A 451,225-nucleotide genomic window follows, 5' to 3' on the forward strand; every position below is an offset into this window, starting at 1 on the left:
GCCCAATTCGATCGACCTGATGTTCGGCGCGTCGCAGTTGATGATGCAGTCGATCACCGCGAGCAAGCTGCTTCAGAGCCAGCCCGACATATTCCTGCGCCCCCCGGTTTCGCGGTTCCGCGCGCTCAATTTCCTGAAAATCGACGCGGTGATGCTTGAGACGGCCGGCATCAAGGAAGAGCTGAAGCATGCGGTGGAAAAGGCCGTAGCCGTGCGCCGGAAGCTCGAGCAATTGTAGCTGCGCCGCGATTGCGGTCCGCGCTGTTGAGCACAGCCGTGTTCAGGCTCGTGTCAGCTCCGTCGCCTAGCTCGGTTGCGCATCAATTTTTGTCGTTGTCGCTCAAGCTGCCGGCGAACCTGTCGGGACACGGGTGCTGCAGGATCAATTTCAGGCATATGAGTTCGCTTAAGTCTATCTTGCTTCGGCGATCCACTGGTGCGCAGGTCCGGCTCTTCAGTCCGCTCTAGGTAATCGACGGCTTGATCGACCAATTGATTAATATCAACCTTGGCTTCTAGTTTGAAATCGCAACTTTGAAGTGCTGCTATGATGATAAGCAGGATGATCCCAAGGACGCTCGTGCTCTTGCCACGCAGTGGGGCGATAGCCTTGCCCAACTCAGGATTGATAGCCGCCGCCTGCTGGTACAGTTCATCGCCGGACAGACGATCAACATGAGCTTTGTCGAGTAGATCGGTAAATTGGCGGAGCATGTCGGCAGAGAACTGCGGTCCTTGCAGCATGCGCATCACGCCGTCCGCAGTATCGAATACCCCGTCTATCGTGGACGCCATCTTGCCGCAACGCGGACAGGTTTCCTTATTGTTGCTCAGCCGCAGGCTACGGACGTTTCCCTGAATAGAGATCAGTCGCGAGGCGAACAGGTTTCCGCAATGCTCACAATATGCCGGAATTTGAACCATTTGCCCCTCCAACCTGATCAAAAGAGCATCAACCCGGATGCTGCGCAAGTTCCGGGCGTGTCCGGCCTATAGCGTTTGCGGCGGGGGCCTGTGGCCTCTTGCGCCATTGCACAAGCAGGGGCGGGGCAATAGATGGTGCAGGCAACCGCATGCGCCGCCCGTGCGAACCGAACAGGATTGACCGATGAACGAAGCGCCCGACGCCGCAAAACTGACCGACCGGGTCGCAGCCCTGGTGGACGCAGCGAAGGCCGCGGGCGCCGACGCCGCCGACGCGGTCGCCGTGCGGAGCCGTTCGACAGGCGTGTCGGTTCGGCTCGGCAAGGTCGAGGCAACCGAGGCTTCCGAGAGCGAGGATGTTTCGCTGCGGGTCTTCATCGGCCAGCGCGTCGCGAGCGTTTCGGCGACCGCCGCATCCGACCCGAGGATGCTGGCCGAACGCGCAGTGGCGATGGCCAAGGTTTCGCCGGAGGACCCCTACCAGGGCCTGGCCGACGCCACGCTGCTCGCCACCGAAATCCGCGATCTCGACCTGTTCGACCCGACCGCCGTTTCCGTCGAGAAGCTGAAGCAGGATGCGCTCGCCGCCGAGGAAGCGGCGCTGGCGGTGCCGGGCGTCACCAATTCCAGCGGCAGCAGCGCCAGCGCCGGCCTCGGCGGCATGGTGCTCGCCACCTCGCACGGTTTTCTCGGCCATTATGTCGGCACCCGCTTTTCGCGCTCCACCAGCGTTATCGCTGGCGAAGGCACCGCCATGGAGCGCGACTACGAGTACTCCTCGCGCCAGCACTTCGCCGATCTCGATTCGCCGCAATGGATCGGGCGCGAGGCGGCCGAGCGCGCCGTCCGCAGGCTGAACGCCCGCAAGGCGAAGACTGGCCCGGTGGACGTAGTGTTCGATCCGCGCGTGGCGCGCGGCATCGCCGGCCATCTCGCCGGCGCGATCAACGGCGCCTCCGTCGCGCGCAAGACCAGCTTCCTGCGCGACATGATGGGCAAGCAGGTGGCGGCCGCCGCAATCACGGTCATCGACGAACCGCTCCGCGTGCGGGGCCAGGCATCGCGGCCATTCGACGGCGAAGGGGTCGAAGGCCAGAAGCTGACGATGGTCGAAAAAGGCGTGCTCAAGCACTGGTTCCTGTCGACTTCTGCGGCGAAGGAGCTCGGGCTGAAAACCAATGGCCGCGGCTCACGCAGCGGATCGTCTGTATCGCCGTCGTCGACAAACCTCTCGATCGAGCCGGGGGAAAGAACGCCCGAAGAACTGATCGCATCGCTGAAAAGCGGCTTCTACGTCACCGAAGTGTTCGGCCAGGGCGTCAACATGATCACCGGCGAATACAGCCGCGGCGCGTCCGGCTTCTGGATCGAGAACGGCGAGCTCGCCTATCCGGTTTCCGAAGTGACCATCGCCTCCAACCTCAAGGACATGTTCCTGAACATGGTCCCCGCAAGCGACCTCGACCGCAACTTCGCCACCGCCGCGCCGACCCTGCTGATCGAAGGAATGACCCTTGCAGGCAGCTGACCGAGTGGACGCGGCCGAGATGATCAGCGACCTGCCGCTGCTGCGGGAGGCGGCGCGCGAGGCCGGCAAGATTGCGCTGCGCTACTTCAGGCAAAGCCCGGAAGTGTGGATGAAGACTGGCCAATCGCCGGTCAGCGAAGCCGATTTTGCTGTCGACCGCTATTTGCGCGAGACGCTTCTTGCCGCCCGGCCGAACTATGGCTGGCTCTCGGAGGAGACGCTCGATTCGGCAGAGCGGCTGGGTTCGCGGCGCCTCTTCGTGGTCGATCCGATCGACGGCACGCGCGGCTTTCTCGACGGCAGGACCGCATGGTGCGTCAGCATCGCGGTCGTGGAGGAAGGCGCGCCGATAGCGGGCGTGCTCGAATGCCCGGCGCGCGAGGAGACTTTCTGGGCGGTTCCCGGCATGGGCGCGCAGAAGAACGGCATACCGCTCAAGGTCCGCGACATCGGCGATGCGCCGGAGATCGCCGGGCCCAAGCAGATGATCAATGCGATGCCGCAGAATTGGCGCGAGCGCTGCCGGCCGATCAGCTACATACCTTCGCTGGCCTACCGGATAGCGATGATCGCGGACGGCAAGCTCGATGCGACCTTCGTCAAGCCGAACGCCCAGGACTGGGATCTTGCCGCCGCCGATCTGATCCTGCGCGAGGCCGGAGGCAAGGTGTTGACCTACAAGGCGAAGCCCCCGGTCTATGGCGGCGCGGTCACCACGCACGGCAAGCTCGTCGCCGGCAGCGGCAGGCTTTTGGACGTGATGGGCCGCGTCATCGCCGACGAGGCGTAACCAAGCTGGAAATGGTTTCAAACCGGACCGAACTGCTTTAGACAAATGGCGGTTCGCCGAACATGGATTCAGGAAAGACGATGGCCGAGGAAGACGGAAAGAAACAGCTTTTGCATCTGGTGTTCGGAGGCGAGCTGAAGTCGCTCGGCTCGACCGAATTCCGCGACCTCGACGCGCTCGACATAGTCGGCATCTATCCAGACTACCAGTCGGCGCAGGTGGCCTGGAAAGCCAAGGCACAGGCGAGCGTCGACAACGCCCATATGCGCTATTTCGTGGTCCATCTGCACCGGCTGCTGGAGCCCGAGGCCAAGGCATCCGGTTCGAATTGATGACTTCCAGACCAGGCGCGCCGATGGTTATCCGGGCGGCCGGAAAGAAAAAGCGCGAAAAAAGCGCGTCGAAGGCTTTTTGGCGGAAGCTGCGCCAGCCGCTGGCGCAATCGCGCTTCGCCAAGGGCGCGGTCGCCACGCTGATCAAGCAGTGGCTGCGGCTCGTCAGGCTCACCAACCCGCTCGCCAAGGGTTCGGCCGACCTGGACAAGGCCAATGCGGAGCTGGCGCCGGCGATCGTCGCTCTGTGGCATGGCCAGCATCTCCTGGCGCCGGCGGTCTATCCGCGCGGGCGCGGGCTGGTCGCCATGGTCTCGCGCAGCGCCGACGCCGAACTCAACGCGCTGGTGGTCGAGAAATTCGGCCTGCAGGCGGTGCGCGGCTCGGGCGGCCGGGTCGGCAAGCGCCATCGCGACAAGGGCGGCGCGCGGGCGCTCATCGCCCTGAAAAAGGCGCTCGACGCCGGCATGAACGTCTGCATGATCGCAGACATACCGCATGGAACCCCGCGCGAGGCCGGGCTCGGCATCGTGACGCTGGCGCGTCTGACGGGCCGGCCGATCGTTCCAGTAGCGATCACCACCAGCCGGCGCATGGTTCTCGAGAAGAGCTGGGACAAGACCACAATCAACCTGCCGTTCGGACGCCGCGGGGTGATGGTCGGCGAGCCTGTCCACGTCGCCGCCGACGCGACGCCGGCCGAACTGGAGGCCAAGCGCCTGGAAGTGAATGCGTCGCTCGACGCGGCGACCGAAGCCGCCTATCGCATCGCCGACGGTGCCCGATGAGCGAACGCTGGGCGCGCACATTGCTGTCGAGCTACCGCCTTGCAGGCGCGGCGGTGTATCCGCTGATCGGCACCTATGTCGCCTGGCGCGCCTCCAAGGGCAAGGAAGACCGGGCCCGCCGCCGCGAGCGCTACGGGCTGGCCGGCAAGGAACGCCCGAACGGGCCGCTGATCTGGGTGCATGCGGCAAGCGTCGGCGAGACCATCGCGGTCGTGCCGCTGGTCCAGAACATACTGGGCTACGGCGTCAATGTCGTGCTGACGACGGGCACTGTGACATCCGCGCATGTGGCGGAGGAACGGCTCGGCTCAAGCATCATCCACCAGTACGTGCCGCTCGATCTGAAGCCGGCGGTCAGCCGCTTCCTCGACCACTGGCAGCCGGACCTCGCCATCATCGCCGAATCCGAAATCTGGCCGATGACCATCCTGGAGCTCGGCACGCGGCGGGTGCCGCAGGTGCTGGTCAACGGCAGGCTTTCGGATCGCTCGTTCAAATCCTGGAAGAAGCGGGCCTATCTGGCCGAGGCCTTGTTCGAGAATTTGGCGCATGTGGTCGCCCAGTCGGAAGCCGACGGCGAGCGCTTCCAGGCGCTGGGCGCAAGGCCGGTCACCGTGTCCGGCAACCTGAAGGTCGACACCTTGCCGCCGCCCGCCGACGAGAAGGCGCTGGCGTCGCTGCGCAGGCAGGTCGGGCAGCGACCGACATGGGCCGCCGTCTCCACACATGACGGCGAGGAGGCTGTGGCGGCGGAGGTCCACGCCATGCTGCGCGGACGCCACCGCGGGCTCGTCACCATCATAGTGCCGCGCCATCCCGAGCGGGCCGACGCGATCGCCGCCCAGTTCGCCGCCATGGGCCTGAATGTCGCGCGGCGCAGCGCCGGCGCGAAGGTGACCGCCGACACCGATATCCTGCTTGGCGACACGATCGGCGAGATGGGGCTTTACCTGCGCCTGACCGAGATAGCCTTTGTCGGCCGCTCGCTCACGTCGGAGGGCGGGCAGAACCCGCTGGAGCCGGCGATGCTGGACACGGCGGTTCTCGCCGGCCGCAACGTCCAGAATTTCCGCGAGGCCTACCAGCGCCTGATCGACAGTGGCGGCGCCAAGCTGGTGCGCGACCGCGACATGCTGGCCGGCGCCGTCAACTTCCTGCTGGTCAACGAAGTCGCCCGCCACGACATGATGGCGGCGGGAGCGGCGACGGTCGACCAGATGCGCGGCGCGCTCGCCATCACGCTCCGGGCGCTCGAGCCGTTCATCCAGCCGCTGATCGTGAAGTCGCGGCTGGAAGGTTCCGGCGGCAGGTAGATGGCGAGCGAAGCGCCCCCCTTCTGGTGGCAGAAGCCGGACTGGCGCGCCCGCGCGCTGTTGCCGGTCTCGGCGCTCTACGGGCTCGTGGCGAGCCGCCGCATGGCTTCGGCCAAGCGGGAGAAGTTAGACCTGCCGGTGCTCTGCGTCGGCAATTTTACCGTAGGCGGCACCGGCAAGACGCCGGTCGCCATCGCGCTGGCCAGGCAGGCAAGGCGCATGCGGCTGAAACCCGGCATTCTGTCGCGCGGCCACGGCGGCAGCTTCGCCCACCCGCATATCGTCGACCCCGCGCATGACAGCGCAAGGCATGTTGGCGACGAGCCGCTGCTGCTTGCCGAGCATGCGCCGGTGGCGGTGACGCCGAACCGTGCGGCGGGAGCGAAACTGCTCAAGGAGCAGGGCTGCGACTTCCTGATCATGGACGACGGCTTCCAGAGCGCTCGCATCCACATCGACTATGCGCTGCTGGTGGTCGACGCGCGCTACGGCCTCGGCAACGGCCATGTCATTCCCGGCGGGCCGATGCGCGCACCGCTCGTCGAGCAGTTGCGCTTCGCCGACGCCGTTCTGAAGATGGGGGAAGGAAGCGCGGCCGACGAGGCCGTGCGCAAGGCCGCCCGCGCCGGCAAACCGGTGTTCGAGGCGGTCACGCGGCCGAAGGATGGTGGCCGCCTCGCTGGCAGGAGGGTGCTTGCCTTCGCCGGCATCGGCCATCCGGACAAGTTTTTCGATACGGTGGCCAGGGCCGGCGGTGTGGTCGCCCTGACGCGCGCATTCCCCGATCATCATTTCTACAGCGACGACGAACTGCAGGAACTGGCCGCCACCGCGCGCGCCGGGCAATTGCAACTGGTTACCACCGCGAAGGACGCCGCCAGGCTGCGCAACGGCGCGGCTTCCCATGCGGAATTCCTGGGCCAGCTCGACGTGCTGGAAATCGAAACGGCGTTCGACCTCAAACACGCGCCGGCGCGAATCATCGACGAGACACTGAACGCCTGGCGGCTGCGGCGGATTGGCGGCTGAGGAATCGCGTTACAGCGCGGCGCGTCTTTTTAGACGCCCAAAGGACGCTGTAAGACTTTGAATCTGCGCATCGTGCTTCCGATGCGCTAGCGTTTGCGCAGGCCGGGATCGGCTTCGATCTCGCGCTGCAGCGAGGCGGCGGCGTTGAGGTAAGGCTCTTGCCGCAGGACGCTCCAGTATTTGAGCTCGTCGAGCGGGATCCGTTCGCCGGTCACGGCGCAGCGCACGAAGGATCCGGGGCTGGTGACCTGGAAATCTCCGTCGAGATAGCGAATGCGGGCTTCCTTGGCGCCGGGGCCTTCGAAGCGGTTCATCATTGGTTTTGCTCAAGCGCCTAGTAAAGGTCCGTTCCGCCACAAATCGGCCGGGAGGTCAAGGCGGCACGTGGGCAGTGGCGACATTTGTCGCCGCATGGAAACCGGCAAATCAAACGAGCTACGGTCAAGCAGCGCCCGTCCTGTGCGGCACCGGATGCCTTGGCTGATAAAGCCCGAGCCTGCCGCCGCCTGGCAGTGATATATGGGTGAGCAGACCCCAGCCTTCGTCCGTGACCGGAGCACATTCGACCTTGCGCGAATTAAGGTCCCGGATCGTGGCGTCGACATCGTCGCACATCAGGTAGATTTCGTGGCCATCGGTTTCAGCCGCCGGATGGACGGCGATTTCGGCCGGAGGCAAGGCGAAGATCAGCCATCCGCCGCCGGCGTCGACCGCGGAAAACCGCAGGACGTCGCGAAAGAATGCCCGGTCCGCCTCGGCGTCGGTGCTGTAGAGGATCATGTGTGCGCCTGAAATCATGGCTATTCTCCTTCAAGACAGGAGGAGAATGTAACGCGCCGGCCGCATGCCGCCAGCGCCGCCTTCACCGCCGCCCGAACAGCCGCTCGATGTCGGCGAGCTTCAGCTCGATATAGGTCGGGCGGCCGTGGTTGCAGGTGCCGGAGCCCGGCGTCGCCTCCATCTGCCGAAGCAGCGCGTTCATCTCCTCCGGCTTCAGCCGCCGGCCTGAGCGCACCGAGCCGTGGCAGGCCATGGTCGCGGCGATACGGTCGAGGCGGTCCTTCAGCGTGTCGGTGGTGTCGTTGTCGGCGATCTCATCGGCAAGATCGCGGATGAGCGCAGCGACATTGGTTTCGCCAAGCATCGACGGCGTCTCGCGCACGGCGACCGCGCCCGGCCCGAAGCGCTCGACCCCGAGGCCGAATTTCCGCAGCATGTCGGCATGGGCGGCGATGCGTGCCGCATCGTCCTCCGGCAGATCGATGATTTCGGGAAGCAGCAGCATCTGCGCCGGCACCGGCCGCGAATGCAGCGCCTGTTTCAGCGCCTCGTAGACCAGGCGCTCATGCGCCGCATGCTGGTCGACGATGATCAGCGAATCATGCGTCTGCGCGACGATGTAGTTCTCATGCACCTGCGCCCGCGCTGCGCCCAACTGCGCCTGAAGCAGCTCTTCCGCCACTTCGCCATGGCCGCCGCGCGAATCCGCGCTGGCGAGCGGACCGGCGTCGAAGGCCGCCTGCGCCGGTTCGGCGAAGCCGTCGAGCGGACGGTGCGGCGAGCGCAGCGCATCGAAACCGGCCGAGGTTGCGGCGCGAAAGCCCGGATTGAAGGCGCGGTGGCCATTGGCCGGACCGGGATGGCCGTAGGTGGCGGGGCCGGGCCGGAAGGCGCCCATCATCGCCGCCGCCCCAGACGTTGCGGCGCGCATGCCGGCATTGGCGAGCGCCTCGCGGATCGCGCCGACGATCAGCCCGCGCACCAGGCCGGGATCGCGGAAACGGACATCCGCCTTGGCCGGATGGACGTTGACGTCGACGGTCGCCGGGTCGAGCGTCAGGAACAGCACCGTCACCGCGTGCCGGTCGCGCGGCAGCACGTCGGCGAAAGCGCCGCGAATGGCCGAGGCAATCAGTTTGTCGCGCACCGGGCGGCCGTTGACATAGGCGTATTGCTGCAGCGCGTTGGCCCTGTTGTAGGACGGAATGGAGACGTGTCCCGTAAGCCGCACGCTTTCGCGCACCGCGTCGATGGCGATAGAGTTGTCGGGGAATTCCGCGCCCATCACCTGCGCGATGCGGGTGAGCCGGCCTTCGGCGCTGTCGTCGGTGGCCGCAAACTCCAGTGTAGAGCGGTCCGGCCCCAAAAGCGTGAAGCGCACCGCTGGAAAGGCGATGGCGATGCGCCTGACGATGTCGGCCGTGGCTGTGGATTCGGCGCGCTCGCCCTTCATGAACTTGAGCCGCGCCGGCGTCGCGAAGAAGAGATCGCGGACCTCGACAGACGTGCCGCGATTGGCCGCTGCGGGGCGGACGGGCGAGATCCGCCCCCCTTCGATGGCGATCTCGGCGCCGCTGTCGCTTGTCGCCGTGCGCGAGCGGATCGTCAGCCGCGCCACTGAGCCGATGGACGGCAGCGCCTCGCCGCGAAAGCCGAGCGAGCGTATGTCGTGGATGTCGGTCGAGAGCTTCGACGTGCAGTGGCGCGCCACCGCCAGCTCCAGCTCGTCTTCCGGAATGCCGGAACCGTCGTCGCTGACGCGCACCAGATTGAGCCCGCCGCCGGCCGTCACGATCTCGATGCGGGCCGCCCCCGCGTCGACGGCGTTCTCGACCAGTTCCTTGACGACGCTCGCCGGACGCTCGATCACCTCGCCGGCGGCGATCTGGTTGATCATCGTTTCTGAAAGCTGGCGTATCGGCATAGCGGCCATCTTACATGGATTCGCCGACGCGCGAACAGGCCCGCGTGGTTCAGCCGAAGGGCCGAAGGATCACCGCGCGATATTTCCCGGAGGCGTACCTCCGGGCCTAGATCCTGCGGTGCTCGAAATCCAGGACCTACGCGGTCTGGATCTTCAGCGTACGGCTCTCCTCGCGGCCGAAGCCGCGGATTTCGATCCGGTCCTGGTGGACCTCGGCGATCGAATAGGCGCTGGTCGCCGGCGTATCGACCATACCCTTGAAGTTGACGAAATATTTGCCGTTGAGCTCGCCGAAATTGCCGGCGTGATTGTGCCCGTTGAAATAGGCGACGACATTGGGCGAGCCGGTCAGGAGCTCCACGATCCGCTCAGAGTCCCACATATTGTGCTCGTTCACCGGATAGACCGGATAGTGGCCCATCACAATGACCTTCTCGCCGGCGGCTTGCGCCTTCTTGATCGTAGCCTCGAGCCATGCGAACTGCTCGTCGCCGAGCGAGCCATTCCAGGTCTGGGCGTTGACCGCGCCCGTCGCCTTCAATTCGTCGAGCCGTTTTTGGGCGATCTCGCGGCGCGGATCGTCCTTGGGCGGCGCGAACAGGCTGACGTCGTTGCCGTCGAGGACAATGAAGCGATAACCGCCCCCGGCAAAGTCGTAGTAGGCCTTTTCCATGCCGGCCGTCCGCACGACCGACGCCAGATATTCGGGCGCCACATCGTAATCGTGATTGCCGAGCAGGAAGAAGCGCTCGTGCTTGAGCTGGTCATAAACCGGCAGGATATGGGTATAGCTTTCCCAGTGCCGGTCGATGATGTCGCCGAGCGTGGCGACGAATTGAAGGTCTTCCTTGTTGAAGACCTCGATCGCCTCGGAAAGTTTCCAGAGCGAATTTGCATAGTAGCGGTTCGCCCGAACGTTGGGCACGACCGGCGCATATTGCGGATCGGCGACGATGCCGAAGCGGAAGAGCGGGCCGGACTGGGCGAGCGCCGGGTTGACGCTAAAGCCTCCAAAGGGGGCAAACATTGCGGCGGTGCCACCGATCTTCAGGAGATTGCGTCGGGTGATCATGGCAGCGCTCCGGGTTTGGGGGAATACCCTGTCGCAATAAGGCGGTCCGGTTACACGATGATGACACGCCGATGAAGCAAGCCTGAAATTTCTCGCATTCGGTCGACCGACTTGCCACTATTTCGCAGCCCGCGGGATGCGCTTCACGCCTGCGCGGCGAGCCAGTCGCGAACCTTTCTGGCGCTGGCCGAAAGCTCGCGGTTCTTCGGCCAGACGACGTGGAAAGCCTTGCCGGTCCTCATCACATGGTCGGTGACCTGAACCAGCAGGCCGCTCTCGACCAGCCTGTCCGTCAGGTGCCGCCAGCCGAGCGCGATGCCCTGGCCCCCCATCACCGCCTGGATGACGGGAACATAGTCATTGATGAGCAGCCCGCGATTGGCCACCGCGCCGTTGATGCCGGCCGATTGGAACCATTCGTTCCACGTCGCGGCCTCCCGGAACGGCTCCTCGAGGTGGATGAGGCGGTGGCGCGTCAGCTCCGCGACCGATTTCGGCGCGCCGTTGCGGCCGGCATAGGACGCGCCCGCCACGGCATAGATCTCTTCCGTCGCCAGCCGCAGGCAATCGTAGAACGGAAAATCCGCCGGCGCCCCGCCGCGTATGCCGAGCGGGATGCCTTCGGCGATGAGGTCGATGTCCCGGTCCGAAGTCTGGATGCGAAGATCGATGCCGGGCAGGTCGTCGCGGAACTGCTGCAGCCGCGGCATCATCCAGAAGGAGGCAAAGGCGGTGGAGGCCGAGAGCGTCACATGTCCGCCGCCTGCGAAGGCGCGCAACTCCTCGGCCGACTTGCGAATATGCGAAAGGCCGAGCGTGACGTCGGCGAAGAAGCGCTCACCGGCCTCCGTCAGCCGCACCTGGCGATGCTTGCGCAGGAACAGGGCCACACCGAGTTGCCGTTCCAGTCCCCGGACAGCGTAGGAGACCGCGGCCTGCGACATGCCGAGCTCTCGCCCGGCGGCGGTGAAGCTGCCGAGCCTGCCGGCGGCCTCGAATACGATGAGGGAGCCCGCGGAGGGGAGGAGGTGGCGGAGGCTTTGCATAAATCCAGCTTATACAAGCCATCAGGATTTTCCAGCGTCACAAGGATAGAACGTGGGGCTAGTTTCATGAAAACAGGGTCGGAACTTGCCGGAGGCGGAATGGCGGAAATTACGGGCGAGATGATCGAGAAACCGGCGCCGCCCCGCCGCGAGCGCGGCGGCGGCAGGATCGCGCGGCGCGAATTGCGCTCGCATGGCAACGAAGGGCACGGCCGGCCCTATATCGTCCGCAATATCCCGACCTACGACATATTGTCGGAAGAGAATCTGCTTCGCATCGAGGCGATTGCCGACCGCATCCTGGCCGAGATCGGCATCGAGTTCCGCGACGATGCGGTAGCGCTCGACCACTGGAAGCGGGCAGGGGCGAACATTGACGGCGCCCTGGTCAAATTCGAACCCGGCATGCTGCGCGAGATTCTGAAGACCGCACCGGCCGAGTTCACCCAGCACGCGCGCAACCCGGCAAATTCGGTACAGATCGGTGGCAAGAATGTCGTCTTTTCGCCGGCCTACGGTTCGCCCTTCGTCATGGATTTGGACAAGGGCCGCCGCTACGGCACGATCGAGGATTTCCGCAACTTCGTGAAGCTCGCGCAGTCCTCGCCATGGCTGCACCATTCGGGCGGCACGATCTGCGAGCCGGTCGACGTGCCGGTCAACAAGCGCCATCTCGATATGGTTTACTCCCATGTAAAATACTCCGACCGCGGTTTTATGGGCTCGGTGACTTCCGAAGCCAGGGCGGAAGATTCGATCGACATGGCGCGGATCGTCTTCGGACAAAAATTCGCCGACGAGAACTGCGTCATCCTCGGCAACGTCAACGTCAACTCGCCGCTGGTCTGGGACGCGACCATGACCACGGCGCTGCGCGCCTACGCCCGCGCCAACCAGGCGGCGGTGATCGTGCCTTTCATCCTCGGCGGCGCCATGGGACCGGTGACGAATGCCGGCGCCATCGCCCAGTCGCTCGCCGAAACCATGGCCGGCTGCGCGCTGACGCAGCTCGAACGCCCCGGCGCGCCGGTGATCTTCGGCAACTTTTTGTCCTCCATGTCGCTGCGCTCGGGTTCGCCGACATTCGGCACGCCGGAGCCGGCGATCGGCTCGATGGTGATCGGGCAACTCGCGCGGCGGCTCAATCTCCCCCTCCGCTGCTCCGGCAATTTCACCACCTCGAAGCTGCCCGACGCACATGCGATGAACGAGGCCACCATGTCGATGCTGGCCGCCGTGCATTGCGGCGCGAATTTCGTTCTGCATTCGGCCGGCTTCCTCGATGGGCTCTTGTCCATGTCCTACGAGAAATTCGTCATGGACGCCGATTTCTGCGGCGCGCTGCACACCTATCTCGACGGCGTGAAGATCGACGACAACCAGCTCGCGCTCGACGCGTTCAAGGAGGTCGGGCCGGGCAGCCACTTCTTCGGCTGCGCCCACACGATGCAGAACTACGAAACGGCGTTCTGGGATTCGGAGATCGCCGACAATGAGCCCTTCGAGAAATGGGAGGCGGCGGGAAGCGAGGACGCAGCGATCCGCGCCAACAAGCGCTGGAAGAAGGCGCTCGCCGAATACGAAGCCCCGCCGCTGGACGAGGGCATCGACGAGGCGCTGAAGGACTTCATGGCCCGCAAGAAAGGCCAGATGGATGACGCCTGGTACTGAGGCGACGGGAACAAGCAAGAGAAAACATCAGGAGGAACCGATGGCATTTTTCAGGAGCAATGAAGACCGCGTCCCCGCGGTCGTTGAGCAGATGGCAGAAGCGGCCCGTTCCGGCCGCATGGACCGGCGCGAATTTCTTGCGATGGCGAGCGCGATGGGCGCATCGACGGCATTCGCCTACGGCATGATCGGGCTTGCCGCGCCTACGCGGGCGGTGGCCCAGGAAGCGAAGAAGGGCGGCGTGCTGAAGGTGGCGATGGCCGTGAAGGCGCAGAAGGATCCGCGCACCTACGATTGGGTGGAGATGGCGAACATCACCCGGACGTTCCTGGAACCGCTGGTCGCCTATACGCGGAACTTCACCTTCGAACCGGTGCTGCTCGAAAGCTGGGACGTGAATGACGAAGCCACCGAATATGTGCTGCACGTCAGGAAGGACGCGACCTGGAACAATGGCGACCAGTTCAATGCCGATGACGTGATCTTCAACCTGAACCGCTGGTGCGACAAGGCGGCGTCGGGCAATTCCATGGCCGCACGAGTGGGCTCGCTGATCGACGAGGCGACCGGGCGCGCCCGGGAAGGCGCCATCACCCGCGTCGACGACCATACGGTGAAGCTGGCGCTCAACAAGCCGGACATTTCGATCATTCCCAACCTGACGGATTATCCGGCGCTCGTCGTGCACCGGAACTTCGAGGCGGACGGCGCCGATCCGGTCGCCAAGCCGATAGGTACGGGCGCGTTCGAACTCGTTTCTTACGACGTAGGCTCGAAGGCCGTGCTCAAACGCCGGGAAAACGGAAGCTGGTGGGGCGGGGAGGCGCTGCTCGACGGGGTCGAGTTCATCGACTACGGCACCGATCCGGCGGCGATGCTCAATGCATTCGAATCCGGAGAAATCCAGGCCAATTTCGAGACGCCGGCCGACTATGTGGACATACTCGACGGCATGGGCCTGGTGAAATCGGAGGTGGCGACGGCGACGACGCTGGTCGCGCGCACCAATGTCACCCAAAAACCCTATGACGACCAGCGGGTGCGCAATGCCCTTCAGATGGCGGTCGACAACAGCGTGGTGCTGCAACTCGGCTATGGCGGCCGCGGCACGGTCGGCGAGAACCATCATGTGGCCCCGATTCATCCCGAATACGCCGAACTGCCGAAGAAGCAGCGCGATATGGAAGGTGCGAAAAAGCTTCTGGAGGAGGCCGGACAGATCGACTTCGAGCACGATCTCATAACCGTGGAGGACGACTGGCAGAAGAACACGGGCGACGCCATCGCGGCGCAACTGCGCGAAGCCGGCATCAAGGTGAAGCGCACGGTTCTGCCGGGCTCCACCTTCTGGAACGACTGGACGAAATATCCCTATTCGATGACCATCTGGTACATGCGCCCGCTCGGCGTGCAGGTCCTGGCGCTCGGCTACAGAACCGGAGAAGCCTGGAACGAGAGCGGCTACTCCAATCCGGAATTCGACGCCAAGCTCAACGAGGCGCTCGCGGTTGTCGACCCCGAAAAACGCCGCGAGATCATGAAGGACATCGAGCAGATACTCCAGGATTCCGGCGTCATCATCCAGCCGTTCTGGCAATCCCTCTATTGCCACATGGCCGAGGCGGTGAAGGACCACGGCATCCACCCGACCTTCCAGATGGACCTGCAGAAGGTTTGGCTCGAGACGGCATGAGAGCAGCCGAACAGGCGGCGCGGGGCTGATGCCTGTTCGCTCAACCCCGCCCGCGATAGGGCGCGACGCCGGTGTCCGGCAGCCAGGCGCCTTCGGGCGGCGCGCCGGTCTGCCAGAACACGTCGATCGGGATGCCGCCGCGCGGATACCAGTAGCCGGCGATGCGCAGCCACAGCGGCTTCGTCGCCTCTATGATGCGCCGGCCTATCATGACCGTGCAATCCTCGTGGAACGCGCCATGATTGCGGAACGAAACCATGAACAGCTTCAGCGACTTCGATTCCACCAGCGCGGCATCAGGCGCATAGTCGATGACGATGTGCGCGAAATCGGGTTGGCCGGTCACCGGGCAGAGCGAGGTGAATTCCGGGCAGGTGAAGCGCACGATCGCCGGCGGGCCGTCGCCGCGCGTGTAAGGCACGGTTTCCAGGACGGCGGCTTCCGGCGAGGCAGGCGTTTCCACGCGCGCGCCGAGTTGGGTAAGGGTGTCGGTTTCGGTCATCTTCTGCTCCTCTCATTTCGATGCAATCGGAATGAGCGTGTTGATTGGCCGCATGATCTTGTCCGAAAAGTCTGCGGGATCATGCTTTAGCGGGCGCTTATAGGCATATTGTGTCGGAACGAAAGACCATGATGAGCAACGACCCGCTTCTCCAGCCCTACCAGCTAAAACACCTGACGCTGAAGAACCGCGTTATGTCGACCGCGCACGAGCCGGCCTATTCCGAGGACGGCATGCCGAAGGAGCGCTACCGGCTCTACCATGCCGAAAAGGCCAAGGGCGGCATGGCGCTGACCATGACCGCCGGCTCGGCGATCGTCTCGCGCGACAGTCCGGCCGCCTTCGGCAATCTCCAGGCCTATCGCGACGAGATCGTGCCGTGGCTGAGCGAGCTGGCCGATGCCTGCCACGAGCACGACTGCAAGGTGATGATTCAGCTTACGCATCTCGGGCGCCGTACCGGCTGGAACAGGGCCGACTGGCTGCCGGTGCTCTCGGCCTCGCCGGTGCGCGAGCCGGCCCACCGCTCATTTCCAAAGATCGCCGAGGACTGGGATCTGGACCGCATCGTCGCGGACTATGCGAGCGCTGCGCAGCGGATGCAGGCGGCCGGTCTCGATGGCATGGAGTTCGAGGCCTACGGCCATCTGATGGACGGGTTCTGGTCGCCGGCGACCAATTTTCGCGACGACGAATATGGCGGCTCGCTGGAGAACCGGCTGCGCTTCACCTGGCGGGTGATCGATGCGGTGCGCGAGGCGGTCGGCGAAAAGTTCATCGTCGGCATCCGGATGGTCGCGGACGAGGATTTCGAAAAGGGCCTGTCGAAGGATGAAGGCGTCGAGATCGCCCGCCGGCTGGCGGCGTCCGGAAAGTTCGATTTCCTGAATATAATCCGCGGATCGATCGAGACGGACGCGGCGCTGACCAACGTCATCCCGATCACCGGCATGCGCTCATCCCCGCATCTCGACTTTGCCGGCGAGGTGAGGGCGGCAACTAAGTTTCCGACATTTCACGCTGCCCGCATTGCGGACATTGCGACGGCGCGACATGCCATCGCTGCCGGAAAGCTCGACATGGTCGGCATGACCCGCGCGCATCTCGCCGACCCGCACATCGTCCGGAAGGTGATGGAGGGCCGCGAGCACGAAATCCGCCCCTGCGTCGGCGCGACCTACTGCCTCGACCGCATCTATGAGGGCGGCGAGGCGCTGTGCATCCACAACGCCGCGACCGGGCGCGAGGCGACGATCCCGCATGTGATCCGCCGGGTGGACGGGCCGCTGAAGAAAGTCGTGGTGGTCGGCGCGGGCGCTGCAGGGCTCGAGGCGGCCAGAGTGGCGGCCGAGCGCGGCCATTCGGTGATCGTGCTGGAGGCCTCGGGGCAGGCGGGCGGACAGGTTCGGCTCGCCGCGCAGAACATGCGCCGCCGGGAATTGATCGGCATTGTCGACTGGCGGCTTTCCGAGCTGGACCGGCTCGGCGTTGAAATCCGCTACAACACATGGGCCGAGAAGGACGATGTGCTGGCGCTCGGGCCGGATGTCGTCATCGTCGCCACCGGCGGCCTGCCGCAGAACCCGCCGCTGGAGGCGGGCGACGATCTGGTCACGTCGAGCTGGGACATCATCGCCGGCAGCGTGAAGTCGGCCGAGAACGTGCTCCTCTATGACGACAATGGCGGCCACCAAGGCATGACCGCGGCCGAATTGATCGCCAATGCCGGCGCAAGGCTCGAACTGGTCTCGCCGGAACGCTTCTTCGCGCCCGAAATGGGGGGCATGAACCATGTGCCCTATATGCGCGCCTTCCACGAGAAGGGCGTGACGATCACCATCAACACCCGCTTACATTCCGTTCAGCGCGAGGGAAATCAGCTGGTTGCGACGCTTTCCTCCGATTTCGCCGAAGGCTGGCGTGATGAACGCCGCGTCGATCAGGTGGTGGTGGAGCACGGCACGCTGCCGCTCGACGATCTTTATCTCGCGCTGAAGCCGCTGTCGAAGAATGGCGGCGCGGTGGATTACGAGAGGCTGGTCGAGGGCGGCGACATTTTCCCACAGAAGAGGCCTGACGCCGGCTTCACGCTGCTGCGCATCGGCGATGCCGTCGCGGCGCGAAATATCCACGCCGCGGTTTATGACGGGATCAGGTTCGCGCTGCGGATTTAGGCGACTGACAGGCTGTTCGTCCTTCACAGCGTCTGCACTCTCCGCATGAGAATGGGGAAGACGCAGACGCCTTCTGGCGCAGCACCGCCAAACAAATTCTCTTTCAACTGTCCGAATCAGGAATTGCACCCGGGCTCGCCGAACAGGAAGTTGGAGCGCTTCTTCATGCTGTACTAGGCGATATGGCCACCCGGAGTGCCGCGAAATTTGCACAATAGCATTGGCTCACGAATGCACCGTCATCATCCGTTTAGATGGCAAAATGCCAGGCAGCTCCCACTAGCGGCCGCGGTCAATCAGATTGTGTAAAGCTCGATAGGCTTCTCAAATCCCTTCAACTGGTATTCCCGACATTCACCTTCAGCCGTTTGGTGCGGGGCTCGGCTGCAAACTGCCTTCGTCACAAGAATCCGACCAGCGTCGGCGACTGACTGGGCGCGAGCTGCGGTGTTCACGACCGTTCCAATCGCGGTAAGATCCCGGTGTGATCGGCCGAACTCTCCGAAGCTGGTTTCCCCGGTGTCGATACCGATACCGATGCCAAGGTCACTTCCGTCCAACCCAGCGCCATTGGTCACGAGAAGCTCACGACGCGCATGCCAGCGGCGTTGGATCTCCCGCGCCGCGAGCACGGCACGTTCGGCGTGGTCGTGTTGCTGAATGGGAAAGTTGAATATCGCCATGATCGCGTCTCCGACGGTCTTGTTAAGAAGCCCGTCAAATTCCCAGATGGCGGCTGCGCATTCATCGTAGAAGGCATCCAGCAGCGACGAGACAGTTTCTGCCGAGAAAGACTGCGAAAGTGTCGTATAGCCCCTTAGATCAACAAAAAGCACCGAAACGTCGACAGTGACCTGACGGGCTTTCATCACCCGCGTAAACATGAGCTCGCAAATCGTGCAGGTGTTCGGGTTCATCCGGCTCGGGCGTATGCCAAAGGCGCGAAAGGGAATGGAAGCCGGCCCACGGAGGGGCACTGGCAGCCGCATCTGCTGCCAGCAGCCCTTGCAAATTCTTGATTGAGAAGTCGACACTACGGCGGTCCTTTGTGCGACGCTCGCTGACTCTGGCACGCCCGGCCAAGAAAATCTCGAGAAAACCGCAGCTGCCACGCGGGTGCAACTTCCCGTCAGGAACATCCCGCCCCGGCGCGCGTTGGCCAACTTCCGAAACTCTCGCGAGCATTGAACATGCTTACCCGCATCCGTCCGTCGCAGGTCGCGCAATCGAGATCGGCGGCGCTCCAGGCGATGGCCATAGGCGCGGTCGCGGTCGGCGCTCTCGCCTTCGGCGCCATGGCGATAGGCCGTCTTTCAATTCGCAAGGCGCGAATTCGATCGCTGGAGGTCGACGATCTGACGGTGCGCAATCTCAACATCGTTGAGGGTACACGGCCCGATGGTGAATCTCAGCCATGATGGGCTGTTCAAATCCGTGCGCTTGGCGGCAGCGGAAAGCACGCTGCCGCCCATCACCTTCAGCGTGCAGATACAGCATCGGTGCGCTATGATGTCCGAATATCACCGAGGTGTGGATAAGAGCGCACAGTGCCTATCTTCATGGACCGTCACGATATGAAGGGGGTAACAGCCGCCGATATCGCCGACGCGCATCGCAAGGACCTCGAAATCCAGGACCGGTATGGGGTAAAATTCCTCACTTACTGGTTTGACCACCAGCGGGGCACCACCTTCTGCCTGGTGGACGCGCCCGACAAGGATACCGCCCAGTGCGTGCATCGTGAGGCGCACGGCCATGTTGCGGGCGAGGTCGTCGAAGTCGCGCTCTCAGCGGTGGAAGCCTTTTTGGGCCGGATCCAGGACCCCGAGCCGCCCTCCGGCCAGACGCATGACATTGTGGACTCCGGATACCGGGCAATCATGTTCACCGATATCGTGGGCTCGACGAAGATGACGACGCGCCTCGGTGACCGCATGGCCACCGAATTGATCCGGGCGCATGATTCTATTGTCAGGAGATGCCTGAGCGATGCAGGCGGCCGCGAGGTGAAGCACACAGGCGACGGCATAATGGCGTCGTTCGCCTCGACGGCGAACGCTGTCGACTGCGCAATCGCCATCCAGCAGGGCTTCGAGCGCTATAACCGAGGGAACACGGAGCCGATTCACATCAGAATCGGCCTGGATTGCGGCGAACCGGTCGAGGATAGCAACGATCTCTTTGGCTCCACGGTTCAACTTGCCGCCCGCTTGTGCTCAGCCGCCTCCAGCGACCAGATCCTCGCGTCTGAAAACATCAGGCGGCAGCGCGGCGACCCCGGCATCTTCGTGCAAACGAAACGCAAGCGGCTGAAGGGCTTTTCCCATCTGGTGCCGGCGTTCGAGTGCTCCTGGACCAAGCCCGACCAAAATTAGTGTTGGAAATGGTCTCGCTTGACCAAAAATCCGGTCCCGCGCAGATCCTTTTGCATGTCCCGGACGTCTTTTGGCAGGACACACCAACGGAGTAGCTGCCATGAAACGAACTCTGATACGATACCGGACCAAGCCCGAAAGCACGGGAGAGAACGAGCGCCTGATCCAGAACGTGTTCAAGGAGCTTCACGCGCAAGCGCCCGAAGGCGTCCGTTACATCGCCCTGAAACTCGCCGACGGTTCTTTCGTCCACCTGGTGGAGAACGACGGCGGCGAAAGTATTCTCCCCAAGCTGGATGCCTTTCGAAAATTCCAGGCCGATCTCAAGGAGCGTGTGATGGAGCAGCCGCAGGTCAACGAGGCGACCATAGTCGGCGACTACCGGATGCTCGGCGCGTGAACGACAGCTCGGCCAACGCGCCGCATGCCGATCAGCCGGAGGCAAGCGAGGCTTTCGCCCGGCTGTTCGGCGAATTGCGGCCGAAACTGCATCGCTACTGCGCCCGCATGACCGGGTCGGTCATCGATGGCGAGGACATTTTGCAGGAGGCGCTGCTACGGGCCATGGAGGCGTTGCCCAGGGCAGGGCCGATCGCCCGGCCGGAGGGCTGGCTGTTTCGCATCGCCCACAATGCCGCGCTCGATTTCCTGCGCCGCCGCGCCCGGCAAAATGCCGTCCAATCCGACGAGGAAACGGAAATGATCGCCGATCCTGTATCCGCCGTGGACGATCGCCAGGCGGCCGCGGCAAGCCTGCGCACCTTCATGCGCCTGCCGGTGGCGCAGCGCAGCAGCGTCATACTGATGGATGTTCTGGGCTATTCGCTGCAGGAGATCGGCGGCGTCACCGGCCTGACCATGCCTTCGGTCAAGGCCTCCCTGCATCGTGGCCGCATACGGCTGCGGGAATTGGCCGGCGAGCCCGAAGACATAGCGCCGCCTGTGCTGGACGAGCGCGAACATAAGCGTCTGGCGCTTTATGTCGACCGCTTCAACGCGCGCGACTTCGATGCGCTGCGCGACCTTTTGGCCGGCGAGGTGAGGCTCGAACTGGTCAACCGGAGCCGCATGAACGGCCGGCGCGAGGTGGCGAACTATTTCGGCAATTATGCGCGGGTCGCCGGCTGGCGTCTCGCGCCGGGTTTTGTGGAAAGACGTCCCGCGGTGCTGGTGTTCGACGCCGCCGACCCTTCCGGCGCACCGAGCTATTTCGTCCTGCTGCAATGGTCCGGCGAGGAGATCCTGAACATCCGGGACTTCCGCTACGCCCGCTATGCGGTCGAAGGCGCGGAGGTGGTCGCCGTGGTTGATCGGCGAGAGCAATCGGTTGGATGATCCTCCGATCGCCACTATTTCAGCGATCATCCGTGTTTGTGGCCGCTCTAGGCTGTTGCCGCGCGAGTCTGTAGTATCGCTGTTCGCGTTCGAACGGGGTGAAGCGATGGACCGACGGCTGGCCGCCATTCTCGCGGCCGATATTGCCGGTTACAGCCGTCTGATGGGTGAGGACGAGGAGGGAACCGTCCGAGCCCTGCAGGAGCATCACACGGCTATATGTCCGTTGATCAAGGAACATGGCGGGCGCATTATCAACAAGGCTGGCGATGGCATGCTGGCTGAGTTCGGCAGTGTCGTGGGAGCGGTCACAGCCGCCGCCGCAATTCAGAGGCTTCTGGCCAACCGCAACGCCGAAATCCCCGCATCGCGCCGTCTGGAGTTCCGGATCGGCATCAATCAGGGCGAAATCGTCGCCGATCGTGATGAGGTCTACGGCGACGGCATCAATGTCGCCGCGCGGCTTCAAGCGTTGTCCCAACCGGGAGGGATAGCGATTTCGGGACGCGTCCACGAAGACGTGGCGGGCAAGCTGGATCTCGCATGGCAAGACGCCGGCGAGCAGTCCTTGAAGAACATAGTGCGGCCTGTTCGCGTGTGGCAATGGTCCGATGCTGAGACGCTGGAACAGCCCAACTTGCCGCTTCCGGACCGGCCGTCGATTGCGGTGCTGCCCTTCGACAACATGAGCGGGCAGGCCGAGGACAGTTTCTTCAGTGACGGCGTCACCGAGGACATCATCACCGGACTGACGCACTACCGTTCGCTGTTCGTCGCCGCCCGCAACTCCTCCTTCGCCTTCCGCGGCAAACCGACAAGCCTTGTCGAAATCGGACGCCAACTTGGCGTATCCCATCTTCTGGAGGGCAGCATCAGGCGCTCCGGTGACCGCATTCGCATCACGGCGCAACTGATCGAAGCGACCAGCGGCGCCCACATCTGGGCCGAGCGATATGATCGCAGCCTGACCGACATCTTTGCCGTCCAGGATGAACTCGCTCGGACGATTGTTTCTACCCTGGTCGGGCGAATCCAGGATGCGAGGCTGCAGCGTTCGCTTCGCGTGCCGACGACCAGTCTCGCTGCCTATGACTGCCTCCTGCGCGGCATGGCCCATTTCAGGAGCTTTGCACCGGACGCCAACCAGAAAGCCTACGAGATGTTCTCGCGGGCAGTTGAACTCGATCCGTACTTCGCCCTGGCCAATGCGAACCTCGCAATGACCTACATGGGACTTCACGGACATTCGGCGGCTCCCGCCGAGGTGCTGAACGAAGCATTTGCCATCGCATCGCGAGCTCTCGAACTCGACCCTCAGGAAAGCCATTGCCATCGCGTCCTCGGAACGGTCTGGATGAACCGCCGCGATTACGATCGAGCCGAGCAGCATTTCCGGCGTGCGGTCGAACTCAATCCGAACGACGCCGACCGGCGGATGGGCCTAGGCTATCTGCTGGTTCTTCGCGGCAAGATCGACGAGGGGCTGGAATGGATGCAGGAAGCCAGGCGGCTCAATCCGTTTCCGCCGGTCTGGTATCATCCCCGCTTCGGCGTCGCGCTGTATTCTCTGGGGCGCTTTGCAGAGGCCGCCCAGGAATTCGCCGAAATCCCGACACCGGGATACTGGTCTCGCACGCGGCTTGTGGCCTGCCTCGCTCAACTTGGCAGAACCGCCGAAGTCGAGACGCAGCGAGCGGCGATCGTCGAGCAGAAGCCGGACTTCTCGATCGAAAAGTTCTTTCAAGAGGATGTTTTGCTTGAACGGCCGGAAGACCGTGAACTTCTGCGCGAAGGCATGATCAAGGCGGGCCCACCAGAATAGTACTAAGCCCGGCTCCCCTGCAGCACCGTCAGCATCGGCTTCTTCGGTGCGCGCGACATCAGCCATTCGCGCGCCTTGTCGTCGGGCATGGGGAAGGCGATGTGGTAGCCCTGGACCTGGTCGCAGCCGATCGACATCAGCAGATCGAGCTCGGCCTCGGTTTCGGCGCCCTCGGCGATGATCGAGATGCCGAGCCCGCGCGCAAGTTCGGTGATGGCGCGCACGATCTTGGTGTTGTCGCCGTTGGAATTGATGTTCTGGACGAAGCGCCGGTCGATCTTGAGGCGGTCGATCTCGTTTGGATTGACGTGGCTGAGCGAGGCGTAGCCGGTGCCGAAATCGTCGAGTTCGAGATGGACGCCGGCCGAGCGGATATGGCGCAGTTTCGCCGCGATGCCGGTCTTCTCGTCGTCCAGGATGACGGACTCGACGATTTCCAGCGACAGTTTTTCGGGCGGCAGCCCGGCCCTTTCCAGGGTCTCGAAGAGGAAGCTGTCGAAATCCGCCTCGCGCAGTTCCGAACCCGAGACGTTGATGGCGATGCGGCCGAAGCCGATGCCGGCGCGGTGCCATTCGGCGGCCTCGTGGACAGCCTTGCGCACGATGATGCGGCCGATCGCGGCCATCAGCCCTGATTTTTCCGCGACCGGTATGAATTCGCCCGGCGAGATCATGCCGCGTTCGGGATGCTTCCAGCGGACCAGCGCCTCGACGCCGGTGATGGCGCCGCTGGTCAGCGATACCTGCGGCTGGAAGTAGATGCTGAACGATTCGTTCGCGATGGCCGCCTTGAGATCGGCTTCCAGCTGCTTGCGGTGCTCCAGCTCTCGCCGCAGCTCCTCGGAGAAGAACGAGAACCCGCCGCCGCCGAGCTTCTTGGCGGAATAGAGCGCGAGGTCGGCATGCACGGTGAGGTCGGCGGCGTTGTCGGCGTCGACGGGATAGACGGCGATGCCGGCGCTGGCGCCCGGGTGGATCGTCGCACCCTGGAAGCTGATCGGCTCGTTGATGCATTCCAGGATGCGCCTGGCGACCATGTTGATGTCTTCGGTAGCGCCGGCGCCGTTGAGGATCATCACGAATTCGTCGCCGCCGAGCCGCACGCAAAGATCGGAGGCGCGGCAGGAATCGCGCATGCGCTGGGCGGTCACCACCAGCACGTAGTCGCCCGCCGCATGGCCGAGCGTGTCGTTGATCTGCTTGAAGCGGTCGAGGTCGATCTGCACGACGGCGAGACGCTCCTGGCGCCGGTGCGCGCCCTTGATCAGCGTATCGAAGTGGTCGGTCAGGAAGGTGCGGTTGTGCAGGCCGGTCAGGCCGTCATGGACCGCGATGAAAGCCATGGAATTGCGCGCATCCACCAATTCGTGCGTGCGCCGCAGGATCACGTTCGACATCGGGCGGAAGATGAACAGCGCGATCAGGACGATGATGCCGATCGTGGCGTAGAACAGCGTGCGGTGGAGGTCGAGCATGCTGTCCATGCGCTTGTCGGCTAGCGCGCCGATGCGTTCGCCAAGCGCCGCGTAGCCGTCGAGCGTCGTCCGGGCGGCTGTCTCGTCGAGTTGCGCGCGCTCCGTGCCGGCCATGTAGCCGAGCGACGAATTGCCGATGCCGAGCCGGGATTCGAGCGCCGCTATGAAGCGCCAGCCATTCGAGGCGAGGCCCGTGGAGAAGAAATCAAGATGGAACGGCTTGCCGAACAGCACGCCTTCGACGGTGCTCGGGTCGTGCCGGGCCTGCGACAGCGGATCCGCCCCGGTGCGGTCGAGCAGCAGGTCGTAGTTCTTCTCGAATTCGGTAGTCGCCTCCTTCAACAGGCCGGCAAGCGCCGGCTGCTCGCCAATCGGGGCGTTCTCGGCAGCGTTGGCCAGGAACACGACGCGTTGCGAAAGCGCCTTCTGGGTGCCAGTGAGCGCGACCAGCGCCTGGTCGTGCTGCTGGGCGCCCATCATCTGCTGCAGGAGGATGAAAGAGGCCATCGCCATGGCGGCGATGATCAGAAGCGCGATCCAGTAGGCGCTCTTGATGAGCAGAATGAGCTTTCGAGCGCTGGTGTTGGCCGGCTGCTGCGACATGTGAAATAAGCCCTTGGAACCCCAATGCCCGATACGTGATCGGACCATGTCCGGCAAAGGGTTAACATGTCGGCAAGTCAAGCAGGCGGAGTGTCGCCGTTCGCGGCAAACATCGATGCTGGTTAGCGATGGGTTGCCGGAACAGGAACCATTGTCGCAATTCCCCTCGGCGGAAATGCCTCCACAATAGGCATTTCACTGCGGGCCAATACCCTTTAAACTATCCGCCGAACCCCAAGAAAAAATTCGGAAATGGCCATGAACATAGAAAACAGGACGGCGAAGGCCGCCGCTTCCTTCGTCTGGAACGATCCTTTCCTCATCGAGGATCAGTTGAACGAGGACGAGCGGATGATCCGCGACGCCGCGGCAAGCTTCGCCGCCGACAGGCTCGCGCCGCGTATCGAGGAGGCCTATCTCGACGAGGTCACCGATCCGGCGATCTTCCGCGAGATGGGTGAGGCCGGTTTGCTCGGCATCACCATTCCCGAGGAATATGGCGGCCTCGGCGCCGGCTACGTGACTTACGGGCTGGTCGCGCGCGAGGTGGAGCGCGTCGATTCGGGCTACCGCTCGATGATGAGCGTGCAGTCGTCGCTGGTCATGTACCCGATCCATGCCTACGGCTCTGAAGAGCAGCGCAAAAAGTACCTGCCGAAGCTGGCCTCGGGCGAATGGATCGGCTGCTTCGGCCTGACCGAGCCGGATGCCGGCTCCGATCCGGGCGGCATGAAGACGCGCGCCGAAAAGACGGCCAACGGCTACCGGATTTCCGGCTCGAAGATGTGGATTTCCAACGCCCCGATCGCCGACGTCTTCGTCGTCTGGGCGAAGTCGGCCGCTCACGACAACCAGATCCGCGGTTTTATCCTCGAAAAGGGCATGAAGGGGCTTTCGGCGCCGAAGATCGGCGGCAAGCTTTCGCTCCGCGCGTCGATCACCGGTGAGATCGTCATGGACGGCGTCGAGGTCGGCGAGGACGCGCTTTTGCCCAATGTGTCAGGCCTGAAGGGGCCGTTCGGCTGCCTGAACCGGGCGCGCTACGGCATTTCGTGGGGCGCGATGGGCGCGGCGGAGGATTGCTGGCACCGGGCGCGGCAATATGGCCTGGACAGGAAACAGTTCGGCAGGCCGCTCGCGCAGACGCAGCTTTTCCAGAAGAAGCTCGCCGACATGCAGACCGAAATCGCGCTCGGCCTGCAGGGCTCGCTTCGCGTCGGCCGGCTCATGGACGAGGGCAAGATGGCGCCGGAGATGATCTCGATCGTCAAGCGCAACAATTGCGGCAAGGCGCTCGACATCGCCCGCCAGGCCCGAGACATGCATGGCGGCAACGGCATCCAGATCGGCTACCACGTCATGCGTCACGCGCAGAACCTCGAAACCGTCAACACATATGAAGGCACGCACGATGTCCACGCGCTGATCCTCGGCCGCGCGCAGACGGGACTGCAGGCGTTTTTCTGAGGTTTTTCTCTCACTTCGGGGAGAAGTGGCTCTGGCGACGGCGGGGCAGCCCTACTTGGTCGTCGCCTGAAACTTGCTCATCAGATAGGGACCGGACCGCACCGGCTGGTATTTCGGCGTTTCGCCGGGCGCGAGGCACTGGTCGAGGCAGACGATTTCGGCGTCCCAGTTCGGCTGGTGGAAGAAGGCCAGCGACTGCCGGCGCGACATGCCGCCATCCTGCGGCGACGGATTGACCACACGGTGCATGGTCGACACCCAGCGGTCGTTGGTCCAGCGCGCCATCAGGTCGCCAATGTTGATGATGAAGGCGCCGGGCACCGGCGGAACGGGCGTCCAGGCGCCGTCCGGCGCCACGATTTCGAGGCCCTTCGATCCCGCTTGCGGCAGCAGGATGGTCAGGCTGCCATAGTCGGTATGCGCGCCGGCGCGCAATTGCCCGGGTTTCGGCGCAACTGTCTGTTCGGGATAATTGAGCGCCCTCATCGCGCTGATCGGCGCGTCGATGAAGCCGGCGAAATGGTCTTCCGGCAGTTTCAGTGCGATCGCGAACACGCGCATGATGCGCGCCGCGAGATCTTCGAGCTCGGCGTAGTAAGCCTTCCACGCGTCGACGAAGCCCTCGGGCGCTTCCGGCCAGATCGTCGGAGCGTAGCAGAAGGCGAGCGCGTCCTTGTCCTTCATGCCGGATGGCGCGGAGGCGGGACCACCATTAAAACTTTCCTTCAGGTCGGGCGGGCTGTCGACATCGCGCGATCTGGCCAGCGCCTCGAGTTCGGGCCCGAGATAGCCATAGGGATAGCCCTTGTACGGCGCCTTCGCCTGCTGCTTGACCTCGGCGGGCAGGTCGAAGAAATCGCGCGCCTTGCGCCAGACGCCGTCGATCACCGCCGGCGGCACGCCGTGACTGGCGATGGCCAGGAAGCCAGTCGAGCGGCAGATATCGTCGACCTCCGCTCCCATCGCGCGCCGCTCCTCCGACGTTGCGCTTTCGAAGCGGCCGAGTTCGAACACGGGAAAAGTCGAGGCGGACATGACGAAACTCCGGTGCGCGGGATTTTACCGATGCTAACCGGCAGGCGGCGGATTCTCCAGCGGACTGGGCCACGTCCGCCATTGGGCCAGCGAGGCGAATTCAACTTCCGGGGCGCTTCGCGCGCCAAAAGCAGGCTTCCGGCACGGCGTCCATTGCCGCCGGTCGTATTTCCGATAGCTTTTTGGCTTATGCGGCGCGAATGTCGGCCGGACTTCCAACGAGGCGATCTTCCGTATGAGCGATGCGTTTCTTTCCCATCTGTCCTCCGAACTCGAAGGGCTGAAATCCGCCGGCCTCTACAAATCCGAGCGCGTGATCACCTCGCCGCAATCGGCCTCGATCGAGGTCGGCGGCAAGCCGCTCCTGAATTTCTGCGCCAACAATTATCTCGGCCTCGCCGACAGCGAGGAACTGCGCGAGGCGGCGAAGGCTGCGCTCGACCGCTACGGCTACGGCATGGCCTCGGTGCGCTTCATCTGCGGCACGCAGGAAGAGCACAAGCAGCTAGAGGCGAAGATCTCCGGCTTCCTCGGCATGGAGGACACGATCCTCTACGGCTCGTGCTTCGACGCCAATGGCGGCCTGTTCGAGACGCTGCTTTCCGAAGAGGACGCGGTCATTTCCGACGCGCTGAACCATGCCTCGATCATCGATGGCGTCAGGCTCTCCAAGGCGAAACGCCTCCGCTATGCCAACAACGACATGGCGGCGCTTGAGGAGGAATTGAAGAAGGCCGAAGGCAGCCGCTTCAAGCTGATCGCCACCGACGGCGTTTTTTCCATGGACGGCATCATCGCCAATCTCCAGGGCGTTTGCGATCTCGCGGAAAAATACGGCGCGATGGTGATGGTCGACGACAGCCACGCGGTAGGGTTCGTCGGCAAGAATGGCCGCGGCTCGCCCGAGCATTGCGGCGTTGAGGGCCGCATCGACATCATCACCGGCACGCTGGGCAAGGCGCTCGGCGGCGCGTCGGGCGGCTACACGTCGGGCAGGAAAGAAGTGGTGGACTGGCTGCGCCAGCGCTCGCGGCCCTATCTTTTCTCCAACACGCTGATGCCGGCGATCGCTGGAGCCTCGCTGAAGGTGTTCGACATGGTCGCGGCCGGCGACGGCTTGAGAAAAAAGCTCTATGACAATGCTGCGCGGTTCCGCTCGGGCATGACGAAGCTCGGCTTTGAATTGGCCGGCGCCGGCCACCCGATCATCCCGGTGATGCTGGGCGACGCCGCCCTCGCGCAGGAGATGGCGCAACGCCTGCTCGGCCACGGCATTTATGTCATAGGGTTTTCGTTTCCCGTCGTGCCGAAGGGCCAGGCGCGCATCCGCACGCAGATGTCGGCCGCGCATTCGGAAGAGGATATCGATCGGGCGGTGGCCGCGTTCGGGGAAGTGGGAAAAGAGCTGGGGGTCGTTGGATGACGCAAATAGCAATATCTGACGATGAATCGATGATGGTCACCGCTGGCCAAGCGTATTTGGAAGCGGCGAACTGGATCATAACCCACCCAGAGTCTCCGGGTCAGTCGTATATGCTCTTGCCGTTTCACACTCTACTGGGCTTGTCGCTTGAAATGCTCCTCAAGACGGTATTGCTTCGACAGGGTATGCCGGCGAGAGATTTCGCAACGAGGCGGTTTGGGCATGATTTGGTGGCTCTTCGTGATGAGGCACGAAATCGCGGGTTTAGGTCCCAGGAAAATGGGATCGATGAGATCATTGCTCACATAGCCCCCAATTATGGCTCGCACGACTATAGGTATGTGAAGCCCAACTCTACCTTGAACAAGGTCAACGCAGTCCCGGCGCTTAATGCGATGAACAATCTTCTAATCGAAGTTGGAGCAATGGTTGGATTACCAGTTGTCCACAAGATCGTTAGGGTTGGCTAGACATGTCCAACATGATGCGTGCCCTCGTCAAAGCCAAGGCCGAACCCGGAATCTGGATGGAACAGGTGCCGGTGCCGGAAATCGGCCCCAACGACGTGCTGATCAAGGTGAAGAAGACGGCGATCTGCGGCACCGATGTCCACATCTACAATTGGGACCAGTGGGCGCAGAAGACCGTGCCGGTGCCGATGGTCACCGGCCATGAGTTCGTCGGCACGGTGGCCGATTTCGGCACGGCGGTGACGGAATACAAAGTCGGCCAGCGCGTTTCGGGCGAAGGGCACATCGTCTGCGGCCATTGCCGCAACTGCCGAGCGGGCAGGGGGCACCTCTGCCGGAACACGCTGGGCGTCGGGGTCAACCGGCCGGGCGCGTTCGCCGAATACCTTGCCATTCCGCAGCACAATGTCGTGCCGATCCCCGACGACATTCCCGACGAGGTGGCGGCGATCTTCGACCCGCTCGGCAATGCGGTCCACACCGCGCTTTCATTCGATCTGGTCGGCGAGGATGTGCTGGTCACCGGCGCCGGGCCGATCGGCATCATGGGGGCGCTGGTGGCGCAGTGCGTCGGCGCGCGCAAGGTGGTGATCACCGACATCAACCCGGCGCGCCTGGCGCTGGCGAGGAAGCTCGGCATCCATCATGTCGTCGACGCTTCTAAGGAAAAACTCCGCGACGTAATGCATGAGGAGGGCATGACCGAGGGTTTCGACGTCGGCCTCGAAATGTCCGGCTCGGCGGCTGCCTTCCGCGACATGATCGACACGATGAACAATGGCGGCAAGATCGCGATTCTCGGCATCGCTCCGACCGGCTTCGAGATCGACTGGAACAAGGTCATCTTCAAGATGCTCACCCTGAAGGGCATCTACGGCCGCGAAATGTTCGAGACCTGGTACAAGATGATCGCGCTGGTGCAGGGCCCGCTGGACGTGAGCGGACTGATCACGCACCGCATCGGGATCGACGATTTCCAGGCCGGCTTCGACGCCATGCGCAGCGGCAGTTCCGGCAAGGTGGTGATGGATTGGTGAGAACAGGGGCACGCTCGGCTGACGCTCCCGCATCAGTCGCCTGTCCGGCACTTTTTCAGGCGGGATGTCGGGGCCGCCCTATCTCATACGTCTTCATGGTGTCGAAACCCAAAGGAGGACGAATATGAGCTATGTCGATGGATCCGTGCTGCCCGTGCCGAAGGCCGAGTGGGAAGAATACAAGAAGCAGGCCGAACTCGGCGCCAAGGTGTGGATGGAGCACGGCGCGCTGTCTTACGTCGAGGCCGAGGCCGATGACGTGCCGGATGGCGAGGTCACTTCGTTTCCGCTTGCAGTGAAGAAGGAAGAAGGCGAAACAATCGTGTTCTCTTTCGTAACCTACAAGTCGCGCGAGCACCGCGACGAGGTTATGAAGAAGGTGATGGCCGACCCGCGCTTGCAACAGGGCATGCAGAACATGCCGCCCTACATGAAGCGGCTGATCTATGGCGGGTTCAAGGTGTATCTGGAGAGGTGAGGGGAACTGGATGAAATTGGCGACACTGAAGGACCGGACCCGCGACGGCAGGCTGGCCGTGGTTTCACGCGATCTGACGCGCTTTACCGACGCGTCCTTCCTGGCGCCGACGCTCCAGGCTGCCCTCGACGACTGGAGACGGATTTCGCCGCATCTGGCGGCGATGGCGGAATCGCTGGAGGCCGGCGCAGTGCCTGCCTCACGCTTCCATGAGCACGACGCCCATTCGCCGCTGCCGCGCGCCTATCAGTGGGCGGACGGCTCGGCCTACGTCAATCATGTCGAGCTGGTGCGCAAGGCGCGCGGCGCGGAAATGCCGGCGAGCTTCTGGACCGATCCGCTGATCTACCAGGGCGGCTCGGATTCCTTCCTCGGTCCGCGCGATCCGATCCCGGCCAGCGACGAGGCCTGGGGCGTGGACATGGAAGGCGAGGTGGCCGTCATCGTCGACGATGTGCCGATGGGCGCGAGCGTCGAGCAAGCGCGCGATGCGATCCGGCTGGTCATGCTGGTCAACGACGTTTCGCTGCGCGGGCTTATCCCGGCCGAACTCGCCAAGGGCTTTGGTTTCTACCAGTCCAAGCCGGCCTCGGCCTTCTCGCCGGTCGCCGTCACGCCGGACGAACTGGGCGACGCCTGGGACGGCGGCAAGGTGAGCCTGCCGCTTTGCGTCGATCTCAACGGAAGGCCGTTCGGCCGCGCCAATGCCGGCGTCGACATGACCTTCGACTTTCCCCAACTCATTGCGCACGCCGCGAAAACGCGCCCGCTTTGCGCCGGAACGATCATCGGTTCGGGCACAGTCTCCAACAAGCTCGAAGGCGGACCGGGCAAGCCGGTTTCGGAGGGCGGCGCCGGCTATTCCTGCATCGCGGAACTGCGCATGATCGAGACGATCGCCAGCGGTTCGGCCAAGACGCCGTTCATGCGCTTCGGCGATACCGTGCGCATCGAGATGAAGGACAAAGCCGGCCATTCGATCTTCGGCGCGATAGAGCAGACGGTGCAGAAACACGAGAGGTGAGGCGACGTTGGAAACCGGGGCCGGCATCTACCTGCTCAGCGGCGTCTGGAGCGTCGCGATGCTGGCGGTGTTCATCTGGGCGATCCGCCTCAGCTACCGCATCGAGGCGCGTTCACCAGAACTGCAAAACACCAGCGGCGTGCCGCGCAACGCACTCATCTTTCACACGGTCACAAACCGGAAAGTAGCCCGGGACGAGGAGACGCAGGCCCTCCGGCGGTGGATGAACCGCCTGTTGCTGCTGAACCTCGCCGGTTTCGCGCTGCTGTGGCTTGCGATATCGAGGATCGGACGCTGACGAGATGCATCTGATCGATCATTTCCGCCGCATGGCCGAAAACAATCTCTGGTCGAACGACCGGCTGCACCGGGCGGTGTGCGCGCTGCAGCCGGGCGAGTTCGAGGCTCCCCGCACCAGCTTCTTTCCCTCGATCAGGCAAACGCTCAACCATATCCTCTCGGTCGATATCTATTATCTCGATATGCTGCAGGAGGGGGGCGTCGGCCTGCGCGTGTTCGACCGCTGGAGGGATTTTGACGATCCGGAGCGCCTGGCCGAGGCGCAGGCGGCCTGCGATCGCGATTACCTGGCTTTCTGCGCGGCGCTGCCAGCGTCCGATCTCGACCGGCGGGTCGGCACGGATCGCGGCGACGACGGACAGGTTCCCGAGCGCATCGGCGACCTCCTGGCGCACATCTTCCTGCACGACATCCATCATCGCGGGCAGGTGCATGCGATGCTGTCGGGCACGTCCGTCAAGCCGCCTCAACTCGACGAGTATTTTCTCGACTTCGACCTGAAGCTGCGGCGCGACGAGGTGAAGCGGCTGGGGTTGGAAAGCTAAGGCCGGCGCATGTTCGGCGCTTGATCGCCAAACAGACGATCGACCAATTCCTGGGTGCGCTGGTCTTTTACGATCGCATGCAGCCGCAGCAATTCGGCGAAGAGTTCGTCGATATCTTCACTGTAGAGCAGCTCCATTTCGTCATTTACGCAACTGGCCCGGTCATCGGCCTGTCGCAGAAGGCGTGCTTCTCGATCAGCGGCAGTCTCCATCCAGAAATCGCGCGGCTGCATTGAACCCTCCTTGATAGGTTCAACTTTACCACGAAATAGATGACGGCGCTGTGGGCAACGGCCTTTGCCGGCAAGCTGGCGGCCGGCATTACTGCCGGCCGCTCCAAGCCAAACGGAACCTTCAGGCCTACGCTGCCTTGTCGTCCTTCAGCACTCCGCGGCGGATTTGGTCTTCCTCGATCGACTCGAACAGCGCCCGGAAATTGCCTTCGCCAAAACCTTCGTCGCCCTTCCTCTGGATGAACTCGAAGAAGATCGGCCCGATCACGGTTTTGGAAAAGATCTGCAGCAAGATCTTTGTCGTGCCGCCGTCGACCACGCCTTCGCCGTCGATCAGTATACCGTGCGTCTTCATCCGCTCGATCGGCTCGTCATGGCCGTGCACGCGCTCATGCGACTTCTCGTAATAGGTGTCGGGCGGACCGGGCATGAATTTCAAGCCATTGGCGGCGAGCTTGTCGGTGGCGTCGTAGATGCCGTCGGTGCCGACCGCGATGTGCTGGATGCCTTCGCCCTTGTATTTGCGCAAATATTCCGCGATCTGGCTGGTGTCGTCCTTGGACTCGTTGAGCGGGATGCGGATCTTGCCGCAGGGCGAGGTGATGGCGCGGCTGACCAGGCCGGTGATGCGGCCGTCGATGTCGAAGTAGTGGATCTGCTTGAAGCCGAACAGCTCGCGGTAGAATGCCCACCACTTGTCCATCTGGCCGCGATAAACATTGTGGGTCAGGTGGTCGAGGTAATAGAAGCCGACGCCTTCCGGCTTCGGGTCGCGCTCGCCCAGCCACTCGAACTCGGCGTCATAAGCCGAACCCTTGTCACGGTATTTGTCGACGAAATAGAGCAGCGAGCCGCCGATGCCGACGATCGCCGGAACGTCGAGCGTCTTGTCGTCCCCCTGATAGGGCTCGGCGCCCTTGGAGACTGCGTGGTCGAACGCATGCTTTGCGTCGACGACGCGCCACGCCATTGCCGGGGCGCAGGGCCCGTGCTTTTCCACGAACTTCACGCCGTAGGAGCCGGGCTCGGCGTTCAGCACATAGTTGATGTCGCCCTGGCGCCAGACGGTGACGTTCTTCGTCCGGTGTTTTGCAACCGGCGCGTACCCCATGCACGAAAAAAGCTCGGAGAGCTTTTCCGGCTCCGCGTGGGCGAATTCAACGAACTCAAACCCGTCGGTGCCTGCGGGATTGGCCTTGCTGATCTTGGCGGGCGGGGCATCGTGCGGAAAGGGACCCATGGCTTCCTCCTTTGCGGCCGATCGGCGGCAATTCAAGCTTGCTCTAATATTAGTCCAAACGGGACGCATTGTGCTTGCATATGAGCGGCTGAAATGCTGGGCTCATGCATGTATCATGCATGAGTGGGGCAAAGATCGTGAATGATGAACGGATAGACCAGTTTGACCGCAAGATACTGTCTCTGCTGCAGGCGGACGGCAGGCTCACCAACAACGACCTTTCCGAGCGTGTGAACCTGTCGCCGTCACAATGCTCGCGGCGAAGGCAGCGGCTGGAGGAGGAGGGTTTTATCCGGGGCTACCGGGCGGTGCTCGACCGCGATCGGCTCGGATTTTCGCTGGTCAACGTCATCTCGGTGACACTGGCGACCCACAATCGCGACAATGCCCGCAACTTCGCCGAACTCCTGTCGCGCCTGCCCGAAGTCCAGGAGGCGCATGCGCTGACCGGCGAGATGGATTATATCCTCAAGGTCGTCACGCCGGACCTGAAATCACTGTCGGATTTCGTCAACGGCGTGCTCCTGCCCCACGATTCCGTACAGCATGTAAAGACCGCGATCGTGCTGGAGACGCTGAAGGAGACTTCGGCATTGCCACTATAACGGCCTCAGCCTTTCGACTGCTGCACCGCCATGAACAAATTGGCCGAGCGCGTGCCGGAGCGGCAATAGGCGAAGACCGGGCCTTCGAGTTCCTCGAGCGCATCAGCCATTGCGGCGACGTCGTCGCCGGTCATCGGCATGCCGCTGACGATCGGAACGTGGCGGAACGACAGGCCGGCCGCTTCCGCCGCCTTTGCGATTTCGGCGGCATTGGGCTGGCCCGGCTGTTCGTTGTCGGGCCGGTTGCTGATGATGCTCTTAAAACCCTTGGCCTTGATGGCGGCGATGTCGTCGGCTGCGATCTGCCCGGATACGGCGTAGTCGTCGGAGATCTGTCTGTATTCCATGGTGATGCCTCGTGATCCAAATCGTTGCGGCAAGCATAGCGCCCGCGCCGCAGTTTCGCGACCGTTCTTGCCATTACAGATATGCGGCCGCAACGGGCTTGACCACCCACACGATCCAGAAATCCGGGTCTGAACGAAAACAATGCCTTGCCGCCGAAATCGGATTCGGATTGTGAACTCGACGCTGTCGACGCTTCAACCAGTTGCGACAATATAGCCGCTGAGAGGCCGGCCCTCGGCGGCAAGCCGCTTCAACAGCGCGGACGGCAGGAACACGTCCTTGCCGCTGCGGCCATGCCAGTATTCCAGCCGCTCGACGATCTTCGGCAGCCCCTCCAGATCGGCCCAGAACATCGGCCCGCCCTTGCCGACGGGGAATCCGTAGCCATTGGTCCAGACGATGTCGATGTCGGACGCGCGCGCGGCGATCCCTTCCTCCAGGATTTTTGTCCCCTCATTGACCATCGGATAAAGCATGCGCTCGATGATCTCTTCGGCCGAAATGGCGCGGCGCTCGATGCCTCTTTCGCGCGCGCTGTCCTCGATCAGTTGCGCTACCTCCGGATCGGGAACCGGGGTGCGCGAGCCGTTGTCGTAGCGATAAAAGCCCTTGCCGGTCTTCTGGCCGAAACGGCCCTGTTCGCAGAGCCGGTCGGCGATGACAGCAAGCTGGCCGCGCGCTTTGCGGTTGCGCCAGCCGATATCGAGGCCGGCCATATCGTACATCTGGAACGGACCCATCGGCCAGCCGAAGCCGGTGAACACCTGGTCGATCTCACCCGGCGACGCGCCTTCCAACAGAAGGTTTTCCGCATCGTCGGAGCGGGCCGAGAGCATGCGGTTGCCGACGAAGCCATGGCAGACGTTGACGACGACCGGAACCTTGCCGATCCGTTTGGCGACGCCAAGCACTGTGGCCAGCACATCCGGCGCGGTCTTTTCGCCGCGCACGATTTCCAGCAGCTTCATGACGTTGGCCGGCGAGAAGAAATGCAGCCCGAGCACGTCCTGCGGGCGGCTGGTCGAGGCCGCGATCTCGTTGACGTCGAGATAGGACGTATTGGTGGCGAGGACGGCGGTTGGCTTGGCGACGACGTCTAGCTTGCCGAATACTTCTTTCTTGACCGCCATGTCCTCGAACACGGCCTCGATGATTAGATCGCATTCGGCGAGGTCGGCATAGTCGGTGGTCGGCGAAAACAGCGCCATGCGCTCGGCTTTGGCGTCTTCGCTCAGCGAGCCGCGCGACACCGAGATCGCATAGTTCTTCTCGATCATCGCCAGGCCGCGATCGAGCGCCTCGCGGTTCATTTCGAGGAGCGTCACGGGGACGCCGCCATTGACGAAGGCCATCGCTATGCCGCCGCCCATCGTTCCGGCGCCGATGATGCCGGCGCGGCGGATTTCGCGCGGCGCGACTTCCTTGCCGATGCCGGGCGCCCTGGCGGCCTCGCGCTCGGCGAAGAACAGATGGCGCTGGGCGCGCGACTGGTCGCCGGAAACCAGTTTCACGAACATTTCGCGCTCGGCGGCCAGCGCCTCGTCGAAGGGCAGGGTGATCGCGTTGCGCACCGATTGCGCGCAGGCAAGCGGCGCTTCAAGCCCGCGCGCCTTCTTGGCGAGTTCGGCTGCCTCGGCGTCGAATGCGGCCAGGTCGGCGCCGACTATCTGTCCCGTACGGTCGCGCACCGGCACCGAAGCGACGCCGCGCGCCGCCCTGTCGCGGGCGAAGGCGACTGCATTGGCGACGAGGTTGGATTCCGAGACGGCGTCGGCCAATCCGCTCGCCAGCGCCTCATCTGCCGAAACCGGCGCGCCGGAGACGATCATCTTCAGCGCCATCGCCGGACCGACCAGCCGCGGCAGGCGGACGGTGCCGCCGGCGCCGGGCAGCAAGCCGAGCTTCACCTCCGGCAGCGCGAGTTTTGCTTCCCTGTCGGCGATGCGGAAATGGCAGCCGAGCGCCAGTTCCAGCCCGCCGCCGAGCGCGGTTCCATGAATGGCGGCGACCGTAGGCTTCTGGATCGCCTCAAGCGTCGCGATGACATCGCGCAGGTCCGGACGCTGCGCCGGCTTGCCGAATTCGGCGATGTCTGCCCCGGCGACGAAGGTGCGGCCGGCGCAGGTGAGTACAATGGCCACGACCGAAGAATCCCCGGCAAGCGTTTCCAGCAACTTGTGAAGCGGCTCGCGGACGCGAAAGCTGGTCGCGTTCACCGGCGGATTGTCGATGGTGACGATGGCGATTTCGCCATCGCGCGTGGTGGTCACGGCTTCGGTCATGGCACGCTCCTGTTAGGCGTCGCTTGCGTCGCCTGTCGGCATGCGGAAACCGTAGCCGCGACGGCCCCGGTACAGGCTTCCGCAGCGTGTATCATGAAGAAGCCGGGCCGGGTCAACCGGTCCGGCTCCGTCGAGCCGCTACGCAGCGCTGGTCAGTGCGTTTCGCCGGATCCGCCGATCGCCACGACGTTGAAGGGCTTGCCCTCGACCGGGATGCTGCCGGTTTCGGCAAAGCTCCCGGCATCGACGACATGCAGCACGCCTTTCAGCGGGTCGCTGACGATGATCGAATCCCCCGCGACGGCGATGCGCGGCCGCGGGTCGCTCCAGTGGCCGTCCATACTGTAGGGCTCGGTCAGCGCCAGCGTGCCGACGATCTGGCCGGCCAGGACATCGATGCGGTGCAGCTTTCCATCCTCGGTGAACACATAGGCGAATTTCGGCCGGACCGGATCGACAGCGAAATGGACGCGCCGCGCCGGCAGTTCGATCAGGCGGAAGGCGTCCTTCGCCGTCGGGTCGATGACCACCACGGCGCTCGGCCCGTAATTGCCGAGAAAATACTGCAGGCCCCTGCCGCCGACCAGCGTGGTCGACTTGCCTTCGGGCAGGCCTTCGCCGTAGGGCAGCAGTTCGATCGAGGGCGCGTCGCCACCGGCTTTGACCAGCAGCAGCCCTTCGGCGCAGGCGATCGCCAGTATGTTGCCGGACGACGCTTCGCCGTGCAGGTCCGGGCACGAATGGACATCGCCCACCGGCGCGCCGTCGCTGTCGATCACCCGGATGCCGACCGGCAGTTCGTCGGGCTTTTCGCTGTTCGGCTCCGTCACCAGGACATGGTTGCCGAACGCCACTGCGACGCCGTGATGCGGCGCGGCGGTTTTGACCTCACGGGTAGCTTTCGAGCCGGCGAGCACGTCCTTCTCGGCTATCGTGCGCGTCACGCCCTCGCCATCGAAAAACAGCGCTATGTCGCCATGGTGGTCGACGAAATGCGATGGCTTCGTGCCGGGAAACGCTGCCTCCAGCAGGCTCGGCGCTTCGATCTTCAGGTCGCCGTGATCGCCATGGTCGCCCATGGAGAGGCCGCTCGAGATCACCGAGATCATGTCCGACTTGCCCTGGACCGCAAACACGGTCCTGCCGCTTTCGCTGCGATGCAGCGTCGCCGGCCCCTTGGTCGCGAAGTTCGCCAGCACCTTGCCGGTTTCGGCGTCGATGGCGCGGACGACAGGTGCGGCATGGTCCGACACGAACAGCCGCCAGGCCGATTTTTCTTCGGCAATAGCAGGCGGGATTATGAAGCCCAGCGCGAGGGCAGCGCAGGAGAGTGCTTTCAGACGACGAGGCATGGTGTTCCTTCCTTGATGTAATAACATAACACATTGAGAGCCGAAAAAGGCGGGGATGGCCCCGCCTTGATCGGATCGATAATACCCTAGCTGCCGAGGATCGCGCCCTTGATCGTGGCGATGTTGTAGCGCATCAGGTCGATATAGGTGGGCGCCAGGCCGTCGGCGGCCGAAAGTGCGTCGGAATAGAGCGTGCCGCCGATCTTCAGGCCGGTTTCTGTTGCGATCTGTTCGGCCAGCCGAGCATTGGTGATGCTTTCGACGAAGATCGCGGACGCCTTGTCCTCGCGCACCTGCCTGATCAGCGCTGCGACATCGGCGGCCGAAGCCTCGGCTTCGGTCGAGACGCCTTCTGGAGCCAGGAAGGTCAGGCCGTATTCGTGCTCGAAATAGCCGAAGGCGTCATGCGAGGTGATGATGACGCGTTTGTCTTCGGGAATGGAAGCGACAGCCGCCTTCACCTCGTCCTCCGCCGCCGCGAGCTTTTGCGTATAGGCTTCGGCATTGGCCTTGTAGGCATCGCAGCCCTCGGAATCGGCGGCGCAGAACGCGTCGGCGATGTTCTTCACGTAGATTTTTGCATTGGCGATGGACTGGAAGGCGTGCGGATCGGTGTCGCCGTGGTGGTGGCCTTCTTCCGCTTCGGCGGCTGCATCATGCGCTTCGCCTTCCGCTTCGTGCTCTTCCTGCATCTTCAGCGGCTCGACGCCTTTGGTCAGTTCGACGATCTGCGCCTTTGCGCCGCTGGTCTCGACGAGGCGCTCGAGAAAGCCTTCGAAATGCAGGCCGTTGACCAGCACCACATCCGCGCCGGCCATGGCGACGGCGTCGGCAGGCTTGGGCTCGTAGACATGGGCGTCGCCGTCCGGGCCTACCAGCGTCGTCAACTCGACGCGCTCGCCGCCGACATTTTTGGCGAAATCGCCGATGATCGAGAAGCTGGCAATGACTTTCAGCGGTTCGGCGGAGGCCGAGGCGAGGGCGGCGGGGCTTAATGTTATAACAGTCGCCAACAGGGCAAGTCGAAATCTGCTGAGCATGGTTGGTATCTCCTTCAGGCGGTACGGTGGCGGTGGTGGCGGGTGCGGGTGTTGAAGACCCCGCGCGTGCCGAAAACGATGGAGCAGAGATAGACGGCGCCGGCCGACAGGATGATGGCGGGTCCGGAAGGAAGCGAGGCATGGTAGGATAGGAGCAGGCCGGCGACGCAGGATGCGAAGCCGATCAGGATCGCCAGCGCGCACATCGGCTCGACACGGGTCGTCCAGAAGCGCGCCGCGGCGGCGGGCAGCATCATCAGCCCGACCGAAAGCAGCGTGCCGAGCGCCTGGAAGCCGCCGACGAGGTTGAGCACGACCAGCCCGAGAAAGATGAAGTGAACGGGCGTGCCGAGATGGCTGACCGAACGCAGGAACAGCGGGTCGAGGCATTCGGCGACCAGCGCCCGCCAGAAGATCGCCAGCGTCAGCAGTGTGGTGCCGGTGATCATCGCGATCAGCGTCAGCGCGTCGTTGTTCAGCGCCAGCACCGTGCCGAACAGCACATGCATCAGGTCGACGCTCGATCCGCGCAGCGACACGATGAGCACGCCGGCCGCCAGCGAGATGAGGTAGAAGGCTGCCATCGAGGCGTCTTCCTTCTGCACGGTGAAGCGCGACACCGCGCCGGCCCCCAGCGCAACGATGGCGCCGGCAATCAGGCCGCCGATGGTCATCGGCACGATCTGCAGGCCGTAGAGCAGGAAGCCGGCCGCCGCACCCGGCAGTATGGCGTGGGCCATGGCGTCACCGGTCAGGCTCATGCGCCGCAGCATCAGGAACACGCCGACCGGGCAAGCGCCGATCGACAGCATCAGCGAGCCCATCAGCGCACGCTGCATGAAGCCGAATTCGATGAAGGGGGCGATCAGGAAATCATACATGATGCTGCTCACGCCGCCCGCGGACCGGAATCGTGATGTGAATGATCGTGGCCATGGTCGTGCGAATGACCATGGTCGTGGGTGTGATCGTCTCCGGCCGGCTCGCACCAGGGCGCATCGTCATGCCAGGCCTCGTCGAAGCGGCGCGCGCGCAACAGGTTTTCCGGCTTGAGCGTCTCGATCGTTTCGCCCCAGGCGATCGGCTGCCGCGCCAGGAGCAGTGTTTCGGGAAAATGCCGGCGCACCAGGTCCAGGTCGTGAATGACCACCATGACGGTGCGCTTCTCGCCGTGCCAGCGCTTGATCAGGGCGATCAGGTCGCCGACCGTCTTCGCATCGACCGCATTGAAAGGCTCGTCGAGCAGGATGATCTCGGCATCCTGCAGCAGGACCCGGGCAAAAAGCGCGCGCTGCAACTGGCCGCCCGACAGCGTGTCGATCGGCCGCTTCTCGAAGCCGCCCAGCCCGACGGCCATCAGCGCCTTCGACACCTGGTCGCGGTCGTCCCTGGTGAAGCGGCCGAGCAGGCCGCGCCGCGGCCAGAGCCCCAGCGAGACCAGATCGACCACGCGCGCCGGAAACGACCGGTCGAGTTCGGATTGCTGCGGCAAATAGGCGATGCGCGCGCCCTTGGCGTTGAGGCAGACGCCGGCCATCGGCTTCAGCACGCCGACGATGCCCTTCATCAGCGTCGATTTGCCGGAGCCGTTCGCCCCGACCACCGCAGTCAGCGAACCCGTCTTGACCGCGCCATTCAGATGATGAACCGCGGGATGGCTGTTATAGCCAAGCGTCAGGTCGCGAAAGGTCAGGCTGGCGTCGGTCATGGTTCCGGCTGCATCCGTGTTGCTGGCGGCAGGGTTGGATATGTGATGTTATTACATTAGTCAACGCCGGAATGTGAATTCCGCGGCCGAAAATCCGCGCGGAGAACGCTGGGGCAGGCGACGCTGCGCTCCTGCTCCATTCCAATTTCCGGTGTAATGTGGAAAAGGTCGCGAGCAAGGGAGGCGGAGCGCATGCAGGACGAGATCAGGGCTGGCGTTGCAATCGTCGGCGCGGGCATTGCCGGAGCCGGAGTGGCGGCCGCGCTGGCGCAGGATTTCAAGGTCGTCCTGATCGAGCAGGAGAGCCGGCCCGGACATCACACCACCGGACGTTCGGCCGCGATCTTCATCCAGAACTACGGCAACCAGACGATCAGGGCTCTCAGCCGCGCCAGCGCGCCGCTGTTCGAGGACGCGGACAAAAACCTGTTCCCGAACCCGCTGCTTTCGCCGCGCGGCATGCTGAACATCGCCGATGCCGAAGGCCTCGCCCATCACGCCGAGTTGCTCGCCGAGAGCGAAGGCCTGCACGAGATCAGCGTCGCCGAGGCGCTGGCCTTTGTGCCGGCGCTGCGGGCCGAGCGCATCCTTGCCGCCTCCTACGAAGAGGACGCGCGCGACATCGATGTCGCCGCGCTGCATCAGGGCTGGCTGAAAGCCGCGAAAATGGCGGGCGCCAAGGTCCTGACCGACTGCGCCCTGACGAAGGCGGAACATGCCGGCGGGCTCTGGTCCATCGAGACGCCGAATGCGCGGATCGTCGCGAAGACGATCGTCAACGCGGCCGGGGCATGGGCCGACGATGTCGCGAAAAAAATGCGGCGTCGCGCCAATCGGCGTGACGCCGATGCGCCGCTCGATCGCCGTGCTGCCGGCTCCGGCGGCTTACGACACGCGCCACTGGCCGCTGGTCGGCGACGCCGCGGACACCTGGTACATGAAACCCGACGGCGCACGCCTGCTGGTCTCGCCGGCCGACGAGGACCCGGTCGAGCCGCACGACGCTTTCGTCGACGACATGGTGCTGGCCGAAGGCCTGCACCGATTCGAGCAGGCGATGACTTTTCCGGTAACCCATGTCGAGCGGAGCTGGGCCGGATTGCGCACCTTCGCGCCGGACCGGACGCCGGTCGCCGGTTTCGACAAGACGGCGGAAGGCTTTTTCTGGCTTGCGGGGCAGGGCGGCTACGGGATTCAGACCGCCCCCGCCTTGTCATGGCTGGCCGGACAGATGATAAGGCGCGCTGGCCTGCCCGCCGAAATGGAAGCGCTGGTCCCGGCATTGTCGCCGGACCGCTTCCGTTAGGGACGGCCGAAGATTTTCAGGAAGGGAATAGATACATGACCATTCGCCGTATCGATGTCGGCCCGCGCATGAGCGACATCGTCATCCACAACGACACGATCTATCTGGCCGGGCAGGTCGGCACACCGGGAGCCAACGTCGCCACGCAGACCAAGGAAATCCTCGCCACGATCGACGAACTGCTGGCCAAGGCCGGTTCGGACAAGACCAAGATCCTGCAGGCGATCATCTGGCTGGCCGACATGAGCACCTTCGCCGAGATGAACGGGGTGTGGGACGGCTGGGTGCCGCAGGGCCACACGCCCGCCCGCGCCACCGGCGAGGCCAAGCTCGCCGCGCCGGAATACAAGGTCGAGATCATCATCACGGCGGCGCTTTAAGCCCGCGAAATCACGCCGTCAGCTCTGCGAAGGCGTGAACCGCGCCACCAGGGCGTGGCTGCCGGCTGCGTAGGTAAAGCGCACATGGGTGACCGGATGGTCGGCGCTCCAGGTGCGCCGCTCCACGACCAGGCACGGCGCTCCCTCGGCGATGTCGAGCGCGGCGGCGGTTTCCGCCTCCGCGCCGGCAGCGGTGATCCTGTGTTCGGCCGCGCTCCACGGGATGCGGCCGATCAGCCAGGGCCCGGGTGCGTTTTCCTCAAAACCTTCTTCGGCTGCTTCCGGCACGGCGGCGAGATTGATCAGCCGGTTCTCATGGCAGAACGGCTGCGCGCCGGCAAAGTGGCGGCAGGTCAGCTCCAGCACGGCGCCTGAATTCTTCAGGCCGAGCCGCTCGCGATCTTCCGGCGTGCTCTTGCGCTTGTGGCGCGACGTCAACTCGTAGCGATAGGGCAGTCCGAGTGCTGCCACTTCCGTCTTGATGTCGTGGATTTCGAGAATGGCCGCCTGCGACTGCGGCCGGCGCACGAAGCTGCCGGAGCGGCGGCGGCGCTCGATCAGGCCGGCCTTGGCCAGTTGCGACAGCGCCTTGTTCACCGTCATGCGCGAGCAGCCATATTCGGCCGAAAGCTCATGCTCGAACGGGATGCGATGGCCGGGCGCCCATTCGCCCGACATGATGCGGTCGCTGATGTCGGCGAGGATGCGCTGGTGAAGCGATGCCGGTTCGGCGTCTGCGCTGATTGCGTCGGTCACATCCATCTGCGTTTCCATGTCTGACCGTCAGCCGGCGAGCAGTTCGATCATCGCCGTCTTGAATTTCTCGGCGATGGCTTCGCGCGCAAAATGCCGCCCCTGCGTGACCACTCTTTCGCCATTCACCCAGACGCAATCGACCGCCGCCCCATTGGCGAAAATCCACGCATCGAGAATCGCGTCGCCGGATTTGCCGGCAAGCGTGGGGTGTGTCGCGTCGAGCGAGACGAAATCGGCCGCCGCACCGGGAGCGATCCCGGATTTCGCGCAACCAAGGGCCTGATTGCCGCCGGCAACTGCCCTTGTGAACAGATTTCGGCCGTTGGATTGGCCCGGTTCGGCTAACACGTTGCGCTGGCGATGAAAAATCCGTTGCGAATATTCGAGCTGCCGCAATTCATCCACAACGCCGACCAGCACGTTGGAGTCGGAGCCGACCCCAAAACGCCCGCCATGCCCGACGAACAGGGCCGCGGAGAAGGTGCCGTCGCCGAGATTTGCTTCGGTGATGGGGCACAGCCCCGCAATTGCGCCGCTCTTCGCCATCGCGGCCGTCTCCGCGTCGAGCATGTGCGTGGCGTGGATCAGGCACCAGCGCCGGTCGACCTCCGCATTTGCCAGCAGCCATTCGACCGGCCGCGCGCCCGACCAGGCAAGGCAATCCTCGACCTCGCGCATCTGCTCGGCAACGTGGATGTGGATCGGCCCGTCCGGCATCATGGCGGCAACGGCCGCGAGTTCTTGCGGTGTGACGGCGCGCAGGCTGTGCGGCGCGACGCCGACAACCGCTCCCGGCATATCCTTAGTCGCGGCGCGGCAACCTTCAAGAAGAGCAGCGAACCCGTCTAGATCATTGACGAATCGCCGCTGGCCCTCGGCGGGAGCCGCCCCTCCGAAGCCCGAATGTGCATAGAAGACCGGCAGCAGGGTTAGCCCGATTCCGGTCGCACGGCCGGCTGCAGCAATGCGCTCCGCCATCTCGGCGACGTTGGCGTAAGGCCGTCCATCGAGGTCGTGATGCAGATAATGAAACTCGCCGACGCGCGAAAAACCGGCTTCCAGCATCTCGACATAAAGCTGGGCCGCGACTGCCTCTGCCTGCTCTGGCGTGATGCTCAGCGCGAACCGGTACATCACCTCGCGCCACGACCAGAAACTGTCGGACGAAGGGCCGCGCGTTTCGGCAAGCCCGGCCATGCCGCGCTGGAAGGCATGGCTGTGCAGGTTCGGCATGCCGGGCAGCACGATCGCATGGTGCTCGTCGCCGGGGGCAGGCGACGCGGCCTGTTCGACCGAAACGATCCGCCCGCCATCCGTGACGATGCGGCTATTGTCCTGCCAGCCGGCCGGGAGCAGGGCCTGTTCGGCAAAGATCGTCGTCATGCCACCTCCCTCGAACCTTCGATCCTGGAGCCGAAGCCCACTTGCGTCGCTGTGTGATATGTATATACATATTGAAGCGCAATGGAAACGGGAAAGTGATGGCTGGCGCAGGGGAGAAACCATCGAAGCGGACGCGCATCTGGCGCAACGCACGGCTTGCGACCATGTCGCCGTCGCTGCCCGGCCTGGGCGTCGTCGATGACGGCGCGGTCGCTGCCAGCGATGGGCGGATCGTCTTTGCCGGACCGGCAGCCGAACTTCCCTCCGCACTGACGCGTGACGCCGAGATCCACGACTGCGGCGGCCGCTGGATCACGCCCGGCCTGGTCGATTGCCACACCCATCTCGTCCACGCCGGCAACCGCGCCAACGAATTCGAAATGCGGCTTGCCGGTGCAACCTACGAAGAAGTGGCCCGCGCCGGCGGCGGCATCGTCTCATCGGTCAAGGCGTTGCGCGCGGCGAGCGAGGGCGATCTGGTGCGCGAAACGCTGCCCCGCCTCGATGCGCTGATCGCCGAAGGCGTCACGACGGTCGAGATCAAATCCGGCTACGGCCTCGATCTGGAAAACGAGAAGAAGTCGCTGCGTGCAGCGCGCCGGATGGGCGAGGAGAGGGCAGTGGCAGTCCGCACGACCTTCCTCGGCGCGCATGCCCTGCCGCCGGAGGCCGGTGGCGACAAGTCGGCCTACATCGATCTCGTCGCGAAAAAGATGCTGCCGGCGATCGCGGCCGAGGGGCTGGCCGATGCGGTCGACGGATTTTGCGAAGGGATCGCCTTTTCGCCGGAGGAAATGTCCCGCGTGTTCGAAGCCGCCAAGGCGCTCGGCATGCCGGTAAAACTCCATGCCGACCAGCTTTCCAACCTGCATGGCGCGGCGCTTGCCGCAAGTTTCGGCGCGCTCTCGGCAGACCATCTTGAATACACCGACGAGGCCGGCGCGGCCGCCATGGCCAAGGCGAGTACGGTAGCGGTGATGCTGCCCGGCGCGTTCTATTTCATCCGCGAGACGAAAAAGCCGCCGATCGACCTGTTCCGCCGCCGCGGCGTGAAGATGGCGGTCGCCACCGACTGCAACCCCGGAACCTCGCCGCTGACCTCTCTGGTTCTGACCATGAACATGGCCGCGACCCTGTTCGGCATGACAGTCGAGGAATGTCTGCTGGGCGTGACCCGCCACGCGGCGGCTGCGCTCGGCATGTCCGGCGAAACGGGAACACTGGAGCCCGGCAAATCGGCCGACCTGGCAATCTGGGATATCGAAAGCCCGGCCGAACTTGTCTACCGCATGGGCTTCAACCCGCTTCATGCGCGAATCTGGAGGGGCAGATGACCACACTCGTACTGAAACCGGGTGAGGCCACGCTCGCCGATTGGCGCGCCATCTATCGCGGCTCGACGCCGAAACTGGACGACGCCTGCCGGCCGCTGATCAGGGCGAGCGCCGATGCGGTCGCGAGGATCGTCGCCAGGGGCGAGCCGGTCTACGGCATCAACACCGGCTTCGGAAAACTCGCCAGCGTGCGCATCGAGGCGGCCGATCTCGAAACGCTCCAGCGCAACATCGTGCTCAGCCATTCGGCTGGCGTCGGCGAGCCGATGCCGGTTTCCATCGTGCGCCTGATGATGGCGCTGAAACTTGCCAGCCTGGCGCAGGGCGCGTCGGGCGTCCGGCCCGGAACGGTGGAACTGCTCGAGGCGATGCTGGCGAAGGATGTGGTGCCGGTCGTGCCGGCGCAAGGCTCGGTCGGCGCATCGGGCGATCTCGCCCCGCTGGCCCACATGACCGCGACGATGATCGGCGTCGGCGAATTGTTTACGCCCGATGGACGAGTGTCCGCCACGGAAGGGCTCACCGCCGCCGGGCTGACGCCGGTCGTGCTCGGCGCGAAGGAAGGTCTGGCGCTGCTCAACGGAACCCAATTTTCGACTGCCTATGCTCTGGCGGCACTGTTCGAGGCCGAGATTCTCTATCGCTCGGCGCTGGTCACCGGCGCGCTGTCGACCGATGCGGCCAGGGGTTCGGACGCGCCTTTCGATCCGCGCATCCATCTCCTCAGGAAGCACAGGGGCCAGATCGAGACGGCAGGTGCACTGCGCAATCTGATGGCCGGCAGCGCCATCCGCGAATCGCACCGCGTCGGCGACGAGCGTGTGCAGGACCCGTACTGCCTGCGCTGCCAGCCGCAGGTGATGGGCGCAGCCCTCGACGTGTTGCGCAAGGCGGCCGACACGCTGGAGACCGAGGCAAACGGCGTCACAGACAATCCGCTGATCTTCGCCGAAGATGACACCGCTCTTTCGGGCGGCAATTTCCACGCCGAGCCGGTGGCGTTCGCCGCAGACATCATCGCACTGGCCGTCTGCGAAATCGGTTCGCTGGCCGAACGCCGCATCGCCATGTTGGTCGACCCGGCGCTGTCGGGCATGCCGGCCTTCCTGACGCCGAAGCCGGGGCTGAATTCGGGCTTCATGATCCCGCAGGTTACGGCGGCGGCGCTGGTCTCGGAAAACAAGCAGAAGGCCTATCCGGCCAGCGTCGATTCGATCCCGACCTCGGCCAACCAGGAGGACCACGTCTCGATGGCCGCGCACGGCGCGCGCCGGCTGATCGGCATGGTCGAGAACGCGACGGCTGTGATCGGCATCGAACTCCTGGCCGCGGCCCAAGGGTGCGATTTCCATGCGCCGCTGCCTTCCAGCGAGCCACTGGAGGCTGTGCGCAAGACCGTCCGGGCCGAGGTGCCGCATCTCGACCACGACCGGCATTTCCATCCCGACATGGAGGCGGCGATCGAACTGGTCCGCAGCGGCGCGGTGATCGCGGCGGCAAACAGCGTGGATCTGCCGGGCGTTTCGAGGGTGGCGTCGTGAGCGCGACGCCGTGGCTGACGATCCAGCGTGGCGATGCGCCGCTGCTGGTCAGCCTGCCGCACACCGGAACCGGTCTTGCCGATATCGAGCCGCGCCTCGTGTCGCGCTGGCTCGGGCAGCGCGACTGCGACTGGTGGATCGACAAGCTCTACGATTTTGCCGGAAGCCTCGGCGCGACCGTTGTGCACACCGCGATCTCCCGCACGGTCATCGATGTCAATCGCGACCCGTCCGGCGCCTCGCTCTATCCGGGGCAGGCGACGACGGAGCTTTGCCCGACCACGACATTCGACGGCGATCGGCTCTACCGGGAGGGCGAGGAGCCGAAGCAGGCGGAGATCGACAGCAGACGCAAGGAGTTCTTCGAGCCCTATCATGCAGCGCTTGAAGCCGAGATCGCGCGGCTGAGGGCGATCCATCCGAAAATCGTCCTCTATGATTGCCATTCGATCCGCTCGGTGTTGCCGCTGCTGTTTGAGGGAACGCTGCCGGTGTTCAACCTCGGCACCAATGACGGCCGGAGCGCCGCGCCTGCGCTGCAGGAGAAGGTAGCGCGGATTATGGCGGAGACCGGGCAGACCTGGGTGGTCAATGGCCGCTTCAAGGGCGGCTGGATCACGCGCCATCACGGCAGGCCGGAACTTGGCGTCCATGCCCTGCAGATGGAGGTTTCCAATCGCGGCTACATGCACGAGCCCGAGGGCAAGGGCTCGCCGGACAATTGGCCGACGCCTTACGATCCGGCCTTCGCCGCGCCGATGCGCGAGACTTTGACCAAGATCCTTGAAACCGCAATCGCCTGGGCGCGCAGTTAAGCTGCGCCGGCAATTCTGGAGGCTTTCCGATGACGCAACACACCCGCATCGACAATGCGCGCACGATCCGCGCCGCGACCGGAACCGAGCTTTCGGCCAAGAGCTGGCTGACCGAAGCGCCGCTCAGGATGCTGATGAACAATCTCGACCCCAACGTCGCCGAACGACCGGGCGAACTTGTGGTCTATGGCGGCATCGGCCGGGCGGCGCGCGACTGGGAGAGCTTCGACCGTATCGTCGGCGCGCTGAGAAAGCTGGAGAATGACGAGACGCTGCTGGTGCAGTCGGGCAAGCCGGTCGGCGTGTTCAAGACGCACGCCGATGCGCCGCGCGTGCTTTTGGCGAACTCCAACCTCGTGCCGCATTGGGCCAATTGGGACCATTTCAACGCGCTCGATAAAAAAGGCCTGATGATGTACGGCCAGATGACGGCCGGCTCCTGGATCTATATCGGCAGCCAGGGCATCGTTCAGGGTACCTACGAAACCTTCGTCGAACTCGGCCGGCAGCACTACAATGGCGATCTTTCCGGCCGCTGGATTCTGACCGCCGGCCTCGGCGGCATGGGCGGCGCGCAGCCGTTGGCCGCGACCATGGCAGGCGCCTCATGCCTCGCGGTCGAATGCCAGCCGAGCCGCATCGAGATGCGGCTGAAGACCGGTTACGTCGACGTGCAGGCCAAGGACCTTGATGACGCGCTGGCGATCATCGACAAGGCTTGCAAGGAAAAGAAGGCGATTTCCGTCGCGCTGCTTGGCAACGCGGCCGACATTTTCCCCGAACTGGTAAAGCGCGGCGTGCGCCCCGATGCGGTGACCGACCAGACCTCCGCGCACGATCCGGTCAACGGCTATCTGCCGAAAGGCTGGACGGTCGCCGAATGGGAAGAGAAGCGGGAGCGCGACCCGAAGGCGGTGGAAAAGGCCGCGAAAGCCTCGATGGCCGAGCACGTGCGGGCGATGCTCGACTTCCACAAAATGGGCGTTCCGACCGTCGATTACGGCAACAACATCAGGCAGATGGCACTGGAAGAAGGTGTCGATAACGCCTTCGATTTTCCGGGCTTCGTGCCGGCCTATATCCGCCCGCTGTTCTGCCGCGGGATCGGCCCGTTCCGCTGGGCGGCGCTGTCAGGCGATCCCGAGGATATTTTCCGGACCGACGCCAAGGTCAAGGAACTGACGCCCGGCAACAAGCACCTGCACAACTGGCTCGACATGGCGCAGAAGCGCATCCATTTCCAGGGACTGCCGGCACGCATCTGCTGGGTTGGTCTCGGTGATCGCCATCGTCTCGGCCTCGCGTTCAACGAAATGGTGGCGAAGGGCGAACTGAAGGCGCCGGTCGTCATCGGCCGCGATCACCTCGATTCCGGCTCGGTCGCCTCTCCCAACCGCGAGACCGAAGCGATGAAGGACGGTTCGGACGCGGTCTCCGACTGGCCGCTGCTCAACGCGCTGCTCAACTGCGCATCGGGCGCGACCTGGGTTTCGCTGCACCATGGCGGCGGCGTCGGCATGGGATTTTCGCAGCACGCTGGCATGGTCATCGTTGCCGACGGCACGCCCGAGGCAGCAAGGCGCCTGGAGCGCGTTTTGTGGAACGATCCGGCTTCCGGCGTCATGCGCCATGCCGACGCCGGCTACGAAACTGCCATCGAATGCGCCAAAGAAAATGGCCTCAATCTGCCCGGCATTCTCGACTGATGCGCATCATCCGCGCCGCCGATTGCCGCCGCATGCCGTGGAAGAACGGCGGCGGCGAGACCGTCGAGATTGCCATCTCGCCCGAAGGCGCGGGCATCGACGATTTCGACTGGCGGTTATCGATGGCCCGCGTAGAGACAGACGGTCCGTTTTCGCTGTTTGCGGGCGTCGACCGGGCGCTGGCCGTGTTGGAGGGCGAGGGTATTCTCCTGAATGTCGAGGGCCATAATCCCTTCGAACTGACCCGCAGCACGGCCCCTTCGTCATTCCCGGCCGATGTGCCGACAAGCGCGGCGCTGATCGCCGGCCCGATTACGGATCTGAACATGATGACGCGGCGCGGCAAGGCTGCTCACTCGGTGACCCGCATGACTGTAGATACGGCGTACAAGCTGCCGTCGAAAGCGCAAGAGCTGCTGCTGTTTTGCCAATCCGGTACGGTTCGTGTCGGAGCCGACGCGGCCTTGCTGCTAGAACCCCACGACACGCTGCATGCATGCGACTTTCCCGAAGTCCTGCACCTTCGAGCAGACGGCCCGGCCGACCTCTTCCTGATCGAGATCATGGCCGCCGCATAGCCGGCCGACTGCCTGCGCCTGGCGTCGCAAAATCGTGTAAATGCCGTGCGAACCACGAAAATGCCGGATTTTCTCGGTCCTGAATAACCGCTCGCCGCCGCCTGGAATTGGCGCAAGACAGGTGGTGTTTTTTGGTATATCGCGTGCCGCAAGCGCATTCGTCGCCTGCAACCAATGGTCACTCAAAGCTTTTGGCGCAGTAGCGGCGGTTCCCTTGCGATTCGTTGTGTGTTGAACGGACATAGGCCGTAATGGATATTCAGACCGACAAAGCCCGGAAGCAGAAGGCAGACGCCCGCTTCCCGGCCGCGGCCGAACAACCAATACGATCCCACTACCTTCAGGAGGACAGGCTCAGGGCGCTGGGCGAAAGCCTGGCCAGGAACGAAATCCAGAGCTTTTACGGCTTGGAGCCGTTCGATTTCCAGAAGCGCAACCGCGAGAACGCCAGCAAGATCCTGGAAGTCTACCGCTCAACCAACGCCGCGCAGGCGAGGGGCGAGCCGATAACGCCCGCGGCGCAATGGCTTCTCGACAACAACTACCTCGTCGAAGAGACGATCTTTCAGATCAAGCGCGATCTGCCGGCGCGCTTCTATCGAGAATTGCCGACGATAAAGCAGGCCGATGGCAGGGCTGTTCCCCGGGCTCTGGCGCTGGCGTGGATCTACGTCGCGCATTCCGACAGCACCGTCTCGTCCCAGATGTTCAAGGCCGTCGTCGACGGCTATCAGGGTGTCGAGCCGTTCCGCATCGGCGAATTGTGGGCGCTGCCGTCGCTTTTGCGCTTTGTCCTGATCGAGAATCTGCGCCGCATCGCGGTGCGGGTGAAGCGGGCGCGCGAGATGCGGCAGATCGCCAACGAGGTGGCGGACCGCGTTCTGGCGTCCAGCGAGGACGACGAACGAAGGGCGATCCTGGCCGACTACACCGTCCATGCCGGTGATACGACTTTCGCCACCCAGCTTCTCTACCGGCTGCGCGACGGATCGCAGAATGCAGGTAAGGCGCTGGTCTGGCTGGAGGGCGAGCTCGAGAAATCCGGCACCGACGCCGAAGAAATCATCATGGCCGAGCATCACACGCTGTCCAGCGGCAACGTGACGACCGGCAACATCATTCGCGGCCTGCGGCTGATCAACGACATCGACTGGTCGGTGTGGTTCGAGACGGTCAGCCGCGTCGACGAGCTGCTGCGCGATCGCACCAGCTACGCGCTGCTCGATTTTCCTTCACGCGACCAATACCGCACCGCGATCGAAGATCTGGCGCGCCGCGCCAACCTCAGCGAATACCACGTCGCCGAGCGCGCGACCGAAATGGCCGGTTGTGCTCCGGCAACGGACAGCGAAGCAGGAACTGCCGACGAAACCGATGTCGGATTTTTCCTGGTCGGCGAGCGGCGGCCGGAACTGGAAAAGGCGATAGGCTACCGCCGCGGCATCGCCACCCGCGTCAAGCGTGCCTTCCGCAAGACGGACTGGGCGGGCATCGTGGTTCCGGTATTCGCGCTGACCGTCCTGCTCCTGGCGTTGACCGGCAGCGCGCTTGCGAGCCTCGGCCTTTCCGCGGTTTCGATCTCGCTGATGCTGGTCCTGTTCGCGGTGCCCGCGAGCGAAGGTGCGCTCGCCTTTTTCAACACCATCGTGCTTCAGTTCCTGAAGCCGACGCGGCTGATCGGCTATGAATACAAGGATGGTGTTCCCGTCGAGGCGCGCACGCTCGTCGTGGTGCCGTCGCTGATCGGCTCGCGCGACGACGTCGAGGAAAACATCCGCACGCTCGAGATCCATCATCTGGCGAACATGTCGGGTGAACTGCACTTCGCGCTTCTGTCCGACTGGCCCGACAGCGACACGGAGCAGACGCCGGTCGATCTCGAAATTCTCGAACATGCGCGCGCCCAGATCGCGCAGCTCAACGCCCGCTACCCGTCGGGCATCGCAGGTCCGCGCTTCTATCTGCTCCACCGCCGGCGCCTCTACAACGACGCGCAGAAATGCTGGATGGGCTGGGAGCGCAAGCGCGGCAAGCTGCATGAGCTCAACCTGCTTCTGCGCGGCGACAGCGACACCACCTTCCTGCCGCCCGATGCGCCGCTGCCGGAAGGCGTCGTCCACGTCATGACGCTCGACGCCGACACCAAGATGACCCGCGATGCGGTGACGCGGCTCGTGGGCAAGCTCTGCCATCCGCTCAACCGCCCCGAATTCGACCCGGCGACGCGCCGCATCGCCCGCGGCTATGCGATCCTGCAGCCCCGCGTGACGCCGTCCCTGACGACCGGCGACGAGGCCTCCTTCTTCCAGCGCGTCTTTTCGGCCAACCGGGGCCTCGACCCGTACGTGTTCGCGGTTTCGGACCTCTATCAGGACGTGTTCGGCGACGGCTCCTTCACCGGCAAGGGCCTCTACCACATCGACGCCCTGGAAACGGCTCTCAAGGGGCGCATTCCGGAAAACACGGTTCTCAGCCACGACCTCCTGGAAGGGGCGCTGACGCGCTCCGCGCTGGTCACCGACGTGGAGGTCGTCGAGGATTATCCGACCCGCTATTCGGTCGATGCGTCGCGCCAGCACCGCTGGGCCAGGGGCGACTGGCAGTTGCTCGGCTATATCCTCGATCCGACGTCCGGCGTGCCGGCGCTGTCGCGCTGGAAGATGGTCGACAATCTGCGCCGCTCGCTGACGCCGATATTCTGGGTGCTTGCGGCGATCGCCGGCTGGACCCTGCTGCCGTTCACCCAGGCCGCGCAATGGCAGGCCTTGCTGATCCTAACTCTTTTCATGGCGCCGACCTTCGAGATCATCGATGCGATCCTGCCGAAAAGCCGCGAGGCTACTGCGCGCGGCCATTTCAATGCGCTGTTCCGCGATGTGGCCTTCGGCACGGCGATGGTGGCGCTCAAGATCGTGCTGATGGCCCATTCCGCGTGGATGATGGCCGACGCAATCGCGCGCACGCTCTACCGGCTGTTCGTCAGCCGCCAAAACCTGCTCGAATGGCGCACCGCCTCCCAGGTGCAAAAGACCAACGGAAACCGCCTGGCCTCCTACTACCGGCTGATGTGGGGCGCGATCGTCATCGCCTTTGTCGGCCTGGCGGTCCCGGTGGCCGCGGATTCGACGGGCGCATTCGTCGCGTTCTTCTTCGCCATTTTCTGGGCCGGATCGCCGGCCTTTGCGTGGCTGATCAGCCGCTCGGCCGAAACCGAGGACCGGCTGCGCATCACGCAGCGCGATGTCGAGCGTCTGCGCGTCTTCGCGCGGCGCACATGGGCCTATTTCGAGACCTATGTCACGCCGCATCACAACATGCTGCCGCCCGATAATTTCCAGGAAACGCCGGTTCAGATCGTGGCCCAGCGCACCTCGCCGACGAATGTCGGGGTTTACCTGCTGTCCGTGGTTTCGGCGCGCGATTTCGGCTGGATCGGCCTTGCGGATGCGATCGGCCGCATCGAGGCCACGATGACGACCATAGAGCGCATGGAGCGGTTCCGCGGTCACCTCTACAACTGGTACGACACGGCGACGCTGAGGCCGCTTTATCCGCTCTACGTCTCCAGCGTCGACAGCGGCAATCTGGCGGGACATCTGCTGGCGGTCGCCGCCGCCTGCGCCGAATGGGCCGAAGCGCCGTCGGTGCATCTGCAGGGCGAGTTCGAAGGACTGCTCGACTGCGTCTCGATCCTCGAGCAGAGCCTCGACGAGCTGCCGGACGACCGGCGTCAGCTGCGGCCGTTGCGCCAGCGCCTGCGTGACCGCATCGAAGGCATGCGCCGCGCCGTCGACACGATCAAGCAGCAGCCCGAGATGGCCTCGATCCGGACGATCAACCTGGCGGTTCTGGCCAGCGAGATCCGCAAGCTCGCAAGCGCCATCCATGCAGAGGTCGGCTCCGGGCGCAGCGAAGTGCTGCCGGAGTGGGCCTCCAAGCTTCAGGCAACCTGCGAAGCCCATGTCAATGACGCCCACAGCGACGAGGGCGCCGTCGAGGCGTTGCGGACGAGCCTGCTCGCCTTGCGCGAGCGGACGCGCAAATTCGCCTTCGAGATGGATTTTTCGTTCCTGCTGCGGCGTGAGCGCAAGCTGCTGTCCATCGGCTATCGGGTCGAGGAGCACCAGCTCGACGAGAGCTGCTACGACCTGCTCGCCTCCGAAGCGCGGCTGACCAGCCTGTTCGCCATCGCCAAGGGCGACATCCCGACCGAACACTGGTTCCGGCTCGGCCGCCCGATCGTCGAGATCGGCTTCCGCGGCGCGCTGATGTCCTGGTCGGGCTCGATGTTCGAGTACCTGATGCCGCCGCTGGTGATGAAGGAGCCGCAGGGTGGCATCCTCAACCAGACCAGCAAGCTGGTGATCAAGCGGCAGATCCAGTACGGCCGATCCAAGGGCATTCCGTGGGGAATTTCCGAAGCCGCCTACAATGGCCGCGACCGGGAGATGACCTACCAGTACACCAACTTCGGCGTGCCGGGCCTCGGCCTGAAGCGTGGGCTGGCGCAGAACACGGTGGTCGCGCCCTATGCCACGGTGCTGGCGGCGCAGTTCATGCCTCACGAGGCGGTGGAAAATCTAGAACGCATGAGGGGGATCGGCGCGCTCGGCCGCTACGGCTTCTAAGATGCGATCGACTTCACGCCGCAACGCGTGCCGGAGGGCAAGACCCATGCAGTCGTGTTCAACTACATGGCCCACCATCAGGGCATGTCGATCGTGTCGGTCGCGAACGCCATTTTCGAAGGGCGCATGCGCGACCGGTTCCACAGCGATCCGGTGATTGAGGCGGCGGAGCTGCTGCTGCAGGAAAAAGCGCCGCGCGACATTCCCGTGGCGATCGTCAGGACCGAGGCGGCCGAGCGGGGCAGGATCGAGGAGACCGAGCCCAGCGCCGACACCAGGCTGGTGCTGCAGCCGGAATCCGCGCTGCGGTCGACCAACCTCATGTCCAACGGGCGCTATTCGGTGATGGTGACTGCCACCGGCTCGGGCTACAGCCGCTGGAACGATCTGGCGGTCACAAGGTGGCAGCCCGATCCGACCGAGGATCGGCTTGGAACCTACCTTTTCCTTCGCGACACCCAAACCGGGGATTGGTGGTCGGCGACGACCGAGCCCAAGCGGGCGCCGGGCGAGCACGCGCAGACCCTCTTCAGCGACGACAAGGCGAGTTTCGTCAAGACCGTCGGCACGTTGCGCTCCGAGGTCGAGGTCATCGTCGTTTCCGAAGGCCATGGCGAAGGCCGCCGCCTGACGCTCTGGAACGACGGGGAAACCGACCGCTTCATCGAGGTGACTTCGTTTGCCGAACTCGCGTTGGCCCTGGAAGCGTCCGATCGCGCCCATCCCGCATTCTCGAAGATGTTCGTGGAAACGGAGATCTGGCCGGGCAACAGCACGATCTTCGCGCAGCGCCGCAAGCGGGAATCCGGAGAGCCGGACATCGCGGCCGCGCATTTCGTCACCGATATATCGAGTTCGACCCGAGATACCGAGGCCGAGACGGACCGCCGCGCCTTCATCGGGCGCGGCAGGACCATCGCTGACCCCGCCGCGTTCGACCCGGGCGCGAAGCTCGGCGGCAATTCCGGCTTCGTGCTCGATCCGGTCATGGCGCTGCGCCGCCGCGTCCGCGTGCCGGCCAACCAGAAGGTGCAACTGACCTTCTGGACGGTTGTGGGCGCCGACCGCGAGGAGGTGGAGGAGACCTTCAACCGGCTCGACCACGCCGAAAGCTTTTCGCGCCAGGCAATGCTGTCGTGGACACGTTCACAGGTGCAGACGCGCCATGTCGGCATGTCCTTGGCCGACGCCGCCAACGGCCAGAAGCTGGCGCGTTATCTGCTCTATCCGGATCCCTTCATGCGCATTCCGGGCGAGATGATCGGCTCCGGAATGGGCCGGCAGTCGGCCCTTTGGCCGATGGCGATTTCGGGCGATTTCCCGATCTTCGCCGTCAGGATCGGCAATGTCGCCGACCTCGAGATCGTCGCGCAGGCGCTGCGGTTCCAGGAATATCTGCGGGCTCGCGGCCTGTTTGCCGATCTCGTGGTCGTCAACGAGCAGGTGTCGTCCTACGTGCAGGACCTGCAGCAGGCCATTGAAAGGCTTTGCGAAAACAGCCGGCTGCGCGGCAAGGAACTCGGCCCGCGGCAGCACATTTTCGCGGTTCGCCGGGATTTGATGGACGAGGTTTCCTACAGGACGCTGCTGGCCGCGGCGCGCATTGCCGTCCACACCAGGAACGGCACCATTTTCGACCAGATCGAGCGCGCGGAAGCGGCGGCGCTGCAGCTTCGGGACGCGCTGAGGGAGGTCTCGGCGGACACGGCTGCGAGAGCGGTCGAGGAAACGGCTGCGCTGCCCGCCGTTCGCGAGGATCAGGCCGCTGACGGCAGCGGCCTGCTGTCGTGGAACGGCTTTGGCGGCTTCGACCGCGATGGGCGTGACTATGTCGTTCGCCTGACCGGCCGCCGCACGACGCCGCAGCCCTGGATCAATGTCATCTCCAACCCGTCGTTCGGCTTTCACACTTCCGCCGAGGGCGCGTCCTTCACCTGGAGCCGCAACAGTCGCGATTTCCAGCTCACGCCGTGGTCGAACGACCCGGTCAGCAATCGTCCGGGCGAGGCGCTCTATATCGTCGATCTCGCGAGCGGCGAGGCCTTCTCGCCCTTCGCGGCGGTGCTGCGCGATCCGGCCGTGACCTACGAGGCGCGCCACGGGCAGGGGGTCAGCACCTTCAGCGCCGCGCGGGGGGCGATTGCGATGGAAGTCGCGCAACTGGTCGATCCCGATGACCCGGTGAAGGTTTCCCGGCTGCGCATCCGCAACTCGGCTTCCGCCCCCGCCCGGCTTCGGGTCTATGGCTATGCCGAATGGGTGCTCGGCAGCAATCGCGCCGGATCGGCCCCAACGATCGTGCCGTCCGTCGACCCCTCCACCGGGGCGCTCCTGGCGCAGAACTCGTTCAGCCTCGACTTTGGCGACCGCGTCGCATTCATGGCGAGCGACAGTGAAAGCCAGTCGGTTACCGCCGACCGCCACGAATTCATCGGCGGCGGTTCGGTCGACGCTCCGGATGCGGTCATCCAGGGGACGGCGCTGAGCGGCCGGGTCGAGCCCGGCTTCGATCCGTGCGCCGCGATTGCCCGCGATGTAGAGGTTCCGGCGGAAGGCGAGGTCTCGCTTCTGTGGCTGATGGGCGATGCGTCGTCGTCCGAGGAAGCCAGCGCCTTGGTCGTGCGCCATCGCGCAAAGGATTTCGACGAACGGCTTCGCGAGAACGAACGCACCTGGCGTGGTTTCCTCGACACGCTGCAGGTCGAGACGCCGGACAAGACGCTCGACGCGGTGGTCAATCACTGGCTGCCCTACCAGAGCCTTGCCTGCCGCATCCGCGCGCGCTCCGCATTCTACCAGGCGAGCGGTGCGTTCGGTTTCCGCGATCAGCTCCAGGACACGCTGGCGCTGCTGCTGCATGACCCGTCGCTGGCGCGCGACCAGATCCTGAACGCTTCCAGGCGGCAGTTTCCGGAAGGAGATGTCCAGCATTGGTGGCTGCCGCGCACGGGAGCCGGCGTGCGCACCATGATTTCGGACGACGTGGTGTGGCTTGCTTCCGCCACTGCCCGCTACGTCCACGTCACCGGCGACGCCTCGATACTCGACGAGCGGACGCATTTCATCAGCGGAGTTCCGCTGGAGGAGGGCCAGCACGACGCGTTCTTCACGCCTGAAATCTCCGAGGAAACGGCTACGGTCTACGAGCATTGCGCACGCGCTCTCGACCTTGCGGTAAAGCGCACCGGCGCCAGCGGGATCCCCCTTATCCTCGGCGGCGACTGGAACGACGGCATGAACCGCGTCGGCGAGGGCGGCAAGGGCGAAAGCGTATGGCTCGGCTGGTTCCTGCTCAGGACGCTCGGCGAATTCGCGCTCGTGGCCCGCAGCCGCAAGGATGTGAAAAGGGCGCAGAACTGGGAGAAGCATGCGTCCTCGCTGAAGCGTGCGCTGGAGACGGCCGGCTGGGACGGCGAATGGTACCGCCGCGGCAGCTACGACGACGGGACGCCGCTTGGATCGCGCAAATCCGACGAATGCCAGATCGATTCCATCGCGCAGTCGTGGAGCGTGCTGTCCGGCGAAGGCGATCCCGTCCGCTCGCGCACCGCCATGGATGCGGCCACGCGCCGCCTCGTCGACGACGAATTGCAGATCGTGCGCCTGTTCACGCCGCCCTTCTCGGAGACGGAGAAGGAGCCGGGCTACATAAAGAGCTATCCGCCCGGCGTGCGCGAAAACGGCGGGCAATATACCCATGCGGCGACCTGGTTCGTCATCGCGCTGGCCGAGATGGGGCGCGCCGACGAAGCCTACCGGGTCTTCCGTATGCTCAATCCCGCCAACCACGCGGCCGATGAAGCCGCGGCGGAGCGATACCGCGTCGAGCCCTATGTGGTGGCCGCCGACATCTACTCCGAAGGCGGCAAAGGCGGGCGCGGCGGCTGGACCTGGTACACCGGATCGGCCGGATGGCTGTATCGGGCGGCCGTGGAGGGCATTCTCGGCATCCGCAAGGACGGAAAAAATCTTGTCGTGAATCCGGCCTTGCCGGGACACTGGGATGGCTATTCGGCGACGCTGCGGCTGGCCGGCGCGATCTATCGCATACGCGTGGCGAGGGAGGCCGGGAGGAAGACTCCGGCCGTTGAGATCGACGGTAAAAAGGTCAAAGGACAGGGTTTCCAACTGGCCGGCGAGGGCGAATTCGAGGTGGTGGTCCGCATACCTGCCTGATCGGAGCTCAGGGGTCGGGAGACGGCCGCCGCGCCATCGCCATACTTTTGCCGCACGAACGCCGTTTTTCCTTAAAACTCAAAACCTTAGCAATCACGCCAGATTACCGATCGTAGTTATCTTTTGTTCGAAATCGTGGAACCGGAGCGTTATGTCCGCATTGTCTTGCCGCGCGACAGAAGCTACGAGTCGCAAATTGATGCACTGCACCATTTTCATGACGAGGTAATTGCGTGTCCTTGCTGGAAGTCTATTGGAGAGCGCTCCGGTATCTAGCGGCCGACAAGCAGCGCGTGATCTTCATTTGCGCCGCTAATGTCGTCCTGGCCATAGTCACCATCGCCGAGCCGATTCTGTTCGGCCGGATCATCGACGCCATTTCCGACAAGAGCGAAGTCATTTCCACGCTTGCGCTTTGGGCGGGCCTCGGCGCGTTCAATATCATCGCCTATGTGCTCGTGGCGCGTGGCGCCGACCGGCTGGCGCATGCCCGCCGCGCCGGCGTGCTTTGCGAATCCTTCGAGCGCGTGATCGCCATGCCTCTGTCCTGGCATCACCAGCGCGGCACTTCCAATGCTTTGCACACGCTGCTGCGCGCGGTCGAAACCCTGTTCAGCCTATGGCTGGAGTTCATGCGCCAGCATTTGACGACCGCGGTCGCGCTCATCCTCCTTGTGCCCACCGCGATTTCGCTCGATCTCCGCATGTCGGTCGTCCTGCTGACGCTCGGCGTCCTCTACGTCGCGATCGGCCGGCTTGTCATGCACAAGACCAAGGAAGGCCAGGCGAAGGTCGAGAAACACTATCACGACGTGTTTTCGCACGTCACGGACTCGGTCAGCAACGTGGCGGTCCTGCAGAGCTACAACCGCATTGGCCAGGAAACCGAGGCCCTGAAGAACCATGTGCGCGACTTGATCCAGGTCCAGTACCCGGTGCTGGACTGGTGGGCCCTGGCGAGCGCTATGCATCGGCTGGCCTCCACGATTTCGATGATGGTCGTGCTCTTGATCGGCGCATGGCTGGTTTCGCGCGGCGAATTGCGCATCGGCGACATCGTGGCGTTTACCGGCTTCGCCGCGCTCCTGATCGGCCGCCTGGACCAGGTGTCGGCTTTCGCCAACCAGATTTTCGAAGCCCGCTCCAAGCTGGAGGATTTCTACCGCCTCGAAGATGCGGCCGCTGACCACAAGGAGCCGGCCGGCCTGGGCGAGCTTGAAAACGTCACCGGCCATGTCCGTTTCGAAAATGTAAGCTTCGAGTTCCCCAATTCCGGCCAGGGCGTAAGCGACGTCTCGTTCGACGTCCGCGCCGGGCAGACGGTGGCGATCGTCGGCCCGACCGGCGCCGGCAAGACGACGCTGATCAATCTCCTGCAGCGGGTGCATAACCCGGATTCCGGCCGCATTCTCGTCGACGGCGTCGACACCCGCACGGTGACCCGGAAATCGCTGCGCCAGTCCATCGCGACGGTGTTCCAGGACGCCGGCCTGTTCAACCGCTCCATCGAGGAGAACATCCGTATCGGCCGCGAAAGCGCCCACAACGCCGAGGTCCATGCCGCCGCCCAGGCCGCCGCTGCCCAGGAATTCATCCTGGCCAAGAGCGAAGGCTACGACACCAAGGTCGGTGAGCGCGGCGGCCAGCTTTCGGGCGGCGAGCGCCAGCGCATCGCCATTGCGCGCGCCATCCTCAAGGACGCGCCCATCCTGGTGCTGGACGAGGCAACGAGCGCGCTCGATGTCGAAACTGAATCGCGGGTGAAGGAAGCCATCGACGGTCTCCGCCAGGGCCGCACCACCTTCATTATCGCCCACAGGCTGACGACGGTCCGCGACGCCGATCTGGTCGTATTCATGGATCGGGGCAGGGTGGTCGAGATGGGCGGCTTTGCCGAACTGTCGGCGACCAATGGCCGTTTTGCCGGGCTGCTGCGCGCCGGCGGGCTGTTGACCGACGAGGACGTGCGGCGCCTCAGCCACGTCCCGCTGCAGGGCGAGGCCGCCTGAGCCGCATTGCAGGCGGCCCTGCGGCGATTGCCGCAATTGCCGCCCGAGCCGGGCCGGACTATGTATCGGGCCATGAGCGAAACAGCTAAGCGGCCAGGCCGCTGGATCGACCTTGCCAATCCCACGCGCTTTCTCGACCTGAGTGGACGGTTGATGCCGTGGCTTGCCGGTTTGTCGGCGCTGACGCTCGCGGCAGGGCTCTATCTGGCCTTCACCGCGCCGGAAGACTTCCAGCAGGGTATCACCGTCCGCATCATGTACATCCACGTGCCATTCGCCTGGCTCGCCATGATGTGCTACTCGCTGATGGCGCTATCGGCACTGGGAACCCTGGTGTGGCGCCATCCACTCGCCGACGTGTCGCTGAAGGCGGCCGCCCCGATCGGCGCGGTCTTCACCGCACTGGCGCTCGTGACCGGCTCGATCTGGGGCAAGCCGATGTGGGGTGCATGGTGGGTCTGGGACGCCAGGCTGACATCGGTCTTCGTGCTCTTCCTGATGTATCTGGGCATCATCGCGCTGACCCGGGCGCTTGATGACCCGGCGCGCGCGGCGCGCGCCGCCGCGATCATTACGCTGGTCGGTTTCATCAACATCCCGATCATCAAGTTCTCGGTCGACTGGTGGAACACGCTGCACCAGCCCGCCTCGGTTATGCGGCTCGACGGCCCGACCATCCATCCGAGCCTGCTCTGGCCGCTTCTGGTCATGGCGCTCGGGTTCACGCTGCTGTTCTTCGCGCTGCACCTGTCGGCGATGCGCACCGAGATACTGCGCCGGCGGGTGATGGCGATGCGCTACGTCGCGGCACGCCGTGCGGAGCGAAAGCCTGCGTGAAAACAGCGAGTTGAAAGGGCGCCTTGAATCGGCGCGGCAACTTGCGGCGGATCAGAACGCCTTGAAGGTCAGCGTCGTCAATGAGCGGACGATGCCTGGCACGTTGGCGATATTCTCGTTGATGAATTTGCCGATGTCGACCTCATCCTCGATGTAAATCTTCATCAAGAGGTCGTACTCGCCGCTGGTCGAGTACAGTTCGGACGCCACCTCGCGCTCGAAGATATGATCGGCGACCGCATAGGTCTGGCCGGGAGCGCATTGCAACTGGACGAATACCGCTTTCATCGAACCTCCGGGATTTCTCCCGACCTTTACACCGCCAGCAGCGTTCTCACCAGCGGATGATTGGCGTCCATGAGGCCGTCTATGACATCGAAATGATGCCTGCCCGGCTCCTCGATGCTCGAAAGGCGCACATCGAAGCTGCTCCACAGATTGCCGAGAAGGCCGTTCTGGCGCAGGAACTCCGGCCGCTCGGCGGACCCGACCCATGAGGTCAGGTCGATGCCGTCCAGCGGCTCGAGCAGCGCCGGGCTTTCGGCCCGCGCCTCGGCCAGATCGAGCCGCAATGTCTCGTTCATCTTCGTGTTCATCAGCGGCCGCAAATCGTGCAGGCCCGAGATGGAGACGGTTTTCTTGATGCGGGAACCCACCGCTTGCGGAAGCGGGGTGGTGGTGCACAGCATCCGGGTGACGAGATGGCCGCCCGCGGAATGGCCGGCGAGATGGATCGGCCCGGCGACATCGCTCGCCGCCATCGCGATCGCTGCTCCCACCTGCCGGGTGATGTCAGGGATGCGCGCCTCGGGACAGAGGACGTAGCCCGGCATGGCGACGGCGAAACCCTGATCGAGCGAGCCCCTGGCCAGATGCGACCAGAAGGACTTGTCGAAGTTCATCCAGTAGCCGCCGTGGACGAAAACCATCAGGCCTTTGGGCTCGCCTGCCGGCAGGAAGAGGTCGTAGCGGTTGCGCTCGTGCGGCCCGTAGGGGACGTCGCGGCGCAGACGGCCGGTCTCCGCCATCTCGTCGCGGAAGGCGGCGGCCAGCGCCTGCCACTTGCCGGCAAAGCCGCTGCCGCCGGGAATGTAGGCGGAGTTGGTGTAGGCGTCGTCCCAGTCCGAAATCATATTTGTCATCATTAGCCCACGTTGTGCAGCGGATCGGAATTGGCCATGGATGGCCCGCCGATGCAAGGCCGCACCGCCGCCCCCGATTAATTTCAAGCTTGAAATTTCAAGCTTGAAATTATCTGTGCCCGATGCCATCCTTCTCCTGGAAGGAGAAGAGGCCTGATGAGGATCGCCTGCCTGGGTGGAGGGCCTGCCGGCCTGTATTTCGCCATCAGCATGAAGCTGCGCGACCCGGCGGCCGAGGTCGTCGTCGTCGAGCGCAACCGGCCCGACGACACGTTCGGCTGGGGCGTGGTGCTTTCCGACGAAACCCTCACCAACCTCGCAGCCAACGACGCGGTCAGCGCCGCGGCGATCCGTTCGTATTTCGCCTATTGGGACGACATCGCGGTCCATTTCAAGGGAACGAAGACGGTTTCGACCGGCCATGGTTTCTGCGGCATCGGCCGCAAGCAGCTCCTGCTGCTGCTGCAGGCGCGGGCGCGGGAACTGGGCGTCGAGCTGCGCTTCGAAACCAATGTGGAAAACGTCTGCAAGTATGCAGAGGAGTATGATCTCGTCGTCGCTGCGGACGGTCTGAACTCGCGCGCCCGGACGGAATTCGCGGAAAAATTCGAGCCCGAGATCGACGTACGCACCTGCAAATTCGTATGGCTCGGCACGCACCAGAAGTTCGACGACGCCTTCACCTTCATCTTCGAAGAGACCGAGCACGGCTGGGTCTGGGCGCACGCCTATCAGTTCGACAAGGACACGGCGACGTTCATCGTCGAGTGCAGCGCCGCCACCTGGGAGAAATTCGGCTTCGGCGAGAAGAGCCAGCAGGAAACCAACCGCATCTGCGAGCGTATCTTCGCAAAATATCTCGGCGGCCACGAATTGATGACCAACGCCAACCACATCCGTGGTTCGGCCTGGCTCTCTTTCCCGCGCGTGCTCTGCAAGCGCTGGTCCTACCGGAACGTTGCGCTGCTCGGCGATGCGGCAGCGACCGCGCATTTCTCGATCGGCTCGGGCACCAAGCTGGCGCTCGAAAGCGCGATCGCGCTCGCCGAACTGGTCAACGCTGAGCCGACGCTTGAAGCCGCTTTCGCCCGCTACGAGGAGGAGCGCCGCACCGAGGTGCTGCGCCTGCAATCGGCGGCGCGCAATTCGCTGGAGTGGTTCGAGGATGTCGAGCGCTATTTCGATCTCGATCCGGTCCAGTTCAATTATTCGCTGCTGACCCGCTCGCAACGCATCAGCCACGAAAATCTGCGGCTGCGCGACAAGGCCTGGCTGGAAAGCGCCGAACAATGGTTCCAGGATCGGGCCGGCGCCCCGGCGGGAACGCGGCGGGCTCCGATGTTCGCGCCGTTCAGGCTGCGCGACCTGGAACTCAGGAACCGCGTCGTGGTGTCGCCGATGGCGCAGTACAAGGCCGTCGATGGAACCCCGACGGATTGGCATCTGGTGCATTACGGCGAACGCGCCAAGGGCGGCGCCGGCCTTGTCTATACCGAGATGACCTGCGTCAGCCCGGAGGGACGGATCACGCCGGGCTGCACGGGTTTCTATGCGCCCGAGCACGAGATAGCGTGGAAGCGCATCGTCGATTTCGTGCACTCGGAGACGCATGCGAAGATTTGCGCCCAGATCGGCCATTCCGGGTGCAAGGGCTCGACGAAACTCGGCTGGGAGGGCGCCGACCAGCCGCTCGACGACGGCAACTGGCCGGTCATGTCCGTCTCCGACGTCCCGTGGTCAGCCGGAAACCAGACGCCGCGGGCGATGACCCGCGCCGATATGGATCTGGTGCGCGACCAGTTCGTCGCCTCGGCCGAAATGGCCGACCGCGCCGGTTTCGACATGCTGGAGATCCATGCCGCCCACGGCTATCTCCTGTCCTCCTTCATCACGCCGCTCACCAACAACCGCACCGACGAATATGGCGGCTCGCTCGAAAATCGCATGCGTTATCCGCTGGAGATCTACCACGCGGTGCGCGAGGTCTGGCCAGCCGGAAAGCCGATCTCCGTGCGTATCTCCGCCAACGACTGGGTCGGCGACGAGGGCGTTACGCCGCGCGAAGCGGTCGAGATCGCAAAGATGCTGCAGGAGGCCGGCGTCGACATTTGCGATGTGTCGGCAGGCCAGACCTCGACGCTTGCCCGTCCCGTCTATGGTCGTATGTTCCAGACGCCGTTCTCCGACCGCATCCGCAATGAAACCGGCATGGCGACCATGGCGGTGGGCAACATCTACGAGCCGGATCACGTCAACTCGATCCTGCTTGCCGGGCGGGCGGACCTTGTCTGCCTGGCGCGGCCGCATCTGACCGATCCGTACTGGACGTTGCGCGCTGCCGCCAAATTCGGCGACACCGGCGAGCCGTGGCCAGATCCGTATCTGCCTGGACGCGACCAGTTGCTTCGACTCGCCGAGCGCGCCGCCGAAATGGCCGCACAGGACCGCGTGGTATGAGCGATCTTTCCAGACAGCGCGCATTGGTGACCGGCGGCGGCTCCGGGCTGGGCACCGCTATCGCGCGTAGGCTTGCCGAGGCGGGCGTGTCGGTCATCGTTTCGGGCCGGCGGATGGAGCCGCTTATGGAAACCGCGGCCGGGTCGGACCGGATCAGCGCAATTACCGCCGACATGACCGACGAGGCATCGGTGCGCGGGCTGTTCGAGCGCATCGCCGCGGAGCATGGCGATCTTGACATCGTCGTCGCCAATGCCGGCACGGCCGAAAGCGCGCCCTTCCACCGGACCGGCCTGGACCTGTGGAAGAAGATGCTCGACGTAAATCTGACCGGCGTCTTTCTCACGTTCCAGAATGCTCTGCCTGGCATGGTGAAGCGCAAGCAGGGCCGCCTGATCGCCGTCGCCTCGACTGCAGGGTTGAAAGGTTATCCCTATGTGTCGGCCTACAGCGCCGCCAAGCATGGCGTTGTCGGACTGACGAAATCGTTGGCGCTGGAACTCGCCGAAACCGGCATAACCGTGAACGCGGTCTGCCCCGGCTTCACGCTGACGCCGATGCTGGAGCGTTCGATCGAGACCATCGTGCAGAAGACCGGCAAGGACCGCGACGAAGCGATCGCCGCATTGGCTGGCGCAAACCCGCAGAAACGGTTCGTGCGGCCGGAGGAGGTCGCCGAGACCGTGCTGTTTCTCTGCGGGCCGAATGCGGCGGCGATCACCGGCCAGGCTATTTCCATCTCGGGGGCGAAGTATGACGATCCAGCAAAACCCGACTTCTGCCCCCTGCATGACAAAGCAGCGGCTGCGGGTATGGCTGCGGATGCTCAAGGCGACCAAGCTGGTCGAGGCGACTGTGCGGGAGAATCTGCGCGTCGAATTCGACACCACGCTGCCGCGCTTCGACGTGCTGGCCGCGCTCTATCGGTTTGAGGACGGCCTGAAGATGAGCGAGCTTTCGACGGCGCTGCGGGTCTCCAACGGCAACGTCACCGGCATTGTAGAGCGGCTCGTCGCCGACGGGCTGGTGCTGCGGATACCGGTTGCCGGAGACAAGCGCGCAACGCTGGTAAGGCTGACCAAAAAGGGCCGCGAAACCTTCGCCCGCATGGCCGAGGCGCATGCCGGCTGGGTGAACGGCATTCTGGGTGACCTGTCCGACGAGGACTGCGAACAGGCGATCGGTATTTTGGAAACCGTCGGCAGATCGCCGAAGCTTACCGCGAAGGTGGACGCCAATGACTGACATGGCAGGGTACAAGGCGAAGCATTTTCGCTGGCGGGCGCAAGACGGCATCGCCGTCATCACGCTCGACCGGCCGGAGCGCAAGAACCCGCTGACCTTCGACAGCTACGCCGAGCTTCGCGACTGCTTCCGCGCTCTGGCCTACGCCGACGACATCAAGGCGGTGGTGTTCGGCTCGAATGGCGGCAATTTCTGCTCGGGCGGCGATGTCCACGACATTATCGGCCCGCTGCTGAAAAAGGACATGAAAGGCCTGCTGGCCTTCACCCGCATGACCGGCGACCTGATCAAGGCGATGATCAATTGCGGCAAGCCGATCATTGCCGCTGTCGACGGCGTCTGCGTCGGCGCCGGCGCGATCATCGCCATGGCTTCCGATTTGCGCGTCGCCACACCGGAGGCAAAGACGGCATTCCTGTTCACCCGCGTCGGCCTCGCCGGCTGCGACATGGGCGCCTGCGCCATCCTTCCCCGCATCATTGGCCAGGGCCGCGCAGCCGAACTCCTCTATACCGGCAGGACCATGTCGGCCGAGGAAGGCGAGCGCTGGGGGTTTTTCAACCGGGTCGTCGAGCAGGCGGCGCTTGATAATAGAGGCGCTGGCGCTGGCGAAGCGTTTAGCCGAAGGCCCGAATTTCGGGCATATGATGACCAAGACCATGCTCAATCAGGAATGGTCGATGTCGATAGAGCAGGCCATCGAGGCGGAAGCGCAGGCGCAGGCGATCTGCATGCAGACGCTGGACTTCAAGCGCGCCTACGATGCCTTCGTCGCCCACCAGAAACCTGTTTTCCAGGGCGACTGACATGGCCGATCGCAGCTTTCTCGCCTGGCCCTTTTTCGAGGATCGCCACCGTGCGTTGGCGGAGGCGCTGGAAGGCTGGGCATCGACCAATCTGGTGCATGTCGACCACAGCGATGTCGACCAGGCCTGCCGCGATCTGGTGGCGAAACTGGGGGAGGGCGGTTGGCTCAGCCATTCGGCTGTCGACCCAGACAATGCGGATTCAAAGCTGGACGTGCGCAGCCTCTGCATCATCCGCGAGACGCTGGCGCGCCATGACGGGCTTGCCGATTTCGCCTTCGCCATGCAGGGCCTCGGCACAGGCGCGCTGTCGCTGTTCGGCACGGCCGGGCAGAAGCGCGAATGGCTGACAAGGACGCGGCGCGGCAAGGCGCTGTCCGCGTTCGCGCTGAGCGAGCCGAAGTCCGGCTCCGACGTCGCCCATCTCGATTTGGCCGCCACCGTCGATGGCGACTCCTATGTCCTCAACGGCGAAAAGACCTGGATATCGAACGGCGGCATTGCCGATGTCTACACCGTCTTCGCCCGCACTGGCGAAGGGCCGGGCGCCAAGGGCATTTCGGCCTTCATAGTGCCGGCCGATGCGCCGGGCCTGTCGGTCGCCGAGCGGCTCGAAGTGATCGCGCCGCATCCCCTGGCGCGGCTGTCCTTCGAAAACTGCCGAGTTCCCCGCACCGCCATGATCGGCGCGCCGGGGCAGGGCTTTCGCATCGCGATGTCGGTGCTCGACGTGTTCCGCCCGACCGTAGCCGCCGCTGCCCTGGGCTTTGCGCGCCGCGCGCTCGACGAATCCGTTTCCCGCGCGACATCGCGCGAATTGTTCGGCGCGCCGATGGCCGAATTGCAGATGGTCCAGGGCCATATCGCCGACATGGCGCTCGACATCGACGCCGCCGCACTGCTGGTCTACCGCGCCGCATGGCTGAAGGATTCGGGCGCTGCCCGCATCAGCCGCGAGGCCGCGATGGCGAAGCTCTTTTCCACCGACCGCGCCCAGAGCGTCATCGACAAGGCCGTGCAGATCCATGGCGGCGACGGTGTGCGCAAGGGCAGCATCGTCGAACGCCTCTATCGCGAAATCCGCGCGCTGCGGATCTACGAAGGCGCGTCGGACGTTCAAAAAATCATCATCGCCAGACAGGTCATTGCGGGGAACTGAGATGCTGGGACCATCGGCGCATATCGACACATTCACGCGGGACAACCTGCCGCCGCAGAGCCAGTGGCCGGATTTCCTGCTCGACGGCTTCGACTATCCAGAGCGGCTGAACGCCGCCGTCGAGCTGACCGACGCCATGGTCGCCAAGGGCTTTGGCGACAACACCGCGCTCATCGGCAATGGTCGCCGCCGGACCTACAAGGAACTGGCCGACTGGTCGAACCGCATTGCCCATGCGCTGGTCGAAAATTACGGCGTAAAGCCCGGAAATCGCGTGCTGATCCGCTCCGCCAACAATCCGGCGATGGTCGCCTGCTGGCTCGGAGCCACCAAGGCCGGCGCGGTCGTGGTCAACACCATGCCGATGCTGCGGGCAGGCGAACTCGGCCAGATCGTCGACAAGGCCGAGATCCAATTCGCGCTCTGCGACACGCGCATCAAGGACGAGCTGATCGCCTGCGGCAAGGCGAGCCGCTTCCTGAAGACCATCATCGGCTTCGATGGCACCGCCAACCACGACGCCGAACTCGACCGCATCGCTCTCAACAAGCCGGTGAAATTCGAGGCGGTACCGACAGGCCGCGACGATGTCGCGCTGCTCGGCTTCACCTCCGGCACCACTGGCGAACCCAAGGCGACGATGCATTTCCATCGCGACCTCCTGATCATCGCCGACGCCTATGCCAAGGAAGTGCTCGCCGTCAGGCCCGACGACGTGTTCGTCGGCTCGCCGCCGCTCGCCTTCACCTTCGGGCTCGGCGGCCTGGCGATCTTCCCGCTGCGCTTCGGTGCGGCCGCGACCCTGCTGGAGCAGGCGACGCCGCCGAAGATGATCGAGATCATCGAAACCTACAAGGCGACGATAAGCTTCACCGCGCCGACCGCCTATCGCGTGATGCTGAACGCCATGGACGAGGGCGCGGATCTGAGTTCGCTGCGCATCGCCGTGTCGGCGGGAGAGACGCTTCCGGCGCCGATCTATGAAGAGTGGATGAAGAAGACCGGTAAGCCGATGCTCGACGGCATCGGGTCCACGGAAATGCTTCACATCTTCATTTCCAACCGGCTGGGCGATTCCGCGCCTGCGTCCACGGGCAAGCCGGTCACAGGCTACGAGGCGAAGGTCGTCGACGACGACATGGTCGAAAAACCGCGCGGCGAGATCGGCAAGCTTGCCGTGCGCGGACCAACGGGCTGCCGCTACCTCGCCGACCGCCGCCAGACGAAATATGTGCGCGACGGCTGGAACCTCACCGGGGATTCGTTCTGGCAGGACGAGGACGGCTATTTCCACTTCGCCGCCCGCTCCGACGACATGATCATCTCATCGGGCTACAACATCGCCGGTCCCGAGGTGGAGGCGGCGCTGCTGACCCACGCTTTCGTCAGCGAATGCGCCGTCATCGGGGTGGAAGACGGGGAGCGCGGACAAATTGTGCAGGCGCATATCGTGTTGGCCGCCGATATCGCGCCGGACGCCGCGACGGTGAAGGCGCTGCAGGACCACGTCAAGGCGGCCATCGCGCCGTACAAATACCCGCGCTCGATAAAATTCATCGAGGCCCTGCCGAAGACCCCGACCGGCAAGATCCAGCGTTTCGTGCTCAAGGCCAAGGCTTCGAAATGACCGACGACATCTTCGCCCGGACGCGCGCGCTGTTCGAACTGCCGGAAGGCGTCGTCTATCTCGACGGCAATTCGCTCGGGCCGCTGCCTTCCGGGGCCCGTCAACGGGTGTTGAGCGAGATCGACATCGGCTGGGGCGAGCGCCTGATCCGCGGCTGGAACGAGTCCGGCTGGATCGATCTCCCCGATACCGTCGGCAATAAGATCGCCCGGCTGATCGGCGCTCCGCCAGGGACCGTGATAGCGGGCGATTCCACGTCGGTGAACCTTTTCAAGGCGTTGACGGGCGCTCTTTCGCTCAAACCCGAACGCCGCGTGGTGCTGTCGGATACGGGCAATTTCCCGACCGATCTTTATGTGGCGCAGGTGGCGATCCGCGCGCTTGGCCAGGGCCATGAACTGAAGGTCGTCGATCCGTCACGTGTCGCGGAGGCAATCGACGACAGTGTCGCCGTGCTGATGTTGACCGAAGTCGACTATGGCACCGGCCGTCTCCACGACATGAATGCGCTGACCGCGAAGGCCCATTCGGCCGGCGTTCTCACCATCTGGGACCTCTGCCATTCCGCCGGCGCGCTGCCGGTCGACGTGGGCGCGGCGGGAGCGGATTTCGCGGTCGGCTGCGGCTATAAATATCTGAACGGCGGGCCGGGCGCGCCGGCCTTCATCTATGTGAGGCCCGAGACCGGCGACAGAGCGGACCCTGCTCTGGCCGGCTGGATGGGCCACGAGGCGCCCTTCGTGTTCGATCCCGTCTATCGGCCAGGTGCCGGGATCAGCCGAATGCGCGTCGGCACGCCTCCCATTCTTTCCATGGCGGCGCTCGATGCGGCGCTCGATGTCTGGGAAGGCGTTGATATGGCCGATGTCAGGAAGCGCTCGATCGTGCTTTCGGAGCGCTTCATCAAGGAGGTCGAGGCGCGCTGCCCGGAACTCGAACTGGCGTCGCCGCGCGACCCGTCGGTGCGGGGAAGCCAGGTCTCGTTCCGCTTCCGCGAAGGCTACGCCGCCATGCAGGCGCTGATCGCCAACGGCGTCATCGGCGACTTCCGCGCACCCGACATCATGCGCTTCGGCTTCACGCCGCTCTACATCAGCGGGGCGGATGTGGTGAAGGCGGCGCAAACGCTTGAGCGCGTCATGACCGAGAGGCTCTGGGACCGGTCGGAATACCGCATGCGCAGCAAAGTGACCTGAGCTAAAGGCTGGACCTTATTGAAAAGCTTGCTGGCTACCGAATTGGAGGTTGATTTATCCGAAGGGCTGGGGCTGGCTACAAAATACCCTATTTCCATATGTCTCAACGGCAACACGGGAGGAAAACACTCATGAAACGCATTACCAGGACAATATTCGCAACCGCCATGGTCGGCACGGCCATGCTGGCCGCTTCGGCCGCCAACGCCGACGTCAAGATCGGCTTCCTCGGCGGCTTCACCGGCCCGATCGAAAGCCTCGTGCCGCCGATCTTCGAGGGCGCCAAGCTGGCGGTCACCCAGGTCAACGACCAGGGCGGCATCCTCGACGGCCGAGAAGGTAACCGCGCTCGTCGGTCCGCTCTGCTCGGGCGAGACCATCGCGGCCGCCAACAATGCGGCCATTCCGGGCGGCGTCGTCATCGTCTCGCCGGCCGCGACCTCACCGGCCATCACGGCGCTGGACGACAAGGATCTGGTGTTCCGCACGACATCGTCCGACGCCTATAGCGGCGAGACGCTGGCCAGGATCCTGAAGGAAAAGGGCACCGACAATATCGCCATCACCTACGTCAACAACGACTACGGCAAGGGCTTCGCCGACGCGCTGGAAGAGTCGTTCAAGGAGCTCGGCGGCACCGTCGCGGCCAAGGAGGCGCATGAGGACGGCAAGGCCGACTACCGCGCTGAAATCGGCTCGCTGGCCTCGTCGGGCGCCGAGATGCTGGTGGTGCTGGCCTATGTCGACGGCTCCGGCCTGACCATCGTCCGGCAGGCGCTGGAAGGCGGCGACTTCTCGAAGTTCGCCGGCGGTGACGGCATGGTCGGCGACTCGCTCATCGCCAACATCGGCGAAGGCAAGCTCGACGGCATGATCGCCACCCGCATCGGCAATGCCACCGGCCCGGGCACCGAAGTCTACTCGCCCCTGGCGAAGGCCGCCGGTCTCGACCCGAACGCCAATTTCGGCGCCCAAGCCTATGATGCGGGTTTCCTGATCGCACTCGCCATCGAAAAGCTCGGCAAGGACACGCGTGACGGGCTTAGCGCCGCGCTGCGCGAAGTTGCCGCCGCGCCCGGCGAAGTCATCCTGCCGGGCGAGTGGGAAAAGGCCAAGAAGCTGATTGCCGAAGGCAAGGACATCAATTACGAGGGCGCCGCCGGCAGCCATGAGTTCGACGAGAAGGGCGACGTGCCGGGCAACGTCATCGAAATGGTCGTCGAGGGCAAGGGCTTCAAGGAAGTGGCGGCGGCCAACTAAACCTTTCACGAATTGGCGGGAGGCCGGGGTTGGCCTCCCGCCGCACGATGCGCAAGACGGCGCCGGCTTTGGGGGCTGGCGAGAAGCCGCTGTTGCATCCAAGACAAAGAAGATTGGCGGGTGGGGTGAATACACTCATCGAGGTCAGAAACGTCACGAAACGGTTCGGTAGCGTCGTGGCGGTCGACAATTGTTCGCTCAAGGTCGAGCGCGGCACGATTACCGGACTGATCGGCCCGAACGGGGCCGGCAAGACGACCATGTTCAACATGGTCGCCGGAGCCTTCGCGCCGACCTCGGGCACTATCCTGCTCGACGGCGAGGACGTTACCGGGCTTGCCGCGCACGAGTTGTATGAGCACGGCCTGTCGCGAACCTTTCAGATCGCGCAGGAATTTACGCATCTGACCGCGCTGGAAAACCTGATGGTCGTAACGGCCGGAAAGGGTGAGGAATCGTTCTTCGATGCCTGTTTTCGCCGCGGCAAAATCCACGCCGACGAGTTGGCCGCCCGGCGCAAGGCCCAGGAAATCCTGCAAATTCTGCGCCTTACCCATGTGAAGAACGAGCAGGCCGGCAATCTCTCCGGCGGCCAGAAGAAACTGCTGGAACTCGGCCGGGTGATGATGGCGGAGCCCCGGGTGGTGCTGCTCGACGAGGTCGCGGCCGGCGTCAACCGCACTCTGCTCAACGACCTGGCTTCGGTAGTGGAATCGCTCAACCGCGACAAGGGACTGACCTTCTTCGTCATTGAGCACGACATGGATCTGATCGCGCGGCTCTGCGATCCGGTCATCGTCATGGCGGCCGGATCGGTGATGGTGCAGGGGCCGATGGCCGAAATCCGCAAGAACCCGGAAGTCATCGAGGCCTATTTCGGCGGCGTGCCGGCGGAGCGCGCGTCATGAGCATCTTGAGCATGCGCGGCATCCATGCCGGCTATGGCGGCGCAAACATCCTGAACGGCGTGAGCATCGACATAGAGGCCCACGAGATCGGCGTCATCATCGGGCCGAACGGAGCGGGCAAGTCGACGACGCTGAAGGCGCTGTTCGGCCTGCTGACGGTCTCGGAAGGCAGCGTCACCTTCGACGGCGACGACGTCACCAACAACAACCCCGAGAAGCTGGTGCGGCGCGGCCTTTCCTTCGTACCGCAGGAGTTCAACGTCTTCCCGACCTTGTCTGTACGCGAAAACCTGGAAATGGGCGCCTATATCCGCCGCGACGATTTCCGGCCGCTGATCGAGAAGATCTTCGAATATTTCCCGCCGCTGCGCGACAAGCACCGCCAGCCTGCGGGCGAACTGTCGGGGGGCAGCGCCAGATGGTGGCCATCGGCCGCGCGCTGATGATGGAGCCTAAGCTGCTGCTGCTGGACGAACCGACCGCCGGCCTGTCGCCGCTCTACATGGGCGAGATTTTGGAGCGCGTCATCGCCATCAACGAGAGCGGCGTCGGTATATTGATGGTCGAGCAGAATGCGCGCCAGGCGCTGGCCATCGCCCACAAGGGTTTTGTCCTGGCCGGCGGAAGAAACTCCTTTACCGGCACCGGGCAGGCCCTACTCGACAATCCGGAAGTGGCCGAAAGCTTCCTCGGCGGGGGAGCACATTGATGGAAGATGTCGGCCTGCTGGCGGCAATGCCAATCAACGAGATCGTGTTCTTCATCAACAAGGTGGTCATCGCCGGGCTGATCATCGGCTCGGTTTACGCGCTCGGCGCGGTCGGCATGACCCTGGTTTCGGGCATATTGCGCTTCGCCAATTTCGCGCACGGCGACATCATGACGCTCGGCGCCTTCGTGGCTTTCGTGCTGACCATGCTCATGCCCGGCCTCGGCGCGCTGGTCGGCCTGCCCACCGCCTTCGTGGTGATGCCGCTGGCAATGGTCGTCACCGCCGCCGTGACGATCTTCCTGGACAAGAGTTTCTACGCGCCGCTGAGGACCGTCGGCTACAAGCCGATCACGCTGGTCATCGCCTCCTTCGGCGTCATGCTGATGCTGCAGGGTGTGATCCGGCTCTTCTTCGGAACCGCGCCGCGCCAGATGTATGTCGCAGCCAAGGACATCTATCGCATCCCGTTCGACGGCCGCGACATCATCATGACCGAACCGCAGCTGCTGCTGATCGTCTTCACGATCGTCAGCGTAGTCGCGCTGCATCTGTTCCTGACGCGCTCGCGCACCGGCAAGGCGATGCGGGCGATGTCAGACAATGCCGATCTGGCGCGCATTTCCGGCATCAGCACCGGCCATGTCGTGCGCACGACATGGATCATCGCCGGCAGCCTGGCGGCGGCGGCCGGAACGCTGCTCGCCATGGATGTCAGCCTTAAGCCCGATCTGAGCTTCAACCTGCTGCTGCCGATCGTCGCCGCCATGATCGTCGGCGGGGTTGGGCAGCCCTATGGCGCCATCAGCGGCGGGCTGCTGGTAGGTTTCACGGAGACGCTTTCCGTCTTCAACTGGGCGATCCTGCTGCGGCCGCTGAAGCCGCACCTGCCAGAATGGCTGGAGATCCCGGCCAACCTTGCCTTCGTGCCGACGGAGTACAAGCTGGTCGTGCCGTTCTTCATCCTCGTCGCCGTGCTGATCTGGCGGCCAAGCGGAATCTTCAAGGGGAGGGTGCTGTGATGCGGGCGGTCGATACTCGCGCGTTAGCACTTCTCGGCGGGCTGGTAATACTCGTGGCGCTGATCTTCGTCTGGCAGGGCAACGCCTATGGCGTTCGCATGCTGGCTGAGGCCGGTTGCCTCGCCATCGTGGCGCTGGGCTTGAACGTCCAGTGGGGCTATGCCGGTCTGTTCAACGCCGGCGTGATGGGCTTCATCGCCATCGCGGCGTTCACCAGCGTCTTGGTCTCGTTTCCGGTCAATCCCGCTTTCTGGGAATCCGAAGCGCCGGGCATGCTGCTTGTCACCGGCATCTATCTCGCCATAGGCGTCGCTGCCACGTATCTCGTCAGCCGCTCGGACCGGATCGGCGTGCCCAAGAAACTCCGCACGGTACTCACAGTCGGCGTCGCCGCCATTACTTACCTGACGGTGCAGAACACGCTCGGCCCCGCGGCGGAAATCATCGAGGAAGGCTCCAGTTTTGTAGGCGGCTTCGGCCTGCCGGCGCTGCTCGGATGGACCTTAGGCGGGCTCGTCGCCGGAGCGCTGGCCTGGGCGATCGGCCGCATCACGCTCGGCCTGCGGTCCGATTATCTGGCGATCGCCACGCTCGGCATCGCCGAGATCGTCAAGTCCTTCCTGAAGAACGCGGACTGGCTGACCAGGGGTACGCTGACGGCATCGCCGCTGCCGTGGCCGGTGCCGACGCCCAACGAGATCGGCTTCGTCGCCGCGCGCGCCGCCTATCTCAGCCTGACTGCGGTGCTGATCGTGACGATCTATATCCTTTTGCAGCGCGGCTGGGCTTCGCCATGGGGCCGGATGATGCGGGCCATCCGCGACAACGAAACCGCCGCCGAGGCGATCGGCAAGGACGTGAACCGCCGCCGGCTGGAGATGTTCGTGCTCGGCAATATCATTGTCGGCGTTGGCGGCGCGGCGCTTGTCAATTTCGGCGGGATTTTCGACCCGAGCGGCTTCAATCCCATCAACCACACCTTCCTGGTCCTGATCATGGTCGTTCTGGGCGGCTCGGGCAACAATCTCGGGACGATTTTCGGCGCGCTGCTGGTCTATGTCATCTGGACCATGTCGGAGCCCGCCGCATTGATCCTGTTCCGATACGGCGCAAGCTGGTTCCAGCAGATATTCGATATCGCGCCGCCCTCGGACCTGCCGACGCGTGCCCTGCAGATGCGGGTCTTCGTCATCGGGCTGACCATCATCCTCGTGCTGCGCTTCGCGCCCAAGGGCCTGCTGCCCGAAAAGGTGATGAAATACGAATAGCCCCGAAGCGAACCTCGCGCGACTTGGATTACGGCTGGCATTGCCATCATTGCCTGCCGCTCGGCGGCCAATGGAACATTCGCCATGCTTCCGCCTTGTATTGGTGGCCGCATCGGTCCCTGAAATGGTCAAGACGATAGAATGGGCACCCTGTCGATAGCGCTGGCCGTCCTGGCGGGCTTGGCGCTGTTTCTTTATCTTGCGGTCTATTCCTATGGCCGGTTCGCCCGCCACGAACAGGGCGAGCCATCCGTCAGCCTCGACGTTTCCGAAGGCCGGACGGCGCTCGATGCGGCGATTGCGCCGCTGCTCGAAAAACATCCTGGCGAAACCGGCCTGCAACTGCTCAGTGGAAACCTGCACGCTTTCGCCGTTCGCGCCGCGGCGGCGCGCAATGCCGGCCGAAGCCTCGACCTGCAATATTACTACTGGAAGGACGATCTGACCGGCAGACTGCTGGCCAACGAGGTTCTCATGGCCGCCGATCGCGGCGTGCGCGTGCGCCTGCTGCTCGACGACGTCAACGTCAGTGGCCGCGACGCCAATTATTGCGCGTTCGATGCGCATCCGAATATCGAGGTGCGGCTGTTCAACCCCTGCCGCAGCCGGGACGGCCCGTTTCGCCGCGGCCTGGAAATGCTGCTGCGCTACTACAGCGTGGTCAGGCGCATGCATAACAAGGCGTGGATCGTCGACGGACGGCTCGCCATCGTCGGCGGGCGCAACATTGGCGATGCCTATTTCGACGCCGCCGAAGCCTCGAATTTCCGCGATATGGATGTCCTGATGGTGGGGCCTGCGGTTCAGCAGACCGAAGCGATATTCGACGCCTACTGGAACAGCAGCGTCGTCATTCCCATCAAGATTCTTGCGGGCTCGCGCAGGGGCAATCTGCCGAAACTGCGCAAGGCGCTGCAGTCGTCGCCTTCACACGCCGCCGCCATTCCCTATCTGGGCCGCGTGCTGGAGGAAGAAGACGTCCAGGACATGCTGGCGGGCGTCCAGAAGCTGCACTGGACCGCCAGCGCGCGCGTCGTCTCCGACCCGCCGGAGAAAGCCTATGACGGAAAACGGGAGAACTGGCTGATAAAGGCCATCATGCCGGCCGTCGCCTCGGCGCGCAGCCGTGTCGAGATCGTGTCGCCCTACTTCATCCCCGGCGAGGACGGCGCAAACATATTGCTGAACCTTGCTGCGAAGGGCGTGAGTGTCTCCGTCCTCACCAATTCGCTGGCCGCGACCGACGTGTCGGCGGTCCACGGCGCCTATGCGCGCTACCGCAAGCGGTTGATAAAAGGCGGCATCCGGCTGTTCGAGCTTCGTCCGCGCGAGGCGCGGCAGGACATCTCTTTGTTCGGATCGAGCGGCGCCAGCCTCCACACCAAGGCATTCCTGGTCGACGATCGGACAGGCTTCGTCGGCTCGTTCAATTTCGACCCGCGCTCGGCCTCCCTCAACACGGAAATGGGCATCATGTTCGACCATGCCGAACTGGCGAGGGAGGTGCAGGCGGTGTTTGCGCAGGAGATGTCGCCTCGCAGAAGTTACCGCGTCGTGCTTGGAAACGGAGCCATAGGATGGGAGGATGGGCCAGTCGGCGCCGCGAAGCTTCTCGGGGCCGAGCCCGAGGCCAGCCTGCGGCGGCGGATGATTGCTATGCTGGTGGGTCTGTTGCCCATCGAGGAGCAGCTTTAGACCAACGTTCCAAGCGGTGAAAGGCACCGAATGCCACTCCGACGTTTTCGCTTCTTCGATCCGGTGCAGCTCGACTTGCTCAAGCGGGCGCCCCGCCGCCTCGGATCGATAAAGGCGCAGATCAAGAACCACATCCGCAACCAGCAACTCGCAGCCCGCGCCGCCGATCCGCACCGGCTGGGCGAGGCCGCGAGCCATCAGGTCACTGTCGCCTCTTACAACATCCACAAATGCCTGGGCGTCGACCGACGCTTCGACCCGAACCGCGTGGCGGCTGTCATCGCCGAGATCGACGCCGACGTGGTCGCGCTGCAGGAAGCCGACGAGCGCTTCGGCTTGAGGAGGGGCCTGCTGGACCTGCATGCGCTGGAACAGGCCACAGGGCTCACGCTGGTGCGCGCATCTCTTATGCCCAATAGCCATGGATGGCGGGGCAACGCCGTTCTGATCAAGACCGGCCGCGTGCGCAGCGTCACGCGGCTGGCGCTGCCGGGCGCGGAACCCCGTGGGGCGCTTGTGGTCGACCTGGAATTGCCTGCGGGCCCGCTACGGGTCGTGGCCACCCATCTCGGCCTCTTGCGGCGCGTGCGCCGCTGGCAGGTTCGCGCCATCGTCAACGCGGTCGACGACGGCGAGCGCATCCCGACGCTTCTGCTCGGCGATCTGAACGAATGGCGGCCCGGCCCGCGTTCGTCGCTGCATGAACTGAAGCCGCTTTTCGGCCCATTGGCCGCCGCGCCGATGAGCTTCCCGTCCTACTATCCGATGGTGGCGCTCGACCGGGTCATCGGAACGCCCGGACTGGTGACCGCGCTGGAAGTTCACCACACGCCCCTGTCGCAGATCGCTTCGGACCATCTGCCGCTCAAGGCGACGATCGACATACCGGCGGCGCTGGATGCACTCGGCGTCAGGCAGCCCGAAATGCAGCAGGGCTGATCGCCACGAGTCGATTTCAGGTGAGCGACCGCGTGAAATAGCGCACGCTCTTGCTGCCGTCATGGATCAATGCCTGGCCGGCGACCGCGAAGCCGAGCGCGGCGTGGAACGCGTCGGAAGCCGGGTTCGGCGGGTCTTCGTTGACCTCGCAGGTCACGAGATCGTGGCCCGAACGAGCGGCATGGTCGAAGAGATCGGCATAGAGCCGGCGGGCATGGCCGCGCCCGCGTGCATGCTCGGCGACAACTACGCGGTCCACATAGACGAAGCGCGGATAACGGGCGCGAAACCACTCGAAATTCGGGCTGTCGTAGCGCGCGTCCTGGTCGAATGCCAACAGAAAGGCGTCGACTTCCCCGATCCGCCGCGCATGGAAGGCCTCGTCCAGAAGCCGCGAGAGTTCGGCGAGTTCGAGCCATGACAATTCCGCCGCATGGGCATTGTTGAGCGCGAGGATCGCCGCCTGCGAGGCGGGTGAAATTTCGGACAGGGCGGTCTCGGGCGGCATTGCGGTTTTCTCCGGCTGCGGCCGCTTTCTATGGGCCGTACGCTCGATTGCCAAGACCTGCGATCTACCGGCGGGTCTTCGGCTTACCGGCGAATCCGGAGATATTGAGCGCTTGTCGCCATTGCGAGTTTCCGGGCTTCGACTTCGCTCGATATCTTGGGAAGGATCGTCGAAGCTGGAGGCGTTCCGGCAAAGTTCATCGCCTTTAGCCGCTCTTTTCCGGCGATCGCGATCAGGATTTGCGGCGATGGTTCCGAGCCGGGAGGTGCGGCCGAGCCGAACCCTAGAGGGACGTCGAAGCGTGCCATGCTCCCCGATCGCTTGAGTCGCGCCTCGAGATTATGGACCAGCCCTTCATGGTCGACGAGCAGCAGGTAAGTTTTTGCACCCGCCGCAGCCACGACCTTGCCTCGCATGGGGTCGGCGGTCGTCAGATCGTGCTTGTCGAGCGACAGGTCCGGCATTTCGCCCGGCGCGTTCGGGAAATTCCGGAGGAAATCGGCAACGGCGCACTGTTCGTCCGAGATCACGCGCAGCCCGACCTCAGGAACGATGCCGAACCGTCGTTCGAACGCCACAAGCATGTCCTGGAATGGTTCGATGCCGCGCCCGTATCCTTCGATGGCGACTTTGCCGGAGGATACGGACATCGCCGCCGCGAAGAAGCAATCGCCGCCCTTGTAGCCTCTAAGCCAGCCGGCGCGCACGATGGGGTCGTCGAGCGCGTCCGTCGGCTGCGAGCGCGCAGTGGCCGCAACTGAGGGGCGCGGGGGTTGAAGAGCTGTGTCTGCCGGTATTGAGCGGGACTGGCCGAATTTAGGCTGGGCAAGGTTCCAGCGAGAGGCGAGGGGGCCGCCCGGCAAGAACAGGTAACCCGCCACCGCGCCCGCAACGAGCAGGACGACGGCCGCAGCAAGGACGGCGGATTTCTTCGAAATCAGAACTTCACCTTGACGCCGAGCTTTCCCGCGAAGGTCTCGCTGTCCGAGGACAATTTCGTCCTTATTTCGGAGCTGACCGTTGTGGTCGGGGTGACCTTCAGATTGAAGCCGGCCGAGAGAGCGGCCGAAAAGTCGGCGTCGTCGAACTCGAACTCCAGGCCTTCGACACTGCCGGTGTTTTCGTAGCCGAGCCGCTGCTGCAGCTCCAGTCGCCCATAGGGGCTTATCGCCATGCCGTTGTCGAGGTTGAAGTCGCCGTAAATTCCCGGCTCGAACTTGATCGCACCGAACGAGACCTTCGACTCGCCAAAACTGTTGCCCTGGCTGTCCTCGAACTCGTCGCCCTCGAAAGACGCCCAGAGCGCGCCGCCGCGGAGATCGAAGCGCAGCGTTTCGGTCAGCATGAAGATGTGACCGACCGTACCGGTCAGCGCATAGCCGACCGTGTCGTATGCGCCGGTCGAGCCGAGCACGTGATTGTCGATCTCCGTCTCGCCGATGAAGGTGGTGGCGGAAACGAGCGCGTAGTCAGTGCCCCTCCTGAAAAGGCCATAGGCGCCGACCATGCCGCTTTCGTTTTCCGCGTCGCCGACATCCTGGAAACCGTTCACCGGATCGAGGGTAACGTCGGATGACGCATAGCCGCCGAACATCCCGACATTCAGGCCGTACCTGTCATCGAAGCCGTAATATTTCGCCACATCGAGCTCCAGGCTGGCTGCCAGCGAAAAATCGTTCGCGCTGAAGGACGGTCCCTGCGCCGACACTGTTCCATCCGAAACGGTGAAACCGTCGTGGTTGACGCGGGCAAGCTGGCCGGAGGCATAGACGCCAAATCCCGGACCTGCATCGGAGCGGCCGGAGCCCTTCGGAAGCTCCATGATGTCTGCTATCGCATCGTCTGAAATCTCGGTGATGGTGTCGGTGACGTTTTCGATCGGCCGGGAATCGATCGCCACCCGCGTGGCCTGCGGTGAAACGAGATCCGAAGGCAATGCCCGCAGATAGATGCCGCCGTCGCTGCCGGTGACCACGTCGTAGGTGAACAGCGAACCTGGGGTCGCGGTGATGCCCTGCACCGTGAAGAGCGCCGAACCGGTTCCGCCGGAATCCACGGTTTCGCCAGTCACAGGCGCGATCGGTATGATGCTGACCCCGCTGAACACCGGCGCGCCGAGCAGGTTCACCAGAACGGCGTTGGCCCCGGACGCCTGGAACAGGCCTGACGCGACCAGCTGGTCGGCCTGGATCGTCTCCTGGTTGATGTCGATCGCCAGGGTGGCCGCATCGAACGTGGCGTCGCCGACATTGAACCGGTCCGTCGGGTCGCCGTTGGTCATGTTGATGGTGGAGTTGGATATCGAGAAGTTGCCAGCTCCCCCTTCGGTCGAAAGCAGGTTGACTTGGCCAGCGACGAAGAGAGTGGAACCGTCGACAAGCGACAACTCGTCTATCGTCTGCGTCGGCCCGGAAAAGCCGATGGCCGAGCCGTCCACGCCCAGGCTGGAAAACCCGTCGAAATTCTGGCTGTCGAAGCTCGCGCCCTCCGCCCGTGCGAGGTCGGTGCCGGTGATCGTGCCGATGGCATCGGTGCCTTGGAACAGCACTCCGTCGCGAAGGTTCAGGCTCGTACCGGCGGCCTCCACCACGAGCGTATTGTTCGAGATGCCAGTTATATCCCCGCCGATCGAGCCGCCGAAAAGCCGCACCGTTTCGCCTTCGACGTTACCGACAATCGAGCCGCCGCTGATAGTCACGATGTCCGTACCGGCTCCTCCCGCGACCGAGCCGTCGATGTTGCCCGACGAGATGTTCACAGTGTCGCCGCCGTCTCCTGCGAGCACGTCGCCGTCGATGGCGCCGCCGCTGATGGTCACGGTATCCGCCCCGGCCTCGCCCGATACCGAGCCGCCGATATCGCCCCCCGAAATGTCAACCGTGTCATCGCCGTCGCCGGCAAACACATCGCTGCCTATCGCGCCGCCGCTGACGTCGATGCTGTCGTCGCCGATGCCGGCGTTGACGAACAGCGTGACCGTTCCGCCACTGACCGAAACGATGTCGTCACCCTCGTCGGCCGTGACATGCTCGCCGATGGTCGCCGTGCCGGATATGCTGATCGTGTCGTTGTCCTCGTTGCCGGCGACGTATGCGGCGACCAGCCCGCCCGAGATCGAGATCGTGTCGTTTCCGGCATTGCCGCTGACGCCGCCCTGCAGCGTGCCGCCGGTCATGGTGAATTGGTCGTCGCCGTCTTCCAGTCCGACGGAGTCTGTGCTGGACCCGGAACCGGTCAGGACGCCGATTTCGGCCGTTCCGGAAACCGTGACGGTATCGTTCCCACCGCCGCCAAATACGGCTCCGGCGATCGAACCTCCAGCGAGCGAAATGGTGTCGTTGCCCGAATCCTCGTCGTCACCGAAGATCGAGCCGCCGATGTCGCCGCCTGTGATATCCACCGTGTCATTGCCGTCGCCGGCAAACACATCGCTGCCTATCGCGCCGCCGCTGATTTCGATGCTGTCGGTGCCGATGCCGGCGTTGACGAACAGGCTGATCGTTCCGCCGCTGACCGAAACGGTGTCGTCGCCCTCGTCGGCCGTGACATGCTCGCCGATGGTGGCCGTGCCGGATATGCTGATCGTGTCGCTGTCCTCGTTGCCTGCGACGTAGGCGGTTACGAGCCCGCCCGAGATCGAGATCGTGTCGTTGCCGGCATTGCCGCTGACGCCGCCGTCCAGCGTGCCGCCTGTCATCGTGAATTCGTCGTCGCCGTCCTCCAGACCGACGGAGTCTGTGCTGGACCCGGAACCGGTCAGGACGCCGATTTCGGCCGTTCCGGAAACCGTGACGGTATCGTTGCCGCCGCCGCCAAATACGGCTCCGGCGATGGAACCTCCGGCGAGCGAAATGGTGTCGTTGCCCGACCCCTCGTCGTCGCCGAAGATCGAGCCGCCGATGTCGCCGCCTGTGATATCCACCGTGTCATTGCCGTCGCCGGCAAAGACATCGCTGCCGATCGTGCCGTTGCTCACATCGATGCTGTCGTCGCCAATGCCGGCATTGACGAACAGGGTGATGGTCCCACCGCTGACCGAAACGACATCGTCGCCTTCGTCCGCCGTGACGTGTTCGCCGATCGTCGCCGTGCCAGAAATGCTGATCGTGTCGTTGTCCTCGTTGCCGGCGACGTAGCCGGTCACAAGACCGCCGGAGATCGAGATCGTGTCGTTTCCGGCATTGCCGCTGACGCCGCCCTGCAGCGTGCCGCCGGTCATGGTGAATTGGTCATCGCCGTCTTCCAGTCCGACGGAGTCTGTGCTGGACCCGGAACCGGTCAGGACGCCGATTTCGGCCGTTCCGGAAACCGTGACGGTATCGTTGCCGCCGCCGCCAAATACGGCTCCGGCGACGGAACCTCCGGTGAGCGAGATGGTGTCGTTCCCCGCCGGACCCTCGTCGTCGCCGAAGATCGAGCCGCCGATGGTTCCGCCTGTGACCTCGACCGTATCGTCGCCGTCTCCGGCAAATATATCGCTGCCGATCGCCCCGCCGCTCACTTCCAGAGTGTCATTGCCGGTCCCGCCGTCGAGGAACAGCGTGACCGTTCCGCCGCTGACCGTAACGTTGTCGTCGCCTTCGCCCGCCGTGACGTGCTCGCCGATTGTCGCGGTGCCGGAAATAGTGATCGTGTCGCTGTCCTCGTTGCCGGCGACGTAGGCGGTTACGAGCCCGCCCGAGATCGAGATCGTGTCGCTTCCCGCATTGCCGCTGACGCCGCCGGCCAACGTACCGCCGGTCATCGTGAAGGTGTCGTCGCCGTCCTCCAAACCGACGGAGTCGGTGCTGGACTCTGAACCGGTCAAGACGCCGATCTGGGCCGTGTCTGAAACCGTGACGGTGTCATTGCCCGCGCCGGCAAATATCGGCCCCATTTCGCCGCCCGAAATGTTCGCCGTATCGTTGCCGTCGCCGAGGAAGATGGCGCCGTCGAACAGTCCACCGCTGATATCGACTGTGTCGTTACCGTTGCCCATGTCGAGCTGGATGATCGGGGGCGGGCCCCCCGGGCCGTCCTCGCCGATGACGTTGCCGCTGGTCATCGTGAAAGTGTCGTCGCCGTCCAGCGTCTCGATCACGAAGGCCGGAAACGGATCGCTCATGTTCTGCTGGATGCGGACGTCGCCGCCCAGGACCGAAACCGTGTCGTCCCCGGCCCCGTCGTAGTCGAAATCAAGCTCGTTTTCCAGGAAGGTCTGGTAGTCGGTGTCTATCACATAGGGGGTGGGCTGATCGCACACCACGTCCACCGAAGTGACGACCGATCCCGACACCTGCGCTGTCGCCTCGCATGCAAGTGCGTCCGAGGGCAGAAAGGCGCCGGCCGCAATGAGGGCCAGGGCCGAAACGGCGCCTGAACGAGGAGTTTTGCAGCCTTTGATCATCTCGCCCCGCCCGCCGCCGATCCGGGACCGGCGGAATTCAGAAGATGTCTGGAAACGCACCTCAAAGAAAAATACACAGGCAGTATAGTTTTAAATCGGTAGGTCAGTATCGGCGTAAATGCAACCTGCCGAACGAAGCATCGAGGAAGAACCGCAGCGATGTGGCCGGAGGGCCACAGGAATCCGTTCCTGCCGAGTGGCGCATAGTGCAACGATAGCCGAAAGGAAATCGGACAGAGTTGTGCCTCGCGGTAGTGGAAGACCGCGCGTTTTAATGCCATTATCATGCCGACAGCTTTGAACATGCCGTTTCCGGCAAATGTTACGGCGTGCGCAGGTTGCCGAAGATCCACATGCATCGAACGGTGCCGAGATGATACGTCCCGACAAACTCTTGGTGTTGCTGTCGTTTCTGGCGTTTTACTTTTTGGGCGTGGCTCCGGCCGCCGCCATCGCCGAAAACGAGGATCAGGCTCGCGAACTCGGACGGCTTGCCATCGTCATCGGCAACTCGAACTACGAGCATGAGCGCTATGACGATCTTCCCAACGCGTCCAACGACGCCGTGAGGATATCGGAGAGCCTGCGGCGACTGAATTTCGAGGTCGCCACCGGTATCGACCTGTCCTCAGACAAGCTCAAGGAAATGCTCGGCAGCTTCGAAGGCAAACTCGATCGCTACAGCGCCGTCCTGATCTTCTACGCCGGCCACGGCGTGCAGATCCAGGGTGAGAACTTCCTCCTACCCTCCGACACGCTGGAACCGAGCAGCGTGGAGAACCTGACGTCCAGGGCAATCAGGCTGAATGAAATCATCGCACGTTTTGCCAGCCGGGACCGGCCGACATTCATATTCCTGGATGCCTGCCGCAACAGCCCGCTCCCCGCCGCGATCGAGGGCGCGGGCAAGGGTCTCGCGCAAGTCGAGGTTGGCGAGAACACCTACATCGCCTTCGCGACCCAGCCGGGCAATGTCACGGTCGACGGCGTCGGTGAAAACAGCCCGTTCACGGAAGCGATGCTCCAGAACATCGAATTTCCGGGCTTGAGCATTTCAGACATGATGATCCGCGTCCGGAACGCTACCGAAGCGCGCACGCTCGGCAATCAGGTTCCCTGGGATCAGTCCAACCTTCGCGAGCAGTTCTACTTCACGGAATTGCAGGTCATCGACCCGCAGGAACTCGGCTCGACCCTGAGCAGGATTCTGGAAAATCCGAGCATGAAGGAAAAGCTGATGGTCCAGTTGGCGTCGGCCGACGGCGACCTGCAAAGCACCGTGCTCCTGCTTGGAAAGCAACTGCCGGACACGGTTCGTTCGACCGAGAATTCCAGCCAACAGAAGCTTTCGGGCACGCAGGTGGCGGGGCTTGCGCCATCGGACGGTCTGGCGGTCGTCGAAAAGGATGTGGCGTCGGCGTTGAGTTCTCTCGTCACTGGCGGGAGCGATGAGGACGATGCGGCCAAGGTCGATATCAGCCGCCGCGTCCAGACCGAACTGGCCAGGGTCGGCTGCTATCGCAAGGCAATCGACGGCGACTGGGGGCCGGGATCCAAAAAGGCGCTTTCCGATTATTTCCAGCGCACGAAGCAGGCCCGGACGTCGCTCGAACCGGATGTGAACTTGCTCAGCGATCTGTTCCTTCGCTCCGGCCGCATCTGCCGGCAGCCGGTGGCCGCGCCGCGCCCGGTCAAGACGGCAACGATGGACCGCGGCGACGCGGCCGCGAAGAAAGCAACGGCCGGGCGCAAGGCGAGGGCGCAAAGGACAAGACCGGCCGCGCCTCCTCCGGACATTGGCGCTGGCATCGGCATCGGCGGCATATTCTAGGCGTAGACTCATAAGCGCGCAGCCACAGCCGGATTGAGGCGAGGAAGTTGGCCGCGAGCTTGTCGTAGCGGGTGGCGACCCGGCGGAAGTGCTTCAGCTTGGAGAAGAAGCGCTCGATCAGATTGCGCTCGCGATAAAGCCGCTTGCTCCCATTTCGACAAGCCTGGTTGACGGAAAAGAATCGATCGATCGTCATTGCCTGCTCTCCGGCGCGTAATGGAGGATGACAACACCTGACTTGAGCGTCCTCGTCTCCAGATGCTTCAGGGGTATCCGGTTGGGGCCGCCCTTGAAGAGCGGCGTGCCTCTCCCGAGAATGACGGGGTTGATCCCGAGGTGATACTCGTCGATCAGGCCGTGCTCCATCAGGGTCGCCGTGAGGTCGGCGCTGCCGAACACGAAGATGTCTCCGCCGTCCCTGGTCTTCAGCTTAGAGACTTCTTCCGCGACATTTCCGTTGAAGAGCTTCGTGTTGTTCCAGTCGGCGCTTTTCAGCGTGCGCGAGAAGACCACCTTCTCGATCTTGTTCATGAAGTCCGCGATCCAGCCTTTCTCGGACGGCCAATAGGCTGCCATGAGCTCGTAGGTCACGCGGCCGAAGATCAGCGTGTCGGCCTTTTCCTGGGTCTCACGAATGTAATTCTCGAGTTCTTCTTCGAAGACGAACCAGCTGATGTCCCTGTCCGGACCTTCGAAGAAGCCGTCGACGCTCACCATGTCCCAGATGATCAGTTTTCTCATAGAACCCTCCTCTTCGTATCCCTTTGTGAATTCTCGGCTATCCCGCGAAGCGGAAGCGGATCTTGGTGATCTGCCCGCTTCCGAGACCTCGGTCTTCTCCAGCCTGACCGGCTCCGTGCCCTTCTGACTGAAGAGGCGGATGCCGTCGCCGATGAGGACGGGCGCGACATGGATGAGGACCTCGTCCACAACCCCTAATTCGGGCCGACGGGAAGTCGCAGCATTTCAGCGGGATGCGACGAAGCGTTCCAGTTTGCCCAGGGTTTGCAGTCCCAGTTCCACTGCGCCGAAGCCCTTCGCCTCCTGGAACTCGGCAGCCGTGCTGAATACCATTCCCAGCTTTACCTTCGTTGCCCCGTCCTGATCCTCGAATGAGGCCCAGGCGTCGGCGTGTTTCGGCCCGTTTTCGCCCCAATGCAGCGTATAGCCGATCCTCTCCTCGGGCCGGACCTCGTTATAGAGATGGTGGTTCGGGAAGACCGTGCCGTCGGGTGCGATCATGTCGAATACCCATTCGCCGCCCGCGCGCAGATCGATCCTCTTCGTTCGACAGGAGAAGCCGTCCGGCCCCCACCATTGCGGCAGCGTTTCAGGGTTCATCCACGCGCCCCACACGATGGACCGCGGCGCCTGAATCACCCGCTGCAGCACCATGGTCCGTTCAGCCGCGCCCGCGAGGTTGTCCAGGCCGGCGCCGAAGCCTGCCCGGTAGCCTGCCTCCATGTCCTCCCCCAGCGAGGAAAGCTGCACCGTCACGACCAACCGGCTGCGCCCGTCCGCACCTTCGAAATCGGCTGTCACCAGCGCTGCTGATTGCGTCACGCCTTCGGACGAGATCACCTCGTAGTTCACGCTGCACACCGCTGGCTGCAGCGCAAGCCAGCCGTTCTCGCAGCGGATGTCAGGCTGGCCTTCTACCTTGCAGAGTGAGACCTCGCGTCCACCCACCCTGGTGTCGGTTTCCAGGAACTCCACGGTGACCGAGGGCGATGGCGCAGCCCAGATCGCCCGCGCGACCGGGGCCGTCCATGCCTCCCACAGTACGGCCAATGGCGCGGCCACGTCCCGTTCGAAGTTGAGCGTCGCAAAGCGGCCCTTCCTATCGTCAGGCACCGCACGGGTCGCACTGTTTGTAGCCAGGTTCTGAGTCATTCTTCGCGTTCCTTCATCACATTCATCACAAATGCGTCCAACCGGTCGAGCCGGGTCTCCCAGATGGCCCGCTGTTCATCGAGCCATGTCCGCACCGGATCCAGAGCCTCGGGTACGATGGCGCAGGTGCGTATCCGCCCGTCCTTGGACGTGGTTATCAATCCCGCTTCCTCCAGCACGGAAAGGTGCCGCATCACCGTGGGCAATCTCAGTCCCGTGGGGCCAGCCAATTCCGTCACTCGCGCAGGTGTTTCGGCGAGCCGGGTCAGGATCGACCGGCGGGTCGGATCAGCGAGCGCGTGGAAGAGCTGCGAGAGATCAAGATCATGCTTAGCCATATCGCTAACTATCGCGCGTTCTGCGGTGGCGCAAGCGAAAACTTCGTCAAGTAGCTAAGTTTTCCCGCCTAAGCGCCGCTCAATTCAAACTCCCTCTTGAGCCCACGCTCTGTTATTGTTATGTTTCATAACTATAGGGAGGAGCACATGGACGCTGGACAGGGTCTGGACTTTCGTCCCGTTCGCATGGGCAGGATGCGTGCCGAGGCCGAATGGAGACCGGACGGCTCCGTTTACGTCCGCGCCCTGGACCCTCTCGGCGCGTTCCCGCGCTGCATGACCGACCGGCTCGAGGAATGGGCCCAAAGAACGCCGGATGCGGTGTTCGTCGCCGACCGTGGCGAGGACGGCGCCTGGCGCACAATCACCTATGCCGAGGCCAACCGGGCCATCCGCAACCTCGCCCAGGCGATGCTCGATGCCAGGCTTTCCGCGGACCACCCGCTTCTGATCCTTTCCGGCAATGAGATCGAGCACGCGCTTATCGGCTATGCCGCGATGCTCGTTGGCATCCCGCACGCGCCGATCTCGCCCGCCTATTCGCTGATTTCGAAGGACCACGCCAAGCTCAGGCATATTGTGGGCCTCCTCAAGCCGGGCATGGTCTATGTGAACGACGGCGCGAAATTCGCCTCCGCAATAGACGCGGCGATCGATCCCGCAACTCCGCTGGTTGTTCGCAAGAACCCGCCCGCCGGCCGCGCGACCCGGTCCTTCGACGATCTCGCCGCGACCGTTCCCACCGACGCGGTCGCGGCCGCCAATGCGGCGGTCGGCCCGGACACTATCGCCAAGTTTCTTTTCACCTCCGGCTCGACCGGAATGCCGAAGGCGGTGATCACCACCCAGCGCATGCTGACCTGCAATCAGGAGATGATACGCACGGCGCTCGCCTTTCTCGCCGACGAACCGCCGGTGATGGTCGACTGGATGCCGTGGAATCATGTTGCCGGCGGCAGCCACAATCTCGGCATCGCGCTGTACAATGGCGGCAGTTTCTACATCGATGACGGCATGGCGACGCCTGAAGGCATCAAACGCACCATCCGCAATCTGGCCGACATTTCTCCGACGCTCTATTTCAACGTGCCGAAAGGCTATGAACTCCTCGTCGAGCCTCTCACCGCCGACGCCGCGCTGCGCGACAACTTTTTCCGGCGCCTCAAGCTGATTCAGTATGCCGGGGCCAGCCTCTCGCAGCATGTCTGGGACGCGCTCGATCGTGCGGCCTGCGCGGCCACCGGCGAGCGCATCATGATCATCACCGGCTACGGCTCGACCGAGACGGCGCCCTTCGCCTTCACCACCACGTGGGCGGTCGATCGCGCCGGGCTGGTCGGGCTGCCGGCCGCCGGGCTGGAGGTCAAGCTCGTGCCGAACGGCGAAAAACTGGAATTGCGCCTGCGCGGCCCGAACGTCACGCCGGGCTACTGGAAACAACCGGACAAGACCGCCGAGTCCTTCGACGACGAAGGTTACTACAGGATCGGCGACGCGCTGAAATTCGCCGATCCGAACGACATTGGGCGCGGCTTCGTCTTCGACGGGCGCGTCACCGAAGATTTCAAGCTCTCGACAGGAACCTGGGTCAATGTGAGCGCCGTCCGGCTGGCGGCGATCTCCGCCTGCGCGCCGCTCGTTCGCGACATCGTGCTGACCGGGCTCGACCGAAACCATATTGGCGCGCTGATCTTTCCCGATCTGGACGCCTGCCGGAGCGTGGCCGGCCCGGGGTGCGGTGCCGACGCCGAGGCGGTCGTGGCGCATCCGGCAGTCCGCGCCGCCTTCCAGGCGAGACTCGACGCGCTGGCGTCGAAGGCGACAGGCAGCGCCAGCCGCGTCGCGCGTGCGATCCTGCTGACCGTGCCGCCGTCGATCGATGCCGGCGAGATCACCGACAAGGGCTCGATCAACCAGAGAGCGGTGATGGTGGCGCGTGCCGGGCTGGTCGAGGACCTCTACGCCGAACCTGTACCCAACCACGTCATGACCTTCGAACGAAAGGCCGTTAAGTGACCGCCAGGGAAAAGGGCCTGAGGGCCACCTTTGACGATGCCTATCTGATAGACGGCGTCCGCACCCCCTTCGTCGACTATCGCGGGGCGCTTTCGGCCATTTCGCCGATCGATCTCGGCATCAAGGCCGCTCGCGCAGCGATCGCCAAGGCGGGCGTCAGTCCCGCGGACATCGGCACCACCATCGCCGGCTCCATGGCGCAGGCCTCGTTCGATGCCTACCTCACGCCGCGGCACATCGGGCTTTACGCCGGCGTGCCGACAGAACGCCCAGCGCATCTCGTCCAGCGCATCTGCGGCACCGGGCTGGAGGTGTTGGTGCAGGCGGCCGACGCCGTCTCGCTCGGCCGTGTCGACATCGCGCTGGGCGTGGGGACGGAGTCGATGAGCCGCAACCCGATCGCCGCTTATACGCACCGCAATGGCTTCGCCATGGGCGCGGTCGAGTTCAAGGATTTTCTCTGGGAGGCGCTCTTCGACCCGGCCGCCTGCGTCAACATGGGCGATACGGCAGAGAACCTTGCCAAACAGTACGGCATCACCCGCGAGGAGGTGGACCGCTTCGCCGCCCGCAGCTTCGAACGCGCAATCGCATCACGCGACGCCGGGTTCTTCGCCGACGAGATCGTTCCGGTCATATCCGAGAGCTTCGAGGTGGAGGGGCTGCAGGCGCGCGGCGTCAGGCTCCCAAGGGGCGTCGAAACGGTCGACGCCGACAGTCACGTCCGCCCGTCGCCTTACGATGTGCTCGCCAGGCTCCGCCCCGCCTTCGGCGGCGTGCAGACGGGCGGCAATTCCTCGGCCATCGTCGATGGCGCGGCCGCGGTGCTGGTCGGCTCTTCGGACTGCGTGAGATCCGTGGACAAGGCGCCGCTCGCCCGCCTTCTTGCCGGCGTCTCGATCGGCGTGCCGCCGCATATCATGGGCATCGGTCCCGCACCGGCCATTCGCGCCGTGCTGGATACGGCCGGCCTGACACTGGACCAGATCGACCGCATCGAGATCAACGAGGCGTTCGGCGCGCAAGTTCTCGCGTGCGTGCGCGAACTCGGGCTCGACGAGGCAAAGCTCAACATCAATGGCGGCGCCATCGCCATTGGCCACCCGCTGGGCGCTACCGGCGTTCGGCTGGCCCTGACGCTGGCTCGCGAGTTGAAACGCTCAAAACTCCGCTACGGCGTCGCCTCGGCCTGCATCGGCGGCGGGCAGGGCATCGCGCTGCTGATCGAAAATCCGGCGGCCTGAGCAACACGTCCGCGCCGGGCCAGAATATATAGAGGAGAACGCGGCCATGCTGGTCAACACGCATGAGGTCGAGATCGAATTCGGCGACTGCGATCCGGCAGGCATCGTGTTTTATCCGAACTATTTCCGCATGTTCGATGCCGCGACCGCCCGCCTTTTCGAAGCGGCACTCGGGATGAAGAAGATCGCCTGGACCAGGCGTTTCGGGATTGTCGGCATCCCGATGGTCGACACCGGCGCCAAGTTCGTCAAGCCGGCGCGCTTCGGCGATGTGGTGAGGATTGAGAGCGCCGTCGCGGCGTTCAGGCGCTCGAGCTTCGACGTCGAGCACAGGCTCTATAACGGTGGTGAACTCGCCGTCGAAGGCCGCGAAACCCGCGTCTGGGTCGGCAAGGACGAGACCGACCCGCATAGGCTCAAATCGCAGGCGATCCCCGACGAGGTGATCGCGGCGTTCTCGCTAGTCGGCAACCAGCATGTCGAGTAGCGCCATCAACTGGTCCCGCGCTTTCTGCCCGCCGAGCTTCGCCACGCATTCGGCCTCGAAATCGGCTTGCGCCGCATTGGCTTTGGCGACGAATTCTTCTCCGGACGGCGTCAGGAACAGCGCGTTGGAGCGGCGGTCTCCCGCCGGTTGGCGGCGTTCGGTCAGGCCGCGTTTTTCGAGCTCGTTGATCAGCGCGACGAAATTGGCTCGCTTGATCCCCAACGCTTCGGCGATCTCGGTCTGTTTGCTGCCCGGATTGGCCGCGATCAGCGCAAGCACCGAATATTCGGCCGGCCGCAGATCGAATTCCGAAAAACGCGTGATGAATTGCTGGAAAACGCGGAGCTGCGCCCGGCGCAGGCGATAGCCGATGATGTCGTTCACGGAACTGGGGTCGAAGCGCTGCCGCCGTAGTTTCGCGGGCTTCACCGGGTTGGGATTGTCCATGGTCGTTCTTTGCCGTTGCCGCCGATGCACATGCGCTTTGCGCAGCCATACTATAGCGTCCATAATTGTTATATGATAGAACATTCCGCGAATTGACGGAGCATCGAAATGCCGACGCCGGCTGACACGGAAGGACGCGCAGCGAGCATGGTGGACGCGGTTCTTGAGGTGCGGCGCGACGGCCCGCTGGCTTACCTGACCCTCAATCGGCCGGCCAAGCGCAACGCCGTCAACGACGCCTTGATCGAAGCGCTGCGCAGGTTTTTTTCCGATGTGCCGGATGGCGTCAGGGCGGTGGTGCTCTCCGGAAACGGCGGGCACTTCTGTTCCGGACTTGATCTGAGCGAGCAGGTCGAGCGCGCGCCGCACGAGGTGATGCGGCATTCCCGCAACTGGCATGCGGTGATGGGATTGATCCAGTTTAGCGGCGTCCCGGTAATAGCTTCCATGAACGGGGCGGTTATGGGTGGCGGGCTGGAGATCGCCTCGGCCTGCCACGTTCGCGTTGCCGAGGAGAGCACATTGTTCCGCATGCCCGAAGGCCAGCGGGGGATTTTCGTGGGCGGCGGCGCCACGGTTCGTGTGGGCGCCATCATAGGGGCGGACAGGCTGACGGAGATGATGCTGACAGGCCGGACCTATTCGGCCGAAGAGGGCTACCGGCTCGGCCTCGCGCACTATCTCGCGCCGGCCGGGGAAGGCTTGGCGAAAGCCGTCGACCTCGCTTTGCAGGTGGCGCAGAACTCCAGCGCGGTCAACTATCTGATCATTCAGTCGATCGCCAGGATCTCCAACATGTCGGCCGAGGACGGTCTCTATGCCGAAAGCCTGGCAGCTGCGCTGAGCCAGACCGGACCCGACGCCGAGGAGGGGCTGAAGGCCTTTCTCGAAAAGCGCAAGCCTAGATCTCGCATAGCGTGCCGATTGATATCCCTGGGGTTATGTAAGCCGCGGAACATTTCATTTTACGCGCCGGGGAGAAGAGACGACCATCGAGCCTTGGGAGGGGACTGCGAGCATGGACGAAACCAAACTGGGCCGGGGGGTGTACGGGCTTGCCAGATATGTCGCCATTGCAGGCGGCGTGGTGTTAACCGCGATCGTCATCATCACCGTGCTGAGCGTTATCGGCCGCGCGTTCATCTGGGTCGGGCTCGGCAGCATTAGAGGCGACTATGAACTCGTGGAGGCCGGTGTCGGCTTCGCCATCTTTGCGTTCTTGCCCTGGACGCACCTGACCCGCGGCCATGCGGTTGTTTCCGTCTTCACCGACTTCCTCAGCGCGCGCGCCAACGCCTGGATCATGGTCGTGTCCGATGCCCTGATGCTGGCGATCGCAGCCTTCATCGCCTGGCGGCATTGGCTCGGCACCGTCGACAAATTCAATTACGGCGAGACGACGCTGCTTCTGCGGATGCCGCTCTGGTGGGCCTATGCCGCGGGGCTGGTCGGCGCGGCTGCTTTCGTGATCGTCGCCGCCTACGTCCTGGTGCGCAGCGTCCGCGAGGCGCTATCGGACAATCCTCCCCATCCGACCCAGGGGATGGTCCATTGACCAACATCGAACTCGGTTTCTGGTCGTTCCCTGTCATTCTCGCGCTTATCTTCCTGCGCATCCCCATCGGGGTGGCCATGCTGGCCGTCGGCATCGGCGGTTCTTGGCTCGTCACCGGTTCCCTCAACCCCGTGATGGCCCAGTTCAAGAATCTCACGCACGGCACTTTCTCCAGTTATTCGCTCTCGGTCGTTCCGCTGTTCCTCCTGATGGGCCAGTTCGCCTCGCTCGGCGGCATGTCGGCTGCGCTGTTCAAGGCGGCGGCCACGTGGCTCGGCCATCGCAAGGGCGGCGTCGCCATGGCGGCGGTCGGCGCCTGCGCAGGGTTCGGCGCAATCTGCGGCTCGTCGCTCGCGACGGCCGCGACAATGGGGCAGGTCACGCTGCCCGAACTCAGGAAATACGGCTATTCCGGCGCGCTGGCGACAGGCACGCTGGCCGCCGGCGGCACGCTCGGCATTCTCATTCCGCCGTCGGTCATTCTCGTCATCTATGCGATCCTGACCGAGCAGAATATCGCCAAACTCTTCGTCGCCGCGTTTGTGCCGGGCATCCTCGCGGCCATCGGCTACATGATCGCCATAGCCATCTACGTGCGCGTAAACCCCGGCTCGGCAGGCCATCGTGAGCGGACACCCTACCGTGAGCGCTTCGAAGCGCTGGCCGGCGTGTGGCCGGTCATGATCGTCTTCATCGCTGTCATCGGCGGAATTTACACCGGCGTGTTCACCCCCACCGAGGCGGCCGCAATCGGCGCCGCCGGCACCGGCATCATCTCGCTTCTCAACCGCGGGCTGACGCGCGAAAACTTCATCGAGGCCATCCTTTCGACAGCTTCGTCCACGGCCATGATCTTCCTGATCGTTCTGGGCGCCGGAGCGCTGAACGGGTTCCTTGCCATGTCGCAATTGCCCCAGTTCGCCGCCGATTTCGTCACCGCTCAAGGGTACAATCCCTGGATCGTCCTCGTGGCGATCCTGATCCTCTACCTTATCCTGGGCTGTGTGATGGACTCGCTTTCGATGATCCTCCTGACCGTGCCGATCATCTTCCCGATGGTCACGGCGCTCGATTTCGGCCTGCCGCCCGAGGAATTCGCCATCTGGTTCGGCATCCTCATCCTCATCGTCGTGGAGGTGGGCCTGATCACGCCGCCCGTGGGCATGAATCTTTTCGTCATAAATTCGATGGCGAAGGGCATTTCGCTCGGCCAGACCTACAAGGGCGTTCTTCCGTTTGTTGCAACCGACCTCGTCCGCACGGCGATACTGACGGCGTTTCCGATCATCAGCCTGTTTCTCGTCCGCCTGCTCTATTAGAAAGAGGTATGTTAGGCGCGGCGCAACAGAACAAGACTCCACCAAACGGAGCATTCCTCGAGTTCAACCGGGCAAAGCACGGGAAGCGTGCAAGAAAGGGAGAGAAATTATGAACAAGCTAGGCATGATGCTCGGCAGCGCGCTTGCTGCCGTGGTTTTCTCGGGCGCAGCGCTCGCACAGGATGTGACGCTGCGCGTCCACCAGATGCTGCCGGCGCAGGCGACCATTCCCGCCAAGGCGATTACCCCCTGGGCCAAGGCCGTCGAAGAACAGTCGGGCGGCCGGCTCAAATTCGAGCTCTACCCCGCCATGCAGCTCGGCGGCACGCCGCCGTCGCTGTTCGACCAGGCGAAGGACGGCGTCGTCGACGTCATCTGGACGGTTCTGGGCTATACGCCTGGACGTTTCCCGAAGTCCGAAGTCTTCGAATTGCCCTTCCTCGTCACCACCGGCGAGGCCAGCTCGGTCGCGTTCCAGAAATATGTCCAGGAAAACGCCATGGACGAGTTTGCCGGCGTGCATCTGATCGCCGTGCACACCCATGGCCCCGGCCTGTTCCACACCGCTACCCCGGTCACCAAACTTGAAGATCTGAAGGGCATGAAGATCCGCGGCGGTTCGCGCGTCATATCCGACATGCTGGCGCGTCTCGGGGCCGAGCCCGTCGGCATGCCGGTGCCGCAGGTCACCGAAGCCCTCTCCAAGGGCGTCATCAACGGCACGACCATTCCCTGGGAGGTGACCCCCGCCCTGAAAGTCGCCGAACTGGTCAAGAACCACACCGGCTTTTCGGGCGATAACGGGCTCTACACCCAGACATTCGCGATCGTCATGAACCAGGGCGCCTACGACGCGCTGCCCGATGACCTCAAGGCTGTCATCGACGCCAATTCAGGCGTTGAAGTCGCCCGCGCCTTCGGCAAGGCGATGGACGAAGGCGACGTGCGCGGCCTCAAGATCGCGACCGATCTTGGCAACAATGTCGTCACCCTGGACGAGGCTGAAACGGAGCGCTGGAAAGCCGCTGCGCAGCCCACCATCGACCAGTGGTTCACCGACATGCAGGCTGCCGGGGTCGACGGCAAGGCTCTCTACGAGAAAGCCAAGGCGCTGATCGCGGCCGAATCGGGGATGTAGCACCGCTTGTAAAACCTATGACGATCGGGGGTGCTCCGGCGTCCCCGATCGCCCGCAGGCCGAGCCGTTCGGGCACATTTAGAACCATCCGGAGGAGATCGTCATGGCTGAAACCACCGTCACTGCAACGCCCAGGCCGCCATTTCGCGCGGACATAGTCGGAAGTTTCCTGCGGCCAGATTCCGTCAAGAAGGCCCGCAAGGCTCATTTCGACGACAAAACCATTTCCGCGGAGGAGCTGAAGGAAGTCGAGGACAAGGCCATCATCGACGTGATCCGGATGCAGGAGCAGGCCGGCCTCAAGGCGGTGACCGACGGCGAGTTCCGCCGCGCCTGGTGGCACTTCGATTTCATGGGCATGCTGGATGGGCTCGACATCATCCAGCGCGAAGGCGGCGGCATTCAGTTCCACGGCACGGCCACCAAGGCGGATGTTCCCGTGATCAACGGCCGGCTCGGCTTTCCCGATGACCATCCGATGCTGGAGCATTTCAAGTTCGTGAAGGCGCACACCAACGTCACCCCGAAGATTTCGATCCCGGGGCCGAGCGCCGTCCATTTCCGCATTGCCGACGACGACATCCATGTCGCCGAATACAAGCACGATTCCGACACCTACTTTGCCGATATCACCGCGACCTACAGGAAGGCGGTGCAGGCGTTCTACGACGCCGGCTGCCGCTATCTCCAGATGGACGACATCTTCTTCGCCTATCTTTGCGACCCCAAGATCCGCGCGGAACGCAAGGCGCGGGGCGAGGATCCGGACTGGCTGATCGGCCGGTATGCCAGGATGATGCACGACGCCATCGCCGACCGGCCAGCCGACATGGTCATCGGCATGCATATGTGCCGCGGCAACTTCAAATCCACCTGGGTCGCCGAGGGTGCCTACGATCCGGCAGCGGACGCCGTGTTCAACCAGACCGGCGTCGATATCTATTTCATGGAGTACGATTCGGAGCGGGCAGGAGGCCTGGAGCCGCTGCGGCTGCTGCCGAAAGGCAAGAAGCGGGTCATGCCGGGCTTCATCACAACCAAGACAGCAGAACTCGAGGATTTGGACGATCTGAAGCGCAGGTTCGAGGCGGCGTCCAGGTACGCGGACATCGACCAGCTCGGAATAGCCCCGCAATGCGGCTTCGCGTCGACCGAGGAAGGCAACGCCATCACCGAAGACGACCAGAGGCGCAAACTCGACCTCGTGGTGAGAACCGCGGAGGCGGTCTGGGGCGGAGTTTGACGGAGTAAGGATTTTTGCGTGCGCGGCGGGCGGTCGGTAGGGCTTGGACGCCGGGTTCTCGTCAGGTGCTTTCGTCCGGTTGCGGCGAAGCTCAGGCCGGCCGCGCGAGGTAGGTCGACTTTTCGCTTGTCGGGGAGATGCTGCCGATCAGCCGTTCATACTCGGCTTCCGGCACGCCATAGCCGCCGTCAGCCAGGTCTATCAGTCCTTGGCGCTCCCGGATGACGATTTCGCCGCGCATGGCCCGGATGAACCCCTTGCCTTCCAGTATCTGGATAGCCACGGTGACTCCTGGTCGCCGGACGCCGAGCATGATCGACAGGAACTCGTGCGTGAGCTTGATTTTGCCGCCGACGCGGTCGTCGCACATCAACAGCCACCGGGCCAGGCGCTGTTCCAGAGTCATCCGGACGTTCACGATAGCGGTGTAGCTGGCCTGAACCATGAGGCATTCGACATAGCGCAGAAGAAACAGCCGCAGCGTGGGACTTTGCTCAAGCGCGTCCCGGAAAGGGTCTGACGGAATGCGCATCGCTTCGCCGGCCACCTGGACGAAGCAATCGTGCGCAGTCAGATTGTCGCCCAGGACCGCCGCCGTTCCCGTCATGCCTTCGTAGCCGAGCACGCCCACTTCGGTGTCGCGGCCATTCCCGATCCTGGCTACAATTGAGCCGATACCTTCCTCGATGAAATACACGAACTTTATCGGCGTGCCATGCTCTTCGAGGCGGTCGCGTATCCCAAGCTTGACGCGCTCCAGATGGGGCGACAGCAAGGCGGAATCCTGCCGATCGAGGCGGTTGAGAAGCCTGTTCTTGTATTGGGGTTTTGTGGAATGCAACACTGGCTCTCCCCCTTTTTGTTGGGGCAAGAGCTCCCGTCTCCCAGCCGTTCGCGCCCGTGTAATGTGCGAACGATCCATGAACATTAGACCTTTCGGCCGCACCTGGCAAGCAGAGGCGCATATCGGTAGTGTCTCAGATCGAATTTCTGCTATGGCTGGGAAGTAAATCGCCCGCGATGTCACCAACTGCCGAAAGTGTGAGGGCGCAATGGGCTGATGGGCCTCTCGCTCATCGGGCCTCTTGTCTCGAAGGAGGAGCGCTAGGATGAGCACCGACCGCGACACCGTGCAGTCCTATGATACGGTAGCGGCGGAGTACGCTGCCGAGGCCGCGGCGATGCCCGAATGGGTTGCGACAGAGATCGATGCGTTCGTGACCGAGCTGGGTGGCTCGGGCAGGGTGCTGGAGATCGGAAGCGGTGGCGGGCGAGATGCACTTGAGCTTGAGAAGCGGGGGATTAGCGTGCGGCGCACCGACATTTCGAAGGGTTTCGTCGAACTGCTTCGCGAGAGTGGCTTCGAGGCCGACCTGTTGGACCCACTGACCGAAGACCTGGCCGACCCGCAGCGTCCCGGCACGCCTTACGACGGGATCTGGGCCTGTGCCTGCCTGATACACGTCGCGCGCGACGATTTCGGCACGGTGCTTGGACGGCTTGCCGAGGCGACCCGGACCGGTGGCCGCCTGCACGCTTCGGTTAGAGAGGGCGATGGCGACGATGTGTCCACACACGGCAGCGCTGCAGCGCCTCGGCACTACGTCGAAACGTACTGGCGCGAGTCTGCCCTTCGGTCTGCACTCACAGACGCCGGCTGGATCGTCAGCGAGGTACGTCGGTGCATCGGAAAGCCCGATGATCGGTGGCTGAGCGTTCGGGCGAGTCGGGCATGACGCACACAGAGTTCGAGGCCCGGATGGAGGCGGTGTGCACGTCCGCATGTGGCACCAAGCGAGGGTAGATCGAATTTCCGGTTCGGGTCGAGAGCCGAAATTCAACTGAGACACCACCCGCATATCGGAGTCCAGCCTTCCAGCACGGCCACCGGGCGCCGGCATGGATATGGCCGGCCACCACTGGATGATAGAGTGCGCCGCCGATGGCGGATGCTCGACCTTAATGCTCGCCGTGGAGGTTAAGCTTCGATAACATCATCTTGGAACACAGCGTGGCGCCGTTAGAGTGCGGGCTATTTGATGTCTACCAACGGACAACAACTTCAGACTGGCGCGCTTTCGGGAGAACGCAGGCAGGTAACCGCGCTTTTTTACGACATTGTTGGATCCACAGCGTTGCTGCAACAACTCGGTCCCGAAGAGTTTGGCACACTGCAGCGGAGGCTTCACAACGAGGCTGCCGTCTTGATAAGCGGCAACAACGGTTACCTGGAGCGTGTTCAGGGCGATGGCGGCTGCGCTTACTTCGGATTCCCGGAGTCAAGCGAGGATGCTGCCGAATGTGCGGTTACGTCGGCGCTCGAGATGGTCGCGCGATGTCAGCGGATGGCGCAAGAACTTGGAACGGGCCTGAAGGTCAGGGTGGGCGTTGCCACTGGCCTCGTCGTGGTCGCCGATCGCTCGAATACAACGCTTCCTGGCAGCGGCGCCGAGGTTATTGGAATTGCCCCAACGCTCGCCGCTCGCATCCAGTCCGAGGCAGAACCGAACAGCGTCGCAGTGGCGGAAGCCACGTATCGCCTGACCAGCGGCGCATTCGAGTTTGAGGAGATCGGTGTGAGGGAGCTGAAGGGCTTCGGCGAGCCGGTTCGGCTGTGGCGGCCGATGGCCCGCCGGCAGCAATCGGATCGCTTCACGACATATCGTCGCGTCTCGGCTCCTTTGGTCGGACGGGACGACGAGCTCGAGTTGTGTCGACGCCGCTGGACCCGAGCCACAAGCGGCAACGGGCAACTCGTTTTTCTGCGAGGCGACCCGGGAATCGGGAAATCGCGATTGGTCACGGAATTTCGCCGCAACCTCGCTGGAGAAGGTGCGGACATCCTCGTGTTTCAATGTCAGCCCCGCGGCAATACGGACCCGTTGCATCCGTTTCTGGAGCCGATCAGGCAGGCCGCCGCCAAGGCGGCCAATGACGTCGAGCCGGATCGGGAGGCCGTCATTCGCTTTCTGGAATCGCTCGGAGTTGGCGAGCTGAACGCTGAGATCGTCGCATTCCTGCTGGCCGGAAAAGCGCAAGGATTGCCAGGCGAATCCTGGCAAGTCGACCTCTCGGACGAGGAAATTCGAGCGCGCGCGGTCGAGGCCGTGCTGGCCGTGGTGACTTCTTCATCAGCATCAGGACCCGTCCTCATGGTGATTGAGGATCTGCACTGGGCTGACACGCTCACAACGGCGTTGGTCGCACGCCTGCCTGAGTGGATCGAATCGAGACCGGTTCTTGCCATCGCGACGTCGCGCGATCCCATCGACCTCGAATACCTTGGCGATCCGAACGTGCTGGCCATGGCATTGTCCGGCCTGACCGCTCAAGCGACATCGGAGTTGCTCGCCCGAATCTGGGAGGTTGCGCCTCCTGATGGGCTTGCCGCGTTTGTCTACGAGAAGAGCGACGGTGTTCCGCTCTTTGCCGAACAGCTCGCGCTGCTGCTCAGGGAGCGCGCAACCGGAAGCGTTCAGGATCGCCCGGGATGGGAAGGTCTGCTTCGCGAAGGCCACGTCATCAACCTGCAGGACCTTATCGCGGCCCGCCTTGCAGGCTTGGGGCAATTGAGGCGCGTGGCGCAGATCGCCAGCGTTCTCGGGCGGGAGTTCGGACGGAAGCTTCTGGTCGCCCTGCTGGAGCCTGAGCCGCTTCCCGTTCCTCTGGACGAGGTGATCGAGAGGCTTGTCCAGGCCGGAATCCTGCGCCGCATTTCCGCAGGCGCGACGATTCGATTTCGTCACGTCCTCATTCAGGAGGCGGCGTACGACAGTCTCCTCAAATCCGAACGGCGGGAGATCCACGGACGCATCGTCCGCCTCGTCCAGACGGGGTCAGTTTCGTCTCTACCCGACGAAACCATGGCTTGGCACTTCGATCAGGCTGGCCAGCCGCTCGAAGCAGCGCGCCACGCAATTCGGGCGGCGGAGGCTTGCGGTGTCCGTTCGGCCATGCACGAGGCGGATCGCCTGCTGGATTTCGCCGAGAAGCAACTCGCTCAGGCTGACGAGAGTGGCGACGCGAACGATCTGCTGCTTCGCCTCCTCACAATCCGCGGACCGGTTGCTGCGGCGCTTTTCGGGAGAGGGGGTGAGCAAGCGCGCTCGATCTATGAACGGGGGGTGTCGCTGTGCGCCGAACGGGTGGATCAGGATCGGGCAAAATGGTTCCCGCTTTATTGGGGTTGGTGGTTCACCGCTCCCGATTACGAGACGCAGCGCGCAAGGTCCGACATCCTTGTGCGCGACCTTGAAGGCTCGGCCGATCCGGAGGTCCGGCTCCAGTCGCTCCATTGCGCATGGGCGACGAACGAAGATGCCGGGCTGCACGCGCACTGCCTGAAATGCGTCGAGGACGGACTCAAGCTTTACGACGAGAGCCGCGCGCGATTTAGCCGCGGTCGCTACGGCGGCCACGACGCGAAGGTCTGCGGCTTGGGCGAACGTGCCTTCTCTCTCTGGTTCATGGGCGACGACGCCGGTTCGTCGGAAAGCATCGATGCGGCAAAGCAGTGGGCCGAGCACATCAACCATCTGAACAGCGTGCTTCATGCGCTGGAGTTCGAGATCGAGCTGAAACGCTATCGGAATGATTATGCAGGCGTGATCGCGGTGGCCGACAGGATTTCTGAACTCGCGCAGGCCATGCCGGGCGTGCTCACCAAGGCGGCGCTCTTTCGCGCCTGGGCCCATGGCCTGAACGGGAACGCGGCAGCCGGCTTGTCGCAATTCGAAGCCGGGCTGGCGCGCCAGCGCGAGATAGCCACCTACGAGGGGGCGCCCATCTATGAAGGTATGCGCGCGGAGCTGTTCGTTCGCGCCGGACGCAACGATGAGGCCCTGTCGATCCTGGACGGCGCAATCGCGGCCTCGACCCGCAGCGGCCAGGTGTTCTGGCTGGCGGAGCTGCTTCGCCAGCGGGCCCTTCTTCGCCATGCCCGCCATGAGTCGGAAGAGGCAATCGCTATGGATCTTCGCCGCGCGCTCGAGGTCGGCGCCGACCAGCACGCCGTGGCGCTTGTTTCCCGTGTCCGCCAGGAACTGGAGCGGCTCGGACTTCAAGCCCAGGCCCCCGACGCATGAACGGGACGCATGCAGCAACTGCAGCTGAACTGGGCATACAACTCGACCGTGAACTTTCCGCTTGCCGCGATTTCCGGGGCCGGGAGCCTCAAGCCACCGAAGAACTCGTCCGGGCGCTTTTTTCGGCGCGGCGGCGTTTCGGGATAACGCGGATCGGGTCGCTGACCCGGCTCGATCGCGCCGGCGTCGCGGTCGCCCAGGCGGTGCGGCCGCTGTCCCTTTCCAACGCCGTCTCCCAGGGCAAGGGTGTAAACGTCATAGAGGCGGCGGCATCGGCCCTGATGGAAACGCTCGAATGCTGGGCGGCGGAACGAATTGCACCGGAGCGCATCAAGGTCGCAAGCGCGCGCGACCTGGGGGATGAGATACGCAATCTCTATGCCGGCTGCCGCGTGCACGGCTTCGACGCTGGTTGGGATCAACTGCGACTCGGCTGGACGGACGGCTACGACCTCCTCACGGCGCGGGTGCTGCCCGTTCCCGTCGCCCTGGTCGATACGATCTACACGCTTCCCTCGCCGCACCCCATAGCGTTTCCACGCTCGACAAGGGGACTCGCTGCCGGCCCCACAATGCTTGCCGCCATCATTCATGCGGCGCTCGAAGTGCTGGAACGGGCAAGCGTCGCGGGGGCGCGGCGATATCCGCGCTCCTATCCGGAGCTTCGGATCGATCCGGCTCGCGTCGGCGGCCCGCTTTCGTCGAGGATTTTGGCCAGCCTCGAGGCCGCGGATCTGGCCGCGGGCATCTGGCTGGTCCCGGGCGATCACCATCTGCCCGTCTTCCGCTGCCAGGTCATGGAGACGGAAGCCCATCGGGAAATCGCGCCGATGCCGGGTGAGGGGTTTGCCTGCGATTTCACTTATGACGGCGCTTTGGCAAGAGCCCTCATGGAGGCTGCACAGGCGCGGGTCACCGCGCTAGCGGGGGCTCGCGAGGACATTACCCGCGCGGCCTACCCCGAGAGTTACGACCGAAAGGATCTGGATGCGCGCCGGCATGCCTTCCTGTCGCAAAGCGGAACCGTCGCGCTTCCTGTCGATCGCGACGGACCAGCCTCGGGGGACGCCGCACTGAAAACCGTCCTCGATGCGCTCAAGGGTGCCGGCGGGCAGGCGGTTCTGGTCGTGCCGCTCTACAGTGGCGAAGATCCGAACCTGGAAATTGTCCGCCTCGTAGTCCCGCCGCTCCGGGATCTCATCGGAGAATAAGCGATGCCAAGGGAGGTGGTCGTTTTCCTCGGACCTACGCTATCGCATACTGAAGCTTCCGGGTTTCTCGATGCCACCTATCTGCCACCCGCCGAGCAGGGCTCGGTCGTGCGTGCGGTTCGGACATATCTGCCGCGGGCGATCGTCCTGATCGACGGCTCGTTCGGAAAGGTGCCAGCGGTGCGTCACAAGGAGATCCTCTGGGCGCTTGCGAAAGGCATCCGCGTATTCGGGGCCGCAAGCATGGGCGCGCTCCGGGCGGCCGAGCTGGCGGCCTTCGGGATGCGAGGCCACGGATACATCTATCGGTGGTACGCGCTGACGCCGCTCGCGGACGACGACGAGGTTGCGGTGGCGATGTGTCCTCCGGAGCTCGGCGCAGCGCCGCTGAGCGATGCGCTCATCAACATCCGCCTCACCCTGCGCCGCGCGCTGCGCGTCGGAATTGTGACGGCCGAGGAGAGGCGAACGCTCGAAGGCCTGGCGCGCGACACGCACTTCGTCGATCGCAGCTATACCCGCCTGCTGGCCGATGCGCGATCCACCCTGACTCATAAATCGGAACCTGCTCTGGACCGCCTGGCACACTGGCTCCCGTCGGGCGCGCTTGACCGCAAGCGTGGAGACGCGATCGAACTGTTGAGGACACTGGCGCGCTGCCCGCACTTTATTGGTAAAGGCCAGGACAATGCACCCTTCCGACTGACGGAAGCTTGGGCCTACGACCTCGACGCGGCAGGACTTTGGGATGACGATATTACTTCAATTCTTGCGAACAACCGCAAAATGACTTAAGAAAGACTTCGTGCCATCCCTGTAACGGGGGAGGTTGGGGGCCCCAGCATGGATGCTACCGGGCAATGGCAGTCTGGCGCGCGGACCGAGGTTTCGCGCCTTGGAACCCGCTTTCTCGTTTTCCCTCAACCCCCTTTTATCCCGGGCTATGAGCGGCCGGAGACGATTTGGATCTCCACCCCGCCCAACCGGATCGGCCCCGGGCCGGCTGACCGCCGGATGTATGTGATCGATCCGCTGGTCGATAAACAGCCCTACCAGTTCCCGTACCTGCCTCCCTACGCCGGCGCCCTGAGGCCGCCTGCCGAGGCGGGCCCGGACGGTCATTTCGACAACATTCCGATCGGCACGCCGGAATTCGAGGCGGCGCACGCCTACGCCTGCGTCCGGCGCGTGCTCGACATCTGCGAGAGCTATCTCGGGCGTGAGATCCCCTGGTTCTTCGGACCGACCTACGACCGCCTCGAGATCGTGCCGCGGCTCCGCTGGGACAACGCGCAGTCGGGCTACGGTTTTCTGGAGATGGGCGAAGACGAGGCGCGCGGCGAGCCGCAGCCCTTTGCGCTCAACTTCGACGCCCTCGCGCACGAGATCGGGCACCTGATCATATTCGGCGTGATGGGGGCGCCCCGGATCGACCCGCCGCACGAATACTTCGCGTATCACGAGGCCGTCGCCGACTTCATTGCATTGATCGGCCTCCTGCACTTCGATACGGCGCTCGACCTGCTTCTGCGGCGCACGCGCGGCAATCTCCTGATCGCCAACGAGCTCGACCGTTTCGGCGAGCTTTCCGACGAGAAACAGGTGCGCCTGTTCAGCCATTCGCTGCGGATGAGCGACGTCAGCGCCGAGGTGCACGACCTCTCCAAACCCTTCGCAGGCGCGCTGTTCGATATCCTGGTCGAGATCTACCAGGTGCTGCTTTTCGAGCGCGGACTTTCCGATCTCGATCCGCGCGATTTCCGCGACCTCAGGAGCGAGCTTTCGGAAGAGGAACTGGAGGAGCAGCTTTCGGCTTCGCTCGGCGCCAACGACAACCGGCACTTTGCCCTGAAATCGGCGCTGGAAGAAGCGCGCGATCTCGTCGGCGAGATACTGGTTCGCTCTTGGGAAGAGCTTGAGCCGGAAACCCTCGACTTTCGCTGGGCGGCGGAGGCGATGATCGTGGCCGCCGAGAGCGGCCGCGCGAGCCGCTTTGCCGGCAGCGTCATCGACAACTTCGCCTGGCGCGAGATTTTGTGAGGATAAGCGCGTGCCGGATAATGGATTAAGGCCGCCACGGCCAATCAGAGGGAGAAACGCCATGACGTCAGACGATATTCCTGCAGCACCGGGTTCGACTGAGTATATCCCTGATGAGATCGTGCTATACGGGGTCAAGCTGAATGAGGATCGAGACCTTGCCAGCCTTCCGTTTGGGACTAAGCGTATCCGACTAGAGGTACGCGATGAGAGCGGTCAAGTCATGAGTAGAGAAATCCTCACGATAGCTGCTATTTACAGTTATTCCTTTGAGGGTGGATGCTATCGCTTTGATCGCCCTAAACTTATGATATTCGAAGCACCAGAAGAAAAAGAAGTAAAGGGATGTGGATACGAAGAAGGTTCAGGTTACAAGATGTGGCGAATAGATGCCAAGTTTGGCCTTATGGAGCTAAACACGAGCGTTGATCTTGCCGAGACGCTTGTGCTTGAGGCAAATCTACCGGGCAACCGGGCTCCAAACACCTACGGAAACAGTATGCAACTCGCTCATCGAGGCAATCGATTGAGCAAATATGGTGGAGGAACGCCGTAGCCGTAGCGGAACGCTCTTTCAGTGGTCGGGAAGATGGTCGTCGTTGATCGGGTAGCACTGCCCTATTTCCGGGGACATTTCGTCGTCGTGGCTACCCCAATGCTCGCTAGGGCGATCCTCCTTACCCTGCTCACTCACGTTTCGAGCAACCTCCACCTGAACGTAGCCCTTTTGCGGTTTGCTTCCGGTTGTAGGGTTTACACTAAAGGTAACTTCATCTCCGTCGCCATGCCTGTCGACCACGGAAAGTTTTTCTTCAGGCTTTGATTTATTGTTGTAATCTTTAACTCTCAGCCATTTGGTTGTTTCGGTGGCCTTCAAACGGAAATCCATCATCCCCTCCTCTGAAACGGCGGCTTCTCTTCATCGCATCTCAGGCCTGAGAGTGCCGCAAGGTACGGAGGTTGTAAAGTAAAGGTTGAGGCTGGAAAGCCCTCCTTGGAGTAGCGCAGCCTGCGACGGCTTCCGGTGCCGGATGTGATCTCATGTGTCGTTTTCTGGCCAAGCTCTATCGCCACACAGATTTACCGGATGCAGTCTGGTATGTGGTGTTTTCGATTTGCTACACATAGTCGACTGTGCGATCTGAATTCTCTAGGGAAACTTGAAGCTATCTACGAGCAGCCAATCCTCAATTCGGCCGCACCCGCCCGCCGAGGCGCCGCCACGCATAAAAGCGGTGGCTCAGTGGTTGCGGCAACGGGAGATGCAGCGCGAGCGGCTGCGGGCATATCCATAAGTGCGGGCCTTTTTATCGTGCGGCGCCTTGTGTGCTGCGCGACCGCCCAAACGCTCCGATGTTGCAGGAGTGTCGTTTGATAGGCTCTGCCTGGAAGCGATGATCACGTCGCCCGCTACGGAAGAACGACCCGTCCCGCCCGCAGCGGGCAATTGCAATGACAGTGCCGTTCGTCGTAGCCATTCCCGACCGCTTGATTTTGGAGGAGACGCGGCATGGACCGAGTAACCGGCGGTTGCCTGTGCGGCAACGTGCGAATTATGGCGTCGGGTACCCCATACCGGGTCGGCCTTTGTCACTGCCTCGACTGCCGCAAGCATCATGGCGCCCTTTTTCACGCGTCCGCGATATTCCCTAAGGATGCGGTGACGATCGAAGGCGAAACACGCGGCTACGCCGGGCGGTTTTTCTGTCCCCGCTGCGGCTCGACCGTTTTCGGACGCAGCGCCGACGAAATCGAAGTGAACCTGGGTTCCCTGGACGCCCCTGACCAACTGATGCCGACCTACGAAAGCTGGATCGTCCGTCGCGAGTCCTGGCTGCCGCCGTTTCGGCTCAAGAGACGATACGACCGCGATCGTGACGCTACGGGTCGCTTCGAGGAGTAGGACATTCGCTCCGATGGGCTCGAGCGGCGCTCAGCGGACCCTTATCAGCTGGCCGGTGGTTTGCCGGTGAAAACCGCCAGTTGGGCGGCGAAAGCACGCTTGTAGGCGGGCCGCGCTTCGCCGCGGGCGACATAGGCGGAGAGGTTCGGATATTCACTCAACAAACCCGATCTGCCCAACCGGCGCAGCACGTGCACCATCATGAGGTCGCCTGCACTGAACGCGCCGTCGAGCCAGTCGGCATCGCCAAGGTGCGCGGAAAGTTGGTCCAGCGGGTCACGGATGCGATCCTTGACCAGAGGCAGGCGCTGCTCGGACCAGGTCTTGTCGGGTTCAAGGAGCACGGCGGTTTGAAGCTCAAGGATCGGCGGCTCCACCGTGCTGACCGCGGCAAACATCCAGGTGACGGCGCGCGCCCGGGCATTCGCGTCGTCCGGCAGCAGGCCCAGATAGTGCTCCGCAATATGGAACACGATCGCCCCTGACTCGAACAAAACGAGATCGCCTTCTTCATAGGTCGGAATCTTTCCAAAAGGATGCAGCGCTCGGTGCGCGGGCTCCTTCATCGCCTTGAACGAAACAAGCCGAACCTCGTAAGGCTGGCCCACCTCTTCGAGAGCCCAGCGCACGCGCATGTCGCGCGCAAGTCCCTGGCCGCGATCAGGCGAGCTTTCAAAGGCGGTGATGGTGGGGATCATTGCAAGGCTCCGGGTGATTGCATGCTGTCGAGAGTTAGGTGCATTTCGACGATCTTTCCCATGACTGGGCATCCAGTTCTGCGCTTTGCATCCAGAGGACGAACGACCGGTGCTGCTCCCGACAGCCGAACCCGCTTTTCGGCCATTAGATACGCGTCTGAGCCGTCTGCGGCGGCGTTGGCATTCAAGATGCCGTCAGCTGTTACCCATTCCAGCTGTTCTTGCCGCACTTCACCACCGACTGCTCTGCGCCGCATCGGCGACATTTAATGCCTTGGGTGGCGATCCCGTAAGCTGCCGTTCGCCTCGGCTGAAGCCGGCTTTAGCCTGGCACCGCCATGCCGTGAAAGATAGCCATCACGAATGCCGCAAGGGGTGACTAGGTCGGAGGCGACCTCTCCGATCGGAGGCAGCATAGTGACCAACCGGCTAACAGGCCAATCGGAAGGAGGGCTATTGCAAATAGAATCGGGGACCTCTCATTCGGCCGCGCTGCACGAGGCCGCCTTCTCCCCGGCCTGGACAAGAGGCGTGGCGTCGTCGCGGCGGGCGAAGTATCGGAAAACGGCTCCTATCACGGCAACAACGCGCCGGAGGGACGTTTCTCGGCGACTGTATGTTCACCGCAATGCCGGCCGGCCGCCGCCGTCAGGTGATAATCACCGTGGTGCAGCCGTCGACCTGCGGGTGCACCGCCCAGTCCTGCGCGGGATCGCTGCGGCTGCCGCCGTCTTCGGCGTCCTCGGCCTGCCTGATCGCCAGGCACCAGACGCCGATGGCGCGTTCGACCTCCGGCAAGGTGGCGAGGCTCAACATACCACCGAACTCCGGCGGCGCCTCGATCTGCGACGGCCATGTCTTGCCGTCGAGCTCCATGGTCCCGATTTTCTGGCAGGCATGGATGGCGTGGATCTCGTTCCAGCCGTCATGCAGCGAATCGTAGATCCAGTTCCCTTTGATGACGAAAATCTGCCCGGCGACGATCTCGCCGAGGTTGGGGTCGACATCCTGCGGGTCGCCGGGGTTGAGGCCGCCGCTCAGGCCGGCGAAGGCGGACAGCAGGCTGAGCAGCAGCGCCAGCAGCGCCAGGAACAGGCCCATGCCGGGTATCCACGAAAGCGCGAGCGCCAGGATCAGCAGCGCCAGCACGGCGTTGGCCCAGATCAGCAGGTCGCGAATGCCGCTGCCTTCGAACTCGCTATGGATCGCCTTCAGGTAACGCACATGGCCCACATCCGACACATAGCCGCGCGGCACGATGGGGTTCGGCCGCACGATGTGGCCCTGCAGCGGGTTGTCCCAGTAGTGCTCCTTCGGCTCCGGCAGGCGGGTGCTGTAGATGTCGGGCGAGTTGGGATCCTTTGGCGCGAAAATGTCGACCGTGCTGGGGGCCAGCGCCACGTTGAACGAGGCGTCGTTATCGCCGGCCTTTTTCAGCGCGCTGACCGAGGGCCGGCCGAGCGCCACGCCGATGATGCATTGCTGCTCGTCGTCGAGGCAGATCAGCCGGCCATAGAGCCACCAGAGGAGAAAGGTGATCAGCACCACGACTGCGGCGATGGCCGCCGCGACCAGGGCGACGAAAAGGCCGGACAGCACCGCCGCGGTGACCGCCGTCACGGCCGTGGCAACAATTCCCATGGCCGCAAGATAGGTGAAGCCGAGGTCCTGGAAATCGCCGGGCTCGATGCATTTGGTGTATTGACGGGCGGCCATCTCATCACCCCGTTCAGGCGGTTGCCACGGTGAGCGTCACGCCGCCGGCGAAGACGTCGCCGGTGCGCGCGTTGACGTTGAAGCTCTTTTTCCGGTGAAGCCGGCGGGCGGCGTGATTTTCGCGGCGACGTCGATCTCCTGGTCCGGCTGCAGCGTCGGCGCGTCGGGATTGAGTTCGACCGTCCAGCCCGCGGGCACCGGGAACAGGCCGCGCCCATGAACCGCGCGGATCTGTCTCATCCGATCCGAGAAGGTCGGACGTTTGCCCGGGTCGATGCGCGGCCCGCAGGCCGGTGGCGCCGGCAGTTCGTAGGCGTCGACCTCGAAACGGTAGGCGGCCGGCTTGCCGGTCGCGTTGCGCAGCCGGAACTGGAACACGGCCGGCGACTGCGGCGCCACGATATTGATGTTGTTCTGCCCGACATTGTTCGCCGGATTGGCGTCGTCGATCCAGCTCAGCACCACCTTGAGACAGTAGTGGCCGGCGACCGGCGGCGTGCGCCACGGCATCTTCGCCAGCGCCGGATGGTTGACGCCGCCCTTGACGCCAAGATTGACGAAGGTCTGACCGATGGCGGTTTCGAGCGTCGTGACGCCGAAGGTGAGGAAGGAGAACAGCACTTTCACGCCTACGGCCGGCGCATCGTAGGAATTGTTCCAGACCGTGGCGTTGATCTCATAGTCGGTGTCGGGCAGCAGATCGTGCTCGGTAACCACCACGCCGCCCTTTTTGATCACGATGTCGGGGTTATCCCAGGTGACGGCGAGGCCGAGCTTTAGCAGGTAGTCCTGCGAATAGATGCACGGGTCCGGCCGGTGGTAGGACGGATTGTTGACGATGGTGCAATCCTTGCCGGTCTCTTCGCGCGCCGGATGCGGCATGCTGATGAACTTGCACAGCTTGCGCCACGCCTCCAACGCCCGCTTCAGGATGTCGATGATGGCGAAAATCCAACCGTAGGCGAGCACCTTGGCGAGGTGCGCCAACACAGTGGAAGCAAACTTCAACAGCTTCACCAAAGCCTCCCCGGCACGCCAGGATGACCATTCGGAAATACGTTCAGATTTGGATGCGCGGTTCAGAGCCGCGTACGCTTGCCGCGTCTGTACCAGATGAACGCCGCTATGGCGGCGAAAGGCAGGAAAAGCAGCGTCGCCTCGAAACTTCCCGACCCGCCATCCGGCGAGATGCCAAAGATACGCTCTATAAAATCCATGACAGTCTCCATTGAAATATTGGCGGACCCGGCAATGCGATATGGAATACTATACCTGATCACGAAAATGTCAACGAGAGATGCAAAAATACTATTGGTGAAGTGAACGTTTCTTCTACAGGAACCTGATAACCCCATACTGCACTGCAAGCGATGCAGTGGCACGAAGAACCACAAGTCGAGCGGGAAGATCAGAGTCGACGCCAACTGCAAGCGCGTCAATGCGTGGCCGATCTATAAAATGCATGTCTTGTTACGGCACGTGGAATCGGCAGATCCTGGAGAGCCAATCGGTGCGCGGCGAAATGAAACTACTGCAAGCCTCCCGTCTCGAAAGGATTAAGCGCACGATGCGCGGGCTCCTTCATCTCCCTGAACTTGCCTCGGTTTTCGCCCATGAGACAGCGGTACGCGAGGAGTTGGCGGTCCAAGATGTCTCCTCGGCGGTTCTTGCCACACTTCGCAAACGACTGCTTTGCGCCCGATTGTGTTGAAGAAGTCGCTGATCGGAGCGAGTTGTTGGCCCGCTCGACGTGACCGATGGATGCCTTGCCCCCTCAGGCGGGGGCCGGCAGAGGTGACATCGGGATCAGCTTGGCGATCTTGCGGAGGTTCTGGGCGGTGGCAGCGAGGAGGAACTCGTCTTTGGCACCGTTTGGACCTCGCAGGCGCAGGCGATCGAGCTTCAGGATGCGTTTGAGGTGCGCGAACAACATTTCGACCTTCTTTCGTTGCCTTCGTGAAGTGAGGTAGGCGTCGGTCGTGGCGATATCGCGCGCCCTGTCGCGGGCGCCTTCATGGATTGATCGCATGATCTTGCGAGCCGGCATGTTGGGCGTGCAGCGCTGGCGTAGAGCGCAGTCGCTGCAGTCCTGCTGGCGCGCACGATACCGAATGAAGCCATCCTGATCGACATTGGACCGGGGGACGGTAAAGTTCCGGTTTCGAGGTCGCAGGCGCTTGCCGCCGGGACAGATATAGCTGTCATCCTTCTGGTCGAAGGTGAAGGCCGATCGCTCGAATGTTCCGTCGGTGCGGGCGGATTTGTCGAACACCGGGATGTGCGGCGCAATGCCCTTGTCCTCGACCAGCCAGGCTAGGTTGGCGGCATCGCCATAGCTGGCATCGGCAGCCAGCCGGTCGGGCCGCAGGCCGAACCGTGCCTGCGCGCGGTCGATCATCCTGCGCTGGGCAGTCACCTCGGCCTGGCGTACCGAGGTGGTCGCCTCGACGTCAACGATCACGGCATGTTCGAGGTCGATCAGATAGTTGGTGCTGTAAGCGAAGAAGGCGCGCTCGCGCGTCGCGGCGGTCCATCGCGAGGCAGGGTCGGCCACCGCCAGTTGCTTGGGTGTGACCGGCGTCGCGCCACCGAACGCGGCATCGTCGAGCACCGCCAGATACTCTCGCACGGCGTGGCTGACACGTTCTTGCGGCAGCTGCTCGTGACGATCGACGGCGTGCTGCCGGCTCACATCGGCCCGGACCAGGCTGGCGTCGACCGCGAAGCCTTCGCCGCCGACCAGCCCCTCGGCAATGCAACGCGCCACCGTCATCTCGAACAGCTCGCGCAGCAGATTGCTGTCGCGGAAGCGCCCGTGTCGGTTCTTGGAGAAGGTCGAGTGGTCGGGCACGTCGCCCTCGAGGCCAAGACGGCAGAACCAGCGATACGCCAGGTTCAGATGAACTTCCTCGCACAGACGCCGTTCGGAGCGGATGCCCATGCAATAGCCGATGATCAGCATCCGGATCATCAGCTCGGGATCAATCGAAGGCCGACCTGTCTCGCTATAGAAGGGGCGCAAGTGCTCGCGGATGTCCGACAGGTCCAAGAACCGGTCGATCGAGCGTAGCAGATGGTCCGCCGGCACGTGTCGATCCAGGTTGAAGCTGTAAAACAGCGTCTCCTGCGCCACCGTTCGCTCACCCATCATCGGCCGACTCTCCGGATGCTGGCAATGAGTGAATCAGTTGATCGACGCTACTTCAAGACTGAGTTTTTCAACACAATCCGCCCGATGTCGGCCATAGAGGCGGTCTTTGCCTTCGCCCGGAAGCGGACATTGCGGTGACCACCTGGAGGTCATGCCCGCGCCAAGAGCGGTCCTTCAAGCCGCTGTTACGGAACGACCTGTGTGGAGCCGTGAGCGGACCGACGGCTTTCGGCCGTCGAAGCGCGGGGAAGCGGACGCTGCGCTCAAAGGGTGGTCTGGATGGCGACCCACTCGGACCTTCACCGACCTATATCCGTGGTGCACGATAGCAGACTTTCGCGGCTACCAGCGCTGGTGGCCCGAACTCGACCTTCCCGAGGTATTTCCGACAGGCTTATCAGGTTGCGACAAATCGGAGTATCATTTCCACGGCGTTCTCACGCAGCTTCTCCTGCTCATCCGGCGCCCCAATGTCACGACCGAAGATCTTGGAAAACGTCGCGCGGTTGGAGACGTTGAAGAAGCACAGTGCGCTGACCTGCCAGTGCAATTCCAGTGGATCAAGGCCCGGCCTGAAATCCCCGGCTTCCACGCCACGCAGGTAGATTGAGGCGATGTGATCAATTGCGGTAACGTTCAGACCGCTGATGACTTCCGATCGTTCCAGATATTGCCCGTGATGAATGTTCTCAATCATCACCATGCGTATGAACTCTTCATGCTCGTGGTGGTGGTCGAACGTGAACTCGACGAGACGGCGCAGCGCCTCGCGAGGGGGAAGGCCATCGGTGTCGAGCTGATCCTCCCCTTCGCGCACCGTCCGGTAGGCGTTTTCAAGGGCGCGGAGGTATAGTCCCTCCTTGTCCCCGAAGTAGTAGTAGATCATGCGTTTGGACGACTTGGTCCGGGCAGCAATCTCATCGATCCGCGCACCGGAAAGCCCGTTTAGAGCAAACTCTCTCGAAGCAGTTTCCAGAATGTCCCGCCGCGTGCCATCTGGATCCTGCGGGCGTTTGGGCGGCTCACGGCCCTTCCGGACCGGCGTTACGTGCGACATCGAAACCTCACTCCCGCTCTGCGGCGTTGACAAACTAACCAGTTCGTACATCATGCGCCCCAAGGGTCATTCTTTTACAGGGGGCGGCTCGACAAAGACAAGCGCTGCCGATGGCGATGCGGTTGGGAGGTTGAATGCCGGACAGAGTTGTGGCGATCGCGCAGGCGATCGAAACGTCGCTGCACACTCGGTCTGAGGAACTGGGCGGACATCCCGACGTGCTCGTCGGCCTTATCGGTCGCGGAATCCAGCTGTCCCGCACTCCCGCCATGCATGAACGTGAAGCAGAGCGGCTCGGCCTTTCGTGCGCATACGTTCTCGTTGATTTCGACGCCTTGGGACTTGGTGACGTTGACCTCGATGCCGCTCTTCGAGCTACCGCAGGCCTCGGCTTCAACGGAGTGAATGTAACCTATCCGTTCAAGCAGTCGGTGATGCCGCTGCTTGATGAACTCGCGCCGGAGGCCGAGGCGATCGGGGCGGTGAACACAGTCGTATTCGGCGAGCGGACGATCGGCCACAACACCGACCACTGGGGCTTCGCCGAGAGCTTTAGGTCGCAAATGAACGGCGTCTCGCTCGCTCACGTCACCGTTTTCGGCGCCGGCGGAGCGGGGTCCGCAGTCAGTGCTGCCCTAATCGGACTTGGCGCGACCCAGATCACCATCATCGATCCTGAGGGGGCGCGGGCGAACCACCTGGCGCGACGGCTTGCGCGGACAGGTGCAGCGGAGCTTGTTCATTCTAAAGACGCACACGTCGCAGTGACAGCGGCGGACGGCATCGTCAATACCACCCCGATCGGCATGGCGAAGCATCCTGGCACGCCGTTTCCTTCCGAATGGCTGCGGCCGGAGCAGTGGGTCGCCGACATCATCTATTTCCCGCGCGAAACGGAACTTCTTCTGCAGGCAAGCGAGATTGGCTGCCGCACACTTCCCGGCATTGGCATGGCGATCGGCCAGGCTGTTCGCGCGTTCGAGCATTTCACTGGGCGCGCGGCCGATATGGCGGCCATGGCAGGACATTTCGAGGCCGCTGCATGAACGCGCACGCTGCCCGCTTTCGATCGATGCCGTCGTGCAGTGGGCCGATCATACGCCGATCATACCAAGATCGCCGATATCCAAGCCTTGGCCAGCCGACGCCCTGGACAAGATCCGCGCACGTTTAATTCCAACAGGGAGGAAACCTCATGAACATGCATTCGACACGCCGCCAGTTTCTGGCGGGAACCGCTGTGGCCGGGGCACTCGTCGCATTCCCCGCTCTGGCCCAGGACAAGCCGAAGCTGCGGTTTTCGGCAGTGTTCTCGGAGCAGGACATCCGCGCCGAGATGATGAAGATGTTCGCCGATGCCATCAAGGACGACTTCGCCTTTGAAGGCTATTACGGCGGCAACCTGTTCAAACAGGGCACCGAGCTCGTCGCGATCCAGCGCGGCAATCTCGAGATGGGCAACATCGCACCGCAGGACATTTCCAAGCAGATCCCTGCCTGGTCGATCGTGACGGCCGGCTATCTGTTCCGTGACGCAGCTCACGTGAAGGCCTTCTTCGCCAGCGAGGCCGGCACCGAGTTGAAGAAGATGACCGAGGACGAGCTCGGGGTGAAGGTGCTCGGCCCGACATATTTTGGCGTCCGCCAGGTCGGTCTAAAGCCCGACAAGGAGATCAAGACGCCCGCCGACATGGCCGGCATCAAGCTGCGCATGCCCGGCGGCGACGCCTGGCAATTCCTCGGCGAGGCGCTGGGCGCCAACCCGACGCCGATGGCCTATGCCGAAGTCTACACCGGCCTTCAGACGGGCGCGATCGACGGTCAGGACAATCCGCTGCCCAACGTAGAGAACATGAAGTTCTATGAGGTGATGTCGCAGATCGTGCTCACCTCGCACCTTGTCGGCTTCGATCTGCTCGCCGTGTCGAAGAAGGCGTGGGACGAGATGGGCGCTGAGAAGCAGGCCAAATTCCAGGCCGCGGCCGACGCGTCGATCGACTTCTCGACGGACAAGCACCTGACGCGCGAAAAGGAACTGGTCGAAACGTTCAAGGGTAACGGACTGAAGATCTACGAGCCCGACGTCGCGGCCTTCCGTAAGCACGTGCAGGAGAAGTACCTTGCTTCCGACCTCGCCAAGGATTGGCCGGCCGGCATGGTGGACAAGATCAACGCGCTCTGAAGTCCATCGAACACGAACCGCCGGCTTTCATGGCCGGCGGTTTCGTCTGTTTGGTGCACAGCTGCCCCCCGGGAGACCCACCGATGCTTGAACGCGCGCGACCCATCGCCGGCTGGCTCTACCGGCGAGGTGAAAACCTCATCGCCATCATGATCGGGGTGATGTTCTGCGCCTTTCTTCTGCAGGTTCTGTTCCGCTACATGCTGAACTGGCCGACCGGTTGGAGCAACGAACTTACCGTCGTCTTGTGGATCTGGGTCGTGCTCTTCGGGGCCGCCTTCGTGGTGCGCGAGGAAGAGGAAATCAGGTTCGACCTGGTCTATGGCGCCGTCGGCCAACGCGCGCGGCGCGTCATGACCGTTGTTTCCGCCGCAGCTCTCATCACCATCTACGGCTACTCCTTTCCGGCCGTCTTCGACTACGTCACGTTTATGAAGGTCGAAAGCACGGCCTATCTGAAGATCCGCTTCGACTGGTTGTTCTCGATCTACATCGTCTTTGTCGTCGCGACTATCGCGCGCTACCTGTGGCTGGCTTGGCAAGCGCTAAAGGGGCCTGCACCCGAGGACTTCGACCCGACCAAGGCGAGTTCCGGCGTATGATGTTGCTTGACCCGTTTGCCCTGTCGCTGATTTCCATTGTCGCGCTCGCGCTGCTGGGGCTGCCGATCGGCCACGCGATGATCGCCTCGTCGATCCTTTATCTTTGGCTGGCCGGGCTCGACATGGGTACGGCCGCGGAGCAGATCCTCAACAGCCTCTATACCGGCTATCTCCTCCTCGCGGTTCCCATGTTCATTCTCGCGGCCGAGATCATGAATGCCGGCACAATGACCGAGCGGCTCCTGCATTTCTGCAATGCCGTCGTGGGGCGCTTCCGCGGTGGTCTCGCCCAGGTCAACGTACTGCAATCCCTTATATTCGCTGGCATGTCCGGCTCGGCGATCGCCGATGCCGCGGGCACGGGGCGGATGATGCAGAAGCTGATGACCAAGGATGACAAATACCCGGCGAGCTATGCCGCAGCGCTGACCGCCGCAACGGCCGTAATCGGCCCGATCATCCCGCCATCGATCCCGCTCGTCATCTATGCCCTGGTGTCAGATGCCTCTATCGGCTTCCTGTTTATTGCCGGTATCGTTCCCGGCCTGCTCCTGGCTCTCGGGCAGATGTCGATCGTCGCCATCGACGCGCGGCGCAAGAACTTTCCGATCGAAAAGCCGATCCGCTGCGCAAGCTTCCAGGTCTGACGCTGCGTGCGCTGCCGGCTCTTATGCTGCCGGTGGTTCTGCTGGTCGGCATCCGAGGCGGCGTGATGACACCGACGGAAGCGGCAGGTGTCGCCGCCGGCTACGCGCTTCTTATATCGATCATCATCTATCGAAGCGTCACGCCATCTCAGCTCTATAGCGCCCTGCTGAACAGCGGCCGCACCACCGCCTCGATAGGCATGCTGCTCGCCGGTGCGATGGTGTTCAACTATGTCGTGACGGTAGAGAACATACCCCATTCGCTGTCGGCGCTGCTGATATCATGGGACCTGACGCCGACGCAGTTCCTGGTCATTGTTAACCTGCTCCTGCTTCTCCTTGGCTGCGTTCTCGAGGGAACCACGATCCTGCTAGTGATCGTGCCGGTTCTCATACCGACCGCCAAGGCGCTCGGAATTGATATGGTGCATTTCGGTGTGATGGTCGTGCTCAACATCATGCTTGGGCTGATCACGCCGCCTTACGGCCTGCTCCTTTTTATCATGACGCGCATAGCAGAAGTGCCGCTGCGCGACATTGTCCGCGACGTGATGCCTTTCCTCTTCGTCATGCTCATAGCGCTGGCAATCGTCACGTTCGCACCTGACACGGTGCTCTTCCTTCCCCGCCTTCTCGGATATCAAGGTTAAACATGAAACCGATCTTTATCCTCAACGGCCCCAACCTGAATCGCCTCGGCAAGCGCGAGCCGGAGATCTACGGCACGACAACGCTGGCCGAAGTCGAAGCGATTTGTTTTGATGCTGCCGGCGACCGCCCGGTCCGCTTCCATCAGACCAATGCCGAGCACCAGCTCGTCGACTGGGTCCATGAGGCAATCGACGACGGCGCGGGCATCCTGATAAATCCCGCCGGCCTCAGCTTCCGTTCGATCCCGCTGCTCGATTCTCTGAAGATGTTCCCTGGCCCAATCCTGGAGTTCCACATCTCGAACATCCATCGCCGCGAGGAAATCTATCAGCATTCGCTTGTGTCCAAGATCGCCACGGCGGTGATCGCCGGACTTGGTCCACGCGGCTATGCGCACGGGGTGCGAGCATTGATTGATTTGATTGACCAGAATTGACGATGATCTTGATCGCGATGGTCTCGATCAGCCGTGGTCGGCGCGAGAAGCCGGCGACTATCGCGGCAGCCGGTTTCGATGGTGTAGGCGCAAAAGACGATCTCGCGTATGGTTGATGCTAGGCGCATGGGCGGATGCCGCCGCGATTGGGAGGAGTTTCATGACACGCGCAGTCGGACTAATTCCGAGGGCAGTTTTATCGATTTCGTCTGCTCGCGAAGGCGTGGCGCTGGGCAAAGGCGGGTAGGTCGACCATGGCACTTCTAGGAGATGCAGCAGTCGCTATGTGGTGGAACGTGGCGCAAGACCACCAGACCGAATTCCACGAATGGCACTCCAAGGAGCATCTCCCGGAACGCCTCAGCATTCCCGGTTTCAATCGCGGCTCGCGGTGGCAACGGGAGAATGGCGGGGACTTCTTCGTTATCTATGAACTCGCGGCGTACGAGACGCTGATATCGGAGGCCTATCTGGCGCGCCTGAACAACCCGACAAGATGGTCAAAGACCATGATGCCGCTTCATCGGGATATGGTGCGCAGCCAGTGTCGGGTTGTTGCAAGTTCTGGCCGCGGCGTAGCGACCTACATGAGCACGATCACGCTCTCTCCGCAGAACGGACAACATGCACGACTAGAGAACTATCTTCGACCTGTCCTGGCCAAATTGCCTGAGAGGTTCGGCGTAACTAGTGCCCACCTGCTTAGAACGCAAACGCCGCAGGTTGCCACCACCAAGGAGCAGCAGATCCGCGGAGGAGACGCAATAGCGGACTGGATAATTCTGGTGTCCGGCCACGACGCTTCGTCTTTGCGGACCGTCGCTTCCGTGGTTCTCAACCGAGATACACTTTGCGACAACGGTGCTGAAACGTCCGAATATGGCGAGCCGTTCCGTCTCATTCACACCATGACGCCGCAGGATGTGTGAACATCGGCTCCACGTTGCTGGCGAGATTCTGAGCCGCCCGCCCTATACCGACCGTCCGGCACCCGTTCCATCCAGGTTGCCGCGCTGCCGTTCAGCGCTTCGGCGACTGCGAAGGGCGCCATCGGCACGAGACCCGACGACAGCTGGAAGGTCGTTTCGGATTGAGCGCGACAGACCCATTTCGCGCACGGCACTTTTCGATATGGCCGGTAGTGCATGATTCGTCCCGTTCGGAAACATGAATGGCTACCGTTCCGGCGGACTCGTTCGCGGCACTGTTGCGGAGGTCCGATCCTGTCGCAGGAGGTCGGTTAGTGCGTTCAGGCTTCTGATTGCCTGATGAGGCTGCGGAAGGTCCGGCCAGGGTCGACTCGAGCCGTTGCGCGAAAGGCAGCTTTTGACAAGGGCTATGAATGTCGTGAAATGGCGCGACTACGATGTCCAGGGTGGTCGCCGGCAACGTCTGCTATCGGGCAACAGCAAAGACCGCCTCAACGGCCGACATGCGGCGCACAACGGCCGTTCAGTCAGGGAGTTGTGAGAGTCGCCTTTGGGTCAGATCACGACCTCGAATCCAGCAGGTTGAATGTCTGCAATCTTCGTTCTGAAGCCAGAAGCTGCCTGTCCGCTGTCGGCCCCGATCGAGCCACTCGATATTTCCTACGAGAAACAGTTCGGCCTCCGCGCGTGGCCTCGTCGAGCCGGCCCAGTTGGGCAAGGCTTGCCGCCAGGAAACGGCGAGAGCTTATCAATCTCCTGATCGGATAGCCGACATCTCAAAAGGGGAAAGGATTTTCCGCCCGTCGGACAGCTCAAAAATCTTTTTTCCTGTGATTGCAGGCACTTGACTACTACCCGCGGAAAAATCCGTTCCCGTTTGTCCACACCTTCCCCGCGCGGGCGATAATCGCTGCTGTGTTCGGGGGAAGGGGAGGCGGTGGTGGACTGGAATGCAGCGATCGAGAAGCACCGCGAGGCGCTGAAGCGCATCCTGGCGGCGCTTGTCGCCATCGCTGGGTTTGCCGGCGCAGATTCTGCCTTGCGCGCCTGTGGCCACGCGACGCTGCCACGCCATCTCCATCGCACCGCGCTCAGGCTGCTGCGGCCCGCCGAATCCGCGGCGCGGCGCCTGGTCATCGCGCTGGCGCGAGGGTTTCCGCGCCGCCCCAGCGCCTGCGCAAGGCCGGCCCAAAGCCGCCGCAATCGCCGCCGGCTGTCACCGCTGCCCGCCCGCTAGGCTTCCCGCTGCTCGATCCGCTGCCGCGGTGGAGCGGCCGCCGCCGGCGGCCGGCCGCCGCCAGCGTGCCGCGCATTTGCATGCCCGGCGTCACCGAGCGCCTTGCCGTCCCGGTCCGCAAGCCGCCCTTGGCCGACGATCCGGTCGACGCGACGCGTCTTACCCGGCGGCTGGCCGCGCTCGCCCGCGTGCTGGACGATCTGCCGCGACAGGCCAGGCGCTTCGCGCGCTGGAAAGCGCGGCGCGATCATGCGCTTGCGGCAGGCCGCATTCACCGCGTCGCGCCACTGCGCAGCCGGCCACCAGGCGGTCGCCTGTCGCGCTACGAACCGGACGCCCCGCGTCGGCGCAATATCCGCGACGTCGACGAGATCCTGGCGCATGCCCACGCGCTGGCCCACTACGCGCTCCGACCCGACACGTCATGACGTCGGCCTGTCCGGCAGTGAATCGGATATTTATTTGGGGATGGCAGGGAACTGGGCGCCCTCCCGCCGCTCCCTCACGCCGGCAGCCCCGCCTTGCGAAAACCATCGACAAAATGCTCAAGCATTGCTGCGTCGCGGAACGGCTCCGTCGCGGCCCAGTGGCGGATTGTGAAATCAGGGTTGCCGACGAGGAACAGTTCGACCTCGGCGCGCGCCTCGTCGAGCCGGCCGAGCTGCGCAAGGCTTGCCGCCAGGAAACGGCGGGAGCTTGTGCGATAAGTCTCGTCCCCGCGCAGTGTCTCGACCGCGGCTTCGTAGTCTCGGTGCGCATATTGCGCCTGGCCGAGCGTCAGATAATACCAATTTGCCGGAAACGGATTCAGCCGGAACGCCTTGCGAATGTGCTCGAGGCCCTCCTCGACCCGCCCGGCCAAAACCGCGATGTTCTGACAATGCCGCCCACGCGTCGGCCTCGTTCGGATCGAGCGCGATCGCGTGAGCGAATTCCGCATCCGCCTCGGCGAAGCTGCGCGCATAGGCAAGCAGGTAAGCCAGGACCCAATGGCAGCCGGAACTATCGGGATCGAGCGCGACGGCCTTGCGCGCCAGGTCCAAGGCAATTTTGCGGGACGATTCACTTGGTCCGCCGGAATGGACCCAGCCCATGCAGTGGTTGATGGCAAGCCAGCGGTAGGCCTCGGCGTATTCCGGATCGAGCGCAATCGCGCGCGTGAGCATCAGATGCGCTTCCTGCGCCAACTGCGGCTGGTCATCCATCAGCCTGCGCGCCCGCACGCAGAGATCGTAAGCCTCGAGATTTTTGGGCCGATTGCGCGGCGGCGGTGGGCGCAGCCGGCCGAGCAAGGCCTCCACGATTTTGCCGGTGACCTCGTCCTGAACCGCAAAGATGTCTTCCAGGCTCCGATCGAAGCGTTCCGCCCACAGATGATCGCCACTCACCGCGTCGACCAGCTGGGCGTTGATGCGCACGCGCCCCGCGGCGCGTCTTGCGCTCCCCTCCAGCAGGTAGCGCACGCCAAGGTCCTCCGCGATCCCGCGCACGGCAAGCGCCTTTCCCTTGTAGGCAAAGGCCGAGTTGCGCGCGATGACGAACAGGCCGGAGTTTCTGGAGAGGTCGGTGATCAGGTCTTCGGTCAACCCATCCGCGAAGGCGTCCTGCTCGGGGTCGTTGCCGACGTTAACGAAGGGCAGCACGGCTATCGATGGTTTGTCGGGCAGCGGCAAGGATTTTCGCTTCGCACCACCGAGCTGTTCGACGGCGCCCGTAAAGCGGTAGCCGACGCGCGGGACCGTGGCGATCCACTCGCCGCCCCCATCGCCGGCCGGACCAAGCAGCTTCCTGAGCTGCGCGATCTGGACGGTGAGATTGCCTTCCTCGACGGCCGTGCCCGGCCACGCCGCGTCCATCAACTCGGCCTTGCCCAGGATTTCGCCGGGCCGTTCGACAAGCGCCGCAAGCAGCTTCAGCCCGCGGTAGCCAACGGCAACAGGGACATCGTTCCGAAGCAGCGTCCCCGCACCCGGATCAAGCACGAACGGACCAAAGGCAAAGCGCGATCCCTGCATGCGGCGCATCTTTAGCCCGTTTGGAAGTTTTTGGAACAATTTGGGAGGGCTTAATTGCGGCGCTGTTCGTGTCCTGCAGAATTCAACCTCTTTCAGGTTCGAGGACCCCAGGCCGTCGAACCATATGGAGGTCGCCATGAACGATACCCTTGCACCGGCCCCGCATCAGGCATGCGCGGCTGGGAACGCACGTGGGCCGGCGGAAGCGCCGCGTGGGCACTACAACCTGGCTGCCCTGCGAGGCATTGTCGCGACTTGGGCCCAGCGGATACGCGTTCGCCGGGAGCTTGAGCAAATGTCGAAGGACGATCCCCATTTGATCGACGATATCGGTCTGACGAGACGGCAGGTCGAGGCGGAGATCGCAAAACCCTTCTGGCAAGCATAGGCGAATGATCTGCATGACCGCCGAAAGCACGACGCGAGAGGATCGGATCCCATGGGCCGCGATGGCGGGCATCATCGCGACCGTCACTGTGTTCGCCTTGGCACAGGGGCTGACCTATCCGCTGCTCAGCTTCATCCTGGAGCGGCAGGGAACGACATCAGGCCTGATCGGCTTGTCGGCGGCGATGACGCCGCTGGGTTTCATTGTATCCGCGCCCTTCATTCCGGCGCTGGCGCGGCGCGTGGGCGCGGCGCGGCTTGCTATCCTGTGTTCGCTCCTGGCAGCAGCCACCCTGATCGCGATTGCCTGGACGCAGGACGTCTGGGCCTGGATGCCGCTGCGCTTCCTGCTCGGCTTCTTCGCCAATCCGCTTTACGTGATCAGCGAGACCTGGCTGATCACGATCACGCCCGCGCCGCGCCGGGGCCGCATCATGGGCCTCTATTCATCGATCGTTTCGGCTGGCTTCGCCATCGGCCCGCTGTCGCTCGGCCTGGTCGGCACGCAGGGTTGGCCGCCCTTCATGATCGGCATCGTGGCCTTCCCTCTCTGCGGCCTGATCGTGCTTGCGGTCGTGCCGCGCCTGCCGAAGATGCAGCATGAGGGCGAGGCGATATCGGTCGGCGGCTTCTTCGCACTGGCGCCGCTCCTGTTGTTCGCGGTTTTCACCGCAGCCGCCTTCGAGCAGGTCGTGATCTCCTTGTTCGCGGTCTATGGCGTCGCGCTCGGCAGCGCCGAGGCGCGCATCGCTTCGCTCATCGCCTGTTTCACCGCAGGCAATGCCGTGCTGCAGATTTTGTTCGGGCGCGTGGCCGAACAGTTCGGCTCGACGCGGACCATGCTGTTCTGTGTCCTGACTTCGCTGGCCGGCTGCTTGGTTCTGCCGGCGCTCTTCAACTCGTGGCTCATCTGGCCGCTCGTTTTCGTCTGGGGCGGGGTCTCGTTCGGGATCTACACCATGTCGCTGATCCAGCTCGGCGAGCGTTTCACCGGTCAAGCCTTGATCGCCGGCAACGCGGCCTTCGCGTTCGTATGGGGCATCGGTGGCATCGTGGGCTCGCCCGCGACAGGACTGGCGATGCAACTGATCGGACATCAGGGGCTGCCGTCGTCCCTTGGCCTGCTGAGCTGTGTGCTGGCGGTGTTTCTGATAGCGGAGAGACTTCGGGACTGATCGAGGCGCTTGCCTAGTGCCGCGTCGATCGTATGCCGGGTTCCAGCGCGGCAAACAAATCGCTTTCCGACGAGTTGCCGATTAAGGGCAGTGGCGCTACAGCGCTCCGTCACTCGTCGACGCGATCACGTCGGTAAAGCGATTGCCGGCGTCAAGGCGACATTTGTAAGTCTTGACGCCCTCGTTCCGCTTATCAACTGTGACGTCAATCGTTGCCGAGCCATCCGCTGCGACTATGCGCTCGCGCGCCGTAACGTATTGCGGCTCCGTTTTGAACATCACCGCAACCTGGTCCTGGCAGAATGCAGCCTGTTTGTCGGGATTGATTGGACTGGTCCCCGCTGCCATCACTAGAGGACTTCCCTGGTCTACTGTGCCGTCAACCGTTGTCGAGACATCAGCCCCCGCCACTGGATCTTGTGAAGCAGGCCCGGCGACAGAAACGTCGGGCCTCTTCGTGGTTTCGCCGGATGCAGCGCAACCCGCGAGTACAAGAGCGGCGAGAGTAAGAACGGTTGCAGTCTTCATATGGCCTCCGGAGCGCCGCCGTCGCTAGTCAGGACATAACCTCGATAAAAGTGGCGCTTTCGCGTCTGTACCTACAACGGCAATTTTTCTGAACAGGTGGATCGTCGATCTGGACAGGCTGCCTTGCGTTGCGCTCTCTGTCCTCGTCATCCCGGCATTTTCGAGCGAGTGTTTATGCGGCTGTGATAAATCCGGCAGCACTGATGACGGGGTAGCTTGGGGGGAAGATTTCTTCCACTTTAGGATGCCCGAATGTCCTCAGCGGATACTTCGACATGACGCCGTTGAACTGGCTTTGGGCGCGGCGGCGATAATCCCGGTCGTCGATTCCAGGAATGACGCCGTCCTCCATCACGAAGCGGCCGTCTATCATGACGCTGCGGACCATGGATGCAGACGCATTCAGCATCAGCGTCTGGATCGGGTCGATCACCTGGCCGATGAAGGGATCGTCGAGATCGACGACCATCAGGTCCGCCTTCGAACCGGGCTGCAGGCGACCGAGATCGGGCCGGCCCAACGCGTCGGCGCCGGCAATGGTCGCGGCGTCGTAGAACTCTGCCGAGCGGCATGCGGTCGCGCTCGCCTCGGCGACGCGGCACAGCATCATGCCGACCTGCATGTTGAGGAACATGTCAGGCGGGTAGGTGTCGGTTCCGAGCCCAATCCGTATTCCCATGTCGCTGAACGAACGGAACGATTGAAGCGCCGTGCCATGCCTCCCCGAGACGAGCGGACAGTGGACGATCGTGACTCCCGCGTCGCGCAGGATCTCACGGTCGTTGCCCGGTCGGTCGATGCCGTTTAGACCCGAGACATAGGTCCCGTGGGGCAAGAGCGCGCGCGGGCCGAGGAAACCGAGACTGTGCATCCACTCGGTCGGGCTCATACCGCGCAGCTTCAGCACGCTATCATACTCGAAACGCGACTGGTTCGAGTGAAGTCGTAGGGGCACATCCAGGTCTTCGGCGGCCGCCGCGGAACGCCTCAGGAGCTCCGGCGTGCAGGTCTCGATGCGATCGGGGGCGAGCATGGTCCGGATCAGTCCGCCGTCCCTGCCTTCGAGCCTGCGACAAAAATCGATCGCGTCGGCCAGTCCCTTGAGACCTCGCTCTTCGTCGAAGAAATAGTCGATCGTCGAATCATTGCGCACGACCGAGTTTCCGGAGCGATATGCCGGGCCGAGATAGACCCGCAGGCCGAGATCGCGGGCTGCATCGGCGGCCGCCTCGAACTCGGCGACTGTCTCACCCCATTCGCGATAGAACAACGAGGCGATGGGCAGCGCCGTCGTGATGCCGCCGCGGATCAGGCGCGAGAAGGCGTAGCGCTTCTGGAAGGCCAGTTCCTCCGCGTCGTACATGTCGAACGGGCCGCTCTCCACATAGGTCTGCGGCCAGATGCGGCCCTTCTTCCAGGCCGGCTGATTGTCATAACCAAGGGCGGTGGTGTCGAGGTCGGCCAGCGCGTCGAGATCTACGAACCCCGGCCCGATCAGTGCATTGCCGTAGTCGATGCGCCGCGCCACCTCGCCCCGATAGCCGTGGCCGACGAAGACGACGCGGCCGCGATCGACCACGATCTCGCCATTGGAATAGAGGCAGTGCCGGCCGTCGGCGTGGCCGACGACCCAGCGCGCGGTGAGAAGGGCAGGTGCGGTCATGTCGGTCATTCCACGTCGAAAAGGGCTTTGCCGCCACGAGCGATCGCGCGCCCGCGCTTGAGGACGAGCTTGCGCGTCGGCCGCGCCGCGACCGCCTCGACGACGGTCTCCGCCTCGACCAGAACGATGTCGGCGAACGCCCCTTCGCGCAGGCCATAGCCTTCGAGCTCCATCACATCCGCGCCGCCCTGAGTGCAGATGTGGAGCGCGTATTCGACATCCTCGTCACGCCGAAAATTGTTCCGCAGTCCGATGAATAGAGCGCGCTCGAGCATATCGGCGTTGCCGTAGGGGCCCCATGTATCGCGAATGCCGTCCGAGCCGGCGCACGGAGCTGGCATTCGACCGAGCCGCCCTCTCACATCTTCTCGTGGAACCGCGCGACTATTGGTCGGTCTCGAAGCGGCTAGATATCGAGACCAAAGGCTAGCCCCAGAATTCGGGATACCACGGCATCTGGAGGTCTGCTTCAACTCTATGCCAGTCGCTGCGTGCCGCGCTGCGAATGGCTGGAATTGGCGCTACTTGCCCGTTTCGGGTACATGAGCAGATCTGTCCAGTCTGGTCGACTGGAGCCGTTGCGCGAAGGGCAGCTTTTAAGAAGGGCCATGAATGTCGCGAAATGGCGCGACTGCGCCTATTGCCGTGCCGCGAAGCATCGCGCGCAGTTTCGGCAGTAGTGTCGAACACATCTCTGAACAGCGAAGCGCAGCGATCCCTCGATTGCGTTCCTTAGCCAGACGCCGAGGCGGCCAATTTCCCGCTGTTTCTCCTCGATCCAGGATCGGGCTATCGGAGGGGCCTGTTAAAGGCGTTCGTAAATTTCACGCCGCCGTTACCAACTGCTTCGGCGAATGCGACATCCAAATAGTCGTCCGTGACATGCACCACGGCAAAGCCGCCCATGAACGCGGCTTTCGGCTTGAAGAGGTCCAATCCGCTATGCCGATAGACCATTGCGGTTTCGTGCTGGTGGCCATGGAAAATGCCGATGACATTGTATTGCGCGAGAACCGAAAGCAGAGTCTGGCGCTCCGCATCGCTCCACCAGTGCGGCGGGCCGGACCCGTCATCGTCGAAAGTTTGCCTGGCGGGGTCCCATCGCTCGGTCGAGAATTGGTCCCAGCCGTAATGTTGGAACAGCACGACTGGCCGGCCATCGGCAGCGTAGGTGGCGAGGTCGTTCTTGAGCCAGGGCAGGCCGCTGATTGCGCCTTTCGTGGTGTCGCCAGCGAAGCGGTGCGCCTGGATGAGATGGAGTCCACCCCAGTCCCACGAGTAGTTGTCGGACGCCACATCGTAGTTTGACACCGGCACTGGCGGCTTGAAAAATACTGTCGTGCGGTGATTGAGTTCGACATAGTCCCGCAGTTCTCGCCGATACCAATCGACCTGAGGCGGTGGGCCGTCTTGATCCAGGTCGTGGTTGCCAAGACCGGTGTAAACCGGAAAATGGATACGGTCGGGACCGACACCCTGCTGGTAGCGCTGGCTGAACTGGCGAAGCTGTGATCCCTCGCCGGGTGTCGCGACCTGACCGCCGCCGTCATCGGTCATGTCGCCGCCGATAATCAAGCCGAGCGGCTCCGCGATCTTGTGTCCCGCACCGGCAAGCCTCGTCGCAGCCCCGTCAAGTTGCTCCGGCCAACTCTCCTTAGAAATACGATTGATCGCGGCGATGTGGCGAAGGAGGTTTGCATCCGTCTTGCCCTCATTCGCGCAATTAGGGCTCAGGCCGCTAGCCATGCGGCAGGCATGGATGTCACTGGCAAAGATGAATGTTGCGTCCGTTTGGGGCCGTTGTGGTGCAGCCTGACCCAACGAGACTCGAGGGACCATGGCCGCTGCACCAAGGCCGAGCAATTGCACGACGACGGCGCGTCTGGATCGAGGCCAATGCCGGTTGCCGCCGCATTCGTTCATCGTTCATCCGTCCGACTTACGCGTTAATCGCATTGGCTTGAGCGAAGCGACGTGAATTTAACCCAGCCCTCTTTTTGGCCTCTCTGCGGGAGCCTACGACGGTTCGTCGGGTGCAACTAGACTCAGCAGCTTTCCTCAAGCCGTTCGCCGCGGCTCGAAAGCTTCGGCGGGATCGTCTTGTCCAGGACGCGCGACGCGGCGGGAGGCTTACATGAAAACCGCCATTGCCCTCTCTTCACAGGGCTGTCGCAATGTCATAATACCGTCTCAAATATCGGTTATTATGGATATATGGATAAGAAGCTTGCATTGGCCGCGCTAGCGGCGCTCGGACAGGAAACGCGCCTGGATGTTTTCCGGCTTCTCGTAAAGGCGGGCGCGGAGGGTGTACCTGCCGGCGAGATCGCATCCCGGCTCGGCGCAGTCCAGAACACCACGTCGGCGCATCTGAAGATCCTCCATCACGCAGGCTTGGTCCGTGCCGAGCGGGACGGCCGCGTCGTGCGCTACGTCGCCGACATGACCGGATTCCGCGACTTGCTCGCCTACCTCATGGAGGACTGCTGCAACGGTTCGCCGGAGCTTTGCCGTCCCGTCATCAACGCCGTCACCTGCGAATGCTAGGAGGAGTCTGCCAATGAGCGATCAACCATTCAACGTACTTTTCTTGTGCACAGGGAATTCGGCGCGATCTATCCTCGCCGAGGCGATACTGAACCGGGTCGGTCAAGGCCGCTTCAGGGCGTTCTCAGCCGGATCGCAGCCGAAAGGTGAGGTGCATCCCTACGCGCTACAGCTCCTCAAGAGTCTCAATTTCGATATTTCCTTCGCACGCTCGAAAAGCTGGGAAGAGTTTGCGGCGCCGGGTGCTTCCGAGTTGAATTTCGTCTTCACCGTCTGCGATAATGCTGCAAATGAAGCCTGTCCGGTATGGCCGGGGCAGCCGATGACGGCGCACTGGGGCATTCCTGACCCGGCAGCGGCTGAAGGCACCGACGCCGAGAAACACCTCGCATTCGCCGAGGCATACCGGATGCTCAACAGCCGCATTTCGATTTTTACCAGCCTCCCGATGGCGTCAATCGACAAGCTTGCGCTGCAACGGCGGCTCGACGAAATCGGCAGTAATCTCCCCAAGGCCGGCTGAGCATCGTGGCCGCCGACATGCCCCGCCGCGTCATCGCGGAAGCCCTCGGCACGGCGATCCTAGTCGCGACCGTTGTCGGCTCCGGCATCATGGCCGACAAGCTGACGGATGACGTCGCGGTCGCGTTGCTCGGCAATACCTTGCCGACAGGTGCGATACTTGTCGTCCTGATCACGATTCTCGGCCCGATCTCGGGAGCCCATTTCAACCCGGCGGTCACATTGGTCTTTTCGCTGCGACGGGAGATTGTCGCGAGTGCCGCGCTGGCCTATGTCGCCGCCCAGGTCGCCGGCGGCGTTGCCGGGACATTGTTGGCGCACGCCATGTTTGAGCTGCCGATCCTCCAATTCTCCGCCACTGCCCGAACCGGAACCGGGCAATGGATCGCTGAAGCGGTCGCCGCCTTCGGTCTCGTCTTCACCATTCTGGCGGGCCTGCGCTTCCGCTCCGACGCGATCCCCTGGCTGGTCGGGCTCTACATCACCGCCGCGTACTGGTTCACCGCGTCGACATCCTTCGCCAATCCGGCCGTCGCCATAGCTCGCGCGTTCTCCAACACCTTCGCGGGAATCCGCCCAGCCGACCTGCCGGGGTTTGTCCTTGCCGAACTTCTTGGTGCGGTTTTGGCGCTCGCTCTGGCCAGCTGGATGCTTTCCGAACCGAAACCTATACAACAGCCAAGGCCCGCAGAATGACGGTCACCATCTACCACAACCCGGAATGCGGGACCTCGCGCAACACGCTCGCCATGATCCGCCAGTCCGGCGAGGAGCCGGAAGTGATCGAATATCTGAAGACGCCGCCTTCGCGTGAGAAACTGGTCGAGCTGATCGCGGCTATTGGCATCACGCCGCGCGACCTTCTGAGGGAAAAGGGCACGCCCTATGCGCAGTTCGGTCTCGGCGATCTAAAGTGGACGGACGACGAACTGCTCGACTTCATGATCGCGCATCCGATCCTGATCAACAGACCGATCGTAGTGACGCCCAAGGGCACGAGGCTATGCCGGCCGTCGGAAGCTGTCCTCGAGATCCTGCCCAATCCGGATATCGGTCCTTTCATCAAGGACGACGGAGAGGTCGTGATCGACGCATCGGGAAAGCGCGTGCGCTGACGCTATTTCTGTTTCTTCGAAACCAGGGTTGACCTGCGCTCCCGGTGCTATCTATATTTCCAAGTATATCGAATTATATCGCGCGACATCGCGCGCAAGTACCCGGAGTTCTGCAATGACCGACGCCGCTCGTCCCATGGACACCTTCCCGAACATCGACGAGGACCAGTTCCAGCCCATCGACGCGGTCGCGCTCTTCGACGCGCCGCGCGCCTCGCACCCGCCCCGAATTTTAATGCTCTACGGATCTCTACGGGAGCGCTCCTATTCGAGGCTGGCGACCGAGGAGGCGGCGCAGATCCTTCGCAGGCTCGGAGCCGAAGTGCGGATCTTCAACCCTTCCGGACTGCCGCTTCCGGATTCGACGTCGCCCGATCATCCCAAGGTCAAGGAACTGCGCGATCTGTCATTGTGGTCGGAGGGCCAGGTCTGGTGCTCACCGGAGCGCCACGGCTCCATGACGGGCATCATGAAGGCGCAGATTGACTGGCTGCCGCTGTCGCTCGGCGGCGTACGCCCCACCCAAGGTCGCACGCTGGCGGTCATGCAGGTCTGCGGCGGCTCCCAGAGTTTCAACGCCGTCAACCAACTGCGCGTGCTCGGCCGCTGGATGCGCATGTTCACGATCCCCAACCAGAGCTCGGTCGCCAAGGCGTTCAACGAGTTCGATGAGGCTGGGCGGATGAAGCCCTCGTCCTACTACATCCGCATCGTCGACGTGATGGAGGAGCTGATGAAGTTTACTCTGCTGCTGCGCGACCGTGCCGACTACCTGACGGACCGCTATTCGGAGCGCGTGGAAAGCGCCGAGGAAGTCTCCAAGCGGGTCAGCCAGCGCTCGCAGTGAGGCGAGTTCACGCAGATGAATTTCGATAAGACTCGAATTCCGATTGACCGAAGTTCCAGGACGCTTGGGTTTAATTGTATGAAACTCGAAAAAGCAGCATCCCAGCTCGAGCCTCTCGGTAACCCGACGCTGGCGCGCTGCGCTCGGACTCGTGCCGAGTGATGTCTGTACGACGAGAGGACAACACCAGCATCATGTTCGGCGGGCCCCGATTCAGCCCGCCGAAGCATGCTTCCATGTCGCCAAACGGTCGCGGTAAGGTTTGCTACGCTGGCAGTCTGACAATCACTGAGCGAGCCCGCTCTTGATCTTGCCGACCTCGTCGGCCCCGATCTCGCCGACCGTGGTGATTTCGCCGTTCTGGATGCGCCACAGGCGGAACGGGCCGGTAATGTCGCCATATTCGTCGAAGCTGACCGGGCCGATGACGCCTTCATACTTGATCGGCTTTCCCTCCTTGATGAGGCCGAGCGCCTTGGCGAATTCCTCCTTGCCGGCGTGGATCGGCTCGCCGCCGGGCGCGACCACTTGCGGGATTGCTGCCTTGATCGCGGCGGCGTCGCCCTTGCCCGCCTTCGCCACGGCCAGCGCCACGATTGCGCCGGCGTCGTAGGAGCGGTCGGCGGCCGGCGCGTCGGGCTTGATGCCACCCGAAAATGCCTCATAGGCGCCGTTGAAATATTCGGTCGAGGCGGTCGGGCTGGTGCCCGATGAGGTGCCGTAGGCGTCGTTCAGATATTGCGCGCCGACGGCTTCGATGAATTCGGCCGAGTTCATGCCGTCATTGAGCAGGAATTTCGGCGCGCTGCCGCCCGAGATCCAGGCGCGGGCGATGGTCGCGCCGTCGACGGGGTAGCTGACGAGGTACAGCGCTTCCGGCTCGCCGGCCATGGCCGCGCTCGCTTCGGACGAGTAGCTCGCCTGCTTCTCGTTGTAGGGTGTGACCGACGTGATCGTGCCGCCGAGCTTTTCGTAGGCGGCGGTGAATTCGCGCACCATGTTGACGCCGAAATCATTGTTGACGTGGATGATGGCGATCTTCTTCAGGCCCTGGTCGAGCGCGTATTTGGCCGCTGCCGTGCCCTGCAGCGCATCCGAGGTGATGGTGCGGAAGAACACGCCACTGGTCTTGCCGTCGCGGGCAAGCTGGGTCAGCGTCGGCGAGGACGAGGCCGGCGAGACCTGCACGACGCCGGCGGGAGCGGTGACCGAGGTCAGGATCGGGATCGACACTGATGAGATGATGCCGCCGATGATGACCGGCACCTTCTTGATGTTGACGAGTTGCGTCGCCTGGTCGACCGCGACGGTGCCCTGGCTCTGGCTGTCGCGCGTGTCGGTGACGAGATTGCAGCCGTCGACGCCGCCTGCTTCGTTGAAATCGCGGAAGGCCATCTCGACGGATTTCGCGCCGGCTTGGCCGTATGCGCCGGCCGGGCCTGTCAGTTCCATGACAACGCCGATGGTGATGTCGCAGTCGGCCGCGAGAGCCGGCGCGGCCGACGCGCCTATGGCGGTCAGCAGCGTGGTGATCAGAAGCATCTTCTTCATGTCGCATTCCCCTTTTTGTCTGGCCGGCATGCGCGCGGCCACTGGTTCATTCTTGTTTCCGGTATTTTCACGCCGTCTCCCACGGCGCGGCTTTCAGGCGGCTCCCTTGTTGAGATTGTATTTCATGATCATGCCGTGGCGTCCGCCGCGGTCGCGCTCCAGCTCGTAGACATCGCCGGAGAGCGGGTTGGCCACAGCCAGAACGGCCTTGATCCGATCATGGTCGTCTTCGGTCAGCGCCAGGCTGGAGATCGCCAGATTGGACTGGAGGTGCGAGCGGTTGCGTGCGCCGACGATGACGCCGGCGACGCCCGGCCGCGAGAGCATCGCCGCGCTCGCCACGGTCGCGATGTCGACGCCGTGCCGGTCTGCTATGCCGCGCAGGGTTTTGAGCAGGGTTTGGAACAGATCCCAGCCGCCGAAATCGTCGATGATAAGCTTGTATTTAACGAGCGACCGGTTCTCGAGCGGCTCGGCTGGCTCGTCGGCGCCCAGCCATTTGTCGCCGAGAAAGCCGCCGGCCACCGTGCCGTAGCAGAGCAGCGAGACTCCGTGGCGGGCGGCTTCGGCCGCCATGCGCTTGGCCGGACGGGCGTCGAGCAGAGAATACTGCACCTGCATCGAGACCAGCGGCACGCCTCCCTGGATGATGGCGAGTATGTGGTCGGTGTCGAAATTCGTGCCGCCGATCTGGCGGATCTTGCCTTCCCGGCGCAATTCGCCGAGCCATTGCGCGGCTTCCAGCCAGCGTGGCGCGTCGTAGTCCCACCAGTGGAACTGCACGAGGTCGAGGCTATCGAGATTAAGCCGGCGCAGCGACTGGTCGATGACGCCTTCGACATAAGCCTTGGTTATGCGCGGCAGCACATCGAGATCGGGCACGAATTTCGTATGCACCCGGATGCGATCGAGCGCTTCCTGTCCGCGCAAGTCGCGGTAGCGCAGGCGGAAACGACCGATCAGTTCCTCGACGCCGGTATAGATGTCGGCGCAATCGAAAGTGGTGACGCCGGCGTCGGCAAACGCAATCATGTCGGCGATCGGATCGTCGCTGCGGACGGAGCCGTGCCCTCCGGCGAGCTGCCAGCCGCCGCGAATGACGCGCGAGATTTCGTAGCCTGGCGCCAGTTGAATGCGCTGCATTGCCGTGTGGTCAGTCATCGAGCGGCACCGCCGTGATCTGGGCATGGCTGAAACGGCGAAGGCCGAGCCGGGTGATGCGGAAGCGCGACGAGCAGTTCGGGTCTGGGCAGGCCACTTCCGCGTCGGTGGTCATCCAGTCGTTCTTGTGGGTCGGCCGCTGCTTGGCCGGCAACAGCGGCAAGAGCGCAGCCAGCGAGTAGATCGAAAAGCCTTGGCCCGCCGGTAAATGCAGCATCTCGCCGCGCAACTCGAAATGGTCGCCGACCTTGGCGCCGCAATAGATCGGGCCGCCTTCCGGCGCGGTCACCTCGACGCGGAGATCGTAGAGCTCGAAGGAGTCGTCGCGGGCGTCAGGCATAGCTCACCGCCTTTTCCGGCATGTCCTGCTCATCGAGGCGGGACCGGATGAGATTGAAGGAGCGGGTGATGTCGTCGGTCAGCGCCTTGATGGAACCGGCGACATCGCCGCGTTCCAACGCCTCGATCAGCGCCCAGTGATGATGGGTGGCGGGGATGTCGCGCCGTTCGTCGTGGATATGGGCGGCGGCGCGCACATACGGTCCCGACTGCAGCCACAGGCTCTCCACGATCGGGATGAGCACCGCCGAGCCTGCAGCGCGGTAGATGTAGAAGTGGAACGCGTGGTTGAGTTCGGACGTGGTCTGCGCCTTGTCCTTTTCATCGCCGCGGAACGCCGTCTCGCATTCGATCGTGAGCTGCCGCAGTTTTGCGAAATCCTCACCCGAAAGATTGGACAATGCGAGCGCGGTGATCTGCCCTTCAATCAGGCAGCGCGCGCGGGCGAGGTCGTCGAGCCTTTCGCGGGTGATGACGGGCACGCGCACCGAGCGGTTGGGCAGCGCCTCCAACGCCTGCTCGGACACGAGCCGGCCGAGCGCCTCGCGAACCGGCATGGTGCTGGTCTGCAGCGTCTCGGCGAGGTCCTGGATGCGCAGCATGTCGCCGGCGTCGAACATGCCGTGGATCAGCGAGCGGCGCAGTTCGGCATAGACGCGGTCATGCAGAGTCTCGCGGCCGACCGGGGAGAGCGCGCGGCGGCTCATGCATGGGACCCCTGGACTCGGCTCAATCGAACGATTGTCCTGTCAAAGTTGAAAAGGTCTCCGGCTAACGCCGGGTGGGTGTATTCGACTGTGCGCTGACATTCCCGTTCGGGCATTGTGACCGCCGTTCGACTTCGCGCCGCGGGTGCGGCCGTTCGGATTTTTTAGTTGCGTTTCGCTCTGATGTAAAGTTTGATCAAACATCAGCGATCACAATTTTGACGTACGGAAGCCGCGATGCCGCCTGCCGCCGACGCAACAAAACCGACGAGTTCCGCGGCGGCCGCGCCCGTCGAGGCGCGCGATCTGGTAAGGCGGTTTGGCGGCCTGCGCGCCGTCAACGGCATGTCGATCGCACTGCAACCGGGTGAGATGCTGGGCCTTATCGGACCTAACGGCGCCGGCAAGACCACCCTGTTCAACCTCATCGCCGGCAGCCTGAAGCCGACTTCCGGTTCGATCAGGATTTCGGGCGAGGAGGTGTCGGCGGAAGGGCCGGAGCGGCGCATCGCGCGCGGCCTCGGGCGCACGTTCCAGATCCCGCGCCCGTTTCCGGAGATGACGGTGCTCGAAAACGTCTTGACCGGCGGCCAGCGCCAGGCAGGCGAGCACATTTGGAAGAATTTCCTGCAGCCGGGCCGTGTCGCCGCCGAAGAGAAGGCGGCCGTAGACCGGGCCCGGGCGCTGCTCGATTTCGTCACGCTCTCCGGGCTGGAAAGCGAGCCGGCGCGGGTGCTTTCGGGCGGGCAGCGCAAGTTGCTCGAACTCGCCCGCATATTGATGGCCGATCCAGCAACCGTCCTGCTCGACGAGCCGGCGGCCGGTGTTAACCCGACGCTGCTCGAGATCATTATCGACCGCGTTCTCGAGCTCAATGCGCGGGGGAAATCGGTGCTGCTTATCGAGCACAATATGGAAATGGTGGCGCGGCTTTGCAGGCGCGTGGTGGTGATGGCGGCGGGCAGGCACTTGGCCGAGGGACCGCCAGCCGAGGTCGCGCGCAACCCGGCGGTCATTGAAGCCTATCTCGGCGGGGTCGCGGCGTGAGTGTTTCCGAACGGCCCATTGCGCTTTCGACAAAGAAGCTCGTCGCCGGCTACGAGCGCGACCTGCCGATCGTGCGCGGTGTCGACTTTGCGATCCGCCAGGGCGAACTGGTCGTGGTGCTCGGGCCGAACGGGGCCGGCAAGTCGACCTTCGTCAAGGCGATAGCCGGGCTGGTGCCGATCCATTCCGGAATGGCATCGCTGGGCGATGCAGACATCACTTCTGTGCCGGCGCATCAGAAGATCCGCCACGGACTGGCCTTCGTGCCGCAGACCGAGAACATCTTCGCGACGCTTTCCATCCATGAGAACCTGCTTCTGGCGGCGAATATCCTGCCGAAAGACCGGCGGCAGGAGCGCATCGCCGCGCTTTATGGAATGTTTCCCGATCTCGCTGTACGGCCGTCGATGCGCGCCGGCCAGCTTTCGGGCGGCCAGCGGCAGATGCTGGCCGTGGCCCGGGCGCTGGTCGTCGAGCCGTCGGTCCTGATCCTCGACGAGCCCTCGGCGGGCCTGTCCCCGAAGATCGTCGCCGAGGTTTTCTCGACTCTCAAGGCGATAAACGAAACGGGAGTCACAATCGTCCTGGTGGAGCAGAATGTGAAGGCGGCGCTCGCCATCGCCGACCGCGCGGTTATCCTTGTCGAGGGGCTGCTGCGCCATGAAGGCCCGGCGGCGACGCTCGCCGGCGATCCGATAGTGGCCGAACTCTATCTCGGCGCGCGCCGTGAACCGAAAGCGGCCGCCCTATGAACCCTCAGGCGCTGATGGACGGGCTGGTCACCGGCTCGATGATCGGGCTTGGCGCGATCGGCGTGACGCTGACCTATTCGATCCTGCGCTTCGCCAATTTCGCGCATGGCGAATTCCTGGCATGGGGCGCCTACATCGCGCTTGCAGCGAGCGGCGCACTCGGCTGGCTGGCTCCTTCGCTGCTGGCGCCGATCGGCCCTTTCTCCTTCGGCTGGTCGCTGCCGATTGCGGCAAGCGCGGCAATCGCATTGACCGGCGGGCTTGCGCTCTTGGTTGACGCAATGCTGTTCGGCCGCCTGCGCGCGCAGCGCAGTACGGTCATCATCATGGTCATGGCGAGCTTCGGCGCGGCGCTGACGCTGCGCAGCCTGCTCGAATTCATCTTCACGGCAAAGCCTGCCTACTACACCAAGGCGCTGCAGATCGCGCTGCCGCTCGGCGGCGGATTGAGGGCGACCCCGGACCAGTTGCTGTCGCTTGGGCTTGCCGCAATTCTGGTCGTCGCCATCCATGTGCTGCTGACCCGCACCGCCATCGGCCGCTCGATGCGGGCGGTGAGCGAAAACCAACAGCTAGCCGGTGTCGTCGGCGTCGACGTGCGCAAGGTGATCCGCACGGTCTGGCTGCTTGGTGCGGGACTGGCGGCGGTCGCCGGCATCATGGCCGGGCTGCTGGTGCAGGTCCGACCCTATATGGGCCTCGACCTGCTGTTGCCCCTGTTCGCTGCGGCGATCCTCGGCGGCATTGGCAGCGTGCCAGGCGCGATGCTCGCCGGGCTAATCGTCGGCCTCACCGAGGCATTCGCGGTGCAATTAGTCGGCGCCGAATGGCGTGCGGCCATCGCCTTCGTCATCCTCGTAGCCGTCCTGCTCTTCCGGCCGCAGGGTCTTTTCGGGAGGCCGGAATGAGCGTCGAACTGGTCGCCTACGGCGCCTTCTTCCTGACCATGGCGCTGACCTACGCCATCATGTGCCTCGGCCTCAACGTCCAGTGGGGCCAGACCGGCCTGTTCAATGTCGGCATAGCCGGTTTCGTCGCGATCGGAGCCTATGTCTCGGCGCTGCTGACCACGCCGGATGCGGCCGGCCGCTTCGGCGGCTTCGGCCTGCCGATCGTCGCCGGCTGGCTGGGTGCTGTGCTGGCGGCGGGGCTCGTCGCCTTCCTGATCGGCGCTCTGACGATCAGGCTTCGTGCCGATTATCTCGCCATCGCGACGTTCGGCGTAGCCGTCGCCGTGCAGCTTTGCGCACTCAATCTGGAGCCGGTCACCGGCGGGCCGTTCGGCATCGGCTTCATTCCGCGGCCGTTCGCCAGCCTGGCAGGTGACCCGCTGGCCTTCAGCCTCGCCAATCTCGGCGTCCTCGTCCTGGTTGTGCTTGCGCTCTATCTGGCGCTGGAGCGGTTGCTGCGCAGCCCGTGGGGCAGGGTGTTGCGCGCCATTCGCGAGGACGAGACGGCCGCACTTGCGCTCGGCAAGAGTGCGACGAGATTCCGGCTGCAGGCATTTGCCATAGGCGGCGCGATCATGGGTCTCGCCGGCGCCGCGCAGGCGCATTTCATCGGCTTCATCGCGCCCGACAATTACATGCCGATGCTGACCTTCCAGGTGTGGGCGATGCTGATCGTCGGCGGCTCCGGCAACAATCGCGGCGCGATCCTCGGCGCGATCCTGGTCTGGGGCATCTGGGCAGGCTCGGCCGGCGCGATAGCGTCGCTGTTCCCGCCTGGTGAGCAGGCCCGCGCGGCCTCGCTGCAGATCGTGATGATCGGCGTCGGGCTATGCGCGATACTGCTTCTACGCCCGCGCGGCATTCTGGGCGAGGTGAAGACCGTCTCCCGCCATATCGGGCGGCTGGCCGGCAAACCGGTATCCGAACCATGAGCGAGCCTTCCATGCCGAAACGTCCCGACCGCATCGCCCTTGGCGACAACAACAACATCAGCCGCCTGATCTGCGGCCTCTGGCAAGTCGCGGATCTTGAAAAGGGCGGCACGCTGCTTGATCCCGAACGCGCCGCCGATGCGCTCCAGGCCTATGCCGAGGCTGGCTTCGACACGTTCGACATGGCCGATCACTATGGCAGCGCCGAACTGATCGCTGGGCGGCTGCTCGCGCGCTACCCCGATGCCTCGCGCCGACCGGCGGCCTTCACCAAATGGTGCCCGGAGCCCGGCCCGATGACCGCAGAAATCGTCCGAAGGGGCGTGCAGGAGCGGCTCGACCGCCTTGGGATCGACAGGATCGACCTGCTGCAGTTCCACTGGTGGACCTTCGAGCATCCCGCCTGGCTCGACGCGCTGCATGAAATGGCGCGGCTTATCGACGAAGGCCTGATCGGCGCGCTCGGGGTCACCAATTTCGACGCCGCGCATCTGGCGCTGGCGCTGGCCGACGGTGTGCCGGTCGCCACCAACCAGGTTTCGTTCTCGTTGGTCGATCGTCGTGCCGCCGGCCCGCTGTCTCAGCTTTGCAGAAAGACCGGCGTCAAGCTCCTGGCTTACGGAACGCTGTGCGGCGGCTTTCTATCCAACAAATGGCTTGGGAAGGATGAACCCCTCTCAATGGCTGACTGGAGCCGCTCGAAATACAAGCGCTTCATCGACACTGCAGGCGGCTGGGACGCCTTCCAGGACATACTGGCGGCGGCGGGCAATATCGCGCGGAAGCATGGCGTCTCGATTTCCAACGTCGCGATGCGGTGGGTGCTGGAACACGAGGCGGTGGCGGCGGCGATCGTCGGCGCGCGCATCGGCGAGAGCGAGCACCGCTCCGACAATCTGAATGTTTTCAGCTTCGCGCTCGACGCTGAAGATAAGGCCGCGCTCGAAGAAGCCTTCGCTGCAACAAAACCGATCCCCGGCGATTGCGGCGACGAATACCGGCGGCCGCCCTATCTGACCGCCTCCGGTGATCTCAGCCACCATCTCGACGCCATTCCGTCGGTCTTCGTCGCAGAACCGATGCCGGGCCGCCCTGATCGTCTTCGCGTCTCGTCGGGCAGTGTCTGGGAACCGATCGCCGGATACAGCCGCGCCGTCCGGGTCAAAGACTTGATCCGCGTTTCCGGAACCACCGCAACTCATGCCTTCAATCGCTGCGTGGCGCCGGGCGATGCCGGCGCACAAACCACCTACATCCTCGACAAGATCGCGGCATCTCTAGCCGCCCTCGGCGGCAAAATGGAAGATGTGGTGCGCACCCGTATCTATCTCCGCGACGCCTCTCAGTGGGAACCGGTATCGCGCGCGCATGGGCGCGTGTTCGGGGAGATACTTCCGGCCAATACGCTTATCGAAGCCGGCAACCTGATCGGCAATTATGAAGTCGAGATCGAGGCCGAAGCGATCGTCTGAAGCGTATTATTCGGTGCCTCACGATGAAGGCGCTGCGTCGCAACGGCCGCCTGGAGGAGCATGTCGGGAGCCACCGAGCTTCAGCTCCTCCCCGATCAACTGCGGCTGGATCAGCGTCGTGAAGCTGGCGCTGAGCAGCACAACTTTGCATCCGAGAAAAATCACCGCGATTTCGACGTTCAGCGACGATTTGCGAAGGCACTCGACGCCAGCCGCCGAAGCCATGATCGGCTTACAGGTCCAGCGCGATGCCCAAGATGACGCGGTAATCGTTGTTCGAAAGTGCCATAAGTTTCGCACGCCTTCCCTGCCGGATAAGCATGGCGCATCGGTTGCACGCACACAAGCCAGGTCAGGCCCTGTTCCGGGGCGAGGCGCAGGATAGCAATTTCGCCAAACTGATCGGAGAGGCAATGGAGCCGCCGCGATCGATGGACCGCTGAGGTGTTGCCGGTTCTTCGTCACAATCGGGAGCACTGGATGAACAGACGGTGCTCACGACGAATGAAATCGCGACGCGGGTCTATTCGGCACCCTGGCGAGCGTTCTAGATCACATAGAAATCATTTCTGGTGACATCGAGGTTCGCGTCGAGCGTTGCAAAGTGGATTGCGGCCGTTCCACCCGCTCCATCGGCGTCATAACGCAACCAGCCGGTGTCGGTCTCATAGGTCACGCGGTCATCCGCGTCGTGAGCCTCGCCGGTTGTGCTTGACCAGAAGTGCGAGAACGCCAGTTTGCCAACGTCTGACAAAGCCGTGAACACCGCGTTTTCGAGGCGGATCTTGTCATCGGGCGCACTATAGTCGGCGATGTGATCGACATTGCCCGGCCCGATCGCGGTGTTGAACACAAAGGTGTCATTCCCGCCATACCCATACAGCACATCGCTTCGGCCCCTGCCATTGATCAGATTGGCGCCGGCATTGCCGACCACCGTTTGTGCGAATTCGTTGCCGATCAGGTTGATCGCCGTGGTTGTGCCATTTGAGGCGGTGCTGAGCTTCTCGATCTGGGCGCCTGCGCCGAGCGTGTAGCTGACCGACGTGGCGATCCAGTCCAGCGTACCGCCGGCGGCGCCCTCAACGACCTCGTCAGCTGCATTGTCGACTATGTAAGTATCATTTCCGTCGCCGCCGGTCAGGTTGTCCGCGCCGGCTCCCCCATCCAACCGATCGTTGCCGGCACCACCATAGAGGCTGTTGGCCTGGTCGCCGCCCGTTAAAGTATCGTTTCCGTCATCGCCGTACAGAGATCCATGACCTTCGAGCACATCATCTCCACCAGCGCCATGCACAACGTATGAATCGTAATAACTGTAAAAATGATCTCCGATGTTAGATCCATTGAAATTCAACTGATCCAAGAATAAGTTTTTGATGGCGTCATGATCGTTGTTCCTTACGTCTTCAATGAATTGAAAGTAGGACGATCCTAGCCCATCTATTGTTGCTATTGCCTGCCCGTCAGGAGTTTTTATCATGATGCTCATGAATATTGATGGCCATAGTAATTCGTTGTTCGAAACCGCATCGTGAATGACAAGCTGGTAATCTTTCCACGGTCCATCTCGCGTATTCGTAAGTGTAAAAAATACATCGGTGTAAGTGTCCGTTCCAAAAAGAGTTGAGTGATTTCAGCAGGTTGTGATTCCGTCGGATTTGCGAGATCTGATGGAGATCACGATGGCCTGGACTGAAATCACCCGTGCGCATTATGAGCGGCGTTGCGCCCGTTACGCAAGCGATCTGACCGATGCGGAGTGGGCGCTGATTGCGCCGATGATGCCGTCGGCGAACCGCATCGGCCGGCCGCGCAAGACGGACCTGCGCGAGGTCGTGAACGCACTTCTTTACCTCGCCTCGTCGGGCGGCGCGTGGCGATTGCTGCCGAAAGACTTCCCACCCTTTTCAACGGTGCAGAAGTACTTCTATCGCTGGCGTGAGGAGGGCCTGTTGCGGACCATCAGCAACAGCCTCGTCATGGCGGCGCGCGAGGCCGAGGGTCGGGAAGCGAGTCCGACGGCGGGCGTGATCGACAGCCAATCGGTCAAGACCACGGAAAGCGGCGGAATTCGGGGCTTCGACGCAGGAAAGAAGATCAACGGGCGCAAGCGTCACATCGTTGTCGACACCATCGGGCTGATGGTCGGTCTCGTCGTCCATGCCGCCGATATCCAGGACCGGGACGGCGCACCGGCTGCCCTCAAGACCATTCTCGAACGCTGGCCGTGGCTGCGACACGTCTTCGCCGACGGCGGCTATGCCGGGCCGAAGCTTAAGGGCGCGATGCAAAAGATCGGCACGTTCACCCTGGAGATCGTCAAGCGGACGGACAAAGCCAAAGGCTTCGAGGTCCTGCCGCGCCGCTGGGTCGTGGAGCGCACATTCGCATGGCTGGGGCGATGCCGCAGGCTGGCTAAGGACTGGGAGAAATCCATCGCCTCCGCAGAAGCCTGGTTATACGTCGCCCACATTCGCCTGCTCACACGCAGGCTCGCAAGAGCTTGATATCAAAACATCCTTTTTGATTCAGGCTCTCACCTACATGATGATCATCACAGCGCCGTCCGTAAAGTTCGCATATCCAGCGGTTATTACTGTGGTTCTTTTGACGTTTCAACGCTCGTGAAGGAGTATTCTTATGAAGGTTAGCTCCGGTTTCGCCTTGCTTGATGTGAAGAAGGGCAGAAAGCAGCTCAGAGACCGCTTCGAGCATCGGCCGCTTATTGGCCCTTGTCCGCATCACTTGCGGGTCCCTGTGGTCATCCATGGCTATATCGGAAGGGTGATCGGTCCCGATGACCGAGTGAGTACCCCGTTCGAAGTCATTGTTAGCGAGATCGAAACTTGGGAGCACTGCTAGCGACGCCCAGTTCTGCTGGTGTCGGACAGCTCAGATGCAAGTGATCAGCTGATCTCGTGACGAATGCCGGCCTACGCCCTATTGAGTGCGGCGGAACGATACAAAGTCCGCCGCGCAGCTCTTTAGCAAAGCCACTTGCCAGTACAATCAAATAGAGCAACAGATGTCGCGCCGCCCGTCACCTGGATTTCGTCAGACGGATCTCGCCCGAGCCGTTCGTGGTGCGAAGGCCGGGGGGATGAAGGTGGCGCGAGTCGAGATAGACCCGTCAGGGAAGATTGTGCTGGTGGCTGAATCGCAAGCTGCCGAGCAGCGGAGCGATCTCGATCGCTGGTTGGAGAAGCAGCATGCGCGTTCGGCTTAAAGGTATCAACTCAATCTCGAAGAAGCTCGCGGATGGCACATATCGTCGCTACTTTTATGCTTGGAAGGGCGGCCCCGCGCTCCCCGGAAAACCCGGCGATCCCGAGTTCATCGCGGCCTACAATGCTGCCGTCGCGCGCAAGCAAGAGCCGCCCCGGGGCGTGCTGCTTTCGATCCTCCAGGGCTTCCAGGCGACTACACTATGGGACGACCTCGCACTTCGCACTCGCCGCGACTATGCAGCCCTCATCAAGATCATTGAAAAGGAGTTCGGAGACTTTCCGCTCTCAGCCCTAGGCGACCGTCGCACCCGCGATGTGTTCATGTCCTGGCGAGACAAGCGGGCGAAGGCATCACGCCGGCAAGCCGACTATGGATGGCAGGTGCTGGCAAGGATCCTTTCATGGGCGCACGGCCGGGGGCTCATCATAGCCAACCCATGCGAGAAGGGCGGGCGCGTCTATCGTGGCAGCCGAGCCGAGTTTGTATGGACCGACGCCGACGAGGCCGCATTCCTTGCCAGCGCACCCGCTCACCTTCATCGGGCGCTCACCCTCGCCCTATGGACAGGACAGCGGCAAGGCGACCTTCTGCGTCTCACCTGGACGCAGTACGACGGCAAAGTGATCCGCCTCCAGCAATCGAAGACAGGCGCCCGCGTGCAAGTCCCTGTCGGCGCTCCGCTCAAAGCAGTGCTCGACGTCGACCGCGGCAAGGCCGGCCCGATCCTTTTGAACAGCGACGGCATCCCTTGGACGGCAGACGGTTTCCGCTCATCTTGGCGCAAGGCGTGTGCCGCGGCTGGCATTGTTGGCGTCACCTTCAACGATCTTCGCGGGACGGCCGTCACCCGCCTTGCATTGGCCGGATGCACCGAAGCGGAGATCGCGACCATCACCGGACATAGCTTGCGAGACGTGCGATCCATCCTCGACGCGCACTACCTCCACCGCGACCCGGCGCTCGGGGAATCGGCCATTAGGAAGCTCGAAAAGAGAACAATTTCTCCCAACCAAGCGCCCAACTGACACGAAATGTTCCAAATGAAAAAGGTAAAAGTGCAATGAAATCAAGTGGCTGGGGAACCTGGATCTCGAACCAGGACTAACGGAGTCAGAGTCCGTGGGTCTACCGTTAACCTATTCCCCAGCAAGCGGCGACGGAACCGCTGCGCGGTCGGCTGCTTGGATACCGGCTGCCTTGTAGCTGTGGTCGCGAAATAGTCAAGTCCAGGGGTGGGCAAATTCGCGAAGCCTCGGGCAGATCGCCCAGGCCGCACCTACGGGCGCGAAAGCCAGCGCAAGCGGACCGCTGTGCTCAGCCGCGCTGAAACTGCGCTCGCTCGAAAACCACCACGACGAACAAAGCGAGGATCAGCGGGATGATCAGGTAGAACAGCCGGAACACGAGGAGGGCGGCGAGCACTGCCGCCGGATCCATGTCGGACAGGCCGGCGAGAAAGACGATCTCCAGGACGCCGAGGCCGCCCGGGGCATGGGAGATCAAGGCCGCCGAGAAGGAGATGACGAAAACGCCGAGCACCACGAAATAACCGGGATTGCCCGCTTCCGGCAGGGCGAAATAGATGATCGCCGCCGCCGCCATCAGCTCGACCGGGCCAATGATCATCTGGCGCGCCACGATCGGCAGTCGCGGATAGTGGATCTGCAGCGAGCCGATGCGGACCGGCTTCAGATGCAGCCAGCTTCCGAAGACGTAGAGGGCGATCAGCCCGAGAATGGCGGCGCCGGTCAGCCTCGAGGCTGAAATGGGCGGCAGGTCGACGAAACGATCGAGCACGTGCGGCTCGAAGATGAGCAGCAGGGCGGCGAGCAGGGCGGCGCCAAGCACGAAGGTGAACGAGCAGAGCGCGACCAGCACGCCGACTTCCTGGCCGCTCAGGCCTTTTGACCCATAGGCGCGATAGCGGATGACTGCGCCCGACAGCACGGAGCCGCCTATGTTGTGGGACAGGGCATAGGTGGTGAAGGAGCAGACGGTGATGAAGCCGAACGGCACCTTCCTGCCGAGATGCGTGAGTGCGATGTGGTCGTATCCGGCCAACGCCGCATAGGCGACAGCGGAACCGCAGGCGGCGAGCAGCCAGCCGCGCAGCGGAATGGCAGCAAGGCCATCGCCCACGTCGGCGAGCGAGATGCCGCGCAGCTCATGATAGAGCAGCCAGAGCGAAAATCCGACGGCGCACAGTCCGATGGCGGGCCACACATAGGATTTCAGCTTCATTGCGCGACGGCCATGCCTATCTGGTTCCTTTCATTTGGGCCGGCGCATCCCCCGCGCCCGAACGGTTTCTCATTTCAGCAATGCCTTATCGAAGCGGTTCGTTCAACCCGCCGGCGCGCCTGCTGGAGGATGCGGCTGGAATTCCTCGCCGACAGGGCCTTGGTGAATGCGCCTTGCGCTGCTATCCTGCCGGCAACGGAAAATCTCGACGGGCCTGCGGCGTCCGGAAACGGTTCGCGCGGCGCGGGAAGGACATTGAAGGTGAAAGATCCCGACGACGGCGCAGATGCGCCGGAAGCGGGCGCGTCCAGAAGCTTTCGGCCGCAGCGTGGCGGCATGAACGGCTTCACCGCCAAGCGGAAACATCGCCCCTTGGCGGGCGCCGGATCCGGTGACGGACAGGCGGGCGGCGTCGCCCAGCAGCAGCCAGGCAAAGGGAAGAAGCGGCGCAAGCGCAAGCGCGGGCGCAAGGTTTTTGCGCGCGACGGCGTGCGCCCGAACCCGGCTGAAACGGCCGCGCCCGCCGAACGGATCGAGTTGCATCCGAACGGCGCGGCGAGCATCGCGCCGCCCGTCAAGGAGGCTGTGCAGCCGCCGCGCAGACGCTTCAACGACGACCTGCCGGTTTTTGCCGCGCTCGACCTCGGCACCAACAATTGCCGGCTGCTGGTCGCGGTGCCGGCGAAGCCGGGCCAGTTCCGCGTCATCGACGCGTTTTCGCGCATCGTGCGGCTGGGCGAGGGGCTTTCGTCGACCGGGCGGCTGAGCCGGCCGGCGATGGACCGCGCCGTCGAGGCGCTGAAGATCTGTAGCGAAAAGCTTGCCAGCCGCTCGATCAGGCGTGCGAGGCTTATAGCCACCGAGGCCTGCCGCTCCGCCGAAAACGGCGTCGAGTTCCTGGCACGCGTCGAGGCGGAGGCCGCTCTGAAGCTGGAGATCATCGATCGCCGCACCGAGGCGCGGCTCGCCGTGTCGGGCTGCGGCTCGCTGGTCGAGCGCGACACGGACGCGGTCGTGCTCTTCGACATTGGCGGCGGCTCGTCCGAGATCGCGCTGATCGACATTTCCGGGCAGAGGTCGCCGCGGCTCGCCAACCATATCGTGTCGTGGACCTCGCTGCCGGTCGGCGTGGTCTCGCTCGCCGAGCGATTCGGCGGCCGCGACGTGACGCGCCAGGTGTTCGAGGCGATGGTTGCCGACGTGACCGGCATGCTGCAGGCTTTCGAAGGTCGCGACAGGATCAACCATCTGATGAAAGCGTCGCGCTTCCATCTGCTGGGGACATCCGGGACGGTGACGACGCTGGCCGGCGTGCATCTCGGGCTCGAAAGATACGACCGCCGCCGCGTCGACGGGCTTTGGATGGACAATGCCAATGTCGATTTGATGATCGAAAAGCTGCTCGGCTGGGACTTCCAGGCGCGCGTGGCCAACGCCTGCATCGGGGCCGACCGCGCCGACCTGGTGCTGGCCGGCTGCGCCATCCTCGAGGCGATCCGCCGCGTCTGGCCGTCGGAACGCCTGCGCGTCGCCGACCGCGGCCTGCGCGAGGGTATTTTGAGCGAATTGATGGCCGACGACGGCGTGTGGCGGCGCAACTGGCGGAACGGAACGCGACCATGACCAAAACACCGGGAAAATCCGGTTCGGGCGGCATCCGCGTCCTGAAGACGCGGGTCAAAAAGAAGAGCGGGCTGAAGGAATCGTCGCGACGATGGCTCGAGCGCCACATGAACGACCCCTATGTGCAGCGCTCGAAGGCTGCCGGCTATCGCTCGCGGGCGGCCTACAAGCTGATCGAGATCGACGACAAGCACCACCTCCTGAAGCCGGGCATGCGCGTCATCGACCTGGGCGCGGCGCCCGGCGGCTGGTGCCAGGTCGCCGCGGCGCGGACAAAATCCACGCCGGAGCATCCCAATGTCGTCGGCATCGACTATCTGGAGATGGACGCGGTGCCGGGCGCGCCGGTGCTGCTGATGGATTTTCTGGAGGAGGATGCGCCGGAGAAGCTTGCCGAGGCGCTCGGCGGGCCGCCGGACATCGTGCTCTCCGACATGGCCGCGCCGACCACCGGCCATCGCCAGACCGACCATATCCGCACCATGCATCTGTGCGAGGTGGCGGCCGATTTCGCCGTTTCGGTGCTGAAGCCGGGCGGCCATTTCCTTGCCAAGACTTTTCAGGGCGGCACCGAAAACAGCGTTCTCACCATGCTGAAGCAGAACTTCCGCTCGGTGCACCACGTCAAGCCGCCGGCCTCGCGCGAGGAATCGGCAGAGCTCTACCTGCTCGCCAAAGGTTTCAAGGGACGAGCGGCCGCCGAGGGTTGAGCGACGCCTGGCGTGTAGCGGAGCAAGCGCCACGATTATTGCGGCGGCTAGCCGGCATCGGGATCGCGCAGGCGATGCCCCGACACCGCATTGCCGGCTTCCGCGCTCAGCCGCATGAACGGTATCACCGACAACGCAGTGATTGCGGCGACCATGAAGAATGCCGTCGAAAAAGCCGCGGCGCCGACCGCCTCTCCCGTAAGCAGCGCGGTCGCCTCCAATATGCCGCCGCCGATGGCGACGCCCAGCGCGATGCTGACCTGCTGGGAGGCTGCCGCGATTGCAGTCGCCTGGCTGGCGTCGCGGTCCTCGACATCGGCGAACACCAGGGCGTTGGCCGCGGTGAAGAACAGCGAGCGCAGGAAGCCGGCGCCGATCAGGACGGGTATGATGATCGCGGCCGAGGTCTGCGGCGTGAACAGCCCGTTGGCGGCGACGAAGCAGGCGGCGAGCAGCACGGCCGCGATCAGCACGGTGCGGAAGCCGCCAATTCTGAGCATCGCCGAGGCCAGGAATTTCATCGCGATCGCGCCGAGCGCGGAAGCGAAGGTCAGCATGCCGGACTGGAAGGGCGTCATGCCGAAGCCGAGCTGGAACATCAGCGGCAGCAGGAATGGCAACCGCGCCGTTGCCGATGCGGAAGATCGAGCCGCCGCTGATGGCGGCGCGAAATACCGGTATCCGGAAGAGGCTGAGGTCCAGGATCGGGTGTGCCGTGCGGCGTGCATGGCGGACGTAGAGAAGGCCTGCGGCGACACCTATGAGCAGCGTGACGATGCCGACGAAGGGCGGCAGCGCCGGCAGGCTCACCACCGAAAGGCCAAAGACGATTCCCGAGGCGGCGACCGCCGAGAGGAGGAAGCCAAGAAAGTCGAGGGGAGGGCTGCCTGCAAGCTCGACATCGGGGAGGAAGCGCCCCGCCAGCCAGATGCCGGCAAGCCCGATCGGCACATTGATGAGAAAGATCCAGTGCCAGCTGAAATAGGTGGTGATGAAGCCGCCAATCGGCGGTCCGACCAGGGGGCCGATCAGGCCAGGTATTGTGAGCCAGGCCATTGCCGCGACGAGTTCGCGCCGCGGCGTGGCGCGCACCAGGACGAGGCGGGCGAGCGGCGTCATCATCGCGCCGCCCATGCCCTGCAGGAAGCGCGCGCCGACGAATGCGCCGAGCGAACCCGCTGCGGCACAGGCGACCGATCCCAGGACGAACACCGCGATAGCAATGCGGAAGATGCGTTTTGCGCCGAATTTGTCGCCCATCCAGCCGCTGATCGGGATGAAGATCGCTAGAGATACGAGGTAGGCGGTCAGCGCCAGCTTGAGCGCGATCGGGCTGGTCCCGATGTCTGCGGCTATCGCCGGCAGCGAGGTCGAGATCACCGTCGAATCCATGTTCTCCATGAACAGGGCGACCGCGAGGATGAGCGGGATGGTGCGTTTCAAGGCATATTCCGGATGTGATTGCCGGCTGCCGGGCGGGGCTGCCGGCAATCAGGGCGGGTATCACGAATGCCGCTCGCTGTCGTCGATTTTTGCCTCGCTTCGGTTGGTCCAGATAGGGCGGGCAGGGGAGAGGAGCGCGGCTTCGGCGCTCCTCTCCCAGCGCAGCGTGGTAGAGGTGGCGAGGGGAGCCGAGACGGTGAAGGGGGTGCGGGAGGGCCGGGGGCATGGATCGGTTTTCTCCATGTTTGAGGGCGCGCGGAAGCGTTCCCGCGCTTCTTCCCGAAGCCGGGGTGTGGGAAGCGGCGCATGGCAGCGACGCCTAATCAATTTAATTTAGTGACGCGCTGCCATGCGCCGCCGGCGTTTTCTCCCCTTGCCGCTCCCGGCCCATGCCCTGTCCCGGTAATCTGGGACAAGGAGCGGGCGCACAGGTTCGACCCGGGGCCGGAGCGCCCCGCGCGACCATGCGGGGAACATCTCCGGCGCCACACTTGCCTGGATGCCGGTCGTGCACACCCGTTCCCACCAGCAAGCTGCCGGGATGGAGTATGCGGGCATCAGGGGAGGGTGTGGACAAAGCTTGGGAAAACATTCCTGACAGATGCTGACAGACGGGCCGCCATGCGCGAGCTGATCGCCAACAGCGCCACGCTCAGACAGCGCGCAGCTATATGCACCGCCATGGACAGCCTCGGCCCGATCGTGGCGGCCAAGTTGCTCGCTATATTGCCCGAACTCGGTTCCATGACACGCCGAAAGGCTGCAGCGCTTGCCGGCGTCGCACCGCATCCCAATGACAGCGGCTTGAAGAAAGGCTACCGCAAAATCCGTGGCGGACGCCCCGACGTCAGAACCACACTGTTCATGCCAGCTCTGCGCGCCGCCGCAGGAAAGGGTGAGTTCGCCGCTTTCTACAAACGCCTCATCGCAAACGGCAAAAAGCCAATGGTCGCAATCGCAGCCGTCATGCGAAAGATCGTCGTGACCCTAAACGCAAGGCTCCGTGACGCAATTCCTCAGAGTTGATGACGAAAGAAAAGAAAAGCGGACACCGCCAATCGCAGGCGTCTGTGATTAGCTGCGGCCTTTCTGTCTTTCGTCACCCTGGAGCAGGAGCGAAGCGCGTTACTGCGCCAAAAGCTCGTCCTGCTCCTGCGTCAGCGGGGTGATGCCGGCGGGGACCGGTTCGGGCGGCGCGTCGCCCTGCGGCTCGGGCGCCGGGGTGGCGCAGGCGGCGAGCAGGATGAGGCCGGCAAGGATTGCGGTGGGCGGGAGGTTCATGAAACGGCGGGTAGGATGGCTTTGGGGCTGGATGAAGGCACCGTGGCGACGCAGAGGCAAGAGGGAATGTCGAAGGCCGCGCGCCGAAAGAGCCTGCGATAGCCAATCTACGGCCTATGACAATCCAGCGCATCGGGTGAGCGGCAAAACGTTGTCGCGAAATGCTATTTCTGCGACATAGCAAAAGTCGGGTGCGAAGCCGTCCCCTTTTAATCCTGATTTTCGCGATAGAACTCGTTGGAAGGCAAAGTGAGCCGTTTCTGAGTCCACTCGTCCATACGTTGACCCCGTATGCAGCGGGCGAGCAGCCGTCCATGCCCGATGTGGTCAAGCTGAACACCAACGAGAATCCCTATGGCCCATCACCTGGCGCGCTAGCCGCTATCTCGGAGCAGCTGAACGATACTCTTCGCCCCTATCCTGAGCCGACCGCTTTGCGGTTGCGCACAGCAATCGCGCAAAGCCATAGCGTCGACCCGAACGAGGTCTTTGTCGGAAACGGGTCGGATGAGGTTTTGGCGCGCACCTTTCAGGCGCTCCTGAACCATGATCTTCCCCTGCTTTTTCCGGACATCACGTACAGTTTTTATCGAACCCACTGCCGCCTCTATGGCATCCGGTTCAACGAAGTGCCCCTCGATGAAGATTTCCAGGTCAGGATTGGGGATTACGGGCAGCTTTGCGGCGCCATCATCCTCCCCAATCCCAATGCTCCAACCGGAATTGCGCTGCCGCCGGCGGAAATAGAAGCCTTGATCGGGGAGCACCCCGACAAGGTCGTGGTCATAGACGAAGCCTATGTGGATTTCGGCGGCACGAGCGCCGTTCCGCTCGTGCGGAAACACGAGAATCTTCTTGTCATCCAGACTTTTTCGAAATCACGCAGCCTTGCCGGCCTCCGGATCGGCTTTGCAATAGGCCAAAGGCCGCTGATCGAAGCTCTGGAGAGGGTCAAGGACAGCTTCAATTCATATCCTCTCGATCGGCTTGCCTTGGCGGGCGCCGTCGCCGCCTGGGAAGATCGAGGCTGGTTCGAACGGGATCGCGATCTGATAATTGCAACCCGGCACAACTTGGCGGCCGCCCTGCGAGGGCTCGGCTTCGACGTGCTTCCTTCATCCGCAAATTTTCTGTTTGTGAGACATCCGCATAGATCAGGCGCTGACTTGAGCGCGCAGCTACGAAGCCGGGCAATTCTGGTACGGCATTTTCCCACGGAGCGAATTCGGGATTTCCTCCGCATCAGCATTGGAACCGACGCTGAATGCGATCGGCTTGTGAGGGCCCTCAAAGAGATATTGGGATGAACCAGTGTCGCGAAACTCTTGATTTCGCGACAGTTTCGTCTCCAGCCTGATCAAGGGCTGGACCTCCGGCTCTAACTTGTCGAACGCAATCTGCCCTGCTAAATTTGACGGTACGGCTGTTTCCTGGACACGGCACGGGTTTCCTGGCGGCTTGCTCGCAAGGAGCACCACCATGCCTGACAAACGCAAAGTCCGGCTTGTCACGTCGGCCCTTTTTGCGGGGCTTTTGGCGCTCGCCGCCTGCCGGGACACGGGAGGCGAAGGCGAATACTTCGAAATCGACGGCAAGCTCTTCGTCTTCAATTATCGTGTCGCCACCGCGACCTACCGTCTTAATCTGAAGCCGCTCCAGCCGGTCGGGGAAGGCCAGACCGTGGTTGCCGCCTTTGAAAACCCTGCCGGCGGCGAGCCGCTCGTGGTCAGGAAGAAAATCTGGCCGATGACCGATAAAACGATGATCGAAAGCCCGCCGCTCCGCTGCGTGAAGAAGGACAAGCCTTACAGGGTGTCAATCAGGATCGAGGGAGCGGATGGCTCGGTGGTGCAGACGTTGGCGACGACGATGGCTTCGTCCCTGGATCAGGACGTGCTGCCCGATCGGCCGCTCGTGGTAGGCCCGGGCTTCGACCCCAATCCCGAACTCGCTGGCAGGCCGGGCGGAAAACTGTATGCGACCAACGAGGCGGGCTGTCCGGTCGTGGAGCGACCGGGCTGCTCCGAGTTTGACGGCCTGACCATTCAGTGCGGGTAATTTTCGTTCATCGGCCGTTCGGGTGACGCCTCGCCGCCCGCGAACGGGGCTTTTACATTTTCGAGCGGCCGCGGAAAGACGTCCACCGGCGTGGAGGAGCCCGACCGTTTCTCCGAGCCCGCGATTTACCTGGTGCGGCGGACCTTCTGCGGTGCGTTCCACCTCGGTTCCCGATTACGGCTTCATTCCAGGCGCTCCGCAAAGGGCCGCGAGCTGGTTGAGCGCGGCGCCCCAGCCTTCCTGAAACCCCATCTCGTCGTGCTTGCGGCTGTCGGCGGCATTTCTGTGCAGCACGCGGGCCGAATACCGGGTGCCCTGTCCCTCCGCCTCGAACGTGATGATCGCGGTCAGCGCCAGCCAAGGTTCCGTCGGCCGCCAACCCTCGGCGAGCGCCGTGGTGAACACGAGGCGCTTTTCGGGGACTATGTCCAGAAAACAGCCTTCGACATGCGGCTGGAATTCGCCACCGCCCTCGCGCATCTTCGTCTCGAAGCCGCCGCCCGGGCGCAGGTCCAGTTTGATGACCTTGCATTCGATGGGATCGGGTATCCACCATTTCGCAAGATGCTCGGGCCTGCTCCATGCCTTCCAGACGGTGGCCGGCGGAGCGCTGATTAAGCGTGAGATTGTAAGCTCAGTGTTTTCAACCGTCATTTTCATTGTCCCGTGACATTTGGGTTTCGACATAGTCTGCAAGCCGATCCGTTCTGGCCTGCCAAAGCGCGCGCTGCTCGGAAAGCCATGACTCGGCCTCCGCCAACCGCCCGATCTTCACCTGGCAAGTGCGGGTGCGGCCGGTCTTTTCGGTCGTTATAAGTCCGCTCTCCTCAAGCACCCGCAGGTGCTTCAGGAAGGCTGGGAGCCCCATATCGAATGGCTCCGCCAATTCCTTGACGGGTGCGGGACTCTTTGTCAGGCGGCTGATGACCGCTCTTCTGGTGGGGTCGGAAAGCGCGTGGAATGCGGCATCGAGTGGCGTTCGATAGTTCTCCATGTGGTGAACTATAGACAAAGGTTCACCATATGGCAAACAAAATCGGTGAAGCGCGGTTTCATCCGCTACTTTCCTGTTCGATGGCGGGCGTTACTTGTGACAAGACAAACAGGATGTAAGGCTATCTGCGAGCAGGCTGGTCGAGGAGACCCCACCCTCATGAAGCGAATGACCGAAGAGCATCTCGCGGTTCTGCGCCGGCACATGGTCGAGATGATTGCAATCCATGCCGACCTTGCAAGCGAAGAACTCGGCAAGGCCGCGCTCGATGAACGCGTGATGGCGGCGATACGGCGGGTGCCGCGGCATCGCTTCGTGCCAGCCTCGGTTGCGCCTTATGCCTACCAGGACATGCCGCTGCCGATCGGCTTCGATAAAACCATCTCGCAGCCCTTCATCGTCGCTCTCATGACCGATCTCCTGGCCCCACAGCCGCACGAGGCAGTGCTCGAGATCGGCACCGGCCTGGGCTACCAAACCGCAATCCTCGCGGAACTCGCCGGGCAAATCTGGAGCGTCGAAATCATCGAGGAATTCGCAAGCCACGCCGAGGCTCTGCTGCAGAGCCTCGGCTTCTCCAATATCGGCATTCGCGTCGGAGACGGGTCGCGCGGCTGGCCTGAGCACGCACCATTCGACAAGATTCTTGTCGCGGTCGCGGCCGACCGTGCGCCTCCGGCTTTGCTTGAGCAGCTCAAGCCGGGGGGACGCCTGGTTCTGCCTGTGGGATCTGAAGACGCGCAGTTGCTGACCGTCATCGACAAGGATGCGGCGGGGCAACTCAAGACTCGGAAACTCATCCCGGTTCGGTTCAGCCGGCTCGAAACGGTCTGATGGAGTGCGGAAATCCGGCCAACCGCGCCTTCCGGTCGCCATGCCGATCGCCGGAATTTCGCGCGTCAGCGTTGGCGAGACGAACGCTTCCGGGTGGAGAAAATCGGTTGACTATCTATTTCGGAAGAGAGCTAACATCTAGACTTCAAAGCGAAAGGAACACGCAATGGCAGTTGCCAAGAACACGATCTGCCTCTGGTACGACAAGGACGCCGAGGCTGCCGCCCGCTTCTACGCCGAGACGTTTCCTGACAGTTCGGTGGGCGCCGTGCAACGTGCGCCCGGCGACTACCCGGCCGGCAAGGAGGGCGAAGTGTTGACGGTCGACTTCACGGTTGCGGGCATTCCTTGTCTCGGCCTCAACGGGGGTCCCGCCTTCAAGCACAACGAAGCCTTCTCGTTCCAGATCGCCACCGACGATCAGGAGGAGACCGACCGCTACTGGAATGCCGTCGTCGGCAATGGCGGCCAGGAGAGCGCGTGCGGCTGGTGCAAGGACAGATGGGGCGTTTCCTGGCAAATCACTCCGCGCGTCCTGATTGACGCCCTGGCGGCTGGCGGCGACGAAGCGAAGCGGGCGTTCGACGCCATGATGACCATGAGGAAAATCGACGTCGCGGCGATCGAGGCGGCGCGGCGCGGCTGACGCTCGGCACCTGTCGGCCGACGTCCGGTCTATAAGATAAAGCTGCCGCTTGTTTCTGGAACGACTGGATGAACTACCTTCGCCCAGGCCGCTCATTTCTGAACGCAAGCAACGCAACGCCGCCGCCTCCAACAGCGAGCCTGGAGGCGAAGGCGTTGCGCAGTAGCAGTCAGCCGTAAGCCACCTCGTCACGCTTTGCCCGCGAAGCCTCGCCGCCGTCCACGTGAAGCGCCACGCCGGTCGCACCCGGATCGCCCAAGTCGGGGCGAAGCTGCATGCTCGGAATCAAGTAATCGCCGCCATTCTGCTGGCGATACGGAATGGGCGGGGTGGTCGCGAGCGTCCGCATCCTTTCGCGGAGGTGCCGGGCTATCGGCTCGAAATCAGCTTCATCGAGACGATCTACCCTGTAAACGACGAACGGCGGAAGGACGTCGTAGCCCGGATAGTAGAGGATCCCATGATTGATCGGGAACAGCAGGTCGTCGATCGGCCCGTTGACCCCGCGAGCGGCGTAATGCTCCTCCCAGCCGCCGGCGGTTACGATCAACATTGCGCGCCTCCCCGCCAAAGTTCCCTCACCGTAGCGGTCACCCCATCGCTTATCACTATGCTCGCCGACGCCATAAGCGAATCCGTATGCGAACACCCGATCGACCCAGCCTTTGAGGATGGCCGGCATGGAAAACCACCAGAGGGGGAACTGGAGGATCAGGATGTCGGCCCATAGAAGCTTCTCGATCTCGGCTCTGACATCTTCGGTCAGAGAGTCGGCGGCAAAGGCGTCCTTTGAGGCCGCGACCGGTATGAACCGCGCGTCCTGCGTCAACAAGGGAAAGTCGGCGCGGTCGACATGCGGCTTCCAGCTGTCGGCATAGAGGTCCGACACCCGCACCTCGTGACCTTGCGTCTCGAGTTCCTTGATGGCGACGTCGCGGAGCGCGGCATTGAGCGAGCGCTGTTCGGGATGAGCGAAGACAAGCAGGACTTTCATGGGTTAGCTCCAGTGATGAGAAATTACCCCTTCAGGTAGACGGCCCAATAATGATCCACTAGATGTAGATAATGCATAGGATCATGCCGAAAAATGGATAAATCCGACATCACGCTTGAACGCATGCGAACCTTCGTCCGCGTCTCCGAGCGCGGGAGCCTGTCAGCGGTCGCGCGCGAGCTCGGAGTTGGGCAGTCGACGATAACGCGACATCTTCGAGAGCTAGAGGAGGCTGTCGGCGTGCCTTTGCTCAGCAGGACCACTCGGCGTGTCACGATGACTGATGAAGGCAGCCGCTATTATGCCAACAGCGTTCAGATCCTGCGGCTCGTGGAACAGGCCCGCGATGAAGCGCGGGGCACGCGTGGAGCGCCTGCCGGCACAATCCGGATATCCTGCACGGGGGCCTTCGGGGTCTTGCATCTCAGCCGGCTGATCTTCGCGTTTCAGGACCGCTATCCCGATATCGGGGTCGACCTCAGCCTCACGGACGAGCGCATCGATCTTGTCCGGGAGGGGGTCGACATCGCGCTTCGGCTGGGTCCGCTCACCGACAGTTCCGTGAAACTGCGGGCTCTCGGTCTTTCCCGGCGTCTGCTTGTGGCCGCACCAGACTATCTCGCGGCGCGAGGGAGACCGGCTGCTCCGCAGGACCTAGGTGGCCATGAAGGCATCCGGATGACGAACGTGGCGGGGAGCGACATCCTCGTCCTGCAGGGGCCGGACGGCGAACGCCATGACGTGCCCTTCGCAGGACGATTTCGGGTGGACCACGGGCTTGCCGCGCGTGAAGCCCTTGTCGCTGGGCGCGGCATCGCACCTGCCCATCACTGGCTCGTCGACGATCTCTTGGCGGCCGGCCGCCTCGAAGCGATTCTGCTGAACTATACGCTGCCTCCCGTCCCGCTGAGCATGCTGATTGTCCCGGAGCGTGCGGGCATTGCTCGGGTCCGACTGCTGATCGACTTTCTCGCTGAGCAGATTGGCGGCATCCCGGGGATCGCGCAGCCACGGCCGACGCGTTAGCTCGCGAGCATCACTGCTCTGTCGGCGCGGGCATTGCAGACCGGCGGCTTTCGCGGAATTTCAACCTGAGACACTGGCGCGCATCGGGCCGGCTTTTCATCGCGCGACATACGTGGTACCAGCCCTTGCCAATCCTGCAAGGGAAGATCACGAGTCGGCGCAGTCCAATGGGCTTGAGCGCCGGCTTCATGTATTTGAGGGTTTGGCATGGCAAAGATCATCGAAACGGCAACCGGCACGCTTGCTCTCACCTTCGACGACGTGCTCCTGCAGCCCGGCCATTCCGAAGTGATGCCCGGCGAGACCGATGTGCGCACCCGCATCGCCGGCGACATCGACTTGAACACTCCGATCCTTTCGGCGGCCATGGACACCGTGACGGAGGCGCGGCTCGCCATCGCCATGGCGCAGGCCGGCGGGCTGGGCGTCATCCACCGCAACTTCTCGCCGGCCGAACAGGCCGAGCAAGTGCGCCAGGTCAAGAAGTTCGAATCCGGCATGGTGGTCAATCCGGTCACGATCGGGCCGGACGCCACGCTTGCCGACGCGCAGGCGCTGATGCGCACCTACTCGATTTCCGGCATTCCGGTGGTTGAGAATGGCGGCACGGGCGGCCATGTGGTCGGCCGGCTGGTCGGCATCCTGACCAATCGCGACGTGCGCTTCGCCACCGATCCGGGCCAGAAGGTCTATGAACTGATGACCCGGGAGAACCTGATCACGGTGAAGGAGACCGTCGACCAGACGGAAGCCAAGCGGCTGCTGCACCAGCACCGCATCGAAAAGCTACTGGTCGTCGACAAGGCCGGAAACTGCGTCGGCCTGATAACGGTCAAGGACATCGAAAAGTCGCAGCTCAATCCGAACGCCACCAAGGACAGCCAGGGACGGCTGCGCGCGGCGGCCGCAACCAGCGTCGGCGACGATGGTTTCGAGCGCGCCGAGCGCCTGATCGACGCCGGCGTCGACCTTCTGGTGATCGACACAGCGCACGGCCATTCGCAGCGCGTCCTCGATGCCGTGACGCGGGCGAAGAAACTTTCCAATTCGGTGCGCATCATGGCCGGCAACGTTGCGACGGCCGCCGGCACGCAGGCGCTGATCGACGCCGGCGCTGACGCGGTCAAGGTCGGCATCGGCCCCGGCTCGATCTGCACGACGCGGATCGTCGCCGGCGTCGGCGTGCCGCAGCTTTCGGCGATCATGTCGGCGGTGGAGGCGGCTGAGAAGGCCGGCGTTTCGGTGGTGGCCGACGGCGGCATCAAATATTCGGGCGATCTCGCCAAGGCGCTTGCCGCCGGGGCGAGCGCGGCGATGATCGGCTCGCTGCTCGCCGGCACAGACGAGAGTCCCGGCGAGGCCTATCTCTACCAGGGCCGCTCGTTCAAGGCCTATCGCGGCATGGGCTCGGTGGGCGCGATGGCGCGCGGCTCGGCCGACCGCTATTTCCAGGCCGAGGTGCGCGACACGCTGAAGCTGGTGCCGGAGGGGATCGAGGGCCAAGTGCCTTACAAGGGCCCGGTGGCGGGCGTGCTGCACCAGCTTGCCGGAGGGCTGAAGGCGGCGATGGGCTATGTCGGCGCGCGCGACCTGGCCGATTTCCGGGAGAGGGCGACCTTCGTGCGCATCTCAAATGCAGGCCTGCGCGAGAGCCACACGCACGACGTGACGATCACACGCGAAAGCCCGAATTATCCGGGTGGGATCTGAACAAGCGGATGAGGGTCTGAAAATACCGATCGATGAGCGCTATCGACACGCGACCCATTTGAAAAGCTTATTGGTCGATCGAGGTTGACCTGCCAGACCGATACCGCACGTCGTCGCGTGAGATGCCGATGTCGTTGAGAATGTCATCCGGTGAACGGCTCAATTGATCCGTTGCCCGCCACATAGCATTTCGCTTGGCGCGACGGCGGGACCACCTGCGAATCGAACCGACGGCGACAAGAAGAAACTTATCCATCATCGGATGTCCCTTCCCTGAATTAACGAGGGAATGCGGGCGGCCTGCCTGGGGCAAAGCCGCAGCGATCTGTGAACGATCTAAGCGTAGCGATCCCGGGACTGGTTGTGCTGGGCCATGCGGCGGGCGAAGGCCGGCCCCGGGCCGCGCATGTAGTGCAGCTCCGGGCGGTAGCGCGGCGCCACGAATTCGCGAACCGCTGATAAAAGTTGCATGACGGGAGCCAGGAGTTTCATAACACCGGTCCTTTTCCCTCATTAGCCTCGATGTTGGCTACCGAGGCCTGGAATTTGATGTGTAAAGGGTAAGCAGTGGCGTCGGTTTCGTATGTGAGGATTCACACACCCTGCGAAAGCAGTCGCAAAATCGTCGCTCGCCACCCGGCAACGCTGCGACGGCGATCAATTTCCTTTCGGGAGTGAGCCAAGGGAAGTACACTTGGTCGAACAACCAAGGATATGCCGTCGTGACATCCTCGCTTCCCTTCATGTCGAGGCTGGATAACACCGACCTGGCCGCTATTGCCCGGCGCTGGAGCGAGTGCAACTATCGGCACAATGAGCTGATCATCGCGCATGGCGACAGTGATCGGGACGTCTTCTTCCTGCTGGCGGGGCGGGCTCGGGTCACGATGTTTTCAGAGGACGGCAGGGAGATTGCCTATCGCGACATTACGCCAGGCGAAATTTTTGGGGAATTGGCCGGGATTGATGGGAAAGCGCGCTCGGCCAGCGTCGTTGCGCTTGAGCCAACCCGAGTTGCGCGACTGACCGGGGTGGCATTCCGGGACATTGTTATCAACCATCCGAATTTCGCCTGGGTGCTTCTTGAGCATTTGTCGGCTCAGTTGCGGCGCATGACCGACAGGGTTTTCGAGTTCAGCACTCTGGTCGTGCGCAAACGCCTGATCCTTGAACTGTCGCGCCGGGCGGAGGAGATCGGGCCAGTAAACGGCCAGGTATCCATAAGCCCGGCGCCGACGCACTCCGAGTTGGCGGCAACGATCAGCACCCACCGGGAAGCGGTCTCACGCGAGATGAGCGCCCTCGCCAAGAAGGGGCTCATCGAAAGGCGCGGGAGAAGGCTTATCCTGCACGATCTTGCCCTGCTCGAAAGGCTCGCCGCGAAAAAGGAATAGCCGAAGCGGCCTGCTGCAAAAGCTCGTCGACCGCGGATGGGGCAGGGGGAGCGGATGAACCCGACGCAGATTTTCTGGCCGATGATCGCCCACGTCGTGCTGGTCTATATCGTTTATCTCGTGATGTTTAGGCGCAGGATCGGTGCAGTCAGGTCGGGCGAAGCGCAGGCATCGCAGTTCCGCGACCGTGGTGGGGATCCCAGAAGCAGCGCCAGTTCGAGCGCGAGCCTGATGAACCAGTTCGAACTGCCGGTGCTGTTCCACGTCGTCTGCCTGGCGCTATTCGTGACAGCAGGCATCTCGTGGTTCGCGCTCGTCCTGGCGTGGCTGTTCATGGCCACGCGTTATGTGCATGCGTGGCTGCATCTGACCAACAATCGACTACGCCACCGCAATCCGGCCTTCGTAGCCGGCGCGGTCGTGCTCGCCTTGCTGTGGATCTATTTCGCCCTGCACCTGCTGGCGGTAGTCTAGTTGGTGAGATCGGCCTGCAACTGGCGGCTTTCTGCTGTTCAGGTCAGCGCGGCGTCTCGAATACCGCGATCTTCTTGCGGTCGAATTTGAGGGCGATCTCGCCGCGCACCAGCTTGACGGCGATGTCGCCGAAAACCTCGCGCCGCCAGCCATGCATGGCGGGAACGTCGGCGGCTTCGCCTTCGGCGGCGATGCGGTCGATGTCGTCTCCCGAGGCGAGAACCTTCGCCGCGACGCCTTCCTGCTCAGCGACCTGACGCAGAAGCACTTTCAACAGTTCGGCGGCGGCGCTGGTGCCTTCCGGCGCTTGCGCGAACCGCGGCAGCTTGGGCATTTCTTCCTTCGGGATTTCGAGTGCGGCATTGACAACTTCCAGCAGGGCGGTCGCGGTCGACGAGCGCTCCCAACCCTTCGGCACCGTGCGCAGCCTGGCCAGCGCGGCGGCATCACGCGGCTGCTGCTGGGCCACCTCGTAGATCGCGTCGTCCTTGAGCACGCGGCCGCGCGGCACGTTGCGGTCTCGCGCCTCGCGTTCGCGCCAGGCCGCCACCGCCTGCACCACCGCCAGTTCGACCGGCTTCCTCAGCCGCATCTTGAGGCGCTTCCAAGCATCGTCGGGATGCGGGTCGTAGGTCTCGCGCGAGGTCAGGATCTCCATTTCCTCGTTCAGCCAGTGGGCGCGGTTGTCACGCTCGAGCCGCGCCTTCAGGTGCTGATAGACCTCGATCAGATGCGTGACGTCGGCCAGCGCATATTCGAGCTGCTTGTCCGACAGCGGCCGGTGGCGCCAGTCGGTGAAGCGCGACGACTTGTCGAGTTGCGCGCCGGTGATGCGCTGCACCAGCTGGTCGTAGGAGACGCTGTCGCCGAAGCCGCAGACCATCGCGGCGACTTGGGTATCGAATACCGGATGGGGAAGAAGCCCGCCGAGATGGAAGACGATCTCGATGTCCTGGCGCGCGGCGTGAAAAACCTTGGTGACGGCTTCGTTGGCCATCAGCGCGAAGAACGGGGCGAGATCGATGTCGGGCGAAAGCGGGTCGACCAGAGCGCTGACGCCGGGGGCCGCCATCTGGATCAGGCAGAGCTCGGGCCAGTAGGTGGTTTCGCGGATGAATTCGGTGTCCACGGTCACGAAGCTCGACTTTTCGAGCGCCGCGATGGCCGTTTCAAGTTCGTTCTGGGTCTTTATGACGTGCATGAAGGCTCTTCGGCTTCAAAATGGGTCTGTCTCCATTTCAGCCGCGGAGGCTTTCGTCAAGCGTAACCGGCGTTTGCGGCTAGTCTGCGGGCTTGTCGCCACCGCCATTGCGGCGGGCCAGCCGGGCGAAAATGGGGGAGGTGCGTAGCAGCGCGATGAAGCGACCGCGCTTGGATGCCGGCACGGCCGAGCGCACCAGCATGCGGTAGAGGATGATGAAGATCAGGACCGCGTAGACAAGCGCGGAGAAGATGAACAGCGAGTGCGGGCCGAAGTTCTGCATGACCCACGAAGCCGAGATCGGACCGCCGATCGCGCCGAAGGAATAGAAAAGCATCAGGGCCGCGTTCACCAGGACAAACTCGTCCTTTCCGGCGCGATCATTGGCGTGGGCGGCCGAAAGCGAGAACAGCGGCATGGCGAAGGAGCCGAATACGAACACGATGACGAAATTGGTCAGCGCGTCGCTGCCGGCGAAGAAGACCAGGGCCAGCGCAGAGGCGAGCGCGCCGATCGTCGTCAGCAGGAGCACCATGCGGCGGTCCCAGATGTCGGACAGGTAGCCGAGCGGGTACTGGATGATGGCGCCGCCGATGATGCCGACGCTGACGAAGGTCACCACGTCGGTGACGTTCATGCCAATCTGCTCGGCATAGACAGGGCTCAGCGTGCGGAACGAGCTGTTGGTGACGCCGACCGCGATACAGCCGATGCAGCCGAGCGGCGAAATGCGCCAGACCCGCGCGAGATCGAGCTTCACGCTTTCCGGCGGCGTCGGGTTGGAGCGGTCGCCAAGCGAGACCGGCACCAGGGACAGCGTGATCAGGATCGACATGATGGCGAAGATGGCGAAGCCGTCCGGTCCGAACACCGGGATCAGGAATTGCGCGCCAGTGACCGAGCCGATGTCGATGATGCGATAGAGCGCGAGCACGCGGGCGCGATCGTGGTTGGACACGCCGGAGTTCAGCCAGCTTTCCATGATGGTGAACAGGCCGGCGAAGCAGAAGCCCGACGCGAAGCGGACCGCCGACCACATGACCGGGTCGATGACCAGTACGAGCAGCAAAGTGCCGGCGGACGCGATCGCGGCGAGCGCCGAGAAAGAGCGGACATGGCCGACCGCCTTCAAGATGCGGGTGATAAACACGCAGCCGAGCAGGAAGCCGGCGAAATAGGCCGTGCCCATGAAGCCGATCGTCGACGAGGAAAAACCTTCCGAGGCGCCGCGAAGCGCGATCAGCGTGCCTTGCAGTCCATTGCCGCCGAGAAGAATGCCCGCGGCGATGAGGAGGGGGATCAGCGGGCGGACGGAGGACATGAAGCCATGGGCAAAGAAGTATCTGATTCCTCTATAGTATGAAGAGGGAGGGGTGGCGATGCACCAATTGGCGCGCCTGCTGGTCCAGCCGATCTTGTGAAAATTTCACATTTTCTGTATGATTTTTGTGAAGGAGAATCCGCTATGGCCACGATGACCGTTTCCCTGCCCGACCCGATGAAGGAATGGATCGAGATGCAGGTCGAAGATGGCGAATATGCGAGCTCGAGCGATTATGTGCGCGATCTCATCCGCCGCGACCGCGAACGCCGCAACGAAGCGCGACTCGAGGAGCTTCGCCGCATCGTCGACGAGGGCCTGAACGGTGGCGTCAGCAAGCGCAGCCTCGACGAAATCTTTGCCGACGCGGAGGCAAGGGCGCGCGCACGCGGCTTGATAGATGACTGAATATCGCCTGTCGGACTTTGCTGCGTCGCAATTGGATGACATTTTCGACTACGGGTTCGCCAACCTTGGGCCGAACCAGGCAAGGCGATATCTGGAAAGCTTCCGGCACTGTTTCAGCCTCTTGGCCGACAATCCCCGCATGGGGCGGCTGTCGGACACGATCCGTGCAGGTTTGCGCCGACACGAGCATGGCAGCCATGTCGTGATCTACAAGGAGCAGCCCGATCACGTGCTGATCGTCGCTGTCGTTCACGGCCGCAGCGTCAAGGGACTGAAGCTTTAGCGGCGTCCCGCTGCTTCGCCTTGACAAATCGGCAGCGTCCGCCGAGCCCATCAGGTGGCCGGCTCGGCCTCGGCCAACATGCCGTCCACGAGGTGAATGCGGCGATCGGTACGCGCGGCCATCTCGAGGTCGTGCGTGACGATGATCACCGTCTTGCCCTGTTCGCGCACCAGCATCTCTAGGATGGAAAAGACCTGTTCGGAACTCTTGCTGTCGAGGCTGCCGGTCGGTTCGTCGGCGAGGAGAAGCGCAGGGTTGTTGGCCAGCGAGCGGGCGACCGCGACGCGCTGGCGCTGGCCGCCGGAAAGCTGAGACGGCAGTTTGTGAACATGGTCGCCAAGTCCGAGTGAGACAAGCAGGCTCTCGGCGCGCTCGTCGATCTCGGCCCGCGACAGCTTGCCGAGCTTGCGCATCGGAATGGCGATGTTGTCGCGGGCTGAGAACTCCGGCAGAAGAAAGTGAAACTGGAAGACGAACCCCATCTTTTCGAGCCGCAGCCGGGCGCGTTCGGCCTCGCTCATGGCGCCGCAATCCTGGCCGTCGATGGTCAGTGTGCCGCCGGTCGGCTGGTCGAGCACTCCGAGCAGGTAAAGAAGGGAAGATTTGCCGGAGCCAGAGGGTCCGGTGATGGCGACGAATTCGCCTTCGCCGACGGTCAGGCTGACGTCCTTGACCAGGGTGACCGGCACCGTTTCGGGCAGGATGCGAGTAAGCTTGTCCGTCACGACCAGATCGTTCACGACGCACCCCTGATGATGTCGACCGGATTTAGCCGGGCCGCCCGGCGCGCCGGCAGGTAGCCGGCGACGGCCGCGGAACCAAGCGCGAAGCTGCTGGCGATCGCGTAGTGCAGCGTGCTCCAGGCGATGGGCAATTCGGTGATCTCCTGGCCGCCGGCGTCGAGTTCAGATCGGATCGAGGACAAAGCCAGCGTCAACGCGAAGCCGAGCATCCAGCCGAACCCCGAACCGGCGGCGCCGATCGCCACGCCTTCGATCACGAACATACGCTGCATGTCGCCCTGGCTGAAACCGAGTGATTTCATGATGGCGATGTCGCGCGCTTTTTCATGGGTGATGGTGGAGATGATGTTGAAGATGCCGAAGCCGGCGACGAGCATGATGGCGGCGACCACGGTGTACATTATGACGTTACGCACGACGAAGGCTTCCATGATGCCTTCGTTGGCTTCCTGCCAGGCGACGGCTTTATAGCCGAGTTCCGCCTCGATGCGCCGCGCGACGGCCGGCGAGGAGTAGGGGTCGTCCAGCTTGATGCGAACGTCGTTGATCGCGTTGGCTCGCTCGGAGACGATCTGCGCGTTCTTGAGCAGGACATAGGCCTCGCTCTCGTCGCGCGCGGTGGTGCCGGTATGGAACAGTCCGACGATCTTGAACGCGCGCGACAGGCCGGTCGAAGAAACGGCAAAGACCGTGTCGCCGATGCCGGCGCCGAGTTTCTCGGCCATGCGGTCGCCCACCACGATGTTGTTGCCGCCGGAAACCAGCGCAGCGAAGCTGCCTTCGGTGAAGTCTCCGATGATTGGCGAGACGGCGCCTTCGGTGGCCGGATCGACGCCGATGATGGAAGCGCCGGCCTCCCGGCCCGAATAGCGGATGACGCCCTGGGTCCTGAGGCTCGCCGAGAAGCGCCCGGGCAGCCATTCCCTCAACCAGGTAATAGCGGCGGTCGGATTGACGATGCCGCGCCGGTCGTCGGGCGGCCTCAGTCCCGAAATCTCCACCGCGGCGAAGGCATCCTCCGCGGGCTGGCGTTTGGGCGTGCGGCGCTCGTCAGTGATCTGGACATGCGGCATGGTGTCGATCAGCTGTTCGACAAAATCGTCCTGCCCGCCCTGCATCAATGCCGCCATGGCGATCGAGAATCCGACACCGACCGCCACCCCGATCACCGCGACGAGGGTTTGCCGCCCCCGTCCCAGGATATGGGTGAGTGCGATGTCGAGGATGAGCCGCATGTCAGCCGCCTTCCGCTTGCGCGGTCGCGCCATCTTCGAGCACCCGCGCGGACGCTCCATCTTCGAGGTTTTCGGGGTATGGTGAGACGATCTTCGCTGACTGGTCGATGCCGGAAAGAATCTCGACATCGGCGGTGCCGCGAATACCGGTCTCGACGGGCCGGCGACGGGCGATCTCGCCCTCCAATACGAAGACCGCATCGTCCCTGACCGCGAGCGAAGGCAGCAACAGCGCTTCGCGCGAAACGCGAATGACGATGTTGACGTCGGCCGACATGCCGATCCTCAGCGGCGTATCGGCCGGAAGCGACAGGCGGACACGGTAGGTCTTTGTTACTGGGTCGCCCTTCGGCGTGATGCTTTGCACTTCGGCCGAAAGCTCCTTGCCGGGAAAGGCATCGGAGCGGAGCAGAGCGCGCTGGCCTATCTCAACACGCGGAATGTCCTCCTCGTTGACCTCGGCGACGGCGATCAGCGGGGAGGGACGTCCGACCCAGAACAGCACCACGCCGGGTTCGCCGATTTCCCCGACTTCCGCATCCTGGCGCAGCACGACGCCGTCGCTCGGCGCTGCGAGCACGTAGTTGGCGAGCCGCGCCTCCTGGCCGGCGATCAGCGCCTCGAGCTGCGAGACCTGACTCTCGGCCCGGTCGAGCTCGTTCAGGTTGGCGACCTTGCGGTCGACCAAAAGCGCAATGCGATCACGCTCGGCAGCCGCGAGCCGGTGGCGCGCCTTGAGTTCGCCCAGCGCGGCCTGCGCTTCCGTGTCATCGAGGCGGGCCAATTGATCGCCCTGGGCCACGGTTTCGCCCTCGCAGTTGCAGACCCAGACGATCCGTTCGCGCACCAATGCGGTGACCTTCGCCCAAGTCCGCGGCTCGATAACGCCGCTGGCATAGACGATCTCGGCGACATCGCCCCGCGTCGGCGCGACGATGGACACCAACGCCGGGCGGTTCAGATACCAGTAGCCGGCAGTGGCCGCCGCCGCGACGGCCACGATCGCCAGGACGGTTCGCAAAGCTTTCATCGCCGACTCCATCGAAACGGCACTTATAATACAACACCGTATTGTAAATTAATAGGCCAGTGTCTAGAATTGGGGTGCCACCGGGGGAACTGGTGCAAGAACGAAAGGAGTGAGATTGGCGAAGGCAGGCAGAGCAGCCGGACGGCCGAGGCGTCCTGAAACGGACGACGCCATCCTTTCCGCCGCGCTCGCTCTCTTCATGGAGGGCGGGCTGGACGGCGCCAGCTTCGAGCAGGTCGCTAGAAGGGCCGGCGTGACCCGCGCCACCATCTATCGCCGCTGGTCGTCGCGCGAAGCGCTGGTGGCGCGTGCACTGGGGCGGCTGAAGGAGCAGGGGGAGGAGCCGCTCGGCCGCTGGCAGGACGTTTCGCTCGAAACCATGATCGGCATGATCGTAGAGCATGGGCCGAAAGGCTGGATCGAGACGGACGCACGACGGCTTCTCGCGCGTATAATGGGCTCGGTGCCGGACTCGCCGCAACTCATCCAGATTTTCTGGGACGTCTATGCCGCACCAAGGCGCACTGCGTTTAACGCAATCGTCGCCAAGGCAAAAAGCGAGGGCATCCTGCCTGAGGGAACTGATCCCGACGTGTTCCAGACGATGCTCGGGGGAGCCGTGATGTACAAGCTGCTGTTGGAACCAGGCGAAAAATCGGAGGAGGAACTGCGCGCCTTTATCCTGCTCGTGCTGCGTCAGCTCGGACTTGGGGAGATACTGGACAGGCTTGGCCTCTGACGGCCGGATCGACAGGCAGGGGCCGCGGCGGACTGAATCGCTCGGCACGGCGCGCAATCCGGCGCGAAGCGGTCGCCTTGACAAAGCTTCCATCACATGCGCTTTTCGCCGCGATTTCAGGGCAGGGCGCCAGTTCGCTCTCCCAGGCACAACCCCTTCGATCGGAAGCCTTGAATATGCACCGTTACCGCAGCCATAACTGCGCCCAGTTGAGAAAGTCCGATGTCGGGCAGAGCGTCCGCCTGTCGGGCTGGGTCCACCGCGTCCGCGATCATGGTGGCCTGCTGTTCATCGACATGCGCGACCACTACGGACTGACGCAGATCGTCGCTGATCCGGACTCGCCGGCTTTCAAGGTTGCCGAGACCGTGCGCGGCGAATGGGTGATCCGCGTCGACGGCGAGGTCAAGGCGCGGTTGGCCGATACCGTGAACCCCAACCTGCCGACCGGCGAGATCGAGATTTTCGCGCGCGAAATCGAGGTTCTGTCGGCCGCGAAGGAGCTGCCGCTACCGGTGTTCGGCGAGCCGGACTATCCCGAGGACATCCGCCTCAAATACCGTTTCCTCGATTTGCGCCGAGACACGCTGCACAGGAACATCGTGGCGAGGACGAAAATCATCGCCGAGATGCGCGAGCGCATGGAAGAGGTGGGCTTCACCGAGTTCTCGACGCCGATCCTGACCGCGTCGAGCCCAGAGGGCGCACGCGACTTCCTGGTGCCGAGCCGCATCCATCCCGGCAATTTCTACGCGCTGCCGCAGGCGCCGCAAATATACAAGCAGCTGATCATGGTCTCCGGCTTTGATCGTTATTTCCAGATCGCGCCGTGCTTCAGGGATGAAGACCCCCGCGCGGACCGGCTGCCGGGCGAATTCTACCAACTCGACCTCGAAATGAGTTTTATCGAACAGGAAGACGTGTTCCAGACCATGGAGCCGGTGATGCGTAGCGTCTTCGAGGCCTTTGCCAACGGCAAGCCGGTGACGCAGGATTTCCCGCGTATTCCCTTCGATGTCTCGATGCGCAAATACGGCACCGACAAGCCGGACCTGCGCAACCCGATCGTCATGGACGACGTGTCCGAACACTTCCGCGGGTCGGGCTTCAAGGTGTTCGCGGGCATTCTGGCCGGCGACCCGAAGGCCGAGGTGTGGGCCATTCCGGCGAAGACCGGCGGCAGCCGCGCCTTCTGCGACCGCATGAACTCCTGGGCGCAGGGCGAGGGCCAGCCGGGGCTCGGCTATATCTTCTGGCGCAAGGAGGGCGAAAAGCTCGAAGGCGCCGGACCCATCGCCAAGAACATCGGCGACGAGCGGACCGAGTCGATCCGGGTCCAACTCGGACTGGGCGAGGGCGACGCCGCGTTCTTCGTCGCAGGCGACCCGAAGAAATTCGTGTCGTTTGCGGGCGCGGCGCGAACCCGCGCCGGCGAAGAACTGAACCTTGTCGACCGCGACCGTTTCGAACTGTGCTGGATTATCGATTTCCCGTTCTTCGAGTGGAACGAGGACGAGAAGAAGATCGACTTCGCGCACAACCCGTTCTCGATGCCGCAGGGCGGCATGGAAGCGCTGACGGGCCAGGAGCCGCTCGGCATAAAGGCGTTCCAGTACGACATGGTCTGCAACGGCTTCGAAATCGCCTCGGGCGGCATCCGCAACCACCTGCCCGAAACCATGGTGAAGGCGTTTGAGATGGTCGGGTTGTCGCGTGAAATCGTCGAAGAACGCTTCGGCGGGCTTTATCGCGCGTTCCAGTACGGCGCGCCGCCGCATGGCGGCATGGCGGCCGGCATCGACCGTGTCGTCATGCTGCTGGTCGGCGCGAAGAACCTGCGCGAGGTGACGATGTTCCCGATGAACCAGCAGGCATACGATCTGCTGATGAGCGCGCCCGCGGAGGCGACGCCGCAGCAACTGCGCGAGCTCGGGCTGCGCGTGGCGACGCCTAAGAAAGAAGTTTAGGCAAACCTCGCAAACGACTCACAGGAAAAGAAAAAGCCCGGCTTTGCAGCCGGGCTTTTTCTTGGAGTGAGGCTTTCGAACAGCCGTCCTATTCGCCGTCGTCGTTTGCGGTAACCGAGACGCCGAGCGTCTTGGGCAGGTCGAGCGGAGTCGCCATGGCGCCGGCCGCGATCAGCGCGAACGGTACCGGCGCTGTCGGCGCGGCGTCGATCTCGATGCTCTTCGGATCGTCGAGGAACTTGGTGACCGCCGCGGTGATTTCGGCCGACAGTTCCGGGTTGTTGAGCTGCGCCGTCAGGAACGGCACGATCGCCTTGGCCTGGTTGGCGATGTCTTCCGGCTTCATGTTCTGCTGTTTGGCGACATAGTCCAGAACCTTGCCGGTGAGCGAGATCGTCGTCGAAGCGGATGTTGGCCGTATGGAAGGTCAACTGCTGCATCAGCCCGAGCATGGCCAGCCCCTGCGCCGAGTTGTCGGCGCCGGCCGGCTGCTCGGCCATCTTCTTCTGCAGTTCCTGCAGCGATTTCAGGAATGCCGGCGTGTAACCGCCGAGATCGAAGGTGAAGCCGAACGTGCCGGCGTCGTCGACGGTGATGTCATACTGCGTCAGCCCCATGCGGCCGTCGGTCGGCTGCCAGGATCCCGCCATCTCGAAATTGCCGCTGATGGTCTGGTAGCCGAGGGCCTCGATGACCTTCTTGGCTTGCGGATCCTCCGCCATGCTGAGGTCGGCGGTGAACTTTTCGGCCGAGCCGGTGAATTCGAGCGCCTTGCCGTCGGCGGGCGGGGTCACTTCGAACGACAGTCCGTCCATGGCGAAAACCGTCTTGTCGGCCATCGTGACACTGACATTGGCGAGATCCATGCCGTCATACATCATCATCGAGGCGACCGGGTCGGTCTCGCCCTCCGGCGGCAGCGTCACGCCGGTGAAGGTTGCGGCGCTGATGTCGATCTTGGCGCCTTCCTGGGTGAAACTGTACGGTTCGGTGCTGATCGTCTCGATCCTGTAGCCGCCATCCTGCTCGGTGACGCCGTCGAGCGTGACGTTACCGAGCGTCACGGCTTCTTTCTGGCTGGCGGGCGTGAATGTCACGCCTTCCAGCACCAGCGAGGACGCGTCGCCGCTGACGCCTTTCCAGGCGAGGTTTATGTTCTGGTCGCCCAGCACCTTCTTGAAGCGTTCCGCGACCGCGTTTGCGTCTTGCGCGTGGGCCGCATGAAACGGGATCGTCAATAGGAATGTCGAAATGGCGAGCTTGTGTAAGGCGTGACGGCGAATGGTCATCGGAGTGTTCCCTGAAACTGGTCTTTGAATCTCGTTGCGCCCCTGCTGTCGCGTATCATCGGGACCGGATGAAGGCGCATCGCAACACATTGGTCGAAAATCTCGGAAAAAGGCAAGGATTGGCGCTTGCCAAGGATGCAGGGAGTGTTGCGACGGTTGCGCCTCTTGCCGCAGAATCGTCGGCTAAGCTAACTGCACGCCATGGGAAAAGGGCTTTTGCCGCCGGGGTCCGGCGGTGGCGACGCAATAGAACCGGTCGATCTAAAAAAGGCGCTCGAAGAGCGCTATCTCGCCTATGCGCTGTCGACCATCATGCACCGGGCGCTGCCCGATGTCCGCGACGGGCTGAAGCCGGTCCATCGCCGCATCATGCACGCCATGCGGCTCCTGCGCCTCAATCCCGACCAGGGTTTTGCCAAATGCGCGCGCATCGTCGGCGAGGTGATGGGCAAGTTCCACCCGCATGGCGACCAGTCGATCTACGATGCGCTGGTACGGTTGGCGCAGGATTTCGCGGTGCGTTATCCGCTGGTCGACGGGCAGGGCAATTTCGGCAATATCGACGGCGATTTCGCTGCCGCCATGCGCTACACCGAGGCGCGCATGACCGAGGTGGCGACCGAACTGCTCGCCGGCATCACCGAGGATGCCGTCGACTTCCGCCCCACCTATAATGAGGAAGACGAGGAGCCGGTCGTCCTGCCCGGCGCCTTCCCGAACCTTCTGGCCAACGGCTCCTCCGGCATCGCCGTCGGCATGGCGACGTCGATCCCGCCGCATAATGCCGCCGAACTCTGCAAGGCCGCGCTCCATCTGATCGATCATCCTGACGCTTCGGTCGAGGACCTGATGACCAAGGAGCCGCACCAGGAGGATGCGGACGAGAACATGGTGCGCGGCCCGGATTTCCCGACAGGCGGCATCATCGTCGACAGCTGGGAGTCGATCGTCGAGGCCTACAAGACAGGCCGCGGCGGCTTTCGCGTGCGGGCGCGCTATGAGACCGAGGACCAGGGCAGGGGAACCTGGAACATCGTCGTCACCGAAATTCCCTACCAGGTGCAGAAGGCGCGGCTGATCGAGAAGATCGCCGAGCTTCTGATCGCGCGCAAGCTGCCGCTGCTGGAGGACGTCCGCGACGAGAGCGCCGAGGACATCCGCCTTGTCCTGGTGCCGAAGAGCCGTACCGTCGACCCCGCGCTTCTGATGGAATCGCTGTTCAAGCTGACCGAGCTCGAAAGCCGTTTCCCGCTAAACATGAATGTGTTGTCGCGCGGCAAGGTGCCGAACGTGCTGTCGCTGAAGAGCGTGCTGCAGGAATGGCTGGAGCACCGCCGCGACGTGTTGCTGCGCCGGTCGAGGCATCGTCTTGGCGAGATCGAGCGGCGGCTGGAAATCCTCGCAGGCTACCTGATCGCATACCTCAACATCGACGAGGTGATCAGGATCATCCGCGAGGAGGATGAGCCCAAGCAGGTGATGATGGCCCGCTGGGACCTGACCGACAATCAGGCCGAGGCGATCCTGAACATGCGGCTGCGCGCGCTGCGCAAGCTGGAGGAGTTCGAGATCCGCAAGGAGTTCGACGGCCTATCGGCGGAGAAGGCGCAGATCGAGGCGCTGCTCGCCTCCGACGCCAAGCAGTGGAAGACGATCCGCTGGGAAGTCGAGAAGGTGCGCGACAAGTTCGGCTCGCATACGCCGCTCGGCAAGCGCCGCACCACTTTCGCGGACGCGCCCGACCACGACCTGACCGATATCCATCACGCCATGGTGGAGAAGGAGCCGGTGACGGTGGTGGTCTCGGCCAAGGGATGGCTGCGCGCCATGAAGGGCCATCTCTCGGACCTGTCGCTGCTGACCTTCAAGGAAGGCGACAGCCTGAAACTCGCTTTCCCGGCGCAGACCACCGACAAGATCATCGTCTTCACGACGGGCGGCAAGTTCTACACGATCGGCGCAGATCGGCTGCCGGGCGGGCGCGGCCATGGCGAGCCGATCCGCATCATCGTCGACATGGACAACGACCAGGACATCGTCACCGCCTTCGTCCACAATCCGGGGCGCAAGCTGCTGCTGGTCAGCCATGAGGGCAACGGCTTCGTCGTACCCGAGGCCGAGGTCGCGGCCAACACCCGCAAGGGCAAGCAGGTGATGAACGTGCGCGCGCCCGACGAGGCCCAGCGCTGTGTGCCGGTCAATGGCGATCACGTCGCGATCGTCGGCGAAAACCGCAAGATGCTGGTGTTTCCGCTGACCGAAATTCCCGAGATGGGCCGCGGCAAGGGCGTGCGCCTGCAGAAATACAAGGACGGCGGCGTCCTTGACGTGAAGCTGTTCGCGATGGAAGCCGGCCTGAGCTGGCAGGATTCGGCCGGCCGCACCTTCCTCAAGACGCGCGAAGAACTGATCGAATGGATGGGCGCGCGCGCCTCCGCCGGCCGCCTTGCGCCGAAGGGTTTTCCGCGGACGGGCAGGTTCGGGTAGGTCTGGCGCTGCGTGATGCTGTCGCGCTGAGATACCCTCCTAGTCGACCAGGGCCCCGCAAGTCATGTTGACGACGGCGCCGGTCATCGCGCGGGCGCGGTCGGATGCCATGAACGCTGCGACGTCCGCCACCTCGCCAAGTGTCGGCAGTCGCTTGAGCAGGGTTCCTTCCGCCGCACCTTGAAGCATTTCCTCAACGGTCATGCCGGCGCGCTCGGCAGCAGGCTGGAAGACTTCGCTACTGTGCGAGCCTCGCTTCAATGCCTCCGGAATAGCGTGGGGCTGCAGGCAAACGACACGAATGCCGCTTGGTGCGAGTTCTGCGGCCAGCAGCCGGGTCATGCCTTCCGTGACCGCACAGGCCGCGCCATAGCCGAGATAGCCAATGCCGGGCAGACGCGATCCTGGCGTCGATATGTTCATGATGACGCCCGAGCCTCTCTGCGCCATGAAACGAGATGCAGCCTTGGCGGTGATGAAGGCCGCCTTTGCGTAGGTCTCGATCGGAAGCATGAAATCCTTAAGAGAAAGCTCTGCCAATGGCGTCCCTTGCACGTGGGAAAAGCCAACCGCGTTCAGGGCAATGTCGATGCCGCCGGTCTCTCTTGCCACGGATTCGGCATGGTGCTCGACCGCCCGCTTGTCGAGGACATCGACGACGGCGAATTCGGCGGCGCCGCCCCGCCTGAGGATTTCCTGCGCGCTCGCCTCGAGCTTTTGCAGCGTGCGCCCAACAAGAAAGACCTTTGCACCCTCGCGGGCGAACGCCCCGGCCGCCGCCCCGCCGATCGCGCCGCTGCCTCCATAGACGATCGCGGTTTGTCCCCGTAACAGCATGATCGCACCCTTTCCCCAGTATTGATTGTTAATCGCAAGCAGTTGCATATTAAAATTGTTTCTGAGGAATGCAACCGGCCTTCTGAACGCGGCGAAGTCTCCGCCGACGCAAAATCTCATCGAGTTTGTCAGGCGCGCTGCGCACCGGCTGCGCCGCCGTGTCGCATGCTTCCTGTGAGCATGAATCCTCTTGTTCGATTGACTGCGAATGATCGTTCGCATAAAGGGAGAATGATCATTCGCATTAGATGAGAGCGAACGTTCGCTCTGGCGAGAAGGTACATGGAAGAATTGTCGAACAGCAGCAACGAATTGGCGGTCGCGGACGACACGCTGGAAACGCTGTCGCGCGCCGAACGCCGCGACCAGCAGATCCAGCGCATCCTTGACGCCGCCAAGGCGTGTTTTGTGCGTTCCGGCTTCCAGGGCGCGTCGATGCAGCAGATCTGCGCCGAAGTCGGCATGAGCCCAGGCGCGCTCTACCGCTATTTCCCGTCGAAGGAAGCGATCGTCGAGGCGATCTGCGAGGCCGACCGCCAGGACGACATGACCTGCTTCGGGGCTTTGCGTGATGCGACATCCGCCGTCGACGGGCTGATCGCAGGCGCGATGGCGCATATCGCCCATACCAGTATGAAGGGCAGCGCACCCCTGTTTGCGGAGATGCGCTCCGAATCCATGCGCAACGAGGCGATCCGGGCCACCGTCGACGGGCACAAGGGCGAGGTCGCCGCGATGATCGAGCCGCTTCTGGCGGCGGCGATCGAGCGAGGCGAGGTCAACCCGCCGGTCGAGCTTCCGATCCTGATGGCGGTGCTGATGTCGATCGGCGAGGGCATGGCGATCAATGATTTGCCGGCCCGGGGAGTGCCGCTCGACAAGCTGGAAATCGCTCTTCGCGCCATGATGGAAGGCATGCTTCGGCCGGCCAAAAACACTCCGGCCGAATAGCGGCCGTCCGACAACCTCAAGCCAATCTGGTTAAATCCCATGTCCCGCAATGCTGTTATTGCCCTTTCCCTCGGCGCGCTGCTTTCCGGCGCCGCGGCCATAGTCGGGTTGGCGCCGGCTTCCTTTGCCGCGAACGAGGCGGAACCCGCCGTCGTGCAGACGCCGCCGTCGATCCGCGTGACGCAGGCCGAGCGGCGGGAGCTTGTCGCAACGCTGACCGTCACCGGGACGATACTGCCGCGCGACGAAGCCGCGGCCGGCACCGACCTCAACGGCCTGACAGTCACCGCGCTGAATGCCGACGAAGGCGACATGGTGAAGAAAGGCGATGTGCTCGCCGTTCTCGACCGCTCCACGCTCGACACGCAGCTTGCGCAAATGCAGGCGAGCCGCGCTCAGGCGGAGGCCAACATCGCGCAGATGAATGCGCAGATCGGTGACGCGGAAGTCGGCGTCCGCCAGGCAAAGGACGCGCTCGATCGGGCGAAGGCGCTGCAGGCGAAGGGCGTCGCCACGCAGGCGCAGCTCGACAATGCGCGCCATGCCTTCGACAGCGCCAACGCCAAGCTGGTCTCGGCGCAGAAGGCGCTGGCCTCGTCGCAGGCGCAGCTTGCCGTCATCGACGCGCAAAAGGATAATGTGCTGCTGCAGATCGAGAAGACCGAGGTGAGGGCGCCCGCCGACGGCCTGGTGCTCGCCCGCGACGCCACGCTGGGCGGCATCGTTTCGGCCAGCAGCGGCCCGCTGTTCCGCATCGCCATCGGCGCGGAGTTCGAACTTGCGGCGACCGTCGCCGAGACGGCCCTGCCGAAACTCGCGACCGGCATGAGGGCGGAGATTTCGCTGGCCGGCGCCGACAAGACGATCGGCGGAAAAATCCGCCGGATTTCGCCCGAGATCAACAGCAAGTCGCGGCTCGGTTCGATACGCATCACGCTCGATCCCGGCAGCGCGGCCCATGCCGGCAGCTTTGCCCGGGGCGAAGTCGAGACGCTGCGCTCGAATGCCGTCGCCGTCCCCGCCTCGGCGGTGATCTTCCGCGGCGACAAGGCGTTCCTGCAGGCGGTTTCGGAGGGCAAGGTCGCGACCGTGCCGGTAGCGCTCGGCGCTCGCGCCGGAGGTTTCGTCGAAGTCGTGTCGGGCATCGAAGAAGGCCAGGAGATCGTGTCGCGCGCGGGCACCTTCGTCGCCGACGGCGATCTGGTGACGCCGATTCGCGGTGAAAAGACGGGAGCCATCCAGCCATGAACTTCTCCGCCTGGTCGATCCGCCATCCGATCGCGCCGATCCTGCTCTTCATCGTGCTCGTCGCCCTCGGGCTGATGAGCTTTTCGAAGCTGCCTGTTACGCGCTTTCCGAACATCGACGTTCCGATTGTCAACGTGACGGTGACCGATCCGGGGGTCGCGCCGAGCGAACTCGAGACGCAGGTGACCAAGCGTGTCGAGGACGCGGTCGCCAATATTTCCGGCGTCAAGAACGTCATCTCGACGATCACAGAAGGCAATTCGCAGACGCAAGTCGAATTCCGCCTCGAAGTGGACACCCAGACCGCCGTCAACGACGTGAAGGACGCGATCGAGCGCATCCGCTCCGACCTCCCGGCGACAGCCGACGAGCCGATCGTCAACCGCGTCGACGTCGAAGGCCAGGCGATCCTGACCTACGCCGTATCGGCGCCGGCAATGACGATCGAAGAGCTTTCGTGGTTCGTCGACGACACCGTCATCCGCAAGCTGCAGGGCCTGAAGGGCGTCGCCCGCGTCGACCGCTACGGCGGGGTGACGCGGGAGATCAAGGTAGAGATCGACCCGGACCGGCTGAACGCACTCGGCGTCACCGCCGGCGATGTGAACCGCGCGCTGCGCTCGGTCAATGCCGACATGACCGGCGGCAGCGGCGACTTCGGCGACCGCGACCAGTCGATCCGGACGCTCGGCGGCGCCAAGAAGATCGCCGACCTCGAAGCCCTCGAAATCCCGCTCTCGGGCGACCGCAAGGTGAGGCTCGCCGACATCGCCACAGTCAGCGATTCCTGGGACGAGCCGAAATCCTTCGCGCGGGTGAACAGCCAGACCGTAGTGTCCTTCGGCATCTTCCGCGGCAAGGGCGAAAGCGATGTCGAGGTCAACGAACGCGCCGCGGTCGCCATCGCCGACCTGCAGAAGGCGCATCCGGACGTGACGATCACCAAGGTCGACGATTCGGTGACCTATACGGAGGGCAACTACGATTCGGCGATGGAGATGCTGCTCGAAGGAGCGGCGCTGTCGGTGATCGTTGTCCTTCTCTTCCTGCGCGATTTCCGCGCCACCATCGTGGCCGCCGCCGCCTTGCCGCTGTCGATCATTCCGACCTTCTGGGCGCTCGACATGATGGGCTTTTCGCTCAACCTGGTCAGCCTTCTCGGCATCACGCTGGTGGTCGGCATCCTGGTCGACGACGCCATCGTCGAGATCGAAAACATCGTGCGGCACGTCAAGATGGGCAAATCGCCCTATCGCGCCTCGCTCGAGGCCGCCGATGAGATCGGCCTCGCCGTCATCGCCATCTCGGCCACCATCATCGCGGTGTTCGCGCCCGTCTCTTTCATGGGCGGCATCGCCGGCCAGTATTTCAAGCAGTTCGGCCTGACCGTCGCCGTCGCGGTGTTCTTCTCGCTGCTGGTGGCGCGCCTGATCACGCCGATGATGGCGGCCTATTTTCTGCGCGGCCACGGCCATGCCGAGCCGAAGCCGGGCGCAATCATGCGGGGCTATGTCGCGTTCCTGAAGACGACGCTGCGCTTCCGCTGGCTGACGCTCGCCGCCGGCATAGCCTTCTTCGCCGGCTCGATCTACGCGATGGGCTTCCTGCCGTCCGGCTTCATCCCGCGCGAGGATGCCAGCCGCATCGTGTTCTCGGTCGAACTGCCGCCAGGCAGCCGCCTCGATGACACGCGCCTGGCGACCGACGAAGTGACCAAGCTGATGCGCGAGGTTCCCGAGGTCGAGAACGTCTATGTAATCGGTGGCGCGAGCCCGACCGGCACGCTGGAGACGCGCCGCGCCACGGTCGTTGCCGACCTGAAGCACAAGTCCGAACGCGAACTGCCGCAGCACGAGATCGAGGAGATCCTGCTCCGGAAGATGGAAACGGTGCCGGACGTGCGCGCCTATTTCGTCAACGACCGCGGCGAGCGCGCGCTGGCCTTCGGCGTGATGGGTACCGACGGCGCCGTGCTCGATGAGCAAGCGCGGAAGATCCAGAGCGCGATGACGGAGACCGGCAAATTCCGCGCCGTCACCTCAAATGCCGCGCTCGACCGGCCGGAAGTCATCGTCATCCCCGATTTCGAGCGCATAGCCGAACTCGGCATCTCGACGGCGACGATTTCCGAGACGCTGCGCATCGCCACGATGGGCGACATAGACGAGAACCTCGCCAAGTTCACGGTCGGCGACCGCCAGATTCCGATCCGCGTGCAGCTGAACGAACTGGCGCGCGACGACCTGGCGGTGATCAGCCAGCTTCCGGTGCCGACGGCTTCCGGCGCTTCGGTGCCGCTCGCATCCGTCGCCGAAATCCGCTTCGGGCAGGGGCCTTCCTCGATCGCCCGCTTCAATCGCGAGCGCCGCGTCGTCATCGGCGCCGACATGGCGCAGGGGGCCGAGCTCAGCGAGGGCCTCGGCATCGTCTGGGCGCTGCCCGAAGTCAAGGACATGCCGGCAGGCACCCGCATCCAGGAGACCGGCGATGCCGAGATCATGGGCGAAGTGTTCGCAGGCTTCGCGACCGCCATGGGCACCGGCATCATGCTGGTTCTGGTGGTGCTGATCCTGCTGTTCGGCTCGGTGTTCCACTCCTTCACCATCCTGGGCTCATTGCCGCTCGCCATAGGCGGCGTGGTGGCCGGGCTGTGGCTGACCAATTCGGCGGTGTCCATGCCGGTTGTGATCGGCATATTGATGCTGATGGGCATCGTGACCAAGAACGCCATCATGCTGGTCGATTTCGCCGTCGAGGAGGTCAAGCAGGGCGTTTCACGGTCCGAGGCGATCATCGACGCCGGCAGAAAGCGCGCGCGGCCGATCGTCATGACCACCATAGCCATGTCGGCGGGCATGATCCCGGCTGCCCTGGCTCTGGGCGACGGCGGCGAGTTCCGCGCGCCGATGGCGATCGCGGTCGTCGGCGGCCTCTTGGTATCGACGCTGCTGTCGCTGGTCTTCGTGCCGTCCTTCTACACGATCATGGACGACGCGGCGATCGGGACGGCGAGACTGTTCCGCTGGCTGGTGAAGCCGAACCGGGCCGACGAGCTGAACGCGGAGCATATCGGCAACGTCCACGTCCTGCCCAAGCGCGAAGAGTTCCCGGTCGCGGCGGAGTAGGGCGCTTCGTCGGCGACAGGCTTTTCGCCCCCGCCTTTGCGGGAGGTGGTCGGCGAGTTGCGGCAGGGGCTGGTAGCCTCTATCGCTCCACGGGACGGGCCGGGTTGCCGACTACCGTCGCCCCGGCGGGCACATTCCTGGTCACCACCGAGCCGGCGCCGACGATGGCGCCGTCGCCTATCGTGATGCCGCCCAGAATGATGGCGCCGCCGCCGATCCACACGCGCTCGCCGATCTCGACCGGCCGGCGATCTCAAGGCCGGCGCTGCGCTGGACGGCGTCCCGGTGATGCTCGGCGCAGTAGATCTGGACGTTCGGGCCGAGCAACGATGATTTCCCGATCCTGACCCGCGCCGTGTCGAGAATGGTGCAGCCGGCATTGAGAAAAACCTTGTCGCCGAGCGTGATGTTGAAGCCGTAGGCGCAGTGGAACGGCGCTTCGATGCGGGCGCTTTCGCCCACCTGCGCAAACAGCCGCCGCAGCCCGGGACCCATGTTGCCGCGCTCGCCCGGCGGCAGGATGTTGTGCTCGTGCACCGCGTCGCGGGCCAGAACCCGCAGCGCCTCAAGTTCCGGGTCGATGCAGGTGTACCACTCCCCGGCGGCCATCTTTTCGCGTTCGCTGACGTTCACGGTACTCCTCCTGGCCGCTATGCCGGATGCCGAACCGCTAGCGCGGCCCGACGCCGGCGGCCGTGATCGAGTTGCCAGAGCGAATGCAGGACGAGCGCGGCGATCAGGATGGAACCGCCGATCAGGCTGTTCCTCGACGGCACTTCGGAGAAGATCATCCATACCCACACGGGAGCTAGCACCGTTTCGAGGAGGTAGAACATCGCAACCTCCGGGCCGGAAATGTATTTCGGGCCGGTGGCGAGGCAGAAGAAGGCGACCGGCATGATGATCGCGCCGTTGAAGATGATCCACCACGGCGCCTCGACGCGGAAACCGGTGTTCCGCACCATGACGAGCGCCACGCAAAACGGCAGTATGACCGCGATCAGCGCGGTAAATCCCATGTCCTTGCCGCTGGCCCGCGTGACGGTGATGGCCGAGGCGAGCAGGAAGGCGGAGGCAAGCGCCATGAGATCGCCGAGGAAATTGCCAGAGCCGATGGCGTCGCCGACGATGATAAGCACGCCGACGAGCATCGCCGCCATGGCGACCAGCGTGGCGGGCCTGGGACGCTCCTTCAGAAAGAGCCACGAGAGCAATGCGGCGAACATCGTGTTGAAGGCGAGGATGAAGACGAGATTGGCCGTCGAGGTGTTGTAAACGGCGAACATGAACGTGACCGAAACCAGTCCGTAGAGGGCGGCGACGACAAGGCCGGTACGGCCGGGCACGAGTTGCGGCGCGTCGCGCCGCGCGAGCCGCCAGACGCCCCAGATAGCCAGCGTGGCCGCGAAAGTGGTCACGCTTCTCAGAAGGAGGATGGACCAGGTGTCGCCATCGGCGAGACGGATCAGCGGGATATCGACGGTGAGGGTTAGGCCGCCGAGGGCGGTCAGCGCGAGGCCTCTCGCGTGATGGGACGAGGTGGCAGACACGGGGGGAGCTCCGATTGGGAAGGGAACGAGAATTGCCGGGCGGACAGCCGCTCAGACAGCCTCGCTCTCGTAGCGTTCCCAGCCCTTCGGCCCGAGATGTTCCTGCGGCAGAAAGCGCACTTTATAGTTCATCTTGCGCGAGCCGTTGACCCAATAGCCGAGATAGACATGGGGCAGGCCGGCGGCGCGGGCGCGCGCGATATGGTCGAGGATCATGAAGGTGCCGAGCGAGCGGTCCTCGAAGGCGGGATTGAAGTAGGAATAGACCATGGAGAGGCCGTCGGCCATCTTGTCGGAGAGCGCTACCGCGATCAGTTCGCCATGGCCCCTGCCGGTGATGAAGCTGTCGGGTCCGCGCTTGCGGTATTCGATGATCTTGGTGTCGACATGGGTGTCTTCGACCATCATGGCGTAGTCGAGCACGGTCATGTCGGACATGCCGCCCTTGCGGTGGCGGGCGTCAAGATAGCGCCGAAACAGCGAATATTGCTCGGTGGAGGGCTCGGCGTCATGTACGGCACCGATCAGGTCGGAATTGCGGTGTATGACACGCCGCATGTTTTTCGTCGCCTGGAACTCGCCGGCCAGGATCCGCACCGACACGCAGGCGCGGCAGGCCTCGCAGGCCGGCCGATAGGCGATGTTCTGCGAGCGGCGGAAGCCGCCCTGCGTCAGCAGGTCGTTCATCTCGGGGGCCTTGTCGCCGACAAGATGCGTGAACACCTTCCGCTCGAACTGGCCTTCAATGTAGGGGCACGGCGAAGGCGCGGTCAGGAAGAACTGCGGCGAGTGGGTGATGTGGTGCGTCATGGCGCGTCGGTTCGGCTCCCGCGAATAACCATAGCATGGCTGCGGCGGCGAAAAATTCAACTGGATAATCGCGCGTCGCGGACTTCTTCGGCCCGCCGCGGGTCCGTCAGCGGTCGGAACGCGTGACCACGGTGCCAAGAAGGAGGTCGTGCACCGTGCGTTTGCGGTCGGTAAACAGGGTCGCCAGCAGGATCAGCGGCGTCAATACAACGTTAAGGCCCCAAAACAGCACGGAGTGGACTACGGCCAGCATGCCGTCGACGCGGCTGCCGTCGGGTCTTTCGAGGCGGATGCCCATCATGCGCATTCCAACAGTCGCCTGGTTGCGGCCGCCCAGCGTGTTCCAGACATAGACGAGGGCCACGGCCGGCACGAGAATACCGAACAGCATCCAGCCGAGGCCGAGCGTCAGAATCCCAAAGATGGCGATCAGTATCGCGAACGGAATGGTGAGCAGCGCGACGATCAAATAATCGAGCAGGAAAGCGAACACGCGGCGCGTCAGCACGCCGTCATAGGCGCGCACGCCGTCAAGCCTGGTTTCGATGATCTCGCCGTCGAGAATTCGTGCGTTCATCATTCCTTCCTTCCGTCCCGCATGGGGCTGCACTTTCACATGGGTATGTGCCGGTCGATATCAAGATGTGGCCGGAAACGTGACGACGAAGCAGGCGCCGCCGCCGGGTGGCGATTCGTGGTGCACGGTTGCGCCGTGATGCAAGGCGATCTGGCGCACCAGCGACAGGCCGAGGCCCCAGCCGCCGGCCGTCTCGCTGCGGCCCTGTGGCCGGAAGAACGGTTCGAAGACGCGCTCGCCGGTTCCTTCCGGCAGGCCCGGCCCGTGATCGCACACCTTGAGCACCACCGAACTGCCTTCGGTCCTTACATGCGCGCTGACCGGCGGACCGCCATGTCTCTGCGCGTTCTGCATGAGATTGCGCACCAGCCGCGTGAGCAGTTTCGGGTCGCCTGACACGCCGCCGGGTTCGCCGGAGACGTCGACGCCGGAGCGCGCGCCTTCCTCCGCAGTGAGCGCCAGCAGATCCACGGGCTCCACCCGTTCCAGCTTCTCGATGTGGTCAAGCCGGCTGGCAAGCAGGATTTCCTCCACCAGCGCGTCGAGTTCGGAGAGGTCGCGCACGATCTCGTCACGCACCGGGCCGCTTTGTCCTTCCTCGTCGAGGTCGATCGCCATGCGCAGGCGCGCAAGCGGCGAGCGCAACTCGTGGCTGGCATTGGCAAGCAGCGAGCGGTGCGCGGCAAGCAGCCGCTCGATCTGCTCGGCGGCGCGGTTGAAGCTCGCCGCCACCGCCGCCACCTCGTCGTTGCCTCTCACGGCCACGCGCGTATCGAGAGCGCCTTCGCCCCAGCGATCCACGCCCTGGCGCAACGCTTCGAGGCGGCGTGTGAGGTGGCGCACGACCGGAAACGCGGCAAGCCCAATTACCCCGGCGATCAGCGCGAGATAGCCAAGGGGATTACGGCCCGCCGGGCCGAACGGCATTCTCAGCCGCGCCGCGACCACCCTTCCGTCCGGCAGCTTACTGACCAGCAGGTGATGCCCGCCGGGGTGCATCCTGCGCCTGAATCCGATCTCGTCCTGGGGGACCGGCCGGCCGGCCGCTGCAAGCAGCCGCCCCTGCGGGCCATAGACCGAGATGTCGGCATCGAAGGCGGCGGAGAGGCGCTGCACCGTCGCGTTCAACGAGGCGGGGTCGGAGTCCGCCGGCAGCATCGCCGCGATGAAGGCGTCGCGCCGGTCGCTCCAGCCGGCATGTTCGCGTTCCATGCCCATGCGCACGAACATCCCGCTGGCGATCGCCACGACCGCGAGGCTGGCCAGAACGGTGAGATAGATCTTGACGAAAAGGCTGTTGCGCATGGGCTATCTGTCACCGTCCTGGAAACGGGCAAAGACATAGCCCGCGCCGCGCACCGTGATGATGCGGCGAGGATGTTTCGGATCGGTCTCGATCGCGGCGCGGATGCGCGAGACGTGCACGTCGATCGACCGGTCGAACGCTTCCAGCTCCTCGCCTTTGACCATGTCCATGAGCTGCTCGCGCGACAGCGTGCGCCCGGCATTTTCGGCGAGCGCCACCAACAGGTCGAACTGGTAGCTGGTCAGCGGGCAGTCGCGCCCGTCGACGCGAGCGGAGCGCGACGCGGGGTCGATCTCCAGCCGCCCGAAGCGCAGGATGCGGGGCGAGGCGTTCGCGCCGGCGTTGCGCCGGCGCAGGATCGCCTTCAACCGCGCCAGCAGTTCGCGCGGATTGAAAGGCTTCGGCAGATAATCGTCGGCGCCGATCTCCAGCCCCACGATACGGTCGGTCTCGTCGCCTCGTGCGGTCAGCATCAACACCGGCACATCGGAGTTCGCGCGGATGCGCTTGAGCGCCTCGAAGCCGTCCATGTCGGGCAGCATGACGTCGAGGACCACGGCATCAGGCGACAGCCGCGCGATCTCGGCAATGCCTGCGCCCGCCGTCTCTGCCGCTTGCACGCGAAAGCCGTTGCCCGTCAGGTATTCCGCGAGCATGGCGGACAGGCGCCTGTCGTCGTCGACGATGAGAACCTGGTCCGCCATGCCCGTTCGTTTTGCTCCGATTCGAAACTGTGCCGGTACAGAGCTTACCAGCGGCGATGCCAGCCGCGATCCTCGAAATGTTCGAGCAATTCCGCGCGTTGCTCGGCCGTCAGCACCTCGGCGGCGTCGAGCAGGGCCGTCGTCAGCTTGCGCGAGGCCTCGTCGGCCGCCGCGATACGCTCGGCGCGCAGCTTCTCCGCTGCCTCGCGGTCGATGGTTGCGGCGCCGAGCAGTTTGGCGACATCGTCTCGCGTATCGCGGAAGCCCCGCATGATCGGGCGGACATCGTCATGGAGCTTGTCCATGATCGCCTCCAGCTTCTCTTCCTGTTCGGGTGTGGCGTCGATCTCCTCGAGCATGCGCTCGAAGTGGTGCCCGCCAAAACCCGGGCCGCCGAACCCCATGTGGTGGCGGAAATTGGCCTGCATGTGCATACCGGGTCCGCCGTCGCCCCAGCCCATGCCGAAGCTCTGCATGCGCTCGTAATCCTGGCTGAGCGCGCCGGCGACGCCGACGCCGGCAAGCACCACGATCGCAATGCCGCCTATGGCGATGCGCTTGCCCCAGCTCTTCTTCTGCGGGGCGCCGGAGAGGTCGGCCGGTTCCTGAAGGTTCGTTTCCATGATGCTGGTCCTTTCGCTAAAGCGGCATCTCTGCCGCGACTGGGCCAGACTAGGAGCGCAACGTTTCGGCCGTTGCGGGCGAATGTAAAGTTGTGTGAAGCCGACAAGGCGCTATTGCGGCGGGGAACCGGAGTGCTGCGGAAGGTATAAGCGCGGTCGCTGCCATCCGGCCGGTTGCCCGAACCGTGGCTAATCGCCGGCTGGAGGCGGCGCCGTCGAGCCGCGCACCACGAACTCGATGTCCAGGATTTCGCGCCGCGGCGTGCCGTCGAAATCGAGGATCGAGCGTACGGCTCGGCGGCCTATCTCGACGATCGGCTGCGCGACGGTCGTCAAGGGCGGGACGGAGAGGGCGCTTTCCGGCACCCCGTCGAAGCCGACGACGGAAACTTTCCCGGGGACGTCGATACCGCGCTCGCGCAACCATTCGAGCGCTGTCAGCGCCATCCGGTCGGACATCGCCAGTATCGCCGTCGGCGGCTGCGCCGACGCGAACAGGTGCTCCATGCCGGCGCGGGTGGACGCCTCGTCGTTCTCCGTTTCGTAGATCGGGACCGCCGTCACGTCGATCCCGTGCGCGGCAAGCTCCTCGAAATAGCCGCGGATGCGATCGCGCGTACCCGAATAGATGGCGTTTTGCGCCCGCTCCAGGGTCGTAGGCCCGTAGCCGGCCTCGATTGTCGGCAGCGCGAGAACGGCGAAGCGCCGGTGACCCAGCTTGGCGAGGTGCCGCGCCGCGATGCCCGCGCCGGCCACATCGTCGACGCCGATCGTAGCGATCGTTTCGTCGTGCTCGGCGAAATCCAGCGTAACGAAGGGCAGCTTGCGCTCGCGTGTCAGCTCTACCAGCCGCGAACCGCCTTCGACGCAGAAGACGATGAAGCCGTCAACGAGCGCGCTCTGGATGTTCCAGGCGAGCTGTTCCTGGTTGGCTGCCGATACCAGTGAGATGCCTGCGCCGGTGGCGTCGCACGCCTGGGATATGCCCGACATGACCGTGCGCGCGAAGGGATCGTCGAAGAAATAGGAGAGGGGCTCTGCGGTGGCGACCCCGATGGCGTTGACTTTGCCGGCGCGCAGCAGCCGGCCTTTCGGGTCCGGGCCGGCGTAGCCGAGCTTTTGCGCGGCGGCGAATACGCGTTCCCTCACCTCGTGCCGCACGATTTCCGGACGGCTGAACACGTTGGAAGCGGTTCCGTGCGAGACGCCGGCCTCCCTGGCCACATCCGCAAGCCTGACCGGTCTCGTCATTTGTTCTCCTTGCCACGATCGGGGCGTCGTTTTGGCCATAGCATAGTGCTTGGATCGATTCAAATTTTGCTTGACATTGTCGCTGATGAGGCTATTTTTGAATCGATCCAATCGAAGGCGTCATCAGCTGATTGGATCGATCCAACATGAAAGCGGAGGCTGCCATGCATCCCGTCAACTATTTGTTCGAAGACATCTACCGGAACCATTGGGGCATCCCGAAAGGCAATGCCTGGAATGAGCGCAAGCGTTGGTACGGCTCACGCCAGAGGCGCCCGGCCCGCGACGCAGCCGCTATTTGACGGGCCGGTTATTGAATCGATCCAAGCAATAGAGGAGGCTGACATGCACCCCGTCAACTATCTGTTCGAGGAAATCTACCGGAAGCACTGGGGCATACCGCGCCCGAAGCGCGACGAGGACGCGCTGAAGGAAGCGCCGGTCAGGCCACGGATACACCCGTTGCAGCGACTGTTTTGGCTGCCGTGAGGGCGGCGGAGCGATCTTTGAGTGATGGGCGACTGCTGTCGGGATGCTCGTCCTCCCGCGAAGCTGGAGCTCCCGATGCATTCGCAGGCAAGGAATTACGATTCGCGAGTTTGGTTGTCGCTGGCGAGCGATTTGGAGATGATTTCCGTGGCGGCGCGTAGCGCAGGCAAGCTGTCGACGACCACCGCCCAGACGATCGGGTCGGCAATCTTGTGATACTCATGCCGCAGCACGTTGCCTATGCCACGAACTTGCTTCCAGGGAACGTCCGGAGCAAGCGCAAGCAGATCGTCAGGTATGTGACGCGCAGCTTCGCAGATGATCTCCAAGCCGCGCTGGACGCCATGCTTCAACAGCCAGTCAGCCTGAAATTCTTCAAGCGTCTTTGCCGGCGGTCGCTGCCTCGATGCCGTCGAGCGCCTCCAGTATTTCCGCCAAGATGGGGCCGATCTTGCGCTTAGCCATCAGAACACGCGGATGGCCGAGCGCTCGATGTCTTCCTTCAGCATCGGATGGAGGCTGTCTCGTGTCGTGACGTCAACCTCCACCGCCATCTCCTCTTCGAGCAGTTGCTTGATGGCGATGAGATCGATCAGAGAAAACCGTCTGCTGGCGTCATAGTCGGTGAACAGGTCTAGGTCGCTGCGCTGGGATGTTTCGTCGCGTGCAGTCGAGCCGAACAGGTAGAGCGCCGTGGCGCCCATGCCCTTCACGGCGTTCGCGCTTTTCCGTAGCTTGCTGATGGCTTCAGTTTTGTTCATGCCCGACATCCTACAGCAATGCAGCGCTCGTATATAGAACGAGTCCTCTACCCCCGCAGCAGCTCCGCCACTTCCGGCGCGAAATAGGTCAAAATGCCGTCGCAGCCGGCGCGCTTGAAGGCGAGCAGGCTTTCCAGCATCGCCTTCTCGCCGTCGATCCAGCCATTGGCGGCGGCGGCCTTGATCATCGAATATTCGCCCGACACCTGATAAGCGAAGGTCGGCATCGAAAACTCGTCCTTCAGCCGGCGGATGATGTCGAGATAGGGCAGGCCCGGCTTGACCATGATCATGTCGGCGCCTTCGAGGATGTCCTGCTCGGCCTCGCGCACGGCCTCGTCGGAATTGGCGTGGTCGAGATAATAGGTTTTCTTGTCGCCCTTGAGCAGGCTGGAGGTGCCAACCGCCTCGCGATAGGGCCCGTAGAAGGCGGAGGCGAATTTCGTTGCGTAGGACATGATCGCCACGTCTTGGAAGCCGTTGGCGTCGAGCGCGTCGCGGATGGCGCCGATGCGGCCGTCCATCATGTCCGACGGCGCGATGATGTCGGCGCCCGCCGCTGCCTGGAGGACCGCCGCTGCGGTGACCTGCTCGACCGTCTCGTCGTTGACGATGATGCCGTCGCGCAGGATGCCGTCATGGCCGTGGCTGGTGAATGGGTCGAGCGCGGCGTCGGTGATGATGCCGATCTCGGGCACCGCGGCCTTGATGGCCCTCGTGACGCGGTTGATGACGTTTTCCGGGTCGAGGATATGCGAGCCGGTCTGGTCGCGGAGCGAAAGCTCGACATTGGGGAAGGTGGCAATGGCAGGGATGCCGAGCTTGGCCGCGCGCTCGGCTTCCTTCACGGCAAGATCGAGCGTCAAGCGGTAAACGCCCGGCATCGCAGGGATTTCTTCCCGGCGGCTTTCGCCGTCAATGACGAAGATCGGCCAGATCAGGTCGTCGACCGTTAACCGGTTCTCCTGGACGAGGCGGCGCGACCAGTCCGCCTTGCGCATTCGGCGCAGCCGGCGGCTGCCAGTGATTTCGTCGACCGAGCGGCTGCCGGCGGGCCTTGCGGGGGTGAACCTGTTCATCGGGCTTGTCTCCGGATTGCCGGGTTTCTAGCACCTGCGCCGGCGATAACCAATGCGGCAGCTTGTGCCAGCCGCTGTCCCTGAGCCTAATTAGGCGAACCGTTGCCCGACAGGATCTGGACCGCCCCGCGCATGGCGACGCGGAACGCCTCGTCGAAGCTGACGCCGCGAACCTGCCAGTAGTGGGTCTCTCCCGCCGGCGCGAGCCGCCAGTCAGCCACCCAGCCGAGATCCTCGTCGCTCCAGACGATGCTGCCGGCGAGCGCAAGGTCGCCGCCCGCCGCCTTGGCCTGGCCGTTCAACGCCGCCATGTCGGTATCTGACAGTGCCTCGAAATCCAGGCCGGCTTGGGTGAGATCGGCTTTCGGCGGCAGAAGGATCGTAATTGCGAGCGGTGTGGCTGCCGCATGGAATGATCTGCCCATATAAGGGCTGTCGCCGCCGTCGCTTGTAAGCGTGAAGGTCTTCGCATTCTGGCGCACACCGAGAAAGACGACCAGTCGGGGCCTTGGCGCAAGCCACGGTTTGCGCCCGAACGACTGGAGGACGGCGTCGATCTTGGTCCGGTCGAAGATGCAGGTGAGGTCGTGCGGGCGGTCGTAGGTGCCCTGTTCGTCATGGATGGGAATGCCCTCGAGCCGGTCGCGGTAGCGGAACGACGACACGAACTCGCCGGCTTTCGGAAGCAGATCCTCGAAGGCAGGCTCGCCCAGCAGCCGCTGGTCACCCGACACCTTCGCCACAACCTGGCGCAGGCAATCGGCGAAGCCGGGAATGCGGTTTTCCTCACTCTGGCCGGTCACGACAGCTTTCGCCTGGTAGAGCGCGTCGAGATCTTGCGCGGAGGCTGCGCCGGCAGTCGCCAGGGACAAATGAACGCCGCAGACAATCGCCCAGGCAATGCGCAAGATACCGGGCATATCCTCTCCCCTTCAAACCTGCCATTGACGCGCCCGTCCGCCCTCCTTTAGCACTGAACTCCCGACCAGGCTCGCAAAGGATTTTCGGAACGATGGATTTTGGCGGCGGCGATGAGATCCGTTTCGAGCGGACCGGCAAGGCCGGCATCGTCACACTGACCCGGCCGAAGGCGCTGAACGCGGTCACCCACGGCATGATCCGGGCGCTGAGCGCCGCGCTGAAGGCGTGGGAAGCCGATCCGGACGTGGCGGTGGTGGTGATCAAGGCCGAGGGCAAGGCGTTTTCGGCGGGCGGCGACATTCTCGACATCTACGAAGCCGGTCGCGCCGGAAATCCGCCGATCGACTTCTTCGCAGACGAGTACCGGCTGAACGCGGCGATAGCGCGCTTCAAAAAACCCTATGTCGCGCTGATCGACGGCATCGTCATGGGCGGCGGCGTCGGTGTGTCGTTCCACGGCTCGCACCGGGTGATGACGGAGAATGCGGTCTTCGCCATGCCGGAGGTCGGGATCGGCTTCTTCCCGGATGTCGGCGGCAGCTTTCTGCTCTCGCGTATCAAGGGCAGCTTCGGCATGTATCTTGGATTGACCGGCAGCCGCATCCGCTATGGCGACGCGCTGTGGGCGGGGCTCGCCACCTATGCGGTGGCCGCCTCGAAGCTCGACGGCCTGGTAGAGGAGCTCTGCGCCACGGGCCGGCCGGACACGGCGTTGAAGAAGATATGCCACATACCGCCGCGCGAGACGGACGACGCGACGCTGCACCTGATCGCGCAGTCGTTCTCCCGCGAGAAGCTGCGCGACCTGCTCACCGGCTTGCGCCGGCACGCGGCCGAGCCTGCCGGCGAATTTGCCGCGGCCGCGCTCGCCACCATCGAGAAACGCTCGCCGACCAGCGTCAACGTCGCCTTCCGGCAGATTAATATGGGCGCGATGCTCGACATGGACGAGTGCATGCGCATGGAGTTCAGGATCGTCAACCGCATGCTCCGCGGCCACGATTTCTACGAGGGCATCCGCGCCGCGATCATCGACAAGGGCTCGAAGCCCGAGTGGCGGCCGGCGACGCTCGACGCGGTCGATCCCGCCGCCATCGAGGCCTATTTCGCTCCCCTGCCGGGCGGGGACCTGGTTCTGTGAGCGTGTTCATGGACCGGAAGCCTGTGATCGGCGCTTCGGCGGCCGAACTGGCCTTCGGCTGGTTCCAGCGCATCATCGCCGGCTATTGTCTACTATTCGGCGTTCTCTATTGGGTGCGCCTGATCGGCTTCTATGACGGCCCGCTCTGGCGCTTCGACCTGATGCCGGTGCACTGGCAGATCGCGGCCGTCACGCTGTCGGTCTTCTATCCTTTTGCGGCCAGCGGCCTCTGGATGCTGGCGTCGTGGGGCCCGGTTATCTGGTTTATATGCGCGGCGACCGAGGTCGTCATGTATGCCGGCTTCCCCGACCTGTTCGGCGCGCGCCCGGCCATCGTCTGGTCGCACGCTTTCGTCGCGCTTCTCTACGTCGCCTTCCGCATCACCATCTTTATGCAGAAGCGGCGGCAGGCGCGACATGGTTAATTTTATCGATCTGCGTCATCGTTCATTAAGCCTCTTTCGAAAGCTTTCGCCGGTAAGGCCCTGTTAAGCCTAGCGTTTAAGTCGAATTTTATGTGCATTCGATAGTGTCGCGATCAAGGTGAGAAACAAAACAATCACCGGGCGACAAACGAGAGGCAAAGACAATGATCAATCCGCGTCCGGCGGCCAAGACCGCCAACGTATCCGACGATCGCCGCGATGCGATCCGCTCGCTTTACATGGAATCGCTGCAGCTTGTCGAACGGCTGCACCGCCGTTTGCTGGACGTCATCAAGGACGAATTCGACCGCAACGGCCGCAGCGACATCAACGCCATCCAGGCGCTGCTGCTCTTCAACATCGGCAACGCGGAACTGACCGCCGGCGAGTTGCGCTCGCGCGGCTATTATCTCGGCTCCAACGTTTCCTACAATCTGAAGAAGCTGGTCGATCTCGGCTTCATCAACCATCAGCGCTCGCGCATCGACCGCCGTTCGGTCCGCGTCAGCCTGACGCCGAAAGGCCAGGCGGTGGCTGAAGTGGTGGCGGGGCTCTACGAGCGCCATGTCGGCTCGATCGAGCAGGTCGGCGGCATCAACACCGATGAGTTCAAGCAGATGAACCGCGCCTTGCAGCGCCTCGACCGCTTCTGGAACGATACCATCGCCTACAGGATGTAAGGACCGGCTCGAATTTCGACAGCCAAACGCCGCCGGCCTTCTGCCGGCACCCATAGCGGCAAACGAGCAACACTCCTCAAGCAAAGCCCACGCCGGCGACGGTGCGGGCTTTCTTTTTGGCTTTCGTCAAGGCTGCGGGTCGGCCGCAGCCACGCTGCCGCCATAATCCAATGAAAATCCGGAAGCTGAAATATCCGTCAAGCCGGATGCCGCTTGCCGGCGCCCAGATCCTTCATTGCGTTCCAGGACAGGGCGACGGGGATTATGGTTGGCCATTTGTTAACGATGGCCGCCATAGAATCCGGATGAAATTCGTCCGTTGTCGAAACGCAGGATCGATGTCTGGAATGTCCATGAAAACAACTCGCCGCTTCTTCCTCTCCGGTGCGGGCGCGATCGCCGCAACTACATTCGCTGGCGCTGCCAGCGCCCAGGACGTGATCGGCGATATCCTCAAATCGTCGCGCCGCGGCAACTGGGACGACACGTTCGATGCCCGCGCCAGCGAGGGCGGCAAGGTCGCATCCAACCTGCCGATCTTCTCGCCGCAGACGGTTTCCTACATCGAGCAGGCGGTCGCCCGCTATCAGGGCATCGTCGCCCAGGGCGGCTGGCCGATCGTTCCGGCGACCAAGAAGCTGAAGCTCGGGGTCGTCGACCCCGATGTCGAGGCGTTGCGCAGGCGCCTGATGATCTCGGGCGACCTGTCGCAGAACGCCGGCATCTCGCCCGCTTTTGACACCTATGTCGACAGCGCTGTGAAGCGTTTCCAGGCCCGCCACGGCCTGCCGTCCGACGGCGTGCTCGGCCAATACTCCTTTGCCGCCATGAACGTTTCGGCGCCTGTACGCCTCGGCCAGCTCGAGACCAATCTGGTGCGGCTGCGCACCATGTCGGGCGATCTCGGCTACCGCTATGTCATGGTCAACATCCCGGCCGCTCAGATCGAGGCGGTGGAAAACGGCCGCGTGGTGCTGCGCCACACGGCGATCGTCGGCAAGATCGACCGCCAGACTCCGATCCTCAATTCCAAGATCAACGAGGTCATCGTCAATCCTTACTGGAACGCGCCCGAATCGATCGTGCAGAAGGACATCATTCCGCTGATGCGGAAGGATCCCACCTATCTGGCCAGCAACAAGATCAGGCTTTTCGGGCCCGACGGCCAGGAGGTCGATCCGACGACGGTCGACTGGTCGACCGAGGATGCGATGAAGTTCCGCTTCCGCCAGGATCCCGGCGCGGGCAACGCCATGGCTTCGGTCAAGATCAACTTCCCCAACCCGCATGCCGTCTACATGCACGACACGCCGCAGCAGAGCCTGTTTTCGAAGCTGATGCGCTTCGATTCGTCGGGCTGCGTGCGCGTCCAGAACGTGCGCGACCTGGTCACCTGGCTGCTGCGCGGCACCGAAGGCTGGGACCGCCAGCGCTTCGAGCAGACGATCAAGAGCGGCGAGAGCACGCCGGTACAGCTTACCGATCCGGTCCCGGTCTACTTCACCTACGTCTCGGCATGGTCGACCGGCGACGCGGTGGTGCATTTCCGCGACGACATCTATGCCCGCGACGGCGTGGACGAATTGCAAATTTCGTCGGCGCTGTAAGGGCACGCGAAAGCCGAAAGAGCCGCCTGCGGGCGGCTTTTTTGTGGGCGGCGACCAGTCGAGAAGGCATCACCATTCCTTCGCTCGTCCCTGCGGTCGCCTGGCGCAAAGCGGCTAGCAAATTTCGCGGCGCGAGCGTGGCGGGACCTCGGCAACTGTGCTAATTGCCGGCTCACCGTGAAGCCCCGGACCCAGCGTCCGCCCCATCGAGGATTGAACCGTTATGGCAACAGCAGCAGTGGCCGCCGCCCAGCATTTCGAGACCTTTTTCGGAGCCGAACTGGCGGAGACGGATCCGGAGATTTTCGGCGCCATCCGCCAGGAACTCGGCCGCCAGCGCCACGAGATCGAGCTGATCGCCTCCGAAAACATCGTGTCGCGCGCCGTGCTCGAGGCTCAGGGCTCGATCATGACCAACAAATATGCCGAGGGCTATCCGGGCAAGCGCTACTATGGCGGCTGCCAGTTCGTCGACATCGCCGAGGAACTGGCGATCGAGCGCGCCAAGAAGCTGTTCGACTGCAATTTCGCCAATGTGCAGCCCAATTCCGGCAGCCAGATGAACCAGGCGGTGTTTCTGGCGCTGCTGCAGCCGGGCGACACCTTTATGGGCCTCGACCTGAATTCGGGAGGGCACCTGACGCACGGCTCGCCGGTCAACATGTCCGGCAAATGGTTCAAGGTCGTGTCCTACGGCGTGCGCAAGGACGACCACCTGCTCGACATGGACGAAGTGGCGCGGCTGGCGCGCGAGAACAAGCCGAAGCTGATCCTGGCTGGCGGCACCGCCTATTCGCGCATCTGGGACTGGAAGCGGTTTCGCGAGATCGCCGACGAGGTGGGCGCCTGGCTGATGGTGGACATGGCCCATATCGCGGGCCTCGTGGCGGGCGGCATGCACCCGTCGCCGCTGCCGCATGCGCATGTCGTGACGACGACGACGCACAAATCGCTGCGCGGCCCCCGCGGCGGCATGATCCTGACCAATGACGAGGACATCGCCAAGAAGATGAACTCGGCGGTGTTCCCGGGCCTGCAGGGCGGGCCGCTGATGCATGTCATCGCCGCCAAGGCGGTCGCTTTCGGCGAGGCGCTGAAGCCGGAATTCAAGGTCTATGCCCAGAATATCGTGGCCAACGCCAAAGCACTGGCCGACAGCCTGAAATCCACCGGCCTCGACATCGTCTCGGGCGGCACCGATAACCACCTGATGCTGGTGGACCTGCGCCCCAAGAACGCCACCGGCAAGCGCGCGGAGGCCGCACTCGGCCGCGCCAACATCACCTGCAACAAGAACGGTATCCCGTTCGATCCGGAAAAGCCGTTCGTGACCTCCGGCATTCGCCTCGGCACACCGGCCGGTACGACGCGCGGCTTCGGCGCGGCCGAATTCCGCGAGATCGGCAACCTGATCGCGGAAGTGCTCGACGGGCTGAAGGCGGCAAACTCGGACGAGGGCAACGCGGCCGTCGAGACCGCGGTCAAGCAGAAGGTGATGGCGCTGACGGAGCGGTTCCCGCTCTATCCGTATCTCGGGTAAGTTGTCGGGACGCGGCTCGGTGTGTGGCCCCGTTGAGCTGAATCGATGACTCCGTACCACAAACTTCTAGGGTTCGAAGCGCTCTATCTCGAAGATAGCTATGTCATAGACGTCCGCGAGACTGACCGTTCAGTGATGTTTGTCATGGATTTAGTGTTAACCGAGCAGCATCCGGCCTATCAGCCGCCCAAGCCGAATGAACAATATTGTTACCATCGCAGGCAAATCGAGTTCGTCGGCCTGGAAACAGTGAACTGGATACGTCGGGAATTTCGGCCCACGACGGACCCGGACGGATCTGTCGATTACGGAAACATCGCGATCTTTCAAAGCACTGGTACTGCTTACCAATTGGCCGGCGAATGGGGCGAAGTGCATATTGGAGCGGCTGGCGCGGTGGTGGCACTGTATTGACCGCTTTGACTCGGGCGTGAAAGGCACTAAGCCTTTGCCGATCCGAGAATCGCTGCAAAACAAAGGCCGTCCATGCGCTGCCCCTACTGCCAGTCGGAAGATACGCAGGTGAAGGACTCCCGTCCCGCCGAGGATGGGGCAGCGATCCGCCGGCGGCGGGTTTGCCCGGATTGCGGCGGCCGCTTCACCACCTTCGAGCGCGTGCAGTTGCGCGACCTCGTCGTCGTCAAGAAGTCGGGGCGTAAAGTGCCGTTCAGCCGCGACAAGCTGCTGCGCTCGATGGAGATCGCGGTGCGCAAGCGCAATGTCGATCCCGAGCGCATCGACCGCGCGGTGACCGGCATCGTGCGCCAGCTCGAAAGCTCGGGCGAGACGGAAGTGACGTCTGGCGAGGTCGGCCGGCTGGTTATGGAGGCCCTGAAGGCGCTGGACGACGTCGCCTATGTGCGTTTCGCCTCGGTCTATCGCAATTTCCGCGAGGCCAAGGACTTTCACGAGGTGCTGGGCGAACTCAAGGGCGACGAGGACGGCGGCTGAGCCATGGCCGGCAGGGCGGTCAGCCAGGATGAGCGCGAGGAGACCGACCGCCGCTTCATGGCGGCGGCGCTCAGGCTGTCGAAAAAACACTCCGGACTGACTTCCACCAATCCGTCGGTCGGAACGCTGATCGTACGCGATGACGGCGACGGCCCGGTCATTGTCGGGCGCGGCGTCACTGCGATCGGCGGCAGGCCGCATGCCGAGGCGGAGGCGCTGGCCGAGGCCGGCGCGCTGGCGCGTGGCGCGACCGCCTATGTCACGCTGGAACCTTGCGCCCATCATGGCCGGACGCCGCCCTGCGCCAATGCGCTGGCGAGCGCCGGCGTCGTGCGCGTAGTTGGCGCAGCCAGCGATCCGGACCCGCGCGTCTCGGGCAACGGCTATGCGATTCTGCGGGCTGCCGGCATCGAGGTCGTCGAACGGGTTCTGGCCGAGGAAGCTGCCGCACAGATGGCCGGCTATCTGATTCGGTCCCTGAAAAAACGCCCGCAAGTAACTCTGAAACTTGCGATTTCTAGCGACGGCATGATCGGGCGGCTGGGCGCAGGGCAGGTGCCGATCACCGGCGCTGTGGCGCGCCGGCAGGTCCATCTGATGCGCGCCGAGGCCGACGCGATCCTGGTTGGCATCGGCACCGCACTTTCCGACGATCCGGATCTGACCGTTCGGCTGCCGGGGCTGGAAGCGCGGTCGCCTGCGCGTATCGTGGTCGACCGCCAGGCGCGGCTGCCGTTGGGATCGAAACTGGTGCAGACCGCGCAACGCGTGCCCGTTCTCATTGCGGCGGCCCCTGAGGCCGATCCCGGGCGCAAGACAGCGCTTGAAAGCGCCGGCGTGAAGGTGCTCGCGACGGAAACCTATGAGGGCCGGGTGGCGCTGCCGGAATTTCTGGAGGATCTCGCGGCGCAAGGCATGTCGAACGTCCTGGTCGAGGGCGGCGCCGATACGGCGCGTTATTTCCTCGACGAGGGGCTGGTCGACCGCATCGCGCTGTTTTTCGGGCCGCGGCCGATCGGCGAGGGTGGGATTGCCGCGCCGCTCGGCCGCGACCATATGCCGGCAGGCTTCAGGCTTCTCGGCGAAGCCCGTTTCGGCGATGATTCCTATGCCGAATGGATAAGGGATTTCTAATGTTCACCGGAATTGTCACCGATGTGGGCACGGTCGCCTCGGTTTCGCCGCTGCCGCAGGGCGTGCGGCTGAGGATCGACACCGCCTACGATCCGCAGACCATCGCGATTGGCGCGTCGATCTCCTGCGCCGGTGTCTGCCTGACAGTGGTGGCCCTTCCCGAACAAGGCTCGAATCAGCGCTGGTTCGAGGTGGAGGCTTGGGAGGAGGCGTTGCGCCTGACAACTGCGGCCGGATGGCAGGCCGGCACGCGCATCAACCTCGAACGCGCGCTGAAGATCGGCGACGAACTCGGGGGCCACATCGTTTCCGGCCATGTCGACGGCATGGCCGAGATCGTGGAGCGGAAGGACGAGGGCGATGCGGTGCGTTACCGGCTCGAAGCGCCACGCGAACTGGCGAAGTTCATCGCGCCCAAGGGTTCGGTGGCGCTCGATGGGACATCGCTGACGGTCAACGGCGTCGAGGGCAGGCTGTTCGATGTGCTTCTGATCCACCATTCGCTGACCGTCACCACCTGGGGCGAGCGCAAGGTGGGCGACCGCGTCAATCTCGAGGTCGACACCATGGCGCGCTATGCGGCGCGTTTGGCGGAAACTGGGGCGGAGGGAGGATGAGCCTGATTGATAACGAGCGAACGAACCTATTGGCAAATGCTCTGGATCGAGCCTCGACGGCTTGCTTCACAGTCGGCATTCTGTCACCGCTGGCTGGATACGTGTATGGTGTCGTGGATCTAGGTCCGGCGATCATTCAGCGTTGGCCGATTTTCTCTGTATTTGCTTGGCTGGCAGTCTCAGTTGCACTACATCTATGGGCGAGACGCATTCTGAAAGGCCTGAAATCATGAGCAACCAGGAATTTCTGCTTTGGTTCTGGGCGCTTGGCTTGCCTGCAATCATAGCCATAGGCGGCTACGTCGCCGTGCGCCTGCATGAGCGCTCCTTGAAGCATTGATCCATCCCAGCTTGTTTCACCAAGCCCGCCACGAACCGCTTGCGGTGAACTGCGGTTCGGCCTAAGTCACCGGCAATCCCGGAGACATTCATGGCAGCTTCCAAAAATCCTCATCTTTTGATCGTCGAGGCGCGCTTTTACGACGGCCTTGCCGACGCGTTGCTCGAGGGCGCCAAGGCCGCGCTCGACGAGGCGGGCGCGACCTACGATGTCGTCACCGTTCCCGGCGCGCTGGAAATCCCTGCGGTGATAACCTTCGCGCTGGTCGGCGCAGAGGAGGGCGGCACCGATTATGACGGCTTCGTCGCGCTCGGCACCGTGATCCGCGGCGATACCTATCATTTCGACATCGTCGCCAACGAATCGTCGCGCGCGCTGATGGACCTCGCGGTCGAGGGCTCGCTCGCCATCGGCAACGGCATTCTCACCACCGAAAATGACGAGCAGGCATGGGTGCGGGCCCGCCGCAGCGAGGGCGACAAGGGCGGCTTTGCCGCACGCGCAGCCCTCACCATGATCGCGCTTCGCGAACGGCTCGGAGCCTGAGACCGGTGAGCCGACCCGACGGAGGCGACCAGCCCGCCCACCGACAGGCCAACAAGCGCGGCGCAGCCAGGCTCGCCGCCGTGCAGGCGCTCTACCAGATGGATGTGGCCGGCGCCGGCCTGCTGGAAATCACCGCCGAATACGAGGCTTTCCGCCTCGGCAAGGAGGTTGACGGCGCGCTCTACCGCGAGGCCGATCCGCAGTGGTTCCGCGCCATCTTGGCAGGCGTCGTCGACAACCAGAAAACGGTGGACCCGGTCATCCGCCAGGCGCTGACCGAGGACTGGCCGCTTTCCAGGCTGGACTCGACCTTGCGCGCCATCCTGCGCGCCGGGGTCTATGAACTGATGCAGCGCGCCGACGTACCTGTCGCTGTGATCGTCTCGGAATATGTCGACATCGCCAAGGCGTTTTACGTCGAAGACGAGCCGAAGCTGGTCAACGCCGTGCTTGACCGGGTGGCGCGCAGGGTGCGCGGCGAGGGCCGCGGAAAAGACGCTTTATAAACTGTCAGCCATCGCGTGCATGCCGGTGTCGGCTATTCCGCCGGTCGCCTTCCACTCGGCAACTCCTTCTTCCAGACGGCGGGACTGGAATCCGTTCGCCCGCAGTGTTTGCACTGCCTTAAGCGACAGAATGCAGTAGCGGCCGCGGCAGTAGGCAATGATCTCGCGGTCGAGCGGCAGATGCGCGAGGCTGGCTTCGAGACTATCCAGCGGCACATGGATGGCGCCCGGCAAGTGGCCCTGCCGGTACTCGGCCTCGTCGCGAACATCGAGCAGCAGAAAATCGCTGTCGGGCATCCGCTCCCGCAACTCTGCGAAAGAGACCGGATCCATATCATCGGGCCTTTCGAAATAGTCGGCTATGACCGACCGAACTTCGGCCAGATTGTGCTCTGCGACCGCCCGGATGGCCATGACTGCCTCGAACACGGGTCCGTCCGCCAGCCGGAAGAGCACGTTCTTGCCCGATTTGCGCGAAGAGATCAGGCCTGACCGGCGCAGCAAGTGGAGATGTTGGGACGCGTTGGCTATGCTGAGACCCGTGCGAGTCGCCAATTCCTCGACCGACCATTCTCCCTGGCTGATATGTTCGAGCAGTTCGAGACGATGCTCGTGGCCAAGGGCGCGGGCCAATGCGGCAAAGTGGGAATTGAGAAGGTGCTTGGGATTTTCGCTTGACATGTCAATCCACGATCATTCAATTGATTGATTGAATGTAGCATGTTCGCTGCAACAGTAAAGCGCGGGATTCCAGATGAAACGATCGACCCCAAGCGAAGCCCGGCGCACGGCGCTCATTCTGGCGGCGTCGCAGGCGATCGTCGGCTCGGCAGCGCCAATTTCCATTTCGATCGGCGCGCTGGCGGGCTTCTATCTGCTCGGCGCGGATAAATCGCTGGCCACCGCGCCGGTGACCGGCTTCAACATCGGCGTGGCGCTGGGCGCCTTGCCGGCGGCTGCGATCATCAAGCGGGCAGGGCAGCGCAACGGCTTTCTCACCGGAACGGCGGTAACGGCCGCCGGAGGCGCGCTCGCCACGGCGGCCATGTTCGCAGGCGATTTCTGGCTCTTCGCGCTTGGGCTGCTGGTCGTCGGCATTGGCGGCGGCTTCGTGCAGCAGTTCCGCTTCGCCGCCGCCGACAACGCGCCACCGGCATTCAAGGCGCGAGCCATCTCCTTCGTGCTTGCCGGCGGCGTGGTGACCGCGATTCTGGGGCCGCAGATCGTCATCTTCACGCGAGAATTGTTGGCGCCAGTGATGTTTGCCGGCTCCTTCGCCGCCATCATGGTTCTGGCCGCCGTTGGCGCCGTCATTCTTTCTTTCCTGCGGGCTCCGGCCAAACACTCGACCGGCAGCGAAATTGTGGAGGAGTCGGCGCGGCCGCTGGCGGAAATCATCGCGCAACCGCGCTTCATCGTGGCGCTTCTTTGCTCGGTCGGCACGTTCGCGCTGATGAGCTTTGTCATGACCGGCGCGCCGCTCGCCATGGTCGGCTGCGGCTTCTCGACCGACGAGGCGACGCTCGGCATATCCTGGCATGTCATGGCGATGTTCGCGCCGAGTTTCTTCACCGGGCGGCTGATCCACCGCTTCGGCGCCGAGACGATCGTCGCCACCGGCCTCGCCTTGCTGGTCGGCTGCGCGCTGATCGCGCTCTCCGGTATTGCGCTCTGGCAGTTCTGGTCGGCGCTTATCCTGCTCGGCCTCGGCTGGAATTTCGGCTTCATCGGCGCGACCGCGATGGTCGCCGACACATACCGCTCATCGGAAAAGGGCAAAGTGCAGGGCATCCACGACCTGGTGCTGTTCTCCAGCGTAGCCTTCGCCTCGCTGATGTCCGGCGCGGTCTACAATGCCTACGGCTGGGACATGCTGAACTGGGTGGTGTTCCCGATCGTGGCGGTATGCCTGGGTGCGCTTGTGATGCACGTATTCACACGCAGCCGTGCCGGCCGGGTTGTCGAGAACGAAGGATAGACTGGCGTACATCTGAGGGTGGCTAATGGCTGTCTTGCAACTGTGTACCAATTTTGATACAAGGTTGGGAGATGCCGAGTCTGAAGCCTATCCCACTGGTGTTTTGGAAGTCGGCTTCGGGCCGCGAACAGTGCGGGATTGGCTGAACGAACTGCCGCGAGACGATCAGCGGGTCATTGGCCGCGACATCGCCAAGGTGCAGTTCGGGTGGCCTGTAGGCTTGCCGCTTTGCAAACCTTTGGCCGGCGGGCTTTGGGAAGTCCGAAGTTCTCTGCCCAGCAGGCGAGAAGGACGTGTGCTGTTCGGCTTCTACGATGAAACGCTTGTCGCGCTGCACGCGTTCATCAAGAAATCGCAGAAAACCCCCACTGGCCGATTTGACGCTCGCGCGCCAACGCCTCAAGGAATTGTCATCATGAGCAAGGAAAACAAGCATCTGGGTTCGAGCTTCGAAAGCTGGCTCGATGAAAAGGAGATCCGCGAGGAAGTCACCGCCGCCGCCGTCAAAGCTGTGATCGCGCATCAACTGGCCGAAGAGATGAAAAAGAAGCAGATCACGAAAAAGCGGATGGCCGAACTCATGAAGACCAGCCGTGCTCAGGTGGATCGCCTGCTCGATCCGGACAGCGGATCGGCGACCATTGAAAGTCTTCAGCGCGCCGCCCGCATAGTCGGACGGGATATCAGTCTGCAATTGGTGTAGGGCGAAGTTGCCGGACGGTTTCCGCGCCGAATGGTTAGCTTCTCAATAGCGGGGATCGAACCCGCTGCCTCCGTCCGTCGCCATCCGTGGCGAAAACGGGGCAAAAGCATAGCGGTATCTTGACGCGCCCAAGCCCGTTTCGCATACACCGCAGCGAAAGTCGGGATTCTGTCAGCCATGCTGCCGGATTCTGGCTCCATCGCATCGGTCCCGGGGAGGGGAATTTCCGGGCCAGAAATCAGGGAAGAATTCGGCAATGACCATGCTTTACGTCGTCATCGCCTGCGGCCTGCTCTCCATCCTGTACGCCATCTGGGCGACACGGTCGGTTCTCGCATCCGACCAGGGAAATGCACGCATGCAGGAAATCTCGGCCGCCATCCGCGAGGGTGCGCAGGCCTATCTGGCGCGGCAATACACCACCATCGCAATTGTCGGCGTGGTCGTTCTGCTGCTCGCCTGGTGGCTGCTCTCCGCGAGCGCTGCGATCGGCTTCCTGATCGGCGCCGTATTGTCAGGCGCGGCCGGCTTCATCGGCATGCACGTTTCGGTCCGTGCCAATGTGCGCACCGCGCAGGCCGCTTCCAACAGCCTCGCCGCCGGCCTCGACATCGCCTTCAAGTCGGGCGCCATCACCGGCATGCTGGTGGCCGGCCTCGCGCTCTTGGGCGTGTCCGTCTATTACTGGATCCTGACCGGCCCGATGGGTCTTGCGCCCCACGACCGCACGGTCATCGACTCGCTGGTTTCGCTCGGCTTCGGCGCCTCGCTGATCTCGATCTTCGCCCGTCTCGGCGGCGGCATCTTCACCAAGGGCGCGGATGTCGGCGGCGATCTCGTCGGCAAGGTCGAAGCCGGCATTCCCGAAGATGACCCGCGCAACCCGGCCACCATCGCAGACAATGTCGGCGACAATGTCGGCGACTGTGCCGGCATGGCCGCCGATTTGTTCGAAACCTATGCGGTGACCGTCGTCGCCACCATGGTTCTGGCCGCGATCTTCTTCGGCGGTACGGATATTCTCGGCAGCGTCATGCTCTATCCGCTCGTCATCTGCGGCGCCTGCATCGTCACCTCGATTATCGGCACCTTCTTCGTCAAGCTCGGCTCCAACGGCTCGATCATGGGCGCGCTCTACAAGGGCCTGATCGTGACCGGGCTGCTGTCGATCGTCGGCCTCGGCGCCGCCACCTCGCTGACCATCGGCTGGGGCGAGATCGGAACCGGCGGCGGCGTCGCCATCACCGGGCAGAACCTGTTCATCTGCGGCCTTGTCGGTCTATTGGTGACCGGCCTGATCGTGGTGATAACCGAATACTACACCGGCACCGGCAAACGCCCGGTCAACTCGATCGCCCAGGCCTCGGTTACCGGCCACGGCACCAACGTCATCCAGGGCCTCGCGGTCTCGCTGGAATCGACGGCGCTGCCGGCCATCGTCATCGTTGGCGGCATCATCGCCACCTACCAGCTCGCCGGCCTGTTCGGCACGGCGATCGCGGTGACGACGATGCTCGGTCTTGCCGGCATGATCGTGGCGCTCGACGCCTTCGGCCCGGTCACTGACAATGCCGGCGGCATTGCCGAGATGGCGGGTCTGCCCAAGGAAGTGCGCCAGTCGACCGACGCGCTCGACGCCGTCGGCAACACCACCAAGGCGGTTACCAAGGGCTACGCCATCGGCTCGGCCGGCCTCGGCGCGCTGGTGCTGTTTTCGGCCTACAGCTACGACCTGCAGTTCTTCGCCGCCAAGGCGAATGAGGCGGGTTCGACGGCGTTCCCGTATTTCAAGGACATGGGTCCGGTCTCCTTCGACCTGTCCAACCCCTATGTCGTCGCCGGCCTGATCTTCGGCGGCCTGATCCCGTATCTGTTCGGCGGCATCGCGATGACCGCCGTGGGCCGTGCCGCGGGGTCGATCGTGGAAGAGGTGCGCAAGCAGTTCCGTGAAGATCCGGGCATCATGAAGGGCACCTCGAAGCCCAACTATGCCCGCGCCGTCGACATCCTAACCAAGGCGGCGATCAAGGAAATGATCATCCCGTCGCTCCTTCCGGTGCTGGCGCCGCTCGTCGTCTATTTCGGCGTGCTGCTCATCTCCGGCTCCAAGGCTTCGGCTTTCGCCGCGCTCGGCGCCTCGCTGCTCGGCGTCATCGTCAACGGCCTGTTCGTTGCCATCTCGATGACCTCGGGCGGCGGCGCCTGGGACAATGCCAAGAAGTCGTTCGAGGACGGCTTTGTCGACAAGGACGGTGTCAAGCACATGAAGGGCTCCGAGGCGCACAAGGCCTCGGTGACCGGCGATACGGTCGGCGATCCCTACAAGGACACCGCTGGCCCGGCCGTGAACCCGGCCATCAAGATCACCAACATCGTGGCGCTCCTGCTGCTGGCCGTGCTCGCGCACGGGTAAGCTTGAGCGTTATCACAGCGAAAAAGCCCCGCGGGAGCGATCCCGCGGGGCTTTTTCTTGACTGTGAGGCGCCGAATGCCCGTGCGGCCGGCTCCTACGGTTGCCCCCCTCCGGGGAGAGTCGGGATGGCCTGGCTGGCCCCGGTGAGAAGCTGTCCGATGAAGTTCTGGTCCTTGCCCGCGGTCGGCGTGGTGCGGGAGATGAAGTCGAACACCTTGCCGTCCTGCAGGCCGTAATTGGCGATGTTGGTGACGCGCCCGTCCTCGCCGAAATAGACCGCCAGGATGCGCTGGTCGACGAGCTTGGGCTTGGCGAAGGCGACGGAGCGGCGGCGGGTCTGGGAAATGTAGTAGAAAACCTCGTTGTCGAAGGTCGCCGTAGTCGACGGGCTGCCGAGCGCCAGGATCACCTGCTCGCGGCTCGACCCTACTGGCACCAGGTCGATCTGCTGCTGGTCGATGACATAGCCCTGCGTCAGCGTCTCGCCGGGGCTCAAATCGCCGAAGGTCTTGGCGGTATTGCAGGCGGAGAGCGCCATCGCCGTTCCGAGCAGGCATGCCGCTCCGGCCAGGCGCGGTGAAAATGCGGTCTTGAAATCCTGGCAGGCCAACAACAACTCCCATCCCAAATTCGGTATCGCGGTCCGCCTTGCGCGAAGCCGCAAAACCGGTAAACCAGCTTGCGCGCCGATGCAACAAGCCCGACGGCGAAACGGTTCCTCGAGGAGACCGCCAATGTTCAAACGCCTGTTTGGCGGCGACCGCAGCGCCAATCGCGCGATCACGGACGCGCTCTACGGTGAAATCGTGGCGGCCGCGCGGCAGCCGGTTTTTTATTCGGACTGGAATGTGCCGGACACGCCGCTCGGCCGTTTCGAGATGCTGTCGCTGCACATGTTTCTCTTCCAGCATCGCCTGCGCGGCGAAGAAGGCGGATCGCGCGAGATCGCGCAGGTGCTGACCGACGACTTCTTCACGGATCTCGACCATTCGCTGCGCGAACTCGGCATAGGCGACGCCGGCGTGCCGAAGCGGATGAAGAAGCTGGCGCGGATGTTTTACGGCCGCACCAAATCCTATGCCGATGCACTCGAGGCGGGCGACCGCCCCGCGCTTGCCGCGGCCCTGGCGCGCAATATCCGGCCCGAAGCCGGCGACTGGCCGGAAGCCGATGCGTTGGGCGGCTACGTGTTCGAGACGGTCGCAGCGCTGGCGCGGCAGCCGTCCGAGGCGATCCATGGCGGCGCGATCGGTTTTCCCGCGCCGCAACCGGGTTGAAAGGAGCCTGCGATGAAACATGGCCATGAACCGGCGGAGAAGAGCCCGGTTTCCTTCGATGTCAACGTGACGAGGCTGCCGCAAAAGGGCATGCCGGTGGTGATTGAGGCGAACGAGAAGCAGTTGGCGGCGCTCGCGGAGGCGCACGACCTTCTGTCGGTCAGGAACTTTCGCGCGGAACTGCATGTCGGCTCCTGGAAGCGCAACGGCGTCAAGGTTTCCGGCATCGTTGCGGCCGATATCGTGCAGGCCTGCGTGGTGACGCTCGATCCGATCGACACGCACATTGAGGAGCAGGTGTCGGCGCTGTTCCTGCCCGAAGATTCGAAACTCGGCCGCGAGGGATTCGAGACCGGCGGGGAGATCATGCTGGATGCGGAGGGCCCCGACAGCCCGGAAATCCTTTCCGGCGATACGATCGATGCCGGCGCCTTGTCGGAAGAATTCTTCAGCTTGGCCATCGATCCCTATCCGCGCAAGAGCGGCGTGGCGCTGGAGGCTCCGGAGGCAGATGCCGGCGAGGCGGCCGTCGAAGGCGAATTGCAGCGAAAGCTGCGCTCGCTGATCGATAAATCCTGAAAACACCCGGGCAAGTTCCGAAATCGCGGTTGTGCGGCTGCGCAAAACCGCTATTTTCCCCCTGCCTGACCAGGGCAGCCGAGAAATGTGAGATGATTGCCGAGTGATCAGGATTTCCATCGATGCCATGGGCGGCGATCACGGGCCGGCGGTAGTCATCCCAGCTCTGATGCGGGTCGCGACGCGCCGCACCGATGTGCGGTTCCTCGTCTACGGCCGCTCAGAGGTGGTCCGGCCCGAACTGGACAAGTTTCCCAAGCTCGCCGCGATCACCGAGTTCATCCACTGCGATGTCGCGGTGCGCATGGACGACAAGCCGAGCAAGGCGCTGCGCCACGGCCGCTGGAAATCGTCGATGTGGAAGGCAATCGAGGCGGTGAAAACCGGCGATGCCGACGCCTGCGTCTCGGCCGGCAATACCGGCGCGCTGATGGCGATGTCGAAATTCTGCCTGCGCACCATGGCCACGATCGAGCGTCCGGCCATCGCCGCGATCTGGCCGACGCTGCGCGGCGAAAGCGTGGTTCTGGACGTCGGCGCCACGATCGGCGCGGACGCCCACCAGCTTATCGATTTCGCCATCCTTGGAACCGCTATGGCGCGGGCGCTCTATGGAATGGACAAGCCGACCGTCGGCCTGCTCAACATCGGCGTCGAGGAGGTCAAGGGCCTGGAAGAAGTCAAGGAGGCCGGCCGCCTGCTGCGCGAGGCCAGCATGATGTCGATGGGCTATCACGGCTTCGTCGAAGGCGACGACATCGGCAAGGGCACGGTCGATGTGGTGGTCACCGAAGGGTTCGCCGGCAACATTGCGCTGAAGACCGCCGAAGGCACCGTGCGGCAGATTTCGACCTACCTGCGCGCCGCAATGGGCCGCACGCTGATGGCCAGGATCGGCGCTGTCTTCGCCAAAGGTGCGTTCAACACGCTTCGAGAGAAGATGGACGTACGCAAGGCCAATGGCGGCGTGTTCCTGGGGCTGAACGGTATCGTCGTGAAGAGCCATGGCGGCACCGACGATGAAGGTTTTGCGGCGGCGATCGAACTCGCCTACGATATGACCCGCAATCGGCTGCTCGATCGGATCGAGGCCGACCTCGACCTGTTCCACGCACGCCACCCGAAGTCTGCGCTCAGGCCGGCAGCAGCCGCCGGCGACGGTATTGAATAAGGTTTAGTCCCAGATGATCAGATCAGTGGTGCGTGGCACCGGTTCCGCGTTGCCGCGTCGCATCATGAAGAATACCGATTTCGAAGGCGTGCTGGAGACGTCAGACGAATGGATTGCCCAGCGCACCGGCATCCGCCAGCGCCACATCGCCTCCGACGACGAGACGACGGCATCGCTGGGCGAGGCGGCGGCGCGCGCCGCGCTCGACAATGCCGGGCTGGCGCCGGCCGACATCGACCTGATCGTGCTGGCCACCTCGACGCCGAACAACACGTTCCCGGCGACTGCGGTGGAGATCCAGAACCGGCTCGGCATGCACCACGGCTTCGCCTTCGATATGCAGGCGGTGTGCACGGGCTTCGTCTACGCCGTCGCAACCGCCGATCTCTATATCCGCGGCGGGCTCGCCAAACGCGTGCTGGTGATCGGCTCGGAGACTTTTTCGCGTATTCTCGACTGGACCGACCGCTCGACCTGCGTGCTGTTCGGCGACGGCGCAGGAGCGCTAATCCTCGAGGCTCAGGAAGGCGAGGGCACGATCGCTGATCGCGGCGTGCTTGCGGCCAGCCTGCGCTCCGACGGCGTCCACAAGGACAAGCTGTACGTCGATGGCGGCCCGTCCACGACCGGCACGGTGGGCCTGCTGCGCATGGAAGGCCGCGAAGTGTTCAAACACGCGGTCGGCATGATCACCGACGTGATCGAGGCCACGTTTTCGGAGGCTGGCATCACCGCCGAAGATCTCGACTGGTTCGTGCCTCACCAGGCCAACAAGCGCATCATCGACGCTTCGGCAAAAAAACTCGGAATCGCCGAGGAAAAGGTGGTGGTGACGGTGCACCTGCACGGCAATACCTCGGCGGCGTCGGTGCCGCTGGCGCTCGCCGTGGCTGTAGCCGACGGCCGCATCAAGAAGGGCGATCTGGTGCTGCTGGAAGCCATGGGCGGCGGCTTTACCTGGGGTGCGGTGCTCCTGCGCTGGTGACGCTTGGCCGGCAAAGCCGGGTAAAGCGCGTTTCTTCAAGTCAATTCAACATGATTGCTGCCGCGGGCGGGTTCTGTCCTTGACCTCGCCGGGCCAATTTTCTAACGTCTTGGCGTTTATAACGTTTCCGTTATTTGAGGATGGTTGGACGGTCGCATGGGGGGAAAGACACTGACGCGCGCCGATCTCGCCGAAGCCGTCTACCGCAAGGTCGGCCTTTCCCGCACCGAGTCGGCTGAACTCGTCGAGACGGTGCTTGACGAAATCTGCGAAGCCATCGTCCGCGGCGAAACCGTCAAGCTGTCCTCTTTCGCCACCTTCCATGTCCGCGGCAAGAACGAGCGCATTGGCCGCAATCCCAAGACCGGCGAGGAAGTGCCAATCCTGCCGCGGCGCGTCATGACCTTCAAGGCGTCGAACGTCCTGAAGAACCGCATCCTGCGCGCCCACCAGAACAGCAAGGCCAAGAGCAAGCAGGCGGCTTCGGTGGGCGAGTAAAGCGCTTCGGCCGATAAATCGGGCTCCGGCTCGCGCCGGGCTTGAATTCCGGCCGACAAACCGCTGAAATGAAGTGCAGATCGGACACGCTGCCGTCGCGGCAAGCTCTCGGTTCGGCGGGTTCGACCTTCCCGATGCTGTTTCGGGCTTCGGGATCGGCCCTGGAGGAATTTGCGCATGGACAAGAGCCCCGACGCATTCCGGACCATCAGCGAGGTCGCCGAGGACCTCGACTTGCCGCAGCATGTGCTGCGCTTCTGGGAAACGCGGTTCACGCAGATCAAGCCGATGAAGCGTGGCGGCGGCAGGCGCTACTACCGGCCGCAGGATGTCGACCTGATCAAGGGCATCCGCCACATGCTCTACGACCAGGGATACACGATCAAGGGCGTGCAGAAGCTGCTGCGCGAAAACGGCAACCAGTTCATCGTTGCGGTAGGAAGCGGCGACCGCGCAGCGGTCGAGGCGATCGCCCAGCGCAAGCAGGCCGAGGCAGCGCCGCTCACGCCGGCCGCGCAGCCGCGCGGGGCGGACGACGAGATGCTGGTCGGCGAACCCCGGGCGAAGCCCAACCGCCGCTTCTTCGGCCTCGGCAAGGCCGAGGACGAGGGGCCTGTGCAGCCCGGCAGCGGCAAGCTTTCGCGCGACAACCGCGCGTTGCTGCAGGAAGCGCTGTTCGACCTGCTCGAATGCAAGCGGCTGCTCGACCAGGTTCGCTAGCGCCTGTCGATATTCAGGTGATGCCGGCCTGCAAATAGTGGCTTTCTGCGCTTCCGGTACTCACGTATCAAATGTACGCTCCGTTCCGGTTCTCGAAATCCACCATTTTGGTCGCTGCGCGCCCTCTTCGATTCCGGCACGGCCTGACCTGAATCTCGTCACCCGCTAGAGTCGCCGCGAAAAAGTTTTGCTCCTATGCATTCCGGTTTCGCGAATATAGCCGTGTTCAGGAATGCGTGTTTTCGCCGGCCAGGATGCCGGCTTCCTCCGCCGCCTCGCGGAAGGCGTCATACGCATCGACGGTGGAGCGATGCCCGTCGAGCACCTTGAGACAGGCGTCGACCGCGTCGCGGTGTCTCGGACCGCGGCGGGCGGGCCATCGCGTCAGCAGCAGGTCCGCAGCCTGGCGGGTGTTGCGGACCGCCAACGCCTCGTCGGTTGGGCCGGGCGAGATAAAGACGGGGCGCTGAAAACGCTTGTCGGATCCGTCGCCCACGTCAGCCTCCGGCGGAAACGTCGGTTTCGGGCCGATCCCGCCCGTCGGCGACTTCCTCGTGCCACTCGCCCGTCTCGTCCTGGTAGGAAATGCCCTCGGTCCTGCCGGCGAGCCGCTGTTCGGCCGCCGCCGCCTTGGCTGCCTCGTAGGCTTGCGAGCGGCTGGCGAAAGTCTCGGAATACACGTCGCCGAGCTTGTAGGCCCAGCCGCCGTCATGTTCCACGATCTCATAGATAATCCGGGTCATGCGCTCACCCTCCTTTTGCGGCTCAACGGAACAAGGGTAAAGTTGTTCCTGGATGGCTATGGCACCGGCAACAAATCCGCATCCGGCAGGGGGTTCTTTTGCAGTGGGCGGCTGCCGAATTGCAGCGACACGCAACTGAACCTCGCCTATCAGGGCCGGGTTGAATCCGAAGAAGGGGACTGACATGACGGATGTGAAGGACAGCAACGGCACGAAGCTCGCCGATGGCGATTCCGTGACGCTGATCAAGGACCTCAAGGTGAAAGGCACATCGGTCGTTCTGAAGCGCGGCACGCTGATCAAGAACATTCGCCTGACCGACACGGAGGATGAGATCGAGTGCAACGCCGAAAAGTCAGGGGATTGGTACTCCGGACCGAATTCCTGAAGAAGGCGTGACACTACGGCGGCACGCGTCTTTTTCGACGCGCAAAGAAGGTTGTAGGTCTTTGTATCTGCGTATCGTGCTTGCCGAAAAATCGATTCCGAATTTCGGAGGCCGATGCGTACCCGGCGCATCAAGCGCTTCGGAAAGTTGCGGCTGCTCAGATTCTGAACCCGTTGCGAGTTGCGAAGTGTTGCCTGAGACACGCCGACCAGAAACACGCCGCGCATAGACAGGGTGCACGCAACGTAGTTAACAAACCGTTGCGAAGATGGGCCTCCGATCTGGCGGCGCCGAACGCCACGATCCAGGGACGGGCCGCGCCCGAGGCGGAGAAAACCAGCAGGCTTAGGAAAATTGTCGGAGTGGCGGGATTCTGAACCCACGCCCCCTTGATCCCATGTTCGTCGCGGCCCGCTGGGGTTTTGTGACCAAGACGGGCGGACTGATCGTTAACGCCCGCTCCGAAACGGTCGCGACCAACGGTCTGTTCAAGCACGCGTACCAGCAGCGACGGGCACTGATGCCCATCGACGGCTTTTTTGAGTGGAAGGACATTTTCGGGACCGGCAAGGACAAGCAGCCTTACGCCATCGCGCTGAAATCTGGCGAGCCGTTCGCGCTGGCGGCGATATGCGATGATTGGCGCGATCCGAAAACCGGCGAACTGGTCAAGACCTTCACGGTACTGACGTGCGAGCCGAACGAGATGATGGCGACGATCCACAATCGCATGCCGGTGGTATTGCACAGAGGGGATTACGAGCGCTGGCTTATGGACCCGGACCCAGCCGATCTGATGAAGCCGTTCCGGCAGACCTGATGACCATGTGGCGGATCGACCGGAAGGTTGGCAACTACAAGAACGATTCGCCGGACATTCTTGATCCTGTCGAGGAGATTCGCGAGGATTTGTTCGACCTGCAATCGAAGGGAGACACACGGATGTGACGTCTCCGTTCTGAAATTTCGGCTCACTCGCTCGACCAGCGCCGCAAAGACCACCGGGGCGAGTGATCCACACACGAATTAAGTCAGAAAGGGCCAGATCCGGTGTATGATCGACCCGATGGCCGAGCAAAGAGACTTCTGGGCGAAAGTCGTGATTGACTGGGTTGATAGCCGCTCTTGCTACATTCGGAGGGGTGTTGAAGGAGTGCGGGCTAAAGATCCCTCCAATCGTGACTGACCAAACGGTAGTCGACCCACCTGTGACGCCCCAAACGGAATCGGACCAGGCGCCAGCATCGATACGCGAGATCACAGGAAACCGCAGCTTGTTGGAAAGGTGACTGGCCGTCCTGGTTTTTGTTGGTTCCGACGACGGGCGGGTGGCGACAATTACGTGGGACGCTGTCCGGCGCAGAGCCCTTAACCCGCGCGGAAATTAATGAGCCAAAGGGAACGGCGGGATGATCTAATCGGCGGGTTTCTTGCGTCCCACGATCCATGTTGGAGGCTCGCTCGCAGGCGGCTTGTACCCCGGATGCTGGTCGAACGTCGGGGTCCGCATCCAAGGCGCTCTATCCCCCGTGACTGCCTCAATGGCTGTGACGATTGCCCGATTCAATTCTGTCAGCGCGTGGGAATGGTTGCATGAGGGAGCTATTACCGGAGCGCAGCAGGCGCTGTGCAGTTCCGTCGCCGCCTTCCTGAAACGTTCGATTTCTGGCTGGGTGAGGTAGGTAAGCTTCTTACGCCTGGACATGGCTATCTCCGATGGGGTGAGAATCGCCGCACTAGGACATTATTCCTCAAGGCGGACCGGCACGCCAGAGCAGAATGAAGGATGCTGTAACAACGCGTTTGGCCAGGCGGATCGCACGGCGAATTGAACACCTGAGTTCCTCCGCCCGGTGTATATAAGGCATTCCTAATGCGCCCACGGATTGGTGGGCAGACGAACATCATAGCGTTGGGCAAAGGGAGGATGTTCCAGTGTGGCTAACACTAACCGATGAGAAGAATAGGCGGCTGACGATCAACTTTGGCAATGTTTTGGCGTTTCAAGCTAACGAGAAAGAAACGGCAACACTAATTCATACAATGGGGAGGAATGTGGAAAAGAACTACTGGTACACCGTCAAGGAGACTCCTGATGAGATATTGGGCATGGTCACCCAGAAGGTGGAACGATAAGAGGTGCAAAGGTCAGCACCCGAACGATCCCAAAGGCCGTGAAGCGCAAGCGGCGGTAAGCCCGTTCACGTAGAAAGGATATTCCTACCATGAGCGATGCGCCTATGCCGGTCACCGGCTTCGCCATGGACGTCGCGATGTCTGAAGACGGCCAGACAATGGTTGCCTTGCTCACGCTGGAGACCGGCGAATTGACCTTCGAATTCGCAATCAACGAGGACGGCGCCCTAGCGATGGTCGGAAACCTGCAGCAGTTCCTCGATATGGCGCAGTCGGGCGGCAGAGCCAATTGATCAGCGGCGAGCTTAAGGCCCCACACAAAACCCGCCGCGCTGTCACCAATGCGCGGCGGGTTTGGTGTTCAGGTTCGGGGCCGGTCTAAGCGACCATTCTGTTACTGAGCCGGTGCCGGTGCCGGTGCCGGCGCGGGTGCTGCCGGTGCCGGTGCATCTGGCGTCGCTGTTGTGGGCGCATCCGGCGTTGCCGGTGCCTCTACGTTCGGCGTTGCTGGTGCTTCGACATTTGGCGCTTCAATATTGACATTGGTGTCTCGAGCGCCTGTGAATATGTCGGTTCCAAAGAACAGGAACAGTAAGATCACGGCAGCGGCGATTATAGCGACCGCCGCTACAACACCGCCGCTACCACTTTGGACGACTGTGGTGTTTCGATCGTCGTCAGGGTAAGCCATCGTCTCTCTCCTATTGCAGTTTAGGTGCAAGACAAACGGACATCGTCTGTTTTTTGTTCCAGTTTCGATCTTTCGGATAGGGCCTGCCTACTGTGTAGGAACCAACCCCCTCGTCTAACAGTTCAAGATGTTAGTAGGCGACCCCATGAGAGCCGCCGCGAAGCCCGCTGCAGCCCCTGGTACTCCTCATGCAGCGGGCTTCATTGATTCTGGCACCCAAGAAATCGCCGGATCGTCTTTTGTGCTGAGCCGCCGGCCGAGCCGCTTTTAGTTTCCCACCGAAACAAATCGCCACTACCGGTGCAGCCTGATTTGCCATATCAGCCGCGACGGGCGCTGCGGCTACCGTTTCGGCAACGGGCGGAGGCTTTCCAGGCAACGGCCGCCGCGTCCACCTTGGCCCGCCTTATGCGGGCTTTTTGTAGCCAGCCGCTGGCTACAGTGTGGCTAAAAACTTTGTAGCCATTTTGGGGGAGGCGGCTAACTCTTTGATTTGTTTGGTCGGAGTGGCCGGATTCGAACCGACGACCCCTTGACCCCCAGTCAAGTGCGCTACCGGGCTGCGCTACACTCCGGACCGCGAAAACCCCTATATTCTGAATGGTTGCCGCGCAAGAGCGAAAGTGCCTTTGATTGACAAATCGGACAAAGGCGACCGGCGTCAGCCTGATCTGGAGGAAGCTACGCGGCCCGAAAACTGCTATTTCGGCAGATCATCGTCCGCGCGGATGACATCCTCTGGCGGAATAAGCAAAGCCTGCTCCCTCTGGTATCTTGCCCAGGTTGGCGACAGGTAAGCCAGAACAGCTTCCATCAGTTTGAACATCGAACCACATCCTTGATGTGTTCGTAGCCAACTTCAAAACCGCTATGATGTTCCTGTTAATTGCTAAGTACCGCAGCGCGTGATTACGCCCTTCAGCGAGGCGCGCCGCGCTGGTGGCGGTATTCGAGGCCCATGCCGCCCCAGATCAGGCCAACGAGCAGGTAAAAATGCCGCCAGTGGTCGGTGTCGATGACGGTGCCAAGCGCGATGTGGCCGACGAACACGACATAGGCGCAGAGCACGTAGGGCTGCCAGGGCCGGTTGCGGAACAGGATGCGGAAGCCGCCGGCAAGCGTCCAGCCGATCAGGATGACGTAGGAAGCAAAGCCCAGCCAGCCATAGTCGAGCAGCGCCTTCAGCCAGATGTCGTGCGTGTCCTCGCCGAGCATCTGGCCGAAGACCAGCGGACCGATGCCGAAGGGGTGCTCCATCGCCATCAGGAAGCCGATCCCGAAGCGGGCGAAGCGCCCGAGGCGCGCGCTGTCATAATCCTGGACCAGTTGCGCGCGGGCGGTGAACAGTTCCGCAATGGCCGGAATCTGCAGCGCGACCAGCAAGGCTACGACCAGCAGCACAGCCGCGGCGAGGCTCATGGCGACGATGCGCAGCCGGAAGGAGCCGCTCGAACTCTGCATGAACAGCGCTGCGGCCAGCAGCATTGCCGATGCGCCGAACAGCCCCCATGCCCCGCGCGAGAAGGAGAGGAAGATGCCGCCCACGATGATGAGCAGCGGCACGGCGTAAAACGCCATCTTGGCGGGGCTGCCGGTCAGCAGGCGGTAGAGCAGGTAGATGCCCGGCAACGTCAGGAACGGGCCGAACACGTTCGGATCCTGGAAAGCGCCGGCGGCGCGCTCGAATTTGGTGAACATCTCGGCACTCGGAAAGGCATGGAAATAACCCAGGATGCCGAGTGCGGCGGTGCCGATGGCGGCTGTGATCCAGGTGAGGAAGATGACGCGGTAGAGGCCGGGCTGCCGTTCGACCGCCGCGGCGAAGAAAACCGCGGTGAGCGCCAGGAACAGCGACACGGCGATGTAGAGCGGTGCGTCCTTCAGTTCCGACATCTGCGTCATGGCGATCATGCCGCCTATGTTGAAGGCGACGAGAAACACCAGCAGCGGCGCGACCGTGCGCGATATGCGCAGGCCGAACAGCGCCCACACCGCTATCAGCCCGGCCATGTAGAGCTCGTAGGGAGCCGGCTCCCGGATGACGAAGCCGGAGAGCAGCACGCCAAGCGAGATGGCGCCGGCTGAGATCAGCGCGACGAGCTTCGCGTTGACCGCCTCGCGCGGCAGTTCATGCGCGAGCGCGCTCAATAGGCGTTTTCCGTGTTGAGCAGCCGTATCGGCGTCAGGAGCAGGATCTTCAGGTCGAACCAGAGCGACCAGTTCTCGATGTAGTAGAGGTCGTATTCGGTGCGCATCCGGATCTTCTCGTCCGTGTCCATCTCGCCGCGCCAGCCATTGATCTGCGCCCAGCCGGTCACGCCGGGTTTCACCCGGTGGCGCGCGAAATAGCCGTCGACCACCTCGTTGTAGAGAAGGTTGTGGGATTGCGCCGCGATTGCGTGGGGACGCGGACCGACGAGCGACAGCGACCCGAACAGCGCGTTGAAGAATTGCGGCAGCTCGTCGATCGAGGTCTTGCGGATGATGCGGCCGACGCGGGTGACGCGAGGATCGTTTTTGGTGACCGCCTGTTTCGCGCTGGGATCGGACAGCTCAGTATACATGGAGCGGAACTTATAGACCTCGATGACCTCGTTGTTGAAGCCGTGCCGCTTCTGCCGGAAGATCACCGGGCCCTTGCTGTCGAGTTTTATCGCGATCGCCGTGGCAAGCATCACCGGAGAGAAAAGGGCGATGCCGACAAGGCTGAGCACGATGTCGAAAGCGCGCTTGGCGACCGAGTCCCAGTCGTTGATCGGCTTGTCGAAAATATCGAGCATCGGCACCGAGCCGATGTAGGAATAGGAGCGCGGGCGGAACTGTAACTGGTTGGAATGCGCCGAAAGGCGGATGTCGACCGGCAACACCCAGAGCTTCTTGAGCAGCGCTAGCACTCGCGTTTCGGCAGTGATCGGCAGCGCCACGATCAGCATGTCAATGCGCGCGATGCGCGCGAACTCGATGAGCTCGGCGATATTGCCGAGCTTGGGATAGCCGGCCACGATCGGCGGCGAACGCTTGTCGTCGCGGTCATCGAAGATGCCGCAGATGCGGATGTCGTTGTAGGGCTGCTGCTCGACCGAGCGGATCAGCGCTTCGGCGGTCTTGCCGCCGCCGACGATGACGGCGCGCCGCTCCATAGCGCCGTTGCGCGCCCAGCGCCGGATCAAGTTCGCCAGTACCAGCCGGAGGGCAAGGATCAGCGCCAGGCCGATGACGAACCAGCCGCCGAACAGCAGGCGCGAAAATTCGCCTGAGATCTTCAGGAAGAATCCGGCCAGCGCCAACAGTGCGAAGGCGCCGGACCACACCAGCAATATGCGGCCGAGGCTGCGCATCGGGCGCATCAGCGCCTGCACCTGGTAGCAGTCGCTCAGTTCGAGAAGGATGACGGTGGCCAGCGAGGCGGCCGCAATCACCGCCGCATACTGCCAGAAGAGGTGGGTGTTCAACCCGACACGATAGGCGAACAGTACGAAGCCCGACGAAAACAGCAGCGCGAATTCGACGAGGCGAAGCACGCCGCTGACCATGATCGGGGACATGGTGTCGCGGCGGTATTGCGAGGCGACCTGCCGGGCGACCTTGTTCAGCCGGCCGGCCGATTCGGCGCCGCCGCCGTCAAGCTTCCTCACCGCATCCAGCGAAAAACGATTTGCGGGGTCGATTTCGTTCATTGACCACGATCCACAGTTGCTGCAGCTCTTAACAAAGAGCAGCTAAGAAACCTTTAGATCGGTGGTCGCTTTGGATCGGTTTGGAGGTCAGCTTCTGCCCAGCGCGGCGAAATAGGGACCGTTCAATAGCTCCTACCGACAGTCATCGCAGTCCGGAACTCGGCGTCGTCATCGATGAACGCAGCCTCGGGACCGGCGCCGACCGCATCGAAGAACCGGCTGACAAAGCAACGAAAAGCGGCGCAGAGCGCGATGTCACAGATCTGCTGGTCGGTGAACCCCGCTGATCGCAATCCATCGATATCGCTCTCGGCAATCCCGGAAGCATTCAGGACGATCTTTTCCGCATAAGCCAGCATCGCGACTTCCTTGTCCGACAGGCCCGCAGTTCGGAAATCCCGATGAACTGCGAGGACGGCTTGCTTCGATCCAAGGTCGCCGATCAGTTGCTGGCTGTAGACATAGGCGCAATAGGTGGATGGGACATGTTTTGCGGCGACAAGCGTGATCAGTCGCCATTCGCGGACGCCAAGTGAAAATCCAGCTCGTATCTTGTTCGAGAAATCCGTATAGATCGGCAGCAGATCGGGGCGGGCGGTAAAGCATTGCGTTGCCGCCATTATGAATCCGAGTTGCGATTTCTGCTTCTCGTAGATTTCTGCGACCCCGCCGATTGCGTCATCTTCTGCAATTGTCCGCAAAAACATCGTCGCTGTTCCTTTCAAGGGAGATGTCAACTACTGATTACGCAATGACGGACAAAGTTGCATTTCTTTTTTTCTGGAGACGATGCAGCCCTCGAATAAGCTAGCGCACGATCGAATTGCATCGGGCCTGGCGCCGGCTCGGTGGAAAGCCGAAGGGCCTTGGCGCTCACGTCGTGCGGCCGAGCGCGGCGAAATAGGCCTTCTCGATCGCCGAGGCCATGACATCGGCGCCGAACCGCGCCTTGAGTTCGGCGGGCGTCGGCATCAGCGCCCGGTAGGATGCCGGATCGGCCAGCGCCTGGGTCATTTTGCTGGCGAGTTCGCCGGCTTCGGGCTGGACGAGGACGGGCGAGCCTTCGCCGAAAATTTCGGGGATGCCGCCGACCGCCGTAGCGACGATCGGCAAGCCGGCGGCGAGCGCCTCCAGCACGATATAGGGCATCGCCTCGGCGCGGGAGGGCACTACGATCACCCGGCCCAATGCGAAGGCGCGGCGCGCCGGCATCGGGGCGAGGAAGCGAACCCGGGCGGCGAGGCCGAGCCTGCCCGTTTCGGCCTTGTAGCGCGACAGATCCTCGCCGTCGCCGATCATGACGGCGGTCACCTGACGGCCGAGCCGCGCCTCGACAGCCGGCAGGGCGTCGATGAAGAGGTCCGGACCCTTCAGGTCGCGCATCATGCCGATGTAGAGGAGATCGGCCGCGCCGGCTTTGAACGCCACGGGTTCGAATTCGGAGGCGGTGAGACCGTTATAGACCAGGCCATTGGGCGCGTGCGGCGGCCCGATCTTGCGGATGAAGGTGCGGCGCTCATAGCCGGAGACGAAGAGCAGGTGGTCGGTGAAGCGCTCCATCAGGCGTTCGAGCCCGAAAAACAGCTTTCCCGTCAGCGTGCCTTCATCATAGTGCAGGCTGCCGCCATGCGGCGAATAAAGGCGGGCTACGCGAGACCTTGATACCCGCAACAGTGAACCGAACATCCGTGCATAGACGCCGCCCTTGGCGCCGTGGCCGTGCAGCACGTCCGGCTTCAATTCCTTGATAATCCTGTAGGTTCGCCAAGCCGCGGCTATGTCGCCCGGCCCGACATGGCGTTGCATGGGCGTGCGCCACACCCCGAGCGCCAGATTCTCCTTCATCTCGTCGAACAGGCGTTCCTCGAATTCGCCGCCGGTCGTCGAATCGCAGACGATGCCGACCGCGTGGCCCGCCGCCACCTGAGCCTGGGCCAGATCGCGCACATGCCGGAAGATGCCGCCGACCGGCGAGCGGAAGCAGTGAACGATGCGCAGGTTTTGCGTCACCACCACTCAGCCTGCTTCAGAACAGGCGTTCGCGCACATAGATGGTGTCTCCAGGCAGGAGCGGATCGGAGGTCAGCACCCTGCCGGTCATCACCTCGCCGTTTATGTCGCGGGTGACATCGACATTGGCCTGGTTGGCGCGCGGCGTGAAGCCGCCGGCGATCGCGACCGCCTTGTGGACGGTGAGGCCGGGAACATAGGAATACTGTCCGGCCGAGCCCACTTCGCCCATCACGAAGATCGGCCTGTATCGGTCGATCTCGACCGATACGTCGGGGTCGCGCAGAAACCCTTCCTGCAGCTTGGCGGCAAGGGCGGCTTCGACCTGCTGTGCGGTGTGTCCGCGCGCCGGCACGGCCCCGACCAGCGGAAAGGCGATATAGCCGGATTGATCGACGGCGTAGGTGTTGGTCAAGCCTTCCTGCTCGAATACGGTGACGCGAACGCGGTCGCCGGCGCCGAGCCGGTAGGGCTGGTCGAGAATTTCGTGGAACGCGGCGGGCGCGGGCCGGTAGCTCGAACACCCGGCGACCAGCAATGCGACGGCAAGCGCGTGGAAGACGGGCAGGGGTCTCTTCATGGCCTTACACGTACCTTTGACGATCTTCCCGGACGCGGTCGCCGGTAATCTTTGCTCGATGCGGTTATCGTCCCGTTAGGGTTAATGGCCGGTAAAGGCCGGCCTTCCGGGCGTAGAAAGCGCTGTATCGCGGGGGCGAACCAGAGCCGCCTGCCGTTCGGCGCGGGACGCCCAGGCATCTTAACCCCTGAGTTACCATAGTTGTTTACGGTGCCTCCATTACATCCCGGAGTGGCAGGCATGTCAGGCGTCCAATCCACCGCCAGCGATATCGACATCGATCTGGGCCGGCTGTTTTCCAGCCTGGCGCGGAACTGGCTGCGCACCCTGACGGTCGCGCTTGCGGCAACCGCGCTGGCCTTCGTCATCGCATGGTCGGCCACGCCGCACTACCAGGCAGAGACCCGCATCCTGATCGAGACGCGCGAATCGGTTTTCACTCGGCCGGAAAGCAGCGGCGAGAACGAGCGCCCGATCCTCGACGAGGAAGGCGTGACCAGCCAGGTCGAGGTGATCTCGTCGACCGACATACTGAAGCAGGTCGCCAAGAAGCTCGATCTGGCCAGCCGGCTTGAATTCGACCCCGCGGCCGGCATGTCGCTGGCCGGCAGGCTCCTGGTGATCGCCGGCCTGAAGAGCGATCCCGCCGAAGTGCCGCCCGAGGAGCGCGTGCTCAAGGCTTTCCGGGAGAAACTGCTCGTCTACCGGGTCGAGAAGTCGCGTGTCATCGTGATCGAATTCTCGTCGGAGGATCCGCGGCTTGCGGCAGAGGTTCCGAACGCCATCGCCGACGCCTATCTCGCCGTCAGCCGCGATGCCAAGCTGCAATCGAACTCGGCCGCCACCGACTGGCTCGAGCCCGAGATCGCCGATCTGGGCAGGCGGGTTAAGGAAGCGGAAGCGCGCGTCGCGGAATTCCGTTCGCAGTCGGATCTTCTGGTCGGCCAGAACAACTCGGTGCTGGCCACGCAGCAGCTTTCGGAGCTCTCGACGGAACTTTCGCGGGTGCGCGCCGCCAGGGGCGCGGCCGAAGCGACGGCGCAGGCCGTCAGGGCTGCGCTCGACAGCGGCGGTTCGTTGGATGCGTTCCCGGAGGTGCTGTCCTCCAGCCTGGTCCAGCGCCTGCGCGAGCGGGAGGCGCAGCTCCGCGCCGACATCGCCGACCTCTCCACCACGCTGCTCGACAACCATCCGCGCATCCGCGCGCTGAAATCGCAGCTCGCCGACCTCGACCGGCAGATCCGGACGGAAGCCGAGAACATCCTGAAAGGGCTTTCGGCGGAAGCCACGACGGCGCAGGCGCGCGAGCGCCAGCTTGTCGCCGACCTGAATACGCTGAAGGCAGAATCGTCGCGCGCCGGCGAGGAAGAGGTCGAGCTCCGGGCGCTGGAGCGTGAAGCCGCCGCGCAGCGCGAACTGCTCGAATCCTATCTTGCGCGCTATCGCGAAGCATCGTCGCGCCGCGACGGCAACTACCTGCCCGCCGACGCGCGGGTGTTTTCGCGCGCCATCATGCCGTCGGAGCCATATTTCCCAAAAACCCTGCCGATCGTGATTGCGGCTTTCGTCGCGTCGCTGATGATCATGGCGGTGATTACCCTGCTGCAGGAGCTGTTTTCGGGACGCGCGATGCGCCCGGCTTCCGGCGCGCGCTTCGCGCCGGTCGAGCAGGTGGCGATGCCTGCGCCGGCCGAACGGGTCGAAGTCGCCGCCGAGCGCACCGAGCCGCTGCCGCCGGTCGCCCGCGAGAGCGAACCCGAGCCGAAGCCGGAGCTCAAGCCTATTCCGGCAACGTCTGGCTTGGGAGAGATCGACATCGAACACGCCGCGGAAAAGCTGATCGCCGGCGGCGCGACGCGGGCGCTGTTCATTTCGCCCGAGGGCGACGAGGCGGCTGCCACCGCCGTGCTGGTCGCGCGCGAAGTGGCCGACGCCGGCTTGCGCGTGCTGCTGCTCGACCTGACCGCGTCGGGGGCGGCCTCGCGTCCGATGCTCGACAGCAGGCGTCTTGCCGGCATCACCAACCTGCTTGCCTCCGAGGCGCAGTTCACCGACGTGATCCACCCCGACCATTATTCGGACTGTCACGTCATTCCGGTCGGCACCGCCGATCCGGTGCGCGCCATGCGCGCCGCCGACCGGCTGCCGATCATCCTGGAATCACTGACCACCGCCTATGATGTGGTGATCGTCGAATGCGGCCCGGCCGATGCCGACAGCATCCGCCGGCTGGTGACGGAGGATACGGAGATACTGGTTTCCGTCCTGTCGCCGGCGGACGAGGTGCTGGCCGCCCGCGACGACCTCGAAGCCGGCGGCTACGGCAGCCTGACGCTGGTCACGCCCGAAGGGAGCGTCAGCCCGATGTCGCCGGTCCCTGGGCGCAGCGCCGCCTAGTCTTCCGCGGATGTTGCCGGCTGACCCGCGGTCTTTTTGCGCAGCGCCTTGGTCAGCTTCCAGATCAGAGGGCTGGTTTTGACGAAGGCTTTCAGCCGCGCATAAAGTTGCATCGAGACCGCGAAGGCTCGGCCTTTCAGGGTCAGCGGCGCGACCACGTCCATGTGCCGTGTCTCGATATTGCACCAGAGCCGCTTGTAGGGCTCGTCGCCGACGCTGAAATCATAGACCGAAAAGCCCTGATCGCAGGCCTCGCGGATATTGTCGAAGAACAGGAAATCGCCCGGGCTGGCATGCGCCAGATCGTCCTCGGCGATGGCGCCGAACTCGCAGACCAGCCGTTTTCCCGAGCGGCTGGAGCCGGTGACCGCGCGCAGCTTGCCGTCGACCTCCAGCCCGTGCAGCACGAAGGGCGGCGGGTTGGCTGCGAGCGCGTCGGTGAACAGCGCGCGAAAGAACGCCTGCACTTTTGCGTCGCCGAAGACATTGGCGATGCCGGCCCGGCGGAAGCGATCCTCCTTCATGACGAAGAAGGCTTCGAGCATGCGCGCGACTTCGGCGGCTGTAGTCGCCTCGATGCGCCTAAAACCGCCGGCCGCCTCGAATTTGCGTGTCTGCGAGCGGTGCTTCTTGCGCTTTCGCTTGCCGCTCGCCCGGTCGAGCAGCGCATCGAAGCCGCCGTCGAGGCAGACGGCGAGCGACAGGTTGGGGCTCGCGTAATGAGGCAGCGCCAGCAGCGGGTTAGCCAGATCCTCCAGGTCAGGCAGCAGGCGCTCCAACGCCACTATGTCGATGTCGGGTCGCGCCCGGCCGATTTCGGCCGTCAGCGCCTTCATCTGCGCTTCGCCGGCCGTCGCCAGCCACGACGGGTCTGCAGCCGCGAAATTGCCGTTGGCATGTGAGCCGCCCATGAAGCGGGCGATCCGCACCGGGCCGGCGCGCACGATTTCGATCGCCAGCGCAAACACCGGACGGTCTCTGGAGAAAACCGTCGCAACGAGGTGATCCGTCTCGGCTTTCGCCGTCCAGGCCTCGACCCATTCCGGGCTTTGTGCGGGTGCGAAGACGCCGGTTCGGCAAAGCTCCGCATAGCGCTCCAGGACTTCCGGCGTGGCGCTGGCGACCGTAATGGATAGGGCCGTGACGGCCGTCTTCCGGATGGAGGCGGCGGCGGCGCTTTTGGCGCCAATTGACCGAGCCGCGTCAACCATCCTTCAATCCTTCGGGCGTAAGCATTGCGCCGTGGGGCTTCGCGTCACAGCGTTCCATTTGATGGGACGAGACTAGCCGCAAAAGGTGAATGAATGATCGACGGGGGCGAAGCGATCCGCAAACTGGCCCTGAACGTCGCCAGGTTTACCGGATTGGCGCCCCTGGCGAGGCCGCTCGTCGGCGGGGTCGGCGCGATCCTGATGCTGCACCGGGTCACCGCCAATCCGGAGAAGCCGCTCGGCATAAACCGGCATCTGAACATAGCGCCCGATTTCCTCGACGCTGTGCTCTGCGACATGAAGGCGCGCGGCTACGAATTCGTGACGCTCGACGAGGCGGTCGAACGCCTGCGCAAGGGCGGCAAAACCGGCCAGTTCGCCACCATCACCGCCGACGACGCGTATCGCGACAATTTTACCGAAGCGCTGCCGGTGCTGGAGAGGCATCGCGCACCACTGACCATCTATGTGGCGCCGGCGCTGATCAGCGGCGACGCCGATCTCTGGTGGGACGTGGTCGACGAGATCGTCGGCAAGGGCGAGACGATCTCGCTGGAGACGAGGCGCGGCCGGGAAACGATCGACTGCTCGACGCCCGCGAAGAAATTCGCCGCCAATGCGCGGCTGCACGAACATCTGACGGCCGATGTTCGCGAAGAGGACCAACGCCAGGTCCTGCACGTGCTCGCGCGGTCCAGCGGCATCGATCCGGATGCGCCCCGGCGCAAGACGCTGATGGACTGGGACGAGATCCGCCGGATCGCCGCGCATCCGCTGGTGACGATCGGGGCGCATACGGTGCACCACTACAATCTGATGCGGCTCGACGAGGAAACCGCCCGGCGCGAATTGACCGACGCGGCCCGGATGCTGGAATCCGAGATCGGGCAAAAGGCAAGACACATGGCCTATCCCTATGGCTATGTCGGCGCGGTCGGCGAGCGCGAAGTGGCGCTGGCGCGCGAGGCCGGCTACGCGTCGGCGGTGACGACGCGCCACGGCGTGTTGCGGACCGAACATGCCGGGCATCTCCACGCCTTGCCGCGCATATCGGTCAATGGCCGCTACCAGCGCGTGGCCCACATCCGCACGATGCTGTCCGGCGTCACTACGCCGCTCGCCAACGCCGGTAAGATGGTGGTGACTGTCTAACCTAGCTGCTGGACACGGTGCGGAAGATCGCGACGGCGGCGGCCACCAAGGCAGCATTGTCGGACGCGGTCGTTCCGTCTGCCAGGTGCTTGCCATCTTCCAGCCCGACCCGCGTCGACCATCGCCGCTGATGCGCAAGCTCGACAAACGGCCAAACCGTCGCGTCGAAACCGTGCAGGAGGATGGCTCGCCCTATGCCCGCGCGGTCAAGTACCGCGGCAATGCCGTCAGCTACCTCTCGCGCGATTCCCAGATCCTGTTCTTCGATTTCAATCAGGATGCGGAGAACCCGTTGGTAATCGGGAAGGCTTACAAAGCGCTTCGCATCGGCAACCGAGGCAAGTCCTGCCTCTATCCCGATCCCGCGATGCCGGAGCAGTTTCATGACCGCCGGCGCATCGGCTTCCGACAGATTTACCGAAGCATAGTCCGGAAGCTCGTTCCACGCTGCAATGGAATCGCGGGTTCTCTTCTCATCGTTTTCTATCCATGCTCCGGTGGACACGCCGACAAGCGTGCCGGGGCAGGCGAGGCGAACGGCAGCAATAGTCGTGTCCACCGCAGCCAGGCTTTCTTGCCCGCTCGGCCCACGCGGGTGAATGTGCAGTTCGGCGGCGCCAGCGGCTACGCAAGCCGCGCCATCGCCCGCCATTGCTGCCGCCGTGAGCGGAAGTCGAGGGTGGAAGTCACCAGGACGCGCGCCGTTCAGGCAGGCTTGAACGATCATGGTTCCGCTCAGCAAATGCAGTTACCGCAATATGCGCCGGAGGCTGCAACTCGGCTTCGGTATTCAACCCCAGCATAGTGCCAGTTGTCCGTTACTACTACCGCCCCACCTTCGGCGGCAGGATCATCCATTTGATGATCGCCATGGCCGGCAGGATCCATAAAAGCCCCGTCAGCAGAAAAAAGGCGAGGTGGGTCAGCGGCCCGGATTCGGCGAGCTGCGCCACCGCGACCGTCGTCGCTATCAGCGCATAGACTATCACCAGCAGGATAAGCAGGATCGTTCCGATGAGTTTCTTCAGGCGAACGGGCATTCGTTTTCGGTCCAATGTCGGGGCTCCGCATAGAACCTTGCAGCGCATGGCACAAGACTGCCGCCATTTCCCGCGCCTGGCGCGACGGCGTGCCGCGCCCGATAAAGCCTTGAAAGCGCCGCCGCATTGGTCCACCACTCGGCCGAAACATGGGAAAAGGGGCTCGATGGCATCGATCACGACAGGCGGCGAACCGATCGCCACCCGCGAGCTGCGCAACCGCGCACTGGTGCGCGGCTGGCTTTACTGCGTGCTCGTCGTGCTGTTTGCGCTGGTGCTGGTCGGCGGCGCGACGCGGCTCACCGATTCCGGCCTGTCGATCACCGAATGGAAGCCGATCCACGGCGTCATCCCGCCGCTTTCAGACGCCGACTGGCACGAGGAGTTCGAAAAATACCGGCAGATCCCGGAATACCAGCAGATCAACCAGGGCATGAGCCTCGACGCTTTCAAGCGCATATTCTGGTGGGAGTGGGCGCATCGCATCCTGGCGCGCGGCGTCGGCTTCGTCTTCGCGCTGCCGCTGCTGTTCTTCTGGGCAACCGGGCGCATCGAGCGCCGCCTGACGCCGAGGCTGCTGGGCATACTGGCGCTCGGCGGGCTGCAGGGCGCCATCGGCTGGTGGATGGTGGCTTCCGGCCTCGTCGAGCGAACAGACGTCAGCCAGTACCGGCTGGCCATGCACCTGACGCTCGCCGCGACGATCTTCGCCGCAACCATGATCGTCGCGCGCGGCCTGGCGCCGCATTCCGAGGCCGAGGCGGGACAGGCGACGCGTCGCTTCGCCGGCCTGCTCGTGATCCTGACGCTGGTCCAGATCTACCTCGGCGGGCTGGTCGCCGGGCTCGACGGCGGCATGAGCTTCAACACCTGGCCGCTGATGGACGGAAGGCTCGTGCCCGGCGACATGTTCATCCTCGAGCCCATGTGGCGCAATTTCTTCGAGAATCCGAAGATGGTGCAGTTCGTCCATCGTCTTGGCGCCTATATCGTCTTTGCCGCGGCGCTCTGGCATATGATTTCCGTGCGCCGCCGCGAGCCCGGAACGACGCATGCGCGCCGCGCCCTTGTGCTGTTCCATCTGGTGCTGGCGCAGGCGCTGATCGGCATCGCCACGCTGGTCATGCAGGTGCCGCTGCACTGGGCGCTGCTGCACCAGGGTTTTGCGCTGATCGTGCTCGGCTTCGCCGCCGCCCATTGGCGCGGAACCAAGGGCGCCTACCCGCTGCCGAGCAAGATGATCAGAAGTTAAAGCGCACGTCGCGGATGGCAGCCGCGATGGACAACTCCCGGCCTTCCTCGGCGTCGTTGTCGTCCTCGCCATGCCAGGATGCCGACAGGCAGCCATAGGCGACGGCGTGGTCGAGAATGGCGTCGACGTCTTGGCCGAGCGTTTTGGCGAAGGTCTCGGCCATCGAGGCGATGCATCGGGTCGAGGCAGAGATCGTCTCGGTCGAGCGGATTGTAGAAGATGTTCGCCGCGTCGAAACCGGGATCGCCGAGTACACCCTTAGGGTCGATCGCCAACCAGCCGCGCGGGCCGTGCATGATGTTTTCGTGGTGCAGGTCGCCATGCAGAGGGCGCATGTCGCGCGGATTGGCCAGAAGCCGGTCCGCGATCCCGGCCGCCTCGACATAGAGGCTTTCCTCGTCCGCGTCGCGATCGGCCTTCGCTCGCTTGAACAGGCTCGCAAAACGCTCGCTGAGCGGCTGCAGGTCGCGCGGGATAGGGCGGCCTGATGGCGCAAACAGCCGCGCCATAACTTCCGCCGCTATCTCGGTGGCGATCGCGTCGCCATACATGTTGAGATCGTCGGCCAGATGCCGCTCGCCTGCATATTCGAGCAACATTCGGTTGCCGTCGAAGCCGAGCAGCTTTACCGCGCCGTCGCCGTTCCGCCAGTCCAGGAAATGGGCGCCACGCAACTCGTCCTCGACGTCGTCGAAAGGCTTGAGATCCTTGACCACGGCGGGTCTGCCGTCGCCGAGCCGCACCTTCCAGATGCGGCTCGAGAAGGTTTCGTCGATGAGGATCGGCTCCGAGACCGTCCATTCCAGTGGAAAGTCGGGCGATTTGGCCGATATGGGATGTGCATCCTTCAAAGCGGGCCGGCTACTCTGAAGTGCTGATGTCGAACGCATTCATGGCTGTGTACGGGCTGAGAGGAATCTCCGCGCCGCATAAAGCGCCACCGCTGCGGCGTTCGAGACGTTGAGCGAGCGGATTTCGCCAGGCATGTCGAGGCGGGCGAGCGTGGTCACCGTCTCGCGCGTCTTCTGCCTGAGGCCCTTTCCCTCGGCCCCCAGCACGAGGGCGATCCTTTCGGCCGAGAAACTTGGCTCCAGTTCCGTCAGCCCGTCCGAATCGAGACCGATGGTCTGGAAGCCGGCCTCGTGCAATTGGCCGAGCGCGTCGGCCAGGTTCTTCACCTCGATCTGGTCGATATGCTCCAGCGCGCCGGACGCGGCCTTGGCGAGAACGCCCGATTCCTGCGGGCTGTGGCGCGCCGTGGTGATCAGCGCGCCGGCGCCGAAGGCGACCGCCGAGCGTATGATCGCGCCGACATTGTGCGGGTCGGTAACCTGGTCGAGCACCAGCACCAGTGTGGCGTCGCCCAGCGCCTCGAGCCGCTTCGGCTTCAGCGGCTCGGCCTCGACCAGCACGCCCTGATGCACGGCGTCGCTGCCGGTGACCTTGTCGATCTCCTTCGGCTCGACGATCTCGACCGGGAAGGGCAGGGTGGCGATGTCGCCGATGGCCAGCCGCTCCAGCGCATTGCGGGTCACCAGCATTTTTCTGATCCTGCGGCGCGGATTGTCGATTGCGGCGCGCACCGTATGAAGGCCGTAGAGCCTAAGCAGCCCTTCGGCCGGAGCCTCGCCCGGCGGCGTCGATGGCCGCTGGCGAAAGGCTGCCGGCGGGCCGCCGGCCTTCTGGTCGCGGAAACTGCGCCGCAGCTTCGCGTAGTGGGTATCTTTCGGCGTTCTGGATTTCTTGTCGTCGTTCATGGCCGTTCCTATATCCGCGGCCCGGCGCTTTGGATAGGCGCGTGAAAAGGCCCGCCGAATTTCAGGGCGAAATCGCGCCTGGCGCGGTTGACAGGATTTTGCCGTGCCGCCATAAGGCGCTTCGCGAAGCCGGCATGCCGTTGATCTTGCTGCCGGTCGCGCGAAAAATGCCTCGCAGCATGGCTCCCGGCAGCAGTTTGGAGAGGTGCCCGAGTGGTTAAAGGGGACGGACTGTAAATCCGTTGGCTCAGCCTACGTTGGTTCGAATCCAACCCTCTCCACCACTGCCGGCCCGGAAGCCCGCGCATGGTCCGCAAAGCGGTATCGCTTTTCGGCAAGGATCATGCGAAGACAGCGCGGCGCGGGTGTAGCTCAATGGTAGAGCAGCAGCCTTCCAAGCTGAATACGAGGGTTCGATTCCCTTCACCCGCTCCAGAGCTGAACATCCCGATTGCTTCGCGAACCCGTTTTGAGTGTGCCACTGCATTCTGCAGGCGTTGCCGAAAAGACGTGGAGGCTGGCGAAGGCGAGCCGGGAAAGACCTGAGGGTCGCCGCAGGCGGCGCCCTGTGGCCGCCCTCAAGAGGCGAGCCTTCCATTCGGTCCGGATGATATCCATATAGGCCGAGGTTTCCAAACGAGGAGCCGATTTCCGGCACGAGGACAAGGCCCGGCCAAAAGGCACTTGTGTTTTTTTGCCGTTCTCGCTAATCGCCCCGCATTCGAAACGAGCCTAATCCCTGCCGCCAAAGGAAAGAATACGATGGCCAAGAGTAAATTCGAGCGCACGAAGCCGCATGTGAACATTGGCACGATTGGCCATGTCGACCACGGCAAGACGTCGCTGACGGCTGCGATCACCAAGTATTTCGGCGAGTACAAGGCGTACGACCAGATCGACGCGGCGCCGGAGGAGAAGGCGCGCGGCATCACGATCTCGACGGCGCATGTCGAATACGAGACGGCGGCGCGCCACTACGCCCATGTCGACTGCCCCGGCCACGCCGACTATGTGAAGAACATGATCACCGGCGCCGCACAGATGGACGGCGCGATCCTGGTGGTTTCGGCCGCCGACGGCCCGATGCCGCAGACCCGCGAGCACATCCTGCTTGCCCGCCAGGTCGGCGTGCCGTCGATCGTGGTGTTTCTGAACAAGGTCGACCAGGTCGACGACGCCGAGCTTCTGGAGCTGGTCGAGCTCGAAGTGCGCGAGCTTCTGTCGAAGAACGAGTTCCCGGGCGACGACATTCCGATCGTCAAGGGTTCGGCGCTGGCAGCACTTGAAGACTCGGACAAGAAGATCGGCGAGGACTCGATCCGCGAGCTGATGGCTGCAGTCGACGCCTACATTCCGACGCCCGAGCGTCCGATCAACATGCCGTTCTTGATGCCGATCGAGGACGTGTTCTCGATCTCGGGCCGCGGCACGGTGGTGACCGGCCGCGTCGAGCGCGGGGTGGTCAAGGTCGGCGAGGAGCTGGAAATCGTCGGCATCCGCCCGACCACCAAGACGACCTGCACGGGTGTGGAAATGTTCCGCAAGCTGCTCGACCAGGGCCAGGCGGGCGACAACATCGGCGCGCTGTTGCGCGGCGTCGACCGTGAAGGCGTCGAGCGCGGCCAGGTTCTGGCCAAGCCGGGCTCGGTCAAGCCGCACAAGAAGTTCAAGGCCGAGGCCTACATCCTGACCAAGGAGGAGGGCGGCCGCCACACGCCGTTCTTCACCAACTACCGTCCGCAGTTCTATTTCCGCACGACCGACGTGACCGGCATCGTGCAGCTGCCGGAAGGCACCGAGATGGTGATGCCGGGCGACAATGTGACGGTCGATGTCGAGCTGATCGTGCCGATCGCCATGGAAGAGAAGCTGCGCTTCGCCATCCGCGAAGGCGGACGCACCGTCGGCGCCGGCGTCGTCGTGACGATCGTCGAGTAACCGCAGCACCATCTGTGGTGAGCGTCGTGAGTATCACCGAGTAGAAAAGCGCCTAATAAAAAAGGCGGTCTCAGGCCCGCCTTTTTTATGCCGCGTCGCGATTCCAGATCAGGTGCCGGTCCACAGTCGGAGACCGCTATCGTTTGCTAGATCGGCTTCGGTCGTCAGCAGGCGCGGATGGTCTTTCAGACGATTGAGGACAAAAGCATCCTCCTGCATCTGACGCCGTTCGCGGGCGAGATGATCGTAGGAATGGCCGGCCTTGGACAGCGAAAGTCCCGCGACTACGATTTCGGGCACTCCGAGCAGCAGTCCGTAACAGATCGCAGCGACCCCATTGGTGACCTTGCCCCAGTCGCCGATGGAGGCCAACGATGCGCCGCTGACCTGGGTGACGACGGCCTGGCGTTCTTCCCGCGTCATCGTTGCCAGGCTGCCGATGTATGTGTGCGGTCTGAAGAGCAGAAGCAACTTGAGCAGTAGGACCGGATAATCGTGGATCCAAAGAAGCGCCCCGGTGTCGAGCTTCGGGTGCTCCTGCCATGATTTGTGCTTGGCGCGCAGCGTGAGCGCGGCGCGCCCCAGACCAAGTTCCGCCGCTGTGCGCCCGGCATTGTTGATATCTATCCGCAAATGCGTAGCCGCCAGGCTCGCCGGGATGGTTGGCGAGGGCGCCGAACCGAGGATGAGCCAGGGCTTGTCGAGAAGGCCAAGGCCTCTAAGCCATCTCGAATGGCTCGAAAGGAGTTTGTGCAGAGTTGCCTCACCGGGCGAAGTTTCAGGCACCCGTCCAGAGCCTTATGCCGATCGTCTCCGCAACGCTCGGCTCCGTCGTCAGGATTTCGCTTCGGTCACGAAGTTGGGAAAGCACGAGGGTATCCTCTTCCACTTGCCGGCGAGGCCGATTGACGTCGTTATAGGAATGTCCATCTTTCGATAGAGAGAACCCTGCCAGCACGATTTCCGGAACGCCGACGAACAAACCGTAACACAGGGCAGCTACCCCATTCGTGACCTTTCCGCGATCGCCGACGCCGCGCGGCGAAATTCCCGCGACCGCCCTGACGATCGTGTCGCGTTCGGCTCGCTTGATCCGCATGATAGTGTTCACATGGACCCGGGGCAGCAAGAGAAGGCGCAAATACAACAACATGACCGGAGCCGTGTGATACCAAATCAACCCACGCGTCCGCAGCGTCGGGTGTTCCGACCACGGCTTGGTTTTCTTGCGGAATGTCAGATCCGCATCGCCCAGGCCGAGCTGTTGCGCGGTGCGTCCCGCATTGTTGATGTCCACGCGCGCATGGCTTCTCAGCAGGGCTTCCGGCAGTATCGGCGATGGTGCGGAGCCCAGGATCAGCCAGGGCCGATTGAGGACGCCTAGGCCATCGAGCCATTCGCGTTGCCGATCGCGAAAGTCGTCGGGGAGGGTCGTTCTTCTTGCAAGAGAGGCTGTGTCCGGCATATCAGTGCTCACTTATCCCGCTCGCGCGGCTCAGGAAATTCTTCATCGGCCGGCACGGCGCGTCGGGATCGCATCCCGGATCAGATCCGCAATGCGGCGCGCCTCGTCCGGCGGCGAGTAGTCGTAGTGGCCGATCTCGCCTTCGAATGGTCTCGTCAGGCCCAATGTGGCGCTCATGTCGGCATGAAACCACTCGAACTTGTCGAGCTTGTCGCACGGCGTTTTTGCCAGGTCGAACGAATAGACGGGACGGCCGGAGGTGACCGCTTCGCAATTCATTGTGATCGTGTCTTTCGTGATCAGGAATGCGTCGGCGGCGGCGAGGAAATCGATATACGGATTGGTGCCGGTTCTGTCCCATACGACGATACGCTCGCTGCGCAATGCCAGCAGCCGCGACAGGATCGTCGGCTCGGAGCGACGTGAGGTGGAAACCAGGGCCGTCCAACCCTGCGCCGCGAGTCCTCTCACCGTCGCGATCAGCTTTTCGATGGTGGCGTCGTCGAACAGGTAGGCGCCGTTGGAACCGCCGATCAGAACAGTCACTACTTTTGCACCAACCTTGACCCAAGCCGCCCGCGCCGCTGGGCGCGCGTTTTCCAACCTCTCGCGTGTCACCTGATGCGGGACGCCGAGCATTTGGTGGAAGTTGGCTGTCTTGGCCTTTGCCTCGGTCCAGTCGTGGCGCGAGATGAACGCCATGTCGTATTGGCCGACGAACTCTGGCTGGGGCGTTTGAAGATGCACCGTGAAGGGCCGCTTGCGGCAAGCCTTGGCGATCGCGAATACGTGTCGCGGGGCCATGCTTCCGCAAGAGATGATGATGCCGGGTTCAGGTTGCTGGAGATCGCGATACGGCGAAAGCAGACCGGTCCGCCAGCGTCGCAGCTTTTTAGAGACGACGACGGAATGTGGCTCGGGATCGATATGGCGGCCCACGCCGACGCATTGTGTAAGCGTCCCGGCCTTTACTTCACTGACAGTCCATACTCGCATTTGAATCTAGCCTTTTGACGCGGCCAACACGGCCGACGAGCCGGCGGCGGCAGCGTGCCGACGGATTGTTCAGGCGATGACGCCTGTCCTGTTGAGGAGAGCTTGAACCGCCGTAGCCTGTTCTCCTCCTGCTGAGCGGCAAGCCTCTTCCATAAAGTTCGCATACTCGGCAGCGAGATCCCGCCTGGAAGGCGGCTCATGTTTCGGTTGCGAAAGCATCTCCGCCGCTGCCTGAGACAGTGGTCCGTCACCATCGACAAGTCTTATCAGGGGTGATAGCTCGCTCAGCCATTTGTTCTTGCCGGTCTTCACGTCGAACAGCAGGGATGGTACGCCGCAAAGCAGGCTCAACATCGCCATGTGATATCGGCCGCCGATGTGCAGACTGCATTGGGAAAGCGTCTCTGCCGCTACGGGCAGGCTGGCGGTCTCTGCGAAAATTCCGTTCATGCGGCGTATTTCCGGCACAAAATCCGAAAAGTGTGATGACGCGCGGGTCAGTACGATTGGCCGCAAGCGTTGTTCCTTACAGACAGCGAGCGCCTTGACGCAGATATCGCGATCGTCCTCCACAGAATTGCGGGCGCCTGTCGTGATCAGGCAGGCATTGCGCTGCTCGTCGAAGCGAGGCGGCTGATAGAGCAGACCGGCATCGGGAATATAGCGAACGCCGTAGGCCTCGGCAGAAAAGCGATCCCGTCCCGCGACCGCGCCGGTCAGCGGGAAGAGATCGCGGAGGAACGTTCCTCGCTCGGCATCATAGGAAGGAATAGTTCCGTTGACGACCGCCGTGCTCTTTCCGAGCACAAGCGCAAGCAGGATTGGGGAAAAAAGATAACCAAACCCCGGAGGTCGACGTCGTCGTCGAGCGCCCCTTCAGGTTGGAGAACAACCAGGGCGGATCGGCGGACCTGTTGTACTGCGTCGGCGCCGTAGCCTGTTCGCACCATGGCCTCTAACGTTTTCTCGATCGTCGCCCGGCTGTTCGGCTCCGTCGGACTGGGTTTGGATCGAAACACACTGAACCGGAAACCGCTGGAAACGATTGTGGCTTGGGGGAGCGTCCTGGCGATGACGGATTTGAGGCTCTGGCTGGTGAGCCTGCAGCCGATATTGGGCCTGCGGTCCGTGTCGTTGAAAAGCGCGACGAGGTCGGAGCCGACGGCGGGCGCCGCCGGGGCATCTTCCAACTCGGTGATATAGCTGTCGTATCTGGTCCAGTAGCCGAGATCGTCGCCGCGGGCGGCTTGCTCGCAACAGATGCGGTGAGCGGCGGGATACAGGCCCGCTTCCGCCGCAACCTCAAGCGCGCGGGTGGCGTAGCGCTCGTTTGTTGGCTGCCGATCGTATGCAGCGAGAAAGCGGCGTGCCGCCGCTGCCATATCATTCTTGCTGAGGCTCTTGGCCGACTTCCAGTAATAAAGCGCGATTAGTCGGTCGAGGATCATCTTCGTCCAGTGTGCTTGTTTGCTTGGAGCTTCCGGCCACCAGACGGGCCACGAGCCGACCGCTATAGCAGCACGTGAAGAACAGAGGCAAGGCTGGTCCTGAACCGCTGATTCGCTGGCGGCTCCCCCATCTGTCAGCCGGGGACATTACCGAGTTGTTGGGCAAGCGGTGACGACGACAGCGCGTGGCTTAATAGGCCTGCCCGTCTTGCGCGGTTGAGAGCCCGTATCAGGTGGTACCGGAGCCTCGCGTTGGACGCGATGCCGACACGACGTGCGATGAACCCCCTCAAACTCTTGACGAACCCCGCATGAAACGGGGTGGCGACGAACAGTCTGCAACCTAAATTTCGATTGAGCCGCGAAATCATGTCATTCGACTACAGAGGTCGCCATGCAATCGGAAAACGAAGGAAATCGGGGCAGTACATTTGACGAGGGCCGCGGAATTCGAAATCCATTCAATGTCATGGATGTCCCCAACCCTGACGACCGGGAAGTGCAGGAGTTCGCCGCCAGCGCCAAGCTCGAGGGAGCCGCGGACGATGAAAACGCAACGGCTTGGGGGACATGCGACCGCGATCAATATGACTCGATCGAAGGAAATTGGTCCAGCCGATGGAACGGTGGCGTGGACAGCACGATCAAGGGAGACGCCAGGAACAAATGGAAACAGGGACGGGCCGAAGTGAGAACGGAAGGCGAGCGTGTGTACCTGCTGTTCGACTGGGACCACGGAGCGCGCAGAGGTCTCATCGATGCGTGGTGCACCGGCGCAACAAGACTGGTTGGGAAATACATTAATCTGGGCGACCCGGCGATAACACGCCCTTGGATCGGCTTGATCGCGAGCAATCGGCGAATAGACGGGAAATGGCCCGGAGGGCGTCTGGATTTCCGCAGGTAGAGCAGCCGACGGCTCGATCTCGCTGGCAGGCGAAGGCTCTGTCGCCCGTTCACAGCAACACCGTGACCCAAACGCCGGACTTGAGTTCTTTCACGCTTTGTGAAATGAACGCGTCCGCGATAGGGGTATAGCTCAGTTGGTAGAGCGGCGGTCTCCAAAACCGCAGGTCACAGGTTCGAGCCCTGTTGCCCCTGCCAGCGGCGGCCTCGCCGCCCTGGAAATGAGAGATATAGCCGGTTGCGGGACGATTGGATGGTTCCGCAATTGCGCGTTTGGCAAGTAAGACGGATTTTTTGGCACTTGCGCTGCCGGGGAATCGGTTTTATGTAGGCATAACAGACACGCGACGCGTGGAGCTGGTAATCCGGCTTTACGCGTCCGAAATGTATGGGCGGAACATAAGCGGCGATTCGCTGGGTTCCGGTACCATGCAGCGGCATCTCCCGGCCAACGGGAACATCCAAAGGCCCGGCTTCGCCGGCCTTGAAAGCAGGCGGCACATGGCATCGAAAACCACCAACCCCTTCACCTTCCTCCAGCAGGTAAGGTCGGAGACGGCGAAAGTGACGTGGCCGTCGCGGCGCGAGACGGTGATTTCGACGATCATGGTTCTGGTTTTCGCGGTCATCGCGATGATCTTCTTCTTCGCCGCAGACCAGCTGATGGCCTTCGGGGTCGAACTGATCCTCGGCATCGGCCGCTGATACCGGCGAATACGGAGAATTTTAGATGACTGCGCGCTGGTATATCGTCCACGCCTATTCGAACTTCGAAAAGAAGGTCGCCGAGGACATCGAGCACAAGGCCAAACAGAAGGGCCTCGGCGATTTGATCGAGCAGATCATCGTGCCGACCGAAAAGGTCGTGGAGGTGCGCCGCGGCCGCAAGGTGGACGCCGAGCGCAAGTTCTTCCCGGGCTATGTGCTGGTGCGCGCGACTTTGACCGATGCGGTGTTCTCGCTGATCAAGAACACGCCGAAAGTGACTGGCTTCCTTGGCGATTCCAAGCCGGTGCCGATCTCCGACAAGGAGGCCGAGCGCATCCTGCACCAGGTCCAGGAAGGCGTGGAGCGGCCGAAGCCTTCGGTCACTTTCGAGATCGGCGAGCAGATACGCGTCTCGGACGGGCCCTTCGCCTCGTTCAACGGCTTCGTCCAGGAAGTGGACGAGGAGCGGGCGCGGCTCAAGGTGGAAGTTTCGATCTTTGGGCGCGCCGTGCCCGTCGATCTCGAATTCGGACAGGTCGAAAAGAGCTGATCCGATTTGCCGGTTGCCCTTTCAGGCATCCCGGCAGGCGGCGGGCAATAGCTTTGCTGCCGAAGCGGTGGGAGGAAGACGCGGGCTTAGCCGGCCGCGGCGACCAGACCACCAGACTGCAACCGCCGGACTTCCTTCTTTGAAAAGAGGGGCCGGCATGACAACAAGGCAGACAAGAGATGGCTAAGAAAGTTGCGGGCCAGCTCAAGCTCCAGGTTTCCGCGGGTTCGGCGACACCGTCGCCCCCGATCGGCCCTGCGCTTGGTCAGCGTGGCATCAACATCATGGAATTCTGCAAGGCGTTCAACGCCCAGACGCAGGAAATGGAAAAGGGCTCGCCCGTTCCGGTCGTGATCACCTATTACCAGGACAAGTCGTTCACCTTCGTCATGAAGACGCCGCCGGTGAGCTACTTCCTGAAGAAGGCCGCCAATCTGAAGTCGGGCTCCAAGGAGCCGGGCAAGGTCAAGGCCGGCACGGTTTCGCGCGAAAAGGTGCGTGAGATCGCGACTGCCAAGATGAAGGATTTGAACGCGAACGACGTGGACGCGGCAATGCGCATGGTCGAGGGCTCCGCCCGCTCCATGGGCCTGGAAGTGGTGGGCTGAGATCATGGCAAAGATTGCAAAGCGCGTAGCCAAGTCCCGCGAAGGCGTCGATCCGAACAAGGCCTATGCCCTGAGTGAAGCGATCAAGCTGCTCAAGGACCGCTCGACCGTGAAGTTCGATGAAACCATCGAAGTGGCGATGAACCTCGGTGTCGATCCGCGTCATGCCGACCAGATGGTCCGCGGCGTGGTCAATTTGCCGAACGGCACCGGCCGCACCGTGCGCGTCGCGGTGTTCGCCAGGAACGAGAAGGCTGACGAAGCCCGCGCCGCCGGCGCAGACATCGTTGGCGCCGAAGACCTGGTCGAGATCGTGCAGAAGGGCGAGATCAATTTCGACCGCTGCATCGCGACGCCGGACATGATGCCGCTGGTCGGCCGCCTCGGCAAGGTGCTCGGACCTCGCGGCATGATGCCGAACCCGAAGGTCGGCACCGTGACCGCCGACATCGCCGGAGCCGTGAAGGCCTCCAAGGGCGGCGCCGTCGAGTTCCGCGTCGAAAAGGCCGGCATCGTGCATGGCGGCGTCGGCAAGGTTTCTTTCGACGTCAAGGCGCTGGAAGAGAACATCCGCGCCTTCACCGATGCGGTGAATCGGGCCAAGCCGGCGGGCGCCAAGGGCGTCTACCTCAAGAAGGTGTCCGTCACCTCGACGATGGGCCCCGGTCTGAAGGTCGATCTGTCGACCATCAACCCGGCCTGACGAGATCGATCGGGATCATGCCGTAACGGGCTGACCCCACGAAGAATTCCGGGGCCTCCAGAGATGGAGGGCCTGGATTCCGGAAGCCGAAGAAAGCTTCCGGACATCCTGTCCGAGATTGCAGGCGGCTCAGCCTTAATCACTTCGAGCCTGCATGAGACGGGTGAAGACCTGACAAGGGAGCGAATGCTCCGCTGAAAGGTTCGAACCGTGTTTGCCTTTTGTCTGCGCACCAACCCAAACGACCGGGCTGGTGTGGCGAAAGGGGGCAGGATCCTCGAGCCGCCGTTCGGGAGATCTGGAAGTTCTGGATAGCCCGCCCGGCAAAAGGCAACCCGACAGCCGTTTCACAGGGAAACGGCCGTCAACTGGAGATAGGCAGTGGACAGAGCGGAAAAACGCGAACTCGTCACGGGCCTGAATGAAGCGTTCTCGAACGCCGGTTCAGTCGTCGTGGCCCACTATGCCGGTATCACCGTTGCGCAAATGAACGACCTCCGGTCGAAAATGCGCGCCGCGGGCGGCACCGTCAAAGTCGCGAAGAACCGTCTCGCCAGAATCGCTCTTCAGGGCACGGAATCCGAGGGAATCCAGGATCTGTTCATCGGACAGACGCTGGTCGCCTTTTCGGACGATCCGATTGCAGCGCCGAAGGTCGCGTCCGATTTCGCCAAGGGCAATGACAAGCTTGTCATTCTCGGCGGGTCGATGGGCTCGACCACGCTCAACGCCGACGGTGTGAAGGCTTTGGCCACGCTCCCGTCGCTCGACGAGCTTCGCGCGCGTCTGGTTGGCATGATCGCCACCCCGGCAACCAGGATCGCCCAGGTCGTCAACGCGCCGGCAGCCCAGCTTGCCCGCGTGTTCGGCGCCTATGCCCGGAAGGACGAGGCGGCATGAGGCCGTTCCTCGCTATCACAAACACACGTTCGAACCTTATGAAGGAATGCAACAATGACTGATCTCACCAAGATCGTAGACGACCTTTCGAAGCTGACCGTCCTCGAGGCGGCCGAACTTTCGAAGCTGCTTGAAGAGAAGTGGGGCGTTTCGGCTGCCGCTCCGGTTGCCGTTGCCGCTGCCGGCGGTGGCGCTGCTGCTGCCGCGCCGGTTGAAGAGAAGACCGAATTCGACGTCGTTCTCGCCGAAGCCGGCGCCCAGAAGATCAACGTGATCAAGGAAGTGCGCGCCATCACCGGTCTTGGCCTGAAGGAAGCCAAAGATCTGGTGGAAGCCGCTCCGAAGCCGGTCAAGGAAGGCGTCAACAAGGCAGACGCCGAGAAGATCAAGGCCCAGCTGGAAGCAGCCGGCGCCAAGGTCGAGCTGAAGTAAGTACGGTTTCGGCGGGCGGCGAAAAGCCGTCCGCCGGTCCCGTAGCGGGACGAGTGTTTGGAAAACCTCTTTCCTGAGGGCCGGAACCGGCCTTCAGGAAACGGGTTTTCACCCGTTTCTGGACGGACCGCCGACAGGCGGCGTGCAAAATCGAGAGACCGCCGGCGGAGGCGGTCGACAATTGCAAGGCGAGCCCTAGCGCGGCGCGCCCCAAGAGAGCTAGCCAAGGAGCGACGATGGCCCAGACCCAGACTTTCAATGGCCGCAGACGCGTACGCAAATTCTTCGGAAACATCCCGGAAGTTGCGGAGATGCCGAACCTTATCGAGGTTCAGAAGGCATCCTATGACCAGTTCCTGATGGTGGACGAGCCCAAGGGCGGCCGTCCGGACGAGGGACTGCAGGCCGTTTTCAAGTCGGTCTTCCCGATTTCCGATTTTTCCGGCTCGTCGATGCTGGAATTCGTGAAGTACGAATTCGAGGGACCGAAATTCGACGTTGACGAATGCCGTCAGCGCGACCTGACTTATGCCGCGCCGCTGAAGGTGACGCTGCGCCTTATCGTGTTCGATATCGACGAGGATACCGGCGCGAAGTCCATCAAGGACATCAAGGAGCAGGACGTCTACATGGGTGACATGCCGCTCATGACCTTGAACGGCACCTTCATCATCAACGGCACCGAGCGCGTCATCGTCTCGCAGATGCACCGCTCGCCGGGCGTCTTCTTCGACCACGACAAGGGCAAGTCGCACTCGTCGGGCAAGCTTCTGTTTGCCGCGCGCGTCATCCCTTATCGCGGCTCGTGGCTCGATATCGAGTTCGATTCCAAGGACGTCGTGCACGCCCGCATCGACCGCCGCCGCAAGATTCCGGTGACGTCGCTCTTGATGGCGCTCGGCATGGATGCCGAGGAGATCCTTTCGACCTTTTACAACAAGATCGAGTACCGGCGTTCGGGCGACCATTGGCGCATTCCGTTCTCCGTTGACCGTTTCCGCGGCCTGAAGGCCGTTGGCGACCTTGTTGACGCAGATACCGGCGAAATCGTTGTCGAGCAGGGCAAGAAGATCACCGCCCGCCAAGCCAAGCAGCTTGCCGACAAGGGCCTGAAGGCGATCAAGGCGACCGAGGACGACCTCTACGGCAGCTATCTGGCCGAGGACATCGTCAATTTCCAGACCGGCGAGATCTATCTCGAAGCCGGCGACGAGATCGACGAGAAGACGCTGAAGGTTCTGCTTTCGACGGGCGCGGAAGAGTTCCAGGTTCTCGATATCGACCACATCAATGTCGGCGGCTACATCCGCAACACGCTCGCGGTTGACAAGAACGAGAGCCGCCAGGACGCGCTGTTCGACATCTACCGTGTAATGCGTCCCGGCGAGCCGCCCACGATCGACACCGCCGAGGCGATGTTCAACTCGCTGTTCTTCGATGCGGACCGCTATGACCTCTCGGCCGTCGGTCGCGTCAAGATGAACATGCGCCTCGACCTCAAGGCCGAGGACACCGTTCGCGTGCTGCGCAAGGAGGACATCCTTGCCGTGGTCAGGACGCTGGTCGAACTGCGCGACGGCAAGGGCGAGATCGACGATATCGACAATCTCGGCAACCGCCGCGTGCGTTCGGTCGGCGAGCTGATGGAAAACCAGTATCGCGTCGGGCTGCTTCGCATGGAGCGCGCGATCAAGGAGCGCATGTCGTCGATCGAGATCGACACCGTCATGCCGCAGGATCTGATCAACGCCAAGCCGGCGGCCGCCGCCGTGCGCGAGTTCTTCGGTTCCTCGCAGCTCTCGCAGTTCATGGACCAGACCAACCCGCTGTCGGAGATCACCCACAAGCGCCGCCTTTCCGCGCTTGGACCCGGCGGTCTGACCCGCGAGCGCGCCGGCTTCGAGGTGCGCGACGTGCACCCGACGCATTACGGCCGCATCTGCCCGATCGAAACGCCGGAAGGCCCGAACATCGGTCTTATCAATAGCTTGGCGACGTTTGCTCGTGTCAATAAGTACGGCTTCATCGAGACGCCGTACCGCAAGATCGTCGACGGCAAGGTGACGCTGGACGTCAGCTATCTGTCGGCCATGGAAGAGTCCAAGCACTATGTCGCGCAGGCCAACGCCCAGCTCGACAAGGACGGCCGCTTCGTCGACGAATTCGTCATCTGCCGGCATGCCGGCGAGGTGATGATGGCGCCGCGCGAAAACGTCGACCTGATGGACGTATCGCCGAAGCAGCTCGTTTCGGTCGCCGCGGCGCTGATCCCGTTCCTGGAGAACGACGACGCCAACCGCGCGCTGATGGGCTCGAACATGCAGCGTCAGGCCGTGCCGCTGGTGCGCGCCGAAGCGCCGTTCGTCGGCACCGGTATGGAGCCGATCGTCGCCCGTGACTCGGGCGCCGCAATCGGCGCACGCCGCGGCGGCATCGTCGACCAGGTTGATGCGACGCGTATCGTCATCCGCGCGACGGAAGATCTCGATCCGGGCAAATCCGGCGTCGACATTTACCGGCTGATGAAGTTCCAGCGCTCGAACCAGAACACCTGCATCAACCAGCGTCCGCTGGTCAGGATGGGCGACAAGGTCAACAAGGGCGACATCATAGCCGATGGCCCGTCGACCGATCTCGGCGATCTGGCGCTCGGCCGCAACGTGCTCGTCGCGTTCATGCCCTGGAACGGCTACAACTACGAGGATCTGATCCTTCTCTCCGAGAAGATCGTGTCGGACGACGTCTTCACCTCGATCCACATCGAGGAGTTCGAGGTCATGGCCCGCGACACCAAGCTCGGGCCTGAGGAAATCACGCGCGATATCCCGAACGTCTCGGAGGAAGCGCTGAAGAACCTCGACGAGGCCGGCATCGTCTATATCGGTGCGGAAGTGCTGCCGGGCGACATCCTGGTCGGCAAGATCACGCCGAAGGGTGAGAGCCCGATGACGCCGGAGGAAAAGCTCCTGCGCGCCATCTTCGGCGAGAAGGCTTCGGACGTGCGCGATACCTCAATGCGCATGCCGCCCGGAACCTACGGCACGGTCGTCGAAGTCCGCGTGTTCAACCGCCACGGCGTGGAGAAGGACGAGCGCGCCATGGCGATCGAACGCGAGGAGATCGAGCGTCTCGCAAAGGACCGCGACGACGAGCAGGCGATCCTCGACCGCAATGTCTATTCGCGCCTTTCCGACATGCTTGTCGGCAAGGAAGCGATCGCTGGGCCGAAGGGCTTCAAGAAGGGCACCAAGCTCTCCAGGGAGATGCTCGGCGAGTACCCGCGTTCGCAGTGGTGGCAGTTCGCCATCGAGGACGAGAAGCTGCAGAGCGAGCTCGAGGCACTGCGCGGCCAGTACGACGATTCCAAGAAGGCGCTCGAGCAGCGCTTCATGGACAAGGTCGAGAAGGTGCAGCGCGGCGACGAGATGCCGCCCGGCGTCATGAAGATGGTCAAGGTCTTCGTGGCAGTGAAGCGCAAGATGCAGCCCGGCGACAAGATGGCCGGCCGTCACGGCAACAAGGGCGTCGTCTCGCGGATCGTTCCGGTCGAGGACATGCCGTTCCTCGAGGACGGCACGCATGCCGATATCGTGCTCAATCCGTTGGGCGTGCCGTCGCGCATGAATGTCGGCCAGATCCTGGAGACGCATCTGGGCTGGGCCTGCGCCGGTATGGGCAGGAAGATCGGCGAGATGATCGAAGCCTACAAGGCCGATGGCAACATCAAGCCGCTGAGGGCCGAGATCGAGGACCTGATCCCGGAGAACGACCGCAACGAACCGGTTCGCCAGTTCGACGACGAGTCGATCGTTCGCCTCGGCGAGCAGATGAGGCGTGGCGTTTCGATCGCAACGCCGGTGTTCGACGGCGCGCACGAAGTCCACATCAACGAGATGCTGGAACGGGCGGGCCTTCACACCAGCGGCCAGTCGCAGCTCTATGACGGGCGCACGGGCGAACCGTTCGATCGCAAGGTGACGATGGGCTACATATATATGCTCAAGCTTCACCACCTCGTGGACGACAAGATCCACGCGCGCTCGATCGGGCCTTACTCGCTCGTTACCCAGCAACCGCTGGGCGGCAAGGCGCAGTTCGGCGGCCAGCGCTTCGGCGAGATGGAGGTCTGGGCGCTCGAAGCCTACGGCGCCGCCTACACGCTGCAGGAAATGCTGACCGTGAAGTCGGACGACGTGGCGGGCCGCACCAAGGTCTACGAAGCGATCGTTAGAGGCGACGACAGCTTCGAGGCCGGCATTCCGGAGAGCTTCAACGTTCTCGTCAAGGAAATGCGCTCGCTCGGCCTCAATGTCGAACTGGAAAACACCAGGATCGACGAACTGCCGGCGCGTCTGCCTGACGCTGCGGAGTAACAAAAAGGCGCGCCGCGGAGGTTCACTCCGCGGCTGCGCCCACTAGATTCGAGGTCGCCCGCGACCAACGCACGGATCCGGCGGCGCCAGCAAAGCGGCGACGCACGCCCGGATCGCCAAGGGGCCCTACAGCCCACAATTGTTCGAAAGGGGCCTTCGGTCCCACAAGGAGAACGGCATGAACCAAGAGGTCATGAATCTCTTCAACAACAACGCCCCGGCGCAGGTGTTCGATTCCATCCGGATTTCGCTCGCCAGCCCGGAAAAGATTCTGTCCTGGTCGTTCGGCGAGATCAAGAAGCCGGAAACGATCAACTACCGCACGTTCAAGCCCGAGCGCGACGGCCTGTTCTGCGCGCGCATTTTTGGCCCGATCAAGGACTACGAATGCCTGTGCGGCAAATACAAGCGCATGAAGTACAAGGGCGTCATCTGCGAGAAGTGCGGCGTCGAGGTCACGCTGTCGCGCGTCCGCCGCGAGCGCATGGGCCATATCGAGCTCGCCGCCCCGGTGGCGCACATCTGGTTCCTCAAGTCGCTGCCGTCGCGCATCGGCACGCTGCTCGACATGACGCTGAAGGACATCGAGCGGGTTCTCTATTTCGAGAACTACATCGTCACCGAGCCGGGCCTGACAGCGCTGAAGGAGCACCAGCTTCTCAGCGAAGAAGAATACATGATGGCCGTCGACGAGTATGGCGAGGACCAGTTCACCGCCATGATCGGTGCGGAAGCCATTCATGACCTGCTGGCCGGCATGGATCTGGAAAAGATCGCGGGCGACCTGCGCTCCGAGCTTGCCTCGACCACGTCGGAACTAAAGCAGAAGAAATATCTGAAGCGGCTGAAGGTCGTCGAAAACTTCATGGAATCCGGCAACCGTCCGGAATGGATGATCATGAAGGTCGTCCCCGTGATCCCGCCGGACCTGCGCCCGCTCGTCCCGTTGGATGGCGGCCGCTTTGCGACGTCGGACCTGAACGATCTCTACCGACGCGTCATCAACCGCAACAACCGCCTGAAGCGGCTGATCGAGCTGCGGGCGCCAGGCATCATCATCCGCAACGAAAAGCGCATGCTGCAGGAGGCGGTCGACGCTCTGTTCGACAACGGCCGCCGCGGCCGCGTCATCACCGGCGCCAACAAGCGTCCGCTGAAGTCGCTGTCCGATATGCTGAAGGGCAAGCAGGGCCGGTTCCGCCAGAACCTGCTCGGCAAGCGCGTCGATTATTCCGGCCGTTCGGTCATCGTGACCGGTCCGGAATTGAAGCTGCACCAGTGCGGCCTGCCGAAGAAGATGGCGCTCGAGCTGTTCAAGCCGTTCATCTACGCCCGCCTCGACGCCAAGGGTTATTCCTCGACCGTCAAGCAGGCCAAGAAGCTGGTCGAGAAGGAGAAGCCGGAAGTCTGGGATATCCTCGACGAGGTCATCCGCGAACATCCGGTGCTGCTCAACCGCGCGCCGACGCTGCACCGCCTCGGCATTCAGGCGTTCGAGCCGATCCTGATCGAAGGCAAGGCGATCCAGCTTCACCCGCTGGTCTGCACGGCCTTCAACGCCGACTTCGACGGCGACCAGATGGCCGTTCACGTGCCGCTGTCGCTCGAGGCTCAGCTTGAAGCCCGCGTGCTGATGATGTCGACCAACAACATCCTGCATCCGGCTTCCGGCGCGCCGATCATCGTGCCGTCGCAGGACATGGTGCTTGGTCTCTATTACCTGTCGATCGTCAACCAGAACGAGCCGGGCGAGGGCATGGTGTTTGCCGACATGGGCGAACTCCAGCACGCGCTTGAGACGAAGGCTGTCACTCTGCATTCCAAGATCAGGGGCCGCTTCCGCACCGTGGACGCTGAAGGCAATGTCGTATCGAAAATCCACGACACGACGCCCGGCCGCATGATTATCGCCGAGCTTCTGCCGAAGAACGTCAACGTGCCGTTCGAGACCGCCAACCAGGAGATGACCAAGAAGAACATCTCCAAGATGATCGACACCGTCTATCGCCATTGCGGTCAGAAGGAGACGGTCATTTTCTGCGATCGCATCATGGCGCTCGGCTTCAGCCATGCCTGCAAGGCCGGCATTTCATTCGGCAAGGACGACATGCTGATCCCGGATTCCAAGATCAAGCTGGTGTCCGACACCGAGGCGCTCGCCAAGGAATACGAGCAGCAGTACAATGACGGCCTGATCACCCAGGGCGAGAAGTACAACAAGGTCGTCGACGCCTGGGCGAAGTGCTCGGAAAAGGTCGCCGACGAGATGATGGCCCGCATCAAGGCCGTCGAGTTCGAGGACAACGGCCGCCAGAAGCCGATGAACTCGATCTACATGATGAGCCACTCCGGCGCCCGCGGGTCCCCGACCCAGATGCGCCAGCTCGCCGGCATGCGCGGCCTGATGGCCAAGCCTTCGGGCGAGATCATCGAGACGCCGATCATCTCGAACTTCAAGGAAGGCCTGACCGTCCTTGAATACTTCAACTCGACCCACGGCGCCCGCAAGGGCCTCGCGGACACCGCGTTGAAGACTGCGAACTCGGGTTACCTGACGCGCCGTCTCGTCGACGTGGCGCAGGACTGCATCGTCAACTCGATCGACTGCGGCACCGACAAGGGCCTGACCATGCAGCCGATCGTCGATGCCGGCCAGGTGGTCGCGTCGCTCGGCCAGCGCATCCTCGGCCGCACTGCGCTCGACGATATCAATCACCCGGTGACGGGCGATCTGATCGTCAAGGCGGGCACGCTGATGGACGAGCGCGACATCGAGCTGATCGAGAAGGCCGCCATCCAGTCGGTCCGCATCCGTTCGGCGCTGACCTGCGAGGTCAGGACCGGCGTCTGCGCGGTCTGCTACGGACGCGATCTGGCGCGCGGCACGCCCGTCAACCAGGGCGAGGCAGTCGGCGTCATCGCAGCGCAGTCGATCGGCGAGCCGGGCACGCAGCTCACCATGCGTACGTTCCACATGGGCGGCACGGCTCAGGTCGTCGATAGCTCGTTCCTGGAAGCGTCGTATGAAGGCACGGTCGAGATCCGCAACCGCAACGTGGTTCGCAACTCCGACGGCCAGCAGATGGTCATGGGCCGCAACATGGCGGTCCTGATCCTCGACGAAGCCGGCAAGGAGCGCGCCACGCACCGCGTCACCTATGGTTCGCGCATCTTCGTGGACGATGGCGACAAGGTGAAGCGCGGCCAGCGCATCGCCGAGTGGGACCCGTACACCCGCCCGATCCTCACCGAAATCGAGGGCAGGGTGGTGTTCGAGGATCTGGTCGACGGCATCTCCGTCCAGGAAACCGCCGACGAGTCGACCGGTATCACCAAGCGTGAGGTCATCGACTGGCGTTCGACCCCGCGTGGCTCGGATCTCAAGCCGGCGCTCGCAATTCACGACGTCAAGGGCAAGGTCGGCAAGCTCGCCAAGGGCGGCGACGCCCGCTTCCTGCTCTCGGTCGAGGCGATCCTGTCGGTGGAACCCGGCTCGATGGTGCGCCCGGGCGACGTGATTGCGCGTATTCCGATGGAAAGCGCGAAGACCAAGGACATCACCGGCGGTCTGCCGCGTGTTGCCGAGCTCTTCGAAGCGCGCCGTCCGAAGGACCACGCCATCATCGCCGAACTCGACGGCACGATCCGGTTTGGCCGCGACTATAAGAACAAGCGCCGCATCATCATCGAGCCGCATGACTCGACGCTTGAGCCGGTCGAATACCTGATCCCGAAAGGCAAGCCGTTCCATCTCCAGGACGGCGACGCGATCGAGAAGGGCGACTACATCCTCGACGGCAATCCGGCGCCGCACGACATCCTGGCGATCAAGGGCGTGGAGGCTCTAGCCTCGTATCTCGTCAACGAGATCCAGGAAGTCTACCGGTTGCAGGGCGTCTTGATCAACGACAAGCACATCGAGGTGATCGTTCGCCAGATGCTGCAGAAGGTCGAGATTACGGTGCAGGGCGATTCGACCTACATCCCGGGCGACCACGTCGACGTGATCGAGCTGGAAGAGGTCAACGATCGCCTGGTCGAGGAGGGCAAGAAGCCCGCCGAAGGCCAGCCGGTGCTGCTCGGCATCACCAAGGCCTCGCTGCAGACGCCATCCTTCATCTCGGCCGCTTCCTTCCAGGAGACGACCAGGGTGCTGACGGAAGCGGCGGTGGCCGGCAAAACCGACATGCTGCAGGGCCTGAAGGAAAACGTCATCGTCGGCCGCCTTATCCCGGCGGGCACGGGCGGTCAGATGAGCCAGATCCGGCGCATCGCCACCTCGCGCGACGAGCTGATCATCGACGAGCGGCGCAAGTCGTCGGGCGCCGAGACAGCCGAGCCGATGCTTACCGACATGACCAACGCCGCGGAATAATCGCGGCGTTCATCGAGAACGAAAAAAGCCGCCGGGGCGACCCGGCGGCTTTTTTTGTTCTGCCGTCGGCAGCCTCTTGCCTCGCGAACCGGAGCTTGTCTTCAGGTTTGACATTGACGCCAGCCGGTTCATAGTCGGCCACAGGCGGCGTAATCAACCATCCCGTGTGTCATCCGAGGAGGCACTCATGACGGACGCGGCACTTGGCGGAGGCGTTCAACCGGCGGCGGTTGAACCTAGCCTGCAACGGGTCATGGGTCCGTGGCTGCTCCTGCTTTTCATCGTAGGCGACATACTCGGCACGGGAATCTACGCGCTGACCGGGCAGGTGGCAAAGCAGGTGGGCGGAGTTGTCTGGCTGCCGTTCCTCGTGGCTTTCGTCGTGGCGGTCATAACGGCCTTCAGTTATCTCGAACTGGTGACGAAGTATCCGAAGGCGGCGGGGGCTGCGCTTTATGCGCACAAGGCGTTCGGCATCCACTTTGTGACCTTCATCGTCGCCTTCGCCGTGATGTGCTCAGGCATCACCTCCGCCTCGACGGCATCCCGTGCCTTCGCGGCCAACATGTCGAGTGCGTTCGGGCTCGATCTGGCAGGGGTAGGAATCACGCTGATCGGCCTCGCCTTCATGGCGGTCGTCGCCATCATCAACTTCCGAGGCGTCGGCGAAAGCGTGAAGGCCAATGTGGTGCTGACCTGCGTCGAGCTTAGCGGGCTCCTGATCATCATCGTCATCGGGCTGTGGGCGATCGGCGCCGGCGAAGGCGATGTCTCGCGCATCACGGAGTTCAAGTTCACGGCCGACACCAGCGCGTTCTGGGCGGTGATCGGAGCCACGACCCTGGCTTTCTTCGCGATGGTCGGCTTCGAGGACTCGGTCAACATGGCCGAGGAGTGCAAGAACCCTTCGGGCATATTCCCGAAGGTCCTGCTTACCGGCCTGCTGATCACCGGGCTCATCTATGTCCTCGTGTCGATCTCGTCGATCACCCTCGTGGCGCCCGAGCAGTTGGGCGAAGGCGAAACGCCGCTGCTCAAGGTGGTGCAGGCCGGCGCGCCGAACTTCCCGCTCTGGATATTTGGCTTCATCACCATGTTCGCTGTCGCCAACAGCGCGCTGATCAACATGCTGATGGCCAGCCGGCTGGTCTACGGCATGAGCCGGGAACACGTATTGCCGCCGGCTCTCGGAAAGGTCCACGTCTCGCGGCGCACGCCCTATGTCGCGATCGGCTTCACGACGCTGCTGGCTTTCGCGCTGATCACTTTCGTAGGCGAGGTTCCGGCCCTCGGCGGCACGACCGCGCTATTGCTGCTTTGCGTATTCACAGTGGTCAATATCGCCGTGTTGGTACTGCGCAAGGATGCCGCAGAGCATGAGCATTTCCGTACGCCGACCGTCCTGCCGGTGCTTGGGGCGCTTGCGTGCGCCTTTTTTGCGGGGCCGTGGACCGGTCGGGATCCGGTTCAGTATTGGATCGCCGGAATTCTGCTCGCGATCGGAATCGCGCTCTGGTTCGTCACGGTGGCGATAAATCGCGCAACCGGCGTGCAGCCGGCGGAACCGGTAATGGAAGATGTTGGCGGTCGTGGACCGGTGAACTGACCGCCTTGGTCAAACGCTCTCCTTGAACGTCACGATCGACACCTCGCCCTCAAGCGCGCCCTGCCAGGCGGAAAGATGTGGCTCGTCGTCGGGTTCGCCCTGCATGTCGCCGATCTGGTCGAGTTCCGCTTCGGCATAGCCCTCCTTCGCGAGCGCCTCGAGCGCCGTCCTCACGGCGGAATCGTCGTCCGGCGCGACCAGCATCACGTGGACGCCCTCGGACTTGCCACCCTTCCTGCGCCAGACCCGCCCGGTGATAATGGTGACCGGCCTTTCTTCATTGTCATTCATGTTGTGATTCCCGATTCCCTTGTCCGGAAGACCGCTTGCGCCTATCTGACGCCTTGCACCGGGTTTTTGCATGAAGCCGCGGCCTGCGACAGGCAAAACCGCGTCACTTTCTGTTTCGCATTTGCGAAAAGACGAAAGATAATGTCGCGGCCGCGGGCAGAGCGCGCCAAGCCCCGGTTTCGTTAAGATAATCTCGGATGCGGGGTTGACGGTTCGGGGCGTTGCGAGTAATACCCGCCTCGTCTGAACCGATGTGAGGTTTGGCTTTCCGGGGCGTCGCGCCTTGGAGTTTGCCTCAAACAAGGTTCGTTTTACGAGCGAAAACACATTTCCGGCGTGCATGAAGCGGCTTCCGCTTCCTCTGCTTTTTGTTCGGGCGGGACCGCGTTTAGCGGTTTGGGGCCCGAATTTGCGTATGGAAACAACGCTTGAAGCCGCCCGTGAATGGGCTCGAGACACGGAATTAGAGACAAGAGGGTTTTAATGCCTACCGTCAACCAGCTGATCCGCAAGCCGCGCATAGCGCCGGTGAAGCGCAACAAAGTTCCGGCCATGCAGGCTAATCCGCAGAAGCGGGGTGTCTGCACGCGCGTCTATACAACGACGCCGAAGAAGCCGAACTCCGCGCTCCGCAAGGTCGCGAAAATCCGCCTGACCAACGGCTTCGAGGTGATCGGCTACATCCCCGGCGAAGGCCACAACCTTCAGGAACACTCCGTGGTGATGATCCGCGGCGGCCGCGTGAAGGATCTTCCGGGCGTGCGCTACCACATCATCCGCGGCGTGCTCGACACGCAGGGCGTGAAGAACCGCAAGCAGCGCCGTTCGAAGTACGGCGCCAAGCGTCCGAAGTAAGAGTTTCCGGCTCAGGCGTTTGCCGCCGAGCTTCGAAGTTGAGAGACGAGAACCATGTCCCGACGTCACAGTGCAGAAAAGCGTGAGATCAACCCGGATCCGAAATTCGGCGATCTGATCGTCACGAAATTCATGAACGCCGTCATGTATGACGGCAAGAAGTCGATTGCCGAGACGATCGTCTACGGCGCGCTCGACCAGGTTCAGGCCAAGACCAAGCAAGAGCCGGTCACGGTGTTCCATCAGGCGCTCGACAATGTCGCGCCGCATGTGGAAGTGCGTTCGCGCCGCGTCGGCGGCGCCACCTATCAGGTTCCGGTCGACGTCCGTCCGGAGCGCCGTCAGGCGCTTGCGATCCGCTGGCTGATCACGGCTGCGCGCAACCGCAACGAAACGACCATGGTCGATCGCCTTTCGGGCGAACTGATGGATGCCGCCAACAACCGCGGCACGGCCGTCAAGAAACGCGAAGATACCCACAAGATGGCGGAAGCCAACCGCGCGTTCGCGCATTATCGCTGGTAACGGCGCGAACGGACAGTCAAAGAGGCACATCCCATGGCACGCGAATACAAGATCGAAGACTACCGCAACTTCGGCATCATGGCGCATATCGACGCCGGCAAGACCACGACCACCGAGCGCGTGCTCTACTACACCGGCAAGTCGCATAAGATCGGCGAAGTCCACGACGGCGCCGCGACCATGGACTGGATGGAGCAGGAGCAGGAGCGCGGCATCACCATCACGTCGGCCGCGACCACGACCTTCTGGAAGGGTCGCGACGGCAAGATGCGCCGCTTCAACATTATCGACACGCCCGGTCACGTCGACTTCACCATCGAGGTGGAGCGCTCGCTTCGCGTTCTCGACGGCGCGATCGCGCTTCTCGACGCCAATGCCGGTGTTGAGCCGCAGACGGAAACCGTTTGGCGCCAGGCCGACAAGTATCGCGTGCCGCGTCTGATCTTCTGCAACAAGATGGACAAGGTTGGTGCGGATTTCTACCGTTCGGCCGAGATGATCGGTTCGCGCCTCGGCGCGCAGGCTGTCGTTATGCAGCTGCCGATCGGTGCCGAGACCGAGTTCAAGGGTGTCATCGATCTCGTCGAGATGAAGGCGTTGGTCTGGCGCAATGAGGAACTGGGCGCGCAGTGGGACATCGTCGAGATCCCCGACGATCTGAAGGCCCGCGCTGAAGAATACCGCGAGAAGATGATCGAAGCGGCCGTCGATATGGACGAGACCGCGATGGAGAATTACCTCGAAGGCAAAATGCCTGAGAACGACGAGATCCGGTCGCTGATCCGCAAGGGCACGATCGCCGGCAAGTTCTTCCCGATGTTTTGCGGTTCGGCTTTCAAGAACAAGGGCGTGCAGCCGCTGCTCGACGCTGTCGTCGAATATTTGCCTTCGCCGCTCGACGTGCCTGCCATCAAGGGCGTCGACGCCAAGACGGACGCCGAGATCGAGCGCCATGCGGATGACAATGAGCCGCTGTCGATGCTTGCCTTCAAGATCATGAATGACCCCTTCGTAGGCTCGCTGACTTTCGCTCGCATCTATTCGGGCAAGTTGACCAAGGGCACCGCCGTTGACAACACGGTGAAAGGCAAGAAAGAACGCATTGGCCGCATGCTGCAGATGCATGCGAACTCCCGCGCCGACGTCGATGAGGCTTATGCCGGCGATATCGTAGCGCTTGCCGGCCTCAAGGATACGACCACGGGCGACACACTGTGTGATCCGGCGCATCCGGTGATCCTCGAACGCATGGAATTCCCCGATCCGGTCATCCAGATCGCGATCGAGCCAAAGACCAAGAACGACCAGGAAAAGATGGGCCTCGCCCTACATCGCCTGGCCGCCGAGGATCCGTCCTTCCGCGTCAAGACCGACGAGGAGTCCGGCCAGACTATCATCTCGGGCATGGGCGAACTGCACCTCGACATCATCGTCGACCGCATGCGTCGCGAATTCAAGGTCGAGGCCAATGTCGGCGCGCCGCAGGTGGCTTATCGCGAGACGATAACCCGCAAGCACGAGCAGGACTACACCCATAAGAAGCAGACCGGCGGTACCGGCCAGTTCGCCCGCGTCAAGATCATCTTCGAGCCGGATCCGGAAAGCACCGAGTTCCAGTTCGAATCGAAGATCGTCGGCGGCGCCGTACCGAAGGAATACATCCCCGGCGTCGAAAAGGGCATCAACAGCGTCATGTCGTCCGGCCCGTTTGCCGGCTTCCCGATGATCGGCGTGAAGGCCACTCTCATCGACGGCGCTTTCCACGATGTCGACTCCTCGGTTCTGGCATTCGAAATCGCCGGCCGCGCCTGCTTCCGCGAAGCGGCGCCCAAGCTCGGCGTGCAGCTGCTCGAGCCGATCATGAAGGTCGAGGTGGTGACGCCGGAAGACTATGTCGGCAATGTCATCGGCGATCTGAACGGCCGCCGCGGCCAGATCCAGGGTCAGGAGACCCGTGGTGTCGCCGTCGTTGTCAACGCAATGGTGCCGCTCGCCAACATGTTCAAGTACGTCGACAATCTGCGTTCGATGTCGCAGGGCCGCGCCCAGTACACGATGCAGTTCGACCACTACGAGCCTGTGCCGACCGCTGTGGCGCAGGAAGTCCAGAAGAAATACGCGTAGTTCCAGGGAACTGCGTCAGTCGCTTAATCAGTTGCCTTAACCGGCTAGGAATGGAGACCTCACATGGCCAAGAGTAAATTCGAGCGCACGAAGCCGCATGTGAACATTGGCACGATTGGCCATGTCGACCACGGCAAGACGTCGCTGACGGCTGCGATCACCAAGTATTTCGGCGAGTACAAGGCGTACGACCAGATCGACGCGGCGCCGGAGGAGAAGGCGCGCGGCATCACGATCTCGACGGCGCATGTCGAATACGAGACGGCGGCGCGCCACTACGCCCATGTCGACTGCCCCGGCCACGCCGACTATGTGAAGAACATGATCACCGGCGCCGCACAGATGGACGGCGCGATCCTGGTGGTTTCGGCCGCCGACGGCCCGATGCCGCAGACCCGCGAGCACATCCTGCTTGCCCGCCAGGTCGGCGTGCCGTCGATCGTGGTGTTTCTGAACAAGGTCGACCAGGTCGACGACGCCGAGCTTCTGGAGCTGGTCGAGCTCGAAGTGCGCGAGCTTCTGTCGAAGAACGAGTTCCCGGGCGACGACATTCCGATCGTCAAGGGTTCGGCGCTGGCAGCACTTGAAGACTCGGACAAGAAGATCGGCGAGGACTCGATCCGCGAGCTGATGGCTGCAGTCGACGCCTACATTCCGACGCCCGAGCGTCCGATCAACATGCCGTTCTTGATGCCGATCGAGGACGTGTTCTCGATCTCGGGCCGCGGCACGGTGGTGACCGGCCGCGTCGAGCGCGGGGTGGTCAAGGTCGGCGAGGAGCTGGAAATCGTCGGCATCCGCCCGACCACCAAGACGACCTGCACGGGTGTGGAAATGTTCCGCAAGCTGCTCGACCAGGGCCAGGCGGGCGACAACATCGGCGCGCTGTTGCGCGGCGTCGACCGTGAAGGCGTCGAGCGCGGCCAGGTTCTGGCCAAGCCGGGCTCGGTCAAGCCGCACAAGAAGTTCAAGGCCGAGGCCTACATCCTGACCAAGGAGGAGGGCGGCCGCCACACGCCGTTCTTCACCAACTACCGTCCGCAGTTCTATTTCCGCACGACCGACGTGACCGGCATCGTGCAGCTGCCGGAAGGCACCGAGATGGTGATGCCGGGCGACAATGTGACGGTCGATGTCGAGCTGATCGTGCCGATCGCCATGGAAGAGAAGCTGCGCTTCGCCATCCGCGAAGGCGGACGCACCGTCGGCGCCGGCGTCGTCGTGACGATCGTCGAGTAAGTTTGAACCAAACCGATCTGTCGCGGGCGCGAAAAGCCCGCGCCGCGCCAGAACAAGGAAGTGACGCATGAACGGACAGAATATCCGCATCCGCCTAAAAGCGTTTGACCACCGGGTGCTCGACGCCTCGACCCGCGAGATCGTGTCGACGGCAAAGCGCACCGGCGCCAACGTTCGCGGCCCCATTCCGCTGCCGACGCGGATTGAGAAATTCACGGTCAACCGCTCGCCGCACGTCGACAAGAAGAGCCGTGAGCAGTTCGAAATGCGCACGCACAAGCGGCTGCTCGATATCGTGGACCCGACGCCGCAGACGGTCGATGCTTTGATGAAGCTCGATCTGGCCGCCGGCGTCGATGTCGAAATCAAGCTCTAGGAGCTGAACCATGAGCCGGCCGGGTCATCCCGAAAGGCTCCTCTGAAGGAACAAGAGGCGTGGAGGGGCGATAGCCCCGACAGGGAACTCTGAAGGAAAACGAACCGATGCGTTCAGGTGTTATAGCACAGAAGTTGGGCATGACCCGCGTCTACAACGACGCCGGCGAGCATGTTCCGGTCACCGTTCTTCGCATGGAGAACTGCCAGGTCGTGGCCCAGCGCACGAAAGAGAAGAACGGCTACACCGCCGTCCAGCTCGGCGTGGGCCTGGCCAAGGTCAAGAACACGCCGAAGGCGATGCGCGGCCATTTTGCCGCGGCTAGCGTCGAGCCGAAGGCGAAGCTTGCGGAGTTCCGCGTCTCCGACGACAACATGCTCGACATCGGTGCGGAGATCACGGTCGAGCATTATGTGCCCGGTCAGAAGGTCGACGTGACCGGCACCACCGTCGGCAAGGGTTTCCAGGGCGTCATCAAGCGCCATAATTTCGGTGGCGGCCGCGCCAGCCACGGCGCCTCGGTGTCGCACCGTTCGCACGGCTCGACCGGCCAGCGCCAGGACCCCGGCAAGGTGTTCAAGGGCAAGAAGATGGCCGGCCACATGGGCTCGACCCGCGTGACGACACAGAATGTCGAGGTCGTTTCGACCGATACGGACCGTGGCCTGATCCTGATCCGCGGTGCGGTTCCGGGCTCGAAGGGTGCATGGATCCTGGTTCGCGACGCCGTCAAGGAAGCGCTTCCTGAAAACGCGCCGAAGCCGGCTGGCATTCGTGCGACGCAGAAGAATGCTCCGGCCAATGAGGGAGCGGAATAATGGATCTCAAAATTTCAACGCTTGGCGGCGAAGACGCCGGCAAGGTCAAGCTCTCGGAAGAGATTTTCGGCCTCGACCCGCGCGAGGACATCCTGCAGCGCGTGGTGCGCTGGCAGCTTGCCAAGAAGCAGCAGGGCACGCACAAGACCAAGGGCCGCGCCGAAATCGCGCGCACCGGCGCCAAGATGTACAAGCAGAAAGGTACGGGCCGCGCCCGCCACCATTCGGCTCGCGCTCCGCAGTTCCGCGGCGGCGGCAAGGCACATGGCCCGGTTGTCCGCAGCCATGAGCACGACCTGCCCAAGAAGGTCCGCGCGCTCGGCCTGAAGCATGCGCTTTCGGCCAAGGCCAAGTCGTCCAGCCTGATCATCATCGATGATCTGAAGCTGACCGAAGCCAAGACGAAGGCGCTGATCGCGAACTTCGAAAAGCTGGGCCTGACCAACGCACTGATGATCGGCGGTGCCGAGCTTGACGTGAATTTCAAGCGCGCGGCCACGAACATCCCGAACATCGACGTGCTGCCGATCCAGGGCATCAACGTCTACGACATTCTGCGCCGCGGCACGCTGGTCCTTTCGAAGGCCGCCGTCGAGGCTCTCGAGGAGCGCTTCAAATGACCGATCTCCGACACTACGACGTGATCGTCAGCCCGGCGATCACCGAAAAGTCGACCATGGCTTCCGAACAGAACCAGGTCGTCTTCAACGTCGCCAAGAAGGCCACGAAGCCGGAAATCAAGGCCGCCGTCGAGGCGCTGTTCAGCGTCAAGGTGACGGCCGTCAACACCCTGATCCGCAAGGGCAAGGTGAAGCGTTTCCGCGGCACGATCGGCCGGCAGAGCGATGTGAAGAAGGCGGTTGTGACGCTGGCCGACGGTCAGTCGATCGACGTCGCGACGGGTCTCTGAGAGCCGCGAGGACAGTAAGATGGCATTGAAAAACTACAAACCGATAACGCCCAGCCTTCGCCAGCTGGTCCTCGTCGACCGCTCGGCCCTCTACAAGGGCAAGCCGGTCAAGGGCCTGACTGAAGGTCTGACCAAGTCGGGCGGCCGCAACAATCACGGCCGCATCACCGCCCGCTTCATCGGCGGCGGCCACAAGCGGTCGTACCGCATCATCGACTTCAAGCGCCGCAAGTTCGACGTGCAGGCGACGGTCGAGCGGATCGAGTATGACCCGAACCGCACCGCCTTCATCGCGCTGATCAAGTATGACGACGGCGAGCTGAACTACATCCTGGCGCCGCAGCGCCTCGCCGTCGGCGACAAGGTGATCGCCGGCGAAGCTGTCGACGTGAAGCCGGGCAACGCCATGCCGCTTTCGGCCATGCCGGTCGGTACCATCGTCCACAATGTCGAGCTGAAGCCCGGCAAGGGCGGCCAGATCGCGCGTTCGGCCGGTTCCTACGCCCAGCTCGTCGGCCGCGACCAGGGTATGGCGATCCTGCGCTTGAATTCGGGTGAGCAGCGCGTCGTCAGCGGCACGTGCATCGCCACCGTCGGCGCGGTCTCCAACCCGGACCACGCCAACATCAACCTCGGCAAGGCCGGCCGCAAGGTCTGGCTCGGCAAGCGCCCGCACAATCGCGGCGTGACCATGAACCCGGTCGATCACCCCCATGGCGGCGGCGAAGGCCGTACCTCGGGCGGACGCAATCCGGTGTCGCCGTGGGGCAAGCCGACCAAGGGCAAGAAGACGCGGTCCAACAAGGCGACCGACAAGTTCATCCTGCGCTCGCGTCATCAGCGCAAGAGCTAAAGAGAGGTAGGCGGAAGTGACCCGTTCAGTTTGGAAAGGCCCGTTCATCGACGGCTTTCTCTTGAAGAAAGCCGAGAAGGTGCGCGAAGGCGGCCGTAGCGAAGTGATCAAGATGTGGAGCCGCCGCTCTACCATTCTGCCGCAGTTCGTCGGCCTGACCTTCGGCGTCTACAACGGCCAGAAGCACATCCCGGTCTCCGTGTCGGAAGACATGGTCGGCCACAAGTTCGGCGAATTCGCCCCGACCCGGACCTATTACGGTCACGGCGCGGACAAGAAAGCGAAGAGGAAGTAACATGGGCAAGGCCAAAGCTCCGCGCAGGCTTGCTGACAACGAGGCGCGTGCGGTTCTCCGCACCATCCGCATCAGCCCGCAGAAGCTGAACCTCGTTGCCGCGCTCATCCGCGGCAAGAAGGTGGCGACTGCGCTGTCGGATCTCGAATTTTCGCGCAAGCGCATTTCCGGCACCGTCAAGAAGACGCTGGAATCGGCGATCGCCAATGCCGAGAACAATCACGACCTCGACGTCGACGCCCTCGTGGTGGCCGAAGCCTATGTCGGCAAGTCGATCGTCATGAAGCGTTTCCATGCGCGTGGCCGCGGCCGCGCCAGCCGGATCGAGAAGCCGTTTTCGCACCTTACGATCGTCGTTCGTGAAGTCGAAGAGAAAGGGGAGGCCGCCTGATGGGTCAGAAAATCAATCCGATCGGTTTCCGTCTTGGCATCAACCGCACCTGGGACTCGCGCTGGTACGCAAACACCGGCGAGTACGGCAAGCTTCTGCATGAAGACATCAAGATCCGCGAATACCTGAAGAACGAGCTGAAGCAGGCCGCGATCTCCAAGGTCGTCATCGAGCGTCCGCACAAGAAGTGCCGCGTCACCATCCATGCCGCCCGTCCTGGCCTGATCATCGGCAAGAAGGGCGCCGACATCGAGAAGCTTCGCAAGAAGCTGATGGAGATGACGAAGTCGGAGACGCACCTGAACATCGTCGAGGTGCGCAAGCCCGAGATCGACGCCATCCTGGTCGCGCAGTCGATCGCGCAGCAGCTTGAGCGCCGCATCGCGTTCCGCCGCGCCATGAAACGTGCGGTGCAGTCGGCCATGCGTCTGGGCGCCGAGGGTATCCGCATCAACTGCTCGGGCCGTCTCGGCGGCGCCGAAATCGCGCGCATGGAGTGGTACCGCGAAGGCCGCGTGCCGCTGCACACGTTGCGCGCCGATGTCGATTACGGCACGGCCGAAGCCAAGACGGCTTACGGCATCTGCGGCGTCAAGGTCTGGGTGTTCAAGGGCGAGATCCTCGAGCATGACCCGATGGCTTCGGAACGCCGCGCCACCGAAGGCGATCATTCGCATGGCGGAGGCGATCGTGAACGCGGCCGCCGGCGCGAAAACGCCTGATAAGCATAGGAATTTGGAGTAAGAACGATGCTGCAGCCAAAGCGCACAAAGTTCCGCAAGCAGTTCAAGGGACGCATCCACGGGCTTGCCAAGGGCGGCACGAATCTGGATTTCGGCGGCTTTGGCCTGAAGGCGATGGAGCCGGACCGCGTCACCGCGCGTCAGATCGAGGCGGCCCGCCGCGCGATCACCCGCGAGATGAAGCGCCAGGGCCGCGTCTGGATCCGCGTGTTCCCGGACGTTCCGGTGACCTCCAAGCCGACCGAAGTCCGCATGGGCAAGGGCAAGGGCGCGGTTGATTTCTGGGCCTGCCGGGTCAAGCCGGGCCGGGTGATGTTTGAGATCGACGGCGTTTCCGAGGAAGTGGCGCGTGAAGCGCTGCGCCTCGGCGCGGCGAAGCTCTCGGTCAAGACGCGCTTCGTTCAGCGCATCGCAGAATAAGGGAAGGGCTGATCATGAAAGCCTCTGACGTCAGGGTAAAGACCCAGGACCAGCTCAACGACGAACTGGCCTCGCTGAAGAAGGAGCAGTTCAACCTGCGCTTCCAGAAGGCGACCGGCCAGCTCGAGAAGACCGCGCGCGTCAAGCAGGTCCGCAGGGACATAGCGCGCATCAAGACCATCGCCGCCGAAAAATCGGCCGGCAAGAAGGCTTAAGGACGAAAAACATGCCAAAGCGCATTCTGCAGGGCACCGTCGTCAGCGACAAGAACGAGAAGACGGTCGTCGTCAAGGTCGAACGGCGCTTCACGCATCCCGTGATGAAGAAGACCGTGCGCCAGACCAAGAAATACAAGGCGCATGACGAGAACAACGCATGCAAGGTCGGTGACCAGGTCTTCATCCAGGAGTCGGCTCCGATCTCCAAGGACAAGCGCTGGGTCGTCATCACCGAAGCCCAGGCTCAATAACGAAATTTTGGACAAGCCGGGCAGGGCGCATGACGCCACTGTCCACGAATAAAGAAGGCGGCCAGTCATGATTCAGATGCAAACAAACCTCGACGTCGCGGATAATTCCGGCGCCCGTCGTGTCATGTGCATCAAGGTGCTGGGCGGCTCGAAGCGGAAATACGCTTCCGTCGGCGACATCATCGTGGTGTCGATCAAGGAAGCCATCCCGCGCGGCCGCGTTAAGAAGGGCGATGTGATGAAGGCGGTCGTGGTTCGCACGGCCAAGGACATCCGCCGTCCGGACGGCAGCGTGATCCGTTTCGACAAGAACGCGGCCGTTCTCGTCGACAACAAGAAAGAGCCTATCGGCACGCGCATCTTCGGCCCGGTTCCGCGCGAACTGCGCGCCAAGAACCACATGAAGATCATCTCGCTCGCGCCTGAAGTGCTGTAAGGAGCCGGAAAAATGCAAAAGATTCGCAAAGGCGACAAGGTCGTCGTCCTGGCCGGCAAGGACAAGGGCCGTACCGGCGAAGTGCTCAGCGTGGCACCGAAGGACGACAAGGCGGTCGTTCGCGGCGTCAACATGATCCGCCGTCACCAGAAACAGTCCCAGTCCCAAGAGGGCGGGATCATTACCAAGGAAGCGCCGATCCATTTGTCGAACATCGCGCTGGCCGACCCCAAGGACGGAAAGCCGACCCGTGTCGGCTTCCAGATCCAGAAGGACGGCAAGAAGGTGCGCGTGGCAAAGCGCTCGGGAGAAGTTATCAATGGCTAAGGCAGAATATCAGGCCCGCCTGAAGACGGTCTACAACGAGACCATCCGCAAGGCGCTGCTCGAAGAATTCAAGTATGAGAACGAGATGGAGGTTCCGCGCCTCGACAAGATCGTGCTCAACATGGGCGTCGGCGAGGCGACCGCGGATTCCAAGAAGCCTTCGATTGCGGCTGCCGACCTGGCGCAGATCGCCGGCCAGAAGCCGGTCATCACCTATGCCCGCAATTCGATCGCCGGCTTCAAGGTCCGCGAGAAGATGCCGATCGGCACCAAGGTGACGCTTCGCAAGGAGCGCATGTACGAGTTCCTGGATCGCCTGGTCAACATCGCGCTGCCGCGCGTTCGCGACTTCCGCGGCCTGAACCCCAAGAGCTTCGATGGCCGCGGCAACTATGCCATGGGCATCAAGGAACACATCGTGTTTCCGGAGATCAACTACGACAAGGTTGATCAGATCTGGGGCATGGACATCATCGTTTGTACGACTGCGAAGACGGACGACGAAGCCCGGGCGCTGCTCAAGGCTTTCAACTTCCCCTTCCGCCAGTAACGGCAGCGAGCAAAGGAAATCTGAAATGGCAAAGACCAGCTCAGTCGAGAAGAACAACAGGCGCCGCCGGCTCGTCGACCAGAAGGCCGCGAAGCGCAAGGCCCTCAAGGCGACGATCATGGACAAGGGCGTTCCGATCGAGGAGCGTTTCCGGGCGCAGCTGAAGCTCGCGGCGATGCCGCGCAACTCGGCCAAGACCCGTATCCGCAATCGCTGCGAAGTTACCGGCCGTCCGCGCGCCTACTATCGCAAACTGAAGATGTCGCGCATTGCGCTTCGTGAACTTGGCTCGCTGGGCGCTGTGCCCGGTCTCGTCAAGTCGAGCTGGTAAGGAGGACATAACATGTCATTGAGTGATCCTCTCGGCGATATGCTGACCCGCATCCGCAACGCCTATGGCCGCAAGAAGTCGAAGGTTTCGACGCCGGCCTCGCGTCTGCGCGCCCGTGTTCTCGACGTTCTGAAGAACGAAGGCTATATCCGCGACTACACGCAGACCGACTTCGACAACGGCAAGTCCGAGATCGAGATCGAGCTGAAGTATTTCGACGGCGCCCCCGTCATTCGCGAGATCGCCCGCGTTTCGAAGCCCGGCCGCCGCGTCTACGTGTCGGTCAAGTCGATCCCGCAGGTCGCCAACGGCCTCGGCATTTCGATCCTTTCGACCCCGAAGGGCGTGATGGCCGACCATGAAGCGCGCGAGCAGAATGTCGGCGGGGAAATCCTCTGCCAGATTTTCTGATCTGGCAGGCGTGAAGTAAGGACAAGAAAATGTCTCGTATTGGCAAAAAACCCGTTCCGCTGCCGCAAGGCGTGACCGCTACCGTCGACGGCCAGACCGTCACCGCGAAGGGTCCGAAGGGCGAGCTGAAGTTCGTGGTCAACGACGAAGTCCTGGTCAAGATGGAGAATGGCGAGATCGCCGTTCAGCCGCGCGACCAGACCAAGGTCTCGCGCTCCAAATGGGGCATGTCGCGCACGCAGATCGTCAACATCGTCGAAGGCGTGAGGCAGGGCTTCGAAAAGCGGCTCGAGATTAGCGGCGTCGGCTATCGTGCGGCGCTTCAGGGCAAGAACCTGCAGCTCGCGCTTGGCTTCAGCCACGATGTCGTCTATCAGACGCCCGAAGGCATCACGATCACCGTGCCGAAGCCGACCGAAATCGTGATCGCAGGCATCGACAAGCAGGCGGTCGGCCAGGTTGCGGCGGAGATCCGGAAGTATCGCGAGCCCGAGCCCTACAAGGGCAAGGGCGTGAAATACGCCGGCGAGAAGATCGTCCGCAAAGAAGGCAAGAAGAAATAAGGCCACGGTGCGCGGTCGCGGGAGGCTTTACGCCTACCGCATATGGCCGCGCCCGTTTCACAAGGCAGGGAATAAGAACCATGGCTTCCAAGGAATCCACCCAACGCCGTGCGATGCGCGTACGGCGCCAGATCAAGAAGGTCTCGGGCGATCGCCTGCGCCTATCCGTCTATCGCTCGTCGAAGAACATCCATGCGCAGATCATCGACGATTCGAAGGGCCACACCGTGGCTGCCGCATCGACGGCTCGAGAAGGATCTGAAGGGCTCGCTGAAGACCGGAGCCGATGTTGCGGCCGCTGCTGCTGTCGGCAAGCTGCTTGCCGAACGCGCCACGAAGGCCGGCGTCAAGGAAGTCGTCTTCGATCGCGGACCGTACATCTATCATGGCCGCGTTAAGGCGCTGGCCGATGCCGCCCGCGAGGCTGGCCTTACCTTCTAATTCGCCCCGGTGGCGCAAAGCGTCGCCGGATCTTTATAGAAACCGTGCTTCCGGAAAAAAATAAGGAACAGGATAATGGCACAAGAACGTAGGGATGACCGCCGCGGCGGTCGTGACCGCGAAGAGCGCGACAGCGAGTTTGTCGACAAGCTCGTTCACATCAACCGCGTCGCCAAGGTCGTCAAGGGCGGCCGGCGCTTCGGCTTTGCAGCACTCGTCGTCGTTGGCGACCAGAAGGGCCGCGTCGGCTTCGGCCACGGCAAGGCTCGCGAAGTGCCTGAGGCAATCCGCAAGGCGACCGAGGCCGCCAAGCGCGAGCTGATCTTCGTCCCGCTTCGCTCGGGCCGCACGCTGCACCACGACGTCGAAGGCCGTCATGGCGCCGGCAAGGTTCTGCTGCGCGCCGCAAAGGCTGGTACCGGCATCATCGCCGGCGGTCCGATGCGCGCCGTTTTCGAGACGCTCGGCATGCACGATGTCGTCGCCAAGTCGATGGGTTCGTCGAACCCGTACAACATGGTGCGCGCGACGTTCGATGCGCTGAAGAGCCAGATGCATCCGAAGGATGTGGCCGCGCAGCGCGGCATAAAGTACTCGACGCTCCAGGCGCGCCGCGGCACAGCCGTAGCGGCCGAGGAATAGTCGTTCGAGCTCAAGGATCACGACCATGGCTAAGAAAGCAACCAAGACCGTAACGGTCGAGCAGATCGGCAGCCCGATCCGCCGTCCGAAGGAGCAGCGCGCGACGCTGGTCGGCCTCGGCCTGAACAAGATGCACCGCCGCCGCACGCTCGAAGACACCCCTTCGGTGCGCGGCATGATCGCGGCGGTACAGCATCTCGTCCGCGTCGTCGACGAGAAGTAGTCCCGGGCGCAGGAGAAAGACAATGAAACTCAACGATCTGCGCGACAATGAGGGCGCGACCCATTCGAAGAAGCGCCTCGGGCGCGGCATCGGCTCGGGCTCCGGCAAGACAGCCGGCCGCGGCGTGAAGGGCCAGAAGGCGCGCTCCGGCGTTGCCATCAACGGCTTCGAGGGCGGCCAGATGCCGCTTTACCGGCGCCTGCCGAAGCGCGGCTTCAACAACATCTTCCGCAAGGATTATGTGACGGTGTCGCTGGCCCGCATCCAGATTGCGCTCGACGCCAAGAAACTCGACGCCAAGGCGACCGTTAATGCCGAGGCCCTCGTCAAGGCCGGCGTCATCCGCCGCGCCAAGGACGGCGTGCGCCTGCTCAGCGACGGCGAACTGAAGTCGAAGCTCAGCTTCGACGTTGCCGGCGCATCGAAGGCCGCGATCGAGAAGGTCGAAAAGGCCGGCGGCTCCGTGAAGCTGCCCGAGAAGGCCGTCGAGGCCGAATAAAGCTTTGCAAGGTGGCCGTCCCCGTGACGGCCGCCTTGCATCTTTGCTGTCCGGAGCCTATCTCGTGGCTTCGTTGACACGTGCCGCCCGGCTTCGGGCTTTCGAGCGTGACGAAGCGGAGACTTCCCATGGCATCGGCTGCTGAACAACTTGCATCAAATCTGAATTTCGCAGCCTTCGCCAAGGCCGAGGACCTGAAGAAGCGCATCTGGTTCACGCTGGGCGCGCTCCTGGTCTACCGGCTCGGCACCTATATCCCGCTTCCGGGCATCAATCCCGACGCATTTGCTCAGGCCTTCACGCAGCAGTCGAGCGGCGTGCTCGGCATGTTCAACATGTTTGCCGGCGGCGCGGTCGAGCGCATGGCGCTGTTTGCGCTCGGCATCATGCCTTACATCTCGGCTTCCATCATCATGCAGCTGATGACCTCGGTCATCCCCTCGCTCGAAGCCTTGAAGAAGGAAGGCGAGCAGGGCCGCAAGGTCATCAACCAGTACACGCGCTACGGCACCGTGCTCCTCGCCATCGTACAGGCCTACGGCATTTCTGTCGGGCTTGAGAGCGGTGCCGGCATCGTCGCCGATCCGGGCATCTTCTTCCGCGCCTCGACCGTCATCACGCTGGTCGGCGGCACCATGTTCCTGATGTGGCTCGGCGAGCAGATCACCGCGCGCGGCATCGGCAACGGCATTTCGCTCATCATCTTCGCCGGCATCGTCGCCGGCCTGCCGTCGGCGATCAGCGGCACGCTGGAACTCGGCCGCACCGGCGCGCTGTCGACCGGGCTGATTCTCGCGATCATCGTGCTGGCCATCGTCGTCATCGCGGTCATCGTATTCTTCGAGCGCGCGCAGCGCCGGCTTTTGATCCAGTATCCCAAGCGCCAGGTCGGCAACCGCATGTTCCAGGGCGACACCTCGCACCTGCCGCTGAAGCTCAACACCGCCGGCGTCATCCCGCCGATCTTCGCCTCGTCGCTTCTGCTCCTGCCTGCGACCGTCGCGGGCTTCTCGGCAACAACAACAATGCCCGGCTGGGCAAGCACCGCCCTGGCAGCCCTTGGCCATGGGCAGCCACTCTACATGCTGCTTTACGCCGCCATGATCGCCTTCTTCGCCTTCTTCTACACGGCGATCGTGTTCAATCCGAAGGACACTGCCGACCAGTTGAAGAAGCATTCAGGCTTCATCCCCGGCTACCGCCCCGGCGAGCGCACCGCTGAATACATCGACTACGTGCTGACGCGCATCACTGTCGTCGGCGCCATTTATCTCGTTCTCGTCTGCCTGCTGCCCGAATTCCTGATCTCGGCTACTGGCGTGCCTTTCTACCTTGGTGGCACTTCGCTTCTGATCGTCGTCAGTGTAACGCTTGACACGGTTGCGCAGATCCAGGGTCACCTGATTGCCCACCAGTATGAAGGACTGATCAAGAAGTCGAAGCTGCGCGGGGGCAAGAGAGGCAGATGAGGTTGATATTGCTTGGGCCGCCGGGGGCGGGCAAGGGGACGCAAGCACAAAGACTGGTCGAGAAATACGGCATTCCCCAGCTCTCCACGGGCGATATGCTGCGTGCGGCGGTGCAGGCCGGAACCGATGTCGGCAAACGCGCCAAGGCCGTGATGGACGCCGGCGAACTGGTCTCGGACGCCATCGTCAATGCCATTGTGGCCGAACGCCTCGATCAGCCGGATGCGGCCCGAGGCTTCATCCTTGACGGATACCCTCGCACCCTTGTGCAGGCCGACGCTGTCCAGACGATGCTCAAGGATCGCGGTCTGGCTCTCGACGCAGTCATCGAACTCGTCGTCGACGACAAGGCACTGGTCGGCCGGATCATCAAGCGTGCGGAAGAGACCAAGACCGCAGGCCAGCCGGTGCGCAAGGACGACAACCCGGAAGTGTTCGACGAGCGGCTGCGGGAATACTATAAAAAGACGGCGCCGCTGATCGGCTACTATTACGCCAAGGGCATGCTGAAATCGGTCGATGGCATGGCCGATATAGACGCCGTGACGAAGCAGATCGAGAGCCTGCTGGGAGGCTTGAAAGAGAAGGCGGCGGCCCAGGGAAGATAGGTGTGGGCGGCGGACCCACACAACTTTCAGTGGATAGCTGATCGCCGGCCTACTGCCGGTCGAACAAGCTGATAAGCATTCCGTGTCTTTCGGGGATGCACGGTGACTCGGTTTCTTGGCCACGTACTATTGGGCTGGCTTCTTGCCCTTGCAACGATCGAGCCGGCCAAGGCCGATCAACCCCAAACCCCTGCCGTCTTTGTCCGCAGCATCATCGATGCCTCTCAGAGCGAGATGGATTTCGCCCGCGCCAAGCTGGCGATCGACAAGTTTGTGGACCCGACCATCAATGAGGCTGCCGCGCTTGCCGAACTCGACAGAATGGCGGCGACCGTCGAAAGGATGCTCGGTATGCTGCCAGCTGAAGCTGCCTCGACCAGCATGGAAAAGATGAAGGCTTTGCGCGCCTTTATCTATGAGGGCGGGCACTGGAACGGTGGCAGGCCGTTCCATTACGATCTGTCCGATCCGATGGGCCAGCAGCCTGGCGCGCAACTGCTGACGCGCTATCTTGCCAGCAGGAAGGGCAATTGCGTCTCGATGCCGACGCTGTTCCTGGCCCTCGGCGAGCGGCTGGGCTTGAAGATGACCCTTTCGACGGCGCCGCTGCATCTGTTCGTGAAATGGACCGATGATGCAACAGGCGAGACGTGGAATCTCGAAACGACGAGCGGCGCCGGGTTCACGCGCGACGAGCACTACCGCAAGATCATGCCGATGACCGATGGGGCGATTGCCAACGGCGTTTATCTCAATGCGCTTTCGCGCCGTGAGTCCTTGTCGATCATCGCCACCGGCGTGCTCGATCATCTGCTTGCCACCGGGCGCTATGACGAGGCGATTGCCGTGGCCGACGTGCTGATAGAAGCCTATTCGGCCAATGCCTATGCGATGGTGAAGAAGGGAACGGCCTATTACCGGCTGCTCGATCGCGACTTCGTCAAGAAATACCCGAAAGAGAGCGACATACCGGCGGCCGAGATGCCGCGCGCCGTCGCACTCTCTCGTGCCAATCATGAAGCCTTCGCTAAGGCCGAGGCGTTGGGCTGGCGCGAGCCGAATCTGAATTAGGACTTTTTGGAGGGGCAGGAGAGTTTTACGAAGGGCAGGGGAATAATGACGAAATCAAGTGGCACAAACCTGGCTCGGCGCATCATCGCAGTCGCGCTGGCGATTTCATTGACAATTGCTGGGACAGCCAGCGCCTATGCGGCTTCGGCCTTCGGGCCGCACATACAGGCGCCAGCCGGCCAATTCGCTATCGTGCCTGTGCGCTTTATCTCGCCGGACACACTTGATCCGACGATGCCGGGCGTCGGAACGAACCGCTATTCGTACTCACAAAACGATCCAGTCAACAAAAGCGATCCTAATGGGCACCAACTGGTTGATCCCTTGGAAGTCGGGGTCTTTGCGGCCATAATGGGATTTATTGGCGGGCTGATTGCAAAAGAATCAATTGATCAAGCCAGTAAGGTCGAAGATGATCCAATCCCTCCCGGAAATAACTATTTCGAGACAATCGACCCTGATCTAGAAAATACAAATCCTCCGAATGATCCTCACCAACCGCCAAATCCTGCCGCCATCGCTGCTCTGGCGGGTACCCAAGGCACAGAGCACGGCGGAACCTTTAAATCGTACGATTCATATCGAGAGCTAAGAGCAGATTTAGGTCCTACTGAAACAGGCAATGTTTGGCATCATATCGTTGAACAGTGCCAAGGAAACTGCACTCGGGCGGAGTTTCCGTCAAGAATGATAAACAACACGAGGAATGTCGTTTCCATCCCAAAAGAGGTAAATCAAAGACTCGCTGACTTATATGCTTCTAAAACTCCACAATCCGGCAAAAAGACGTTGCGAGATGGTTGAGTACAAAATCATTTAAGGAGCAGCATGATTTTGGAAAGAAAGCTCTCGATAAGGCGATGAAAGACCATGACGCAGAAAAAAACGCCGCCAAGAAGCCCTGAAGATGAATATATCGACTCCGCTATATTACATCTTAAACTACTTAACGAAAGGGATCGGAGAGGATCAAATGCGGCTCATGACCGATTGATTCGGGCAATCGCAGAAATTCGAAAGCAAAATGATCGTGGACGGTCCTTTCTCTTAGGTAATCTGACGCATCCGGATGAAAATGTCAGACTTTGGAGTGCTGCACACCTTTTGCCTCTCGAAGAAAGACTGGCCCTTGCCGAATTGAAGCGTCTTGAAAAAGACGCAAAATCGTGGGTGGTTAGCTTGAATGCCGATGTGACCGCGACAGAGTGGCGAAAAGGCTCGCTAAATATTGATTGATGAGGGAATGGAGGTAAACCGGTTGACTTACCCCTATCAATCCACTATGTGCGGCGATCTCCAAATCAGGCGTGAGGCTGTCGGTCCGCGAGGGCAGGCGGCCTGCTTGAATTGGAATACCCGCAAGGGCCGGCCTCCACCGGACGCGGGTCAACAATAACCCGCCGGCCAGATGAAATCTGCAGCCGGCTCACATGGAGAAGACGATGGCCCGCATCGCAGGCGTCAATATCCCGACCAACAAGCGCGTCGTCATCGCGCTGCAGTACATTCACGGCATCGGCAAGAAGTTCGCTTCCGAGATCGTCGAGAAGGTGGGCATTCCGGCCGAACGCCGCGTCAACCAATTGACCGACGCCGAAGTGCTGGCCATCCGCGAGACCATCGACCGCGACTACCAGGTCGAAGGCGACCTGCGCCGCGAAGTGTCGATGAACATAAAGCGCCTTATGGACCTCGGTTCCTATCGCGGCCTGCGCCATCGCCGCTCGCTGCCGGTCCGCGGCCAGCGCACGCATACCAATGCGCGCACCCGCAAGGGCCCGGCCAAGGCGATTGCCGGCAAGAAGAAGTAATTGAGCGAATAGCGAAATAGCGAATAGCGAATAGTTCGGCCACGCGCCCTACTCGCTATTCGCCACTCCCTATTCGCTTCGAAGGTGGAGCCGCTGGCATTACGGCGGTGTAGAGATCAACTGAAAGGACCATCATGGCCAAGGAAGCCGGGCGCATTCGCCGTCGCGAACGCAAGAACATTTCGTCGGGCGTCGCCCACGTCAATTCGACCTTCAACAATACGATGATCACCATCACCGACGCGCAGGGCAACACCATTGCCTGGTCGTCGGCCGGCGCCCAGGGCTTCAAGGGCTCGCGCAAGTCGACCCCGTTCGCCGCACAGATGGCTGCCGAGGACGTGAGCAAGAAGGCTCAGGAACACGGCATGCGCATGCTCGAGGTCGAGGTCTGCGGTCCCGGTTCGGGCCGCAGATCGGCGCTGCGCGCGCTGCAGGCTGGCGGCTTCACGATCACCTCGATCCGTGACGTCACGCCGATCCCGCACAATGGCTGCCGCCCGCGCAAGAAGCGCCGCGTCTAAATTATTGCTTGAACCGCTGCTTGAGCGCGTCGTGCGCTCTCGCGGCTTTTCCATATCGCCTGCCACGATTGGATGGTGGCAGGATATCGGAAGGAAGATAAAATGATCCAGAAAAACTGGCAGGAACTGATCAAGCCAAACAAGATCGAGTTCTCGTCCAAGAAGAAGACCTTGACCACGCTCGTTGCCGAGCCGCTGGAGCGCGGCTTCGGCCTGACGCTGGGCAACGCGCTGCGCCGCGTTCTCCTGTCGTCGCTGCGCGGCGCTGCCGTGACCGCCGTCCAGATCGACGGCGTGCTGCACGAGTTCTCATCGATCTCGGGCGTCCGCGAGGACGTGACCGACATCGTGCTGAACATCAAGGAAATCGCCATCAAAATGGAAGGCGACGGCCCCAAGCGCATGGTCGTGCGCAAGCAGGGCCCGGGCGCAGTGTTGGCCGGCGACATCCAGACCGTGGGCGACGTCGAGATCCTCAACCCCGACCACGTGATCTGCACGCTGGACGAGGGCGCTGAAATCCGCATGGAATTCACCGTCGACACCGGCAAGGGCTATGTGCCCGCCGACCGCAATCGCGCCGAAGACGCGCCGATCGGCCTTATCCCGGTCGACAGCCTCTATTCGCCGGTCAAGAAGGTCTCCTACAAGGTCGAGAACACCCGCGAAGGCCAGGTTCTCGACTACGACAAGCTGACCATGACCATCGAGACCGACGGTTCGATCTCGGGCGAGGATGCGATCGCGTTCGCCGCCCGCATCCTGCAGGACCAGCTTGCGCTCTTCGTCAATTTCGAGGAGCCGCACAAGGTGCAGCCGGAAGAGGCCGTAACGGAGCTGGCGTTCAACCCGGCGCTCTTGAAGAAGGTCGACGAGCTCGAGCTTTCAGTGCGTTCGGCCAACTGCCTGAAGAACGACAACATCGTCTATATCGGCGACCTGATCCAGAAGACCGAAGCCGAGATGCTGCGCACCCCGAACTTCGGCCGCAAGTCGCTGAACGAGATCAAGGAAGTGCTTGCCGCGATGGGCCTCCATCTCGGCATGGAGGTGGCTGACTGGCCGCCGGAAAACATCGAAGATCTCGCCAAACGCTACGAAGATCAGTATTGAGCCGAGGCGAAGGCCTCTCGAACCAGGAATTGAAGGAGAAGAGCCATGCGCCATGGATTTAAGGGCCGCCGGCTGGGACGTAGCGTCAGCCATCGCCAGTCGATGTTCGCCAATCTTGCCGTCTCGCTGATCGAGCATGAGCAGATCGTCACGACGCTGCCCAAGGCGAAGGATCTGCGCCCGATCGTCGAAAAGCTTGTCACCCTCGGCAAGCGCGGCGACCTGCACGCCCGCCGCCAGGTGATCGCGCAGATCGGCAATGAAGGCGTCGTCAAGCGCCTGTTCGAAACGATCGCACCGCGCTACGCCACCCGCAACGGCGGCTATCTGCGCATCATGAAGGCAGGCTTCCGCCACGGCGACAACGCTCCGCTGGCCGTGATCGAATTCGTCGACCGCGACACTGCGGCCAAGGGCGCAGGCGATCGCGCCCGCGTCGAGGCCGAAGAGGCCAACTCGGAAGCCGAAGCGGCATAAGCCGACAGCTTTCAAGAGACCCAACAAAAGGGGCCTACGTGGCCCCTTTTGCATTTCTGGACACCTGGATACGAGAGCCGATCGTCAAGGCGCACGCGGACTCCAGGAGTCTTCCGATGAAACTTCTCTATCAGACACACTCCCCCTATGCCCGTAAGGTTCTCGTGGCCGCCCATGAGGTCGGTCTCGCCGATGAATTGGAAGTTGTTCATCAAGAGACGAGTCCAACCCGGCGTAATGAGGACGTTATTTCGCTGAATCCTCTCGGCAAGGTGCCGGTATTGATCTGCGATGACGGTCTCGTGCTCTTCGACTCCACCGTAATCTGCGAATATCTGGACGGCATGCACGAAGGTCAAAAGTTGATCCCGGCAAGCGGCAAGACACGCTGGCTCGCGCTAAGGCTTCAGGCGCTTGCGCAGGGGATTGCCGATTCCGGCATTGCGGTCCGCTGGGAAGCCGAGAGGCGGCCTGAAGCGCTGCGGTGGCCGACCATGCGCGATGCGCAATTGCAAAAGATTGCTGCAGCCTGTGACTTTGTCGAGCAGGAAGTTGAACTCAAAGGATCGCCGGATATTGGCGAGATCGCATTGGCGACGACGCTCAGCTGGATTGCGTTTCGAGACGTCTATTCCTTCGGGACGGGAAGGCCTCGCCTTTCATCGTGGTACGACAACTTCTCCAGGCGCCCGTCAATGACCGCTACGACCCTTGCGGGAGAAACGCAGGACTGAGGCTGGTGGAAATTAGCCAATCTTGGCGTGCGGGTCCTCGGCGGCCGCAATGTTTCAGGATCTTTATGCCCGTGCTACATCCCAGCCTATGAACACCACGCAAAGCCTTTCATTCCGCACAATCTTCACGACAATGCGCGCGTCCATGTCTCGGAGGATCTGCATGTCTCTTGCGACCAGATTGCCGCACGTCCTGATCGCCGCCTGGCTTGCATCCGCGCTGGCGTTTTTTGCGCTTCCGGCGGGCGCGCAGGACGCTCCGGCAGCCCCGAATGCCCCGGCAGCTCAAAATGCTCCCGCTGCTGAGAATGCGCCTGCAGCCAAACCGGCGCCCAAGGAAGATCCCGGCCTCAAGGACGTGCTGAACGAGCTTCTGAGCGGCGGCGAAGAGCCGCTCCCGCCTGCGGCGCCGCAAGGCAGGCGCCTGCCTTTCGGGCGCGCCGAAATCCAGCTTTCCTTTGCGCCGCTGGTCAAGGAGACCGCGCCGGCCGTCGTCAACGTCTATGCCTCGCAGCAGGCGCGCCTGCGTTCGCCCTTCGAAGGCGATCCGTTCTTCGAGCGCTTCTTCGGCCGCCAGGGGCCGCCGCGCAGCCAGTCGGCGCTCGGTTCGGGCGTGCTCGTCGATCCAAGCGGCATCGTCGTCACCAATTACCACGTCATCCGTGACGCCGACGAGGTGAAAGTCGCAACCGCCGATGGCCGCGAATTCGGGAGCAAGGTCCTGCTCAAGGACGAATCGCTCGATCTCGCCGTTTTGAAGATCGAGAGCGACGGGCCGTTTCCGGTGATCCCGATCGGCGATTCCGACGTGCTGGAAGTCGGCGACCTGGTGCTTGCGATGGGCAATCCGTTCGGCGTCGGCCAGACCACGACCAGCGGCATCGTCTCCGCGCTTGCCCGCACGCATATCGGTGTTTCGGATTTCGGCTTCTTCATCCAGACCGATGCCGCAATCAATCCCGGCAATTCCGGCGGCGCGCTGATCAACATGACCGGTCAGCTCGTCGGCATCAACACGGCGATCTACAGCCGTAGCGGCGGCTCGATCGGCATCGGTTTCGCCATCCCGTCGAACATCGTGCGCGCGGTAACGGAGGCCGCCAAGCAGGGCAGCGAGTTTTTCGAGCGGCCGTTCATTGGCGCGACGTTCGCGCCAGTCACCGCCCAGATTGCCGAATCGCTCGGCATGGCGCGCCCATCCGGCGCGCTGGTCGCCGCGATCGAGCCGGAAGGTCCCGCGGCGCGGGCAGGCCTCAAGCCCGGCGACGTGGTGCTGGCCATGAACGAAGCCGCGATCGAGCATGTCGACGCGCTCGGCTATCGCCTGGCGACGAAGCCCGTCGGCACCAGGGCCAGCCTGACCGTCCTTAGCCACAACGAGGAAAAGAAGGTCGAAATCAGCCTCGAGCGGCCGCCGGCCGGGTCGTCGGCCAAGGAAATCATGATCCGGGGGCGCAGCCCGTTTGCGGGCGCCAAGGTGGCCGAGCTGTCCCCGCGGCTGGCGCAACGGCTGCGGCTCCGGTCAGACACGAAAGGTGTTACGATCGTCGACATCGACCGCAATTCACCGGCGGCCGGCTTCGGCTTTCAGCCGCGCGACATCGTGCGCGAGGTCAATGGCGAGTTGATCGACACCGCCGACAAACTGGCTGCCGTCGCAGAGCAGGAGACGCGCTGGTGGCGCTTCACCGTCGAGCGCGACGGGCAGTTGCTGCGCCAGATGCTGCGCTACTGAGTAGGATATGGCCGACCTTTTTCAAGCTGACGAGCCGGAAAAAGCGCCACCCGCGCGGCCGCTTGCCGACCGGCTGCGCCCGAAAAACCTCGGCGAGGTGGTTGGACAGGAGCACCTGACCGGGCAGGACGGCGCGCTGACGCGGATGATCCGCTCGGGTTCCCTCGGCTCGATGATCTTCTGGGGACCGCCGGGAACGGGGAAGACCACGGTCGCCAGGCTGCTGGCCGGCGAAACGGGACTTTCATTCGAGCAGCTTTCGGCGATCTTTTCCGGTGTCGCCGACCTGAAAAAGATGTTCGAGATGGCGCGGCTGCGCCGCTCCCAAGGCCGCCAGACGCTGCTTTTCGTCGACGAGATCCATCGTTTCAACCGTGCCCAGCAGGATTCCTTCCTTCCCGTTATGGAGGATGGCACCGTAATCCTCGTCGGTGCGACCACGGAAAATCCGTCCTTCGAACTCAATGCGGCGCTGCTGTCGCGCGCGCGCGTGCTGGTGTTCCATTCGCTTGGCGAGGACAGCATCGAAAAACTGCTTGTCCGCGCCGAGGAGGGAGAGGGCAAAAAGCTTCCGCTCGACGAGGAGGCGAGGGCGGTTCTCGTGCGCATGTCGGATGGCGACGGCCGCGCGGCGCTGACGCTCGCGGAAGAAGTCTGGCGCGCCGCCAAATCGAAAGAAGTGTTCGACGCCGAAAGCCTGCAGCGCATCGTGCAGCGGCGCGCGCCGATTTACGACAAGGGCCAGGACGGTCATTACAATCTGATCTCGGCGCTTCACAAATCGGTGCGCGGTTCGGACCCTGATGCGGCGCTTTACTATCTGGCGCGCATGTTCGATGCCGGCGAGGATCCGCTCTATCTCGGCAGGCGGCTGGTACGGATGGCGATGGAGGATATCGGCCTTGCCGACCCGCAGGCTCTGGTCGTCGCAAATGCCGCCAAGGACGCGTACGATTATCTCGGCTCGCCGGAGGGTGAACTCGCCTTCGCCGAGGCCTGCGTCTATCTCGCCACCGCGCCGAAATCCAACGCCGTCTACACCGCCTTCAAGGCAGCGACGCAGGCTGCCAAGGAGCATGGCTCGCTGCTGCCGCCAAAGCACATCTTGAACGCCCCGACCAAGCTGATGAAGGATGAAAGCTACGGCAAGGGCTACGAATACGACCACGACGCGCCCGAAGCCTTTTCCGGCCAGGACTACTTTCCCGAGAAGATGGGCCGCCAGACCTTCTACGATCCGCCGGAGCGTGGCTTCGAGCGCGAGATCAGGAAACGCCTCGACTATTGGGCAAAGCTCAGGGCCGAGCGGTAGAGAGACGGCGGTTCCTAGACCACTCGCAGAGCGCGTTGCGGAACGTTGTCCCCGACATATTCAGTCGTCCTGCCAGGGTTCCGAGCTCTTGAACTCAACGCCCACCCGGTCGCTCTTTCGCCAGCACACGACGATGCGGTAGGCCATTGCCTCGGACGGCACATGCAGGAGGAAACGGGTAGGCAGTTCGGCTTCCGCCGCGACGTTCAGTTCGGCGCCGCCGGAATGGATGTTGCGGACGATGCAGGGGATGCCGGCTTTGTCGCCGACGAGAATGAACGCATTTTTCTGGACCGCCGGCCTCGGCTGGCTGCGCCGTTCCGGCTGACGCGATGATGGCATGTCTGCTCCCCCGAGCGTTCCCAAACGACGACCTTCGTCATCTTCGAACTGCTTACAAACCAAAGGCAATCGGACGGTCGGGTCAAGAGGCCATCGACGGACGCTACGGAAAGCCGGCCTGCAAAACGGAGGGAACGTATCGGCGTTTCGCCAGTTAGGCAGCCGTTTTCATTAGCAACGGGAGATGTATATGAGAATCCACCTTACCAGTGCTGTTGCCGGGCTTCTGCTGCTTGGCGGAGCAGGCCTTGCCGCCGCGCAGGACGTGGTGATCGCGCCTGAACAGGAGACGGTCATCCGCGAATATGTGACGAAGCAGCAGGTCGCGCCGGCCGAGGTGCCGGCGGATGTCCAGATCACCGTTGGCTCGACGCTGCCGGATACCGTCGAACTGCACACGCTCGACGTGCCAGACGTAAAATACAGCTATGTCGTGGTCGGAAATCAAACCGTCCTGGTTGAGCCCGATACGAGGAAAATAGTCCACGTCATGCAGTGAGCCGGAAGGTTCGTCCTGTTCACCGATACCGCCGGGCCGGTAAGGTCCGGCGGCAATACAGTTGTGATTGACCGTCCGCTCACCCAATCAGCAGATCGAGCCCGAAGAACACCGCCGCGGCCAAAAGAGCGCAGGCGGGCACGGTTGCAACCCATGCCGCGACTATGTTGGTGACGTGCGCCCGCCGAACCAGGCGCCGGCGCTGGATTTCCTGCCGCGACGGCCCCCGCTGAACGGGCTTCCCGTGCTGGCCGGCCGGGCGCTGCGCCGCTTGCTGCTCGGCGCGCCTGCGCTGCCTCCGCTCCATATAGGCGCGGCGCTGTTTCGAACGCACCGTGTGCCATTCGCGGTAGAAGCCGACCCCGAAAACCGCGCCGACGGCGACATGGGTGGAACTGACCGGCAGGCCGAACCAGGAGGCGACGATGACCGTCAGCGCTGCCGAGAGCGCAACGCAGAACGCCCGCATCGGATTGAGCCTGGTGATCTCCTCGCCGACCATGCGGATAAGCTTGGGTCCGAAAAGAAGCAGGCCGACTGAAATGCCGAGCGCGCCGACAACCATCACCCAGATCGGGACATCGACGATTGCGCCCACTTCGCCGCTTTCGACAGCCCGCACGATAGCGGCAAGCGGCCCGACGGCGTTTGCGACATCGTTGGCCCCGTGCGCGAAGGAAAGCAGCGCCGCCGAAATGACGAGCGGCAGCGTGAAAAGCTTGCGCAGCGACTGGGTGCGGTTTTCCATTCCTTCGGATTGCCGGCGGACATGACGATGTGCGGGCAGCCATGCCAGCACAAAGCCGGCCGCACCGGCCAGGAAAACCTGCGTTCCCGACAGCGCGACCAGCCGGTGCAGGCCTATCGTCGCAAGATAGGCGGTGAAGGCGCCCGCCATGACGCCGATGAGCAGCGGAACCCATCGCCGCGCCGCCGAGATCTTGTCGTCCTGATAGGTGACGGCCGCCTTGATGAAGGCCAGGAAAATGGCGGCGATGGCTCCGCCGAGCACCGGGGACAGCACCCAGCTAGCAGTGATGCCGCCCATGGCCGGCCAGTTCACGGCGCCGAAACCCGCGGCCGCCACGCCGGCCCCGACCACGCCGCCGACGATCGAATGGGTGGTCGAGACGGGTGCGCCGATCCAGGTTGAGAAATTCACCCACAGGGCGGCCGAAATCAGCGCCGCCAGCATGAGCCGGATGAAAGGAGCCGTATCGGGAAGGGCACTTTGGTGGACGATGCCGCTGGCGATGGTCTCGACGACGCCGCCGCCGGCGATCAGCGCTCCGGCCGTTTCGAACACCGCAGCGATGGCCAGCGCGCCGGCCATTGTCAGCGCCTTGGCTCCGACCGCTGCGCCGACATTGTTGGCGACATCGTTGGCTCCGATGTTCAGCGCCATGTAGGCCGCTATCACGGCTGCCGCGACGACGATCACGGCGCGCGGCTCGTCGAAGACGTAGGCCGAGGCAAGGACGGCCATCACCGCCATGAAAAGCAGCGCCAGCCCGGGAGCGACCAGGCCGCGCGACACGAAGCTTGTCGCTTCTTCGACATGGCCGAGCTTGGCAAGATCCTTGTCGAGTGTTGTCATCGGGACTGTCCGGACAGGGCGTTCTTCATGCTGGATGCCGGTGTCAGGCGTGCCGCCCGAGCAAACCAGCAATCGTCAGGATCATCCTGGCAGACTGTTATGACTTCGCCATTACCAGCGCGGGCGTCGCGGCCTCAACGCTGAACGCAGCGATAAGTTCGGCAAGATCCGGCTCCCTGACCTGCGCCGCCGCGGCTTGCGGCGAAAACCATTGGCGCTTGCGCTCTGTCTTCTCGGGCCAGTTCTTGGCCACGTGATCGATTTCCATCGGAAAGACCAGGACCTCGCACCGCGATTCCAGACCGGAGGGCTGGCGTTTGCCGTAATAATAGCGGCCGATCTCCATACGCGAGGCCGTCCCGGACAGACCCGCTTCCTCCGCGGCTTCGCGCGCGGCGGCATCGCAAAGGTCTTCCTGCCCCTCCGGCCAGCCCTTCGGCAGCACCCAGCGCCCCGTATCGCGGCTGGTGATGAGCATAATCTCGATGCCCATGCCCGACCTGCGCCAGGGCAGCGCAGCCACCTGCACGCGGCAGGGCATGCCGCCGAACAGGCGTCTTACCCTGTCAACGATATGATTGCGTGTCGTGTGGCTGACCATGGTTTTCGTTCGAGTGCGTGTTGCTGCCTGATTCGTTTGCCCGTCTTAAGAATAGTAGAGTTAACTATGCGCAATAAAAGTGAAAAAATTCACAAATGCGGGGACCACATCTCTCACATGGTCCCCACATAATGTAGTTTGCCCAAGCCGAATTTGAAGGGGCGGCGGACTGCGGATCAGCCAGCGTGATCGTCGGCGATGGGCTTCTGGTATGTGAAACCCATGTCCCAGGGGAAATAGATCCAGGTGTCCTGCGATACTTCGGTGACGAAGGTATCGACCAGCGGCCGGCCCTTTGGTTTCGCATAGACTGTGGCGAAATGCGCCTTGGGCATCATCGCGCGGACTATGGCCGCCGTCTTTCCGGTGTCGGTCAGGTCGTCGATGATCAGCACGCCCTCGCCGTCGTTTTCGACAAGCGTCGGCGTGACCTCCTTGAGGATGTCGAGCTGACCTTGCGAGGTGTAGTCGTGATAGGAGGCCACGCATACCGTCTCGATGACGCGGATGCCGAGCTCGCGCGAAATGATTGCGGCCGGCACCAGCCCGCCGCGAGTGATGCAGACGATGGCTTTCCACTGGCCGTTGGCGCCCGCGAGCCGCCAGGCAAGGGCGCGTGCGTCGCGATGAAACTGGTCCCAGGATACGGGAAAGGCCTTGTCGGGAAGAGACATGTTCTGCGCACTCCGGTGGCGCGCCAGGAAAGCGCGGAAGATAAGGGAATGCGCGCGGAATTAACCGGAAAGGGCAGGGCTTGGCAAGAGTTTCTGCGGGCGGATGTTCTTGCTCAGGTTCGCTCCAGAAACGCGTTCAGCCGCTCCAGGACGAGATGCGGGGCTTCGAGTTGAGGCAAGTGGCCGACGCCAGGCAATGTTTCGAACGATGCCTGCGGGATCAGCGCATGAAGCGCTTTGCCTCGCTCCAGCGGGATCCAGGGATCGTCCTCGCCCCAGAGGATTTTGACCGGGCAACGGATATCCCCGAACAGCGGCTCGATCTCGGCGGTATATTTTTCATCGGCTTGCGCGAATTGCCGATAGAAGCTTGTTCGTCCCTCTTCGGAAAGCCAAGGCTCGACAAGATTTTCGAAATCTCCGGGATCGATGTCGTTGACGATCGCACCCTCGATATAGGCCTCCACGACCGCTCTGTGGATATGCGGCGGAAGCCCCAGAAATGCATCCACGTGGCGACCGACATGATCGAAGAACTCCGATCCCCAGGGGCGCATCGCGACGACGTTCATCAGAACATATCGGTCGAAGTCGCAACCATGCAGCAAATGCGCCCGCAGCGTCGTCGCTCCACCCATGTCATGGGCAACGACCATGGGCCGATCGAGGCCCCAATGCGCAAGCATCTCGGCGAACACTTTTCCTTGAATGTCGAGCGACGTGCGCTGCTCCGCGACTTTGGCGGATCGGCCGTATCCGGGCATGTCGTACCAGTGGATATGATACCGCCGTGCAAGATCCGGAATAATCCGATGCCATGAGAACGAAGACCACGGCCAGCCATGAGCCAGCACGAGTGCGGGCCCGCTGCCGAGTCGACCCGCTGCCACCGCACCTGCGGAGGTTCGCACGGTCTCATCGAGCTTCCACGACATCGAATGTTCTCCTTCGTATTCGGGACAGGGCCGCCTGAGACCGCCGGCCAGCGGTTCGCTCCTCCGCAAACGTCCGAACGCACCAGCCAGGGGACTTGTCATGACGCCGCGCTGGCCCCAACTGGACGCAGGCATTCCGGTTCGGCGGAATGCCTGCGTTCAGCCATACTGCCAGATCAGGCCGTCGAGCGGGCAGGCGGTTTCACGCCGGCCGGGACGCGTTTCTCACCGCGACATGAACGTCGCGACCGGCATGGACTGCAGGACCGTGCGGGTTATGCCGCCGAACAGCAGTTCGCGCAGCCACGAATGGCTGTAGGCGCCCATCACCAGCAGGTCCGAACCGGTGGCTGCGACACGATCCTGGATGACATCGTCGACGGAGCGGCCATCGGAGTCTTCCATGGACACGGCGACCGTAGCGCCATGACGCGCAAGTGCCGCGGCAATCTCGGCGCCGCCGCCTTCGGCGTCTGAGTCGTCGGGCTGATCGATGACCAGTATCTCGGCCTCCTCGGCCTCCACGATGAAGGGGAGGGCGTCGAAGGCAGCGCGCGCGGCCTCGCGGCTGCCGTTCCAGGCGATCAGCACGCGATTGTAGGTGCTGAGAGAAGGTCCCGCATGAGGCACCACCAGCACCGGCCGTCCGGCATCGTAAAGCAGCGTGTCGATGTCGGTCGAGGTGTCGGAATCCGCTTCCGGATTGCGCTGGGCGGCGATCACCAGATCGGCGCAGCGGGCGCTTGAAATTCCGGACAGAGCGCTATCGCCTGAAAAACTCTCCAGCCCACGCCATTCGAAGGATTGGCCGGCTGCCTCGACGCGTCCCCGGAACAGGCCTTCGAGCTTCTTGGCGCGCTCCTTGTTCATGCTTGCCGTCGCTTGCAGGAACTCGGTGTCGGGAAAACCGATGGTCGAAGCATAGGCGACCGGCAGGGCCTCGGCGTGAACACCGATCAAGTGACCTTCGAAGCGGGCGGCGAGGGGAATTGCGCAATCGAGCACGCGTTCGGTGTCTTCCGCACTCTGGATGATGGCGACGATCGTCTTGAACGGCATGGCAGCCTCCTGAACAGCGATCCGGCCTCTCAGTACAACATGGTAGATCTCGCGCGGTTCCGCCAGCCCCAACTACTGTCCGGCCTTGACGAGCCCCGCCACCATGGCTTCGACCTTGGCGCGCGCCGCCTCCAGCGCCGCGGCGTCCCGCGCGCGCACCACCAGTTCGGTCCAGAATTTTCCGTCGAGATATTTTGGATAGGAGCCGATGATGGTGTCCGGATGCGCCTTCTGGATCTCCGCCAGCGGCCCGCCGATCGTGCCTTCGCCGAACGGGCACTGGACGGTCGCCGAGAGCAGCTTCGTGCCGGTCTTCAGCGTCGGTACGACGTTGTCGAGCATGGCCTGGAAGATCGCGGGCACACCCGCCATGACATGGACATTGCCGATGCGAAAACCCGGCGCGATTGAGACCGGATTGTCGATGTGCTCCGCGCCGCGCGGCATGCGCGCCATGCGCTTGCGCGCATCGGTGAAGTCCATGGCGCGCTGGGCGTAGTTCTCCGCCAGCATCGCATAGGCCTTCGCGTCATATTCGCAAGGCACGCCGAAGGCCTTTGCGACGGCGTCGGCGGTGATGTCGTCATGCGTCGGGCCGATGCCGCCGGTGGTGAAGATATAGGTGTAACGCGCTCGCAGCGTGTTTATCGCGGCGACGATCTCATCCTCCTCATCCGGCACGATGCGGACTTCCTTCAGGTCGATGCCGATGGCCGTCATGATATCGGCGAGGTGGCCGATATTGCGGTCCTTGGTGCGCCCGGACAGGATCTCGTCGCCGATGACGACCATTGCTGCGGTTACGATTTCGGCCATCGGTGCTCTCCGGGAAGGGACAACCTGCAGATACAGGCGTCGCGCAAACTCGGCAATGGGCGTCGAACTGTGAACGATCTGCCGGCTTTAGTGACGTTTCCAATGAACGAACTGGCCATTACGTGGTTGTGGCGCGGGCGCTCGTCAGAGCGCCCGTTGAAATTTTCAAAACCACGGAGAATTGCGATGGCGAAGGTACTGGTCCTCTACTATTCGAGTTGGGGCCACATGGAGCAGATGGCGAAAGCGGCGGCCGAGGCGCGCGCGAAGCCGGCGCAAATGTGACGATCAAGCGGGCGCCGGCCCGCCTTACCACCCTGAATTGCGCTCTGTCCGATCATGCTGCATGATGGGTGCGCGGACGAAAACACCACCGCATCTATGGCGACACTCGCGGACTTCGTCGTCTCGACCCAGGGGATAGTCCCCCAGTAACCCAGCGAGGCGCGGATGGCCGATATCTACGGCACCAACGGCAGCGATACCGTCACCGGCACCAACGGCGACGACAACATCCACGGCGGCGACGCTATCCCGGGCGGGTCCGATGTCGGCGACGACACGCTCAACGGCGGGGAAGGAAACGATCGACTCTGGGGCGAGGGCGGCAACGACATTCTCTACGGCGACGATGGCGATGACTTCCTGTTCGGCGACATCGGCGATGATACCTGCAATGGCGGCGCAGGCAACGACACGATCGAAGTCACGCGGGGCAATGACATCGTCAACGGTGGAACCGGAATCGATCTGTTGACCTTCTTCGAAAAGAGCGCAGGCATCACGATCAGCCTGGCGATCACGGTTGCGCAGGACAGCGGCGATGGAATCTACACCATCCACAACATCGAAAATCTTACCGGCGGATATTCCAACGACACGCTGACCGGCAATGACGGCGACAATGTCATTCAAGGCGGCCAACAGGCCTTCGGCTACGATGGCAATGACTGGCTCGACGGCGGCGCGGGCAATGACACATTGATTGGTAACCGCGGCACCGACACGCTGATCGGTGGCCTGGGTGACGACACGCTGACGGGCGGCGAAGATGACGACACCTACATTCTCGACACGATTTACCGGCCCGATATTTTTGCCAAGTTCCGGTACGATGCGGTGGTCGAGTACACGTATGGAGGCATTGACACAGTCAAGATTCAGCGTGTCGGGAATACGGAAGCCTATACTCTCACAGCAAATGTCGAGAACGGGCTCATCACGGGGACTGAAACCTTTACGCTCAGTGGCAATGAACTCGCCAATCAGCTCACCGGCAACGGGTCGGCCAACACGCTCTACGGCATGGCCGAGAATGATGTACTCGACGGTGGCGTCGGCAACGACACCATGCATGGCGGCAATGGCAACGACACCTATTACATCGACAATATCGGCGACAAGGTGATCGAGGCGAACGGTGCGGGCACCGGCACGGACGAGGTGCGGACCAGCGTCAGCTTCTCGGTCGTGTCGCAGTTCGTCGAGAACATGGTGCTTTTGGGCGCCGACTCGATCAGCGCCATCGGCAACAACCTTGACAACACCATTACCGGCAATAGCGGCAACAACGCTATCGACGGGCGCGGCGGCATTGATGTCATGGAAGGTGGCTTGGGCAACGACACCTACTATGTCGACAACGTGCTCGACAAAACGATCGAAGCCAACGGCGCCGGCACCGACACCGTCTACACGACCGTGTCCAAGGCTTTTGTCGACCAGTTCGTTGAGGTGATCCGGCTCTCCGGCTCGGGCAACATCAACACGACAGGCAACAGCCTCGCCAACACCATCGTCGGCAACGGCGCCAACAACGGGATGAATGGCCGGGAAGGCGCCGACACCCTGACGGGCGGCTACGGCAACGACACCTTCGTGTTCAACACGGTTTTGGGCGCAGGCAACGTCGACATCATCACCGACTTCAAGCCCGCCGACGACACGATCCAGCTGGACGACGCGATCTTCACGTCTCTCGGCACAGGCGTGCTCTCGGCCAATGCGTTCCGCTCGAATGCTACGGGCCTGGCGCAGGATGCCGACGACCGCATCATCTACAACAGCGCCAACGGCCAGATCTACTACGACTCGAACGGCAATGGCGCCGGCGGCAACGTCCTGGTAGCGGACCTCGACAGCGGCCTGGGGGTCACCAACGTCGACTTTCTCGTCGTGTAACCGAACCGGGGAAGTGGACTGCCGGCCGTCCAGTCCGTAAGCCAGATCCACGACCGCATGCTCGTCATTCTCGGCCAGGCGGCTTATGATGCCTGGCTTGATCCCTCGTCCACCGCCCCGAAGCAGGTGCCCGCTTTGGGCCAAGGGCGCGCTGCTCAACAAGGTCGGCTCGGTGATGGTGTCGACCGCCACCCAGCACGCCGACGTCGCGCTGCTTTCGACCCAGGCCATGCTGCAGCACCACGGCATGATCATCGTACCATTGTCCTATGCCTGTCAGGGCCAGTCGGGCACCGACGTCGTGCGCGGCGGCGCGCCCTACGGCATGACGACGAATTCGGACAGCGACGGCTCGCGCCAACCCTCGGCGCAGGAACTGGAAGGCGCAAAATTCCAGGGCAAGCGCGTTGCCGAGATCGCTGCCAGGCTGCACGGCTGATTTTCATTTCCGGATCAATTCATTGCGGGCGGTTCCTCAGAGCCGCCCGTTTTGCATCATGTCGCGCCTGGCGACCGGATGACCGCCAGTTCCTGGAAAGCGGCGGCGGCGTGGTCGAGAAACGCGCGGACCTTCGCCGGCATATGCGGGCCGCTGCGCGCGACGAGCTGCACGGGCAAAGGCGGCGGCTCGAACTCGGCGAGCAGGCGCACCAGCGAACCCTCCGCCAGATCGTCGGAGACCTGGTAGGACAGGAAGCGGGCTATGCCGCGGCCGGCCCTGGCCGCAAGAAGCTGCGATTCCACATCGTTGACCAGCAGCCGCGGCGACAGCCGCACCACCGGGCCGCGCATCGTCGGGCCGAAGCGCCATTCCCGCGTGCTCGACCGCAATGAATTGAAGATCGTGTCATGGCGGGCGAGATCGGCCGGCCCTTGCGGCGCACCAAGCCTTTCTACGTATTCGGGGCTGGCGACGACCACTCGCCGCACCTCGCCGACCCGTCGCACCAGAAGCGCCGAATCCGACAACGGGCCGATACGGACCGCAACATCGAGGCCTTCCTCGATCAGGTCGAGATTTCGGTCGTTGAGGACAAGCTCCACCTGGATCTCGGAAAACGCGTCGAGGAACGACGTGACCACCGGGGCGACGTGGCGGCGGCCGAACTGCACCGGGGCGGTGACCCGCAGCAAGCCGCGAAGCGGCGTGCCGGCAATGCCCGACAGCATGCGCTCGTAGTCGGCCAGCAGAAGGCGGGCGCGTTCGGCAAGCGCGCGGCCTGCCTCCGTCGGCGACAGGCGGCGCGTCGTGCGCTCGACGAGGCGTATGCCGGCACGGTCTTCAAGTGCGGCCAGCGCGCGGCTCACCGCCGGCGGCGAGCGCCGCAGCCGGCGCGCGGCGACAGCCAGGCTGCCGCCGTCGATGACCGCGACAAAGATCTCAAGCTCGTCCAGCCGGTCCATGGATTGTTCCAGTATTTGAAATTCTGACTTTCGCAAATACCAGATTGATGCCGGAAGCGGCAAGGATAGAGTGGGCGCGAACGAAGGAGACCGCCCATGAGCCAACCTGCAATCACCCTCCACGGCATAGAGCTGTCCGGCCATACGCACCGCGCCGAGCTGATGCTTCGGATGCTCGGCCTGCCTTTCCGCTTTTCGCCGGCGCCGGCAGACGTGCGCCGCACCGAAGCCTTCCTGAAGCTCAACCCGCTCGGCCAGATCCCTGTGATCGAGGATGGCGACCTGGTGCTGTGCGACAGCAACGCCATCCTGGTCTATCTGGCGAAGCGTTATGCGTCGGAAAGCAATTGGTTGCCCGACGAGCCTGTAGCTGCGGCACAGGTGCAGCGCTGGCTGTCGATCGCGGCCGGCGAATTGCGCTATGGCCCGGCGGCGGCGCGGGTGATGGCGCTGTTCGGCGCTCCCGGCGACCGGGAAGCCTGCCATGCGATCGGCGCGCGCGTGCTGACATTCATGGAGAACCATCTTGCCGGCCGCGAATGGCTGGCGGCGGAGCACCCGACGATCGCCGACCTGGCCTGCTATTCCTATGTCGCGCATGCGCCGGAAGGCGGCATCATGCTCGAGCCTTATCCGGCAGTCGGCGAATGGCTGCGCCGTGTCGAGGCGCTGCCGAATTTCAAGCCGCTGCCGGCTTCGCCTATCCCGCAGGTCGCGTGAGGCCGATATGGACGGCTCGCCCTTCCATCCGGACGAACTCGCCGCCCAGGCGCTGGCCGGCGTCGGTTCAGGCGGCGGCGGCATTCGCGGCTTCATGCCCGACCAGCACCGCAGCTTCTTCGAACTGCTGCCCTATTTGTTCGCCGGCGTAGCGGACAAGGAGGGGTGGTCGCTGGCCACGATGCTGACCGGCGCGCCGGGCTTTGCCCATTCCCCCGACCCGGTGACCCTGCGCATCGATGCGCTGCCGGACAGCCGGGATCCGGCGGCCGGCGGCTTTGCGGCTGGCCGCGACATCGCCATCCTGGGCATCGACCTGTCGACGCGCCGCCGCAACCGCGCCAATGGCAGCATCGCAGAAATGGATTCCGGCGGGCTGACGGTCTCGGTCCGCCAGAGCTTCGGCAATTGCCCGCAATACATACAAGGCCGGGCGGTCGAGGTCGCCGGGCGCCGGTCGGCCGACACGGAGCCGCTTTCCGGGCTCGACGGCGAGGCTCGGGCGATGATCGGGCGCGCCGACACCTTCTTCGTCGCCTCCCGTTCGCGGCCTGAAGCCGGCGTTGCAGGCGGTCCGGACATATCGCATCGCGGCGGCCGCCCGGGCTTCGTCGATGTCTCGGGCGACACGCTTACGATCCCGGATTTTCGCGGCAACCGCTATTTCAACACGCTCGGCAATCTTTTGGGCGATCCCCGCGCCGGGTTGCTGTTCGTCGATTTCGAGCGCGGCGACCTCCTGCAACTGCAGGGGACCGCCGAGGTCGACTGGAGCGGCGAGGCCGGCCGGCTGATCGAAGGCGCGGAGCGCATGTGGCGCTTCCATGTAGCGCGCGGCTGGCGCCGCCGGGCGGCCACGCCGCTGAGATGGTCGTTCGTCGACTATTCGCCGTTCACCGAGCGGACCGGCGCCTGGCGCAAGGCAGGTTGACGCCGAGTCCGCGCGAAAGGCGGGCCTCAGCCACGGGCGGATGATGAGGCGCTGGGGGCTTCCTTCTCCCGAGCGAGTTTTATCCAGACCGAGATGTGAAGCAGGATCGACAGCGGCACCAAAAAGGTCGGGATCAGGATCAGCGGAAACTCGGAAATGATGATGTTCGGCCGGTCGAACGCGAAGAGCTGGAGCGGAGACGGACTGGTCAGCAGGCCGAGCGTGAGCGCGACCACCAGATCGAAAACGCCGAAGGCGTTCCACCATGCGACCGCGCTTCGGCCCTGGCCTGCATCGCGGGCATAGCGCGCCGCGACGAGGGGCGCCATCAGGCCGACAGCCACATCTCCTATACCGGCCGGTAGCGCGAACAGGCCGGGAACCGACCCCGCGAGCCAGAGAACCACGAAAACGCCGCCGATGACACGATAGAGCTGGATGCCGACTAGCCACTGCATCGGCACAGCGGCGACGACGCGCGCCGCCGTTGCGGAGCCGAAAAGCAGGGCCACGCCGGCGATGATCGGGATCAGCAGCCCGAACTGGATGGTGGGAAGGCTGTCAGCTGAAACTGAATATGCGCCGTTCACTGCCAGGAAATTGGCGATCGCGAACCAGATCAGCAGGACGAGCGAAATCGTCCACAGCACATTCTTCCGCTCGGAAGGTGACCAGCCGGGCTGGGTGAGGGAGCGACCGAGGCCGATGAGGACTGCCGCGATCATGGCGAGCGACCCGGACAGGATGTAAAGCGTAAGCAGGGAAGGTACCGGCATTGGATTTCCTCCGCTTGGTAAGTTGCAGATCGAGCATTGCGCCCAGTCACTATGAAATCAATAGAAACTTGTGAAAATATAGCCTGTGCGTTAGGGTCAAGCATGGCTTCACCCTATGATCTCGACTGTCCGGTCGCCCGAACGCTCGACATTGTCGGCGAAAAATGGACGATCCTCATCCTCCGCGACCTGCTCAGGGAAGGACCGCGGCGTTTCCAGGATCTGGCCACAGCGTTTTCGGCGATCTCTCCCAACACACTGTCGGCCCGACTGAAAACGCTGGAAACGAGCGGCATCGTCGCCGCGCGCGCCTATGCCAGCCATCCGCCGCGCAACGAGTATGTGCTTACCGAGAAGGGCAGGGAGCTTGGGCCTGTGCTTCTGGCGCTGAAGCGTTGGGGCGAGGAGCACACTTGATTGTCCCAGCCCCGGCGGGCCGCCAAAGAATCCGGCGGCAACCGGCATTTCGATATCGATCGGGTCATCGCCTTGTCAGACGCACGGCCGACAAGGCGTTTGCCCTTGCTCCCAGCGGGGCGCTCCTTTAGGCACTGAATCAAGCGGACGTGGCGGAACTGGTAGACGCAAGGGACTTAAAATCCCTCGGGCTTGCCCGTCCGGGTTCGATCCCCGGCGTCCGCACCAGCATCAACAGGAAATAATCCCGTAACGGTTGAAGCCGTTTACCGGCCGCTCGACCTGCGGGTGCCGTGCCTGTCATAAAGCGTGCTAGCGACCGGCAAATCGCGCCGATGCTTAAAATCCGACAATTGCCGTCAGCGATTCCTTAAGGAAACCGGCCTTTCCTCAGTCTTGCGCGGGGCGCCTCCTGGGAGGAAAACGTGCGATCGGATTTTGCTGGCGCGCGCCAATGCCTTGAGCGCGCATTCGACCTGCTTCAAGGCAACGATCGGCTGAGCGTTCAGTCGCGAGAAGCGCTGGGCCTTCTGATAGAAGCGATGGTTACCGAGGAATGTTCGCGCCGAAGCGCGGCAAAGATCCTGCCGTTCCCTCAACACCGTACAGTTTCCGGCAATCGGCCTTAGCCGAAAACGCCCCTGGTTGGTCTGAAGCAAGAGGTCGTCAGCCCGGCAGCAAGTCTAAGCCTTCCGCCGGCGGGCGGGCGCCAGCGGACGCTTCTTCCAGCCCGATACCCAATGGATAAGCGGGTAGCGCAGGCGAAAGGGCAGAATCCGGACGAATTTCAGCACCCAGGTCAGCCGGTGCGGGAAATTGGGTTCGAAACCGCCGCTCCTGATTGCCTGCGCCATGCGCCTCGAGCAGTCCTCGACCTTCATCAGCGCCGGCATCTTGAACTGCGCACGCTCCGTGAGTGGCGTGGCGACGAATCCGAGGTTCATGATCTGCAGGCGGATGTTGATCTTGTCGAAATCGTGCTTGATCGCTTCGGCGAAATTGTTCAGCGCAGCCTTTGACGAGCCGTAGGACGCCGCGGACGGCCAGCCGAAATAGGACGAGGCCGAGCCGACAAGCACGACATGGCCGCGGCCGCGGGCGCGCATGCGGTCGACCACGGGCACCATGCCGTAGATGACGCCGAAGAAGTTGATCTCGTAGGTCTTCAGTATGTTCAGAACGTCGAGGCGTTCGCCGCGTGTCGGGAAATAGCCGCCGGCGTTGAAAACGGCCAACACGATCGCGCCGGCTTCCCGCTCGATCGCCGTGACGGTCTTGTCCATGGCGGCTTCGTCGGTCACGTCGCAAGGGAAAGACACGATTCGACCGGGAAGGCCGGCGGTCTCCTGGACGAGCGTGGCGAGCCTCTCCTCGTCACGCGCGGTCACCGCGACCGTATAGCCTTCGGCGGCGAGGTCTCGCGCCAGCGAGCGTCCGATGCCCGTGCTGGCGCCAGTGACCCACGCCACGCCGTCTGCCGGGGCAGCCCTGTACAATGCCATGCTTCAAGAATCCGTCGACCGCATCAGTATGTTACCTAACTGGGGCCGTTGTGAAAGAAAAGCGTGGAATCCGGACACTCTCCAGCGGGTCAGACGCTCACAATGCGCGTGGCGAGACAGGCAAAATCGCGGTGGTGCTCATGTCGCCGGCAAACGATCGAACTACTTTTTAGCCTGGGCAAAGGACGCCAGGCCGAAAATGCGGACGGTCCAGGCAATTTCCTGCCTTGAAACGCCCGCGCCACATTTCTAGGGTTCCACGGCAATCGCACAAGGAAAGTTCCCATGCATCGTTCGGTGATCGACGCCATCGGCAACACGCCGCTGATCCGTCTCAAGCGCGCCTCGGAAGAGACCGGATGCGAGATCCTCGGCAAGGCCGAGTTCATGAATCCGGGTCAGTCGGTCAAAGACCGCGCCGGCCTGTTCATCATCCGCGACGCCGAGGAAAAGGGATTGTTGCGGCCCGGCGGCGTCATCGTCGAGGGCACTGCCGGCAATACCGGTATCGGCCTGACTGTGGTCGCCAAGGCGCTCGGCTACCGCACCGTGATCGTCATTCCCGACACGCAGAGCCAGGAGAAGAAGGATGCGCTGAGGGTGCTCGGCGCGGAACTGATCGAAGTGCCGGCGGTGCCCTACAAGAACCCGAACAATTACGTGAAAGTGTCGGGGCGGCTGGCCGAGCAACTTGCCAAGACAGAGCCGAACGGGGCGATCTGGGCCAACCAGTTCGACAATATCGCCAACCGCGACGGCCATGTCCGCACCACAGCGCAGGAAATCTGGGAGCAGACCGGCGGCAGGGTCGACGGCTTCGTTTCCGCCGTTGGCACGGGAGGCACGCTGGCAGGCGTTGCAATCGGCCTGAAGGACCGGAAGAGCGGCGTGAAGATCGCGCTCGCCGATCCGCTGGGGGCCGCACTCTACAGCTTCTATACCGAGGGTGTGCTGAAAGCCGAGGGCAGCTCGATAACCGAAGGCATCGGCCAAGGCCGCATCACCGCCAATCTCGAGGGCTTTTCGCCCGATTTTTCGTTCCAGGTGCCGGACGACGAAGCGCTGCCCATCGTCTTCGACCTCGTTCAGGAGGAGGGGCTCTGCCTGGGCGGATCGACCGGCATCAACATAGCCGGCGCGATAAGGCTGGCGCGGGAACTCGGGCCGGGCCATACGATCGTGACCATTCTTGCTGACTACGGCACGCGCTATCAGTCAAAACTGTTCAATCCCGACTTCCTGCGCACGAAGAACCTGCCTGTACCCGAGTGGATGGACGTCATGCCGCAGATCCCGGTGCCGTTCGAGGCGGTGGCGTGATGGCGCATGTGACGCAAGCCCTGTTCAGGGACGACGCCTATCTCGGCGAAGCAGCCGCGAAAGTCGTGGCGGTGAATGACCGCGGCGGCATCATCCTCGACCGGACGATTTTTTACGCCACTTCGGGCGGGCAGCCGGGCGACACCGGCCTGCTTCGGCTGAACGGCGGCGATGCCATCGCGATCGCGGCGACGATCACCGGCGAGACCAAGGACGAAATCATCCATGTGCCGGCGCTGGGCCAGGCCGTCCCGCTGGCCGGCGACGAAGTCGGGCTTGCCTTAGACTGGCCGCGCCGGCACCTCCTTATGCGCATGCACACGGCTTGCCATCTGCTGACCGTCGTCTGCCCGTTCCCGATCACCGGGGCGTCGGTCGGCGAGGATGACAGCCGCATCGATTTCGATATTCCTGATGCGAGTTTCACCAAGGAAGAGGTGACGAAGCGCCTGATGGAACTGGTCGCGGCCGACCATCCCGTGTTCACGCGGCTGATCACCGACGAGGAACTCGCCGCAAATCCCGGCTTGGTCAAATCGAAGAATGTGCGCCCGCCCAACGGAACCGGAAAAATCCGCCTGGTCTGCATCGGCGAGAATGCCGTTATCGACAGCCAGCCCTGCGGCGGCACTCATGTCCGCTCGACAGGCGAAGTCGGCGAGATCCATATCGGCAAGATCGAGAAGAAGGGCCGCGAAAACCGCCGCTTCCGCATCCGCTTCGGGTCGATGCCCGCGCAGTGAGCGCGGTTTGAGTTTTGCGCGCGCGGCGATATGTAAGGTGCGCGAACAGGAGCGAGCCAATGCCGGAGACCAGCCCTTTCATCGTCGATGCTGACTGGCTGGAGCAGCGGCTCGGCACGCCCGGCCTGTCGATCGTCGACGCTTCCTGGTACCTGCCGGCGCAGAGGCGAAACGCCAAGGCCGAGTATGACGCAGCGCATATTCCGGGCGCGATCTTCTTTGACCAGGACGTGGTGGTCGACCCGGATTCGCCGCTGCCTCACACGCTGCCGCGACCGGAGGTCTTTGCCCAGCATGTCGGCTCGATGGGCATCTCGGCCGACGACACGATCGTCGTCTATGACGGGCCGGGCATGTTCAGCGCGCCGCGCGTTTGGTGGATGTTCAGGGTCATGGGCGTTTTCCAGGTCTATGTGCTGGATGGCGGTTTCGACGGCTGGAAGACGGAAGGCAGGTCCGTCACCGCTGAGCGGACCAAGATCGCGCCCTGCGTGTTCTTTGCGACTTTCGACGAGGAGCGCGTCGCCAACCTCGCCGACATGCGCCGCATCATCAAGACCGGCGAAAGCCAGGTCGCCGACGCCCGGCCGGCCGGGCGCTTTCAGGGCGTCGAGCCGGAACCGCGCGCCGGGGTGCGGTCCGGCCACATGCCGGGCGCCAAGAGCGTGCCGGCGCTCACCCTTTCCGAGAACGGAAAGCTTTTGCCGGTCAATCGGTTGAAGGAAGTTCTTCTGGGTGCCGGTATCGACCTGTCGAAGCCGGTGGTGACCTCCTGCGGCTCGGGCATCACCGCGGCGGCGATCACATTGGCGCTGGAATCGGTCGGGCACACCGACAACAAGCTCTATGACGGGTCGTGGACCGAATGGGGCGGGCGGAGCGACACACCGGTCGAGACCGGCAAGGGTTGAGACGATGGACAAGGCTGCGGAGACCATTCCGGTCACGGTGACCTTCCTCGAAATGAGCCGGCCGCCGGCCTTCAGCCCGCCGTTGCCGGCGAACCGGCAGATTGCGTTGCTGAGGGCCCGAAACATCCCGCTGCATTTCTATCGCTACCTGATGGACCGGGTCGGGCGGAAGTGGCACTGGGTCAACGTTCTCAGGCTCGACGACGAGGAACTCGCGGCCGGCCTGCACCGCGAGGACCGCGACATCAGGGTGCTCTATCTTGACGGCTCCCCGGCCGGCTTTTTCGACCTGAAGCCGCATCTGCCGCAGGAGGTGGAACTCGCTTATTTCGGCATGATGGAGCACGCGATGGGGCAGGGGCTCGGCCGCTGGTTTCTGGGAGCGGCAATCGACACGGCCTGGTCGTACAAGCCGCAAAGGGTGACGGTGCAGACCTGCACGCTGGACCATCCCGCTGCGCTGCCGCTCTACCAGAAGCTCGGCTTCTCTCCGGTCGGGCAGAAGAAGGAGAATGTGCGGCCGATGTCGTTCGAGGAACGCGCGCAGAGCGTGATGCGGGAGTAGGGAACGCCGCAAATCGCCCGAGCTTTCATGGCCGTCGCGTCATGAATCGGGTGGCTGGCATAGCCTCCAAACCGTATTTTCATCGCAAGGTTTCGTCCTGCGATGGAGATGATGTCATGCTTTTACGCTATGTTGCTTTGCCCACCGAAGATGTCCGCGCGCTGCAGAGGGGCGAGCCCGACGCCTACGGCATGGTTCCCGAAAAACGTGTTTCCGACGGCGACGGCGTGCCTTGCCGGCACTGCCTGAAGAATGTGGCGGCCGGAAAGGAATATCTGATCCTCGCCTACCGCCCGTTTCCGGAATTGCAGCCCTATGCCGAGACCGGGCCGATCTTCCTCTGCGCCGAGGAATGCGAGCGTGCGCCGGAAACCGACGTCATTCCGTCGATGTTCCGGGCGACACCGGATTACATCCTGCGTGGGTATGGCAGCGACGACCGCATCGTCTACGGCAGCGGCGGAGTGGTGCCGACACATATGATCTGCGGCCGGTCGCACGAATTGCTGCAGCGGGCCGACATCGCCTATGTGCACATGCGCTCGGCCCGCAACAATTGCTATCAGTGCCGGATCGAGCGGGCGTGACGGCTGCATGTCGCACCGCTGTCGTATTCGCGCGGTATAAGATGTCTGTCGATCGATTTTCTCGACCGCGGATGAACCGGCGGGAAATCTCGACAGTCGAGGAAGCGGGGTTTTTGCCCCGCTTTTTTGTTGCCCGCACGCCTTTCTCCCAAAGAAAAAGCCCGCCGGACGGACCGGCGGGCGAGGCAGGAGGAACTTTCAAGCCTGACGAATATCAGGCGGCGAGGACCGCCTTCGGCTCGGCCATTTCGTAGCCGAGCGCCTCGGCCACCGCGCGGTTGGTGATGCGGCCTTTGTGGACGTTGAGGCCGTTGCGCAGATGGTGGTCGTCGAGGATCGCCTTGATGCCCTTGTTGGCGAGCTGCAGGCCATAGTGAAGCGTCGCGTTATTGAGTGCATGCGCTGAGGTGACCGGCACGGCGCCCGGCATGTTGGCGACGCAGTAGTGGATGATGCCGTCGACCTCGTAGGTCGGATCGGCATGGGTGGTGGCGTGCGAGGTCTCGAAGCAGCCGCCCTGGTCGATCGCGACGTCGACCAGCACCGCGCCCTTCTGCATGCCCGACAGCATTTCGCGGGTCACCAGCTTGGGAGCGGCAGCACCCGGGATCAGTACCGCGCCTACGATGATGTCGGCCGAGAAGCATTCGTCCTCGAGCGCCTCGACAGTCGAATAGCGGGTGTGGACGCGGCCGTTGAAGATGTCGTCGAGCTGGCGCAGGCGCGGGATCGAGCGGTCGAGGATGGTCACGTCGGCGCCAAGGCCGACGGCCATCTTGGCCGCGTGCAGGCCGACCACGCCGCCGCCGATGACCGCAACCTTGCCGGGCAGCACACCGGGCACGCCGCCGAGCAGCACGCCGCGGCCGCCATTGGCCTTTTGCAGCGCGGTCGCGCCGGCCTGGATCGACAGGCGGCCGGCGACTTCCGACATCGGGGCCAGCAGCGGCAGCCCGCCGCGATCGTCGGTTACTGTCTCGTAAGCGATTGCCGTGACGCCGGAGGCCAGCAGACCCTTGGTCTGCTCCGGATCCGGCGCGAGGTGAAGATAGGTGTAGAGGATCTGGCCTTCGCGCAGCTGCACCCATTCGCTGGGCTGCGGCTCCTTGACCTTGACGATCATGTCCGACTTGGCAAACACGTCGGCGGCGGTCTTGGCGATCACAGCACCCGCGGCGCGATAGGCATTGTCATCGGCGCCGATGCCGGCCCCTGCGCCGGTCTCGACCAGAACTTCGTGGCCATGCGCGGAATATTCGCGCACCGCGCCCGGCGTCAGGCCGACGCGGTACTCGTGATTCTTGATTTCCTTGGGACAACCGACGCGCATTCGTTCCTCCTCGAATTTCTGATTTTGCGGGGTGGACCATAAAACCACAAATAGCGCCGCAAATGTTTGCGAATCCGGTTGTCGCCAAGCACGGTAATGGCTATTCCTTGCGCCAAAATCCGTTCTATTCGAAGGAAAAACGAACAATGTCGCTCGACAGGATCGATATCGCCATTCTGGACTCACTGCAGAAGGACGGCCGGATCCCCAATGCGGCGCTCGCCGAAAAGGTCGGGCTGTCGCAGTCAGCCTGCTCGCGCCGTCTCGATAACCTCGAGAAAAGCGGCGTCATCCGCGGGTATCACGCCCGCCTTTCCAACGCCGCGCTCGGGCACCAGCTGACCGCGATCGTGCATATTTCGCTGTCCGGGCAGTTCGAGAAGACGCTGTCGGATTTCGAAGCCGCCATAAAGCGTTGCCCGAACATCCTGTCGTGCCATCTAATGTCGGGCGAATACGATTACATCCTGCGCATCGCCGCCCGCGACCTCGCCGACTACGAGCGCATCCACAAGGAATGGCTCTCGGCCATGCCGCATGTGACCAAGATCAACTCGTCCTTCGCGCTGCGCGAGATCATCGACCGTACGGCAATGGGCATGAAGCCTGAGATGGCGTAGCCGACAAGCGTCGCCTGCATACGACCAATTATTGCGCCAACCTGCGATTGAGCGTACCAATAAAGTCGGACGGGACTCTACTGTTGGCGGCTACAGGAGACTTTCCATGACACATGCAATCGACCCTTCCGAAACTGTGGGCTCGGGCGCTCCCGAACTGCGCTCGAAGTGGTGGCTTTTCATGCTTCTCGGCGTGGGGCTGCTTGTACTTGGCTTTATTGCGCTTTCGAACATTCTGGTGGCAACTGTTGCTTCCGTCTTCTATGTCGGTGTCATGATGATGGCGGCGGGTATCGCCGAGATCATCCATGCCTTCAGCGTACGGACCTGGGGTTCGTTCGCGCTGTGGCTGCTGAGCGGCATCGTCTACGCGATCGGCGGTTTCCTGGCCTTCTACAATCCGGTACTCGCGGCTTCGGTGCTGACGCTTCTCCTGGCCGGAACGCTGATCGTGGCCGGCATATTGCGGTTCTGGGTCGGCTTCCAGTCGCGTCCCGAACAGGGTTGGGGCTGGGTCGTGTTTTCGGGCCTGATCACCCTTCTTGCAGGTATCGTTCTGGCCATTGGCTGGCCCTTCAACACGCTGTGGGTGCTCGGCCTCGTGCTGGCGATCGACCTGACGATGCAGGGCGCAGCGCTGGTGGCGTTCGGCTTCGGCCTGAGGCGCGGCGTGCACTAGAACTCACGCGGGCGTGGATGCGGTGACGATCCGGTCCATCGGAATGTCGTGCGGCTGCGGATAGATCGTGGCTATCCGCTGCGTGTCGTAACCGACCCCGATGACCAGCGGCTTTTTCGGCAGCGCGGCGAGCGTCCGGTCGAAGAAGCCGCCGCCATAACCCAGGCGGTAATTGGCCGGATCGACCCCGACCAGCGGCGAAATCACCACATCGGGGATGACGCTTTCACCGTCGGCCGGGATGGGGATGTTCCAGACGCCCTTTTCCAGCCGGTCGCCTGGCCTGTAGGCGCGGAAGACCAGCGGATGTGCCTTTTCGATGACGACCGGCAGGGCGGCCCTGCCACCGCGCTCGACGACTGAAGCCATCCAGGGCCTGAGGTCCGGCTCGCCGCGGAACGGCCAATAGACACTGATGGTCTTTCCGCCGACATCGCCGATTTCGGCATCCAGTCCCTCGACGATCTTCGCCGCCATCTCCGCCCGGATTTCCGCCGGGATCGCCAGCCGCATCTCGATCAGGCGCGCCCGTTCTGCCTTGCGCCAGCGCGCGACATCGGCCCATGCGACCGGGTCGGCATGAACTCCGCGGGCGTCGAAGCCAGGCTGCAACTCGTGCAGGAAACAGGCCGGGGAGGCGTATTGCGCCGTGCCTTCATCGTCGGGATCATGATCCATCGGTCACCTCAATTCATTTGCTCGAAGCTAGACCCGGCATCGGCAGGCGGCATGTGTATTCGCGACACAGCCACGCGCGAATGACAAGGGAGGATACGGCTGCCTCTCATTGTCGCGGTTGCGGGTGCGGGGTTGTGCCGGATGGCGCTACGCCCCATCATCGAGTTGGCACCGCCTTCGAAATTGCAAAGCATGACCATGCATCATGTCGTTGTCGTCGGCGCCGGTTTCGGCGGCCTGGAATTCACCCGCGCGCTCGCCGGTGCGCCGGTCCGTGTCACGGTCATAGACCGGCGCAACCACCATCTTTTTCAGCCGCTGCTCTATCAGGTCGCGACGACATCGCTCGCGACGTCGGAGATCGCCTGGCCGGTGCGCTATCTCCTGCGCAGGCGCAAGGAGGTGACGACGCTGCTGGGCACGGTCGTCGGCGTCGACGCCGCGGCGAAACGCGTTCTGCTGGAAGGCGGGGATGCGGTCGCCTACGACACGCTGGTTCTGGCGACGGGTGCGCGCCACGCCTATTTCGGACACGACGAGTGGGAACCTTTCGCGCCGGGCCTGAAGACGCTGGAGGATGCGACCACGATCCGCCGGCGCATCCTGCTCGGTTTCGAACAGGCCGAGCGCGAGGCCGATCCGGAGAGGCGCCGCGCCTTGATGACGCTCGTCATCATAGGTGGAGGGCCGACCGGCGTGGAGTTGGCCGGCACGATCGCCGAACTGGCGCGCGATACGCTGAAGGGTGAGTTCCGCAACATCGATACGGGCGACGCACGGGTCGTTCTGGTCGAGGCCGGCGAGCGTCTGCTGCCGGGCTTCAAGCCGGAACTCTCCGCCTACGCCAAAGATGCGCTGCAACGGCTGGGCGTCACGGTCGAACTCGGCCGGCCGGTTTCGGAATGCAATGCCGATGGCGTCGTGTTCGGCGGGGAGCATCTGCCGGCAAAGACGATCATCTGGGCGGCGGGTGTGGCTGCGTCGCCGGCGGCCGAATGGCTGGGCGTTGCCGCCGATCGCGTCGGCCGGATCATCGTAGAGCCCGACCTGACTGTACCCGGATATCCCGAGATCTTCGCCGTCGGCGACACCGCCCATGTCGAATGGACCGACGGCAGGCTTGTGCCGGGCGTGGCGCCGGCCGCCAAGCAACAGGGCAGGCACGTTGCCGAGACCGTCAGGAAGCGCCTCGCAGGGGATGCCGCGCCGCGGCCATTCACCTACAAGCACGATGGCGATCTCGCGACTATCGGCAAGCGCGCCGCCGTCATCGATTTCGGACGGATCAAGCTCACCGGCTGGATCGCCTGGTGGATATGGGGCTTCGCCCACATCTATTTCCTGATCGGGCTCAGGAACCGGCTGACGGTTTCGCTAAGCTGGCTATGGATCTATTCGACCGGGCAGCGCAGCGCCCGCCTGATCACTCAGGGGCCGCAAAGCGACGATGAAGAAGCCGATCCGCCGGCCGGTTCGCATGAGGCCAGATCCTTGCGATAGTCATCCGCCTGTCATCCGATCCTGCTGGACTTGCGAAAAGTTCGGCGCGAAACTCATTGTTTCGGCGTCGATTTTTTCAAGCTTCAGTTCCAGGAGGAAGAACACAATGTCCCATATGCTTCACCCGATTTCGCGCCGCTCCTTTCTGGCGGGCACGGCTGCCAGTGGCGCGCTGGTGATGCTGCATCCGTTTTCCGCACGCGCCCAGGCGAACCAGGCGCATCTGCGGATCATGGAGACAACGGACCTGCACGTTCACGTCTTCCCCTACGATTACTACGCCGACAAACCGAACGACACGATGGGCGTGGCGCGCACCGCCTCCATCATCGACGCCATCCGCGCCGAAGCCACCAATTCCATCCTCGTCGACAATGGCGACTTCCTGCAGGGCAACCCGATGGGCGACTACATCGCCTATGAGCGCGGCATGAAGGACGGCGACATCCACCCGGTCGTCAAGGCTATGAATGTGCTGGGCTACGACTGCTCGACCATGGGCAATCACGAGTTCAATTATGGGCTCGATTTCCTGTTCAAGGTGCTCAACGGCGCGAACTTCCCGTTCGTTTGCGCCAATCTGACCAAGGGCCAACTCGCAGCCGACGCCACCAAGGACGAGCTTTTCCTGAAGCCCTATGTGATCCTCGACAAGAAGATCAAGGACGGCGCCGGCGCCGAGCATCCGATCCGTATCGGCCTGATCGGGCTCGTGCCGCCGCAGATCATGACCTGGGACTCGCGCCACCTGCAGGGCAAGGCGATGACACGCGACATCGTCAAGGCGGCCGAGGCGTGGGTGCCGCAGATGAAGGAAGAGGGCGCCGAACTCATCATCGCGCTGTCGCACTCCGGTATCGGACCGGCGCAGTATGCCGAGAATCTCGAAAACGCCTCGCTGCTCTTGGCCGGCGTCGACGGCATCGACGCAATCGTGACCGGCCACAGTCATCTCGATTTCCCGGGAACCAAGTTCGACGGCGTCGAAGGCCTCGACAATTCGAAGGGCACGATCGGCGGCAAGCCGGGCGTGATGGGCGGCTTCTGGGGCTCGCATCTCGGCCTGATCGACCTGATGCTAGAACGCGACGGCAATGCCTGGAAGATCGCCGGTTCGACCAGCGAAGCTCGGCCGATCTTCAAGCGCGTCGAGAAGAAGGTGGTGCCGGAGGTCGAAAGCAAGGCCGAGGTGGAAGCCGCGGTCAAGGACGATCACGAGGCGACGCTGAAATATGTCCGCACGCCGGTCGGCAAGACTTCCGCGCCGTTGCACTCCTATTTCGCGCTGGTGGCGGATGATCCATCCGTGCAGATCGTTAGCCAGGCGCAGGTCTGGTACATCAAGGACATGCTGAAGGACACCGAGCACAAGGACCTGCCGGTGCTTTCGGCTGCCGCGCCCTTCAAGTCGGGCGGCCGCGGCGGCGCGGACTACTATACCGACGTGCCCGCTGGAGCCGTTGCGATCAAGAATGTCGCCGACCTTTATCTGTACCCGAATACGGTGCAGGCGGTGGCGATCACCGGCGCGCAGGTCAAGGAATGGCTCGAGATGTCGGCCGGCATCTTCAACGCAATCGAGCCGGGCAAGGCCGACCAGCCGCTGATCAATCCGGATTTCCCATCCTACAATTTCGACGTCATCGACGGCGTGACCTACAAGATCGATCTTGGCCAGCCGCCGAAATACGATCCCAAGGGCGCAGTGCTCAATGCCAGCTCCAACCGCATCGTCGACCTGATGTTCGACGGCAAACCGATTGATCCGGCACAGCAATTTGTCGTCGCCTCCAACAATTACCGCGCCCGCGGCGGCGGCAATTTCCCGGAGATCAACGCCTCCAAGCTCGTCTTCGAAGCGCCGGACACCAATCGCGACGTGATCGTGCGCTACATCGTCGAGCAGGGCACGATCAATCCGTCGGCCGACGGCAACTGGTCGTTTGCGCCGATGGAAGGTACGTCGGTGATCTTCGAGACCGGACCCAAGGCGAAGGATTTCATCGCCGATTTGAAGAGTGTGAAGATCGAGCCGGCCGGCGAGGGGGCGGAAGGGTTCTCGAAATATCGGATCACGCTGTAGGGGCCCGAGCGACTGGAAAGGCGGTCCGCCCCATGGCGAGCCGCCTTTTCCACCAGCAAAAGCTAATCCACACTCGGTGATTGGATCGCGCCCGATCGGCGACCGGGCGACAAGTTGCCGGAAGAAGACGACGTGCCGGAGGAAAGCCCATCGCGATTTCCGGTGCCCAGGGGATCGTTCGGAACGATCAAGGGCGGCATTCCCTCAGGCGCTCCGGGAAGGGCGGATGTCGTTCCACCGGTCGAGTTGCCTGGCTGAAGGCTGGGCGAACCTGCATCGGGAATGGCGGATGTCGTCGAACTGTCGACGTCATTGCAGACGTCGTCGACTTGCGGGGTGGGGTCGATGCCGATATCGCCGCAGCCGGGCGCCGACGTCTGAGCCGTTGCGGCCAACGTGCTTGCAAGCATCAGGCCGGCGGCGGCCGTCAAGAACTGTTTCATCTAGGCCTCCTTCATCCTTTGAGGCGCTCGCGTCGAACGCATCTAAAGCAATCGCGCGAGCGCTGGATGAAACGGAACGCACTTCCACGGCCATGGTTTCATCTTTCAGCGAGGCGCTTACGCCCGGTAGGCTACGAGCCTTATGTCGATGTGTTCGGCGCGGAAAACCTACCTCGTGGCGACGGAGGCAGCGTCGTCGCTTCTGCCCGTTGAAGCCGGGTGATGTGCGATTTCCGGCACGATGAGGTCGAGCGCGTCGGTGGATATGCCGCCGGAATAGCCGGCCGGAAGGTTTTTGATCAGCTCCGGGTCGTCGAGACCTTCCGAGAAGCCGCCGCCTGTATAGGGGCCGAGCAGGAATATTTGAATTCCGGCCGCGTCCATTCGGTCGAGAAAGCGGTTCGGCCAGCCCCACAGCCATCCGGCGACGTTGATCGGGATCAGCAGCGTCGTGCCGCGGCAATGCTCCGGCACATAACCGCTCCAGCCAAGGGCGGCATATTGTAGGATGCAGCGGGCCAATGAGCGGCGGGATAGCGTACGCATGTCCGGCAGCGCCTGCTTCACCGCCTCGACCGGCTCGTTGCCGCCATAGACGGTCAGCAGCGCGCGGCGGGGCGGCGGGAGATCCGCCAGATAAACCGCCAGCTTCCCGCCTTCCGCGGCGTCGTTGCTTTTGACGTTGATGTGGAATCGCCGATCGGGAAAACGGGCGAGCACCTCGTCAAGCGAAGGCATCAGGCCGATGCCTTGCCCGCGAAACGGGAACGTCTTGCCGCCGTCCGCCGTGTAGCCGTAGCCGACATCCAGCTTTTTCAATTCGGCCATCGAGCGGTCGCGCGTCGTGCCTGAGCCTTCGGTACGGCAATCCAGCGTCCAGTCGTGGAAGACGGCGAATTTGCCTTCGGTCGTCGGATGAACGTCAAGCTCCAGGACATCCGCCCCAAGCGCGAAGGCCGCCTCCATCGAGCGGATGGTGTTTTCTAGATAGTCGTGACGCGGCGGCAGCATCTTCTCGGCCGTGCAGGTTTCGCCGGTAAGCCCGGTCCCGTCGTAGGATTGGGCAAGGCCGCGATGGGCGAGAATCACCGGCTCGCCCGCCGGTCGGCTCGAGAGAAGCGACGTGTTGTTGATGTAGATCGCTGCCCCGGCGGCAATTAGAACGAGAAGGATTGTCGTGCGTTTCTTCATGTGTTGCCCGGCCAGATTCAGTGAATCAGCAACCTAGCCGGGGATAAGGCCCTTTCAGGGCGAAAGCCCCGCAATCAGGCCTTGTACACCACCTGCCGGACGTCGATGTATTCGGCCCGGAATCCGGCTTCGCAGTAGTGGAGATAAAACTCCCACAGCTTCTTGAAGCGGTCGTCGAAGCCCAGCGGCACGATCTTTTCCCATGATTCCCAGAAGCGCAGCCGCCATTCCGCGAGCGTGCGGGCATAGTCCTGTGCAAAGACCCGCTCGCGCAGGAAGGACAGCCCCTGTTCGGTGCCGAGCGATTTGAGGATCGCCGGCGTCGGGAGCATGCCGCCCGGGAAGACGTAGCGCTGGATGAAATCCGGACGCTTGCGATAGAGTCTGTAGGCCGCCTCGTTGATGGTGATGATCTGCATGCCGGCGGTGCCGCCCGCCCTGAGGCAATCCTTCACCTTCCCGAAGAATACCGGCCAGTATTTTTCGCCGACCGCCTCGAACATCTCGATCGAGGCGATGCGGTCGTATTTGCCGTTCTCGTCGCGATAGTCCTGCAGTTTGATCTCGACCTTGTCGGAAAGCCCGGCCTTTGCGATGCGCTCGGCGGCGAAGTCATGCTGCTCGCGGCTGATGGTCAAACCGGTGACGCGGCAGCCGATCTCGCGCGCGACGAATTCGGCGAAGCCGCCCCAGCCGCAGCCGATCTCCAGCACGTGGTCGTTAGTGCCGATGCCGACATCCCTGGCCAGCGCGCGGTATTTCGCCACCTGCGCGCTTTCGAGATCGTTGGCGCCGGCTGAAAACAGCGCGGACGAATAAGTCATGCTGGGATCGAGCCACTGCCTGTAGAACGCATTGCCGAGATCGTAATGGGCGGAAATGTTCTTCTTCGAACCGGTGCGGGTATTTTCATTGAGCCAGTGGCGCAGGCGCTGGACAGTGGTGAGCAGCCAACTCGCGCCGCCGGCGACTTTCTCCCCGGCCTCGGAATTGACCACGAACAGTTCCAGGAAGCTGGTCACGTCCGGGCTTTCCCAGTCGCCATCCATGTATGATTCGGCGACCCCGATCGTGCCGCTGGTAAAGGCGCGGCCGGGCAGTCGCCAGTTCTTCAGGACGATCTGCGCCGAAGGACCGGGCGACTTGCCGCCGACGACGACCGCACGGCCGTCTGGCATGGTGATCTTCAGCGTGCCGCGGGCAAGCTCCATCGCCGCCGAAAGCACCAAGCGCGCCTTGGCTGGCAGCCCCTTGGCTACTTCGGCGAAATTTCCCGCGTGGAGGCGGATCGCCCCGTCCGAAGCAGTCTCCTCGATGCCGTCCCTTTTCATCGCACAGCTCTGATTAGATGATGTATTGCAATGCCTTGCCGGCGCACGCTGTTCCGCATCATGATACTGTCGGGGGAAATCCGCAACTTCCGGTTATTTCGCGGCTTGGCCCCGGTGCAAGGCCGCGAGCTTCATTGCCGGCAAAGCGAAGTTCAAGGTACAGGCGGCGGTCGCCGCTGTGCCAGGTGGGTTCATCCGCCGAACGCCGCTATGGCGCGGCCGCATGGATATGCCTGCGCGAGAATCAAAAACAGCACCACGCAACTTGCCGGGCCTTGCGGTTTCGGCGGCAATCAACAAAGTGGGCGCACAGCAAGCATCGTGCGGCGACGAAACGTCCGCCTTGGGGGTAGGGCATGCGCTATGTAATCGGGATTTGCCTCGTTACCGGCTTCCTGATCTGGGACGGCGGCTACAATGAGGGCCGCTATCTGGATTCGGGAGTCCGCGAGCTGAGGCATATGCTGAGCTTCATAACCGGCTGAACGGTTCGGGCAGCGTCAGTTCAGCACATCCGGGCCCGGTGCGGTTGACGGCAGCACATTGCCGACCGAAAACGCCTCGCATATTTCGGCGGAGGCGCTCTTGATCCGGCACGTCGTGTTTTTCAGCGCAAAGCAGCGTGAGGATGTGGAAGCCATTCGCGCCGGCCTTGCCCGGCTTGGCGCCATTCCCCACTCCAGCCGCTTCGAAGTTTCGCTCAACACCAAGGTCGATCCGCTGTCCGACGAGGTGGATGTGGTCGTCTATGCTGAGTTCGCGAATGCTGAAGCTCTCGCTGCCTACAAGGCTGATCCGATCTACGCCGAGACCACACGTCAGGTCCGGCCGCTGCGCGAATTGCGCTACTCCGCTGATATTGTTGCGCAGCCCAGCTGATCGTGTAAGCCAGCCAAGCTGGGAATGACGGGCTGGTTTGACTTTTGTCAGCGGTCATGACTAATGTCGAGAGGGAGGCGTGATGGCAATCCGACCGGCAGAACAGATCATCCACAAGGCCGCCTGGCTGTATTACGCGCATGGCCTGCGGCAGGACGAGGTGGCAAAGCAGCTCGATATTTCGCGGGCTTCCGTCGCCATGTATCTGCGCAAGGCGCGCGAGACCGGCATCGTCAACATCTCGACCTCGACCCAGCTCTTCGCTGAGGACGTGCTGGCGCGCCAGCTGGAGGATGCGCTGAAGCTCGATGCCGTCTGGATCGCGCCGCAAACTGAGCAGGCCGCCGATCCCACGGCCGAAGTGCCGGTGCTGGCGGCGAGCGTGTTCCTCGAACTGGTCCGGAAGGGCGACCGCATCGGCGTCGCCTGGGGCAGGACGGTCTATGCGATCGCCGACATCATGTCCTACGCCGACCTGCAGGAAGTGACGGTGGTGCAGCTATGCGGCAATCTCGGCGCGCCATATTCCTATCGTCCCGACCAGTGCACGATGGAGATCGCCCGCCGGCTGAACGCCCAGGGCATCAATTTTTATGCGCCGCTGGTGCTGACCACGGAGGCGCTGGCGCGCGATCTGCGCGCCGAACCGGTGATCCGCGAGCAGCTCGCGAGCATTTCGGACTGCGATCTCGCGCTTTATTCGGTCGGCACCGTCGACGCGGACAGCCATGTGGTCAAATGCGGGGCGCTCACCCCCGACGAGATGGACGCCTTGCGCCAAAGGGGCGCTGCCGGCGTCATTGCCGGGCAGATCATCGACGCCAGAGGCGCGGCGCTCGACTGCAGCTACAACCGCCGGGTCATCTCGGCTGATTTGAAATCGCTGGCCGCCATTCCGAAACGGCTGATGGTAGTCCAGGAAGACAAGAAATTCGAGCCGCTGATCGCGGCCATCACAGGCGGGCTGTGCTCGCATCTGGTGGTCGGAGCAGGCATGGCGCGGCGATTGCTGGATCACGCGAAAGCCATGGCGGGATAATTCGCGGATGGATGTGTACGGGACCGTCATCGGCGCGTCACAGCATTCCTGTCTCAACAAACAAACGAAGAAACCGGACCTAGCATCATGAAAAACCTATGGGATGACGCCGAAGCCGAACGCCTTGTTGCCGATTACGCGAAGAAGGGCGTCTCACGCGACCTGACGCTTCGCGTCTATACCACCCGCCTGCTTGGCGGTGAGCCGCGGCTGGTGCTGCATGGCGGCGGCAATACGTCATGCAAGACCAGAGTCACCGACCTCGTCGGCGACGAATGGGACGTGCTCTGCGTCAAGGGCAGCGGCTGGGACATGGGCGTGATCGAGCCCGCCGGCCTGCCGGCCGTGAAACTCGCGCCGCTTCTCAAGGCGCGCTCGCTGGAAAAACTTTCCGACGAGGACATGGTGGCACTGCAGCGCGCCAATCTCATCGACCCGTCCTCGCCGAATCCGTCGGTGGAGACGCTGCTTCACGCTTTCCTGCCGCACAAATTCGTCGACCCACACATTCAACGGCCATTCTCGCCGTTGTCGACCAGGCCGACAGCGAGGCGCTATGCAGGAAAGTGTTCGGCAGCAAGATGGGCTTCGTGCCTTACATCAAGCCGGGCTTCGATCTCGCCAAGGCGGCGGCCGAAATCTACGACGCCGATCCCTCCGTCGAAGGACTGATCCTAGACAAGCACGGCATCTTCACCTTCGGCGACGACGCTAGGCAGGCCTATGACCGCATGATCCACTATGTGACGGCGGCCGAGGACTATGTCGCCGCCAACGGCAAGCCACCGGCTGCCAAAGCGGCGCTGCCGCGCAAGCTCGCAACGCCGGAGGACATAGCGCCGGCGCTGCGCGGAGCGGTGGCGGTCTCGCGCGGCGAAGGCCGCTTCGACCGCATGATCAGCGATTACCGCACGTCGGACGCGATACTCGACTTCATCGCATCGGAGAAGATCGCCGACTATGCGGGCCGCGGCGTCTCGACGCCCGACCTGTCGATCCGCATCAAGACCGGCCCGATGGCGCTGCCGGCGCCGGACGCCGACGCGGCCGATGACTACAAGTCCGTCATCAAGCGGCATGTCGAACAATTTGCGGCCGATTACCGCGCTTATTTCGAGACGAACGACGCGCTGGACGATGTTTCGCGCACCATGCTCGACCCGATGCCGCGTCTGACGCTGGTTCTGGGGCTCGGCATGTTCGGACATGGCCGTACGCTGAAGGATGCGAAGATCGCCTCCGACGTCGGCGAGATGTGGATCGAGGCGGTGCGCGGCGCCGAAGCGATCGGCGATTTCCGGCCGCTCGCCAAATCCGACCTCTTCCCGCTCGAATACTGGTCGCTGGAACAGGCCAAGCTCGCCTCCAACAAGCCGAAGCCGTTGACGGGCCAGGTGATGCTGGTGACCGGCGGCGCCGGCGCGATCGGCACCGCCACGGCAAAGCTTTTCGCCGCCAATGGGGCGCATGTCGTGGTGGTCGACCTCGACGCGGATAAGGCGGTCGAGGCGGCGAAGAAGGCAGGCAACCATTCGATCGGCGTCGGCGCGGACATTACCGATCCGGCGCAGGTGCGCGCCGCCTTCGACAAGGCCGTCGCTACTTATGGCGGCGTCGACATCCTCGTCTCCAATGCGGGAGCTGCCTGGGAAGGCCGTATCGGCGAACTCGACGACGCCATCCTGCGTAAGAGTTTTGAACTCAACTTCTTCGCCCACCAGTCGGTGGCGCAGAATGCCGTACGCATCATGCTGGAGCAGGGCACCGGCGGTGTACTCCTGTTCAACGCCTCGAAGCAGGCGGTCAATCCCGGTGCAAAATTCGGCGCCTATGGCCTGCCCAAGGCGGCGACGCTGTTCCTGTCGCGGCAATATGCGCTGGAATATGGCGCGGACGGCATCCGCTCCAACGCCGTCAACGCCGACCGCATCCGCTCGGGGCTATTGACCGACGCCATGATCGCCAGCCGCTCCGGCGCGCGCGGGGTGTCGGAAAAGGAATACATGTCCGGCAATCTTCTCGGCCAGGAAGTGACCGCCGAGGACGTGGCGCAGGCCTTCCTGCATCAAGCGCTGGCCGAGCGGACGACCGCCGACGTGACCACCGTCGACGGCGGGAATATAGCGGCGGCGCTGAGGTAGCGCGATTCCCTAATGCAAAAGGGCGGCCCTCGCGAGCCGCCCTTTCATCATCCTCATAGAGAAGCAGTCACTTTGTCGGCAGCGGCATCCACGCCGGCATGGCGACGTCGGCATGGGCGAATTGCGGCAGTTTCGCCGAAAGTTCTTCCATGTTCTTGATATCGTTCTCGTTCAACTGCGCCTGCGTGATCAGCGTCGGCGGCACGATGACTTGTCTGCCTGGGTCTTCACCTGCCAGCATCATGGCGAGTGCACGCACCGAAACTTGGCCGACCACTGCCGGATTGGTGGCGGCGGTAGCCGCCCAGGCGCTGTCCGGTTCACGCATCGCCGCTATGTCTGACGTCGAGATGTCGGCCGAATAGATCTTGATGTCGGAAGAGAGCCCGGCTTCGTCGACCGCGATTTTCACGCCCTTGGCGAATTCGTCATAGGGCGCGAACATCACCTTGATGTCGGGGTTGGCCGATAGCACCGAGCGCGCCTGGTTGGCGACCGAATTGGCGATCGGATTGTCGAGCGTGCCGAACATCGCCGCCTCGTTGATGCCCGAATATTTCGCCTTGAACTCCTTCCAGGTCTCGTCGCGGCGGTCGAGCGGCGCGATGCCCGCGACGTAGACGTAGCCGGCCTTCCAGCTTTCGCCATTGTCCTTGATCGCCTGCTCGAGCGCGAGGCGGGCAAGGTCGCGGTCCGACTGCTCGATCTGCGGGATTTTTTCATTCTCGACATTGACGTCGAAGGCCACGACCTTGATGCCCGCGTCAACGGCACGCTGCGCGGCTTCTTTCATGGACTCGGTCAAGCCGTGCTGGATGATAATGCCGTCGACGCCGAGCGCGATCGCCTGGTCGACCATGTCGGCCTGGAGGGCCGCGTCCTGCCGGCTGTCGAGCACGCGCAGGTCGACGCCGAGCGCCTTGGCCTGCGCCTCGACACCCGACAAATATGCCTGGAAGAAGTCGCCGGTCGAGAGATAGCGCACCAGCGCGATCTTGACCTCGCCGGGATTGTCGAACGGCGCCGGCTTGTCCTGCGCCAGCGCCGGCGCCTGCATCAGCATGGTCGCGCCGGCTAGGCCCAGCGCCATTTTGCCCAGAATTCTGCGTGTAATGTTCATTCCCGTCTCCTCCGTTGATCCGACGATATTTTCTAGGCTCTGCCCCGGTTGGACAGCGCGAAGGTAAAAACCAGGGCGACGACAAGGACGACGCCCTTGATGAAGTCCTGCGTGTAATAGGGCGCGTTCATCATGGTCAGCCCCTGCAGCAGCACGCCGACAAAGAGCGCACCGATGGCGGTGCCGAAAGCGTTGGGCTTGGCCGCGCCCAGAACCGCAAAACCGATGAGCGCCGCAGCGACGGAATCCAGCAACAGATTGTTACCCGAGGCAATGTCGCCGCGTCCAAGCCGGGCGGCGAGGAGAATGCCGCCGATGGAGGCGAAAACTCCCGAAATGACGTAGGCCCAGATCTTGTATGCCTTGACAGGCGCGCCTGCCAATTCCGCCGCTCGCGGATTGCTGCCGACCGCATACATCATGCGGCCGAAACGCGTATATTCGAGGAAGAACCAGATCAGCACGGCAAGCACTAGGAGAACCACGACCGATACCGGCAGCAGATTGTCGATGAAGAAATCGAAGCGGTGGCGGCCGAGGGCAAGGAAATTGGCGCTGAACTTGCCGGCCGCGACCGAACCGTCCGGCATAGTCATGCCGGTGGCGATGGAGCGGCCTTCCGTCGGAATACGCTGTAGGCCGACCAGCAGGAACATCATGCCGAGCGTGGCCAGGAGATCGGGAACGCGCATATAGACGATCAGGAAGCCGTTGATCAGCCCGACTACGACGCCGATCAGCAGGCAGGCGGCGACCGCTACCACCGCGTTCTGCTCCAGCACCACCATCACATAGGCTGCCGCCATCATGGCGCTGGTCGCAACCGAGCCGATGGAGAGGTCGAAGCCGCCGACGACGAGCGTGGCGGTTACTCCGAGCGCCAATATGCCGGTGATCGCCACCGATTGGAAAATGAAGACGGCGCTTTGCGGCGAGGCAAAACCGTCGGCCGAAATCGCGAAATAGGCGATCAGCCCGAAAAGCAGGACCAGAAAACCATAGCGGATGGCGAGGTCGCGCAGGGTCATTCTGTCCCTTCGAGCCGCGCGGCCGCTGTCACGCAATGCAAGTTCATGCCCTTTGTCGCTCAATTCGATCCTGCCTCACATATTCAAGCCGCGCCGCGCAGCGGTTGGCCCGCCACTTCGGCGAGCAGCCGGTCCATATCGATATCCGCGTTGCGGTGCTCGCCGACGATGGTGTGTTCGGACATCACCAATATGCGATCCGCCGTCTCCAGCGCTTCGTCGAGTTCGGTCACGAAGATCAGCGTCGCCCGTCCGCCGGAACTCGCCCGAAGCTTCGCCGCGATGTCACGCCTTGCCGAAATATCGACGCCCTGAAAAGGCTCGTCGAGGATGAAGAGGCTGGCCGGCTGCGACATCCAGCGCGCCACCATCACCTTCTGCTGATTGCCACCCGACAGCGTACCCATCTCGTCCCGTTCGGTCCGGCAGACAATGCCGAGGTCGCCGATCTGCCGCCGTGCGGTGGCCCGCTCGACGTTGCGCCTGAGCACGCCCAGACCTGAAAGCCGCTTCAGGAACGGCAGGCTGATGTTCTCGTAGATGTTGAAATCCTGGACGATGCCGTTGTCGCCGCGGTCCTTGGCAACCAGAAAGACGCCGGCAGCGATCGCTTCGCCCGGCGTCGCCGGCGCGTAGCGCGTGCCGTTCAGCACCATCGTACCCGAGAGCGGCGCGCGCGCGCCGAACAGTGTCTCGGCCAATGCCGTCTTGCCGACGCCGACAAGGCCGGTGACGGCAACGACTTCGCCGGCTCCTAGCGTCAACGAGATTGGCCTGGCGCCCTCGGCGATGCGCAGGCCGTCGACGGCCAGAACCGTCTTTGCCGCCTCGTTGACAACGATCCGGTCGAGATGGATCCTGCGGCCGAGCATGGCGTTGACCGCGCCTTCATAGTCGAGTGGCTTATCCTCGAAGACGCCGCTGATCTTTCCGTCGCGCATCGAAACGATCCGGTCCGCCAATCGGCGGATGTCGGACATGCGGTGCGAGATGTAGAGGATCGCGACGCCATGCGCTCGCAGCCGGTCGATGACGGCGAAGAGCCGGGTCGCCTCCGCACTCGACAGGGAGGAGGTCGGCTCGTCGAGGATCAACACTTTCGGCTCGTGCGCCATGGCGCGCGCGATCGCCACCATTTGGCGATCGGCGAGCGACAGATTGTTGATCCGCGACCTGAGGTCGATGGCCAGACCCATACGGTCGGCCACGTTCTTCGCCTCACGGCGGACGCGGCGCGGATTGAAAAATGTCGGCGCGCCGCTTCCGCTCAGCCGGTCGAGCGTGAGATTGGTGGCGACATCAAGGTCGGCGACGACGCCGTCATTGATGTTCTGGTGCACGGTGACAACGCCGGACCGTATCGCCTCTGCAGGCGTAGCCGGCGCAAAATCATCGCCGCCTAGCTTCATTGCGCCGCCGTCGCGGGCATAGACACCGCTGATGATCTTGACGAGGGTGGATTTGCCGGCGCCGTTGGCGCCCATCAGCACTGTCACTTCGCCCGCATGCAGGTCGAGAGAGACGCCGCCAAGCACCTCAATCCGGCCAAAGGATTTTCTCAGCCCCTCCACGCGGAACACGGCATTTTCGACCATGCCTTTCCTCCCTGACTTCAACGCTATGAACAATGTCGGCAATTGTCAACACGATTGACAATTGCCAGAGCGGTTCCTAGTTTGGACCAGTCGCCATTGCTCCATTATGATGGGAACACGCAGCGGGGGAGGCCGGAGTGACGATGAGCGAACCGTTTGAAGCCTTGTCGATCGAGACATTGGCCGCGAGGCTGGGCGCTACTGAGGCGCTGACGTCGCGGATTGGCGAAAACGCCTCGGCCTGGAAAGTGCGTGAGGTCGGCGACGGCAATTTGAACCTCGTCTTCATCGTCGAGGGCGAAAAAGGCGCCGCGGTGGTCAAGCAGGCGCTGCCCTATGTCCGTCTCGTTGGCGAAAGCTGGCCGCTGCCCTTGAAGCGCTCCTTCTTCGAATATCACGCTCTGACCCGCCAGCAGGCGAGGGCGCCGGGCTCGGTGCCGGAGATCTATCATTTCGACGAGAGCCAGGCGCTCATCGTCATGGAGTATCTGTCGCCGCCGCACGTCATCCTGCGCAAGGCGCTGATCGAAGGCCGGCAGTTGCCGAACATCGCCAACGATATCGGCCTGTTCATGGCGCGCACGCTGTTCCGGGGCTCCGACCTCTCCATGCCGACCAAGGAGCGCAAGGCCGATCTGGCGCTGTTCGCCGACAATGTCGAGCTGTGCGACATCACCGAAAACCTGGTGTTCTCCGATCCCTATTTCGACGCGAAGATGAATCGCCACACCTCACCGCAGCTCGACGCGCTGGTTGCCGAATTGCGCGCCGACCGCGATGTTAAGGTTGAGGCTCAGCGCCTGAAGCATCTGTTTACGGCCAATGCCGAGACGCTGCTGCACGGCGACCTTCACTCCGGCTCGATCATGGTGACCGAGGCCGAAACGCGGATGATCGATCCGGAATTCGCCTTCTACGGCCCGATGGCCTTCGACGTCGGAATGTTGCTCGCCAATTTCTGGATGGCCTTCTTTTCGCAGCGAGGGCATGAGCACGACGGAGACCGCGCCACCACGCGCGTTTATCTCATCGACGTGATCGTCGAGACGTGGTCGGTATTCCGCAAGGAGTTTTCGCATCTCTGGCGCACCGAGCGGACGGGCATCCTCTATCAGAAAAGCCTGTTCGAGGATCAGGGCGACACGCTCGGCGCGGAACAGGCGCTCGACCAGATGCTTCATTCCATCTGGACGGACATGCTGGGCTTCGCCGGCATCGAGATACACCGCCGCATTCTGGGCCTAGCGCACAATGCGGACTTCGAAACCATTGCTGATCAGGACCTGCGCGCTAACTGCGAGGCAAAGGCGCTGAAGTTCGGCCGTCAGATCGTGGTCAACAGGCGGAATATCCACAGCATCGACGAGGTCAACGCGCTCGCCATACTTATGGAAAAAGGAACCGTATCGTGAAAGTTGCGGACCGCCACTACCGCACCATCTGGCCGGGCGAGGATGGCCGCTCGGTCGAGATCATCGACCAGCGCTGGCTGCCACACGATTTCCGCGTCGAGAGGATCGACACCGTTGCCGGCATCGCCACCGCGATCCGCGACATGTGGGTTCGCGGCGCGCCGCTGATCGGGGTGACGGCAGCCTACGGCGTGGCGATCCAGATGGCCGACGATCCGTCTGATGAGGCGCTCGACGCGGTCTGGGAAACGCTGCACGAGACGCGGCCGACCGCTATCAATCTGCGATGGGCGCTGGACGAGATGCGCGCCTTCCTGCGACCGCTGTCGCTAGAGCAGCGCGCCGAGGCCGCCTTTCGCCGGGCCGGCGAGATTGCCGACGAGGATGTCGGGCTGAACCGAAATATCGGCGTCAACGGACTGGCGATCATCAAGGAGATTGCGGCCGGAAAGAAGCCTGGCGCGCCGGTGAACATACTGACGCACTGCAATGCCGGCTGGCTGGCGACCGTCGATTACGGCACCGCCACTGCCCCGATTTATCTGGCGGTGGAAGAAGGAATTCCGGTTCACGTCTATGTCGACGAGACGCGCCCGCGCAATCAGGGTGCGCAGCTGACCGCCTGGGAAATGGCCGGGCATGGCGTGCCTCACACGCTGATCGTCGACAATGCCGGCGGCCACCTTATGCAGCGAGGCGAAATCGATATGGTGATCGTCGGCACCGACCGCACCACGGCCAATGGCGACGTCTGCAACAAGATCGGCACCTATCTGAAGGCGCTCGCGGCGCACGACAACGGCGTGCCGTTCTATGTCGGGCTGCCGTCGCCGACCATCGACTGGACAGTCGGCGACGGTCTCAAGGAAATTCCGATCGAGCAGCGCTCGGGCGACGAAGTGTCGTTCGTCTGGGGCAAGACGGCGTCCGGCGAGATCGTGCAGGTGCGTGTCTCGCCCGAGGCTACCGGCGCTGCGAACCCTGCCTTCGACGTGACCCCGGCGCGGCTGGTGACGGGGCTGATCACCGAGCGTGGCATCGCGAAGGCGTCGCGCGAGGGATTGAAGGCGCTGTTCCCGGAACGGAGCTGAGGGACGATAGCGCCCCTCTCCTGTCAGCATCTGTCAGGAATGTTTTCCTTGGCTTTGTCCACACCCTCCCTCAATGCCCGCATACTTCATCCCGGCAGCTTGCTGGTGGGAACGGGTGTGCACGACCGGCATCCAGGCAAGTGTGGCGCCGGAGATGATTCCCGCATGGTCGTGCGGGGCGCTCCGGCCCCGGGTCGAACCTGTGCGCCCGCGCTTTGTCCCAGATTACCGGGACAGGGCATGGGCCGGGAGCGGCAAGGGGAGAAAACGCCGGCGGCGCATGGCAGCGCGTCACTAAATTAAATTGATTAGGCGTCGCTGCCATGCGCCGCTTCCCACAAATGGCCAGACGCGAAAGCGGGCGTGGCAACGGAGAGGTGCGCCTTCACATGACCCGGAAGACAAAACCCCAAGATCGAGTTCAGCCCCGATTGCGGCGAAGCCCCGAGGGTCCGAAGCGGAGAGGTGCGCTACAAAACCTTAGTCGAAAAAGAAGCCATCCATCGACGAGGGTGAGACGTTACAAAAAGTCGGCCCTGTGCGGCGTGAACGTGTCGACCAGCCGGCCAGCTTCGACCGCCTTCACCCCGTGTACAAGATTTGACGGGACGATAAAGCTGCTTCCCGCCTCCAGCGTTTCGGTCCGCCCGTCGATGGTGACCTCGAAACGGCCTTCGGCGATGTAGCTCGACTGCACATGCGGGTGAGAATGAAGCGCGCCGACACCGCCTTTCTCGAAGGCGAACTCCACGACCATCAGTTCGTCAGTGTAGAGGACGACGCGTCGGCGGTTCCCGTCGGGAGTAGGCGTCCACATTCCTTCGCCCGGATGCGAAAAAATCTTTTGTTTGGACATTGCAAGCTCCTATCTCGCCAGCCAACCGCCGTCGACGGGGATGACTGCGCCATGCATGTAGTTGGAAGCCGGCGCCAGAAGAAAGACCGCGGCGTCGCCTATGTCGGCGGGAACACCCCAGCGGCCGGCCGGAATCCGTGCCAGGATCGAGGTGCTGCGATCCGGATCGGCGCGCAGGGCGGCGGTGTTGTTGGTCTCGATGTAGCCCGGCGCGATGGCGTTGACGTTGACGCCCTTCTGCGCCCATTCGCAGGCGAGCAGCCGCGTGATACCGAGCGCGCCGTGCTTCGAGGCGGTGTAGGACGCGACCCGGATGCCGCCCTGGAAGGAAAGCACCGAGGCGACATTGACGATGCGGCCCTGGCGCTGCTCGGCCATAACGCGGCGGCCGAACGACTGGCAGAGGAAGAACAGCGACTTCAGATTGACGTCCATGACGTCGTCCCAGTCGGCTTCGGTGAAGTCGACCGCGTCGGCGCGCCGGATGATGCCGGCATTGTTGACCAGCCCGTCGATCGGCCCGTGCGATTCCCAGGCTTGATCGAGCATCGCCTGCGCCGCTTCATGGTCGCCGAGGTCGCAGCCGATCTCCACGAACTTTGCGCCGGCCGCCGAGACCAATCGCGCCGTCTCGTCCATGGACGAGCGACCGACGCCTATGACTTCGCCGCCGGCCTTGGCGATCGAAATTGCGATTCCCTGGCCGATGCCGGTGTTGGCGCCGGTGACGACGATGCGCTTGCCGGCGAGGCTGAAGGCGGAAAGATCACTCATCGCAAGTCACCGATCGCGACTGGGTCGACGTCGGTGTAGTCGACATTGTCGCCGGCCATTGCCCAGATGAAGGCATAGTTGGACGTGCCGGCGCCCGAATGGATCGACCAGCCGGGCGACAGGATCGCTTCCTCGTTCTTGATGACGAGATGGCGCGTCTCGTCCGGTTCGCCCATGAAATGGAACACCCGCGCCGCCTCGGGCAGGTCGAAATAGAGATAGGCTTCCGAGCGCCGGTCATGGATGTGGCAGGGCATGGTGTTCCACACCGACCCCGGAGCGAGCTGCGTCATGCCGACGACGAGCTGGCAGGTCTTTGCGCCTTCCGGATGGATGAACTGGAAGATCGACCGCTCGTTGGAGGTCGCCTGGCTGCCGAGGTCGAGCCGCTTGGCGTCGCCGATCTTTATGTGCGTCGTCGGGTGAGACTGGTGGGCGGGCGCGCTCAAGAGATAAAATTTGGCCGGGGCCGAAGCGTCGGCCGAGGCGAAGGAAACCGATTCCACGCCCATGCCGACATAGATCATGTCGCGAGGGCCGACCGCATAGGATTGCCCGCCCGCCTCGACCGTGCCTGCGCCGCCGACATTGACGGCGATGAGTTCGCGCCGGTCGAGAAAATTCTTCGTGCCGGTCGGCTTGATCGCCTCCAGCGCCAGCGGTTCGCCGACAGGCATAGCGCCGCCGACGATCATCCGGTCGTAATGCGTGTAGGTGAGCGAAATGCGGCCGCCCTGGAAAAGGCCTTCAATGTGGAAATTGTGCCTGAGCTCATCGGTGCCCATCGCGGCAGCCGCGGCGGGATCGATGGCGAAGCGGGATGCGTAGTCGATATGGTTTTGAGTCATGAAACTGCTTTCTGGGGGAGGATGCTCAGGAGGAACGGGGCTTGCCGATGCCCAGCATGTATTCGGCCTGCTGGCCGTTGAGCCGGGCGCGGTAGCGCTCCTGGCTGGCCGAGAGGTGAGCGCGCATGGCCGCGCGGGCGGAATCCGGATCGCTCGCGGATATGGCGTTCAGAATGGCAAGATGCTCGCGCTGCAGGCCAACCTGGTATTCATGGGTGAGAACGCTCTCGGTCCCCCAGGGCGACGCCACGTCGCAGGGAATGGTCCGGCTGCCGAGCGCGTCCAGAACCTCGACGTAGAACGGATTGTTGGTGGCCGCGGCGATGGCGCGGTGGAAGGCGAAGTCGACCTTGCCGGTCGCCTGCCTCGAATCAAGCAGCCGCTCGAACTCGAAGAACGCCTCCTGGATGCGCGCCTCCTGCGCGCTGTTGCGGCGGGTCGCGGCAAGGCCCGCGCTTTCGATCTCGATGCCCATGCGTACTTCCAGCACGTTCAGCGCATGCGAGATCTTGTTGCCGAGTTCATGGCTTATAGCGGCAAACGCCTGCGCCGGATGATTGATGACGAAGACGCCGGCGCCCTGCCTCGCCTCGACCAGCCCGTCGGCCGCGAGCGTTGCGATCGCTTCGCGGATAACGGTGCGGCTGACGCCGAAGGTTTCGGTCAACTGGCTCTCGGTCGGCAGCTTCTGGCCGGGCGCGAATTCCCCGGACAGAACCTGCCCGCGGATGGCCGAAACCACGCTTTCGGACAGCTTCGGCCTGCGCTCGATCCTCAGATCGACAGCTGTTTCGGACGCCATGTCGCTCTCCTATTTGAACACGCCCGGCAGCCACAGCGAAATTGCCGGGATGTAGGTTACCAGTCCGAGCACCACGAGCCCCGCGCCATAGAACGGCCAGATCGAGCGCATGGCTTCCCACACCGAGATTTTGCCGACAGCACAGGCCACGAACTGGACGGCGCCGACCGGCGGCGTGTTCAGCCCGATGCCGAAATTCAGGATCATGATCACGCCGAAATGCACCGGATCGATGCCGTAGGCCTGCGCCACCGGCAGGAAGATCGGCGTGCAGATGATGATGGTCGGTCCCATATCCATGAATGTGCCAAGCACAAGCATCAGGACGTTGAGCAGGAGCAGCACCGTCAGCGGGTCGTCGGCGACGGCCTTCATCCAGGCTACCAGCGAGGCCGGCACCTTGAGGAAAGCCATGAGCCAGGAGAAGGCGGCGGCGGTGCCGATGATCAAAAGCACCATCGCAGTCGTACGCACCGCGCCCTGCGTGGCATGAACGAAATCGTTCCAACTCATCTGCCGGTAAACGAAAAAGGTTATCAGCAACGCGTAAAGCACGGCGATGCATGAGCTTTCCGTCGCCGTGAAGATGCCGGACCTCACCCCGCCGAAGATGATGGCGATCAGCAGAAGCCCGGGCAGCGCGACAGCGAGCAGATGCGCCACCATGGCAAAGCCGGGGAACGGTTCTACCGGATAACCCCGAGAGCGCGCGACGATATAAGCGGTCACCATCAGAGCAATCGCGAGCAAGAGGCCGGGCAATATGCCGGCGGTGAACAGGTCGGCGATGGAGATTTTGCCGCCGGCGGAAATCGAATAGATGATCATGTTGTGCGATGGCGGCAAAAGCAGCGCGATCAGCGCCGCCATTGAGGTGACGTTGACAGCATAATCCGCGCCGTAGCCGCGCTGCTTCATTTGCGGGATCATCAGGCCGCCGACGGCCGCGGCTTCCGCCACTGCCGAGCCGGAAATGCCGCCGAACAGCGTCGCGGTGACGATGTTGACCTGGCCGAGGCCGCCACGCACGTGGCCTACCAACGATGCGGCAAAGGCGACAATGCGGCTGGCGATGCCGCCGCGCACCATCAGATCGCCGGCGTAGATGAAGAAAGGGATGGCAAGCAGCGAAAACACGCTCATGCCGGAATTCAGCCGCTGGAAGACGACCAGCGGCGGCAGGCCCATATAGAGTACCGTCGCGAAGCTGGCGACGCCGAGGCAAAAGGCGATCGGCGTGCCGATCAGCATCAAAGCGGTGAAGACACCGAACAGGATCCAGAGTTCCATCGCGCTATACTTTCAATTTGACGTTCGGGTCGGCATTGATGTTCTCGATCTCGACGGCGATCTCGGCCGGCAAAATCTCATCCAGCGCATCGTCGATAGGTTCGCCGGCGAGGCGCAGCACGATGCGCTCCAGCGTGAAGATCACGGCAAGCACGCCGCCGCCGGCGAGCGGCAGATAGTCGAACGCGCCGGAAATGCCCAGCGACGGCAAGGTGGTGTTCCAGGTCAGGCTCATGAGCGCGCCGCCGTACCAGATCATGCCGGCCCCGAAGGCGAGAATGACCACGTCCGAGATCATGCGCAGGACGCGCTTTCCGGATTTCGGCAGCACGTAGAGCAGCACATCGAAACCGAGGTGGTTGTTCTCCCGGATGCCGACAGCGGCGCCGAGGAAGATGAACCAGCTCATCAGCATGACCGAGCCCGGCTCCGTCCAGCTCGGCGAGTCGTTCAGCACATAGCGGCAGAATACCTGCCAGGCGACGAAGGTCGTCATCAGCACCAGGCCGGCGCCGGCGAGCCACAGGGCGGCGTTGCTGAGGCGGGCCAGGAAATTGACGGCGGGTGTCAGGCTATTCGACATAAGGGGCCTCGTCGAATTGGCGTTCACCCTCCCTTATCGGGAGGGTCGGTGATTGAGCGAAGAGCTGGATGAACCGGGGTGGCGGCCAATATCCGCCACCACCCCGATGATTACCTTCGCCCCTCCCACAAGGGGAGGATAAGCTGCGGCTACTGCACCGCCTTCACGTCCTCGACCATCTTCTTCAGCACATCGTCGGTGACATGCTTCTCATAAACCGGGGCCATGGCATCGATGAAGCCCTGCTTGTCCGGCGTCGTGAGCTGCGCGCCGAGCTTCTCGACGTTGGCGCGTGATTCAGCAACCTTGGCGGCCCAAAGCTCGCGTTGCTTGGCGACGCTATCCTTGGCTGCCTGCTTGAAGATCTCCTGATCCTCCGGCGTCAGCTTGTCGAACGCGGCCTTGTTCATCACGAACACCTCGGGAAGGATAGTGTGCTCGTCGAGTGAATAGTTCTTCGCCACCTCGGCATGCTTGGCGGTGTCGTAGCTCGGGAAATTGTTTTCCGCGCCGTCGATGACGCCGGTTTCGATGGCCGAGTAGACTTCGCCATAAGGCATCGGCGTGGCGTTGGCGCCGAGGGCCGCGACCATGTCGACGAAGATGTCGGACTGGATGACGCGGAATTTCAGGCCTTTCATGTCCTCAACCGAGTTGATCGGCTTGGTCTTGTTGTAGAAGGACCGCGCGCCGGCGTCATAGAAGGCGAGAACCACAAGGCCGGCCGGCTCGAAGGCTGCTTTGATCTGGTCGCCGATAGGCCCGTCCATGACCTTGTGCATATGGTCCTCGGAACGGAAGATGTATGGCAGAGCGGGGACGATCGTCTCCTTTACCGTGCCGTTGAACGGCGCCATGGAGATGCGGTTGAGTTCGATGACGCCGGAGCGGACCTGCTCGATCGTGTCCTTTTCCTCGCCGAGCTGCGCGGAGTGGTACACCTCGACAGCGTAACGCCCCTGGGTGCGCTCCTTGACCAGTTCGCCGAAATACTCGACGCCCTCGACCGTCGGATAGCCGTCCGGATGCGTGTCGGACGATTTCAGGACCGTCTGGGCGTTCGCCACTCCGATCATCAGCGCAGCGGCAGCGACGGTCGCGGCCGCGAATTTGGTGAAATGCAACATGAAGTTCCTCCCTTGGATGTGTTGCTTCGGCTAGAGCCTGTAGGCGCGCTTTGCGAGCCCGTAGGCCAGTTCCTGCGCAAGCTCGTGCGCCTCGCTTTCGGCCAGGCGATGCTCGGCCACGAGACGTGCGAGAAATGCGCAATCGACCCGGCGCGCAATGTCGTGGCGTGCCGGTATGGATGGAAATGCCCTGGTGTCGTCGTTGAACCCGACGGTGTTGTAAAAGCCGGCGGTCTCGGTCGTCATCTCGCGGAAGCGGCGCATGCCCTCGGGACTGTCGTGGAACCACCAGGCGGGGCCGAGCTTAAGCGCCGGATATACGCCCGCCAGCGGCGCCAGTTCCCGCGCATAGCTGGTTTCGTCCAGCGTAAAGACGATGACAGTGAGATCAGGTTCGGTGCCGACACAGTCGAGAAGCGGCTTCAGCGCGCCGACATAATCGGTCCGGGTCGGTATGTCGAAACCCTTGTCGCGCCCGAATTTCTCGTAGATCGAAGGCGAGTGGTTGCGCCAGGAACCGGGATGGATCTGCAGCACAAGGCCGTCATCCAGGCTCATCTTGGCCATTTCGGTCAGCATCTGCGCGCGGAAGAGCCGGTGCTCGCGCTCGTCGGTGGAACCGCGGCGAATGCGGTTGAACAGTTCCTCGCCGGCGGCGTCGGATAGATTGGCGGTTTCGGCGGTCGGGTGGCCGTGGTCGGACGAGGTCGCGCCGAAACTCTTGAAATAGGCGCGACGCGCGCGATGGGCATCGAGATAGCCCTGCCATGTGCCGGTATCGCAGTCCGTGATCTCGCCAAGCTGGTCGAGATTGGCGGAAAAACCTTCGAAATCGGGATCGACTATCGAGTCCGGCCGGTAGGCGGTGACGACGCGTCCGGCCCAGCCGCTTTCGCGGATCATCCGGTGCCAGCGAAGATCGTCGAGCGCACCCTCGGTGGTGGCGATCACCTCTATATTGAAGCGCTCGAACAGCGAGCGCGGGCGGAATTCGTCGCGGGCAAGCAGTTCTGCGATGCGGTCGTAATGCGCGTCGGCAGTCCTGGCGCTCAGCGGTTCGGCGATGCCGAACACATCCGAAAGAACGTAGTCGAACCACAGCCGGGTGGGAGTGCCGCGGAAAAGGAAAAAATTCTCGGCGAAGCGCCGCCAGATTTTCCGGCCGTCGGTTTCGACCGGGCTGCCGTCGGAGGTCGGCACGCCGAGTTCCTCCAGCCGAATGCCCTGGCTGAACAGCATACGGAAGACATAATGATCGGGAACGATGAGCAACTGCGCCGGGTCGGAAAAGTTGGCGTTCTCGGCAAACCAGCGTGGATCGGTGTGGCCGTGTGGGCTGACGATAGGCAGCTTGGCGACGCCGGCGTATAATTGCCGGGCGATCAGGCGCGCGCCCGCCTCGACGGGAAACAGCAGGTCCGGATCGATCAACGCGCTCATGTTTTCTGGAAGGCCCTCCCTGACCATCCGAAATCTGGTATGGATCAAGCGGTGTCATGTCAACATACAAAAAATATACTTTTGTATGATGACTTTGCACCGGCGCTTGTGTAATCCCGGAGCCGATTTCGAGCTTCGGGAGGGGCAGGCATGGCAATTCGTGCGCCAATTGCGGAAGGTGGCGGGATGGCTGAACGCCTGTCCGGGCGATCGCTGAACCGGCTGCCCACAACTATCCTCAAATCCTCTTACGACCGTGCCCAGATCACTCCGGGGATCGTGCATCTCGGTGTTGGCGCCTTCCACCGCGCGCACCAGGCCGCCTATGTCGACGACTGTCTCGGTAACGGCGAAACAGGCTGGGGCATTGTCGGCGCTTCGCTGCGCAGCGGCGATACGCGCGATGCGCTCGAGCCTCAAGATGGCCTCTATACGCTTGCTGTGCGCAGCGGCGAGACGGAGAGCCTGCGCGTCGTCAGCGCTATCCTGTCGCTGTTGGTCGCCCCGGAAAATCCGGCGGCGCTGCTCGATGCCATGGCCGATCCGCGAACCCGCATCATCACGCTGACCGTCACCGAAAAAGGCATACCTGCGCAATGCCGCAGGCGATCTCGATGCTTCGCATCCGGACATCGTCGCCGATCTCGTCAATCCCGGCACGCCCAGAACCGCACATGGCTTCCTGCTCGAAGCGCTAGTTCGCCGCCGCGCTGCCGGAACGCCGCCGTTCACCGTGCTGTGCTGCGACAACCTTCCCGCCAACGGCGCGACGCTGCGCCGGCTGCTCGTTCAGTTCGCCCAACTGCGCGACGCCGACATGGCGCGCTTCATTCGCGACGAGGTGGCGTTTCCTTCAAGCATGGTCGACCGCATCGTGCCGGCGACCACCGACGCCGACCGCGCCCGCGTCGCCGCCGAACTCGGCGTCGCCGACGCCTGGCCGGTGATGACGGAGCCATTCTGCCAATGGGTCGTGGAAGATAATTTTCCCGCCGGCCGGCCGGCATGGGAAAAATTTGGCGTCACCATGGTGCGCGACGTGACGCCGTTCGAGGACATGAAGCTCAGGCTCCTCAACGGCTCGCATTCGTCTATCGCCTATCTCGGCCTCCTGAGTGGCCACGAGACGGTGGCAGCGGCTTTTTCGGACCCGGCAATTCGCAAATTCGTCGATGGCCTGTGGGCGGAGGCGATCCCGACGCTACCCGAAGGCGGCGGGCTCGACCCTCAGGCCTATATCGGAGAACTGGCGGACCGTTTCGCCAATACGGCGCTTGCGCACCGCACAGCGCAGATCGCCAACGACGGCAGCCAAAAACTGCCACAGCGCATTATCGCCTCGGCGCTGGAGCGCGTTGCTGCCGACGCACCTGCCAATCATCTGATGCTGGCCGTCGCAGCATGGATCGCCGCTGCCGAGGCGAGGGGAAATGCGCTTCCCGCCGGCCACTTCACCGACCCGCTGGATGAAGGGCTTGCTGCGATTTTCTCACGCAAATTGTCAGCGCGCGACACCGTAGACGCGGTGTTCGATCTTGCCGGCTTCGCCAAGGGTTCGGCGCATCGCGGGCGGCTGGCGGAAATCACCGCGGCGCATCTCGAAGCCCTGCGCAGCAAGGGCCCTACGGCCGCGATGGCCTCACTTGATGGAGTTCGATCTTGAGACAGACCTGGCGCTGGTTCGGCCCCGACGATCCCGTAAAGCTCTCCCACATCCGCCAGGCCGGCGCAGTCGGCGTGGTCAGCGCGCTTCACCACCTGAATGACGGCCGCGCCTGGCCGCAGGATGAGTTTTTTAAGCGCAAAGCCGAGATCGAGGCCGGCGGACTGACCTTCGACGTGGTCGAAAGCATCGTTGTCCACGAGGACATCAAGACCCGCACCGGCCGCTATCGCGAGCTGATCGAGAACTACAAGGCTTCGATCCGCGCGGTGGCCGCCGCCGGCATTGAGACCGTCTGCTACAATTTTATGGCGATCACCGACTGGACGCGCACGGATCTCGACTATCCGATGCCGCATGGCGGCACGGCCTTGCGCTTCGACATGGTCGAGTTTTGTGCGTATGACGTGCTTGTCCTGAAGCGCCCCGGCGCCGAAGCCGAACATCCGGCCGAGCGCATCGAGGCAGCCCGTGCGCATCTTTCCAAGATGAGTGAAAGCGATCTCGCGCGACTGGAAAAGAACCTGATCGGCTGGGTGCCGGCGCGTGAATTCATCTACGACCGCGACAGTTTCCGCCGCGCGCTCGCCGTCTACGACGAGCTTTCGCGCGAAAATTTCCGCGATAATCTCATCTCATTCCTGCGCGAGATCGTCCCGACTGCCGAGGAGGCAGGCGTCAGGCTGGCGATCCATCCGGACGATCCGCCGTTCCCGATCTTCGGCCTGCCGCGCGTGGTGTCGAGCGCTGAAGATGCACGGGCGATCCTCGCCGGCTGTCCGTCGCCGTCCAACGGGCTGACGCTTTGCACCGGCTCCTATGGCGCGGGGCGGCAAAACGATCTGGTCGCAATGGCGAAAGAGTTCGCACCCAACATCCATTTCGCCCATCTGCGTAATGTCAAGCACGAGCCCGGCGGCTCCTTCCACGAGGCCGAGCATCTGGAGGGCGACACCGACATGATCGCCGTGGTCCAGGCGCTGATGGCCGAGGAGCGCCGCCGCAAGGCGGAGGGTCGCGCCGACTGGGAGATGCCGATGCGCCCGGACCATGGGCACGCGATCGTCGATGACATCGGCAAGAAGGTGAACCCCGGCTATTCCTGCATAGGCCGGCTGAAGGGGCTTGCCGAACTGCGCGGCGTGATGCGTACCATAGAGGCTTTCGGGGGCTAGCCGAAGCAGGAGGAACAGCGGATGGCGAAAACGCGCATAGCCGTCATCGGGCTCGGCATGGCGTCGGCGCCGCATGCCAAAAGCCTCGCCGATCTCGCCGGGCGTGTCGAGGTCGCCTATGCCTACAGCCTGACGGAGGCGCGCCGCGCTGCCTTTGCCCAACAGTTCGGCTTTCCGGTTTCCGGCGATCTCGACGCCATCTTTGCCGACAAAACCGTCGGCGCGGTAATGTTGCTCACGCCGCCCAGCACCCATCTCGATCTGGTGCGGCGGGCAGCCAATGCCGGCAAGCACATATTGCTTGAAAAGCCGATCGAGATAGGCATCGAACGAGCCGAGGAACTGGTCGCCGCCGCCGAAAGGGCAGGGGTGACGCTCGGCGTCGTGTTGCAGCACCGCTTCAAATCGGCGAGCGCCGCACTGGCAAAGCTCCTCGCCGAGGGCCGGTTCGGCGACATCGTTGGCGCGTCGGCGCGGACCTACAATTGGCGGCCGCAGAGCTATTACGACCAGCCCGGCCGCGGCACGAGAGCGCGCGATGGTGGCGGCGTGCTGCTTACGCAGGCAATTCACACGCTCGACCTCCTGATCTCGCTTGCCGGCCTGCCGAAAGCGGTCTGCGCGTTCGCAGCGACCAGCGCTGTCCACCGGATGGAGACGGAGGACATCGTCGCCGGTGGCCTGCGCTACGCCAATGGCGCGATCGGTACCGTCAGCGCGACCACCTGCGCCTATCCGGGTTTTCCGGACCGGATCGACATCATCGGCACGAAGGGCACGGCGATGATCGAGGGAACGGCGCTGAAGGTTGCATTCCACGACGGCACGGCCTTGGCTATCGGTGCGGAAGCGGGCCCCGGCGGTGCCGGCGCCGACCCGATGGCGTTTTCGCACGAAGACCATCGCTCCGTTCTGACGGATTTCCTCGATGCTGTAGAAGGCGGGCGCGAGCCCAAGATTAGCGGTCGCGAGGCGTTGAAAGTGCATTGGCTGATCGAGGCGCTGCTGCGCTCGGCCAAGAGCGGCAGGGCGGAGGCCGTGGCGGAGTGAACCAAGCGGCTGAAAGGCTGCAGCAATTCGGCAAGTCACGTCGGGGATCGCGTCGCGGCCTTATGCCGTTCGAAAGTTTACTGCGTGCCCCCCAGGGCGCGTCTGCAGGCGAGGTTGAGCAGGGCCGGGCAGCCGGGCATCTCTTCGACATTCGGCCATTGCGACCTGAAGCGTTCCTTGATGTTAAAATTCAGGCTCACGACGGTGTAGAAGTTCGCTCCGAACCTGTATCCGCGCGCGATGCTGACCCGGCCGTCGACGGTGGAGCGATTTGCGGTCTGGACAAGCTCGATCCCCCTGATCGTTTCCGGATTCATTCTCCCGGTGACGGGAACGTCGGCAAGCGGGCCGAGGTTGGATCCGGGCGAAGGGGTTTTTCCGATGAGCGAAAGAAAGAACTGGACGAGCAGAATGTCGTCGACGGAACTGTTTTGGCCGTTGCGGCCAACCGAGGTATCCACGTTGTAGAAGACCGGAACGCCGGAAACGGGCGGTCTCGGCGCGAGTACATGAACCATCGCATCCCCCAAAGGCTCAGGCATCCCGTGGAAAGGCCGAAACGACAGTCAAGCCCACCGGCCGAATGCTGTCAATCTCAATCCGCCGATCGTCTGCCATTGACCGACGGCGCATTCCAAACAACTCTGGTACTCCCGCGGTCGATGCGAAGCGGAGCGATGGAGGCAATACGATCAGATGAATGAACACGCGCGAAAACGGCGCGTCGCCTTGGTCGGCACCGGCCACCGCGGCGCCGGCACGTGGGGCAGGGAACTGCTCGCCAATTGCGGCCAATGGGTTGAGTTCGTCGGGCTTTCCGACCGGAATTCCATGCGGCTGGAGCGCGCCCGCGCGGCGATCGGCACGGCAGTGCCGATCTTCGCCGACCCTCACGCCATGCTTTCGGCGACCAAACCGGACATGCTGATCGTCTGCACCCGCGACGACACGCATGCCGAAATGATCGTGGCGGCGCTCGAAGCGGGCGTGGACGTACTGACTGAAAAGCCCATGACCACGACGGCGGAGATGTGCCGGCGCATCCTGGAAGCGGAGCGCCGTACCGGGCGGCGCGTCGACGTGGGTTTCAACTACCGCTTCTCGCCGACGGCGAAGGCCATCAAGAAAGTGCTGCTGTCCGGCGCCATCGGCGAAATCGTCTCGGTCGATTTCCACTGGTATCTCGATGTCCAGCACGGCGCCGATTATTTCCGCCGCTGGCACGCCTTCCTCGCCCATTCCGGCAGCCTGTTCGTTCACAAGGCCACGCACCATTTCGACCTGCTGAACTGGTATTTGGCGTCCGACCCGCAGGAGGTCTTTGCCCGCGGGGCGCTCCGCCGCTACGGGCGCGCCGGCCAGTTCCGCGGCCCGCGCTGCAAGATCTGCCCGCACGCTTCGGTCTGCGACTTTCACATCGACATCGGCCGCGATCCCTGGCTCGACATGCTCTACGAAGAACCGTCGCGCGAGGACGGCTATTTTCGCGACGCCTGCGTGTTTCGAGAGGAGATCGACATCTTCGACACCATGAGCGCGGCGATCCTCTATGAAAACGGCGTCCAGGTTTCCTATTCGCTCAACACCTTCATGCCGATCGAAGGCCATCACCTCGCCTTCAACGGCACGAAAGGCCGTATAGAAATCCGCCAGTACGAGCGCCAGGCATGGGAGATGCCGGACGAGGACGAGATTCTTGTGATGCGCAATTTCGGAGCGGCGGAGCGCATTCATATCCCCCATCAGCCAGGCGGGCATTTCGGCGGCGACCTCGCGCTGCAAAATATGCTGTTTGCGCCCGGCGCGACCGATCCGCTTGGGCAGCGGGCGGGCGCCCGCGCCGGCGCGATTTCCGTCCTCACCGGCGTTGCCGCCGTCGAGAGCGCCCGCATCGGCCAGCCTGTGCAGGTAAAGCCGATGCTGGACGAGCCAAAATCAATTTGATTGCAGGAGAATTTGATGAGTTATGCGCCGGCCGCCGATCGCTACGAAAAAACTCTTTACCGCCGCTGCGGCCGCAGCGGGCTCAAGCTGCCGGCGATCTCGCTCGGGCTGTGGCACAATTTCGGCCACGACATCGCCGCCGAGCGTTCACGAAAAATCCTGTTCACGGCCTTCGATCTCGGCATCACGCATTTTGACCTCGCCAACAATTACGGCCCACCGCCCGGTTCGGCTGAGGAATTTTTCGGTGGCGTGCTGAAGTCCGATTTCAGCCGCCACCGCGACGAGATGATTGTGTCGACCAAGGCCGGCTGGCAGATGTGGGAAGGGCCGTACGGCGATTGGGGCAGCCGCAAATATCTCGTCGCCAGTCTCGACCAGAGTCTGAAGCGGATGGGGCTCGACTACGTCGACATCTTCTATTCGCACCGTTTCGATCCCGAAACACCGCTCGAAGAGACGATGGGCGCGCTCGACGCCGTCGTGCGTCAGGGCAAGGCGCTTTATGTCGGCGTCTCGGCCTATACGAGCGCGCAGACGGCGGAAGCCGCGGCGATCCTGCGCCGCCTCGGCACGCCGGCAATCATCCACCAGCCGAGCTATTCGATGTTCAACCGCTGGACCGAGCATGACGGCCTGCTCGACCAGCTTGAGACCGAGGGCATGGGCTGCATTGCCTTTTCGCCGCTCGCGCAAGGCATGCTGACCGACCGCTATCTCGAGGGTATCCCGGCCGACAGCCGCGCCGCCGGAGGGCGCTTTCTGAAGACGGCGTCGATAACGGAAACGAATGTCGCCCGTGTGCGGGCTTTGCAGACGGTCGCCCGCCGCCGCGGCCAGACGCTCGCGCAGATGGCGCTCGCCTGGGTGCTTCGCGACCCGAGAATGACCTCCGCCCTTGTCGGCGCAAGCCGCCCCGAACAGGTGCGCGATGCGGTGGGAGCGCTCGCTAGCCTTTCTTTTACCAAGGAGGAACTCGCCGAGATCGAACCGCATGCGGTCGACGGCGCTCTTAATGCCGCCTGATCAACTCGCGATGCGGCCCTGCGGGTCCAAATGTAAGGGGACGACAAATGACCCGGTCGTTGTTGCAGCGAAGTAACCATTGAGTTACTATTGACCGTATGCGGAGGCTCCGCTTTCTGGCGCGGCTTCCGTGAAGACCAAGGGCGACGGCCCGAACGCTCAGGGAGGAGCAGCACATGAACAACCGCATTTCTCGGCGGGACTTCGGCCGCCTCACGGCCGCTGGCGCATCGCTTGCAGTTCTCGGTGGAATGATGACGCCGGCTCAGGCCGAAACCCGGCTCCGCCTTATCTGGTGGGGCAACCCGGACCGCGACCGGCGCACCAACGAGGTCATCGACCTCTACGTGAAGCAGAATGCCGACGTAGCCATCGATCCGGAAACATATGCCTGGAACGACTATTGGCCGAAGCTCGCCACGCAGGCGGCCGGGCGGAACCTACCCGACGTGATCCAGATGGACTACCGCTATATCTTCGAATATGCGCGGCGCGGCCAACTCGCCGACTTGACGCCGTTCGTCGGCAAGTCCGTCGACCTTTCCGACTTCGATCCGAACCAGCTCGCATCGGGCAAGGTGGATGATAAGCTCTACGGCATCTCGATGGGCGCCAACTCGATGACGCACGTCTACAAGCCGGCGCAACTGGAGCAGCTTGGCCTGCCCGTGCCCGACGCCACCAAGTGGACGATCGACGATTACGTCGCGATGGGCAAGGAAGTGAAGGGCAAGCTGCCGGAGGGGCTCTACTTCTCGGAGAACATGGCCTATCGCGAGCCTAGCCTGGAGACATGGGTGCGTCAGCGCGGCAAGGCGCTGTATACCGCCGACGGCAAGCTCGGTTATGAGCTCGAGGATCTCACCGACTATTTCGCCTTCTGGTTCCAGATGCAGGAGGACGGGCTGACGCCTCCGGCCGACCTGCAGTCGCAGGCCATCGCCTCCGGCAAGATGGAAGACACGATGTTCGTCACCGGGCACGCGGTGTTCGACTTCATCCACTCCAACCAGCTCGTGGCCGTGCAGAAGCTCGTCCCTGACGATCTCGACATCACGATGATCCCCAACCAGAAGGACGGCAAGCCGGGCCAGTACCTCAAGCCCTCGATGCTCATCTCGATGTCCGCCACGGCGGCCGATCCGGAGGCGTCGGCGAAGCTCATAAATTTCTTCATCACCGACGAGAGCGCTGCCGACATTCTTCTTATCGAGCGCGGCGTGACGGGCGACGCCAGCATCCGCGAGCGCATCGTGCCCAAGCTGTCGCCGACCGAGCAGAAGATCGTCGCCTATCTCGACGTGGTAGGCACGCATGTCGGCGACCTGCCGCCACCGCCGCCGAAGAATGCCGGCGAGCTCGACCGTGCTCTGCAGCCGGCCTGGGAGTCGGTGGCCTTCAAGAAGGTCGATCTGAAACAGGCTGCGAAGGACTATTACGAGAAGGCGAAGGTGGCGCTCGAACGCGCCTGACGGGATCGGCCCGGCATGGCCACGACCGTCACTGGCGAAATCGGTGCGGAAGGCCGTCGCGTCGCGGCGGCCTCCAACCTGTCCGCGCGCCTGGCCCGCTCCTGGCGCCGCAACGGCGCGGGCTACCTGTTCCTCACGCCCTGGCTGATTGGCTTCTTCGGCCTCACCCTCGGGCCGACGCTCGCCTCTCTCTATCTCTCGTTTACCGACTACGATCTCCTCACCCCGCCGCGCTGGGCGGGGCTCAAGAACTACGAATACGCCTTCTTCCAGGACGAGCGCCTGCGTCACGCTTTGTGGGTGACGTTTCAATATGTAATCTGGGCCGTGCCGCTGAAGCTCGCGGTGGCGCTGGCACTCGCCATGGCGCTCGACCGCAGCGTTCGCGGCGTCGGCCTCTACCGCGCCGCCTTCTATCTGCCGTCGCTGCTCGGTGCGTCGGTCGCCATCGCGCTTCTCTGGCGGCTGATTTTCGGCGCCGATGGGCTCGTGAACCACCTGCTCTTCGTGATCCTCGGCATCAAGGGGCCGGGATGGGTCACGCATCCCGACTACGCGCTGTGGACGCTGATCGCGCTTGCGGTATGGCAGTTCGGGTCGCCGATGATCATCTTCCTCGCGGGCCTGCGCCAAATCCCCCAGGACCTCTACGAGGCCGCCTCAATGGATGGGGCCGGGCCGCCGCGCCAGTTCTTCCGGATCACGCTGCCGCTGCTCGCGCCGGTCATCTTTTTCAATCTCGTCTTCCAGACGATCGAGGCGTTCAAGGCCTTCACACAGGCGTTCATCGTCTCCGGAGGCAGGGGCGGCCCGGTCGATTCCACCCTCTTTTATTCGCTCTATCTCTATATCGAGGCTTTCGAGAATTTTCGCATGGGCTACGCCTCGGCGCTCGCCTGGCTGCTGCTCGTGATCATCGGCGTCTTCACGGCGCTCGCTTTCCTCACGTCGCGCTACTGGGTCTATTACGAAGACGAGGGCCGCTAGATGACCATGCCCGGCACATCGCGAAAATCCGCCGCCTGGCGATCGGTCAGCCGCCACGTCATCCTGGTTCTCGCGGCCTTCGGCATGCTCTATCCGCTGATCTGGATGGCGGCGAGCTCCTTCAAGCCGGACAACCTGATCTTCACGCAGCCGAGCCTCATCCCGACCGTCTGGGACTTTTCGAACTATGCCAGCGGCTGGCATGCGCTACGCGTCGACTTCACGACCTTCTACAAGAACTCGTTCCTTATCTCGGCGCTCGCGGTGATCGGCAACCTCATGGCCTGCTCGCTGACGGCCTACGCGTTCGCGCGGCTGAACTTCCGTTTCAAGCGGTTCTGGTTCGCCATGATGATGGGCACGCTGATGCTGCCCTATCACGTGACGCTGGTGCCGCAATATATCCTGTTCCTCAACCTCGGCTGGGTGAACACGTACCTGCCGCTCGTCGTGCCGCGCTTCCTCGCGGTCGATGCCTTCTTCATCTTCCTGATGGTGCAGTTCTTCCGCGGCATCCCGCGCGAGATCGACGAGGCGGCGATCATGGACGGCTGCGGCCCGTGGCGCATCTACTGGCGCATCATGCTGCCGCTTTCCGCGCCGGTGCTTGCCACCGCCGCGATCTTCTCCTTCATCTGGACCTATGACGATTTCCTGGCGCCATTGATCTATCTGAATGACATGCGGCAGTACACGGTGCCGCTGGCGCTGCGGGCCTTCATCGACTCGAGCGGAGGCGAATCTCTTTATGGCGAGATGTTCGCGATGTCGACGCTGTCGCTGCTGCCGGTCTTCATCGTCTTTCTGGTCTTCCAGCGCCTGATCATCCGGGGCGTCGCGTTGGGAGCGCTGAAACGATGAGCCGGCTATTGAATATGGAAGGATTATGATGGCATCGCCTGGATTTGCATTCGCTGCTATCGGCCTGAACCACGGCCACATCTACGGCCAGACGGAGGTCATGATCAAAGCCGGCTGCCGGCTGAAGGCCTTTTTCGCGCCGGAGGACGATCTCGCCGCCACTTACAGCGCCAGATTCCCGGACGCCAGGCGCGTGGCCGACGAGCGCGCAGTCCTCGGTGACCCCGAAATCCTGCTCGTGATCGGCGCAGGCATCCTGGCCGACCGCACGCCGATGGCGGTCAGGGCCATGCGGCACGGCAAGGACGTGATGCTCGACAAGCCAGGCGCAACGACGCTGGAGCAACTCGCTGAACTGCGCCGGACGCAGGCCGAGACCGGCCGCATACTGTCCATCCTCTACTCCGAGCACTACACCCAGCCGGCCACGGTCGCTGCAGGCGAACTGGTCAAAGCCGGCGCGATCGGCAGGGTGGTTCAGACGCTTGGCCTCGGCCCGCACAGGATCGGCAATTATCAGCGCCCGGACTGGTTCTGGAAGCGCGAGCGGACGGGCGGCATCCTCACCGACATCGGCTCGCACCAGGTCGAGCAGTTCCTGTTCTTCACCGGCAGCGACCGGGCGGAAATCGTCGCCAGCCAGGTCGCCAATTTCGATCATCCGGATACGCCCGGGTTCGAGGATTTCGGCGATATGATGCTGCGCTCCGACCACGCAGCCGGCTATATCCGCGTCGACTGGTTCACTGCCGACGGCCTGCCTACCTGGGGCGACGGGCGGCTGTTCATCCTCGGCACGGAAGGGACGATCGAGCTTCGCAAATATATCGACATCGCCGGCAGGCCAGGCGCCAATCATTTGTTCCTCGTCGACCGCGCGGGGACCCGCCACATCGACTGCTCCGACACCAAGATCACCTATGGCGAGCAGCTTCGCGACGACGTGCTCAACCGGACCGAGACCGCGATGCCGCAAAAGCACTGTTTTCTCGCCACCGAACTCGCCCTGACGGCGCAGGCCAAGGCCCAGCGTATCGGCGGCGGCAGGCCTTTGGGAAAAACCGCATGAGCAGGCCTCTGAAAGTCGGCGTGGTCGGCTGCGGCGTCGGCGTCGGCCACATCAAGGGCTACCAGGAACTGCCGGACCTCTACTCCGTCGAGGCTCTTTGCGATATCGACCCGGCGCGAGCGGCGGCGATTGCGGGCGAGCACGGCGTTGGCGTGTCCGTCGGCGATTTCGATGCGTTCCTGGAACAGGAACTCGATATTGTGGATATCTGCACGCCGTCGGCGCTGCATTTCGAGCAGGCGAAGAAGGCGTTGCTGGCCGGTCGCCATGTCGTAGTGGAAAAGCCCTTCGCCAGTTCGCTCGCCGAAGCCGATGCGCTGGCCGACCTGGAACAACAGAGCGGCAAAAGGCTTTGCCCGGTGTTCCAGTACCGTTTTGCCGATGGGATCGCGCAATTGCTCCACCTGCGCGAGCGCGGCTTCGTCGGGAAGGCCTATACTGCGACGGTGGAGACGCATTGGCGACGGCTGCCCGCCTATTACGACAATTCATGGCGCGGCCGCTGGGCGACCGAACTCGGCGGCTGCATGATCACGCACGCCATCCACAACCACGACATGCTGACGCATGTGCTCGGCCCGATCCGGAGCGTCTTCGCCCGCACCTCGACACGGGTAAACCCGATCGAGACGGAAGATTGCGCGGCGGCCGTGCTGGAGATGGCGGACGGCTCGCTTGCCACTCTGTCGGTCACGCTCGGCGCGGAGGAGGATATGTCGCGGTTGCGCTTCTGCTTCGAGGGGCTGACGGCGGAGAGCAATCGCAGCCCGTATAATCCCGGCACGGCGCCGTGGCGCTTCATTGCCGCCGATCCGGAACGTCAGCGGGCCATCGATGCGGCGGTCGCCGAAGTCGAGCCTGCGCCTCAGCGCTATGCCGGCCAATTCCTGCGGCTGCACCGGGCGCTCACCGAAGGCGGCAGGCTGCCGGTCTCCATCGCCGATGCGCGGCCGTCGCTGGAACTGATTACCGCCGCCTATCATTCGGCGCGCACGGGCGAGGCGGTGCGCCTGCCTATCGGGCGGGATCATCCGCTCTATGCCGGCTGGCTGCCTCGACCGGACAGGGAGGTGGCGTGATGGCAAGCCTGGAACTGCGCAACGTTGTCAAGCGGTTCGGCGCCATGGAAATCATCCACGGCGTTGACCTGACAATCGAGGATGGCGAGTTCGTGGTCTTTGTCGGTCCGTCCGGCTGCGGGAAGTCAACGCTGCTCAGGATGATCGCTGGGCTGGAGGGGATATCCGCGGGCGAGGTCTATATCGACGGCGAACTGGTCAACGACATCGCCGCCGCCAAGCGCGGCCTCGCCATGGTCTTCCAGTCCTACGCGCTCTATCCGCATATGACCGTACGGAAAAACCTCTCCTTCGGCCTCGAGACCATGGGCGCCTCGCGCGAAGAGACGAAGCAGCGAGTGGCGCAAGCCGCCGAAATCCTGCAGATCGATCCGCTTCTCGACCGCAGGCCGGGGCAGCTATCGGGCGGCCAGCGCCAGCGCGTCGCCATCGGCCGCGCCATCGTGCGCGAGCCGCGGATTTTCCTGTTCGACGAGCCGCTGTCAAATCTTGACGCCGAGCTTCGGGTGCAGATGCGGGTGGAGATCAACAAGCTGCACCGCAGACTGGGGACGACGATGATCTTCGTCACGCACGACCAGGTCGAGGCGATGACGCTCGCCGACCGGATCGTGGTGCTGCGCGCCGGTGTGATCGAGCAGGTCGGCACGCCACTCGATCTCTACAACCATCCCGCCAATCTGTTCGTAGCCGGCTTCATCGGTTCGCCACGCATGAATTTCCTTGCCGCGGAGATGGTTGCCAGTGGCGGCGAGACGCGTATCCGGAGCAAGTCCGGCCTCGATCTGGCTTTTCCGGCGGTCGATCCTCGCCAGGAAAAAGTAACCTTCGGTGTCCGGCCGGAGCATCTCAGGATCGTCGATCCGGCCGGCGCAATGCTCACCGGCGAAGTGCAGATCGCCGAGCATCTCGGCGGCGAGACCTTTGTCTATGTGGCGCTGGCGTCGGGAGAGACTATCGTCGTCGAGATCAAGGGACAGGCGGCCGTCCAGTCAGGCGAGCGGGTGGGCATAGAAGTGGACGTGGCCGCCTGCCATGTTTTCGGTGGTGACGGGCTGGCGATCAGCCGTGATGCCGGCTCCAAGGAACTCGGTTCCGCTGACGCCATCGAACAGGCGCCGGCCCAGGCTGCGCCGTTATGACCTCGGACTCGGAACGGTTTAGCCGACGCATTGACGGAAGCCCCAACCTTAAGGCACGGCGGAGGGAAGCGGGGCAGGGTCCGGATATGACGAACAGCGAGGCGAACGCGTCCGCCGCTGGCGAAAAGCCGGCAAAGAATCGGCGCGGTTCAAGCACTGCAGGTGCGACGCGCGATCCGGAGCGCACACGCGCCGCAATCCTCGACGCAGCCGTCCGCGAGTTCGCGACAGAAGGCTTTGGCGGCGCCCGGGTCGACGCGATCGCGGCGCGGGCCAAGATCAACAAGCGGATGCTCTACCACTACTTCGGCAACAAGGAGGACCTCTATCTCGCTGTGCTGGAGGAAACCTACCGGGGGATTCGCGTTGCCGAGCGCAAGCTGCACCTGGAGGATTTGCCGCCGGACGAAGGCATGCGGCGGCTGGTGACCTTCACCTGGGAGTATTTTTTGAAAAATCCGGAGTTCCTGTCGCTGCTCAACACCGAAAACATGATGCGCGCGCGCCACCTGAAACGGTCAAAGCGCATCCAGGAACTTCATTCGCCGCTGATCGGCCTGATCGAGGAGTTGCTCACGCGCGGCGCGCGCGAAGGCCTGTTCCGCTCCGGTGTCGACCCGGTTCAGCTCTACGTGACGATAGCCTCGGTCGGCTTCTTCTATCTGTCGAACCGCTGGACGCTGTCGACCATCTTCGGCCGTGACCTCAACGCGGACGCCGCCCTCAAGGAGCGCGGCGCGCACATCGTTGAAGTCGTGCTCGGCTATCTGAAGCCCTGACCGCAAACTGCTGCGAATGCCCTTGACCATGGGGGATTTCCGAGTCAATCTTGTAACCGGATAGTTACTTGAAGCCAGGCCAAACTGGCCGGTTGATATCAGCAGGCGTCTCACGGACGCCTAGCGCGAGGGAGGCGCGAATATGGCTGAGCGGCGCATCGGCATCGTCATGCACGGCATTACCGGCCGCATGGGTCTCAACCAGCATCTGATCCGCTCGATCGTGGCGATCCGCGCGCAGGGCGGCGTGGCGCTGGCGAACGGCGACCGGCTGATACCCGATCCGATTCTGGTCGGACGTGATGCCGGCAAGGTCGAGGCGATCGCCAAGGCGCACGGCATCGAGCGCTGGACCACTGATCTTGGCGCCGCTCTCTCCAATCGCTCAGACGAGATATTCTTCGATGCCGCGACCACCCAGATGCGGGCCGAACTCATCGGCCGCGCGATAGATGCCGGCAAGCACGTCTATTGCGAAAAGCCGATTTCCGACAAGCTGCATGTCGCCCTGGCGCTCGCCAGAAAGGCCAAGGCGGCCGGCATCAAGCACGGCGTCGTGCAGGACAAGCTGTTCCTGCCCGGCCTGAAAAAGCTTGCCATGCTGCGCCAATCGGGGTTCTTCGGCCGCATGCTCTCGGTGCGCGGCGAATTCGGCTACTGGGTGTTCGAAGGCGATTGGCAACCGGCGCAGCGCCCGTCCTGGAATTACCGCAAGAAGGACGGCGGCGGCATCATCCTCGATATGCTGTGCCACTGGCGCTACGTGCTCGACAATCTGTTCGGCGAGGTGAAATCCGTCTCATGCCTCGGCGCGACGCACATCCCGACCCGCGTCGACGAACAGGGCCGCAAGTACGAGGCCGACGCCGACGACGCGGCCTACGCGACCTTCGAACTCGAGGGTGGCGTCATCGCGCAGGTGAACTCGTCGTGGGCGACGCGGGTGCGCCGCGACGACCTCGTCACCTTCCACGTCGATGGCACCCACGGCTCGGCCGTTGCCGGGCTGACGAAATGCTGGACCCAGCACCGGGTCAACACGCCGAAACCGGTGTGGAACCCCGACATCCCGCAGACCATCGATTTCTTCGGCACGTGGGAAGAAGTGCCCGACAACTGGCCTTCCGGCAACGGCTTCAAGGAACAATGGGAAATGTTCCTGCGCCATGTCGCCGAGGACGGCCCGTGGAAATACGATCTCGTCGAGGGCGCCAAGGGCGTCCAGCTCGCCGAACTTGGCCTGAAAAGCTGGCAGGAGCGGCGCTGGCTCGACGTCCCGGCGCTGGAGATCTGATGACCGAAATCCGGCTTCCTACCGCCGACCGGCGGATCGAGCCCTACGCCATGACCGGCGAGCCGATCCGGATCGAACGGCGTGACGCGGCTTCCTTCCCTCGCATTGCATTCGCCGCCGCTCATGTCGTCGCCGATCCCCTGGCCGACAACGATCCCTGGCTCATGCCGGCTATCGACTGGGACAAGACGCTTGCCTTCCGCCACTATCTTTGGGATCTCGGCCTAGCGGTAGCGGAAGCCATGGACACCGCGCAGCGCGGCATGGGACTCGGCTGGCCGGAAGCACGGGAGCTGATAAGCCGCTCGGTCGCCGAGGCCAAGAGCCGGCCCGGCTCGGTGATCGCCTGCGGCGCCGGCACCGACCATCTCGCTCCCGGCCCAGATGTCACGATCGACGAAATCATCCGCGTCTATGAGGAACAGGTCGAGGCGGTTGAGGCAGCCGGCGGGCGCATCATCCTGATGGCGAGCCGGGCGCTCGCCGCGGCGGCGAAGGGCCCCGACGATTACGCCCGCGTCTACGACCGTGTACTCTCTAATGTGAAGGAACCGGTGATCATCCACTGGCTCGGCGAGATGTTCGATCCCGCCCTCGAAGGCTACTGGGGCTCCGCCGACCACTGGGCGGCGATGGACACCTGCCTCGACGTGCTGTCGGCGCATGCCTCCAAGATCGACGGCATCAAGATATCGCTCCTGTCCAAGGAAAAGGAAATCGCCATGCGCCGGCGTTTGCCCAAAGGCGTGCGCATGTACACCGGCGACGACTTCAACTACGCCGAATTGATCGCCGGCGACGCCGAGGGTCATTCCGACGCCTTGCTCGGCATCTTCGACGCCATCGCGCCCGCGGCTTCCGCTGGTCTTGCAGCGCTCGGGCGAGGCAGCCAGAACGAGTTCTTCGACATCCTGGAACCGACCGTGCCGCTGTCGCGGCACATCTTCAAGGCGCCGACGCGCTTCTACAAGACCGGCGTCGTCTTTCTCGCCTATCTCAACGGACTCCAGGATCATTTCGTCATGATCGGCGGCCAGGAGAGCGCCCGTTCGTTGCTCCACCTCGCCGATCTCTTCCGTTTCGCCGACCGCGCTAGGGTGCTCCATGATCCGGAGCGGGCCGCCGCGCGAATGGCCAAGGTATTGGCGGTGCACGGCGTCGCGTGACGCCGCCGGTCCGGCCCGGTCGGGAGCGTTCCCGTCGAGCCGGCATAACAACAAGGGAGGAAGACCATGTTGAAAAGAACAGTGCTTGCCGCCGTCGTCGCGGCGTTTCCGTTTGCGGCGTCGGCCCAGGATTATCCGTGGAAGCCGGACCGCCCGATCACCGTGATCGTACCCTGGGCGGCCGGCGGCTCGACCGACCAGGTGGTGCGCGTCACCGCCGGGGAAATCGAAAAGGCGCTCGGCCAGAAGGTGGTAGTCGTCAACACGCCCGGCGCCTCCGGCTCGATCGGCACCAAGGCCGTTATCGACGCGTCCAAGGACGGCTACACCTGGGGTTCCGGCGCAGCCAAGGACCTCGGTACCTACGTCGTCAGCGGCCTGGCCGACACCAAGGTCGAAGACTGGCGGCTCTATCTCAGCGTCATCAACGTGTCCGTGCTCAGCGTCAATCCGGACTCGCCGTACCAGACCGCGGCCGAACTGGTAGCCGCCATGAAGGAGAAGCCCGGCGCGGTTTCGGTCGCGACCGCCGGCATCAACTCCTCCGGCCACGCCGCGGTCGAGGCGCTCACCCAGGCGCTCGGCCTCACCTACAAGCATGTCAGCTACGACGGTGGCGCGCCGGCGGTGAACGCGACGGTCGCCGGCGAGACCGAGGTGACCACGCAACTTGCCGTCGAGCAGGCCGCCATGCTGCGCGCCAAACGGCTGCGCCCGCTGGCGGTGCTGTCGGACAAGCCGCTCGAGCTCGAAGGCTTCGGCACGATACCGCCGATCACCGAAGCGGTCGCAGGCTTCAGCCCGACGGACAATTATTTCGGCATCTTCGTGCCGAAGGGCGTGCCGGCGGAAGTCACCCAGACGCTCGACATGGTCTGGGAGAACGTCATTTCCAAGTCGGAAGCACTAAAGGCCTACGCGACCAAGAACGGCGCCATCTTCGCCGCGCCGCATGGCGAGAAGGCGGTCGAGGCGGTAACGCCGGCGATCCGCGTGACCGCCTGGCAGCTCCACGCGGCCGGCAAGTCGAAAGTCGCGCCGGACACGGTCGGCATTCCGAAGCCCTGATCTCGACGACTGACGGCGGCCCGCTCTCGCAGCGGCCCGCCATTTCGGAGTTGTAATGGACGATCGCAAGCCTTCCGCCTTCGCCGATCTCGTCTCCGGCGCCTGCTGGGTCGCTCTCGCCGCCGCGATCATGATCGGCTCCTGGCGGATGGACCGCCTGGAGCATTTGCAGGCGAGCATCTATTCCGCTCCCGGCGTCGTTCCCGGCCTGATCGGCGTCGCGCTCGCTCTCATGGGTTTGGCGCTGATGCTGCGCGCCTGGCGGGCAGGCGCGCTTGCAGGGGCGGGCCGGCCGCGGATCGCGTGGAGCGAACAGGCACGGCTTCTCACCGCGGTCGCGCTCTGCCTCGCCTTCGCCATCGGCCTTGTCGGCCGAGGGCCGCCGTTCTGGCTCGCTGCCGCGATCTTCATCGCGGTCACCGTCTTCGCATTCCAGTTCCCCGGGCGCCGTCCCGGCGGGACGCTTGCGCGCGGCGCGCTTATCGCCGTCGTCTATGGCCTCGTGTCCGGCTACGCCGTCCATTACGTGTTCCAGGAACTGTTCCTGGTCAGGTTGCCCTAGCCATGGGCATGTTCGACGGCCTCGTCATGTTCGGCCACTCGATCGCGAGTTTCATGACGCCGACGGCAATCGGCTACGCGCTCGTCGCTACGCTGGTCGGCCTCATCATAGGCGCGCTGCCAGGCCTCACCGCCACGATGGGCGTCGCGCTGATGACGACCATGACGCTGACGCTCCAGCCCAACGACGCAATCCTGATCCTGATCTGCACTTATGTCGGCGCGATCTACGGCGGCAGCCGCAGCGCGATCCTGCTCAACATCCCCGGCACCCCCGCCTCCGCCGCGTCCTGCCTCGACGGCTACGCTCTGGCCAGGCAGGGGCTCGCCGGCCGCGCGATGGGCATTGCCACCTCCGGCTCGGTGCTCGGCACCTGGATCGGTATGCTGTTCCTTGCGACGCTGACGCCGGTGCTCGGCGAAGTGGCGCTGAAGTTCGGCGCCTACGAGTTCTTCTGGCTCGCCATGTTCGGTGTGGTGATTTCCGGCAATCTGACCGGGGACGATCCGCTGAAGGGCTGGATTGCCGGTTTTGTCGGTCTGTTCATCGCCACCATCGGCCAGGAGGGGCTCTATGCCCACGACCGCTTCACCTTCGGCTACCACGATCTCTCGGGCGGCATCGCGCTTTTACCGGCTCTGGTCGGCGCATTCGGCTTCGCCGAGGTGCTGACGGTGATGCGCGACAAGCCGCGCGAGGTGATCCTGAACAGCTTCGACACCGTCATCCCGCGCATCCGCGACGTGCTGCAATACTGGCGCACCATCATCCGCTCGGGCGTGATCGGCACCGGCATCGGCATCATTCCCGGCGTCGGTGAGGACGTGGCGGCATGGAGTTCCTACGCCGCCGCCCGCCGCGCCAGCAAGGAAAAGGAAAAATTCGGCAAGGGCTCGGTCGAGGGGTTGATGGCGGCCGAGACCGGCGACAATGCCTGCGTGCCGGGCTCGGTCATCCCGGTGCTGACGCTCGCCGTGCCCGGCTCGGCGCCGGCCGCCGTGCTGCTCGCCGCCATGCTGATCCACGGCGTCCAGCCGGGGCCGCTCATCATGATCAACTCGCCGCAATTCGTCTTCGACGTGGTGGCGATGATGCTGATCGCCAGCATCGGCATCCTGATCTACGGACTGACACTGACCAACCTCCTGATCAAGATTCTGCAGGTGCCGCAGACGCTGGTGATGCCGGTGATCTTCGTGCTCTGCGTCGTCGGCTCCTTCGCGCTCGCCTCGCGCGTCTTCGACATCTACGTCATGCTGTTTTTCGGCATCGCCGGCTTTCTCCTGCGCCGGCTGAACTATCCCATGGCGCCGTTGGTGCTCGGCATCGTTTTGGGCGACCTCCTGGACAAAAACCTGCGCCGCGGTCTTGTGCTCTCCGACGGCGACCTGACGCCTTTCTTCACGCGGCCGATCAGCGTCGTGCTATTCCTGCTGGTAGCGGGAACCGTCCTGCTCAACATTCCGATACTCCACCGCGCCGCTGTAGGCCTCTGGACGCACGCGAGCGCTCCCTTCCGCCGGATGAAGAGCCCGGACAACCCGACATCGCGGAGACCGCATGACTGAAACCGTCGAGGGACTGTCGATCAATCTCGCGACAGTGCGCCAGCAATGGGGGTTCGTCGAGGCGGTGGAGGGCTGCCTGCGCCATGGCATCCGCGCCATCGCGCCCTGGCGCGACCAGATCGCCGCCGCCGGACTTGATGAGGCGGCGCGCATCGTGCGGGAGGAGGGGCTGCAAGTCACCGGCCTGTGCCGCGGCGGCTTCTTCCCGGCGCCTGACGCCGCAGGTCGCCGGGCGGCGATCGACGATAACCGCCGCGCCGTCGACGAAGCCGCGGCGCTCAATGCCGACTGCCTAGTGCTGGTCGTCGGTGGCCTGCCGGAAAGCTCACGCGATATAGCCGGCGCGCGGCAGATGGTGACGGACGGCATCGCCGCTCTCCTTCCGCATGCGGCTGCCGCCAAGGTGCCGCTCGCCATCGAGCCGCTGCATCCGATGTACGCCGCCGACCGGGCCTGTGTGAACACGCTTTCCCAGGCGCTTGACATTTGCGACGTGCTGGACCCGCAAAAGACCGGCGCGCTCGGCGTCGCGCTCGACGTTTATCACTGCTGGTGGGATCCGGAACTGGAGGCGCAGGCGCTGCGCGCCGGGCCGGAGCGCCTGCTGGCCCACCACATCTGCGATTGGCTTGTGCCGACCCGCGACATGCTCACCGATCGCGGCATGATGGGCGACGGCGTCATCGACCTGCCGGCGATCCGCCGCATGGTGGAAGCCGGGGGCTTTTCAGGCCCCCAGGAAGTTGAGATCTTTTCCGCCGAAAACTGGTGGAAGAAGCCTGGCGACGAAGTTCTGGCGACCTGTGTCGAGAGATTCCGCACGGTCTGCTGACTTCGATGCCGCGTAGGCAATCTTGCCGCTAAACTCCGTCCAGCCATTTAAGGTCGTCCGGCGAAAGCGCTATGTCGAGCGCCCGCAGGCTGTCGTCCAGTTCGCCAAGCGTGCGCGGGCCGATGAGCGGGATGGACGGGAATGGCTGCGCCAGCACATAGGCAAGCGCCACATGGATCGGGCTCTTGCCAAGCTTGGCGGCCAGCTCGATCGCGCGGTCGCGGCGGCCGAAATTCCTGTCGGAATACCAGACGCGCACCAGTTCTTCATTGTCGCGCTTGTCTCGTCCGGCGCGCTCGGTGAAGAAGCCGCGCCCTTGGCTCGACCAGGCAAAGTTTGGCATCTGCCGGGCGGTGAGCCAGGCCTTCCATTCGTCGCTGGAGGAGGTGATGCAGCCCGGCCAGATCGGCTCCAGCATCTCGGCGAGCGAGAAATTGTTGGAGAGCACACCGGGCCGCTGCCTGCCGTTCCTGTCGGCATAGGCGATCGCCTCGTCCATGCGCTCGCGCGTCCAGTTCGAGCCGCCGAACGGTCCGCGAATGCGGCCGGCCTTCACCTCGGCATCCATCGCGTCGACGAATTCGCCGATCGGCACCTCCGGATTGTCGCGGTGCATGAAGTAGATATCGACATAGTCGGTCTTGAGCCGATCGAGCGACTGGGTGAGCTGCTTTGCAATGACATCGGGATAGCAGACAGGGGTATGCGCGCCCTTGCCGATGATGACGGACTGTTCTCGCACGCCGCGGTTCTTCAGCCAGTCGCCCAACAGCGCCTCGGTCCGGCCGCTGCCATAGACGAAGGCGGTATCGAAGATGTTGCCGCCGGCCTCGTAGTAGGCATCGAGCAGGATCGAGCCCGACGAGAAGGTGCGGAAGTCCTCGAAGCCGAGAGCCAGAACCGAGGCGGGTCGGGGGAGGCCGGGAATCTGGCGCTTGGCAATAGCGGTTCCATTGGGACCGAGCTTTCGTCCGGAGATCGTGTTGACCCGTTTTTCGGCCTTTTCCACCTCGTATTCGAGGCCGACGGCGGCGCGCCATTTGTCGAGCACGCCGAGATTGCCGAGGCTGTCGGCCCAGCCCATGCCGGGCCAGGCGAACTCCTGCTTTCCGGCCAAAATGGCGTCGCCCGCCGCATCTACTTCGAAGGCGTAGAGCCAGCCGCTTTCGGTGACCTCGATGACCTCGCTGCCGTTACCGGCGCGGATGATGGTGATTTTTCCGGTGCCGCCTTCCTTGCCGCCGGCGTACCAGAAATCGGCGACTTCGATGCGGCCGGTCGAGCCGAAGATCCGGAGTACATTGTCCTGGTTGAGTGAGATGCTGCAGGAGACTTCCGCGACGATGCCGTTGGGAAAATGCAGCACCGCGGAGGCCCATTCGTCGACGCCGGATTGGCCGAGATGGGCCGCGCCGGAGACCTGGTCCGGCTCCAGAAACGGTTGCCCGGCGGCGGCGCCCGCGATCAGCCGCGCCATTGAGACGGGATAGCCGCCGACATCCAGGATGCCGCCGCCGGCGAGTTCGCTGGAATAGAGCCGGTGTTCGGGCACGAAGCCCGGCATGGCGAAGCCGAAGCTCGACTTGATCATTTTGATGTCGCCGATGATGCCGGACTTGACCAACTCCACCAGCTTCAACGTCTGCGGATGCAGGCGGTACATGAACGCTTCGCCGAGGAAGGTGCCGGCCTTGCGGGCGGCATGGATCATCGCGTCCGCCTCGAAGGCGGTCAGCCCCATCGGCTTTTCGCAAAGCACATGCTTGCCGGCTTCGGCGGCCCTGATCGCCCATCGCGCATGGTCCGGATGCGGCACTGCGATATAGACGGCGTCGATGTCCGGATCGCAAAGCAGCGCCTCGTAACCCTCCACGATGCGCGCGCCCGGGAAAGCTTCGGCAAGGCCGGGCTTGCCTGGATTACGGGTCGCGATTGCCGCCAGCCTGCCGGTTCGCGAATGGGCGACGCCACCGGCAAAGGCCTTGGCGATGTTGCCGGGGCCGAGAATGCCCCAGCGTACGGGTGAAGACGCAGAATTCATGGAAATCTCCTTGGATGAACCGGGCATGCCCGGGCGCCGCGCCGCTGCGGCGGATGTAAACAGGTCAGCGCAGCCTGAGGCCGGCGCTGTCGAACAGGTAGGAATGGGTTGCCCGCAGCGAGACCGTCATCTGATCGAGGCTTGCCTCGTGCCGCGATTCCTCGCGCTCGATGACGAGTTCCTCGCCGCCGCCGGCATTGGCGTAGACGTAGCTGGTCGACCCCAGATGCTCGGCAACGTCGACCTTGACCGTGATGTCGCCGTCGCCGCGGCCGGCTAGCCCGAAATGCTCGGGCCGCACGCCGAGGATGACCGCCGCGCCGACTGCCGGCAGCGGACCGCCGAGGGGCTTTTTCAGCGTCGCATTGCCCTGGTTCACGAGCTTGACCGTCACCGCGCCATTGCTGCTCTCCACAACCGTACCGGCCATGAAATTCATCCTGGGCGAGCCGACGAAGCCGGCAACGAACTGATTGTTGGGATCATCGTAGAGATCGAGCGGGCGGCCGATCTGCTCGATATTGCCGGCGCGCAGCACGACGATCTTGTCTGCCAGCGTCATCGCCTCGGTCTGGTCGTGCGTCACATAGATCATGGTAACGCCGAGTTCCTTATGCAGGCGCGCTATCTCGACCCGCATCTGCACGCGCAATTCGGCGTCGAGGTTGGAGAGCGGTTCGTCGAACAGGAACACCTGCGGATCGCGCACGATGGCGCGGCCGATGGCGACGCGCTGGCGCTGGCCGCCGGACAATTGCCGCGGCCGGCGCTGCATGAGTTCGGAAATGCGCAGGATATCCGCGGCGCGGCCAACGCGGCGTTGCGTGTCGGCCTTGTCGTTGCCGGTCATGCGCAGGCCGAAGGAGAGGTTCTGCTCGACCGTCATATGCGGATAGAGCGCATAGGACTGGAACACCATGGCAATGCCGCGCTCGGCGGGCTCGACGTCGTTGACGACCTTGCCGCCAATCACGACCTCGCCGTCGGTAATATCCTCGAGCCCGGCGATCATGCGCAGAAGGGTAGACTTGCCGCAGCCCGAGGGACCGACGAAGACCACGAACTCGCCATCGGCGACTTCCAGGCTGGCGCCGTGGACGACGCTCATCGTACCGAATTTCTTGACGACGTTGTTGAGCGAAACTGCGGCCACGCGGCCTCCTCCTATTTGACCGCGCCGGCGGAGATGCCGGCGACGAAATGGCGTTGCAGGGCGACGAACAGGACCAGCATCGGCGCAGTCAGCATCACCGCGCCGGTCATGATGCCGCCCCAGGAAACCTTGGTCAGTCCGATCAGGCTGCCGAGCGCCACCGGCGCGGTCATCATCGCCGGCTTGCTGTTGATCAGCAGCGGCCACAGATAATTGTTCCAGCTATGCAGGAAGAGAATGATCGACAGCGCGGCGACTGCCGGCCGCGCCAGCGGCAGGCCGATGAAGAAGAAGATACGCCATTCCTTGACGCCTTCAACGCGAGCGGCGTCGAACAGTTCGTGCGGCATCATCTGAAAGCTCTGGCGCATGAAGAGGACACCGAGCGAATTGAAGAGCGGCGGCACAATCAGCGCGAACAAGGTGTTGTGGAGCCCGAAGTCGCGCGCCACCATGATGAATTGCGGGATGACGACGACGAAGTAAGGCAGCGTCAGCGTGCCGAGAATGGTCGCCAGAACGACACCCTTGCCTGCAAACCGGTAGCAGGCGAGCGACCAGCCGGCCATCGAAGTCAGGGCGACGGACAGGAAAGTGTAGGCCGCGGCCACCAGGATCGAGATCGTGGTCGCTCGGATAAAGCCGGTGTCGCTCTCCAGAAGATTGAAATTCTCCACGAACTGGTCGGACGGTGTGAGGATGATGTCGCGGCTGAAGATGCCGTTTTCCGGCAGGGTCGAGAAGACGAACATCATCCACAGCGGAAACAGCCAGATCAGCGCGAGCGGAACGAGCGCCGCGTGGAGCGCGATCCCGCGCCTGCGTTCGGCGGAGGATTTGCTTCTCATTCGCGTTCCTTTCCAAGCCAGAGATTGAGGAGCGAGATGGCGACGGCTAGAGCGGTGATGGTGTAGGCGATCGCCGATGCGTAGCCGAAGTTGAAGGCGCCGAAGCCTTGCCGGTAGAGGAAGAGGCCGAGCGTCTCCGTCGCCTGGCCGGGGCCGCCCCGGTTGGTGATCAGGAACGGCTCGGAAAAGAGCTGCATCGTGCCGATGACGGAGATCACCACGCAGAGCACGATGACGGGCTTCAGCAGCGGCAGCGTGATGTAGAAGAACTGCCGGACCTTCGAGACGCCGTCCAGCGTCGCGGCCTCGTAGACGTCTTCCGGTATAGATTGCAGCCCGGCGAGGATGATGATGGCGTTGTATCCTGCCCAGCGCCAGGTGAGCGCGATGATGATTACCGCCATCGCCGCATTCGGATCGGAAAGCCATGGAATGCTGGTAAGGCCGGTGGCCACCAGCAACTTGTTGATGATGCCGAACTCGTTGAACAGCAGGCGGAACATCGCGGCGTAGGCGACCTCGCCGACCACCACAGGAGCGAAGAAGGCGAAGCGGAACAGACCGCGAGCCTTGAGGATCGGCGAGTTCAGAAGGACGGCCAGCACCGTAGCTAGCGCGATCATGGCCGGCACCTGGATCACGAGTATCAGCAGTGTGTTCCAGAGCGCGTTGGCGAAAGCCGGATCGACGAGCAGCCGGCCCCAGGTCACCCGGGGATTGAATGTCCAGTTTGCGGACCGGGTGTTCAGGAAGGACAGCCAGAACGAGTTGACGATCGGCCATATCCAGAACGCCAGGAAGACAAGCAGATAAGGAGTCAGGAAGGCATAGGCCGTCCGCGTGCGTAGCCGCATGTTCGGGTTCCAGGTGCGGTTGGATGGCCGGGCGGGCCGAGGGCCCGCCCGATCGCGCCGTCGCGTCTATTCGGCGATCGGCAGGCCGGTGGCGCCCGTGATCTGGTTGGCCGCGTCGTCGAGCGCGGTCTTCGCGTCGGCATACTCGCCGTTCAGGTATTTGAGCTGCGTGGCGACCATGATCTTGTCGGCGTCCTGGAAGAACGGAGTGCCGCGGCTTGGCTTGACCTTGGCAAGCGTGGACAGGATGTCGACCCACACCTTCTGGCCGCCCCAATAGGGCTGCTCTGCGTTCACATACGGGTCGTCCAGCGCGCTGAGCAGCGAAGGCACCAGCCCAAACTCCTTCAGCATGGTCACCTGGCCATCATTGGTCCCGAGCGTGTAGTTGAGATACGCCCAGGCGGCTTCCTTGTTCTCGGAGGCCGAGGTGATGGCGAGCGACGAGCCGCCGAGATTGGCGGCGCGCGGCCCGTCGGCGGTGGCGGAGGGCATCAGGTAGACGCCCCATTTGCCGGCGAGGTCCGGCGCGGTCGAGCGGATGGTTCCTTCATACCAGCCGCCATACATCTGGGTGGCCACCGTACCGGCCTTGTTGGCCTGGATCTTCTCGTCCCAGGTTCCGGCGATCAGCTCGCCGGCGTCCTTCAGCGCCTTCACCTTTTCGAGGGCAGTGACGCAGCCCGGTTGGTTGACGGTGATCGACTGGGAATCGCTGCTGTAATAGCCGCAGCCCTGCTCATTGGCGATCATGCGGAAGAACTCAGCATCGCCGTTGATGTCGGCCTGGGTCATGGTGACGCCGGGATTGGCTTCCTGGATTTTCTTGCCCGCGGCGATGAAATCGTCCCAGGTCTTGATCGTCGAGGGGTCGATACCGGCCTTTTCGTAGAAGTCGCGGCGGTAGAACATGGCGACCGGACCTGAATCCCACGGCATCGCATAGCGCTTGCCTTCGACCTCGAGTTCCGTCCGCTTGAAGTCGGGGAATTTCGCGGCGATCTCGTCGGTGTAGCCCAGCGTCGTCAGGTCGACGAAACAATCGGGAAACTGGCTCCAGAAGATTTCAGATTCGTGATTCTCGATCGAAAGAATGTCCGGGAGTCCGGCGCCGCCGGCGGCGCATCCGGCGAGCGTCTTGTCGAAAGTCTGCTGGTTTCCGAGATCCTCGACCGTGACTTTCACGTCGGGGAACTGCTTGTTGAAGCCGGCGACTGTGGCCTTCAGCGACGAAGCTGCGACGTTCCAGCTCCAGATGGTGATTTCGCCCGATTGCGCAAAGACCGGGCTAGGGCCCAGGGCAAGCAGAAGCGCGGCGCATGCCAGTTTGGTACGCATGAAATTCCTCCCATTTCATTTGCTCTCAGCGTGAGCGAGGTTAGACTAGACGGAAAAAGGGGGCTGTCATCGACAAAGGGAAAGTGGAGTTGGCGGAAAGTAAGATGCCGGAAAGGCCGTTCTACCAGCCGGGCGCCAGCAGCGTGGAAGGCTGGCCGCTGGTCCTGCAGATGTTCCACACTCGGCCGCTGGTGATGCTCCAGCCGCATTGGCATGCCCAGGTCGAGGTCAATTTCATTGTGCACGGCAACGTGCACTACCGCATGGACGACCACGAGATTTCCCTTTCAGCGGGTGAGATGTGCCTGTTCTGGGGCGGCCTGCCGCACCAGATGGACGAGGCGTCGGACGATGCCATCTATGCCGGGGCGCATCTGCCGCTGGTGCATTTCTTCCGGCTGCACCTTCCGGCCGATATACGGCATCGGCTGATGATGGGCGCGGCGCTGGTGACCAGCGCCACCGACCCGTCCGACGCCCACAATTTCGAGCGCTGGAACCGCTATGCGCGTTCAGGCGACCCCGCCAAAGCCCAGCACGCCGTCAATGAACTCCTGCTGCGGCTGGAGCGGGTGCGGTTCGAGCCCTATCGGCTTGTGCCCGAAGCCTCGACTGGCGAGGACGTCGCCAGCGCCTTCGACCAGCAGTCTTCGCGCAACGTCGGGCGCATGTGCGATTTCATCGCCGAGAATTTCCTCTACGAAATCGACTCCGTGGACATCGCCGCTGCGGCCGATATCCATCCCAAATACGCGATGAACGTCTTCAAGAAATCGACGGGCATGACGCTGAACGAATACGTCAACCTGCTGCGGTTGAGCTACGCCCAGGCTCTGCTGATGAAAGAGGACGCCAATGTGCTGCGGGTCGCCATGGACAGCGGCTTCGGTTCGCTGAGCGCCTTCAACAAGTCGTTCCGCAAGCTTGCCGGAATGTCGCCGTCCGATTTCCGCCGGGTGGCGGTCAGGTAGGACAGCCCCGTCGACAGCTGATTAGCCCCTCGACATCGGCATTATGATGCTGCCGGAACGCTCGCATACATTCCGGTGGTGCGGAATTCGGTTGGGCTGGCGCCGAAAAAGCGGCGGAACACTTTGGCGAAATAATTCGGATCCTCGAAACCGGACATGATGGCGACTTCCTTGACGGAGAGGTCGGCCGTCTTGGTCAAAAGCTTGGTCGCCCTTTGCAGCCGCTTGCGCAGGACGAATTCCGCCGGCGGCATGCCTTCGCTGGTGGCGAAGACGCGGGAGAAATGTGCCCGGCTGAGACCCGAAACCTTGGCAAGTTCCTCGACGGGGAGGGGCTGGTCAAGATTGGCCGTGATGTGGTCGATCACGTGCTGCATTGTTCGATACTCCTGGCTGAGCACAGGATGTGAGCCGAACACGTCGTCGAAAAGCGCCATCGCCGCCTCGTAGGCGATCGCCGAGGCGCTGCCCGGAGCATCCGTGCCGCCTGATATCAGACGCAGGCTGCAATCGGCGAGATGCTCGATCGTCTCCTGCTTCAACTTCAGGATCGGACCTGTCGCGGCAAGAATGGCCTTGTGAATGCGCAGGGCCTCGTCGCCGTTCATCGAAATCCAGAAGAACTCCCATCGCCCGTTCTGCTCCAGCCAGTAGCGATGGTTGTGCGGGATGAGGACCAGGAGAGTCTCGCCCTCGCGAACCCGGTAGTTGCGGTTTTCGTAACTCAGGTTGCCGGCGCCGGCGAGCGTGTGCTGCAACACCGTAAACGGCGTTTGCCCGCGCTTGCGGCCGTCCCAGTCGTAGCTTGGATCCGTGCGGATTTCATAACCCGTGCTGGTCGGCATGGTGTGAAGGCTGTGTCGTCCGCGCGGCAGCGAAACAGTGCGCATGCCGGGTCCGTTGTCCATCAGTTTTTTGAGCACAGAATTACCCACGAAAGCATAATACCTCTCTAGCGAGGCTGGTCATTATGCGCATAATGACCCCTAACAAGACAAGATGGCTGAGCGGACCGGCCTCACAGGGAGGAAACAAAAGCATCGCGGTGCTCATGCAACCGCCGGTTTCGGTGCTTTGATTTTACCCTATCCGGTCATTTCGACCCGATAAGCAGAGACGAGGACGGCATGAGCAGCTTCAAGATAGCCATTATAGGTGCCGGCAGCGTCGGCTTCACCAAGAAACTCTTCACCGACATTCTCTGTGTGCCGGAGTTCAGCGACGTTGAATTCGCGCTTACCGATTTGAGCGAGCATAATCTCGGCATGATCAAGACGATCCTCGACAAGATCGTCGAGGCCAACAAGCTGCCCACCCGTGTCACCGCCACAACGGATCGCCGCAAGGCGATCGAGGGTGCGCGCTACGTCATCAGTTGCGTGCGTGTCGGAGGGCTCGGCGCCTACGCCGACGACATCCGCATCCCGCTCAAATACGGTGTCGACCAGTGCGTCGGCGATACGATCTGCGCCGGCGGCATTCTCTACGGCCAGCGCAACATCCCAGTCATTCTGGATTTCTGCAGGGATATCCGGGAACTCGCCGAGCCAGGTGCGAAATTCCTGAACTATGCCAACCCGATGGCCATGAACACCTGGGCAGCGATCGAATACGGCAAAGTCGATACCGTCGGTCTCTGCCACGGCGTCCAGCACGGCGCCGAACAGATCGCCGAGATCCTCGGCGCCGGGGAGGGCGAACTCGACTATGTCTGCTCCGGCATCAACCACCAGACCTGGTTCGTCGACGTTCGCGTCAAGGGCCGCAAGATCGGCAGGGATGAACTCGTCGCCGCTTTCGAGGCGCATCCGGTCTTCTCGCGGCAGGAGAAGCTCAGGATAGACGTGCTGAAGCGCTTCGGCGTCTATTCGACCGAAAGCAACGGCCACCTGTCGGAATATTTGCCCTGGTACCGCAAGCGGCCGGAGGAGACTGCCAAGTGGATCGACATGTCCGACTGGATCCATGGCGAAACCGGCGGGTACCTGCGCTACTCGACCGAGACCCGGAACTGGTTCGAAACCGAATTTCCGCAGTTTCTTGAAGACGCGGGAAAACCCCTCGATCCGGCGCGCCGCTCGAACGAGCATGCCAGCCACATACTGGAGGCGCTTGAGACGGGGCGAGTCTATCGCGGGCACTTCAACGTCAAGAACGACGGCGTCATCACCAATCTGCCGTCCGACGCCATCATTGAATCGCCCGGTTTCGTCGATCGCTTCGGCATCAACATGGTGGCCGGCATCACGCTTCCGGAAGCCTGCGCCGCGACCTGCATTTCGTCGATCAACGTCCAGCGCATGTCGGTCCACGCGGCAATCTCGGGAGACATCGACCTCCTGAAACTGGCCGTGCTGCACGATCCGCTGGTCGGCGCCATCTGCACGCCGGAAGAGGTCTGGCAGATGGTCGACGAGATGGTTGTGGCGCAGGCTGAGTGGCTGCCGCAATACGCCCATGCGATCGACGGCGCCAAGGAGCGGCTGAGCCGCGCGACGGTGAAGACGCGGGAATGGAAGGGCGTCGCCCGCCGCGAGGTTCGGTCGATCGAAGAGATCCGGGCCGAAAAGGAAGCCGTGAAATTGCGCGCGGCCGGATGAGCCACTGGCGACGATAAAGGCCAATGGTCCGGCGGGTGAATGCGCCCGGGCAGCACGGCACTGTCACCCAAGAAAGCGGAATACCGCTTCGTTCGATGCTTGTTGGAGGAGAGCCATGCCATCGCGGCAGGCCTGATGCATAAGGGAGAAACCAGGACAATGAACATTTTCTGCCGCATGAAAACCGTCGCCGCGCTTCTGTTTGGCGTATCGGCATTCGCCATCCAGGCCTCGGCCTCCGAGCCGACCGTCGTGCCCGAACAGCCGCCGTTTCCGGCGCAAGGCAAGATCACTTACGTGCCGCGCGACTCGATCCTCGAGTTCAAGACGTTGCCGGAGTATCGCGAACCGGAATGGATCACCGAGAAATTCGTCAAGACCGGAAAACTGCCGCCGGTGGCCGAACGCCTGCCGAAGGAGCCGATGGTCTTCAAGACCGGGAACATGCCGGACGGTGTCGGCGTCTATGGCGACACGATGCGCCACGTCGTCGGCGGCCGGCCGGAAGGCTGGAACTACAGCGCCGGGCAGACGCAAGGCTGGGGCGGCATCGACATTGCGATGTTCGAATGCCTGACGCGCACCGCGCCGCTATTCCAGGTCGATGCCAAGGACGTCGAGCCGCTGCCCAATCTTGCCAAGAGCTGGGAGTGGTCGGAAGACGGCCACACGCTGACGATGAAACTGGTCGAAGGGGCAAAGTGGTCGGACGGCGACCCCTTCGACGCCGATGACGTGATGTTCTACTGGGACGACAATGTCGTCGACCCGAACGTCTCGCCGTTGAACGGCGCGACGCCGGAAACGTTTGGTGAAGGCACTATCCTGAAGGAGATCGACAAGTACACGATCGAATGGACCTTCAAGGATGCATTTCCGCGCCAGCACCTCTATTCGATGGCCTACGGCACCTTCTGTCCGGGCCCATCCCATATCCTGAAGACCAAGCATCCGAAATACAACAAGGACATGACCTACGATCAGTACAAGAACGGGTTTCCGCCGGAATACCTGAATACGCCAGTGATGGGCGCTTGGGTGCCGGTCGAATACCGCTCGGACGACATCATCGTGCTGCGGCGCAACCCCTATTACTGGAAGGTCGACGAGGCCGGCAACCAATTGCCGTATCTCAATGAGATTCACTACAAGCTGTCGACCTGGGCCGACCGCGACGTGCAGGCGATCGCGGGCTCCGGCGATATCTCGAACCTGGAACAGCCTGAAAACTTCGTGGAATCGCTGAAGCGCGCCGCACAGGAAACGGCTCCCGCGCGGCTGGCCTTCGGCGCCCGCCTGATCGGCTACAATCTGCGCATGAACTTCTCGGCCAATGGCTGGGGCGAGCCGGACGAGCGGGCGCAGGCCGTGCGCGAGCTCAATCGTAACGACGATTTCCGCAAAGCCGTGACGATGGCCATCGATCGCAAGAAACTCGGCGAATCCCTCGTCAAGGGTCCGTTCACGGCGATCTATCCCGGCGGCATTTCCTCGGGTACGGCCTTCTACGACCGCGCCTCCACGATCTACTATCCGTTCGATCTTGAAGGCGCCAAGGCGCTGCTGGAGAAGGTCGGGCTGAAGGATACGGACGGCAATGGCGTCGTCAACTTCCCTGCCGGAACAGCGGGTGGCTCCGACGTGCAGATCGTGCTCCTCGTCAATTCCGACTACAGCACGGACCGCAATCTCGCGGAGGGTCTGGTCGGCCAAATGGAACAGCTAGGCCTCAAGGTGACGATCAACGCCGTCGACGGCGTGAAGCGCGACAACACGCAATATGCCGGCCGCTTCGACTGGCTCGTCCGCCGCAACGACCAGGAACTGACATCGGTGGTGCAGAATACGACCCAACTTGCGCCGACCGGCCCGCGCACAAGCTGGCACCACCGGGCGGCAAAGGACGGCACGGTCGATCTGATGCCCTTCGAGCAGGAGATGGTGGACATCGTCAACAAGTTCATCGCCAGCAACGACAATGACGAACGGGCCGAACTGATGAAGCAGTTCCAGAAGGTCTCGACGACCAACCTCGATACGATCGGCCTGACGGAATATCCGGGCGCGCTCATCATCAACAAGCGTTTTTCCAACATTCCGGAGGGGACGCCGATCTTCATGTTCAACTGGGCCGAAGACACCATCATCCGCGAACGGGTCTTCGTCGCTGCCGATAAGCAGGGCGACTACGAACTGTTCCCTGAACAGCTGCCGGGCAAGCCTGGCGAAAGCGGCCCGATCAACTAACGCAGTCGATTTCTCCTCCGGCGGGCATCCGCCGGAGGAGAAAGTCTGAATTGAACCGTGGAGAACCCGCACCCCAAGGGAGCGGCAGCGCCACGAGCCACAAGAGAAGCAAACACGGCCATGTTCAGATTTCTGCTTGTGCGTATCGCCTCGGCGATCCCTGTTCTCTTCGTCCTGAGCGTCGTGACGTTCGCGATCATCCAAGCGCCCCCCGGCGACTACAGCGACTATATCCGCTCGCAACTGATCAATCAGGGCGGCGCGTCCTTCGAGGAGGCCGACGCCCAGGCGCAGGCCTACAAGGTCAGCCACGGGCTCGATAAGCCCTTGCCGGTCCAGTACATCAACTGGATCACCGGCATCGTCACCCGCGGCGATTTCGGCCACAGCCTCTTCTATAACAAACCCGTCGCCGATGTGGTCGGCGAACGTCTGCCGCGCACGCTGGCGCTAGCGCTCGTCTGCCATATCCTTGCATCGGTGATCGGCATCACCTTCGGCGTTCTGGCGGCGACCCGGCAATATTCCTGGGTGGACAGCCTGCTGTCGGGGATTTCGTTTCTCGGCATGACGGTGCCGCGCTTCCTGATGGCGCTGATCATAGTCTATGTCCTGGTGTTCCACTTCAACGTCACGGAAATCAACAGCTTTCATTCCGCCCGCTACGGCGGGGCGCCCTGGTCGTGGGGCAAGTTCGTCGATCTGGTCAAGCATGTCTGGCCGGTGATCGCGATCGCCACCTTGGGCGGGCTCGCGTACAACATGCGTGTCATGCGGGGCAATCTTCTCGATACGCTGAACGCTCAATATGTCGAAACCGCGCGGGCAAAGGGCCTCAGCGAAAGCGCTGTCATCATGCGCCACGCCGTGCCGAACGCGCTGCATCCGCTCGTCATGTACCAGGGCGTCGTGTTGCCCTACATGCTGACCGGCGAGATCGAGACCGCCATCATCTTCGCCCTGCCGACGGTCGGCCCGGCGATCGTCGGCTCGATGTGGGTTGGCGATGTCTATGTCACGGCGACTTTCATGCTGGTTCTGTCGGTGACCCTGATCGTCGGCAACATCATCGCCGACATGCTGCTCGCGGCGCTCGATCCGCGGGTTCGCCTTGGGGGAGGGGCCGACGCATGAAAGCCGACGTCCAACCCGCAATCTCCACCTCCGTGCCGCCGGCCAAAGGCCATGGCAACGAAACCTACACCGCGCTTGTCTGGCGCCGCCTGAAGCGATCCTGGACCGGCATGATAGGGCTGATCCTCGTTTGCCTCCTGATGATAATGACGATATTCGCGGAGTTCTTCGCACCCGTCGATCCGAAGCTGACCGGCGTCGGTTTCGCGCCGCCGCAGACCATCAGTATGACGGACCGGGACGGGAATTTCGTCTTTCCGCCGCGCACCTACCAGATTCGTGAGACCGAGGAACTCGACCCGGTCACGTTTCAGCCGATCGTCGGCCCCGACTACGAAAATCCGCAGACGCTCGGCTTTTTCGTGAAAGGGTTCGAGTACAGGCTTTTCGGCCTGATCCCGGCGCAGCGGCATTTCTTCGGCGCCACCGACGGAAGCCCGGTCAATTTCCTCGGCACCGACAAATTCGGCCGCGATGTGCTGTCGCGCATCATCTACGGCTCGCGCATTTCGCTGATGATCGCGCTCACCGTGGTGTTCATCATCACGGTCGTCGGCACCACGGTCGGCATGGTGTCCGGATATTTCGGCGGAAGGCTCGATGCTTGGGTGCAGCGCTTCGTCGAACTGGTGCTCGCCTTTCCGCAACTGCCCCTTTATCTGGCGCTCACTTCGCTGATCCCGGTGACGGCGCCGACCAACGTCTTCCTCGCTTTCGTCATCTTCGTCATGTCGGCGCTCGGCTGGGCGCAGATGTCGCGCGAGGTCCGCGGCAAGACGCTGGCGCTGGCGCGGATCGATTACGTGCGGGCGGCGATGGCGATCGGCGCCACCGACCGCCGGATCATCTTCCAGCATATTTTCCCGAACGTCATGAGCCACGTCATCGTTGCCGTGACGCTGGCGATCCCGAATGTCGTTCTGCTTGAATCCTTCCTCGGCTTCCTTGGCTTTGCGGTGAAGCCGCCGCTGATCTCCTGGGGGCTGATGCTGCAGGATACCGCGACCTATTCCGTCATCGGATCCTATCCCTGGATCCTCGCTCCGGTGGGTTTCGTGCTGGTCACCGTCTTTGCGTTCAATGCGCTGGGCGACGGCCTGCGCGATGCCGTCGATCCATATTGAGAAGGCCAGGAACCATGGCTCTGACGGAAAAGACCTCGATGGCGCCCGACGAACGCTGCGATCATGCGGCGAGGATCGGCAGTCCCATCATCGACGCCCGCAATGTCGCGGTGACCTTCAAGGTGGAAGGCGGAACGGTCGATGCGGTCAAGAATGTGTCCTTCCAGCTCTATCGCGGCGAGACCATCGCCGTTGTCGGCGAGTCCGGCTCCGGCAAATCGGTGACGGCGCGCACGGTCATGGGCCTGCTCACCAAGCGCGCCACGGTGGCCGGGCATTCGCGGATCGAATATGACGGCAAGAACGTGCTGAAATTCTCCGACCGGCAACGCCGGGCGCTGCGCGGTGACCGCATTTCGATGATCTTCCAGGAGCCGATGAGCTCGCTCAATCCGGTTTATACCGTCGGCGTGCAGATCATCGAGGCGATCCGCGTGCATCAGAAGATGAGCCGCAAGCAAGCTGCCGAGCGGACGCTCGAACTGTTGCGGCAGGTGCAGATCCGGACCCGGAAAGCCGCTTCAACCAGTATCCGCACCAGCTTTCGGGCGGCCAGCGCCAGCGCGTCATGATCGCCATGGCGCTCGCCAACAATCCGGACGTGCTGATCGCCGACGAACCGACGACGGCGCTCGACGTCACGGTGCAGGCGCAGATCCTCAACCTAATCCGCGACCTGCAGCAGAAGCTCGGCATGGCGGTAATCCTGATCACCCACGACCTGACCGTCGTTCGCCAGTTTTCCGATTACGTCTATGTGATGAGCCAGGGCGAGGTGAAGGAGCACAACACCACCGAAGCGCTCTTCAAAAACCCGCAGCATCCCTATACGCGCCATCTTCTGGCGTCCGAACCCAAGGGCATGGCCAATCCGCCGCCGGTAGACTCCGCTGTCATGCTCGAGGGCAGCAATGTGCGGGTGTCGTTCATGCTGAAGCATGGCGGGTTCTTCAGGTCGCGGCTCAAGGAACTGGTCGCCGTCGACAGCCTCAGCCTGAAACTTCACCGGCACGAAACGCTGGGGCTGGTCGGCGAATCCGGGTCCGGCAAGACGACGTTCGGGCAGGCATTGGTGAAGCTCTTGACGGCCGACGGCGGCGAAATCTTCTTCGACGGCGAACCCATCCACGCCAGGACACGTGACCAGATGCGGCCGCTCAGATCGCGCATGCAGGTGGTCTTCCAGGACCCGTTTTCCTCGCTCAATCCGCGCATGTCGGTCGGCCAGATCATTGAGGAGGGACTAATCGTCAATCGGCTCGGCGACAACAAAAGCGATCGGTTGCAGCGTGTGGAGCAGGCGCTTGTCAGCGCCGGGCTTCCGCAAAACATCCTCTCGCGCTTCCCGCACGAGTTTTCCGGCGGTCAGCGCCAGCGCATCGCCATTGCGCGGGCAATCGCGCTCGAGCCGGAGTTCATCCTGCTCGACGAGCCGACCTCGGCGCTCGATCTGTCCGTGCAGGCCCAGATCATCGACCTCCTGCGCAAGCTGCAGGACGAACGCGGCCTGAGCTACCTCTTCATTTCCCACGATCTGAAGGTCGTGCGCGCGCTCTGTCATCGGGTGGTGGTGATGCAGCACGGCAAAATCGTCGAGGAAGGGCCGGTCGACGAGGTTCTTTCCCACCCCAGGACCGCCTACACCGAACGGCTCGTCAGGGCCGCGTTCGAAGTAGCCGCATAAATCGCAGACAAGAGGCGCAATTCATGACGAGACAACCCAAGATCACGTTCATCGGGGCCGGTTCCACCGTCTTCATGAAGAACATCATCGGCGACGTGCTGCAGCGGCCGTCTCTTTCCGGCGCGACGATCGCACTGATGGACCTCAACCCGCAACGTCTCGAAGAGAGCGAGATCGTCGCCGGAAAGCTGATCAAGACGCTAGGCGCGAAGGCGACTATCGAGACGCATTCGAGCCAGCGCAAGGCCCTCGAAGGCGCGGATTTCGTCGTCGTCGCCTTCCAGATCGGCGGCTACGAGCCCTGCACTGTCACCGACTTCGAGGTGCCGAAAAAATACGGCCTGCGCCAGACCATCGCCGACACGCTCGGCGTCGGCGGCATCATGCGGGGTTTGCGCACCGTCCCGCATCTCTGGAAAATCTGCGAAGACATGATGGCGATCTGCCCCGACGCCATCCTCCTGCAGTACGTCAACCCGATGGCGATCAATACCTGGGCGATCGCGGAAAAGTATCCACTCATCAAGCAGGTCGGCCTCTGCCATTCGGTGCAGGGAACGGCCTTCGAGCTCGCCCGCGATCTCGAGATTCCGCTCGAAGAAATCCGCTACCGCGCCGCCGGCATCAACCACATGGCTTTCTACCTGAAATTCGAGCACCGGCAGGCCGATGGCAGCCATCGCGACCTCTATCCCGATCTCGTGCGCGGCTACCGGGAAGGGCGCTTCCCCAAGCCCAGCCACTGGAATCCGCGCTGTCCGAACAAGGTGCGCTACGAGATGCTGACCCGGCTTGGATATTTCGTTACCGAGAGCTCGGAGCATTTCGCCGAATACACGCCCTATTTCATCAAGGAGGGCAGGCCCGACCTGATCGAGAAATTCGGCATTCCGCTCGACGAATATCCCAAGCGCTGCATCGAACAGATCGAGCGCTGGAAGGGGCAGGCGGACGCCTACCGCAGCGCAGAAACCATCGAGGTCGAGGAGAGCCATGAGTATGCCTCCTCGATCATGAACTCGGTCTGGACCGGCGAGCCCTCTGTCATTTACGGCAACGTCCGCAACAATGGCTGCATCACCTCGCTGCCGGAAAATTGCGCGGCCGAAGTGCCGTGCCTGGTCGATGCGTCCGGCATCCAGCCGACCTTCATCGGTGCCCTGCCGCCGCAACTGACGGCGCTCATCCGCACCAACGTCAATGTGCAGGAACTGACGGTCGAGGCGCTGATGACGGAAAACTGCGAGCATCTCTACCACGCGGCGATGATGGATCCGCATACCGCCGCCGAACTCGATCTCGACCAAATCTGGTCGCTCGTCGACGATTTGCTGGCCGCCCACAGCGAGTGGATTCCGGAGTGGGCGCGGGTCTCGAAAAAAACTCAGGCTGCGTGAGCCGTGGGGCGCATCGGTCACGCCCAAGACAGATTGACCGCCTGTGCCGGCTCGTCGTGTCGGCCGATGTCATCTCTCTTGCATCGGCCGGATCGTTGTCCTAATCTCGTTTGAGAAAACCTTTTCCCAAGCTTCTTCTCGTTCACAGGCCCAAAGGCCGATATGGCGGGAATGCAAGAGAAAAGCTTTTCTCAATTTAAGGTCGAGAGATGCCTTCCGACGCACAGCCGACGTCCGTCTTTGCAAAGCCCGTCACCTTGCGCGAGGTGGCCGCTGATGCCGGCGTGAGCGTTGCGACGGCCTCGAAGGCTCTCAACGGGCAGGGACGGATGACTGCCGAGACGCGCGAGCGCATTCGCGAGACGGCGCAGCGTCTCGGGTTTCGGCCTAACGGTCTGGCGCAAAGCCTGTTGCGGCGGCGCAGTTTTACCGTCGGCCTGCTGACCAACGACACCTATGGCCGGTTTTCCTTGCCTGTCATGTCGGGCATTTCGGACGCGCTGGTCGACAACGGCGTCTCGGTGTTTCTCTGCAACGTCGAGGACGACCCGCGTCTCGGCCAGCTCCATGTCGATGCGATGCTGGACAAGCGCGTCGACGGCATCATCGCCACCGGCAAGCGGATCGACCGCCATCTGCCGGTCGATCTGTCCAATCTCGGCATTCCCGCGATCTACGCCTTCACCCAGCCTGATCCCGGCGCCATCGCCTTCGTGTCGGACGACGCCGGCGGAGCACGCCTGGCCGTGGAACATTTTTGCCGGCTTGGCCGCCGCCGCATCGCCCATGTCACCGGTCCGTCCAGCTTCGCGGTGGTGCATGAGCGCGCCCAGGCTTATCGCGACGTGCTGACCGAAGCAGGCATGCCCGTCATCGAGCCGCTGCTTGGTTCGTGGTCCGAAGCATGGGGTCGCGAGGCGGTCGGAAAGCTCTTCGACGGGGACGGTGAAAAGCCCGATGCCGTCTTCTGCGGCAACGACCAGATCGCACGCGGCGTCATGGACGCCTTGCGTGAACGCGGCCTGAGCGTGCCCGACGACGTCGGCGTCATCGGTTTCGACAATTGGGAGATCGTGGCCGAGGCGACCCGTCCGCCGCTGACGTCCGTCGACATGAACCTGGCCGCGCTTGGGCGCGAAGCCGGTCTCACCCTTCTTTCGCTCGTCGGCGGGAAACCCGCCGAGCCGGGCATCAGGAAACTGCCGTGCCGGCTGGTGGTGCGTCAGTCATGCGGCCGTCCGCTGGACGGCCTGAAACAAAGCGCCGCGCCAATGGCATCCGCCTGAGACCGCGGCCGAAGCAGGAGGAGAACCAATGAGGACTGCTATTGCCGGGCTCGCCTTTGCCGCGAGCATATTTAGCGCCGCTTTGCCGGCCGGAGCGGCGGAGACCGCCAACATCTGGGTCCGCGCCGACGGCTCGAACTTCATGCCGCGCATCGTGGATGCGTTCAACAAGGGGCACGAGAACCAGATCAAGCTGGACATTATTCCGAATGCCGAAATCATTCCCAAATACGGCGCCGCCGCCGCGGGAGGCACCGCGCCGGACGCGCTCTCGCTCGACCTGATCTACACGCCGGCCTTCTCGGCCGCGGGCCAGCTCGAAGACATCACCGATTGGGCGAAATCCCTGCCTTATTTCGAAAGCCTGTCGCCGGCCCACGTCAAGACCGGCAGCTACAAGGGCCGCATCTACGGATTGCCGTTCTCCGCCGACAGTTCGGTGCTGATCTGGAACAAGAAGCTGTTCAAGCAGGCGGGCCTCGATCCTGAAAAGGGCCCGACCAACTGGGCCGAGATCGAGATGGCCGCCGAAAAGGTCAACGCTCTCGGCGGAGACATCAAGGGCTTCTATTTCTCCGGCAATTGCGGCGGCTGCAACATCTTCACCTTCACGCCGCTGATCTGGGCTTCGGGTGGAGACATCCTCACCGAGGACGGCTCCAAGGCGACGCTCGACAGCCCGCAGCTTCGCGGCGCCATCGACCTTTACCGGTCGATGATTAAGAAGGATCTTGTGCCGCAAGGCGCGCAGACCGACACCGGCTCGAACTTCTTTGCCGCCTTCGCCACCGGCAATATCGGCATCTCGCCGTCCGGAGCTTTCGCCATCGGCGCGCTGAACACCCAGTATCCCGACATCGACTACGGCGTCACCTTCCTGCCGGGCAAGGATGGCGGCTGGTCCTCGTTTGCCGGCGGCGACAATTTCGTCGTCACCAAGGGCACCACGAAGATCGCGGTGGTGAAGGAGTTCCTCGATTTCGCCTACTCCCTGGAGGGCCAGACCATATTGGCGAAATACGGCAGCCTTCCCGTACGCGGCGACATCGCCAAGGAAGCGCTGAAGGATCTTGATCCACGTTATCAGATCGCTGCCGAAGCCATGGCCAAGGGCCGCACGCCCTATACCGTGGTGTTCAACGACCTGATCAACTCCGCCAACGGTCCCTGGACGCAGATGGTCAACGAGGTCTTCTTCGGAGACGACGTCGATGGCTCCATCGCAAATGCCCAGGAAACCATGCAGTCGATCATCGATTCGGCGCAGCAGTAGCAGCAAGTCCGGTGGCCCCTCCGATTGTCGGAGGGGCTGTCGGCCTGCGCGGGGTATAAGCTTGGCATGAGCGCAAATTCTACGCTTTTGCGTCGCCGCAAGCTGGTTGGAGCCGGCCCGCGGCAATGGGTCGGCCTGCTCTACGTCGCGCCGGCTGTCGCCCTCGTCATCGTCTTTTTCATCGTACCGCTCGGCATGACGGTATGGATGTCGCTGCACAACTGGCCGCTCATGGGGGCGCACAGCTACATCGGCCTGGATAATTACTGGGCGATCATGCGGGACAATCGCTTCTGGAACGCGTTGCGCTTCACCGGCTTCTATACGGTGGTGGTGACGGTCGCGATCTTCGCCGTCGCTTTTCCGCTGGCGCTTTTCATCGAAAGACCGCGACCCCTGACCGGCTTTTACCGGACATTCTTCTTCATGCCGGTCGTCGTCGGTTTCGCATCGGCCAGCCTGCTATGGTCGTGGCTTCTCAATGTCGATTCCGGCTTATTCAGCCCGGCCGCCTTCGAACTCGGCCTGACCGAGAAGAAGGTCAATCTGCTTGCGACGTTCCAGCCGGCCTTCTGGTCGATTATCGCCATGGTCGTCTGGAAGGTGGCCGGCTTTACAATGATCATTCTGATGACCGGCCTGCAATCCATACCGCCGGAACTGCAGGAGGCGGCGACGATCGACGGGGCGGGGCCGCTCGCGCGCTTCCGCGCCATCACTCTGCCTCTGATGCGCCGCACCATCGCGCTGGCGCTTATCCTGTCGGTTGCCGGCTCGGTCCTGGCGTTCGACCAGTTCTACATCATCCTGCGCGGCGGGCCGCGCAACCAGACGCTGACCGCCGTGTACTGGATCTTCAACCAGTCATTCGTGTCGTTCAAGCTCGGCTACGGCGCAGCACTTTCGATGGTCCTGCTGGTGATCCTCGTCGCGCTCAGCCTCATCCAGCTCCGGCTGCTGCGCAAACCCGAGGGACTTGACTGATGGCGCAGGCGCGAAAGCACAGCAGCCGCATCGGGCTGCGGATTGCCGAGCACTCGACGGGCATGATCGTGTCCGCGCTTTTTCTCGCGCCGATCATCTGGACCGTGCTTTCGACCTTCAAGCCGGCGCAGGAGGCGCGTCAGCCGCCGCTGCCGCCTTGGCCGACGACAGGCTTCTCGGTCGAGAACTACGCCACGCTCAACACGTTCGGCGACGGCCTCTGGCTGCCGGCGCAAAACAGCATCTATGTCGCGCTGATGACGATGCTGCTGTCGGTGGTCGTCAGCGTGCTCGCCGGATACGGTTTCTCGCGCTTCCGCTTTCCGCTCAAGAACCTGCTCTTCGTCATCATCCTTTCGACGATCATGATACCGTTCCAGTCGATCCTGACGCCGATCTTCCTGGTTCTGACCAAGATCGGCCTGCACAACACGCTGACCGGGCTGGTTTGCGTCTATGTCACGCTGCAGCTGCCGTTCTCCATCTTTATGATGCGCAACGCCTTCGACGCGGTTCCGCGCGAGATCGAGGAAGCCGCCCGCATGGACGGCGCCAACAACATCACCATGCTGGTGAGAGTGATGCTGCCGCTGGTCTGGCCGGGCATCGTGACTATCGCTCTGTTTGCGTTCCTCGGTGCGTGGAACGAGTTCTTGGCCGCGCTCGTGCTGATGACGGACCAGTCCAAATTCACGCTGCCGATCATGATGACGGCGCTTCAGTCGGGCCGGTTCGGTGCGATCGACTGGGGCGCGGTGCAGGCGGGCGTAACCGTGATGATGGTGCCTTGCCTGGTGCTCTTCCTGCTCCTGCAGCGCTTCTACATCCGCGGCCTCATGGCAGGGGCCGTGAAGTGACCGAAATCGACCGAACGGGAGAAAATCCATGACCGCATCTCAATCCGCCAAACCGGGCAAATCCGCATTCCGTCCGCTGCCCGTTCCGCAGGTCGACATTCGCGGCTTCTGGGGCGACCGGGTCGACGCCGTTGCGTCGCGCACGGCCGACATCCTGTACGATCGCTGCGTCGAGGCCGGCATGCTCGACCAGATCGATCCCGACCGCGACCCGCCCGGCGTGCGCATTCCCTTCCACGTCAATGACGGCTTCACGGCCTCGACCGTGACGACCCAGATGTTCTGGGATTCCGATCTCGGCAAAACCATCGAAACGGCCGCCTATTCGCTCTATCGGCGCAAGAACGATGCGCTCGAGCGCAAGATCGACGCCGTAATCGACATGTACGCGAAGCTGCAGCAGCCCGACGGCTACCTCTCGAGCTGGTACCAGCGCGTGCAGCCCGGCAAGCGCTGGACCAATCTGCGCGATTGCCACGAGCTTTATTGCGCCGGCCACCTGATCGAAGGCGCGGTCGCCTACTACCAGGCCACGGGCAAACGCAAGCTGCTTGACGTGATGTGCCGCTACGCCGACCACATCGCGGCGATGTTCGGGCCGGAGCCGGACAAGAAAAAGGGCTATTGCGGCCACGAGGAGATCGAATTGGCGCTGGTGAAGCTGGCTCGCGTGACCGGCGAACGGAAATACATGGACCTTGCCAAATACTTCATCGACCAGCGCGGCCAGCAGCCGCATTATTTCGACGAGGAGGCCCGCGCCCGCGGCGCCGATCCCAAGGACTTCCACTTCAAGACCTACGAATACAACCAGTCGCACAAGCCGGTGCGCGAACAGGACAAGGTCGTCGGCCACGCGGTCCGGGCGATGTATCTCTATTCGGGCATGGCCGACATCGCGACCGAGTACGGCGACGACAGCCTGCGCATTGCGCTCGACCGGCTTTGGGACGATCTGGTCTCAAAGCGGCTCTATGTGACGGGCGGCCTCGGCCCCTCCGCCGACAATGAGGGCTTTACCAGCGACTACGATCTCCCGAATGAAACGGCCTATGCCGAGACCTGCGCGGCGGTCGGCCTGGTGTTCTGGGCAAGCCGCATGCTCGGCATGGGGCCCAATGCGCGTTACGCCGACATCATGGAGAGGGCCCTCTACAACGGCTCGATATCAGGCCTTTCGCTCGACGGCTCGTTGTTCTTCTACGAAAATCCGCTCGAGAGCCGCGGCATCCACAACCGCTGGAAATGGCACCGCTGCCCGTGCTGCCCACCCAATATCGGGCGCATGGTCGCCTCGATAGGCAGCTACTTCTATAGCCTGTCGGACGATGCGCTGGGCATTCATCTCTACGGTGACAGCACGGCCCGCTTCGAGGTCGGCGGCAGGCCGGTGAGCCTGACTCAGACCAGCCGGTATCCGTGGGACGGTAAAATCTCGATCGCCGTCGAACCAGACGCGCCGACCGAATTCACCTTGCACCTGCGCTTGCCGGCCTGGTGCGGCAAGGCGGCTCTCAGGGTGAACGGGGTTGAAGTCGATCTGGACGAGGTCGTGAGCGACGGCTATGCCGCGATCCGGCGCGAGTGGCACAAAGGCGACCGAGTCGAACTCGATCTCGACATGGCTGTCGCCCGCCTGTTTGCCAACCCGGAGGTGCGGCAGGATGTCGGCCGCGTCGCACTTTCCCGCGGCCCGCTGATCTACTGCGTCGAGGAGACTGACAATGCCGGCCAGTTGCATCGCGTCGCCTTGCCCCGGACGGCAACGATCGAGGCGCATGACGAGCCGAATCTGTTAGGCGGCGTCGTCACGCTTTCTGCTGCCGCCAGGAGGGACGCCTCGGAAAATTGGGAAAGCGGCCTTTATCGCACCGAACCGCCGGCCGTCGACGAGACGAAGCTCACCGCCGTCCCGTATTTTGCCTGGGACAACCGCGAACCCGGCGAAATGCTCGTCTGGCTAAGGAGTTCGTAATCCGGAGATTGCTCCCGTCCCGGACTGCGCGGTTGCCTCACTTTCCTTCCGTTTGCTGAAGCACCGCCGGCCCGAGCCCCATTTCCGTCAGCCGTGCACACACGGCGTCTATGACGGCGTCCACTGGGCCGGCGATGTTGACTGCCACCACGCCCGGTTCCGCCGTAGGGTCTTCCAGCGTCGCGAACTGGCTGTCCAGCAGCGAGGGTGGCATGAAGTGGCCGCGCCGCTCGCCGATCCGCTGCCGCAGCAATTCGTGCGATCCCTCCAGGAACACGAAGACCAGATCGCTTCCGGCTGCATGGCGAAGGCGATCCCGATAGGCTTTCTTGAGCGCCGAGCAAGTGACGACAAGGCCGTTGCCATGCGCATCGCGCAATGCCTCGCCGATAAGATCCAGCCAGGGCCAGCGGTCGGCGTCGTCGAGCGGAACGCCGGCCGACATCTTTTCGACGTTCTGGCGCGGATGCAGCGCATCGCCCTCCACGAATGCGAAACCAAGGCGCGCGGCGACGCCCTCGCCGACGCTCGTCTTGCCGCAGCCGCTAACGCCCATCACCACGATGAGCGCCGGCTCAGAGGTAGGTCGTGATGCCGCCGTCGACATAGGATATCTGCCCGTTGACAAAGGAAGACGCTGCTCCTGAAAGAAACACCGCCGCGCCGACCAGTTCCTCGACATTGCCCCAGCGCGCCACCGGAGTGCGGTTGGTCAGCGCCAGGCCGATGCCTTAGGTCGACCCGGTTTACCAAGGCACGAAACCCAGTCAACTCGAAGAGCGAGCTCAACCCACCTCCCTGAAACAAGATCAGGCAATGAGAATCTTTTCAGTGCCGCCGATCGTCTTGGAAGCAGGTCAAACACGAGCGCCGTTGAACGCCGCATTTCCCGGTCCCGGCGGACCGTCTGAAAACAAGGATATTGCATTGCGTTATGATGAATGATAAAAATCAAAAATCGTCAGTTGTCACTAAAGGTGGCCGAGCGTATGAATATAAGGGCGCGTCTTTCGCCGGAAGAAACACGTCTTCGGATCATGGAAGTGGCCGAGGAGCACTTTCGCCGTATCGGCTACGCCAAGACAGCGGTGGCCGACATAGCGACGGCGCTCGGCATGTCGCCGGCTAATGTCTATCGCTACTTTCCGTCAAAAAGCGCGATCAAGGACGCGATCTGCCACCGGCTGCTCGACCAGGAGCACGCGATGATCGAGGAGATCATCGCCTCCCCGGAGCCGGCGGCTACACGCCTTGAGCGCATCATTCTCGGCATCAACAGCTACAACAGGGCGCAGTTCGTGAAGGAAAAGCGCCTGCACGACATGGTCGAAGTGGCAATGGCCGAGAATTGGGAAGCGATGCAAGCACATTGCGAAAAGATCAAAGGCTATTACTCCACGGTGATCGCCCAAGGCATCGCCAGCGGCGAATTTGCCGCGCTCGATCCAGCCACGGCTGGCGAAACCGTGTTCACGCTCTGCACCGGTCTTTGCCATCCAACCATCATTGCCCAGAACAACGGCGAGACTGCGGAAGACGACGCGCGCCGCGCCGTCGCCCTGATCCTTCGCTCCCTTCGTCCCTGATCCCCGTTTGAGGATATGATCATGCGTTTGGTACGACTTATCCTTCCGATCATGGCGCTGACGGCGCTGGCGGCTTGCTCGGAGAGCAAGTCCGAAGTGAAGAATGAACCGCCCCAGCGGCCGGTTCTAGCGCAGCAGGTCCATTACGAACCGGCGGTTCAGGAGCGCAGCTTCGTCGCCACTGTGCGTCCGCGCATCGAGAGCGATCTCGGCTTCCGTGTCGCCGGCAAGGTGGCGCGCCGCCTGGTAGAGGTCGGCGAAACGGTGAAAGCCGGCCAGGTGCTGGCCGCGCTTGATGAGGCCGATCTCGGGCTCCAGCTCGATCAAGCACAGGCCGAATTTCGAGCCGCCAAGGGCAACCAGGTGCAGGCGCTGGCCGAACTGAAACGCGGTGAGGTGCTGCAAAAGCAGGGCTGGTCCACACAAGCCAGTCTCGAAAAGCTGCGGGCGGCGACCGACGAGGCCGACGGGCGCGTTCTTCGCGCCGAGCGCGCCGTGTCGCTGGCCGAGAATTCGCTGACCTATGCCAGCCTGCGCGCCGACGCCGATGGCGTGGTCACAGCTACCGCCTTGGAGCCGGGCCAAGTGATAGCTGCCGGCCAAATGGCGATACGTGTGGCGCAACTGAAGGAGAAGGAGGCCGTCGTCGCGGTTCCCGAGGCTCTCGTCGACCGTCTTGCCAAGGGCAAGGCCACGGTGAGCCTGTGGTCGCAGCCGGACCACGTCTATGCCGCCCGATTGCGCGAGCTCTCACCGGGCGCCGATGCCGCCACCCGCACGTACCAGGCCCGCTTCACGATCCAAGAGGCGGGCGACGATGTCCGTTTCGGCATGACGGCCACCGTAACTCTGAGCGATCCGGCCTCGGGCCAAGTGGCGCGCCTGCCGCTCTCCGCCGTCATCGACGCGGGCGAGGGTCCGGCGCTCTTCGTGGTCGACAAGGAGACTGGAGGCCTGCAGCAAAAGCCTGTCGAGGTCATGGGCTACGAGGCGCGCGACGTGCTGGTGAAGAGCGGCGTGAAGGACGGCGAATGGGTCGTCGCCCTGGGCACACAGAAGCTCGATATCGCACAGAAGGTGCGAGTGGTCGACAAGCTGCAATTCTGATTTTGCGAAACGGCCGGCGAAGCAGCTTCGCCAAGAACAACTAGCGCGGGAAGCAAGATTTCGCTGCGCGAAACCTCAGGGAAATCGACGATGGGCCGCTTTAATCTCTCCGGCTGGGCCGTCCTGCACCCCCCGCTGATGCTTTTCCTGATTCTGATGCTGGGGGCTGCCGGGGCCTTTTCCTATCTCCAGCTCGGGCGCGCCGAGGATCCGAACTTCACCATCAAGGTCGCGGTCGTCACGGCGATCTGGCCGGGCGCCACCGCGCAGGAAATGCAGGATCAGGTCTCCGACCGGATCGAGAAGAAGCTGCAGGAACTGCCCAATTTCAACAAGGTCACGACCTACACCAAGCCGTCATTCACGGCGATGCAGGTCGAGTTCAAGGATTTCACGCGGCCCAGCGAAGTGCCGCAGCTTTTCTATCAGTTGCGCAAGAAGCTCGACGACATCCGCTCCGACCTTCCCTCGGACCTGATCGGTCCAAACGTCGACGACGAATACGGCGACGTCGACTCCATCCTTTACATGCTGACGGCCGATGGCGCCGATTACGCGCAGTTGAAGCGCGTGGCCGAGACCATGCGCCAGAAATTGCTTTCGGTGGCCAATGTCACCAAAGTTAACCTGTACGGCGAGCAGGACGAGAAGATCTTCGTCGAGTTCAGTCACGCCAAGCTTGCCACACTCGGAATTTCGCCGCAGGCAATCTTCGATCTGCTGGCGAAGCAGAATGCCGTGACCCCCGCCGGCACTGTCGAGACGGGCGCGCAGCGCGTGCCCTTGCGCGTTACCGGCGCAGTCGACGGCGTTCAGGCGGTTGCCGACATACCGGTCGAATCGGGCGGTTCCAACTTTCGGCTCGGCGACATCGCGATGGTGACGCGCGGCTTCGAAGATCCTCCGAGCTATCTCGTGCGCCAGCGCGGCAAGCCGGCGCTCGGCATCGGCGTCGTGATGGCCAAGGGCGCCAACATTCTCACACTCGGCGAGGACGTCGGCGCCGCGATGAACCAGATCGAGGCGAGCCTGCCGCAAGGCATCAATCTGGAGCAGATCGCCGATCAGCCGCACGTCGTCGATCACGCCGTCGATGAATTCATCACATCCTTTGGCGAGGCTTTGGCCATCGTGCTGCTGGTCAGCTTCGTATCGCTTGGCTGGCGCACCGGGATCGTGGTCGCTCTGTCGGTTCCGCTTGTGCTCGCCATCACCTTCATTGTGATGAACATTATCGATCTCGATCTGAACCGGATCACGCTCGGTGCGCTCATCATCGCGCTCGGCCTGCTTGTCGACGATGCCATCATCGCCGTCGAGATGATGGTGGTGAAGATGGAACAGGGATGGGAGCGGAGCCGCGCCGCCTCATTCGCCTGGACCTCGACTGCCTTCCCGATGCTAACCGGCACGCTGGTGACGGCGGCAGGCTTTTTGCCGGTCGGCTTTGCCAATTCGGCGGTCGGGGAATATGCCGGCGGTATTTTCTGGGTCGTGGCGATCGCGTTGATCGCGAGCTGGCTCGTGGCGGTTTTGTTCACGCCGTATCTCGGCGTCAAGCTTCTGCCCGACTTCGCCAAGGTCGCGGCCTCGCATCACGATCCACACGAGATTTACGAGACGCGCTTCTACCGCGCCCTGCGCCGGCTGATCGACTGGTGCGTGCGCCACCGCGTCATCGTTGTTGTTGCGACGCTCGGCATTTTCGCCGCCGCCGTCGTTGGGTTCGGCCGGGTGCAGCAGCAATTCTTCCCACTCTCCGAACGCCCCGAACTGTTCTTCCAGATGCGCCTGCCGGAAGGCACCTCGATCGGCGTGACGACCGAGACAGCGCGCAAGGCCGAGGCCATGGTCGAGGGCGACGAGGATATCGCCACCTATACGACCTATATCGGCCAGGGCTCGCCGCGCTTCTGGCTCGGCCTCAATCCGCAATTGCCGAATGAGGCCTTCGCCGAAATCGTCATCGTGTCGAAGGACGTGGATGCGCGCGAGCGCATCAAGGCGAGGCTGGAGAAGGCGCTGGCGGCGGGCGCATTGGCGGAGGCGCGCGTGCGCGTCGACCGCTTCAATTTCGGGCCGCCGGTAGGCTTCCCGGTACAGTTCCGTGTCGTCGGTCCCGACGCGATGGAGGTGCGCCAAATTGCCTACCAGGTGCGCGAAATCATGCGCACCAACCAGAACGTCATCGATCCGCATCTCGACTGGAACGAACGCATGCCTTCGGTCCGGCTCGATATCGACCAGGACCGCGCCCGCGCGCTCGGACTGACACCGCAGGATGTCGGCCAGACCCTGCAGACCCTGATCTCGGGCTATGGCGTCACCAACATCCGTGACGGCACCGAGAAGATCGAGGTGGTGGCACGAGCTGTTCCTTCGGAACGTCTCGATCTCGCCCGCATCGGCGATCTCACGATCCTGTCGCCCAATGGCAATGCCGTGCCCTTGTCCCAGGTCGCGCACATCGTGCCGGATTCGGAAGAATCGATCCTCTGGCGGCGCAACCGCGATATGTCGATCACAGTCCGCGCCGACGTCGTCGACGGGGTGCAGCCGCCTGACGTCACCAACCAGATCTGGCCACTGCTGACGGAGCTGCGCGACAAGCTCGAGCCCGGATATCGCGTCGAAATCGGTGGCGCGATCGAGGAGTCGGAGAAGGGCAACAGCTCGATCTTTGCGGTCTTTCCACTGATGCTGATCGCGATGCTGACGATCCTGATGATCCAGCTTCAAAGCTTTTCACGCTTGATTCTGGTGTTCCTCACCGCGCCGCTCGGATTGATCGGGGCTTCGCTCGCCCTCAATCTCGCCAACAAGCCTTTCGGCTTCGTGGCCCTGCTTGGCTTGATCGCGCTTGCCGGCATGATCATGCGCAATGCGGTGATCCTGGTGGATCAGATCGAGAGCGATGTGCGCGACGAGGGCCATAAGCTGCGCGTCGCTATCGTCGAGGCGACGGTCCGGCGCGCGCGACCTGTCATTTTGACGGCGCTAGCGGCCATCCTGGCCATGATCCCGCTGACACGGAGCGCCTTTTGGGGTCCAATGGCCTTCACGATCATGGGCGGATTGTTCGTCGCGACCTTCCTGACGCTTCTGTCCCTGCCGGCGCTTTACGCCCTGTGGTTCCGCGGCCGCATCAAGGCAGATGAAAAGGCACCGGCTGGCAAAGAGCCGAAAATAGAAGAGGAAGAACGGCCGCTTTTGCCACTCGCGGCCGAGTGAAGGCTTTTGCGGCTGCACTAGCGTCCTGGCCCGAGGCAAGGAACCGCACTCAAGGACAGGGTCCTGCTTGCTCGTTGATCGCCGTTCGGTCGATGGCCGCTTCTGGTCGACTCGCCGATGGGCGAATGTCCGCTCCGGCTGAGCGGATATCACCACGCCTTCGAAACGATGCTTTGTATAGGTGGCGGAGGGACAGTCCGCCAAACGCCGCCAACGATCAACATCAGGTCAACGCTCTATCGACCGCCACCGGCTGCGACCACGAGCATAGTGACGGCACAAGCTCCGCCGCTCGATGGCTCGCGACTACGCATAAGCGCGACCAGGGCAAGAACATGATCGTCCAGCTTCGCCAGCGTTTTGGCCTGTCCCGTCCAAGCCTGCGAGGCGATCCGCGAAGCGAACTTGATCCGCGAGGGTGCTATGAGCGGCCCGCCCGAAATGCGAAAGCCGGCCGCGCTCGACACGCGGAATGGCTTCGAAATGTCGCTAGGCTTGGCAACCGTAGACAGTCTCGAAATTCCCCGCATTGGGCACGATCGGCAAGCGGCGCGGAGGGCTGCGTGATGGGCTTGTTTGCCGAGTGGCAACCTCAATACGGCGCGCATGGTATTCGCCACCTTTTCCGGAGCGAGACAAGCGACCCGCCGTCAAAGGCTATTTAAAGATAGGCGACCGGACCAGTGAACAACTGGCGCTCAAGTTCGCCAACGACAACGCCTTCGGCTTCGCCTGCAAGCGCAGCCAAATAACAGTCCTGGACGTAGATGCGCCCGACGAGCGATTGCTTGCCGATGCGCTCGACCAACACGGCCCGTCGCCACTCATCATCAGATCGGGCTCGGGCAACTTCCAGGCGTGGTATCGCAACAACGGAGAGGGCCGCCGCGTTCGGCCTGACCCAGCCAAGCCTATTGATATTCTCGGTGACGGCTTTGTCGTCGCACCGCCTTCGCAGGGCAGCAAAGGCCAATATCAAATCATCGCTGGAACGCTGGACGACATCGAGCGTCTGCCGACGATGCGCCGACCGTGCACACGAAACGTACACAATATAACTAAACACCCTTCCCCTTCTCCCCCCTCTACTGGACCATCGATCCCTGAAGGCAAAAGGGACGCTGCCTGTTTCAGCGGCTCCTGCGGGAGATTCGTGGCTGCAACGACTTCGACGAACTCTTGGGCACAGCAAGGACAATCAACATGACGATTTGCGCCCCGCCGCTGGACGATGCTCAGGTTATCAAAATCGCGAAGTCCGTTTGGCTCTACGAGGTAAGTGGGAAAATTGGACGGGCCGACAAGCTAGGGCGACGACGACCCGCGTCGAGATATTGGCCTTTGTTGGCGACCCTCACGCCGCTCTGTTGCTGAACCTGTTGCATGTCTCGCACCCTATCCCAGATACGCCATTCGCTATTGACCAGGTCAAGACGGCGGAACTGCTGGGCTGGCACCGCAACACGATGAATGTGTGCCAGCGACATTGGCTTCCATGGTCGCTACGTGGAGCGCTGCTGCGAAATTATATGAGGAGAAAGTCATCCACCGTCAGGTCGGGCTTGTTCGCCAGGAACGCGACCAACTCCGCCGCTCTCGCACCAGTCCCGTCGACGTCCCAAAGCACTTGCCCCGTGGCCTTGTTGTAGATCAACGTCTCGTTGGCGCTCGTGGCCATGGCGCCCAAGACGAAACTGACCCCCGCAGCCGCCGTCGATCCCGTTCCGACACCGGGCCCGAAGCCCGCATTGTCCAAATGGAAGATATCGTTCCCTAAGCCGAAATCGGCAATTCTGTCGCCGCCCTGCGCAATGCTCGAGAACACGAAGATGTCGTTCCCCCCCGTAGCCATATACGCTGTCGACGCCGCCCTTGCCGTTCAACGTGTTCGCGCCAGCATTGCCATAAATGCTGTTGACGGTATCTGAGCCGGTGAGGTTGATCGCAGTTGTCGCCGCGGCATCTATCGCGCGCAACATCTCCACTTCACTGGCGGAACTGAGCGTGCAACTCGCAGTCGCGTAGACCCTATCAGTGCCACCGCCTGACCCCTCAAGGGCTTGATCTCCCAAGCCGTCAACGTAATATATATCATCGCCGACTCCTCCGGACATCGTGTCGGCCCCGCGCCCGCCTTCGAGCCGGTCGTTGCCCGCCCCACCGCTCAGCGCATCGGTCCCATCCTCTCCATAAAGAGAGTCGTTATCGTTTCCGCCATTCAAGGCGTCGTTTCCAAGCCCGCCATAAAGCTTGTCAATGCCGTCGTCGCCATTCAACGTGTCATTGCCGTCTTCACCGCGAATAGAGTCATCCCCGCCGCGGCCTGACAGAATATTGTTGCCAGCATTGCCATAGATCGCGTTGACGAAATCGTTGCCTGTCAACCAGATCGCCGCTGTCCCGTTCGCAGCACTCGGACGGAGGATTTCGATCTCCGCCAACGAGGATAGCGAGAAGCTTGTTATCGCATTGACCGAATCCGATCCGCCGCCCACCGTCTCGACGACGATGTCGTCTCTATCGACATAAAATACATCATTTCCTGCTTCGCCAGTCAGGCGATCGGCTCCCGCCCCACCGAGAAGAATGTCATTGCCTTCGCTTCCGTAGAGCTTGTCGTCGCCGTCTTCGCCGTAGAGAGTGTCGTCGCCAAGATTTCCAAAGGCTATGTCGTTGTCCGCGCCGCCCCAGATCCGGTCGTTATTTTCCTCGCCCCGGATCGTGTCGTCCCCTTCGTCGCCGTAGAGCAGGTCGTCGTGAATGCCGCCATAGATAATGTCGTTCCCGATACCGCCATATAGCTTGTCAACGCCATCCATGCCGCGCAGCGTGTCGTTCCCCGCCCGACCCCACAAGGCATCGTGTCCGCCGTATCCCTTCAGGATGTTGGTTCCGGCATTTCCATAGATCGTGTTGTTGTAGTTGTTACCGGACAGGTGTAGCGTCGCCGAACTTCCCGCGGAAGCGGCCCGCAGGACCTCCACTTCGGATAAGGGATCGAGATTGTAGCGCACCCGTGCATAGATCGCGTCGCTGCCTCCGCCGGCCGCCTCTACCACCTTGTCCCCGACGTTATCGACGTAATAGCTGTCGTTGCCGGCGCCGCCGGTCATGGTGTCCACGCCGCCGTGGCCATCGAGGATATCGTTTCCGTCGTTGCCGTATAGTTTGTCGTCGCCGTCCTCGCCGTAGAGGGTATCGTTGCCGGCGCCGCCATTGAGTGTGTCGTTGCCCAATCCGCCGTAAAGCTTGTCGGCGCCGTCGTCGCCATTTACGGTGTCATCCCCCCTTCGCCGAAGATGGTGTCGTCGCCGCCGCGCCCGGAAAGAATATTCACTCCGGATTGGCCATAGATCTTGTTGGCAAGATCGTTGCCGGTGCCATTGATGCGGCCGGTGGCTATAAGCGTCAGGTCTTCCACAAAATTGCTGAGCGCGTAGCTGATCGAGGATCGAACGAGGTCAAGGCCGCCGGCGTTGACGCCGTTCTCAAGCTCGCTGACCAGGTCGCCGATATTGTCCACGATGTAGCTATCGTCGCCCGCTCCTCCGTACATTTCATCCGCCTCTACGCCCCCGTTCAGCTTGTCGTTGCCCGAAGAGCCGTAAAGCTTCTCGCTTTCCCATCCGCCGAACAGGTCGTCATCTCCGGCCGTGCCAATAACGGGTGCAGGCAGGCCCTCGGCGGCCACAACGAGGTTACGGTAATTCACTGCGTAAGTTTCGGCCGACGTTTCGCGATATATTCCCTGGGCCCAGTACGGTCCAAACTTGTCATTGTATCCGAGGGGGCCGGTGTAGCTTACGATCTGAACGCCATCGCGCGATACGTTGACGAAGCCCAGTCCATCCGGATCCATTCGAACTTCGATCTCGATCTTATACCAGCGATCCCGCTGTATATCGGTCTGATCGTCGTAAAGGATCATTTTCGGTGGGTGAACGGTCATGATCGGTTGGTTCGAGCTGTACGCCGAAACCCGCATCCTCTCGCCTTCCATCTGAATGGAAAACGGCGGACTTGCAGCCAGGTCTCCTTCATCCTCGGTCTGGTGGATCTGGCCAAGAATGAGGAAGTCCGCGGTGTTCCGAGGTCCGCTCTCAATCATGAACTCATAGTCGATCGTATATGTGCGATCGAAATTCATCTTTTTGAGGCTGGCAATCTCGGCGCGTTCCTTTTCCGTGCCTATATCGCCGGAATGTTGATCGCCTCCACGAACTTCGAAGCGCATGACATTGCCGTCATACGCGTAACTCCAGGCCTGCTCGGCATTTTTTAGGTGAAAGCTGTCGGTTTCAAAGAACCCTTCCGGCGGCGTAAGCGCATAGGCGGCCAAAGAGTCGGAGGAAGCCGAGCTGGAGCCATCGTCGTTTGCGGCGGGTTCGTTCGTCGCCCCGACGATCGCGTGCTTGTCCTCTATCTCGACGGGGGCGAAATAGCGAAAGGAGACGGGGTCCGCCGAATGGTCGTGGGACGCGGCGATCAGAGTTTCCGGCGTTCCAGAGTCGGATTCTGCTTCGGTCGCCTGCCCACCGCTCAGGGCGGCGTCGGTCGCATGCGATACCCGAAGAGCCCATTGTCCGTCAAGAATGTCACCCAGATGCTCAAGTCCGAACAGTTGCTCGCCGCCAGCCGCTATCGCCATGGTTTTCTTTCCGCCCATTTCTAGATACGCGTTCAACGTAAACCTTCTCGCCAATGAACGCGACGCTTGAATTCGTAATTGCAGCGCGAATATCGCGAACCAAACAACCAGCCGCACCCATGTTAAGAATGGTAAACTGCGGCAAAGCCAAGAGGAAAAAGATTAATGGGCTGTTTACAGGGAGCCCAGGAGTGCCAGCCTGAACCAGGTTGCGCGTCGCGTATTAGCCCTCTCGATGACTCTGACAAGGAATGCGACCCGCTGCTGTCGTAAAAGCGACAACCTCTGATGGATACAACGTCATCGCTGGCGAGGTGACCTTCAGCCTTGCAAGCTTAACTATCGATCCGGGATGCCGTTGTTTTTCGAGAAATTGGAGAAGACGGCCGGCAGCATGCCGGCCTCCAGAATTTCTTTCCCTAAGCGACGTGAGCCTGCCCTGCTCAAATGAGAGCTGTTGGTGAACATGCCCCGACGGTGCAGCCCGACCGCCTCGCTGCCGGTCGGAAGGAAGGAATCGACGCTCAGCCGGCCGTGGTCGCCGCCTTCGCACCGCATCCGGTCCATCAACGAATCAACGTCGAAATCCCCGAAAATCTGGATCAGGTCGCTCGGGAAATAATTGTGGGTCCGCTTGCAGGAGCCGAGGCGCTCCTCAGGTATTCGGCTCTCAACCCGCTCCAGAGGTGTCATTCCTCCCGCCTCTGAAGCATTTTGCGCGCCGCGCGGGCTTGGCTGGGTTGATATCCTCGGCCACCTGAAGAGCATCCATTGCGCTGCCTGGCGAGCGCTAGAAATGTTCTGGCGCTGCCCCCGCGAGGGCCTTCACCGAGTTCGGACGAGGGTACCGCTGGAACCGCCGCCATACTTGACCGCTACGACTGGCACAGACCTCATGGCAGGATCGGTCCACCCATCAGCCGATCGGGAACAACCTATTGAGACTCCACAACTAGCTAATACTCGAACTCAGTGTCTTCGAGTATATGCCATTCAAGATGCTCGTCGATCAGGTATTGACTGATACGCCGGTTGCGCAGTTCATCGACCTGCTTCCGCTTGCCATCTTCGGAGAGGGGCACGAGACCATGCGAGATGAGAACGCTGCTGGCAGCGGGATATTCGCACGCGGCTTTCGGATCCTTCACGATGGCGTTGATGAAGCGGCGCAGATCCTTCAGTTGCACGAGGCCCTCCTTGACTCTCAGCGGGCCATGAGGGTCGCCGCATCCGGCTGGCGGCTTGATGAGCATGAGCGGGGAGTACCGTGCTTCCAGGAGCCGTCCATTCATGCGGCGCAGATCGACCGCCGCGATCTCGCTCGCCTTGGCTGTGCTCATCTTGATGAAATAGCGCATCGGCTGGTCTCGGTAGCTGAATGAGCCGGGCGCGGTGTCGCCGTGGTCGGACATGAGGATGATAAGGCTGTTGTCGTACCTGCCCGTCTCCTTCAGGACTTCGATGAACTGCTTCATCATGCTGGTCGCGAGCAGGAGCTGTTCCTCATAAGTGCTGTTTTCCAGATTGCCGTGCCGATCCAGGATATAGGGCGGATGCGGCGGATAGGAGTGGAAGAGGGTGTAATTACCCGTGGCCGGACGTCGGGGCTCCTCGGCCAGATAGTCCACGAACTGACGGTAAGACTCGTAGACGCGCATGTCGCCGCTGGGGCGGTCGAAGATCAGTTCCGCCAAAATGCTTCCCGCGCCTCGGCCCTTCCGCATCATCGCCGGGCGGGCAATCGGCGGCGCCGTCCTCAAGAGGACGAAGTCGACCACGAGTGGGAAGTCTGCCGAACCGGAGATTTCATTCCTGAAATCCGCCACGTTAGTCAGCAATCCCCCCCGGCTGTAGAGCGCGTATGCAGAAGTGCGATAGCCGTACGTGTTCAGGTCGGTGATCAGCGAATCGCGGCGCGCCTGCTTCTCCCACGCGGACACCTTCATTGGAAGTGCATAGGTTGTGCCACTGAGGAAGGAGGGAAACGACGAATCGGTGTTCCAGTAGTTTGACTTGGCGTCGATGTAGTGCGTGAAGCCGGCAAATGTGCCTTCATCCATCCCGAGTTCGTGGCGGGCGAATTCGAACCACGGGCCGTAATAGCTGTCGAAAATCAATTGATAGATGTTGAAGCCGTGGGAGGAGGTATTCGCCGGCGCGGCTGTTGCCGCGATCGAGCTTTCCCGGTCCTGCAGTGCAGGAAAGGTCGTCAGCGCATTGCTCGCCACAAGAACCGCCGTGAAGACCGCCGCCGCGCTGCCAATGAGGTGTTCCGGGATAATGTAAAGGAGCCCGGCGCCGACCGCGAAAATCGCAAGCTGCCACAATTGGCCTTGCAGGCTTGCCGTCGCCTGCTCCGATCCCGTTTCCAGCGGCCCGATGTCCAGGGGGAAGAAATAGTCTGCGATGATGATCGAGATCGCGTAGGACGCCAGCACGATTGCAAGAAGTTTTACCACCCTGGCAGGCAGGAAGAGCGAGACGCCCGTAAACAGCGCAGTCAGCAAGACGAACGACAGGAGGAAGTAGATCAGGTACGTCCCCGGCGCCTGGATCTCCGCCGCGTTTGCGCGAATTATCTCAAACGGGAAGGTGATGAGCAAAATCGCCAGCCCGAGCGCTGCGAGGCTCAGATAGGGAGAGAACCGGCGTTTAGTAACGGCTTCGGCTTGCATGGCGAGATGGTCCATTCAGGGTTGCCCGGCATGGCCGTTACGTCGCTCACGGACGGCGAGTTCAATGGCCGCTTCCGTGCCGGCCCCGCGGCCGGTGCGAAGGGTGGCGATCAACGACCATGCATTGCTCGCCATCCAATAAAGACAAACGGCGGCGGGCAGGGGATAGATCAGCACAAGCAGAACGACCGCGATGATCAGGAAGCGTAGCCGTGACAATCGCGTTGCATTCGCAGCCACCGCAGATTCAATTACGGCGACAGCGGTTAGAAGAATTGGCAGCAGGTTGACCGTCACGCCCTGGCCCAGTGACAGCAGCCGGTCCGGCTGCGCCAGGTCGCGGATGAACAGAAACCGTTCCCCGGCAAGGGAGGGATGGTCGGTCAGGAGAAAGAGAGCGGCGAGCAGAAACGGGATCTGGATCAGGAGCGGGAGCAGCGAGGCCATCGAATGGATGGGATGATATTGGTGGCTGGCATAGATGCCCTCGATCCGCTCGAAGCGCTCGCGCCCGGAATAGCGGGCTTTCGCCTCTGCCAGCGCGGGTTGCATCTGAAGCTGGACGAGACGTTCGCACTCCACATGCCTTCTGCCGATCTTCGATAGTGGGAGAGTCACCATGCGCACCAGGGCGCTGAGAAGGATGATCGCAACCCCATAGCTGCCGGAGAGATGATGCAGCCAATCGAGGACGAACCCCATTGGGGCGATGATCGGCCACAGGATGATGCTCAGAGCCCCCATGGCTCTTGCCTTTCCGCAGGGCCTCTAACGAGGCTCAAGATGATAAAGCCTCCGATGCCCGCCCTTGAGGGGCTCGGATGACACTATGTCGAACATCGACGCCACGGTGGTCTCGAAGCCAGCCTGCGTAAGTTCCCCGTACTGGTTTTCCTTGTTGCGCAGCAGAAGCTTGGACATATCGTCATCGAGCGTCACGAGCTCGATCACCACCTCGCAGCCGAAGCCCCGCAGCCAGGCAAGAAATGAAGCGAGTGGTATGTTGGCCGATATGACGACATGATGGATCAGCGCCAGGCAAAGAATCAGGTTCGGCACTGTCCTTTTGTCGAAAGCCTTGCGTTCCCTGCCGTTCCACCCATGGCCGGGCGAGACGTTGGCAAGGTTCATGACGAGCGGGCAGATGTCGCGGCCGCCCTGTGCCTTCTGCTTCTGGTAGAGCCGCTCGATGGCCTTCGGGTCGCCGTCAACCGCCACCACGTAGTCGGAATGGGCGGCGCATATGTCGGAGAAGGTGCCGGTGTTGCAGCCGAGATCCCATGTCAGGCGGCGCGGCACTCGCGATGCCGCACGCTGGACGAACGCCTTCTTGATCTCGAATGAGGCGTCGCCGTAGCTGTGATCGGTGTCGTAGCTGCCCCAGGTGGTGCGCGTCCGCGGCAGGCAAAGCTTGCGGACGGTTCGTTTCAGGCCTTGAATCGTGCCGAGCACCATCGCCTCAGTGTGGTGCACGCGCTTGCGCTGCGATACGCTCTTGCCGCTGCCTTCCGTCAGGGCCTTGGCCTCGTCGAGTTCGATGCCGGCATAGCGTTGCTGCATTCTGGAATGCAGGTACACATGTGTCGGCACGCCCTTGCGCAGGCGCGTGGCGCCGGAGAGCAGCCGGTCGGCGGTCAGCGGATCGATTCCCTCAAGGTCGGCGCGCAGGAACGGCCGAAAATCGACCCCCTTATAGGCCTGGAGCATCAAGGGGTAGAGGAACATCATGCAGAACTGGCGATAGCCGACCCATGGGTCGCCGGCCTTGTACGGTATGAAGGAGGGAATATCGATGAATACCGGCCGGGCGCCGATCCACTGAATGTTGTAGGCGGTCGCGTCCTTCAGGGTCCATCCCGACTGCAGCGCTTCCTCCACCAGGTCGAGATGCAGCAGCGCAGCGTCCTTGAGCATGCCGAATGGCCATTCGTACGGATAGCTTACGAACGGGATGCGTTCATGCTCCAGATAGGCAGCCCATTGGCCGCCGGACTTGACGGTATTGGCGTCAATGAGTCGGGTGGAGACCACCGTTCCGCGGTCGAGCATGGATTGAAAGAAGGGCTGAGCCGAAAGCGCATTCCAGTTGGCAAGCGCTTCCGCGCTTATTCCGCGCAATATCCGGTCACCGTCTTCGTAGACGGCGTTGCTTCTGTCGCGAAACGAACCGTCGTCCGCGGCAAGCACTCTCTCGGCCAGGTTCACCGGAATCCACCGCAACGATTGCGCGAAGTCAATGCTCGCCCTTCTTGTCACGCGCGGCGCGGGGCCGGAGGATGTCGAGCACCTTGTATATGTACTTGCGGCAGGTGTACGAAGCAGCTGCAAAAAATCCTACGATCGCCGTTGTAATAACGCTTCCCGTACCTGGATCTATGTAGGCATAGGCGTCCACGGTTGCCGTCGCGAAGAAGGCAAGCGCAACACATGCAACTCGCAAATTCATTTATGTGTGCTCCCACTAGTCGATTTATATATGACGAAGTCTGCCCTGACTTCCGTGGGCACAACTGTCACGAAACCGTCACGAAACTGTCACAGGCCAAGCTGGAGTACAAGTAGCTGTTATAAAGTTTGATCCCTGAAACATCGGCGGCGCATCGGCTTTGGCGCGGGCTCAGGAAAGTGCACCGCTACAATAGCCAGGGGATCCGGGAGTTGAATGCGCTGGGGCCGGACGGGCAACTGCCCGACGTCACATTTTCACCACTCTCATGATTGCTGACAACGGCCTTTGGCGTAGAAATTGGCCCGCCGACCCGATCGGCGGTCGAGGCACTTGTACGGCGGATATGAGGTGCAAGAGGCGGGACTTGAACGTCGGTCAACAATCTCTCATCCGCGGGTCGGGCCGCATGACCTTGTTTCGTTTGGGGCTGCCTCTGTCTAGGTGGCGAGCGTCAAAGGCTCATAGTGGTGACGAGGGCTCCCCGGCATTGTCCCGCCTCCAGCGCCGCATATCGCCGAGGCTGATGTTTGAGTTTTGCGATCTCCTCTGCTGGCTGTCCTTCAAATAGCGGTCACGCCGCCTTTGGCGCGGATTGAACCGTGCAGGCGATCGACCAGATGAAGCCCACCATCTCGCGTGCGATGGCGGCAACGACGACGTTGGCGTTCTTGCCGCGCGCGCTCAGCCGACGATATCGGGTGCAAAGCCGAACTTGCGCCTTCCACCCGATATCGCGGACGACTTTTGGCAGCGCTTCGATCCGGTCGACCTTGTGCCGGCCGATGCGCGGCCTCATCCTGTAAGCCCAGGCGCCCTCGACCAGCGCGCGCCGGGCATGGGTGTTGCCGGTCTTGGTGATGCCGCCGCGCCAGACGGTCTCGCCACTCGATTGCTCGCCAGGGACCAGGCCGAAATAGGCCATGAGCTGGCGTGGACTGGAGAAGCGTGTGAAGTCGCCGACCTCCGCGACCAGCACCACGGCATTGATCAGCGCGATACCGCGCATTGCCTGCAAGGCATCAACCACCGGGCGCTGGTTCCATTCCGGGAGCAGTCTGAGTATCTGTTCCTCGACCTGCTGCAGGCGCCGTTCCGCATCCATGACGACATCGACGTAGTCCTGAAATGCGATCTGCTGAGCGGGATGTTCGAAGGCCAATGTCGAAAGCCATCGCCGGTAAGCCATTCGCCAGGCCGTCCCACGCTCGTGCTTATGCCCGTGGCGCAGCAGAAATCCCTGAAGATGTTGACGCGCTCGCGTCACCACCTGGCGCACGACGCTGCGCAGCCGGATCAAGTCGCGCATGGCTTCGTGATCGGTATCGGGCACCCAGACGGGGGTCAACTCTCCGGCCCGATTGAGGCGGGCGAGCATGGTGGCGTCGCGACGGTTTGTCTTCACCCGATCGCCAGGCTTCCTCGGAATCAGCGATGGCGCCACCACGTCGCAGCGATGGCCCAGGCTTGTGAGTTGGCGATAAACGCCATAACCGCACGGGCCGGCCTCATAGCAAAACGCCAGCGGCTTGCCGGAACGCCCCAGACGATCGCATAGCTTGTTGATGGCATCAGGGTCGTTGGCAATCTCGCCGAGATATTCCACCGACCCGCCGCGTCCGCTCTCTGCCACCGCGATCGAAATCCGCTCCTTGTGAATATCCAAACCGACAAATCTGATATGTTCCATATGGCCCGTCTCCTATGCATGAGGCTCTGCGCCGGCCAGCCGGCTTAACCCTCGTACCGTTGCATATCGGATGACGGGCCACCTTCAGGCCCAGCAATCATAGGGACTAGAATGATTCGCGGGCTCTTTTCTGAGAACCGCTTTAATGATGGGGAGATTGTAACGAGGCCGACGGCCCGAGAATCGGGGCAAGAAACCTTATTTTACCGTCCTCGAGAAGTGCCTTCAATCTCACGCAGTGGGGATAAAAGTGGGATCAGATCAGGCAATGGCAAAAATGCAATAAATACAACTACATGTCGGTATGCCGCTGGCGGAGGGAGTGGGATTCGAACCCACGGTGGGCTTGCACCCACGCCGGTTTTCAAGACCGGTGCCTTAAACCGCTCGGCCATCCCTCCAGCGGCAAGCCGCTCTATGCGCGAAGACGCCCGGCTTTTCAAGAATTAGGTTTTCGCGGTGCTTGGCAGGCCGGATTTTGCCGGTCTTTGGTCGCGGGTTGAAACCTGGCGCTGCGCGCTGGCGATAGACTTTCCCGCACCGTGCGCCACATTCCCGCCCGTTTCCCGACATAATCGGTTAATAGCGTGTCAAACTATTCCGGCTTACAGTGAGAGGCCGGGGCAGGGGTGCCGGAAGAGTTCGTATGCGCCAACCGCCGCCGATCCGCTCGGTGGGCGGCGGGCAATTCTGAAAAAGTCGGGGATAAATCGCATATGCTGAATCTGGCGCTGACGCGTCCTGGTCGCGCTTCCGCTGTAGCCGCGTTGGCCGTCGCCGCGGCTTTCCTCGCCGCATGCGCGGCCCCGCAGTCGAAAAGCATGGTCAATAAGAACAAGCGCTCCAAGGAATACTTTGCCGAATCCGAATACGGCGTGAAGGCAAGCCCGCGCGTCACCACCAAGCTCTCGAACCTGCAGCGCGGCGGCGGCCGCGACCAGGTCGGCCGACCCTACAAGGTGCGCGGCAAGATGTACTACCCCAAAGAAGACAAGAACTACAAAAAGGTCGGCGCCGCGTCCTGGTACGGCGACGCCTTCCACGGGCGGCTCACCGCCAATGGCGAAATCTACGACATGACGCATCTGACGGCTGCGCATCCCACCATGCCGTTGCCGAGCTATGCCCGCGTCACCAATCTGAAGAACGGCAACTCCGTCATCGTGCGTGTCAACGATCGCGGCCCCTATTCGCACGGCCGGCTGATCGACCTGTCGAAACGCGCTGCCGAAATGCTCGACTACACCCACAGTGGCACTGCGAAAGTTCAGGTGGAATATGTCGGCCGCGCGCCGCTGCACGGCCGCGACGAGCAATTCCTGATGGCCTCCTACCGGCCCGGCAACCGTGCTCCCGATCCGTCCGACGGCCTCGCCACCGGCGTCATGATCGCAATGAACGGTCCGACACCCAGCGCCAATGCCAGCGCGGCCTTTCCGGGCGTGATGTCCGACAGCGCGCCTGCCGCGCAGCCGCAGATCCAGCCGGTGATGGCGGCCGACGCCGGAGCGTTCGGCGATCTCGCTCTGCCGGCCTTCGGCCCGATCGCACCGGACCGGCCGGGCGTCGACATGATCTTCGAGACACAGGTCGCGCTGGCGACCATGTCCTACGCGCCCGACCACCGGCTGCAGAGGGCGGCAAGCGCCTTCGCGGCACTCGAACGCGGTGCCATGTCGCCGGACGAAGTCGCGCAATCCTGGAAGCGGCTCAACCCGGCAGGGGCGGGCGCAGCAGTTCAGCCTTACGTGGCCGCGGGTTCGTTCGCCACGCTGGCCGAGGCCGAACAGGTCGCCGAGGCGCTGTCGGGATTCGGCCGCGCCACGCTGGAGACAGCCGAGATCGACGGCGCCGTGCTCCATTCGGTCAACCTCTATTCCGACGGCCGCAACGGACTGGACGCCATGCTCGAAGCGGCATGGGCGAACGGCGCACCTGACGCCATGACAATCCGCGATTGAGGCTGTTATCTCCGGCTGCGCGTATAGCGCGACCTTGTCGATGTTGATCCGGCGTCTAAATCCCTGCTAGCCTTGCCGTCGTGCATGGCATGCACAAAGGGCAGGGCAGCGATGTTGATGGAATTCCGCCGGGCGACGCTCGCATTGGTCATCGGCTTCGTGGCTGCTCTCGCCGCCGTCGCCCCGGTGCAGGCGCAATTATTCGAGACGAAAGCCGCACAGGCCTTCATGATCGATGCCGAAACCGGCACGATCCTGTTTTCGAAAAATCCCGACCAACCTATTCCGCCGGCCTCGCTCGCGAAGCTGATGACCATGGAGGTGGTTTTCAACGCTATCAAGGCCGGGCGGCACTCGCTCGACGACACCTTCGTGGTCAGCGAGAACGCTTGGCGCACCGGCGGGGCGGGTTCGGGCGGCTCGACCATGTTCGCCGAACTCAATTCCGAGATCAGGCTGGAAGATCTGATCCAGGGCGTGATCGTGCAATCGGCCAATGATGGCTGCATCGTCATCGCGGAGGGCATGGCGGGCAGCGAAGAGAATTTCGCTGCGATGATGACCGAGCGCGCACGCGAACTCGGCCTTACACAATCGGTGTTCAAGAATTCGACCGGCCTGCCTGCCGAGGGCCAGGTGGTGACGGTGCGCGAACTGGTAAAGCTGGCGCTGCACATATTCAACGAATATCCGGACTTCTACCGATATTATTCCCAGCCGGATTTCACCTGGAACAAGATCACCCAGCGCAACCGCAACCCGCTGCTTACCATGAACATCGGTGCCGACGGCATGAAGACCGGCTCCACCGAGGAATCCGGCTATGCGATCGTCGGCTCCGTCGCCCGTGAGGGCAAGCGCCTATTCGTCGCCTTGAGCGGCATGGCTTCCGAGCGCGAGCGCGCCGAGGAAGCCCGCAAGATCCTCGACTGGGGGATGCGGTCCTTCGAGAAGAGCGAACTATTCGCCGAAGGCGAAACGGTTGGCGAGGCGCAGGTCTATGGCGGCGTAAAGTCCGGTGTGGCGCTGAAGGCGGAGGGGCCGATTTCCATTTTCGTGCCGATCACCAATCGCGACCGGCTGACCGCGCGCATCGTCTATGAGGGCCCGGTCATCGCGCCGGTGGAGGAAGGTACGCAGATCGGGGCGCTCCGCGTCTTCATCGGCGGCACTCTGAGCCAGGAAACCCCGCTCTACGCCGCCGAAAATGTCGAGACGGGCGCGTTGCACCAGCGCGCCCTTGATGCGGTCGGCGAATTGCTGGTCGGCTGGCTGCGCTGAAGCAGCGTTCGGCGTGGACTTTTTCCGCTCGGGGGCTATTACCGGTGTTCTCAAAACTATGCAGAGGATCGGGCCACTTGGCGCGCGGATTTTTCATAAGCTTCGAGGGCGGAGAAGGGGCGGGCAAGTCGACGCAGATTGCCCGGCTCGCCGCGAAGCTGCGCGCCAAGGGTTATGACCTCGTCGTCACCCGAGAGCCCGGCGGCTCGCCCGGCGCGGAGGCCGTGCGCCACGTCATCCTGTCGGGCGCTGCCGAGCCGTTCGGGCCGGAAATGGAGGCCGTGCTTTTCGCCGCCGCCCGCTCCGACCATGTCGAACAGCTCATCGCCCCGGCAATCGCACGGGGCAGCATCGTTCTGTGCGACCGCTTTCTCGATCTCGTCGCGTGTCTATCAGGGCGGGGCAGGCGATCTCGATCCCGGCTTCATAACCGCGCTGGAGCGGGTGGCCGTCAACGGCACGATCCCGGACATGACGCTGATCTTCGACATCGACCCTGCCGAGGGGCTGAGGCGCGCAAGTGCCCGCCGCGGCGACGGCACGCCCGACCGCTTCGAAAAGGAGACGTTGGCGGTCCACCAGCGCCGCCGCGAAGTCTATCTCGCCATAGCGCGCAGCGAGCCGGAGCGCTGCGTCGTCATCGATGCTTCTGTAAACCCCGACGAAGTCGAAGATGCGGTAACGACCGCGGTCTTCGCCGCGCTCGAAGCGCGCGCCGCGCCGCGCCGGGCGAAGGAGGGGTGATGTTCGAACGTATCGCGCCGGAACAGCACGACACGCTCGAAGGCGTGCCGGAACCTTCGGAAAACCCGCATCTGCATGGCCATCGGGCGGCGTCGAATATGTTGGCCGCTGCATATCGCGCCGGCAAGCTGCCGCACGCGCTGCTGTTTGCCGGACCGCAGGGCGTCGGCAAGGCGACGCTGGCATTTCACCTGGCCAAGCACCTTCTTCGCCATCCTTCGCATGGCGATGCGCCGGCCGAACTGGCTGCGCCCGACCCAGCTTCGCCGCTGTTTCGGCAAGTGGCGATGGGCGCACACCCATCCGTCCTGCATTTGACGCGGCCGTTCAATGAAAAGACGAAAACCTTCAGGACCGTGGTGACCGTCGACGAGATCCGCCGCGTCAACCGCTTCCTGTCAATGACGTCCCATGACGGCAGCTACCGCATCGTCATCGTCGACCCCGCCGACGACATGAACGTCAACGCCGCCAATGCGCTGCTGAAGAACCTGGAGGAGCCGCCATCCCGCACGATCTTCGTGCTGATCGCGCATGCGTTGGGCAGCCTTTGCCCACCATCCGCTCGCGCTGCCAGATCGTCCGGCTGGGACCGCTGGAACCGGACGACCTCATGGCCGCACTCGAAGATGCAGGCCAGGAGCCGCCGGACCCGCGCGCCCGCGCGGCACTTGCCGAAAGGGCGGCGGGCAGCGTGCGCGAGGCGATCCTTCTGACGCAGTATGGCGGGCTGGAGATCGCCGAGGCGATGGACAGGATAGTGGTCGCGCCAAAACTCGACATCGCCGCCGCCCACAAGCTCGCCGAAGTCGCCGGCGGCCGCGGCCAGGACATCCCGTTCGACATTTTCAATCGCCATGCGCTCGACCTTCTGGCGGATGCGGCGAGCCGCGCCGCACTCGAGGGCCAGGGGTCGCGCGCCAACCGGCTGACCGAAAGCTGGCAAGAGGCGCTGACGTCGGTCACCGAGACCGAGACCTATAATCTCGACAAGAAGCAGCATGCGCTCGGCATGATCATCCGGCTCAACGAAGCGCTTCGAATGTGACGCTGCCGCCTAGCCGTATGGCAATCGCCAGCCCGATGCGTTATCACCGCGACGCTTCCCAAGTCGCCATTTCGAACGGCCTTTCATGTCACGCGAAAAATTCTACATCACGACCCCGATTTTCTATCCAAACGGCAAGCCGCATATCGGCCACGCCTATAATGTGATTGCCACCGACGCGATGGCGCGGTTCCAGCGGCTCGACGGCAAGGACGTGTTCTTCCTGTCCGGAACCGACGAGCACGGGCTGAAGATGCAGCAGACCGCCGACCAGGAGGGCGTGACGCCGAAGGCGCTGGCCGACCGGAATTCGGCCATCTTCCGCGAGATGGAGCAAGCCGTCGGCGCCTCCAATGACGAGTTCATCCGCACCACCGAGCCGCGCCACTACAAGGCCTGCCAGGCGATCTGGGAGCGCATGGCGGCGAATGGCGACATCTACCTCGACCGCTACAGCGGCTGGTATTCGGTGCGGCAGGAGGCCTATTTCGACGAGAAGGAAACCACGGTCGGCGAGGACGGCGTGCGCCGAGAGCCACTCGGTTCGCCGGTCGAATGGAACGAGGAAGAAACCTATTTCTTCCGCCTTTCGGCCTACCAGGACAAGCTTCTCGCGCTCTACGAGCAGCGGCCCGATTTTGTCGCGCCTGCCGATCGCCGCAACGAGGTGATGAGCTTCGTCAAATCGGGTCTGAAGGATATCTCGATCTCTCGCACCACCTTCAACTGGGGTGTGCCGGTGCCGGGCGACCCGAAGCATGTCATGTATGTATGGGTCGATGCGCTCACCAACTACCTCACCGCCGCCGGCTTTCCCGATACGACCGGCGACAAGTGGGATTTCTGGCCGGCGACGCACATCATCGGCAAGGACATCGTGCGGTTCCACGCCGTCTACTGGCCGGCCTTCCTGATGTCAGCCGGCATAGAATTGCCCAAGCGGGTGTTCGCGCATGGCTTCCTGTTCAACCGCGGCGAGAAGATGTCGAAGTCGGTCGGCAACGTCGTCGATCCCTTCGCCATGATCGAGCATTACGGCCTTGACCAGGTGCGCTATTTCTTCCTGCGTGAGGTGCCGTTCGGCCAGGATGGCAGCTACAGCCACGACGCGATCGTCAACCGCACCAATGCCGACCTCGCCAACGATCTCGGCAATCTGGCGCAGCGGTCGCTGTCGATGATCGCCAAGAACTGCGGCGCTGTTGTGCCGGCGCGCGGCGTGCTTGCCGATGCCGACCGCACCATCCTGGCGATGGCCGACGAGGCGCTGGCCACCGCGCGGAAAACCATGGCCGAGCAGTCGGTTCATCAGGCGCTGGCGGCGATCTTCGGCGTCGTGGCCGAAGCGAACCGCTACTTTGCCGGGCAGGAGCCGTGGGCGCTGAAGAAGACCGACCCCGCGCGCATGGAAACTGTGCTGCACACCACCGCCGAGACCATCCGGCGGGTCGCGCTGATGTGCCAGCCCTTCGTGCCGACTTCTGCGGCAAAGCTGCTCAACCTTCTGGCCGTGCCCGCCGATGAGCGCGCATTCGAGCATGCCGGTGAGGCGCATGCGCTGAAGCCGGGCACTCTGCTGCCCGCGCCGGCGGCGGTGTTCCCGCGTTATGTCGAGCCGGTCGCGGCGGAACAGTAGGGCTTTCGAGAGCATGCTTGTCGACAGCCACTGCCACCTCGATTTCCCGGACTTCGTCGACGAGCGCGCGGCGATCGTCGAGCGCGCGGCCAGGGCGGGTGTGGCGCGCATGGTCACGATCTCGACCCGCGTCCGGCGCTTTCCCGACGTGCTGGCGATCGCCGAGGCTTTCGATGCGGTCTATTGCTCGGTCGGCACGCATCCGCACAATGCCGCCGAGGAACCCGACGTGACGGCCAATGAACTGGTCCGGCTTTCGGCCCATCCGAAGGTGGTGGCGATCGGCGAGGCAGGCCTCGACTACCATTACGACAAATCCCCGCGCGACACGCAGGCGAAGGGTTTTCGCGCCCACATCGCTGCGGCGCGGCAGACGGATCTGCCGCTGGTCATCCATGCGCGCAGCGCCGACGCGGACATGGCCGCTATCCTCGAGGAGGAGACGCAAAAGGGCGCTTTCCCCTTCATCCTGCACTGCTTTTCCTCGGGTCGCGAGCTAGCAGAGACCGGCATCAAGCTCGGCGGCTATGTCTCTTTCTCGGGCATATTGACCTTCAAGAATTCCGGCGAATTGCGCGAGATCGCAGCCGGCATTCCGCACGACCGCCTGCTGGTCGAGACCGACGCGCCCTATCTCGCGCCGATGCCGTTTCGCGGCAAGCGCAACGAGCCCGCCTATGTGGCCAACACCGCTGCGGTGCTTGCCGAAACCGTGGGTGTCAGCGCCGGCGAGATCGCAAAAATCACCACCGACAATTTCTTCAGGCTGTTCACCAAGATGCCGCGTCCGGCCGGGAACGCCTGAGCGTGGCGGGCCTGCTGCGCTTCACCATTCTGGGCTGCGGCTCGTCGCCGGGCACGCCGCGCATCACCGGCGACTGGGGCGATTGCGACCCGCTGGAGCCGAAGAACCGCCGCATGCGCGCGGCGGCGCTGGTGGAGCGCATCGCGCCCAACGGTGCCAAGACAACCGTCGTCATCGACACCGGGCCTGATTTCCGCGAGCAGATGCTGATGGCGAAGGTCCGCCGAGTCGACGCCGTGGTCTATACCCACGCCCATGCCGACCACATTCACGGCATCGACGACCTGCGCAGTTACTGGCTGGAGCAGCGCCGGCTGATTCCGGTCTATGGCGACGCGCCAACCGTGGCGCGGCTGAAGGAAGCCTTCGCCTACTGCTTCGCCACGCCGCCGGGAAGTTCCTATCCGCCGATCGTCAGCGCCAGTCTCATCGAGCATGGCGTCCCGTTCACCATCGACGGCGAGGGCGGCGCGCTTACCTTCGAGCCGTTGCCGCAACTCCATGGCGACACGATTTCGCTCGGCCTCCGCATCGGCCCGCTTGCCTATTGCCCGGATGTTAGCGGCTTTCCCGACGCGACCGCTGTGCGGCTGACCGGCCTCGACGTTCTGGTCATCGACGCGCTGCAATACCGCCCGCATCCGAGCCATCTGTCGCTTTCGGAGGCGCTCGAATGGATCGAACGCTTGGCGCCGAAACGGGCGGTTCTCACTCACATGCATGTGCCGCTCGACTATGCGACGGTGGTGCGCGAAACGCCGGACAATGTCGAACCGGCTTATGACGGTATGGTGGTTGAAATACCACTGGAATCAGAATGATGGACGATAAACCTAACGCAAGCGGCAGCATTGAGCGGGTCACCGAGGCCGCGCGCGCCGCCGGCCTGGACATCGAGATCCGCCGCATGGGGGCCTCGACCCGCACCGCCGCCGAGGCGGCCGAGCAATGCGGCTGCACGGTAGCGCAGATCGTCAAATCGCTGATTTTCCAGGGCGAGCGCACCGGTAGAATTTATCTGTTCATGCTCTCGGGCGAGCACCAGCTCGACCTCGCCAAGGCGGCAGCACTTGCGGTAGAGCCGCTGAAACGCGCCGACCCGCGCCATATCCGTGAGGTCACCGGCTTTGCCATAGGCGGCGTTTCGCCGATCGGCCATCTGGCAGCAATTCCGGCGTTCGCCGACGAGGCGCTTCTTCGCTTCGACCGCGTCTGGGCCGCCGCCGGAGCGCATGACGCGGTATTCGCGGCCGAACCCGGCGCATTGATCGCCGCGGCTGGCGCTACCGTCGCCAGCCTTGCCAATCAGGAAAGTGCCACATGACATCGCCGATCATCGACTTCATGCTGAAGCGCAATTCAGCACCCATTCCGGAATTGCGCGAACCGGCGCCCGGCGACGATGAAATCGCGACGATGATCAGGATCGCCACGCGCGTGCCCGACCATGGCCGGCTCGCGCCGTGGCGCTTCATCGTCTATCGCGGCAAGGCGCGCGAGGAGATCGGCGAAAAGCTCGCTGATCTCGCCGAGAAGCGCGAAGGTCCGCTGACGGAGGCACGCCGCAACCAGGAACTGACGCGGTTCTCGCGTGCGCCGCTGGTCATCGGCGTGATTTCGAGCCCGAAGGAGAACCCGAAGATCCCGCAATGGGAGATGTTCCTGTCCGGCGGCGCAGCCGCGATGAGCCTGGTGCTCGCCGCAAATGCGCTCGGCTACGGCACCAACTGGATCACCAACTGGTATTCCGATGTCGAGGAGGGCAGGCGCATATTGGGGCTGGCTCCGCATGAGCGCGTGGTCGGCTTTATCCACATCGGCTCTTACGAAGGCCCCGCGCCGGAGCGTCCGCGGCCGGACGCGACGGCGCTTTATGCCGATTATGCCGGCCCCTGGGAGGCATAGCGTGTTCTACGAACCGGCCAAGGGCCACGGCCTGCCGCACGATCCGTTCAAGGCGATCGTGTCGCCGCGCCCGATCGGCTGGATCTCGACTGTCGCCCTCAATGGCGACGTAAACCTCGCGCCCTATTCTTTCTTCAACGCCTTCTCGACAAATCCCTTCCTGGTCTGGTTCTCCTCGGAAGGCGCCAAGGACAGTGCCACCTTCGCCGGCGAGACCGGCGAGTTCGTAGCCAATCTGGTCGGGCGCGACCTTGCCGAGAAGATGAGCCGCACAGCAGTCGACGCGCCGCGCGGCGTCAACGAGTTCGCCTATGCCGGCCTAACGCCAGCGCCGTCGCGGCTGGTCGCGCCGCCGCGCGTGGCCGAAGCTCCCGCAGCGCTCGAATGCAAGGTGACGGAAATCCTGCGTCCCAAGGCGCTCGACGGCAGCGATTCCGGCGTGTTCGTCGTCACCGGCGAGGTGGTCGGCGTGCACATCGACGACGCGATGCTCACCGACGGCCTGTTCGACGCGGTCAAGGCCGGCAACGTCGCCCGCCTCGGCTACATGGATTATTCCATGGTCAACGAGACTTTCCAGATGCGCCGCCCGCGCTGGGGCAAGGATTAGCTGAGGCGGGACAAGCCGTTGAACCAGAATTGGGTGCTGACCCCGCAAACCATCTCTACTTTGAAACACATCCTGCAGTGTGTAGCGGACAAGGACATTGATGGGCTGAAGAAACTGCCTAACGTCTCATTTGTCTACGACCTTGATGATTTCGTTCATTTTCTTGACAATTACGGAGAGAAATTTTCATCTCCTCCAGAGAATTTTCACCTGTTTATCCACTTGGATAGAGGCAATTCCTCTGGCGATGGAATCGGCGTGGGCTTGCCGATCTGGTCAAGCGGGGCAGATCCCACGGATGTCGAAATCGACATCTGGATCGAGGACACAGCCAATCCGCAACAGATATTCGTGAAGGGGCACCGAATTCCCTAGAGATTTGCCGGCGGCGATCCGGCAGCCTTTGCCCTTGCCAGCAGCCGCTCGGCGCGGCGCAGATGCGGCCGGTCGTACATCTGGCCGTCGATCCCAACTACGCCGGGATCGCCTGCTACCCGAAACGCTTCGACCACCGCCTGCGCATGCGCGACCGCTTCCGGGGATGGCGTGAACGCCGCGTTGATGACCGGCACCTGATCCGGATGGATGGCCATCTTGGCGGTGAACCCATCGCGCTCGGCGTTGCGGCATTCGGCGCGCAGGCTGTTGGCGTCGCGGAAATTCACGAAAACCGTATCGATCGCCGCCGTTTCGGCCGCCGAGGCGGCAAGCACCGTCATCGCCCGCGCCAGCCGGAACACGTCGGTGTAGCGCCCGCTCTGGTCTCGGGTCGCCCGCGCGCCGATCGCGGCGGAAAGGTCTTCTGCGCCCCAGGTCAGGCCGGAGAGGCGGGGACTTGCGCTGTAGCTCCCCGCTGCCAACAGGCCGGCCGCCGTCTCGGTGATGATCGGGATGATTTTTACGCCACCGTCCGGCAGCCCGTTTTCAGCCTCGCGAACACGCAATTTGGCCGAAAGCTGCTGCACATCGGCGAAGCCGTTCGACTTCGGCAGCATGATGCCGTCCGGCTTTGACGGCATCAGCGAAGCGAGATCATCGTCGGTCAGGCCGGACAAAAGATCGTTTATTCTCACATAAATCGCGGCAGATGTTCGCGCACGGTTGCCGCGGATGAAATCCGCCGCGATCCGCCGCGCCGCTTCCTTATTGCCGGCCGCGACCGAGTCCTCGAGGTCGACGATGACCACGTCGGCACCCGCCGAAAAACCCTTCTCCAGCTTCCTTTCCGAATCGCCCGGGACGAATAGCAGCGAACGCATCAGGCCGGTCTCTTCAGCATCATCGCCTGGCGGGTGCATTTGGCGACCAGCACGCCGTGCTGGTTGAAGGCGCGGTGCTCGAATTCGACGATGCCGCGATCGGGCTTCGACTTCGATCTCGCGCACCGACAGCACCTCCGTCTCGACGCTTATCGTGTCGCCATGAAACACCGGGTGCGGGAACACGGTTTCCCGCATCCCCAGATTCGCGACCGTCGTGCCGACGGTTATGTCGTTGACCGAAATTCCGATCATTAGGCCGAGCGTGAACAGCGAGTTGACCAGCGGCTTGCCCCATTCGCTCTTGGCGGCGAAATCAAAATCGATATGCAGCGGCTGCGGGTTCAGCGTCATCACCGAAAACAGCATGTTGTCGCTTTCGGTGACGGTCTTGCGCAGGGTGTGCTTGAACGTCCGGCCGGGCTCGAACTCCTCGAGATATAGTCCAGCCATGCGGCGTTCCTCCGTTGCACGCCCGTTTGATAGGCGCTGCCGTCCCTGCGGGCAAGCCGGTTAAGAAACATGGTGAACCCTTCGTAAACCATTTGTGCCTAGCGTCCTTCCGGGGGCCGGAATCTTTGCCGGCAGGGCTGCGAGTGACATTCATGGTAGTGGGGCATTTCCTGAAATGGATCGGCACGGCCCGCGTTTCGGAAAGAGTCGCGGCCGTGAGCGCTCTCGCCCGCGCCTATGTCGAACGCGACCTGCCGTTCGAGGACCGCTGCGCCGCGGAAGCAGCACTCACGCTGCTACTTGACGATCCCTCCGCCAAGGTCCGCCTGGCCATGGCCGAAGCGCTGTCGATGAGCCATCACGCGCCGATCCAGATCATTGCAGCGCTCGCTTCCGACCAGCCTGAAGTCGCCGCCTTCGTGCTGGCCCGCTCGCCGCTTCTGACCGACGCCGACCTGATCGACCGCGTCGCCACCGGTTCCAAAGCCGTACAGAAGCTCGTCGCCGGACGTCCGGTCGTGTCGATGGCGCTTGCAGCGGCCATTGCCGAGATCGGCGAGCCGGAAGCTTGCGTCGAACTCATCGCCAATTCCGGAGCGGCGATCGCCGCTCTCAGCTTCCGCCGCATGGCCGAGCGCCACGGCCATTTGCCTTCGGTGCGCGAGGCGATGATCGCCGATCCGCGCTTGCCCGCTGATTGCCGGCACATGCTGCTGGTCAAGCTTGGCGACGCGCTGAAGCAGGCGCCGCTGGTCGCCGCCCTGATGGGCGCGGCGCATGCCGATCGCGTCATGCGCGACGCCTGCGTGAAGGCTTCGCTCACCGTCATCGAAAACACGCGCGCCGAGGAGCACGGTGCACTGATCGAGCATCTGCGCCTGCGCGGCGACCTGACGTCGAGCTTCATCATCCGCGCCATCGCCCACGGCAAGGTCGATTTCTTCGGCTCGGCCATGGTTGCGCTGACCGGACAAGCCGAGCACCGGGTGAGGGCGCTGCTCTCCGGTGGCCACGATGCGGCGCTGGCGGCGCTGTTCCGCAGCGCCGGGCTTGCCGCGAGCACCCATGCCGTCATCCTGCGCGCGCTGAAAATCTGGCGCGAGGTCGCCAACGGCAAGCGCGTTGCCGGGGCGCAGGAAGTCACCTGGCTGATGCTGAAGGAACTCGGCGGGCAGGCGTCGACAGGCGATCTTGCCGGCCTGCTAAAATCCATCCACCTTGAGGCACTGCGCGAAAACGCCCGTGGCCACGCACTGGCGATAGCTGCGGCGTGAGCGAAGCGGCCCTTTGAACGACGGAGACGGAATTGGCGTTCAAATGCGAAATACCTGCCATGCCCACGGTCCAGCTGGATGACAACGCCGTGAGAATCACACGTTGGGACTTCGAGCCGGGTGCGGCTACCGGATGGCACGAGCATGGATGGCCTTATTTCGTCATCATGCTGACGGCTGGAACCCTTCGGATTCACGATGGCGTCAATGTCGCCGACGTTCCTCTCGCAGCAGGCCAGGCCTACCGAAGGCCATCCGGCATCAAGCACGACGTGATGAACAGCTCAGAACACCCGATTGCGTTCGTCGAGATCGAAATCAAGCAACCCGATGCTCTTGGAATGGCTTAGGATGTGAGCGGCCTAGCCGCCATTCCTGCTCAGCGCCTCCACAAATCGGATGATCTCGCCGGTCATCCCCTCGTTCCAGAGGTCGTTGTGGCTGTAGGCGTCATGAACCAGAATCTGCTTGGGCTCGGGAGCGATGGCGTAGAGCGCCTCGCCGGATGACAGCGGGATGACGTCGTCGCGCCGGCCATGGATGAACAGTTTTGGTTGCCGCACCTTCGCTATTCTGAGATCGGAGCGGAACGGGTCTTTGATCAGTGGCGCGATAGGCAGATACGGGTAGTGCATCTGGGCGAGCGACAGCACCGACAGATAGGCCGACACCAGGATGATGCCTGCCACCGGCCTTTGCGCGGCAGTGTTGACGGCGACGCCGCTGCCCAGCGACTGGCCAAGCAAGACGATCCCGCCGTCGCTTTGCGCCGAAAGCCAGTCGAACGCCGCCAGGCCGTCCGTCAGCAATCCTTCCTCGCTCGGCGAGCCGCTCGAGCCGGCGTAGCCGCGATAGGAAATCGCGAGGAGGCCTATTCCGCGAGCGGCCAGCGACTGCTCCAGGAAGCCGTAGTTGCCGACCAGGTCGGCGTTGCCGAGGAAGAAAAGCACCGAAGGCTTGCCGGCTTTGCCCTTGCTGAAAAGCGCATGCAGCGTTTCGCCGTCGGGTGTCGCGATCGAAACCTTCTCGCCCCATTCGGCCCGCGATGCCGGCGCGAAGGCCGCTCCGGCCCCGGGATAAAGCAGCGCACGCTGGGAGAAATACATCAGGCCGACCAGCGCCAGATATCCGAGAGCCGCGACGAGCGGCAGGACCAGCAGGAGTTTGGTGGCGCTCACGGGATGCCCACCCAAAAACCTCAGATATCCAGTTCTTCCGTTGCCGCGAACTCGGCCCGTTCCTGGATGAAGCGGAAGCGCGCGTCGGGTTTCGTCCCCATCAGAGCGTCGACGGACAATTTCGTCGCGGCCTCGTCGTCCTCCAGGTCGACCCGAAGCAGCATGCGCTTTCTCGGGTCCATCGTCGTTTCCTTGAGCTGCGCGGCCATCATCTCGCCGAGCCCCTTGAAGCGACCGATCTCAATCTTGCCACGGCCGGCGAATTCCGTGCGCAGCAGTTCGTCCTTGTGAGCGTCGTTTCGCGCATAAGCGACCTTCCCGCCCTGGCTGATGCGGTAGAGCGGCGGCACGGCCATGTAGAGATGGCCGCCGCGGACGAGATCGGGCATCTCCTGGTAGAAGAAGGTGATCAGCAGCGATGCGATATGCGCGCCGTCGACATCGGCGTCGGTCATGATGATGACCCGGTCGTAGCGCAGATCCTCGTCGCGGTATTTCGAGCGCGTGCCGCAGCCCAGCGCCTGGATCAGGTCGGAAATCTGCTGGTTGGCGGTCAGCTTGTCATGGCCGGCGCTGGCGACGTTGAGGATTTTCCCGCGCAGCGGAAGAATGGCCTGCATCTGTCGATCGCGCGCCTGTTTCGCCGAGCCGCCGGCCGAATCGCCCTCGACGATAAAGAGTTCAGCGCCGGCCGCTGCATTCTGCGTGCAGTCGGCGAGTTTTCCAGGCAGCCGCAATTTGCGCACCGCGCTCTTGCGCGACACTTCTTTTTCCTGGCGCCGCCGCACCCGCTCGTCGGCGCGCGCGATCACCCATTCGAGAAGCTTCGAGGCCTCCTGCGGATTGTCGGCCAGCCAATGGTCGAACGGATCGCGGATCGCCGTCTCGACAAGCCGGATAGCCTCGACAGACGCCAACTTGTCCTTGGTCTGGCCGACGAATTCCGGCTCGCGGATGAACACCGACAGCATGCCCGCCGCCGAGATCATCACGTCCTCGCTGGTCACCACCGAGGCGCGCTTGTTGCCGGTCAGGTCAGCATAGGCGCGCAGGCCTCGGGTCAGCACGTTGCGGAAGCCGGTCTCGTGCGTGCCGCCTTCGCCGGTCGGAATGGTGTTGCAGTAGGAATTGACGAAGCCGTCGCCGCCGAACCAGGTGACGGCCCATTCGATCGAGCCGTGTCCGCCCTGCTTTTCGCTTTTGCCGGCAAAGATTTCGCGCGTGATCTGGAATTCGTCGCCGAGCGAGGCTTTTAGATAATCCTTCAGCCCGCCGGGAAAATGCAGCACCGCTTTGGCGGGGGTCGGATCCTTTTCCTTGATCAGCAGCGGATCGCACGACCAACGGATCTCGACGCCGCCGAACAGATAGGCCTTCGATCGCGCCATGCGGTAGAGCCGCGCCGGTTCGAAATGCGCGCCCTTGCCGAAAATGTCGGGGTCGGGGTGGAAGCGGATTTTTGTGCCGCGCCGGTTGTGCACGTCGCCGAGCGCTTCCAGCCCGCCCTGCGGTATGCCGCGAGAAAAGCGCTGGCGATAGAGCTGGCGGCCGCGCGCCACCTCGACCTCGAGAAGATCCGACAGCGCGTTGACCACGGAAACGCCGACGCCGTGCAGGCCACCCGAAGTCTCATAGACCTTGGAATCGAATTTGCCGCCGGCATGCAGCGTGCACATGATCACTTCGAGCGCGGATTTCTTTGGAAATTTCGGGTGCGGATCGACCGGAATGCCGCGGCCATTGTCGGTGACGATCAAAAACCCGTCGGCGCCAAGCTCCACATCGATGAAGGTGGCGTGGCCGGCCACGGCTTCGTCCATCGAATTGTCGATGACTTCGGCGAAGAGGTGGTGCAGCGCCTTCTCGTCGGTGCCGCCAATATACATGCCCGGCCGCCGGCGCACCGGCTCCAGCCCCTCCAGCACCTCGATGTCGGCGGCGCTGTAGCCTTCGCTGCCGTCCTTCACCTGCGGCGTCGCCCCGCGCTTGGCGGCGGCCTGCACGAGCGGATCGGCTGGACGCGCGCGGGTCGTGGCTTTTGCCGGCGGCTGGTCCAGATTGGCGAAAAGGTCGTTGTTGTCGTCCATGAATTCCTAGATCGGTTGAGTAGGCGAATCAGGCTCAGATACTGTCATGCTTTGGCTCGCACGGGCAGCGGTTCCTAAGATGTTCCGGGCAAGCGACTTCGATTAGGCAGCGCGGATCGTCGGGATGCCGCTGACGTCCACTTCCCGCTCGGCATGCCAAGCGTCGTACGAGGCCTGCATCCGAAGCCAGGTTTCGGGTCCGTTGCCCAGCAACTTGCCGAGCTTTGCGGCTATCGTCGGACTCACCGGCTTCCTTTCGGCGGTGATATCGTAAAGCATCTGGCGGGAGATCCCGAGTAGCCGCGCAATCTCTGCTTTTGGCTTACCCAAATCGGGAATGATGTCGTCCAACACAGCTCCGGGGTGGCTCGGGCAGCGCGTTGGGTCCCTTTTCGCTTCATACTCTGCCATCGATCTCTTCCTCAATGGTACTGCTCGAAGTCGACGTGATAGGCGTTTTCGCCAGCGAACTCGAATGTGATACACCACGGTCCACTTACATGGATTGTGTACCGTGTCGGCCTGAATCCTTTGAGCGCATGAAAATTGTAGCCCGGCAAGTTCAGGTCCTCGATTGATTTCGCGTCGTTGAGAACGTCGAGGCGAACGGTGATGCGCTTGTGGAGCTTGGCGTCAATCTTCGCCGCTTTGCCTGTGGCGAAATGATCCGCCAGAGCCTTGTTCCTGAAGCTTTTGATCACGCGCAAGTTTGTAAGCTATTCGCTGACATGTGTCAACGAATAGCTTACAACGGGAAGGGCGGCTTGCCAGCTACTCCGCCGCGCCCAGATATTCGCTGACCGGCGGACAGGCGCACACCAGGTTGCGATCGCCGGCGACATTGTCGATGCGCGAGACCGGCGGCCAGTATTTGGCCGCACTGTCCGGATCGCCTCCCGGATAGGCGGCTTCGAGCCGCGTATAGGGATGCGTCCAGTCGGCGGCGAGCGTTTCGGCTGCGGTATGCGGCGCGTTGACCAGCGGGTTGTCGCCGGCCGGCCAGTCGCCTTTCGTCACCCGATCCGCTTCCTTCGCGATCGAGATCATCGCCTCGCAGAAGCGGTCGATCTCACGTTTCGGCTCGGATTCGGTCGGCTCCACCATCAGTGTCCCGGCCACCGGCCACGACATGGTCGGCGCGTGGAAACCGTAGTCGATCAAGCGTTTGGCGACGTCTTCTACACCGATGCCTGCATTTTCCTTCAAAACGCGCGTATCGAGAATGCACTCATGCGCGACGCGTCCGTTGCGGCCCTTGAACAGCACCGGGTAGTGCGCTTTCAGCCGCTCGGCTATGTAATTGGCGCTGAGGATCGCCAGTTCCGTCGCCTGCTTGAGGCCCGTGCCGCCCATCATGCGGATGTACATCCAGGTGATCGGCAGGATCGACGCGCTGCCATAGGGGGCGGCCGACACCGCATGTTCCGTTCCCGCCTCGACATGGCCGGGTAGGAACGCCGCCAGATGCGACTTGACGCCGATCGGCCCGACGCCGGGCCCCCCGCCGCCATGCGGAATGCAGAAGGTCTTGTGCAAGTTCATGTGGCAGACGTCGCCGCCAATGTCGCCCAGCCGCGCCAGGCCGACCAGCGCGTTCAGGTTGGCCCCGTCGAGGTAGACCTGGCCGCCATGCTCGTGCATCAGCGCGCAGATGTCCTTCACGCCTTCCTCGAACACGCCGTGCGTCGAGGGATAGGTGATCATCAGCGCCGCGAGGTTCTGCGAATGCTGCTCCACCTTCGCTTTCAAATCGGCGATGTCGATATCGCCTTCCTCCGTGCAGCGCACGACGATGACATCCATGCCGGCCATATGCGCGCTCGCCGGATTAGTGCCGTGCGCCGAGGACGGGATCAGGCAGACCTTGCGGTGCGCTTCTCCGCGCGACTGGTAATAGCGGCGGATGGCGAGCAGACCCGCATATTCGCCCTGGCTGCCGGCGTTCGGCTGCAGGGAAACCGCATCAAAGCCGGTTATTTCGGCGAGCCAGCCCTCCAGTTCGTCGGTCATGGCGCGATAACCTTCGGCATGCTCGGTCGGCGCGAACGGGTGCATATTCGCCACTTCCGGCCAGCTTACCGGCATCATCTCGGCCGCAGCGTTCAGCTTCATCGTGCAGGAGCCGAGCGGGATCATGGTGCGGTCGAGCGCCAGATCCTTGTCGGCCAGCCGCCTGAGATAGCGCATCATCTCCGTTTCTGAGCGGATCTCGTGGAACACCGGCTGCGTCATGAAGTTCTCGCCGCGCCGCCGTTCCGGCAGCATCAGCTCCGCTTCCGAAGGCGGCGTCGCACCGAACAGGCCCGACAGCGCCAAAGGTCCTCTTCGACCGAAGTCTGGTCGAAGCTGATGCCGACGCGGTCTTCGTCGATCACACGGATCAGCCGGCCGGTGAGTTCGGCCTCTGCGGCAATTCTTTTGGCCTGCCCTTCGACCGTCACTGTAACCGTGTCGAATATCTCATTGCCGGCGATGGCAAATCCGGCGGCCGTGAGCCCGGCCGAGAACCGCGCCGCCTGCGCGTGGACCCGGCGCGCCAGGGTCTGCAGGCCCTGCGGCCCGTGCCAGATCGCGAAAGCCGCCGCCATATTGGCGAGCAGCGCCTGCGCCGTGCAGATGTTCGAGGTCGCCTTGTCGCGCCGGATGTGCTGCTCGCGTGTCTGTAGCGCCAGCCGGTAGCCCGGCCGCCCCTTGGTGTCGATCGACTGGCCGATCAGCCGCCCGGGGATCAGCCGCGTCAGCCTGTCGGATACGGCGAGATAAGCCGCGTGCGGACCGCCATAACCCATCGGCACGCCGAAGCGCTGCATGGCGCCGACGGCGATGTCTGCGCCCTGTTTTCCCGGCGCTTCGAGCAGAGTCAGCGCCAGCGGGTCGGCGACGACGATGACCAGCGCGTCCACCGCCTTCGCCTTGGCGATCGCAGCCGTATGGTCGCCGAAAACCCCAAAAGTGTCGGGCCACGGCACGATGACCGCCGCCGTGTCGGCGTCGATCTTGCCACCATTGACCGCCATGCCGAGCGGCTCGGCGCGGGTCTTCACCACGTCCACTATCTGCGGGTGCAGCTCTCCGGCCAGGACGACGCGGCTGCGCTTTTCGCGGTGGTGGCGGAACGCAATTCCGACCGCTTCGGCAACTGCCGTCGCTTCGTCCAGCAGCGAGGCCGAAGCCACCGGCAGGCCGGTCAGTTCCGCGACCAGCGTCTGGAAATTGAACAGGAGTTCGAGCCGCCCCTGGCTGATCTCGGCCTGGTACGGCGTGTAGGCCGTGTACCAGGCCGGGTTCTCGAACAGGTTGCGCTGGATCACCGGCGGCACGCGGCAGCCGTGATAGCCCTGGCCGATGAAGCTTTTCAGCACGTGGTTGCGGCCCATCTTCTCGGAAAGCTCGGCCAATGCCTCGGCCTCGGTCGTCGGACCGGGCAGGTGCAGCGGCCGGTCGAGCCGGATCGATTTCGGCACGGTCTGTGTGATCAGCGTTTCCACCGAGGGCAGGCCGAGCGCGGCGAGCATCGCCCTCGTGTCGGCGGGGCCGGGGCCGATATGGCGGCCGGCGAATTCAGCGCGGTTGTCTGTCATGTCCAGTTCCTCAGCCGATCATTGCCTTGTAGCCGGCCTCGTCCATCAGGCCGGACAATTGGCTGTCGTCGGACAGCTTCATCTTCCACAGCCAGCCTTCGCCGGCGGGCGCCGAATTGACGAGCGCCGGGTTGGAGGAGAGCGCGGTGTTGGCCTCGACGATCTCGCCGTCGGCCGGCGCATAGACGTCGGACGCCGCCTTCACCGATTCGACGACGACGGCGACGTCGCCCTTGGCCAGCTTGCGGCCTGCCTCCGGCAGTTCAACGAACACCAGGTCGCCCAGTTGCTCCTGCGCATAGTCGGTGATGCCGACGGTCGCGACACCGCCTTCGACGCGGATCCATTCGTGGTCTTCGGTGAAATAGGTGGTCGCCATGAGGAACTATCCTTTGCGGTAGCGATGCTGCGTGAAGGGAAGGGGATGCGTGTCGACGGCGATCTTGGTGCCGCGCACATCTGCGAAGAGTTTCGTGCCGGGCTTGGCCAGGTCGGCCGGGACGTAGCCCATGGCCACCGGATGCCCGACGGAAGGGCCGAAGCCGCCCGAGGTGACCCGGCCGGCCGGATTACCAGCCCCATCGAAAAGTTGCGCCCCAGCGCGCACCGGCTGGCGGCCTTCCGGCTTCAGGCCGACGCGCTTTTCGGCCGGTCCGCGCGCCACGATCTTGCGCAAGGCATCAGCGCCGACAAATGCGCCTGTCGCGCGAAGGTCCTTGGGAATGGCCCACATCAGCGCCGCGCTCGCCGGGTCGGTTTCCGGGGTGATGTCCTGGCCGTGCAGGCAAAGCCCAGCTTCGAGCCGTAGGCTGTCGCGCGCGGCAAGCCCGATCCACATCACGCGCTCGTCCGCAAGCAGCTTCTCCACCAGTGCCCGAGCGTCGGCTTCAGGCAGACCGATCTCGAATCCGTCCTCGCCGGTATAGCCCGACCGGCTCATGAACCAGTTTTGGCGCGGTTCGATGCCGTGCATGAAGGTCAGCGATCCGGTCTCGATCCCGGCGCGGGAAAGCACGGCCCAGGCTTCCGGCCCCTGAATGGCAAGGAACACGCGGTTGAGCGGATCGACCTTGCTGTCGAAGTTCTTGGCCAGATCGCGCAGATGCGCTTCGTCGGCTGCCGCATTCCCTGCATTGGCGACGACCATGAAGCGGTCTGCGCCGAGCCTGGTGACGATCAGATCGTCAAGGATGCCGGCCTGATCGTTCAGGAAGAAGGTCAGCTTCGACTGCGAAACCTCAAGGCCGTTGGCGTCGAGCGGGCAGGCCTTCGACAGCAGGGCCGCGGCGTCGGGTCCGGACACTTCGAACAGCTTCATGTGTGAAATATCGAACAGCCCGGCCTGTTCGCGCGTGTGAAGGTGCTCCTTCATCACGCCGGCCGGATAGGTCAATGGCATCGACCAGCCCGCGAACGCTCCAAAGCGCGCGCCTGCCGACCTGTGCAGATCCTCGAGGGGTAGTGTTCTTATCGATCCGTCGGTCATGACTTCTCCAGAGCGCACGTAAGCGGCCGCTGTGGCGGCCATTCCGTGCCCCTCTGTCTGAAGCCTGAGAGACTCGCGCAACCGGAACTCTGTCGGCGACGCTTACACCTTCGGCGCGGGGGCCAGCCCCGACTTTCCAGAGTGTCTTTCCCGTCTACGGTTCTTTTTGCCTGAGAGATTTCGGGCGATTTCCCCTTCGGCGGCAGCTCTCGCTGCTCTCTCCCGCAAACAGGTAGGGACTCGAAAGTCCCTCGACGGCCTGTGTGTAGCCCATGCCCGACACTTTGTCACGTGGCTGCGACATGGCTTTCAACAACCCTTTGCTAACCACGCCCCCTTACCGGTTCTTCAAATCAATGCTGCTAGTCTTGCTCCGGGCTTGGAGGCGGCAATGACCGCTTTTGTTGGTTTTGGGGGCGGGAAAATGGGCGAAGGCATCGTGTCTGCACCTGTTGGCGGACTTGCAGCGAAGGATCGAATCACAGCCGAGGACGTGCTTCTGCTGCGCAGCCAGGTGTTCCGCGATGGCGTGGTCACACCCGAAGAGGCCGAATCACTGTTCGCGCTCGACGCTTCGAGCGATAAATGCGCGGAATGGCCGATCTTCTTCGTCGAGGCGATTACCGACTACATCGTCCATCAAGAAAAGCCCTCCGGCTACATCTCGGCCGCCAATGCCGAGTGGCTGATCGGCGTCGTCTCACGCGACGGTATGGTCGACACGCGGACCGAACTCGAACTGCTGGTGACGGTGCTGGAAAAGGCGAAGTTCTCGCCGGCGAAGCTTTCGGCTTACGCGCTGCAGCAGGTGATGCATGCGGTGGTGGACGGCAGAGGCCCATTGGCGAAAGGTGGCGAACTCGAGCCGGGGCGCATCACCAAGGCGGAGGTCGAGCTGCTGCGCCGGATACTCTACGCCTTCGGTGGCGACGGCAATGTCGCCGTCACCCGCGCCGAGGCCGAGGTGCTGCTGACGATCAACGAGCGCGCCGCCAACGCGCCGAACGATCCGTCGTGGAACGACCTTTTCGTGAAGGCTATGGCCAATTTCGTCATGTGTGGATCGGGCTACGAGGCGCCAACGCGCGAGAAGGCGCTACGCCAGGATGCCTTCATTGATGCTTCCGACGTCGGAATCGGCGGCTTTTTCGCCCGCATGGCCTCAGGTGGCGTTGCTGGAATCCTCGACGCCTACAGCCCTTCCGCGAACGTCGACACCGATTGGGAAGCCCACAATCTGTCGCGTGAGGCGCAGGCCCGCCGCGCCGAATCGATCGACGCCGCCGAAGCCAGGTGGCTGGTCGAGCGGATCGGCGGCAAGCCCACGCTGCACGAAAACGAGCGCGCTTTGCTGAAGTTCATCAAGCAGATGTCGCCGTCGATCCACCCCGACCTGCTGCCGCTGATCGACAGGGTGGCCTAAGTAGGCGGAATTAGCGGGCGGCGCCCATCCGTTCCATATCGGTTTGAAGGCGGCTGATCAGTTGGCCGGTTTCGGCGTGCAGAAGCACCAGCCGGTCAAGTTGCGCGTTGAGCAGGTCGGCCCTTTGCGACGCCCCCATCTCCTCGGAGGGCGCGATGCCGACGCCGTGGAGTATCCATGAAAGGCTGACGCCGAGCAGGCCGGACAAGGTCGTCAGCCGGTGCGAACCGGGCTGCGAGCGGTCGCTTTCCCAAGCTTGGATTGTCGCCATCTTCACCCCAAGCCGCAGGGCAAGGTGTTTGACGCTCAGGCCGCTGGCCTCGCGGGCCCGCGACAGACGGCCGCCGATCGTGTCGAGATCCGGCGTTTCTTCGTAAATGTTCGTGGTGTCGGACACCCGATATACCTCCTGTGGTGGCTGGAATCGCCGCGCCCGGAATTGAGCGTGGATCGGCCAAGCATGGAGGACAGGAGCTGGCAGCACAACCCATTCGAACGAATTATCGAGCAAATGCTTGTATTTAAGGGGAATTCTTCGACTGGCGGCCGGGATCAAATACCGCCATACCAGTCGTAACCGTTGTCCTCCCAATAGCCGCCCTTGCCGCGGCCGATCGCGCCGAAACTGTCGACCAGCTCGATCCGGTGCAGATATTTCGGCATCTTGTAGCCGAGCTGCCGCTCGACACGAACCCGCAGCGGCGCGCCGTTCTCGACGGGTAGCGGCTTGCCGTTGAGGCCATAGGCGAGGATTGTCTGCGGATGGCGCGCGTCGATCAGGTCGACCGAGCCGTAATATTTGATATCGCCCGCCAGGCTCCGCTCGATTGAATCCAGGCAATGGAAGACGGCGTAGCGCGCCTGCGGTTTTACCTTCGCCTCGTCGAGCACAAGCGACAACGGCACGCCCGTCCATTTGGCAATGCAGCTCCAGCCCTCGACGCAGTCGTGCCGGGTGATCTGCGTCCGCGATGGCATTGCAAGCAGTTGCTCGCGCGACAGCGACAGCGGCTTTTCGACAAGGCCCGTGATTTCCAACCGCCAGTCGGCAAAATCGTTGCGCAAGAGACTCCTGTACACTTCGTCGTCCGGCGCGGTCACGCCGTTGGGCCGCTGCGGCTGGCGGATGTCTGCTTCGGTGAATTCCTGCGCCAGCGCATCGCGGCCGGTTATCAGCCGCTGCACGCGGTAGGTGAGGTCGTTCGCGCCTTCCATGAAGCCGCGCACCGCGCTGTCGCGGGCGAGCCCGTCGAACACGTCGCATCCCGACAGCGCCAGGCCGGACGCGCCGATGCCGGCGGCGGACAGGAATTTGCGGCGGCTTATCTGGAATTTCTGCATGGTCACGCACTCCTTCCGGAGTTGGTTTCGCCATTCGCGGGCGGGTCGGTGCGGTACCAGCCGGTGACGATCGAGCGCAGTTCGTTGATCGGCCCTGCGGCCAGGATCATCAGCATATGGATGATGAAGAAGCCGACCAGAAGCAGCATCGCGGCGAAATGGCTGGTGCGCGCCGTCTGGCGTCCGCCCAGCGCATCCGCCAGGAACGGGATAGCGGCGTTCATCGTCGGCGACATCGCCAATCCGGTCAGGATCATCAGCGGCAGGAGAATGAAGAGCACGCCGCCATAGGCGAGCTTCTGCAGCGTGTTGTATTCGCGCGTGCGGTGAAAGCGCAGCCGCACATGGCTGGCTATGTCGCCCGGCAGCCGCCTCAAATCTTCGAGGCGAGGCGCAAGGTCGCGGCGCAGATGGCCATTGGCGAAGCTGGCCGCCAGCCAAACGACCAGCGTGACGACAAGAATCCAGGCAAAGAAAAAATGCACGACGCGCCCGGTCGCCAGATCCTGGTAGGACGGGATCGTCGCCCAGGCCGGAAAACCGCGCCCGACCGGCGTGTCGTCGACCCAGGAGAGGCCGAGCACGCCGCTGGTGTCGAAGCGCCGGCCGAACACCCGCGTATAGCCGACTGGGCCCTCCGGCGTGTTTTCCGCGCGCATGGCGAGGATTTCATTGTCGAAGCCGAACCCGGACTGGTCGCCGATATAAAGCGTCGGATGCGCGTTGAAGATCTGCAGGCCGCTGAGCAGCATGAAAAACAGCGAGACCGCCCAGATCCAATGGGTGAGGCGGGTCCAGGCCGATTGCCGATAGACCAACGTTCCAGCCTCGGCGTGCCCGGAAGCCGCGTCGGGCATTTCGCGGATATGCACGTCGTCCATGCGGTGCCTCCTGCGGCGTGGCGGCCGCAACGTTGATGAGATTACCGCTAAGATACGTTCCGTCCTAATGACGTGTTTCAGGCCGAGAGTGAAATTTTCGCGAGCCTGCTGTTATGCGCCAAGCCTCGCCGCATGCCATTTCAAATGGTCGTCCATGAAGGTCGAGATGAAGAAATAGGAATGGTCGTAACCTTCCTGCATGTGCAGCGTCAGCGGAATGCCGGCCTTCGCGCACGCTGCTTCGAACAGCCATGGCCGCAGGCCGTCGTCGAGAAAACCATCGGCCGTTCCCTGGTCGACCAGGAATTCGGGAAAGCGGTGGCTGTCCTCGATCAGTGCGCATGCATCGTATGCCCGCCACGCCGCTTCGTCCGGCCCGAGATATTTTTCGAGCGCCGGCTTCGACCAGCCGGCAGTCATCGGATTGACGATCGGCGCGAAGGCCGAGCAGCTTTTGAAGCGATCCGGGTTCCTCAGTGCCATCGTCAGCGCGCCGTGTCCGCCCATGGAATGGCCGAAGATCGCCTGCCGGTCCATGTCGACGGGGAAGTGCTCGGCGATAAGCGCGGGAAGCTCCTCCATGACATAGGAATACATGCGGTAGTTCTTCGCAAAGGGCGCCTGCGTCGCGTCGACATAGAAGCCGGCGCCGCTGCCGAACTGCCAGTTGTCCTTCTCGTCGGGAACATCGGGGCCGCGCGGGCTGGTGTCGGGGCAGACGACGATCAGCCCGAGTTCGGCCGCCATGCGCCGGTATTCGCCCTTGTCCATGACGTTCTGGTGCGTGCAGGTCAGGCCGGAAAGGTACCAGACGATCGGGCAGCGCTGTTCCACCGCCTGCGGCGGCGCGAATACCGCGAAGGTCATGTCGCAGGCGCAAGCCTCCGACGCATGCGAATAGACGCCCTGGATGCCGCCATGGGATTTTGCGAGAGAGATTGGTTTCAAGGTTCAGGCCCGATCAGTTGCGTTTCGATGTTGAGGCTTCGCGCCAGCGAGGCCAGGCGCTTGTCGGCGGTGACCAGCGGTTCATGCCGCTCCAGCGCCAGCGCGAGATAGAGGCAGTCGTAGACAGGATGTCGCCACTCCAGCGCCATCTCGATCGCTTTGGCCAAAAGGCTCACATCTGTAACCAGCTCAGCAATAGAATTGCGCAGAATTTCGATGCTCTCGACACATTTGTCTGGTGCGATGTCGCCCTTCCGCGCGCGTTTGTAGAGAACGTTCGCCGTTTCTACGAGAAGAAATTCAGGCGCTGCGAGGTCCTCCAACCAGCGAAGCGGATCGGCAGCGCGACTGAACTCTGTATCCGCAAACCAGTGGCTGGCCACGCTGGCGTCAATTATCATCGTCGAGACCGGGATATTGCTTTCCCAAATTGTGGTCGCGGTCCCACCGGATCTCATCGATTATCTGCTGCCCGGACACTGGTTTGGAGCTGGCGCGTATCGCATCCATCTGCCGGATCAACTCCGCGCGGTCTGGCTTGAATGCCGCCGCAAGCGTTTCTCTCGCGACCTGTTCGGCCGATTTTCCATCAGCCTTCGCTTTCGACCTGATGCGTTGCAGCACCACGTCGTCAATTTTTCTGACCAGCATCTGCCCCATGGCGAAAGCTCCATATTGATATCATTATGATATCAATATGGGTTCGAGAAAGCAATTAGCGGCAACTCATTCGACCGTAATCCCCAAATCCCTGATCGGTAGAAACGGCACTATCGTCGAGCGCTTGGCGATTTCTGCATCGAGCTCCTCAATTGGCGGATTGTCGGCCTCAATCCACCGGACCAGTTCGGAAAATTCGGCTCGCGGCATGGTCCGCGAGAAGGTTAGCGTGCCGCCTTCCTCAATCACGGTGCGGCCGTTGACCACGATGCTCTCAGCCACCACCGTCCAACTTGGCCCAAATGTCTTGACCATCGTATACATGGTTTTCGCCTTCACCGGCCCGACGCCGCCCTCCAGACACGCTTCGTAGAACATGCGATGCGTCGCCGCCGACGGCCGGGTCCGCACCTCGCAATAATAGTCGTGCAGCACCGAAGCGCGGCGGTAGTCGCCGATGAAGGGCGATCCGAAAGTCGACCAGAATATCTGCGGTATCGACGCGCCGTTGACGACCGCATTCTTCTTGGCGGTCCAGACAAGCCCACAGGAATCCTCGAACCCGAAGTCCTGCTCCAGCTTCACGTCGCGGTCGGCGCCTGGCTGCGTGAGCCAGGAAACGGAAACGGTTCCGATGAAATGCACTGGCATGAAACGGTCCTCCCCATCGCTAAAGTTGCAAGCGCGGACCTTAATCCGGATCGCAGGCTGCGTGGAGGATTCTTTGCAAGCTGGGCGATACGCAGCCCGGGGAACTATTCCGTCGCCTTGATCGCCTTGCGCGCCATCTGGTCCAGCGCGCCCAGGAAGCGCGAGCGGTCGGCGGGCGTGAAGCCGGCATTGTAGCCCTTGCTCTCGCCGGTTTCGCGCAGATGCTGCTTCAGGTCGCGCATCGCCACGGCCATGCCGATCGTCTCGGGCGTGAACGGCTTTCCGGTCGGGCCGAGCACATGCGCGCCCAGCGCCACCGCGCGCGCCGCCAAGGGAATGTCGGCCGTAATGACGATGTCGTTGGCCTTCGCATTCTCGACGATCCAGTCGTCGGCGGCGTCTGCGGCGGTTTTCGCCACCACGACATGCCTGACCATCGGGTCGCGCGAGGGTCTCAGGCCGCCATTCGACACGAAGGTGACGACCAGCCCGAGCCGTTCGGCGACTTTCTCCACCTCCGCCTTCACCGGGCAGGCATCGGCGTCGACATAGATGATCGGCTGTTCCATCGGCACTAAAGCCTCTCAACAACATCGATCCAAAGCTTCACATCATCCAGAAGCCTGCGCAACGTCCGCAGCAGAGCATTTTTCATCGAGTCTGGTACGCTATAGGGAGCTTGGCTTTCGGAGAAACCACCATTCACCTCACTCTCCCCGCGCAGGATGGCCATCGCCGCTTTGAAGCGGCCAGCAGGAACGCGGCTCTGCCCTCGCTCTTATTTGCCAATCTGCTTTAGCGAAACGCCGAGCAGTAGCCCAAGCTGTTCCTGGGTAAGGCCGGCCGCTCTCCGCAGCCGCGCCAGTTCCCGGCCTTGGGCCTTGTCATGCTCGTCAGGTTTTCGCGAAGTCGCCATATCGCCGCGCCATCAAAGCGCGACACTTAGACTTGCCACCCACTTGGAACAATGCATCCAAGGTTCCTTTCGATAGGCCCCTTGGCCACCTAAAGTTCCTATCCAAGCGTTCGCGGGCGCGCCACCTTTCCTCGTCGGGCAAAAGCGTCCTCACTCCGCCGCAATCTTGTCCTGCGTCTTCGTCTCGAAATCGCTGGCGTCATGGCGCTCGCGCAACTGGTTCGCCGGGTCGCCGCTGGTGCGGTTGACCATGCGGCCGCGCTTCACGGCCGGCCGTGCATGGAGCTGGTCGGCCCAGCGCAGCAGGTTCTTGTATTCGTGCACCGACAGGAACTCGCCGGCCTCGTAGTTCCAGCCCTTCACCATGCCGCCATACCAGGGCCAGATCGCCATGTCGGCGATGGTGTATTCGCTGCCGGCCACATATTCCGTCTCGGCCAGCCGCCGGTCGAGTACGTCGAGCTGGCGCTTGGTCTCCATCGCATAGCGATCGATGGCATATTCGATCTTCTCCGGCGCATAGGCGTAAAAATGGCCGAAGCCGCCGCCGAGGAAGGGCGTGCTGCCCATCTGCCAGAACAGCCAGGACAGCGTCTCGGCGCGGGCGGGCTGTTCGGTCGGAAGGAACGCGCCGAATTTTTCTGCGAGATGGACGAGGATGGCGCCGGATTCGAAGACGCGGATCGGCGTTTTCCCGCTGCGGTCCATCAGCGCCGGGATTTTCGAGTTCGGATTGACCTCGACGAAGCCGCTGCCGAACTGGTCGCCATCGCCGATCTGGATCAGCCAGGCGTCGTACTCCGCTCCGCTATGACCAGCTTCCAGAAGCTCCTCCAGCATGATGGTGACCTTCTGGCCGTTAGGCGTGCCGAGCGAATAGAGCTGGAAGGGATGCTTGCCCACCGGCAGTTCCTTTTCATGCGTCGGCCCGGCGATCGGGCGATTGATGCTGGCGAATGCGCCGCCGCTCGGCTTGTTCCAGGTCCAGACTTTTGGAGGGGTGTATGGGGCGGTATCGGTCATATCCAGAGCCTCTCGGGTGCTATTGCGCTAGCGGTTGGTTCGGCGGGGGAACCTCAACATATTGGTGCACCATTGCCGTTTCAAAGGGGGTGGCCGCCTCTGGACCAAGACTTTACGGGACCGGCGGCTGCCGCCGCGACCACCGGCTAGCCGGCCACGCTGCCGACCCAAGCCCGCCACTCGCTCTCGTCGCCATGGAACACGTTCAAATCGATGCGGCCCTCGACCCCATGCGAAAGTCCGGATCCCGAATATTGCCAGAACACCCATTTGCGGCCGGGATAGACTTTTGCCGGGTGCGCCGCCACCGAGCGCAGCCAGAAGGGATGGTCCGGAAAGGCGCTCCTCAGATTATCGCGATAGAAATCTGGCGCGGTGTAGATGATCGGACGCTGGCCGTAATGCGCCTCGAGCCGATCCATGAAGACCTGCATCTTCTCCAGCACACGCGCGCGCGACGGGCGCTTGCGGCAATTCCTGGAATCGCCGTTCCACTCGACATCAATCACCGGCGGCAGCGCGCCGGCGACCTTGGGCACATTGCGGATGAACCAGTCGGCCTGCTCGCCGGCTGTGCGGCACCAGTAGAAGAAATGATAGGCGCCGCGTCTAAGGCCTGCTTGGCCTGCCGCGCGCCAGTTCTTCCGGAACATCGGGTCGAGATGGTCACCGCCGTCGGTCGCCTTGATGTAGGCGAAATTCGCCCCCTGCGACCGGAGCTTCGCCCAGTCGATCTCGCCCTGCCAGCGCGAGACGTCGACGCCGTGCACCGCGAGCTTCGTCGGCGACTTCTTGCCGAAATTGATTGGCTTGGCGTCACGGAACCGGTGCCGCTGGATCGTCCCGCCGGCATAGGGCGCGTCGCGCAGTGCCGGCTTCGGCGCCGCGACCAGCGCAATCGGCGTCACCTCAGGTTCGGCGGGCTCGGCGACTTCCTCCACCTGCGCGGTCTGCACGACAGCCTCCGTCGGAGCGGCTGCACCCACTTCCGCCTGCGGTACGGCCGCGTCGGGTCTCGGGATCGAACTGGTGGTTTCGAGCGAGGGCGCCAGGCCGTCGACGCCGGAACTCGATGTGCACCCAGCGATGCCAAGGCATGCGAGGAGGGTAACGACGATGGCTGTCGAACGCATTGGGACCCGTACGCAAAACATTGAGACCGAAGGCGGACGCCAGCGGAGACGATTTCACTAACGGGAGATTACCAAGAAAGATTGAATCCAAAGTTTCCGCGCCGGTTAACGATAGCGCCGACTTTCCCTCCTCCTTGAGGGGAGGTGGCCGCGAAGCGGCTGGGAGGTTGCCGATGAAAGTATGCTTGACCTGTTGGTCGTCGCGGAATGAAACGCCGCGTACTGCCGCACCGACCCCACCCCCGGCGCTTCGCGCCGACCCTCCCCTCAAGAGGGAGGGAGGCGTCGGCGCGTTTTCAGCGGGCTTCTCTCCTCCGGGCAGGGAGAAGGGTAGCGGGTGAAACGAGCCGGTGAGGGGCGATTTTTTTAGAAAGGAAGTGAAGGTTGCGATTTCAAATCGTAAGGGAGGAGTTGGACTGCCCCACCCTTACGCGCACCATCCCTGCCGTCCGGATGTCTGCGCGATAATGTGCGGGGGCGGAACGAATGCCGCCTCGGCGCGGTCGCGTGCCCGTTCGAGCAGCGTGCGCACCTCGTCGGGATGCACGCGGTCGCGCTTCATGACGAGCTGGATCAGCGGATCGCTCAACAGCTCGTCCAGTGTGTTCCTGGTCTCCGTCATCTGCCGTCTCCTCGAATGCCGCCCGCACCCTTAGATAGGGTGAGGATGATGGCACGCCAATGTCGCTTCGATGACGATCCGATGTCGCGGCCGAAAAAACTCGGGGTCAGCCGCTAATGCGCCCGTGCGGCATTCCGTACATCAGCCGCTCGAAGCCGTCGCCCGAGACATGCACCAGCGTGCGGTGGTCGCCGCCTTCGAAATAGATGTCGTCGCGGCGCTCCAGCCCGTCATCGACCACGCTGGCGATCCGGTATGGCGCGCCGAAGATCGGCACCGCGCCGGTGTCGCAGTCGGGGAAGAGCGCGCTGGCTTCGTCCTCGGTTGCGAGTTCCACCGGCTCGCCGACCAGTTCGCGGACCTTTTCGAGGTCGACCTGGCGCGAGGCGGGCACAACCGCAAGCAGATAGCTGCCGTCCCAGCGCAGCACGACGCCCTTGGCGAGTTCGTTGCCAGGCACGTGGCTGGCTTCGGCGGTCATTGCCGACGACGCGGTCTTGCTGTGCTTGGCGACATCATAGGTGACGTGGTTGTCTTCGAGATATTCCTGCATTGTCAGCGCAATACCCATGGCCGTTTCCTTTCCCAGTAGCATCGCTGCCAGCGGACGAAAGCGGACGGCGGGGATTGCGCGCGGAAACAGCCGCAAAAGGCGCAGTGCGCGTGGACCAGCTCCTCGCCATCGCCGGCTGGTCGCGTGGCCGGCCCTCTAGCGGGCAGGCCAATTGGTGGAGAAAGGATACACCCCCCGGCCAGAACCGGCAACCGTGGCAGCGCCGGTTGCATTCCGCCGGCCATGCGCCAGATTCGGGCGAGGACGTGTTTGGAGGCGGCGATGCAGGGCGAACGCAAGGCGATGCTGGTGCGCATTTCGGGCAGGGTGCAGGGCGTCAGTTTTCGCATATGGACGCGTGAGGAGGCCGAGAAGCTCGGACTGTCCGGCTGGGTGCGCAACGAGGATGACGGCTCGGTGAAGGCGCTGATCGCCGGACCCGAGGCTGCGGTCGCGGCGATGCTCGGCCGGTTCTGGGAAGGGCCTGCCGGCGCCATGGTTTCCGACGTCGCCACTGAAAGCGCCGATGCCGGCGAAGCGCCCGTCGGCTTCCGCATCACCGGCTAGTCGCGAAGCGTCGCCCTTTGCGATTGACGGGCCCCTGCCGGCGTGCTCGGCAGCCTCACCACCTCGGCCGTTCGCTGGATGTCGCGGTGCTGTGGGAGAGGGCGAAGCCGGCCCGGCACTTACGCCGCGGCCAATGCGTTTGCCGCCATCCTCGCTCTGTTTTTGGGTTTTATGGCTCGTAAGGAGCCTCGGCTGATGCTATTGCGCCCGATTGGAAATGGATAAGGCACGATGGCAGGCGTAGAGCAGATCAAGGTGGAGGCCGGCGAGACGGGCATGCGGCTCGACCGCTGGTTCAAGACGCATTTTCCCGGGCTCGGGTTCGGCCACCTCCAGAAATTGCTGCGTTCTGGCCAGATTCGCGTCGATGGCGGGCGCGCCAAGGCCGACACGCGCATCGAGCCAGGCCAGATGATCCGCATCCCGCCGCTTGGCGTCGACCAGAAGAGCGCCGGGCCGCTGACTGCAAAAACCATGCGCCATCAGGACGATGGCGACGTTCTCTCACAGATGCTGATCTACGAGGATCCAAAAGTCTTCGTCTTCAACAAGCCGGCGGGGCTTGCCGTGCAGGGCGGCTCGGGTGTGGTCCGCCATGTCGACGACATGCTGGAGGCTTGGCGCAATTCCAAGGGCGAGAAGCCGCGGCTGGTGCACCGGCTCGACCGAGACACTTCCGGCGTGCTGGTCGTCGCCCGCACCCGCCTTGCGGCGATGAAGCTCGCCGAGGCTTTTCGCGGGAGGGATGCGAAGAAAACCTACTGGGCGCTGGTGAGAGGCGTGCCGAAAAAGCGCGAGGACAAGATTTCGACCTGGCTGGTCAAAGAAGCGACGCCGGACGGCGACCGGGTCCGCGTGGCCCAGCACGGCGAAAAAGGCGCCGATCATGCGGTGTCCTACTACCGCGTTCTCGAACAGGCGGCACAGGCCTTCTCCTGGCTCGAAATGGAGCCGCATACCGGCCGCACCCACCAGTTGCGCGTCCATGCGGCCTATATCGATTGTCCGATCATCGGCGACCCGAAATACTTTGAGGCCGACCAGAACTGGGATTTTCCTGGCGGTGTCCAGAACCGACTGCATCTCCACGCCAGGCGCATTCGCATTCCGCATCCCGACAAGGGCGTGATCGACGTCACCGCGCCGTTGCCGCCGCATATGCGCCAGACCTGGAATTTGATGGGCTTCGATGACGCAAGCGGCGAGGAAGAATCGTGAGCGGCGCGGCCGACACATTCGACCGGCGCGACGCTGTCGACATGGCCGCTGCCGCGATCATGGTCGGCCTGACCTTTTCATGGGGGCTGAACGGCGTCGCCGCGAAGCTCTCCTATGCCGGCTTCAGTCCGGTCTTCGTCTCCGTGGTCCGCTCGGCGCTCGCCGGCCTTGTCGTGCTGCTATGGTGCCGCTATCGCGGCATTCGGCTGTTCGAAAGCGACGGGACGCTTTGGCCGGGCTTGCTCGCCGGCCTGCTTTTCGGGGCGGAATTCGTGCTGATCTTCGTCGGCCTCGAATTCACCACCGTGGCGCGCAGCGCCCTGATGGTCAACACGATGCCGTTCTGGGTTCTTGTGGGCGCGCATTTCCTTCTCGGCGAACACATGACGCTGCGCAAGTGGATGGGCCTCGCCATGGCTTTCGCCGGCGTCGTCCTGGTGTTTTCCGATAAGCTCAGCCTCCCAAGCCCGGAAGCGATCACCGGCGACATAATGTGTCTCGGTGCGGGCATCCTGTGGGCGGCGACAACGCTGGTCATCAAGAAAAGCAGGCTTGCCGTGGTCAGCGCGGAGAAACTGCTCCTCTACCAACTGGCCGTCTCCGCCGTCATGACACTGCCGCTTTTGCCGCTGGCCGGCCCGGCCTTGCGCGAAATCTCGCCGCTCGCTACCGGGGCGCTGCTGTTCCAGGCTGTCTATATCGTAGCCTTCACCTATATTCTGTGGTTCTGGTTGATGCGGCGCTATCCTGCGGCGGGGCTGTCGAGTTTCGCCTTTCTGACGCCGGCATTCGGCGTTCTGTGCGGCGGAATTCTTCTCGGCGAACCGCTCAGCGCCAAGATATTTGCCGCCCTCGGCCTGATGGCGGCCGGGCTGATCATCGTCAACCGTCCGCCGCGCCGCCAGCTTTCGTGAGGCCATGATGCGCGATCTCCTGAACGACCTAGAAGCCCAGAAATATCTGTCCGACCCGGACCCGATCCGCCGCGCGCAGAGCCAGATGAAGACGCAGCTGCCAAAGCGCTTCTACAAGGACGTTTCGGTCGCGGCCGTGGAGGAAGGCTTTGCCGTTCACCTTGATGGAAAGCCGGTGCGCACGCCGGGCAAGGCGATACTGGCGCTGCCCACCGAGAAGGCAGCCGGGCTGGTCGCGGAAGAGTTTGCCGCGCAGGCCGAAAAGATCGATCCTTCGACAATGCCCGTCTACCGCCTCGCCAACACGGCGATCGACGGTGTTATGACCGACCTGCAGGCCGTGCGCGATGATATTGCCAAATTCGCTTCGTCCGATCTGCTGTGTTATCGCGCCGACGCGCCGGTCGCTTTGGTCGAGCACCAGGTCCAGGCTTGGGATCCGGTGCTGGACTGGGCCCGCAGCGCGCTTGGCGCGCATCTCGTGCTGGCGCAGGGCGTTATCCATGTCGAGCAGCCGCGCCGGGCCATGGATGCAGTCCGCGAACATCTTGCGCTGCGCCGGGAGCCGTTGCGGCTCGCGGCGATGCACCTGATGACGACGCTCACCGGATCGGCGCTTCTGGCGATTGCGGTCGAAGCAGGCGCGATCGATGCCGAGACCGCCTGGTCGGCCGCCCATGTCGACGAGGACTGGCAGGCCGAACAATGGGGGCAGGATTCCGAAGCGATGGCGCGCCGGGCTTATCGCAAACGCGACATGATGGCCGCCGCGCGGTTGCTGGAAGCGTTTTGAAAATAAGTTACGGCGAGACGCCGAGCGCCCGCAGGACGTTCGGAACGGCCGGCAGCGTGAGCAGCACTACGCCGGCGAGCCAGATCGCTCCCGTGATCGCCGGCTTCGCAACTCCCGCCAGGCGCTCGTAGATTGCTGCCGGAACGCCGGCGATCATCAGCGTCAGGGTCGAGAGGATGAGCGCGCTCGCCATGTAGACGGGCTGCGTCATCATCGGCGCCCAGGTCGGGTACCAGACGGGATAGAGCAGGAATACAGCGAGCACCCAAGGGGAGAAGATGCCGTTGACGATGGCCACCGCCATGATCGGCACGAGCGCGTTGCGGTCCATCATATCAGTTCCCCGCAGTGGCGACCGGCGCAAGGCCGAGATTGAGGAGAAGAACGAGATAGGCGACGCGCAACGCCATCAGCCACAAGACGCCGAACACGAATACGACCGTCATCGACAGCACTTGCGGCGTTATCATCCGGACGAGCTTGGCGACCGGGTCCGTCACCTTCTTGAAGAAGCGCCAGATGTAATTGTCCCAGTCCTCGGCGACGAAGAAGCCGAGCAGCAGCCTTCCGAGCATGGTGTACATGATCGCGGCGAGAACGAAGTTGGGTATGTGGAAATACCAGTAGGTCCAGAAACTGCTCATTCAAGGATCGATCCATGCCCCTCAGGCCGCTTATGACAGCGGCCTTGACGAAATGAAAGCGGGGTCCGTCGCCGGACCCCGCTCTGCTTTTTCAATACCTTCGATCAGGCGGTCTTTTCTTCCATGACCTGCTTGCCGCGCGGAACGCGGATTTCCTCGATCATGTTCTGCATTTCCACGGACGGAGCCTTGGTCAGAAGGCTGACGATGATCATGACGGCGAAGCCGAGCGGAAGGCCAAAGGTGGCGGACGAGATGTTCTTCACACCCCACCACAGTTCCATGTTGGGCGTTGTCTTGTCGAGATCGGCGCCGTATTGCGTCATCACGAGATAGAACAGCGTGATGCCGAAGCCCGCGATCATGCCGGCAACGGCGCCCGTAGCGTTGGCGCGTTTCCACCAGACGCCGAGCACCAACGCCGGGAAGAGACCACCCGCCGCGAGCGAGAACGCCCATGACACCATAGACAGGATGTCGGAAGGCTTCGTCGAAGCGGTGTAGGCCGCAAGCAACGCCACCAGCACGAGCAGGACGCGCGACACAATGAGGCGACGGTGTGTCGGAGCGTTCTGGTCGATCATCTTGTAATAGATGTCGTGGCTGAGCGCGTTGGCGATTGCGAGCAGCAGCCCGTCCGCCGTCGACAGCGCGGCGGCAAGACCGCCGGCGGCGACGAGACCCGAAATGACGTAGGGCATGCCGGCCATTTCAGGCGTGGCGAGCACGATCATGTCGGCGTTCAGGTTGATGTCCGCGAAAGCGAGATTGCCGGTGACGCCTTTTTCAGCGCAGGCGGCTGCAATTGCAGCGACATCGGTTGCCGCCTTGCCGCAGATCTGCACCAGTGTGTTATCCGCCGCCGCCCAGTTCAGCATCCATCCGGCCTTTTCGGCGATGTTGGCCGGGGTCAGACCCGAGGCGACGAGGTCGAGCATGGTCCACTTGGCGAACGCCGCATAGGCCGGCGCCGTGAAGTAGAGCAGGAAGATGAAGAGCAGCGACCACGCAACCGAAACGCGGGCTTCGCGTACCGACGGCGTGGTGAAGTAGCGCATCAGGACGTGCGGCAGGGATGCCGTGCCGACCATCAGGCAGAGGATGAGCAGAAAATAGTTCTTCGCGTCGTAGCCGCCGTGGCTGAACGGCGTCGCATGGCCCGGAACGATGTTCTGAGCGGCTTCGAGTGCTGCAATGCCCTGCAGCGCCTGGCCCTGCATCAGTTGCGGGATCGGAATGCCGGTCTTCACCGTCGACATCCAGATGGCTGGGATGAGGTAGGCGATGATCAGCACGATGTACTGGGCGACCTGTGTCCAGGTGACGGCGCGCATGCCGCCGAGCATCGAACAGACGAGAATGCCGGCGAGGCCGACATAGACCGCGACGTTGAAGTCGATGCCGAGGAAGCGCGACGAGATGATGCCGGTCCCGAAAATCTGCGCCACCACATAAGTGAAGGAGCACGAGAACAGCACGATCACGCCAATGAAACGCGCGAGGTTGCCGCCGTAGCGGGCCGACAGGAAGTCGGGAACCGTGTAGGCGCCGAACTTGCGCAGATAGGGCGCCACCAGGATGGCGACGAGCACGTAGCCGCCGGTCCAGCCGAGCACGAAGGCGAGGCCGTCATAGCCGAGCAGGTAGAGCGAACCCGCCATGCCGATGAAGGAAGCAGCCGACATCCAGTCGGCGCCGGTTGCCATGCCGTTATAGAGAGCCGGGACCCTGCGTCCGGCGACATAGTATTCGCCGACCTGCATGGTGCGGCTCAGAATGCCGATCACCGCGTAGATGACGATGGTGAAACCCATGAACAGGTAGCCTATGACGCGGTTCGGAACGCCGATGCCGCTCAGGATCGCCATGAGCACGATGAAGGCGATGAAGCCGCCGGTATAGATCGTGTAGATGCGGCCGAGGCTGGACGTGAAGTCCGAGCCGGAACCGCTTGCTGTGGTGTTGGCCATTGATCAAATCCCCCCGATCAATCTTCGGCGACGCCATGCTCTTCGTCGATCTCATTCTGTTTCCTGGCAAACCAGAACAGCATGATGACGAAGGCAATGAGCGAACCCTGCGAGGCCATGTAGAAGCCGAGCCGGAAGCCGAAAATTGGTATCACGATGTTGTTGAGCGGAACCACGAACATGTGGACCACGAATCCGAAGAAGAACCAGAGGGCCAACATGACGAACATGAGGCTTTTGGTCTTGTTCCAGTAACTTACGCGGTCTGGCGTCGCCATCGCGTCTTCCCTCCTCCAAAAAGGCCCGGCAATCCTCCTCGACCCACGGACCTGGTTGCCCTGTCGTTCCGAAACCTTCAGCGAAGGTGGAGCGACACATCGGAGGACGGCGTGCGGCGCGCGCGCGAATCCGATGTTGGTGGATTCGTAACATTTGTTGCCATGGGTTGTTCATACAACTTTAGAATCACCGCGACGCGGTCGATGGTCGTTGGCGGTCGGCTTCGAATGGAGCTAAGCTTACACCGCAGATGAATGCGGGGAGAGCGCGGTGGGATTGTTCAACAAGGTCGTTGCCGGTCTATTCGGCACCTCCGAAACGGTGGCGGACCAGCAGGCGCTGGCCGACTTCATGGATTCGCGTGCGGCGTTTCTGTGCCAGAAATGCGTCGTCGAATTCTGCAGGGTGAGGGCCGGGGTCTATTGGCAGAAGCTGTTCAGCGAGGCCGATTTCCAGGAGCAGCTTCGGCAATCGCGCTGGAAGAGCTATCCGCCGGCATTCGCGATGGTTGCCGAAGTGGTGGAAGGCGCGACCAGGCCGCACGCCGGGCAGAGGCAGCGGCGGCTGCCATCTGCGCTAGCGTCGGTGGCAGCCGAGGTTTTTTCGCGTTATCCGGTACCGGACGGCGCGCCGCCGGCCTTCTGGGACGATGCGCTGGTTTTGGTGCAAGAGCGGCTGCAGGCGACGCAGGCAGGGCCGCCGCGGCCGGTCAAGGACATGACCAAGCCGTCGGCACGCATGATCTTCGAGGCTCTGCCGCTCCACAAGGAGATCGTCACGCATGATTTCGACTATATCCGCAACAATCTGCGTATGAACCTCCTGCGCTTCCACGAGGATTTCCTGCAGGCTGCGCGCTTCGACACGCTGGTGCCGTCGTTGCTCGGCGAGGAGTAGCAGGACCGAAGCCCGCAACGAAAACCCCGCTCACGCCGGGGTTCTGGTTCGCAGTGCGGATGCTTACACCGAACGACACATCACTTACCCGACCAGATGCGGCGGCGTCACGACGCGCATCACTGGCCTGAGCTACCGGGTCAATCGCCTAACGCTTGCGGTCCCGTTCGGCTTCCTCGATTGCCGCCTCGTGATACCAGCCGCTGCCGACGGCGACGCTGGCTATGTTTGGCGAGGCTCGGCTCACGACGGAATTCGCCTGGTCGCCACGGGCGTCGGCCTTGATCCGAGCCCGCTTGGGGAAGGTGTAGATCTTCGCCGACTCGTGAGGAAAAGGCGTGCTCATTGTTCTTTCTTCCGTGCTGTATTGGCCATCGGAGATAATGCTCAATACCACGAGCGCAACATATCTGTCCAAAAAAAGAGCAGGCTGACTAGTATTTAGGCAGGAGTCTGTTCTGCCGGTTCTTGGAGCATGTTGCAGCGCACCCGCCAGCCTCGATTTTGAGCGTTTTTTCCAAATGCGCAAGGAAGTGGCATGCTTGTTGCTTAGTTTACGACTGGAATCGGCCTTGGCGGCCGGGATGTCGCGCTCCCTTCCAAGCGCATTGTTACGAGAGGCCGGAATGACGAAATACAAGCTCGAATATATTTGGCTGGACGGGTACACCCCGGTTCCCAATCTTCGGGGAAAGACCCAGATCAAGGAATACTCGGAATTCCCGACGCTCGAGGAGCTCCCCCTGTGGGGCTTCGACGGCAGTTCCACCATGCAGGCGGAAGGCAGGAGCTCGGATTGCGTGCTGAAGCCGGTCGCGGTCTATCCGGATCCGGCGCGCACAAATGGCGTTCTCGTCATGTGCGAGGTCATGATGCCGGACGGCGTCACGCCGCATGTGTCCAACAAGCGGGCGACCATCCTGGATGACGAGGGCGCCTGGTTCGGCTTCGAGCAGGAATACTTCTTCTACAAGAACGGGCGTCCGCTCGGCTTTCCCGAGAGCGGTTATCCCGCGCCGCAGGGCCCGTACTACACCGGCGTTGGCTATTCGAACGTCGGCGACGTCGCCCGCACCATCGTCGAGGAACATCTCGATCTCTGCCTCGCCGCCGGCATCAACCACGAAGGCATCAACGCCGAGGTGGCGAAGGGCCAGTGGGAGTTCCAGATTTTCGGCAAGGGCTCCAAGAAGGCGGCCGACCAGATGTGGATGGCCCGCTACCTGATGCAGCGCCTGACCGAGAAATACGGCATCGACGTTGAATATCATTGCAAGCCGCTCGGCGACACCGACTGGAACGGCTCTGGTATGCACGCCAACTTCTCCACCGCTTTCATGCGCGAAGTCGGCGGCAAGGAGTATTTCGAGGCGCTCATGGCGGCTTTCGACAAGAACCTGATGGATCACATCGCCGTCTACGGCCCGGACAACGACAAGCGCCTGACCGGCAAGCACGAGACTGCCCCGTGGAATAAATTCAGCTACGGCGTCGCCGACCGTGGCGCGTCCATCCGCGTGCCGCACTCCTTCGTGCGCAATGGCTACAGGGGCTATCTCGAGGACCGCCGCCCGAATTCGCAGGGCGACCCCTACCAGATCTCCTCGCAGATTTTGAAGACGATCGCGAGCGTGGAAATCGGAGCGGCGGAGAAGGCTGCGGCCTGATCATTCAAAAGCGATGGGGGCCGCGTGCCTGCATCGCTTTGCTTCAACAAAAAACCCGGCGTTTCCGCCGGGTTTTTTGTCATTCGTGAAGCCTCCGCGTCACACCGAATAATACATGTCGTATTCGACCGGGTGAGGGGTCATTTCGAAGCGCATGACTTCGGCCATCTTCAGCTCGATGTAGCTGTCGATCTGGTCGTCGTCGAATACGCCACCGGCCTTGAGGAAGCCGCGGTCCTTGTCGAGGCTCTGCAGCGCTTCGCGCAACGAGCCGCAGACGGTCGGGATCCTCTTCAGCTCCTTCGGCGGCAGATCATAGAGATCCTTGTCCATCGGCTGGCCGGGATGGATCCTGTTCTTGATGCCGTCGAGGCCGGCCATCAGCATGGCGGCGAAGGCGAGATAGGGGTTCGCGCCCGGATCGGGGAACCGGACCTCGACGCGCTTCGACTTCGGCGACGAGCCGAAGGGAATGCGGCAGGAGGCCGAACGGTTGCGCGCCGAATAGGCGAGCAAAACCGGCGCTTCGTAGCCGGGCACCAGGCGCTTGTAGGAATTGGTCAGCGGGTTGGTGAAGGCGTTGATCGCCTTAGCGTGCTTGATGATGCCGCCGATGTAGTAGAGGCAGGTTTCCGACAGGCCGGCATATTCGTTGCCGGCGAAAGTCGGCTTGCCGTCTTTCCAGATCGACTGGTGGACGTGCATGCCCGAGCCGTTGTCGCCGAACACCGGCTTCGGCATGAAGGTAGCGGTCTTGCCATAGGCGTTGGCCACCTGGTGCACGACGTACTTATAGATCATCATCTTGTCGGCGTTGCGGACCAGCGTGTCGAACTTGATGCCGAGTTCGTGCTGAGCGGCCGCCACTTCGTGGTGATGCTTTTCGACGCGCACGCCCATTTCGGTGAGCACCGTCAGCATTTCCGAACGCATGTCCTGGGCGGAATCGATCGGCGGAACCGGGAAGTAGCCGCCCTTGACGCGCGGGCGGTGGCCCAGATTGCCGGTTTCGTAGTCGGTGTCGTCGTTGGACGGCAGTTCGGTGGAATCGAGCTTGAAGCCTGTGTTGTAGGGATCGGCCTTGTACTTGACGTCGTCGAACACGAAGAATTCGGCTTCCGGGCCGACCATGATGGTGTCGCCGATACCCTCGGCCTTCATGTAGGCTTCCGCCTTCTTGGCCGTGCCGCGCGGATCGCGGTTGTAGGCTTCGCCCGAAACCGGGTCGAGAATGTCGCACAGGATGACCATGGTCGACTGGGCGAAGAACGGGTCCATATGAGCCGTTTCGGCGTCCGGCATCAGGACCATGTCGGATTCGTTGATCGCCTTCCAGCCGGCGATGGACGAGCCGTCGAACATCACGCCGTCGGCGAACATGTCCTCCTCGACCTCGATGATGTCCATGGTTACGTGCTGCAGCTTGCCCTTCGGATCGGTAAAGCGCAGATCGACGAACTTCACGTCGTTGTCCTTGATCTGCTTCAAAATGTCTTTGGCTGTAGTCATGTCATGTTTTCCTGTGTGATGACGTTGAAACGAAAACAGCGAGGATCAAATAGCCTCGATGCCGGTCTCGCCGGTGCGGATGCGCACGACTTCCTCGATGTTCGAGACAAAAATCTTGCCGTCGCCGATGCGGCCGGTTTGCGCTGCCTTGCGGATCGCCTCGATGGCGCCTTCGACGGATTCGTCGCCCAGAACCACTTCTATTTTAACCTTGGGAAGAAAATCGACGACATATTCGGCGCCGCGATAGAGTTCGGTATGGCCCTTCTGGCGGCCAAAACCTTTCGCTTCCGTGACAGTGATGCCTTGCAGCCCTGCTTCCTGCAGCGCCTCCTTCACTTCGTCGAGTTTGAACGGTTTGATGATCGCTTCGATCTTTTTCATGCTTATGAGGCCTCCGCTAGGGCAAAAAACGGGCTGTGGGCCCCGCTTGCGGCTCAAAAAGCACGAACCGTGCCAGTCTCGCCCCGCTGCAACAATCGAGCGCCGAACGGGTGGGATGGGTGAAAGATTGCTTGCGGATGGCGATTGCCGCTGTTCCGTGCGGGCATCCCACCGGCCATCGCGGGTGATGAATTTTGCGGCAGGTCAAAGATTGGGCATAAAGCCTAAAAAAGAGGCACGGTGATCGCCGAACGCAACGCACGGTGGCGTAGCTATTCTGGCGCTGGCGTTCATGTGCTACCCGTTGCCCAAACGGAGGGCCTGCTGGCGATGTCGCACGAGATATTGACGCCGCGTGAAATGGCCGAGGCCGACCGGCTGGCGATTGCCGCCGGTCCGTTCAACGGTATCCAGCTCATGCGCAACGCTGGCGTAGCGGTAGCGACGGCCGTTTTGCAGCGCTACCCCGCCGCCGCCGGCGTCCATGTGCTGTGCGGGCCGGGAAACAATGGCGGCGATGGCTATATCGTGGCTAGGCTTCTCGCCGAAGCCGGAGTGCGGGTTTCCATCTGGGCCGAGGGCGCGCCGAGAAGCGGAAGCGACGCGGCGCTGGCTGCCGCCGAGTGCCCGCTCGAGGCGCAGCCGATTTCCGGCTTCATGCCGGAGCGGGGTGATATCGTCGTCGATGCGCTTTACGGGGCAGGGCTGTCGAAGCCGCTGTCGGCGGATGCTGCCGCCGCAATCGAGAAATGCGGCGACGCGAGAATTCCGGTCGTCGCGGTCGATCTTCCGTCAGGCATTTCGGGCGAAACCGGTCATCCGGTTGGGCATGCGGCTTTCCGGGCCAACGTGACCGTCACGTTCGCTCGCAAGAAGCCGGGACATCTGCTGCTGCCGGGACGCGAGGCCTGCGGCGACATCCTGGTGGCAGATATCGGCATTTCAGACGCGACGGTCGCGGCGGTCGGGCCGAAATGTTTCGAGAACGATCCGGCGTTGTGGCGCGGCTCTTATCCGATACCGGCGGCCGACATCCACAAGTACCGGCGCGGCCATGTCGGCGTCTTTTCGGGCGGGCCATCCGCAACGGGTGCTGCGCGGCTCGCGGCGGTTGCCGCAGCGCGGGCAGGGGCGGGGGCCGTGACGGTCCTGTCGCCCGGCAGTGCGCTGGCGATCAACGCCGCGCAACTGACCTCCATCATCTTGAGGCGTATCGACGACGCCGATGATGCGCGCGCGTTCATCTCCGATCGCAAGCCGTCCGCGCTCGTGCTGGGGCCGGGCTTCGGCGTCGGCGAGCCGTTGCGGGAACTCGCCTTGGCGATCCTCGAAACGGCCGGCGCGGAGGCCTCGCTCGTGCTCGACGCCGACGGTATTACGTCCTTCCACGACGCGCCTGCCTCGCTCTTCATCACAACCGGAGCCAAGGGCGCGGCGGCGCTGGTGCTGACGCCGCATGAGGGCGAGTTCGGCCGCCTTTTCCCGGATATCGCCAGGGATGCTGCGCTCTCGAAGCTCGAAAAAGCTCGGAAAGCGTCGGCGCGCTCGCATGGAGTGGTCATCTACAAAGGTCCGGATACGGTGATCGCATCGCCTGATGGCCGGGCGGCGATCAATGCCAACGGCACGCCTCTGCTGGCGACCGCCGGTTCCGGCGACGTGCTTTCGGGCATCGTCGCTGCCCTTCTGGCGCAATGCATGCCGGCTTTCGAAGCTGCCTGTGCGGCCGTGTGGATGCACGCCGAGGCAGCGCGCCGGTTCGGGCCGGGCCTGATCGCCGAAGACCTGCCGCTTGCGCTTCTTCCCGTCCTCCGCGATCTTGTAGCCGAACGTTCGGGCGGTTCGGGGGAATAGGCATGATGCTGTGGTTGAGGCGGCTTTTCGCGCTCTTCGCGGTTCTTGCGGCAACCGCGGCGCGCGCCGAGGGTCCGGTCCTCATGATCGACGATCCCGCCATTCTCTCCGCACTCGAGCAGCGCGGCTACGGCTTTGCCGGACTGTTCGGCGTCGAGGGCAATGGTGATCTCGAAATGCTCTACCGCGACGCGCCGGCCTACCGAAACATTGTCGACATGATCGGTGCCGATGTCGCGGCGCTGCGGAGCGAGATGAAAGCCGGCGGGCGAACACTGTACGAGGTGACCGACGGCAATGTCGGCCGCATCATGGACATGCGCTGGCTGAAGACGGACGCCGCGCGCTTCCGGCTGGTGGGGATCGTCAACCGCCTCGACCGCCGCGATTTCTCGGCGCTGCGCGGCAGGGCCGATTGCGGGGAGGTACGGCTCGTCTACCGGCTGGCCTACAGTTTTCGGAAGAACGGCAAGGGCAAGCAGCTTTCGTCGCGTATGCCTTTCAATTTCAACGCCGTGCATTCGGTGCTGCCGGACACCGACGGCGGCTGCACCGGCGTGGCGCTGCGCTGGACGCCCGGGATCGACGAGGCAGCCGACGCCGGCTGGCTCGCCGGCGGACCGCTCGATCCTTCGGGATTCGCGTTCCGTCAGCTCGAACTCAATGCGCAGGTGGTGCGCTTTCCATCCGGCCAGGAGACCGAGTTCGGCGGGCAGGCGGCCTATCTGATGCGGATTTTCGGCATAGACGGCGAGACGGTGAGCGAATTGCCGCTGGAAAACACGCCCGACGCAGCGAGACTGGCAAGCGACGCGGAGCTAAAGGCGAAGCTCGCCGGCTATGTCCTTGAAAACGCGGCCGCTATAGATGGCGGCGTCTACCAGATTCCCGACGAGTTCCTGGCCCGCAAGGCGATTTCCTATTCGACCTTCGGCAGCGTGCGCCAGGCCAATCATCCCTTCGCGCCGCTGTTCCAGCCTGAAGAATTTTCGGAGCTCGACTTCTCCGGCATGCGTCTTCTGCGCTCCGCCGAGGCGCTGATCGAGCGGCTGGACAATGGCTCGTGCCAGGGATGTCACCAGGCGGGGTCGACTGCAGGCTTTCATTTCATCGGCCTCGACGACAAATCGACGTCGCCGCTGAACCGCCTGCAGGTCGGCATCTCGCCGCATCTCCACGCCGAGTTTGCGCGGCGCGCCGCGTATATCGGCGCGGTCGCTGAAGATCGAGAGCCCGATCGCTTTCGGCCGCTGTCTTCGGCTCCGCCGGCAGAATGGACGGAAGACGGCGTGGAATACGCTGAGGCAGGGGCGGCCATGCCGTGCATGATGGCCGAGGATGCAGCCCATTTCGGCGAAGGCTGGGGATGTGCGGGCGATACCGTCTGTACGCCCATCGCCACCGCCTCCGGCATGCGCATGAAACTCGCGCAATGCCTGCTGCCGAAGGACAGCGCGGGCATGTTTTCCGGCCATCCCTGCCTGACCGGTGAGATTGCCACCAATGCCGCCCAGCCATTCAACGACCGCTACAGGATAACCGGGCAGTTCGCTGCGTTTGCGCCGGCGATCAACCGCGAGACCTACAACTGCCGGCCGCCGAAGATCGGCGTGCCGGCCGGCATCGCCTATCGCGGCTGCAACGACAACGACCGGACGTTCGCCGGCTTCAAGCCGGGCAAGCCGATGCCTCGCGAGATATGCGGGCTCGCCGGCGGCAAGGCCTTCGACATTTGCGTGGCGACCAACAATTTCGACCAGTGCCTCGGCGGGGCTGTGGTGCGCGGCAATCGGCCAAGTTGCTCGGCCGACAGTTTTTGCCGCGAGGACTATATGTGCCAGGCCTTTCCGCCCGACACGCCGGGCCTTGCCAAGGTGAAGGGCGTCGGCTTCTGCTCGCCCACTTATTTCATTTTCCAGATGCGCATCGACAATCACACCACACCGTGGTGACCTCCCCGGCATACACTTCTCCCTCGCCACGCTGCCTTTCGGCCCTGGCCATTGCGAGAGCCCTTCGACAGGCTCAGGAGTCGGGAAGACGGGCGGGCAGGAAAGCGCCGCACGAATTCGTAAGAAAAGAACAGGCACTCCCATGCCCGCCCGTCCGGTGTCTGTCGCCCCAGTCGACCGGTCACGCGCCCCGCTCCATGTTCTTTCCATGGACAATGACGCGCGGATGATCCGCCTTCCGTTCACGAAGCCTTGACGCTTCGCTCGGAATGCCGGCCCGTCGGACGCCCTCGGAGACGTGGATACCGAACCCACGCCGGGAGGTCACCGCCGTTCTGCCTGACACCCGGTGCGCACCAGGTCCCGTCAGAACGGTGAGGAGATTATGCGCGAGGAGCGGGGATGTGTGGATAAAACGCCGCTCCAGATTTCTTCGAAAATCTTTTATCTTCTTGATCTGCAAGGCATATTTCTTCGATCTGGCTGAAGCGGGGAGACAGTCTATTCACACTCCCGGAGAGGAGGGTCGGCAGTACCGCCGCAGCTTCCCGCTCCGCGATCACATCACGCATTCGCGCCGCCATCGATGGTCAGGGCCGAGCCCGTCACGAACCGGCCCTGCGGCCCCGCCAGCCAGGCAACCAGGCCGGCGACGTCTTCCGGCGCGCCGAATTGCGGGATCGCCATAAGACTGCGCTGCGCATCGGCATATTCGCCGTCGGCCGGGTTCATGTCGGTGTCGGTGGAGCCGGGATGCACGACATTGACGGTGATGCCGCGCGGGCCGAGATCGCGTGCCAGGCCCTTGGTCAGCCCGACCAACGCCGCCTTGCTGGCGGAATAGAGGCTGGTGCCGGGGGCAGGCACGCGTTCGGCGAGATTGCTGCCGATCGAGATGATACGGCCGCCGTCGTGCATCACGGCCGCGGCGGCTTTGGAGGCTATAAAGGGCGCACGGAAATTGACGGCCATGGTCTCGTCCAGGGCTTCGAGCGTCATCGTCTCGATTGGACCGGCGTGGTAGATGCCGGCGCTGTTGACCAGGATGTCGAGACGTCCGAATTCCCTGACGGCAGCCGCGACCGCCGCTTCGACCGCGCCGGCGTCGAGATTGTCTGCCCTGATCGCGAATCCGCGCCGGCCCAATCCTTCGATCTGCTTCACCACGGCGCCGGCCTTGTCCGCGGAACGCGCGTAGGTCAGCGCGACATCCGCCCCGGCGCGCGCCAGCCTGAGCGCAATCGCTGCGCCTATGCCGCGGCTGCCGCCGGTCACCAGCGCCGCCTTGCCCTGAAGTTCGCCGGCATATTTGTCTGAATTGTTGTCGTGCATTTGCTTTCACCATTTATGTAACAGTCGATACACATATTGGTGGCAGGATTGCGGTGCGTCGTCAAGCGATTTATGTAACGGTCATGACAGAAAACATTTCGGCGAGTTCGAAAGGCCGGCCGCGCGGCTTCGACCGCGCTGAGGCGTTGCGGCATGCAATGCGGCTGTTCTGGGCGAAGGGTTATGACGGCGCCTCCTTGGCCGACCTGACGGCGGTGATGGGCATCAATCCGCCCAGCCTTTATGCCGCCTTCGGCAGCAAGGAAGCGCTGTTTCGCGAGGCTACTGATCTCTATAGCGAGACCGAGGAGTCGGCATTTGGCGCAGCCTGCACCAGTCGGCGACGGCGAGGCAGGCAGTGGAGGGCTTTCTGCGTGAGTCCGCGGCCGCCTTTTCACGGGCCGGCGATCCGCCGGGCTGCCTGATCGTGCTCGGTGCGCTCAACGCCAACGGCAACAACGCCGCCATCTGCGAGGATCTGCGGCAAAGGCGGGAGGCGAATGTCGTCGAACTCAGAACCCGGCTGGAAGCCGCGGTGCGGGAAGGGGAGTTGCCGGCGGGTATCGATTGCGAGGCGATCGCGGTGTTCTACGTGACGGTCCAGCAGGGCATGTCGATCCAGGCGCGCGACGGCGCTTCGCACGACAGGCTGCTTGCGGCGGCTGACGGCGCCATGGCCGCCTGGGACGCGCTGACGGCGGGGCAGCCGGACAGGAACGATGCATAGGGCGGATACGAGCCGCCGCTCTAAACGTCAGTCGCTCACCCGCTGCATCAGCGCAATCGCCCCGTGCGGTGCGCGGACCTTGCCGGACGTGATGAAATAGATGAACACGTCGCGCGGCTTGACCGGAGCCGCGCTCGCCGGATCGGCGCGCGGCAGATCGTCCGGCGCTCCGCCTTCGGCCCATATTTTTGCACGCGCCGCCCAGGCGTCGAGCGCGCTCGGCTTGTAACAGGTCTCGACCTCGTCCTCGCCTGTCTGCAGCCGGGCATAGACGAAATCGCCGGTGACGTCGGCGATAGCCGGATATTTCTCGTGGTCGGCATAGACCACCGTGACGTTGTGCTCGCGCAGCAAGGCGACGAATTCCGGCACGACGAAGGATGGGTTGCGGACCTCCACCGCGTGGCGCAGCGCGACCCCATCCTGCTTTTCCGGCAACAGCTTCAGGAACGCTCCGAAATCGTCGGCGTCGAATTTCTTGGTCGGCGCGAACTGCCAGAGGATCGGGCCGAGCTTGTCGCCGAGCTCGGAAACCCCCGAGCCGAGGAAGCGCTCGACGGATTCCCCGGCTTCCGCCAGCACCCTGCGGTTGGTCGCGAAGCGGATGGCTTTCAGCGAAAAAACAAAACCTTCCGGCGCTTCGCTCGCCCATTTGGCGAAAGTGGCGGGCTTGAATGTCGAATAATAGGTGCCGTTGACCTCGATGGTCGGCACTTGGCGGCTGGCAAACTGGAGTTGCTTCGCCTTCGACAGTTTCTCGGGGTAGAAGGAGATGTCCCAAGGCTCGAAGGTCCAGCCGCCCATGCCGGCGCGGATTTTTCCAGAATCGGTCATATGCTAAACTCTCAGTTGCATCTGTCGGAGGCTGGCGTTGTGCGTGAATCTAACAGAAACTCGAAAACGAATGAACGAACTGATCGACCGTGTGCTGGCCGGCGAAGAAGTGATCATCATGCGCGGTAAAACGCCGATTGCAAGAATGAAGCCGCTGACTGCTGAAGAAACCGAACGCAGCAAGAATGAGCTTCCACGCCTTGCTGCCGCGCGAAAATTTGCGCGAAGGGACGCATAGTACTCGCGCCAATGCGCGACGCACTTGCTAACGTTTTCTCTGCGGTTGAGGTCCAGTGACGGTCGTTCAGACTGGATCGCACGATTTTTATTGCGGAATATCGCGGTGGTTGGGCGGCACCGCAAAGCTCTTTTCCTCGCGCACCGACGAAACGCCCTCCATCTGCTGCACCCGCTGGATCACCGCATCGTCGGAGGCGGCGCCGACGATGGTTCTCATGCCGCGCAGGACGCGTTCGACGCGGACACCGCAGGCTTCGACCGCGGCCGTCACGGAATCCAGCCCGTGCTGTTTGTCGACGAGCACCATCACGTTCTTCGTCATTTTCGCGTCCTCTCGCGGGTCGCCGCGTATCCCATCATATAGGTTGGGCGGCCTGCAAGTCCATCGACGCCGCATTTCACGGCGCGATCGCCAGGCCCGAACCGACGTCGCGGGCAGGGTGGCCAATATTGCGCGCCCCGCGCTCCAGCGCCGTCCACAGCGCCTTGCCGCGAAGGGTCTTGTCCGACTGCGCCAGCAAGGCGGCGATGCCGGCGACGTGCGGCGTCGCCATCGACGTGCCGGAGAACCGGTCGTATTTGCGCGGCACCGGCACGGATGAGAGCACGTCCACCCCCGGTCCGGCGACGTTCACCTCGCCGCCAGCCGGATTGACGCCGCCGCAGGAGAAATTCGCCACCTTCATCTTCGCGTCGACGGCCGCTACCGCCATGATCGAGGCGGCGTTGGCCGGCGAGGTGACGGGCCTGATGGAGTTGTACTGCCGCCAGCTTTCATTGCCGGCCGCCGCGATGATCAGCGAGCCGTTATCGAGCGCGTATTCGCCGGCGCGCTCATAGAACGGGTCCGGCGGCTCGCCCGGCTGGACGGCGCGGCCGAGCGATAGGGAAATGATCTCGCACTTGCTCTCGACAGCCCATTCGATGCCGGCGAGTATCCAGCGCTCGGTGCCGGAACCGGCATTGTTCAGGACCTTGCCGGCATGGATCTCCGCTTCGTAGGCTACGCCGTAGCGGACCTGTTCGGCCGGCGCCAGCGGCCCGCAGGCGGTGCCGATGCAGTGGGTGCCATGGCCCTGGACATCCTGCACGTCCTCGCCCGGCACGAAGCTCGCGGAAACAATGCTGCGCCCGACGAAATCCGGATGGACGAGGTCGAGGCCGGTATCCAGCACCGCGAGTTTGATGCCTGCGCCGGAAAAGGTCGAGCGGTCGACGCCCGTGGCGGTGAGGCCCCAGGTGGCCGAAATCTGCTCGGCGACCGGGATGAACGACGGCGCGGCGATGCCGCCCGGCGGCAGGAGCGCGCGCAGGGCAGGGTCCGCCAGCAGCGAGAGGCCGTCGCGCACCCAGGCGGCGTAGCGCTCGTCCCACCCGGCCAGCACATGCATCCAGAATTCCGGCCGCACCTCGACGACCTCCTTGCGGGCGCGAAGCATGGTTGCGGCGACCGATATGCCGTCGCCCTCGGGCGCCTTGATCACGACAATGCCGAGGCGATCGAGGCTGAGTGCGCCGGCCTCGGCGAAAGCTTCCGCGACATCAGGCCCGGCGGCGCGGAAATCGCGGGAATGCACCACCTTGGCGCCGACGGCGTTGGAGATCAGCCTCTCGATTTCCTTCGGCTTCCGGTTAGGCTGGAACATCACCAGCATATTGCCGGTAGGCTGGGGCGGCGGCGACGCTGCGATATTGTTCATTCGGTCCCTCCGGCCTGCGATCTCCGGCGAGTATGCAGGCGAAAATGCACAATTAAAACGCGCAATTTGGATGACGCAGGGTGGCACCCGCGCCGGCCGCTTATTCCGCCGCCTCAGCCGCCCGCGATTTCGGACGACGCGCCAATAGTTCCTTGAGGAAATGCCCGGTATAGGAGCGCGGCTCTTCGGCAATGTCTTCGGGCCGGCCGGACGCCACGAGTTCGCCGCCGCCATCGCCGCCTTCGGGGCCGAGGTCGAGCACCCAGTCGGCGGTCTTGATCACCTCCAGATTGTGCTCGATGACGACCACCGTGTTGCCCTGGTCGACCAGTTCGTGCAGCACTTCGAGAAGTTTCGCCACGTCGTGGAAATGCAAGCCTGTCGTCGGCTCGTCGAGAATGTAGAGCGTCTTGCCGGTCGCCTTGCGCGACAGTTCCTTGGCGAGCTTTATGCGCTGCGCCTCGCCGCCTGACAGCGTGTTGGCCTGCTGGCCGACATGGATGTAGCCGAGGCCGACCTTGGCCAGCGTCTGCAACTTGTCGCGCACCGAAGGTACGGCTGCGAAGAACTCGGCGCCTTCCTCGACCGTCATGTCGAGCACGTCGGCGATCGACTTGCCCTTGAAGGTGACGTCGAGCGTCTCGCGGTTGTAGCGCTTGCCGTGGCAGACGTCGCAGGTGACGAAGACGTCGGGCAGAAAATGCATCTCGATCTTGATCAGGCCGTCGCCCTGGCAGGCCTCGCAACGCCCGCCCTTGACGTTGAAGGAGAAGCGGCCCGGCTGGTAGCCGCGCGCCTTGGATTCGGGAAGACCGGCGAACCAGTCGCGTATCGGCGTGAAGGCGCCGGTATAAGTCGCAGGGTTCGAACGCGGGGTGCGGCCGATCGGCGACTGGTCGATGTCGATGACCTTGTCGAGGAATTCCAGGCCTTCGATGCGGTCGTGATCTGCCGGGTGCTCGCGCGAGCCCATGATGCGACGCGACGCGGCCTTGAACAGCGTCTCGATCAAAAAGGTCGACTTGCCGCCGCCCGAAACGCCGGTGACGGCCGTAAAAGTGCCGAGCGGGATTTCGGCCGTGACGTTCTTCAGATTGTTGCCGCGCGCACCGACGATTTTTATGCGCCTCGTCTTCTTCAGCTCGCGCCGCGTGGGCGGGGTCGGGATTTCGAGCGCGCCGGTCAGGTATTTGCCGGTGATCGAGTTCGGGTTGGCCATCACATCGGCCGGCGTGCCTTCGGCGATGATCTCGCCGCCATGGATGCCGGCGGCGGGCCCGATATCGACGACGTAGTCGGCAGTCAGGATCGCGTCCTCGTCGTGCTCGACGACGATGACGGTGTTGCCAAGGTCACGCAGGTGCTTCAGCGTGTCGAGCAGGCGGGCATTATCGCGTTGATGCAGCCCGATTGAGGGTTCGTCGAGCACGTAGAGCACGCCGGTCAGCCCCGAGCCGATCTGCGAGGCCAAGCGAATACGCTGGCTTTCGCCGCCCGACAGCGAGCCGGAATTGCGCGACATGGTCAGATAGTCGAGGCCGACATCGTTAAGGAAGCGCAGGCGCTCGCGGATTTCCTTGAGCACGCGCACCGCGATCTCATTCTGCTTGGCGTTGAGCGCGGCGGGCAGTTCCGCGAACCAGGAATTTGCCTTGCGGATCGACATCTCGGAGACCTGGCCGATGTGCAGGCCGGCGATCTTCACCGCCAGCGTCTCGGGCTTCAGGCGATAGCCGTTGCAGGCCGGGCAGGGACTGGCCGACATGAAGCGCTCGATCTCCTCGCGCATCCAGGCCGACTCGGTTTCCTTCCAGCGGCGCTCGAGATTAGGGATGACGCCTTCGAAGGTTTTCGTCGTCTTGTAGGAGCGCAGGCCGTCGTCATAGTTGAAAGTGATCTGGCGCTCGCCGGTGCCGTTCAGCACCGCGTCCTTTGCCTCGTCGGTCAGATCTCTGAACTTGTCGCCAAGCTTGAAGCCGTAGACCTTGCCCAGCGCGTCCAGCGTCTGCGAATAATAGGGCGAGGTGGATTTCGCCCACGGGCTGACCGCACCGTCGCGCAACGTCAGATTTTCGTCGGGAACGACCAGGCTGGCGTCTATGGCGCGCTGGCTGCCTAGGCCGTCGCAAGCCGGGCAGGCGCCGAACGGATTGTTGAACGAAAACAGCCGGGGCTCGATCTCGGGGATGGTGAAGCCGGAAACCGGGCAGGCGAATTTTTCCGAGAACATGATCCGCTCATGCGTGTCGTTCTTCGACTTGTTGGCCGAGTCCTCGGAAGTCTCGCTGGCCGGCAGCGGCTTGTCGGCGAATTCGGCAACGCATAGCCCTTCGGCCAGCTTAAGCGCGGTCTCGACGGAATCGGCGAGCCGCGAGGCGAGGTCGCCGCGCACCACGATGCGATCGACCACCACGTCGATGTCGTGCTTGTATTTCTTGTCAAGCGTCGGCGCGTCGGCGATCTCGTAGAACTGGCCGTCGATCTTGACGCGCTGAAAACCCTTCTTCTGCAGTTCGGCGAGTTCCTTGCGATACTCGCCTTTGCGGCCGCGCACGATCGGCGCCATGATATAAAGCCGCGTGCCTTCCTCGATTGCCAGGACGCGGTCGACGATCTGGCTGACCGTCTGGCTCTCGATCGGCAGGCCGGTGGCCGGCGAATAGGGAACGCCCACGCGCGCGAAAAGCAGGCGCATGTAGTCGTATATTTCGGTTACGGTGCCGACGGTCGAGCGCGGATTGCGCGACGTGGTCTTCTGCTCGATCGAGATGGCCGGCGACAGGCCGTCGATCTGGTCGACGTCCGGCTTCTGCATCATTTCGAGGAACTGGCGCGCATAAGCCGAGAGGCTCTCGACATAGCGGCGCTGGCCCTCGGCGTAGATGGTGTCGAAGGCGAGCGAAGACTTGCCCGAGCCCGACAGGCCGGTCATCACGATCAGCGAGTCGCGCGGCAGGTCGAGATCGATATTCTTCAAATTGTGTTCGCGCGCGCCGCGAATGGAAAGATATTTGTGATCGGCCATGCCGGTCCGCCGCCTCAATCAAATGTTTCGGAGTGGCTGGTTGTCCGGCCATCCCGTCATGTAGGTATTCTTGCCGCTCAGTCGAGGGCAGCCAACTCCCTCGTGTCAGGAGGGTTTAGCCGCCTTTGCAGGGGCGGGGCAAGCGAAAAGAACAAACGGGAAACAGGCTCCTGACAAAGTCGCAGCGGAGGCATGCCGGACCCTGCGATCACATTTTTCGTAACCGGCTACTGGGTGGTTGACGCAACGGAATGAGCGGTGCACGATACGTCCGTCAGCTGGAGCCGAGCGTCTCACAGGATGTTCTTCGCTGGCATTCGGCCCGTCTGCGAGACGCCGCAGACAAGCGGATAAGTGCGCCGGCAGGCACAGGATCAACGGACACAGGAGTGAGGCATGACTCCACCGGACAGTTCCGAAAGGCTCCACTAAGGTGTGGAGCCGCAGCAGGCAAAAGTGCCTGAGTTCGCTCGGCAGACTTTGACCCGCTGATCCCTTTACAATCAGAGACTACGAGTCGGATCGTCGGCTGAATGCCGCGTTGCATCCGAATTAAAAACTGGTCGAGGACGACCGGTAAAAGGGCTAAGACCCAAACAAAGCCCTGCGCGCTTCTGGCGAAGCGGCAGGGCTAATTTTTGCCCGCTGGCCGCTGATAAGCGCCCAAACAGGCTGTGCGGCGGGAGCGAACGGTGATGACCTTATCGTCCGGTGCGCGGCACGAACGTCCCGATGTCGATGGTGACGTTGCCGGATATCTTCACGTCCCAGTCGCCCATGCGCACGAAGCCGTTTTCGTCCGTCAGCGGCGCTTCCAGGAGCGGCTCGCCCTGAGGCCTGATGCCGGTCTGGTCGGACGCCTTGCCGTCGACACCGGGGAGGTCAGCCGTCGACGAAGCGCCGTCTCCTGCGCGGAGGGCCGGGGCGGAGACCGAAAGAGCCACGGACACGAGTATGGCGGAGGCGACGGGCTTTTGCAGGTTTCCGATCATGTCGCGCATGATAGCCGCGCGGCCGGAAAATGCCACACCGACAGACCTGCAGCATTCGCGGCGCGAAACAGCCTGGTTTGCTTTGCCCGAGTGGCTCTTGCGCACGGCATTTCTGCATGCTAGGAACAAAAAGCGAACAAACTATTTGTGGACAGCAGGCCCTTTTTGGCTGCGCGCGGCGCATGTCGGGGCAGCGATCGGCTAGAGTGCGGCCTGTTGTTGGTTTCGGATGAGCGCGGAGCGGTGTCATGGCGGGTAGCGTCAATAAAGTCATTCTGGTTGGTAATCTTGGCGCGGACCCGGAAATCCGGCGGCTGAATTCGGGCGATCCGGTCGTCAACATCCGTGTCGCGACGTCGGAAAGCTGGCGCGACAAGAATTCCGGCGAGCGCAAGGAAAAGACCGAGTGGCATAATGTCGTGATCTTCAACGACAATCTGGCCAAGGTCGCCGAGCAGTATCTGAAGAAGGGCATGAAGGTTTATGTCGAGGGTCAGCTGCAGACCCGCAAATGGCAGGACCAGAGTGGTCAGGACCGCTACACGACGGAAATCGTGCTGCAGAAATTCCGCGGCGAATTGCAGATGCTCGACGCGCGCGGCGGCGAGGGCGGCCAGGTCGGCTATGGCGGCGGCCAGGAGCGCAGCGGCGGGTCCGATTTCGGCCAGTCGGGGCCGACCGACGTTTCTCGCGGCGGCGGCAGCCGGGGCGGCGGATCGTCTCGCGACCTCGACGACGAGATTCCTTTCTGAGGATTTTGATGGGCCGGCCGTTCTTCGATGAATGGCGGCCCATCCAATGCAGCCCTCGCCGAATTGACGAGGCGCGGGCGCCCGGGGAAATTCAGTCGGGCAGCCCCGCCTTCCGCAACGCGTCGGCGAGCGCATCCATCAATTGCGGGCGCACAAGGTCCATCCGCACGAAACCGCTGATGGTCCATCCGGGAGCGATCTCCAAAAGCCGCATGGCCGCGATGCGTGCGGCATCGAGACGCCCGAGATTGGCATGGCTGGCCACCAGGCTGGCGTGGAGTACGCTGAAACCGGGATTGGCTTGGATCGCCAGTGTCGAGTAGCCGGCGGCTTCTTCGAACCGACCGGTGAACAGGCAAACCCAGGCCAGCGCCAGATAGGGGTGGTAGTTCAACGGATCGAACGGGCTAAGCCGCAACGCCTTCAGGGCGTCGTCGGTTGATCGTTCATAGCGTTCGCAGAACATGTGCACGAGGGCGCTAAAGCCGAAGGCTAGCGCTGAATTGGGGTTCATTTTCAGCGCTCGGTCGAGCGCGCCGATGGCGTTTTCGTAGTCGTGACTGATATTCGCGTAGACGAATGCTCCGATGCACAGTGCCTGCGGATCGTCGGCGCCGATGCTCAGCGCGAGGCCGGCGTGTCTCAGCGCGGCCGCCCTGTCGTCCGGATGGAAACCGCCGCGGAGAAAGCGCTGCTCGTAACTCCACGCCAAATACCCGTGCGCGACCGCGTAGTTCGGGTCGAGCAGCAAGGTCTCGTTGAGCAGGCGTAGCGCTTCGTCCGTATTGGCCGGCGTGTTTGCGTAGGCGTGCGGCAGAGCCCGAAGATAGAGATCGTAGGCGTCCAGGCTGTCGGGACGCTTACGCCGAGCCCGCTCTATCTCGGCGCGCCGGATCGATGGTTCGATCGCTCCGACGATGCTCTCCGTCAGCCGATCCTGCAGATCGAAAATGTCTTCGATCGCGCCCTCGAACTTGTCGGCCCAGACATGGGTTGCGTCCGTTCCCTCGACGAGCTGGCCGGTGATGCGAAGTCGGTTCGCGGCCTTGCGGACACTTCCTTCCAATACGTAGCGAACCCCCAGTTCCTTCGCGACCTGACGGATGTCCGCCGCTTTTCCCTTGTAGGCGAAGGTCGAATTGCGGGCGATCACGAAAATGCCGGGCATCTTGGACAGGCTGGTGATCAGATCTTCAACCAGCCCGTCGGCGAAGTATTCCTGCTCCGGGTCGCCGCTCATATTGGTGAAGGCCAGCACCGCGACCGAGGGCTTGCTGGGCAGGGCAAGCGGCTTGGCCAGCATCGGCGGGGCCGAACCGCCAATGATGACACGATAGGCGCGCACCGGCTCGGCGATGTTCTTGACCTGCTGCTCACCCATCGATTCGAATGTGAAAGCCAGCTTCTTCTCGACTTCGCGCGCGACCTTGCCGGAGATGCAGATGCCGCCGGGTTCGGCGAGTTGCTCGAGCCGCGCGGCGACATTGACGCCTTCGCCGTAGCAGTCCTCGCCGTCGATGATCACCTCGCCGAGATTGACGCCGATCCGAACCTCTATGCGCTCGTTTTCCGCGACATTGGCGTTGCGCTCCGCCAATCCGCGCTGAAGCGACACGGCGCATTCCACCGCATTCACGACGCTGCCGAATTCGGCGAGCAACCCGTCGCCCATGAGCTTGAAGATGCGGCCGTGGCGCTTTTGGATTTCGGGTTCGAACAGTTCCTTGCGACCGGCTTGCAGGCGGTCAAACGTTCCCGCCTCGTCGCGCTCCATGAGAGCCGAGTAGCCAACGACGTCGGCAGCGAGAATCGCTGCGAGCTTCCGCTCCATGCAAGCCCCCTCAGGGCAGGATCGATCGATCATAGAGCACGGCAGGTAAGTGCGGAAGAGCGACTGCCCGTCAAACCGCCATCAGTTCCCTGATGCCGTCGGCGACGAACTGGACGGCAAGGGCTGCCAGTATCACGCCGAGCAGGCGGGTCAGGATAGAGCGGCCGGTCTGGCCGAGGAACCGGTCGATGCGCTCTGCCAGAATGAAGACCAGATAGGTCAAAAGCAGGCATACGGCGATGATCCCAACCAGCGCCGCCTGGGCGGCAAAACCCTGGAACGAACCCGACAGGAGCACCGTGGCCGAGATCGCACCGGGGCCGGCGATCAGCGGGATCGCCAGCGGGAAGGCGGCGATGTTGTGGATCATGTCCTTGGTGATCGCCACGTCGGAGATCTTCTCCTTGCGGTCCTGGCGTTTTTCAAACACCATCTCGAAGGCGATAAAGAACAGAAGCAGGCCGCCCGCTACGCGGAAGGCAGGCAGGGTGATGCCGAAAACCGACAGGATCAGCGCGCCGGCCAACGCAAACAACGCCATCACCGAAAAGCCGATCACCGAGGCGCGGACCGATACCTGCCGTCGCTCATCGCGGTTCATTCCGCGGGTGACGGCGAGGAAGAGCGGCGCCAGGCCCGGTGGGTCGATGGTCACAAGAAGGGTGACGAAGGCGTTGAAGAAGCTGTCGTAACTCGGCATGAAAGCGGCCCCTTCAAAAAACACCCGATCGGATTGCAGACGGCTTCACTCAGCCGGTGACCCTACTTGGACGACCTCGTCCGAGTTCGGGCGGTCTTGCGTACCCCTTAACTTGAAAGGAGACCGTGGACGAAGGGAAAAAGCCAGCGCGGTCGCTGTCAAGGCTATCGACAAAATCACCAGCAAGGCGGCTTCGATGGGTGTCCAGGTTGGGTCCTGCATCGGCAGGCCGACAAACAAGGCTGCCGACCGGTAATCGCTGTCCGCACCAAACAACAACAATGCAACTATGTTGTTTGCACAATGCGCGCCGAAGGCCGCTCCCAGGTTGCCAGTCGCGTAGACCAGGATCGTCATGGCGACGGAAAAAACAAGGGTGCTGGCCAGATAGGCGGCATTCATCCAGGGCAGGGCGTCGGAATCCCAGTGCAGCAATGTGAAAACGGTGGCGGGCAAAGCCGCCCAGACGAACCAATGAGGAAACCGGTGCGCAAGCGACTGCTGGAGATAGCCTCGAAACACGAGCTCCTCCGCTGAGCTCTGGAACAGGATGAACAGCGAGAGAGGCAGAAGCGCCAGACCCCAATCCAACAATGCCGTTTCGCTTCGTGTGGCAGTTGCATCCATGGCGAAAAAGATCGCCGACGAAATTGCGCCGATCACGAACCACACGGCGAAGCTGTTCGCGAAATCCCGCCATGACAGCCGGGCGGTCGCTCCCATCAGGTCGGACAACTTCCTTTTGTGGACAATGCGGACCACAAACCAGGTGCCAAGCCACATGCATCCACTCGCGCCGAGAAACAGCGCAAGGCCGAACCGCGTAACAAAAAACGCATCCGCGGCGTCAAAATATAGCATCAATGGGCGATCAATTCCGAGGACCGCGTCATAACTCTTCAGAATGACGGGACCGACGACAAATGCCGCAACTGCAAATATGATGTGGAACAGGACAATCAGGATAAAGCCCACGGCAATCCGCGGTGCGCTGTTGCGACCTTCGCCCGCTCTCGCGATGTAGGCCGCGAAGGCTTCCGGCCGCCAATGCCAGCGCAATAGTATCGATTGAAACACCGCGCCCCCTCCCGACTTGTCGGGTCGTCCTGCGCAGTCATAGATGCCAATCAGCTCCAAGTGAAGAGATCGTGGTCAGTGACAGACCGGTCACCCGGTTTTGTCGCAATAGGCCTCCAACCTGTAGCCGTCGGGATCGACGGCGTAAGCTGCGTAGTAGTCCTCGCCATAGTCGGTCCTCAGCCCGGGCCGGCCATTGTCGCGGCCGCCGGCGGCGAGTGCGGCGCTGTGGAAACCGTCGACGCTTTGCCGCGACGGTGCCGCGAAGCAGAAGTGCAGGCCGGAGCCGGCATCGTCGGGCACGGGAGTTTCGACGCGGCTGATCCAGAAGCCGACGGCGTCCTTGCCATAACCGAGTGAGCCTTCGGATGCGCTGAGGCAGGAACAACCGAGGGGCGCGAGTGCGGCGTCGTAGAAGCGTTTTGTGGGGGCGATGTCGCGAACGCCGATCGAGACGTGGTCGAGCATGTTTTTCTCCATAGCTATCGTTGAGCGGACCGGCGGGCGAGGAACTCCACTTCCATCCGCCAGCTGGCGCCGTTGTCGTGCGAGCGTTCGCCGATCCAGCGGAACGCGTCGTCGGTGATGTCGGTAAAGCTCCAGCGGACGGTCGAGCCGGTATCGTCTGCGCCCTGCTGGACGATATTGTCGCCCTCCGCGCGGCCGAGTTGGCGGCTGTAATACTGTGTGCGCGGGTCGCTCCAGATGATGTGCCAGGCGTCCAGGCCGGGGTCGTAGACGCGCAGCGTCGTGCCGTAGAAGGTCCAGTTCCCAAGCGACGGGGAGGGGCCGGCGTCCCTGGCGGGCAGGATCCATACGTCCTGGATCGCGCGGCCTTCGAGCACCCAGCCGAAATGGATTTCTCCGCGGCCGGTCAGTACTTTGCCATCTTCCGCGAAGCGCTTGGCGTCGAACGACCATGCGCCGGCGAAACGGCCGTAGAGGTTCAGCTTTTCGGCGTGGTCGGGCGCCGGACCGGCGGCGTGCAAGGCTTCGGCAAAGGAACTGGCTTGGGACATGATAACGGCTCCCGGATGTCAGCAGATGCGGCCATGATGCCGGCCGGCCGCTTCATCGGCTTGGGAAAAATTGCTATCTTTTCCCTATGACAGTGACCGCCCATAAACTTGCGTCGGGTCCGGGTTGGCGGGTCCACGACGTGATCTGCCGCGCACGCGTCCACGACCGGCCTTTCGAGGAGCAGCATGGCGACTATTGCATCGCGGCCGTGACCGACGGGACCTTTCGCTACAGCGCCACGCAAGGGACCGCGGTGCTCGCGCCCGGCTCGATGCTGCTCGGCAATGCCGGCTCGTGCTTCGAATTCGGGCACGAACATGCGGCCGGCGACCGCTGCCTGTCTTTTCACTATTCGCCCAAATTTCTGGAAGCCGTTGTTACCGATACGCCCGGCGCGAGGAAAATCGGCTTCGCCGCGCCGCGCCTGCCGCCGCTGAGGCAATTTGCACGACTGCTGGCGGAGGCGGAGATCGCGCGGGACGCCAACGACGGAAACGCGCTCGAAGAGATCGCGCTGCGGCTGGCCGGCGGCGTCGCCTCCACGCTTGCCGGCACGGCGGCGGATCGGCCGCGCCGGCCGAACCGTTTCGACCAGCGCCGCGTCAGCGAGGCGGTCCGCCGCATCGAACTGGCCGCGCACGAACCGCTTGCACTCGCCGATCTGGCCTGCGAGACGGCGACCAGCCCGTTCCATTTCCTGCGCTCGTTTCGCCAGCTAACCGGCATGACGCCGCATCAATATGTGCTGCGAACCCGCCTGCACCGCGCGGCGGTGCGGCTGCGGCTGTCGGACGAGCCGATTTCTGCCATCGCCTTCGACGCCGGCTTCAACGATCTTTCCACCTTCAACCGCCGTTTCAGGCGGGTGATGGGCGTGACGCCCGGCGCATTCCGCGCTTGGCACCGGGGCGGCGGAGCGGATGCTTTATCCACTTAAGCCGGAGCCGAAACCGCAGACTTTCGGGTCGGGCGCCCGCGATCCCGGCAGACATGTCGTCGCAGCCTCTGGAAACCGGTTCTATCCGTTTGATTTCAATCGAAAAACCTTATCTAGGTATCGGCTGGATTTCGCACCTGAAAGTTGGAGATCGCCAATCACTTCCTATATAAGGGGCAAGTGATTCCCCATATTGCGTGATCCGATTTGACCGACATCAAAACTCCGCGCGGCCCCGACGGCCCATCCGGCGTCGAGCCGATTTCCATCGTCGAGGAGATGGAGCGCTCCTTCCTCGACTATGCGATGAGCGTGATCGTCAGCCGCGCGCTGCCGGACGTGCGCGACGGCCTGAAGCCTGTGCACCGGCGCATCCTGTTTGCGGCGCATGAGAGCGGCTATCACTGGAACCGCAAATATGTGAAGTCGGCGCGGCCGGTCGCCGACGTGATGGGTAAATACCATCCGCATGGCGACGCCTCGATCTACGACGCCTTGGTGCGCATGGCGCAGGACTGGTCGCTTCGGGTTCCGCTCATCGACGGACAGGGCAATTTCGGCTCGATCGACGGCGATATGCCGGCGGCGATGCGCTACACGGAATCGCGCCTCACCAAGGTCGCGCACGAGCTGCTGGAGGACATCGACAAGGATACGGTCGACTTCCAGGAAACCTATGACGCGTCCGGCCGCGAGCCGCGGGTTTTGCCGGCGCGCTTCCCCAATCTGCTGGTCAACGGCTCCGGCGGCATCGCCGTCGGCATGGCGACCAACATTCCGCCGCACAATCTGACCGAAATGTGCAACGGCGCCATCGCGCTGATCGACAATCCGGCGATCGAGCTGCCGGCGTTGATGGAGATCATCCCCGGTCCGGATTTTCCGACCGGCGGCATCGTGCTTGGCCGGTCCGGCATCTACAACGCCTACGCGACGGGTCGCGGCTCGATCGTCATGCGCGGCCGCGTCAACATCGAGCAGCGGAGCAACGACCGCGAGGCCATCATCATCACCGAGGTTCCCTTTCAGGTGAACAAGGCGACGATGATCGAGAAAATGGCCGATCTGGTGCGCGAAAAGCGCATCGAGGGCATTTCCGACATCCGCGACGAGAGCGACCGCCAGGGCTACCGCGTCGTCATCGAGCTCAAGCGGGACGCCGTCGCCGACGTCATCCTGAACCAGCTTTACCGCTTTACCCCGCTGCAGACCTCGTTCGGCGCCAATATGGTCGCGCTGAACGGCGGCAAGCCGGAGCTTATGAACCTGACCGACATCCTGAAGGCGTTCGTCGCCTTCCGCGAGGATGTCATCAGCCGCCGGACGAAATTCCTGCTGCGCAAGGTGCGCGACCGCGCCCACGTCCTGGTCGGCCTGGCGATTGCGGTCGCCAATATCGACGAAGTCATCAAGCTGATCCGCCAGGCGCCCGACCCGCAGACCGCGCGCGAGCAGTTGATGGATCGGCGTTGGCCGGCGCAGGACGTGGAATCGCTGATCCTCCTGATCGACGATCCGCGCCACCGGATCAATGAGGACGGCACCTACAATCTTTCGGAGGAACAGGCGCGCGCGATCCTCGAACTGCGCCTGCAGCGCCTGACCGCGCTCGGCCGCGACGAGATTGCCGACGAACTGAACACGATCGGCGCGGAAATCGCCGATTACCTCGACATTTTGTCGTCGCGCGTGCGCATCCAGCAGATCGTCAAGGACGAGCTTGCCGCCGTGCGCGACGAGTTCGGCACGCCGCGGCGCACCGAGCTTGCCGAAGGCGGCGCCGACATGGACGACGAGGACCTGATCCAGCGCGAGGACATGGTCGTCACCGTCACGCATGAAGGCTACATCAAGCGCGTGCCGCTCTCGATCTACCGGGCACAGGCGCGCGGCGGCAAAGGCCGCTCGGGCATGTCAACCAAGGACGAGGATTTCGTCACGCGGCTATTCGTGGCCAACACCCACACGCCGATCCTGTTCTTCTCTTCGCGCGGCATCGTCTACAAGGAAAAGGTCTGGCGCCTGCCGATCGGCACGCCGCAGTCGCGCGGCAAGTTCCTGCGCAACATGCTGCCGCTGGAAGCCGGCGACCGCATCACCGCGATCCTGCCGCTGCCGGAGGACGAAGATAGCTGGGGCGATCTCGACGTGATGTTCGCCACCACGCGCGGCACGGTGCGCCGCAACAAGCTTTCCGACTTCGTCCAGGTCAACCGAAACGGCAAGATCGCCATGAAGTTGGAGGAGGAAGGCGACGAGATTCTCGGCGTCGAAACCTGCACGGACAATGACGACGTGCTTCTGACCGCCAGCTCGGGCCAGTGCATACGCTTCCGGGTCAGCGACGTTCGCGTGTTCCAGAGTCGCGCCTCGCTCGGCGTGCGCGGCATCTCGATGGGCGAGAGCGACCGGGTCATCTCCATGGCCATCATCGAGCATGTCGACGCACCGCCGGCTGAACGCGCGGCCTATCTGAAGCGTTCGGTCGTGGAACGCCGGCTGGTTTCGGCCGAAGGCGAGGGCGAGGAAGAGATCGCGCTGACCAACGAGGAAGTCGCCGAGGAGGCTGACCTCTCCGACGAGCGCTATGAATTCCTGAAGCAGCACGAGCAGTTCGTGCTGACCGTCACCGAGTACGGCTACGGCAAGCGCTCCTCATCGTACGATTTCCGGCTCACCGGGCGCGGCGGCAAGGGCATTCGCGCCACCGACGTGTCGAAAGTGGCTGAGATCGGACGGCTGGTCGCAACCTTCCCGGTCGGGCAGGACGACCAGATCATGCTGGTTTCGGACGGCGGGCAGGTCATCCGCGTGCCGGTGCACGGCATCCGCATTGCCAGCCGTGCCACCAAGGGCGTCACGATCTTCAACACGGCCGACGGCGAAAAGGTGGTTTCGGTCGAGCGCATCTCGGAGCCGCAGAGCGATGAGGATGTGGAGGAGATTATCGCGGAGGCCGCCGTGCCGGGCGAAGTCTCTAAAGCCGGAGACGGCGGGACGGAAGAATAGGGCACCTTGGTCGCGGCGAAAACTGCCGCGGCCTATCGCTGAGACAGCTTAGCGCAGGCGCGGACCGAAGCCGCGTGAGCGGTCGTTGCGGTCCTCGAGGCGGACGCGCGCGGCTTCCTGGTGAAGGCCGAAGGCCGTGGCGATAAGCATTGCAATGGTCATTGCGGCGGCGAGCATGTAGATCAGCATGATTTTGTTCTCCTGATCACTACAATGGTTACATGGCGATTTGGTTTCCGAATTTGTAGAGGCGGTTTAT

The 451,225-nt window shown here is 63.1% G+C and carries 428 protein-coding genes, 7 tRNA genes, 25 pseudogenes and 1 riboswitch (1 of these 461 cut by a window edge); of the genes and pseudogenes, 273 read left to right on the plus strand and 187 right to left on the minus strand.

The genetic code is table 11. The annotated features are described in order from the left end of the window. A protein-coding gene (locus ACG873_RS07525) for a patatin-like phospholipase family protein (RefSeq protein ID WP_394891156.1) crosses the window boundary here: on the plus strand, positions 1-238 show its end. 608 nt of this gene lie to the left of the window's left edge; 238 of the gene's 846 nt are visible here — the last part of the coding sequence; its start codon lies beyond the left edge, outside the window; it ends in the stop codon at positions 236-238. Between the two features lie 53 nt (positions 239-291). Here the strand turns inward: ACG873_RS07525 and ACG873_RS07530 are convergent, their stop codons facing one another. Further along, positions 292-924 carry a hypothetical protein gene (locus tag ACG873_RS07530; RefSeq protein ID WP_394891157.1) on the minus strand — a complete coding sequence of 211 codons (633 nt, stop codon included), beginning with the start codon at positions 922-924 and terminating at the stop codon, positions 292-294. Positions 925-1,108: 184 nt separating this feature from the next. Here ACG873_RS07530 and ACG873_RS07535 point away from each other — a divergent pair, with 184 nt between their 5' ends. The 6 genes from ACG873_RS07535 (at position 1,109) to lpxK (ending at position 6,704) form a co-directional block, all read left to right on the plus strand. Beyond that, positions 1,109-2,452 carry a TldD/PmbA family protein gene (locus ACG873_RS07535; RefSeq protein WP_394891158.1) on the plus strand — a complete coding sequence of 448 codons (1,344 nt, stop codon included), beginning with the start codon at positions 1,109-1,111 and terminating at the stop codon, positions 2,450-2,452. Next, positions 2,439-3,242 (plus strand): 3'(2'),5'-bisphosphate nucleotidase CysQ, encoded by an 804-nt coding sequence (locus ACG873_RS07540; protein WP_394891159.1) that lies wholly within the window; start codon positions 2,439-2,441, stop codon positions 3,240-3,242. Before ACG873_RS07535 ends, ACG873_RS07540 begins: the two co-directional genes overlap by 14 nt. 80 nt (positions 3,243-3,322) lie before the next feature. Beyond that, positions 3,323-3,574: a DUF4170 domain-containing protein gene (locus ACG873_RS07545; RefSeq protein ID WP_394891160.1), complete on the plus strand. Its 252-nt coding sequence runs from the start codon at positions 3,323-3,325 to the stop codon at positions 3,572-3,574. Next, positions 3,574-4,362: a lysophospholipid acyltransferase family protein gene (locus tag ACG873_RS07550; RefSeq protein ID WP_394891161.1), complete on the plus strand. Its 789-nt coding sequence runs from the start codon at positions 3,574-3,576 to the stop codon at positions 4,360-4,362. Before ACG873_RS07545 ends, ACG873_RS07550 begins: the two co-directional genes overlap by 1 nt. Further along, on the plus strand, positions 4,359-5,675 hold the full coding sequence (gene waaA, locus ACG873_RS07555; RefSeq protein WP_394891162.1) for a lipid IV(A) 3-deoxy-D-manno-octulosonic acid transferase: 1,317 nt from the start codon (positions 4,359-4,361) through the stop codon (positions 5,673-5,675). Before ACG873_RS07550 ends, waaA begins: the two co-directional genes overlap by 4 nt. Next, positions 5,676-6,704: a tetraacyldisaccharide 4'-kinase gene (gene lpxK, locus ACG873_RS07560; protein WP_394891163.1), complete on the plus strand. Its 1,029-nt coding sequence runs from the start codon at positions 5,676-5,678 to the stop codon at positions 6,702-6,704. It abuts the gene before it with no gap. 86 nt (positions 6,705-6,790) lie between these two features. On the opposite strand, the gene ACG873_RS07565 is transcribed toward lpxK, so the two are convergent. The 5 genes from ACG873_RS07565 to ACG873_RS07585 form a co-directional block, all read right to left on the minus strand. Beyond that, positions 6,791-7,021 carry a DUF2093 domain-containing protein gene (locus ACG873_RS07565; RefSeq protein WP_394891164.1) on the minus strand — a complete coding sequence of 77 codons (231 nt, stop codon included), beginning with the start codon at positions 7,019-7,021 and terminating at the stop codon, positions 6,791-6,793. A 124-nt stretch (positions 7,022-7,145) separates the two neighbouring features. Then, entirely contained in the window at positions 7,146-7,502 is a 357-nt protein-coding gene (locus ACG873_RS07570) for a VOC family protein (protein ID WP_394891165.1), read from the minus strand. A gap of 64 nt (positions 7,503-7,566) precedes the next feature. After that, a complete protein-coding gene (mutL, locus tag ACG873_RS07575; RefSeq protein ID WP_394891166.1) occupies positions 7,567-9,408 on the minus strand; it encodes a DNA mismatch repair endonuclease MutL in 1,842 nt (613 codons plus the stop codon). Between the two features lie 136 nt (positions 9,409-9,544). Beyond that, the gene (locus ACG873_RS07580; RefSeq protein WP_394891167.1) at positions 9,545-10,480 is read right to left on the minus strand and encodes a metallophosphoesterase; all 936 of its coding nucleotides are present in this window, start codon (positions 10,478-10,480) and stop codon (positions 9,545-9,547) included. A 143-nt stretch (positions 10,481-10,623) separates the two neighbouring features. After that, positions 10,624-11,526 (minus strand): LysR substrate-binding domain-containing protein, encoded by a 903-nt coding sequence (locus tag ACG873_RS07585; RefSeq protein ID WP_394891168.1) that lies wholly within the window; start codon positions 11,524-11,526, stop codon positions 10,624-10,626. A gap of 99 nt (positions 11,527-11,625) precedes the next feature. Between ACG873_RS07585 and ACG873_RS07590 the strand changes: the two genes are divergently transcribed. Both ACG873_RS07590 and ACG873_RS07595 read left to right on the plus strand, forming a co-directional pair. Beyond that, complete coding sequence (locus tag ACG873_RS07590; RefSeq protein ID WP_394891169.1) at positions 11,626-13,197, plus strand: trimethylamine methyltransferase family protein; 1,572 nt, start codon at positions 11,626-11,628, stop codon at positions 13,195-13,197. Between the two features lie 40 nt (positions 13,198-13,237). Beyond that, positions 13,238-14,890 (plus strand): ABC transporter substrate-binding protein, encoded by a 1,653-nt coding sequence (locus tag ACG873_RS07595; protein WP_394891170.1) that lies wholly within the window; start codon positions 13,238-13,240, stop codon positions 14,888-14,890. Positions 14,891-14,930: 40 nt separating this feature from the next. On the opposite strand, the gene queF is transcribed toward ACG873_RS07595, so the two are convergent. Next, positions 14,931-15,392 (minus strand): preQ(1) synthase, encoded by a 462-nt coding sequence (queF, locus tag ACG873_RS07600; RefSeq protein WP_394891171.1) that lies wholly within the window; start codon positions 15,390-15,392, stop codon positions 14,931-14,933. A gap of 128 nt (positions 15,393-15,520) precedes the next feature. Between queF and ACG873_RS07605 the strand changes: the two genes are divergently transcribed. Beyond that, positions 15,521-17,566 (plus strand): FAD-dependent oxidoreductase, encoded by a 2,046-nt coding sequence (locus ACG873_RS07605; RefSeq protein WP_394891172.1) that lies wholly within the window; start codon positions 15,521-15,523, stop codon positions 17,564-17,566. Positions 17,567-17,673: 107 nt separating this feature from the next. Next, positions 17,674-17,784, plus strand: coding sequence for a hypothetical protein (locus ACG873_RS07610; protein ID WP_394893395.1), 111 nt, complete (start codon positions 17,674-17,676; stop codon positions 17,782-17,784). A gap of 78 nt (positions 17,785-17,862) precedes the next feature. Here ACG873_RS07610 and ACG873_RS07615 read toward each other — a convergent pair whose 3' ends face one another. After that, on the minus strand, positions 17,863-18,555 hold the full coding sequence (locus tag ACG873_RS07615; protein ID WP_394893396.1) for an adenylate/guanylate cyclase domain-containing protein: 693 nt from the start codon (positions 18,553-18,555) through the stop codon (positions 17,863-17,865). A 201-nt stretch (positions 18,556-18,756) separates the two neighbouring features. On the opposite strand from ACG873_RS07615, the gene ACG873_RS07620 reads away from it, so the two are divergent. The 5 genes from ACG873_RS07620 (at position 18,757) to ACG873_RS07640 (ending at position 23,098) form a co-directional block, all read left to right on the plus strand. Beyond that, positions 18,757-18,984, plus strand: a complete 228-nt coding sequence (locus ACG873_RS07620) for a hypothetical protein (RefSeq protein WP_394891173.1) — start codon at positions 18,757-18,759, stop codon at positions 18,982-18,984. Positions 18,985-19,113: 129 nt separating this feature from the next. Continuing rightward, entirely contained in the window at positions 19,114-19,941 is an 828-nt protein-coding gene (locus ACG873_RS07625) for a nickel-binding protein (protein ID WP_394891174.1), read from the plus strand. 100 nt (positions 19,942-20,041) lie between these two features. Further along, the gene (locus ACG873_RS07630; protein WP_394891175.1) at positions 20,042-20,341 is read left to right on the plus strand and encodes a hypothetical protein; all 300 of its coding nucleotides are present in this window, start codon (positions 20,042-20,044) and stop codon (positions 20,339-20,341) included. Further along, positions 20,338-21,276 carry an RNA polymerase sigma factor gene (locus tag ACG873_RS07635; protein WP_394891176.1) on the plus strand — a complete coding sequence of 313 codons (939 nt, stop codon included), beginning with the start codon at positions 20,338-20,340 and terminating at the stop codon, positions 21,274-21,276. The genes ACG873_RS07630 and ACG873_RS07635 overlap by 4 nt, the downstream gene beginning before the upstream one ends. Positions 21,277-21,382: 106 nt before the next feature. Further along, positions 21,383-23,098, plus strand: coding sequence for an adenylate/guanylate cyclase domain-containing protein (locus tag ACG873_RS07640; protein WP_394891177.1), 1,716 nt, complete (start codon positions 21,383-21,385; stop codon positions 23,096-23,098). Positions 23,099-23,100: 2 nt separating this feature from the next. On the opposite strand, the gene ACG873_RS07645 is transcribed toward ACG873_RS07640, so the two are convergent. After that, on the minus strand, positions 23,101-25,176 hold the full coding sequence (locus ACG873_RS07645) for a putative bifunctional diguanylate cyclase/phosphodiesterase (RefSeq protein WP_394891178.1): 2,076 nt from the start codon (positions 25,174-25,176) through the stop codon (positions 23,101-23,103). A 252-nt stretch (positions 25,177-25,428) separates the two neighbouring features. Between ACG873_RS07645 and ACG873_RS07650 the strand changes: the two genes are divergently transcribed. After that, the gene (locus tag ACG873_RS07650; RefSeq protein WP_394891179.1) at positions 25,429-26,643 is read left to right on the plus strand and encodes an acyl-CoA dehydrogenase; all 1,215 of its coding nucleotides are present in this window, start codon (positions 25,429-25,431) and stop codon (positions 26,641-26,643) included. 51 nt (positions 26,644-26,694) lie between these two features. On the opposite strand, the gene ACG873_RS07655 is transcribed toward ACG873_RS07650, so the two are convergent. Then, entirely contained in the window at positions 26,695-27,678 is a 984-nt protein-coding gene (locus ACG873_RS07655) for an isopenicillin N synthase family dioxygenase (RefSeq protein ID WP_394891180.1), read from the minus strand. A gap of 235 nt (positions 27,679-27,913) precedes the next feature. Between ACG873_RS07655 and ACG873_RS07660 the strand changes: the two genes are divergently transcribed. The 7 genes from ACG873_RS07660 to ACG873_RS07690 all read left to right on the plus strand — a co-directional run bounded on the left by ACG873_RS07660 (position 27,914) and on the right by ACG873_RS07690 (position 32,955). Further along, positions 27,914-29,101 (plus strand): glycine C-acetyltransferase, encoded by a 1,188-nt coding sequence (locus ACG873_RS07660; protein WP_394891181.1) that lies wholly within the window; start codon positions 27,914-27,916, stop codon positions 29,099-29,101. Continuing rightward, positions 29,098-29,571 (plus strand): hypothetical protein, encoded by a 474-nt coding sequence (locus tag ACG873_RS07665; RefSeq protein ID WP_394891182.1) that lies wholly within the window; start codon positions 29,098-29,100, stop codon positions 29,569-29,571. The genes ACG873_RS07660 and ACG873_RS07665 overlap by 4 nt, the downstream gene beginning before the upstream one ends. Before the next feature lie 2 nt (positions 29,572-29,573). Continuing rightward, entirely contained in the window at positions 29,574-30,608 is a 1,035-nt protein-coding gene (gene tdh / locus ACG873_RS07670) for an L-threonine 3-dehydrogenase (protein WP_394891183.1), read from the plus strand. 124 nt (positions 30,609-30,732) lie between these two features. Continuing rightward, complete coding sequence (locus ACG873_RS07675) at positions 30,733-31,086, plus strand: DUF1428 domain-containing protein (protein ID WP_394891184.1); 354 nt, start codon at positions 30,733-30,735, stop codon at positions 31,084-31,086. A gap of 10 nt (positions 31,087-31,096) precedes the next feature. Then, entirely contained in the window at positions 31,097-32,110 is a 1,014-nt protein-coding gene (locus tag ACG873_RS07680) for a fumarylacetoacetate hydrolase family protein (protein ID WP_394891185.1), read from the plus strand. Positions 32,111-32,117: 7 nt separating this feature from the next. Next, a complete protein-coding gene (locus ACG873_RS07685) occupies positions 32,118-32,408 on the plus strand; it encodes a hypothetical protein (protein WP_394891186.1) in 291 nt (96 codons plus the stop codon). 4 nt (positions 32,409-32,412) lie between these two features. Beyond that, complete coding sequence (locus tag ACG873_RS07690; RefSeq protein ID WP_394891187.1) at positions 32,413-32,955, plus strand: DinB family protein; 543 nt, start codon at positions 32,413-32,415, stop codon at positions 32,953-32,955. Here the strand turns inward: ACG873_RS07690 and ACG873_RS07695 are convergent. Both ACG873_RS07695 and hppD read right to left on the minus strand, forming a co-directional pair. Continuing rightward, positions 32,952-33,188 (minus strand): hypothetical protein, encoded by a 237-nt coding sequence (locus ACG873_RS07695; RefSeq protein WP_394891188.1) that lies wholly within the window; start codon positions 33,186-33,188, stop codon positions 32,952-32,954. The two genes, ACG873_RS07690 and ACG873_RS07695, sit on opposite strands and share 4 nt — an antisense overlap. A gap of 127 nt (positions 33,189-33,315) precedes the next feature. Further along, positions 33,316-34,428, minus strand: a complete 1,113-nt coding sequence (hppD, locus tag ACG873_RS07700; protein ID WP_394891189.1) for a 4-hydroxyphenylpyruvate dioxygenase — start codon at positions 34,426-34,428, stop codon at positions 33,316-33,318. Positions 34,429-34,565: 137 nt separating this feature from the next. Between hppD and ACG873_RS07705 the strand changes: the two genes are divergently transcribed. Beyond that, positions 34,566-35,033, plus strand: coding sequence for an Lrp/AsnC family transcriptional regulator (locus tag ACG873_RS07705; protein WP_394891190.1), 468 nt, complete (start codon positions 34,566-34,568; stop codon positions 35,031-35,033). Positions 35,034-35,038: 5 nt separating this feature from the next. Here the strand turns inward: ACG873_RS07705 and ACG873_RS07710 are convergent, their stop codons facing one another. The 6 genes from ACG873_RS07710 to aztA form a co-directional block, all read right to left on the minus strand. Beyond that, positions 35,039-35,380: a TIGR01244 family sulfur transferase gene (locus tag ACG873_RS07710; protein WP_394891191.1), complete on the minus strand. Its 342-nt coding sequence runs from the start codon at positions 35,378-35,380 to the stop codon at positions 35,039-35,041. Between the two features lie 195 nt (positions 35,381-35,575). After that, positions 35,576-37,663: a 3-hydroxyacyl-CoA dehydrogenase NAD-binding domain-containing protein gene (locus ACG873_RS07715; protein WP_394891192.1), complete on the minus strand. Its 2,088-nt coding sequence runs from the start codon at positions 37,661-37,663 to the stop codon at positions 35,576-35,578. 152 nt (positions 37,664-37,815) lie between these two features. Beyond that, positions 37,816-39,015 carry a zinc metallochaperone AztD gene (gene aztD, locus ACG873_RS07720; RefSeq protein ID WP_394891193.1) on the minus strand — a complete coding sequence of 400 codons (1,200 nt, stop codon included), beginning with the start codon at positions 39,013-39,015 and terminating at the stop codon, positions 37,816-37,818. A gap of 86 nt (positions 39,016-39,101) precedes the next feature. Beyond that, positions 39,102-40,055 (minus strand): zinc ABC transporter substrate-binding protein AztC, encoded by a 954-nt coding sequence (gene aztC, locus ACG873_RS07725; protein ID WP_394891194.1) that lies wholly within the window; start codon positions 40,053-40,055, stop codon positions 39,102-39,104. 14 nt (positions 40,056-40,069) lie between these two features. Beyond that, on the minus strand, positions 40,070-40,936 hold the full coding sequence (gene aztB / locus ACG873_RS07730; RefSeq protein ID WP_394893398.1) for a zinc ABC transporter permease AztB: 867 nt from the start codon (positions 40,934-40,936) through the stop codon (positions 40,070-40,072). Positions 40,937-40,944: 8 nt separating this feature from the next. Further along, positions 40,945-41,763, minus strand: coding sequence for a zinc ABC transporter ATP-binding protein AztA (gene aztA / locus ACG873_RS07735; protein ID WP_394891195.1), 819 nt, complete (start codon positions 41,761-41,763; stop codon positions 40,945-40,947). Between the two features lie 192 nt (positions 41,764-41,955). Here aztA and ACG873_RS07740 point away from each other — a divergent pair. From ACG873_RS07740 to ACG873_RS07750, 3 genes and pseudogenes are all read left to right on the plus strand, one after another. Next, positions 41,956-42,525: pseudogene (locus ACG873_RS07740) on the plus strand (NAD(P)/FAD-dependent oxidoreductase); the annotation flags it as partial. A gap of 40 nt (positions 42,526-42,565) precedes the next feature. Next, entirely contained in the window at positions 42,566-43,069 is a 504-nt protein-coding gene (locus ACG873_RS07745) for an NAD(P)/FAD-dependent oxidoreductase (protein WP_394893399.1), read from the plus strand. Between the two features lie 35 nt (positions 43,070-43,104). After that, complete coding sequence (locus ACG873_RS07750; RefSeq protein WP_394893401.1) at positions 43,105-43,449, plus strand: RidA family protein; 345 nt, start codon at positions 43,105-43,107, stop codon at positions 43,447-43,449. An 18-nt stretch (positions 43,450-43,467) separates the two neighbouring features. Here the strand turns inward: ACG873_RS07750 and hutC are convergent, their stop codons facing one another. Together hutC and ACG873_RS07760 are read right to left on the minus strand one after the other, a co-directional pair. After that, positions 43,468-44,211 (minus strand): histidine utilization repressor, encoded by a 744-nt coding sequence (hutC, locus tag ACG873_RS07755; protein ID WP_394891196.1) that lies wholly within the window; start codon positions 44,209-44,211, stop codon positions 43,468-43,470. 21 nt (positions 44,212-44,232) lie between these two features. Next, positions 44,233-45,588, minus strand: a complete 1,356-nt coding sequence (locus tag ACG873_RS07760) for a formimidoylglutamate deiminase (RefSeq protein ID WP_394891197.1) — start codon at positions 45,586-45,588, stop codon at positions 44,233-44,235. A gap of 98 nt (positions 45,589-45,686) precedes the next feature. Between ACG873_RS07760 and hutI the strand changes: the two genes are divergently transcribed. From hutI to ACG873_RS07805, 9 genes are all read left to right on the plus strand, one after another. Beyond that, positions 45,687-46,922, plus strand: a complete 1,236-nt coding sequence (hutI, locus tag ACG873_RS07765; RefSeq protein ID WP_394893403.1) for an imidazolonepropionase — start codon at positions 45,687-45,689, stop codon at positions 46,920-46,922. Continuing rightward, positions 46,919-48,463, plus strand: coding sequence for a histidine ammonia-lyase (gene hutH / locus ACG873_RS07770; protein WP_394891198.1), 1,545 nt, complete (start codon positions 46,919-46,921; stop codon positions 48,461-48,463). The genes hutI and hutH overlap by 4 nt, the downstream gene beginning before the upstream one ends. Further along, positions 48,460-49,278 (plus strand): N-formylglutamate deformylase, encoded by an 819-nt coding sequence (gene hutG / locus ACG873_RS07775; RefSeq protein ID WP_394891199.1) that lies wholly within the window; start codon positions 48,460-48,462, stop codon positions 49,276-49,278. Before hutH ends, hutG begins: the two co-directional genes overlap by 4 nt. Positions 49,279-49,307: 29 nt before the next feature. Continuing rightward, positions 49,308-50,984 carry a urocanate hydratase gene (gene hutU / locus ACG873_RS07780; protein WP_394891200.1) on the plus strand — a complete coding sequence of 559 codons (1,677 nt, stop codon included), beginning with the start codon at positions 49,308-49,310 and terminating at the stop codon, positions 50,982-50,984. Then, positions 50,984-51,562, plus strand: a complete 579-nt coding sequence (locus ACG873_RS07785; protein ID WP_394891201.1) for a HutD family protein — start codon at positions 50,984-50,986, stop codon at positions 51,560-51,562. The genes hutU and ACG873_RS07785 overlap by 1 nt, the downstream gene beginning before the upstream one ends. A gap of 251 nt (positions 51,563-51,813) precedes the next feature. Then, complete coding sequence (locus tag ACG873_RS07790) at positions 51,814-56,190, plus strand: glucoamylase family protein (RefSeq protein WP_394891202.1); 4,377 nt, start codon at positions 51,814-51,816, stop codon at positions 56,188-56,190. A 345-nt stretch (positions 56,191-56,535) separates the two neighbouring features. After that, complete coding sequence (locus ACG873_RS07795; RefSeq protein ID WP_417568627.1) at positions 56,536-60,366, plus strand: GH36-type glycosyl hydrolase domain-containing protein; 3,831 nt, start codon at positions 56,536-56,538, stop codon at positions 60,364-60,366. A 233-nt stretch (positions 60,367-60,599) separates the two neighbouring features. After that, entirely contained in the window at positions 60,600-62,375 is a 1,776-nt protein-coding gene (locus tag ACG873_RS07800; RefSeq protein WP_394891204.1) for a glucan ABC transporter ATP-binding protein/ permease, read from the plus strand. A gap of 72 nt (positions 62,376-62,447) precedes the next feature. After that, entirely contained in the window at positions 62,448-63,212 is a 765-nt protein-coding gene (locus ACG873_RS07805; RefSeq protein WP_394891205.1) for a heme ABC transporter permease, read from the plus strand. A 51-nt stretch (positions 63,213-63,263) separates the two neighbouring features. Here the strand turns inward: ACG873_RS07805 and ACG873_RS07810 are convergent, their stop codons facing one another. Beyond that, a complete protein-coding gene (locus ACG873_RS07810; RefSeq protein ID WP_394891206.1) occupies positions 63,264-63,500 on the minus strand; it encodes an Lrp/AsnC ligand binding domain-containing protein in 237 nt (78 codons plus the stop codon). 26 nt (positions 63,501-63,526) lie between these two features. After that, the gene (locus ACG873_RS07815; protein ID WP_394891207.1) at positions 63,527-64,357 is read right to left on the minus strand and encodes an alpha/beta hydrolase; all 831 of its coding nucleotides are present in this window, start codon (positions 64,355-64,357) and stop codon (positions 63,527-63,529) included. 153 nt (positions 64,358-64,510) lie between these two features. On the opposite strand from ACG873_RS07815, the gene ACG873_RS07820 reads away from it, so the two are divergent. From ACG873_RS07820 to ACG873_RS07885, 14 genes and pseudogenes are all read left to right on the plus strand, one after another. Next, a complete protein-coding gene (locus ACG873_RS07820) occupies positions 64,511-66,811 on the plus strand; it encodes a bifunctional salicylyl-CoA 5-hydroxylase/oxidoreductase (protein ID WP_394891208.1) in 2,301 nt (766 codons plus the stop codon). Beyond that, positions 66,808-67,563 (plus strand): annotated as a pseudogene (locus ACG873_RS07825) (SDR family NAD(P)-dependent oxidoreductase); the annotation flags it as partial. The gene ACG873_RS07820 and the pseudogene ACG873_RS07825, both read left to right, overlap by 4 nt. A 1-nt stretch (position 67,564) precedes the next feature. Beyond that, entirely contained in the window at positions 67,565-68,056 is a 492-nt protein-coding gene (locus ACG873_RS07830; protein WP_394891209.1) for a MarR family winged helix-turn-helix transcriptional regulator, read from the plus strand. Further along, positions 68,049-68,862 (plus strand): annotated as a pseudogene (locus ACG873_RS07835) (enoyl-CoA hydratase family protein). The gene ACG873_RS07830 and the pseudogene ACG873_RS07835 overlap by 8 nt, the downstream one beginning before the upstream one ends. 1 nt (position 68,863) lies before the next feature. After that, positions 68,864-70,021: an acyl-CoA dehydrogenase family protein gene (locus ACG873_RS07840; protein ID WP_394891210.1), complete on the plus strand. Its 1,158-nt coding sequence runs from the start codon at positions 68,864-68,866 to the stop codon at positions 70,019-70,021. Position 70,022: 1 nt separating this feature from the next. Next, the gene (locus ACG873_RS07845) at positions 70,023-71,648 is read left to right on the plus strand and encodes an AMP-binding protein (RefSeq protein ID WP_394891211.1); all 1,626 of its coding nucleotides are present in this window, start codon (positions 70,023-70,025) and stop codon (positions 71,646-71,648) included. After that, the gene (gene kynU / locus ACG873_RS07850; RefSeq protein ID WP_394891212.1) at positions 71,645-72,844 is read left to right on the plus strand and encodes a kynureninase; all 1,200 of its coding nucleotides are present in this window, start codon (positions 71,645-71,647) and stop codon (positions 72,842-72,844) included. Before ACG873_RS07845 ends, kynU begins: the two co-directional genes overlap by 4 nt. 357 nt (positions 72,845-73,201) lie before the next feature. Further along, positions 73,202-74,104: pseudogene (locus ACG873_RS07855) on the plus strand (ABC transporter substrate-binding protein); the annotation flags it as partial. A gap of 125 nt (positions 74,105-74,229) precedes the next feature. Further along, the gene (locus ACG873_RS07860; RefSeq protein WP_394891213.1) at positions 74,230-75,012 is read left to right on the plus strand and encodes an ABC transporter ATP-binding protein; all 783 of its coding nucleotides are present in this window, start codon (positions 74,230-74,232) and stop codon (positions 75,010-75,012) included. After that, positions 75,009-75,721 (plus strand): annotated as a pseudogene (locus ACG873_RS07865) (ABC transporter ATP-binding protein). Before ACG873_RS07860 ends, ACG873_RS07865 begins: the two are co-directional and overlap by 4 nt. After that, positions 75,721-76,743, plus strand: a complete 1,023-nt coding sequence (locus tag ACG873_RS07870) for a branched-chain amino acid ABC transporter permease (RefSeq protein WP_394891214.1) — start codon at positions 75,721-75,723, stop codon at positions 76,741-76,743. The pseudogene ACG873_RS07865 and the gene ACG873_RS07870 overlap by 1 nt, the downstream one beginning before the upstream one ends. Continuing rightward, entirely contained in the window at positions 76,743-78,011 is a 1,269-nt protein-coding gene (locus tag ACG873_RS07875; RefSeq protein WP_394891215.1) for a branched-chain amino acid ABC transporter permease, read from the plus strand. Before ACG873_RS07870 ends, ACG873_RS07875 begins: the two co-directional genes overlap by 1 nt. Before the next feature lie 141 nt (positions 78,012-78,152). After that, positions 78,153-79,706: a phospholipase D family protein gene (locus ACG873_RS07880; RefSeq protein WP_394891216.1), complete on the plus strand. Its 1,554-nt coding sequence runs from the start codon at positions 78,153-78,155 to the stop codon at positions 79,704-79,706. Between the two features lie 30 nt (positions 79,707-79,736). Then, positions 79,737-80,645, plus strand: a complete 909-nt coding sequence (locus tag ACG873_RS07885; RefSeq protein WP_394891217.1) for an endonuclease/exonuclease/phosphatase family protein — start codon at positions 79,737-79,739, stop codon at positions 80,643-80,645. A gap of 16 nt (positions 80,646-80,661) precedes the next feature. Here ACG873_RS07885 and ACG873_RS07890 read toward each other — a convergent pair whose 3' ends face one another. From ACG873_RS07890 to ACG873_RS07900, 3 genes are all read right to left on the minus strand, one after another. Further along, positions 80,662-81,153: a GNAT family N-acetyltransferase gene (locus ACG873_RS07890; protein WP_394891218.1), complete on the minus strand. Its 492-nt coding sequence runs from the start codon at positions 81,151-81,153 to the stop codon at positions 80,662-80,664. Positions 81,154-81,236: 83 nt separating this feature from the next. Next, positions 81,237-81,860, minus strand: coding sequence for a hypothetical protein (locus ACG873_RS07895; RefSeq protein WP_394891219.1), 624 nt, complete (start codon positions 81,858-81,860; stop codon positions 81,237-81,239). Between the two features lie 230 nt (positions 81,861-82,090). Then, positions 82,091-86,539 carry a hypothetical protein gene (locus tag ACG873_RS07900; protein ID WP_394891220.1) on the minus strand — a complete coding sequence of 1,483 codons (4,449 nt, stop codon included), beginning with the start codon at positions 86,537-86,539 and terminating at the stop codon, positions 82,091-82,093. 373 nt (positions 86,540-86,912) lie between these two features. Between ACG873_RS07900 and ACG873_RS07905 the strand changes: the two genes are divergently transcribed. Next, positions 86,913-88,370, plus strand: coding sequence for a caspase family protein (locus tag ACG873_RS07905; protein WP_394891221.1), 1,458 nt, complete (start codon positions 86,913-86,915; stop codon positions 88,368-88,370). A gap of 16 nt (positions 88,371-88,386) precedes the next feature. On the opposite strand, the pseudogene ACG873_RS07910 reads toward ACG873_RS07905, so the two are convergent. The 4 genes and pseudogenes from ACG873_RS07910 to ACG873_RS07925 form a co-directional block, all read right to left on the minus strand. Continuing rightward, positions 88,387-88,509 (minus strand): annotated as a pseudogene (locus ACG873_RS07910) (IS5/IS1182 family transposase); the annotation flags it as partial. Positions 88,510-88,562: 53 nt separating this feature from the next. Then, positions 88,563-89,111, minus strand: a complete 549-nt coding sequence (locus ACG873_RS07915) for a dihydrofolate reductase family protein (RefSeq protein WP_394891222.1) — start codon at positions 89,109-89,111, stop codon at positions 88,563-88,565. Positions 89,112-89,336: 225 nt separating this feature from the next. After that, positions 89,337-90,263: an SRPBCC family protein gene (locus tag ACG873_RS07920; protein WP_394891223.1), complete on the minus strand. Its 927-nt coding sequence runs from the start codon at positions 90,261-90,263 to the stop codon at positions 89,337-89,339. Next, entirely contained in the window at positions 90,260-90,601 is a 342-nt protein-coding gene (locus ACG873_RS07925) for an ArsR/SmtB family transcription factor (protein ID WP_394891224.1), read from the minus strand. The genes ACG873_RS07920 and ACG873_RS07925 overlap by 4 nt, the downstream gene beginning before the upstream one ends. Before the next feature lie 147 nt (positions 90,602-90,748). On the opposite strand from ACG873_RS07925, the gene ACG873_RS07930 reads away from it, so the two are divergent. The 3 genes from ACG873_RS07930 to ACG873_RS07940 are packed head-to-tail and all read left to right on the plus strand — an operon-like array spanning position 90,749 to position 94,348. After that, positions 90,749-92,617, plus strand: coding sequence for a feruloyl-CoA synthase (locus tag ACG873_RS07930; protein WP_394891225.1), 1,869 nt, complete (start codon positions 90,749-90,751; stop codon positions 92,615-92,617). After that, positions 92,614-93,861: a thiolase family protein gene (locus tag ACG873_RS07935; RefSeq protein WP_394891226.1), complete on the plus strand. Its 1,248-nt coding sequence runs from the start codon at positions 92,614-92,616 to the stop codon at positions 93,859-93,861. The genes ACG873_RS07930 and ACG873_RS07935 overlap by 4 nt, the downstream gene beginning before the upstream one ends. A gap of 46 nt (positions 93,862-93,907) precedes the next feature. Beyond that, the gene (locus tag ACG873_RS07940; protein ID WP_394891227.1) at positions 93,908-94,348 is read left to right on the plus strand and encodes an acyl-CoA thioesterase; all 441 of its coding nucleotides are present in this window, start codon (positions 93,908-93,910) and stop codon (positions 94,346-94,348) included. Here the strand turns inward: ACG873_RS07940 and ACG873_RS07945 are convergent. Then, entirely contained in the window at positions 94,322-94,795 is a 474-nt protein-coding gene (locus ACG873_RS07945; RefSeq protein ID WP_394891228.1) for a MarR family winged helix-turn-helix transcriptional regulator, read from the minus strand. The two genes, ACG873_RS07940 and ACG873_RS07945, sit on opposite strands and share 27 nt — an antisense overlap. 168 nt (positions 94,796-94,963) lie before the next feature. Between ACG873_RS07945 and ACG873_RS07950 the strand changes: the two genes are divergently transcribed. The 5 genes from ACG873_RS07950 (at position 94,964) to ACG873_RS07970 (ending at position 100,050) form a co-directional block, all read left to right on the plus strand. After that, the gene (locus tag ACG873_RS07950) at positions 94,964-95,962 is read left to right on the plus strand and encodes a crotonase/enoyl-CoA hydratase family protein (protein ID WP_394891229.1); all 999 of its coding nucleotides are present in this window, start codon (positions 94,964-94,966) and stop codon (positions 95,960-95,962) included. Continuing rightward, a complete protein-coding gene (locus ACG873_RS07955; protein ID WP_394891230.1) occupies positions 95,883-96,350 on the plus strand; it encodes a TRAP transporter small permease in 468 nt (155 codons plus the stop codon). The genes ACG873_RS07950 and ACG873_RS07955 overlap by 80 nt, the downstream gene beginning before the upstream one ends. Continuing rightward, positions 96,347-97,669, plus strand: a complete 1,323-nt coding sequence (locus ACG873_RS07960) for a TRAP transporter large permease (protein ID WP_394891231.1) — start codon at positions 96,347-96,349, stop codon at positions 97,667-97,669. Before ACG873_RS07955 ends, ACG873_RS07960 begins: the two co-directional genes overlap by 4 nt. Before the next feature lie 109 nt (positions 97,670-97,778). Then, on the plus strand, positions 97,779-98,807 hold the full coding sequence (locus tag ACG873_RS07965; protein WP_394891232.1) for a TRAP transporter substrate-binding protein: 1,029 nt from the start codon (positions 97,779-97,781) through the stop codon (positions 98,805-98,807). Between the two features lie 103 nt (positions 98,808-98,910). Further along, complete coding sequence (locus ACG873_RS07970) at positions 98,911-100,050, plus strand: 5-methyltetrahydropteroyltriglutamate--homocysteine S-methyltransferase (protein WP_394891233.1); 1,140 nt, start codon at positions 98,911-98,913, stop codon at positions 100,048-100,050. 91 nt (positions 100,051-100,141) lie between these two features. Here the strand turns inward: ACG873_RS07970 and ACG873_RS07975 are convergent, their stop codons facing one another. After that, positions 100,142-100,894: a Crp/Fnr family transcriptional regulator gene (locus tag ACG873_RS07975; protein WP_394891234.1), complete on the minus strand. Its 753-nt coding sequence runs from the start codon at positions 100,892-100,894 to the stop codon at positions 100,142-100,144. Positions 100,895-101,159: 265 nt separating this feature from the next. Here ACG873_RS07975 and ACG873_RS07980 point away from each other — a divergent pair, with 265 nt between their 5' ends. The 6 genes from ACG873_RS07980 (at position 101,160) to ACG873_RS08005 (ending at position 108,941) form a co-directional block, all read left to right on the plus strand. Next, complete coding sequence (locus tag ACG873_RS07980; protein WP_394891235.1) at positions 101,160-101,786, plus strand: class I SAM-dependent methyltransferase; 627 nt, start codon at positions 101,160-101,162, stop codon at positions 101,784-101,786. Between the two features lie 303 nt (positions 101,787-102,089). Beyond that, positions 102,090-105,134 (plus strand): ATP-binding protein, encoded by a 3,045-nt coding sequence (locus ACG873_RS07985; RefSeq protein WP_394891236.1) that lies wholly within the window; start codon positions 102,090-102,092, stop codon positions 105,132-105,134. Further along, a complete protein-coding gene (locus ACG873_RS07990; RefSeq protein WP_394891237.1) occupies positions 105,131-106,345 on the plus strand; it encodes a YcaO-like family protein in 1,215 nt (404 codons plus the stop codon). The genes ACG873_RS07985 and ACG873_RS07990 overlap by 4 nt, the downstream gene beginning before the upstream one ends. Positions 106,346-106,348: 3 nt before the next feature. After that, positions 106,349-107,140, plus strand: coding sequence for a TfuA-like protein (locus ACG873_RS07995; protein WP_394891238.1), 792 nt, complete (start codon positions 106,349-106,351; stop codon positions 107,138-107,140). 219 nt (positions 107,141-107,359) lie between these two features. Next, positions 107,360-108,385 carry a hypothetical protein gene (locus ACG873_RS08000; RefSeq protein WP_394891239.1) on the plus strand — a complete coding sequence of 342 codons (1,026 nt, stop codon included), beginning with the start codon at positions 107,360-107,362 and terminating at the stop codon, positions 108,383-108,385. 61 nt (positions 108,386-108,446) lie between these two features. Further along, entirely contained in the window at positions 108,447-108,941 is a 495-nt protein-coding gene (locus ACG873_RS08005; protein WP_394891240.1) for a hypothetical protein, read from the plus strand. Between the two features lie 18 nt (positions 108,942-108,959). Here ACG873_RS08005 and ACG873_RS08010 read toward each other — a convergent pair whose 3' ends face one another. Then, positions 108,960-109,277 (minus strand): hypothetical protein, encoded by a 318-nt coding sequence (locus ACG873_RS08010; RefSeq protein ID WP_394891241.1) that lies wholly within the window; start codon positions 109,275-109,277, stop codon positions 108,960-108,962. A 618-nt stretch (positions 109,278-109,895) separates the two neighbouring features. On the opposite strand from ACG873_RS08010, the gene ACG873_RS08015 reads away from it, so the two are divergent. Further along, positions 109,896-110,288, plus strand: a complete 393-nt coding sequence (locus ACG873_RS08015) for a GFA family protein (RefSeq protein WP_394891242.1) — start codon at positions 109,896-109,898, stop codon at positions 110,286-110,288. Positions 110,289-110,332: 44 nt separating this feature from the next. Here ACG873_RS08015 and ACG873_RS08020 read toward each other — a convergent pair whose 3' ends face one another. The 6 genes from ACG873_RS08020 to ACG873_RS08045 form a co-directional block, all read right to left on the minus strand. Beyond that, positions 110,333-110,986: a glutathione S-transferase family protein gene (locus tag ACG873_RS08020; RefSeq protein WP_394891243.1), complete on the minus strand. Its 654-nt coding sequence runs from the start codon at positions 110,984-110,986 to the stop codon at positions 110,333-110,335. Between the two features lie 648 nt (positions 110,987-111,634). After that, positions 111,635-112,702 (minus strand): hypothetical protein, encoded by a 1,068-nt coding sequence (locus tag ACG873_RS08025; protein WP_394891244.1) that lies wholly within the window; start codon positions 112,700-112,702, stop codon positions 111,635-111,637. Between the two features lie 36 nt (positions 112,703-112,738). Further along, positions 112,739-113,719 carry a hypothetical protein gene (locus ACG873_RS08030; protein ID WP_394891245.1) on the minus strand — a complete coding sequence of 327 codons (981 nt, stop codon included), beginning with the start codon at positions 113,717-113,719 and terminating at the stop codon, positions 112,739-112,741. Between the two features lie 62 nt (positions 113,720-113,781). After that, on the minus strand, positions 113,782-113,919 hold the full coding sequence (locus ACG873_RS08035) for a hypothetical protein (protein ID WP_394891246.1): 138 nt from the start codon (positions 113,917-113,919) through the stop codon (positions 113,782-113,784). 557 nt (positions 113,920-114,476) lie between these two features. Next, the gene (locus tag ACG873_RS08040; protein ID WP_394889650.1) at positions 114,477-115,853 is read right to left on the minus strand and encodes a transposase; all 1,377 of its coding nucleotides are present in this window, start codon (positions 115,851-115,853) and stop codon (positions 114,477-114,479) included. Positions 115,854-116,250: 397 nt separating this feature from the next. Continuing rightward, positions 116,251-116,910 (minus strand): TetR/AcrR family transcriptional regulator, encoded by a 660-nt coding sequence (locus tag ACG873_RS08045; RefSeq protein ID WP_394891247.1) that lies wholly within the window; start codon positions 116,908-116,910, stop codon positions 116,251-116,253. 134 nt (positions 116,911-117,044) lie between these two features. On the opposite strand from ACG873_RS08045, the gene ACG873_RS08050 reads away from it, so the two are divergent. From ACG873_RS08050 to ACG873_RS08075, 6 genes and pseudogenes are all read left to right on the plus strand, one after another. Next, positions 117,045-117,956 (plus strand): shikimate dehydrogenase, encoded by a 912-nt coding sequence (locus tag ACG873_RS08050; protein ID WP_394891248.1) that lies wholly within the window; start codon positions 117,045-117,047, stop codon positions 117,954-117,956. A gap of 149 nt (positions 117,957-118,105) precedes the next feature. Continuing rightward, entirely contained in the window at positions 118,106-119,092 is a 987-nt protein-coding gene (locus tag ACG873_RS08055) for a substrate-binding domain-containing protein (RefSeq protein WP_394891249.1), read from the plus strand. Positions 119,093-119,175: 83 nt separating this feature from the next. Next, complete coding sequence (locus tag ACG873_RS08060; protein WP_394891250.1) at positions 119,176-119,694, plus strand: TRAP transporter small permease; 519 nt, start codon at positions 119,176-119,178, stop codon at positions 119,692-119,694. Between the two features lie 77 nt (positions 119,695-119,771). Then, positions 119,772-120,991: pseudogene (locus tag ACG873_RS08065) on the plus strand (TRAP transporter large permease). Positions 120,992-120,993: 2 nt separating this feature from the next. Beyond that, positions 120,994-121,428, plus strand: a complete 435-nt coding sequence (locus ACG873_RS08070) for a type II 3-dehydroquinate dehydratase (RefSeq protein ID WP_394891251.1) — start codon at positions 120,994-120,996, stop codon at positions 121,426-121,428. A gap of 254 nt (positions 121,429-121,682) precedes the next feature. Continuing rightward, complete coding sequence (locus ACG873_RS08075; RefSeq protein ID WP_394891252.1) at positions 121,683-122,357, plus strand: hypothetical protein; 675 nt, start codon at positions 121,683-121,685, stop codon at positions 122,355-122,357. Positions 122,358-122,880: 523 nt separating this feature from the next. Here the strand turns inward: ACG873_RS08075 and ACG873_RS08080 are convergent. After that, positions 122,881-123,103 (minus strand): annotated as a pseudogene (locus ACG873_RS08080) (hypothetical protein); the annotation flags it as partial. Between the two features lie 194 nt (positions 123,104-123,297). Between ACG873_RS08080 and ACG873_RS08085 the strand changes: the two are divergent. Further along, a complete protein-coding gene (locus tag ACG873_RS08085) occupies positions 123,298-123,594 on the plus strand; it encodes a hypothetical protein (RefSeq protein WP_394891253.1) in 297 nt (98 codons plus the stop codon). Here ACG873_RS08085 and ACG873_RS08090 read toward each other — a convergent pair. Together ACG873_RS08090 and ACG873_RS08095 are read right to left on the minus strand one after the other, a co-directional pair. Beyond that, positions 123,591-123,995 (minus strand): hypothetical protein, encoded by a 405-nt coding sequence (locus ACG873_RS08090; RefSeq protein ID WP_394891254.1) that lies wholly within the window; start codon positions 123,993-123,995, stop codon positions 123,591-123,593. The two genes, ACG873_RS08085 and ACG873_RS08090, sit on opposite strands and share 4 nt — an antisense overlap. A 101-nt stretch (positions 123,996-124,096) precedes the next feature. Further along, positions 124,097-125,609 (minus strand): annotated as a pseudogene (locus tag ACG873_RS08095) (winged helix-turn-helix domain-containing tetratricopeptide repeat protein). Positions 125,610-125,745: 136 nt separating this feature from the next. Here ACG873_RS08095 and ACG873_RS08100 point away from each other — a divergent pair. After that, on the plus strand, positions 125,746-125,997 hold the full coding sequence (locus tag ACG873_RS08100) for a DUF1127 domain-containing protein (RefSeq protein ID WP_394891255.1): 252 nt from the start codon (positions 125,746-125,748) through the stop codon (positions 125,995-125,997). Positions 125,998-126,010: 13 nt separating this feature from the next. After that, a complete protein-coding gene (locus tag ACG873_RS08105; protein WP_394891256.1) occupies positions 126,011-127,171 on the plus strand; it encodes an MFS transporter in 1,161 nt (386 codons plus the stop codon). A 96-nt stretch (positions 127,172-127,267) separates the two neighbouring features. On the opposite strand, the gene ACG873_RS08110 is transcribed toward ACG873_RS08105, so the two are convergent. From ACG873_RS08110 to ACG873_RS08125, 4 genes are all read right to left on the minus strand, one after another. Continuing rightward, positions 127,268-127,699, minus strand: a complete 432-nt coding sequence (locus ACG873_RS08110; protein WP_394891257.1) for a hypothetical protein — start codon at positions 127,697-127,699, stop codon at positions 127,268-127,270. Between the two features lie 172 nt (positions 127,700-127,871). Beyond that, entirely contained in the window at positions 127,872-129,362 is a 1,491-nt protein-coding gene (locus tag ACG873_RS08115; protein ID WP_394891258.1) for an amidohydrolase family protein, read from the minus strand. A 5-nt stretch (positions 129,363-129,367) separates the two neighbouring features. Next, a complete protein-coding gene (locus tag ACG873_RS08120; RefSeq protein ID WP_394891259.1) occupies positions 129,368-129,703 on the minus strand; it encodes an amidohydrolase family protein in 336 nt (111 codons plus the stop codon). A gap of 448 nt (positions 129,704-130,151) precedes the next feature. Next, on the minus strand, positions 130,152-131,285 hold the full coding sequence (locus ACG873_RS08125; protein ID WP_394891260.1) for a metallophosphoesterase: 1,134 nt from the start codon (positions 131,283-131,285) through the stop codon (positions 130,152-130,154). A gap of 291 nt (positions 131,286-131,576) precedes the next feature. Between ACG873_RS08125 and ACG873_RS08130 the strand changes: the two genes are divergently transcribed. The 5 genes from ACG873_RS08130 to arsH all read left to right on the plus strand — a co-directional run bounded on the left by ACG873_RS08130 (position 131,577) and on the right by arsH (position 134,393). Beyond that, positions 131,577-131,909, plus strand: coding sequence for an ArsR/SmtB family transcription factor (locus ACG873_RS08130; protein ID WP_394891261.1), 333 nt, complete (start codon positions 131,577-131,579; stop codon positions 131,907-131,909). 13 nt (positions 131,910-131,922) lie between these two features. Beyond that, positions 131,923-132,432: an arsenate reductase ArsC gene (locus ACG873_RS08135; protein ID WP_394891262.1), complete on the plus strand. Its 510-nt coding sequence runs from the start codon at positions 131,923-131,925 to the stop codon at positions 132,430-132,432. A gap of 17 nt (positions 132,433-132,449) precedes the next feature. Then, entirely contained in the window at positions 132,450-133,127 is a 678-nt protein-coding gene (locus ACG873_RS08140) for an aquaporin (protein ID WP_394893404.1), read from the plus strand. Further along, positions 133,124-133,546 (plus strand): arsenate reductase (glutaredoxin), encoded by a 423-nt coding sequence (arsC, locus tag ACG873_RS08145; protein WP_394891263.1) that lies wholly within the window; start codon positions 133,124-133,126, stop codon positions 133,544-133,546. Before ACG873_RS08140 ends, arsC begins: the two co-directional genes overlap by 4 nt. Before the next feature lie 115 nt (positions 133,547-133,661). Continuing rightward, on the plus strand, positions 133,662-134,393 hold the full coding sequence (gene arsH / locus ACG873_RS08150; protein WP_394891264.1) for an arsenical resistance protein ArsH: 732 nt from the start codon (positions 133,662-133,664) through the stop codon (positions 134,391-134,393). Positions 134,394-134,678: 285 nt separating this feature from the next. Here arsH and ACG873_RS08155 read toward each other — a convergent pair whose 3' ends face one another. The 4 genes from ACG873_RS08155 to ACG873_RS08170 form a co-directional block, all read right to left on the minus strand. Beyond that, positions 134,679-135,944: an ABC transporter substrate-binding protein gene (locus tag ACG873_RS08155; protein ID WP_394891265.1), complete on the minus strand. Its 1,266-nt coding sequence runs from the start codon at positions 135,942-135,944 to the stop codon at positions 134,679-134,681. Between the two features lie 93 nt (positions 135,945-136,037). Beyond that, positions 136,038-137,087 (minus strand): aldo/keto reductase, encoded by a 1,050-nt coding sequence (locus ACG873_RS08160; RefSeq protein WP_394893406.1) that lies wholly within the window; start codon positions 137,085-137,087, stop codon positions 136,038-136,040. A 10-nt stretch (positions 137,088-137,097) separates the two neighbouring features. Continuing rightward, positions 137,098-137,445, minus strand: coding sequence for a TIGR04076 family protein (locus ACG873_RS08165; protein WP_394891266.1), 348 nt, complete (start codon positions 137,443-137,445; stop codon positions 137,098-137,100). Beyond that, the gene (locus ACG873_RS08170) at positions 137,438-138,151 is read right to left on the minus strand and encodes a GntR family transcriptional regulator (protein ID WP_394891267.1); all 714 of its coding nucleotides are present in this window, start codon (positions 138,149-138,151) and stop codon (positions 137,438-137,440) included. The genes ACG873_RS08165 and ACG873_RS08170 overlap by 8 nt, the downstream gene beginning before the upstream one ends. A gap of 237 nt (positions 138,152-138,388) precedes the next feature. On the opposite strand from ACG873_RS08170, the gene ACG873_RS08175 reads away from it, so the two are divergent. From ACG873_RS08175 to ACG873_RS08195, 5 genes are read left to right on the plus strand one after another with little or no spacing between them, the layout of a single operon-like run. Further along, the gene (locus tag ACG873_RS08175; RefSeq protein WP_394891268.1) at positions 138,389-139,198 is read left to right on the plus strand and encodes an ABC transporter ATP-binding protein; all 810 of its coding nucleotides are present in this window, start codon (positions 138,389-138,391) and stop codon (positions 139,196-139,198) included. After that, positions 139,195-139,950, plus strand: a complete 756-nt coding sequence (locus ACG873_RS08180) for an ABC transporter ATP-binding protein (protein WP_394891269.1) — start codon at positions 139,195-139,197, stop codon at positions 139,948-139,950. Before ACG873_RS08175 ends, ACG873_RS08180 begins: the two co-directional genes overlap by 4 nt. Then, positions 139,947-140,858 (plus strand): branched-chain amino acid ABC transporter permease, encoded by a 912-nt coding sequence (locus tag ACG873_RS08185; protein WP_394891270.1) that lies wholly within the window; start codon positions 139,947-139,949, stop codon positions 140,856-140,858. Before ACG873_RS08180 ends, ACG873_RS08185 begins: the two co-directional genes overlap by 4 nt. Then, positions 140,855-141,832 (plus strand): branched-chain amino acid ABC transporter permease, encoded by a 978-nt coding sequence (locus tag ACG873_RS08190; RefSeq protein ID WP_394891271.1) that lies wholly within the window; start codon positions 140,855-140,857, stop codon positions 141,830-141,832. Before ACG873_RS08185 ends, ACG873_RS08190 begins: the two co-directional genes overlap by 4 nt. Positions 141,833-141,843: 11 nt before the next feature. Continuing rightward, positions 141,844-143,304 (plus strand): aldo/keto reductase, encoded by a 1,461-nt coding sequence (locus ACG873_RS08195; RefSeq protein WP_394891272.1) that lies wholly within the window; start codon positions 141,844-141,846, stop codon positions 143,302-143,304. Positions 143,305-143,851: 547 nt separating this feature from the next. On the opposite strand, the gene ACG873_RS08200 is transcribed toward ACG873_RS08195, so the two are convergent. After that, the gene (locus ACG873_RS08200) at positions 143,852-144,796 is read right to left on the minus strand and encodes a calcium-binding protein (protein ID WP_394891273.1); all 945 of its coding nucleotides are present in this window, start codon (positions 144,794-144,796) and stop codon (positions 143,852-143,854) included. Between the two features lie 193 nt (positions 144,797-144,989). On the opposite strand from ACG873_RS08200, the gene ACG873_RS08205 reads away from it, so the two are divergent. Then, a complete protein-coding gene (locus ACG873_RS08205; protein WP_394885740.1) occupies positions 144,990-145,814 on the plus strand; it encodes an IS5 family transposase in 825 nt (274 codons plus the stop codon). On the opposite strand, the gene ACG873_RS08210 is transcribed toward ACG873_RS08205, so the two are convergent. Then, on the minus strand, positions 145,789-146,076 hold the full coding sequence (locus ACG873_RS08210; protein ID WP_394891274.1) for a hypothetical protein: 288 nt from the start codon (positions 146,074-146,076) through the stop codon (positions 145,789-145,791). The genes ACG873_RS08205 and ACG873_RS08210 overlap by 26 nt on opposite strands. A 440-nt stretch (positions 146,077-146,516) precedes the next feature. Here ACG873_RS08210 and ACG873_RS08215 point away from each other — a divergent pair, with 440 nt between their 5' ends. Continuing rightward, positions 146,517-147,560 (plus strand): tyrosine-type recombinase/integrase, encoded by a 1,044-nt coding sequence (locus ACG873_RS08215; protein ID WP_394891275.1) that lies wholly within the window; start codon positions 146,517-146,519, stop codon positions 147,558-147,560. 46 nt (positions 147,561-147,606) lie between these two features. Here the strand turns inward: ACG873_RS08215 and ACG873_RS08220 are convergent. Together ACG873_RS08220 and ACG873_RS08225 are read right to left on the minus strand one after the other, a co-directional pair. Continuing rightward, positions 147,607-147,681, minus strand: a tRNA-Gln gene (locus ACG873_RS08220). Between the two features lie 168 nt (positions 147,682-147,849). Next, positions 147,850-148,776 (minus strand): lysylphosphatidylglycerol synthase domain-containing protein, encoded by a 927-nt coding sequence (locus ACG873_RS08225; RefSeq protein ID WP_394891276.1) that lies wholly within the window; start codon positions 148,774-148,776, stop codon positions 147,850-147,852. 261 nt (positions 148,777-149,037) lie between these two features. On the opposite strand from ACG873_RS08225, the gene ACG873_RS08230 reads away from it, so the two are divergent. Both ACG873_RS08230 and ACG873_RS08235 read left to right on the plus strand, forming a co-directional pair. Further along, positions 149,038-150,399 (plus strand): Ppx/GppA phosphatase family protein, encoded by a 1,362-nt coding sequence (locus ACG873_RS08230; RefSeq protein ID WP_394891277.1) that lies wholly within the window; start codon positions 149,038-149,040, stop codon positions 150,397-150,399. Next, positions 150,396-151,109: an RlmE family RNA methyltransferase gene (locus ACG873_RS08235; protein ID WP_394891278.1), complete on the plus strand. Its 714-nt coding sequence runs from the start codon at positions 150,396-150,398 to the stop codon at positions 151,107-151,109. The genes ACG873_RS08230 and ACG873_RS08235 overlap by 4 nt, the downstream gene beginning before the upstream one ends. 47 nt (positions 151,110-151,156) lie before the next feature. Here the strand turns inward: ACG873_RS08235 and ACG873_RS08240 are convergent. Then, a pseudogene (locus ACG873_RS08240) lies at positions 151,157-152,552 on the minus strand (MFS transporter). A gap of 621 nt (positions 152,553-153,173) precedes the next feature. Between ACG873_RS08240 and ACG873_RS08245 the strand changes: the two are divergent. After that, on the plus strand, positions 153,174-153,578 hold the full coding sequence (locus ACG873_RS08245) for a transposase (protein WP_394891279.1): 405 nt from the start codon (positions 153,174-153,176) through the stop codon (positions 153,576-153,578). 99 nt (positions 153,579-153,677) lie between these two features. Here the strand turns inward: ACG873_RS08245 and ACG873_RS08250 are convergent, their stop codons facing one another. Then, positions 153,678-153,833, minus strand: coding sequence for a hypothetical protein (locus ACG873_RS08250; RefSeq protein WP_394891280.1), 156 nt, complete (start codon positions 153,831-153,833; stop codon positions 153,678-153,680). A 314-nt stretch (positions 153,834-154,147) separates the two neighbouring features. Between ACG873_RS08250 and ACG873_RS08255 the strand changes: the two genes are divergently transcribed. After that, positions 154,148-155,140 carry a pyridoxal phosphate-dependent aminotransferase gene (locus tag ACG873_RS08255; protein ID WP_394891281.1) on the plus strand — a complete coding sequence of 331 codons (993 nt, stop codon included), beginning with the start codon at positions 154,148-154,150 and terminating at the stop codon, positions 155,138-155,140. Positions 155,141-155,312: 172 nt separating this feature from the next. Then, positions 155,313-155,891, plus strand: a complete 579-nt coding sequence (locus tag ACG873_RS08260) for a hypothetical protein (RefSeq protein WP_394891282.1) — start codon at positions 155,313-155,315, stop codon at positions 155,889-155,891. Between the two features lie 174 nt (positions 155,892-156,065). Here the strand turns inward: ACG873_RS08260 and ACG873_RS08265 are convergent, their stop codons facing one another. Both ACG873_RS08265 and ACG873_RS08270 read right to left on the minus strand, forming a co-directional pair. After that, positions 156,066-156,545, minus strand: coding sequence for an SRPBCC family protein (locus tag ACG873_RS08265; protein ID WP_394891283.1), 480 nt, complete (start codon positions 156,543-156,545; stop codon positions 156,066-156,068). Further along, on the minus strand, positions 156,535-156,921 hold the full coding sequence (locus ACG873_RS08270) for an ArsR/SmtB family transcription factor (protein WP_394891284.1): 387 nt from the start codon (positions 156,919-156,921) through the stop codon (positions 156,535-156,537). The genes ACG873_RS08265 and ACG873_RS08270 overlap by 11 nt, the downstream gene beginning before the upstream one ends. Before the next feature lie 123 nt (positions 156,922-157,044). Here ACG873_RS08270 and ACG873_RS08275 point away from each other — a divergent pair, with 123 nt between their 5' ends. Beyond that, positions 157,045-157,719: a protein-L-isoaspartate(D-aspartate) O-methyltransferase gene (locus ACG873_RS08275; protein ID WP_394891285.1), complete on the plus strand. Its 675-nt coding sequence runs from the start codon at positions 157,045-157,047 to the stop codon at positions 157,717-157,719. Positions 157,720-157,885: 166 nt separating this feature from the next. Next, positions 157,886-158,365: a VOC family protein gene (locus ACG873_RS08280; protein ID WP_394891286.1), complete on the plus strand. Its 480-nt coding sequence runs from the start codon at positions 157,886-157,888 to the stop codon at positions 158,363-158,365. Positions 158,366-158,534: 169 nt separating this feature from the next. On the opposite strand, the gene ACG873_RS08285 is transcribed toward ACG873_RS08280, so the two are convergent. After that, the gene (locus ACG873_RS08285) at positions 158,535-159,359 is read right to left on the minus strand and encodes an NAD(P)H-dependent oxidoreductase (protein ID WP_394891287.1); all 825 of its coding nucleotides are present in this window, start codon (positions 159,357-159,359) and stop codon (positions 158,535-158,537) included. A gap of 93 nt (positions 159,360-159,452) precedes the next feature. Between ACG873_RS08285 and ACG873_RS08290 the strand changes: the two genes are divergently transcribed. Together ACG873_RS08290 and guaB are read left to right on the plus strand one after the other, a co-directional pair. Continuing rightward, positions 159,453-160,385 carry a LysR family transcriptional regulator gene (locus tag ACG873_RS08290; RefSeq protein ID WP_394891288.1) on the plus strand — a complete coding sequence of 311 codons (933 nt, stop codon included), beginning with the start codon at positions 159,453-159,455 and terminating at the stop codon, positions 160,383-160,385. A gap of 207 nt (positions 160,386-160,592) precedes the next feature. After that, positions 160,593-162,095 carry an IMP dehydrogenase gene (guaB, locus tag ACG873_RS08295; RefSeq protein WP_394891289.1) on the plus strand — a complete coding sequence of 501 codons (1,503 nt, stop codon included), beginning with the start codon at positions 160,593-160,595 and terminating at the stop codon, positions 162,093-162,095. Positions 162,096-162,431: 336 nt separating this feature from the next. On the opposite strand, the gene ACG873_RS08300 is transcribed toward guaB, so the two are convergent. After that, entirely contained in the window at positions 162,432-162,566 is a 135-nt protein-coding gene (locus tag ACG873_RS08300) for a hypothetical protein (protein WP_394893847.1), read from the minus strand. 251 nt (positions 162,567-162,817) lie between these two features. Here ACG873_RS08300 and ACG873_RS08305 point away from each other — a divergent pair, with 251 nt between their 5' ends. Next, positions 162,818-163,489 carry a Crp/Fnr family transcriptional regulator gene (locus tag ACG873_RS08305; protein WP_394891290.1) on the plus strand — a complete coding sequence of 224 codons (672 nt, stop codon included), beginning with the start codon at positions 162,818-162,820 and terminating at the stop codon, positions 163,487-163,489. 54 nt (positions 163,490-163,543) lie between these two features. After that, positions 163,544-163,963, plus strand: a complete 420-nt coding sequence (locus ACG873_RS08310; protein WP_394891291.1) for an MAPEG family protein — start codon at positions 163,544-163,546, stop codon at positions 163,961-163,963. 43 nt (positions 163,964-164,006) lie between these two features. Here ACG873_RS08310 and rnd read toward each other — a convergent pair whose 3' ends face one another. Both rnd and ACG873_RS08320 read right to left on the minus strand, forming a co-directional pair. Continuing rightward, positions 164,007-165,164, minus strand: coding sequence for a ribonuclease D (rnd, locus tag ACG873_RS08315; protein WP_394891292.1), 1,158 nt, complete (start codon positions 165,162-165,164; stop codon positions 164,007-164,009). A 79-nt stretch (positions 165,165-165,243) separates the two neighbouring features. After that, entirely contained in the window at positions 165,244-166,485 is a 1,242-nt protein-coding gene (locus ACG873_RS08320; protein WP_394891293.1) for an MFS transporter, read from the minus strand. 144 nt (positions 166,486-166,629) lie between these two features. On the opposite strand from ACG873_RS08320, the gene ACG873_RS08325 reads away from it, so the two are divergent. Together ACG873_RS08325 and ACG873_RS08330 are read left to right on the plus strand one after the other, a co-directional pair. Continuing rightward, positions 166,630-166,893 carry a type II toxin-antitoxin system ParD family antitoxin gene (locus ACG873_RS08325; RefSeq protein WP_394891294.1) on the plus strand — a complete coding sequence of 88 codons (264 nt, stop codon included), beginning with the start codon at positions 166,630-166,632 and terminating at the stop codon, positions 166,891-166,893. Beyond that, positions 166,886-167,176: a type II toxin-antitoxin system RelE/ParE family toxin gene (locus ACG873_RS08330; RefSeq protein WP_394891295.1), complete on the plus strand. Its 291-nt coding sequence runs from the start codon at positions 166,886-166,888 to the stop codon at positions 167,174-167,176. The genes ACG873_RS08325 and ACG873_RS08330 overlap by 8 nt, the downstream gene beginning before the upstream one ends. Before the next feature lie 50 nt (positions 167,177-167,226). Here the strand turns inward: ACG873_RS08330 and ACG873_RS08335 are convergent, their stop codons facing one another. Genes ACG873_RS08335 through ACG873_RS08345 form a run of 3 tightly spaced genes read right to left on the minus strand, consistent with a single transcriptional unit; the run spans position 167,227 to position 170,184 of the window. Beyond that, positions 167,227-167,916 carry an ABC transporter ATP-binding protein gene (locus ACG873_RS08335; protein ID WP_394891296.1) on the minus strand — a complete coding sequence of 230 codons (690 nt, stop codon included), beginning with the start codon at positions 167,914-167,916 and terminating at the stop codon, positions 167,227-167,229. Next, the gene (locus ACG873_RS08340; RefSeq protein ID WP_394891297.1) at positions 167,913-169,154 is read right to left on the minus strand and encodes an ABC transporter permease; all 1,242 of its coding nucleotides are present in this window, start codon (positions 169,152-169,154) and stop codon (positions 167,913-167,915) included. Before ACG873_RS08340 ends, ACG873_RS08335 begins: the two co-directional genes overlap by 4 nt. Before the next feature lies 1 nt (position 169,155). Then, entirely contained in the window at positions 169,156-170,184 is a 1,029-nt protein-coding gene (locus ACG873_RS08345; RefSeq protein ID WP_394891298.1) for an efflux RND transporter periplasmic adaptor subunit, read from the minus strand. Between the two features lie 109 nt (positions 170,185-170,293). Here ACG873_RS08345 and ACG873_RS08350 point away from each other — a divergent pair, with 109 nt between their 5' ends. Both ACG873_RS08350 and aspS read left to right on the plus strand, forming a co-directional pair. Further along, on the plus strand, positions 170,294-170,923 hold the full coding sequence (locus ACG873_RS08350) for a TetR/AcrR family transcriptional regulator (RefSeq protein ID WP_394891299.1): 630 nt from the start codon (positions 170,294-170,296) through the stop codon (positions 170,921-170,923). Positions 170,924-171,099: 176 nt separating this feature from the next. Beyond that, complete coding sequence (gene aspS / locus ACG873_RS08355) at positions 171,100-172,890, plus strand: aspartate--tRNA ligase (protein WP_394891300.1); 1,791 nt, start codon at positions 171,100-171,102, stop codon at positions 172,888-172,890. Here the strand turns inward: aspS and ACG873_RS08360 are convergent. Next, positions 172,887-174,179, minus strand: a complete 1,293-nt coding sequence (locus tag ACG873_RS08360; protein WP_394891301.1) for a hypothetical protein — start codon at positions 174,177-174,179, stop codon at positions 172,887-172,889. The two genes, aspS and ACG873_RS08360, sit on opposite strands and share 4 nt — an antisense overlap. 201 nt (positions 174,180-174,380) lie before the next feature. Here ACG873_RS08360 and parC point away from each other — a divergent pair, with 201 nt between their 5' ends. Then, the gene (gene parC, locus ACG873_RS08365) at positions 174,381-176,666 is read left to right on the plus strand and encodes a DNA topoisomerase IV subunit A (protein WP_394891302.1); all 2,286 of its coding nucleotides are present in this window, start codon (positions 174,381-174,383) and stop codon (positions 176,664-176,666) included. Between the two features lie 39 nt (positions 176,667-176,705). On the opposite strand, the gene ACG873_RS08370 is transcribed toward parC, so the two are convergent. Continuing rightward, positions 176,706-177,503 (minus strand): SDR family NAD(P)-dependent oxidoreductase, encoded by a 798-nt coding sequence (locus tag ACG873_RS08370; protein WP_394891303.1) that lies wholly within the window; start codon positions 177,501-177,503, stop codon positions 176,706-176,708. A gap of 282 nt (positions 177,504-177,785) precedes the next feature. On the opposite strand from ACG873_RS08370, the gene ACG873_RS08375 reads away from it, so the two are divergent. The 3 genes from ACG873_RS08375 to ACG873_RS08385 are packed head-to-tail and all read left to right on the plus strand — an operon-like array spanning position 177,786 to position 182,827. Next, positions 177,786-178,454, plus strand: a complete 669-nt coding sequence (locus ACG873_RS08375) for a TetR/AcrR family transcriptional regulator (RefSeq protein WP_394891304.1) — start codon at positions 177,786-177,788, stop codon at positions 178,452-178,454. 39 nt (positions 178,455-178,493) lie between these two features. Further along, positions 178,494-179,702 carry an efflux RND transporter periplasmic adaptor subunit gene (locus ACG873_RS08380; RefSeq protein ID WP_394891305.1) on the plus strand — a complete coding sequence of 403 codons (1,209 nt, stop codon included), beginning with the start codon at positions 178,494-178,496 and terminating at the stop codon, positions 179,700-179,702. Further along, positions 179,699-182,827 (plus strand): efflux RND transporter permease subunit, encoded by a 3,129-nt coding sequence (locus ACG873_RS08385; protein ID WP_394891306.1) that lies wholly within the window; start codon positions 179,699-179,701, stop codon positions 182,825-182,827. The genes ACG873_RS08380 and ACG873_RS08385 overlap by 4 nt, the downstream gene beginning before the upstream one ends. A 79-nt stretch (positions 182,828-182,906) precedes the next feature. Here ACG873_RS08385 and ACG873_RS08390 read toward each other — a convergent pair. The 8 genes and pseudogenes from ACG873_RS08390 to ACG873_RS08425 form a co-directional block, all read right to left on the minus strand. Then, positions 182,907-183,460: pseudogene (locus ACG873_RS08390) on the minus strand (sugar O-acetyltransferase). Between the two features lie 17 nt (positions 183,461-183,477). After that, the gene (locus tag ACG873_RS08395; protein ID WP_394891307.1) at positions 183,478-184,377 is read right to left on the minus strand and encodes a DMT family transporter; all 900 of its coding nucleotides are present in this window, start codon (positions 184,375-184,377) and stop codon (positions 183,478-183,480) included. A gap of 51 nt (positions 184,378-184,428) precedes the next feature. Further along, positions 184,429-185,187, minus strand: a complete 759-nt coding sequence (locus ACG873_RS08400) for an arginyltransferase (protein ID WP_394891308.1) — start codon at positions 185,185-185,187, stop codon at positions 184,429-184,431. 106 nt (positions 185,188-185,293) lie between these two features. Beyond that, positions 185,294-185,764: an RDD family protein gene (locus tag ACG873_RS08405; RefSeq protein WP_394893407.1), complete on the minus strand. Its 471-nt coding sequence runs from the start codon at positions 185,762-185,764 to the stop codon at positions 185,294-185,296. Between the two features lie 60 nt (positions 185,765-185,824). Then, positions 185,825-187,069 carry a sensor histidine kinase gene (locus ACG873_RS08410; RefSeq protein WP_394891309.1) on the minus strand — a complete coding sequence of 415 codons (1,245 nt, stop codon included), beginning with the start codon at positions 187,067-187,069 and terminating at the stop codon, positions 185,825-185,827. 3 nt (positions 187,070-187,072) lie between these two features. Further along, entirely contained in the window at positions 187,073-187,774 is a 702-nt protein-coding gene (locus tag ACG873_RS08415) for a response regulator (RefSeq protein ID WP_394891310.1), read from the minus strand. A 44-nt stretch (positions 187,775-187,818) separates the two neighbouring features. After that, positions 187,819-188,397: a Spy/CpxP family protein refolding chaperone gene (locus ACG873_RS08420; protein ID WP_394891311.1), complete on the minus strand. Its 579-nt coding sequence runs from the start codon at positions 188,395-188,397 to the stop codon at positions 187,819-187,821. Positions 188,398-188,586: 189 nt separating this feature from the next. Then, on the minus strand, positions 188,587-189,648 hold the full coding sequence (locus ACG873_RS08425) for a LacI family DNA-binding transcriptional regulator (RefSeq protein WP_394891312.1): 1,062 nt from the start codon (positions 189,646-189,648) through the stop codon (positions 188,587-188,589). A 146-nt stretch (positions 189,649-189,794) separates the two neighbouring features. Between ACG873_RS08425 and ACG873_RS08430 the strand changes: the two genes are divergently transcribed. After that, positions 189,795-189,950 carry a hypothetical protein gene (locus tag ACG873_RS08430; RefSeq protein ID WP_394891313.1) on the plus strand — a complete coding sequence of 52 codons (156 nt, stop codon included), beginning with the start codon at positions 189,795-189,797 and terminating at the stop codon, positions 189,948-189,950. Between the two features lie 43 nt (positions 189,951-189,993). After that, on the plus strand, positions 189,994-190,137 hold the full coding sequence (locus tag ACG873_RS08435; RefSeq protein WP_394891314.1) for a hypothetical protein: 144 nt from the start codon (positions 189,994-189,996) through the stop codon (positions 190,135-190,137). A gap of 95 nt (positions 190,138-190,232) precedes the next feature. Here the strand turns inward: ACG873_RS08435 and ACG873_RS08440 are convergent, their stop codons facing one another. The 4 genes from ACG873_RS08440 to ACG873_RS08455 all read right to left on the minus strand — a co-directional run bounded on the left by ACG873_RS08440 (position 190,233) and on the right by ACG873_RS08455 (position 192,897). Beyond that, positions 190,233-190,490: a DUF86 domain-containing protein gene (locus ACG873_RS08440; RefSeq protein ID WP_394891315.1), complete on the minus strand. Its 258-nt coding sequence runs from the start codon at positions 190,488-190,490 to the stop codon at positions 190,233-190,235. Between the two features lie 111 nt (positions 190,491-190,601). Continuing rightward, on the minus strand, positions 190,602-190,898 hold the full coding sequence (locus ACG873_RS08445; protein WP_394891316.1) for a nucleotidyltransferase family protein: 297 nt from the start codon (positions 190,896-190,898) through the stop codon (positions 190,602-190,604). A 47-nt stretch (positions 190,899-190,945) separates the two neighbouring features. Then, positions 190,946-191,977 (minus strand): porphobilinogen synthase, encoded by a 1,032-nt coding sequence (hemB, locus tag ACG873_RS08450; RefSeq protein WP_394891317.1) that lies wholly within the window; start codon positions 191,975-191,977, stop codon positions 190,946-190,948. Between the two features lie 86 nt (positions 191,978-192,063). Further along, positions 192,064-192,897, minus strand: coding sequence for a DUF2066 domain-containing protein (locus ACG873_RS08455; protein ID WP_394891318.1), 834 nt, complete (start codon positions 192,895-192,897; stop codon positions 192,064-192,066). Between the two features lie 92 nt (positions 192,898-192,989). Here ACG873_RS08455 and ACG873_RS08460 point away from each other — a divergent pair, with 92 nt between their 5' ends. From ACG873_RS08460 to nusB, 12 genes are all read left to right on the plus strand, one after another. After that, entirely contained in the window at positions 192,990-194,039 is a 1,050-nt protein-coding gene (locus ACG873_RS08460; protein WP_394891319.1) for an enoyl-CoA hydratase/isomerase family protein, read from the plus strand. Between the two features lie 8 nt (positions 194,040-194,047). Continuing rightward, positions 194,048-194,464, plus strand: a complete 417-nt coding sequence (locus ACG873_RS08465; RefSeq protein WP_394891320.1) for a DUF6163 family protein — start codon at positions 194,048-194,050, stop codon at positions 194,462-194,464. A gap of 164 nt (positions 194,465-194,628) precedes the next feature. Beyond that, positions 194,629-195,144 (plus strand): transcriptional regulator LdtR, encoded by a 516-nt coding sequence (ldtR, locus tag ACG873_RS08470; protein ID WP_394891321.1) that lies wholly within the window; start codon positions 194,629-194,631, stop codon positions 195,142-195,144. 353 nt (positions 195,145-195,497) lie between these two features. Further along, positions 195,498-196,751, plus strand: a complete 1,254-nt coding sequence (locus tag ACG873_RS08475; RefSeq protein WP_394891322.1) for a L,D-transpeptidase family protein — start codon at positions 195,498-195,500, stop codon at positions 196,749-196,751. Positions 196,752-196,974: 223 nt separating this feature from the next. Continuing rightward, positions 196,975-198,291, plus strand: coding sequence for a serine hydroxymethyltransferase (gene glyA, locus ACG873_RS08480; protein WP_394891323.1), 1,317 nt, complete (start codon positions 196,975-196,977; stop codon positions 198,289-198,291). 45 nt (positions 198,292-198,336) lie between these two features. Further along, a complete protein-coding gene (locus tag ACG873_RS08485) occupies positions 198,337-198,705 on the plus strand; it encodes a hypothetical protein (RefSeq protein WP_394891324.1) in 369 nt (122 codons plus the stop codon). Positions 198,706-198,777: 72 nt separating this feature from the next. Then, positions 198,778-199,242 carry a transcriptional regulator NrdR gene (gene nrdR / locus ACG873_RS08490; protein ID WP_008836717.1) on the plus strand — a complete coding sequence of 155 codons (465 nt, stop codon included), beginning with the start codon at positions 198,778-198,780 and terminating at the stop codon, positions 199,240-199,242. 3 nt (positions 199,243-199,245) lie between these two features. Then, positions 199,246-200,376, plus strand: a complete 1,131-nt coding sequence (gene ribD, locus ACG873_RS08495; RefSeq protein WP_394891325.1) for a bifunctional diaminohydroxyphosphoribosylaminopyrimidine deaminase/5-amino-6-(5-phosphoribosylamino)uracil reductase RibD — start codon at positions 199,246-199,248, stop codon at positions 200,374-200,376. Then, positions 200,376-200,993 carry a riboflavin synthase gene (locus ACG873_RS08500; RefSeq protein ID WP_394891326.1) on the plus strand — a complete coding sequence of 206 codons (618 nt, stop codon included), beginning with the start codon at positions 200,376-200,378 and terminating at the stop codon, positions 200,991-200,993. The genes ribD and ACG873_RS08500 overlap by 1 nt, the downstream gene beginning before the upstream one ends. Next, the gene (locus ACG873_RS08505) at positions 200,990-201,226 is read left to right on the plus strand and encodes a hypothetical protein (protein WP_394891327.1); all 237 of its coding nucleotides are present in this window, start codon (positions 200,990-200,992) and stop codon (positions 201,224-201,226) included. The genes ACG873_RS08500 and ACG873_RS08505 overlap by 4 nt, the downstream gene beginning before the upstream one ends. Before the next feature lie 197 nt (positions 201,227-201,423). Beyond that, positions 201,424-201,879, plus strand: a complete 456-nt coding sequence (gene ribH, locus ACG873_RS08510; RefSeq protein ID WP_394891328.1) for a 6,7-dimethyl-8-ribityllumazine synthase — start codon at positions 201,424-201,426, stop codon at positions 201,877-201,879. Between the two features lie 98 nt (positions 201,880-201,977). Further along, positions 201,978-202,385, plus strand: a complete 408-nt coding sequence (gene nusB / locus ACG873_RS08515; protein ID WP_394893408.1) for a transcription antitermination factor NusB — start codon at positions 201,978-201,980, stop codon at positions 202,383-202,385. Here nusB and ACG873_RS08520 read toward each other — a convergent pair. Then, entirely contained in the window at positions 202,380-203,066 is a 687-nt protein-coding gene (locus ACG873_RS08520; RefSeq protein ID WP_394891329.1) for an ArsR/SmtB family transcription factor, read from the minus strand. The two genes, nusB and ACG873_RS08520, sit on opposite strands and share 6 nt — an antisense overlap. Before the next feature lie 73 nt (positions 203,067-203,139). Between ACG873_RS08520 and ACG873_RS08525 the strand changes: the two genes are divergently transcribed. From ACG873_RS08525 to ACG873_RS08535, 3 genes are all read left to right on the plus strand, one after another. Further along, a complete protein-coding gene (locus ACG873_RS08525; RefSeq protein WP_394891330.1) occupies positions 203,140-204,363 on the plus strand; it encodes an MFS transporter in 1,224 nt (407 codons plus the stop codon). A 25-nt stretch (positions 204,364-204,388) separates the two neighbouring features. Next, positions 204,389-205,066 carry a type II toxin-antitoxin system RelE/ParE family toxin gene (locus tag ACG873_RS08530; RefSeq protein WP_394891331.1) on the plus strand — a complete coding sequence of 226 codons (678 nt, stop codon included), beginning with the start codon at positions 204,389-204,391 and terminating at the stop codon, positions 205,064-205,066. Positions 205,067-205,322: 256 nt separating this feature from the next. Further along, positions 205,323-207,479, plus strand: coding sequence for a sodium-translocating pyrophosphatase (locus tag ACG873_RS08535; RefSeq protein ID WP_394891332.1), 2,157 nt, complete (start codon positions 205,323-205,325; stop codon positions 207,477-207,479). A gap of 94 nt (positions 207,480-207,573) precedes the next feature. On the opposite strand, the gene ACG873_RS08540 is transcribed toward ACG873_RS08535, so the two are convergent. Continuing rightward, the gene (locus ACG873_RS08540; RefSeq protein WP_394891333.1) at positions 207,574-208,089 is read right to left on the minus strand and encodes an outer membrane protein assembly factor BamE; all 516 of its coding nucleotides are present in this window, start codon (positions 208,087-208,089) and stop codon (positions 207,574-207,576) included. Positions 208,090-208,213: 124 nt separating this feature from the next. Here ACG873_RS08540 and ACG873_RS08545 point away from each other — a divergent pair, with 124 nt between their 5' ends. From ACG873_RS08545 to ACG873_RS08570, 6 genes are all read left to right on the plus strand, one after another. Continuing rightward, on the plus strand, positions 208,214-208,756 hold the full coding sequence (locus ACG873_RS08545) for a ubiquinol-cytochrome C chaperone family protein (protein ID WP_394891334.1): 543 nt from the start codon (positions 208,214-208,216) through the stop codon (positions 208,754-208,756). A 12-nt stretch (positions 208,757-208,768) separates the two neighbouring features. Further along, positions 208,769-209,335: a YceD family protein gene (locus ACG873_RS08550; protein WP_394891335.1), complete on the plus strand. Its 567-nt coding sequence runs from the start codon at positions 208,769-208,771 to the stop codon at positions 209,333-209,335. 103 nt (positions 209,336-209,438) lie between these two features. Next, entirely contained in the window at positions 209,439-210,506 is a 1,068-nt protein-coding gene (plsX, locus tag ACG873_RS08555) for a phosphate acyltransferase PlsX (protein ID WP_394891336.1), read from the plus strand. A gap of 13 nt (positions 210,507-210,519) precedes the next feature. Beyond that, complete coding sequence (locus ACG873_RS08560) at positions 210,520-211,491, plus strand: beta-ketoacyl-ACP synthase III (RefSeq protein WP_394891337.1); 972 nt, start codon at positions 210,520-210,522, stop codon at positions 211,489-211,491. A 156-nt stretch (positions 211,492-211,647) separates the two neighbouring features. Next, a complete protein-coding gene (locus tag ACG873_RS08565) occupies positions 211,648-211,989 on the plus strand; it encodes an integration host factor subunit alpha (RefSeq protein ID WP_394891338.1) in 342 nt (113 codons plus the stop codon). A gap of 177 nt (positions 211,990-212,166) precedes the next feature. Next, positions 212,167-212,709, plus strand: a complete 543-nt coding sequence (locus tag ACG873_RS08570) for a MerR family transcriptional regulator (RefSeq protein WP_394891339.1) — start codon at positions 212,167-212,169, stop codon at positions 212,707-212,709. A gap of 226 nt (positions 212,710-212,935) precedes the next feature. Here the strand turns inward: ACG873_RS08570 and ACG873_RS08575 are convergent, their stop codons facing one another. Beyond that, positions 212,936-213,205, minus strand: a complete 270-nt coding sequence (locus ACG873_RS08575) for a DUF982 domain-containing protein (protein ID WP_394891340.1) — start codon at positions 213,203-213,205, stop codon at positions 212,936-212,938. A 1-nt stretch (position 213,206) separates the two neighbouring features. Then, the gene (locus ACG873_RS08580; RefSeq protein ID WP_394891341.1) at positions 213,207-213,452 is read right to left on the minus strand and encodes a DUF2188 domain-containing protein; all 246 of its coding nucleotides are present in this window, start codon (positions 213,450-213,452) and stop codon (positions 213,207-213,209) included. Positions 213,453-213,636: 184 nt separating this feature from the next. Between ACG873_RS08580 and ACG873_RS08585 the strand changes: the two are divergent. The 3 genes and pseudogenes from ACG873_RS08585 (at position 213,637) to ACG873_RS08595 (ending at position 216,269) form a co-directional block, all read left to right on the plus strand. Continuing rightward, positions 213,637-213,851 (plus strand): annotated as a pseudogene (locus ACG873_RS08585) (alkylphosphonate utilization protein). Between the two features lie 359 nt (positions 213,852-214,210). Continuing rightward, positions 214,211-214,788, plus strand: a pseudogene (locus ACG873_RS08590) (SOS response-associated peptidase); the annotation flags it as partial. A gap of 1,277 nt (positions 214,789-216,065) precedes the next feature. Continuing rightward, positions 216,066-216,269, plus strand: coding sequence for a hypothetical protein (locus ACG873_RS08595; RefSeq protein WP_394891342.1), 204 nt, complete (start codon positions 216,066-216,068; stop codon positions 216,267-216,269). A 101-nt stretch (positions 216,270-216,370) separates the two neighbouring features. Here the strand turns inward: ACG873_RS08595 and ACG873_RS08600 are convergent, their stop codons facing one another. The 8 genes from ACG873_RS08600 to ACG873_RS08635 form a co-directional block, all read right to left on the minus strand. Next, positions 216,371-216,667, minus strand: a complete 297-nt coding sequence (locus ACG873_RS08600) for a hypothetical protein (protein ID WP_394891343.1) — start codon at positions 216,665-216,667, stop codon at positions 216,371-216,373. Between the two features lie 498 nt (positions 216,668-217,165). Next, positions 217,166-217,242: transfer RNA gene (locus ACG873_RS08605), tRNA-Pro, on the minus strand. Positions 217,243-217,367: 125 nt separating this feature from the next. Next, positions 217,368-217,493, minus strand: coding sequence for a hypothetical protein (locus ACG873_RS08610; RefSeq protein WP_394891344.1), 126 nt, complete (start codon positions 217,491-217,493; stop codon positions 217,368-217,370). Between the two features lie 92 nt (positions 217,494-217,585). Further along, positions 217,586-218,815: an O-antigen ligase family protein gene (locus ACG873_RS08615; RefSeq protein WP_394891345.1), complete on the minus strand. Its 1,230-nt coding sequence runs from the start codon at positions 218,813-218,815 to the stop codon at positions 217,586-217,588. Further along, positions 218,812-220,344, minus strand: coding sequence for an undecaprenyl-phosphate glucose phosphotransferase (locus ACG873_RS08620; protein ID WP_394891346.1), 1,533 nt, complete (start codon positions 220,342-220,344; stop codon positions 218,812-218,814). The genes ACG873_RS08615 and ACG873_RS08620 overlap by 4 nt, the downstream gene beginning before the upstream one ends. A 122-nt stretch (positions 220,345-220,466) precedes the next feature. Beyond that, positions 220,467-221,051, minus strand: coding sequence for a carboxymuconolactone decarboxylase family protein (locus ACG873_RS08625; protein WP_394891347.1), 585 nt, complete (start codon positions 221,049-221,051; stop codon positions 220,467-220,469). Positions 221,052-221,217: 166 nt separating this feature from the next. Further along, positions 221,218-222,354: a glycosyltransferase family 4 protein gene (locus ACG873_RS08630; RefSeq protein WP_394893410.1), complete on the minus strand. Its 1,137-nt coding sequence runs from the start codon at positions 222,352-222,354 to the stop codon at positions 221,218-221,220. Between the two features lie 16 nt (positions 222,355-222,370). Beyond that, positions 222,371-222,934 carry a polysaccharide biosynthesis/export family protein gene (locus tag ACG873_RS08635; RefSeq protein WP_394891348.1) on the minus strand — a complete coding sequence of 188 codons (564 nt, stop codon included), beginning with the start codon at positions 222,932-222,934 and terminating at the stop codon, positions 222,371-222,373. 240 nt (positions 222,935-223,174) lie between these two features. Here ACG873_RS08635 and ACG873_RS08640 point away from each other — a divergent pair, with 240 nt between their 5' ends. After that, on the plus strand, positions 223,175-225,331 hold the full coding sequence (locus ACG873_RS08640; protein ID WP_394891349.1) for a GumC family protein: 2,157 nt from the start codon (positions 223,175-223,177) through the stop codon (positions 225,329-225,331). On the opposite strand, the gene ACG873_RS08645 is transcribed toward ACG873_RS08640, so the two are convergent. Then, entirely contained in the window at positions 225,328-226,542 is a 1,215-nt protein-coding gene (locus ACG873_RS08645; protein ID WP_394891350.1) for a GNAT family N-acetyltransferase, read from the minus strand. The two genes, ACG873_RS08640 and ACG873_RS08645, sit on opposite strands and share 4 nt — an antisense overlap. A 93-nt stretch (positions 226,543-226,635) precedes the next feature. Here ACG873_RS08645 and ACG873_RS08650 point away from each other — a divergent pair, with 93 nt between their 5' ends. After that, on the plus strand, positions 226,636-227,694 hold the full coding sequence (locus ACG873_RS08650) for a polysaccharide deacetylase family protein (protein ID WP_394891351.1): 1,059 nt from the start codon (positions 226,636-226,638) through the stop codon (positions 227,692-227,694). 1 nt (position 227,695) lies between these two features. Here the strand turns inward: ACG873_RS08650 and ACG873_RS08655 are convergent, their stop codons facing one another. Both ACG873_RS08655 and ACG873_RS08660 read right to left on the minus strand, forming a co-directional pair. Continuing rightward, entirely contained in the window at positions 227,696-228,421 is a 726-nt protein-coding gene (locus ACG873_RS08655; protein WP_394891352.1) for a 3-keto-5-aminohexanoate cleavage protein, read from the minus strand. Between the two features lie 97 nt (positions 228,422-228,518). After that, positions 228,519-228,734 carry a DUF2842 domain-containing protein gene (locus ACG873_RS08660; RefSeq protein WP_394891353.1) on the minus strand — a complete coding sequence of 72 codons (216 nt, stop codon included), beginning with the start codon at positions 228,732-228,734 and terminating at the stop codon, positions 228,519-228,521. A 166-nt stretch (positions 228,735-228,900) separates the two neighbouring features. On the opposite strand from ACG873_RS08660, the gene ACG873_RS08665 reads away from it, so the two are divergent. Then, complete coding sequence (locus tag ACG873_RS08665; RefSeq protein ID WP_394891354.1) at positions 228,901-229,986, plus strand: COX15/CtaA family protein; 1,086 nt, start codon at positions 228,901-228,903, stop codon at positions 229,984-229,986. Here the strand turns inward: ACG873_RS08665 and ACG873_RS08670 are convergent. Both ACG873_RS08670 and ACG873_RS08675 read right to left on the minus strand, forming a co-directional pair. Further along, positions 229,976-230,819 (minus strand): annotated as a pseudogene (locus tag ACG873_RS08670) (aminoglycoside phosphotransferase family protein). The gene ACG873_RS08665 and the pseudogene ACG873_RS08670 sit on opposite strands and share 11 nt — an antisense overlap. 57 nt (positions 230,820-230,876) lie before the next feature. Further along, complete coding sequence (locus ACG873_RS08675) at positions 230,877-231,743, minus strand: TrmH family RNA methyltransferase (protein WP_394891355.1); 867 nt, start codon at positions 231,741-231,743, stop codon at positions 230,877-230,879. 199 nt (positions 231,744-231,942) lie between these two features. Between ACG873_RS08675 and ACG873_RS08680 the strand changes: the two genes are divergently transcribed. The 3 genes from ACG873_RS08680 to tuf (ACG873_RS08690) all read left to right on the plus strand — a co-directional run bounded on the left by ACG873_RS08680 (position 231,943) and on the right by tuf (ACG873_RS08690) (position 233,681). Beyond that, positions 231,943-232,027 (plus strand) — tRNA-Tyr (locus ACG873_RS08680). 77 nt (positions 232,028-232,104) lie between these two features. Then, positions 232,105-232,178, plus strand: a tRNA-Gly gene (locus ACG873_RS08685). 327 nt (positions 232,179-232,505) lie between these two features. Continuing rightward, positions 232,506-233,681: an elongation factor Tu gene (gene tuf / locus ACG873_RS08690; protein WP_394891356.1), complete on the plus strand. Its 1,176-nt coding sequence runs from the start codon at positions 232,506-232,508 to the stop codon at positions 233,679-233,681. A gap of 108 nt (positions 233,682-233,789) precedes the next feature. On the opposite strand, the gene ACG873_RS08695 is transcribed toward tuf (ACG873_RS08690), so the two are convergent. The 5 genes from ACG873_RS08695 to ACG873_RS08715 all read right to left on the minus strand — a co-directional run bounded on the left by ACG873_RS08695 (position 233,790) and on the right by ACG873_RS08715 (position 237,590). Next, on the minus strand, positions 233,790-234,314 hold the full coding sequence (locus ACG873_RS08695; RefSeq protein WP_394891357.1) for a hypothetical protein: 525 nt from the start codon (positions 234,312-234,314) through the stop codon (positions 233,790-233,792). A 145-nt stretch (positions 234,315-234,459) separates the two neighbouring features. Further along, on the minus strand, positions 234,460-235,146 hold the full coding sequence (locus ACG873_RS08700; protein WP_394891358.1) for a hypothetical protein: 687 nt from the start codon (positions 235,144-235,146) through the stop codon (positions 234,460-234,462). A gap of 42 nt (positions 235,147-235,188) precedes the next feature. Beyond that, positions 235,189-236,142 (minus strand): mitochondrial fission ELM1 family protein, encoded by a 954-nt coding sequence (locus ACG873_RS08705; RefSeq protein ID WP_394891359.1) that lies wholly within the window; start codon positions 236,140-236,142, stop codon positions 235,189-235,191. A 69-nt stretch (positions 236,143-236,211) separates the two neighbouring features. Beyond that, positions 236,212-236,949 carry a polysaccharide pyruvyl transferase family protein gene (locus ACG873_RS08710; protein ID WP_394891360.1) on the minus strand — a complete coding sequence of 246 codons (738 nt, stop codon included), beginning with the start codon at positions 236,947-236,949 and terminating at the stop codon, positions 236,212-236,214. Further along, positions 236,859-237,590 carry a hypothetical protein gene (locus ACG873_RS08715; protein WP_394891361.1) on the minus strand — a complete coding sequence of 244 codons (732 nt, stop codon included), beginning with the start codon at positions 237,588-237,590 and terminating at the stop codon, positions 236,859-236,861. The genes ACG873_RS08710 and ACG873_RS08715 overlap by 91 nt, the downstream gene beginning before the upstream one ends. A gap of 394 nt (positions 237,591-237,984) precedes the next feature. Here ACG873_RS08715 and ACG873_RS08720 point away from each other — a divergent pair, with 394 nt between their 5' ends. The 11 genes from ACG873_RS08720 (at position 237,985) to ACG873_RS08770 (ending at position 252,751) form a co-directional block, all read left to right on the plus strand. Continuing rightward, complete coding sequence (locus tag ACG873_RS08720; RefSeq protein ID WP_394891362.1) at positions 237,985-238,497, plus strand: hypothetical protein; 513 nt, start codon at positions 237,985-237,987, stop codon at positions 238,495-238,497. A gap of 121 nt (positions 238,498-238,618) precedes the next feature. After that, positions 238,619-238,694, plus strand: a tRNA-Trp gene (locus ACG873_RS08725). 303 nt (positions 238,695-238,997) lie between these two features. Further along, positions 238,998-239,201 (plus strand): preprotein translocase subunit SecE, encoded by a 204-nt coding sequence (gene secE, locus ACG873_RS08730; RefSeq protein WP_394891363.1) that lies wholly within the window; start codon positions 238,998-239,000, stop codon positions 239,199-239,201. A gap of 25 nt (positions 239,202-239,226) precedes the next feature. Beyond that, a complete protein-coding gene (gene nusG / locus ACG873_RS08735) occupies positions 239,227-239,754 on the plus strand; it encodes a transcription termination/antitermination protein NusG (protein ID WP_394891364.1) in 528 nt (175 codons plus the stop codon). A gap of 179 nt (positions 239,755-239,933) precedes the next feature. Beyond that, positions 239,934-240,362, plus strand: coding sequence for a 50S ribosomal protein L11 (gene rplK / locus ACG873_RS08740; RefSeq protein ID WP_394891365.1), 429 nt, complete (start codon positions 239,934-239,936; stop codon positions 240,360-240,362). Positions 240,363-240,366: 4 nt separating this feature from the next. Further along, entirely contained in the window at positions 240,367-241,065 is a 699-nt protein-coding gene (gene rplA / locus ACG873_RS08745; RefSeq protein WP_394891366.1) for a 50S ribosomal protein L1, read from the plus strand. A 381-nt stretch (positions 241,066-241,446) separates the two neighbouring features. Then, on the plus strand, positions 241,447-241,965 hold the full coding sequence (gene rplJ / locus ACG873_RS08750; RefSeq protein ID WP_165033479.1) for a 50S ribosomal protein L10: 519 nt from the start codon (positions 241,447-241,449) through the stop codon (positions 241,963-241,965). Positions 241,966-242,019: 54 nt separating this feature from the next. After that, positions 242,020-242,397: a 50S ribosomal protein L7/L12 gene (rplL, locus tag ACG873_RS08755; RefSeq protein ID WP_394891367.1), complete on the plus strand. Its 378-nt coding sequence runs from the start codon at positions 242,020-242,022 to the stop codon at positions 242,395-242,397. 236 nt (positions 242,398-242,633) lie between these two features. Next, the gene (rpoB, locus tag ACG873_RS08760) at positions 242,634-246,770 is read left to right on the plus strand and encodes a DNA-directed RNA polymerase subunit beta (RefSeq protein ID WP_394891368.1); all 4,137 of its coding nucleotides are present in this window, start codon (positions 242,634-242,636) and stop codon (positions 246,768-246,770) included. Between the two features lie 178 nt (positions 246,771-246,948). Then, the gene (gene rpoC, locus ACG873_RS08765) at positions 246,949-251,145 is read left to right on the plus strand and encodes a DNA-directed RNA polymerase subunit beta' (protein ID WP_394891369.1); all 4,197 of its coding nucleotides are present in this window, start codon (positions 246,949-246,951) and stop codon (positions 251,143-251,145) included. A gap of 187 nt (positions 251,146-251,332) precedes the next feature. Further along, complete coding sequence (locus ACG873_RS08770) at positions 251,333-252,751, plus strand: APC family permease (protein WP_394891370.1); 1,419 nt, start codon at positions 251,333-251,335, stop codon at positions 252,749-252,751. 9 nt (positions 252,752-252,760) lie between these two features. On the opposite strand, the gene ACG873_RS08775 is transcribed toward ACG873_RS08770, so the two are convergent. Beyond that, positions 252,761-253,042, minus strand: a complete 282-nt coding sequence (locus tag ACG873_RS08775; protein WP_394891371.1) for a transcriptional regulator — start codon at positions 253,040-253,042, stop codon at positions 252,761-252,763. Positions 253,043-253,525: 483 nt separating this feature from the next. Here ACG873_RS08775 and rpsL point away from each other — a divergent pair, with 483 nt between their 5' ends. The 37 genes and pseudogenes from rpsL to ACG873_RS08960 all read left to right on the plus strand — a co-directional run bounded on the left by rpsL (position 253,526) and on the right by ACG873_RS08960 (position 278,337). Continuing rightward, positions 253,526-253,897 carry a 30S ribosomal protein S12 gene (gene rpsL / locus ACG873_RS08780; protein ID WP_008837709.1) on the plus strand — a complete coding sequence of 124 codons (372 nt, stop codon included), beginning with the start codon at positions 253,526-253,528 and terminating at the stop codon, positions 253,895-253,897. Positions 253,898-253,951: 54 nt separating this feature from the next. After that, positions 253,952-254,422: a 30S ribosomal protein S7 gene (gene rpsG, locus ACG873_RS08785; RefSeq protein ID WP_165113660.1), complete on the plus strand. Its 471-nt coding sequence runs from the start codon at positions 253,952-253,954 to the stop codon at positions 254,420-254,422. Between the two features lie 33 nt (positions 254,423-254,455). Continuing rightward, positions 254,456-256,546 (plus strand): elongation factor G, encoded by a 2,091-nt coding sequence (gene fusA / locus ACG873_RS08790; protein ID WP_394891372.1) that lies wholly within the window; start codon positions 254,456-254,458, stop codon positions 256,544-256,546. Positions 256,547-256,609: 63 nt separating this feature from the next. Beyond that, on the plus strand, positions 256,610-257,785 hold the full coding sequence (tuf, locus tag ACG873_RS08795; RefSeq protein WP_394891356.1) for an elongation factor Tu: 1,176 nt from the start codon (positions 256,610-256,612) through the stop codon (positions 257,783-257,785). Positions 257,786-257,852: 67 nt separating this feature from the next. After that, positions 257,853-258,161, plus strand: a complete 309-nt coding sequence (gene rpsJ / locus ACG873_RS08800) for a 30S ribosomal protein S10 (RefSeq protein WP_006205468.1) — start codon at positions 257,853-257,855, stop codon at positions 258,159-258,161. A gap of 107 nt (positions 258,162-258,268) precedes the next feature. Beyond that, positions 258,269-258,979 carry a 50S ribosomal protein L3 gene (gene rplC / locus ACG873_RS08805; RefSeq protein WP_394891373.1) on the plus strand — a complete coding sequence of 237 codons (711 nt, stop codon included), beginning with the start codon at positions 258,269-258,271 and terminating at the stop codon, positions 258,977-258,979. After that, positions 258,979-259,599 carry a 50S ribosomal protein L4 gene (gene rplD / locus ACG873_RS08810; protein WP_394891374.1) on the plus strand — a complete coding sequence of 207 codons (621 nt, stop codon included), beginning with the start codon at positions 258,979-258,981 and terminating at the stop codon, positions 259,597-259,599. Before rplC ends, rplD begins: the two co-directional genes overlap by 1 nt. Then, positions 259,596-259,889: a 50S ribosomal protein L23 gene (locus ACG873_RS08815; protein ID WP_394891375.1), complete on the plus strand. Its 294-nt coding sequence runs from the start codon at positions 259,596-259,598 to the stop codon at positions 259,887-259,889. Before rplD ends, ACG873_RS08815 begins: the two co-directional genes overlap by 4 nt. 19 nt (positions 259,890-259,908) lie before the next feature. Beyond that, positions 259,909-260,742, plus strand: a complete 834-nt coding sequence (gene rplB / locus ACG873_RS08820; RefSeq protein ID WP_394891376.1) for a 50S ribosomal protein L2 — start codon at positions 259,909-259,911, stop codon at positions 260,740-260,742. Between the two features lie 16 nt (positions 260,743-260,758). Further along, a complete protein-coding gene (gene rpsS / locus ACG873_RS08825) occupies positions 260,759-261,037 on the plus strand; it encodes a 30S ribosomal protein S19 (protein ID WP_008837718.1) in 279 nt (92 codons plus the stop codon). A gap of 1 nt (position 261,038) precedes the next feature. Next, positions 261,039-261,428, plus strand: coding sequence for a 50S ribosomal protein L22 (gene rplV / locus ACG873_RS08830; RefSeq protein WP_008837719.1), 390 nt, complete (start codon positions 261,039-261,041; stop codon positions 261,426-261,428). Next, complete coding sequence (rpsC, locus tag ACG873_RS08835; RefSeq protein ID WP_394891377.1) at positions 261,428-262,150, plus strand: 30S ribosomal protein S3; 723 nt, start codon at positions 261,428-261,430, stop codon at positions 262,148-262,150. Before rplV ends, rpsC begins: the two co-directional genes overlap by 1 nt. Positions 262,151-262,177: 27 nt before the next feature. Further along, on the plus strand, positions 262,178-262,591 hold the full coding sequence (gene rplP, locus ACG873_RS08840; RefSeq protein WP_394891378.1) for a 50S ribosomal protein L16: 414 nt from the start codon (positions 262,178-262,180) through the stop codon (positions 262,589-262,591). A 14-nt stretch (positions 262,592-262,605) separates the two neighbouring features. Then, positions 262,606-262,806, plus strand: coding sequence for a 50S ribosomal protein L29 (gene rpmC / locus ACG873_RS08845; RefSeq protein ID WP_008837722.1), 201 nt, complete (start codon positions 262,606-262,608; stop codon positions 262,804-262,806). 11 nt (positions 262,807-262,817) lie between these two features. Next, the gene (rpsQ, locus tag ACG873_RS08850) at positions 262,818-263,060 is read left to right on the plus strand and encodes a 30S ribosomal protein S17 (RefSeq protein WP_008837723.1); all 243 of its coding nucleotides are present in this window, start codon (positions 262,818-262,820) and stop codon (positions 263,058-263,060) included. Positions 263,061-263,127: 67 nt separating this feature from the next. Continuing rightward, complete coding sequence (gene rplN / locus ACG873_RS08855) at positions 263,128-263,496, plus strand: 50S ribosomal protein L14 (RefSeq protein ID WP_006205457.1); 369 nt, start codon at positions 263,128-263,130, stop codon at positions 263,494-263,496. Positions 263,497-263,508: 12 nt separating this feature from the next. After that, positions 263,509-263,823: a 50S ribosomal protein L24 gene (gene rplX / locus ACG873_RS08860; protein WP_394891379.1), complete on the plus strand. Its 315-nt coding sequence runs from the start codon at positions 263,509-263,511 to the stop codon at positions 263,821-263,823. Beyond that, on the plus strand, positions 263,816-264,373 hold the full coding sequence (gene rplE, locus ACG873_RS08865; RefSeq protein WP_394891380.1) for a 50S ribosomal protein L5: 558 nt from the start codon (positions 263,816-263,818) through the stop codon (positions 264,371-264,373). The genes rplX and rplE overlap by 8 nt, the downstream gene beginning before the upstream one ends. Before the next feature lie 25 nt (positions 264,374-264,398). After that, positions 264,399-264,704, plus strand: a complete 306-nt coding sequence (gene rpsN, locus ACG873_RS08870; protein WP_394891381.1) for a 30S ribosomal protein S14 — start codon at positions 264,399-264,401, stop codon at positions 264,702-264,704. A gap of 12 nt (positions 264,705-264,716) precedes the next feature. Further along, a complete protein-coding gene (gene rpsH / locus ACG873_RS08875) occupies positions 264,717-265,115 on the plus strand; it encodes a 30S ribosomal protein S8 (RefSeq protein WP_008837727.1) in 399 nt (132 codons plus the stop codon). A gap of 29 nt (positions 265,116-265,144) precedes the next feature. Next, entirely contained in the window at positions 265,145-265,678 is a 534-nt protein-coding gene (gene rplF, locus ACG873_RS08880) for a 50S ribosomal protein L6 (RefSeq protein WP_394891382.1), read from the plus strand. An 80-nt stretch (positions 265,679-265,758) separates the two neighbouring features. Beyond that, a pseudogene (rplR, locus tag ACG873_RS08885) lies at positions 265,759-266,119 on the plus strand (50S ribosomal protein L18). A gap of 75 nt (positions 266,120-266,194) precedes the next feature. Beyond that, complete coding sequence (gene rpsE / locus ACG873_RS08890) at positions 266,195-266,761, plus strand: 30S ribosomal protein S5 (protein WP_008837730.1); 567 nt, start codon at positions 266,195-266,197, stop codon at positions 266,759-266,761. Between the two features lie 25 nt (positions 266,762-266,786). Further along, positions 266,787-266,984, plus strand: coding sequence for a 50S ribosomal protein L30 (gene rpmD, locus ACG873_RS08895; RefSeq protein ID WP_008837731.1), 198 nt, complete (start codon positions 266,787-266,789; stop codon positions 266,982-266,984). A gap of 22 nt (positions 266,985-267,006) precedes the next feature. After that, the gene (gene rplO / locus ACG873_RS08900; protein ID WP_394891383.1) at positions 267,007-267,483 is read left to right on the plus strand and encodes a 50S ribosomal protein L15; all 477 of its coding nucleotides are present in this window, start codon (positions 267,007-267,009) and stop codon (positions 267,481-267,483) included. A 128-nt stretch (positions 267,484-267,611) separates the two neighbouring features. Then, entirely contained in the window at positions 267,612-268,952 is a 1,341-nt protein-coding gene (gene secY, locus ACG873_RS08905) for a preprotein translocase subunit SecY (protein WP_394891384.1), read from the plus strand. Beyond that, positions 268,949-269,560, plus strand: coding sequence for an adenylate kinase (locus ACG873_RS08910; protein ID WP_394891385.1), 612 nt, complete (start codon positions 268,949-268,951; stop codon positions 269,558-269,560). The genes secY and ACG873_RS08910 overlap by 4 nt, the downstream gene beginning before the upstream one ends. Before the next feature lie 102 nt (positions 269,561-269,662). Next, complete coding sequence (locus ACG873_RS08915; RefSeq protein ID WP_394891386.1) at positions 269,663-270,631, plus strand: transglutaminase family protein; 969 nt, start codon at positions 269,663-269,665, stop codon at positions 270,629-270,631. Between the two features lie 45 nt (positions 270,632-270,676). Beyond that, the gene (locus ACG873_RS08920) at positions 270,677-271,435 is read left to right on the plus strand and encodes a hypothetical protein (protein ID WP_394891387.1); all 759 of its coding nucleotides are present in this window, start codon (positions 270,677-270,679) and stop codon (positions 271,433-271,435) included. Between the two features lie 66 nt (positions 271,436-271,501). Continuing rightward, positions 271,502-271,867 carry a hypothetical protein gene (locus ACG873_RS08925; RefSeq protein WP_394891388.1) on the plus strand — a complete coding sequence of 122 codons (366 nt, stop codon included), beginning with the start codon at positions 271,502-271,504 and terminating at the stop codon, positions 271,865-271,867. Positions 271,868-272,073: 206 nt separating this feature from the next. After that, positions 272,074-272,442, plus strand: a complete 369-nt coding sequence (gene rpsM / locus ACG873_RS08930) for a 30S ribosomal protein S13 (protein ID WP_394891389.1) — start codon at positions 272,074-272,076, stop codon at positions 272,440-272,442. 134 nt (positions 272,443-272,576) lie between these two features. Beyond that, the gene (gene rpsK / locus ACG873_RS08935; RefSeq protein ID WP_394891390.1) at positions 272,577-272,966 is read left to right on the plus strand and encodes a 30S ribosomal protein S11; all 390 of its coding nucleotides are present in this window, start codon (positions 272,577-272,579) and stop codon (positions 272,964-272,966) included. A 102-nt stretch (positions 272,967-273,068) separates the two neighbouring features. Continuing rightward, complete coding sequence (locus tag ACG873_RS08940) at positions 273,069-274,079, plus strand: DNA-directed RNA polymerase subunit alpha (RefSeq protein ID WP_394891391.1); 1,011 nt, start codon at positions 273,069-273,071, stop codon at positions 274,077-274,079. A 45-nt stretch (positions 274,080-274,124) separates the two neighbouring features. After that, on the plus strand, positions 274,125-274,556 hold the full coding sequence (gene rplQ / locus ACG873_RS08945) for a 50S ribosomal protein L17 (protein WP_394891392.1): 432 nt from the start codon (positions 274,125-274,127) through the stop codon (positions 274,554-274,556). A gap of 116 nt (positions 274,557-274,672) precedes the next feature. After that, positions 274,673-275,290 carry a glutathione S-transferase family protein gene (locus ACG873_RS08950; protein WP_394891393.1) on the plus strand — a complete coding sequence of 206 codons (618 nt, stop codon included), beginning with the start codon at positions 274,673-274,675 and terminating at the stop codon, positions 275,288-275,290. 163 nt (positions 275,291-275,453) lie between these two features. Beyond that, positions 275,454-277,025 carry a DegQ family serine endoprotease gene (locus ACG873_RS08955; RefSeq protein ID WP_394891394.1) on the plus strand — a complete coding sequence of 524 codons (1,572 nt, stop codon included), beginning with the start codon at positions 275,454-275,456 and terminating at the stop codon, positions 277,023-277,025. A 7-nt stretch (positions 277,026-277,032) separates the two neighbouring features. Next, on the plus strand, positions 277,033-278,337 hold the full coding sequence (locus tag ACG873_RS08960) for a replication-associated recombination protein A (RefSeq protein ID WP_394891395.1): 1,305 nt from the start codon (positions 277,033-277,035) through the stop codon (positions 278,335-278,337). A gap of 60 nt (positions 278,338-278,397) precedes the next feature. On the opposite strand, the gene ACG873_RS08965 is transcribed toward ACG873_RS08960, so the two are convergent. After that, positions 278,398-278,679 (minus strand): PilZ domain-containing protein, encoded by a 282-nt coding sequence (locus ACG873_RS08965; RefSeq protein WP_394891396.1) that lies wholly within the window; start codon positions 278,677-278,679, stop codon positions 278,398-278,400. Positions 278,680-278,869: 190 nt separating this feature from the next. Here ACG873_RS08965 and ACG873_RS08970 point away from each other — a divergent pair, with 190 nt between their 5' ends. Then, positions 278,870-279,178, plus strand: a complete 309-nt coding sequence (locus ACG873_RS08970; protein ID WP_394891397.1) for a DUF1236 domain-containing protein — start codon at positions 278,870-278,872, stop codon at positions 279,176-279,178. A 79-nt stretch (positions 279,179-279,257) separates the two neighbouring features. Here the strand turns inward: ACG873_RS08970 and ACG873_RS08975 are convergent, their stop codons facing one another. The 6 genes from ACG873_RS08975 to ACG873_RS09000 form a co-directional block, all read right to left on the minus strand. Then, positions 279,258-280,775 carry an inorganic phosphate transporter gene (locus ACG873_RS08975; RefSeq protein WP_394891398.1) on the minus strand — a complete coding sequence of 506 codons (1,518 nt, stop codon included), beginning with the start codon at positions 280,773-280,775 and terminating at the stop codon, positions 279,258-279,260. A gap of 97 nt (positions 280,776-280,872) precedes the next feature. Next, on the minus strand, positions 280,873-281,376 hold the full coding sequence (locus ACG873_RS08980; RefSeq protein WP_394891399.1) for an NUDIX hydrolase: 504 nt from the start codon (positions 281,374-281,376) through the stop codon (positions 280,873-280,875). Between the two features lie 176 nt (positions 281,377-281,552). After that, the gene (gene gpt / locus ACG873_RS08985; protein ID WP_394891400.1) at positions 281,553-282,050 is read right to left on the minus strand and encodes a xanthine phosphoribosyltransferase; all 498 of its coding nucleotides are present in this window, start codon (positions 282,048-282,050) and stop codon (positions 281,553-281,555) included. A gap of 113 nt (positions 282,051-282,163) precedes the next feature. Then, positions 282,164-282,985 (minus strand): alpha/beta fold hydrolase, encoded by an 822-nt coding sequence (locus ACG873_RS08990; protein WP_394891401.1) that lies wholly within the window; start codon positions 282,983-282,985, stop codon positions 282,164-282,166. Positions 282,986-283,210: 225 nt separating this feature from the next. Next, on the minus strand, positions 283,211-284,044 hold the full coding sequence (locus tag ACG873_RS08995; RefSeq protein WP_394891402.1) for a universal stress protein: 834 nt from the start codon (positions 284,042-284,044) through the stop codon (positions 283,211-283,213). Positions 284,045-284,116: 72 nt separating this feature from the next. Continuing rightward, positions 284,117-284,860 carry a competence/damage-inducible protein A gene (locus tag ACG873_RS09000; RefSeq protein ID WP_394891403.1) on the minus strand — a complete coding sequence of 248 codons (744 nt, stop codon included), beginning with the start codon at positions 284,858-284,860 and terminating at the stop codon, positions 284,117-284,119. A gap of 186 nt (positions 284,861-285,046) precedes the next feature. Here ACG873_RS09000 and ACG873_RS09005 point away from each other — a divergent pair. From ACG873_RS09005 to wrbA, 3 genes and pseudogenes are all read left to right on the plus strand, one after another. Continuing rightward, a pseudogene (locus tag ACG873_RS09005) lies at positions 285,047-285,162 on the plus strand (flavodoxin domain-containing protein); the annotation flags it as partial. Positions 285,163-285,310: 148 nt separating this feature from the next. Then, positions 285,311-287,041 (plus strand): calcium-binding protein, encoded by a 1,731-nt coding sequence (locus tag ACG873_RS09010; RefSeq protein WP_394891404.1) that lies wholly within the window; start codon positions 285,311-285,313, stop codon positions 287,039-287,041. 133 nt (positions 287,042-287,174) lie between these two features. Further along, positions 287,175-287,480, plus strand: a pseudogene (gene wrbA, locus ACG873_RS09015) (NAD(P)H:quinone oxidoreductase type IV); the annotation flags it as partial. Between the two features lie 56 nt (positions 287,481-287,536). On the opposite strand, the gene ACG873_RS09020 reads toward wrbA, so the two are convergent. Next, positions 287,537-288,445 carry a LysR family transcriptional regulator gene (locus tag ACG873_RS09020; protein ID WP_394891405.1) on the minus strand — a complete coding sequence of 303 codons (909 nt, stop codon included), beginning with the start codon at positions 288,443-288,445 and terminating at the stop codon, positions 287,537-287,539. 96 nt (positions 288,446-288,541) lie between these two features. On the opposite strand from ACG873_RS09020, the gene ACG873_RS09025 reads away from it, so the two are divergent. Both ACG873_RS09025 and ACG873_RS09030 read left to right on the plus strand, forming a co-directional pair. Then, positions 288,542-289,165 carry a glutathione S-transferase gene (locus tag ACG873_RS09025; RefSeq protein WP_394891406.1) on the plus strand — a complete coding sequence of 208 codons (624 nt, stop codon included), beginning with the start codon at positions 288,542-288,544 and terminating at the stop codon, positions 289,163-289,165. 7 nt (positions 289,166-289,172) lie between these two features. After that, positions 289,173-290,096: a pyridoxamine 5'-phosphate oxidase family protein gene (locus ACG873_RS09030; RefSeq protein WP_394891407.1), complete on the plus strand. Its 924-nt coding sequence runs from the start codon at positions 289,173-289,175 to the stop codon at positions 290,094-290,096. 26 nt (positions 290,097-290,122) lie between these two features. Here the strand turns inward: ACG873_RS09030 and ACG873_RS09035 are convergent, their stop codons facing one another. Beyond that, on the minus strand, positions 290,123-290,872 hold the full coding sequence (locus ACG873_RS09035) for a hypothetical protein (RefSeq protein WP_394891408.1): 750 nt from the start codon (positions 290,870-290,872) through the stop codon (positions 290,123-290,125). 102 nt (positions 290,873-290,974) lie between these two features. Between ACG873_RS09035 and ACG873_RS09040 the strand changes: the two genes are divergently transcribed. Then, the gene (locus ACG873_RS09040) at positions 290,975-291,289 is read left to right on the plus strand and encodes a winged helix-turn-helix transcriptional regulator (protein WP_394891409.1); all 315 of its coding nucleotides are present in this window, start codon (positions 290,975-290,977) and stop codon (positions 291,287-291,289) included. Between the two features lie 143 nt (positions 291,290-291,432). Further along, positions 291,433-291,517 (plus strand) — tRNA-Leu (locus tag ACG873_RS09045). A 455-nt stretch (positions 291,518-291,972) separates the two neighbouring features. Here ACG873_RS09045 and ACG873_RS09050 read toward each other — a convergent pair. Beyond that, positions 291,973-292,791, minus strand: a complete 819-nt coding sequence (locus ACG873_RS09050) for an SDR family NAD(P)-dependent oxidoreductase (RefSeq protein WP_394891410.1) — start codon at positions 292,789-292,791, stop codon at positions 291,973-291,975. 285 nt (positions 292,792-293,076) lie between these two features. Here ACG873_RS09050 and ACG873_RS09055 point away from each other — a divergent pair, with 285 nt between their 5' ends. The 5 genes from ACG873_RS09055 (at position 293,077) to ACG873_RS09075 (ending at position 296,917) form a co-directional block, all read left to right on the plus strand. Continuing rightward, positions 293,077-294,111 (plus strand): cysteine synthase A, encoded by a 1,035-nt coding sequence (locus ACG873_RS09055; RefSeq protein ID WP_394891411.1) that lies wholly within the window; start codon positions 293,077-293,079, stop codon positions 294,109-294,111. Next, positions 294,111-294,854, plus strand: a complete 744-nt coding sequence (locus ACG873_RS09060; RefSeq protein WP_394891412.1) for an alanyl-tRNA editing protein — start codon at positions 294,111-294,113, stop codon at positions 294,852-294,854. Before ACG873_RS09055 ends, ACG873_RS09060 begins: the two co-directional genes overlap by 1 nt. A gap of 59 nt (positions 294,855-294,913) precedes the next feature. Further along, the gene (gene sseA / locus ACG873_RS09065; RefSeq protein ID WP_394891413.1) at positions 294,914-295,765 is read left to right on the plus strand and encodes a 3-mercaptopyruvate sulfurtransferase; all 852 of its coding nucleotides are present in this window, start codon (positions 294,914-294,916) and stop codon (positions 295,763-295,765) included. Positions 295,766-295,769: 4 nt separating this feature from the next. After that, the gene (locus ACG873_RS09070; RefSeq protein ID WP_394891414.1) at positions 295,770-296,330 is read left to right on the plus strand and encodes a GNAT family N-acetyltransferase; all 561 of its coding nucleotides are present in this window, start codon (positions 295,770-295,772) and stop codon (positions 296,328-296,330) included. Between the two features lie 116 nt (positions 296,331-296,446). After that, positions 296,447-296,917 carry a DUF1203 domain-containing protein gene (locus tag ACG873_RS09075; protein ID WP_394891415.1) on the plus strand — a complete coding sequence of 157 codons (471 nt, stop codon included), beginning with the start codon at positions 296,447-296,449 and terminating at the stop codon, positions 296,915-296,917. Positions 296,918-297,131: 214 nt separating this feature from the next. Here the strand turns inward: ACG873_RS09075 and ald are convergent, their stop codons facing one another. Then, positions 297,132-298,247 carry an alanine dehydrogenase gene (gene ald, locus ACG873_RS09080; RefSeq protein ID WP_394891416.1) on the minus strand — a complete coding sequence of 372 codons (1,116 nt, stop codon included), beginning with the start codon at positions 298,245-298,247 and terminating at the stop codon, positions 297,132-297,134. 146 nt (positions 298,248-298,393) lie between these two features. On the opposite strand from ald, the gene ACG873_RS09085 reads away from it, so the two are divergent. Together ACG873_RS09085 and ACG873_RS09090 are read left to right on the plus strand one after the other, a co-directional pair. Further along, a complete protein-coding gene (locus tag ACG873_RS09085; RefSeq protein ID WP_008836494.1) occupies positions 298,394-298,867 on the plus strand; it encodes an Lrp/AsnC family transcriptional regulator in 474 nt (157 codons plus the stop codon). 106 nt (positions 298,868-298,973) lie between these two features. Continuing rightward, on the plus strand, positions 298,974-299,546 hold the full coding sequence (locus ACG873_RS09090; RefSeq protein WP_394891417.1) for an HdeD family acid-resistance protein: 573 nt from the start codon (positions 298,974-298,976) through the stop codon (positions 299,544-299,546). A gap of 3 nt (positions 299,547-299,549) precedes the next feature. Here ACG873_RS09090 and ACG873_RS09095 read toward each other — a convergent pair whose 3' ends face one another. Then, on the minus strand, positions 299,550-300,224 hold the full coding sequence (locus ACG873_RS09095) for a 5-formyltetrahydrofolate cyclo-ligase (RefSeq protein WP_394891418.1): 675 nt from the start codon (positions 300,222-300,224) through the stop codon (positions 299,550-299,552). A 192-nt stretch (positions 300,225-300,416) separates the two neighbouring features. Here ACG873_RS09095 and ACG873_RS09100 point away from each other — a divergent pair, with 192 nt between their 5' ends. Both ACG873_RS09100 and ACG873_RS09105 read left to right on the plus strand, forming a co-directional pair. Beyond that, positions 300,417-301,724 carry an NAD(P)/FAD-dependent oxidoreductase gene (locus ACG873_RS09100; RefSeq protein ID WP_394891419.1) on the plus strand — a complete coding sequence of 436 codons (1,308 nt, stop codon included), beginning with the start codon at positions 300,417-300,419 and terminating at the stop codon, positions 301,722-301,724. Between the two features lie 106 nt (positions 301,725-301,830). Beyond that, on the plus strand, positions 301,831-303,807 hold the full coding sequence (locus ACG873_RS09105) for a bifunctional 2',3'-cyclic-nucleotide 2'-phosphodiesterase/3'-nucleotidase (RefSeq protein WP_394891420.1): 1,977 nt from the start codon (positions 301,831-301,833) through the stop codon (positions 303,805-303,807). A 62-nt stretch (positions 303,808-303,869) separates the two neighbouring features. Here the strand turns inward: ACG873_RS09105 and ACG873_RS09110 are convergent, their stop codons facing one another. From ACG873_RS09110 to ACG873_RS09120, 3 genes are all read right to left on the minus strand, one after another. Continuing rightward, positions 303,870-304,238, minus strand: a complete 369-nt coding sequence (locus ACG873_RS09110) for a hypothetical protein (protein WP_394891421.1) — start codon at positions 304,236-304,238, stop codon at positions 303,870-303,872. Positions 304,239-304,418: 180 nt separating this feature from the next. Continuing rightward, a complete protein-coding gene (locus ACG873_RS09115; RefSeq protein WP_394891422.1) occupies positions 304,419-305,441 on the minus strand; it encodes a glycerophosphodiester phosphodiesterase family protein in 1,023 nt (340 codons plus the stop codon). Positions 305,442-305,515: 74 nt separating this feature from the next. Then, the gene (locus ACG873_RS09120) at positions 305,516-306,772 is read right to left on the minus strand and encodes a class I SAM-dependent methyltransferase (RefSeq protein ID WP_394891423.1); all 1,257 of its coding nucleotides are present in this window, start codon (positions 306,770-306,772) and stop codon (positions 305,516-305,518) included. Between the two features lie 356 nt (positions 306,773-307,128). Between ACG873_RS09120 and ACG873_RS09125 the strand changes: the two genes are divergently transcribed. The 4 genes and pseudogenes from ACG873_RS09125 to ACG873_RS09140 all read left to right on the plus strand — a co-directional run bounded on the left by ACG873_RS09125 (position 307,129) and on the right by ACG873_RS09140 (position 310,831). Continuing rightward, positions 307,129-307,257 (plus strand): hypothetical protein, encoded by a 129-nt coding sequence (locus tag ACG873_RS09125; RefSeq protein ID WP_281352836.1) that lies wholly within the window; start codon positions 307,129-307,131, stop codon positions 307,255-307,257. Positions 307,258-307,357: 100 nt separating this feature from the next. After that, the gene (locus ACG873_RS09130; RefSeq protein WP_394893411.1) at positions 307,358-307,651 is read left to right on the plus strand and encodes a Dabb family protein; all 294 of its coding nucleotides are present in this window, start codon (positions 307,358-307,360) and stop codon (positions 307,649-307,651) included. Positions 307,652-307,733: 82 nt separating this feature from the next. Further along, positions 307,734-308,690, plus strand: coding sequence for a sugar-binding transcriptional regulator (locus ACG873_RS09135; protein WP_394891424.1), 957 nt, complete (start codon positions 307,734-307,736; stop codon positions 308,688-308,690). A gap of 87 nt (positions 308,691-308,777) precedes the next feature. Then, a pseudogene (locus ACG873_RS09140) lies at positions 308,778-310,831 on the plus strand (bifunctional aldolase/short-chain dehydrogenase). A gap of 67 nt (positions 310,832-310,898) precedes the next feature. Here ACG873_RS09140 and ACG873_RS09145 read toward each other — a convergent pair. The 3 genes from ACG873_RS09145 to ACG873_RS09155 form a co-directional block, all read right to left on the minus strand. Then, positions 310,899-311,951, minus strand: a complete 1,053-nt coding sequence (locus ACG873_RS09145) for a substrate-binding domain-containing protein (protein ID WP_394891425.1) — start codon at positions 311,949-311,951, stop codon at positions 310,899-310,901. 32 nt (positions 311,952-311,983) lie between these two features. Beyond that, complete coding sequence (locus tag ACG873_RS09150) at positions 311,984-312,979, minus strand: ABC transporter permease (RefSeq protein WP_394891426.1); 996 nt, start codon at positions 312,977-312,979, stop codon at positions 311,984-311,986. An 83-nt stretch (positions 312,980-313,062) separates the two neighbouring features. Further along, positions 313,063-314,574 carry a sugar ABC transporter ATP-binding protein gene (locus ACG873_RS09155; RefSeq protein ID WP_394891427.1) on the minus strand — a complete coding sequence of 504 codons (1,512 nt, stop codon included), beginning with the start codon at positions 314,572-314,574 and terminating at the stop codon, positions 313,063-313,065. Positions 314,575-314,711: 137 nt separating this feature from the next. Between ACG873_RS09155 and mtnK the strand changes: the two genes are divergently transcribed. Beyond that, positions 314,712-315,986 carry an S-methyl-5-thioribose kinase gene (mtnK, locus tag ACG873_RS09160; protein WP_394891428.1) on the plus strand — a complete coding sequence of 425 codons (1,275 nt, stop codon included), beginning with the start codon at positions 314,712-314,714 and terminating at the stop codon, positions 315,984-315,986. Beyond that, positions 315,983-317,077 (plus strand): S-methyl-5-thioribose-1-phosphate isomerase, encoded by a 1,095-nt coding sequence (mtnA, locus tag ACG873_RS09165; protein ID WP_394891429.1) that lies wholly within the window; start codon positions 315,983-315,985, stop codon positions 317,075-317,077. Before mtnK ends, mtnA begins: the two co-directional genes overlap by 4 nt. 520 nt (positions 317,078-317,597) lie before the next feature. Here mtnA and ACG873_RS09170 read toward each other — a convergent pair. The 8 genes from ACG873_RS09170 to uxaC form a co-directional block, all read right to left on the minus strand. Beyond that, the gene (locus ACG873_RS09170) at positions 317,598-317,933 is read right to left on the minus strand and encodes a cupin domain-containing protein (RefSeq protein WP_394891430.1); all 336 of its coding nucleotides are present in this window, start codon (positions 317,931-317,933) and stop codon (positions 317,598-317,600) included. A 9-nt stretch (positions 317,934-317,942) separates the two neighbouring features. Then, the gene (gene kduD, locus ACG873_RS09175) at positions 317,943-318,707 is read right to left on the minus strand and encodes a 2-dehydro-3-deoxy-D-gluconate 5-dehydrogenase KduD (protein WP_394891431.1); all 765 of its coding nucleotides are present in this window, start codon (positions 318,705-318,707) and stop codon (positions 317,943-317,945) included. After that, positions 318,704-319,555: a 5-dehydro-4-deoxy-D-glucuronate isomerase gene (gene kduI / locus ACG873_RS09180; RefSeq protein WP_394891432.1), complete on the minus strand. Its 852-nt coding sequence runs from the start codon at positions 319,553-319,555 to the stop codon at positions 318,704-318,706. The genes kduD and kduI overlap by 4 nt, the downstream gene beginning before the upstream one ends. Before the next feature lie 25 nt (positions 319,556-319,580). After that, positions 319,581-320,357 carry a FadR/GntR family transcriptional regulator gene (locus tag ACG873_RS09185; RefSeq protein WP_394891433.1) on the minus strand — a complete coding sequence of 259 codons (777 nt, stop codon included), beginning with the start codon at positions 320,355-320,357 and terminating at the stop codon, positions 319,581-319,583. Between the two features lie 9 nt (positions 320,358-320,366). Further along, positions 320,367-321,647: a TRAP transporter large permease gene (locus ACG873_RS09190; RefSeq protein WP_394891434.1), complete on the minus strand. Its 1,281-nt coding sequence runs from the start codon at positions 321,645-321,647 to the stop codon at positions 320,367-320,369. Between the two features lie 4 nt (positions 321,648-321,651). Next, positions 321,652-322,230, minus strand: coding sequence for a TRAP transporter small permease (locus tag ACG873_RS09195; RefSeq protein WP_394891435.1), 579 nt, complete (start codon positions 322,228-322,230; stop codon positions 321,652-321,654). A 149-nt stretch (positions 322,231-322,379) separates the two neighbouring features. Further along, positions 322,380-323,357 carry a TRAP transporter substrate-binding protein gene (locus ACG873_RS09200; RefSeq protein ID WP_394891436.1) on the minus strand — a complete coding sequence of 326 codons (978 nt, stop codon included), beginning with the start codon at positions 323,355-323,357 and terminating at the stop codon, positions 322,380-322,382. Positions 323,358-323,387: 30 nt separating this feature from the next. Continuing rightward, a complete protein-coding gene (gene uxaC, locus ACG873_RS09205) occupies positions 323,388-324,797 on the minus strand; it encodes a glucuronate isomerase (RefSeq protein ID WP_394891437.1) in 1,410 nt (469 codons plus the stop codon). A 186-nt stretch (positions 324,798-324,983) separates the two neighbouring features. Here uxaC and ACG873_RS09210 point away from each other — a divergent pair. The 3 genes and pseudogenes from ACG873_RS09210 (at position 324,984) to ACG873_RS09220 (ending at position 328,685) form a co-directional block, all read left to right on the plus strand. Then, positions 324,984-326,460, plus strand: a pseudogene (locus tag ACG873_RS09210) (mannitol dehydrogenase family protein). Then, entirely contained in the window at positions 326,457-327,635 is a 1,179-nt protein-coding gene (uxuA, locus tag ACG873_RS09215) for a mannonate dehydratase (RefSeq protein WP_394891438.1), read from the plus strand. Before ACG873_RS09210 ends, uxuA begins: the two are co-directional and overlap by 4 nt. Positions 327,636-327,656: 21 nt before the next feature. Next, the gene (locus ACG873_RS09220; RefSeq protein WP_394891439.1) at positions 327,657-328,685 is read left to right on the plus strand and encodes a Gfo/Idh/MocA family protein; all 1,029 of its coding nucleotides are present in this window, start codon (positions 327,657-327,659) and stop codon (positions 328,683-328,685) included. Positions 328,686-328,762: 77 nt separating this feature from the next. Here the strand turns inward: ACG873_RS09220 and ACG873_RS09225 are convergent, their stop codons facing one another. Then, positions 328,763-329,203 (minus strand): hypothetical protein, encoded by a 441-nt coding sequence (locus ACG873_RS09225; RefSeq protein WP_394891440.1) that lies wholly within the window; start codon positions 329,201-329,203, stop codon positions 328,763-328,765. A gap of 178 nt (positions 329,204-329,381) precedes the next feature. Between ACG873_RS09225 and ACG873_RS09230 the strand changes: the two genes are divergently transcribed. The 15 genes from ACG873_RS09230 to ACG873_RS09300 all read left to right on the plus strand — a co-directional run bounded on the left by ACG873_RS09230 (position 329,382) and on the right by ACG873_RS09300 (position 345,534). Further along, positions 329,382-330,629 carry a Gfo/Idh/MocA family protein gene (locus tag ACG873_RS09230; protein ID WP_394891441.1) on the plus strand — a complete coding sequence of 416 codons (1,248 nt, stop codon included), beginning with the start codon at positions 329,382-329,384 and terminating at the stop codon, positions 330,627-330,629. 15 nt (positions 330,630-330,644) lie between these two features. Then, the gene (gene mgrA, locus ACG873_RS09235) at positions 330,645-331,655 is read left to right on the plus strand and encodes an L-glyceraldehyde 3-phosphate reductase (RefSeq protein WP_394891442.1); all 1,011 of its coding nucleotides are present in this window, start codon (positions 330,645-330,647) and stop codon (positions 331,653-331,655) included. A gap of 176 nt (positions 331,656-331,831) precedes the next feature. Next, the gene (locus ACG873_RS09240; protein ID WP_394891443.1) at positions 331,832-333,127 is read left to right on the plus strand and encodes an ABC transporter substrate-binding protein; all 1,296 of its coding nucleotides are present in this window, start codon (positions 331,832-331,834) and stop codon (positions 333,125-333,127) included. A 15-nt stretch (positions 333,128-333,142) separates the two neighbouring features. Next, the gene (locus tag ACG873_RS09245) at positions 333,143-334,114 is read left to right on the plus strand and encodes a carbohydrate ABC transporter permease (RefSeq protein ID WP_394891444.1); all 972 of its coding nucleotides are present in this window, start codon (positions 333,143-333,145) and stop codon (positions 334,112-334,114) included. Then, on the plus strand, positions 334,115-334,975 hold the full coding sequence (locus ACG873_RS09250; protein WP_394891445.1) for a carbohydrate ABC transporter permease: 861 nt from the start codon (positions 334,115-334,117) through the stop codon (positions 334,973-334,975). Between the two features lie 28 nt (positions 334,976-335,003). Beyond that, positions 335,004-336,044: a Gfo/Idh/MocA family protein gene (locus ACG873_RS09255; protein WP_394893413.1), complete on the plus strand. Its 1,041-nt coding sequence runs from the start codon at positions 335,004-335,006 to the stop codon at positions 336,042-336,044. After that, on the plus strand, positions 336,041-337,123 hold the full coding sequence (locus tag ACG873_RS09260; protein WP_394891446.1) for a Gfo/Idh/MocA family protein: 1,083 nt from the start codon (positions 336,041-336,043) through the stop codon (positions 337,121-337,123). The genes ACG873_RS09255 and ACG873_RS09260 overlap by 4 nt, the downstream gene beginning before the upstream one ends. Then, positions 337,123-338,265 carry an ABC transporter ATP-binding protein gene (locus ACG873_RS09265; protein ID WP_394891447.1) on the plus strand — a complete coding sequence of 381 codons (1,143 nt, stop codon included), beginning with the start codon at positions 337,123-337,125 and terminating at the stop codon, positions 338,263-338,265. The genes ACG873_RS09260 and ACG873_RS09265 overlap by 1 nt, the downstream gene beginning before the upstream one ends. Positions 338,266-338,351: 86 nt before the next feature. Beyond that, positions 338,352-339,044, plus strand: a complete 693-nt coding sequence (locus ACG873_RS09270; protein WP_394891448.1) for a TetR/AcrR family transcriptional regulator — start codon at positions 338,352-338,354, stop codon at positions 339,042-339,044. Positions 339,045-339,186: 142 nt separating this feature from the next. Then, entirely contained in the window at positions 339,187-340,338 is a 1,152-nt protein-coding gene (locus ACG873_RS09275; protein ID WP_394891449.1) for a Gfo/Idh/MocA family protein, read from the plus strand. Next, positions 340,338-341,504: a dihydrodipicolinate synthase family protein gene (locus ACG873_RS09280; protein ID WP_394891450.1), complete on the plus strand. Its 1,167-nt coding sequence runs from the start codon at positions 340,338-340,340 to the stop codon at positions 341,502-341,504. The genes ACG873_RS09275 and ACG873_RS09280 overlap by 1 nt, the downstream gene beginning before the upstream one ends. Before the next feature lie 66 nt (positions 341,505-341,570). After that, positions 341,571-342,572, plus strand: a complete 1,002-nt coding sequence (locus tag ACG873_RS09285; RefSeq protein WP_394891451.1) for a tripartite tricarboxylate transporter substrate binding protein — start codon at positions 341,571-341,573, stop codon at positions 342,570-342,572. Positions 342,573-342,627: 55 nt separating this feature from the next. Beyond that, complete coding sequence (locus ACG873_RS09290) at positions 342,628-343,134, plus strand: tripartite tricarboxylate transporter TctB family protein (protein ID WP_394891452.1); 507 nt, start codon at positions 342,628-342,630, stop codon at positions 343,132-343,134. Positions 343,135-343,136: 2 nt separating this feature from the next. Further along, positions 343,137-344,702, plus strand: a complete 1,566-nt coding sequence (locus tag ACG873_RS09295) for a tripartite tricarboxylate transporter permease (RefSeq protein ID WP_394891453.1) — start codon at positions 343,137-343,139, stop codon at positions 344,700-344,702. Then, the gene (locus ACG873_RS09300; protein ID WP_394891454.1) at positions 344,695-345,534 is read left to right on the plus strand and encodes a sugar phosphate isomerase/epimerase family protein; all 840 of its coding nucleotides are present in this window, start codon (positions 344,695-344,697) and stop codon (positions 345,532-345,534) included. Before ACG873_RS09295 ends, ACG873_RS09300 begins: the two co-directional genes overlap by 8 nt. 28 nt (positions 345,535-345,562) lie before the next feature. On the opposite strand, the gene ACG873_RS09305 is transcribed toward ACG873_RS09300, so the two are convergent. The 5 genes from ACG873_RS09305 to ACG873_RS09325 all read right to left on the minus strand — a co-directional run bounded on the left by ACG873_RS09305 (position 345,563) and on the right by ACG873_RS09325 (position 351,768). After that, entirely contained in the window at positions 345,563-347,575 is a 2,013-nt protein-coding gene (locus tag ACG873_RS09305) for an aldo/keto reductase (RefSeq protein WP_394891455.1), read from the minus strand. A 64-nt stretch (positions 347,576-347,639) separates the two neighbouring features. Next, on the minus strand, positions 347,640-348,728 hold the full coding sequence (locus ACG873_RS09310) for an ABC transporter ATP-binding protein (RefSeq protein WP_394891456.1): 1,089 nt from the start codon (positions 348,726-348,728) through the stop codon (positions 347,640-347,642). A gap of 11 nt (positions 348,729-348,739) precedes the next feature. Next, positions 348,740-349,576, minus strand: a complete 837-nt coding sequence (locus tag ACG873_RS09315; protein WP_394891457.1) for a carbohydrate ABC transporter permease — start codon at positions 349,574-349,576, stop codon at positions 348,740-348,742. Beyond that, positions 349,573-350,430, minus strand: a complete 858-nt coding sequence (locus tag ACG873_RS09320; RefSeq protein WP_394891458.1) for a carbohydrate ABC transporter permease — start codon at positions 350,428-350,430, stop codon at positions 349,573-349,575. The genes ACG873_RS09315 and ACG873_RS09320 overlap by 4 nt, the downstream gene beginning before the upstream one ends. Positions 350,431-350,496: 66 nt before the next feature. Continuing rightward, positions 350,497-351,768, minus strand: a complete 1,272-nt coding sequence (locus ACG873_RS09325; protein ID WP_394891459.1) for an extracellular solute-binding protein — start codon at positions 351,766-351,768, stop codon at positions 350,497-350,499. Positions 351,769-351,872: 104 nt separating this feature from the next. Here ACG873_RS09325 and ACG873_RS09330 point away from each other — a divergent pair, with 104 nt between their 5' ends. After that, positions 351,873-352,739 (plus strand): helix-turn-helix domain-containing protein, encoded by an 867-nt coding sequence (locus tag ACG873_RS09330; RefSeq protein WP_394893414.1) that lies wholly within the window; start codon positions 351,873-351,875, stop codon positions 352,737-352,739. A 41-nt stretch (positions 352,740-352,780) separates the two neighbouring features. On the opposite strand, the gene ACG873_RS09335 is transcribed toward ACG873_RS09330, so the two are convergent. Further along, entirely contained in the window at positions 352,781-353,674 is an 894-nt protein-coding gene (locus tag ACG873_RS09335) for an AraC family transcriptional regulator (protein ID WP_394891460.1), read from the minus strand. A gap of 192 nt (positions 353,675-353,866) precedes the next feature. Between ACG873_RS09335 and ACG873_RS09340 the strand changes: the two genes are divergently transcribed. From ACG873_RS09340 to ACG873_RS09390, 11 genes and pseudogenes are all read left to right on the plus strand, one after another. Continuing rightward, complete coding sequence (locus ACG873_RS09340; RefSeq protein ID WP_394891461.1) at positions 353,867-355,339, plus strand: alpha-glucosidase/alpha-galactosidase; 1,473 nt, start codon at positions 353,867-353,869, stop codon at positions 355,337-355,339. Between the two features lie 159 nt (positions 355,340-355,498). Then, on the plus strand, positions 355,499-357,586 hold the full coding sequence (locus tag ACG873_RS09345; protein ID WP_394891462.1) for an ABC transporter substrate-binding protein: 2,088 nt from the start codon (positions 355,499-355,501) through the stop codon (positions 357,584-357,586). 120 nt (positions 357,587-357,706) lie between these two features. Continuing rightward, the gene (locus tag ACG873_RS09350) at positions 357,707-358,720 is read left to right on the plus strand and encodes an ABC transporter permease (RefSeq protein ID WP_394891463.1); all 1,014 of its coding nucleotides are present in this window, start codon (positions 357,707-357,709) and stop codon (positions 358,718-358,720) included. Continuing rightward, complete coding sequence (locus ACG873_RS09355) at positions 358,717-359,844, plus strand: ABC transporter permease (RefSeq protein WP_394891464.1); 1,128 nt, start codon at positions 358,717-358,719, stop codon at positions 359,842-359,844. The genes ACG873_RS09350 and ACG873_RS09355 overlap by 4 nt, the downstream gene beginning before the upstream one ends. 14 nt (positions 359,845-359,858) lie before the next feature. After that, positions 359,859-361,528: pseudogene (locus ACG873_RS09360) on the plus strand (ABC transporter ATP-binding protein). A 23-nt stretch (positions 361,529-361,551) separates the two neighbouring features. Continuing rightward, positions 361,552-362,925, plus strand: coding sequence for an alpha-glucosidase/alpha-galactosidase (locus ACG873_RS09365; RefSeq protein ID WP_394891465.1), 1,374 nt, complete (start codon positions 361,552-361,554; stop codon positions 362,923-362,925). Positions 362,926-363,134: 209 nt separating this feature from the next. Further along, positions 363,135-364,211: a LacI family DNA-binding transcriptional regulator gene (locus ACG873_RS09370; protein ID WP_394891466.1), complete on the plus strand. Its 1,077-nt coding sequence runs from the start codon at positions 363,135-363,137 to the stop codon at positions 364,209-364,211. Between the two features lie 28 nt (positions 364,212-364,239). After that, complete coding sequence (locus ACG873_RS09375) at positions 364,240-365,484, plus strand: ABC transporter substrate-binding protein (protein WP_394891467.1); 1,245 nt, start codon at positions 364,240-364,242, stop codon at positions 365,482-365,484. 66 nt (positions 365,485-365,550) lie between these two features. Further along, the gene (locus tag ACG873_RS09380; protein WP_394891468.1) at positions 365,551-366,468 is read left to right on the plus strand and encodes a carbohydrate ABC transporter permease; all 918 of its coding nucleotides are present in this window, start codon (positions 365,551-365,553) and stop codon (positions 366,466-366,468) included. Beyond that, entirely contained in the window at positions 366,468-367,325 is an 858-nt protein-coding gene (locus tag ACG873_RS09385; protein ID WP_394891469.1) for a carbohydrate ABC transporter permease, read from the plus strand. The genes ACG873_RS09380 and ACG873_RS09385 overlap by 1 nt, the downstream gene beginning before the upstream one ends. 28 nt (positions 367,326-367,353) lie before the next feature. Continuing rightward, positions 367,354-369,300, plus strand: a complete 1,947-nt coding sequence (locus ACG873_RS09390; RefSeq protein ID WP_394891470.1) for a glycoside hydrolase family 127 protein — start codon at positions 367,354-367,356, stop codon at positions 369,298-369,300. A gap of 37 nt (positions 369,301-369,337) precedes the next feature. Here the strand turns inward: ACG873_RS09390 and ACG873_RS09395 are convergent, their stop codons facing one another. Both ACG873_RS09395 and ACG873_RS09400 read right to left on the minus strand, forming a co-directional pair. Further along, on the minus strand, positions 369,338-369,856 hold the full coding sequence (locus ACG873_RS09395) for a gluconokinase (RefSeq protein ID WP_394893416.1): 519 nt from the start codon (positions 369,854-369,856) through the stop codon (positions 369,338-369,340). Positions 369,857-369,875: 19 nt separating this feature from the next. Next, positions 369,876-370,016, minus strand: a pseudogene (locus ACG873_RS09400) (SDR family oxidoreductase); the annotation flags it as partial. A gap of 327 nt (positions 370,017-370,343) precedes the next feature. On the opposite strand from ACG873_RS09400, the gene ACG873_RS09405 reads away from it, so the two are divergent. The 5 genes from ACG873_RS09405 (at position 370,344) to ACG873_RS09425 (ending at position 376,598) form a co-directional block, all read left to right on the plus strand. Beyond that, positions 370,344-370,886 carry a TetR family transcriptional regulator gene (locus tag ACG873_RS09405; protein ID WP_394891471.1) on the plus strand — a complete coding sequence of 181 codons (543 nt, stop codon included), beginning with the start codon at positions 370,344-370,346 and terminating at the stop codon, positions 370,884-370,886. 21 nt (positions 370,887-370,907) lie between these two features. Then, entirely contained in the window at positions 370,908-371,993 is a 1,086-nt protein-coding gene (locus ACG873_RS09410; protein WP_394891472.1) for an efflux RND transporter periplasmic adaptor subunit, read from the plus strand. Between the two features lie 90 nt (positions 371,994-372,083). Next, entirely contained in the window at positions 372,084-375,224 is a 3,141-nt protein-coding gene (locus ACG873_RS09415) for an efflux RND transporter permease subunit (RefSeq protein ID WP_394891473.1), read from the plus strand. A 583-nt stretch (positions 375,225-375,807) separates the two neighbouring features. Next, complete coding sequence (locus tag ACG873_RS09420) at positions 375,808-376,431, plus strand: bifunctional DNA primase/polymerase (protein ID WP_394893418.1); 624 nt, start codon at positions 375,808-375,810, stop codon at positions 376,429-376,431. Then, positions 376,404-376,598 carry a hypothetical protein gene (locus tag ACG873_RS09425; protein ID WP_394891474.1) on the plus strand — a complete coding sequence of 65 codons (195 nt, stop codon included), beginning with the start codon at positions 376,404-376,406 and terminating at the stop codon, positions 376,596-376,598. Before ACG873_RS09420 ends, ACG873_RS09425 begins: the two co-directional genes overlap by 28 nt. Positions 376,599-376,765: 167 nt before the next feature. Here ACG873_RS09425 and ACG873_RS09430 read toward each other — a convergent pair whose 3' ends face one another. The 9 genes from ACG873_RS09430 to ACG873_RS09470 all read right to left on the minus strand — a co-directional run bounded on the left by ACG873_RS09430 (position 376,766) and on the right by ACG873_RS09470 (position 387,084). Further along, positions 376,766-378,460, minus strand: coding sequence for a calcium-binding protein (locus tag ACG873_RS09430; protein WP_394891475.1), 1,695 nt, complete (start codon positions 378,458-378,460; stop codon positions 376,766-376,768). Positions 378,461-378,495: 35 nt separating this feature from the next. Then, on the minus strand, positions 378,496-379,908 hold the full coding sequence (locus ACG873_RS09435) for a heparin lyase I family protein (RefSeq protein ID WP_394891476.1): 1,413 nt from the start codon (positions 379,906-379,908) through the stop codon (positions 378,496-378,498). 303 nt (positions 379,909-380,211) lie between these two features. After that, entirely contained in the window at positions 380,212-380,565 is a 354-nt protein-coding gene (locus ACG873_RS09440; RefSeq protein ID WP_394891477.1) for a hypothetical protein, read from the minus strand. A 263-nt stretch (positions 380,566-380,828) separates the two neighbouring features. Beyond that, positions 380,829-382,562 (minus strand): alkaline phosphatase family protein, encoded by a 1,734-nt coding sequence (locus ACG873_RS09445; RefSeq protein ID WP_394891478.1) that lies wholly within the window; start codon positions 382,560-382,562, stop codon positions 380,829-380,831. Next, entirely contained in the window at positions 382,563-383,291 is a 729-nt protein-coding gene (locus ACG873_RS09450) for a YidC/Oxa1 family membrane protein insertase (RefSeq protein WP_394891479.1), read from the minus strand. A gap of 24 nt (positions 383,292-383,315) precedes the next feature. Beyond that, on the minus strand, positions 383,316-384,752 hold the full coding sequence (locus tag ACG873_RS09455) for a hypothetical protein (protein ID WP_394891480.1): 1,437 nt from the start codon (positions 384,750-384,752) through the stop codon (positions 383,316-383,318). Positions 384,753-384,780: 28 nt separating this feature from the next. After that, positions 384,781-384,993 carry a hypothetical protein gene (locus ACG873_RS09460; RefSeq protein WP_394891481.1) on the minus strand — a complete coding sequence of 71 codons (213 nt, stop codon included), beginning with the start codon at positions 384,991-384,993 and terminating at the stop codon, positions 384,781-384,783. Between the two features lie 574 nt (positions 384,994-385,567). Then, positions 385,568-386,683 (minus strand): IS110 family transposase, encoded by a 1,116-nt coding sequence (locus ACG873_RS09465; RefSeq protein ID WP_394885677.1) that lies wholly within the window; start codon positions 386,681-386,683, stop codon positions 385,568-385,570. A gap of 311 nt (positions 386,684-386,994) precedes the next feature. After that, positions 386,995-387,084, minus strand: a tRNA-Ser gene (locus tag ACG873_RS09470). 315 nt (positions 387,085-387,399) lie between these two features. Here ACG873_RS09470 and ACG873_RS09475 point away from each other — a divergent pair. From ACG873_RS09475 to ACG873_RS09525, 11 genes and pseudogenes are all read left to right on the plus strand, one after another. Then, complete coding sequence (locus tag ACG873_RS09475) at positions 387,400-388,644, plus strand: septal ring lytic transglycosylase RlpA family protein (RefSeq protein ID WP_394891482.1); 1,245 nt, start codon at positions 387,400-387,402, stop codon at positions 388,642-388,644. A 111-nt stretch (positions 388,645-388,755) separates the two neighbouring features. After that, complete coding sequence (locus ACG873_RS09480) at positions 388,756-389,925, plus strand: D-alanyl-D-alanine carboxypeptidase family protein (RefSeq protein WP_394891483.1); 1,170 nt, start codon at positions 388,756-388,758, stop codon at positions 389,923-389,925. A 77-nt stretch (positions 389,926-390,002) separates the two neighbouring features. After that, positions 390,003-390,669: pseudogene (tmk, locus tag ACG873_RS09485) on the plus strand (dTMP kinase). Beyond that, positions 390,666-391,717, plus strand: a pseudogene (locus ACG873_RS09490) (DNA polymerase III subunit delta'). Before tmk ends, ACG873_RS09490 begins: the two co-directional pseudogenes overlap by 4 nt. Positions 391,718-391,802: 85 nt before the next feature. Next, positions 391,803-393,353 (plus strand): methionine--tRNA ligase, encoded by a 1,551-nt coding sequence (metG, locus tag ACG873_RS09495; protein WP_394891484.1) that lies wholly within the window; start codon positions 391,803-391,805, stop codon positions 393,351-393,353. 13 nt (positions 393,354-393,366) lie between these two features. Continuing rightward, complete coding sequence (locus tag ACG873_RS09500; RefSeq protein ID WP_394891485.1) at positions 393,367-394,158, plus strand: TatD family hydrolase; 792 nt, start codon at positions 393,367-393,369, stop codon at positions 394,156-394,158. 2 nt (positions 394,159-394,160) lie between these two features. Continuing rightward, positions 394,161-394,979: an MBL fold metallo-hydrolase gene (locus ACG873_RS09505; protein WP_394891486.1), complete on the plus strand. Its 819-nt coding sequence runs from the start codon at positions 394,161-394,163 to the stop codon at positions 394,977-394,979. Further along, entirely contained in the window at positions 394,979-395,482 is a 504-nt protein-coding gene (locus ACG873_RS09510; protein WP_394893419.1) for a YbaK/EbsC family protein, read from the plus strand. Before ACG873_RS09505 ends, ACG873_RS09510 begins: the two co-directional genes overlap by 1 nt. After that, the gene (locus ACG873_RS09515; protein WP_394891487.1) at positions 395,479-396,063 is read left to right on the plus strand and encodes a nitroreductase family protein; all 585 of its coding nucleotides are present in this window, start codon (positions 395,479-395,481) and stop codon (positions 396,061-396,063) included. The genes ACG873_RS09510 and ACG873_RS09515 overlap by 4 nt, the downstream gene beginning before the upstream one ends. A 1-nt stretch (position 396,064) precedes the next feature. Further along, positions 396,065-396,673 carry a flavin reductase family protein gene (locus ACG873_RS09520; protein WP_394891488.1) on the plus strand — a complete coding sequence of 203 codons (609 nt, stop codon included), beginning with the start codon at positions 396,065-396,067 and terminating at the stop codon, positions 396,671-396,673. A gap of 18 nt (positions 396,674-396,691) precedes the next feature. Beyond that, a complete protein-coding gene (locus ACG873_RS09525; RefSeq protein ID WP_394891489.1) occupies positions 396,692-397,048 on the plus strand; it encodes a hypothetical protein in 357 nt (118 codons plus the stop codon). On the opposite strand, the gene ACG873_RS09530 is transcribed toward ACG873_RS09525, so the two are convergent. Continuing rightward, positions 397,045-397,932, minus strand: coding sequence for an HpcH/HpaI aldolase/citrate lyase family protein (locus tag ACG873_RS09530; RefSeq protein ID WP_394891490.1), 888 nt, complete (start codon positions 397,930-397,932; stop codon positions 397,045-397,047). The two genes, ACG873_RS09525 and ACG873_RS09530, sit on opposite strands and share 4 nt — an antisense overlap. Beyond that, positions 397,932-398,385: pseudogene (locus tag ACG873_RS09535) on the minus strand (MaoC family dehydratase). The gene ACG873_RS09530 and the pseudogene ACG873_RS09535 overlap by 1 nt, the downstream one beginning before the upstream one ends. Positions 398,386-398,537: 152 nt before the next feature. On the opposite strand from ACG873_RS09535, the gene ACG873_RS09540 reads away from it, so the two are divergent. After that, on the plus strand, positions 398,538-399,659 hold the full coding sequence (locus tag ACG873_RS09540) for a DUF2336 domain-containing protein (protein WP_394893421.1): 1,122 nt from the start codon (positions 398,538-398,540) through the stop codon (positions 399,657-399,659). 32 nt (positions 399,660-399,691) lie between these two features. Continuing rightward, a complete protein-coding gene (locus ACG873_RS09545; RefSeq protein ID WP_394891491.1) occupies positions 399,692-400,009 on the plus strand; it encodes a cupin domain-containing protein in 318 nt (105 codons plus the stop codon). Between the two features lie 12 nt (positions 400,010-400,021). Here the strand turns inward: ACG873_RS09545 and ACG873_RS09550 are convergent, their stop codons facing one another. The 7 genes and pseudogenes from ACG873_RS09550 to gcvT form a co-directional block, all read right to left on the minus strand. Continuing rightward, entirely contained in the window at positions 400,022-400,837 is an 816-nt protein-coding gene (locus ACG873_RS09550; RefSeq protein WP_394891492.1) for an alpha/beta hydrolase, read from the minus strand. A 20-nt stretch (positions 400,838-400,857) separates the two neighbouring features. Then, positions 400,858-402,924: a DNA topoisomerase IV subunit B gene (gene parE, locus ACG873_RS09555; protein WP_394891493.1), complete on the minus strand. Its 2,067-nt coding sequence runs from the start codon at positions 402,922-402,924 to the stop codon at positions 400,858-400,860. Between the two features lie 102 nt (positions 402,925-403,026). Next, complete coding sequence (locus ACG873_RS09560; RefSeq protein WP_394891494.1) at positions 403,027-403,335, minus strand: HigA family addiction module antitoxin; 309 nt, start codon at positions 403,333-403,335, stop codon at positions 403,027-403,029. Positions 403,336-403,346: 11 nt separating this feature from the next. Beyond that, positions 403,347-403,625, minus strand: coding sequence for a type II toxin-antitoxin system RelE/ParE family toxin (locus tag ACG873_RS09565; RefSeq protein ID WP_394893423.1), 279 nt, complete (start codon positions 403,623-403,625; stop codon positions 403,347-403,349). A gap of 70 nt (positions 403,626-403,695) precedes the next feature. Beyond that, positions 403,696-406,505, minus strand: a pseudogene (gene gcvP / locus ACG873_RS09570) (aminomethyl-transferring glycine dehydrogenase). A 10-nt stretch (positions 406,506-406,515) separates the two neighbouring features. After that, complete coding sequence (gene gcvH / locus ACG873_RS09575; RefSeq protein ID WP_394891495.1) at positions 406,516-406,884, minus strand: glycine cleavage system protein GcvH; 369 nt, start codon at positions 406,882-406,884, stop codon at positions 406,516-406,518. Between the two features lie 6 nt (positions 406,885-406,890). Next, on the minus strand, positions 406,891-407,991 hold the full coding sequence (gene gcvT / locus ACG873_RS09580) for a glycine cleavage system aminomethyltransferase GcvT (RefSeq protein ID WP_394891496.1): 1,101 nt from the start codon (positions 407,989-407,991) through the stop codon (positions 406,891-406,893). A 147-nt stretch (positions 407,992-408,138) separates the two neighbouring features. Beyond that, positions 408,139-408,226, minus strand: a riboswitch (glycine riboswitch). Positions 408,227-408,382: 156 nt separating this feature from the next. Between gcvT and ACG873_RS09585 the strand changes: the two genes are divergently transcribed. Next, a complete protein-coding gene (locus ACG873_RS09585) occupies positions 408,383-409,414 on the plus strand; it encodes a hypothetical protein (protein WP_394891497.1) in 1,032 nt (343 codons plus the stop codon). A gap of 10 nt (positions 409,415-409,424) precedes the next feature. Here the strand turns inward: ACG873_RS09585 and ACG873_RS09590 are convergent, their stop codons facing one another. From ACG873_RS09590 to ACG873_RS09650, 13 genes are all read right to left on the minus strand, one after another. Further along, entirely contained in the window at positions 409,425-409,811 is a 387-nt protein-coding gene (locus tag ACG873_RS09590; RefSeq protein ID WP_394891498.1) for a helix-turn-helix domain-containing protein, read from the minus strand. Between the two features lie 155 nt (positions 409,812-409,966). Then, positions 409,967-410,755 carry a molybdopterin-binding protein gene (locus ACG873_RS09595; protein ID WP_394893424.1) on the minus strand — a complete coding sequence of 263 codons (789 nt, stop codon included), beginning with the start codon at positions 410,753-410,755 and terminating at the stop codon, positions 409,967-409,969. 2 nt (positions 410,756-410,757) lie between these two features. Further along, the gene (locus ACG873_RS09600; protein WP_394891499.1) at positions 410,758-411,636 is read right to left on the minus strand and encodes a cytochrome b/b6 domain-containing protein; all 879 of its coding nucleotides are present in this window, start codon (positions 411,634-411,636) and stop codon (positions 410,758-410,760) included. 111 nt (positions 411,637-411,747) lie between these two features. Then, positions 411,748-412,584 carry an S-formylglutathione hydrolase gene (fghA, locus tag ACG873_RS09605; protein WP_394891500.1) on the minus strand — a complete coding sequence of 279 codons (837 nt, stop codon included), beginning with the start codon at positions 412,582-412,584 and terminating at the stop codon, positions 411,748-411,750. Then, the gene (locus ACG873_RS09610; protein WP_394891501.1) at positions 412,581-412,967 is read right to left on the minus strand and encodes a type II toxin-antitoxin system VapC family toxin; all 387 of its coding nucleotides are present in this window, start codon (positions 412,965-412,967) and stop codon (positions 412,581-412,583) included. The genes fghA and ACG873_RS09610 overlap by 4 nt, the downstream gene beginning before the upstream one ends. A 7-nt stretch (positions 412,968-412,974) precedes the next feature. Beyond that, positions 412,975-413,244, minus strand: a complete 270-nt coding sequence (locus tag ACG873_RS09615; RefSeq protein ID WP_394891502.1) for a FitA-like ribbon-helix-helix domain-containing protein — start codon at positions 413,242-413,244, stop codon at positions 412,975-412,977. Between the two features lie 66 nt (positions 413,245-413,310). Then, complete coding sequence (locus tag ACG873_RS09620) at positions 413,311-413,895, minus strand: DUF1353 domain-containing protein (RefSeq protein WP_394891503.1); 585 nt, start codon at positions 413,893-413,895, stop codon at positions 413,311-413,313. Between the two features lie 104 nt (positions 413,896-413,999). After that, positions 414,000-414,464, minus strand: coding sequence for a YaiI/YqxD family protein (locus tag ACG873_RS09625; protein WP_394891504.1), 465 nt, complete (start codon positions 414,462-414,464; stop codon positions 414,000-414,002). Between the two features lie 5 nt (positions 414,465-414,469). Next, positions 414,470-414,628, minus strand: a complete 159-nt coding sequence (locus ACG873_RS09630; RefSeq protein WP_394891505.1) for a hypothetical protein — start codon at positions 414,626-414,628, stop codon at positions 414,470-414,472. A 333-nt stretch (positions 414,629-414,961) separates the two neighbouring features. Beyond that, complete coding sequence (yghU, locus tag ACG873_RS09635; protein WP_394891506.1) at positions 414,962-415,834, minus strand: glutathione-dependent disulfide-bond oxidoreductase; 873 nt, start codon at positions 415,832-415,834, stop codon at positions 414,962-414,964. Positions 415,835-415,980: 146 nt separating this feature from the next. Next, positions 415,981-416,967: a GH25 family lysozyme gene (locus ACG873_RS09640; RefSeq protein ID WP_394891507.1), complete on the minus strand. Its 987-nt coding sequence runs from the start codon at positions 416,965-416,967 to the stop codon at positions 415,981-415,983. 427 nt (positions 416,968-417,394) lie between these two features. After that, entirely contained in the window at positions 417,395-417,589 is a 195-nt protein-coding gene (locus ACG873_RS09645) for a hypothetical protein (protein ID WP_394891508.1), read from the minus strand. Between the two features lie 106 nt (positions 417,590-417,695). Continuing rightward, positions 417,696-418,160: an aminoacyl-tRNA deacylase gene (locus tag ACG873_RS09650; protein ID WP_394891509.1), complete on the minus strand. Its 465-nt coding sequence runs from the start codon at positions 418,158-418,160 to the stop codon at positions 417,696-417,698. 264 nt (positions 418,161-418,424) lie between these two features. Here ACG873_RS09650 and ACG873_RS09655 point away from each other — a divergent pair, with 264 nt between their 5' ends. The 4 genes from ACG873_RS09655 to ACG873_RS09670 all read left to right on the plus strand — a co-directional run bounded on the left by ACG873_RS09655 (position 418,425) and on the right by ACG873_RS09670 (position 421,634). Then, positions 418,425-418,709 (plus strand): acylphosphatase, encoded by a 285-nt coding sequence (locus ACG873_RS09655; RefSeq protein WP_394891510.1) that lies wholly within the window; start codon positions 418,425-418,427, stop codon positions 418,707-418,709. Positions 418,710-418,940: 231 nt separating this feature from the next. Further along, positions 418,941-419,927: an RluA family pseudouridine synthase gene (locus ACG873_RS09660; protein ID WP_394891511.1), complete on the plus strand. Its 987-nt coding sequence runs from the start codon at positions 418,941-418,943 to the stop codon at positions 419,925-419,927. Further along, positions 419,924-420,841, plus strand: a complete 918-nt coding sequence (locus ACG873_RS09665; RefSeq protein ID WP_394891512.1) for a DMT family transporter — start codon at positions 419,924-419,926, stop codon at positions 420,839-420,841. Before ACG873_RS09660 ends, ACG873_RS09665 begins: the two co-directional genes overlap by 4 nt. Before the next feature lie 7 nt (positions 420,842-420,848). After that, the gene (locus ACG873_RS09670) at positions 420,849-421,634 is read left to right on the plus strand and encodes an ATP12 family chaperone protein (RefSeq protein ID WP_394893426.1); all 786 of its coding nucleotides are present in this window, start codon (positions 420,849-420,851) and stop codon (positions 421,632-421,634) included. Between the two features lie 7 nt (positions 421,635-421,641). On the opposite strand, the gene ACG873_RS09675 is transcribed toward ACG873_RS09670, so the two are convergent. From ACG873_RS09675 to ACG873_RS09690, 4 genes are all read right to left on the minus strand, one after another. Then, positions 421,642-421,968 (minus strand): hypothetical protein, encoded by a 327-nt coding sequence (locus tag ACG873_RS09675; protein WP_394891513.1) that lies wholly within the window; start codon positions 421,966-421,968, stop codon positions 421,642-421,644. A 1-nt stretch (position 421,969) separates the two neighbouring features. Further along, positions 421,970-422,278, minus strand: coding sequence for a YggT family protein (locus ACG873_RS09680; RefSeq protein ID WP_394891514.1), 309 nt, complete (start codon positions 422,276-422,278; stop codon positions 421,970-421,972). Between the two features lie 104 nt (positions 422,279-422,382). After that, the gene (locus tag ACG873_RS09685) at positions 422,383-424,248 is read right to left on the minus strand and encodes a sodium:solute symporter family protein (RefSeq protein ID WP_394891515.1); all 1,866 of its coding nucleotides are present in this window, start codon (positions 424,246-424,248) and stop codon (positions 422,383-422,385) included. 17 nt (positions 424,249-424,265) lie between these two features. After that, positions 424,266-424,526: a DUF4212 domain-containing protein gene (locus ACG873_RS09690; protein WP_394891516.1), complete on the minus strand. Its 261-nt coding sequence runs from the start codon at positions 424,524-424,526 to the stop codon at positions 424,266-424,268. A 271-nt stretch (positions 424,527-424,797) separates the two neighbouring features. On the opposite strand from ACG873_RS09690, the gene ACG873_RS09695 reads away from it, so the two are divergent. Continuing rightward, a complete protein-coding gene (locus tag ACG873_RS09695) occupies positions 424,798-425,424 on the plus strand; it encodes a hypothetical protein (RefSeq protein WP_394891517.1) in 627 nt (208 codons plus the stop codon). 148 nt (positions 425,425-425,572) lie between these two features. Here ACG873_RS09695 and ACG873_RS09700 read toward each other — a convergent pair whose 3' ends face one another. After that, a complete protein-coding gene (locus tag ACG873_RS09700) occupies positions 425,573-425,770 on the minus strand; it encodes a DUF2735 domain-containing protein (RefSeq protein ID WP_394891518.1) in 198 nt (65 codons plus the stop codon). A 280-nt stretch (positions 425,771-426,050) separates the two neighbouring features. On the opposite strand from ACG873_RS09700, the gene ACG873_RS09705 reads away from it, so the two are divergent. After that, the gene (locus ACG873_RS09705) at positions 426,051-427,091 is read left to right on the plus strand and encodes a glutamine synthetase beta-grasp domain-containing protein (RefSeq protein ID WP_394891519.1); all 1,041 of its coding nucleotides are present in this window, start codon (positions 426,051-426,053) and stop codon (positions 427,089-427,091) included. 99 nt (positions 427,092-427,190) lie between these two features. On the opposite strand, the gene glnA is transcribed toward ACG873_RS09705, so the two are convergent. Beyond that, entirely contained in the window at positions 427,191-428,600 is a 1,410-nt protein-coding gene (glnA, locus tag ACG873_RS09710) for a type I glutamate--ammonia ligase (RefSeq protein ID WP_394891520.1), read from the minus strand. Positions 428,601-428,645: 45 nt separating this feature from the next. Further along, the gene (locus ACG873_RS09715) at positions 428,646-428,984 is read right to left on the minus strand and encodes a P-II family nitrogen regulator (protein ID WP_394891521.1); all 339 of its coding nucleotides are present in this window, start codon (positions 428,982-428,984) and stop codon (positions 428,646-428,648) included. A gap of 330 nt (positions 428,985-429,314) precedes the next feature. Here ACG873_RS09715 and ACG873_RS09720 point away from each other — a divergent pair, with 330 nt between their 5' ends. Together ACG873_RS09720 and ACG873_RS09725 are read left to right on the plus strand one after the other, a co-directional pair. Then, positions 429,315-430,838: an NAD(P)H-hydrate dehydratase gene (locus tag ACG873_RS09720; RefSeq protein WP_394891522.1), complete on the plus strand. Its 1,524-nt coding sequence runs from the start codon at positions 429,315-429,317 to the stop codon at positions 430,836-430,838. A gap of 2 nt (positions 430,839-430,840) precedes the next feature. After that, positions 430,841-432,790, plus strand: coding sequence for a hypothetical protein (locus tag ACG873_RS09725; protein WP_394891523.1), 1,950 nt, complete (start codon positions 430,841-430,843; stop codon positions 432,788-432,790). A 181-nt stretch (positions 432,791-432,971) separates the two neighbouring features. Here the strand turns inward: ACG873_RS09725 and ACG873_RS09730 are convergent, their stop codons facing one another. Together ACG873_RS09730 and ACG873_RS09735 are read right to left on the minus strand one after the other, a co-directional pair. Next, the gene (locus tag ACG873_RS09730; protein ID WP_394891524.1) at positions 432,972-433,253 is read right to left on the minus strand and encodes a hypothetical protein; all 282 of its coding nucleotides are present in this window, start codon (positions 433,251-433,253) and stop codon (positions 432,972-432,974) included. A gap of 101 nt (positions 433,254-433,354) precedes the next feature. Next, positions 433,355-434,122: an SDR family NAD(P)-dependent oxidoreductase gene (locus ACG873_RS09735; RefSeq protein WP_394891525.1), complete on the minus strand. Its 768-nt coding sequence runs from the start codon at positions 434,120-434,122 to the stop codon at positions 433,355-433,357. 83 nt (positions 434,123-434,205) lie between these two features. Between ACG873_RS09735 and ACG873_RS09740 the strand changes: the two genes are divergently transcribed. Both ACG873_RS09740 and ACG873_RS09745 read left to right on the plus strand, forming a co-directional pair. Beyond that, entirely contained in the window at positions 434,206-434,547 is a 342-nt protein-coding gene (locus ACG873_RS09740; RefSeq protein WP_394891526.1) for a TetR/AcrR family transcriptional regulator, read from the plus strand. Further along, entirely contained in the window at positions 434,481-434,849 is a 369-nt protein-coding gene (locus tag ACG873_RS09745; protein WP_394891527.1) for a TetR family transcriptional regulator C-terminal domain-containing protein, read from the plus strand. The genes ACG873_RS09740 and ACG873_RS09745 overlap by 67 nt, the downstream gene beginning before the upstream one ends. A 27-nt stretch (positions 434,850-434,876) precedes the next feature. On the opposite strand, the gene ACG873_RS09750 is transcribed toward ACG873_RS09745, so the two are convergent. After that, entirely contained in the window at positions 434,877-435,683 is an 807-nt protein-coding gene (locus ACG873_RS09750; RefSeq protein WP_394891528.1) for a DUF72 domain-containing protein, read from the minus strand. A 70-nt stretch (positions 435,684-435,753) separates the two neighbouring features. On the opposite strand from ACG873_RS09750, the gene ACG873_RS09755 reads away from it, so the two are divergent. Next, the gene (locus ACG873_RS09755) at positions 435,754-435,921 is read left to right on the plus strand and encodes a type II toxin-antitoxin system Phd/YefM family antitoxin (RefSeq protein ID WP_394891529.1); all 168 of its coding nucleotides are present in this window, start codon (positions 435,754-435,756) and stop codon (positions 435,919-435,921) included. A gap of 87 nt (positions 435,922-436,008) precedes the next feature. Here the strand turns inward: ACG873_RS09755 and ACG873_RS09760 are convergent, their stop codons facing one another. The 4 genes from ACG873_RS09760 to ACG873_RS09775 form a co-directional block, all read right to left on the minus strand. Next, on the minus strand, positions 436,009-436,245 hold the full coding sequence (locus ACG873_RS09760) for a hypothetical protein (RefSeq protein ID WP_394891530.1): 237 nt from the start codon (positions 436,243-436,245) through the stop codon (positions 436,009-436,011). 76 nt (positions 436,246-436,321) lie between these two features. Further along, positions 436,322-437,623 carry a S8 family serine peptidase gene (locus tag ACG873_RS09765; protein ID WP_394891531.1) on the minus strand — a complete coding sequence of 434 codons (1,302 nt, stop codon included), beginning with the start codon at positions 437,621-437,623 and terminating at the stop codon, positions 436,322-436,324. Positions 437,624-437,723: 100 nt separating this feature from the next. After that, a complete protein-coding gene (uvrA, locus tag ACG873_RS09770; RefSeq protein WP_394891532.1) occupies positions 437,724-440,648 on the minus strand; it encodes an excinuclease ABC subunit UvrA in 2,925 nt (974 codons plus the stop codon). A gap of 701 nt (positions 440,649-441,349) precedes the next feature. Further along, positions 441,350-441,649 (minus strand): hypothetical protein, encoded by a 300-nt coding sequence (locus tag ACG873_RS09775; protein WP_394891533.1) that lies wholly within the window; start codon positions 441,647-441,649, stop codon positions 441,350-441,352. Positions 441,650-441,888: 239 nt separating this feature from the next. On the opposite strand from ACG873_RS09775, the gene ACG873_RS09780 reads away from it, so the two are divergent. After that, the gene (locus tag ACG873_RS09780) at positions 441,889-442,392 is read left to right on the plus strand and encodes a single-stranded DNA-binding protein (protein ID WP_394891534.1); all 504 of its coding nucleotides are present in this window, start codon (positions 441,889-441,891) and stop codon (positions 442,390-442,392) included. Between the two features lie 91 nt (positions 442,393-442,483). Here ACG873_RS09780 and ACG873_RS09785 read toward each other — a convergent pair whose 3' ends face one another. The 5 genes from ACG873_RS09785 to ACG873_RS09805 form a co-directional block, all read right to left on the minus strand. Continuing rightward, positions 442,484-444,223: an adenylate/guanylate cyclase domain-containing protein gene (locus ACG873_RS09785; protein WP_394891535.1), complete on the minus strand. Its 1,740-nt coding sequence runs from the start codon at positions 444,221-444,223 to the stop codon at positions 442,484-442,486. A gap of 70 nt (positions 444,224-444,293) precedes the next feature. After that, a complete protein-coding gene (locus tag ACG873_RS09790; RefSeq protein WP_394891536.1) occupies positions 444,294-444,923 on the minus strand; it encodes a MarC family protein in 630 nt (209 codons plus the stop codon). 45 nt (positions 444,924-444,968) lie between these two features. Further along, complete coding sequence (locus tag ACG873_RS09795; protein ID WP_394891537.1) at positions 444,969-446,060, minus strand: CPBP family intramembrane glutamic endopeptidase; 1,092 nt, start codon at positions 446,058-446,060, stop codon at positions 444,969-444,971. 30 nt (positions 446,061-446,090) lie between these two features. Beyond that, positions 446,091-446,468 (minus strand): VOC family protein, encoded by a 378-nt coding sequence (locus tag ACG873_RS09800; protein ID WP_394891538.1) that lies wholly within the window; start codon positions 446,466-446,468, stop codon positions 446,091-446,093. Between the two features lie 14 nt (positions 446,469-446,482). Next, entirely contained in the window at positions 446,483-447,019 is a 537-nt protein-coding gene (locus ACG873_RS09805) for a hypothetical protein (protein ID WP_394891539.1), read from the minus strand. 86 nt (positions 447,020-447,105) lie between these two features. On the opposite strand from ACG873_RS09805, the gene ACG873_RS09810 reads away from it, so the two are divergent. After that, positions 447,106-447,957 (plus strand): helix-turn-helix transcriptional regulator, encoded by an 852-nt coding sequence (locus ACG873_RS09810; RefSeq protein ID WP_394891540.1) that lies wholly within the window; start codon positions 447,106-447,108, stop codon positions 447,955-447,957. Positions 447,958-448,164: 207 nt separating this feature from the next. Further along, positions 448,165-450,966 carry a DNA gyrase subunit A gene (gene gyrA / locus ACG873_RS09815; RefSeq protein ID WP_394891541.1) on the plus strand — a complete coding sequence of 934 codons (2,802 nt, stop codon included), beginning with the start codon at positions 448,165-448,167 and terminating at the stop codon, positions 450,964-450,966. A gap of 48 nt (positions 450,967-451,014) precedes the next feature. Here the strand turns inward: gyrA and ACG873_RS09820 are convergent, their stop codons facing one another. Then, positions 451,015-451,155, minus strand: a complete 141-nt coding sequence (locus ACG873_RS09820; protein WP_394891542.1) for a hypothetical protein — start codon at positions 451,153-451,155, stop codon at positions 451,015-451,017. Positions 451,156-451,225 lie beyond the last annotated feature (70 nt).

Origin of the sequence: Allomesorhizobium aridi, assembly GCF_043769475.1 — a bacterium.
Lineage (GTDB): Bacteria > Pseudomonadota > Alphaproteobacteria > Rhizobiales > Rhizobiaceae > Allomesorhizobium.

What these genes read in the sequence shown, in the direction of transcription:
- ACG873_RS08635 (WP_394891348.1), bottom strand. Translation starts at nt 222,934, where the DNA reads ATGAAGAGACCCCTGCCCGTCTTCCACGCGCTTGCCGTCGCATTGCTG.
- ACG873_RS08115 (WP_394891258.1), bottom strand. Translation starts at nt 129,362, where the DNA reads ATGACCGCACCTGCCCTTCTCACCGCGCGCTGGGTCGTCGGCCACGCC.
- ACG873_RS08215 (WP_394891275.1), top strand. Translation starts at nt 146,517, where the DNA reads ATGCGCGTTCGGCTTAAAGGTATCAACTCAATCTCGAAGAAGCTCGCG.
- ACG873_RS08015 (WP_394891242.1), top strand. Translation starts at nt 109,896, where the DNA reads ATGGACCGAGTAACCGGCGGTTGCCTGTGCGGCAACGTGCGAATTATG.
- ACG873_RS09170 (WP_394891430.1), bottom strand. Translation starts at nt 317,933, where the DNA reads ATGTCCAAACAAAAGATTTTTTCGCATCCGGGCGAAGGAATGTGGACG.
- nusG (WP_394891364.1), top strand. Translation starts at nt 239,227, where the DNA reads ATGACTGCGCGCTGGTATATCGTCCACGCCTATTCGAACTTCGAAAAG.
- waaA (WP_394891162.1), top strand. Translation starts at nt 4,359, where the DNA reads ATGAGCGAACGCTGGGCGCGCACATTGCTGTCGAGCTACCGCCTTGCA.
- rplQ (WP_394891392.1), top strand. Translation starts at nt 274,125, where the DNA reads ATGCGCCATGGATTTAAGGGCCGCCGGCTGGGACGTAGCGTCAGCCAT.
- ACG873_RS08385 (WP_394891306.1), top strand. Translation starts at nt 179,699, where the DNA reads ATGAACTTCTCCGCCTGGTCGATCCGCCATCCGATCGCGCCGATCCTG.
- ACG873_RS09760 (WP_394891530.1), bottom strand. Translation starts at nt 436,245, where the DNA reads ATGACGAAGAACGTGATGGTGCTCGTCGACAAACAGCACGGGCTGGAT.
- ACG873_RS09800 (WP_394891538.1), bottom strand. Translation starts at nt 446,468, where the DNA reads ATGCTCGACCACGTCTCGATCGGCGTTCGCGACATCGCCCCCACAAAA.
- ACG873_RS08980 (WP_394891399.1), bottom strand. Translation starts at nt 281,376, where the DNA reads ATGGTCAGCCACACGACACGCAATCATATCGTTGACAGGGTAAGACGC.
- ACG873_RS08775 (WP_394891371.1), bottom strand. Translation starts at nt 253,042, where the DNA reads ATGAATGACAATGAAGAAAGGCCGGTCACCATTATCACCGGGCGGGTC.
- ACG873_RS08955 (WP_394891394.1), top strand. Translation starts at nt 275,454, where the DNA reads ATGTCTCTTGCGACCAGATTGCCGCACGTCCTGATCGCCGCCTGGCTT.
- glyA (WP_394891323.1), top strand. Translation starts at nt 196,975, where the DNA reads ATGGCAACAGCAGCAGTGGCCGCCGCCCAGCATTTCGAGACCTTTTTC.
- uvrA (WP_394891532.1), bottom strand. Translation starts at nt 440,648, where the DNA reads ATGGCCGATCACAAATATCTTTCCATTCGCGGCGCGCGCGAACACAAT.
- ACG873_RS09650 (WP_394891509.1), bottom strand. Translation starts at nt 418,160, where the DNA reads ATGGGTATTGCGCTGACAATGCAGGAATATCTCGAAGACAACCACGTC.
- ACG873_RS07660 (WP_394891181.1), top strand. Translation starts at nt 27,914, where the DNA reads ATGAGCGATGCGTTTCTTTCCCATCTGTCCTCCGAACTCGAAGGGCTG.
- ACG873_RS08005 (WP_394891240.1), top strand. Translation starts at nt 108,447, where the DNA reads ATGACGTCAGACGATATTCCTGCAGCACCGGGTTCGACTGAGTATATC.
- ACG873_RS07805 (WP_394891205.1), top strand. Translation starts at nt 62,448, where the DNA reads ATGAGCGAAACAGCTAAGCGGCCAGGCCGCTGGATCGACCTTGCCAAT.
- ACG873_RS07570 (WP_394891165.1), bottom strand. Translation starts at nt 7,502, where the DNA reads ATGATTTCAGGCGCACACATGATCCTCTACAGCACCGACGCCGAGGCG.
- ACG873_RS09220 (WP_394891439.1), top strand. Translation starts at nt 327,657, where the DNA reads ATGGCGAAAACGCGCATAGCCGTCATCGGGCTCGGCATGGCGTCGGCG.
- ACG873_RS09325 (WP_394891459.1), bottom strand. Translation starts at nt 351,768, where the DNA reads ATGCGTACCAAACTGGCATGCGCCGCGCTTCTGCTTGCCCTGGGCCCT.
- ACG873_RS08075 (WP_394891252.1), top strand. Translation starts at nt 121,683, where the DNA reads ATGGCACTTCTAGGAGATGCAGCAGTCGCTATGTGGTGGAACGTGGCG.
- secY (WP_394891384.1), top strand. Translation starts at nt 267,612, where the DNA reads ATGGCATCGGCTGCTGAACAACTTGCATCAAATCTGAATTTCGCAGCC.
- ACG873_RS08330 (WP_394891295.1), top strand. Translation starts at nt 166,886, where the DNA reads ATGACTGAATATCGCCTGTCGGACTTTGCTGCGTCGCAATTGGATGAC.
- rplK (WP_394891365.1), top strand. Translation starts at nt 239,934, where the DNA reads ATGGCTAAGAAAGTTGCGGGCCAGCTCAAGCTCCAGGTTTCCGCGGGT.
- ACG873_RS09465 (WP_394885677.1), bottom strand. Translation starts at nt 386,683, where the DNA reads ATGGAACATATCAGATTTGTCGGTTTGGATATTCACAAGGAGCGGATT.
- ACG873_RS09600 (WP_394891499.1), bottom strand. Translation starts at nt 411,636, where the DNA reads ATGGACGACGTGCATATCCGCGAAATGCCCGACGCGGCTTCCGGGCAC.
- ACG873_RS08200 (WP_394891273.1), bottom strand. Translation starts at nt 144,796, where the DNA reads ATGAGCATCATGATAAAAACTCCTGACGGGCAGGCAATAGCAACAATA.
- ACG873_RS08280 (WP_394891286.1), top strand. Translation starts at nt 157,886, where the DNA reads ATGGCAGTTGCCAAGAACACGATCTGCCTCTGGTACGACAAGGACGCC.
- ACG873_RS08110 (WP_394891257.1), bottom strand. Translation starts at nt 127,699, where the DNA reads ATGAAGACTGCAACCGTTCTTACTCTCGCCGCTCTTGTACTCGCGGGT.
- ACG873_RS08435 (WP_394891314.1), top strand. Translation starts at nt 189,994, where the DNA reads ATGCACCCCGTCAACTATCTGTTCGAGGAAATCTACCGGAAGCACTGG.
- arsH (WP_394891264.1), top strand. Translation starts at nt 133,662, where the DNA reads ATGACCGACGCCGCTCGTCCCATGGACACCTTCCCGAACATCGACGAG.
- ACG873_RS08625 (WP_394891347.1), bottom strand. Translation starts at nt 221,051, where the DNA reads ATGTTTTTGCGGACAATTGCAGAAGATGACGCAATCGGCGGGGTCGCA.
- ACG873_RS09260 (WP_394891446.1), top strand. Translation starts at nt 336,041, where the DNA reads ATGAGCAGGCCTCTGAAAGTCGGCGTGGTCGGCTGCGGCGTCGGCGTC.
- ACG873_RS08195 (WP_394891272.1), top strand. Translation starts at nt 141,844, where the DNA reads ATGCCGAAACGTCCCGACCGCATCGCCCTTGGCGACAACAACAACATC.
- aspS (WP_394891300.1), top strand. Translation starts at nt 171,100, where the DNA reads ATGCACCGTTACCGCAGCCATAACTGCGCCCAGTTGAGAAAGTCCGAT.
- ACG873_RS09700 (WP_394891518.1), bottom strand. Translation starts at nt 425,770, where the DNA reads ATGAGCACGCCTTTTCCTCACGAGTCGGCGAAGATCTACACCTTCCCC.
- rpsK (WP_394891390.1), top strand. Translation starts at nt 272,577, where the DNA reads ATGGCCAAGGAAGCCGGGCGCATTCGCCGTCGCGAACGCAAGAACATT.
- ACG873_RS08910 (WP_394891385.1), top strand. Translation starts at nt 268,949, where the DNA reads ATGAGGTTGATATTGCTTGGGCCGCCGGGGGCGGGCAAGGGGACGCAA.
- ACG873_RS08225 (WP_394891276.1), bottom strand. Translation starts at nt 148,776, where the DNA reads ATGAAGCTGAAATCCTATGTGTGGCCCGCCATCGGACTGTGCGCCGTC.
- ACG873_RS08205 (WP_394885740.1), top strand. Translation starts at nt 144,990, where the DNA reads ATGGCCTGGACTGAAATCACCCGTGCGCATTATGAGCGGCGTTGCGCC.
- ACG873_RS07930 (WP_394891225.1), top strand. Translation starts at nt 90,749, where the DNA reads ATGGACGCTGGACAGGGTCTGGACTTTCGTCCCGTTCGCATGGGCAGG.
- rpsM (WP_394891389.1), top strand. Translation starts at nt 272,074, where the DNA reads ATGGCCCGCATCGCAGGCGTCAATATCCCGACCAACAAGCGCGTCGTC.
- ACG873_RS07880 (WP_394891216.1), top strand. Translation starts at nt 78,153, where the DNA reads ATGGGCACCCTGTCGATAGCGCTGGCCGTCCTGGCGGGCTTGGCGCTG.
- ACG873_RS08655 (WP_394891352.1), bottom strand. Translation starts at nt 228,421, where the DNA reads ATGATCGTTCAAGCCTGCCTGAACGGCGCGCGTCCTGGTGACTTCCAC.
- hutH (WP_394891198.1), top strand. Translation starts at nt 46,919, where the DNA reads ATGACCACACTCGTACTGAAACCGGGTGAGGCCACGCTCGCCGATTGG.
- ACG873_RS09380 (WP_394891468.1), top strand. Translation starts at nt 365,551, where the DNA reads ATGAGCGCAAATTCTACGCTTTTGCGTCGCCGCAAGCTGGTTGGAGCC.
- ACG873_RS08035 (WP_394891246.1), bottom strand. Translation starts at nt 113,919, where the DNA reads ATGGATTTTATAGAGCGTATCTTTGGCATCTCGCCGGATGGCGGGTCG.
- ACG873_RS09100 (WP_394891419.1), top strand. Translation starts at nt 300,417, where the DNA reads ATGACCATGCATCATGTCGTTGTCGTCGGCGCCGGTTTCGGCGGCCTG.
- hutI (WP_394893403.1), top strand. Translation starts at nt 45,687, where the DNA reads ATGGCTGGCGCAGGGGAGAAACCATCGAAGCGGACGCGCATCTGGCGC.
- ACG873_RS08185 (WP_394891270.1), top strand. Translation starts at nt 139,947, where the DNA reads ATGAACCCTCAGGCGCTGATGGACGGGCTGGTCACCGGCTCGATGATC.
- rpoC (WP_394891369.1), top strand. Translation starts at nt 246,949, where the DNA reads ATGAACCAAGAGGTCATGAATCTCTTCAACAACAACGCCCCGGCGCAG.
- ACG873_RS08105 (WP_394891256.1), top strand. Translation starts at nt 126,011, where the DNA reads ATGACCGCCGAAAGCACGACGCGAGAGGATCGGATCCCATGGGCCGCG.
- ACG873_RS08380 (WP_394891305.1), top strand. Translation starts at nt 178,494, where the DNA reads ATGTCCCGCAATGCTGTTATTGCCCTTTCCCTCGGCGCGCTGCTTTCC.
- ACG873_RS09515 (WP_394891487.1), top strand. Translation starts at nt 395,479, where the DNA reads ATGACATCGCCGATCATCGACTTCATGCTGAAGCGCAATTCAGCACCC.
- ACG873_RS08405 (WP_394893407.1), bottom strand. Translation starts at nt 185,764, where the DNA reads ATGAACGCACGAATTCTCGACGGCGAGATCATCGAAACCAGGCTTGAC.
- ACG873_RS08645 (WP_394891350.1), bottom strand. Translation starts at nt 226,542, where the DNA reads ATGGTTGACGCGGCTCGGTCAATTGGCGCCAAAAGCGCCGCCGCCGCC.
- ACG873_RS09775 (WP_394891533.1), bottom strand. Translation starts at nt 441,649, where the DNA reads ATGCGCGACATGATCGGAAACCTGCAAAAGCCCGTCGCCTCCGCCATA.
- parE (WP_394891493.1), bottom strand. Translation starts at nt 402,924, where the DNA reads ATGGACGACAACAACGACCTTTTCGCCAATCTGGACCAGCCGCCGGCA.
- hemB (WP_394891317.1), bottom strand. Translation starts at nt 191,977, where the DNA reads ATGAACAGGTTCACCCCCGCAAGGCCCGCCGGCAGCCGCTCGGTCGAC.
- rpmC (WP_008837722.1), top strand. Translation starts at nt 262,606, where the DNA reads ATGAAAGCCTCTGACGTCAGGGTAAAGACCCAGGACCAGCTCAACGAC.
- ACG873_RS07985 (WP_394891236.1), top strand. Translation starts at nt 102,090, where the DNA reads ATGTCTACCAACGGACAACAACTTCAGACTGGCGCGCTTTCGGGAGAA.
- ACG873_RS09560 (WP_394891494.1), bottom strand. Translation starts at nt 403,335, where the DNA reads ATGGCAGAGTATGAAGCGAAAAGGGACCCAACGCGCTGCCCGAGCCAC.
- ACG873_RS09790 (WP_394891536.1), bottom strand. Translation starts at nt 444,923, where the DNA reads ATGCCGAGTTACGACAGCTTCTTCAACGCCTTCGTCACCCTTCTTGTG.
- kynU (WP_394891212.1), top strand. Translation starts at nt 71,645, where the DNA reads ATGACCGACGACATCTTCGCCCGGACGCGCGCGCTGTTCGAACTGCCG.
- ACG873_RS09315 (WP_394891457.1), bottom strand. Translation starts at nt 349,576, where the DNA reads ATGAGAAGCAAATCCTCCGCCGAACGCAGGCGCGGGATCGCGCTCCAC.
- ACG873_RS09250 (WP_394891445.1), top strand. Translation starts at nt 334,115, where the DNA reads ATGACCATGCCCGGCACATCGCGAAAATCCGCCGCCTGGCGATCGGTC.
- ACG873_RS07820 (WP_394891208.1), top strand. Translation starts at nt 64,511, where the DNA reads ATGAGGATCGCCTGCCTGGGTGGAGGGCCTGCCGGCCTGTATTTCGCC.
- ACG873_RS08100 (WP_394891255.1), top strand. Translation starts at nt 125,746, where the DNA reads ATGAACGATACCCTTGCACCGGCCCCGCATCAGGCATGCGCGGCTGGG.
- ACG873_RS08640 (WP_394891349.1), top strand. Translation starts at nt 223,175, where the DNA reads ATGTCAGGCGTCCAATCCACCGCCAGCGATATCGACATCGATCTGGGC.
- ACG873_RS07530 (WP_394891157.1), bottom strand. Translation starts at nt 924, where the DNA reads ATGGTTCAAATTCCGGCATATTGTGAGCATTGCGGAAACCTGTTCGCC.
- rplV (WP_008837719.1), top strand. Translation starts at nt 261,039, where the DNA reads ATGGGCAAGGCCAAAGCTCCGCGCAGGCTTGCTGACAACGAGGCGCGT.
- ACG873_RS09155 (WP_394891427.1), bottom strand. Translation starts at nt 314,574, where the DNA reads ATGGTCGAAAATGCCGTGTTCCGCGTGGAGGGGCTGAGAAAATCCTTT.
- ACG873_RS08715 (WP_394891361.1), bottom strand. Translation starts at nt 237,590, where the DNA reads ATGATCCTCGACCGACTAATCGCGCTTTATTACTGGAAGTCGGCCAAG.
- ACG873_RS08545 (WP_394891334.1), top strand. Translation starts at nt 208,214, where the DNA reads ATGTTCAAACGCCTGTTTGGCGGCGACCGCAGCGCCAATCGCGCGATC.
- ACG873_RS07790 (WP_394891202.1), top strand. Translation starts at nt 51,814, where the DNA reads ATGGATATTCAGACCGACAAAGCCCGGAAGCAGAAGGCAGACGCCCGC.
- ACG873_RS07620 (WP_394891173.1), top strand. Translation starts at nt 18,757, where the DNA reads ATGCTTACCCGCATCCGTCCGTCGCAGGTCGCGCAATCGAGATCGGCG.
- ACG873_RS09365 (WP_394891465.1), top strand. Translation starts at nt 361,552, where the DNA reads ATGACGAGACAACCCAAGATCACGTTCATCGGGGCCGGTTCCACCGTC.
- ACG873_RS07710 (WP_394891191.1), bottom strand. Translation starts at nt 35,380, where the DNA reads ATGGAATACAGACAGATCTCCGACGACTACGCCGTATCCGGGCAGATC.
- ACG873_RS09680 (WP_394891514.1), bottom strand. Translation starts at nt 422,278, where the DNA reads ATGAGCAGTTTCTGGACCTACTGGTATTTCCACATACCCAACTTCGTT.
- ACG873_RS09345 (WP_394891462.1), top strand. Translation starts at nt 355,499, where the DNA reads ATGAACATTTTCTGCCGCATGAAAACCGTCGCCGCGCTTCTGTTTGGC.
- ACG873_RS07920 (WP_394891223.1), bottom strand. Translation starts at nt 90,263, where the DNA reads ATGACTCAGAACCTGGCTACAAACAGTGCGACCCGTGCGGTGCCTGAC.
- ACG873_RS08420 (WP_394891311.1), bottom strand. Translation starts at nt 188,397, where the DNA reads ATGGAAACGAACCTTCAGGAACCGGCCGACCTCTCCGGCGCCCCGCAG.
- ACG873_RS09655 (WP_394891510.1), top strand. Translation starts at nt 418,425, where the DNA reads ATGCAGGGCGAACGCAAGGCGATGCTGGTGCGCATTTCGGGCAGGGTG.
- ACG873_RS08815 (WP_394891375.1), top strand. Translation starts at nt 259,596, where the DNA reads ATGACCGATCTCCGACACTACGACGTGATCGTCAGCCCGGCGATCACC.
- ACG873_RS09375 (WP_394891467.1), top strand. Translation starts at nt 364,240, where the DNA reads ATGAGGACTGCTATTGCCGGGCTCGCCTTTGCCGCGAGCATATTTAGC.
- ACG873_RS07675 (WP_394891184.1), top strand. Translation starts at nt 30,733, where the DNA reads ATGAGCTATGTCGATGGATCCGTGCTGCCCGTGCCGAAGGCCGAGTGG.
- ACG873_RS07990 (WP_394891237.1), top strand. Translation starts at nt 105,131, where the DNA reads ATGAACGGGACGCATGCAGCAACTGCAGCTGAACTGGGCATACAACTC.
- guaB (WP_394891289.1), top strand. Translation starts at nt 160,593, where the DNA reads ATGGCAAAGATCATCGAAACGGCAACCGGCACGCTTGCTCTCACCTTC.
- ACG873_RS09615 (WP_394891502.1), bottom strand. Translation starts at nt 413,244, where the DNA reads ATGGGGCAGATGCTGGTCAGAAAAATTGACGACGTGGTGCTGCAACGC.
- ACG873_RS07900 (WP_394891220.1), bottom strand. Translation starts at nt 86,539, where the DNA reads ATGATCAAAGGCTGCAAAACTCCTCGTTCAGGCGCCGTTTCGGCCCTG.
- ACG873_RS08660 (WP_394891353.1), bottom strand. Translation starts at nt 228,734, where the DNA reads ATGCCCGTTCGCCTGAAGAAACTCATCGGAACGATCCTGCTTATCCTG.
- ACG873_RS08960 (WP_394891395.1), top strand. Translation starts at nt 277,033, where the DNA reads ATGGCCGACCTTTTTCAAGCTGACGAGCCGGAAAAAGCGCCACCCGCG.
- rpsL (WP_008837709.1), top strand. Translation starts at nt 253,526, where the DNA reads ATGCCTACCGTCAACCAGCTGATCCGCAAGCCGCGCATAGCGCCGGTG.
- ACG873_RS08500 (WP_394891326.1), top strand. Translation starts at nt 200,376, where the DNA reads ATGTTCACCGGAATTGTCACCGATGTGGGCACGGTCGCCTCGGTTTCG.
- parC (WP_394891302.1), top strand. Translation starts at nt 174,381, where the DNA reads ATGGGAAAAGGGCTTTTGCCGCCGGGGTCCGGCGGTGGCGACGCAATA.
- ACG873_RS08410 (WP_394891309.1), bottom strand. Translation starts at nt 187,069, where the DNA reads ATGCGCAACAGCCTTTTCGTCAAGATCTATCTCACCGTTCTGGCCAGC.
- ACG873_RS09200 (WP_394891436.1), bottom strand. Translation starts at nt 323,357, where the DNA reads ATGTTGCATTTCACCAAATTCGCGGCCGCGACCGTCGCTGCCGCTGCG.
- ACG873_RS08125 (WP_394891260.1), bottom strand. Translation starts at nt 131,285, where the DNA reads ATGAACGAATGCGGCGGCAACCGGCATTGGCCTCGATCCAGACGCGCC.
- ACG873_RS08620 (WP_394891346.1), bottom strand. Translation starts at nt 220,344, where the DNA reads ATGAACGAAATCGACCCCGCAAATCGTTTTTCGCTGGATGCGGTGAGG.
- ACG873_RS09810 (WP_394891540.1), top strand. Translation starts at nt 447,106, where the DNA reads ATGACAGTGACCGCCCATAAACTTGCGTCGGGTCCGGGTTGGCGGGTC.
- ACG873_RS09285 (WP_394891451.1), top strand. Translation starts at nt 341,571, where the DNA reads ATGTTGAAAAGAACAGTGCTTGCCGCCGTCGTCGCGGCGTTTCCGTTT.
- ACG873_RS08705 (WP_394891359.1), bottom strand. Translation starts at nt 236,142, where the DNA reads ATGCGAGTATGGACTGTCAGTGAAGTAAAGGCCGGGACGCTTACACAA.
- ACG873_RS07680 (WP_394891185.1), top strand. Translation starts at nt 31,097, where the DNA reads ATGAAATTGGCGACACTGAAGGACCGGACCCGCGACGGCAGGCTGGCC.
- tuf (WP_394891356.1), top strand. Translation starts at nt 256,610, where the DNA reads ATGGCCAAGAGTAAATTCGAGCGCACGAAGCCGCATGTGAACATTGGC.
- ACG873_RS09350 (WP_394891463.1), top strand. Translation starts at nt 357,707, where the DNA reads ATGTTCAGATTTCTGCTTGTGCGTATCGCCTCGGCGATCCCTGTTCTC.
- ACG873_RS07750 (WP_394893401.1), top strand. Translation starts at nt 43,105, where the DNA reads ATGACCATTCGCCGTATCGATGTCGGCCCGCGCATGAGCGACATCGTC.
- ACG873_RS07630 (WP_394891175.1), top strand. Translation starts at nt 20,042, where the DNA reads ATGAAACGAACTCTGATACGATACCGGACCAAGCCCGAAAGCACGGGA.
- ACG873_RS09010 (WP_394891404.1), top strand. Translation starts at nt 285,311, where the DNA reads ATGGCCGATATCTACGGCACCAACGGCAGCGATACCGTCACCGGCACC.
- ACG873_RS08000 (WP_394891239.1), top strand. Translation starts at nt 107,360, where the DNA reads ATGTATGTGATCGATCCGCTGGTCGATAAACAGCCCTACCAGTTCCCG.
- ACG873_RS08060 (WP_394891250.1), top strand. Translation starts at nt 119,176, where the DNA reads ATGCTTGAACGCGCGCGACCCATCGCCGGCTGGCTCTACCGGCGAGGT.
- ACG873_RS08370 (WP_394891303.1), bottom strand. Translation starts at nt 177,503, where the DNA reads ATGCTGTTACGGGGACAAACCGCGATCGTCTATGGAGGCAGCGGCGCG.
- ACG873_RS09460 (WP_394891481.1), bottom strand. Translation starts at nt 384,993, where the DNA reads ATGAATTTGCGAGTTGCATGTGTTGCGCTTGCCTTCTTCGCGACGGCA.
- ACG873_RS08055 (WP_394891249.1), top strand. Translation starts at nt 118,106, where the DNA reads ATGAACATGCATTCGACACGCCGCCAGTTTCTGGCGGGAACCGCTGTG.
- ACG873_RS08255 (WP_394891281.1), top strand. Translation starts at nt 154,148, where the DNA reads ATGCCCGATGTGGTCAAGCTGAACACCAACGAGAATCCCTATGGCCCA.
- ACG873_RS07690 (WP_394891187.1), top strand. Translation starts at nt 32,413, where the DNA reads ATGCATCTGATCGATCATTTCCGCCGCATGGCCGAAAACAATCTCTGG.
- ACG873_RS08265 (WP_394891283.1), bottom strand. Translation starts at nt 156,545, where the DNA reads ATGACGGTTGAAAACACTGAGCTTACAATCTCACGCTTAATCAGCGCT.
- ACG873_RS07970 (WP_394891233.1), top strand. Translation starts at nt 98,911, where the DNA reads ATGGCTGAAACCACCGTCACTGCAACGCCCAGGCCGCCATTTCGCGCG.
- mgrA (WP_394891442.1), top strand. Translation starts at nt 330,645, where the DNA reads ATGAGTTATGCGCCGGCCGCCGATCGCTACGAAAAAACTCTTTACCGC.
- ACG873_RS07945 (WP_394891228.1), bottom strand. Translation starts at nt 94,795, where the DNA reads ATGGACAATCCCAACCCGGTGAAGCCCGCGAAACTACGGCGGCAGCGC.
- ACG873_RS08325 (WP_394891294.1), top strand. Translation starts at nt 166,630, where the DNA reads ATGGCCACGATGACCGTTTCCCTGCCCGACCCGATGAAGGAATGGATC.
- ACG873_RS09025 (WP_394891406.1), top strand. Translation starts at nt 288,542, where the DNA reads ATGAGCCAACCTGCAATCACCCTCCACGGCATAGAGCTGTCCGGCCAT.
- ACG873_RS09115 (WP_394891422.1), bottom strand. Translation starts at nt 305,441, where the DNA reads ATGAAGAAACGCACGACAATCCTTCTCGTTCTAATTGCCGCCGGGGCA.
- ACG873_RS09290 (WP_394891452.1), top strand. Translation starts at nt 342,628, where the DNA reads ATGGACGATCGCAAGCCTTCCGCCTTCGCCGATCTCGTCTCCGGCGCC.
- ACG873_RS07655 (WP_394891180.1), bottom strand. Translation starts at nt 27,678, where the DNA reads ATGTCCGCCTCGACTTTTCCCGTGTTCGAACTCGGCCGCTTCGAAAGC.
- rplB (WP_394891376.1), top strand. Translation starts at nt 259,909, where the DNA reads ATGGCATTGAAAAACTACAAACCGATAACGCCCAGCCTTCGCCAGCTG.
- ACG873_RS08130 (WP_394891261.1), top strand. Translation starts at nt 131,577, where the DNA reads ATGGATAAGAAGCTTGCATTGGCCGCGCTAGCGGCGCTCGGACAGGAA.
- ACG873_RS09500 (WP_394891485.1), top strand. Translation starts at nt 393,367, where the DNA reads ATGCTTGTCGACAGCCACTGCCACCTCGATTTCCCGGACTTCGTCGAC.
- ACG873_RS09675 (WP_394891513.1), bottom strand. Translation starts at nt 421,968, where the DNA reads ATGATGGACCGCAACGCGCTCGTGCCGATCATGGCGGTGGCCATCGTC.
- ACG873_RS08560 (WP_394891337.1), top strand. Translation starts at nt 210,520, where the DNA reads ATGATCAGATCAGTGGTGCGTGGCACCGGTTCCGCGTTGCCGCGTCGC.
- ACG873_RS08720 (WP_394891362.1), top strand. Translation starts at nt 237,985, where the DNA reads ATGCAATCGGAAAACGAAGGAAATCGGGGCAGTACATTTGACGAGGGC.
- ACG873_RS09390 (WP_394891470.1), top strand. Translation starts at nt 367,354, where the DNA reads ATGACCGCATCTCAATCCGCCAAACCGGGCAAATCCGCATTCCGTCCG.
- gpt (WP_394891400.1), bottom strand. Translation starts at nt 282,050, where the DNA reads ATGTCTCTTCCCGACAAGGCCTTTCCCGTATCCTGGGACCAGTTTCAT.
- ACG873_RS08565 (WP_394891338.1), top strand. Translation starts at nt 211,648, where the DNA reads ATGGGGGGAAAGACACTGACGCGCGCCGATCTCGCCGAAGCCGTCTAC.
- rpsH (WP_008837727.1), top strand. Translation starts at nt 264,717, where the DNA reads ATGTCATTGAGTGATCCTCTCGGCGATATGCTGACCCGCATCCGCAAC.
- ACG873_RS09780 (WP_394891534.1), top strand. Translation starts at nt 441,889, where the DNA reads ATGGCGGGTAGCGTCAATAAAGTCATTCTGGTTGGTAATCTTGGCGCG.
- ACG873_RS08665 (WP_394891354.1), top strand. Translation starts at nt 228,901, where the DNA reads ATGGCATCGATCACGACAGGCGGCGAACCGATCGCCACCCGCGAGCTG.
- ACG873_RS09385 (WP_394891469.1), top strand. Translation starts at nt 366,468, where the DNA reads ATGGCGCAGGCGCGAAAGCACAGCAGCCGCATCGGGCTGCGGATTGCC.
- ACG873_RS07830 (WP_394891209.1), top strand. Translation starts at nt 67,565, where the DNA reads ATGACGATCCAGCAAAACCCGACTTCTGCCCCCTGCATGACAAAGCAG.
- ACG873_RS07980 (WP_394891235.1), top strand. Translation starts at nt 101,160, where the DNA reads ATGAGCACCGACCGCGACACCGTGCAGTCCTATGATACGGTAGCGGCG.
- ACG873_RS09660 (WP_394891511.1), top strand. Translation starts at nt 418,941, where the DNA reads ATGGCAGGCGTAGAGCAGATCAAGGTGGAGGCCGGCGAGACGGGCATG.
- ACG873_RS09120 (WP_394891423.1), bottom strand. Translation starts at nt 306,772, where the DNA reads ATGAAAAGGGACGGCATCGAGGAGACTGCTTCGGACGGGGCGATCCGC.
- ACG873_RS09055 (WP_394891411.1), top strand. Translation starts at nt 293,077, where the DNA reads ATGCATCGTTCGGTGATCGACGCCATCGGCAACACGCCGCTGATCCGT.
- ACG873_RS09740 (WP_394891526.1), top strand. Translation starts at nt 434,206, where the DNA reads ATGACAGAAAACATTTCGGCGAGTTCGAAAGGCCGGCCGCGCGGCTTC.
- ACG873_RS07795 (WP_417568627.1), top strand. Translation starts at nt 56,536, where the DNA reads ATGGTGACTGCCACCGGCTCGGGCTACAGCCGCTGGAACGATCTGGCG.
- ACG873_RS09805 (WP_394891539.1), bottom strand. Translation starts at nt 447,019, where the DNA reads ATGTCCCAAGCCAGTTCCTTTGCCGAAGCCTTGCACGCCGCCGGTCCG.
- ACG873_RS09450 (WP_394891479.1), bottom strand. Translation starts at nt 383,291, where the DNA reads ATGGGGGCTCTGAGCATCATCCTGTGGCCGATCATCGCCCCAATGGGG.
- ACG873_RS08400 (WP_394891308.1), bottom strand. Translation starts at nt 185,187, where the DNA reads ATGACGCACCACATCACCCACTCGCCGCAGTTCTTCCTGACCGCGCCT.
- ACG873_RS08965 (WP_394891396.1), bottom strand. Translation starts at nt 278,679, where the DNA reads ATGCCATCATCGCGTCAGCCGGAACGGCGCAGCCAGCCGAGGCCGGCG.
- ACG873_RS09355 (WP_394891464.1), top strand. Translation starts at nt 358,717, where the DNA reads ATGAAAGCCGACGTCCAACCCGCAATCTCCACCTCCGTGCCGCCGGCC.
- rplX (WP_394891379.1), top strand. Translation starts at nt 263,509, where the DNA reads ATGCAAAAGATTCGCAAAGGCGACAAGGTCGTCGTCCTGGCCGGCAAG.
- ACG873_RS08425 (WP_394891312.1), bottom strand. Translation starts at nt 189,648, where the DNA reads ATGACGAGACCGGTCAGGCTTGCGGATGTGGCCAGGGAGGCCGGCGTC.
- ACG873_RS09150 (WP_394891426.1), bottom strand. Translation starts at nt 312,979, where the DNA reads ATGACCCTGCGCGACCTCGCCATCCGCTATGGTTTTCTGGTCCTGCTT.
- ACG873_RS09295 (WP_394891453.1), top strand. Translation starts at nt 343,137, where the DNA reads ATGGGCATGTTCGACGGCCTCGTCATGTTCGGCCACTCGATCGCGAGT.
- ACG873_RS08600 (WP_394891343.1), bottom strand. Translation starts at nt 216,667, where the DNA reads ATGGCTTACCCTGACGACGATCGAAACACCACAGTCGTCCAAAGTGGT.
- ACG873_RS09440 (WP_394891477.1), bottom strand. Translation starts at nt 380,565, where the DNA reads ATGACACCTCTGGAGCGGGTTGAGAGCCGAATACCTGAGGAGCGCCTC.
- ACG873_RS09530 (WP_394891490.1), bottom strand. Translation starts at nt 397,932, where the DNA reads ATGCGTTCGCTGCTATTCGTCCCGGGCGATTCGGAAAGGAAGCTGGAG.
- ACG873_RS08525 (WP_394891330.1), top strand. Translation starts at nt 203,140, where the DNA reads ATGAAACGATCGACCCCAAGCGAAGCCCGGCGCACGGCGCTCATTCTG.
- ACG873_RS07645 (WP_394891178.1), bottom strand. Translation starts at nt 25,176, where the DNA reads ATGTCGCAGCAGCCGGCCAACACCAGCGCTCGAAAGCTCATTCTGCTC.
- glnA (WP_394891520.1), bottom strand. Translation starts at nt 428,600, where the DNA reads ATGACTACAGCCAAAGACATTTTGAAGCAGATCAAGGACAACGACGTG.
- ACG873_RS08700 (WP_394891358.1), bottom strand. Translation starts at nt 235,146, where the DNA reads ATGCCGGACACAGCCTCTCTTGCAAGAAGAACGACCCTCCCCGACGAC.
- ACG873_RS08610 (WP_394891344.1), bottom strand. Translation starts at nt 217,493, where the DNA reads ATGTTCAAACTGATGGAAGCTGTTCTGGCTTACCTGTCGCCAACCTGG.
- ACG873_RS08210 (WP_394891274.1), bottom strand. Translation starts at nt 146,076, where the DNA reads ATGGATGACCACAGGGACCCGCAAGTGATGCGGACAAGGGCCAATAAG.
- ACG873_RS08290 (WP_394891288.1), top strand. Translation starts at nt 159,453, where the DNA reads ATGGATAAATCCGACATCACGCTTGAACGCATGCGAACCTTCGTCCGC.
- ACG873_RS08650 (WP_394891351.1), top strand. Translation starts at nt 226,636, where the DNA reads ATGATCGACGGGGGCGAAGCGATCCGCAAACTGGCCCTGAACGTCGCC.
- ACG873_RS07940 (WP_394891227.1), top strand. Translation starts at nt 93,908, where the DNA reads ATGCTGGTCAACACGCATGAGGTCGAGATCGAATTCGGCGACTGCGAT.
- ACG873_RS07925 (WP_394891224.1), bottom strand. Translation starts at nt 90,601, where the DNA reads ATGGCTAAGCATGATCTTGATCTCTCGCAGCTCTTCCACGCGCTCGCT.
- ACG873_RS09595 (WP_394893424.1), bottom strand. Translation starts at nt 410,755, where the DNA reads ATGCAGAAATTCCAGATAAGCCGCCGCAAATTCCTGTCCGCCGCCGGC.
- ACG873_RS08340 (WP_394891297.1), bottom strand. Translation starts at nt 169,154, where the DNA reads ATGCGGCTCATCCTCGACATCGCACTCACCCATATCCTGGGACGGGGG.
- ACG873_RS07890 (WP_394891218.1), bottom strand. Translation starts at nt 81,153, where the DNA reads ATGCCGCCCGAGACCGCCCTGTCCGAAATTTCACCCGCCTCGCAGGCG.
- rplN (WP_006205457.1), top strand. Translation starts at nt 263,128, where the DNA reads ATGATTCAGATGCAAACAAACCTCGACGTCGCGGATAATTCCGGCGCC.
- ACG873_RS08140 (WP_394893404.1), top strand. Translation starts at nt 132,450, where the DNA reads ATGCCCCGCCGCGTCATCGCGGAAGCCCTCGGCACGGCGATCCTAGTC.
- hutC (WP_394891196.1), bottom strand. Translation starts at nt 44,211, where the DNA reads ATGGATGTGACCGACGCAATCAGCGCAGACGCCGAACCGGCATCGCTT.
- ACG873_RS07965 (WP_394891232.1), top strand. Translation starts at nt 97,779, where the DNA reads ATGAACAAGCTAGGCATGATGCTCGGCAGCGCGCTTGCTGCCGTGGTT.
- rpsE (WP_008837730.1), top strand. Translation starts at nt 266,195, where the DNA reads ATGGCACAAGAACGTAGGGATGACCGCCGCGGCGGTCGTGACCGCGAA.
- gcvH (WP_394891495.1), bottom strand. Translation starts at nt 406,884, where the DNA reads ATGGCGACCACCTATTTCACCGAAGACCACGAATGGATCCGCGTCGAA.
- nusB (WP_394893408.1), top strand. Translation starts at nt 201,978, where the DNA reads ATGGATGTGGCCGGCGCCGGCCTGCTGGAAATCACCGCCGAATACGAG.
- ACG873_RS09395 (WP_394893416.1), bottom strand. Translation starts at nt 369,856, where the DNA reads ATGGGCGTTAGCGGCTGCGGCAAGACGAGCGTCGGCGAGGGCGTCGCC.
- ACG873_RS08050 (WP_394891248.1), top strand. Translation starts at nt 117,045, where the DNA reads ATGCCGGACAGAGTTGTGGCGATCGCGCAGGCGATCGAAACGTCGCTG.
- ACG873_RS09445 (WP_394891478.1), bottom strand. Translation starts at nt 382,562, where the DNA reads ATGGACCATCTCGCCATGCAAGCCGAAGCCGTTACTAAACGCCGGTTC.
- ACG873_RS08275 (WP_394891285.1), top strand. Translation starts at nt 157,045, where the DNA reads ATGAAGCGAATGACCGAAGAGCATCTCGCGGTTCTGCGCCGGCACATG.
- ACG873_RS09370 (WP_394891466.1), top strand. Translation starts at nt 363,135, where the DNA reads ATGCCTTCCGACGCACAGCCGACGTCCGTCTTTGCAAAGCCCGTCACC.
- ACG873_RS08975 (WP_394891398.1), bottom strand. Translation starts at nt 280,775, where the DNA reads ATGACAACACTCGACAAGGATCTTGCCAAGCTCGGCCATGTCGAAGAA.
- ACG873_RS08135 (WP_394891262.1), top strand. Translation starts at nt 131,923, where the DNA reads ATGAGCGATCAACCATTCAACGTACTTTTCTTGTGCACAGGGAATTCG.
- ACG873_RS07580 (WP_394891167.1), bottom strand. Translation starts at nt 10,480, where the DNA reads ATGATCACCCGACGCAATCTCCTGAAGATCGGTGGCACCGCCGCAATG.
- rpmD (WP_008837731.1), top strand. Translation starts at nt 266,787, where the DNA reads ATGGCTAAGAAAGCAACCAAGACCGTAACGGTCGAGCAGATCGGCAGC.
- ldtR (WP_394891321.1), top strand. Translation starts at nt 194,629, where the DNA reads ATGATCAATCCGCGTCCGGCGGCCAAGACCGCCAACGTATCCGACGAT.
- ACG873_RS08260 (WP_394891282.1), top strand. Translation starts at nt 155,313, where the DNA reads ATGCCTGACAAACGCAAAGTCCGGCTTGTCACGTCGGCCCTTTTTGCG.
- tuf (WP_394891356.1), top strand. Translation starts at nt 232,506, where the DNA reads ATGGCCAAGAGTAAATTCGAGCGCACGAAGCCGCATGTGAACATTGGC.
- ACG873_RS08235 (WP_394891278.1), top strand. Translation starts at nt 150,396, where the DNA reads ATGACCAAAACACCGGGAAAATCCGGTTCGGGCGGCATCCGCGTCCTG.
- ribH (WP_394891328.1), top strand. Translation starts at nt 201,424, where the DNA reads ATGGCAGCTTCCAAAAATCCTCATCTTTTGATCGTCGAGGCGCGCTTT.
- ACG873_RS08675 (WP_394891355.1), bottom strand. Translation starts at nt 231,743, where the DNA reads ATGAACGACGACAAGAAATCCAGAACGCCGAAAGATACCCACTACGCG.
- ACG873_RS09265 (WP_394891447.1), top strand. Translation starts at nt 337,123, where the DNA reads ATGGCAAGCCTGGAACTGCGCAACGTTGTCAAGCGGTTCGGCGCCATG.
- ACG873_RS09030 (WP_394891407.1), top strand. Translation starts at nt 289,173, where the DNA reads ATGGACGGCTCGCCCTTCCATCCGGACGAACTCGCCGCCCAGGCGCTG.
- ACG873_RS09035 (WP_394891408.1), bottom strand. Translation starts at nt 290,872, where the DNA reads ATGCCGGTACCTTCCCTGCTTACGCTTTACATCCTGTCCGGGTCGCTC.
- ACG873_RS07840 (WP_394891210.1), top strand. Translation starts at nt 68,864, where the DNA reads ATGGCCGATCGCAGCTTTCTCGCCTGGCCCTTTTTCGAGGATCGCCAC.
- rplP (WP_394891378.1), top strand. Translation starts at nt 262,178, where the DNA reads ATGCTGCAGCCAAAGCGCACAAAGTTCCGCAAGCAGTTCAAGGGACGC.
- ACG873_RS07915 (WP_394891222.1), bottom strand. Translation starts at nt 89,111, where the DNA reads ATGAGAAAACTGATCATCTGGGACATGGTGAGCGTCGACGGCTTCTTC.
- ACG873_RS07650 (WP_394891179.1), top strand. Translation starts at nt 25,429, where the DNA reads ATGGCCATGAACATAGAAAACAGGACGGCGAAGGCCGCCGCTTCCTTC.
- ACG873_RS08455 (WP_394891318.1), bottom strand. Translation starts at nt 192,897, where the DNA reads ATGCCCGGTATCTTGCGCATTGCCTGGGCGATTGTCTGCGGCGTTCAT.
- ACG873_RS09725 (WP_394891523.1), top strand. Translation starts at nt 430,841, where the DNA reads ATGATGCTGTGGTTGAGGCGGCTTTTCGCGCTCTTCGCGGTTCTTGCG.
- ACG873_RS09305 (WP_394891455.1), bottom strand. Translation starts at nt 347,575, where the DNA reads ATGAATTCTGCGTCTTCACCCGTACGCTGGGGCATTCTCGGCCCCGGC.
- ACG873_RS09735 (WP_394891525.1), bottom strand. Translation starts at nt 434,122, where the DNA reads ATGCACGACAACAATTCAGACAAATATGCCGGCGAACTTCAGGGCAAG.
- ACG873_RS07815 (WP_394891207.1), bottom strand. Translation starts at nt 64,357, where the DNA reads ATGATGACAAATATGATTTCGGACTGGGACGACGCCTACACCAACTCC.
- hutU (WP_394891200.1), top strand. Translation starts at nt 49,308, where the DNA reads ATGACGCAACACACCCGCATCGACAATGCGCGCACGATCCGCGCCGCG.
- ACG873_RS07545 (WP_394891160.1), top strand. Translation starts at nt 3,323, where the DNA reads ATGGCCGAGGAAGACGGAAAGAAACAGCTTTTGCATCTGGTGTTCGGA.
- ACG873_RS08020 (WP_394891243.1), bottom strand. Translation starts at nt 110,986, where the DNA reads ATGATCCCCACCATCACCGCCTTTGAAAGCTCGCCTGATCGCGGCCAG.
- ACG873_RS07595 (WP_394891170.1), top strand. Translation starts at nt 13,238, where the DNA reads ATGGCATTTTTCAGGAGCAATGAAGACCGCGTCCCCGCGGTCGTTGAG.
- ACG873_RS09085 (WP_008836494.1), top strand. Translation starts at nt 298,394, where the DNA reads ATGTCGCTCGACAGGATCGATATCGCCATTCTGGACTCACTGCAGAAG.
- ACG873_RS09330 (WP_394893414.1), top strand. Translation starts at nt 351,873, where the DNA reads ATGCCGGAAAGGCCGTTCTACCAGCCGGGCGCCAGCAGCGTGGAAGGC.
- ACG873_RS09225 (WP_394891440.1), bottom strand. Translation starts at nt 329,203, where the DNA reads ATGGTTCATGTACTCGCGCCGAGACCGCCCGTTTCCGGCGTTCCGGTC.
- ACG873_RS08970 (WP_394891397.1), top strand. Translation starts at nt 278,870, where the DNA reads ATGAGAATCCACCTTACCAGTGCTGTTGCCGGGCTTCTGCTGCTTGGC.
- ACG873_RS09245 (WP_394891444.1), top strand. Translation starts at nt 333,143, where the DNA reads ATGGCCACGACCGTCACTGGCGAAATCGGTGCGGAAGGCCGTCGCGTC.
- mutL (WP_394891166.1), bottom strand. Translation starts at nt 9,408, where the DNA reads ATGCCGATACGCCAGCTTTCAGAAACGATGATCAACCAGATCGCCGCC.
- ACG873_RS07810 (WP_394891206.1), bottom strand. Translation starts at nt 63,500, where the DNA reads ATGAAAGCGGTATTCGTCCAGTTGCAATGCGCTCCCGGCCAGACCTAT.
- rnd (WP_394891292.1), bottom strand. Translation starts at nt 165,164, where the DNA reads ATGCACGTCATAAAGACCCAGAACGAACTTGAAACGGCCATCGCGGCG.
- ACG873_RS09240 (WP_394891443.1), top strand. Translation starts at nt 331,832, where the DNA reads ATGAACAACCGCATTTCTCGGCGGGACTTCGGCCGCCTCACGGCCGCT.
- ACG873_RS08505 (WP_394891327.1), top strand. Translation starts at nt 200,990, where the DNA reads ATGAGCCTGATTGATAACGAGCGAACGAACCTATTGGCAAATGCTCTG.
- ACG873_RS09630 (WP_394891505.1), bottom strand. Translation starts at nt 414,628, where the DNA reads ATGGCCATCCTGCGCGGGGAGAGTGAGGTGAATGGTGGTTTCTCCGAA.
- aztC (WP_394891194.1), bottom strand. Translation starts at nt 40,055, where the DNA reads ATGCTCAGCAGATTTCGACTTGCCCTGTTGGCGACTGTTATAACATTA.
- ACG873_RS09585 (WP_394891497.1), top strand. Translation starts at nt 408,383, where the DNA reads ATGACCGCTTTTGTTGGTTTTGGGGGCGGGAAAATGGGCGAAGGCATC.
- ACG873_RS08375 (WP_394891304.1), top strand. Translation starts at nt 177,786, where the DNA reads ATGGAAGAATTGTCGAACAGCAGCAACGAATTGGCGGTCGCGGACGAC.
- ACG873_RS08245 (WP_394891279.1), top strand. Translation starts at nt 153,174, where the DNA reads ATGCGCGAGCTGATCGCCAACAGCGCCACGCTCAGACAGCGCGCAGCT.
- rpsG (WP_165113660.1), top strand. Translation starts at nt 253,952, where the DNA reads ATGTCCCGACGTCACAGTGCAGAAAAGCGTGAGATCAACCCGGATCCG.
- ACG873_RS08925 (WP_394891388.1), top strand. Translation starts at nt 271,502, where the DNA reads ATGACGCAGAAAAAAACGCCGCCAAGAAGCCCTGAAGATGAATATATC.
- ACG873_RS09415 (WP_394891473.1), top strand. Translation starts at nt 372,084, where the DNA reads ATGGGCCGCTTTAATCTCTCCGGCTGGGCCGTCCTGCACCCCCCGCTG.
- ACG873_RS07785 (WP_394891201.1), top strand. Translation starts at nt 50,984, where the DNA reads ATGCGCATCATCCGCGCCGCCGATTGCCGCCGCATGCCGTGGAAGAAC.
- ACG873_RS07640 (WP_394891177.1), top strand. Translation starts at nt 21,383, where the DNA reads ATGGACCGACGGCTGGCCGCCATTCTCGCGGCCGATATTGCCGGTTAC.
- ACG873_RS08530 (WP_394891331.1), top strand. Translation starts at nt 204,389, where the DNA reads ATGGCTGTCTTGCAACTGTGTACCAATTTTGATACAAGGTTGGGAGAT.
- ACG873_RS09275 (WP_394891449.1), top strand. Translation starts at nt 339,187, where the DNA reads ATGGCTGAGCGGCGCATCGGCATCGTCATGCACGGCATTACCGGCCGC.
- ACG873_RS09105 (WP_394891420.1), top strand. Translation starts at nt 301,831, where the DNA reads ATGTCCCATATGCTTCACCCGATTTCGCGCCGCTCCTTTCTGGCGGGC.
- ACG873_RS07615 (WP_394893396.1), bottom strand. Translation starts at nt 18,555, where the DNA reads ATGCGGCTGCCAGTGCCCCTCCGTGGGCCGGCTTCCATTCCCTTTCGC.
- ACG873_RS08520 (WP_394891329.1), bottom strand. Translation starts at nt 203,066, where the DNA reads ATGTCAAGCGAAAATCCCAAGCACCTTCTCAATTCCCACTTTGCCGCA.
- ACG873_RS09255 (WP_394893413.1), top strand. Translation starts at nt 335,004, where the DNA reads ATGGCATCGCCTGGATTTGCATTCGCTGCTATCGGCCTGAACCACGGC.
- ACG873_RS08465 (WP_394891320.1), top strand. Translation starts at nt 194,048, where the DNA reads ATGGACCGGAAGCCTGTGATCGGCGCTTCGGCGGCCGAACTGGCCTTC.
- ACG873_RS09820 (WP_394891542.1), bottom strand. Translation starts at nt 451,155, where the DNA reads ATGCTGATCTACATGCTCGCCGCCGCAATGACCATTGCAATGCTTATC.
- ACG873_RS07565 (WP_394891164.1), bottom strand. Translation starts at nt 7,021, where the DNA reads ATGATGAACCGCTTCGAAGGCCCCGGCGCCAAGGAAGCCCGCATTCGC.
- ACG873_RS09785 (WP_394891535.1), bottom strand. Translation starts at nt 444,223, where the DNA reads ATGGAGCGGAAGCTCGCAGCGATTCTCGCTGCCGACGTCGTTGGCTAC.
- aztA (WP_394891195.1), bottom strand. Translation starts at nt 41,763, where the DNA reads ATGACCGACGCCAGCCTGACCTTTCGCGACCTGACGCTTGGCTATAAC.
- ACG873_RS08285 (WP_394891287.1), bottom strand. Translation starts at nt 159,359, where the DNA reads ATGAAAGTCCTGCTTGTCTTCGCTCATCCCGAACAGCGCTCGCTCAAT.
- ACG873_RS09715 (WP_394891521.1), bottom strand. Translation starts at nt 428,984, where the DNA reads ATGAAAAAGATCGAAGCGATCATCAAACCGTTCAAACTCGACGAAGTG.
- ACG873_RS08430 (WP_394891313.1), top strand. Translation starts at nt 189,795, where the DNA reads ATGAAAGCGGAGGCTGCCATGCATCCCGTCAACTATTTGTTCGAAGAC.
- ACG873_RS08120 (WP_394891259.1), bottom strand. Translation starts at nt 129,703, where the DNA reads ATGCCAGCTCCGTGCGCCGGCTCGGACGGCATTCGCGATACATGGGGC.
- ACG873_RS08165 (WP_394891266.1), bottom strand. Translation starts at nt 137,445, where the DNA reads ATGCCTGACGCCCGCGACGACTCCTTCGAGCTCTACGATCTCCGCGTC.
- tdh (WP_394891183.1), top strand. Translation starts at nt 29,574, where the DNA reads ATGTCCAACATGATGCGTGCCCTCGTCAAAGCCAAGGCCGAACCCGGA.
- ACG873_RS09645 (WP_394891508.1), bottom strand. Translation starts at nt 417,589, where the DNA reads ATGACGGAGACCAGGAACACACTGGACGAGCTGTTGAGCGATCCGCTG.
- ACG873_RS07905 (WP_394891221.1), top strand. Translation starts at nt 86,913, where the DNA reads ATGATACGTCCCGACAAACTCTTGGTGTTGCTGTCGTTTCTGGCGTTT.
- ACG873_RS08025 (WP_394891244.1), bottom strand. Translation starts at nt 112,702, where the DNA reads ATGGCCGCCCGTCAATACACCAAATGCATCGAGCCCGGCGATTTCCAG.
- rplD (WP_394891374.1), top strand. Translation starts at nt 258,979, where the DNA reads ATGGATCTCAAAATTTCAACGCTTGGCGGCGAAGACGCCGGCAAGGTC.
- ACG873_RS08415 (WP_394891310.1), bottom strand. Translation starts at nt 187,774, where the DNA reads ATGGCGGACCAGGTTCTCATCGTCGACGACGACAGGCGCCTGTCCGCC.
- ACG873_RS08045 (WP_394891247.1), bottom strand. Translation starts at nt 116,910, where the DNA reads ATGTCGCACGTAACGCCGGTCCGGAAGGGCCGTGAGCCGCCCAAACGC.
- ACG873_RS08320 (WP_394891293.1), bottom strand. Translation starts at nt 166,485, where the DNA reads ATGTCCTCCGTCCGCCCGCTGATCCCCCTCCTCATCGCCGCGGGCATT.
- ACG873_RS07745 (WP_394893399.1), top strand. Translation starts at nt 42,566, where the DNA reads ATGTCGCGAAAAAAATGCGGCGTCGCGCCAATCGGCGTGACGCCGATG.
- nrdR (WP_008836717.1), top strand. Translation starts at nt 198,778, where the DNA reads ATGCGCTGCCCCTACTGCCAGTCGGAAGATACGCAGGTGAAGGACTCC.
- ACG873_RS08175 (WP_394891268.1), top strand. Translation starts at nt 138,389, where the DNA reads ATGCCGCCTGCCGCCGACGCAACAAAACCGACGAGTTCCGCGGCGGCC.
- ACG873_RS07760 (WP_394891197.1), bottom strand. Translation starts at nt 45,588, where the DNA reads ATGACGACGATCTTTGCCGAACAGGCCCTGCTCCCGGCCGGCTGGCAG.
- kduI (WP_394891432.1), bottom strand. Translation starts at nt 319,555, where the DNA reads ATGACTCAAAACCATATCGACTACGCATCCCGCTTCGCCATCGATCCC.
- ACG873_RS07885 (WP_394891217.1), top strand. Translation starts at nt 79,737, where the DNA reads ATGCCACTCCGACGTTTTCGCTTCTTCGATCCGGTGCAGCTCGACTTG.
- ACG873_RS09765 (WP_394891531.1), bottom strand. Translation starts at nt 437,623, where the DNA reads ATGAACAATATCGCAGCGTCGCCGCCGCCCCAGCCTACCGGCAATATG.
- ACG873_RS07590 (WP_394891169.1), top strand. Translation starts at nt 11,626, where the DNA reads ATGGCGGAAATTACGGGCGAGATGATCGAGAAACCGGCGCCGCCCCGC.
- ACG873_RS09000 (WP_394891403.1), bottom strand. Translation starts at nt 284,860, where the DNA reads ATGGCCGAAATCGTAACCGCAGCAATGGTCGTCATCGGCGACGAGATC.
- metG (WP_394891484.1), top strand. Translation starts at nt 391,803, where the DNA reads ATGTCACGCGAAAAATTCTACATCACGACCCCGATTTTCTATCCAAAC.
- kduD (WP_394891431.1), bottom strand. Translation starts at nt 318,707, where the DNA reads ATGAGTGATCTTTCCGCCTTCAGCCTCGCCGGCAAGCGCATCGTCGTC.
- ACG873_RS09475 (WP_394891482.1), top strand. Translation starts at nt 387,400, where the DNA reads ATGCTGAATCTGGCGCTGACGCGTCCTGGTCGCGCTTCCGCTGTAGCC.
- ACG873_RS08595 (WP_394891342.1), top strand. Translation starts at nt 216,066, where the DNA reads ATGAGCGATGCGCCTATGCCGGTCACCGGCTTCGCCATGGACGTCGCG.
- ACG873_RS08010 (WP_394891241.1), bottom strand. Translation starts at nt 109,277, where the DNA reads ATGATGGATTTCCGTTTGAAGGCCACCGAAACAACCAAATGGCTGAGA.
- ACG873_RS09075 (WP_394891415.1), top strand. Translation starts at nt 296,447, where the DNA reads ATGCTTTTACGCTATGTTGCTTTGCCCACCGAAGATGTCCGCGCGCTG.
- ACG873_RS09145 (WP_394891425.1), bottom strand. Translation starts at nt 311,951, where the DNA reads ATGAACATTACACGCAGAATTCTGGGCAAAATGGCGCTGGGCCTAGCC.
- ACG873_RS09070 (WP_394891414.1), top strand. Translation starts at nt 295,770, where the DNA reads ATGGACAAGGCTGCGGAGACCATTCCGGTCACGGTGACCTTCCTCGAA.
- ACG873_RS07715 (WP_394891192.1), bottom strand. Translation starts at nt 37,663, where the DNA reads ATGACCGAAGCCGTGACCACCACGCGCGATGGCGAAATCGCCATCGTC.
- ribD (WP_394891325.1), top strand. Translation starts at nt 199,246, where the DNA reads ATGGCCGGCAGGGCGGTCAGCCAGGATGAGCGCGAGGAGACCGACCGC.
- lpxK (WP_394891163.1), top strand. Translation starts at nt 5,676, where the DNA reads ATGGCGAGCGAAGCGCCCCCCTTCTGGTGGCAGAAGCCGGACTGGCGC.
- ACG873_RS07870 (WP_394891214.1), top strand. Translation starts at nt 75,721, where the DNA reads ATGGAAGATGTCGGCCTGCTGGCGGCAATGCCAATCAACGAGATCGTG.
- ACG873_RS08345 (WP_394891298.1), bottom strand. Translation starts at nt 170,184, where the DNA reads ATGAAAGCTTTGCGAACCGTCCTGGCGATCGTGGCCGTCGCGGCGGCG.
- ACG873_RS09270 (WP_394891448.1), top strand. Translation starts at nt 338,352, where the DNA reads ATGACGAACAGCGAGGCGAACGCGTCCGCCGCTGGCGAAAAGCCGGCA.
- ACG873_RS08170 (WP_394891267.1), bottom strand. Translation starts at nt 138,151, where the DNA reads ATGAGCCGCCGCGCGCTCTCCCCGGTCGGCCGCGAGACTCTGCATGAC.
- rpsN (WP_394891381.1), top strand. Translation starts at nt 264,399, where the DNA reads ATGGCAAAGACCAGCTCAGTCGAGAAGAACAACAGGCGCCGCCGGCTC.
- ACG873_RS08445 (WP_394891316.1), bottom strand. Translation starts at nt 190,898, where the DNA reads ATGAACAAAACTGAAGCCATCAGCAAGCTACGGAAAAGCGCGAACGCC.
- arsC (WP_394891263.1), top strand. Translation starts at nt 133,124, where the DNA reads ATGACGGTCACCATCTACCACAACCCGGAATGCGGGACCTCGCGCAAC.
- ACG873_RS09125 (WP_281352836.1), top strand. Translation starts at nt 307,129, where the DNA reads ATGCGCTATGTAATCGGGATTTGCCTCGTTACCGGCTTCCTGATCTGG.
- ACG873_RS09480 (WP_394891483.1), top strand. Translation starts at nt 388,756, where the DNA reads ATGTTGATGGAATTCCGCCGGGCGACGCTCGCATTGGTCATCGGCTTC.
- ACG873_RS09195 (WP_394891435.1), bottom strand. Translation starts at nt 322,230, where the DNA reads ATGTCGAATAGCCTGACACCCGCCGTCAATTTCCTGGCCCGCCTCAGC.
- ACG873_RS08570 (WP_394891339.1), top strand. Translation starts at nt 212,167, where the DNA reads ATGGACAAGAGCCCCGACGCATTCCGGACCATCAGCGAGGTCGCCGAG.
- ald (WP_394891416.1), bottom strand. Translation starts at nt 298,247, where the DNA reads ATGCGCGTCGGTTGTCCCAAGGAAATCAAGAATCACGAGTACCGCGTC.
- ACG873_RS09090 (WP_394891417.1), top strand. Translation starts at nt 298,974, where the DNA reads ATGACACATGCAATCGACCCTTCCGAAACTGTGGGCTCGGGCGCTCCC.
- uxaC (WP_394891437.1), bottom strand. Translation starts at nt 324,797, where the DNA reads ATGAGCGCGTTGATCGATCCGGACCTGCTGTTTCCCGTCGAGGCGGGC.
- ACG873_RS07605 (WP_394891172.1), top strand. Translation starts at nt 15,521, where the DNA reads ATGATGAGCAACGACCCGCTTCTCCAGCCCTACCAGCTAAAACACCTG.
- ACG873_RS07995 (WP_394891238.1), top strand. Translation starts at nt 106,349, where the DNA reads ATGCCAAGGGAGGTGGTCGTTTTCCTCGGACCTACGCTATCGCATACT.
- ACG873_RS09050 (WP_394891410.1), bottom strand. Translation starts at nt 292,791, where the DNA reads ATGGCATTGTACAGGGCTGCCCCGGCAGACGGCGTGGCGTGGGTCACT.
- rpsC (WP_394891377.1), top strand. Translation starts at nt 261,428, where the DNA reads ATGGGTCAGAAAATCAATCCGATCGGTTTCCGTCTTGGCATCAACCGC.
- ACG873_RS08995 (WP_394891402.1), bottom strand. Translation starts at nt 284,044, where the DNA reads ATGCCGTTCAAGACGATCGTCGCCATCATCCAGAGTGCGGAAGACACC.
- ACG873_RS07585 (WP_394891168.1), bottom strand. Translation starts at nt 11,526, where the DNA reads ATGCAAAGCCTCCGCCACCTCCTCCCCTCCGCGGGCTCCCTCATCGTA.
- ACG873_RS09690 (WP_394891516.1), bottom strand. Translation starts at nt 424,526, where the DNA reads ATGGCGACGCCAGACCGCGTAAGTTACTGGAACAAGACCAAAAGCCTC.
- ACG873_RS07845 (WP_394891211.1), top strand. Translation starts at nt 70,023, where the DNA reads ATGCTGGGACCATCGGCGCATATCGACACATTCACGCGGGACAACCTG.
- ACG873_RS08535 (WP_394891332.1), top strand. Translation starts at nt 205,323, where the DNA reads ATGACCATGCTTTACGTCGTCATCGCCTGCGGCCTGCTCTCCATCCTG.
- ACG873_RS09410 (WP_394891472.1), top strand. Translation starts at nt 370,908, where the DNA reads ATGCGTTTGGTACGACTTATCCTTCCGATCATGGCGCTGACGGCGCTG.
- rplF (WP_394891382.1), top strand. Translation starts at nt 265,145, where the DNA reads ATGTCTCGTATTGGCAAAAAACCCGTTCCGCTGCCGCAAGGCGTGACC.
- ACG873_RS08300 (WP_394893847.1), bottom strand. Translation starts at nt 162,566, where the DNA reads ATGCAACTTTTATCAGCGGTTCGCGAATTCGTGGCGCCGCGCTACCGC.
- ACG873_RS09230 (WP_394891441.1), top strand. Translation starts at nt 329,382, where the DNA reads ATGAATGAACACGCGCGAAAACGGCGCGTCGCCTTGGTCGGCACCGGC.
- ACG873_RS08460 (WP_394891319.1), top strand. Translation starts at nt 192,990, where the DNA reads ATGGATTTTGGCGGCGGCGATGAGATCCGTTTCGAGCGGACCGGCAAG.
- ACG873_RS08070 (WP_394891251.1), top strand. Translation starts at nt 120,994, where the DNA reads ATGAAACCGATCTTTATCCTCAACGGCCCCAACCTGAATCGCCTCGGC.
- ACG873_RS09540 (WP_394893421.1), top strand. Translation starts at nt 398,538, where the DNA reads ATGGTAGTGGGGCATTTCCTGAAATGGATCGGCACGGCCCGCGTTTCG.
- queF (WP_394891171.1), bottom strand. Translation starts at nt 15,392, where the DNA reads ATGACCGAAACCGACACCCTTACCCAACTCGGCGCGCGCGTGGAAACG.
- ACG873_RS09705 (WP_394891519.1), top strand. Translation starts at nt 426,051, where the DNA reads ATGACGAAATACAAGCTCGAATATATTTGGCTGGACGGGTACACCCCG.
- rpsQ (WP_008837723.1), top strand. Translation starts at nt 262,818, where the DNA reads ATGCCAAAGCGCATTCTGCAGGGCACCGTCGTCAGCGACAAGAACGAG.
- ACG873_RS07550 (WP_394891161.1), top strand. Translation starts at nt 3,574, where the DNA reads ATGACTTCCAGACCAGGCGCGCCGATGGTTATCCGGGCGGCCGGAAAG.
- ACG873_RS09095 (WP_394891418.1), bottom strand. Translation starts at nt 300,224, where the DNA reads ATGGATCATGATCCCGACGATGAAGGCACGGCGCAATACGCCTCCCCG.
- yghU (WP_394891506.1), bottom strand. Translation starts at nt 415,834, where the DNA reads ATGACCGATACCGCCCCATACACCCCTCCAAAAGTCTGGACCTGGAAC.
- ACG873_RS08160 (WP_394893406.1), bottom strand. Translation starts at nt 137,087, where the DNA reads ATGCAGCGCATTCAACTGGCGCCAGGCTACGAAATCTCGCGCGTCATT.
- ACG873_RS09135 (WP_394891424.1), top strand. Translation starts at nt 307,734, where the DNA reads ATGGCAATCCGACCGGCAGAACAGATCATCCACAAGGCCGCCTGGCTG.
- gcvT (WP_394891496.1), bottom strand. Translation starts at nt 407,991, where the DNA reads ATGACCGACGGATCGATAAGAACACTACCCCTCGAGGATCTGCACAGG.
- aztB (WP_394893398.1), bottom strand. Translation starts at nt 40,936, where the DNA reads ATGTATGATTTCCTGATCGCCCCCTTCATCGAATTCGGCTTCATGCAG.
- ACG873_RS09190 (WP_394891434.1), bottom strand. Translation starts at nt 321,647, where the DNA reads ATGGAACTCTGGATCCTGTTCGGTGTCTTCACCGCTTTGATGCTGATC.
- ACG873_RS09340 (WP_394891461.1), top strand. Translation starts at nt 353,867, where the DNA reads ATGAGCAGCTTCAAGATAGCCATTATAGGTGCCGGCAGCGTCGGCTTC.
- ACG873_RS08950 (WP_394891393.1), top strand. Translation starts at nt 274,673, where the DNA reads ATGAAACTTCTCTATCAGACACACTCCCCCTATGCCCGTAAGGTTCTC.
- ACG873_RS08250 (WP_394891280.1), bottom strand. Translation starts at nt 153,833, where the DNA reads ATGAACCTCCCGCCCACCGCAATCCTTGCCGGCCTCATCCTGCTCGCC.
- ACG873_RS09670 (WP_394893426.1), top strand. Translation starts at nt 420,849, where the DNA reads ATGCGCGATCTCCTGAACGACCTAGAAGCCCAGAAATATCTGTCCGAC.
- ACG873_RS09040 (WP_394891409.1), top strand. Translation starts at nt 290,975, where the DNA reads ATGGCTTCACCCTATGATCTCGACTGTCCGGTCGCCCGAACGCTCGAC.
- ACG873_RS09185 (WP_394891433.1), bottom strand. Translation starts at nt 320,357, where the DNA reads ATGGCGTCCGAAACAGCTGTCGATCTGAGGATCGAGCGCAGGCCGAAG.
- ACG873_RS07535 (WP_394891158.1), top strand. Translation starts at nt 1,109, where the DNA reads ATGAACGAAGCGCCCGACGCCGCAAAACTGACCGACCGGGTCGCAGCC.
- rplL (WP_394891367.1), top strand. Translation starts at nt 242,020, where the DNA reads ATGACTGATCTCACCAAGATCGTAGACGACCTTTCGAAGCTGACCGTC.
- ACG873_RS07665 (WP_394891182.1), top strand. Translation starts at nt 29,098, where the DNA reads ATGACGCAAATAGCAATATCTGACGATGAATCGATGATGGTCACCGCT.
- ACG873_RS08310 (WP_394891291.1), top strand. Translation starts at nt 163,544, where the DNA reads ATGAACCCGACGCAGATTTTCTGGCCGATGATCGCCCACGTCGTGCTG.
- ACG873_RS09685 (WP_394891515.1), bottom strand. Translation starts at nt 424,248, where the DNA reads ATGGCCAACACCACAGCAAGCGGTTCCGGCTCGGACTTCACGTCCAGC.
- ACG873_RS08550 (WP_394891335.1), top strand. Translation starts at nt 208,769, where the DNA reads ATGAAACATGGCCATGAACCGGCGGAGAAGAGCCCGGTTTCCTTCGAT.
- ACG873_RS09300 (WP_394891454.1), top strand. Translation starts at nt 344,695, where the DNA reads ATGACTGAAACCGTCGAGGGACTGTCGATCAATCTCGCGACAGTGCGC.
- ACG873_RS09510 (WP_394893419.1), top strand. Translation starts at nt 394,979, where the DNA reads ATGGACGATAAACCTAACGCAAGCGGCAGCATTGAGCGGGTCACCGAG.
- aztD (WP_394891193.1), bottom strand. Translation starts at nt 39,015, where the DNA reads ATGCCTCGTCGTCTGAAAGCACTCTCCTGCGCTGCCCTCGCGCTGGGC.
- ACG873_RS09280 (WP_394891450.1), top strand. Translation starts at nt 340,338, where the DNA reads ATGACCGAAATCCGGCTTCCTACCGCCGACCGGCGGATCGAGCCCTAC.
- ACG873_RS08040 (WP_394889650.1), bottom strand. Translation starts at nt 115,853, where the DNA reads ATGATGGGTGAGCGAACGGTGGCGCAGGAGACGCTGTTTTACAGCTTC.
- rplE (WP_394891380.1), top strand. Translation starts at nt 263,816, where the DNA reads ATGGCTAAGGCAGAATATCAGGCCCGCCTGAAGACGGTCTACAACGAG.
- ACG873_RS09320 (WP_394891458.1), bottom strand. Translation starts at nt 350,430, where the DNA reads ATGCGGCTACGCACGCGGACGGCCTATGCCTTCCTGACTCCTTATCTG.
- hppD (WP_394891189.1), bottom strand. Translation starts at nt 34,428, where the DNA reads ATGGGTCCCTTTCCGCACGATGCCCCGCCCGCCAAGATCAGCAAGGCC.
- sseA (WP_394891413.1), top strand. Translation starts at nt 294,914, where the DNA reads ATGCCGGAGACCAGCCCTTTCATCGTCGATGCTGACTGGCTGGAGCAG.
- ACG873_RS08580 (WP_394891341.1), bottom strand. Translation starts at nt 213,452, where the DNA reads ATGACCCGGATTATCTATGAGATCGTGGAACATGACGGCGGCTGGGCC.
- ACG873_RS09625 (WP_394891504.1), bottom strand. Translation starts at nt 414,464, where the DNA reads ATGGAACAGCCGATCATCTATGTCGACGCCGATGCCTGCCCGGTGAAG.
- ACG873_RS09720 (WP_394891522.1), top strand. Translation starts at nt 429,315, where the DNA reads ATGTCGCACGAGATATTGACGCCGCGTGAAATGGCCGAGGCCGACCGG.
- ACG873_RS09620 (WP_394891503.1), bottom strand. Translation starts at nt 413,895, where the DNA reads ATGCCAGTGCATTTCATCGGAACCGTTTCCGTTTCCTGGCTCACGCAG.
- ACG873_RS08940 (WP_394891391.1), top strand. Translation starts at nt 273,069, where the DNA reads ATGATCCAGAAAAACTGGCAGGAACTGATCAAGCCAAACAAGATCGAG.
- fusA (WP_394891372.1), top strand. Translation starts at nt 254,456, where the DNA reads ATGGCACGCGAATACAAGATCGAAGACTACCGCAACTTCGGCATCATG.
- ACG873_RS09060 (WP_394891412.1), top strand. Translation starts at nt 294,111, where the DNA reads ATGGCGCATGTGACGCAAGCCCTGTTCAGGGACGACGCCTATCTCGGC.
- rpoB (WP_394891368.1), top strand. Translation starts at nt 242,634, where the DNA reads ATGGCCCAGACCCAGACTTTCAATGGCCGCAGACGCGTACGCAAATTC.
- ACG873_RS07695 (WP_394891188.1), bottom strand. Translation starts at nt 33,188, where the DNA reads ATGCAGCCGCGCGATTTCTGGATGGAGACTGCCGCTGATCGAGAAGCA.
- secE (WP_394891363.1), top strand. Translation starts at nt 238,998, where the DNA reads ATGGCATCGAAAACCACCAACCCCTTCACCTTCCTCCAGCAGGTAAGG.
- ACG873_RS08920 (WP_394891387.1), top strand. Translation starts at nt 270,677, where the DNA reads ATGACGAAATCAAGTGGCACAAACCTGGCTCGGCGCATCATCGCAGTC.
- ACG873_RS07875 (WP_394891215.1), top strand. Translation starts at nt 76,743, where the DNA reads ATGCGGGCGGTCGATACTCGCGCGTTAGCACTTCTCGGCGGGCTGGTA.
- ACG873_RS08155 (WP_394891265.1), bottom strand. Translation starts at nt 135,944, where the DNA reads ATGAAGAAGATGCTTCTGATCACCACGCTGCTGACCGCCATAGGCGCG.
- rplC (WP_394891373.1), top strand. Translation starts at nt 258,269, where the DNA reads ATGCGTTCAGGTGTTATAGCACAGAAGTTGGGCATGACCCGCGTCTAC.
- ACG873_RS09640 (WP_394891507.1), bottom strand. Translation starts at nt 416,967, where the DNA reads ATGCGTTCGACAGCCATCGTCGTTACCCTCCTCGCATGCCTTGGCATC.
- ACG873_RS09020 (WP_394891405.1), bottom strand. Translation starts at nt 288,445, where the DNA reads ATGGACCGGCTGGACGAGCTTGAGATCTTTGTCGCGGTCATCGACGGC.
- ACG873_RS08990 (WP_394891401.1), bottom strand. Translation starts at nt 282,985, where the DNA reads ATGTCGTGGAAGCTCGATGAGACCGTGCGAACCTCCGCAGGTGCGGTG.
- ACG873_RS09750 (WP_394891528.1), bottom strand. Translation starts at nt 435,683, where the DNA reads ATGACCGATTCTGGAAAAATCCGCGCCGGCATGGGCGGCTGGACCTTC.
- ACG873_RS08770 (WP_394891370.1), top strand. Translation starts at nt 251,333, where the DNA reads ATGACGGACGCGGCACTTGGCGGAGGCGTTCAACCGGCGGCGGTTGAA.
- rpsJ (WP_006205468.1), top strand. Translation starts at nt 257,853, where the DNA reads ATGAACGGACAGAATATCCGCATCCGCCTAAAAGCGTTTGACCACCGG.
- rplO (WP_394891383.1), top strand. Translation starts at nt 267,007, where the DNA reads ATGAAACTCAACGATCTGCGCGACAATGAGGGCGCGACCCATTCGAAG.
- ACG873_RS08190 (WP_394891271.1), top strand. Translation starts at nt 140,855, where the DNA reads ATGAGCGTCGAACTGGTCGCCTACGGCGCCTTCTTCCTGACCATGGCG.
- ACG873_RS08485 (WP_394891324.1), top strand. Translation starts at nt 198,337, where the DNA reads ATGACTCCGTACCACAAACTTCTAGGGTTCGAAGCGCTCTATCTCGAA.
- ACG873_RS08475 (WP_394891322.1), top strand. Translation starts at nt 195,498, where the DNA reads ATGAAAACAACTCGCCGCTTCTTCCTCTCCGGTGCGGGCGCGATCGCC.
- ACG873_RS08360 (WP_394891301.1), bottom strand. Translation starts at nt 174,179, where the DNA reads ATGACCATTCGCCGTCACGCCTTACACAAGCTCGCCATTTCGACATTC.
- rplA (WP_394891366.1), top strand. Translation starts at nt 240,367, where the DNA reads ATGGCAAAGATTGCAAAGCGCGTAGCCAAGTCCCGCGAAGGCGTCGAT.
- ACG873_RS09755 (WP_394891529.1), top strand. Translation starts at nt 435,754, where the DNA reads ATGAACGAACTGATCGACCGTGTGCTGGCCGGCGAAGAAGTGATCATC.